This window comes from Evansella clarkii (assembly GCF_002019695.1).
Lineage (GTDB): Bacteria > Bacillota > Bacilli > Bacillales > Salisediminibacteriaceae > Evansella > Evansella clarkii.
In genome coordinates, this window is sequence record NZ_KV917376.1 from 3916974 (window position 1) to 4378346 (window position 461373).

The following is a 461373-nucleotide window of genomic DNA, read 5'->3' on the forward strand; positions in this document are numbered from 1 at the left end:
TAAACCTTTAAAAATGCAATACACTGAAGCTTTTTTTATAGGGTTTTCTCTTATCTAAAAAGGCTTGAACTTCACTTTCTCCTTTTGAAACATCCAGACCAATTACTGGATTCATTCTATCTCTTCCTCTCCTGTATACTTACCAGTACCCCTATATCCATCTCCTAGTATCATAGCTTCGCTTGTTATTCGAGATCATTGTCTCAACCAGCCTCAAACATGTTTCTATGAGTAGGGGGCGGACAGTTTAGTTGACGGGATCCAACGTCCCACGCACCCGTTCGTCCTACCCTGGCTACTGATATCATAGGTCCTATATAAAAAAGGTCAACCAGTAAAATCTGGTTAACCTTATAATACGAACGCACCCGTTAGTTTAAGTGTATTACTTCACAAATCTAATATGGAATTTTGTTGTCTCCTTCCAGTGAAAACCAAACTAACGATAATTCCTACAATAAAGGAGCTTATAGTTTTTATAAGAAAATTATTAAGAAGTCCGTCAGCTACATATTCTTTAAACTTTTGAGGTATGGTTGCTTCTGGAACCCAGTCAATTACATAGCCTATTCCTAATATTGTCGGTAAACTTAAGAGAAGATAAACTAGTATAAATGTTATTATAAATACTTTGAAGTTCATTAAATCCTCCCATTTAATAATAAACTCCCTACTATAAACAACAACAGCAAGTACCTACTTTGCTAACGCTCCCTTTGATTGAAGAAATTATACTTCGTAACAGCCGTGTCCTTCTATTCAGTTGCTTTCATTCTGTTTATATTTCAATAACAGCTTGATACGCCAGATGGTCAGATGCGGACACGTCAAAAGTTACAGGGTGTGCTTCCAAAACGTTTACATCTTTACTGACGAAAATATAGTCGAGCCTGAGTTTCGGCCTGCGGGATGGAAATGTATAATTACTTCCCCTCCCGGCGTTAGCATCCTTTAATTGTGCAGACACCTTTCTCCAGCTTTTTGAATGAGGCCTCATATTCCAGTCACCCAACAGTACTGACATATGTTTACTTTCCTTAACCTTACTTATTATATATTCTGTCTGCTTCTTATGAATGAAAGGCGCAAAACTTAAATGGGTGACAAAAAAACGTATTCTTTTACTGTCTATTTTTATATCTGTTTCCAATAAAGCTCTGTCTTCAATGACGCTTGGCAGAAAGTCGAACGGATAATTTTGTGTATGAATTATCGGAAACCTGGAGAGCAGAGCATTCCCATACTGCCTTATACCTTGTTTGCCTTTTTCCGTTATAGTTATGGCAGGGCCAAAGACACAATGAAATTGAAGTTCGTCAGCTAAGCATTGTGTCTGGTCAACATAGTTGCTTCGGTTTGAAAAGTTTTTATCCACTTCATTTATCCCGATGACATCAGCATTTACCGACTTAATAACATGACTGATTCTCTGAAGATTCACTTTCCTGTCCAGCCCTTTTCCATGGTGAATATTAAAGGTTAGTAGCCTTATTTTTATTACCATCACCTGCTTTCCGGATGTAGTACAGACTGGAATATTGTGTGTCCCCCTTCCTGGATTTTAAGCATCCTTCTCATACAGGCTTAGAATATACTCCTTCAGGTCCACCAGCCTGCCAGGAAGAGGGTTTTCTTTTTCATCTCCCGTAACAATCAGAGGAATAATCGAGTCGAACTTATGTAAAGACCCATGGCTGCCGCCGTTATTATGTTTCGGATAATATTTGGAAGTAAATTCAAATCTAGGCCTTGCAGTTATCACTATCATCGGGCATTCCTGTGAAAATAAAGCGCCGTATAGTCTGGAAAGGATATCCGGATAATCATTAAATTCAATTATTGAATTATTCAGCGTCATATCCATGAGTGATATATCTCCGCTGACAGTCCAGCTCTGGCCGTATGGATCCTGGTAAGGCCCGTTTTTATAAAAAACAGCTGTCGTATCCGTTTTTCCGCCGGCAGTTACTACTATTTTATTTCCATCCTTCCAGGAAATTAAATCAATCCGTGTTTCCTTTTTTAATATATTTACTGCCTTTTCCTGCAGATTTTCTTTTAAAGGATAAATATAAGCCATCCGCTCATTGTTGCAAACAACTAGTTCATGTTTTTCGGAGACCTTTTCGCCGAGCTGCAAAACGTTAAAAGCTTTAAGATGTTGATCGAGGTCGATGTTATGCTCCGCTTTTTCCTTGCCAATTCCCGTCTGTCCATGATCACTTGTAATTATAAAAATATTTTCCTTAACCGCTTTTTCCCAGGAACTGTAGGCATTCAGCAGCCGCTCAATCTGCCGGTCCACTTTAATTAAAGATAACTCTCCCTTTTCCGGACCGGTCCTGTGAAGTCTGTGGTCATTATCAGGCAGATAAACCATCATGAAATCAGGCTGGCTGCCACGGTTAATTAGTTCTCTCGCCGCTGAGATGGAAAATTGATCATTAATCCCGTATAAATGCCTCATTCCGCTGGAAAAGCTTTTTAATTTAGTTTTCATATGTCCAGGATAGGCCATCGCTCCTAAAAAGAGCGTTTCCGGACCACTGATAAGCTGTTCCTTATGTATACCCAATAGATTTTTATAAGGAAACAGTATTTTATGCTGCTCGTACCCTCTGTGAATAATCAGGTTAATGCTCGCGGAGGATTTTCCCCGGTCTGCTAAGTCTTCAAAAATTGTTTTTGTTTGTTTATTTAAGTGCTTCTGATTAAGATTAACGAGTATATTTTGAGAGCAGTTTTTTATCCCCAGTTTACTGACAGGGGCTGCGCCATTCATATAGTTAATCATTTGCTTTTTTTCAGGGTCGTACCATATTAAACCAGGAATTTTATGTTCGTCGGGAAAGGCACCGGTTAATAGTGATGCATCTATTGATGCAGTCATCGTCGGAAAAACCGTGACGCAATCCATTCTTAATTCACCATGGTCCACTAAATACTGCAAAGCCGGTATGCATCTGGCTGCTAATCCCTCATTAAGGATATTTGGCATTAACGAATCAACTAATATAAAAATGACTTTTTTCATTAAAATATCCTTTCCATTTTAATCCTTCCTGCCATTCTGCTGCCAGAAGCCTGGCACATAAATATTATTTTTGCCACAGCCTTTTTGTATCTAAAGGTATGTAAACTTTCTCCCCGGAAATCTCACGGTGAATCAAAGGATTTTTGAATAGGTCGTTCACATCATATTTTTCCTGGCCACGCCTTACTTCATTCTGTATCATAACCGAATAATTTGTAATCATTTATGTCACCCTCGAAAAAGTTATAATGGAATGAATTGCAATTATAATATTAAAATTATTGGTTTTTTCTATTCAAAATTAATAACCTGTTGGTGTATCAGCTGTACCACCGTAGTTAATGTTCAAATACTACTTTCATTGTCTTGCCCTTTTTTTTGTTTCCTGCAGTGGACAGAGCTTCACGGTAATTATCTATTGGAAAGCGGTGGCTGACGAGGAGAGAGAGATCTGCTTTGCCTGATTGCATAAGATCCACAGCAATCTGCAGGGTCCTTTTTTTCTCCCCGTTTAATTCGTCCATTCCGTAAGCAAAGGTTCCTTTTACTTCCAGTTCATTCAGCCAGATCATCGTCATATCCAGATTATCAATGAATCCTGCTAATCCAATGAGGACCACTTTCCCCCCTTTCCGGGCGAACCGAAGAGAATCATGGAGACTTTTTTTATTGCCGACACATTCGTAAACGATGTCCGCACCGCCATGGACAATCGGTTCGCCAAACACAGGATGCAATATATCCGCTTCTAAAGATTTGGCTGCTTCCGCAATATAATCTTTTTTATGTGACAGAATTACCGCCTGGTCAGTCCCGTAAAGTTCCGCTAATTCCGCCTGAAATGGATGTTTCGCCAACGTAATTATTTTACATGGAATATCTAATGCTCGTATGGCCGCAATTACACATATTCCGATGACCCCGGCACCTATGACGAAGACGGTATCTCCAGGTTTAGGTATATTGCGCAAAACAGCATGTAATGCACATGCGAATGGTTCCGCAAGCACACCATTCAGATCATTCACATTCTCGGGCAATTTAATAATCTGGCTTTTGTGTGCAACGATATACTTCCCCCAGCTGCCCCCTGTATCTTTACAGGTTCCTGTCAGGAGCCCTGGTGAGATGGATCCGTTATTCATATGCTGGCACAGATTATAATTCCCTTGCGCGCATTCATAGCATTGGGGAGACATCCCTCTGGCTTCGCAGGACAGAATTGGATCAATAACCACCCTTTCCCCAACAGACAGATCTGTCACTTTATCCCCAACAGCTGATATGGATCCGGTCATTTCGTGGCCTACCGTGAACGGAAAGGAAACAAATGGTGATGTGGCAGGGCTGTCATTCAGATAAATCAGATTCAGATCACTTCCGCAAATCCCGCCGTACTTTACTTCAATTTCTGCCCATTCACCGTTGGGAAGAGCGGGTTTATCCACCTCCCTCAGTTTAAGGCAGGAAAATGGCGACTCTACATAAAACGAGGAATTTACTTTACCCATCGCCTTAGAAAAGGCATACCTTGGAATACTTAAATCAAATTGAACAGCTTTCATGTTTTCACCAGCTTTCTTTCCAAATATATACTTCTGATGCAGTTAATGGGGTTTTTGCAAAGGCTTCCCGGCCGCTGACTGCTACAAGTGTTATTAATGCATAGGAACCTGTGGAATGATTTTTCCTTCAATGCGATCGAAAATGTCGTTAAGGTCCCGGCCAGTAATTGTCAGCCCGTGGTTTTTCAGTCCGATCACAGTCCGTCCCGGGTCAGGTGATTTGCTTACCAGTTCTGCCACGTTCTCCGCTAATTCAATCGTACCGCATGGATAATTAAACTGTGTTGCTTCTACTCCGTCCATCCATGCGTGAATATGGACGATCGCACCTACATCCGGGTGTTCCCGGTAAATCATCCAATGTTCAATAGCATCCACAGAAGCACGTTTCGGCTTAATCTTCGGAGGAATGCTTACCTTCATTGATTTTTTTTCATCGTCATAACCGGAAATGTACAGAAAGTCTTTTCCTACCTCATTCATATTCGATTTATCGATCCCGCTTGCACTCATCCAGAAATTACTTCCATCTTTCCGCGCACTTAAATTTCCATAGCTTAAACCTCCTATGCCGTATAACTTATTTAAATGCCTGATATCTCTTTCTGTTAATACTTCTTCCAGAGGGAACGGTGCAGGCAGCAGATTTAAGCTGTCCAGTTTTTTTCCTGAATCTCTTAAAGAGCCAGTAACTTCATCCCCCTCCCACAAAGGCTCCGGTAAATCCTCATAATAATCATTGTTAATTACTAATCGTGATAAAGCCAGAGGCTCTAACCGCTCATATATTTTTCCAAATGTATCTTCATCGCTTTGGCCGGAAGCAAAAGTAATGCTGTAGCGGCCCTGTTCAGGTGTCAGAAAATAAATTTCTGTTTCTTCTTTCGTATGAACCACATACATAAGATGGTTAGCAAGGGTTCTGATTAAATATGGATAGGCTTCCTTATGAATATCAGCCGGGTATTCGTCAGCTACAATGATGGATACAACAAATGTAGCCTGCGAATGCCTTCTGAACGGCCGGGGATTTTCATTGTCTGTTAAATGAAAAACAAGTTTTACATTCTCTTCCGGGGAAGGCATGTATATAAAATCCTTGGAGGAAAATGTCTGTTTAATTCCCTCCGTAAGCCACTGTGTAAAAGAGTTTGCCGGTTCTCCATTAATCGTAAATGTATTCATACTGTAACCCCTCCTGCATCTGTAAATATTTTCATCTTCTTAGGATAATATTTTCTTTAAAAACCAAAATTATACACAAACTAAACGATATTGCTGTTTACACAGACAAGACTGACGAGGTGAAAAAAATGTATGGTTTTATCGTTAACAGAGCCTCCGGCAATGGAACAGGAAAGAAAGTGTGGAAGAAAGTTGAAAAAGAACTCATGCTGGACAGCAAACCATATCTTGTCCGCCATACAGAAAGCCCTGCAGACACAGCAAAAGCTGTCACTGAACTCTTTAACAGCAAGGTAAAAGCAATTATTGCGGTTGGAGGGGACGGCACTATTAATGAAGTGGTCAACAGGCTGGTCCCCAAAGATATTCCACTGGGTGTCATTCCGGCAGGCTCAGGTAATGACTTCGCCCGTTGTCTCGGAATACCTATGGATTATAAAAAAGCATTACGGCGTATTTTCGAAAACAACCCAGTAAAAACAGATTTGCTGTACACAGGCTCCCGTTATTGTTTAACAGTTACCGGCATAGGTTTCGACGGCAAAATAGCAGAGACAGTGAACCGGTCTTTTTATAAGAGCTGGTTTAATCAGTTGAGGCTCGGGAAGCTGACTTATGTGGCCAGTATGCTGGAAGTATTAAAAACCTATAAGCCGACAAACGTGAAAATCACTATAGACAATGAAGAACTTTTTTTTTCAAAAGTGTGGCTTGTTGCTGTGGCTAATGCTCCAAACTATGGGGGTGGCATTCGCATTTGTCCTGAGGCGGTGCATAATGACGGGCTGCTGGACATTTGTATTGCCCATGGGCTCAGCAGGTGGGAGCTGCTTCGTTTGTTCCCGAAAGCATATAAAGGCGGCCATCTTCGGGATAAAAAAGTTAGTTTTTTTAAAGGGAAAGATGTTTACTTACAATCAGACACGCCTGTCCTTGTTCAGGGTGACGGAGAGTTAATCATGACAAGTCCTGTTCGGCTCCAAATAAAAAAAGATGCCCTACAGGTTATGTGAGAGCATCTTTTCTCTTTATAGTTTAAGTTAACAGCACATCCGGATTCTCGATTTCTTCGGGTTCTTTGTTGCCATGTTCGTTTTTGATATTTAGATAAGAATATTCATGCATAAGGAGTTCATAAACCGTTCCTTCAAGAATTACTTTTAATTTTTCCAGCTGTTGCTTCATTATAATCACCATCCCTTTCAATTAAGTTCAAAATCCACCTTTTCAAATCCACAATACGCATGAACTCCGGCTTTGTACTCGTTCCGGCCACAATCATTGGAATTAATGAATCGTCTTTATGAAATCCGCCATGGCTGGCCCCATTATTGTGCTTCGGTGTACTCTCTCCAATGAATTCATATCCTGGTTTTACAGAAGCAATAATATAGTTTCCTTTATGAGAGTGCAGCGCACTGTAAAGTCTCATTAATCCATCAGGGTAATTTCCATACTGAATTTCCTTTCCTTCCACAGTTAAATCAAGAATGTGGGGATCACCTTCCAGTGACCAATGCTGGTTATATTCATCTGACATATTACCGTTTTTACTGAATTTTAGTTTCCCTTCTTTTTCACCAGATATAACATGAATGTACTGCTCTTCTTTCCAGGCAATCATCTCTATCCGCGAATCCTCCTGCAATACCTCGGCTATTTTTTGCAGCGGTACTGCTTCCGGCTTCAAGGAATAAATAAAGCATGATCTCAAATTCATCCCAAGGACAATCTGGTCTTCAGCCTGAACTCCTTTTCTAAGCTTTGAAATTTTAAAAGGACTAAGTAGTTTACGCAAATCAACTAAGGAATTTTCTCTTGAATCTCCTACAACTGCCTGACCATTATCGCCCATCAACAGCCAGATATTTTCCGATAATGCCTGCTCCCGGGAAGGAAATGCATTCAGAACTTTTTTCAGCTGAAGATCCATCTCCTTAATTCCTTTTACATCCATTGGCCCTCTTTTATGTACATTTTTATCATGATCTGGAAAATAGACAATCGAAAAATCCGGAATTTTCCCTGCTTTTATTAGACAGGTAAATTCCTGTACTGAGAAATTGTTGTTAAAGCCGTATTTGTTCCATATGCAGCTGTACTTCCGGCCGGAACTGAGTCTGGCCAGTTTGCCATAGACAAACTCATCAGGAGCATGTGTGTTAATTGATTCTTTCATATTTAGAAAAAACCTTATTAATCCGGGGACTTTTAACTGATGTGGAACCGCTCCCCGGTAAACTAAAGCATTAATGGAGGCGGAAGTTTTTCCGGCCTGGTGCAGGTCTTCATAAATAGTTGCAACTGAAGGATTTAAGTGTTCATTGTTTAATCGGTATAAAGCATCATAGATCCCTTTAGATAATCCGAGCTTAAGCAGTTCAATAACATTGGTGCCGTAGTTAATTATTCTGTTTTCCTCGTGGTTAAACCAGACTAACGCGGGAACCCCATGCCGGTCGGAGTACTGGCCCGTTATTAAAGTACTTTCAACATTAACTGATATTGCCGGAAAAGGGGTTACCACTTCAGGAAAATACTGGGCATGCTCCAGGAAATAGCTGAATGCAGGCAGCGATTCTTCTTTTAACGCTTTCTGAAACGGTTTATCCATTAAAGTGTCAAGCATGATTAGTATTATTTTTTTTCTTTTTTTAACATCCATTTTTACCATCCTTTAAAACGCACTATATGAAAAACAAATCATTATTGCCGGTAAGGGAGTTTGGTTTTAGTATGGGAAATCATTGCTATGTTATGTATCTGGGAATAAATCAGGGATATTTCCAGCTGGATAAATCCTTCCAATCGGAAAAGTGAATGATTCTTAAGTTGCTATCTAACACTAAACTTGAAACCCCGGATTTATATATCAGTTATGAATTGAAGAAAGTGAGGAATTAAAATGGAGTTTCGGCCACTCATATTTTCTGCTTCCATAGGTCATGGACATAACCAGGCGGCAACAGCTCTGCAGCAGGAGTTCTGGAAAAAAGGCTATTTCCCTGAAATTATTGATACTTTCTATGAATTGAATCCGGTTCTTCATAAATTTATGTTAAGCAGTTATCTGAAGCTTCTTAAGCATGGCCCGCGTGTGTGGAGAAATATTTATTTGCGTGCGGAAGAATATCCATTATTTTTGTACCTTGACCGGTTTGGCCTTTTATTCGCTGACCATTTGCATAAAATAATCAGCAGGGAAGCCTGCCCGTTTATTATCTCTACCCACCCATTTGTAACTGCCTTTCTGACAAGTTTAAAGAGAAAAAAACAGCTGATGGTTCCCTTATATACCGTAATCACCGACTTTGTGTTACACCCGGCTTATCTGCGCCCGGAAGTGAATGGTTATTTTACGATTGATCCTAATTGCTCGGACTTTGCAAAACTCCATAATGTGCCATCAGACCGCTTTTTTTCAGCAGGCATTCCAATAATTACTGATCAGTTTATAAATAAATCAAAATGGAAAGCGCGCTACGACTTAGGATTAGAACAGGATAAGAAGACTTTATTAATAGCAGGAGGCGGTATGGGGTTAACTAAATATATGGAGGTAATCAGGTGTATCGATAAGCTGAATAAGCCTATCCAGGTGCTCTGCATGGTCGGACATAATTACAAAGCGAAGGAAAAAATCAAACTGATTAAAAGTAATCATGATATAAAAATTGTTGAATTCACCCAAAACTTCTTACTTTACTTAAAAGCAAGTGATGCCATTCTCTCAAAAGCTGGAGGCTTGACAATGGCGGAATCGTTAGCTTGTGAAACACCGATTGTAATATTTCACCCTGTGCCAGGACATGAAGAACAAAACGCACAGTTTCTTGTTGATTCCGGAGCCGCAATAATGCCCAGCTGTGGAAAGGAAATTCCTGATGTGATAAACCGGGTTCTTTACGAGAAAAATTGTTATTCACAGCTGAGAAAGAACGCGAAAAAACTTAAAAAACCTGATGCTGCCAGGAATATTGTCCATGAGATTATTAAACTGGAAAAACAGCAGCGTGAAAATATCCATTTAAGCTACAGTTAGTGAGCGTTCGACATATTACGACAGGTGCTGTCACTTGTCGAATTTTCTTCACCACTGGCTTTGCTCCCCTTTCTGTGATAAATTAAAGGCATTTAGAGACGACATAAGAAAGTGGGATGATTATGGAAAAAGTAGATTTTGAGAAAGATAGGATTACTTCGGAGGAAGGACTTAGGGAGCTTATTGGCACGCCGAATGAATTTGTTGCTAATAAAACAATTTCTTTTATGGATGAAAATTGTAAAAAGTTTATCGCCGCCTCCCCGCTGATGTTTCTTGCCACATCTGATGCAGAAGGAAACTGTGATGTTTCACCTAGAGGCGACAGCCCTGGTTCCGTGCTTATCTTGAATGATCATCAGCTCGTTATTCCTGACCGCCCTGGTAACAAACGCCTTGATTCGATTTTAAATATTCTTTCCAATCCTCGCGCCGGATTGATTTTTCTTATTCCAGGCATGGATGAGGTGCTCCGTATCAACGGGAAGGCATCAATTATAATAAATGAAGAAATACTAAGCCAGATGAGCCTGAAAGGAAGACCTCCAGTACTTGGCATAGGAATCGACGTGGAAGAGTGCTTCATCCACTGTCCCCGGGCACTGCAAAAATCTACGATCTGGAAGCCGGACGAATGGCCGGATAAAACAGAAGTGCCTGCGATGATGGAGATTTATAAGGGACATCTCGCAATTAACGGACTGAAGAGGTGAGGAATTGTGGCTAATTTCGCTGAACTTGAGCGATTTCAAGTCTATATAAAGGAAGATCCGGCTGGTTTTCTGACGCTTAAGGATGCTATTAGCGGCCAGTTTGAGCAGTTAACAGCAACAGTCGGCAAAGCGAACCAATCGCCGAATGAAACCGTCACCACCTCTATTTTTACCAGATACTACGGATTGTTCATAACAGCCCAGCTTTTTTTAAAAGCGCGACATCAAATATGGGACGGTCCATTAGATGAGATTTACTTAGTGCAGGAAGATAAAGTCACCACATTTCATCTGAATAAAAAATATATAAGAGACACTGAAGCTGGTGATCTGGAATACATACTGAAGAATTACGGCCATGGAGTTGTGCGAAGCCTTGCTGAGCAGGGAAACATCTCCTCTTATACGTTGTGGGAAAATATATGGGGTTATGTGCAATGGATGTACTCCACGACAGATACCGAAGCTGGAAAAACTGATTTGGAAGAACTGCTTGATGACCCAATCTGGCAGCCAGAAATGCGCCGGTCAATGTTCCGAAGATTTCTCGGTAAAAAAACGTTCAGTGAATCCGTTTCGTTACATGAACGCATTACCTGCTGCTTATTAAAGGAGCTGCCTGACACAGAGAAATGTCCTTACTGTCCGAATCAAAAGTGAAGAGAAAAATAGCAGGGGTTCGGTTAACAGGATGAAAAAAAGGGGTGCAATCAGCATAACGGGTTCCGTACCCTATCACAAAATTGCAAATATAGGTGGAAATGCAGGTTGTTTGCACCTATATTTGCACCCTGATTTGTGAAATATAATAGTGAAATTGAAATGGCTAAGTTCAATTTGAGCCGAACCGTTTTTGCCATTTTTTATTTTTTTGTTGAACTTAAGCACTTTTCCTTTAAGTTGGAACATTCCCAGATATAAATAACGTCAATAAACTACAGAGTTCAATACTTCGCTGTTGTGGTCACTGTTTTATACATTTAAACCCTTCTGTTCCTAAGTGCTTCCCTATCTATATTTTGTGGAGGTTGTTCCAGCCACCTATTTTCAATCATCAATATAACTCCATCATTCCCATATTGAAGTATTTCAGCCACTAGCCTTGTATAATGTCCACCTAAGTCCTTTCTTAGACTGGCACCAATTGCAGCTCCGTATCCAGCGACACTAAGTTCATTTAAACTTATTGTATGAAACATCATTAACTTATCTGAAAATGGTCCGTCAATGGATTGAGAAATCGTTGAATCCCATGTACTTGGCATCGGTACTTCATCTTCTAATAATATTTTTCTAAACACAGTTTCATGCTTTGCAGCTATTTCCAAGCCTCTTTCCATAAACTTTCTAACTTCAGGTGATTTAGCAGTTTGGGAAAAACCTCCTACAAAGGTTCTGCCAATCGAGTTAGTTTCGCTATTTTTAGATATATGAGCTAATTCAATGGCTGTTAAAGGACGATGTTTTCCTATTAATCCTGATAGGAAGGATTCACTATGAAGGTATTCTGCTTTCTCCATTGGTCCTATTGTTGGTGATCGGATAAAAGCACCTTTTTTTAGTAATAACTCGCAAGCATTATTGTAAAGTTTTATAAACATTTCGGAAGTAGCTGAAAAAAACTCTCTAATATCCTTTCGAGCCAATACTTCAAGGAAAGCTGATGCAGCTGCTGCTCCGGCAGATGCCATATATTTAATATATCGCAAGGTAAAAAGGTCTGAATAAACCCGACCTGCATTTAAGTTCACATCTTCTTGTGTAAAACCAATAGGTATTGCATGATTTTCTTTTTCAAAGATTTGTTTGACTTCCCGTATAACAAAATTACAATTTGTTAAGGCTGTTTGAATAAGGTCTGTTGCCTCTGAGTCTTCATTAACATTCGCAAAATGCTGAACGGTACAATAAGCCATTGAGTTTTGCATATAAGCACCCCACAAGGCTGCAACTTCTGAAGAAACAAGTTTTGGATTATGTTCCAATTAATACATCTCCTTTCAATTTTATTATGACTTAAAAGGAGTAATTAAATACCAAAAGCCCCTATTTAACTAACCAAAACATAATTTTTCAGTGTAAAAAAGAGCTGCAACAATGCCACACGTCATTGCACTATCCCTCTCCAATACTTCAAAAAGAAGTCACTAACGGATGAACGCTAATTCTCTATTAGCAAGAGCATCCTTTAACCATCGAGGATGAATTTCCAATTAGTCTCGAGGCAGGTTTTCTGGACCAATAAATTTTATTTCAAGTGATTCATCAGAATTACATTTAACTTCTCTTTTCTGTAATAAAACTTGTTTTCCCCATTCAAAATAATAACTGCTACGCCTGCTTTTAATTCATCAATTCTTTTCATTAAATAATCCTCCCTAAAATAATAAAAAAGGTCCGAGGGATTAGAATTTCAGCGCATAGCAAATACGCTGAATCTTTCCCCTCGGACCTTTTATGTCAGTAGGTGCCTTTATTGTTATGGTAAAAGATGTAGCCCGCGGTCACGGACCTAATAAGATAGCTGAACGGACTTTTGATCGCTCGGTCTGGTGGCCTCTTTCGTGATGTTAACTTTCCAGGAAACGATGGTAGTACTGTCTCTGACATGATTATCCTTAATTTTCTCAAGCATTTCCCTAATGATTCTATCGTCATCATACCGATTTAAGAAGGAATTATACATTTGGAGCGGATTTGAATACGGTTCATTTGGGCATTCAATTAACCCATCAGTGGTTAAGAATAATCGGTTCTCCCCTTTTCTTAACTCCTTTATCCCTATAGTGTAACAAGGCACTTCCTCCTCAAAAGTATTCACCTGTCCAATCCATTCATAAAATTGCCGTTGATTTAACTGGTACTGACCTAGTTCAGCTAACTCTTTGTGAAAAAAATAGAGAACACAATCGCCCACAGAAAACCACCATACATATTTGTCTTTTCTTACCACGATTAAACAGGCAGTTTCTCCATTGATCTTCTGGCAGGCAGATAAAAATTCCTGTGATTGAAAAATACTTAGTATCTTTTCTTCTAATTTTTTAAATGTAGAATGAGCTGGTGGCAATGATAAAATATGTTTTATATGAGATCCTTCAGCCACAAATTGCTCTGTGATTAATTCGGCACTCTCAGAAGTATTATGTGCATCCAGTAGAATAGTAAACTCCCAATCTTCCTTTATATTAAACCAGATCAAACATCCGTCTTCATTTTTAGATTGGCCTGCGTCCGAATTGCCGCCATAACGCCCAAGTACTATATGATTTAGTTGAAGTATATCTGGTTTATCGATGAAATTTTCCTGGCTCCCTGTCCAGCTGAAACCTTTCATATTGTTACTCATGTGTATTTTTCTCCAGATATGCTTTTATTCGATTGCATAGTTCAATCACTTCGTTATCGTTGCCCATCGGCGCATATTCCCAGTCATACACGGCATTTGGCCCCCAGTATTCTTTAGGAGTGTTCGGATAACGGGGAACTAAATGCATATGCAGGTGGGGAACGGCATCTCCCATCACATAAGAATAAATATGTTCCGCATTTTCACTCTCCAAAAGTGCTCTGCTGACTCTTGCTATGATCATACCAAACGCTGTCGCTTCTTCCATATTCATATCACCAAGCGTTGGTACGTGCCTTTTTAAATCAATCATAATATGGCCTAAATAGTTTGGCTCTGCATTTCTGTCAATATGGCCAACATAAACATAAACATCCTCATAAATCTTAATTCCAGAGGTTTGTATATTGCCAGAGTGTTTATTACAAATAAAACAATCATTCACAAGAATCCCGCCTCTTTTTTTATAATATTCCTAAAATTATAATATAAATTTCCAGAATTTGAAATAAATAAAAAAAGAGATAACAATTCAAATGTGAATTGTTACCTCCAGGATTTTTCGACAAGTGCCTGGCACCTTACGCAGGTGCAACCGTATTATCGAATGCCCGTTTTAGTGCTTCTGCAGCCTGGCCGAATGACTTTCTTCCTTCATCCAGTGCACCAGGCATCCAGAAAAAGCCGTGAATCATGCCTTCATATCGGGTTACTTCTACCTCTACACCGGCTTCCTTCAGCCGCTCCGCATAAGCTTCTCCTTCATCCCTGAGTGGATCGAATCCGGCTGTTAATACGAGAGCAGGAGGCAATCCGCTTAAATCTTCCGACTGAAGCGGAGAAGCATAAGGATTTATACCATCCTCTTCATTTCTCAAATAATGATTCCAGAACCATACCATACTGTCCTTTGTTAAGAAGTAACCTTCTCCATTTTCCAGATACGACGGGGTCGCAAAGGAATGGTTTGTTACCGGGTAAATAAGCATTTGAAATGCGATGGAAAATTCGCCTCTGTCCCTTGCCATTAGTGAAACTGCGGCTGCCAGATTTCCGCCGGCACTATCGCCCCCAACAGCTACCCGATCTTTATCTACATTGATAGTTGCGGCATTTTCAGCCACCCACTTCGCAGCAGCATAGCTGTCATCTGCCGGTATCGGGAATTTATGTTCTGGTGCCATCCTGTAATCAACAGACACTACCACACAATTTGCCTGATTCGTCAAAAGGCGGCAGGGAACATCCACGGTATCAAGGTCACCGATTACCCATCCTCCGCCGTGATAATATACCAATGCAGGGAATGGCCCTTCCCCCACTGGAGTATAAATGCGAACAGCAATTTCGCCGCCCTCCACAGGAATAGTTCTGTTTTCAACCTTCCCAACCTGTTCCGGTTCTCCTGCCAAAGGACTCAAATCAATACTTGCTCTTGCCTCTTCCGGTGTCAGTGTGTGCATTTCAGGGCCGCCGGCAGCCTCCAGTTGATCAAGGATAAATTTTGCTTGTGGATCTAATGCCATTTTTCGTTTCCCCCTTTAAATTTTTCATCCATTAATGTGGATCTTCCCGTCACCTGTCAGATTCCCAGTTTTTCTTCCGTCGTCTTTAAAGTAAATCCTTCATAGCCCTTCTTCGCTACTTCATCGCATATTTCACGATACGGGCCTACTCCTCCAAGATAAATCTGGAAGCCCCGTGCCTTCTCTTCAATATTCGCTCCCATGTACCAGGAGTCTGTTTTCGTAAATAATGTAGCATCTGCTATCTCTCTGCATTGCTTACTCCAGACGATTTCAGATGGTTCATCCACCTCAATAATTCCTTTATTTTGCTCGCGCATATAATTAATACAATCCGAGACCCACTCTACATGCTGTTCAATCGATACCATCATATTACTAAGTACAGATGGGCTTTCCGGGCCAGTAAGCATAAACATATTCGGGAAACCAGCCGTACCAATACCTAAATAGGTTCTTGTTGCAGCTCCATTCTCCCACTTTTCCTTCAATGAAACCCCGCCTCTGCCCCGAATGTCCATTTTAAACAGTGGACCGGTCATGGCGTCAAAACCAGTTGCGAAGACTATCATATCCAGTTCATATTCTTTATCTGTTGTTTTAACACCATCAGCAGTGATTTCTTCAATAGGTGCTTTCTTCACATCTATAAGACTTACATTTTTCCGGTTATATGTTTCGAAATAATTGGTGTCAATGATAGGACGCTTCGTTGCATAAAAATAGTCTGGTAAAAGTTTTTCAGCAGTTTCCGGGTCTTTCACGATTTCTCTTATTTTCTCCCGGATAAAGGAAGCAACTGTCTCATTTGCTTCCGGTGAAAGGGTCAAATCATTGTAGGCGTAGGAAAATGCCAGAAGGCCGCCTTTTTTCCAGGCTTCTTCAAATGTTTTGTTTCGTTCCGCTTCCGTTACTTCCAGTGCAGACTTTTCTCCAGGGCTGATCGGTATCCCGACTAGAGACTGACGCATTTTTCTCCTGATATCACTGAAATTTTCTCTTACTTCCTTCAAATATTCCGGATCGTTTGCTTCATTATGGGCAGGAATACTGTACTGTGGCGTCCGCTGAAATACAGTAAGATGTTCTGCTTTTTGAGCTATCACGGGGATAGCCTGAATTCCGCTTGACCCGGTGCCAATAACACCAACGTGTTTACCTTTAAAATCTACTCCTTCATGAGGCCACAGCCCTGTATGGTACCACTCCCCTTTAAAGTTCTCTAAGCCTTTAAACTTAGGGACATTCGAAGCAGATAGACACCCTACTGCTGTTATAAAATATTGGGCTGACACTGATTCACCATTACTTAACTGGACGTTCCATCTATTCGTTTTTTCATCAAATACAGCTGTTTGCACTCTCGTTTTAAATTGAATATCTTTTCTCAAGTCAAACTTATCAGCAACATAATTGATGTAGCTTAATATTTCAGGTTGTTCCGCATATTTTGAAGACCAGGTCCATTCGTCAAGGAGTTCCTCTGAGAAAGTATAGTTATAATAGATACTTTCTACGTCACATCGTGCGCCAGGATATCGGTTCCAGTACCATGTTCCACCTACATTATCTGCTGCTTCAAAAACACGAGTAGTGAATCCTGCTTCCCGGAGCTGATGGAGCATATACAATCCGGAAAACCCTGCTCCAACTATGAGAGCATCTAAGTATGTGGTTTTATCCCCGTTTTGAGTTGATGTCATTTAATCTCCTCCTTATTCCTTTTGTCTTTCAAAAACATGTCTTTAACCAACAATTGGAAACGCTTTCAAAAATAAGGTCTTTTTTCCTACCCACTCCCCTCTGTACTAAAGAAAAATAATCATATAAGTCTATATTATAAGCATATATGGTTGTTTATAATTTGAATATTCCTAATTTTCTATCTACTAATCCCCTGTAAAGAAGGTGTTTATATGACCTGTCACCCTACCATTACTGCAGGAAATCTTCACCTCATCGAAGAAGCCCGTACACACGAAGAGAAATTATACGTCACTCTCCAAGTATATATGAACTCCTTTCCAGTAAAAAATGCATATTTATTCCGCTACTCTCATCTGGGATACTTAGGAGAAGGAATCATCTCTATCAAGCATGGTTCGTTAGTTCATATTCGTGACATACGTGATGACATTCGCAGCTTGTCCCCCATTTACTCTGCTATCTATGAAAAAAAAGCGAAATACTGTTCTGGCATTGAGTATTTTAAACAAATTACGAGTCGATACGTTTCTCCGCCTCACGTTAATTCCTTTATCGTCGTTCCTATTACCTTCTATTCTGTAACTATTGGATATATCTGTACGGATGAATTTGAAGAAAATTTACATGTGGATAACCAGCTCCTGGTCAACTTTACTGAATTTGGACAGGCAGTGGGTAAAATACTGCAAAAATCTCTTGGTCCAGAAGAAAATGAGCTGTTAAGCCCAAGAGAGCTCGAAGTCGTCAGAAGAGTATCCTGGGGGGAAAGCACGAAAGAAATGGCTGACGCAATGAATATCAGCGAAGCAACGATTCATCAATATGTCAAATCAGTCATGAAAAAACTGAAGGTACAAAATCGTGCCCACGCAGTCGCCGAGCTCTTTCGCAGAGGTCTGCTTACATGATTTGTGTGTTGTGGAAGGAAATTTCCGTAATAAAAAACTTGTCATACAGGGTTTTCAGTCCTAAGATAGTCACGCCAGTTTTAATTATTAATCGAAATTATAAAACAAATTCCTTCCCCTGTCCGTAGTTAAATACAGAAAGAAACAGGAGGTTTTAACATGTATGAATATAAATATGTGAAAGTGGACCTTAGCAGCTGGAATGGTAAACCGAAAGATAATTACCATGATATTATTAATAGCCATGCAAAAGATGGCTGGAGGTTCGTCCAGATATTTGCTCCAGCTACAAAAGGATATGGTTCAGCATCCTATTTTGAAATTATCTTTGAGAAACCCTCTAATTAATATGAGGGACACCTTTGAGTCAGAGAAAACACTATTACATGCGAAAAAACGAGACCTTTTTTGTTAAAAAGGCCTCGCTTTTTTATATAAAATATGTTATGTCATTTCCCGCTCATCTTCTTTGGCCGTGCAAGTAATCTGATACAATAAGTCCGCTTTCCAGTTGAATGCGCACGAGTTTTTGAATGGGGATCACTTCATAATTCAGCTCATTTTCCAGCTCTCTGCAATACTGTTTTAGGAGATCTTCACTTTTTTCACAGGTTTCCTTCAATTTTTCCACTGCTGCCTCAACGCTGTTGTTTTCATGCTGAAGACGTTCCAGTTCATACTCGCAAGCCCGGACAGTTAAACCTAAGTACAACCCGTTGTAAAACTTTATAGCTTTCAAATTATCAAAGATTTCTGCCACAGTAGCTGTTTTTTCAAATTCCGGATTTGATTCCGCCCACTTAATCCTCGCTTCACTGCCCTCTAAAATATGGTGAATGACTTCTTCCACAAATTTCACAAAGGGATTGTCATCACTAACATTTGGGCGAACATCAATTAACAACTTGTCCAGTTCCCTGAAATGAGTCTGGGACTGTTTAACACTCCGCAATATAGCCTCTTTCCTTGTCAGTTCACCTTCTCTCTGATCCTCAATTTGCGGATCAAAGAAATAGGGCAGCTCTGTAAGAAGCGTGACGCAGTCCTCTTTTATCGTGGAAACATAGTCTGCGCTTGAAGTACCATTCTTTATTTTTGGCGTTTCGCCGCTGTATTCCTCCATGAAGTCATAAGCCTCGCCAATCGCCATTGTTTTAAAAACCGCTGGAGAAAATTTCTTTATGAAAGGCTCTTCCGATTCTCCTAAATTTAACGGAATACTTTGTTTTTCCGCTGTATGTCTTAGGTTATCGTATAGCTCAGGCAGGTCATGGGAGACGTACCAGTAAGCCCCGCCGAAACCTGCATTGTGGAGCGAATACATGAAATCCGGTTTTACCTCATGCATCAGTTTCATCAATGCTTCCGTTTCCGGTAGCGGATTGTTAAAATTAAGCTCCTTATGTTGAATGGGGAATGTCCACTCCACCTGTTCATAGCCGATCGGCCGAAAATAATTTCTTGTATAGTTGTAGATGTTAAATGGTCCTTTAAACCAGTTTTCATTCAGCCGGACACCATCCGGATCGATACATTTAATTAAATACCATGTGAAGCCTGATTCTTCCCTGAACTTATCGTTTTCCGCCAAAGCACGGGATAAGTACTCCAGTGTCATCGCTCCAATCGGTTCATTCGGATGAGGACAAGCGAAGCATAATGCATTCTTCGGCCCGTCCCCAATTTTCATCGCTAAGATCGGATGACCTTTTCGTGATGTGCCAGCTTCAAATACAGTAACGATATCAGGAAACTCCTCTGCAAGCTTTCTCGAGCTTTCGTCCATTTCGGCGACAGTAAGAAAGGCTTTGTAATCGGCAACATTTTCAATAATTGATTGGAAATTCATTTTAGGGAGGTATTCTCCTTTCTTTTAAAAACTAAGTCTACTGCTTGGTTATGTGAAATCGTCTTGCGTTTCCGCTTGGACGATTTTTTTGTTCGAGCGGGTACGCGAGATCATCTTGCGTTACCGCTTGGACGATTTTTTCCCTCGAGCGGGTATGTGAGAGCTTCTTGCGTTACCGCTTGGACAGTTTTTTCGCTCGAGCGGGCACGCGAGATCATCTTGCGTTACCGCTTAGACAGTTTTTTCACTCGAGCGGGTATGCGAGATCATCTTGCGTTACCGCTTGGACTGTTTTTTCGCTCGAGCGGGCACGCGAGATCATCTTGCGTTACCGCTTGGACGATTTTTTCCCTCGAGCGGGCACGCGAGACCTTCTCGCGTTACCGCTTCGGCTATTTTTTCACTCGAGCGGGTATGCGAGATCATCTTGCGTTACCGCTTCGGCTATTTTTTCACTCGAGCGGGTATGCGAGACCCTCTTGCGTTACCGCTTAAACAGTTTTTTCACTCGAGCGGGTATGCGAGCGCTTCTTGCATTACCGCTTGGACGATTTTTTCCCTCGAGCGGGTATGCGAGGGCTTCTTGCGTTACCGCTTGGACAGTTTTTTCGCTCGAGCGGGCACGCGAGATCATCTTGCGTTACCGCTTAGACAGTTTTTTCACTCGAGCGGGTATGCGAGGCCTTCCAACGTTACCTTTCTCTTACTTTTTCAAAGAGTTCGGGCATGATGGACGCTCCAACGTTACCTTTCTCTTACTTTTTCAAAGAGTTCGGGCATGATGGACGCTCCAGCGTTACCTTTCTCTTACCTTTTCAAAGAGTTCGGGCATGCTGGACGCTCCAGCGTTACCTTTCTCTTACCTTTCCACAGAGTTCGGGCATGATGGACGCTCCAACGTTACCTTTCTCTTACCTTTCCACAAAGTTCGGGCACGTTGGACGCTCCAACGTTACCTTTCTCTTACCTTTTCAAAGAGTTCGGGCACAATAGACCCTCCAGCGTTACCTCTCGACCATATTTCTCCCGAGTTCGGGGACGAAGCCCCCTGCGTTACGCTTCTCCAAAAAACCCCCCCAAGTTCGAGCATGCAAGGCCACCTCACGTAACCTTTCGGCAAAATTTCCGTCTGAGCCAGCATGCAAGAACCCCTCCCGCGACCAACTGCCAAACTACTTCGTCCTCATTAACAAATATACAAAATACGGCGCGCTCAATATAGCTACGATAATACCGACCGGTATGGCTGTCGGAGCCAGCAGATTTTTTCCAATCGTGTCAGAAACCATCAAAAGCAATGCCCCGACCAGCACAGAAACCGGGATAATATATTGATGCAGCGGTCCCATGAGTTTTCGGGCAATATGAGGTACGACCAATCCCAGAAAGGCGATTCCGCCCCCTGCTGCAACAGATGCCCCGGCCAAAGCCACAGCAATCAGCAGCAATAACCTTCTTTCTGATTCTACTGATGTCCCTAAGCCGGAAGCAACGTCATCCCCTAAATTCATAACGTTTAATGAGTGGGCTTTATAAAGGGCGACAGGAATAAGAATCAGCATCCATGGAAGTAAAGCCAGCACGAAATTCCAGTTGGCATTCCAGATATCCCCTGTCAGCCAGACTGTTGCCTGCCTGAAGCTCTGTGGATCCATTCTCAGCTGGAAAATCGTCAGTAACGCGGAAAATCCTGCATTTACTCCAATTCCAACCAGCACGAGCCGGATTGCATTTACTCCTTTTTTCCAGGCAAGTACGTAAATTAGAAATGCGGCAAAAATGGCGCCCGCCAGCGCTGCCACAGGCATGATGAAAACCGCCAGCGTACTGCCCGGGGCAAACTGGCCGCTGAAGAAAAACATAAATAGGACAACTGCAAGGCCAGCACCAGTATTAATTCCGAGAATTCCAGGATCAGCAAGTTCATTTTGCGTAATCCCCTGCAAAATAGCACCGGATACAGCCAGTCCTGCACCTATTAGAAGAGCGAGAACAATTGCCGGCAGCCTGAACTGAAACAGGACAAGCTCCTGCTGAGAGGTTCCGTTGCCAAAAATAGTTCTTACCACATCACCTGGTGAGATTTGAAAAGCACCTGTGCTTAAACTGACAAAAAACATAATTAAAATCAAAATTAGTAAAGAGAAGATGATCACGGATAATTTCTTCGTCTTTTTAGCTGCAGATTCATTCATCATTATTTACCACCTCCGCTGCTGCGGGCCAGATAAAGGAAGAAAGGTACACCGATCAGAGAGGTAATTGCCCCTACCGGTGTTTCAAATGGCGCATTGATCAGCCTTGAAACGACATCGGCCAGTACAAGCAGCAAGGCTCCAAAAAGAATAGACGTGGGGACAATCCACCGGTAATCCGTTCCTACGATAAATCTCACAATATGGGGAACAATGAGTCCGACAAAGCCAACCACACCAGCAACGGATACTGCTGCACCGGTAAGGACGAGAACGGCTACAACTCCAAATAATTTAATAATTCCATTATTCTGCCCCAAGCCTGTTGCCATGTCTTCTCCTAAACTGAGAACCGTGATCGATTTAGAGATCCCGACAGCTATCAGCAGGCCAACAACTCCTGAGATTAGAAGAATATTAACCGATGTCCAGTTCGTTCCACTCAATCCTCCTGCGAGCCAGAAACCCATCTCCCTTTCTAAATTAAAATGCAGGGAAAAAATCGAAGTGATGGACCGGAGCATCGTTGCAATCGCAACGCCGGCTAAGGCAAGTTTGACAGGAGTTAACCCTCCTGGTGAAAAGGATCCCACCATAAAAACGAGAGCCACTGCCAATCCAGCACCGATAAACGAAGAACTGACCAACCCTGCAGTGGTAACCGCAGGAACGAAAGCCAGCACCATGACTAGCGCCAAAGCTGCCCCATCGGTTACCCCCATAATAGAAGGAGAAGCCAGAGGATTTCGGGTCATTCCCTGCATGATCGCCCCTGAAACAGCCAGAGAAGCTCCCACTAATGCCGCCGACAAAGCGCGGGGCAGGCGGAGTTCCTGAATGATCTGATGAGAAGTCAGGTCCGGATTAAAATGAAATACAGCCTGCCAGACTGTATTTAAATCAATATTGGTTGCACCGTATGAAACAGATACACCAATGGAAAAAATAATTGCTAAGACAGCTAATATATTTATGATTACTTTTGACATGCTCGAATGATGGATAAATTCTCTCATTATTACTCTCCTGTTTTTTTCCGCTAAGTTCTTAAATTTGTCAAAAAGGCTATGTAAATTTAATTGACTAGTTAACTGAAAATGATTATCATTAACAATGAAATTATAACACAAAGGAGAAATTAATTTGAAACCAACGAAGAATTTTCGCCAAATCGCAACAATTTTAATGGCCGGGTCATTACTAACTCTTTCCGCATGCGGAAATAATGACGCCGCCCCGGAGACAAATAATAATACTAACAATGATACTAATAATGAAGGCAACACTGAAACAAACGAAATTACCCTGGATTCTGCCATGGGCGAAGTAACTCTTCCTGCGAATGCAGAGAGAATCCTTGCTCCTTATCATGAAGATTCTTTAATCGCACTGGACGTTACACCAGTTGCGAAATGGGCAATTGGCCAGACTGTTCAGGATTATTTAGAATCTGATCTGGAGGATGTAGAGCGAATTGAATGGAATCTCCCTCTTGAACAGGTTTTAAACCACGAACCAGAACTGATTATATTAGAAAACAATATGGAAAGCTATGAAGGGACATATGAGGATTATAACAATATTGCGCCGACATATGTGATGACAGACGAAGAAATCAGCGACTGGCGCGAGCAAATTGAGACCTTCGGAACGATTCTTGGAAAAGAAGATGATGCTGAAACAATCATAAATGAATATGATGACGTCGTAGAGAGTGCCCGTAACGAGATTTCTGAAGCAATTGGTGATGAATCAGTTGCTGTCATCTGGGTAACCGGCGACCAGTTCTATCTCTTTGAAAGCAATCGCCACAGTGCTGAAGTCCTCTACTCAGAGTTAGAGGTTAATCAGCCTGCATTCATTGAAGATCTCGGAACAGCTGAAGACGCTTCCTGGAATCCTATTTCATTAGAAGCACTTTCCGAGCTCGATGCTGACCATGTTTTCCTGCTTGCAGTTGAAGGAGAACAAGGAATCGACACTCTTGAAAACAGCTCTGTCTGGCAAAGCACGCCAGCTGCACAAAACGATAATGTCCATATTTTTAACGACCCAAGCAACTGGACAAACAAAGGATTACTTGCATCCCATCAGACAATTCAGGATGTCCTGAGTGCGCTGGTTCAGGAATAATTCAGTTATAAAAAAGTAAGCTTGCTATTGAAACAAAGACAACTCAAGTTAATACACCTGGTTCAATTCTAAAGGCTACGGTTTTGAGGTGCTTCTCTAAAAATTTCATTTACACCTTATTGTATATAAAAAGTGAAACTCGCCAATGGCGAGTTTCTTTAATAATGGTATAAAATTTAGAACTAAAACATCACTTACTTTAAACTGGTCATCTTAATGCATTAAAATGGGACCGGGTCGTCCTGACTTTAAGATATGACTCACCCCATTATAGATAAGTTGTCTTGTCCTGAATAGATTAATCAGCAAAATAAAATAAACGGACATTTTCCGTTTATATACAGATTGGCGCCCGTTTCATGGTGATATAAGAGGAGGTTTTCCGGTTAAGTAAAGCAAAGTGACCCCTTTTCGGATTTTTCGAGTTAATAGGCGGAATTCCTCCGTCTACTTAAGCCTTTTTTCATAAGGATTAGCACTTAAGCGGAATTCTTCCGTCTAATTGCTAAATGGAGTGCTTAAATTGTACCCCCTTCGATTAACGAGTTTGGTCTTGGGAGACCACTTACATAAAAGTAAGGTAATTAACATCCTAATTTGCATACCTATTGAAAATGAAATCACACTATATTAACAACGGAAAAAGCCAAATTATTAGGTGCTTTTTTCTCTGTATAGATGTTTCCATTATTCAACTAACGCTTCTGGTTAGTTGAATATCACGTTATTCTTTAAAGGGACTTCCTGTGACATTGACTCTCTTTGATACAAAGATATATACAAATAGATAAACAAATAAACTTCCAATGACAAGATAGTATATTTCAGCAGTAGAAGTATGAATGAACTGAGCGAAATATAGAATAAAAAATTGTACATATAAAATTACCAAGACAAACTTTAAGAAAGAATCATTCATCTGGGCTTTAGAAATAGGATAAAGTAGTACACTTTCTTTAATTTCATGTTGTAAAGGAATTACTTGAAATCCAGTCGCAAATAAAATTAGGAGAGTAAAAATCCATCCACTTGTTGGCATAGCATAATTAACAAATATGCCAATTACAGTTAGTCTTAGATAAAGGTAAAAGTAATCATTATATCTTACAAACAAGTGTGAGTATAAATATACGAATGTACTACTCTGACTATATGGGATACACCTTTTTACAATCATAGTGAGCAACCGTCTATTCCGATAAGAACGTTTAAGATTGGGGACATCGATGAAAAAATTAATAAATTTAAAGTTTCTTAATAAGGCACTTTCTTCTTCAGCTATTAGCCACTCCCAATTCAGGTTTCTTTTTTTTCCTATAAAATAGATTAAATAGGTTAAATTTACACTCATTAAAACAAGCACAAAAATCCAGTCATTTTTAAAAAGAAAATAACACATTAGATATATTGAAAAGAACCTATTTAACCTATGTAAAACAAATTGTACATGGTTCTCTAACCATTGTTCAGTCCACTTCATTAAAATATTATAAAAAACAACCCCCACTATTAAAATAAAGGTGGGAAGATTTATATTAGTTGTGTGTACAAATAGGAATAATAAAATGGTAATTAAACTAAGCAATTTAATAACATCAATAACAAAGCTATATACAAGTGATTTAATAAAATACGACTTTAATTTCACTTCTAATGCCAACAAAAATAATATATCTGCCCTTTTAACAAATGTACGAATGTTCGTTCTCATTAAAAAGAAAGTTATAAACAGGGATATAATTACTTCAACAGATATCTGAGAAGGGATCCACTGAAGAAATAAATTAAAATAATAAATAAATATACTACCAATAACCAGAAAGAAATAAACAACATTCGCACCGATTATTGAATAGTATCTGAAGATTTTTCTATAAAATTCCTCAGCCCTTAAATTCCATAATGTTTTTATATCCATAAATATACCCATACTTTCATGAACTTTTCTAAAAACATAGAAACATCAACTATTTCATCTATCCTTACTCAGTTCAATGTATAAATTACTTTACTCTAAATTCATTTCCTTCCGTGAATCATATATCTTAAAGTTCTTCCAGAAATCTGCTTACATTAGCTGAAGTACATTGTTTTCAATCTATATTAACATTAACATAAGTTACCACACTTGTTTAAAAATGTTATTACAAACAGAATTAATTTATAAAAAGAATATAGACTTTTCTTGTTTAATTAAACTGCTTCGTTAGTTCAATAAGAATGATTGTGGAAACCTCCCCAATACTTCAATAAGAGCAGTGACATATTCTTGTGCTATCACATCCGTTTGTTCAATAATTTCAAATATCTTTTCCAGTATAGTCATTATATAATTTACTTAGTTCTTTCATTTTGATTATAAGTTTTTCATTATCTCCATAACTATAAAGCCTTTCATAATAGTTATAGGCCCCTCTCAAAAGTGCTAATATAAATTCGTTTTCAGGTAAAATGAATTCTTTATCTATATTAATTGAGAGGTTTTCAGTTTCTTCTTCTGGAACAAATGTGATTTGTAATAGTATGTTTGTATCGTCGTATGTTTCCAGAGTAATTTTTTTATGAGAGTAGTCTAAGTATTCTCTGCCACTACCTTTTATTAAATAAGAAGTAATTAATAATATATATGTGTTCCACAATTCATTAAGATAATCAAATTCTTCTTCCCCTATTAATTCTTGTCCATTTAATTTTATCTTAATAAATCCCATTGGAGAAAAATCTATATAATCATTCAAGTATCTTAATGCTAATTTAATTTCTAATTCTTTTTCCTTATCTTCAAAATTTATATATTGTCTATCAAATTCTGATTTACTCAGCTTTTCATTAAACCATATGTTGTTTTTGCTAATAAATGTGCGAACTTCTATCATTAATTCACCTCAATATCGTTAAAGTCATCCATTATATTTTTATCATTAGACTCCACAATTTTTATTGAACCTCCTTCTCCCCGATAGTGCGATAACAGGAGTCCGTTAGTTCAATAAACAAAACCTGTTTGACGAATAGCTTAACTTCCGTATTTATCTTGCCATTCTTCTAACCACTTCTGGTAATCTCCCTGAATTTCTTCTGCTGCTTTCCCATCCAATGAAGATGGTCCTCCAACCACATCGTTGTCTTTTGAAATCGGATAAGACCAGCCTCCAATAACTTCACTGTCATATAACCAAACTGTTAGGGTAGTTTTTCCCATATTGAATAGTTCATCTAAAGGATGATTCTTAATTGTAAAAGTTACAGTATCAATTCGTTTATTTAAGTATTCATCTGGCTCATTATATTGGACCGCCCAAACTTGTTGATTAGGAAGATCATGTAGGTCAGACTTCGAAAACTCTTGCCAACCGTCTCCTTGATGTGAAATAACCTCATACCCTTCACTAATTAAATAGTTCTTTGCGATTGTCGCATTCTCACTTAATTCTTCCTTTTCTTTGCAACCAACTAAGAAAATAAATGTAAATGTAAATAAAAACAAAACCAAATAACCTTTCAAACACATCCTCCTCTTTTTTAACATATGACGTTGTTATCCTGTAAAAAGTTTCTATTTCTTCCTTCGTTAAACTCCCCATTTACTTAAAGTACACTCTTTCATAGACTAAGTATATTTCTTATAAAATTTTAACAAAAACCGAACCCTTCCCCCTTCGCTTCAGGTGCTTTTATTAACCATCTTATCTTCTCATTGAGATAAGAACCTCCCTCATTTCAAATTATTTTATGAATAAAAATAACATGATAACCGTTATGTCTTTAACTAATTAGGCTATCTGACCTTGACAACCTCAGTATTTAGTATTACTATATACCAGTAGTTAGTGTTACAGAATACAAAACGATAGAGAGTACTGAATTAATTGGATATAAAAAGGGGGATGAATTTGGAAAATATAACTGAAATGCTTAAAGGAGTGCTTGAGGGTTGTGTGCTTGAGATTATCAGCCGTGGAGAAACTTACGGTTATGAAATCACGCAGCAGCTGCGGGAACTTGGCTTCACTGATGTGGTTGAAGGCACTGTTTATACGATTACCATGCGGCTTGAAAAAAACAATCTGGTAAACATAGAAAAAAAGAAATCCACTATGGGACCACCGAGAAAGTTTTACACATTGAATACAGCTGGCCAGGAAAAACTCGATATTTTTTGGGAAAATTGGGATTTTGTCTCAAATAAAATAAACGAACTCAAAACTAAAGAAATTAAAAGGAGAGGGTAAAAGTGAATTTTATGGAAAAAATCATTGGCAATATGGAAGATAAGCGGGAATGGAAAAAGATGGAGGCACGCGCAAAACAACTCCCAGGTGAGTACCACAACGCATACAAAGCTATTCAAAAATATATGTGGACTACTGGTGGACTTACCGACTGGAAGGACACCAAACGTATCTTTGGCGGCATACTCGATCTATTTGAGGAAGGTGCCTCGGAAAATAAGAAAGTAACTGACCTCACTGGTGAGGACGTAGCTGGTTTTTGCGACGAACTGGTCAAGGACGCGACAACCTGGCAGGACCATTATCGTGAGAAGCTGAATGATTCGATTAGACGTGACTGAATGAGGGGGATATTCTGAACTTAACTGTTCAGTTTTATTTTAACTCAGTAGTATGTATTACAGATTATTAGTTAGACTATGTAGTGAGATTTCAGTTAATGAATCTCCTATATAACCAGATGAAAGCACCTGATTTGAGTCAGGTGCTTTAATATAACCGGAGCCTTTTTAATTGCCCGTACACCGGTTTATTTTTAGTATCTTAAAGCGTTAATACAACTGCGGTACCAATACTACCCTGTAAAAACATCCCCTTTAGGATAGTAAACTAAAGGTTTGGAGGATTTCGCCAGGGCAAAAGCTAATGTTAATGGACCAATTCGGCCAATAAACATTAGTACAATGATAATTTGTTTTCCTACAAAAGATAATTCTCCAGTTAAGCCCATTGATAATCCAACTGTACCGAATGCGGAAAATGCTTCAAATACAATCACTCAGGAACCCAGCGAAATGACAATAAAAAGGCAGCGATAAACTCAATTACTAAGGAAAATATAAATAATATTTTAACGAGGCGTACAACGCCCCTATGGAATACTGATGAAAGCTTCCTGCAGGAGCACGGTGAAAATGTCCAGTTTTTAAACAGATTCAGCAATCTCACCTTACATTACCTGGGTTTCGAACCGTTTGATGTCATCATTATGCCCAATTACAAGTAACAGATCGTCTCTTGAGATTTTATTCAGGCATAGGAGAAATTTTTATATCATCTACTTTTTTGATTGCGGGAATGGTAATCCCAAAACGTGCTCTTATATTCAGCTCCACTAATGAACTGCCTTCAAGATTAGCTGACGCATTCAATTCAACGATACTATACTCATCAGACATTTGCTGTGCAATCCGTCGCCCCATATCTGTTTCAGGATGAACTACTTTATCTGCGCCGATTTTTTCGAGAACTTTATGAAGGTAGTTGTTTTTCGCTTTTACATAGACATTTTTCACACCAATTTCTTTTATTAATAAAGTTGTTAAGATGCTGGCCTGAATGTTATCACCAATAGCAATAATAACATTTTCAAAATTCCTGATTCCTAAAGACTCCAGCACTTTGCCGCTGCAATTTCCATTTAGACATCCTTTCTCCTTTAAATTTTTTTTATCGCATAAATCCTTTATTACAATGCAGTTACTTGTATAGACAAAACATAGTAGTATAAAGTAAAATTTAATCATTGTATTGAAATCATTCTTATTAATTTGACAGGAGAAAAATATGAATTCTAAAAAACAAACAATTCAGGAATTAGAGAATAAAATAACTGATTTGAAAGAAAAAATGATAACAACTGGTATTAAAAAAGGACTAAGCCATGATGAAACAGTTCAATACAGCCAGGAATTAGATGGCGTCATTAATACATACAATGAGCTATTTTTTAATGGAGATTAAGAGATTTTTATTCAATAAAATAAACGGAACAGTTGATTTTGTCCCGACGCTATTCGTTTGTTACTTTCCATTTTCCTCAGCTAACATCATTTCTGCCTGCCACTGTTCCGTTAACCTCCACATATTTCTTACCCACAAATTCATGGTACCCTCTTTCTTATGAATCGCAGTTTTAATGTAAGTCTGAAAGCAGCATCCCATATATAATGCTGTCTGTCCATTCACCCTTATTCCAAAAATCCTGAATGAAATGAGCTTCTTTTCTCATTCCAATACGCTCACACAACTTTTGCGACGCTTTATTTCTTGCATCTAGGTTGGCTTGTATACGATGCACATCCCATTCATTAAATAATTTTCGAACTAAACCACTCACGGCTTCTGTTGCATAGCCTTTTCCTGAGATTTCCCCGGTAAAACTATAACCAATTTCTACAGTATCTTTCATGCCTGTATACCACACAGACAGATCACCTATTACTTTATTATCGTTTACAACTGCCAGACTTAAGGGTGTATCTTTTGTGAGTTTATTATTTTTCAACTTTTCGTTAAATTTATCCTGCATGTCTTCATATGTCCACTTATCATGGAGGAGATACCGGCATGTATCCTCGTCATTGTATATATGAAATACATCATGCATATCCTCGCTCTGATACGGTCTTATTGTTAATCTTTCAGTTTTAAATTTCAAGGTAAGCCTCCTTTTTTAAAGCTGTCCGTTATCGTGGGTATTCTAATTTAAAATGTTGAGAACAGACGTATGAATTGGCATACGTCTTAATGTACATTAATCAAGTTTTCCTATTATTACCTCTGGCTTCCTGAATGAGGGTGATTCATACCTTGAGGTGGTTGTAGGTTGCATTCAATAGACGAAAGAATTCCGCTTAATTCTAAATTCTTATGAAAAAACGCTTAAATAGACGGAGAGATTCCGCTTATTAACTCAAAAAAAGTAAAAATGGGTCATTTTGCTTTGCATAACCGGAAAAACTCCCCTTATATCACCCAAAAATGGCTTCAATCTGCATATAAACGGAAAAACTCCGGTTATTTTCTTTTTCCTGATTACTCCTTAAAGGACAAGGCATACAATTTAAACAGTGAGTGAAAATACATTTCAAAACCAGAAAAGAAACCCCTCTATCCGTATTAAGAATAGCTCTTCAAAACAGGACGCCCTAATTTGACTACAAAATCCTACTATGTAAAACCACTGCAAATTTACAAATAAACTTTCATCTCTTCCCACTCTTTTCTTAAGATTCCCATTTTAATTGCATCAAAATACTCACCATTCACGATTCGTGCCTCTCGTATTCTCGCTTCTTCTTTCATTCCTAATTTTTTCGCTGCCTTCATCATTCTTATGTTTCCTGACCATGTTGACATTCCTAATCTATGTATTTCAGTTGATTCAAAGAGAAAGTTAATCCACATCTTATAAGCTTCGGAGCCATATCCGCCGTTCCAATACGTGCTGTCATATATAACAATTCCTGTCTCAAGCCAGTTTGTATTCTTATCTACCCAATAGGCACCAACATAACCGATAGCCTTACCATCACATTTAATCACCAGAGAAGATGGAATGCCTGGAAAGATTTCCTCGCTCCACTCTTCCTGGTATTCTTCTTTAGTCATCTTCTTTTCAGGTATATAGGGTCCGTTCCACTTTTTAGCTTCCTGTGCCGTTTCTTCAAATTTCCAAAAATACAGTTCATCGATATCCTTTGCTGCTGCCTCTGTTAATTCCACCTTATGTCCCTTAATCTTAATCATATTAAAAACTATGTCCTCCTGCCATCGTGCCCTTTTACAGGCTGCTTGCTATTATTGAAAATACTTTTCCTTCATACTATAAATTTCATAAGCGATATATCCTGCTAAATAGCCTGCTCCAGTCCCTATACTAAATGTAAATAATAAAGAGACCGGAAAAAACATGCCAATTATTACACCAGCAGCACCACCAAAAAGCATGCCAATTGGTATTAAGCTGTTTACTAAATTCTGAGCGCTTTTTGACTTTTTCTCAATCAACAGTCCTTGTTTATGTTTATGATTCAGCCTTTTTATTACAAATACAACAATTACTCCCACAATAAACACAGGTGCAATCGCCATGAGGATTCCCACACTAAAAACCCCTTTCCCCTATAATAAGGTTATGCAATTCCCCGTTTAGCGTTTATCTGAACCTGAATTTGGGGGCATAAAAGCAGTTGGATTAAGATTTTCAGATTCTATAACAATTGCCGTGAGCCCAGTGTTAGTAAAAGTCTCGTGGCCTTCTCCTTTTTCCCAGTATACTGCATCCCCTGTTTGAACTTTTACTTTCGGAGCTTCATCACTTCGAACCCACCCTTCACCAGCAACGACAAGTAGTAATTGAGGGACCACTGCTTTATGAAGGCCGATAATACCGTCAGAATCTAAATGCAAACAGCTAATTTGAGCGGATGTCTCCGTTTTTAAAATTCGGGAGAGGATAAAATTAGAATTATAGTGAGTTACACTTCTGCCAGCTTCTTTATCGAACCTGAATAACTTCATAATTAACTCCTCCCCTGATAATAGTGGCTCGGTTTGACTCTGATCAAAGAGTCCTGCCTCAACACATTTTCCTTACACTGAAAAAAATGCTGAAAATTTAACCACCAGAGTCTTTCTCTTCTTCTTTATTCAAAAAAGAAAATTCTTTGAAGATATAAAGGTTTCCAGCAAATACAAATCCTAAGCCAAGGAAAGTTATAGTTAATCTCATGAATTCTCCTGCCATGAAACTATACACTAATAATGATAGACCCAAGGCAAAAAACAGCACACTCGAGATTACGCATACTTTTCCATATGTTGTCATCCCACTCACAAAATATCTCCTCCGCCTTCATCGTAGCCTCGATAGTACTTCGTTCTATTTCTCCCTTTTTTCCTCCCAAAGCTTTAAACGTTCTTCATGGCTAACTTCTTTATGTACTTGATGCAGCAGCCAAACATATCCAAAAGGATCCATGAATATAGCGTTCGATACGCCATAATCAGCAATCTCAGTCACTGGCTGTATCTCTTTGCAGCCTGAATCCATCGCCTTCGAATAAGTCTCCTCTATATCCGGAACAGTAACATTCATCCAGCTCGTTTTTGGATCCTCTGGAGTCGGCGCTATCAGATGGAATTTTGGATTTTCGTCTAACATATGAAAACGAACATCGTACAAGGTAAAAACTGCCTCATTTTCACCGCGTGGAAAGTCTGAAACCTCCACCCGTTCGATATCAAAGATTTTTTCGTATAACTCCAGTGCTTTTAAACTGTCTTTAACGACCATATTAAATTCTACTCCAGCCAAAATAAACACACCCCTTTTATAATTAATAATTATTCTTTCTCACCATTTTTCCCAGCTTACCAGTAAATAAAGAATGCGTTCAATTTTTACCCGAAAACTTGAGCAGCAATAGCGAATAATGTGTTGTTTCTGAATGGCAACTCAGCAGCATTTATTAACATAACTGGAGGAGTAGAAACTTTTACAAATCCTTTGTTTTCTAAAAACAACATAAACTCATCATTACCTGATGGCACATCAATCCTTAATTTCCCTTGCTGTCCGTAAGCAAGGTTGTCCAGAATTAATGCTGCTATATGGGTAGTCGGTGCAACTACAGGCCCCAGGATAAGATTAACCGGACCTGAAACAGACAGGCCGTAACCAATGATATTTCCCTGGCTGTCTTTTACAGCAAGACATTGTTTTGATTGTTTTATCCTTTGGTGCAAAAAATGGCTTCGTTTGTTTCCAAATGCGGCTTCATCTAACTTTATAATTTCGTTAAAATCACTCTCAGTACAGTTCTCAACTGTAAAATTATTATTAACTATTGATTTAGTAACATCATAAGTATCACACAAAAATTTATGTACAGAATCGACTGCTTTAAACCCCATTTTTTCATATAAAGGTTTGCCTTCTTCAGTTGCAATCAGCATTACAGAAAGTTCATTTGAAAAATAATCAATACATTTTTGTGTTACTTCTTTTCCTAAACCTAAACCTCTGAAATCGTTATTTACTATTACCATCCCGATCGATGCCAGGTTACCGTCATACTTAATTATTGCGGCACTGGATACAATTTTTCCTTCTGCATTTTTATGCCCGAATATTTTGCCGGAGGCCATAACCGTTCCGATTTCCTGTTCATCGTAGTCCCAGCCCACGGATGCTGACAACTCAACCAGACCACTGATATCTTTATTTTCAAATTGCACTAAGGTTAATGGAGCTTTTTCTTTTTTTATCATGATTTCACCTTTAACTAAACTTATTTGATTTTTTTTAAGTGGTTTTTCTATTACAGCCACAAATTCATAATGAACTGCTCACCTATTGGACCAATTTTTCTTTTCCCAGTATCTTCAAATCCGACTTTTAAATACAGTTTTTGAGCAGCGATGTTTTTGTGATTTACAGCCAGAACAATTTCATTGCAGTCAGGGAATTCAGCTTCTGCAAATTTTTTTAGTAATAGCATTGCTTGTTTTGCATAACCTTTTCCTTGTTCAATCTGATTTACGGATAATGAGGTGAGTAGCATAGCCTTGGGATTATCAGAATATTCCTTCACCCTTTCCGTTGTGTGCAATAAAAAAAAGCCGACGGGTTCAGGTCCATTTAATATAACAATTCGATGCTGCCCTTCATTTACTTCTTTATATTTATCTGGCAGTGCTGTAAATTGTGCCTGCTCCTCAGGAAGCTCAAAAGAATTTAGTATATCTAAGTGCTCCTCCTTAAAATGACTTAATTCTAAACTAGTTGTTTTATTCATATAATACTCCTCCTGTTTTAACCGAGACCAATGCCAGCAGAATTCTGGCTATTCTCCAGTATATATATCCTTCTGACTATGGGTTTTATTAGCAAAAAATTGTGTGATTGGCTGAATAACAAGTGCGAGACATACTACAATAAGCAATGGATAATTATTAATCTCGTTTGCATTTATGGTTCCTTCAGAAATAAATAAGATTAAGCCGGCTGATAAAGCTAAAACATAATATCCTAATATAGCACTTTTGGTTTGAATACGTTGATCTCCGTCAGCTTTATCCTTTTCTACAGTGCTTCTTATATTAATTGTACTAAATAAAGCACTTAATAAAATGAAGCTGAATAATACTGCAGAAGGAGATAATGTCCCTAATACGAACCAGCTGTATAATGAGAATCCCAGGAATACACAAAAAGTTATAAATGTAATGGCAGCAATGATTTTAGCAGTTTTACTCATCTTTTCTCCTTCCTCTTTTACTAGTCATCCCTTCATCGCGTGAAGAATTATGTTAGACTAATGCCTTAATCAGTTCAATTTCATCTCTGATTGGAATCCCGTTATTACCTATGAATGGGATCTCTGGCTTTATCTTTCTTGCTTCTTCAACTGCATTATTTATAATTCTGGATAAGAAATATCCACGTTTTTGATAAAACTTTAATGCGTGCAAATTATCGTTTGTTGTGATCAGTTTAATCAGTTCACATTTTTTCTCAACCGCAAGCTTTTCTACTTCCTGCACTAAAGAAGTGCCTATTCCTCTGCCTTCTGCAACACTGTCTAATGAAATAATCTCGCATTCATTATCTTTAATTATGTATGTGATTAAGCCAGTTATTTCTTCTTCTTTTACTACAGCAAACCCGTCTAATACACTGCAATCATATACCCCGCTGGAAATTACCATTTCCGGACTTCCCCAGTGCAGCTTAAAGAAATCTATTATTTTATTTTTCGGCAGATCCTCAATCTCACAAATAATCATTTACACCCCTCCGTATTGAAAGATTTATTTTCAAACCTGCTCTATAGATTGTTTTCTTAGGAGGAGATATTATTCACTGAATTATATCACTCTCAGAAAAATAACATATCCGCATCCCTTTTTGTTTTGCATACTCGATTTCTTTTTTTGTGCTGTTTCCAATATAACCATTAACATCGATAACGAAAATTTCATCAGCCATATTAATTTTTTCAAAATGAATCTTTGCAAAAAGCTCTGCTTGCTCTTTCGTTATTTCTATGCCTTCGCTTTGGTCAAAGAAGCCAAGACTTATCACAATGTTTCCCTGCAATGTTAAATAAGCATTCGCTTTTTCGAACTGTTCTTTAAATTTAGTAGAACCACACAAAGTAATTACTTTCATTCAAATGTCCCTGCTTTCGTTTAATTTGAAAGGCGATTAATAGGATTAATTGCCCGTCCCCTTTAGTTAATTAGTTTGTAACTTTCTTAAAAGTATACTGTTAGCAACCGCACCAACGAACCCGGTTATTACAAAAATATATGCAATAAAAAGGGACATTGAAGCAAATGTTTCGGTAATAATTCTGGACATACCAACAGTAAAAAGCAGGGTACTGCCTAACAGGGAAATAACTGTTCTAGTCTTATTATTCATTTTAAGAAACCTCCAGAATAGTATAAGCCAATTAAAATCGATAATTTTATCCTTGTGACAAAAGTATTCCGTTAAATGGTCAACCGAACTCTTTTTTGAGAATTCCATAATATACAAGGTCTATGTATTGATCTTCTTTCAGAATATGTTCTCTTAAGACACCTTCCTTTTTCATTCCAATTTTACTCAGAACTTTTCCTGACGCCTCGTTTAAATCAAAGTATCTCGCAAAAACTTTGTTATAATTCTTTTCCACGAAAGCGAATTCAAGTATTGTTTTAGCTGCCTCCGTTGCATAGCCATTTCCCCAATATTCCTCTCCAATCCAATAAGCTATTTCGCCATGATTGAATTTTTGATGGTTCGTTAATGCTATTGCTCCATATAATTTCCCTGTAACCTTATCTGTGACCGCAAATTCATACGCCTTATTACCATTAAAATTTTCCTGGTGATTTTTCATCCAGGATAAGGCATCATCCATCGAATACGGGTATGGCAGATATAATGTATTTTTATAGATATTATAATTATTACATAGCCTGGTTACCTCTCGCGCATCCGATTCTTTAAACAGGCGAAGAAGTAACCTGTTTGTTTCTAACTTTTTTTCCTTTTTCCTATAAATCATAATTCTCCTCCCTTAAAAAGAAGCCTTCCAGGTTTATACAATTACTAATTCAACAAAAATCACGTCAATCCTTTATTATTCTTTACTCTTGTCGAATAAATGAAGGTGCAGATTAAAAAACACAGAGGGGTCTTTAACTGAAGTATGTAAATGAGATTACTGAAAAAATCACTTCGTTAACAGGTGCTAAATTGAAATCAACAAAAATACAAAGACCAATTCAACTGTGAACTGGTCTGTTAATTGATATGTTATTTTTGTTTTTTGTCCCCGATAACCGAACCCTTCACTAAGGCTGAATACCTTTCCAAAATACAGACCAGGTCATATTTAATCTATGTTCATATTCTTTATAGGGAGAACTCATCATATGGAAAAGCATACCTTCTAATATAGTAGTAAAAGAAGTAACGATTGTTTCCTCATCGATAAATTCGTTCTCTTTGTTATTCCTTAAGATGGAGAAAACAAGCTCCCGAATCTCTTCCTCTACTTGCTTATTCTTTGCTGTTATAAGTTCTTTAAAGCTTTCCGGAGGGTAAATACCATACCTTTTAAGAAAAAAACCTTTGTCATTCATGTAATAGTATTTATTTAATTCGGCTAAAACATGATACAGTTTTTTTTCTGTTGAAAAATCCGCTATAATCAAGGACTGTTGTTTTATAAATTCTAAATAATCTTCAATAACAAAACTTACAATTTGTTCAAAGAGATCCTGCTTGCTTTCAAAATAAGCATAAATCGAAGGGGTTTTAATCTTTACATTTTCAGCTATATCTTTAAGAGCGGTCTCCTCGTAACCATACGAGGAGAACAGCCTTAAACCTTGTTCTAATATCCTTTTTTTCGTTTCTTCACCTTTTTTCAATTCACTTTTCACCTCAGTTTGTTTAATTGCATCAGGTTATTAATTTTAAGCTTACTATACTAAAAATTATTCCGGCAACTAAAACAAGTTTTTTCGCACTCTTCGGTTCTTTAAATAAAAACATTCCAAGCAAAACACTGCCTGACGCGCCTACTCCAGTCCATATACCATAACCAATGCTAATAGGTATTTCGATTAATGAAACGGAAAGAAAGAAAAAACTCATACTCATAAATAAGATAAAAAAGATCGTTGGTTTTAATTTTGAAAAACTTTCACTTAACTTTAGATTTATGATACCTATAACTTCAAACAATCCAGCTAATATTAAAAATAACCAATACATATTACACGTTACCTCCTACGCTTTTCTCATCTTTCGGTTCGTCTGAAATTAATTTTAGTCCAACAATACAGCTAATTAAAAGAACAACAAGCACAACTTTGGTCAAACTCACGGGATCTCCTAAAAATGTCATACCTATTAAAGCAGTGCCAAAAGCACCCAGACCAGTGAATACTGCATAAGCTGTCGAAACTGGAAGTACTTTTAAGGTTTTAGCGAAAAACCACCAACTAAGAACTAATAATATAAGTGTGGGAATAACAACTTCTATTCTCGTAAAACCCTCTGAAAAACCTAATCCAAGTGCCCAACCTACTTCAAGGATTCCTCCAATAATTAAGTACACCCATGCCATAATAATCTCTCCTTTAAATAAAAAACCAAATGCTAACTAACGATCGTTAGTTTTTTACAGAAAATTTTTTTACCTTTTATAATTAAATTGATTTTTAATATATATTACCATTTTAAACAACTCCTCTCATGAAAAATAACTAACATACGTTAGATTTTATAATACTTAAGTTGATTTTGCAAGAGGGAAAGTATTAACAACTTTTATGAATGTCGGAATGCAATTAGCCTAAGCCAATTCCATTTTTTTAATCCTTTCTGAATTGAACTACCATGAAATAACGCAGTTTAACTTTCAGCTTAAGTGGTGCAGCAAGACATCATGGACCTCCACTGCAGTACATTTCCTTTGATATTATGGCCAAATGCACTGCCATTCTCTTTATAAAGAGAATGGCATGTACCACTATCGGAGCGGCTGATGAAGTCCTTATTTTTGCTTTACTGGGTCCGCCGTGTGCTCGGAATCGTTACGCTTTTTATTTATGGTAAGTGGCATACGAATAACAGTATCCATTAAATCAATAAAGCGATATGGAGCAAATGGTGAAGTGTAATAGCGTCCAAAGCTTCTTAAACCAACTAAGTGTATGTTTATTGCAATATAAGCAATAATGATTCCAAACAATCCAAAACTGGCAGCAAGGAGCATTAAAAAGAATCTTAACATCCGCAGAGTTATACTTACATTATATGCTGGAATAGCAAATGAAGCGATAGCTGTTAACGCTACGACAATGACCATAATTGGATTCACAATTCCAGCTCTGACAGCCGCGTCCCCAATAACTAACCCGCCAACAATACCAATAGTTTGACCAACAGCACGGGGAAGCCTTACCCCGGCTTCACGCAGCAGCTCCAGAGTCAGCTCCATTAGCAATGCCTCTACAAATGCAGGAAAAGGAACACCTTCTCTCGCACCAGCAATGGATAAAGCTAACGTGGTAGGGATCATTCCCTGGTGGTATGAGATCATTGCGATATAAAGAGAAGGTAAAAATAAGGCAATGAAAGCTGCGCTATAACGAAGCATACGAATAAGCGAACCGATTTGCCACCGGTCATAGTAATCTTCTGTAGATTTAAATAGTTGTTCAAATGTAATAGGAGTTATAAGGGAAAATGGCGTGCCATCAACCAGGATAATTACTTGTCCGTTATTTAAAGATGCTGCCGCTTTATCAGGGCGTTCTGTTTGTAAAATTTGAGGAAATGGTGAAAGAACATTATCTTCGATCAATTGTTCAATTGTCCCTGATTCCTCTATAGTTGCCCTGTCTATGCATGAGATTCTGTAGCGAACCTCCTCTACTAACGATTCATCAGTAATTCCTTTGATATAGATAATGGCAAAATCATTTTTAGATCGCCGCCCTAATTTCCCAAGCTGAATCGTTAAATTTGGGTCCCTGATTCTTCTTCGAATAAGAACAATATTGGTTGGTAAATTCTCGATAAATCCATCTCTTGGTCCCCGTATTAAAACTTCACTTTGCGGCTCTTCAATTCCTCTGTTCTCATAAGTGATTGTTCCGAGTATGATTAATTTCGCCAGACCGTCAACAACGAGTAAACTCTTCCCGGACATAAATGGCAAAATCGCGTCATCAAAATTTGCAGAAAAATCAATTTGGGTTAAGTTTATTGAGTCTTGAATCGCTTGTTTAATAACTTCATCCTTTTGTTCATTTATTGCTTCTGATTTTATCTGCTGTAATGGTTTTACTACGTCCTCTTCAATTGAATCTGCATCAGACAAACCTTCGATATAAAATAAAACAGCAGACTTTGTTTTAGCAATTTTGAAATCCCGCTGTACTATATCATTACTGTCGCCAAAGATTTTCAGCAGCGATTCCACCATTTCATTAAGGTTATTAGAGAGTGCCACTTCAAACTCATCACTGCTATGTATGTTATTTTTATTAAGTTTGCGAAACAGTTTATTTAACATCCGGACACCCCTCACATATCTGCTTCCTAAGACTCCATACCCTCATTTAACATATAATGTCGAATTTCTACTTCCGCGCTTACAGTTATATTTGCCTTGGTGAATTCCCCGTCTTCCCCGTCCCAGTTACCTTCTATTGTTTTCCAGTACTTATTGTCGTTTATCTTTACTTGACGCCATAGCCTGAAGACGTCTGCATAATACTCATTTTGCATTTTCTCAAGAATATGTTCCGCCTGGCGTACAATTTCTTGTTCTGCAGCTGTTTCCAGTTTTTTTATGCCTTCAATATCATTCACTGGCGGCTCCTGAATCCAGGACTCGGAGAACATACCCTCTGATTTAATAGTAATATGAAAATGGGGCTGGTCATTTTTACGTTCATAATTAACAACAGAATCTAACCGATCTAACTCGTATACGAATAAACCGCTTTCTTCAAACGGGACATTCACAATTCCTTTTTGACTTTCACCGACAATAAGGTTATAACCAGACACATCTTTTTCATTTAGCCAGCCTATCATTTTATTTTCCTTACCTTTAATAATAGACGCCCCTGATACTTTAAGTTCTGTATCCTTAATAATCCCCGCTATGAGAAAACTTTCGTCTCCCTTTATATAGGAGCTGATTTCTCCTAATTCCTTAGGTTCTATCATTGCAAATGTGATATCACTGTTAAATTCCCGTATCATATCGAGGGAAATTCCCGGCATATCCTCCAGGGGGAGCTTTTCACTAATAATATCTCTTGCTGGATCTTTAGAAATTAATACACGTATACGTCTTCGCATTTCATGATCTCTTAAATAAAGATCTAAAATGTGTTCTAAGGAACCCTCCTTTATTAATTCTTCATTTATTACTATCGCTTTCAAATGTTCAAAGAAGAGTTTTCGGCTTCTTCGTTCAGCTACGTTTCGAATAGTTTTTAAGTTCGTTATATCAGAAGATGTGATATTAAAAAATGGCTTTCCGCCGCCACCACCATCAGCAGCCTCAGCAAGGTCTCCTGGCACAGCGACTTGAAAAGTTGAACTGAATGGCTTAAATGGTTCCGCTTGTCCATTGTCTTCTTCATTCGAAACTGGATCCAGTGCAACAGCGAGTGTAAAGCCTAATTGATTAATTTCCCGCTGATCCCAGCATCCACTTTGAGTAGCTAAACATAAACACAGAAGCACAATGATAAGTTTTTTCATGCCTGTTCCTCCTGAATGCTGGGTTTACTTCTTTTGGTTCGGTACCATAAAGTGACTGAGACAACGAGAATGCATACAATAATATTAATGAGCCCAAGATTAGATAGCCATTCTCCAAATAAGGAAAGCTCAGTGTAGGATTTAGTTAAAAATGTGTTGATAAAAATGATAAAAACGGCAATAGGTGTAAGAAGCCCCCCTTTTATATAAGGAAGTAACTCTTTTTTTAGAAGGGTATCAGCTAAAAAATGAGCTGCCGCTATGGTATTAAACATAGACATAAACCAAATTGTAATAAAAATTGGTTCCACTCTCTCAAATATCCCTCCTGGTATATCTATCTCCTTTACAAGATCAATCATAGGAAATGTGATTACTTTTGTTGAATTTAAACCAAAAATCGCAAAAGTAGCGATGATAATTGAAAAATATAAAAAAGAAATAATACCTATAGAGGTTAATAACGGCAAAGCGCGAATATCGTTTTTTTTCATATAAGCCATAAAAAAAAATAATATTTCAACACCTAAAAAAGAAAACATTGTCTCTTTTAAACCTTTAAATAAAGGAATAAACCCATCTGCCATTATTGGGCGTAAATTTAGTAAATCAAACTCTGGAATTTCAAATATAATAATAACGAACGCTATACTTAACACAATTGGTGTAAACATAATATTTAAGTGAATTATCCCCTGAACACCTTTAGAAATAGCATAGGTGGATAATAGTAATAAAATCATTACTATTACCTCAGTGGGTGTTTGGGGAAGTAAATAAATATCAATAGTTATAGCCAAAAAACGACTTAAAAAGCTAACTACACAAATAAAATAAACAAAGAAAGAAAATGCCAAAAGTTTACTTATCCACTTTCCAAATAGCCCCTCAGCTAGAAATTGCAAAAAATTTCTTCCAGGAAATTCTTGCTGTAGTTTCGTAATGATAAACACAAAAAACATGACAAATCCACCACTTACTATGACTGTAATCCATCCATCAGTTGTATTCATTTCCACAGCAAGAGCACGAGGCAATACAATGACACCAGTCCCAACAATCATCGCAATTAAACTTACCGCCATTTCAGATATACTAATTTGATAAGCAGTTTGTTGATTTTCGGATTTCAATCTGCGTTTTCTCCTTTTTTATCTGATTTGTTATGCGTCTGGAGCAGTATGTGCCGTTGTCTTAAATTTTCCTCTTTTGCCCAGGGAGGCTTTACCAGATTTTCAACTTTCCTTATAACAAATTGGATCAGTAATATAGTAAATGAAGTACTTATTGCGAACCAAAAAATTGACCGATGTGGTAAAAAGCCAAATATTCTGTCTCCCAAATCATTCCAGTTCATGATATACCCCATTTTTAAAAATAATGTTTATGGTATTTTTTTCATACTCTCCATAAATTATTCTTTTTTACGTATATTCACTTAGTAACTAATACTTTTACCAATAAAAAAACGAGACTAATTTTCACTAAGTGAAAAGGTCTCGTTTTTATCTCTAACTGGCGCAACTTATTAAATTTAAGCTATACTTAAATTTCTATCTTCTTAAATTTACGCTTCCCAACCTGGACAATTAATCCATCTGTTATGGAAACTTCTGCTCTTGTGTCTTCAATCTTTTCTCCATTAATCTTTACACCTTTGTTTTCAATCATTCTCCGTGCTTCACTTTTCGAATTTAACATTTGCAGCTCAACGAGAAGGTCAACAACTGAAACTTCCTTATTTCCCTTCCATTCAGCCACAGGGATTTCCTCGGGGATTGCTCCTTCCCGAAAAACAGACACGAAATGCTGTTCCGCTTTTTCTGCCGCTTCTTTCCCATGGTACATTCTCACAATTGTTTTCCCTAAAAGCATTTTGGCATCCCTCGGGTGCAGTTTTCCTGACTCAACATCTTTCTTAATGGATTCTTTTTGTTCAGGAGTAAAATCGGTAATTAACTCAAAGTATTTATTCATCAACTCATCCGGGATCGACATTGCTTTACCGAACATTTCCTGTGGGGCTTCATCAATACCAATGTAGTTATTTTTCGACTTGGACATTTTTTCAACCCCATCGAGTCCCTCCAGAAGCGGCATAAGCATTGCTACTTGTTTTTCTTTACCGAACTTCTCCTGAAAATGTCTTCCCATTAAAATGTTAAAATGCTGGTCCGTTCCCCCAAGTTCAATGTCACACTCCAACTCCACTGAATCATAACCTTGCATTAAAGGGTAGAAAAATTCATGGAGGGAGATTGGCTTGCCAAGGGCAATTCTTTCTTCAAAATCGTCTCTTTCCATTAATCTTGCCACTGTTATTTTTCCTGCCAGCTGAATCACATCTTCAAAGTTTAACTTGGAGAGCCACTCGGAGTTGTAATGAAGCTCGACCTTATCCATATCCATCACTTTTCCGAATTGCTCGAAGTATGTTTTGGCATTATGCTTTACTTCTTCATCTGTTAACGGTTTTCTCGCTACTGATTTTCCTGTAGGGTCCCCAATCTTACCAGTGAAATCTCCAATAAGCAATTGGATGATATGGCCATTCTCCTGAAACTGCCTCATTTTATTTAAAACAACAGTATGGCCCAGATGTACATCCGGTGCTGAGGGATCTAATCCTAACTTAATTTTCAGCGGGCGGTTTTCTAAAATGGATTTTGCCACCTTGACCTCTAATTCCTCTGAAGGGATAATTTCCTGCACACCATGCGTGTATATTTCCATTTGCCTTTTTACTTCTGCTAATTGTTCCTGACTCAGTTGTTCCATCACATTTGTCATTTTTATTTACCTCCTGAAATTAAATAAAACCATATTCATTTCTAAAGGGACGTGTTTTTCACGCGGTTCCACCCTTTTTGAAGAATATGGTCTTCCACTCAACGATTAACGGCTCGCCCGTCCTTTGTTTCATTTAAATAAACAGATTCAAAGGAAGTTCAAGGAATGTAATTCAGATTACCTTTGTATCGATTCGCAGCTACCATCGACTCTCTGGAACAGGGAGGTAATTCCTACTGGGTTTCCTATCATAACTTTTCAGCAGTATTCAATTGTTATATCTAAAATTGATTTTCTCTTATTACTCGTCTGAGTAATTCAGAGACATTCTTTTGTTCGTTTTCCGAGAGGCTGGAGACAATATCCACTTCCCCTCTGTGAAATTGAGGATAGAGCTCTTCCATAACCAGTTTTCCTTGATCTGTAATTGATACATAGGTGATTCTTCGGTCTCTTGAATCTGATTTTCTGTATACAAGCTCTTTCTTTTCCAGCGTCTTCGTTATATTACTTATAGTAGCTTTTGAGACCGCTGTTAATTCAGCAAGTTTCTTCGTTTCTACTGATTTCCAAATCCATAAGTCGTAGAGTATGGAAAACGAAGTCCATGAAAGACCATGCTTCGATAAAACCTCCCGTTCCATCTTATTTCTCAGGCCTTGCGCCACCCGGTAGATGTTCGTCACAACAGAAACAGCCTCAAGATCTAATGAATCCAGCGGCATTTTTGCCAGTTGATTAATCGTGTCTTTCTCTTCCGGCAGCAGCTCTCCATCTTCATTAAAGCTATATACTCTAACCACCTCCTTATGAATTTTCAAAATCGTTAGCTATGAAACGATATTACCAAAAAAAATATAGAATTGCAACCGGGACAGGTTCACTGTCCCGGTCGGTCGTCTTATAAATCATCAATGGTATTACATTAACCTATGCCTGAAAAATTCAGTATGTTCTCGATATTAATTAAGATAAATACTCCGACAATAAGTGAACACAAGGTAACTTGATATTCTCTGGAGCTTTTAATGAACTTCCATTCCATGAATGCCTGAAATCCCATAAGAGCAGTCACGTATGCAATTAACCCCAGTTTTAAATGTGCCGAGGTGTCAATAATAAAAGGAAGGGCCACAAGAAACAGTATTAAAATGATATTTCTTCCCCAGCGAAATGTTCTGTCTCCTGAAGTATCTGAAATCTTTGTTTTACTTTTAAGTTTTCTTGCAATAAAAAGCTCGAATAAACCAATAAATAATATGAAAACAAAGGTTAAGAAAAGATTCATATCTGCACCTCCTTATGCATTTTTTACGAAGCAGCTGGAATCCTGATGGTGAACTCCAGGCCATTAACTGTACTATGGCATTCGTCCCAAGGCATCGAAAATAAGAAAGTTAACTATGTATTGTTTTTTCCAGAATAGCCTCTTCATTGGAGTTCCTTATAACAAGATCAAAATTATTATGATATGAGTGCATAAATAAATCATATTGTATTCTCCGTTGTTTGTGAGATCGTTCTATATAATTCCTATCAGCGCCTCTCTCTGAGACATCACGAACTCCCCTTCTTATAAACTCCGTTTCCCCGTCAGTATATAAGTAAATGGATAAATCAAACAATTTTGGATTAACAAATGCTGCACTCATCCCCTCAACAATAGTTATATCTTTACTGGTAGAAATTATGGTACTTTTCGAATAATGAATGCCTATAGTGTAAAAATCAAGACCATCCCTCACCATCTTAATGTCTCTTTCCAACGCTGATACATAATGAGCATCAGGGTGACAAGCTGTCATTTTATAAGTATAAATTTGATTATTATATTCATACTCTATACTCGAGTGCTTTCTGACACCTGTAATAATATAAGGATCTGTATTTAAATAATTTACTTCTTTACTTAATAGTTTTATAAGATTATTTGCAAAGGTTGTCTTACCAGAGGCCCCATGGCCGGAAATACCAATGATCAACTTGCCCTTTCTATTCTTAATTAAATCAGCTGCATGTTGTAAAATCTGCTCCATAGTTCCCCTCCCTCGTTTATTTAATTTAACTGCTTATCATAGCAAATGCATTCATGAACTCTCTTATAACTGTTCTTCACTTTCTCTTTTTCATCACCAACATAATGAGCGAACGCCTGCACTATATGTATATCATCCATTTCGGTCGCTATTGAACCATCTACCTCTGGTCTCCCATCTATGAAAACGTGTAAGTACGACTTGATATTTTTAAAACCATTTTTCTCATACCAGTTGTTTACCCACTCATCATCTCTAGTCCAGGCTTCGAGGTAGTGGATTCCCACCTCCTGAGCAAGTTTCTCTGCTTCATACAATAACTGAATTCCTATTCCTCTCCTTTGATAATCCGGATGAACCGCTATATGCCATATCATTCCGCCAATGCCATTGCCTCTGGAACAGATTGTGCCTACCTCCACTTCATATTCCATGTCCAGAAGTCCTGCGATTTCCCCGTCAACTACTGCAACTAATTCAATAGATGGGTTTTCATAAGTTTCTTTCTGTCTTTTTACATTATCAAAATAGGCTGTATCAAGAAAGGCCAGCACCCTGCACCTGACCCAACCCTTTTCGTCTTTGGGTTCGTATCTTCTAATTTCCATAACCGCTCTCCCGCCTGTATTTATTCTTTATCTTTTTTTAAAGCTTTCTTTATTGCTGAGGCAATAAGTATGCCTATGAAACCAGCTATACTCATAGTAATAATAAGGCCCCAGTCGGTTTCCCCGCCTTGCAAAAAACTTAATATAAATCCAGTTACAATTACACCTAAAAACCAGGCAAGCCCAAATTTTAAGAAATACAATATATCCCTCCTTAGTTAAAAACAGATAGGGAATTTTATGGATTAGACACAAATATTTCTACATCCCCGTAAACTTTCCCATCTAATGAAACTTCAAATGTCCAAAAACCTCCTTCAGGCAGAGTAACTGAAACTTCCAGCCTCTCCATCTCTTCTTCACTTCTTACACGGGGCTCTGCCAGCTTGACTGTATCTTCTGTATCCTGATGTTTTGCTGTGATTGCTACCTCTTTTCCTGCATATTCCTCGTATTCTTCGAAAAAAGAAAAGACGTATTCAAACTCTTCTCCTGCAGTAAGTTCAGGGTCAGGTACCATGCGAAATAGTATGTCAAAATCATCTATAGCTTGATGGTATCTCATAAACCTGGATTCATAGAGTTCCAGGTATTCAGGAAGATTTTCCAAATCAGATGCTTCAAGATCGCTTTCATAAATATCTTTTAAAATTTCCTCGAGTCGCAGTTCCAGGTCTTCATGGGAATGCGTGAGGGCCTCATATTGTAATTCCTGTTCATAGTAACGGGATTCATATAATTCGGCTTTATACTCCAGGTCGAGAATTTCCTGACTTAACCGGTCATTTTTTTCCTTTAACTTCTGAAGTATTTCCCCATCTTCTCTTTCTGCTTGTTCCTGTGGCTCCTGGAAAACTACTAAAGTTGCGATAACTATGATAATAATAACCGCGAAACTTAAAACTCTTTTGTTCATAGGGGCCTCCGAATTCTTCTTCAATTACATTTTTCTGCCTCTTCTTTTTTCCACTTATTGTAGTTATATAACATTTGGACAGTAGTCCCCAATAAAGGAAGCAGTGCAAAGCTTACAAACACGATTAAACTCCAGTTATAGAAAAAATAAACGATGATAAGGAGAATGACTATAAATGGAAATAGCATTACCGTCCGAATCATTTTTCTTCGGTAACTAAGCTTAAAATAATTCAGCTCAAAACCTTCATCAACTTTGTCGTTTCCTTTATATAGTTTTGAGAAAACCACTCCAAGAATTAAAGTAACTGCTACTGATGTTACTATGGGAATAATAAAGAATTCGTTATCTGCCACATCCAACCCTCCCTGTTATTAGCATCTGGACGAAAACAGGGTTATCTTTTGCTTTTGCCCTTCGTTTTTAACTTAATTAACAAATTTATGAATACTACTCTCTGGCTATTTTAACATAAAATACCAAGTGAATAATAAACCCAATGTCCAAAATAGACCTCTTGTTACCGGACTTTTAATGAACAAATGAAACATTTCCTTCACATGTAAATGTGTCTATTTTTTAAATGAAAACGATTATCATTGACTATAAGCGAAATAGCAAATAAAATAGAAGTAGTCATTTTCGGTATCGAAATTTACGTCAACCGGCAGGGAGGGGTTCCGATGCATTCACTATCAGCTGAAAATTTAACACTGGGTTATGGAGACACGGTCATTATAGATGATTTAAATATTGAAGTTCCTAAAGGGGAAATCACTGTTTTTATTGGCGGTAACGGCTGTGGGAAGTCCACCCTGTTGCGTTCTCTGGCCCGTTTACTTAAGCCTAAAACTGGTGATATCTACTTGAACGGCGAAGAAATTGCCAAAATGAAGTCAAAAGAAATAGCTAAAAAGATGGCTATTCTGCCTCAAAGTCCTGTATCCCCTGAAGGGCTCACAGTTTATGAATTAGTGAAACAAGGGAGACATCCATATCGCTCTCTTATAAAACAATGGTCAAAAAAAGATGAAGACGCAGTAACCCGCGCCCTTGAATCAACAAACATGCTTCATTTAAAAGACCGGGCTGTCGATTCATTGTCAGGCGGCCAGCGCCAGCGTGCATGGATTTCACTTACTCTGGCACAGGAAACAGATATCATTTTATTAGATGAACCTACAACATATTTAGATATGACTCATCAGATTGAAATTCTTGATCTGCTGTATGATTTAAACGAACAAAAGGGCCACACTATCGTTATGGTCCTTCATGATTTAAACCTTGCAAGCAGATATGCTCATCATATTGTCGCTGTAAAGGATAAACAAGTTTACTCCCAGGGCAGACCTGAAGACATCATTACATGTCAGCTCGTAAAAGACGTATTCCAGATGAATTGCAACATTACCTGCGACCCCATTTTCGGTACACCAGTATGTGTGCCGCACGGGAAAGGCCGAACTGTTTATCCCCGGCAAGACCAAAAAGTGGCAAGTATATAAGCTTATTATAATGCAGTAAATGACCAAGGGCACGGAGACAATTTGACTCCCTGCCCTTGTTTTCATTATGGTTTTTTACACTTAATACTTCATCTAATCTGTCTTTTTCAAGCACCCAGGTATTAGGATCGCAAGCGTTTAAAGGAAATATTATTATTTAAAATAATGTTCTTTTTTTGAATAAGTCCCTGTTTTACATAATTTACAGCAATTATCAATTCCTGAAGTCAAATTTATCTTGTGGCACATAAAGAGTACGGCCATTAATGACTACCGTAACGTCATCAATCCAGTTAATTTCCGCATTTTCCTCCCGATAGTTCCAGTAAATATTTTTTGACTTCTTGTTACTCTTGTTAAAAACCAGTTCTCCTCTGATCGCATAGGAAGTGGTTGCTCCACCATCAACGATAAATGCTTTTAAGGTATAAGTGCCGTGCGGTGAAGTTTCTTCCTTAAGAAATTCTCCTGCAGGCAGCCTGCCCATGTCGAAAAAAAACCAGTAAATCCCATACCCTGCCAAACCGGAAAATATTAAACCAGAAAGAAGAACTATCTTTAAAAGTTTCATGTTGTTTTCCTTTTAACGTAAACATTCCGGTCAACGGCATACTTAAAAGTAATAACCGCTGATCCGTCCGCTTCCACATCTAAGTGGAAGTTTATTGTGCTGGAATCCATCTTCTCATATTCATGGCTTGACTCCACCATCTTCCAGCTCCGTTCATGTATTCTGTGTTCTATTTTTATCGGTGCTGCCGCATCCTTTTGGTTATGAATCTGATATTCATATTCTAAATACTCAATGCCCTCTTCTTCATAGCTGTCCTTTTCTAAGGAATCACATAATATATCAAATGCTTTACCTAAATTAAGAGAAATCGGCTGTTTTTTTGCTGTATGGGGAAGACTGTCTTCACCAACAAATTCAAGAAGAGCATCGGAGTCTTCCTGGTACACCTTCACTTTGCCTTTAGGAAGTGGAATTTCAAGATTATTTTCCTTGCTGTTTTCAATTTCCACTTTAATGTAAGGCTTCTCGGAATAGCGGTTCACTTCATAAAATTTGCGGTACGCTCCGTCTGCCACATTCAAAAAATTGATTTGCTTTTCCTGTTCGTCTTTAATCGTTACTGGCCTGTTTAATGTATACATATGGTGATCCGCAAAGCTCTTTTCTTCAAAACTCGGCTCGCTTTCACTGTAGACTATCCCTTCCTTATAATGGTAGTCCGGTTCAAGAAGCTTTATTTCTTCCACTCGGTTTACCTCTCCGGCAATCAGTTTCAGCTCCGCATTTTCAAAAGCCGCACCTGACTGATTGTTAATTGCTACCCACCCTGTCAGCTGAAAATCGCTCTCCTGCAGGTTTAATACGTAATTGGCATCCCAGGAAATACCTTTGGTAAGGTACGATACGTTAATCTGCTGATCAAGGGAAGACTTAGGAACCTTCCATAACAAGGCCGGCTTAGCGATCAGCCCTTCAGGCAGCGATGGAAGCACCAGCTCCCCTTCCGGATTAATGACGATTTCCTTCGTGTCCGTCCGCTCTCCGATAATTCCGTCACTGACACTCAACAGCCTGATTGACAGCTTTTCCTTTGTTTTTTTGTCAAAAACATAAATGGTTTTATCTAAATATTTTTCAAGTAATTTCGCTTTACTGACGAGATCATAATCATAATTTAATTCAAGCACAGGTACACCAGCCACGATAATAGAATCAGTTTCAATTTTTTTCGCAACATCTAAGTATTGGATCTCTTCACAAGCTTCCTGGCTAACCAGCAGCCGCTCCTCTTTCACCAGACCGAAGTCATCATTATAAATCGTGATGCTAAGCTTATTATTATGCTCGTTTGTAGATTTATATCGCATCTGCCTCTCCCCCTTTTTGGGACACAGGGACAGGTCCCCTGTCCCAGTAATGAAAAGTTTCCGTCCCTGTTTATCCTGTCAGACTCATAATTTCGGTATGCTTCCTGCAATCAATCACTAATCAATTAATACTTCCTCACAATTTCCAGAATCCCTGCCCCGTATTTTTCTGCTTTTGTTTTGCCAAGGCCTTTAATCTTCAGGAGCTCTTTTTTATTAGATGGCATCTTTTCAATAATATCGTCCAGAGTGGAATTATTGAAAATATAGTAAGCAGCAACGTTTTCTTTCTTCGCATGGTCAAGCCGGTATGCTTTTAGCTCTTCATATAGTTCTTTCATATTTTTTCCCGTTATAGGTTTTTCTGTTTCAACCTCTGGTACTGCTTCGACGGCAGCTGCAGTCTCCCCGTTCAAGTAACGAGACTTATCAAAATTAACTAGTTTATGATTTTTCATAATGAATTTTGATATATCTTTTATCCGATTATCTACCGCGTATGTCTTCTTCTTGCGTTCCTTCAAATCTTGTTTTATGTAATTTAACAGTTGGTCAGATCTGATAATTTTCCTGCTGATTTCTGCGGGAGCCTTCTTTTTGTCGAGGATCGTTTTCGGGTTGGCTAAAACTACGATGTTTTCCACCGGCATGGTTTTTATCAAGCCGTTTTCTTTAAGGAGGTTCTCAAGAAGCCTTGCATGACGTTCACTTTGTGTAACAGGACTGTACATGCCTTCTTTTTTATATACTCTGCCGCTTTTGTTTTTCAGTTTCCGAATGAATTCTCCGCTTTCGGTAACTTCAATATCTCCATAGAGCTTCTTTGTTTCAATGACATAAATAATACTATGGCTTATGACGATAAAGTCAAACTGAGCAGCATTATCCCCGCTCTCCAGCCTTACGTCATGAAGGCATAGCAGCGGCAGCATAGAATTATTCAGTTCAAAATATACGTTCGATTCACCAATGTGTCCGATCCGGAAAAGATTCAGATGAGTTTCTGCCAGAACTCTGTTTATGTTCGGATCAGTTTCCTTCAATAAGCTTTCCAACTGTTTAATATGCGCCGGACGGTCTGTGAACGGCTTTGTAAAAACAGGAGAAGTAATTTCCCTTTTATCACTCATCACCTGGAAGAAATCTTTCATCTTCATATTTATATTCTCCTTAATATTTATTAGCAAGATCATCTCTCTTCCTTAATTATACAGAAAGTTGGTAATAATTTCATATTTTCCTGACATTTATTCGACAGGTGCCAGTGGTCAAGCCCCTGGTAAATAGACAATAAACAAATTCGACAATTTAGGTTCTAATATTCGTTAGAACCTAAATTGCATGTAGATATCTTTTATGGTATTCCTTTGGGGATGCATACCCCATCTTTTTCTGTATACGTTCTTCATTGTAGAAGCGGATATATTTTTTAAAGTCCAATTGTACTTGCACTAAATTAGTAGTCGGATAAAAATGAGGAAACTCTGTTTTTAGTTGTGAAAAGAAACTTTCTATAACCGCGTTATCCCAGCAGTTTGCTTTGCGAGACATGCTAGGTATAAACTTCAGTCTTTTGCTTAACATATGGTAATTGGCAGAACGATAGACGCTGCCTTGATCACTATGGAGGAGCACATTCTCTAATGTAGATAGCTTTCTTTTCATTTTCGCGGCTATAATGGTTTCTTCAATAAGCTGTTGATTTGGGCTGAACCCACACTTAAAAGCAATAATTTCACGGTTAAAAAGATCCATGATCGTGGAAATATAGAGTTTCACGGAGTCTATTTCAACCTCCGTCATGTCTGTAACCCATTTTTGGTTAGGGTGACTCGCCTCGAAGTTTCTATCTAATAAATTGCTGTATACAAAGCCGGTGGCTTGTTTCTTTGTTAGGTGTGTTGCCTTTTTCTGACGTACTTTGGCTTTTAAGTTAGATTCTCTCATTAAACGTGCTACTTTCTTATGATTAATAATAACGTTTTTTGCTTTTAAAACCTGTGCAATTCGTTTAGCGCCGTATGTTCCTCCATACTTTTTATAAACCCGCTTAATTTGTTGTAGTTCTTTTTTCTGTTTTTTGGTCGTTTGTTTTTTTGGACGCTTCAAATAAGCGTAATAACCACTTGTGGAAACGCCTAATACCTTACACAAAATAACAACAGGGTAATCCTTTCTCAGATAAGAAATTGCCTCGTATTTTTTACTTATTCGTTCTTCTTGAGAAAGGCCTGGAACTTTTTTAGGATTTCATTCTCCTTTTCTTTTTCTTTGAGTTGTTTTTCTAGTTCTTTAATTCTTTTTTCAGCTTCAACCTGAGATGGCGAAGCTTTTATAGAAGTAGTAGAACGAGGGTTAATTAGTCCTTGTTCTCCTTTAAGCTTATAGGTATTTATCCACCTATAGATCGTATCACGGTGTAACCCAAGCTCACTTGCGATTACTGAAACTTGATCCCCTTCTTCCAATACACGACGTACAGCTGCCAATTTAGTTTCGACACTTACATGTGTTTTTCCCATAAAAAATAGCCCCCTTAAAAACTAGATATGTCGTACGTTTATCATACCTTACCTGTCCATTATAAGGGGGCTTTTCACAGGCACTTGTCGAATAATCTTGATCAACTATATTAATTTGTTATTAGAGAATTATCTGGGAGAATTTTTCCGGAGTCTTAAAGAGCATTGGAAGAAATATATAGACATGTACGAAAACAATAGATGAGGATACTTAAAGTTTTGATTCTTGAATATCAAAAATTGATAATGATCATCACCATTAAAATGAAAATTACAATTCCAGCCAGTGATCCATAAATCAGTTCCTTGAACACTTTGTCAGCATTTTTATTTTTTGCTTCATCGTTTTCAAAAAACAAACTTATTATACCCGCGGCAGTATCAAAGATTTTCCTTTCCTTTTTAGCTCCAGATTCATTTTTATCTTTTCCCACACATATTTATCTCCTTTTAAGCAATTTAATAGCGAAATATAAAATAAAACAGTAGTTTCATTACCTGAGCAAGAATAACCACCTTCTTACCTAATATTAGCATAACTCCCAACTCCTGTTTTGCCGTATTTCCTAAATTCGAACAACCAAGTCCACTTACTTCTTATATTTCCTGATTGTCATTCCTTCCCCTTGCCCTTTCAAGTTATGTTCATACCTTTTGACCCAGTTTTATAGATATGTGTATGGGAATAAGAACGGTGTAACAACAGGAATCACACAAAACTGAGGAGGCTGGTAAACTGGATAAAAATGTTATTGGTGTATATGAATCTGAACAGGAAGTAGTACAGGCAGTTGAAAGCCTTAAGATGGAAGGCTACACCCCAGAAGATATATCGCTTGTTGCAAACAGCGAAAATGCTTCCTGGCTGCAAAGCAGAACAGATGCCAGTATAGAATCTTCTGGTTCGGCTGGCAGCGGTGACGACAAATCCTTCTGGGAAAAAGCTAAGGACGTTTTTCTGGATAACGATACTAATAACAATTCTAATGGCTATTTTGACCGGTTAACTAATTTAGGCCTTTCAGAAAGTGAAGCACATGAGTATGATGCAGACGTGCGCAGCGGTAAAATTGTTGTACTGGCACCTGAAAATGGGACAGGCTTAGGCACCCAGGGCGGGACTCGCCAAACAGACTATGGCAACAACTTGTCGGCCAGCGACCCTGTAAGAAAAGAAGACACAACCAATGACACTAACTCTCTTACAGGAGCAACAAAGCCGAATCAAAGAAATTCTTTCGAAAATGGCTTAGGCAGCAGAACAAATGAAACTGAAGATGAAAAGAAATTTCGTCTACGCGAAGAAAGACTCGATGTGGACAAGGAAAACGTAAAAACCGGTGAAGTAGAAGTAAAGAAGGAAGTTCACGAAGAAACACAAAGAATAGATGTCCCGGTGACCCACGAAGAGGTTTATGTGGAGAAAAAGCCGGTTGACGGGAAGTCTGCTAATGTGGACGCCGATGGTAGAATTGAAGATGAAACAATCCGTGTACCAATTAAAGAAGAGAAAGTGGAAGTAAGGAAAAAGCCAGTGGTTACAGATGAAGTTGAGGTAGGCAAAAGAAAGGTTGAGGAAACCGAACAGGTTACAGACAATGTGAAGAAAGAAGAACTCCACGTTGACCGTGAAGGTGAAAAGGAGAACAGCAACGAATTTACTAAGGGCAGAAATTCTGCCGGCCTGTTTAATGCTAAAAACAGAGACAGGGAATCTGATAATCTGTTTGATGACGAAAGCAGAGACAGCAGGTTTTAATAGATTAAAGCCGGGCAAAATGCCCGGCTTTTCTGCTGCAGAAAGTTTTAATCTATGGGACCAATCTGCTGGTGACTGCCACAAATTCCTTTCACCCCAACGTTACCATTAATCCCGTTCTTTCATAATTCCTGTTTCCACATAACTAACTTCCCCTGTATGGGCATTGATTTTTTCAATATGTCCTCCCGTTTTAGGAAAGTCAACAATATAAGAGAGTGTGTAGATGTTCGGATTATCAAAATACTTTATACTGCGTGCTAATTTCAACTCTATCTCGTTAAAAAATCTGGCTTCTGCTTCTTTCAGAGGTATGACAGGTGCAGTGCTCAGTTTTTCTAATTCGGCAGTCTGTGCAGCAGTTAATCGTGTTATCAAGCATTCCCTTATGATTCCTGTAAACAGCCCAACATGAACGAGAGCGTTCCTTGAGTCGATTCGGAAACCTTTATATTCCCTGCTAAAAGCAAACATTTGCATAGGTTCGGTATCCAAAAACAACATTTCTTCATCTGATTCCTCTTCAAATTCCTTTTTACCTTGGCCTTCGCCAAAAAAATGCTCATTGTCAATCGCTATAACTGGTTCAAAAATTACGTATTTATCATGTATATTCCCTTCTGTTATCTCCAGAAATTCCAGTGCCTTTTGCTTAAGCTCCTCCATTTTAAATGGCAGAGCTTCTTCATCATATTTATATGGAACATTTGAAAAACTAAAGTATTCTGATTCCGTAGAGGAAATGGATATCAGCGGCTCTGCTTCCTCTTCTTCCCGATCAGCTGGATCTTCCCAAATAACCGAGCCGCCCTCCCCTGCCTTTTTCACCAGGTTTTCGATCACGCCCAGCATATTTTCTACTCTGCCAGTTGGGGTTACACGAGGAATTTTCTCTGCAGAAGTTTCATCCTCCCCTATAAATCCCGTTAAAGTCTCTATTTTTCCATCAACACCAACACCCATTACGTCTTCGTTAGAACAATAAACTAGCTCTGCCACAGGATCGGTATCCTCTTCATCGATAATTGGTATATGCAGTGCAAGCTGTACGTATCCAGACTCCCTTAATTTATGTTTTGCTTCCTCGCTCGTTATCTCAATTTCGGGGTATTCCAGTTCAAAGTCCTTCTGTCCTATATTGGCCGAAGTTAGTATTCCCTCTCTTGAAAAAGACAGTGTGCAACCTGTGTGAGGAAGTGGCAGACCGAGCTTTGGATCACTCTCCTCATACGTAACCATATAATTGTTTTCGCTCCACTCATTTAACATAGAGAATTGCACGTCCTGCTCAATAAATGAATCCACGAACAACTTTGCACTCTTTAATATTTTATTAACATTTGGAGGGGTGTCCAGCCTTACTTGCTGTACTTTATCTTCTTCAGGATCCATTTTATCGTAGCCTGAAAAACTCCCGTTATGGAAATGGACATAACCATAGACTTCTCCCGAAATTACATCGACAATTTCATTTGTGTATTCATCTTCAACTATCTTAATAACAGGACTTCCATTGATAAATGGCTGCAGCTTCTTTGCTAATTCTTTCATCGTCCAGCCTCGCTTCTTCAGGTAATTGGGGTACTGTCTGTACAGACGCGCATTGTATTTATTAACTTTTGGAAAACAACATTTGCTTTTTATTCAGTAAAAATATAAACAAGCCGCTGATAACTGCTGCTGCAGTGAAACTTAAGAAAATATAAACTGGAGATATAACCATCCCGAAAGCTGTTTCGCTTTGAAGCATCGTTACATTCTCATAGCTGGCCGCAATATCTGGCAGGTGGTTTCTCGTTTGTATGATTCCAAACAACAGGATCCCTCCAAGAAAAACGAAATGAAGAATAAGTGAACTAATGATTGCCTGAAAAACTAATTTCATTCTTATCCCCCCAGCACCAGATACTCTTATTTCATTTTATATTTTAACATGATTTTCCAGTAAGTCGTTATAAATAAAATACGAAGGAATTCAGCACATAAACAGACAGCTTAAAACCTTCCCCTCAATTGCCCGCTTGCTTGAAAACCCGTTATTCAGGGTAAAGAAATATATTAATTTGAAAAATCATTGGTAAATGAAGAACGGAGAAACTCAAAATGAAAAATCGGTTTACTTTTATTCTTGGCCTTTTAATTATTTTTGTTTATACAGGAACGATTATTTTTCACCAGCTGAAGCCTCTGCCTGAAGGGTTTTCGTACGCTGGTGATTTCCATCCCCTTGCTGACGGGGAGATAGAATTCATTTACGATCTTACCTATCATCTCGACGGAGAGGAACATTACGAGCATCATATTTATGAAAATATTGTGGAAGTAATAGAGGAAGCGGAGCATTTTTTAATCATCGATATGTTTATGTTCAATGAAATGTCGGACGAGGAACGTGATTTTCCGCCCACAAGTGCCCACCTTTCAGAAACAATTGCAAAAAAAATGGAAGCGCAGCCCGACCTTAAAGTCACTATCATTACCGATCATATTAATACAACTTACAGGTCACACGACGCACAGCATATAGATCCTCTCGAGGAGCTTGGTGCAGAGGTGATTTACACAGACCTCACCAGTCTCCGGGATCCAACCCCGCTTTATTCCGGAGCATGGCGGATGTTTTTCCAGTGGTTCGGCCAGGAAGGAACAGGGTGGCTGCCGAATCCGTTCGGCGAGAATTCACCGGATGTAACATTTCGCTCATACCTCAAGCTGGCGAACGTAAAAGCAAATCACCGGAAAGCGGTCATTAGTGAAAATGCCGGTCTCTATATGTCCTGGAATGCTCATGATGCGAGCAGCCTTCATTCTGATATCGCTGTTCGTGCAGAAGGAATGATTATAAAAGATATGGTTGAGGCGGAAAAAGCAGTTGCCGCTTTCTCAGGAAGCGACCTTTCCTCCTTTCCAACAGAAGCTGAATTAACAGAATTACTCGACTCACGTGAGGGGGTTCCATCTTCGGAAGAGGTCTCTATAGAAGCACAGGTTGTCACAGAAAGACAGATTGAATATGCGTTTATTGATGGTCTTGAAGAAGCTGAAGCCGGGGACATGGTCTGGATCGGTATGTTTTATCTTTCTGACCGGGATATTATTGAAGCAATCAACAATGCTGCCAGCCGTGGTGTAGAGTTTCGCCTGATCCTGGATCCGAACAAGAACGCTTTTGGCCAGGAAAAAATTGGTCTCCCAAATATACCAGTGGCTGAGGAATTGCTAACGAGGGAAGATGATAATATTCAGATACGCTGGTACAACACGAATGAAGAACAATACCACACAAAGATGGCGTATATTATTCGAAACGATGAAAGCCAGGTCATTGCCGGTTCCACAAACTTCACTACCAGGAACCTGAATAATTATAATCCGGAAAACAACCTGAATATCATTGCCGATCCAGACACTGAATTTATACAGAGTATCGACAGCTACTTCCACCGTCTATGGGAAAACGAAGACGCTGATTTCACTGTTTCATATGAAGAATATGCTGATTCTCTCAGCACTGCCAGGTATGTTCTCTACGTTCTGCAAAAAATCTTCAGGGTGACGACATATTAAATGAAAGGGTGTCCCAAAATCATTGGGACACCCTTTTTATTTGGTACCGGTATGATGTAAAGGAGAGGTTCTATTACTCTATTCTTCAGGATTAATTACAATCTCCACCCGGCGGTTTTGTTTTCTGCCTTCCTCGTCCTCATTTGATGCAATTGGGTCGGTTTCTCCAAAACCCGACTGTTCAATTTCAAGGCCGGACAGATCTCCGTTTTCGTCCAGATACGTTTTGACAGATTCTGCTCTTTCTTCGGAAAGATTCAGATTGTATTCAGCATCTCCCTGATTATCTGTATGCCCTTTAATGTGAACTCTCGTCCCGTCTTCAAGGCTTTCCAGGATGGTGATAATCTCGGTCAGGATGTCCTCGGCCTGGGCCTTTAAGCTGCTTTCGTCAAAATCAAAGAGAACGTCATCAGGAACATGGACTTTAGTTTCATCCCCTGAGCTTGTGAGATTACTTTCTTCTGGTGCCTCAAAATCCGGGGTCTCAGGGTAGATGATCTTTTGAAGCTTCTTACCGTCTCCGTCTTCAACAACGAATTCCCCCGAAATGTTTTCATAGTTTTCCCCGTACAGCTCCTCCGCCTGCCCTGGCAGAAGATTGAGGTTCATGGCATCACTTTCAAGCTGTATAAATCCTTCCGCTTTCAGATCACTATATCCGAGCCGCATTAAAAACGTCCCGTCAGGCTCCACTGTTGTTTTAAATGAAACCCAGTTTTGAGGAATAGATGCGCTGTCAGAAGAATAGTAATCTCCTTTAAGGCTTGTTCCTTCAATCAGGTTTGTACGGCCTTCAATGTAAAAATACTGATGATCATTTGTTACAGTTGTCTCTACCCATATTTCATTTTCCCCATAGTCAGAGGGACGTTCTTCCCGATCGGGCGGGGTAATGTGAAATTGCTTTTGATCATCTGTGATGAAAATTGTCTTATTCCCATAAAGCTTCTGACCTTCTTCACGCTGAAAGGTTTCCGTTTGATATACCTGCGCCCCTGTTAAATGTTCTCCCAGCTCTCCGTACAGAGCTGACAGATCATCGGGCTGATGGCTGGGGTCCATAGTAAGTTCTACGTCCATAAATCTATGTTCAATTGACGGAGGTGTGAACTGAAACGTAAATGCCCCATTTTCATCAACCTCTGTGCGCTGTCCAGTCCCTATCGGCGGTCTGATTCGAAAGGGATCCGAAAACATCCGCGCACTAATCACAGTCCCTTCGTGCAGGTTACTTGTTCCTGTAAGTGTAATCGCATCATCTGAAGCCTCAATAACAGCTTCAAATTCAAACTCTTCGTTTGTGGATGCTGCTTCCTCAGATGCATCAGTTTCAACCGGATCCTCAGCCTCCTCTTCTTCGGTGGCCTCATCCATTGCAGCCTCGTTTTCTGTGTCATCGGTGTTGACGGACTCTTCCCCTGAACAGGCGGCAAGTACGAAGAGAAAACCGATGCTTAAAATCATTTTTCTTTTCATCAAATCAACCCTATCTTTTTTTCTTTATAAAGAATAGATCAGTTTGATATTTTTTTCAATAATTTTCAAGTTTTTTTTCAAAAAGAAAGCTTATTTCCAGTGTCTTATAATTAATAAGACGTGAGAAGAATGAATCAGGTTAAGTAATTTAGTTAAAACTATTTTTCTTTTTTTTCTGACCGATATTTAATTAACAGCAAAATTAAAGTTGCCAGAAGATAAATCCACCACTGGATCCACAATCATGGGTTAACCTGTGATAAACCAGTTCCCTGGAACTCATGAGCATGAAAGAGACTTCGATTGGTGTTTACAAAAAGAGCAGAAAACAACAGAAATATAATATACCAATATCTCATTTATTCACCTCCCCTATCCAGTTGCGGCACTACAGCCGCTGCCCCCATTCCTTCTATATTAAGAATTTACATTGGAAACTATCGCCCGTACCAGATATTCTGCATCCATACCTGCCCCGCAAATCAAAGACGATCCCCGTTGGTATTGCCATGGTAATCCTGCAAAATAAAGCCCGTTAATCTCAGTAATTCCCCTCTCATGAACTGGTTTTCCATTTTCAGAAATAACACCCTCTATACTAATCCACTCGTATGAAGGGACGAAACCAGTTGACCAAATAATACTTGAAAATTCCCTCCTGGTGTTATCTTCAAATAGCACTTCTTTACCACGAACCTGTATAACCCTTGGTACTACATTAATTTCTTTATGTTTAATGAGTTTTTTTAATTCTTTTCCAAAAATCGGGTCATTCTGTTTTTGAAACCATTTTCCTTTTATTGTGTCTTTACCTGCATACAGCAGACCGGTCATGTCTAACCAGCTAAAGATACTTCTTCCGAGAAACTTTAAAGGCAAAAATTTGAATTTGTGGCCAACTGCTATCGTGACATTTTTTTGTTTTGCCAGCTCTGTTGCAATCTGTGCACCAGAATTTCCGCCTCCCGCAACTAGTATTTCATCTCCTGGCACTTCCGATGGTGTACGATATTCAGAAGAATGAACCTGGAAAATATCGGCTCCCTTATTAATCACATCAGGTATGAAAGCTTTTTGAAACGCTCCTGTTGCTATTACCACCTGTTTTGCATGAATATTCCCTTGATTAGTTTCTATATGAAAAGTACCATCGGCAAGATTATGTAATTTAAGTACATTAGTATTATGCCTAAAAGGAAGATTGAAGTGCTTCACATAGGTTTCCAGATAATCTGCCAGCTCATCTTTCGTTGGAAATTCTCCTGGAGCTCCTTTCATCTGTAAACCAGGTAAACTACTATACTCTCGTGGAGTAAATAAAACTAAAGAATTGTATCTCTTCCGCCAGGAGTCACCTGCACGACTATTACTGTCCAGAATTATAAAGGGAATCTGTTTCTCTCTCAAATAGTGTCCCACCGCTAAACCTGCCTGACCGCCACCAATAATGACAACTTCATAATCTGCCATTTCTTCCACTCCTCCAGCATTCATTCAAACGACTGTTTGAATATATTATATATGAGTTGCCGGGGAAAATGTATTGAGTTACGTAATTTTTTTTCACATATGATGTGTAAAATGAAGTCAGACATATTCAAACACTTCTCTCAAAATTTTTTTTATTGAAAATAATTGCATTCCAGCCAACAAAAAAGGCACGAATAAAACTCACTTCGCGCCATACATGAACATATTTTTTTGCTGAACATTTCTAATCCGGTGTACCGGCTTACATCTCTTCGGCTTTCCTCCTATAGTCTGAAATCAGCCATACAATTAAGACGAGAAGTAGTATTATCATAGATAGCGGAATTAACCATAAACTTTCTCCGTTTAGATAAAATCCCAAAAACATGATTGCAAGTGAGATGATTGGTGCCATTACATAAAAAGGTTTAGCATTATAAAACCATCCATAAGGAAAAAAATGTGCCCCGGTTATTATTGCAAAGAACATGATAGCTTCAGTTGGGCTTCTTGCTATGCCCCAAAAAAGAATAGGAAAATAGATAACTTGTGCAAGGTTTAAAAATAAACCTAAGTCACCTAACTGGTTCCCCTGGAGCCTCCAGTCAGCCCGAACTAATGTAGACATGCCTACGGATAATGGAAACATTAACCCTGTTGTAAACAGCATATATATATTCTTTTGGTATATACCCAGCGGCAGCAGAAAAATAATTGTAATAATTGACCAAATCACAACAGCAGATAATAAAAATCCGATACCATTTTTCCCTTTCACCGATAACTCATTTCTGATTTTCGTTAAGTCCATTCGCATCTCCCCTGGTTTATTATGATATAAAATTTTGTTAACAATATGGTCAGTTTATCTCTTCTGATTTTTTCACTTTACTTTGTCTTATGTAAAAAATATAAGCGATCCACGGCAAAATCAAACTAATTAATAAAATAGAATCCATGATTCTCCATTGGACGTTTTCCATATACACAATACTTGCAAGTATCCCGCCGAAATAAAAAGTCATAACTGATAAAAAAATAAGGATGATTAAATCTCTAATTCTCAAATTTGTACCTCTTTCTAAGTATTACTTCCCATTAATTTTCCATAGATATAATCTAAGGATAGCATATTTTCCATAAATTTCATCAAATTCTCTGCTTTTTTTCACCAGCATATAATTCAACTGCTTACCCAGGTCATAAAAAAAGTAGTTCAATTCAGATACAAAGTCCAGCTTTGTACTCTAAAATTGAACTACCAAAATGTGCTGTAGTATATTTTTCATAAAGTTAGATTTGCACCATAGTTGTCAGTAATTAAAATGCTTTGCGCTGGTAAACGACCGTAGTAACTCCCCAGGACACTGCATAAAGTACCCCGATAATAACTGCTCCTCCAGTATATAACGCTGTAGTTGATAAATTCATAAGAAATTCAGTTATAGCTGGCAAATGATCGGACATGTATAGAACGATTTGAGGCCCTATGGCGGCTAAAACAAGGAAGCTGATGAGTACAGCCGAAAAAATATAGCCTTGTTTTAATATATAAAACAGCGGAAAAGTAAGGGCTGCAAATAAAAAGAATAAGCCTCCTCCAATCGCAATATCTGATAGTGCAAATGGTTTACTAAACGCTAATAAGGCTGCACTGGCCACCCCGATAGATGCCAGTGAATAAATGATCGCTCCGAGATAGCGTGCGGCGATAATCTCTTTACGTGTGTATGGCAATGAATTTAACAATATATTAACCTCTGTTTTTTCATCATAAGCGTAAGCATTAAAGGGAATAAAAATACTGGCCACGAGAAAAATAAGAGCCGGGTGGGAGTCCATAATTATAAAAAACAGAATAAAAGGAATAAAGGTTAACAGCAGTCTTTTTTGCAGAATAACATCACGTCTGATTAAATTAAACATAGCTTTCTCTCCCCTTCATGTAATACATAATATCTTCCAGCGAAGCTCTTTCAATCACAACCGACTCACCAAAAGTTTTCTTCACAGCTTTCACATTATCCGTCAAAGCTTCGAATCCTGTAGGCGCACGGTGAATATCAACGAAGGCCTTTTCCGTGTCCCTGTCCAGCAGACCAAGTTCTCCTTTTACGAGGGCATAGTTATTTGCCACGTCGTCAATGGACTGGTTAAAAATTAATTCTCCGTTTTGTAAAAAAGCGATATAGTCTGCGATGCGGTCCAAATCAGTTGTAATATGCGTCGAGAAAAAGATCGTGCGTCTTCCATCAAGCATGATTTCCTGCAATAAATCCAGCAATTCTCTTCTGAAAATAGGGTCCAGTCCAGCTGTCGGTTCATCCATTATGATAAGTTCAGCATCGTGTGACAAAGCTATTGCCAGGGACGCCTTCATCTGCATACCTTTAGAGAACGTTTTTATCGGTTTATTAAGAGGCAGCTGAAACTGAGCCACGTACTTGTAAAACAAAGTATCATCCCATTTTTTGTAGGCGGGGCCCACAATTCTTTTTATATCCTTTAAGTTAAGCCCCTCAAAAAACACATTGCCATCATACACAAAACCAATCCGTTCCTTAATCTCCTTCTCATGTGTCCTGTAGTCGAGTCCGAACAGCTTAACTTCTCCGGCATCGGGTCTTAATAAGTTCATCATCATTTTTATCGTTGTTGATTTACCAGCACCATTCGCTCCAATAAATCCGGTGATAAATCCTTGCTTCACCTGCATATTAATATTTTTCACGGAAAAGCCTTTAAAGTTTTTTGTGACATTTTTTAATTCCACTACGTTTTCCACCTTGTTCACTCCTCGTATAAAATATTCAGTAAGTCCTGGAGGTCCTCCAGCGACAGGCCGATTTCCCTGCTGTTTATGATGACAGCATTCAGCTGGTCCTCAATGACTTTCAGCTTCTTCTCTTTAATAACTTCAAGATTTTGCTCTGCAACAAAAGAACCTTTTCCCACGATTGAATAGATAAAGCCTGCCTTCTCCAGTTCCTCATATGACCGTTTCGTTGTAATAACACTGATCTTCAAGTCTTTTGCGAGCTGGCGGATGGAAGGTAATGCGGTCCCCTCCTGCAGATTACCTGCTAAAATAGATGATTTAATTTGACTTGTAATCTGTTCATAAATCGGCTCCTTTGAACTATTGGAAATAATTATTTGCATGTAAATCCCTCGCCGTAGTTATTTTTTGTAACGTTGTTTATATAGTGTATATATACTATATATACATTATATACACACTTATGAATGCTGCGCAACCATTTTTGGAAAAAAATAAGGGACGGTTCTCCTAAAAGAGCCGTCCCCTGTATCAAGCCTTAGTTTATTAACTGTGAATGAAGTTCTTCCATGCCCTCACTTTCTAATTTTCATTTCTCAAGTAACGCAAGAGCCTCTTCCATGCCCTCACTTTCTAATTTTCATTTCTCAAGTAACGCAAGAGCCTCTTGCATAAAAAAAATAAACAGATCAATTAGAAATGAATTGTCTGTCTGAATGTATGTTAATTCAATTTTCTCCTGCGAAGTGCAGTAATTCCCCTTGTCTCCTCTACGCTGCCTCTGCATCTTCAATAGACCTATGATTCTTCCTGAAAAAGAGTAAACATATTACCCCGGCACCTGCTCCTGCCAGATGTGGAAGATGGCCTACGGAAGATAACCAGTCAAAAACCAGGGCCGTAACCGAGAAAATTAATATTGCTGCTGGCAGCAGAAAATTCGGCAGTTCAAAGAACAGCTCTCTCTCCTTTGGAAAAGCTAAATAATAATAGAATAGAAAGCCACAGCCCGCGGCGCTGAATCCAATACCGGCGGTTCCCCAGAATACAATAGAAAACCCTCCGGCCAGAATGCACAAAACAGTTAAGATAATGTATCTTTTTCGGCCAAGTAAACGCTCCACCCATGGACCTACCAGGATTAATATCGCCATGTTCACGAGAAAATGGTTCGGTTCAACATGAACAAAACCATGTGTAAGAATAGTGTACCATCTTTCCGGGAGTTCCGAATTACTTAGTGCCAAAAACCTTATATGCTCCGGATTGCTCACACGGGCAACAAGAAAAATAAGTGAAGAAATCGAAAAAAACACTAAAGTGACAGGCGATTTTTTCAATAAATCTAAAGTAATCATTGTTCTTTTTCTCCTTTATTTTTTAATAACTCGATCGTTTCGTCCGCCCACTCAATCTCTGCGATGATGCTTTTTCTTGCTCTCTTAATTGTTAACAGCCAGTAAAACATTTCACCTTGTAACTCTTCCTCAGCAGTTGTTTCTACTGCCTCTTTTTCCACCAGGCTTAATGTTGCCAGTTCCTCTTCCTGTTGTTTTTTATACCGCTGCATCTCGAAAAGGAGATTCTGCGGCTCAATGGAATTTCCGAAAAAGATCCGCACGATGAATTCATCTCTTATTGGAGCAATTAAATTCTGCGGAAACTTATTTACCCATTCATCAAAGGCCACTTTGCCATGCTCTGTAATGGTATAAATTTTACGGTCAGGCTTCTTATCCTGAACCTCTACTGAAGATGTAACAAGGTCTTCCTTCTCCATTTTGGAAAGCTCTCTGTATATTTGGCTAGTCTTCGTATTCCACATGAACTGCAACGAAGAATCAAATACTTTATTTAACTCATATCCAGTCATATCCTGATAGCTTAATAACCCTAACATGCCAAATCTTAAGCTCATAAAACCACCTCTGTCCCGCTCTTTTATTTCAACTTTTTATATTCAACAAGTTTAATATAATTATTGTCACACTTATTATATTTAGTCAATACCATTTTTAAAAGTCAGTTTTTAACTAGATAATGTGAATTATTTGAATATTACGTCTATAATGATAGTATAAAATGCAGGGTAATTTTAATGTTCAGGCAGTGGGTTTATTCCTGGGAATGTGTTGTTAAGAAGGAGGACGGGCTATGCATATACTTAATAAGAGGAACAGGGAATATAATACACAGAGAACTTGTGAAGTGTGGTTAGTTTATATAGGTAATATCTCTCGCAAGGAAAGATTATGATTCTTGCAGGAACACTAGCCATCCTGAATGGTCTGATTGGTTTATTGCTGGCCAGTGTCTCTTTTATTATTTTGCTGTAATAGAGGGAAGTATTAAATTAGTTATTGGCTGGAAAATGATTAATTTAAAGCATAATGTTAAATTTATTTCTGAAAAGATATCATCTTAATCGCCAAGTGCCAGCCACTTGATAAACCTGGAAGGATAAAAATTATGACATTTAAATTGTATGAAGCAATTGAAGTGCTTGACCGTACACCTAAAACACTGGAGCATTTTCTGTCAGGCCTTTCTGAAACATGGCTGCATAGTAACGAAGGGGACGGAACATGGAACCCTGAGGAAGTGATTGATCACCTGATTGAGGCAGAGAAAACAAACTGGATTCCCAGGCTTAAGTTTATCCTCCAGGAAGGCGCAGCAAAGCCATTTCCGGAATTTGATCGTTTCTCCCATCTTAATAACACTGATAAAACAACGATTGATCAGAAATTCGATGAGTTTAAAACGATTAGGGCCGAAAATATAAAAAAACTCACAACACTCGTATCCTCTGATTCCCTGCTTGACCAGACAGGTTTTCATCCGGCTTTTGGGGAAATAAAAGTAAGTGAACTTCTTTCCACCTGGGTAGTCCATGACCTGACACATATATCTCAAATAGTCAGAGTTATGGCGGAAAACTACCGGGAAAATACAGGGCCATGGGTCGAATACTTAGGGGTTTTGAAAAAGTAGAAAATTCATGGCGATTCCCAATAGAATCACATACCTTTCACAATGCACTTTACAGTTTAATTTACAACAAAAGGACATAGAGATGTTCGAATCTCTAAGTCCTTAAATTATATTTGCTTCTTTAACTACTGCTCTCCTTTAATTCAAAAAGAGTTATGTGATATTTTTTTATAGATGATAATCTGATGAATCTATAATCAATTTAATTAAACACTCAAAGAGTTTAAGTTGAGAAGGATTAGACCAATCTTCTTCACATTCAGCCATTAACCACATAACTTCATCTAAAAAGACATGCTCAAGCGCTCTTTGCCAATATTCTTTCTCTAATTCAGTTATACTTACTGATTTTGTATAACCGGAAAGAAAAATTTGCCACTGCTCAGGTGTAAATATCTCGTCTGGAGCTGTTGATAACTCATTGTGGAATAAAAGTAATACCAATGCTAAATCAAATACTTTGGGTAACCATGTAGCATTATCAGGGTCAATCAAATATGGATCAGGGTTAAAAATTAAATTATTGGCTTTAAAATCATGTGGAGTTGCTACATATGGCAATCTACTATTCTTAAGTTCCTCTTGTTGAGGAACAATTTGTATTAGTTTTTCTTTCAGTTTATAAATGTCAATTTTAAGATTAACACTCTTTGCGTAGTTTTCTATATTTTGGACACTATCATGAACTTCTTTGATGTTAAAATCAAACACATTGTACTTGGGTAAATCAAAATTATTCACCTCAGGAGAGAGTCGGTGTATTTCTCCTAATAACCTGCCTGAATCATATATTTCATCATTCGTCCCTGTGTACGTTCCACCAACAATAAAAGGATATACAATATATATATCCCCGCCAATTTGTTGCGGATTATCCCTTTTGGTATCAACAGGCGTTACTACTTTAATTCCATTTTCTTTTAAATATTTAGTAAAATAAATTAACCTTTGTGCTCGTTCTATCGTTCTTTGTGTTTTCTTAATAATAAAATCATATTTCTCACCTCTCACTCGATAAACTGGTGAATAAGGATAAATGCTTTTTGGTTCTTCGTCCGTTTTAAATCCAAACGATTCTAATATTTTTATTCCATTCATTTGTAAGGCCTCCGTCTGCATCTTTTGTTCAACTAACAGATCCCGTCAGTTCTGCAAGAAACTTATTGGTTATCACAGAATAATAAACAATTAACGCTTTTTTAAGAGAGAAGAGATTTATATATCTCTCCAATAATCCCTTCTAATTGATGAACGCCTAATTCTGCATTCGTCATAATAACTGCACCCTTTTCCAAGTGTGGGCGTGCCACCATCATACATTGAAAACCTATTCCCCAACCGAGTGATGTAATTTCCAGTTCTTTTTCGAAGCCTTCAAGAAATACACCTAATCCTGTCCATCTTTTACCTCTTTGCGGGGTTATCATTTCTTTTGCTAAACTTTCCGAAATACCCAGCTTACTTTCTCCTTTTACTGCATTCATCAGCTCAATAACTAATTCAGCTAAATCCAAAGAAGATGTCCATAGTCCCGAAGCTGCTGGATAAGGGTATATAGGATATTTTCCATCTACTAATTCCCCGTTTTTGTTATGACCGCAAGAAAAGGTATCTCTAACAAATTCCGTCATTGGCGTATTTAATTGGCTATTTTGCATTCCCAGTGGTTCAAATATGAACTCATTTACCAATTGATAAAACTGCTTTTTCGTTACATCTTCTATTAATTGCTGAATAATACAATAGCCTGCATCTGAATAATGAAATTCACTCTCTGGCTCGAATTGAACTTTAATAGGAACCTTACAATAATGAGATTTCCCCTCTAACAATTCAACCATCGAAGGAAAACCTCTATCTGAATTTAGTTCTAAAAAACTACCTTCAGGGTCCTTGATTCCAGATTGATGACTAAGCAAGTTTCTTAAAGTAACTTTTTTATTATTTGTAAATTCATTTTCAGGCACTTTCCAAGTAACAAGTCTTTCATTTACATTTTCATCTAAATCCAGATGCCCTTCTTCCAGTAACTTTATTGCTATCATTCCAGCTAAGAATTTACTAATGGAACACGCATTAAAAATAGAGTTATCATTTACTTTTCTATCACTATTAACCTCAAGTAAACCATAGTTTTCTGTTCCACTGATTTGACCTTCCTCGTATAATGCAATACTTAAACCGTTTACATTGTAATGTGCCATTCGTTCTTTAATGTTAATGTTTTTTAATTTCAATTTTCTCCCCCTGGATAACTTTATAAAGAGAACACAACAGAAACTTATAATCTTGTATGTGTATTTGGAAATATTATTTCCTATTGAACAATGCTAAATCATAGCACCAGAACAGCACTGGCTGTGTCTTAAATAATCCTAATCCGTTTATTTAAGTGTTAAATTACTTTAACCTTCATGAGTGGGAGATTTCGATCAGAAAAAACCGTTGACGCAGTATAACCTATTTTATTTGCTCCCATTTTTAAATAAAATCCTTCAGCGTTTGGCTCACTACCGAGTGTAAATTCTTTTATATTTAACTCTTTAGCTTTACCTAACAAATCAAGCCACAACAGTTTTCCAATGCCTTTTCCGATATAATCAGGATCAATAAACAATGCTTCTAACTTTGTATTTTTTAAATCGAAACTATAAAAGGCAATAATCTTACTATCCTTTTCCAGTACATAAACTGGATACTGTTCAATATATTCGACAGTAACAGTCAAATCATCCTTGCATCTTTTAAGGAAATCTATAGAATAACCCCAATAAGATTTAGACTTGTAAGCTAGATTACTAGAGTATCGCTATCTTTAGGTTTTGCTTTTCTTATTAACATGGATACAACCTCCCCAGGATGCTACTTCCACTTTTCTACCCTCGCAGGAACAAGAACTGCTACAGCTTATTCAACTTTCGCTTACGTTACCATAAGTCTAATTCATCACAAATTAATTGCGCTTCCCTACGTTACACGCAGTTTCACTAATAATTAAACTGAGCTTTAATCGACTCAACCATGATTCAGATCTACTCATTTCCCTTGTCACACTGTTTATATCTTCATGGTATTCTAAGCCTTCAACTATTAACATTTAATCCTGCTAACCTATGAGCAATCATAGCCCATTCAGCATCAGTCATCTTCTCTTTTGAGTATTTATTAATATAATTTCCCGCCTTTCTTGAAAAGGAGCAGGAACCGCCAGTAATATCAACTACTTTTCCAAGTTCTAAAGAGCATATTTTGTTAGTAATTTTTTCTGTCTCTAACCATTCATCAGGGTGAGTTTGCGTTGCTCTTTCGGTTCTTCCTATAATCAAATAATCGTATTTGGGGATTACTCCGACGGTCTTTCTTAATTCTGATGAATGATTCTTTACCCACGTTAATAACCTATCGAAATCACAATAATGAAAATATTGAGCTTCGCTAGTTAAACCAAGACTTAATGATTGTCTCCTGGCATGTGCTACCCCTAATTTTGAGATTATCTTTGTTTTGAACTTGCTATTTTCTAATTCTTCAATTAATTCTGCAGAGGTTTCTTCACTAATAGTAATAAAAAGTTCGGAATAAATATCTTCGAATACATTTTTTAATTCCTTAAATAATTTAACGTTTCTTCCTTTCGGGTCATGAGTTACTGTAATTAATGAAGTATTATGCATTTTGTTTCACCTCGTATTACATTTGTCTATGCTTAACTCCCCTTTATTTTAACATCATCTTCCAGTAATTGATCATTAAAAAAAGCTGCATTTGCAGCTCCCTGGATATTCAAATATTGCTCTCCGCTAGCTTAAGTAATTCCTCACATGTTACTGCAACAACCTATATACCAAATAAATGGGGTAACAGCTCCACATGGAGCCGTTACCCTAATCTTCATTTCAAACATTTCTAAGAATTTATCTTCTTGTTTTTCTATTTTGTTCTTTGATAAATTTCCTAAAGTTTTTTTTGTCACCCATACTACCAAACATGTCACTTATTTTTTCTTTTTCAATCATTTTAGAATTCAAACCATCATACTTAGCTTCTTTTTCTAGTTTCCAATAGCTTTCTAGCCTTTCAACTGATATAACACCATCTTTTATTGCTTTTTGTACTGCACAGTTTGGCTCATTTTTATGTGTGCAGTCATTAAATTTACAATCAAAAGCAAGTTCTTCAATATCAGAAAAGGATTTCGTTAAATCTGCATTTATAATCCCAAGTTCTCTCATCCCCGGAGTGTCTATAACAACACCTAAATGCGGAAGAATAAACAGTTCACGTCTTGTCGTAGTGTGTCTGCCCTTATCATCATTTCTTATTCCATTTGTGTCTAATATATTTTGACCGAGCAAACAATTGATTAAGGTTGATTTTCCAACTCCAGATGATCCTATGAACGCTGCTGTCTTACCGCTAGAGAGAAATCTTTTTAAAGATCGAGACCCTTCATCAGAAGTACTTGTTGTAACAAGCACCTCGACACCAATTGCAATAGAAGTAATTTCGTTAAGCCTTATCTCTATGTCCTTACATAAATCTGATTTTGTAAGTACAATAACTGGTACTGCACCACTGTCCCAAGCGATAGAAAGGTAACGCTCTAGTCTGCGTAAATTATAATCATTGTTCAGTGACATACAAATAAAAACCGTATCAATATTTGTAGCGACAATCTGAATTTCTTCTTTAGTTCCTGCCATTTCACGTGCAAATACGCTTTTTCGTGAAAGTATGCGGTGAATTATTCCGTTTCCCTGTGAATTATTTGTTCTATCGACCATAACAAAATCTCCAACTGCAGGATATTCAGAAATTCCTTTTACATTATAATGATACTTACCGGATATCTCAGCAACGATCTCACCTTTTTCTGTGATTACCTTATATAAATTTTTAGATTGTGATGAAACCCGGCCAATAAAAAGGTCTTTATATATTTTAGACTCCTGTTTAAATTCTTCAGTAAGTCCTAGATTTTTCATATCAATATTATTCAACTTTATTTCCTCCTTAAGTTTTAAATTATAACTTTTGGGAGGTTCTATGCATGAATTTATTTAGCACATACCTCCCCATTTGTTACAATCTCAACATTTCGCTTGCTATACATAAACACAGCATCTCCTTTCATTACTTATAAAATATATAATATCACGTCTGGTCTTATCCTTTCAAAACAAGGTAAACAACGATCTCAATAAAAACATAAAGACCAATTCAACTCTGAATTGGTCTGTTAATTGATGTGTTATTTTAGTTTTCGTCTCCAAAAATCGAACCCTTTAACCTGTTCCCCGGTTTTATTATTTCCCAGTGTATCGATGTCTTTATTGCAGCTGCTCTTTGATGATGTCGGGAAACTCCTGTTCAATATACTGCCATTCTTCTGCCGGGTCCAGGGTTCCATAGGCTTTACCAACCGTGCCGCCCTGGATTTCCCAGACTTCGTTATGGTGGTGATCGATGAACCTGAAATCTTCTTCTTTCCATTCCCTGAGGATTTGCATCAATAAATCTTTTCGTGGATAATCATTCTCAGAAACTACTTTATACAGCTGATTTACTGTGTCTTCAGTTAATGGAACGGCACCCCATTTTTGTTCTGCTCTGATCTTTTGGTGTGCCATATGATGAATAATAATGAGGAGTTGGTCCTGGCTTGTCCCAGAATCGATTCCAAGATCATATTCTACTTCTTTATAAAACCGTTCCAGCTTTGTTCTTGCTTCGGCTTGTTCTTCATCTTCTTGATTTTCTTCTCTATTTGACTCTTCAACCTGTTCATCATTATGTGCTTCCACTGTTGTTTCATTATCGTCTTGTTCGTTTTCTTCCAGTTTTTCTGCATGGACAGCCGATTCTTCCTTTTTCCCATCTAAAAAATTGTCAGTCGCCCAAAGACCAATTGCAGCTCCTGCTCCTATTACAAAGACTCCAATAGTCGAGTACACTGTTATTTTTTTCATAAGTACCCCCCCCCCCCCGATATGTTATTCTTCCTCATGCTGCGGCAATGGGAAACCTTGTTCCAGGTACTTCTCTGCCTCTGAATCTGAGAAGAGTCCTGTAGCTGCGCTTTTTTCTACAATACCATTAATCTTCCTTAATTCATCATGATATCTTACAGAATTAGAAAAGTTATTGTTGCGCCAATCATTCAAAATATTTATGTATAGATTCGAATGGTCGAAATTATTATTCTCGACTACTTTTAAAAGCTGGTTCGTTCTTTCCTCAGTTATCTCATACACATTCCATTTCCAGTCAGCATCAACACGGGAATTCAGGAAATAATATAAGGCCTTGCGAAACATTTTTTCCGGCATCGTATCTGACAACCCAACTTGTACTGCTTTTCCTTCCAGACTTTGATGTTTATAAATTATTTCATCATAAATAGAGTAAATGCTTTGTGTCTGCCATGCTCTGTCAGTATAACCTGTCATTTTGTTCCCGACAAACAAAGAAGAACTTATAATAGCGAGAATTATTCCGAATATTACAAATCTTCTTTTCAAAGTTATTCCCCCTTCTCTCTAACTAATATCAATTATGGCATATCTTCAATATATTGTAAAACGTGGAATTGGTATATTAGTAACTTGATATTTTAATAGGAAGCAGGGAATCCCAGCTCCCATTTAAATGTATTTTATAACTACCATAACGGTTCATCTTTATCACTGAGCTTAATGACAAAAGGGAAAATCACGATAAAAACCAGACTTAAATAACCTAATGTGAATATCCGCTGAGTGCCGGAAGAAATATATTGTCTGGCTCCACAGCCAGGGCAGTCCTTCCCCTTCTTTGAAAAACCCAGTGCCCAAATATCTTTTCCTTTCCATTTAAAATTACATTTTGTACAACGTGCCACAGAATCTCGCCTTTCTTTTAAAAAGTTCACTATTTGTCTCCCTGCTTATGATATTCTCCTTTTGGTTTTCACAAATTGAATAAACCAGTACAGAGCGATCCAGGGCAATAAATAGAAAGTTGACCATTCAATAATACCAATCAAAATGGTAAAAGCGCTATAACCTATTGCAGTTAGCAAAATATATAATACTGCTAATCCAGCTGCTCCATATACAAACCACATATTTTACAGTCTCCCTTTAATCATAAAATCAGCTGCTATACTGTGTTTAATAAATAGTTTAAAATATTCATATAATTGTTTGTCAGCAGAAATAAAACAGGATTTAAGAGTTATTTTTCCAGTACAAATTGAGGAGGGCATGTATCCATGTATATACCAAAACATTTTGAAATTACAGAGGAAGATGTGATTTATGAAGCTATAGAGAAATACAGCTTCGCAACTTTATTTTCTCAGCATCAGGGTGAGCCATGCGCCACTCATCTTCCGCTGATATTAAATAGAGAGAAAAACGCCTTATATGGCCACTTTGCACGTGCGAACAACCAATGGAAGGATATTGAAAACCAACAGGTCCTTGTCGTTTTCCAGGGGCCGCACTGTTATATTTCTCCATCCTGGTATGAAACAACGAAAGCAGTTCCCACCTGGAATTATGTGTCTGTCCACGTATATGGAAAAGTAGAGATTGTGGAAGACCCAAAACTAGTATTCGACTCTTTAAATGACATGGTTAACAAATATGAAGCGGCAGATAGTCCATACAAATTAACTGGCACAGACTCCGGATATATCGATAGCATGATGAAAGGGATCCTACCATTTAAAATAAACATCACAAAAAAAGAAGCGAAGGCTAAATTAAGCCAGAACCATCAGCCAGAACGGCAGAAATTAGTGATTAAGAATCTGGAAAGCACTGCCGACCAGAATAATCTGGAAATAGCAGCGTTAATGAAGAAAAATCTTTAATACTCTCCATGTAACTGTTACGGAGGAATAAAAGACAAACCCTTGTGGAGTTTGTCTTTTTTAATGCCTCGACAAGCCCCCAGTAAATTATGTGAATTCTAATGGCAGTCCCAGTTATAAGCTACCATAGAAAAATCTAGGTTTCTCAAATCTTCTTTTTTTATAAAAAAATTGGCTACACCCATATCTCCCCACATGATCCCATTGTCAAAATCACTATCAATCTGCAGCAGCAGGATTTCATGATCTTTCAGGTCACTTCCATAATCCCGGGGATCCTGCTGGGTAAAGAATGGATACCCGCCGATCTTGTGCCCGCCTCCGGGGAAAGCCTCATTGTACACTTCAAACAGATCGGTTTCCTGCTCCCCATAATGAACAGGCTTATCAAGGTCAACACTTTCCCCTAACAACTCCCCATTCCGATGATCTTCAAGAGAAACTGGTTCATGGTCCACTGAAAAAGTAAGAGCAGTTTCATACTCAACAGGGAAAGAATCTGTTTCCGGGTCGTACTCTATATAACTGAAATCCTTTACAAGCCTGGATTCGTCTTTCTCAATTTCCTGATGATATACAATCCTGAAATTCTTTTGGTTTGTTTGATCATCAAAGTCTATGCCCATCACATCATCTCCAGCTGAGATAAAAAACTGGAGGATTCCCTTCCCCGGAATCGGAATATCTTTCACAACAGGTATTTCTCCCAGATTAAACTGGGCAAGCAGCTTCATCGGTTTGTTAAAACTATCCCGCGGGTGTTCCATCGACAAAGGGAGATATGGATCACCCCCAAACTTACTTTGAAAAACGGTTGTTTCCCCTTTTCTGGCAGTTATGCTGATAAACGGCTTTACTGTACTCTCAATCTGTTTTCTGTATAGCTCCAGCTCCTTCGGTATTTGAAGCTCAGGAAAATCGCTCATGTTCAGCCTCCAGTCAGTTTTGAATTGTCCCTTTCAAAAATATAGGAGTACGCAGAAAGCAAAAAGTTATATTTTGTAAAAGTTTCTAAGTATTAATATTCGCCCTGCCAGGCACTTCCCCCTGCCGGGCAGATGAAGATTTTTCGACAAGTGCCAGTGGTCAAGCCCCTGGTAAATAGACAATAAACAAATTCGACAATTTAGGTTCTAATATTCGTTAGAACCTAAATTGCATGTAGATATCTTTTATGGTATTCCTTTGGAGATGCATACCCCATCTTTTTCTGTATACGTTCTTCATTGTAGAAGCGGATATATTTTTTAAAGTCCAATTGTACTTGCACTAAATTAGTAGTCGGATAAAAATGAGGAAACTCTGTTTTTAGTTGTGAAAAGAAACTTTCTATAACCGCGTTATCCCAGCAGTTTGCTTTGCGAGACATGCTAGGTATAAACTTCAGTCTTTTGCTTAACATATGGTAATTGGCAGAACGATAGACGCTGCCTTGATCACTATGGAGGAGCACATTCTCTAATGTAGATAGCTTTCTTTTCATTTTCGCGGCTATAATGGTTTCTTCAATAAGCTGTTGATTTGGGCTGAACCCACACTTAAAAGCAATAATTTCACGGTTAAAAAGATCCATGATCGTGGAAATATAGAGTTTCACGGAGTCTATTTCAACCTCCGTCATGTCTGTAACCCATTTTTGGTTAGGGTGACTCGCCTCGAAGTTTCTATCTAATAAATTGCTGTATACAAAGCCGGTGGCTTGTTTCTTTGTTAGGTGTGTTGCCTTTTTCTGACGTACTTTGGCTTTTAAGTTAGATTCTCTCATTAAACGTGCTACTTTCTTATGATTAATAATAACGTTTTTTGCTTTTAAAACCTGTGCAATTCGTTTAGCGCCGTATGTTCCTCCATACTTTTTATAAACCCGCTTAATTTGTTGTAGTTCTTTTTTCTGTTTTTTGGTCGTTTGTTTTTTTGGACGCTTCAAATAAGCGTAATAACCACTTGTGGAAACGCCTAATACCTTACACAAAATAACAACAGGGTAATCCTTTCTCAGATAAGAAATTGCCTCGTATTTTTTACTTATTCGTTCTTCTTGAGAAAGGCCTGGAACTTTTTTAGGATTTCATTCTCCTTTTCTTTTTCTTTGAGTTGTTTTTCTAGTTCTTTAATTCTTTTTTCAGCTTCAACCTGAGATGGCGAAGCTTTTATAGAAGTAGTAGAACGAGGGTTAATTAGTCCTTGTTCTCCTTTAAGCTTATAGGTATTTATCCACCTATAGATCGTATCACGGTGTAACCCAAGCTCACTTGCGATTACTGAAACTTGATCCCCTTCTTCCAATACACGACGTACAGCTGCCAATTTAGTTTCGACACTTACATGTGTTTTTCCCATAAAAAATAGCCCCCTTAAAAACTAGATATGTCGTACGTTTATCATACCTTACCTGTCCATTATAAGGGGGCTTTTCACAGGCACCTGTCGAAAAATCTTTATCTGTCTAGTAAATAGATGCCTCATTTCTCCTTTCCTAGTACATCTACCGCTTCGGACATGTCCTCGCTTGAATAGATTAATATAGAAGCTTTACAGAAAAGGAGATGGTGTACATGCCTGCAACAAAGCAGCTGATTGTATGCTTTAAGCCCGGTACAAAAAAGTCCCGCTGTTTAAAGATGCACAAGGAGCGAAAAGCAGAGCTAATTAAGGAAATTAAAGAGATTGGCATTCATGTGGTGACTGTACCTGAGGGGGAACTCCCATCCTGCCTGAAGGGATATACTGACTCAAAGGATGTCCGTTTTGTGGAGGAAGATTACTTCATACAAGTGGAACCGATCATTAACACGATAGGAATTGCTTCCCTGAAAAAAATAACGACCTCTTCTGTCACAACAAACGACCCGCTTCTGGAAAGGCAATGGGGCCTGGATAATATAAACGCACAAGGTGCCTGGGATCTTGCCCGTGTGGCTCCACTCTCAGCAAGGATCGCTATTCTGGATACCGGAGTAAAAGCTAATCATCCGGATTTAAGGGGAAAGATCATTCATCAAGCGAATTTTTCCAGCTCACCCACTGCGGATGATATACATGGACATGGGACTCATGTGGCAGGAATTGCTGCCGCTGCGACTAACAACAGAAATGGTATCGCTGGTATGAGCTATAACACAGGAGCGATTATGAATATAAAAGTAATGGGAGATAACGGAGGCGGGTCAATCAGCAATGTAGCTCAGGGGATTATTCACGCGGCAAATCAGGGAGCGCATATTATTAATTTAAGTTTAGGAGCTGCAATGGGAAACGAAACCCTGAGAAATGCCGTTAACTACGCTCATAACAGGGGTGCTCTTCTTATTGCAGCAGCAGGAAATAACTCTTCCAATATCGCTCATTATCCAGCCGGATACAATCAGGTGCTTGCAGTAGCCGCAACAAACCAAAGTAACGAGCTTGCCCCCTTCTCTAACTACGGTTCCTGGGTGGAAGTAGCTGCGCCTGGGCAGGATATTTTGTCTACTTTCCCTGGAGAAGCCGGAGACTCTATGTACAGGACGGCGTCTGGCACGTCTCAGGCAGCTCCTTTTGTAAGCGGCCTGGCAGGGTTGATCAAGGCGACAAATCAGACACTCACTAACAGACAGATCAGATCGATTATCCACCGGGCCGCTATCCGCCCAGTCTCAGGACGTTCCATCAGGTTTGGAAGAATCGATGCAAGAAGAGCTATCCAGCTCGCAAGGAATGCAGCTGGCAGTAACCATATACAAAGTAATAATGCACCGCAGGCATGGTTGAATCTTGACTAGTCCAATAAATAAAGTGGTTCTCACAATTGGTGAGAACCACTTCTTATTTTTATCAAATTCGAAACCAACGGAAATTCATACCGACTAAAGTATATAGATCAGGATAGGAATATGATGCTTTATGGCTGTCTTTTCAAGTTTAATTAACGCTCCATAAGCTGAATATATAATTATGTATTTTTATTGAGCTGATATAACCTGGTGATACTGCCGCTGCCAATTATAATTCCTAAAATGGCATACAAGAAATTTCTTTCCGTATCAATTAAATTAAAGACAGAGGATATAACTACAACTAAAGCAAATAATAAAAGAGAAATATTGAATGCTATTTCGAATTTATTACCACTAAAAACCTGATCCATTCAATCACCTCCACTCTATTTAAAGGCTCTCCATGAATCGCCTGACCATAAGCTAGCCCCCATTAATAGATATATAGTTATTTTGGATATACTTTTTTAAATCGTTCACATACAACTAACATATCAGAAGAAAATTCCAAACCGTGTTCTTTTAATAACCCGGAAAAGAACTCTTCGTGTGCATCCCACCAGTAACGATAATCCCCCTCACCTTCTGCTAAAGCGAATTCCTCTGTTACTTCATTCATTGGTACAACTTCTACGGACTGAATTTGAATGACTGCTGCTGGTTCTTCCCAGCCGTCTAAAACAATACTATATTCACCAGCTTTAGGAAGAGCTTCTTTTTCTATTTCATAAAACACAAAACCTGAAGTAGTCGCTGTCTTCTTCCCTTCCACTACCAGTTCTGCTAACCAGTCCGCGGAAGCGCCAAACTGAAAAGCATCCTTATATTCAATTTCCTTCATATTATTTGCTGTGCAAAAATCCTGCCAGAATTGCTGTATTTTTTTGTTCATATGTGATCATCCTTAAATTAGATTTAATTATTCATTCTCTTTTAACTTCGTAGTGGAGTTCTGCAAACTGATTGAAGGTTCTACTATTTATCAATGACAGGTTTAAATGAAAGTCCCCTTCTTTAAATAAAGGAATTCCCGTTCCAATTATAACCGGTGCAATAGTTAAAATAATCTCATCTACTAATTTTTCCTCAAGTAAAAAATGGAGCATTTCACCTCCACCAACAATCCAGATATTATTTCCCAACTGGTTTTTAAGTTTCTTTATAAAATCACTTACATCTTCATTAATAAAACTAACATTCTCGGTATCTACTATCGAAGATCTTGTAAAAACATAGCACTCTTTGTCCCGATAGGGGAATTCTCCTGTTTCATATTTCATTATCCAATCGTATGTTTTTTTGCCCATTAAGACAGTATCAACTGTATTATAAAACTCCGAATAACCATTATCCCCTTCTCCCTCCACTTTAAATAACCAATCTAAAGACTCGTCTTTAGTAGCTATATATCCGTCTAAACTGGCTGCAATAAATAATACTAAATTTCTCATAAAGATCTCCCCGCTAAGAAAGAATTTTTTTAATGCGTTTGTAATTTGTTCCCTGAACCAGTGTCCGACAAGTTATATATTAACATAAAATTCCAACACCTAATAGATATTGTTTAAATCATCAGTATCGACGAATAAAACAACAGGGGGCAATAGCTTCCTTCACTATCGCCTGCCTGTTTTTCATGTGGGAAATTAACCGGTCTTTATGTCTCCAGGTACAGTTTTGTAAAAAGTATTTTTCGATGGATGAACTGCAAGACAGAAGAGTGTGGCAGTCAGTAAAAGCATTAGTACTGCACCGGAAATAACCATGAGCTGAATGGAAAGAACTTGCGCCCCTATGGCAAAGCCCGTTGTTGTTATAATAATTAAAAATGCCTCAGCAAATCCGTACAGACTGCCTATTCTCCCCATCACCTCTACAGGGATGTTATTTTGATAGAAGGTATAAAATCCTGTATTAGCAAAGGCATTGGCAAACGCCAGCAGAAATACCCCTGCCGCTGCCACCATAAAAGAACTCGAAAAAGCAAAAATCAGATAACCTGTGGAAACAACAACAGCACCTGCCCCAATCAGCATGGAGACTGTTAATTTTTTTGTGAAGATTACATTTATCAATGCTCCTGTTAAAATGCCTGCTCCTGCAATACTCACAAGGAAACCATATTCACTGTCGGTAAGAGAAATGACCTCTTTGGAAAAAGCAACTTCAAGGGAATCAACTGCTGTCTGCATGACGATAAAAACGCTGAACAAAAAATATATAGTCATGACGTAAAAAAACTTACGGCTGAAATTTAAAACAACAATCCAGTCTTCCTTAAAGACCTTCATGGAAACTTTTTGGCCGGCTGTCGTATTATTCAAAAGGTTTTTCTCCAGATTAGGCATAAGCATGGTAACAATAGCTGAAAAAAAGTAAGCTAAAGCATTGATGTAAATGGCATAAATTGGAGACCCAATGATAAATAACACGCCGGTAATCGCAGGTCCGATTATAAAAGCCCCTGAATCAATGAGGCTTCTTAAAGAATTAAACCGTTGTCTTTCTTCAGCAGGAATGAGCCTGGTAATATAACTATCTGATGTGGGCCCGTATACTGAAGAAGCCATACTAATTACGAAGACAAGGACATAAATTATCCATAGAGATCCTGAGAATACAGCTAAACAAACAATCAGAATCCCATGGAGAACATCTAGAAAAATCATGACGAATTTCTTATTTAAACGGTCAATTAAACTGCCGCTCCACAAATTGATACATAATGCAGCGAAGGGCCTGATGATATACAGGGCAGCAACCGCCAGAGGAGAGCCCGTCATATTAAAAACGATTAAATTCAGCGCAATAAAATAAACCCAGCTTCCGATATTTGAAATACCAATACCGAACAGTAAAATGCCTGGATACTTCCAGGAATAAATTAATTTTCTCCAGTCCACATTTAGCCCTCCCTCTGTTTATTTTGCCGAAAAATAAAAAAATCCCACCCCCAAGACATTAGTCTTGGGGGCGAGATTATTAATCGCGGTGCCACCCCAGTTTATTAATATGTTGCCATATTAACCTCTTCAGGTACGGCAATTAAGCTTATACCCTAGCTCTATAACGGGAGCTCCCGATACATTATCACCATTAAGGATCCAATGTACTGCTCAGAGGCTTGCTTCAATAAAATCGTTCCTGCTCCTTTTCAGCTTCCGGAGCTCTCTGTGAAGAACTTATTTATTTACTCTTCTCATCATCGCATTTACTAATTTTTGTAATATTACCATAAATAAATTAGAGCAGCAAGATTATAATTTATTCACTGGATAAAAAACATCTCTGTTTTTATCCTTGAAAACAAAAAAGAGCGCCCAAAAAAGGACGCTATGAAAGGAAAGGGAAAGGGGAGAAATTATTAGTAGCCCCCAAATCCAGTGCCAATAGCAGCTGCACCAATAATAACTAACAGGATAAACAGCACCAGGATGAACGCAAAGCCAGCACCATGGCCGCGTCCACCATAATCTCCATAATAACCACTCATTAATGTAAACCTCCTTCTTTTAAGGAATGGTACATTATATGTGAGGCAGGCTGGCTTGTATAGATATTTACCGCACTTAGATGAAAATGCTCTAAAACAGTAAGACAGGATTATTACTTCTGCCACCATCGGCTATTGTTTGATGACTATCTTAATGTTTTCACCATAATATAGTCCGTTTGTTCTTCATCACCCATGTAAAAAGAGTGTGCTCCAGTCTGGACAAATCCCAGTTTTTTATAAAAGGCAATTGCATTCTCGTTTTTTTCCCACACACCAAGCCAGATTTTCTTTTTATTTTGTTCCTCTGCTATTTCTATCGCTTTATTAAGCAGTTGTTTTCCAAGTCCCTGTTTATGAAATGTATTTATTATGTAGATTCTCTCTATTTCAATGGCTTCTTCCCCCATCTCTTCCGACTGGGCATTGCTGGTGTTTACCTTCAAATATCCAGCTAGTTCATTTTTAACGAAAATAATATAGAATTGCGAATTAGGATGTAATACTTCTTTTTCCAGTTGTTCCAGATTAAACGCCTTTTCCACATAAGCCTTCATATTCTCCGGCGAGTTCTGGTCCTTAAATGTCTCATTGAACGTTACCGTACTGATTTCCTGTAGTTTCTGTAAGTCTGCCACAGTACACTTTCTGATAGTTGCTGTCATTCAAAATCCTCCCCTATTAATAATTTCTTTTGTTCCCTTTTTTTACTAACTCCCAGTCTTTTACTACATTGTTCCTTACTCTCTTAAGGAGTTCATGGATGGTTTCTGCTTCTTCTTCGGTGAATCCGGCTAAAGCCACATCATTTGAATGCTCATTTTCTCTGATAATAAATGTGTATACATGTTTCCCTTTCTCTGTCGGGAAAAGTTTTTTAATCTTTTTGTTTTGTTCATCTTCTTTCTTTTCAATAAAGCCATTGAGCTCAAGTTTTTTTACAGCACGGGCTGCTGTAGTTCTGTCTACTTTAATCATTTCAGCTAATTTTTCCTGAATGGTTCCCGGGTTCTCACATATACGCACCAAATACAAATACTGGCCTTTCGTAAGGTCATATTCTTTAAATTCTATATTGCTGATGGAATCCAACGCTCTTGCTATCATGCCAATTTCACGGAGAATTTGTTTCATAATGAACTCCTCACACTATTTTTATTGCATATGCAACAAAATAAACTACTTTTAATTTACCTCAAGTTTGTTGTGTTTGCAATAAAACTATCTCGACATAATTCGGGTGGTGCCTGTGAAAAGCCCCCTTATAATGGACAGGTAAGGTATGATAAACGTACGACATATCTAGTTTTTAAGGGGGCTATTTTTTATGGGAAAAACACATGTAAGTGTCGAAACTAAATTGGCAGCTGTACGTCGTGTATTGGAAGAAGGGGATCAAGTTTCAGTAATCGCAAGTGAGCTTGGGTTACACCGTGATACGATCTATAGGTGGATAAATACCTATAAGCTTAAAGGAGAACAAGGACTAATTAACCCTCGTTCTACTACTTCTATAAAAGCTTCGCCATCTCAGGTTGAAGCTGAAAAAAGAATTAAAGAACTAGAAAAACAACTCAAAGAAAAAGAAAAGGAGAATGAAATCCTAAAAAAGTTCCAGGCCTTTCTCAAGAAGAACGAATAAGTAAAAAATACGAGGCAATTTCTTATCTGAGAAAGGATTACCCTGTTGTTATTTTGTGTAAGGTATTAGGCGTTTCCACAAGTGGTTATTACGCTTATTTGAAGCGTCCAAAAAAACAAACGACCAAAAAACAGAAAAAAGAACTACAACAAATTAAGCGGGTTTATAAAAAGTATGGAGGAACATACGGCGCTAAACGAATTGCACAGGTTTTAAAAGCAAAAAACGTTATTATTAATCATAAGAAAGTAGCACGTTTAATGAGAGAATCTAACTTAAAAGCCAAAGTACGTCAGAAAAAGGCAACACACCTAACAAAGAAACAAGCCACCGGCTTTGTATACAGCAATTTATTAGATAGAAACTTCGAGGCGAGTCACCCTAACCAAAAATGGGTTACAGACATGACGGAGGTTGAAATAGACTCCGTGAAACTCTATATTTCCACGATCATGGATCTTTTTAACCGTGAAATTATTGCTTTTAAGTGTGGGTTCAGCCCAAATCAACAGCTTATTGAAGAAACCATTATAGCCGCGAAAATGAAAAGAAAGCTATCTACATTAGAGAATGTGCTCCTCCATAGTGATCAAGGCAGCGTCTATCGTTCTGCCAATTACCATATGTTAAGCAAAAGACTGAAGTTTATACCTAGCATGTCTCGCAAAGCAAACTGCTGGGATAACGCGGTTATAGAAAGTTTCTTTTCACAACTAAAAACAGAGTTTCCTCATTTTTATCCGACTACTAATTTAGTGCAAGTACAATTGGACTTTAAAAAATATATCCGCTTCTACAATGAAGAACGTATACAGAAAAAGATGGGGTATGCATCCCCAAAGGAATACCATAAAAGATATCTACATGCAATTTAGGTTCTAACGAATATTAGAACCTAAATTGTCGAATTTGTTTATTGTCTATTTACCAGGGGCTTGACCACTGTCACCCGTCGAATAACCAAGAAAATAAATGGAATACTTCCCTTTCGTCCACACAATGTAAACTGTACGTCCTGCACATACAAAATTCGCTGTTTTTGCTCTTTGAACTGGAAAACAAAAAATTGTATTATTGCATTTAGCTGTTTTTTACATAATAATTTTTGCTCACTGAAAAAGATCTCATAGACAGCAGAATGAATAGCTGTACATAAGGCAAAATAACGATAGCAGCTGATTTAAGCTAAGACTAAGGGGTGTTAATAACATGAAAAACATTAAATGGAAAAAGACCGGGATGGTTGCCGGGTTGTCTTTAACTCTTCTCGCAGCCGGATGCGGACAGGAAAATGCAGAGAATACGGATGACACGGAAAACGCCGGAAACGAACAAGCTGGCGTGAATATCGGGGAAGCAGTAAATTATACGATTACAGGTATTGAGCCAGGTGCCGGAATCACTCAGGCTACTGATAATGCTTTAGCAGAGTATGAAAATCTTGCCGGCTGGCATCATGAAATCTCCTCCACAGTGGCTATGCTGACCGAATTAGAAAGTGCCATTAACAATGAGGAACCTATTATTGTTGCCGGGTGGTCCCCTCACTTTAAATTTGCGCAGTATGACCTGAAATACTTAGAAGATCCTGAAGGCGTATATGGCGGGGAAGAACAAATTAAAACAATTGTAAGAACCGGGCTGGAAGAAGATATGCCTGAAGCATACGAAATTCTGGGCAGATTCAACTGGGAGCCGGAAGATATGGAATCCGTCATGCTTGACGCCCAGGAAATGGATTTTGAAGAAGCAGCCCGGGACTGGGTAGAAGAAAACGAGGAAAAAGTTGCAGATTGGACAGAAGGTGTAGAGCCTGTGGATGGTACGAACATTGAATTAGTAATAACTCCATGGGACACGGAACGCTCTTCCGGAAATGTTGTAAAAATAGTTCTGGAGGAACACGGATTTAATGTTACCCTAACTCCTGTTGACCCGCCTATTATGTTCCAGGCTATTGCTTCAGGTGATGCTGATGCCTCAATCGCTCCCTGGATGCCCGCTACCCATGCTTCATTTTACGAAGAGCATGAAGGTAATTTCGAAGACTTAGGAGAAAACTTAACTGGCGCTAAAATTGGTCTCGTTGTACCAGAATATATGGAGATTGATTCTATTGAAGATCTCGAGCCTGCAGAATAAAAGTAACTACTCCCTATTAGGGAAGTTTCGACGAGTGCCTGGCACCACCCGAAAAAACTCGTATTTTGTCGAACTCGCAAATAAAACACAAGGCATCCAAACATAATGGATGCCTTGCTTTCATATTATTTCGTCCTCTAACTTATTTAAATAATAATTCTAACGCTTTATTTGCGGCATGCTTTCCTGAACGAACTGCACCTTCCATGAATTTCGGGAAATCGGAAGAAAGCTCGCTACCGGAAAACAATAGCTTTTTATACGGATTCCTCAGTATTTCTGCTGCGTTATGCACACCTTCAAAGAGAACGCTTGCACTGTAACCTCCGCCATAGTAAGGATCGTTCACCCATACGCTCTCTTCTCTATCAATATAATAACGAGCTTTTTCACCAAGTACCACTGTTAAAAGACTGACTGCATATTCCAGCCTTTCATCAAGTGTTCTCTCCGCTAACTTTATCGCTGTATCTCCTCCAATAAACATTGTCAGCCGGTTTTCATCTCCTGCTTTAGAGGAATCTGATACGTTAATCCCCTCAGGTTCTGAGTAGATTACCTCCTTCAGACGGTGAACTTCATCTTGTACAGAGAAGCTGCGCCAGAACGCTTCTTCAAATACCCATGTTATCTTGATAACGGCGCCGTCTTTAAAACTCTTTAAAGCATTTTCTATTTTTTCAGGCAAACCAGTAGTATAATTTATTCGGCTTGCAGCAGTTGGGGGAATGGCCAGAATAACAGATTTTGACTGATATTCGTTGGTTAAAGTGCGTATAATATATCCATTCTTACTTTCTCCTATTTCGGCAACAGGCTGCCCGTAAATAATTTTATCCTTAGAGAAACTTTCCAGATAGGACACTACATTATTTAATGGCCCGGAAGCCTGGTGAGTAGTATCACTTTTACTTGATAAATATCGTTTCATCATTTCAGCAATTGCTTTACTGCTGATAAGCTCAGGATTAATATTTAAAACCTCCGAATGCTGGCTGCTGATTAATTTTCTATGATATGGATCAGTAATATTTTTCTCATAAAGCCTGGATAGCCTGATGTCTCTCTCTCCGAGCCCCTTAAACAATTTTTCCTCAGCCTCAAGTATAGTTTCAACATCTGTATTTTTCCGCTCATCAATAATGACCGCATCCTCTGTGACATCAGTTTCATGAATCTCCATACCGGCATCCATTACAAGCCTGGTCATTTCTGTCATGTCCTGATTTATAAACTGTCCGCCAAGTTCAAAATATCTGTCAGTATATTCCCTGGAATATACTTTGCCTCCCGGGCGTGCATTCGCTTCTATTATTTTATAGCTTACATCTTCCTCATTTAAAACCTTTCCTGCTGATAATCCTGCCAGCCCAGCTCCAATAATAATTACATCATATTCCATTTGAATTTTCACCCTTTACTGACTTTATATTTGATCTATTAATACTTGTTATCCATTCAGGAGGGTGGTAAAACACAGCAATCAGCTAATACGTATCCACAATTCCCCCGGTTCATAAAAAATTTTTCTACAAATACAAAAAAGACGGGCAAAAATAAAGCTGCCCGCCGAGTTTTTATGAAATTAATTTACATCCAGGACTTTCACCGACACGGAAACATCCAGATTGCTCTTACCTCCCCGGTAAAAACCCTGAAGCGGGCTCACATCATGATAGTCCCGGCCTGTTGCGATCCGGATGTGGTTTTCCAGCGCTTCCACATTGTTTGTTGGATCAAGCCCGGTCCAGCCAATTCCCGGGAGCATGACTTCCACCCATGCATGGGTCGCCGCATCACCGATTAAAGCAGAACCTTCCCCAACATAGAGATAACCGCTCACATACCGGGCCGGAATATTATTTGCTCTTAAGATCCCGAGCATCACATTCGTCATATCCTGGCAGACACCGGACTTCTGCTCAAATGCTTCCTCGGCTTTTGTATGCACATTCGTCGAATTCGTGTGATAAGTAAACCTGTCATGCAGATATTCCATGACCTTTAAGGAAAAATCCACCGGGTCTTCCATGCCGCCAAGTTCATCCACTACCTGATCAACCTGTTCCTTCTTCAAATATGTGTTAGGAGTATCGTTTAAAAAAGATAGATAATGCTCCCTGAAAAGCTTGGACGTGAAAATCCCTTTCATTTCCGGCGTGTATTTAATATGGTGAATAAACGGGCTTCGCTGTACACTGACAACTGAAGTTGTCTTTACCTCTAAATGTGTATGCTGTTCAGGAATGTAAAACTCTTCCACATGATTGCCCCAGATGTCTACATGCTCTTTCGTGAGAGAACCGGGGCTGATTTCTGACCTGTAAGACAGAAGCCGCTGGCATTCATCAGTCCGTGGCTTCAGGCGGATTGTGTTCATACTTGAATCCACAGGCGCCTCGTAATCAAAATTATTAATATGCTCAATCTGAAATTTCATATGCGCATTCTTCTCCGTATGTGTATTAATCACATGCTGTGATTGTGTCTGGCTGCCGGATTTAATTCTGTTGTTCCGCTCCGTCAGATAATATGTTTCGGAAAAAATCTGGCCTATTTCATTACAGCGGTTCTGAAAGTAATCCAGAAACTGGCAAAGTTCACTCAAGTTAAGTTCCTGAATCTTCATCTCTGTAAACTCCGCAGTCAGCTCATCCAGTGCACTGAATATTTCTCTGGAATAGTGGGAAATCTTCCCTTGTTCCACATCAATAATCGCGTCTCTGATATGGTCGATACAATAGCGGATTGACCGGGGAAAAGACTCTTCTGTAATTAGAAATGACAGGACATTCTTTGGCTCCATTATCGGCGGAAACTGCTTTAAATATGCCTCGTAGCCGTTTAACAACTGAAGCGCAAACCTCCAGTTATAATATCTATTTGTCTCTGCTTCTCCCTCCCGGCTGTGGCAGCATACTACATTAAGGGTCCGAGCAGTATTTTCTGCTTTCTCGAGCCATTTACCGATTTTCAAAAACCGGTACGGCCGTCCTCTCGACATGGATGACTCTATCGCCCCCTGAATAGTGAGCGAAGTAGATTTAATTCTTCTTAAGTACTTGTTTATGCTCTCTTTTGTTAATTTCCCTTCCCGTAAACCTTCTGCGTACAGAAAAAAATCATTCCATATTTCAAATATATCATTTGGCAGATGGTCTCTCGATGTTCTTGCGTTTTCCCTTGCAATATCAATACAGTTAATCAGGGAGTTCTGGTTCACTTTAGAGGAAGCTAAATAATCAAGAATGTATTCTTCATCAAGTCCCTTATTATTTTTTATATGCTCAAGCTCCTGGTGTGATGCACAAATTGCCACGACCATATCCCAGTCCAGGTCTGCAAGTGTTTCCTCATCTGAAGCTTCCAGAGTATTGATGAGCTGTACACTCATGACCCTTGCGATATTTTCAGTCCTCTCAATATTTCTCGCCATCCAGTACAGCGAGTTTGCCACACGGCTGAGCATTACTCTTCACTTCCTTTCTCTTTTAACACCCATGTGTCTTTTCCGCCGCCGCCCTGGGATGAGTTCACAACAAGAGACCCTTCTTTAAGAGCAACCCGGGACAGGCCCCCTGGCAGAACGTGGGTTTCGATCCCTCTCATTACAAAAATACGGAGATCTACATGGCATGGATAAAACCGGGAATCCTGAAAAGCCGGCGCCCGGGAAAGTTTAATGGTCGGCTGGGCAATATACTGATGCGGTTCCTCGCTAATCTTTTTTCTGAACATTTCTATTTGCTCTTCCGAAGCATGGGGACCGACGAGCATGTCGTACCCGCCGGAAGCACCTACGTTTTTTACAACAAGCTCCTCCAGATGATCCAGGACCCATGCACGCTGATCCGGTTCCCGGAGCTGGTATGTTTTCACGTTTGATAAAATAGGTTCCTCGTTTAAATAATACTTTATTATATCGGGCACAAATGCATAAATAGCTTTGTCGTCAGCAATGCCGTTCCCAATCCCGTTCACAATAGCGAGATTACCTGCACGGTATGCCCTCATCATCCCTGGGACACCGAGATAGGAATCCTCCCGAAAAACCTCAGGATCCAGAAAATCATCATCGATTCTCCGGTATATAATATCCACCCGTTTCAGACCGTGGATAGTTTTCATAAAAACTTTATTATCCTTTACGAGCAAATCCCGCCCCTCCACCAGCTCCATCCCCATTTGCTGTGCGAGAAACACATGGTCATAATAAGCGGAGTTGTACATTCCCGGTGTCAGGAGCACTGCAGTTGGATCTTGTCCATCCGGCAGATTATCCGGCCTGTGGCTGAGCACCGCTTCATGCATATAAGTCATCTGATGTTCCAGAGTTTCAATGGAATGCTTGAAGAAAAACTCTGGATACACCTGCCTCATTACAAACCTGTTCTGATAAACATATGCCATGCCTGACGGATTCCTGAGATTATCTTCAAGCACATGGTACTCCCCATTTTCATCACGGATCAGGTCAATCCCCCCGAGAAAAATATGGTTTTTCAGTGGTACATTAATTCCCTCCACCTGCTCTTTATAATAATAAGGGTTGTTTTCAATTAACTCTCTTGGAATAACACCGTCTTTAAGTATGTTTTGCCCGGAATATATGTCTTCAAGAAACTGGTTGAGGGCCTCAGTCCGCTGTATAACGCCTTTCTCAATCCATTTCCACTGATCAGGAGGAATAATAATCGGGATAAAATCGATTGGCATTGTCCGCTCTGTACCTTGATTTTCACTGTAAACTGTAAATGTAATTCCCTGCCGCAAAAAAGAAAGCTGTGCTGTTTCATGCTTTTCAAGTAATTCATTTTCCGAAAATTGCTGTAGTGTCTCATAGAATGAGGCATAATGCTTCCGTGGGCGTCCTTCATCTGACAGCATTTCATCAAAAAACGGGGCTGTTTCATAGGCTTTGAACATGCGCTTCCATTCCCTCCTGTTTTGTTTTTTGAAATTTCAGAAAAACAAAGGCAAAATTAATGTACCTGAAACTTACTACCTATATGTAATACCCTTATTTTAACAACTGTTAACGGGGTTTTTCAGTAACTTTATATCTACCGCATCAAAAATGCTAGTTGGATTATTGGTAGGCTACCATTTTTTTTTAGTAGTTTTCTCCACACATCTTTTATTAACTTTCTTTAAATTGCAAAAAAATAAGCCGGCGTATGCAGCTTCGTGGTATGTAAAATAAGTATAGCTTATGATTTAATTTACATGCGTTTTAAAAGTTCGGTTTACAAATGTCTCCTCATCAATATCCTTTATGGCAGGCAGTCTTGAAGTGGTTTTATCTGCGAGCCAAAAAAGACCTACGCTAAAAACAGTGATCCCACTGAAGAAAATAACGTTAAAACTCCCAATTATGATACCTAAACTGCCTCCTAGTAACGAGCCAATTGGCATTGCAATACCACTAAGGCTAAATGATGCTGAAAATACCCTGCCTAACAATTGTTTTGGAACCCCTTTTTGTAAACTTGTATTAATTAAGATGTTTGTTACACCTCCAGGTACCCACGCAATCCCATAAACTACGATTATTAACCATTTCCATGGCATAACCACAGCCGCTGCCCACAGTATTCCGCTTAATAAAAATGCCACTCCATAAACCTTTCCCATTCTGAACTGCTCTAAATTTAAATATGGTGTTAGTAATGCTCCAGACAAACTTCCGAATGCTTGAGCCATTAGTAATAATCCATAAATTTCAGCTCCGCCTTTATAGTCACTAAATGAAGGTAGAACCACGAAAGTGGCACCTCCTACAAGATTAATAACCACCATTCCAAAGAGAAGCCTGGAAAATCTTTTACTAATCAAAATCTTCATTCCTTCTCTTAGTTCAAGCTGATACGTTTTAAACTGATTTATTATTGAGTTTCTCATCCAATACTCTTGTTTATTTGCTGGCTTTTTCTCAATTTTTATCATAGAAAACAATAAGGCACCCATTAAGAAGAGGGCAGAATCCAATAAATAGATTGATACAGCACCAAATATAACAATTAAAACGCCTGCTATTGCATTGCAGCCAACCTCAATCCCCTGGTATGCAAGTGTAAAATAAGAATTAGCTTTTGTTAAATCTTCATTTTTTACAAAATCAGGAAGAGAAGCCATCTGTGCAGGGTAGACCAACATATTAAACATCATAATAACTGGAGACATGGTCAGAACAAGTGCAATAGTAAGAAACTCAAAATAATAGGCTAAAGGAATCACTAATAAAAGGCCGCATTGTATAAGCTGGGAGTTTATTAATAATGGCCGAATAGAAATTTTATCGATTAGCGGGCCACTTAAAAGCTGAATTATTCTGGGAAGAACAGTAAGGAAACCCGCTAATCCCGTATAAAAAGTTGATCCGCCAAGATCGTACACAAGCCACATTGCAGCGACCGCATAAAGGCTGTCGCCAATATTACTTACTACCCTCCCAAAAAACATATACCTGAAGTTATTATTTGAAAATAAATTCATTTATCATCCTCCTGTTTATTTATCTTTTGTTTTACTGAGTTGATTTTTACACCGATACTATATTCTTCAGTCTTATCTGTGGTATTAACAGACGTTTTTTTCACCCACTCTTCAAGAAATAACCTGAATTCTTTTTTTATCTCCTTTTGTTGTTTTTGCGAAAGACTTAATCGTATACTAAGCGCTGTTGAATCATCGGAAAGATAATCATCCTTTAAAACTGGATCAATGGGTTCTGTCCCATCTGAATTGAACCACTTAGACTTTGATTTGTAGTATTTTTCTATCACTCCTCCAAACTGTTTTTCTTCCACAAGCTCAATAAGTCCGCCTTCATAAAGCTTTTTCATATGATAATGTATATTTCCTCCTGTTTCCCCCAACAAATCAGCAACCTGTTTGGCTGTTCTTGGTTCCTCCAGCAGCTGACTAATTATTTTTATTCGAAGAGCATTTCCAAGTAATTTTGCCTGATTGACGGAAACCTTTAATTGTTTTTCATTCATCATAAAAACTCCCTTTCTATGATCTAAATTTCCAGATTAACAGTCTGTAATTTTAGATTATCACTTCAAATTAAAAATAGCTACAATTATTTGGAAAATGCTTAATTTTCATCTCGGTGCCAGGTTGATTCGGAGCATATTGGGCGCCTCGCTCATTCTCCCTGATTCTCCCGTATACTCGTTCGTTCAACCTGGCACTTTAGTTCCAGGTACGCCGGTGCCAGGTTGATTCGGGACACGCTGGGCGGCTCCTACATTCTCCCTCATTCTCCCGTTTATCCACTTGTTTAACCTGGCACTTTGGTTCCAGGTACTTCGGTGCCAGGTTGATTCTGGACACATTAGCCGGCACCATCATCCTCCCTCATTCTCCCGTTTACTCACTCGTTCAACCTGGCACTTTGGTTCCAGGTACGCCGGTGCCAGGTTGGGTCGGGATCCGTTGGGCGGCTCACTCATTCTCCTTCATGCTCCCATTTCCTCGCTCGCGCAACCTGGCACTTTAGTTCCAGGTACATCGGTGCCAGGTTGGATCGGGATCCGTTGGGCGGCTCTCTCATTTTCCTTCATTCTCCGGTATAGTCGCTCTTTCAACCTGGCACTTTGGTTCCAGGAACCCGAGTTCCAGGAACCTCGATACCATGTTGAAATGGCTTGTTAAACGTCGCTGTTAATCTAAAATAAATAACACCCATACCCCAATATTCAATATCATCCAAACCGGCTGTTTTGATAGCGTTTCAATAAGACAACTAATACAAACCCACCCGCAAATGTAACCAGTGATATGAGTATAACCTGACCATTGACTGGACCAGATAAATTATCTGAAATGGCGTAAATGGAGCCAATCACTAAACCAAGCATTGCGGAATACGTTCCTGCTGAATAATTCGCTAACAGAAAACGAATTAATTTACTTGTAAGCAGTACACCTATAATCACACCCGCGCCAATTGATAAAATAACAGGCAGATTTAATGTTAACAGTGAATCTGTTGCAATTTCGTAGACTCCTAATATCATAAAAATTAAAGCCCCGCTTATTCCAGGGAGCACGAGAGCAGTACTGGCAATGAATCCCGAAACAATCAGAAAGGCGTAATTTATAATAGATAAATTATTTATTTCAACACTGGTAATCCCGCTTAAAAGTTGTCCCACAATAACAATAGAAATAAATATAAATATGATTATGTAATGTTTTGTTTGCAGTCCGGCTTTAGCCTGTTGTTGTGCTTCTCCCCATAAATAAGGAAGAAACCCAACGATAATACCGAGAAAAAACAGTAGGGTTGGAGTATTATAATTTTCAAGCAAGTATCTAATAATATACAGAGCAGAAGCAAAACCAATAATCATACCAAAACCAAAAGTAACAAGAAAAGGAATCACTTCATTTCTCCGGTCAGTTGTCACAACACTTAATGAATATATTAGCCTTTCGTATACACCTAAGATCATAGCAACAGTACTCCCGCTTACACCTGGGACGACCTCCGTCATTCCCATTGCCATCCCCCGCACAATAATTCCAAGCATGTTCCTATCAGCACCTTAAAAAGTTATTAAATTCACTATTAATTGACTCTATGTCAATATTAACATAAAATTCCATCCTCCCCTTCAACTTTCGCAACTAAAGAATACAAAAAAGAAGCTGGCAACCTGCCAGCCCCTGAACAAACTATTATACCTATAATCACGCTTTTTCTTTAACTGCAGAATATACCCCATTGATCATAGCGAGGAACAAGCCTGCAATTGCAAAGAGAATCCAGTTAATATGCCACATGTGGAAGAAAAATCCGGTGATGAGAAAAAGAATGGTAACAAACGGCCAAAGTACTGCAGAAATAGCTCTGATTATTTTCGGCTCGCTTTTTTCATCCTCTTCATCGTCCCAAGTATCAACTGAAGCACCGCTACCCTTCTTGCCGCTTCTTTTAAGCAGTTTTCGGTAGGCATCCTGCTTCGTACCTGAACTTACAAACAAATAAATTGCTACTGCTACCATAAGCAGAAGTATTACAACTCCGTACACAGCCGCACTGTCATTTATGATCGACAAAAGGATCAGTGGTGCTGGGGACAAAATACATAATGCCACTCCTGCAATAAGTTTTGTCGTAAAACTCCGTTGGTCTAATTCGTACTTATGTTCAAGAGAAACCCTTATATCAGCAGGAAGATAGAACCCGCTGCCCAGATATTTATGTTTTTCCATAACCATTCCTGAGTAAATAAATAACCCAACTGCTGGTGCGACAAGTAAAAAGAGAGTGACAACGCCAATGACCGCTCCGGAGTCCTGACTCAATCCAAAGAGGAGTCCATTTTCAGCTAATTGAGAAAGGAGGACTAACGATGCTGACCCGACGATACATAAAACAATGCCAAAACCTATTAATTTCCCTGTCTTTGTACTATCATCCAGGTAATCATCCACTTGCTCATCACTAAGGGAAGTAAGTTCGATGCCGTCTTCACCGGCTTCTTCTGATGCCACATCAATGTCCAGCTCCTTTACGAGCTCATCAATATTACCAAATTCGGATATTACAATACCAATTGCTTCATTTTCAGATTTCCCGCTCTGTTTCAGCTCTTCGTATTTATCCTCCATGTTGGCGAGCAAATCTTCCTTTATTCTTTTCATCTCAGCTGTTTTTGGCAGTGGTGCAAACATATTATTAAGATAAGTAATTATCGTGTCCACTTAGAGATCCTCCTTAATAAATTGGTTAATGACTTCCTTTGTAAGCTCCCACTCTCTGCATTTTTCTTTATAATAGTTCCTTCCAGCGTCAGTTATTTTATAATAAGTTCGCCTTTTACCGAAGGTTCCCTCCTTGTGGTAAGAAGTGATATACCCATTTTTCATCAGCCGGTTGAAGGCGGAATAAAGCGTTGTTTCTTTAATAATATATTTTTCGCCGGAAAGCTCTTTTATCTGCTTGGATATCTCGTAGCCGTATGAATCATCATCAAGCAGCAGATAAAGGATAATGGTGTCGTTGTAGCCCCGAATAACATCACTGCTGATCAAATTATTTCGCCTGCCTCCTGTGCTTTATTTACTGACTGGAAAAAGAGAATGGTAATAACTTTACTTTGTCTGTCGTACTTCATCTGTCGTAGTAATTTTATTTTACCTTAATTACTACGACAGGTAAAGTATGATTTTCCTTTCCCCAGACTAATTAAATGATTTTCTCGTTATTGGATAAACTATCTTAGATAAATTTTACAGGGGGTTATAAAGATGGATGACTTCACTCACAACAGCAGGTTGAGTTCCTCGGAGCTTGCCAACCTCTGGACCCAGTATATAAATGACAACATGTCACAATATGTGCTTAGCTACTTAATAAAAACCACACAAGATAAAGAAATTAATGAAGTACTCGAATTCTCTCTGCAATTATCCAAAAGCCACCTTCAAAAAATAAAGCCTTTCTTAGCAAAAGAGAATTATCCAATACCAAAAGGGTTTTCAGATATTGATGTTAATCTGGAAGCACCAGCTTTATTTACTGATACATTTCATATTGTTTTTATCCAGATTATGTCTATTCATGGGATGACCAGATACGCAGGTGCAATGGGCTGTGCCATTAGAGAGGATCAAAGAAAATATTTTAAAGAAGTTATTTCTGAATCAGTGGAATTATACGACAGAGCTACTGAAGTACTTGTACGAAAAGGAATAATCAGTAAACCCCCTTCTTTCAATAATAGCCAAAAAATTGACTATATTAACAAACAGGATTATTTAACTGGCTGGTTTGGAAAAAGAAGACCTATTAGCGCAGTCGAAGTGAGCGGTACTTATCTTAATTTGCAGAAGACAATGACAAAATTAGTACTTGAACTTGGTTTTAGCCAGGTGACACAATCGAATGAAGTAAGAAGGTATATGGATAGAGCAAGATCTGTCTGTCAAAATCACTTTAAAATACTATCCAGCATGCTGACGGAAGAAAATTTACATATTCCGAGAACATTCGATTCTGAAGTAACAGATTCAACAACCCCTCCATTTTCAGACAGACTTATATTGTTCTTAATCGTGTCACTCCTTTCGTCTGCTGTCGGGTATTACGGAGAAGCAATGGCATTATGCCAAAGAAGAGATTTGTCAGTTAATTACGCAAAAATGATTGCCGAAATTGGTGTGCTTGCCGAGGATGGCGTGAACCTGCTTATTGATAAAGAATGGTTGGAAGAGCCTCCTTTGGCGACAGATCATGAACGCCTGGCAAAAGAGAAATGATACTGCAGGGAAAATAGACACCACATTAAATGGCGGATTATTATCCACCTTCAGGTCATTTAAGACTGCCCTGGTTCCAGGGCAGTCTTTCCGCTATCGGTTTCAATTGGTTTCACCAAGTATACGAAGCATTTTAGGCATGATTTTAAAAGGGGCTGGAGCCGCAGTTACCTGGCTGACGGTTCCAGCGGTTATTATATCCAGCTCCGGACAGTAAAAGAGCCAGGAACCTGTTGCTCCTGTGTGGCCCGTCAGATCTGGCATAGGACGAAACGGGGTAAACAGACGAGGCATTTTAAACCGCATTATGCCCAGCCCATATTGTATCGGCCAGCCAGGGGCTAACGGGCTGAGCCCAAACCCAAATGTCTGCCAGCCACTCTGCATTAGCTCTACCGTTTCTGGTTTCTCAAACACTTTCCCGTTAACAAGTGCCCTCATAAACTTGATTAAATCTCTTGCTGTACTGTTGAGATCATTAAAAGATCTTAAAGCAAGCGGTTTGTCGTTAAAGGCTGTGTCCTCTATCCAGACAGTGGCCGTCGTCCCCGCAGGTTCCAGTGATTCAGAGCCAGGATGATATGTATTAACTAATCCCAGCGGCTCAAAAAGCATCTCCTTAAAGACCTCTTCAATCGGCTTACCGGTTACTTTTTCAATAATAGCGATAAGTATTTGAAAATTCGTGTCCGAATAACGTATCCGATATTTTTCTCCGCTGAGGTTTTGAGGCGGAAAAAGAGGAGCATTCACTTTACGTACAATCTGAAGTGTGTCTTCAAGGGACCAGGACATATCCTTTCCTTCTATCGCCCGGTCTATTATTGTTTTTTCCCCTTTCGGCTTTATCTCAAGGTAGTCCGGAATCCCGGAAGAATGGCTTAGCAGATGTTCTATCGTTAAGCGGTCATAATAGTCGATGCCCCCAACTACATGCACATTCTTCAAAAGATCTTCAGGAAGATAGTCGATAACTAAATTATTGATGGATAGCTTATTTGTCTCGTGGAGTTTGAGGATAGTGGTGGCGATATAGAGTTTTGTTACACTGGCAATCCAAAATGGCGTATCGGCCTCCATTTCTGTCCCGTCAGGATGGGCAATACCTTTTGCCCCTTCCCAACGAAAAGTTCCCTCTCTATTCTCCACCGCCAAAACCGCGTGCCGGACCCCTTTCATGGCCAACAGCTGATCCAGAAGGCCATGTAGCGATTTCGATTGATTAGCAGTTAATGAGTTGCTTTGAGTAATAGCTATTTTAGACCCCTCCATTATTTAACTTACATGTAACTTCCCCCCATGCTGAATTACATTTAAGAATTATGTACCACAATTGCCTAATTATTACGAAAACTTAACGATTCATCTAAATTATAGCATTTGTTTCCCGAATAATATTAAATGTGAGTAAAATGACTCAAACCAGTTTTCCGGCGGTCTGAATAATATAGTATCCACTTCATGACACCAATGTTTCTGCATTTAAACATTTTCAAAAAAAGAGCATTAAATTGCAATGCAATTTAACACTCGATTAGTTTTGTTCTCTATATTATATATAGAAGAAACTCGATTTCCTGACTCCAGAATGACAGTATTTTTATGGCCCGTCTCGAATTACTCCCTCATCCAGTCAGGCTGGTGGAAGCCCTGGAATTCTTCTTCGATAAACTGTTTAAATTCGTCTGATTCAATGGCTTCCTTAATATCCTGTACGTATTGATCGTCAAGGTTTTCCGTAAGTACAACCACCTGGTTGATAATATTCTCAGGAATATTGTCTTTTGCCAGTGACGTTGTTAAATCCAGTCCCGCCGAAATAGCAAAGTTTCCATTTATGGCAGCTAAATCCACCGAGCTGAGAGATCTTGGAAGCTGTGCTGCTTCCAGAGACTCGATTTTCAGGTCCAGCGGGTTGCTGGTAACATCGTTTTCAGTTACACGCAGGGGGTTAACATCTTCGTCAAATTCCAGAAGCCCGTTGTCTCTTAAAACAGTAAGCCCCCTCGCCGTATTTGTCGGGTCATTCGGAATTGCCACTGTGCTTCCAGGTTCAATTTCGTCAAGGGAATCGAACTTCTCTGAATAAATCGCCATTGGTGCTGTCGGTACTCTGATTACACCTGAAAGTTCCATGTCGTGCTCCTCTGCAAATGCAGTCATATAAACCTCATGCTGGAACAGGTTAGCATCTAGAGATCCAGATCCAAGGGCGGTATTCGGCTGGACATAATCGTTGAATTCCCTAACTTCCACTGTATAACCAAGCTCCTCCAGATATGGCTTTACACCGCCTTCTAACATATCGCTGTACGGAATCGTTCCTCCGAGAACAAGATCCTTCTTTTCAACGTCTGAAGCTGCACCTTCATCTGAACCACAGGCAGCCAGCAGTCCGGCTGGGATTAATGATAATAGTAATAGAAATTTTTTCATTTTATATAGCCTCCGTAGTTGTTTATTATCGTCTGCTTACTGCCTTTGCAATAAAGTCGCCAAAATACTGGACGACCTGTACTAAAACGATTAACAGAATAACAGTAGTAAACATAATCGTATTATCATAGCGGTAATATCCATACCTGATCGCCAGGTCGCCAATGCCTCCGCCGCCGATTGTTCCGGCCATTGCCGAGTATCCGATTAAACTGATTGCCGTAATTGTCAGTCCCCGAATGAGCCCGGCCTTCGACTCAGGAAGGATGATATCTTTTATGATCAGCCAGGGTGACGCTCCGGCTGCCACTGCCGCTTCAATAACACCTTTGTCAATCTCCCGTGCTGCTGACTCAGCGATTCTCGCATAAAAAGGAATGGCTGCTACGGAAAGGGAAACTGAAGCTGCGAGCGGCCCGATCGTTGTGTTCAGCAGGAAATGTGTGAACGGAAGCAGAAAAACGAGCAGGATCACATATGGAACAGACCTAATTAAATTAATAATGCTGCCTGCTGTCTGCCGGATCAATTTGTTTTCCAGGAAAATACCTCTGTCAGTCACAAAGAGGAGGATTCCTAAAGGCAGCCCGATAAGAAGGGCTGTGAGAAGGGCAATCCCTACCATTAACAAAGTTTCGAAGAATGCCTGGTTCAGTTCAGGCAATATTTGAATTATGCTCTCCATGGCTAATCACCTCCACTTTGCTTACCCGCTTACGCAGATAGTCGATTGCTTTTTTTACCTCGTCCTGCTCCCCGGTAACACTCATGATAAAAATTCCGAGTGGTTCATCCTGGATGTATTCCACCTTACCATGAAGAATGTTGCCCTGTACCCGGAATGCCTGAAGCGCATCGGATACAACAGATTGCGTTGCTTTTTCTCCCCAAAACTGCAGCATAACAAGCTCTCCATCAAGCCCCTCTGTAAGTTTTTGGGGGAGTTTAAAATCAAGCACGGTTTCGATAAATGTTTCTGTTAACGGTTCCTGAGGGTTTGCAAAAATATTATAGGTAGATCCTTGTTCCACTACTCTGCCATCCTGCATTACCGCACATTTGTGGCAGATCTCTTTCACGACTTCCATCTCGTGGGTAATAATAACGATTGTGATGCCAAGCTCTTTATTGATTTTTTTCAGCAATGCGAGAATTGATTTGGTCGTGCTCGGATCAAGGGCGGATGTTGCCTCGTCACAAAGGAGCACCTTCGGGTTGTTGGCAAGGGCCCTTGCGATGCTGACCCTCTGTTTCTGACCACCGCTAAGCTGTGCAGGGTACTGGTTCCTCCTGTCCGTAAGACCAACCAGTTTAAGAAGCTCATCCACCCTTTGGCGGATATGCTGTTTTTTAATGCCCGCAGCCTTTAAAGCGAAACCTACATTTTCAAAAACCGTCTTGGATGAAACGAGGTAGAACCCCTGAAAAATCATGCCGATCGATTGCCTTTGTTTCCTTAATTGCTTTGGGGACAGCTCAGCCAGGTTAACTCCGTCTACTTTTACTGTCCCTGAAGTTGGCGGTTCAAGATAGTTCATGCATCGAAGCAAGGTGCTTTTTCCTGCCCCGCTGTACCCGACGATTCCGAAAATTTCCCCTTTCCTGATATGGAGAGTTACATCATCAACTCCCTTCACAATGCCAGATTTACTTTGAAATTCCTTCGTTATATTTTCCAGGGTAAGCATAGAAGACTCCCTTCTTAATTTTATTGGATGCTGTTTATTTCTGAGTATACTTATCGTTTTAGTTAAAGAATTTATTAAAACCAGTGACTATTTCTTCCTAAACTGCTTTGTTATTTTGCAAGTCCTTCTGAAAAGCTAAAACAAAATGGTATCGCGCCAAATTTAACAGTTATCGCGCGTAACTAAGCAGGTATCGCGCCAATCCACATAGTTATCACGCCAAGACAGGAACTTATCACGCAAAACTCAAACATTCTCCCTTAACTCTCCACCACTACTTTCCTGAATTTGCTTCCCGGGTGGTCTTCCGGCAGAAGGCTGGAGCCTTCCGGAAATAGTTTTTCTCTTAAAGTGCCTTCCTTGTATTCTGTTTTATATAGTCCTCGTTTTTGCAGCTCGGGAACTACTAAGTCTATGAATGATTCCAGGTCCCCTGGCGTTACGAGATGGTTTAAGTTAAAACCGTCCACGCCTGATTCTTTGAACTGGAATTCGATTGCATCGGCAACTTCCTCCGGGCTTCCCACAATAATGCTGTTTCTATCCAGGGACTCAAACCTGTTAAGTACATCGCCTACAGTAAGCTTTTTCGGAGCGTCTTTAGTTAAAGTTGCTGCTTTATAGTGGCCGCCCTCAGTCTTTTTCGTGTATTCGAAAGGCAGTTCAGGATCCAGCTTCTCATATTCGGCTATATCATATCCGCTCGCGCCGTACTGGGCCTTCGCTGCATCTGCACTCCACAGCTTGTTGTATTCCTCGAATTTACGTTCCGCCTCCTCCGTCGTTTCTGCAACGATAACACTTAAGAAAGAGAAGAACTTCAGGTTATCCGGATTTCGCCCGTGTTTTGCAGCCCTTTCACGAATATCATCCGCATAGTATCGGATCCGTTCAGGTGTTGGTCCCCCGACAAAAATACATTCTGCATGTCTGGCAGCGAATTCCCTGCCTTTTTCCGACGTCCCTGCCTGGTAAATAACTGGTGTCCTCTGCAGTGACGGCTCGCTTAAATGTGGTCCTTCCACACTGAAGTACTCGCCTTTATGATTGATTTCATGCACCTTTTCAGGATCCACAAGCGTCTTGTTTTCCACGTCCTCCACTACTGCACCGTATTCCCAGCTCTGTTCCCAAAGCTTATACGACACATCGAGATATTCATGGGCGATGTCGTATCTTTCATCATGCCTGATCATTTCCTCCAGTCCGAAGTTTCGGGCAGCGTTAGGAAGATAAGATGTCACCACATTCCAGGCGATCCGGCCGTTTGTCAGATGATCGAGCGTTGTAAAACGTCTGGCATTTCCAAAAGGCTGTTCATATGTAGTGCTCACAGTGATCGCGAATGATAAGTTGTTCGTCACACTTGCCATCGCAGATACTAACAGCGCCGGATCATTCAGGGGCACCTGCAGTCCATCTCGGATTGATGGTGCTTTGCTTTTTTGGTACACATCATAGATTCCAAGAACATCAGCGAAAAAAACGGCATCAAACTTTCCTTTTTCCAAAAGCTTCGCGAGCTCGATCCAGTAGTTTAAATCCTTATACCCTTTGTGTCTTTTATTCTCCGGATGCTTCCAGAAACCATGGGAATTGTGCATTGCACTGTTCATTTCAAATGCGTTCAAAATAATCTGTTTCGTCATTTTCTCGTCCTCCTGGTTAATTAGTCATCGGAGAGAGGTGGTCTCAAATAAAAAATAAAAAACCTCTTCCTAAGAAGAGGTTTCATCACGATACACCACGCAAAGAATTCTCTCCTTATCTTTCAAGCTGAACAGCTTGCTGGAATTAGCACAGTGCTTACTTACATCATTAAAGCCTGTTGCCGAGGTTTCAAAGGGCCAGTCCCTCCACCTCTCTTGATAAGAAAAAGCTGGAAACTATTAAGTTACGACCAAATATACAGTGTAAATATTAATTAGTCAACAGCAATTTTTTGATTATTTTTTATTTTTTATCCCTTTGCACTGATACAGCAATAAAAAGCCCCTCTCAAATATTTTTAAAAAGATATTCCGTATTGACTTTATTTTTCAAACCGCTTAAAGTATTGCCTATTATAAAAATTGCTTCTGAGAAAATCACACAATTTCTATCCTAATATAATTAAAAGGAGGTTAAATCTATGGCGCTTGCAGTAAAAAACAATTCAGCAACTTTTACAGGAATACTTGTGCAGACAGATGAACTTGCAGATATATTCAGCCAGCGTGCGGAACATATTGATTCCGAAGGCATTTTCCCTCACGAAAACTTTGAAGATCTGAAAGAACGAGGGTTCCTTTCCTTGACCGTCCCTGAAAAATACGGCGGTAAAGGACTTAACCTGTACGAGTTTTTACAGATCCAGGAAAAGCTCGCAAAAGGAGATGCCGCGACAGCCCTGTCTATCGGCTGGCATCTGGGTGTTATCCTGGAAGCTGCGGAGACAAATCATTGGCAGGAACAAAGTTTCGCCAGACTATGCAGGTTGATTGTTGAGGAAAAGGCATTGATTAACCTTGCCCAGACAGAATTGGCGACTGGCAGTCCGTCAAGAGGCGCAGTCCCCCAGACCACAGCTGTTAAAGAAGCTGGGGGCTGGAGAATAAATGGCAGAAAATCCTTTACTTCAATGGCTTCAGCTCTGGATTATTCTGTCGTTACAGTAGATGTTGACCGAACGGGGCAAAAAGGTTTTATGCTCATCGACCATCGCCTCCCTGGTGTGAGAGTGGAGGAAACGTGGGACAGTATCGCTATGAGAGGTACAAAAAGTGACGACCTCGTTCTGGAGAATGTACTTGCAGACAGAGATGCTTTATTATCTGTTGAAAGTGCGAAAAAGCCTTTCCCGAAGGGCTGGTATTTGCAGATACCTGCCGTTTATTTAGGAGTAGCAGTTGCGGCAAGAGAGTATGCCGTAGAGTTTGCAACCAGTTATCAGCCTGTCACCTTGCCGGGACCAATCAAAGAGGTTCCTGAGGTTAGAAGGAAATTCGGCGAAATAGAACTTGAGATTTTTAAAGCACGGGAGGTTCTTTATTCTGTTGCCCGTAAATGGGTGGAACAGCCGGATGAGCGTTCTCACATGGCAGCAGAGCTGGCAGCAGTAAAGCATATCTGTACTAACAGCGCTAACACCGCTGTAGATTTGGCGATGAGGATTGTCGGTGCGAGAAGCCTTTCTGCAAAAAATCCTCTGCAGCGTCATTTTCGGGATGTCCGTGCCGGCCTTCACAACCCGCCAACTGATGATGCGATAGTTTACAATCTAGCAAATAATATACTAGGATAATAAAATGTTTTAGTCTCGTTTTTATTTCTGAGATCCTTTTCTAACATTGAGGGTACTTAGCCTTTGGCTAGGTGCCCATTTGCTTGACTAAGACAGATTTTATAACATGGCACCCTTCCTGCCGATTTGCCTTACATGATTTTGTCACTTCCATTTCTATAAATTTAAAATATTCAGCTCCTTCAGGTATAATAAAATCAGATAAGTTAAGGAGGTTAGGTTATGATTCTTGGTTTACATCACGCACAGATTACGATACCTAAGGGGACAGAGGAGGAAGGAAGAAATTTTTACTGCAGCGTATTAGGTTTAACTGAAGTTGAAAAACCTGATTCACTAAAAGGCCGTGGAGGATTTTGGCTGCAGGCCGGCAACCTGGAAGTTCATGTGGGGGCGGAGGATGGTTTTGACAGGTTAACAACAAAGGCACATCTCGCATATGAAGTAGAGGATATTCGATACTGGAGAAAACGACTGGAGGAAAATAACATACAAATACTTGACTCCGTTCCCATACCAGGATATGAGCGATTCGAGTTCAGAGATCCTTTCGGCAACAGAGTGGAAATGATTCACAAAACATAGTCGTCTGTGCCAGCAATACTTTTACCGAAGGGGAAAATAACAAACTTTAAAAATTGAGGCTGCTCTGATTATCCTCCCCTTTATTACTTATCACTTTCAAAAAAAGAAAGAGGGATTTTTTATGAAGAAGCCTTTCTGGCCCCCATTAATCGTTTCCATAGGAACAATGCTAGTGCTTTACTTAATAGGTTTTTTCACAGAAACAAAAAGTTTAAGTTTAAAAGTTTCCCTCGATTATACGGAAATTTCTCTCCTGCCTGTCATCGCTGGATTTCTCGCAGGCTTCCTATGTTCATTTCTCATCAGGCTGCGAGCGGGGTAGCCGGCTTTTTACCATTTGAGTCAATGAAAACAGACTAAACCTGGGGCTCAGTCTGTCTGCAGCAATATAATATGAGCTTAGTCACTCATTCAAATACTTCACGATCTTCTGAATCACCTGATTGTAAAATGAACGCTGGTGGGGAACGAACTTTTCCCTTCCCGCTCGTTCGTTAACCGAAAACCTTTCTCCATTCTCATCCAGTACAAATCCATTAATCTCCACTCTGTCTTTTTCGCCAGTCCAGAGTTGTACAAATTCATTTAATCTTACTTTTACCATGCCTGAAACTTCTTCTGTCTGAAGTGTGAATTCATCAAAACCATCTTTGAAGTCTAACAAAAAGACGTTCGCTATTTCCTTATCAATAAAATCATCTTTGGTAGCAATGTATTCAAAAATCCCTAAAGGCACTAATTCATCAAAAGGTACATTGATGCCGATTTCTTCGGCTATCTCTCTTACTCCGTCTTCCACAGTTTCATCAGCTAGTAAGTGACCAGCTGCAGTTATATCAAACAAATCAGGGTAGTCCTTCTTACTTTTACTCCGCAGCTGCAAGTAAATATAATCCTCGCCTGCTTTTCTGCTCACAAACCAGCAATGGAAAACCTCATGCCAGTAACCTTTCCTGTGGACTTCACTTCTGGGAGCAATGCCTATTTCATTCAATTGGTCATCAAAAATTCTTAGTTTTTCTGCTTCCATACTAGTCTCCTCTAAAAGGGCGTTTTGCCTATATCAATATAATAACTACACACATATATCCTCTCTGATAAAAATTGTAACATAATCTTTTTACGATGTATGTTTATCATCTTCTGAAAAGGAAATTAAAATAAAAAATGTTGTTTTACAACGGCAGCTTTTCAATTTCCTATTGATTACAAAAGAGGAAAACAATGCTTTATCAATTCAATGAGATGCGGGTTGAGGAAACGGAAAGCAATATGATTTCACCTGACAGAGGGACTGTTGTTTTTGAGGTTTCCAGTGACAAGGCTACTCCTTTTGTTGTCACTATTGAACGGCGAGGCGATGAGTATGTTAATACGGCAAAAACTCTGCTTGGCCAAAAAACAGATGAACCAGAGGAACTGGATGAATTCTTAAGGGACAAGGCACAGGAAATCCTCGAGAAAAAATTTGAATAACATTTTCCAGAGCGGTGCACCAGCCGCTCTATTTTTTTTACCTCCGCCTATAACTATATGAGTCCGGACATAACCATCCTCTTTGAACCCTCTGCACTTTGTAAAGAGGAGTGTTGATATTTAAAAGTTCTGTTCAACAGCATAATTTTATGAAATAATTAATTATAAAACTGTCTCTCTTAATTTTGGGACGCTATGGTTAAAAACACCTTTATAAAGCGAATGCTGGAGGGATAGTATGACACAAGAAACGAGATTGACTGGAGCGCTATTTCTGTCCAAATTAATAACACAGTATGCACAGCTTCATGAGAAAAGTGTTGGTGACGGGGCTAAACAATATATCCGCCAGCTTGGTTTAAGGACTGGGGAATGGATTGAACGTTTTTATGAAGATAGTATTGAGGGTGAGTGGACCCCTGATCAGTACGCGGAAGTTATTGTAGACCTGAAAAACTCAATAGGCGGGCATTTCTCTATATCTGAAATACACCCTGATCATGTAGTTGTAACAGCGACAAATTGTCCCTTTGGAGACGTGGTTCAGGACGCACCTCATCTTTGCAATATGACCTCCACGGTTTTTGGGGGCATAGCTGCAAGAAGATTCGGTTATGGGAAAGTTAAGCTGCGAAAAAGAATAGCTCTGGGCCACAGCGGCTGTGAGGTGGCTGTATATTTCCAGCCAACCGATAAAGAAGATGGTGACGAATATAAAGATCTTCCTGTCACACCTGTGAAAGGAAATCCATTTCTCTGGGAAGAAGAAACTATCGTTGCCCTTAATGAAGAATTAGAGAAAAGCGACAAAATGATCAGTACGCTGCTTGAAGAGCTGGAGGATCTAAGAGCTCAGGTGCGCAGAGGATCAAAAAATGGAAATGGCCACACTTCAGCTAATGCCAGCAAATAGAATATTAAATTAACAGACCAATGCTTCCGGCATTAACCGGAAGCTTTTTTTATATGCTGGGATATTAAAATTTTCCCGGTTATCTTACCATAGGGCAATTTTACCAGCCAGGGGATGAATACTGCTCTTTCACCAAAGCTTTTTCGCTTTTTCCAGATTTTCCATAGTAACGAAATTCTTTTGAAAAGAACTCGGACATATGCTATTATATTTCTTGATTTTTTTGTTAATTTCTTTTAATTCCTTCTCTGTTTTACATATATAAATCAGTTCCGAAATTTCTTTTTGCAGCTTGAGCCATGGTGGCAAAAAGCCAGCGTCCTTAGCCACTCTCTGGAAATTTTGATACACATCCATCTCCAGATAATCTTTCTTCAGCGGCTTGCCTTTCCCCTCGCCTTCAAAATTATCTTTCTCGCCCTTTTCCTTTAAAATATCACCTATCAGATCGTTGTATTCCCGGTCCATGTTTCCCCTCCTAAAAGATTTTTATAATAAGAGATCATAATCCGTACAAAATGAGGGCAATAATCCACAAGATAATATTCATCCCCAAAAGAATGTTAATGAGAATAATAATGGTTAATTTAATATTTTTCCAAACAGTTATCCTTTCTGTCTTTCTTGCCCTTATTTCCAGAATAAGCAATATGAAAGCAAGGAAAAACAGAAAGTTAGTAGTAAGAAATTCAATAAAAAATTGTTGAAAAGCGATCATCCCTCCTCCTGTAAGAGCGATTCTGCAATGAATACACTCATTATTCTGAAATTAATCTATTGTTATATTTTAACATATTACAAATGTCTGAGTGCATTTTATTGGATTTACAGTTTTTCAGGGCATAGCAAATAAAAACCAGACATTACTAAAATAATTGGAAAATTTATGTTAAAATGAATCCTGGAAAATCTTTGTCTGCCATAAAAAATTGCACTTGCAGAAATTACATCAGGCTAGGAGTGAATGAATGTTCATAAGAATTACTAATAAAATTGTTGCAGCTATTGTCCTTTTCTTCTATATCGACTGGCTGATTTTTGACAGCAGATTTGAACCTTTCCCGGACTTTTTCTCATACATATCTCCGTTTATGTTCTTATTGTTTGGGATAGAACTTGTGATGGCCAAAAGAAAAGTTACAGGATTTGCTCTCTTATTTGCCTCTTTTATAGGATTCCTGGCAGTCATACGGAATTTATTTGAAGCTTTCATACTTTAAATCCATACTGAAAACGCTCAGAAATCTCTGAGCGTTTTATTTGTATTTTGATCTTTAACCTGCGTTACACACGCCCGATCATAAACCGAAACTCATGATTATCAGCTGGATTCAACTGATGTTCCTGGTATACAGGGGCGCCCCAGCTGTCATCCCCTCCTACACCCATCTGCTTTGCAGCGACGGTGATAACCGTATAATGGATCTGAGGGAGTTCAAAATGATGCCGCGCATTCTCCAGTTCGAAAGGTGTATAAGGAGTGATTGTGCATTCAACCGGATCCTCGACAGAAGAAATCAACAGTCCTTGTGACTCCTCATTTTCCACCTTCACCCATCTCACGCCGGTTCTGTTTCCTGTTTCCTGAGGTACTTCATATTTAGACACATTTTCTGATGCTGTATTATGGAAGACTTGCAGTCGGGCCCCTTTGTTTCGGTCGGAATAGTTCTCATCCGGGCCCATAGCATGCCATGTTAACTGGTCATAATCTGCGGAAGTTTTAAAGGTCACACCGAAAGTTGGCATCTCCGGCAGCCCATCCGCACCCTCATACATAGATGTTACACCGATACTTCCATCGGCAAAAACCTCGTATTTCACTTTCACAGCAACATCCTCAATAGCAGCCACTTTATAAGTGAACGTTATTTCAAAGCGGTCTTCGTCCTTTTCCGTAGTAATGTCTGTACATTTTCTGCCAAAGCTCGCGGCATACCAGACTCCGGAATGGTAATCCTGGCCGCGCCCTCTGTCATTATCAGTAGATGCTCTCCAGAAAATCGGCGCTGGCGGCAGCTCGATCATTTCCCTGCCACCATAGTTCAGAGAGATAAGCGATCCCGCCTGTTTGGAGAATATAGCAGAGAAATCGAGCCCGTGGACACCAATATTTACATCGCCCTCAACAACTCTGAACTTCGGCTGCCGGGTAACGCTTCCTGGTTCCTGAACATTATTGAGCTTAAAAATATGCTGGCCAAAAGCAGGCTCATGACCTCTTTCTCCCCACAGCTCATTATTTTTCATCTGTGCAGAAACATCGATACAATACTCTCCGTTCTTTTGAAAAACTTCATCCGGTATGTTCAGCGGGAAATTTTGTTTTTCACCAGATAGTATTTTTACGTCCTGAAGTGCACTTTTGTATACTTCTTCACCTTCATGGTTCACAGAAAAAATAAAGTCGTAACGGCCAGTATCGATAAATAGATTATCGTTCCGTATGGCCACACTGTCTTTTTCCACCTGGATTTTAAGATTTTGATAAAGATATTTCACTTCCTGCATTTTTGGCGAAAGTGTCCGGTCGCCGAAAACAATACCATTTGTACAGAAAGCGTAATCTGTTGGACGGTCACCGAAATCCCCTCCATAGGCTAAGTATTCATTGCCGTATCTGTCTTTTTTCGCAAGCGCCTGGTCAATAAAATCCCAGATAAAGCCTCCCTGATACAGTGGGTACTTGTCTTCCAGATCTGTGTATTTGTACATACCCCCTACGGAATTACCCATGGCATGCATGTACTCGCAGCTGATGTACGGTTTTTCCGGATTGTTCTCAAGGTATTCAATGATATCAGCCGGCTTCGCATACATGCGGCTTTCCATATCACTCGTTTCATCATATTCCCTTGCGTGAAAAACCCCTTCATAATGAACGAGTCGCCCAGGATCCACAGATTTGAAGTACTTGCTTACATTTAATATTACTTCTCCTGCAAATGCTTCATTGCCGCAGGACCAGATTAATACCGAAGGATGATTTTTATACCGCTCATACATGGAAATGGCCCGGTCCATGACAATATCTTCCCATTCCGGCTTATTCCCCGGGATATTCCAGGAAGGCTCAACCGCACCCATTTTCTGCCACGAACCATGGGTTTCCAGATTCATTTCGTCGATGACATAAAGCCCGTATTCATCACAAAGTTCATACCACCAGCTCTGGTTAGGATAATGGGAGCACCTTACAGCGTTCATGTTGTGCTGCTTCATCGTTATAATATCCCAGAGCATGTCCTCTTTAGAAACAACACGTCCATGACGATGGTTAAACTCGTGACGATTAACTCCTTTAAAGACAATCCGTTTGCCGTTAAGATGCATAATCTTGTCAATCATCTCAAAGCGCCGGAAGCCCACCTTCTGTGGAATCACTTCCACAAGCTCCCCGTTTTCGTCCACCACTTTCACATAAAGCTTATATAAGTAAGGATCTTCCGCACTCCAGTGGTAAGGCGATTCTACTGGCAATTCTATGTTCCAGCCGTTTTCTGTGAGTTCTCCTTCACCTGATACAGCCTGCTTATTTTCTTTGTCATACAGTACAGCTTCCAGTTTTGCACCAGACGGAATTTCACTATTAGATACAAATTCCCCTTTTAATATACCGTTTTCATAATTTTCGTCAAGCTCACCGCTGATTTTAATATTATTAAGATGGATCTTTGGCACAGAATAAAGATATACATCGCGGAATATCCCTGAAAAACGCCAGAAATCCTGGTCTTCCAGCCAGCTTCCGGTACTTCTCTGGTATACTTCAACGCTCAGTTTGTTTTCTCCCGGGTGAGCATACTTTGTTAAATCAAAGTGTGCAGGCGTGAAGCTGTCCTCGCTGTAACCGACGAAATGGCCATTCATCCATACATAAAAAGCTGTTTCAACACCGTCAAAGGCTATGTATAAAGGTCGATCAGCAAATTTCTCAGGAAGATCAAAGTATTTCACATAACTTCCTACTGGATTATCATCCATCTCGATTTCCGGCGGACGAAGATGATGCACACCGTCCCACGGATACATTGTGTTCACATAATGCGCTTTTCCGTGTCCCTGGAGCTGAATGTGCCCTGGCACAGTAATATTGCCCCAGTTTCGGCAGTCAAACTCTGTTTTGTAAAAATCTGCAGGCCTGCTTGCCGGGTTCACTGAATAAATGAATTTCCAGCTGCCATTCAAGTCGTATCTCAGCTGCATGGAAGCTCCTTTTTCCGCTTCTTTCATCGTTTCGTAAAACTTATGATCTGAATGGGCAGGTAACCGGTTTACAGAAAAAACAGCCGGGTCTGCCAGCCACGATAATGCAGGTTCTGTTTTCATGCTATTCTCCTTTTCTGCCTGTATATTATGTATCAGATATAATTATTCCACAGACACATTCCTTTCAGCAACTAAGGCCCCTCCCTGCTCCCGAACTATTATTTCCAATAATGAAATTATTTTTATTTGTATCCATTTCATAGTTCAGGGCTTTCAACTTTAACGAGAAAAATATCTAACAAAGTTACTTTGTTGTTCGATTTACGCTTCAGACGGACGCTTTCTGCAGGTACGGGTTCAACTAATTTTTGCCGGCTGGTATAATTCACTCAAAGTTAATCGTTTTGCCGGGATAATTTTTTTCCAGTCCTGCATTAGTGTGCACAAAAGGTCGGATGTATACCGTTCACTCCTGCTATATTTTTAACAAAGGAGGTTATTAAATGGATTTGCTTAAAAATATGAACAGAGCAATAGATTATATCGAAGAAAACCTGACGGGTGATATCGACTTTAAGGAAGTGGCAAGGCTGGCTTACTGTTCCGAATATCACTTTAAACGGATGTTCTCTTTTCTCGCAGGTATCCCCCTATCGGAATACATTCGTCGAAGACGCCTCACCAGGGCAGCTTTCGAGTTAAAAAACAGCAGTTTAAAGATTATCGATATTGCCCTTATGTATGGCTACAGCTCGCCAGATTCTTTTACCAGGGCCTTCCAGAGCCTGCATGGCATCACACCATCTGAAGCGAGAAATAGCGGAAATTCATTAAAAGCCTATCCGAAGATGACCTTCCATTTATCCATCAAAGGAGGAAGTGAAATGAATTATCGCATTGTTGATAAAGAAGCATTTAACATCATTGGCCTGAAAAAAAGAGTCCCAATTGTTTTTGAAGGAGAGAATCCAGAGATCACCAAGATGTGGAAGACATTGACCCCCGATTCGATCAATCAGCTTGAAGACCTTTCCACCGTTGAGCCAAAAGGGTTAATTCAGGCGTCAACGAATTTTTCAGAAGGCCGTATGGAGGAAAAGGGAACCCTTGATCATTATATTGGTGTGGCGACCACTAAAGAAACGAAGGAGGATTTCTCTGCTCTCCATGTGCCTGCTTATACGTGGGCGGTGTTTACATCGTCAGGGCCTTTTCCAGCTGCCCTGCAGGAAACATGGGGCCGAATCTACTCTGAATGGTTTCCATCTTCAGATTATGAGCAATTAAAAGGCCCGGAAATACTAGCAATTAAAAGCAATGATTTATCTTCAGCAGTTGTGGAAAGTGAAATCTGGATACCTGTTTTGAAGCAACAATAAAATGGATTTGAAGGGAGCTGCTCTGGCAGCTCTTTTGTTTTCATCCAACGCTTCTTACTACTCTTTTACGTTTTTTACACCTTTCGCATACGTAGATTGCAACATACTTTATCTCGTTGTCCCAGGCTTTATGGTTGAACTTGTGCATACCGATACGGCACAAAAGGCTGTTATGAGTTTTTGTTTTTAATGCAGGGATAATCACTAAGAGTAAACCAACGATAATCAGTGGTACATAGATATAAGGAAAGGAAAACAAATCAAAAATATGAGCCACCATTAAGGATAATCCGATTCCCAAAAACATCTCACCTGTATTTTTCATTTTCATCAACATGATTCACCCTCCTTATATGTGAGCTTTACCCCTTTCAGCAATATTTTCTACACTCTTGTCTCAACTTTCTCACATTCCCCAGTCCTGTTTCCACAGGGCCGGGACTTCCATCCCTGCCTGTTTCAATGCGACATAATACTGCCCTTGATGAATGCCTTCATGCTGGATTGCCGAGCCAAGTAATTCTGCTGGAGAGATTTCTTCTGCACCCATTTTTATTAGTTGCCTGTCAGTGGCGGCAAATGCATTCGCCAGCTCTTCCATACTTCTGTCTAAGTCACGAACTATATTTTTTCCGGACGGCAGTTTACCAGGGAACTGGACTGTGCCAGTCTGTAACCCATCACTATAGACATCCCTCACCCGGACAATATGTATGAATAATTTTCTCAATGTGCCTAATTCCGGTATGAGCTGAATATCCCAGGCCTTTTCAGGAATCTCTTCTGCCAGAGCGTTCGTACTTCTCGCGGCATACAAAAATCCATTTACAACCATTAATTCATCTCCTATTATTATATTTTTCTATAACACTTCTTTTAGTTCAGGTAATTTCCTTGTTTGAAGAAGATTTGAAGCAAATTAGTTTTTTGATTATATTAAAACTTGAGTGGCAAATATCATTATGAATCAGGAGGCGTTTTATTTTGAAAGCTAAAACAATTGTTGCTTAAAGTGACTCAGGATTTGATAAGAAGTTGAATGCCTTTCTATCCGACCCGGCAATAGAGATAGTAGATGTGAAATTTAGTTCACCTATATTTTCGTATACTGCACTGATTCTCTATAAAGAAATTACCTAATTGCCATTAAATTTATGCTAATGACAGCATTTTTCTTTTTTTACCAGCAACAGTCCAGGGTTAAGTTTAAATGCCGGAGCAAGCGGGTAATATTAAGTTTTAATTTTTCACGGATGTGGAATGCGATTTATATAACACTAAAAAGGAGGAGTTTACTTTGAAGAAAACTTCATTAGTAACCGCCCCCATTTTAGCCGCGGGAGCTATCTTCGGTTTTAGCGGTTTGACCGCTGGAGCTGCAGGTACCTCTACTACAACTGTAGAATCAGGAGATACTTTCTGGATTATAGCACAGGAAAATAATATGACTGTCGATGAAGTGATGGAGCTGAACCATGGTCTCGATCCTTACCACCTCATCCCGGGGACAGAAATTATGCTGGATGACAGTACAGGTGGCAACGGATCAGATAGCGATTTTGATGCTGACACTCATACCGTGGAACAAGGTGAAACCTTTTTCAGCATTGCGCAGCAATACGACGGTGTCACAGCAGATGAATTAAATAATATAAACCACGGAATTGATCCTTACGCTATTCCGGTTGGAACCGAAATCTTACTGGAGAGAATTGACGATTCCGGCGATCCTGGATATGTCGATGGCCCAATAACCCATATGATTGAATCCGGTGAAACATTCTACAGTATCGCTCAGCAGTATGGTAGCGTGACAACCGAAGATCTGATTACAGCCAATCCACATGAAGATCCTTACGCATTGACCGTAGGAGAAACAATCACGGTGCCAGATTAAAAATAAAGTTTAAGGCTTAACGCCCCCGCTATTGGCGGGGGTTCTTTCGGGAATAGAATCGAGTCAACATTGGCTCTCAATTCCTGAATGACACTCTTTCTGGAATCCAACTCGTTCATAACCACATCTCAATTCCTGAATCACCCTCTTTCTGGAATTTAATCCCCTCAACACCTGCTCTCAATTCCAGAACGCGCCCCATCTCGTCTCAACACTCCGGATTTCCTGACTGGTAAAAGCCCCGCCCTAATAAAATTCCCCCGCCAATCCACGAAAACACGAGAATCCACCTCTTATTTGATATATATACTACCTTATCCCTCCACAAGAAAGCAGGATCCACTATATTTACGCATATACAGGTATTTACTAATAGGACATTACTCTTTTTTGTGTTAAAATCAACGCTTGTCGTTTTTTTCGACAAAAAACTCACTTATCCTGTTGATTTTAATAATTTTTGAGATTGGTTCTCCGTACAGTTTCTAAAACTATAAACACAATTGGATATATAACATCTCAGGAGGATCATGAATGTATTCGAAAGCAAAATTTGACTGGCCAGTAATACTCATTAGTGGAGGTTTCTTAGTTCTTTTTGTACTGGCTTCCATTATCAATGCGGATTTTGTCGGCCAGTCAGTAGATACTTTATTTAACTTATCCGCTGATTATTTCGGCCTTTTCTGGCAGCTGCTCATGCTTGTCAGTTTTATAACAGCCATTGGTATCGCTATTTCTAAATATGGGCGGATCAAATTAGGAAAGCGCGACAAACCAGAAATGAGTACCTTTAAATGGATCGCCATCATTATGTGTACATTACTTGCAGGCGGCGGTGTATTCTGGGCTGCTGCAGAACCTATGTATCACTTTATTTCCACACCGCCAATGTATCCTGATATAGAGTCTGGTACAGAGGCAGCTATTGTGCCCGCTCTTTCACAGTCCTTCATGCACTGGGGTTTTCTTGGCTGGGCTATTCTCGGGACTCTTGGTTCCATTGTAATAATGTACGCTCACTACCATAAAGGAATGCCGTTAAAACCACGGGCATTACTTTACCCTATGTTCGGGGAAAAAATTATGAAAAACAGCGCCCTCGGCACAATGGTCGATGCATTTTCTGTAATTGCTGTAGCAGCTGGTACTATTGGCCCTATCGGCTTTTTAGGCCTCCAGGCAGCCTATGGCCTAAATGCGCTGTTTAACGTTCCAAACGTATTTATGACACAGCTGCTTATCATTATCGGTTTAATTACGATTGCATCTGTTTCCGCCGTTACAGGAGTTCACAAAGGAATTCAGATATTAAGCAGGTTTAATATCATTTCTACTTTTGTACTCATTATTGCTGTCCTGATTCTGGGGCCTGGTGCTTTTATCATCGATAATTTCATTGGCAGCTATGGTGTGTATATGAGAGATTTCCTCTCAACAAGCTTATATCGCGGGGACACGGCGTGGCTCTCGTTCTGGACTGTATTTTTCTGGGGCTGGTTTATTGTTTACGGCCCAATGATGGCTATTTTTATAAGCAGAATTTCCCGGGGCCGGACAATTCGTGAATTAATTTTAGCCGTTGCAATAATCGCTCCGATCGTTACTAACTTCTGGTTCACGGTTGTCGGCGGATCAGGGATTTACTACGAGCTGCAAAACGCAGGTTCCGTTTCTGAAGCGTTAAATACTGGAGGGATGCCTGCTGCGATGATCGCCATCGTCACTCAGCTGCCTTTAGGAACAATACTGGCATTTGCATTTCTCCTTGTAACGATTATTTTTGTCGCTACCACAAGTGATTCTATGTCATTTACTATTTCCATGGCAGTTACAGGAAGTGATAATCCATCGAGCTATTTGCGGGTGTTCTGGGCAGTTATCATGGGAGCAGTTGCTGTTGTTCTTCTCTATATTGGTGAAGGAAGTGTTGAAGCGCTCCAGTCCTTTATTGTTGTAACTGCAGTACCAGTATCATTTATATTATTGCCCCTCATCTGGCTCGCGCCAAAAGTTGTTAAGCAACTTGCTGCAGAGCAACCTGAAAGTGAAATGGAAGATACTAAAATAGATACGAATAAAAAAGCAGTGTAAATTTAAAGCGCCTGGCACCGGAAGAAATTCCGTGAGCAGGCGCCTTTTTTATTTACTCAGTTCATTGAAAATAATCCATAATACAAAAAATGCGGGGTAATGTTAAAACTCTTTTTTTACCTAGTATATAAGCTCATTTTATAAAACCGCGGCCGCCTTGTGCTATAATAGTCAAGCATTATCCTGAAAATAGCCAGAGACCGTAAACATAAGGAGTTTAAATATGGCAGTTGATACTTTACGAAAAGAAGTAAAAGAAAAACTTGTAAATGGTGACTTCCATTGTGAGAAGGAATTAACCTTATCTATTATCAGCGGTAAATGGAAGGTTGTTATTTTGTGGCATCTGGGTGTAGAGGGACCTCACCGTTTTAGTGAGCTGCAAAAACTGTTTCCAAAAATCTCTCATAAAACACTTGCCAATCAATTACGGGAACTGATGGAAGACGGGATCATTCACAGAGAAGTATATCCTGAAATGCCTCCAAAGGTTGTCTACTCCATGACTGACCTGGGGATGACACTTCTGCCCATTGTAGAAATGATGTATGAATGGGGTAAAAACCGTATTGAACAAATGAAAGAAATGGATATTATAAAGTGAACCTTCAATCAGTGGGAGGGGGGTATTTAACCCCCACTGATTGTTAGTTGAACCAATCGGGATGTTAGCGTCCGTTATCTCCCGCCTAAACCTCTTCGCTTCCACTCCTGTTTTGAGGCAGGAGTTTTACGGACGGTTACATCGGGATAAATGAAGGAAAAAAGGGTGAATCTGAAGACTAAACAGATCACCCTTTTTCTAATTTTTTTCTTATGGATTTGTAGACCATAATCCTGCTGATTTGATGAACACACGAGGATGGAGCTTCAGCTGGGAAACAATAAATTCGGCTAAATCCTCCGGCTGCATCACTTTTTCCGGATTTCCGTCTGTCAGATTCTCTTTATATGCCAGCTCTGTAGCAACAGTACTTGGAGTTAAAGCAGTAACACGGATGTTGTGCTTTCTGACTTCCATTGCCAGTGACTCAGTTAAACCAAGAAGGCCGAATTTAGATGCGCTGTAGGCGCTTGTAACAGGAGCACCTTTTTGGCCGGCAGTGGATGAAACATTAATGATATCTCCGCCATTATTATCAATAAGCTGAGGAAGAACTGTTCTTGTTACGTAATAAGCACCCATTAAGTTAACGTCGATCATATTTTTCCATTCTTCAGGTGAAAGCTCGAGGAAACCTCCGAATTTTCCGGTTCCTGCATTATTAATTAATATATCAAAGGAGCCCAGTTCCTCTGTGAGTGAATCAACAGCCTTCTCCACTTCCTCAAGGTTAGAAACATCAGCTGCAGCGTATGCCACTTTTACACCATGCTGTTCAATCTCAGCCGCAACATTTTTCAAATCAGCCTCTGTTCTGGCAAATAGGCCAATGTTTACTCCTTCCTTTGCAAGAGCAATAGCAGCCGCTTTTCCGATTCCTTTACCGCTGCCGGTAATCAGAGCCGTTTTCCCATTAATTGATTGTCCCATATGAAATTACCTCTTTTCTTAAATAAAAATGCCTGTTTATTGTTCGCATTTATAATTGTACAGAGGTGCTGCCCACATGTGAAGAATGCACATTTTTTTCCGCAGGTTACCTAAAGGTAACTATTGATGATCGGCAATTACTCCGGTAGGGATAGTTCCGCTTGAAAAAACAACATCCTTACCCTTTCTAACTTGATTCTTACTATGCCGCAGAACTAATGCGACATCATTAAAAAGACCCGCCAGATGTGAATCTGCCAGATCGATTTTATTATTATTCACTTGTAAACTCCCCTATAGTTTCCTTGTCGTCCCCAATCGTGTATACAGTAAATGTTACCTTAGTCCCTTCCTCAATTACACTATCCTTCAGTTGATTTTTTGCATCCTCTGACAACCGGTAAACTTTATCCACGCCATTAACAGTAATTATAATCTCATCTTCGGACTCGATACTTTTTACGGTACCGGAAACTTCTGGTGGTTCCTCTCCGGCAAGCATGATACCACTGGCATTTCCACCGGATTCAGACTCTCCTTGATCATTTTCGTTATCTGCAGAAGCACATCCACCTAAAACCGCCAGAATAAAAATAATAGTAAGAGTCATTGCAAGCCATCTTTTGCTTAACATATTTCCTTCCTCCCGCAAGTAATAATTTTTTTCATGCAAAAAGCTATGTCTAATCCCCTATAACTTCCAGCGCAAAGTTATAGAATGCATCACCGTTTGATACATTTTCCCTTTCTTCGTCCATCCACCACACACCATAAGAGTAGTAATAGGTCCCGCTTTTTTCAGGCGCTTTGAATACGTTACTTTCTGTCTTCACCTCTTCCTCTCTTCCATCCTCAGTAAGCTGCATAAGATGGAATTCATTTGGTTCTGGTATATAGCTTATAACAAATTTAATTTCTTCCCCTGGTCTGGTTTCTATCGGTGCCTCCCCTTTCAGCAGCTCCACAGGACCAGCTGTATCAACACACTCGCCTGTGTTTTTATACGACCAGCAGTACGTACCTAATACGGTGGGATATACCTCACCATCAATTTCAATTTGAGCCTCCGGCGGGTGTGGAAATTGCATGTTCTCCATGTGATTTTCCAGCTTCTGATTCAACGGCCGAACAGCTGGCCAAAACAAAAACAAAAGACAGTAATATTAAATGCCATATTCTCATTTTCAGCCCTCCTGCTGTATAAGACGGCTAAAAATGGAAAGTAGTTTCTCAAGAAAAAATTATATTTTGTAACACGCTCATCTATTTTATTAAAAAGATATATAACTGAATCATTTCATAATTCAAGTTTTCAAATCCTATATATGAAATTCATCCAACTGTAATTTTTATAACAATTCACCCAATTATAACCAGAAAAGTGTTAAACTGATAGAGTAAATCATATAAAACTTAGTATACGAAAAGGAGGGCAATACAGAATATTGGGAACCTTTCTCGGTCTCCCTCGTAAGTATACTAACTAAGAAAATGGGGGGAATTATATGTTTGGCGCATTAGGCGTATTTTCGATTGTAATTGTGTTAATTATTCTTGCTGCGTTTGTAGGTTTACTTTACTTTTTCTGGTACAAATTCAGGTACAAAACTGCCAGATCGAACCAGGCGTTAATTATTGCAGGACCTAAGCTTGGCGATCCGGAAAAAGAAACGAATATTTTTACCGATAATGAAGGCCGTTCCATTAAAATCATCCGAGGCGGCGGGCATCTGCTGAAGTTACACCAGACCGCCACACCAGTTGACTTAACTTCATTTCAGCTGAAACTGAGAACGCCACGGGTTTTTACAAATGGCGGTGTGCCAATTGTCGCTGATGCTGTTGCCATGGTTACAGTATCAGAAACATTAAAAGGAATCGCTATATACGCAGAGCAGTTTCTTGGAAAAAAACAAAGTGAAATTGAAGAAGAAATCGGCGAGGTTTTAAACGCAAACCTCCGGGCTATTTTATCTAAGATGACAGTTGAAGAAATTAACGCGGACAGAGAGAAGTTTAACGAGGATGTACGTTATGTTGCCCAGACTCAGCTTGATTCTATGGGCTTTAAAATTACTTCTCTTGGTTTGACAGATCTGTCAGATGCAGATAAAGAGAATGGCTACCTTGAAAACTTAGGCCGTCCGCAAATTGCAAAAGTACGTAAAGAAGCGGAACTGGCGGAATCTGACAGCGAGAGAGAAACACGCATACATAGAGCCAACAACGATAAAGAAGCTAAGGAACAGGAATACCAGCGCCAGATTGAGATTGCGGAAGCGCTTAAAGAGAAGGACCTGAAAGACGCGGCAATCAAAGAACAGACAGAACGGGCGAGAGCTAAGTCCGAACAGTCGTATGAGCTGGAAAGAACAAGGCTTAATAAACAAGTGCAGGAAGAACAACTGAAACTCAATGCCCAAAAAACAGAAGAAGAACTTCGTATTAAACATATTGAGCGTGAACGTGCTGTTAAACTCGAAGAAGAAGAAGCGAAAGTTCGTAAGGCTAAGGCTGACGCTGATTTCTATGAAACTACGAGAAAGGCAGAAGCAGAAGCGGAAAAAGCCCGTATCGACGGGGAAACTCAGGCTAAGATTGAACGTGACCGGGGTCTTGCCGAAGCAGATGTTATTCGTGAGAAAGGTCAGGCGGAAGCGGAAGCTAAACGTCTTCTTGCAGAAGCGATTGCCCAGCACGGCGAAGTTGTCATTGTTGAGAAACTTATCGAAATGCTTCCTCTCTATGCAAAAGAAATCGCGGCACCTCTATCCAATATCGACTCTGTGAAAATTATTGATACAGGAAACGGTAATGGAACCGCCGCTTACGGCAAATCTATCACAAACACGATGACCCAGATTCAGGAACCGTTAAAGGAACTAACAGGACTGGATGTCTCACAGCTGTTAACCGACCTGGTTAACCGAGGCAATACTCATACAGTTGTCCGTTCGGAAGAAGCCGGCGCTAAGCAATCCGGCAGTGACAATGCTGGAAATATTAATGACGGATCCCGGACCGGCCTCGGTAACACCAACGGGTCAGGCAGCACTCCTCAGAGAGATGGGGAATCGGAATAACCGCTATGAAATATACGTAAAAAAGCCGGGAATTTTTATTTCCTGGCTTTTTTTCAGTGTTTAATCTTGAGGTCGCAGTATTGGCGTTTCTGCTTTTTCAAGAATTGGGTAACCGATTTCGAGAATGGACCATGCCTTTTCGAGAATAAAACTTCGATACGGGAATTAGCCCCTCAATATTACATGCAAACTTATACAAAATAATTTACAAGCGGAATGACGACCAGCACAACAACGGCACACTGAACTAATGAAATGATAATATCTCTTTTCCAGGTACTTTTCCTCCGGTAGCCATGTAATAATCTTTGAAAAAACAAAAACAGACCCCATGTGGATAAAAAAGCTAAAATATAATAAACAATTTCTAGAAAAGTCATCTTCGTTCTCCTTATCTGTCAATATTATAATATTAGTCCTTAGTCAGGGGCCTGGTATTGTTAGGGAACTCCCTGCTTATTCATATCCCCCTTCAGGTTCAGGAAGTGCCTGGTATTCTTCCCGTGTCCTTATGGTCTCTGCGTGCAGCTCCTCCATAAATCTCTCCCAGCGGTTAATAGCTCTCGTTTCACAGGCACTGTTCCATCTGAGATGATATTCCTCCCCCGCTGCTGTCATCTGAAGTACATACCTGTTGTGCGGCTCCTGACAAGTGGTCCCCCCTTCTTCTTCCGGCAGGCTTAATACGTCTAAATTTCTGAACTCATCATATATATTTTTCTTCTCTTCTTCAGAAAGCACAAACTCAATCGTTTCATTTTCGGCGATTATCATATCTTTTGTGTACGTATTTTCATAAGTATTAAGCTCGTTAGCTGCTGCAATGCCATACTTCAGGGAAAAATTAAAGTCGCCAGGTTTCTCTTTAGGCAGCGCTTGACTTGTAGTGTTGCAGCCACTGTTAAAAATGCTGAACAGTAAAATGATAAAGAACAGTTTTTTCATATTTTTCCCCACCATGTATTATTTGTTCTCACGTCTTGCCTGCTGCTTTCGGTTATAAATATCTTTTTTCAGAAATTTAAAAAGTTCCGGGATACCGTAAAAAACAGTAATACCAATAATAAAAGAAAGAAATATCTCCGCACTTATCACATTTGTAAGATAAAGAGTGACAAAACTAATTAAAACTATTATCCTCCAGTAAAATAACCATCTTATTTTGTAACCCCCAATTAAAGACAAGCAGACTTGATGTATAGTTAAATACCGCTGTCCACTTTAATATTAACATAAATTTACATATAGTTATCTGAAATTTCCAGCAAATTGCTAAAAGATTTGTGAAAGAAGATTAACATCTATCAGAATATTATATGGTATAATTTGGATTATCAGAGGTTACAAAGTAACAGTCACAAAAATATGTGTAGAAGCTAAGGTGACTTTACATTTAGGGGGAAGTTCAGTGGTGACAGAGTTTAACTTAATCGATATTATCTATCAGGTATTTGCTTTAATTATTCCTGTGTCTATTATTATTTTAATTATTTATTTTGTACGTTCAACAAGGAAGAAAAGTGAACAGTTGAAAAAAATTGAACAGAAGATAAATGATTTAGATAAAAAAGTAAACTCACTTTCAGCAAACGATGAGCGCTAAGTGGCAAGTAGATAGAAAGATTGGGACTCCCTCATTTCCAGGAGTCCCAATTAATTAACGCTAACCGTTTGTATTTTTTTTAATATTCCCCTTTCACTCTTGAGAAGAAGGAACCATCCAGTTCTTCAGACTCTTGATTATTCCGTTTACTTCATCAGAAGTTCTGACGGCTACCTGGTGGTCGATCCCCTCCACCCTTATACTCCTTACATTCGGCAGTTTTTTTTCAAACAGCCTCTGGTATTTAAAAAAGAAGATATCCAGAGTTCCGTGAACTACTGCCACAGGGCATGTAATCTCAGGGAGCCTGTCTGTAGCGTTATAATATCTGCCGCTCCGAAAAAGACTTTTTACTATTTTAGGATTAGAAGAATTAATACTCTTAAAAACCTTCTTCCTGTGTTTTTTTGCTCCTATGCCTATAGTATGCGAGAGCGAAAGTACTACAGCCAATAGCTTAATAATATGGAAGGTTCCGAGAAATTCCACAATCCGGATGCCTAATGAAAGTACAGGTGTACTCACTTCTGAAAAACTTGTCAATAAGATGACCCCCGCCGTTCTTTCAGGATATGAAAGGGCGAAATCCTGTGCCGCCACTCCGCCCATGGAATATCCGCAAACGATCACTTTGTACAGTTTCAAATGGTCTGCCAGTGCCCGGATATCCTCTGTCCAGTCGGAAATCGTATAATCTTCTCTTGTTCCGTCAGTGCTTTTCCCGCTGCCTCTGTTATCAAAAGTAATAACCTGGAAATGGTTTTTCAACTTTTTCTGATGGTCGTAAAATGTGCCTGCCCCCATACCAGGAGGGCAAATAAATATAATTGGCGGACCTTCCCCTGTTGTTTCGTAATATAAAGCAGCTCCGTCAGAATGAAAGTAAGGCATAGTGACTCTCCTGTCCTCTGTTTAAAGATTCACTGTTCAAATGATTACTATGTAAAATACCTTTCTGTAAAATCTTTTAAACTAAGTCAGTATCATCTGAAAGAATGCTGATTAATTATTCAAACCAGAAGCGCTATAGTTTCGTCTAAATTATTAGGAAGAGGTGAAACAGAGATGAACGAACCAGAGCAAATGGAGGCGGGATTTGAAAATTTTGATGAAAGAGTTCAAATAATTGATAAGTTAATGGATGAATACAGCGATGCGATATTACATCTTGTTTATACATATGTGAAAAACGAGACAACAGCAGAAGATTTAACTCAGGAAATTTTTATTAAATGTTTTGAGAAGCTGCATCAATTCAATGAGCGGTCTACTTTAAAAACCTGGCTGTACCGGATTGCCAGTAATCATTGCAAAGACTACTTAAAGAGCTGGCACTACCGAAAAATTACCCTTAACGATAAGATTTTCGACTATATACCTTCCATGTCAAAAACGGAAGACGAAATAATTGCTAAGGATGAGGAAGATATATTAGCGAAGGCAGTAATGGAGCTGCCGTTAAAATATCGGGAAGTCGTTTTTCTCCATTATTACGAGGAACTTACTCTAAAGGAGATCAGTAAGATCACAGCAATGAACCCTAATACTTTAAAAACCAGATTAAAACGTGCGAAAGAAATTCTCAGGCATAAGATGACAAAGGAGGCAGAATAATGGGCGACCCATTTACTAATCTGAAAAGCGCTTTGAAGAAAACAGTTTTTAAGGATATCTCCTTTTCTGAAGAAAGAAAAACTGCCGTAAGGAATTCACTACAGGAAAGTCCGTCCAGTACGCAACTCCATTCCTGGAAGGAAGAAACTCTCAAGACTATTCTCGAATCGCTCAAGCAGGAAGCTAAAGACGGGTATGAAATTTCCAGTCTCCTTTTTCAGAAAAATGACTCGAGTTTCCGAAATAAGGAAGGTGAGCTCTATACTCTGCTGCATTTGCTGGAAAACAAAAGTATTATTGCCGCCCGCTGGTATGATGAAAAAAAATATTACTCACTCACTGGAAAAGGGAAAAAAATTTTGGCTGTTACAAGACGAGAAAAATCTCCACAGCAAACCTCCCTTAAACAACTGATTCTGGAGGCTTCTATATGAGCCTTGTAAACTTTGATGAATTTCTGAATAAGGTAACCTCCAGAATTAAGTCTAAAGAGGCTCACTCGTTCATAAAAAAGGAGCTGACTAATCACCTTAAAGAGCTAAGCGAGTCGTTTCAAAAGCGTGGCATTCCAAAAAAAGAAGCACATGAGATGGCAATTCAGTCTATGGGCAACCCTTTTACAATCGGAGAACGTTTAAACCGGATACACCGCCCCAAAATGGACTGGTTCCTTGTTTCTCTGTTTATTATTATTGCTAGCTCAAGTTTCCTTCTTCTCCTTGGCGGAATTCCTGGCATATCACTCTCTGGGGCAACCTACCTGGTCAGGCAGGCAATCTGGTATGGCATTGCTTTCGCAGTAATTCTTAGTTTTTTGTTTTTTGATTACAGTAAATTAAAGGATTGGTGGGGGTGTTTATATTTAAGCGGGGTAGGCCTCCTCATTTATACATTACTTTTCGGAACATATATTCAGGGTATGATTAGATGGATTTCTGTTGGTCCCATTATGGTTGATTCCTCAATACTCAGCTTATTTTTATTTTTTATTGCCTGGGCTGGAATAATGAGTAACATTAATAATTTCAGCAGCTTGAGGAAGCAGGCATTGCTCGTCATGATGGCCTGGGTTCCTGTCATACTTTTTGCTTTAATGCCGCATTACATTTTTTCAATCATTTATATTTGTTTTGTTTTAACTATGTTTGCTTTTTCTCACGTTGAGAAGAAAATAGCTTTAACTTTTGCAGGAGCCAACATAACAATAGGGATGCTGGTCCCTGCAGCGATTTTGATTTCTTCCAGAGATGTTTATTTTTATTATCGTTTCTCTGCCTTCTTTGATCCATCTTCCGACCAACTCGGTTTAGGTTATATGTACATTATCGTTAGAGAAGTTTTGAGTAATGCCGGATGGTTCGGCAATGGTTTTACACGTGACGTAAACATCCAGTCTCTTCCTGGACTTCACACCGACTTCGCTTTTATTTATCTTGTTTATACAATGGGGTGGCTGTTCGGTATATTTCTGTGCCTTATCCTGCTGCTTTTCATTTTTCGAATCTCTTTTAATGCATTCAGGACGAAGGACATGTTCGGCAGGTTGTTAGTTTTAGGGGGGGCTGTACTATTCACTGTCCCAGCATGCTGGAATATACTGATGGGATTAGGCATTGTTCCCATTATCGGTATCTCCCTCCCGCTGGTCAGTTATGGCGGTCTAATGTTAATGCTTTATGCTGCTGTCCTCGGTCTGATTTTGAATGTATACAGGAGAAAGGATATTGTGGAGACCTCGATGCACTACACTAGCAGCAGAAAATGAATTGCCGGGAGCTGATTAGCACCCGGCTTTCTATTGGGAAACTGCTTAGTTATGTTTCTTCAGCACCTTTATTAAATTATGCAGCTCAAGACAACTATTCTACTTCAAAACCTTTGTCCTGAAGCAGCTCAATAATGTTCTCTGGACCAAAGAAGTGAGCGGCACCAGCTATCACAAAATAAGTGCTTTCTTCATCGCCCTCTAAAAATCCGATAATGCTTTCAGCCATTTCTTCATTTCTTTCAGTTAACAGGAGCCGCTGGAATTCCGGCAGGTTATCGTTGCTAAAATAAGTATCCTTCACCCAATTAGCAAAAGCCTGTGAATCTCCATCCATCCAATAACTTATAGCTTCGTCATAGATAGCTTCGTTGCCTTCCTTGATAACATGGACCGTCCACCGCAAAAGTTCCTCCTGCTCCTCTTCCGGTAGCTGGTCATAAACAAATGGCGGGAACTCTGCCTCAAGTCCTTTCAAAACCATACTTCCAGACATTTTGTCGATGAAATATTCTTCCACTCCCACATTATAATCATACTTTACCTGTCCCCAGAGCTGTTCAAGAAGCAGATGTACCGACCAAGGTTTCATATTTTGGATATCTTTGTCTGTGAGCTCAACTTGAGGAAGCACTACCTGGATCTCCTTATATAGTTTCTCCGAAATATGCTCTTCTAGCATCTCGCCTTCTTCTAGATACTGTAACTCTGTAAACTTAGAAAACGCCGTTTCAAGTTCGTCCGAAATCAAATCGTATTCAAGTACAAGATAATCTGACCGGAGGAACGCTTCTTCAATATCGCTGTTCATCGGGTACATTTCTTCCGTGCCGGCATGAAAAGAACCAAGCATGTAAACTGTATTTTTTCCATTAATTGTTTTCCAGAAAAGCCCCTCGCTCCCATTCTTCGCTTTGTTGTCCGGCTGATTTTCCGTTTGTTGTTTCCCATCTTTTGTATCAACATGCTTATCATCACTTTTTTCTTCCTCAACATCGGTTTCCTGAGCCACTGCCGAATCTGTATCCGGCCCTTCATTTTCCGTACACCCTGCAATGATGATAAAACTTAATAATATGATCAGAGCTATGTAATATTTCATTTGCAGCCCCTTTCTGGAATTAATATTTCTCTTTAAAACTATTAAACTGCCTTTTTACAATATATTACATTGTTATTTTCCATATAAAGTAAAAAATCCTCTGGACTCACTTAGTTATCGGCGAAACCGATGAGTTTATCGGCGAAATTCTTAATATATCGGCGAATCCGGTGAGTTTATCGGCGAAATCCTCATTTTATCGGCGACGCGCCAATAAAGCCGCCCTAACCCTACACTAAATTACCTGGCCACCTCCCTCCCCCCCTTTCCTACAAAATATCCCTCCCCAATCCCCAGAGACAAAAATTCATACATAAAAAGCAGGCAGGCGGGGAAACGTATTAGTAGCAGACTTAGTTTTTACACATAGAATTTTCAAAGCTTCTTTGTCTGGGGGGAAATCTTACTAGAAGGTGGATAATATGAGTCGATTTAAGTCAACGTATAAAGAGTGGTACCTTCTGTCTTTTCTCCACCTTTCCATGGGCGGGACGGTGGCATTTGCCATCTTTCTCCACGGAAAGCCGGGAGCTGCCGCAGGTTTGTTCTTACTCCTGTTGACCGCTTGCATTTACTGGTGGAAACAAGTGTATGAATATAACCAAAAGCTGGACAGGAAGGCACACTTATATGTGGAAACCCCTCTGTTAAACGAACAGCAAAAGCATTTTTTCGTATTTGGCTTCCGGGAGGATTTAAATTATCCGAAGAAAAGAGTCTTTTACTTCAGAGAAAACGCCAGAAAAGTGTTTTATCACTTTGAACATAAGATTCAGAACGATGTGCCATTAAATAAAAAAGAACAATATATTCTCAATATGTTTCTCATTGGCCAGCTCGACCTGAGCATGATCTATTTCCGGTTTGAGGAAATGTTTAAAAACAAGCAAGCTTCAGTTTTTAATAATGAGATAAACCTGGAGTCAAATATGTAAAAAAGGGACCGGCATGCTTTCCAGCTTGCCGGTTTTCCTATGCTTTTTAATCCGGCAAAAGATTTTCGACAAATGCAACTGTCGATTAATTTTTTTCATTTAAAATATCCGCTGCAAATATATTTAACTACAGTTCAACGAGGTGACATGGAAGTCGTCTGTTGGCATTGTTCAGACAGATGTTATTGCCAGGGCTGGTTACCAGCTGCAGGAGTGAATTAAAAGTCGTCCCAATCAAAAAAGAGGAGATGAGCATCTTGGGGTATCACTTCATTAGAATTTCCGTGCTTTATTTTGTAGTGGGAGTCCTCCTCGGTCTTTACATGTCTATGACTTATAATTTTTCTTTTACCGGCGTCCATGCCCATGTTAATTTGCTAGGCTGGACTTCCATGACACTGGCAGGCATCCTGTATGTGCTTTTTCCGAAAGCAGGACGAAGCATTTTAGGAAAAATTCACTTCATCCTCCACAATATTGGTCTGCTCATAATGATGGTTGCTCTGTTTACTCTAGTACAGACAGGCTATGAAGCATTAGGGCCTGTCATTGGAATTGGCGGAATATCCTTGATTATTGGTGTTATTCTTTTTGCGATTAACATATTCAGGAATATGACTCCGGAAAATTTGCAGAAAGGTTAGCTAAACAAATTATCTAACCCTATAGAATAGTGCTAAAACCAGCCCCCTTCAGGTGCCGCATAAGGGGGCCTTGCTCTGGAAGATTTCCGGGACTTTATCTGCAGGATACTTACCATGCGTACAAAATAATAACAGCTCCAGTACCTTTCCTTTTTAATCAGCGAACACAACCGTTACTCCTTTTCTATCCTCTACGTGTATTTGAAATGGCGGGGAAATTTTGTCGGAAAGCAGACGGACCAGGTGATTCGCGATAAATTCTGTATTTTTATCAGCAGAGTCAAGGGTGGTTTCTATCACCAGTTCGTCCGCGAAAAATCTAAAGCCGGAAATCTCCAGCCCCTCAATATCGGCGCTTAATATTATTTCGGTTATAGAGCTGGCAGCCAGGTCAAGGTTTTTCCTGTTAACTTTCAAAGCTTTCTCTACTTCAACACGTTCTGCAAACCTGATTATGCCAGTGGCTCCCACAGCAATAACAACAGCAATAATGCCAATGAAAATGATATGCCGCATTAAAACAGCTCCTTTCTTAAAATAAATCTATGTACATGCATGGGGGAATATCCTCCACACTCTGTAATTTCACAAAATAAAGCTGGCTCGTAAGCCCCCTCAATCCGTACCAGGACGAAAGAAAATATTCTTAACCAAAAACTTCTCCAACTTACAAAATACGACAGACTAATCGCTGACTTTCTAGTACAATAAGATTAATAGTGTAACAGGAATATTTTCCAGACAGAGAAGTGTATGGTTTTAGGGGGGAATTATTATGGGATACCCATTAGAACAAGCAGTGGAAGAGGTTGCTCCTCCGAAAAAGGTATCTTTGAAGTGGTATAAAAACTGGATGATTATCACAGCAGCAATTATTCTTATTATTGCGCTTTCTGCTGCGGGAATGTTTTATTATCAGACAACGCATTTTAATTCGAATGTAGACATTAATGAGGTCGATGTCAGTGGACTGACAGCCGAACAGGCATTAAGTAAATTACAGGCGACAGTTTTAACGAATGAGATTTACATTGGAGATCAGCTCGTTTTAGCCGGAGAAGAAACTAACATGGCTTATACAGAAGCAGATTTGCCTGAAATTAAGAGTTTACTGGAAAGCCAGTACACATTTTTCCCATCTTCCGAGGCTACATCGTTCCATATCATGCCAGTGGAAACAGACAGCTACCGCGATGAAGAATTGAGAAGTGAACTGGAACAGACACTCCTCGCTATGAATCAGGATCTGGAGGCCCCTGTAGATGCAGAGGCATATATAGAAAATGGAGAAATTCTTATTTCCGAAAGTGCTGCAGGAGAACAGTTTGATATTAGCGGCTTGCTGGTTCAGTATGACAAGCAGGAATATACGCACAACTTTTATCTGGAGGCAGAATATCTGCAGCCAGTTACAGAGGACAGTGACTTCGTCGCCTCCCAGGTGGAACGCCTTGAAGACTTTCTTAACCATACTGTTGAATATGAAATCCAGGATCAGGTCTACTCCTTACAGGCCGGCGAGCTTATAAGCGATGCTGCATTATCAGACGAGATGGAAGTTGTTATACATGGGGATACGATCCACGACACTGTCTCGGAAATCAGCGGCACTCATTCCACCTTAGGGAAAGATTTCACCTTTACAACTCACTCAGGTTCCGTCATATCTGTGGAAGGTAAAGGATACGGCTGGGCTCTTGAAACAGAAAAAGAGGCAGAAGCCATTCACGCTGCGTTTGTAAATGGGGAAAAATCAATTTCCGCTTCCAATACGTACGGAAATGGCTGGCAGGGTGAAGGCTACGGATTTGACGTTACATCAAACGACGGCATTGGTGGCACTTATGCAGAGGTTTCCCTGGCTGAGCAGCGAATGTGGATCTACAAAGACGGTGAACTTGTTGTAACGACTAATGTAGTTACGGGAAATGAAAGCACAGACCGTGGAACATTGCCAGGTGTATGGTATATCCTTTATAAGACCACCGATTATACACTTAATGGCGTTGCTGCAGACGGAGAAAGGTACGCTACAGATGTAAAATACTGGGCGCCATTCACCAATAGCGGCCAGGGATTTCACGACGCTGACTGGAGGACCAATTGGTCAGGTAACGCTTACTTGAATGCAGGGTCCAATGGTTGTGTTAACATTCCTCCAGACGTTATGAAAAAAGTGTACGATAACTTAAGCACATACGACCCGGTTGTTATCTATTAAAATAGCAAAACAGGAAATCGTCAGCGATTTCCTGTTTTTTTATATCTTTGTTTTAGACCTGTTCAAAACTTAAAAGCATTTTTGAATCTCTTAAACCAGCAGGAATGCGGATTGAGCAGGCGGTTCGTGAATCGGATTACCAATATCGTTGATTGGCGGGTCCTTTTCACTGATTGAACCCTCTATTTCGTTGATTGGCCCACCTTTTCGTTGATTGAATACCTTTTAGCTAAAATCATATACCTGGCAGGTTTTCATCCAGCTAACTGTCTAGCTTAAAACCTGCACCTGCGGAAACTAACTTATTGTAATATACCCTTCTAAATAAGTAACTGCCTGCCCTGCTAATTTTATTTTGTCGCCCAGATCAGTGCAGTATATCGTTCCTCCTCTTTCTGACAGCTGTTTTGCTTTAAATTCATTTTTACCCAGCTGCTGTTTCCAGTATGGCACTAGTGTACAATGGGTGGAACCTGTGACCGGATCTTCTTCTATCCCTAACCTCGGGGCGAAAAATCTTGATACGAAATCTGCGTCTGTGCCTTTTGCTGTGACGATTACTCCTGCTGCATCCAGCTTTTTCAGCTCACTCATGTCAGGGTTAAAGTCTAAGACGTCCTGTTCTGTTTCAAAAACAGCCATGTAATCCCTTGATTTATATAACTCCATAGGCTTCTTCCCCAATCCTTTTATAAGTTCCTCAGGAGCGTCGCATTTTTCTCCAGGACGTGAAGGAAAAAGTAATGTTAACAGATCGTCTTCCTTTGTGACCTCTAATATTCCGCTTTTTGTGCTGAAGCTGATTGATGAAACAGTTTTATCAAGATATGTATATATAACAAATGCTGAAGCTAATGTTGCATGCCCGCACAAATCTATTTCACCAGTAAGCGTAAACCATCTAAGACCGTAACCCTCTCCCTCTTTAACAAAAAAAGCAGTTTCCGGGAGATTGTTTTCGGCGGCTATTTTCTGCATTAAATCATCGCTGATCCACTCTTCCAGGGGACAGACAGCCGCGTAATTCCCTTTAAATTGTTCACTAGTGAATGCATCAATCTGGTAAATTGGAAGCTTCATTTTTAAGTAACTCCTTTCCGCCTGATTAGTTTACATAATAATATTACAGTAAATCAAATGCGTTCACATACTGGTAATCCCTATGATCAGTATTCCAAAAGCCGCGACCCAAAAGCAGAAGATGGCACCAAGACCTGCATACAGAGGAAACTTTAACAGGTGGAAAAGCGCAAAGAACATACAAACTAACGGCAAATAGAAGTGAACAAGGATAAACCCTTGGCCATCGAAATATGGGCTGTCATCCGGCAATAATGTATACCCTCCCGCTAACCAGTAAGTAAGCGTAATAAAAACTAAGCCCAGTAACACGCTGTATATGTAAAATCCAGGCCCTTTCTTATGTTTTGTGCTTTTTCTTCCTGCAAATTTTATAAGCATGAATCCTATTGCTGTTATAAACAGCATTAACACCAAAAATATTACTGAAAATGGAATAATAACAGGCCCGCTCCTTTCTTTTATTGCACGCTCATCCTGCATATAATTGTTCTGTAATTGGAACTATATGAAACAGGAGGTGAGGTCTATGACTTCGCAAAAAAATCAACGTATGAATGGCTTTAAATATAGTATCTGGAACACACGCATAAATAAAAAGCACCTTAAGAGAATAAGAAATTCTCCTCTCTTAAGAGGAAATCTTCCACACAAACCAGATAATTAGTTCTTGAAAAAATTCATGGACGCAAGCTCAAAATTCTTTAATACTTTTCCGGTAAAAGTTCCAGAATGTTACATTTAACAAGTTCATTTTTGTAAAAAATAATGACCTCAATGTCTTTCCCATAATCACTGATTAACTCCCGGCACATGCCGCATGGGGAAACAACCCAGCATTTTTCTATATTTTCATGAGGATGGGGGTGAGCTACCGCTACAATTGTTTCAAACTCATGCTCCCCTTCAGATATAGATTTACCAATTGCCATAGCCTCGCCGCAAACCGTTATCCTCCCTACATTCGCCTCTACATGCACAGCCGAAAAAATGGTTCCTGTCTTCGATCTGACTGCCGCTCCAATATGATGCCTGCCATATACATAGTTTGTTTCAATAACCTTTTCCGCTTCTTTAATAAGCTCATAATCTTTATTTTCAAGTGGTTTAGTTTTTAACATACAGATCACATTCCTCTAACAGATTTAAGGGCAGGTAAAAAAACTTGCATCCATTGAGTGGTGCGAGTGCAGCATTTCAAGTAACGCAAGACCTTCTTGCATGCCCTGAGTTTTCTTTTTACCACACCTCATGTAACGCAAGACCGCCTCCCGCTGGCTATACAGGTCTATTTTTTTCGAAACCGCTCCCAGGCTATTTCCCAGACTGTTCTGAATCTAACTCCCATGTAAACCATCTTCCATGCCCGTCAGTCTCCCCGATTTTTTTTCTAAAACCCTTACCCCCGATATAAAAATCAAGGTGCAGGTCTCCATCAAAAATATTATTATAGAGGTGGAAAATTTCTCTCTTTGCTCCGATCAGCTCGACGTCCCTTAGAAGCGTCGCCTTACTTTCCTGAGGCATTTGATTTGCCACGTGTGTATGAAAAACACAAATTGCGTATTCCTCTGAAATATTTTTTTCCAGTTCCATGAGTAACTCTGTCCCATCCCCTTCGATAAGAGTGACAGATGATCTCTTCACATATTCTGCGGCACTTGAAAGCATTTCTCTTCTATCCTCATGCTCCGGCCAGATTAGTGCTTGGAGCCAGAGATATTCGTCCTCATTCGCCAGGTCAATTATATTAAGATCCACGCCAATTCGGACAGCTACCGGAGGGCTGCCCATATAAACAGCCGGGGAGTAGTCCCCTCTCACTTCCGAAGTAATAGTAACATTTGACTGAGTATTGCCAAATATCTCATTCGTTCCATATGAATAACTGTATTTATCCCATAACAGCTGGAGGCCAGCGCTTGTCCCTATTTCAATGAGAGCCAATGGCTTTTTTACAGTCTCATAAATATAATTGAAAACAGGATACAGATATGAACAGCGCCTCACTTCGTTTGTCTGGACCAGCCTGTTTTTCAGCAGGCTGATTATTTCTTCTTTGTTTTCCATGCAAAAATTCCTGAAGTATGGATATACTTCTTCAGTATTTTGCGGTTCCTCCTCGATGCTCGGATAAAAATACTTCAGCTTATGATCATTACCCCTGAGCAATAAATAATGAACTGACCCCAACAGCAAATTAGGGACAGGCTGTCCTGGCTCCGATTGAGAGGCTAGTTCTAAAATTTCTTTATCTTGTGCGATCTGTAAAGACAAGTACTCATACAATTCACTTGACCCACTGCACTCTTCTGTTGCAAATCTATTAAATTTATTTGCCAGTTTTCCATAGTCCATAAAGGTTCCGCCTTTCCATATTGTTAATTCGTTCCCTGCACATCCAGCCTGTGTGAAATATCTCCTTCAATAATTATGTTACAGCCCCGTCCGTCAATCTCTGCAATCGTCAGGCTTGTATCATGTATGTAAGGCGGATCCCACAGCTTTTCTAATGGCAGCTCCTTAAAAATAGCTGACAGCATTTTTATTACCGCAGAATGTGTCACAATCAGAACGTTTCCTGAAGGATGAGTTCCCTCTGCATTTTTTAAAAATGCAGTAAGTCTGTTTCTTAATTCCTCATAGCTTTCTCCACCTTGTGGTTCGTAAAAATGAGGTGCATTCCAGAATAAATGAAAGCGATCCGGGTCCGTTTTCTCGATTTCTGTAACGGTCCGGCCCTCCCATTCTCCAAGATGTATTTCCTTTAAATTGTCTTCCAATATAACTGGCAATTCTCTCTCACCTTTAATTAACTCGGCGGTTAGCCGTGCCCGTTTGCTCGGACTGGAATAAATCGCCGCAAAATCAGTATCCTTTAATCTATCTCTGAGAAGTTCGGCGTTTCTCACGCCATTTTCCGTCAGCTCAGAATCTCCCCATCCCTGCATTCTTTTTTCTGTATTCCAAACAGTTTCCCCGTGCCTTGTTATATACAGCTTCAGCATAATTTCCCTCCGTTTTCATGATCGTTATTATATTTTTTAAAAACAGGTCCCCGTCAATCATTTGCAGATAGAGAACTCTCCATGCCAGCGGAATCATCTAATTTTTCATATAGTGCTTTCACTGTTACCAAATCAAACACTGCATCGCCGACAGATTTAAAAATGATCAATTTTTCTTCAGTGTTATCCGGTTTATAGGAATTGCCGATTATCTCCTTCAATGACATAGAATCTTCTGGTTTCCTCCCCAGATCTTTCGCCTTCAGCATATCTCCCGACTCACGAAATGCGCCCCCTGCATCAACATGTATCTCATCAGCCTGCTTTAAAACAGAGTCAGGAATTTCCTGCATAGCAGGGCGGAAAGATCCAACCCCTACTATTAATTTTCCTTTCCAAGCTTCCGCCGGCAGCTCAGGTAAAACAGGAGTAGTCGAGGTGGTGCAAGTGACTATAATATCTGACAGCTTCACAAGAAATTCTGGTGTCGTTTTCTCAATATGTATGTACGGGTATTCTTTTTGAGCCTTTTCAATAAATTTATCCGCTTTCTCCTCTGTCCTGTTATATATGTACACTTTTTCTATGCTGCGGACCGTGATTGCAGACTGCAGGTGGCTCCATCCCTGTGTTCCAGTGCCGACAATTCCTAAAGTCACTGCCTTTTCTTTCCCAAGGTACTTCATCCCTAATCCTCCGATAGCTCCTGTCCGGCTCTCTGTTACAGGCACCGCATCACAGAGAAGCAGCGGCTCCATTGTACGCCGGTTGTATAACGCCATGATTCCATGAATTGTTGGCTTGCCAAGCTTCGTGTTTCCCGGTGCGACACCTACTAACTTTGTCGCATAGTACTCACCAAAATAGGAGGGCATTATCAAGCTCGTATTCCCATCATCTTCAATATGCATTCTCTCCGGCGATACGATTTTATCTTCCGTGTCTTCCTGATAAAATTCCTCAACTGCCTGCACTGTTTCTTTCATGGATAGCAAGTTCCTGACTTTTTCTGCATTAATAAATTCCATAACTGGCTGCCTCCTTTATCCATAGCTTTTATCCCCGATGTAACCGTCCGTAAAACTCCCGCCTCTAAACATGAGTGGAAGCGAAGATGTTCAGGCGGGAGATAACGGACGCTAACATTCCGATTGGTTCAACTAACAATCAGTGGGTATGAATCCCCCCACTGATTGAAGGTTCACTTAATAATTCCTCACCATTAAATCAAAACTTCTGAATAATCAGTCTCATTCAAGTATAACAAAAAACAGCTAGTAAGCTGCTTTTTCGGGAGATGATCTTGTTATAAAACTTATTAAAAAGAAAACCCACCAGATGACCATAAACAGAAATCCAAACAAAACATAGATAGGCCATAAAGCACCTTCGGCCAACTGGGACATCAGATAGTCAAATTCTGTGCCTTCCATTCTTCCAATGCTTTGAATAAACCACATTGGGTCTGAACTAATAATGATAAGAAGATTCGCTATGGACAATTTCTTAATTCTATTTTTTAAAATACAATAGATTGTTAAGGATAATGTGGTGAGTAAAAACAGATAATAAGCGCCCCAAAACCAGGCAGGCAAAGTTTCCATCTCCATAAGTGAACCTCCTCAAGCTTTATTTTAAAGAGAATTAATATTTTCCGTCCCTAATATGAGTGGAAGTAAAGTTATGATAAGACCGATTATGAATAAGGCGACCCCGAATATTTTTGCCAGCAGTTCCTGGTGGTCTCCAAAAACTGTCCAGGAATTATAATTAACGAGAAAAAGTGCTTTCTTTTTAAAAACGAGAAATCCAATCAGCATGATAAATAATCCTATTAAAACAGTTAAAATCACTTCAATTTGCATATTTTCAGCTGCCTCCTTGTGTTTAAGTTTAATATGTAGCTGGAAACCTTATAAAAATATTAAGGTACCTACTGAACTTTACGAACGAGAGTTACCAAAAGTTTCAATTTTTGCCAATCAATTAGAAGTACAGGCTATGATTTTTCGCAGCTAAAAATGTATAATGCAGATAGGAAGGAACATGAGGTGATACAATGTCCGACTATCAAAAGCTACTTAATGGAATTTTCATGTGCGGGGAAAAAGCCGTTCAAACAGCTGCAGAAACAGAAAAGGCTGATTATATTATTGATCTCAGAGCGGAAACTGACGAACGGACTTTTCAGGATAAAAATACAGAATGGTTCCGTTTTCCGTTAGTTGATGGCCAGCCTGGTCAGAAGGAATCATTTAAAGAAGCTATCTTTTTTAGCGTTAATGCATACAAAGCAGGAAAAACTGCCATTCTTCACTGAAAAGGTGGGAAAAGCCGCACAGGTAGTGTGGCAATAGGAGTACTGCTCGAACTTGGATTCGCTGAAACTGTAACACAGGCTGAAGACATGGTGAAAGAGATCCGGCCGCAAATTACTATACATCCTGAATTTCGGAAGGAGCTTGAGAAGCTATACTCAGACCGGTGAAGACGTAACAAAAAAGCATTGGGATTTTCCAATGCTTTTGTCTTTTCCTGCTCCTGCTGTTAAGGCATCTAAATTCCAGCAGCCCTCAAATCAGACGCCCCGCTTATTTCCCCATACTAAAGTGTGGAGCTGCGGCAGAACACGGACATCGTTCAATTCCGGCTCAGCAGCGACTTTATCGATCAGCGCTGCGTATTTTTCCAGGAGCACTGCAGCAAGGTCAGTTGTATCCTCACTGGCTGTATCGTCATTCCCTGTTTGGAGATACAGGGGCAACTCCGGATATTTTTCAGCTATATTTTTGGCATATGCTAAATCCCCATCATTAAAAATAACCACTTTCAGACTTGTATGGGGAAGCCGGCTGTTTTCATTTAACCGCTGAATAATTTCATCGAGCTTATTATAGTCTGTATTCATGCCAGAGCTAGGAGGCTTTGGAGAAATGGTCAGATCATCAATCTCCAGAAACCAGTCCTGCCACCGGCTTCCCTGTGTTTCCAGTGCGACTTCAATATTATTCTTCTTTAATAATGCAATAACCCCAGCCAGGTTTTTCAGAAGTGCTGGATTACCGCCTGAAACCGTAACATGAGAAAAACGGTTACCGCCAATCTCCTTAAGTTTTTCCCAAATTTCTTCCGGACTCATCTGTACAATGTCGTCCTTTGCGGAGCCGTCCCATGTAAAAGCGGAATCACACCAGGAACAGGAATAGTCACAGCCGGCAGTGCGGATGAACATCGTTTTTTTGCCGATGACCATTCCTTCCCCCTGAATGGTTGGACCAAAAATTTCTAAGACTGGTATTGTAGTCAAGCTTCCATCCACTCCCGTCTTGCTTCTGCATAGCTCGTCGGCGTTTCGTACAGCCGGACAAACTCTACCCGTGCTCCTTGTTCCCTGCTGAGTGATTCTCTTTCGGCAACAGCCTCTGCCATTTTTTCAAAAATCCAGACTACCATATTCTCCGCGGTCGTATTCATCGGCGGCAATGTTTCGTTAAGATAACGATGATCGAGCTGGACCTCGATTTCCTTTTTCCAGATTTCTTTTATATCCCCGAAATCTATCATTAAGCCTGTTTCATCCACAAAACCGCTGATTCCAAAAATAACTTTATACGTATGGCCATGGAGGTTTTTACATTTACCTTCATAGCAATGAAGATGGTGTGCTGCATCAAAAGTAAATTCCTTACTTACAAGCACCCGTTTCGAATGATATTTCAGCTGATCCCGCTGAATGTCTTCATCAATTTTTTCCAGTTTGTCGACAATTCGAAAGCCGTACATAAGAACTTCACCCTTTCTCTACTCGATCATTTTTCTCCTGCAAATAAGCGTCAAGCCCTCTTTTTCTTAAAACGCAGGCCGGGCATTCTCCGCATCCGTCGGCAATGATCCCGTTATAGCATGTAAGTGTCTTATTGCGGACAAAATCCAGCGCCCCAAGCTCATCGGCAAGTTTCCATGTGTCCGCTTTATCGAGCCACATGAGCGGTGTGTGTAAAACAAACTGGTGGTCCATCGATAAATTAAGCGTTACATTCAGTGATTTCACAAAAGCGTCTCGGCAGTCAGGGTACCCGCTGAAATCCGTCTCACAAACACCTGTGATAATATGACGGGCTCCCGCCAGTTTGCCGTAAATAGCGGCAAAGGATAAAAACAGGAGATTTCTTCCTTCCACAAAAGTGGATGGCGGCTCCCCGTCCTTTTCTTCTATTTCTATATCGTCTCTTGTCAGCGCGCTCGGCGCGAGCTGGTTAAGGAGTGACATATCGAGAACGGTGTTTTTCACATTCAGCTCATCTGCAATTTTTTTTGCCACTTCTATCTCCAGACTGTGCCGCTGATTGTAGTTAAAAGTTACTGTCTCAACTTCTTTAAAGTTTTCAAGCGCCCAGAACAAGCATGTAGTACTGTCCTGGCCACCGCTGAAAACAACGATAGCTTTTTCATTCTTTAGCATTCTATATCCCACCTGTTTATATATTTTTCACATGGCTTAACCAGCAGATTTTCTGATCTATTCACTTTCGACGATTGTCTATCCACGTTCGTTGATTGACAAGCTGATTTCGTTGATTGGAGCCACGATCGTTGATTGGCATGCCGTTTTCGTTGATTAACACGTTTATTTCTTTCAATGACCATCCATTCCCGGTCATTGAATACTAACTTTCACGCGAAAACCCCAATTTAATTCATTAACTATCCGTTTCAAGGCTGCCACTCATTTTTTCAGCCCCAAACAACTAAAAAAACCACATCCCTAAGGATATGGTTTAATATCGTTCCTTAGTTTTTTATAGAGGGTATGAGCTAGAACCTCTCCCGGATGGAGCACCGGATTTGTTATTTTTTTAGCCAGACGTTATTATAACATAGGTATGAAGTGAGCACTAGAATAAGACGTTTACCTGCTGCAAATATGTATGGTGGCCAGGAGAATAATTCACCATGACCAATTCCAATCTTTGTCAACGACAAAAAAACGTATTTTGTGACTAATTTTTAACATTGTCCGGTTAACTAACAAATCAGGCAGGAAATTTAGTATGATAGATAAGTTGATACTTACATGCCACCTATGTCACTTTACAGGAGGAAACAATATATGAGACATCGTTTTGCTTTTTTAACAACATTTATAACAATCCTTGCACTTATGCTCGGAAATTTAGTTGTGGCAACTAATTCAGGTGATGCATGCGGCACTACTTACCCACAGTGTAACGGCCAGTGGATCCCTGATTTCACTATTAATGTGGCTATTGAATATTCCCATCGTGTTTTTACAATGTTCTTAGGATTTTTTATCCTGATTAATAGTATTCTTGCATGGAGAAGGAGATACCCTGGTGAAAAATCAGTTAAAATACTTGCTCCGCTAACGAGTTTCTTTCTTCTTTTACAGGCAGCAACTGGAGGAGTGAACGTAGTACTGAGTTCCCCGCCAGGATTTACAACTCTTGATGTAAACAACAGCCTTCTGTTACTGGTGAGCTTAGTTTTTCTCGCTGTAGCGCTAAAGCGTTATCCGATTAACGAACTGGAGCCGCAGCATATTGAGGAACGAAGAAAATTAAAAATTATTTCCACACCAAGTTTAATTGTATTCCTGTTGCTCTTTTTTGAGATTATTCTCGGTGCATTCTTTAAGCACAGCCGTGCAAGTAAGATCAGTTTTGGCCAGGAACCGGATAAACTGTTATTTGAATCGCCATTGATCGCGGATACTATTTATATGTTCCATACCATTATGGCAGTTGTAGTAGTGGTTTACGCGTTCTGGTTCTTATTCTACGCATTAAAGGCCCAAATGCTTGTTATCCCGGCAATGATTGTTATGGTTTTAGTCATCTTAAATGGTGTAATCGGTATGCTTGCCCATTATATGGACCTTGCCAACTGGAGTTCATCTCTCCATATGTTCACTTCCATCGTGACTCTGGCAGTTATATCTTATATTCTTGCTAAAGCTTATCTCGGTTTTCATTACTTGATACCAAAACAAAAATAAAGTTAATTTAAGAACACTTGCAGGGTTTAGCCTGGAAGTGTTTTTTATACTCTCACATAAAGGTATTTGAACTCGCCATTTTTATCATTCTTTACTTTATAGTAATACTTCCAGTTAAGCTGATAAGAGCCCCTCAGCTTTATCTCGGTTTTCGGCACTTTATTTTCAGAAGCATTTTTACCCCATTTTAGTTTGCCAAACATTTTTCTTCCATTAAAAAGAAGAAAATCCTTGTCCACCGAGTCCAGTTTTGCAGGCGGCTGCCAGTAGAGCTGGTCATTTGTAACCATAATAACAGCTCCTTTTAGTTCACCTCCTTCTCCGGCCAGCTTTTCTAAATCGGCTATGTCTTTAACAAAGTCATATCTTCCCAGGGCATGGCCATCATCTGAATTCAGATCGTAATCACGGCCCTGGGAGGTTGCCTCCAGTTTTGCCGTTTTGTTGTGGAGCAGAATACCATAAACAGAACCTTCCTCACTGTGTTCTGCCCAGACATCAGTTTTATTTCCGTCATGCATTTTATCTATTTCACAGGAAAAACCAAAGTGCTGCAGTTCATCTGCCAATGCCGTTTTCAAGTCTTCCTCTGATTGAAATAGAGGATGTCTTTGTGATAATGATTTAACCGCCTTTTCAATTAGATCCATCAAATACCCCCTCTTGGATGCTAAGTGACTTATTCCTAAGTCAGCTTCCTGATTGTTAATTCGGCAGAGCGTTTAGTTTTGGATTACATTTAGTAAAACTATTAAACTCTGTCTGTTCTTACCTCTAATATCCACTTGGAATAGTTTGTAAACCGGTTTGTCACTGTTTTAAAAACTTTTTACTTTGACCAGCAACTTTCTCTCCAAGAAAAACAGCTGTCCTTCTGCACGAAGCAAAAGAACAGCTGTTATAGGAGATTTCATGGTATTGGACCTTTTTGTTTGTTTCAAATAACGAGGTAACCAATATGACAAAAAACACAAGTGCTGCAAGCAAAGAAAGCCTCCGCATTACTTTATAATTACTCTCCATGTTAATTCTGTCGGCTAACTATGCTCCATCTCTGCTTGCTGTGCATAATATTCCATTGCCCGGTTAAGCCACTGCTGCTCTTCCTCTGTAAATGGAGATGGCGCCATTTTTTCAAGTTCCTGAATTTCTGCCTCCTCCATCTCAGTATCAGCGAGCTTCTCTATTAATTCTTCACCAAGAAATGCGAAACTTGCTTCAATGTATCTTTTTACCGCTGCCTGTACTTCCATATCTTCAACTGGTCTACCATATAATTGCTTAACATCTTTAGAAAGCTGGACTAACGTTTCATCAAGGGTGAATTTATCTTCATCTGATTTCTTTGACAACTCCTCTGCAACCCCAGTAAGAAAATGTTCCTCCATCCATTCTTTCTGGTCTGTTTCCACCTGCGTATTTCTAATCAGGCTGAACAGTACCGCACTGTCTACTTCTCCCTCTTTCTCAAGCAAATTCATAACTCTCTTAATAGCTGACATGGAATGTTCTATATGTTCTTTTTCTTTTTCCAATCCTTCGAGGTGGAGGGCCAGGGTTTTGTTTAAATCCGCTGAAATACTTGCTTCGTCCAGTAAATCTTTAATCTTATCGAGGCTGTAGCCTAAAAACTTCAGGCTCACAATTTTATGCAAAGAAAAAATATCCTTCTCATAATAAATGCGGTGCCCGGATTCCTCATTTTTCTCCGGCTGCAGCAATCCAAGTTCATCATAGTAATGTAAAGTTCGGATAGAAACACCGGTTTTTTTTGAGAATTCCCCTATAGAGTATTTATTTTGCCTGCTCATCTTCATTCCTCCTTGTATATTATCTAAATTAAGTATAAGACCTCACGTAACTGGAGGTTCAAGAGGAATATTAAAAAAAATAATTACTCTGCCCCTAATTAAATGGGAATTCATAACCGGTGTAAGTAATAATTATTTGAAATCCAATGGCTTCTGCAACTGCAATGGAAGGCTTATTTGATTCCATGCAGTCCCACTATGGTGTAAATCCCTTGCTGAAACATTCTTTTACAACTTTGTGTACAGCCTTTTGTGCTAATTTCTTGCCCTCGTGTTCTTTCAAAGTTTCTATACCAATTGTATGGATGTTTCCCGCCACAAAATCAGACATACATATAGTAACAATTTCATTGTTAAATTTAATGCAGTAGCCAATGCCATATTCAAAGAACTTATCATAGGAAGACCAGAAGCCAAGTATTTTTTCATCTAGAAATTCTGTGTTATTAATCAAATTTACCCTGTCCAGCAGAGCCTTATTTATTTTGATAACTTCATAGTTATGTTCAATTAGGGGTTCCGTGCAAACATAATTTTGTTCCGCCAGTTTATAAACCCGCTGACTCCATGAGCTCCATTTCCTGCCTTCACAAATTTTTTCGAGCACTTTATCCCATCCAGTATGGCTGCCTGCCCCCTCAAACCACTTTAAACCTGCTCTTTTTGCTTCTGGCGCCAGCTCTTTATCTATAAAACCATTGATGCTATTGATAAACCTTTCATTTGTTTCATCTCCGGTAAAAATAAATCCGTCATTATTTCCAAGCCAAATTAACGCACTGGCAGGATTATCCGGATCGTCGACAAAAATGCGTCCCGGATTGATCCTTTCAATTACAGCACTTACTTCCAGCAGACGACTATCCTGAAGAAAGTGTTTACACTTATAGAACTCATCAGCATTCAGTTCTGTAACCATTGGCCCTCTACCTCGCAGTTTCTGCAGAATATGAAATAATCAAGAAATTAACCTATACATTGGCGAGACTTATGGCTGCCTGTTTTTCGCCAGTATTTCTTTGTTTACTTTCAACAGTTCTTTCAATGTGGAGTGTATATTGTGAAGAGTCATTAAAATGATCCCAAGCATAAGAAAAGTAACTATTTCACCAGTGAAAAAAGCTATAAAAGCAATAATAGCTCCATATATCCCGTAAAGTATGCCTTGCAACTTAATCACCTCGTTTCTTAATTAAAGTATATTTTGGAAGGAGATGCGAAACTTCTTATTTCTTAGGTATTCTCCCATTTTCTCACTCATTCGTTCTGGCACTTTGGTTCCAGGTACATCGGTGCCAGGTTGGGCCGGGACACGTCGCGACGCTCCTTTTTGCTCGCTTATCCTCCAGTTTCCTCGCTCATTCAACCTGGCACCTTGGTTCCAGGTACATCGGTGCCAGGTTGAGCCGGGGCTCGTTGTGGCGCTCCTTTTTGCTCGCTTATCCTCCCGTTTACTCACTCATTCATCCTGGCACCTTGGTTCCAGGTACATCGGTGCCAGGTTGAGCAGACACACGTTATGGCGCTCCTTTTTTCTCGCTTATCCTCCCGTTTACTCACTCATTCAACCTGGCACCTCGGTTCCAGGTACGCTGGTGCCAGGTTGAGCGAGGACACGTGGCCGCGCCTTTTTTTCTCGCTTATCCTCCCGTTTACTCGCTTATTCAACCTGGCACTTTCGTTCCAGGTACGCTGGTGCCAGGTTAAAAAAATAATTAACCGCCACAAGAAAACACAACTCATTCACCCTCCCAAAGGTCCGTCAAACTCCTCGTGCCAAAGGATGTTCCCGTCCTTATCGAGTGCTTTAACTTCCATTTCGTCCGGCTCGTCATTTATTGACTTCCGCTCAAAGTCAATAACGCTAAACCAAATTCTCATGTCGTCATTAACAGTAATGAATTTCCCTTCATATACTTCCCCGTTCTGAATAACTTGAACTGATTCAATTTCCGGGTCATTTACAAATCCGTAGTATGTTTCGTTGCCCCCTGTCCAGTTGAAAGCCTCGTCAGTATCCAGAAAACTAAAATACAATCTGTGATAACTCTTTGTCTCTTTATCAGCCAACAATAGATAATATTCAGTGCTCCACTGAAAAAACAATATGTATTCTTCATCAGTAACCTTTGTAAATAGTAATTCATCGAACTCAAAATATTCCAGCTGGTCCACTAAACCTCCGTCTATAATCACTTCCATAAGGGCAAAATTCATATCGAAAAATTCATTTTCCCTTACTTCTAATTCCCTCTTCAGTTCCCGGTTTTCACCTTCCAAATTGATATAATCAATAGGGCTGAATTCTGGTACAGGATCTTCTGCTTCATCATTTTCGGCAAGCTCACTCTGGGCCGGCTCCCTGAACATCACGGAAATAAAAAGAATAACAACAACTACTGCCCCAAAACTGATCAATTGTTTTTTATCCAAGCTATTAATCCTCCTGAATTTAATAAGACTTCAACATCAGGTGCCTGACTGCCCTTTTAATAGCAAAAATAATAGATCAATATATTTCACTAACTGCTCCTTACATCTCTAATTCAAAACTATGAGTATGTATACTAGAAAGATTCAATAAATCACCCCTGTCTTTCTTCCAGATGTGATTTTGGCACCCATCCCTCTTCTCCAGTTAACAGGCGTTTAGTCCAATACCACCCATTAAGCTCCTTATAAACGATAAGCTCTTCACCTTTTTCAACTGTTAGTTCGTTTGCACAATAATCCTCTAATATCACACCCCGACCAGTCCCACTTTTACTGCTGATAATCTGGGCAGGCACCCAGCCTTCCGAGCTTTTGTCTTCAGTAAAACAATAGATCCAGTTATCCCAGTCTTCCTCACCCTCATATAGCTTCCCTGTATGTACAGTCTGTCCTTGGTGAAGGCTTATTGGGTCCGGATAGTTGGTTTTATGTTGCTTGATTACTTTTCGCACTTTGCTCTTGTTCATATCTCTGTCCCCCCCTTATACATTACTTTTCGGCAGAAAATGTTCTGTCAGTTTTTTGGCGGAAACCAGGGACAAAGGCAAAAGTAACAGAACAATAATCATTAAACTGATCAACTGAGTAACTTCTGTAATTTCGATTGCAAACAACAACCATAGATATTGAAAAATACTATGCAGTAAAAGAAAAACTGCAATAGTAAATACCAGGTATAATAGATTGCTTTTCATAATCTCTCACAACCCTTTTCTAAAACTATACGGAAAATTTTGTTAATTTAATAATATCATATTTTAGTTTTATCAAACAAAAATGCATTTTGAATAAAAGAAAATAACCTACATGATCCAAGTACAAAGAAAATGATAAGTGTATATATAACCGCTGAACAAATGCCAAAAGGTGCTCTGCATCAAAATATTCGCTCGCCTAAAAGGGGCTTTAATTTTACGAGTTCTAATACAGGAAAATAAAATGTACACTGAAAATTAATTAATATATTAATCAGCTTCCATATCAAAAAGAGATAACGACTGGAGGAAAGGGATAACAGCATCCTGCTGGCAGTTTCGGGGGTGTTCGAAGTTTGTTAATTACTGAAAAAAACTATGTAATATATGATAGGAGGCCAAATGCGTATAATATAGTTATACCTGCTTACTTTTTCAATTTCATGATAAGGAGGCTGGTATATGGTTAGGAAGTTACCGAAGTGGTTTTGGTATTCGTTAATAATTTTTTGTTCAGGCCAATGGCTCACAATTCCAATTCTCAATAATTTTGTTAATTCAGCCAGGGACATTGTTTTAGCGGTTATTATAATTACTGCCGTGTTCTATCCTGTATTTTTTATAACCATGATGTTCGTGTTAAAAAAAAAGAATAACTTGAATAAAGAAGAATTGATGGTACCCGGTATGATCCTTCTATTACCTTTACTTTTGTATGTTCCTATATTTGTTACACTGTAAAATAAAGTTGGCAGGACCTACTTAATAATTACTACTGCAATTTACGAAAAGTTAAGTGACTAAAATAAGCAGAGAGACCGGTAAAAGGCCTATCTCTGCTTTTTCATTTCCTGTATCGTCTCAGCTCCAAACCCTCATAGCCCCTTGGGAAGCACTCCACTCGAACGATGTATGTTATTTACTCTCCATACTAGAAATTATGTTATAAAATTAAACAGCCGGACAATCAATCTTGGGACAAATAACAATACTTGCAGCAATAACTCCAGTAAAAGCGTAAACCAGTTATTTCTTTCCTCTATACGCTTTTTCACAGGCATCCCTGCTCCTCCCTTATTTTGACCTGGGTGAATCTTCTCTCTTTCTTCTCAATTGGTTTACTCTTCAGATCACCTCATCCCACTTTAAGTTTCATCATTTTTATATGTTTTACTGCTTGCTTTCCTGTTGTCCCTCAGTCAACGCATCTTCATGAATGTGGAAATCTATGTTACTGTATTAGTAGATTAACTTTACAGGAGGAGAACATGAGCAGCATACATATAGAAGAATCAAAACTCAATACGAAAGCGGTTACTTCTCTGCTTCTTGGTATCCTTTCGATTGTCTGTCTTATTTTTGCGCCCCTTGGTTTGCCGCTGGGTATCGCCGGTTTACTTCTCGGAATCTCAGGCTGGAAAGAAATAAAGCGTCTTAATGAAGACGGTAGAAAGCTTGCTGTCTCCGGAATCGTTTGCAGCCTTATTGGTACAACACTTCCCCTTCTCATAGCAGTGATCGGTTACCTTGCATATACAAATACATCTTTATGATAGTTACAGGCAGACTCCGGGAAAAATGGAAAGTTTGCCTGATTATTTTTTAGTATTCAATCCAGAACCCGGCAATGTTAATGCCTTTAAATTCCTCCTTATTTCCCTCGCTGTTCTCCAGTTCAAGGTATCCTCTAGCGTAAAAAAGCCGCCATTCATAAATACTTCTCGTTATGGGCAGTAATTCAGCAGTTGTTTCCACCACATTTTCCGCGTTAACATAGGTTGATATTTTGACGCATTCATATGTAAAACATTTATAGATCTCTTTTCTGCTCACATGATTTTCAAAAGAATCCTGATAACTGGGCACAAGAGCGACTATAAAAAATAACGCAATAAGTGAAAACTTTATTACCACTGGCTTCTTACTTTCCTGCTTTTTCCTGCAAATCAATAAACCTATATAAGAAAATAACGTAACAAAAATCAGCCAGCCAAATCGATCAAATAATACTGCCGCAAAGAAGGAATTTGCTGCAATAAAGTAAAGATATCTGTAAATCTTCGTAATTGATTCATTATCCAATTCTTTTCGCTCGTCTTCTGTATCTTTCGCAAAAACAAAGCACAGCGACACAACAAAAATGCAAGTCATGATAAGTAAATTCAAGACTGCCATCCCACATCCCCCAGTGCACAATATTTAATTGTCTGTTTCAATTGCTTTATATTCTGTAAAATAAGGAAACATGAATGATATGATTGAATAGTAAGCCATGCCTGTTGAAAGATAAATAATAGTATTCAGATCAGAGTCTGGATAGGACAGGCGACTTTCTATAAAATTATAGAAAAATAGCTGATACGTTATTAAAGGATAATTATCATCCAAAAACTGTTCTTGTTTGTTTTTTTTATGATTAGTTCCGCACACTTGACACTCTATCCCCCTGCCAAACCAACAGCTGACTAAAACCTTTTCCCACCGAAACTGGTGAGCGCACACACGGCATTCTGGCAGCTTCATTTGTACCTCCTGTTATGGCCTTCTATCGTTAAGCAGAGAGAATGGATTAATTAATCATCCGCTGATTTGATACCTAATATTATTATTCATTACTATTCTGCATTAAGGAAAAATTTTCCTTCTTTATCGTTAAATCTGCCAATTATGTGAATCAATTTCATAATTCAAGATTTTCATCATTAATACAAACATTATCTTAAAATGTTACATTGTTTTTCGATTTACGCTACAGACGGACGCGTTCTGCGGGCACGGCTTCAACTAATTTTGACAAATGAACGCCGTCAAAAATGGATTTTCAGCTTCTCATGCTTTTCCCGTAGGAACGAGCATCATCTTCGCCGCAAATGCATCGAGTTGTCTCGACGGATATTCTTCGGAGCTAAGCTGGAAGAGGAAGAGACAGTCGCCGTCTTACACTGCAATCGAAAAGTAATGTTCGTTTTTTTTCAAAGTCTATATATATGAAATTCATTCATGTATGTAAACAAAAAAAGCTGCCTCAGCAGCTTTTTCGTCTCACTTACCTAGTATTTTTCCGGAACCGTTCGTCACTCTTCTTGAAAAAAGTCAAACCTGTCAAACGGGTAATACCTGAGAACAACTTTTCCGATTATATTATCAATTGGTATCGGCCCGACACTCCGGCTGTCCATGCTGGCATTTCTGTTATCTCCCATGACAAAAACCGAATCATCAGGGACCACTACAGGATGGAAATCCCGGTAAATTTCTTCTTTTATATATGCTTCTTCTACTAATTCCCCGTTACGGTAAACTGCTCCGCCGCTTACTTCAATTTTGTCGCCTGGAAGCCCGACAATCCGTTTAATCCACGCATGTGTTTCTATTGTGTCACTGTTAGTAAGATATGCAAAGGCAGGACTTTCAAGCAATGTATCTTTCCAGGTTCTTTCCATATGTACACGGCTGTCTACAACGACCATCTCCCCATATTCCGGCACATTGCCTAATAAGTACGGCGCTTTAAAAACAATAACACGGTCCCCGCCTTGTCCGTCCGCGAGGTCAGCCCCTTCGAGGGAAGGTTCCATCGAACTGCCGATTACAGCATACGGCTGTATGATAAAAACACTAATAAGCACCGCAAATATAAATGCCAGCATAATTGCTTTTATCCAGCCTGCCACTTCACTAATAAGTCGAAAAAACATCGTTCCCACTCTCCTGATTTTCCCTCATAGGCTTTATTTCCGTTAACATGGTTGTCTTCTATGATTTTAACATTAAATACGTTCTTTAGCTTATAAATTTTAACTGCTGAATGCGACATAATTTTAAAATGCGCATCCTCTTTTATCAAAGATGCGCTTGTTGTTTCACTATTTTTCGCTGTTACTTAAAGTTTCACTATCGTTCTTCCCCGGACTTGTCCCTGAATAATCTCTCTTAATACTTCCGGAAGCTCCTCCAATGAGATTTCATTCACTATTTCACCAGTTAGTTCCGCTGGTTTTAAATCACTTCCAAGGCGGTCCCACACTTGCAGGCGCTTATCCATTGGACAGACTACTGAGTCTATTCCGAGCAGGTTGACGCCTCTGGAGATGAATGGCACAACCGTTGTGGAAACTTTAATCCCTCCAGTTAGCCCGGATGTAGCAACAGAACCCCCATACTTGAGTGTCTTTAAGATATACTGGAGTGTTTTTCCCCCAACCGGGTCCACTGCCCCTGCCCATTTCTCTTCATTTAGAGGTGCCTCTTCCGGGTCAACTATGTCATTACGGTTAATTACATGCTTGGCACCAATACTCTTAAGGTATTGTTCTTCCTGTATTTTTCCGGTGCTTGCTGTTACTTCGTAGCCTTTATTAGCCAGGATGTTGACTGCGATGCTGCCCACTCCGCCTGTCGCTCCTGCCACTAAAACAGGACCGTCTTTCGGTGTCAGCCCGTTGCCTTCAAGCCTTTCCACAGAAAGTGCCGCCGTAAATCCTGCAGTGCCAAGAATCATCGCTTCTTTCAGCGTAAGCCCTTCCGGCAAAGGAACTACCCAATCGGCAGGTACCCGGGCAACTTCGCTGAATCCTCCGGAATGGCCTGTGCCTAACCGATAGCTTGTCACTATGACTTCGTCGCCAGTTTTATATTTTTCACTTTTAGAATCCAACACTGTTCCGGCAAGGTCAATGCCAGGTACTAACGGTGTCGTTTCCACCAGCTGGCCCTGAACCGCTACGATCCCATCTTTAAAATTCACGCTGGAATATTCGACCTTGATAGTCACTTCCCCTTCAGGAAGGTCGTCCAGTGAAAGCTGCTTTATTTCCAGGTTTGTCTGATCATTTACTTTGTCTAATACTAAAGCTTTAAAAGAGTCCATTATATCAAGCCCTTTCCACACTTTTTTCAGGTTCTTCCTAAAATGGCCTGAAGTTTGTATTAACAAATTAACATAATGGATTCCTGCGCTTCAAATAATCAAACTTCATGGTACACCAGGCAGCTCTCAGGATATATTCTTTATAAAACGGCCGATCAGCCGCGGAAGATAGACCAGCACTTCCAAAAACACTTCAAATAAGGCAGCAGCCGTATGGCCTCTGTCGTCCTTCTTCTTCCTGCCCATTAATTAATATCTCCCTTCATCAGCTGTCAGTTTCCCGTCACTTTCTCTTCTGTTAATTACTTACGAATCGGGCAAAAAATAGTTTCAATAAAAAAAGAGCAGCTGACTCTTATAAATTTAACCCGGTAAAAAATCCATATAAAGGAAGAAAAGCAAAGACAACCAGCACCGTCCCGGTAATTATTTTCGCTTTATAAACAAGGCAGGTGATGCCTCTTGATAAAAGAATGATAGATAAAAACGGCAATATGTAGTGGAACATTGCAAGAGGAGAACCTTTTAAAAAGAAAATCAGCGCTAACAAACCAATTGCCCCAACAGATATAAAAAAATATATATCCAAAATCTGTTTCATTTGTTCTCCTCCATTTTCAATCTGGTTATCACTAGGCCTCCTGCGGGCATTAACATACCTTGCCGAAGCTCTTAATATTCCCGTTTATACTCCTTAGGTTCCATTTCCTGCTTATTTTTATATACTACATAGGTTTTCGCCAGTTTATCGTGAAAGCCTGTTTTTCTGTCTGAGAATGCCACCATAATATACCCTATGAATAATATCAGTGAAAGGAACTGGGAAAAATACCTGACCGCAGATCTCATGAAAGAAATTTTGCTGCCATCCTTGTTTATTATTTTTATTCGGAACAAAGCTTTTCCCAGTGTACCCTGAAGCTTTGTTACTGGCATGATAATAACGTAAAGCGACCAGATAACTGCCAGCGGAATAATCTGCCAGTCTGTAGTATTCTCATATCCTCCTAAGCCAAAAATCAGCCGGCTGAGCATATTAAAAGGATACAGTATAATTAGACAATCCACAAAAAGAGCAAACAGCCTCACAAAGAAACCTGCATAATTATATCCTGCCATAATACCGCCTCCTCTGTATGAATTCTTTCATTAAATTTTGTTTACATAATAATATTATAGTTAACTCAATTGTATAGAAATTTCATTTCAATATTGTCCACATCACGTTGAGTTATTAGATAATTAAGAAACTTTCACAAAACAGTAACAAGTGTGATAAAAATCCGCTTTGTTTTTTGAGTATAATTTAATTAAGAAAACGTTTACAGTCACCCTTTTCACGAACACTTATACATTTGAAAGGATGATTAAAATGGAATACAACAAATCAAAACAAAGACTGGAGGAAATGAAGCAGGAACTGATTGATGAACTGGAAAACCCGGGTTTGACAACTGCCGAAATAGAAAGACTTAAAATGTATATTGCTAACTATGAGTATATCATCGAATTAACAGACATGAATCATTATGGACGCGGTCCTGGTATCTGAGTATATAGTGAACCAGGTTCGCTCTTTTTTTTGCCTAAAAAAGAAAAAAACAATACTATTATAAGTATTGCTGAGCACTACCAGATTAACCATATGGCTGCTGGTATTTGTTATTCATTTTCTGCGATTCCCTTTGCTGCTCAGCTGGCAATCCTTCCAATCACTGGCAAAATTACGAGAAGAATCTGTACATAAAGAAATGCTTCCAGCGCCTTCTCATCGTCAACAACTTTCGTTTCTGTTCTTTGACGTTCCATTCAGCATTCCCCCTCAAATCTCCTTTAATACCATGCTCTGTCTCTTTTTTTCTTATTATAGCATGCAAAAAAGGAAAAATGAGGATATAAAATATGAATATTTTTACATTAAAATTATTTTTTGGATGTATTTCGACAAGCATTCGACCCTAATTTTCGGGGCTGATTCGTTATCTTCTATTAATTGCTTTCATAGAACAGAGGGAGCTGCATACAGCTCCCTCTCACTAGTTATTCGTACACTATATCCCCTCTTACTTTATCCGCTGGACGGCTTTAAAGATTGCTTCAGTTCCAAAATATAAACACTCAACGGGTATCCGTTCGTCTGCGGCATGCACGCTTGCGGTAAAATTAAAATCAGGCGGCAGATTCATTGGCGTAAAACCGTATGTCTGGATGCCAAGATTTGAGAAAAACCGACCGTCCGTCACTCCTGGAAGCACATACGGTATAGGCTTTGCTTTCTTATCATTTTCTTTAAGTATCTGTGCAAGAGTATTAAAGTGAGTTTTATCTGTTTCGGTTTCAACAATATCTGAACGGATAAATTCTATTTCCACAGAATCGTCATCAATCAGCTCTCTGAGTTCTTCCGCAAAATCCTCTTCCGTATAACCTGGTAGAATCCTGCCGTCTACCTCCAAAGTAATTTCGCTTGGAATAACATTGATTTTATCACTTGCCCTCAAAACTGTGGGAGACGCAGTATGATGCAGGAGGCTTCCGAACATTTTGCCTTTGTCTCCTAACATTTTCAGGACTTTCTCTGTTTTTTTCGGATTCAGAAGCTGTCTGAGTACGAGCTTCTTCGGCAAGGAAAGCTCCTTTGTGATCGCTTTTATCATCTCTCTCGCTTCCGGTGTAATATGAACAGGAAGAGGCTGATTCAGTTTTTCCAGAACCTGCCCCAGCTTAGCCATCGCTCCATCCTTAACCGGCATGGATCCGTGACCCCCTGGGCCTCTGATTGTAAGCTTCACCCAGCTTGACTGTTTTTCTGCCACCATTATTGGATAAAATCGTTTATTCGCAAGCTCCATAGAGAAACCGCCGAATTCACCAAGTGCATACTTCACCCCTTCAAACAGGTGGGGATGCTCCTCTGTTAAATATTTCGCCCCGTAATCTCCTCCGTTTTCTTCGTCACTTAAAATAACGAGAAGCAGGTCTCCCGGCAGTGGCGTTTTTTCCGCTTTCGCCTGCAGAAAAGCAGCAATCATCATCGCTACGCCGCTTTTCATATCCAGCGCGCCTCGTCCCCATATATAACCATCAATAATATCACCTGAAAAAGGATCATGAGACCAGTCCTGATTCTCTGTAGTTACAACATCGACATGGCCATAAAGCATTAGAGGCGGCGCATCCCCCTCTCCCTTTAATCGTGCTATTAAATTCGGCCGGTTTTCATCAAGCGAAACGAGCCGGGATTCAATGCCATACTCAGTGAGCAGGCTCTGGATATATTCTATACAGGCCCGCTCATGCCCGGGCGGGTTTGTCGTATTAAACTGTATTAATTTCTGCAGAATTTGATCTGGTTTTTTATGTATGGATGGACCCATAATTTTTCCCCCTTGAAATTCTTTCTCTAATATCCTGCTAAAAATGGCAGCTCGTCTTTACATCACTGCTTTTTTCGGCGCTCAATTAACATACAAACGATTACTGTAAGAAGAATTGAAACGAAAATATTATTCCAAGCTCCCACTGGCTGCATGATTACTGCCAAAGCGACAGTTATTCCAACTACAGCATAAACCGGCTTTTTAATAGCAAACTGGCCAAGAATACCACCGAAAATGGCAGGCAAAATGTATTGCAGCATGTCCTGCGCTCCTGGCGGCAAAACAGAAAGCAGGTAAGATCCGCCAAAAATAATAGGAATTAATATGGCAACATTCATAATTGATGCTGCACCAATACCTAAAGTTGCTGCAATTTCCCCTTTTTTTGTACCAGGCTCAGCACCAATAGAATTTTGCGCAGCTGCAGCGGAAGGAAGACACATATTTGAAATATTACCAGTTAGAAAAGCCAGGTACGTGCCGGAAACCCCCAGTGTTGGATAATATAATACCGGCTCCATCGCCCAGGCCAGTCCCATAAGGGCAGCGAAAGCAAGATACGCAGCAATGATCGGGCCCCAGCCAGGATGATATCCCAGTACAAAGGATAGATATACTGGAAGCAGAAGAGACAGAATAATAACACTCCAGATGGTTACTCTTCCCCAGAAATGAATCCGGCTGTAATAGTCAGTCAGGCCTTCTGCCCCTGGAGCGGCTTTATTTTTTCCCGAAAGCGAAGTATCATTTAAAGCCATAAGCCTTGCCTCCTTTTAAGTAAACAAATAACCGGTGAACAAACCTGCCAATATAGCCAGGCCGAGTGACCATTCCTTCAGCCAGACAAGATTTCTTTTATCCGCCAGTTTCTGCATACAAATCATAGAAACGCCCGCTCCGACAGCGACAAACAGATGTATGTACCCTTTCACCGCTTCACCCCCTGCAAAGAAGCTGAATGCGCCAATCAGAGCAGCTGTAGTAATCAGAATTACTCCTTTTCCATCCTTGCTTTTGCTTGAGGCTTTTTTCTCCAGTTTGCCGAACGATTTAGTGAAAACCGCTACAACGAATAAGCCGCCGGCACCACCGAGGCAGAGTGTCCAGACTACTGTAGTGAGAGCTTCAGCAGTATAGCCTGCTGCGCCAAGCTGAGCTCCATAAGCATCAGCACCAATACTCGCCCCCAGCGCTTCAATCGGAGCTGAACCAATTATCCCGATTCTCATCAACGTGAGCGGGTCTCCAAGAAATGTGATCAGTGATATAGCGATAACCATGATCGCCAGTGACGGTCCAATGGCGCTGATTGCCCCAGTGCGGAGAGCGCTCTGAACCTCACCCTTTGTCATGCCCACGGCAGAACTTGATTTAGACGCAAGCCTGATAAAAAGCAGTCCCTGAAAAACTACGATACTAATAATCATTCCTGCAAAAAGCCAGATAACTCCTCCATTTGCAATCTCCATTACTTCGCTCAATCTATCCCCCCTCCCTTAAAATATATTGGCAATTTTTGATAATATTTTTAATATATCATTAATTATCTGAAAAATCTTTATATTTTTACAGAGGAGTCTTACAGTTTCCGACTAATTTCATATGTTAAGATAATCGTAACAATGCCAGTGAAGGGCGGGATGATTGAATGAGTGAAGTTAAGAAGGATTTTGACTTGCAGCATCCGCACTGGGAAAACTACTGGGACACATTTTCCGCTGAAGGCGGCCTTGCCGTTGATGAAGCTCCTAGTGTTGCAGCAAAACAAGCCGCTGATGAGTTTAAAAAAAGAGGGATAGTGAACATTCTTGAACTTGGTGGCGGTTCCGGAAGAGACACACTGTTTTTTGCGAAAGAAGGTTTTCAGTTGCATGTAGTGGAGTATACAGAAAAAGGTGTTGAAATTATACGGAGGAAAGCTGCCGAAGCAGGAGTTGCGAACTCTGTAAAGGTTGTTCAGCATGATGTGAGGAAACCTCTTCCCTTTGAAAGCGGAAGTTTCGAAGGATGTTTCTCTCATATGCTTTATTGCATGGCATTTACGGAAAAAGAGTTACGAGGAATAAATCAGGAAATCAGAAGAGTTTTAATGTCCGGCGGAAGTAATATATATACAGCCAGGAATCTGAACGATCCAATGTACGGCGCCGGAACACATAAAGGCGGAAATGTTTACGAAGTGAACGGATTTATCATTCATTTCTTTGATAAAAAAATCATTGAAGATCTGTCAGAAGGCTATGAAATCCAGCAGATAAGCGAACTTGAGGAAGGCAGCCTGCCAAAAAGACTCTACAGTGTTATTCAACAAGTAAAATAAAGAATAATAAAAATACCGACATGGGTCTGGCCCTTGTCGGTTTTTCTATATGATAGGTGATAAATTAATATAAGATCTGTATTCTTTTATGGAAATTATTAATAATTACTTTAAATTGTGCAATTCATCCTCGAAGTTGTGCGATTAGCCCTTGGAGTTGGGCATATAACCTTTGAAGTTGGGCAAAAGTAGTGGGAATCACCCTCATACGCGTACATTCAGAATAACCCTACATCATTTGATATGGACCAAACGGTTTTTCCAGTATATATTGTTCTTCGGCCTTGTGGAGCATGGCTTCCCAGGAAGAAAAACTGGTATTCTCCTGTACATACATATTCCATTCCTCCGTAAGGAAAAGGATTTCGTCTTGCTGTTCAGCCAGCCAGCTTCCCCCCATATTCCTAAATTCTCCCCATGAAGCAAATGAAGTGTGTGCAGTCATAAATCGTTGATTGAAAAGCATAAGAAACGGGGCAGCATTTACTGTTTCAGTACTTCCAAGACCTTGAAACCATCCAATTACATTTTTGATCATCGTTCATCCATCCCCTGTTTAATAGTAAACCAGCTTACGAATTATACTTTTACAAAGATTTGACTTCACTTCGAGAATTGAGTAACGGATTTCTAGAATGAAAGTTGCCTTTTCGAGAATTGGACCCTTGATTTCGAGAATAGAACCTGCCTTTTCGAGAATGAAACTGCCGTCTTCGAGAATGGGCGTTCACTTCGAGAATTAGACTCCTGATTTCGAGAATAGAACCTGCCTTTTCGAGAATGAAACAACCATCTTCGAGAATGGGCGTTCACTTCGAGAATTAGACTCCTGATTTCGAGAATAGAACCTGCCTTTTCGAGAATGAAACTGCCGTCTTCGAGAATGGGCGTTCACTTCGAGAATTAGACTCCTGATTTCGAGAATAGAACCTGCCTTTTCGAGAATGAAACAACCATTTTTGAGAATTGAAAACGCCTGATTACCATCCAATCCGCCAATTCTCCAAAATTCATGACCTAATTCCTCAAACAGGCCACCCGACTTCAAAAATTTAATTTATTAATACTACATTGTTGCCTGCCAGCGACAATTCTATTACTTTTTTTGTTAACAATATATGCTTTTGTCCTGAGGGGATGAAAGATAAATTAAAAATAATGCCCAAACATACAAAAAGCACACCTCGCCAAGCAAGGTGTGCTCTTCATTATCCCTATTTTACAGCTTCATTCATTACTACCTTCACTAAAGTCCGTGCCATTACACCCGTCGGCCCTTTTGGCCCCAAATCATGCTCCGTGGAAGCCATTGCGGTCCCTGCGATATCAAGATGTACCCAAGGTGTATCTTCCGCAAAGTCACCGACAAACGCACCTGCTAAAATCGCGTGGCCGCCTCGTCCCGGACTGTTGTTCAGGTCAGCTATGTGGCTTGTTCGCACCTCTTTTTTATAGTGGTCAAAATAAGGCAGCTGCCAGATCATCTCACCTGTTTCGTCTGCAGCCTGCTGAACAGAAGCGAGCCATTCCTGGTCATTTGTCATAGCTCCGGTCACATGGTTTCCTAATGCTACCACTACCCCGCCTGTCAGAGTGGCAATATCGATAATTTTCGCCGCTCCTTTTGATTTTGCGTAAGTCACCGCGTCAGCCAGTGCAAGACGGCCTTCCGCGTCAGTATTACGAACTTCAATCGTTTTCCCGCTCATAGAAACAATAACATCGTCAGGTTTATAAGCATTCCCGCTGATCATATTGTCAGTGGCCGGAATGACAGCCATAACATTGGCTGCCGGTTTAAGAGCTCCGATAGCGTCCATAGCTCCGATCGTTGCGGCAGCACCGCCCATGTCCATCTTCATTCCAACGATGTTATCCTTCCCTTTCAGAGAATAACCGCCAGTATCAAAGGTAATTCCTTTTCCTACAAGCGCAAGTGGATTTTCCCACGAATCTCTTCCCTGGTAACGCATAACAATCAGCTTAGGTGGTTCGTCTGATCCCTGGTTCACTGCAAGGAGTGCCCCCATACCAAGAGATTCAATCTCTTCCTTATCGAGAATATCAATTTCAAAACCGTGCTTTTCCGCCACTTCCTGAGCGAATTCCGCAAGGTCTGTTGCAGTAAGCAGATTTCCAGGAGTATTTACAAGGCGCCGGGCAACGTTTGCTCCTTCTCCGAGAGCAAAACCTGTTTCCAGTCCTTTTAGAACTGCCTCTTCCCGCTCCCGGTTTGCTGAAGCAATAACTAACTTCGTAAGCTCAATTGCTGGTCTTGATTTTTTCGTATGATATGTGTTTAAAGTAAACGGCGCAAGTGAATGTGCTTCACCAATCGCTTCAAAAGCCTCGAGATCTGTGAGCGGCAAATCAGTCAGGCTGTCGACCGCCACAGCCGCCTTTTCGATATGTTCTTTCGCAAGCTGTTTAAAAGCTTTCCCGAAAGCTTTTCGAAGTGAATTCTTTGTAAGCTCTTCCCGCTTGCCAAGGCCTACAAAAAAAATACGCTTCGCCCCTGTTTTTCCAAATGTATGTAGCTTCATTACCCGCCCGGACTCATGAGATAAATCCCTCGATTCATAAAGCTCTTTTAACTGTCCGTCAAAGGCCTCGTCTATCGCCTGAAATGCGCCTTCTTTTTCCATAAAAATACCGAAAAGCAGCGCTTCTGTTTCCAGCTTTGTAAATTCTGTCTGTTTAAATTCGTACATTTTCTCACCCTCCTCGTTTTTTATTATACAGAACGTTTGCAGAATTGGAAAAATATTTATCCATTTATAAATAAGAATACCAGCCTGAATTTTTTCCTGAATAAAGATATCCTCTTGCTTCATTATGTATGCACAAAGAAACACCAGGCAGACATTCTGCCTGGTGTCTCCCTATTATATCAATTCAACAGCCACAGCCCTGACAGGAGACCCATCAAGCCCTTTTAGTTTTAACGGGAGGGCAATTATAAACGGGTCGGAAAAGTCCACCGCTTCCAGATTAGTCAGATTCTCGCCGATAATCCCGTTAACTTCAGTGATCGCCTCGTGTGCAGCGAAACTGGAACCGTCTGGCGGGTCTATGTTCAGAGCATCAATTAAGAAGGTGCGAACTCCTTTTGTAAGCATAGCTTCCACTGCTTCAATACTTAAATAAGGATGTTTATAATACCGTTCTTCACCGACGAAAACAGACCAGCCCGTGTAAAATAACACAATAACTCCACTATCCATTCGCCTCAGATAAGGTGTGATATCCTCTAAAGTAATCGACACACCTGGTTCTTTACCAGTAACGTTAATAATAATTCCACGCCCCAGAAATGGCGCAAGTCCCGATTCATCAATCGTCAGCCCGCTTTTATTTATATGTACCGGTGCATCCACATGTGTTCCTGTGTGAGAGCCTATATTCACTTGGCTCACATTATACCCGTCCTGCTCAATCGTAGCTGCCGGCCGGATATCTGGTTTGGGATCGCCTGGATATACAGGAGTGGAATTTGTGATATCCATTGATAAATCGACAATCTTCTTAACTCTCAAATCTTAGCCCCTCCCCAAAACTTATATCTTGTACACATCCACTCTTCTCTCATCAAGCATGGAGAAAAAATCTTTTCTCCACTCTTTCCGGATTTCCTGGTCCAGCAGCGCAAAAATAATTTGTTCATCATTATCAGCCCCGGCGATTCTTTCTCCATCAGGGCCATAAATACCTGATTCCCCGAAAAACTCCAGTTCTCCAGACTTTCCGACATGATTTACTGTCACTAAAAAGAGTGTATTATCAATCGCCCTAGCCATTCCGAAACGGTTGTAAGGTTTATTATACGGCTGTTCCCATGCACTTGGCGCGAGAACTACATGCGCACCTTTACACGCAAGCTCTCTTGCCAATTCTGGAAAAGCTAAATCCCAGCATATCATTAAGCCAAGCTTTCCCATGCTGCTTTCAATTAAAACTACTTCATTACCCGGAGTAAAATAACCCTTTTCCAATGGTGTTAAGTGAATCTTCCGATAATTACCAATAGTTTTCCCTGCTTCATTTATTACTTTTAATGAATTGTATATCTTGTCGTCTTCTCCCTGTTCCACGTATCCGTAGGCAAGGATCACACCGAATTCCCTGGCAAGCTGAGACATTTCTCCTTCAATTCTTCCACCTTGATTTTCTGCTACATCATAGAGCTCCTCAGACAGAAAATACCCGGTTGCAGCCAGCTCAGGAAATAAAATCAATTCTGCTTCAGGCTGTAACTCCTTAGTTTTACTCACAATGCTGCGAATTTTTTTAAGGTTCCTGTCCACTTCTCCGTTATAAAACTTATCCTGTACCCCTGCAATATACGAAACCATTAGGAAACTTCCTTTTTAGTAAGGTCAGGCTGCTCGGGTATTTGATTAGATAATTTCATTGCTGCCCAGTAGATGATACCAGAAACAAAGAAAGTAAGGATAGATGACCCGATACTCAATGGTGCTACATAAGTAAACACGTATGCAAAAGCGGCACCAAGTACATAAGCGATATATGCAGAAATATTTATTCCATTCTGATAACGGTAAAGTCCCTTTGTATCTTCTACAATATCGTCAGCATCGTAATTCCCTTTTTTAATTATAAAGAAATCCACAAGGACAATGGCGAAAATCGGGATAAACAAAGTTGCAATTAAAAGAATAAAGTCGAAGAAGCTTGCCATTAATGCTTCCTGCAAAAGAGCACCAAGGATTGTAATTACTCCGATAGCTGCTACTGGTTTCCAGAAGGATACCTTTGAGAATACGTTCATAAATGACATGGACGCACTGTACAATGCCATTACGTTTGTGGACACAACTGACAGGAAAACAACCACTGCAGCAACAAATCCAAAACCATACTGAGCAAGCAGCAGTGTAGGATCATACGTCTGTTCCATACCTGCAAGTATACTAAACCCGCTGACTGTAGCACCAAGCCCCATTGCTATAAGGGATGCTAAAATATATCCTAAATAAGTTCCTGCCATCGCCTTTGTCTCTGATTTGGCATATCTGTTGAAATCACAAACAGAGGACATCCAGGAAAACGCTGTAGCTACAACGATGTCAAACGCAATGATTGCAGAGATTTCCGGATTCTGTGCAACCTGTATTGTGATGAGCGAACCGATTTCATATCTGGTAAATAATTGAAAGAACACTACAGTGGATAAAAGGAGCATTCCTATTGATACTATCTTTTCAAGACCTTCTACTTTTCTGTGGCCATAAATCGTAATGCCAACCACTAAAAACTGAGTCAGTATAACAAACAGAGGTATATTGCTGTAGCCAGTCGCAAAGCTTACTGCATAGTTTAAACTGAGCCCTGCAAGGTATGCCTGTATCCAGCTCCACCCTATTAAAACTACTGTGTTAACGATTGAAGGGAGAATTGCTCCCCGCTGTCCAAATGCAGCCCTTGTCATCACCATTGTAGAGAGACCTGTTCTTGTCCCGATTCTTCCCGTAAGTGCGAGTGGGATAGCTCCAATCGCAGAGCCTATAATTATTACCCATATTGCAGTTGACCAGGGGAGGTCAGGGACGAAGAACATTCCTGTTAAAACAGACGTGATAACTACGTTAGCCGCCAGCCATAAGGCGAATGTTGAGAAAAATCCCATTGTCCTATCATTTTTGGAAGTTGGTCTGATGTTATCATTTCCAAACTGATTCACTAATTGAGCCATAAAAGTTCCTCCTATTCTTTATTTTTCCGCTTATTCTTAGGAGTAAATTAATTAAAACCTATACCAGCCAAGATCCCCCACTACTGCAGTTGCATTAAGATGTTTAGGCTGTGAATAGGCAGCAAGACCATGCGGGCCGAGCTCCCTTCCAGTGCCGCTCTGTTTAAATCCGCCCCAGGGTGCATTAACGAACGGTGTATGGTAGCTGTTAATCCATATAATCCCTGAGTCAATTTGATCTGCCACACGTTCTGCACGTTCCGCATCTTTGCTAAGTATTCCGGCAGCAAGACCATACTTTGTTCCGTTGGCAATTTCCACCGCCTCATCTTCACTTCTGAATGTCTGGATAACACAAAACGGACCAAAAATTTCCTCCTGAACAATTCCCATATCCGGCTGAACATCTGTGAAGATTACGGGAGTAAGGTAATAACCTTGCTCACCATAACGTTCTCCTCCTGTAACTAAAGTGGCTCCTTCTTCTAAGCCTTTTGATACGTAACTCTCTACTTTTTTCAGATGATCATTGCTGATTAACGGCCCCATATCCGTCTCTTCACTAAATGGATCTCCGAGTTTTATTTTCTTAGTTTTTTCTGCCATCTTTTCTGTAAAAGCGGCAAAAATATTCTCATGTACAAGAATTCTCGAGGAGGCTACACAAACTTCCCCCTGGTTAAAGAATGCACCGAAAATCGCCCATTCTGCTGCTTGTTCAATATTCACATCATCGAACACTATAAGAGGGGATTTACCACCGAGTTCCAAGGAAACATGTTTAAAAGTTTTGGCACATTGTTCATTGATAACTCGTCCGGTATCCGTGCCTCCTGTAAAGGAGATTTTATGAACATCTTCACTTAAAGTTATTGTCTGCCCGACTGTTTTTCCGTCCCCAAGCACGAGGTTAAAAACACCTTTCGGGAGACAGCATTCACTAATTAACTCAGCAAGTTTAATCATTGACAGCGGTGTCATTTCTGATGGTTTGAAAACAACTGTGTTTCCAGCAGCCAAAGCTGGAGCGATCTTCCATATTCCAAGAAGTAACGGGAAGTTCCACGGGACAATCAGACCGGTAACCCCATAAGGGACATTTTTTACAACACTTTCGGAGCCATCCCATTGTTCCATCTTTTCCGGGAACTGTTCCATAAGCAAATCAGCATAATATCGCAGACAACTAACAGAATCCTCCATATCAAGCCTTGATTCGCGAATAGGTTTTCCTGTATTTTCAGTTTCAAGTTGAGCCATAGTCTCTAAATTATTTTCCAGCTTTCCTGCGAGCTTCATGAGAAAAACTGCTCTTCCCTCTTTGTCATTTTTCCAGTTCGTTTCTTTAAAAGCCAGCCTTGCTGACTGTATAGCCAGCTCCACCTGCTCCACAGAAGCTTCATAAACCGTTACTATCTCCTGCTCCGTAGCAGGGTTAATAAGTTTTCTGAGATTTCCTGCCCCTTTTACCATCTCTCCATCAATAAAAAGTTGTTTCTCCACTGAAGAATCCTCCTCGTTTTACTCTGCAGCTGTAATAGTCTCTTCCTTTTTCTTAACTTTCTCCTGTTCCTTTTGTTTTTTCAAAGCAATCAGGGTAATCATTTCGTGTGCAATGTTAGCAGCCATGACTGCAGTTACTTCTCCACTGTCATATGGCGGCAGGACTTCCACAAGATCGAATCCCTTGAAGTTTAATCCGTGAAGCCTCCTCACACATTCGATTGCATCTACATTCGTCGCCCCGCATACTTCCGGTGTTCCAGTACCTGGTGCAAAGGATGGATCTACAAAATCAATATCGAAGGAAATAAATGCAGGGTGACTGCCAACACGGTTATGGACTCTTTTCATCACTTCGTCAAGCCCGATCTTTCTGAATTCTGACATTGTAATTACTTCAAAACCAAGCTCTCTCGTTTCATTCATATCATTTGGTCCATACAGCGAGCCGCGCATTCCGACCATAATAGAATGTTCCACATCGATAAGCCCTTCCTCCACTGCTCTCCTGAATGGTGTACCATGCATGTACTTTTCGCCATAATAGTTATCCCATGTGTCTGCATGAGCATCAAAAAGCACAAGTGCAACCGGACCATATTTTTCTGCAAAAGCACGGAGATTACCTAAAGTAATGGAATGGTCGCCTCCCAGTATTACAGGTGTAATCTCCCTTTCCAGGATGGGCCTTAATCCATTTTGTATGTTTTCATATGTACGATGGATGTTTCCAGGAATTACGTCAATGTCCCCATAGTCTACTCCTGAACAATAATCAAAAATATTTATGTCCTGATCGGGGTTGTATGGACGAAGCAAAACAGAGAAGTTTCTGATATGCTGCGGACCACCCCGCTGTCCTGTGCGGTATGAAGCTGCTGTGTCAAAAGGGACACCTGCAACTACAAAGTCCACATTATCAGTTGTAGTAATCTGCTCGAGTCTCATAAATGTACGTACACCGCAAAAGCGGGGAGATAATGACGAATCTTTTGGCTGATACATTAAAAATGCCCTCCCTAAGGTTGAAAATTATTCTGTGCACTTTCTATATAGTGCAAGAATGATGCCAACTTTAGAGAGGGCTTAGATGTGGCTAATTTGTGTCTGTTTGCATGAACATTAATGCAAAAATGCATTGGCAGCCTTACCTTTGATTCATTTATGCATTTTAATTCATTTTTGAATTAATATGGTATTTGTTTAGTTTTCTGACAACGGTAGACTGGCTGATACCAAGATATTCAGCCATTTCATAGGTCGTTTTAAACTGGCGGTATGCACGGCGGAGCCATCGTTTCTCTAAATTCTCCAATGCCTGTCTGAAATCTGCTGCCTCTTCTCCACCAGCTGGCATTTCAGTAATATCCTGAGCCGACTCTCCGAAATACTGCTGTACTGTAAGAGGAAGACTTTCAGTGCCAACAATATCCTGATCAGAAGTAAGTATAATTCTTTCAATCATATTCTCCAGTTCCCGTACATTTCCCGGCCAGTTGTATGAGATAAGCTGCTCCAGGGCAAGAGGATTAAATTGTTTCTGAGTACTGTACTTTTCGTTATGAACCTGAAGATAATGCTTGATAAGTAAAGGAATATCCTCTTTCCTCTCCCGTAACGGAGGTACTTCGATCGGAATTACATTAAGCCTGTAAAAAAGGTCCTGGCGAAACTTCCCTTCTTTCACCATTTTTTCAAGGTCCTGATTCGTCGCTGCGATTAATCTGAAATCAATCTTCCTCGGGTTAAGGCCGCCTACTCGTGTCACCATTTTTTCCTGAAGAACTTTAAGCAATTTTGACTGCACAACGAATGGCAGCTCACCAATTTCGTCGAGAAATAAAGTCCCTCCGTCGCTAAGCTCGATCAGCCCTTGTTTTCCTTTTTTATTTGCTCCGGTAAAAGAACCTGACTCAAAGCCAAACATTTCCGATTCAAACAGAGATTCCGGGATGGCACTGCAGTCCACTTCCACAAAGCTTCCGCCGGCACGGTCGCTTCTGTTATGAAGAGCCCTGGCAAGCACATTTTTCCCTGAACCAGATTCTCCAAGAAACACGACTGTAGCTTCTGATCTGGAAATCCTTTCAATCAGCTTCCATACTCTGCTAGCCGCTTTACTCTTTAGCACAATGCCTTCCTCAAACGCATCTTTATACCGCAGCTCTTCTAATTGATATTCATATTGTCCCATCCGCTTTTGCAGCTCGTCATAATTTTCCTTCAGCTCTTCTATTTCTGTCAGATCGTAAGAAAAACTAATCACCCTTACGATCGAACCGTCATCATCAAAAACTGGCATTCCCGTTGCAAGGACAGTACGTCCCGCTTTTGTATACTGCATACTCTGGCGTTCTTTTTTCTCTTTCAGAACTTTAACTGTAATAGACGGGGTAAAAATATTTTCTTTTTCTAACTCAAATACCGTTTTTCCAATGATATCCTGATATCCCACCCCATATATGTCAAGGCAGTTTGGGCTGACCTTTAAAACCGTACCTTTTCCATCTGTAATTACAATATTATCTTTGGAAGATGTTAATAAGGCGTTGAGCTCTAATTCGAGCAGTTCAACTTTATTTTTCATCCATGACTGCCTCCTTTTTCACAAAAAATAAACAGTATAGTAAAATTTCGAAGATTATAAATTAAATATACTTTTCTGGTATAGTTTCATATTAAAACAGAATAATGGAAAAGAAAATCACTTCTTACTCACTAATTAATATTAATTTTTTAAATATGTTTAAAATAACGAATTCATAAAAACTGCCAGACCAAGGAAATATATAACTTAACACGAAATTTTTTGGAGGCTTCCATGAAAAAACTGTTATTTATTCTCCTCATATGTATTGTCTCTGCCTGCCAGAATGACGAACAGGATCCGGGGCAAAAAGGCCTGGCCGCATCCATTGAAAATAGTGATTATGACGGAAAAAAAGTGGTGATGATCATTGTGGATACAATGATGGGTTCCCTCGTCGACAGTGCTTTGCAGGAAGAAAGCATGCCTGCCCTCCAGTTTCTGGTTGAAAACGGCCAGTATTATAAAGAATTAGTATCTCCGTTTCCCACGATGTCAGTTACTATTGAAAGCACACTTCTTACCGGAGAAATGGCTGATAAGCACAAAGTTCCCGGGCTCTACTGGTACGATCAGTCAGAAGACAGGCTTGTGAACTATGGCTCCTCCTTCCAGACCTGGCTTGCCCTTGGGGTGAAAACAAGTATGCATGATGCTCTTTATAAGCTTAATAATCAGCATTTAAGTCAAAATGTTACTACCCTGTTCGAAGACCTGGAGGAAAAAGGTTTATCGAGTGGTGCCATTAATACAGTTATTTACCAGGGGAAGGACAAACATAAACTGAAAATTCCAGGGTTTATTAACGAAGCACTGGGCATTCCTAATGCTATTGAAACTAAAGGGCCTGACCTACTCGCTTTTGGCAAGCTTGCTGTTCCGGATGTTCTGGAGGAAACCGACTTTTCTGACGGGGTCTTCAGCAGATATGGTTTAAATGACAAGTTTTCCGCAGAAGTGATGGAAGCTCTGATAAAAGAAGGAAAACAGCCGGATTTCACGTTGATCTTTCTACCTGATTTTGATAAAAAAGCTCACCGGCACAGTCCTCATTACCTGAAGGGCTTTGAAGAAACGGATCAGTACCTTCAAGGAATTCTAAACGCATACGGCAGCTGGGAAGACGCTCTCGAAGAAAACATTTTTATCGTACTTGGGGACCATGGCTCTGACAAACTAACCGAAGATGAAGAGGAGCTTACGATTAATCTGCAGAATTTGTATTCTGAATTTACGTCCGCTCAGCTTGGAGATCCTGTACACAAAGGAAACATAGCGTTCGGCATTAATCAGCGAATGGCTTATATATACGATCCTTATGATACAGAAATACTCCCCTACCTGGGACAGCAGGCGATGCAGGACAAGCGTGTGGCCTTTGCAGCATGGATGGATAAAGAGGAAGCGGGCAACTGGGTAACTGTCATTTCCCCTGACAGTGATACAATGTTCCGTTTTAAGCCTGAAGGCGAATGGCTTGATAAATACGGGCAGAGCTGGTCCATAGACGGAGACACCGGGATACTCTCTGTTGAAGCAGATGAGATAACTGGGCAGATCTCCTATCAGGATTATCCCGATGTTTTGAACCAGCTCTATACTTCTTTCCTTTCCCATGAAGCAAAAAAGGTTGTCCTTGCAGCGGAGCCAGGATATTCTTTCTGGGGAGACACACTCCCCACCTATCCTGACGGCGGAGAGCATGGCGGCATTCATAAAAATGATACTTTAACCGCTCTCGTTATTGCAGGAACAGACAAGGAGCCAGAAAAATTAAGAATACTTGATCTGAAGGATTATGTGATGGAGCTCTTCTCAGAAGAAGCTGGCTTGGATGGTCAGGCAGAACGTTAAACGTGCCAGAACAGAAAAGCCAGCTAATTGGTGTACTTTGGGAGTAATACTAAGAAGAGTGTAAAAATTGAACTGCTCTATTTAAGTCCACATCCTCCGTTATATGCCGCGGAGTCCATGGTATGTAAATATCTGGTGCAATTCCTCCATTTTTGACCCGGTCCTTTTTATTTAAACCGTATTCTATTCTTGATGTTGGATACCAGAGCTCGAATACCCCTTCCCACTCCATTATTGTGAGATTCGAGTAATTATTGACACCTGCAGTCATCTGCCAATCACAGTTGCTTTGGAAGATTTTTTACAACTTTCAACGAAATCTTCACCTGCACTCCCGCAGTTAACATCTGTTAGTACAACCACCTGTTGCGGGAATTTCTTCCCTTCAATAGTCATTGAAGGGGTTTCTTCGAATAATATCTTAAATCCATTTCCAACATTTTCTTCAAATTTTACCAGGAACATATGTAAATGCTCTTTCAGCTCTTTATCCTGAACTTCTTCCATAAACTGCCCTAAATATTTTTTAGTTAATTCAAAGTTTCGCCTCGTACAATGATAGGAGTGCATAGAATCTTCAAATGTTACATGAGTTGAACCTTCAGGAAAAAGATATGGCATAAGTTCTTTATATGCAGCATCGCTCCCGCCGCCGTTTTCCCTAACATCAACGATTAAATTGGGAACGGTTTGAAGATCCTCTTCTACATCAGCTATTAAATCAGGAATTGCTGTCAGACTGGAGAAATCCGATAGTGTCATCAGTAAGGTATCATTATTGACTTTTTGTACTGTATGTTGCGGGACATATTTACTCTTTTCATATTGTTTCAGATCAATCATTTTTATATCGCCGTTTATTTCTTTAACTTCGCAATTAGAATATTTTTGAATGACTTGTTTCCAATTTTCTCTTTCCGCCACATCTTCAATTAATTCTCTTTTATGTTTCCTTGCCAATTCACTTATTGGCTTATTATCTAACGAAAGAATGATATCACCGATATTAACACGTTCTTCTTTTGAAACATGTGTTATGTATAGCTTATCTCCAAACCTTTTAACCTGAAAGCCATTGTCATGCACTTTATGTTCTTTGCTCCCGGTTAACTTAAAGTACATGTGCCGGTCCTTGAAATCCAGTAAGTAATCCTGAACCAGATTAGTAAAGGCCTCAGGGGTCAACTCATTTCTTTCCTCTAACAAAGCTATTTGGCATTTGTATTTTTCCGGGTTATCCCATCCTCTTTTATCTTCGCTTCCTGAATAATCATGATGGGTAATGGAGACAATCTCATTAAATATCTTTGCGTTCAAAAATAATACCCCCTATTATTAATGGCGTGAATTATGAATTGCCAACCTTCCATGATTTGTTCATCCATTCTTCTTTTAACAGCCCATATATTGTTCTGTCGAGGTATTGCCCATTTAAATATTCGTAATCTCTTATTGTTCCTTCTTCTGAAAAACCTAATCGTTCCGGGATAGCTTTACTTTTTATATTTATACTGGCGACATTGATTTCCACTTTATTTATTTCTAAATCGTCGAAGGCGTGTTTGACCAGTAAGTTACAGGCCTTCGTTGCTAATCCCAATCCTTCATAGTTTTCACCCAGCCAATACCCAATCTCTGTCTTATTATTATTCCAGTCAAAATTCAGATAACCTACTGAACCAGCAATCTTTCCTTGATGCCAGATTCCAGCCCAGTAACCATTGTTCAGAGCGAATCTATTTAAAGATTTTTCAATAAACTTCTCTGTATCTTTAACTTCATTTGTATAATTAGGGAATGAAAGCCACTTACCTATGCTGTCACGGCTGCCTTCAATTAAATTAAATAATTCAGCAGCGTGCCTTGGTTCCAGTATTGCTAAATGCGTTTCTTTATCAATATCTGCTTTAAACAACCTTCTTACTCCAAATAAAAAATCGTATTGTCAGTCCTGATAGTTAAGAACAGTTTATCTTCTTTTCCACAGTCTGCTTACACTTCTTAACTCTTTGCCATCGAAAGTTAACTTATAGATATCGGGCATATCGAGCTTTTTCCAAAACGGGAAATCAAACTGACTATCGAAATAATTCATAATCAGGACCATTATGTTGCCATGTGTACCGATAACGACATTTTTACCCTTATATTTATCTAACACAGTATAAGTGGTTTCCACGCCGCGGGCTTGACCCATATTATTTGACTCTCCACCTTCCAGGGAAAAACTGAAATCATCCCATACTTTAGTGATTGCATGATTAAAATCTTCAACTGGGACTGGGCTTAAATTACGTTCTTTAAAACCCTCTAAAACTACAATCTCTTTACCTATGTATGCTGCGACACCTTCCACAGTTTGAATTGCACGCTTATATGGACTTGCAATAACAATGTCAATATTCTCCGCAGTTAAGATTTCATTCACTTTAGGCATATCAGTAAAACCTCTTTCTGACAGAGGTCTCCCTAATTCATCTGGTGTATAGGCAGAATGTGCATGCCTGACAAAATATAAGTTAGTCAATTTAATTCAACTCCGTTAAAATGCTGTTCTTAATGGATGGTCAAGCAAAGCAACGATAGTTTCTTTTATTAACGATTAATATTAATTCTCTTCTTCAACAAACCCATAAACATAATCGTCTATTTCTATTAGAGTGTCTATGCTTACTGCAAATTTCATTACATCTACCGGGAAAGAGTATCCAGGGGACCTTCCCTCAACAACGTAAGTAACTACTCGTATGACTGTTCCTAACCCCAGCTCATTTTTTAATTCTTTTATAATATTGCTTTTATCTTTGAAGGTATCAACAATTTGTTCCATAAGCATTTCAAAATCTAATGTTTCAACTAATCCTGTACTATATTTCCATGATGTAAACCTATATTGTCTTAAGGAATTAGCCCATTGACCAATTTTTTCCGTATCAGTTGGAGTAATACCTAGTTTATCTGTTACAGTTGTCAGAGAAAAGTCCAAGCCAGGTTCAAGTTTTACAAATTCTATATATACTTCAATGGATGTTTTATTATTCAATACCTTCACCTCGGCCATTAACTAATTACTATTAGCTATCTATGTTTGCAGTATAAAAGAGCAACAGTACTTTTATTACCACTTAAACTTTCGTTGAAGAGTGTTTACTTTTTTATATTTTTATTATGAGCATACTAATTAGTCCAGCCATAAGATGAACATATACTCTATCACAATAGATAAAACCACCAGGTTAGCACCAATACAGCTATGTCACCTTTTGAAATTCAAATGCCTTTATTGAAAAAATGCATACTTTAATTGGGAAAATCAGACTATCGGGATTCTATTTTTTCAATAACGTCATCAACCTTCTCCCATACATAGATTAGTTCGTTTAATATTTTTCCACCTATTTTAATTTGAACTGTTTGAACTAATTTCGCCCCATAATATTCATAGAAAAATCGAGTTTTATTTTCTTCAAGAACTTCAACAAATATTTTTTCATAACCCATTTTTTTAAAATGAGCAAATTGTGCTTGAAACAGCCTTTTACCTATTCCTTTTCCTTGATAGTTTTCCAGCAGGTAAATCGAAGTTAAGTCACTGGCATTTTCCACTGCATTGCTATCTCTCTTCCAGGCATCTGCAAAACCTATAATTTGCCCTGCATTATTCTCTGCTACAACAACATAATTCTCTTCTTTTGCGATATTTATCTTCCATAGTTCTGTTCGTTGCTCAACAGATAAATTGTCTAAAAAATCATCTGGGATAATGCCTTGATAAGTCGATCTCCAGCTATCCACATGAACTTCCGCAATTCCTTGTGCATCATCTGACTTCGCTCTTCTTATTATCATTTTGGCACCCCGTTATGTATTTAATCTTTCAACAATAGCCTTTACTAAAAAAACAAAGGAATCATACTAAGTAATAATGTTGCAAATAAAACTGCAGCAAATACTAGGATGCAATTTATTATAAATTTCATTGGTGGCACATATTTAGTGTTATCTAATTTATCAAGTTTTTCATTAATATTTTTGAGCTCTTTCAATATCTCTTTATTTATTTCGTCTGACACAAGTATCTCTCCCTATATTATGTAAATATTTTTCTTCTAAGAGCCTCACAATGAAGTACATTGTTGCCAGTTCATAAAGTTAGTCCTTCAAGCGGATTCTCTACAAATGGAAATTCTTTATTTTCCACTTTCCCCATTAGTTCTTCTAATGCTTGAATTGCCGCCTCTTTAAGTTCGAAAGGGTAATTATATGTAGAACTATTAACCTCAAACTCTTCTTGATCAATAACTTGCCATTTCTTATTATTTTGTTTTACTAAATCCAAGTCTAAATCAACAAAGCTAATGTTGTCTTCGTTCAACACGGAAGGCTTGGCGACATTACAATAGTATGAAAGAACTTTGCCCTGTTGTATTTCCATCGCCACGGTAAACCATTCTTTTAAAGAGAAATATTCTAATGATGTATTATTTACCGTAAAAGTCGCTTCCTTGGTGTAATGCTTTAATCTCCTCCCAGGTTTGCAGTGTACCAGGACATAGTCTTCCGTTTTTTCCAGTAATTCTCCTTTCCATTCGTAATGGGGAATATCAGGATATTTTAATGCTGTAATAGTAACTTTCCCACCCATTCTCCTCCTCCTTCTTATTTAAGATAGGCCGATCGCTGGGCTGCACACAACCTTATTTTACCATAAAAATACCAAATGATTTCCGGCAATTACAAGATAGCTCACAAAATGCCCTTATCTAAAAAAAGAAGTACAGTAATGGGTACAAATTCCACTAATGCACTCCAAAACTGTACTACATCAGGCGGTTTCCCTGCCTTTTTCAATTTCTTCTGTGATTATCTTGATAAAGGAGCAAGTACCGCGATTTTTCCTTCCCGAACTTCTTTGTCATACTTCTCGGCTTCTTCTTCCGATAAACCCAGCTTAGTAAAGTGGCCTGCGTATCCGAATGAATGGTAGCCGGTTCTGTTTTCTTCCCCTTTAAAAGCTGCTTTTACCTTCTCCCAGAAAGTATCCGCTTCTTCGAATTCTTTGTTGACGGGGAGTTTATCAGAATCTGCTTCAACCCCTGTTTCCCGTCTCAGCCATTCGGTGTTTTCACTATCATTTGCAATAATGGCGATTTCCTCCGCCGGGATACCTTCCGTCTTCAGTTTCCCGACCGCTTCTTTCACTTCTTGCTCTGTGTTGTATAACCCTTGAACTTGTTTCTTCATTTTTTGCCTCCTCCTGCTGGTCAGTTCACTCATGTAATTCTTATTCCCGCTTAGAATCTTCGTCAATCAGCTGACAAAATCACTGTGACATCCGGTTAGCGAGAAAAAGCCTTCCCATACCGTAACCAGCAAGGCTGGAAAAATAAAGCAGAGCTATACTGGCAAACTCAAGTGTGAAAGAGGGAAGCACATCAAAAAAGTAGGAGAAACCACCATACAACGGAACCGTGTAGATGAAAACAGCAGGATAAAATACAAAAGGAAACATAGTAAGCAGACCAAACAAAATAAGGAAAGCCCCGGCACCCCAATATAACGTCAAAAATGGTATGTAGTTTCGTTTTTTCTGTCCTGCCATATAAAAACTATAAATAAACCAGAGCAGAAGAAACAGAATGGAAGAAATTCCGTGAATCATTGCAGGCTCCGTCTTCATCACATATGTATTGTAGCTGATCAGGCTGAAAACAAGCGTAACAGCCAGAATTAAAACGAGATGCAGGCGCATTTCAGAAAAAACACGGAAGCCTTTCCTGGACATAAAATAACGCACACTTAACACTGAGGCTGCTAAAATGGCTAATAAAGTGATTACAGTAAGGATAACTGCAAGATCCATATTTCCCACCACTCCTTATTATTTAACGGGCTGGAGGATCGTTCGCTGGACAGGAACTCCTCCCACATTAACATTTCTTTTAAGGAATAAATATTTTTTCCATCTATTAAAAATAAACTTTTACCCTCTTAACTTACTTCCCTTCCTTCACTTTCCAGTGTTGAATGAATAGCTGCTACATATTCATTTCGATTAAAATGTCTTTCCTCAAAATCAATAATAATGTTGCCTTTTTGATAACCCATTAACCAATTGAAGAACAAAAGAAGGGCAGCACTTGTGACTATAATTAAAATGATATTTGCCAACTTTATTCACCTCTTTTATTACATACGAAAAAATATGCGGCCGGTTTCATCTATGGCTGGTTACTCTTGTTTCCCGCAACCCCTGATCAAAAGCATTTTACCCGTAAACCAAAAAAGCATGATTATTGATAACCATGCTTTTAAGAGACATTTAATTACCATACACTTGAAATTGTTTCCCGCCAACTCGGCCCTTTTGCCAGTCTTCTTTAAATGCTCCATGGAGAATCCAGGGTGAAGGCAGTTTAAACTCATGCCCTACAGGCAGAGCAGCAGCCTGTGTTTTAGTTAGATCCATCCATATATATGTTTCCTCTTCATCTTCCTGCTTTTTTTCCCGCGCTAACTTTTCGTAATCTGCTTTTATCGTTTCCCAGAGCCCTTGCTGCTCGGCAAGATCGTCCCATGGATAGACGGCATGCAAGTAATGGTATTTCTTCTGATCCTCTTTCGTTATGAGTACGCGTGTGCCTGCCTCATTTTCATAAAACGACCATTCGCTTACTTTCTCCTCCGGGAATAACGCTTCTGAAGCTGGGAAGGAATAATAGACTTCGTAAGGAAAAACCGCGGAATTTTCTATATATATTTCTTCCAGCCAATCCTTCTTCCGCTGATGTGACTCTATTTTTATCCACTTTGCACGGCCGTTTCCCAGTACAGCCGTATCCTTTGTGACAGCACCATGCCTCGGTGTATGGGCAGGGAGCCCAAGCTTTTCCAGCACTCGCCTTGCCGGGATGTTCTCTTCCTGGGTGTTCGCACCCACCCACTTGATACCCGGTTCTTGAAATGCCTGGTCCATCACACTGGCAATAAGCTTTGTCGCATTATTTTTTCCCCGGAAATGCTGGTCACTTCTGAGCCGGCCGAGCATGGCATACTTACCGGCAAAAATCGTATAGCCGCCCATGCATATCATGTGGTCACCATCGAACATTCCGTAGAGATGATGTGTCCCGGAAGTAAGACGATCAAATATCCGCTCCACGTAGTCATCTTCTATTCCTGTATCCATTGCTTTTAAAAAATGAAAATCATTCTCTGACAATTTCCTGATCGTTTCACTCATACAAGTCACTTCCTATTTCGTCCAGTTGTTTGAATTATTCTGCGAGTTCTATTATAAACGGTGTTGGAAGGTTTTTGCATTTCATATGCAGTCATAGCAAATAGAAAACTCTATTTCAATTCTTCTATTTTCTTTTCTGTCAGGCTGTATTGTTTGTTAATAAAATCCAGTCTTTTTCTGGCTGCATCCATTAAAATGTCATTGTTCATCTTTTCTCCTGCCAGCAGTATGTTTTGCAGCAGCTTTTCCAGTCCTCTTTTCCCTGCTTTTTTTACCGCAAGCATGTCACACTTCATTTCTGCTATAAGGTCCAGCTCTTTCCCGCTGCGGACCGGGTAGGTTAAATGCCCGATCTCATGCCAGATAATCGCTTCTTTTATCCTGTCATCTGAGGTAAAGTTCGCGTAGTCATAAACGAGTATGCACCCAGAGTATGCCAATTCGTTTGATTCTGTAAAAAGAGTAAGGATCCTTGTATCCAGGTTATTGATTGAAAAGAAGAAACCAGCGCCCTTGCCGTGGTAGTTTAAAAGTCTCTTTTTATCTTCCAGTACAATAATTGGTTTTTCCAGGCCGTATTTTTCCGAAGACAGAATACTCCCCACACACTGCATCATTTTTTCCCCTTTCCGTTCCTTAACCTGTATGGACTTTCCTGCGGCTCATACCTCATACCAATGAACATGTAATAAAAGAGCCCATCGTATTAACAAGTATGTAAGAAAAACCCTCTTTTATACCGGTTTCTTTAGGTTTAATGAAAGAAAAGAAAAAAGACCTGGCATCAGCAAGGTCAGGTTCCATCGATAGTTATGGAGTTGTCTTACCAGTATCAAGATGGAGGTTTAACGAATCTGTTTCTTCACCATCTACAAAAAGCTTACCTTCGCTAATAAAAAATTGTTTATCAAAATAAACGACTTCCCCTGTGAAAGCATCGGCATATTCGAGCAGATAACTGCCATCAGGAAGACGGAAAACATACTTTCCATTATCGCTGATCCAGTTCTCATGCCATGTGAATGGTTCCCCTTCTTCGTCTAGTGCTGCAACTGCGACATATCCATCTCTTACCGGCTTATTTTTACTGTAGACAGTGCCAGACAAGGTAACAGGCGGAACTACTATATCCAGGCTGTCAGCTGCCTCGCCATCAATTTTCTCCACAACAAAACAAGACCGCTGGCGCAGTCTTGTTTTATTTCAGAGCTAGTTCATAATGGAAGTATTGTTCATCACGCTTGTAACCGAGTCTTTCATATAGACGCTGTGCGGAATGATTGTTGAATGCGGTGCTGAGGCTGAGGCTCTTTGCCCCTGTTTCTTCGGCAAATTCCCGGGCTTTGTTCATAAGCAGTTCCCCTGCTCCTTTTTTCCTTGCTTCTTCAGCAACAAATAAGTCATTTAGAATCCACGTCTTTTTCATAGACACCGAGGAAAACGAAGGATAAAGCTGGGTAAAACCTAAGTACCTGTCTTTTTCCTTAATGGTAAAGATGACAGAATCCTTCTGCGTGAGCCGCTCTTCTATGAAATCTTCTGCGCCGGCTCTGTCAGATGGCTGTTCGTAAAATATTCGGTACAGGTTAAATAACCGGGACACTTCTTCTAAATCCTCCATTGAAGCCTGGTAAACTTCCATTCGCTTATTCCTCCTGAATGTTTTGTTTACAGCATATCATTTATAAGGGCAACTTGCTGAATTTTTCAACTTCAGCTCTCATGTAAAAAACAATTATTCTATTATCACTTTTCCATCTTTATCTCTGATATTTATTTTATATAAACTAATATCTGACATGAGCTCCTGTTTTTTTGCCTCTAAAATGCTCTCCACAGCGGATTTTATTTCTTCTGCTATCTCGCTCGTGTCATCTCCGCTGCCATCTAATAAGGTATGGATAGTAATATGCTCTTCATACCCAATTTCTATGTCACCAATCTGGCCGTCAAAATCCAGACCTTCCTGCAACGTGATCGTAAGGCTTCTTAATTCATCAACTAAATCCTGTTCCGTCACTTCCTTACTTTCAGAATCCACTGTTGACGACCCGGCGCCAGGCCCTCCTGATACTATCCAAGTACCTAAAATAAACACAGTCATTACTGCAGAAACCCCAATGATTAACCTGTTCAAAAAAACACCCCCGTGAATATAAATATGTACGGGCTTTTGAATTATGACAGGCCGGGGTTAAGGCAATTACATTTCTAAAGAAACTTATACCGATTACAGTAAGAAGTGATATACTGTTGTTGTAAAAGTTTTCCACCAAGATTGGAAAATAAGAAGATATGTTAGTTATCGGCAGGAGGGATTGTATGCATCCAGCAGTGCTGATTGAATGGATGGCTGTTGGCATTACCATCGCATTAATCATAATTATTTCACTCTTCTTAAGAGGGAAATGGAGAAAGTTTGGATGGTCATTAGCCTTAGTTGTTTTTCTCGCGTACTGTGTATTTTATATTGCCCGCCCTCATTGGATCGACGCACAAATTGACCGGAAAACAGAACTGGTGGAAGTCTATTTAGAACAACAATTTCCAAATGAAGTCTGGAAAATAAATACCGTTCCTCACCGTGAGGAAGGCTACAAACACCTCAACCCCTACTATATTGGAGTGGTTTTTGAAAACGAGCCAGAGGTTACGTATCATTACTGGGCAGATAAGAATGATATTTACCAGATCAGTTATTCAACAGACAAAACCCTGGATGAGTTCAGGTATAAAGAACCAAAATAAGCTGCTGCTATTAAACCAACAGGGCTAATGAACATACACATCAACTGGAACTCCGGCTCAAGCAGAGGAGGAGAACATTAAAACGGAAGTTTGAAACCAAACGAAGACTAAATTAAACTGGACAAATTTGTGAGTTTTCACTGTAATTTGTCCAGCAATTCGTTTACTCTGGTCAAATTTGCTCATTGGCTCCAACATTTGTCCAGCAATTCGTTTACTCTGGACAAATTTGCTCATTGGTTCCAACATTTGTCCAGCAAATTCCTTACTCTGGACAAATCAAACCGATTCTCCAAACATTTGTCCAGTAAAGATACTAATTTTGTAATAGCTAGTATAAAAAAGGGTATTAATCTGGACAAATTTGTGAGTTTTCACTGTAATTTGTCCAGCAATTCGTTTACTCTGGACAAATTTGCTCATTGGCTCCAACATTTGTCCAGCAAATTCCTTACTCTGGACAAATTTGCGAGTTTTCACTGTAATTTGTCCAGCAATTCGTTTACTCTGGACAAATTTGCTCATTGGCTCCAACATTTGTCCAGCAAATTCCTTACTCTGGACAAATCAAACCGATTCTCCAAACATTTGTCCAGCAAAAATACTAATTTTGTGATATCTGGTAGAAAAAGGGTATTAATCCAGACAAATTTGTGAGTTTTCACTGTAATTTGTCCAGCAATTCGTTTACTCTGGACAAATTTGCTCATTGGCTCCAACATTTGTCCAGCAAATTCCTTACTCTGGACAAGACAAATCAAACCACCTTCCCGCAAGCTAAAAATTTATTTTTTTCGCTTTTTTATACACTTCAGGAGTATCAATATCAAAGACACATCCTGGATCGGTGACACGGAGACGTTCATATAAATGAAGAGATTTTTTAAGCCCTTTAGCCCCTTCGTCTCCTGCTAAAAATGGAAACATCCCTTCATGTACATTTCCAAGGTAGACTGGGTGACCTGGAATTTGATTATATTCCGGCTGCAGCATAAACGGTTTTTCAGTCTGTGAACCTATCGCCCTCCCTGAACACAGCACAAATTCGATAGTTTCCTGTTTTATAAAAGGCATATCCCCAAGAAAAATCATAACTGAGGAATACTCTTCATTAAGTGCTTGCTGGAGACCTGTAAAAAGAGAAGTACTCTGGCCTTTCTTATACTCTTCGTTTAATAGCCACTGGAATCTTTCATCAGATATTTCTAACTCTGTCTGGATGCGTTCTGCTTCATGACCAATTACTCCAAAAACTCTGGAAAAACCACTGTGCAGAACGGTTGTTATCGTAACCTCCAGTAAACTGCGCTTCCCTAGCTGGAGCAGCTGTTTAGCCGTTCCCATACGTTTTGACATTCCTGCTCCAAGAATTATACCAGCGACCGGATATTTTTCCCCAGCCATATTTAAGTGATTCTAACAGGCTTGTGAATCGCCTGTCGTTCCCTGAGAAAACCACCTGTATGGCCATTCTTTACAGCAAGTACTTCAGCCATAATACTGAGTGCAATTTCATCAGCCGTATCAGCGCCAATATCAAGGCCAACAGGGCCAAATAATTTTTTATCCAGCTGGTTTTCCGTAAAATTGAAACCATCTTCCTCCAGTCTGTCCAGCAACCGTCCCAGCCTTGAGCGGGGGCCAAGAACACCAACATACGGGGCGGAGGAATTAAGAGCAAGTTCAAGGGATTTGACGTCCCTCTCAAGATGATGATTCATAATTACCACATACGTCCTTTCTGTAATTAGGATATCGTCCTTTTCAGCTTTTGCCGGGTCGATGAGGATACAATCCGATCCAGGAAAAAGCTCTTTTGTATTGTATCCAGGTCTTGGATCCACCACGGTAGTTTTAAATCCTAACTCCGTGCTTCTTTTAGCCAGCGGAACTGCATCATGGCCGGCACCGAAGATTAATAAGCCAGGAGGCGGAACGTGTAAGTCCATAAAAACTTCAATTTCATAGTCTCCGATCGATAGTACAGTAGTTCCGGACTTAGGATTTTGTTCGCCAAGCTTTCTTACAGCAATTTTCGCCGCTTTTTCTGCCAGTTCATTATTCAGGCATTTTCCATACAAACCTTCAGGCTTTATGCAAAAGCGGTCGCCATCGCTTATATTTTCCTGAGAATCCCCTCTTATAACAGTGCATAATACTGCCGGGATCTCCTTTTGTACTGAATCAGCCCAGCTTCCATATGCCTCATCATACTCTGCGGAAAATGGCTCAATATATATGTCTACTGTTCCTGGACAGCCAAGACCGAGGCCCCACACAAGTTCTTCATCCATATGATATGTTTTCAGTTCCGGCTTACCCATCTGCATGACGGCTTTTGCCGTTTCTTCCACATCCGGTTCAAGGCAGCCGCCGGATATCATCCCAGTGAGTATCCCCTGTTCTCCTATGAGCATTTTCGCTCCTTCTCTTCTGTAGGCAGATCCTTTCACCCGGATAACAGTTGCGATAGCGGTTTTTCTCCCTTTTTTTTGTTCTGCTGCCATTAACGCTGATATTCGTTTATTCTCGTTCATTTCCCCCACTCCCGATTTCTAATTTTAAATGCGGCCTTCTGGTAAGAGGATGCATCTTCCGCTGAAAGAAACGAATCTATATATGGAAGTGCTGCCTTCATTCCGTTTGCCTCCGGCTCATATCCAGGAACCGCCAAAAGAGGATTAAACCAGACCACTCCTGCTGTTTTTCTCTGAAATATCTCCATACTCTTTCTCAGGCTTTCCGTTTTACCAGTATCAAGGCCATCACTGCCTATCAGGACGATCGTATCTTTCGTTAACATCATTTCGTAATTTTCAGTTAATTTAATGAACGAATCACCGATCCTGGTGCCGCTTCCCCATTCTTCACTGGAAAAAATAAACGCTGGATCTCCTTTATCCTGGATGTTTTTAAACTGTTGTGTAATTCTTTTTAACGTATTGGAAAACAGAAAAATTTCTGCCTTCCCGGAAGTCAGGGTAAGGCCGTATGCAAACTGGAGGAAGTTCACCGAAAAATCCGCCATGGAACGGCTGCTGTCACAGAGCAAAAGATATTTGGTTTTCCGGACAGGTCGAGCTTTTTTGGGAAGCAGTGCTGCTCTTCCCCCTGTCTGCATAATTTTCCGCATCAACTTACGGAAATCTATCCGCTTACCTTTATGCTGGGATTTCCATCGTCTTCCTTGTTTAATTTTTATGTTTTTGTCAAAAATCCGTGCGGCAGATATAAATGCTGTCAGACTATCTTTTTCAAAGGAAACCTGGATATTGTGAAACTTGTTTCCCGTAAATCTCGACGCTTTCCAAACTTTAGTTTCCACTTTTTTATCTGATTCTGCTGATATTGCTGCAGACTGATTAATTGGTAAAGCAGCTGTCCTCGCTTCACGTTCACTACTATTCTGTTGCTTCTCTGTATTATGAACAGCTGTTGCGAGCCGGATTGCCTCAAGAGTTTGTTTTGCCTCTTTTTTTGATTTATTTTTTACTGATTGGTTTTTTTCTTCTTGATGGTCACTCTGTTTCTCCGCTAAGTTAGATGAAAGATGGATTCGTTTACGGTCAATAGTATTAGTCAGTGCTGATTTGCTGAAATAAAGAGGATACAGCATATTAAAAATCTCCAGTTCCTCTTTTTTTGAACAGAAAATCATCCTCATCATCGCCTTAAAATTTTCTTCGTCACCTGGCCCTGTTTCTGCGACCGCCTGTAGAAAGAGGATGATCTCTCCAGGCCCTGCAGCAACTTCATATTCCCTCAGGTGCCTGGCAAAAAGCTGAACCCTTTCAGGCAATGTAGTTATATTAATTATTTTCGCAGTTTCCATTTTATGCTTCCTTAGCCCCTGCACTTTTAAGATATTTTTCACTGAGCAATCCGCCGTCCTCCAGATGATTTTCAATAATATTCCAGTCGTCTCTGTCTTTTGCAAGACAGCCGAGCGTCTCCTTCATCGCCTCTGCCGTAATTTCATTTTTATGCATAAGCATAAGTGCTTCAGCCCAGTCGAGGGTTTCAGCTACCCCTGGAACTTTATTAAGAGGCATGGAGCGGATTTTTATTATAACGGCTGCAATTTTTTCAGCTGCTGTTTCATTAATTTCAGGCAAGTGAGCCTGTATAATAGCTGTTTCTTTCTTAATGTCAGGATAGGGAAACCATTGATACAAACAGCGGCGCCTTAGTGCGTCACTAAGCTCCCTTGTCCTGTTTGAAGTAAGAATGACATATGGCTTGTACTTTGGCAGAATCGTTCCAATCTCCGGTATGGTGATCTGAAATTCCGCCAGAAGCTCCAGTAAAAATGCCTCAAATTCTTCATCAGCCCTGTCAATTTCATCAATTAATAAAACAGGCGGTGCTTCTTCGGCAGATAATGCTTCAAGGAGCGGACGCCTCAATAGAAAATCTGGTCCAAAAATCTCCTGTTCCCTTTCAGAAACTGAAGCATCTGTTTTTTCCGTAAGCTGTATATGAAGCAGCTGCTTCTGGTAGTTCCATTCATACAGTGCATTATGTACATCAAGTCCCTCATAGCATTGGAGGCGTATTAAAGGGGTTTCCAGTACTTCGGCAAGTACTTTAGCTACCTGGGTTTTACCAACGCCAGCAGGGCCTTCTATGAGAAGAGGCTTATTAAGGCCTTGTACAAGACGGAGCGCTGTCACGATGGAACGGTCGGTTATATACTGATGCTTTCTGAATACCTGTTCTATCGTATCTTCAGTCAGTATGTTAGTAATTTCCCTCATCTCCTTCGAAAACACTCTGTAAATAATTTAACCAGGGGCGCTGTATTTTCTGAGACAGCACCCCTGGACATTTCAGCTATCAACTGAAGAATATTTCCTTCAGGGCCCGCTCAGTGTAAACCTTCGCTAAATGTCTGCGGTACTTTTCTGAAGCGAACAAATCTGAACCAATTTCACCGTCATCAGCCGCATTTTCAGAAACCTCTTTCACAAGAGCTTCTGTTGGTTCTGCACCCATTAAAGCTTCTTCAACAGCACGAGCCCGATATGGAACATCACTTACCCCATTAATGCCGATTCGTATATGCTCTACCTTGCCTGAATCATCCATTGATGCCACAGCGCATACGCCAATAACAGCGTACCCGGAAGCAGGATGCTCGTATTTTAAATAAACTGATCTTGAATTAGGCGACGGTACTGCAAAAGAAACAGAAGTTACAATACTATTTTCTCCAAGCATAGTTACAAGAGGGGCAATAAAAAAGTCTTCTGCGGCAATCGTTTCCTTTCCAAGGTCCCCGTGTACTTCAATCTCTGCATCCAGGGCAAGAGCTGCGCCAGGCAGATCAGCAGCCGGGTCACCATGGGCAAGATTTCCGCCAATTGTTCCCCGGTTCCGTACCTGCTGGTCGCCAATAATCCTCACTGCTTTTACGAGGACAGGAATTTGCTGCTGTGCCGTTTCGTCTTTCACAAGCTCATCGTAGGTTGTCATCGCTCCTACAACCAGACGGCCTCCTTCCAGCTTAACTCCCTTTAGCTCCTCGATTTTGCTGATATCAATTAAGGATTGCGGATTTGTAAGACGGAATTTCATTAAGGGCAGGAGACTGTGTCCACCGGCGAGAAGCTTGCCTTCTCCACCGCTATCCTTTAGGAGCTGAAGCGCTTCTGCCACGGAGTTTGCTCTTTTATACGCAAATTCACTTGGTATCATACTAGTTCCCTCCTGTTCTGCATTGCCGCCCAAACCTTCTCCGGTGTCAGCGGCATCTCTAAATCTTTAATTCCATAAGATCTTAACGCATCCATAACTGCATTCACTACAGCAGGAGTAGACGCGGTCGTACCAGTTTCTCCAACCCCTTTTGCACCTAAGGGATTAACAGGAGAAGGGGTTTCTGTATACGCTGTTTCAAATTCAGGAAAGAAATCTGCCTGCGGCATCGTGTAGTCCATAAATGTACCTGATAAAAGCTGGCCATTTTCACTGTATACGGTACCTTCCCAAAGTGCCTGCCCAATTCCCTGAGCCAGGCCGCCATGGACTTGTCCTTCCACAATGGTAGGGTTGATTACACGACCTACATCATCGACCGCAATGTATCTCTTTAATTCTACTTTTCCGGTGTCTTTATCTACTTCCACAACACAAATATGGGTGCCAAACGGATAGACAAAGTTCTCCGGATCAAAGAAAGATTGGGCTTCCAGGGCCGGTTCCATTCCTTCCGGGAGATCCCATGCCATATTAGCTGATTTTGCGATTTCCTGGAATGTCCGCTGTCTTCCAGGAACCCCTTTCACCTGGAACACGCCGTCCTTTAATTCGATATCTTCAGGAGAAGTTTCAAGCTCATGAGCTGCGATTTTTTTCGCTTTATCCACTACTCTGTCTGCCGCGATAGCTAATGCGCCGCCTCCTACCGCGGTCGTCCTTGATCCGTACGTTCCCCATCCCATGGCAATGCTTCCTGTATCACCGGAATATACTTCAATATCTTCAATTGGGATTCCAAATTTCTCTCCTACTACCTGCGCGAAGGTTGTTTTAACTCCCTGGCCATGTGGAGATGCCCCTGTGTATACTGCCACTTTTCCTGAAGGGTGGACACGGACTGTACTATTTTCCCACAGACCACCCTGGAAACCGATTGCTCCGGCTACTTTAGAAGGCCCCAGACCGCAAAGCTCCACATAGGTGGAAAATCCAATTCCCATTAACCTTCCTTCTGCAGCCAGGCGTTTTTGTTCTTCTCTAAGTTCTTCGTAGTTGGCCATTTCAAGAGCCTTTTCGAGAGAGAGCTGGTAGTTTCCGCTGTCATAGTTAAGTCCCATGGCATTTGTGTACGGAAACGCTTCTTTTTTCACTAAGTTCTTTCTTCTTATTTCCAGTACGTCCATTCCTATTTCATGAGCAAACAGGTCAATGGCTCTTTCAATCTGGAAAGTAGCTTCCGGTTTTCCCGCTCCCCTGTATGCATCAGTTGGTGTGGTATTGGTGTATACTCCGTAAGTTCTTACTGCTGCTTTAGGTATATCATAAGCGCCAGTTATCATAAGTCCGAAGTCAATAGTCGGCACACCTGCTCCCATTGTGGACAAATAAGCCCCCATATTAGCAGTATTAACCACTCGAAGAGCTGTTAAAGTGCCGTCCTTGTTACCAGCCAGCTCCACTTCGATGACTTCATCGCGGGCATGATTGGTAGCAAGAAAATGTTCGCTTCTTTCCTCAATCCATTTAACTGGACGTTTTAAGTGTTTAGCGGCGTATCCTGCTAGAGCTTCTTCTGTATAAACACCAATCTTTGCTCCAAATCCTCCCCCAACATCAGGAGCTACAATTCGAAGCTTTGATTCCGGGATGCCTAAAACTTCAGAATAAACCATTCGGTGAATATGAGGATTCTGGGATGTACACCAGATAGTCATCTCTCCCCCGCCGCTGTTATACTGTGCAACCGCCCCTCTCGTTTCCATTGGGTTAGGGACAACCCGCTGCTCGTAAAAGCGTTGTTTAACAACTACTTCCGCCTGCTCAAAAATCTCGTCCTCAATTTCTGCAGGCTGCCAGTCAAAAGCCAGATTTCCCTCCACGTCCTCATGAATGATCGGCGCCCCCTCCTTCAAAGCGTCTTCCTGATGGGTAACAGCGGGCAGTTCTTCATATTCCACCTTAATTTTTTCCAGGGCATCTTTTGCTATGTAGCGATCCTCTGCTACTACAAAGGCAACTCCTTCACCGGCATAATGCACTTTTTCCTCAGCGAGAGGCATACGAGGCTTTGGCTTAATATTACAGCCAGGGACTACCCAGGAAGTAGGTACAGGCTGCATTACAGGGTTAACATCCTTTCCGGTATAGACAGCCAGCACCCCAGGATGCTCAAGCGCTTGAGTAACATCAATACTGAGTATTTTCGCATGGGCATACGGACTTCTAAGCACCCTGGCATGAACCATTCCAGGAAGTTTAATATCATCTGTAAAATTCCCGTTACCAGTAATCAGACGGGGATCTTCCTGCCTTTTTATTCTGGCTCCATGAAGTTTCGCCATTATTTAGCCCCTCCTTCCCCTGCAGACTGCACAAGTTTTTCCTTTTCGTTTTCTTCCGCCAGACTTCTGGCTGCGTGCTGGACTGCTTTTACAATGAACTGGTAGCCGGTACAACGGCAGATAGCACCTTTCATTCCTTCTCTTATCTCGCTCTCAGAGGGGTCCGGATTTTCCTTGAGTAAAGCAGCCATGGCCATCATTACTCCCGGAGTACAATATCCGCATTGGAGCCCATGCTCTTCCCAGAAACCACGCTGAATGGCATGCAGCTTTTCCATATCGCCCAGCCCTTCTACAGTAGTCACCTCTGTACCATCCGCCTGCACAGCAAGTGTGGTGCATGATTTAACAGACTTTCCATCAATATACACAGTACAAGCCCCGCACTGGCTCGTATCACAGCCGATATGTGTCCCGGTAAGATCCAGTTCATCCCGCAGATAGTGTACGAGAAGCATTCGTGGTTCAGTGTATGACTTCTTTTCAATTCCGTTCACTTTCATTGAAATCTCCATTTTTGATCCCAATTTTCCACCTCCATTAATATATAAAAAATGCTTTATGCATTTTTACCCGCGGTTTTCTTCATTTCCTGATCCACTGCTTTAAAGAACTGGCCGAGAATAAGCTTAGCCGCACCATTCATTACGCGCTGTCCTGCAGAAGCGAGTACTCCAGTTACCTGGGCGTCTGCCTTGCAGTCCACCCTTGTTCCATCCTCTTCTTCTTCAAGAAACATATCCGCAGCAGCATCAATTTCACCCGGCTTGCCTTTCCCATGAACTTTCAGCTTGTAATATGCTGGCTGTTCCTGATTCAGCTGTTTCACCTCACCGTGAAATATCCCTTTTATAGGTCCGATGCTGATCCCCATTTCCGCAATATAGACGTCTTTATCAGGATCTTTTTCAAAGCTCTTACATCCTGGAAGGGAATTTCTCAATACTTCCTCGTCCTGCAGGAAATTCCACACTTCTTCTCTCGGTTCGCTGAATTTAAAAGAGTATTCCAGTTTCATATTATTTCACCCCAAATTTTTTGTTTGATTTTTCTGTTTTTACACAACATTCTGAATAATTATTGCAAAAAAATTCTGCAAACATATCTTAGCTAACACTGGCTTTTATACCGCCAGGTCAAGACAGACTGGTTGCAGAATTCTTTGATGTATTGCGCCTTCAGCTATCCTGTTCATTATTAAGCAAAAATTCATTATTACCGATAACAGCAAGCTCTGGCTGGTGTATATATTTCTTTATTTTCCTCGTAGCAGCGGACTGGCTGATTCCCAATTCTTCCGCAACTCTATACGAAGACTGGTTTCTCTCATACGCTTCTTCAATAATAGATTTTTCAAAATCAGCCATTAAATCTGCCAGTTTTTTCCCTTTAAACGACTTGTTCACCTGCCTGATGGCATATGGGAGATCTCTTAGAGTAATGATCTCATCCCCTGTAACAACAAGTCGTTCCACGATATTTTCCAGTTCCCTGATGTTTCCGTCCCACTGGTAATCAAGTAAAGCATCAAGAACCTTTGGTGAAAACCGGACATTACTGTTATATAAACTGTTAAAATAATCGAGAAAATGATAGACAAGCGGGAATATGTCTTCTTTCCTTTCCCTTAACGGCGGGACATAGACAGGAATTACATTCAGACGATAAAATAAATCTTTTCTGAATTTCCCTTTTTCAATCATTTCTTCCAGGTTTTTATTTGTGGCTGAAATAATCCTTACATCTATTGACAATGTTTTATTGCTGCCTACAGGACGGACCTTTTTTTCCTGAAGCACCTGTAACAATTTCCCCTGAACTTCCAAAGGAATCTCACCGATCTCATCCAGGAAGAGCGTTCCTTGATTTGAAAGCTCGATTAAGCCCTTTTTTCCTTCCCTGAAAGCCCCGGTAAAGGAACCGCCTTCATAACCAAACAGCTCAGATTCAATCAGCTGCGGCGGAAGTGCCGCACAGTTTATTTCATTAAAAACATTATTCTCCCTGTCGCTGTATGAATGTATCAGCCTGGCAAATTTGCTCTTACCCACTCCGGTTTCTCCGAGGATGAGCACGGTACTGTTCACTTTTGCTATTTTTTGAATGAGAGCCATCACTTTCTTCATGCTCTGGCTTTTTGTGATAAATCCCTCCACATGAATGGGTTCCTGAAGTTCTTTCTTAAATGTTTCTATTTTATCTTCCATTTCTTCAATTTTTCTTTTCAACTGGCTGAGCTCTGTGAGATCCCGGGAATAGCTGACAACACGTTTTAAGTTCCCGGATTTATCCATAATAGGCCTTGCCTGCACATGAAGGAACCGTCCAAAGCCTGTTTCCTGGAGTATCTCTATTGGCTTCCCTTTTTCAATCACCTTTAAGGTAGCGGAAGGATAGAATATCCCCTGTTTTTCTAAATCCTTCACATGCTTTCCTATAATTTCCTCTGATGAAAGACCATAATTTTCTTCACAAACAGAGTTAACCCTGAGGACGACGCCATTCTGGTCAGTTACAAATATTTCTGCGAATGAAGCCTGAAAGATCTCTTCCAGTTCTTCGTTTACCAGCTCCAGTTCTTCTTTTGAAGCCATGATAACCCACCCCCCCGGCAATGTTTTTCTAATTGTAACAGATGAAGCCGGGAAGGATTAAGAACAATGCATTTTTTCTGACAAACTTATGGAACTATTTTCTGGAGCCAGAAAAACATGCCAGGCTTATTTCAGATTCTGAAAAATGATATTACGGAAGCTATTTTGGCCCTTACATTCCCAGAACATCTTTTACAGAAGTAATAGAAATATTTTCTCTTTTTAATGCTTCAGTAATGGCTTTTGCAAGGTCAAGGGAGTTTGGAGTATCTCCGTGGATGCAGACAGTATCCACAGTAATAGAAGCCTCTTTATCCTGGTGAGTAGTTACCTTCCCTTCTTTGACCATCCTTACGACTCTTTCTGCAGCCATCTCATTATCTTCCACCATAGCGCTTTTCCTTGTTAGCACGATGGAACCGTCTTTCGTATGCTGCCTGTCGGCGTAGCCTTCCTTCGCTACAGGAACGCCCATGGCTTCCCCTTGCTGAACAACAGCTGAATTATTCAGAGCAAAAACAATCATTTTATCATCACCTTCAGCTACTGCTTCCAGAAATGCACGTGCAAGCTTTTCATCTTCCATCGCCATCATATAGAGGGCTCCATGGGGCTTACAGTGCTGGATTGTCAGGCCTGATGCAGCTGCAAACTCTCTGAGGGCTCCCATCTGGTAAGTTATGTAATCCTTCACTTCCTCTGGTGTAACTTTCAGATGGCGACGTCCAAATCCGATGAGGTCGGGAAAACCAGGATGGGCTCCAATCCCGGTTCCGCTCGCCTTTGCCCATTCTACCGTTTTTCTCATAACATGCGGGTCCCCCGCATGGTAGCCGCACGCAATGTTGGCGGAAGAGATGAATTCCATCATCTCTTCATCAAAGCCTAAAGAATAATTTCCAAAGCTTTCACCCATATCGCAATTGAGATCAACTTTCAACCTTCTCCCTCCTGTCGTTCATATTCTGGAGCAGTTTGGTGGTATAATTTCCTGAAATGAAATCATCGTCCTTCATAACTTCCTGCAGTAATGGAAGGTTCGTTGTAATCCCTTCAACAGTTACAGCCTCTAAAGCATTCTCCATATTGCGGATCGCTTCTTCCCTGTCTTTCCCGGAAGTAATGATCTTGCCGAGCATAGGATCATAGAATGGCGAGACTTTGTCACCTTCCTCATAACCGAAGTCAAGGCGGGTATCGTCTTCTGGAAACTTAAATGTATTTAGCGGGCCTGGCGAAGGGAAAAAGGTCTCAGGATCTTCCGCATAAAGACGGCATTCAATGGCATGCCCTTTTCTTTCCACTTCTTCCTGAGTAATAGGTAATTTTTCGCCGGCTGCCACTTTAATCTGCAACTCTATTAAATCAAGGCCTGTAACTTCCTCAGTAACAGGATGCTCCACCTGAAGACGGGTATTCATTTCTAAAAAATAATAGTTTTGATTTTCGTCTACGAGAAATTCCATTGTTCCTGCATTTTTATAACCGATAGACGCGGCACCTTTTACAGCTGTTTCACATATTTCCTGGCGTTTAGCTTCACTAAGGAATGGGGACGGGCCCTCTTCAATTACCTTCTGATTTCTTCTTTGTACCGAGCATTCACGGTCATATAAGTGGACTGAGTTCCCATGATGGTCACTAAGAAGCTGCACTTCAATATGATGGGGGTTTTCGATTAACTTCTCCAGATAAATAGATCCGTCACCAAAGAAATTTTTAGCCTGCTGCACTGTGGAGTTAAAGGCTTTTTCCAGATCTTCTTTATTTTGAAGAACCTTCATTCCCATTCCCCCGCCGCCTGCACTTGCCTTCAGCATTAATGGATATCCGAGCTCTTCAGCCATTTTTACTGCTTCGTCAAGGTCTTCAATCCCCTCGCATCCTTGAAGTACCGGAACACCTGCTTCTTTCATTTTATTTCTCGCATGTATTTTACTTCCCATCGCCTGAATGATCGATTCATCCGGACCGATAAAAATGATACCTTCTTTTTCGCATTTTTTTGGGAAATTTGGGTTTTCCGATAAAAATCCGTACCCTGGATGAATTGCGTCAGCATTTTTGATTTTAGCGACCCGCAGGATCTTTTCCATGTGGAGGTAGCTCTTCTGTGCCTGGGATTCTCCAATATTAACCGCCTCATCAGCGGACTGTACGAACGGAAGATCCTGGTCCGCATCAGAATATACCGCAACTGTCTCAATCCCTAGTTTCTTACAGGTTTTAATAATACGAAGAGCAATTTCTCCTCTGTTAGCTATTAAAATTTTTTTTATTAGCGCCATATACCTCACCCTACCTTGTTTATTCTGTCTGTCACTGGATGCAAATGTTACTTAAGTTTTGCAACTTCCTGGCCGGCATCGATTACCGTTTCATTTTCCACAAGAAAAGATTCTACCGTACCACTTTCCTGCGCTTTTATTTCATGGAAGTTTTTCATTACTTCAACGAGGCCGATAACGTCTCCCGCTTCTACTTGCTGGCCTTCTTCCACGTAATTTCCTTCCTCCGGGCTTGGCTTTCTGTAAAAAACTCCTGGTAATGGGGAAATAATTGCTTTGTCTGACATGATAAATTCCTCCTGTTGGTATTAATTAGATTATTTTTGTCCAGTTGTCAGTTCTCTGATTTTGTCCAGCTTTCTCCGGACTTCTTTCCTCGCTTCAAGGGCTTCATCAAGGTCAACAGCCTTGAATTTAACAGTTTCATTCGTTTTAATTTGCGCCATATGGCTCAGGTCTGTGCTGATAACCGTTGCGATAGTCGCATAGCCTCCGCCTGTTACCGCATCGTTCAGGAGAGCAATTGGTTCAATGCCATCTGGTACCTGAATAGAACCGATAGGGTAACCAAGGTCAGTAACATTGGAAGGATTGCTTCCAGCACCAAACGGCTGCTCTCTTTCCACGAAGTTCAGCCTTTCTCCTTTGAAGCGGTATCCTACTCTGTTTGCTTCTGGTGTTACTTTCCATTCCAAATCTAAGAATCTCTGTTTACTCTCTTCTGTCAGCCTGTAGCTGCAAAGGCCGATTATTACTCTTATCTCATGTGATTTTTTATAAGCCGGGATGAATTCATCCGGGATAGCTGTTCCTTCTTTTACAGAAGTCTCCTGCATTTCCCCGATCTTTAGTTCATCTCCCGCTTTCAGTGCTCTACCTTCAAATCCGCCTATCTGGCATAGCGTATAAGTGGATCTGGAACCCTGAAGTACTGGGACATCAATTCCGCCGGCTATTGCGAGGTAGACTCTCGCTCCGCTTTTAACAAAGTCAAAGGAAAGTATATCTCCTTTTTTGATTGTTAACGTGGTCCACATCGGTACAGGTTCATCGTTAATTTTCGGCGGAATTTCTCCGCCTGTAATTGCGATTACCGCATCTTCTTCAAACTGAAGCTTCGGACCCATATATGTTATTTCCAATGAAGAGGCATTCTCTTCATTACCAACAAGCAAATTTCCTGCTAAGTACGAGTAACGGTCCATTGCCCCTGATGGAGGCATTCCTATTTCATAATAACCTTCCCTTCCTTTATCCTGCACAGTTGTTTCAATGCCTGGCTCCAGAACTTTAATCATTGTACAACCTCCTCATTACCATTTCGGAGAATTTCTTAGGGTCTTCAATGACTTCATCCGCCTTAAAAGAAATGTCACAAGTTTTATATTGAAACGTTCCTGCTTCCACTTCTTCCCGGATGGAATCATATTCTTCCCGCGTAATTGCCCGGTATCTGAACAGGTCTGTCTGTTTTGGAAAAACGATGGATTCTTTAAAGTCCGGCAGACGAGTATCCTGGCTGAAAACCGGAGCAGGCGCAATACCAAACATTTGGTATCCCCCTGCACCCTGTACAGGGTAAATAACTGAGAATGCCCCTCCGAAACCAAAGGTTCTTTCCGGGGTGAAGGTTCTTGGACGAACATACTTTGGCACCTCAATCTGCTGTTCACGGGGCACTACCTGGAAACAGAAAGGCAGTCCAGGAACAAAACCTACCATGGAAACAATAAATGGCGAATCAGTGATTGCTTTTATAAAATCTTCTTTTGTATCATAGCCATTAATTCTCGCAGCATATTCCAGGTCAGTTGATTCAGGATCCTGGTGCCTATCTCTGAATCTCATTACTGCTTCATGCGTCCAGGGGTCTTCGAAGAGTACTGGGACGTCAACCGCCCGGGACTCAATTTGAATATCGCTTAAGTCTTCAATGGAATTATCAATTGCTTTTAATTCCTCGATCATTCTGTGTGGGTGGATTACTTCAGGATCAATTCTGACCATATATGAAGCGTTGGACGGGCATATATCCACCACACCTTCTATATTTTTTTCTCTCAGTTTCTGTGTTATAGCGATTCCGCGAAAGTTTGCTTCAAGGCTCATCTCCTGGGCAAGCTCAACAAAGATGAATTCGTCTCCTCCAAGGTCGTATCTGGGCTTCAGCTCTTTCATATTTATCACCCCTGAATAAAATTTAATAAATAAAACAGTTCTTGCTCTGCATCCTGATTAGCAACAGGTATCACGTCCTTTCCATAAAACTGGACACGTATGTACATTCAGACACGTCAGTATATTCAGACACGCCTGATATATTTTAATATTATGCAAGTTCTGTGCCAACACAGTAAATGCTGTTTTTTCAGCCTAGTAGTAAGCACTTATGTTTTTAACAGTGTATTGATTTAATGCACTAAAGACTTGTGTAAGTCTTTTTGTACTTATTTTCTTAGTAATAATTGAAACTTATTATGCCTGTGGTGACCTCAGTCACCGCCGCTTTTGTTTAAACAGTTTAAACTAATGATAAAGACAGATATAAGGAGGGACTAAAAAATGAAAAAACAGAATTTAAAAGAGTTTACTCAGTTCAGTGAGGATAAATTTACTAAGAGGATCATCTACCGTGAGGGTGCAAGCACTGCTTTTATTCTTAACTTCGCGCCTGGACAGAAGCTTCCTTCTCATAAGCACCCTGGATCAGACCTGTACTTAATGGTTCTAAGCGGTTACGGAGAATTTACAGTAGATGGTAAAAAGCTTGAAGTGGCCGCAGAGGACGTTCTTTATGCCGGCGGTGAAGAAGAAATGTCTTTTGAAAATACAGGAGACGAAAACGTCAGCCTGTATGTCCAGCTGATTAACATTCCAGATGAAAGATACGCAAAAGAAATTTAAACCCGTCCCCAATAAAAAAGCACAGGCCGCCCTCTTCAAGGGGTCCTGTGCTTTTAATTATTGTTCTTCAATCAGACTTAAGTGAAAACTTCCCACGTTTCCTTTTTCGTATAAGTTCGTTACAGAGGTAGAGTAATTAGCTATCTTCCCTTTAAAAGAAAGTCCTTTATCAGGAACTTCCACATCGAAGACCCCCTTATACAGCAACGTGGTGATCTCGTGATAATCTTCGTGGCTTACTTTAAAATCCAGCGTGACTTGTAACAGTCCGTTGTCAGTCTTTGTCTGCTTATAATTTTCTGTCTCAATTGTTCTGTTACTAAGAATAATTTTATTTCCCAGGAGAATCAGCTCCTTCATCACCAGCAATAGATATCTGCCTGTTTATTTACCATCCACTACTTCTTTAAAGATTTCATAGGACCGTTTTTGCTTATCTTCACCGTAAATATAAGAAACGGCCATTATTTCATCTACATTATATTTTTCCTGGAAGCGGGTAAGCTGTTCCCTTACTGAATCTTTGCTTCCAAGAAGGGTAACACTGGACATCGACAGAGCAGCTTCTTTTTCATGAGGGTTCCAAAGCTCGTCCATATCATCCACAGGAGGACTCAGCGGCTGCTGTGTTCCTCTGACTACGTTGAGGAAAAATTGCTGCATTGTAGTCTCTTCCCTTGCTGCTTCTTCATCTGTTTCCGCAGCAATAACGTTCAGGCAGACCATCATGTAAGGTTTATCAAGATACTCAGATGGCTGGAATCGGCTTCGGTAAATGGCGATCGCCTCTTCCATATATCTTGGCGCAAAGTGGGACGCAAATACATAAGGCAGTCCTAATTTTGCTGCAAGGTATGCTGAATCAGTGGACGATCCAAGAATATAAACCGGAATATTAGTTCCTAGTCCTGGGTGAGCCTTCACATAGTCCTGCACATCCGCAGGGCCGAAATATTTCAGCAGCTCCTGTACGTCGTCAGGGAAAGCGTAGACCGAATCATTTTTAGATGTTCGTCTCAGTGCGCTCGCTGTCAGCATATCTGTGCCAGGCGCACGTCCAAGACCTAAATCCAGCCGGTCAGGATAAATTGTAGCCATTGTGCCGAACTGCTCCGCAACAACAAGTGGAGCGTGGTTCGGCAGCATGATGCCCCCGGAGCCGACCCGGATCGAATCAGTATGTTCCAGTGTATGTTTAATTAATATGGAAGTAGCTGAACTAACAAGCGTTGGTGTGTTATGGTGTTCAGCAATCCAGTAACGTGTGTAACCCATCTTCTCTGCATCCTGAGCCAGTCGGACCATTGAATCTACTGCACCTTTTGCATCCTGGCCTTTCCGGACAGGCGCAAGATTCAGGACGGAAACAGGAATTTGTATATTAGCCATCGTTAATTATCCTTTCTTAATTGAAATCTTGTATTATGATAACAGCATTTTCAATGAAACGCCGATTTTGTGCTCAGAGAGGATCTTTTTTAATAACTTCAATAAAAATAGGGTGAAATAGTATGTTGCTATTAAGATATTAATGGGTTAATTCATGAGTCCTTCCCGTCAACTTGCGAAATTGCAGATTCTTCTTGCGAAAACGGCCTTCCTGCTTGCGATATTGAAGGTCCTTCTTGCGAAATCCGCCTTCCTACTTGCGAAAACGAAGGTTCTTCTTGCGAAATCGCCCTTCTTATTGATGAGCCCGTTAATCTTCTTCCACTTCCACATTTTCCACAAATATAAGGAGCGATTTCACAAGTTGATAAAAGCCTTCCAGGTCCTCTGTCGGATCCCGTAAATTCCGGTTAATTTCCAGCTGTAATGCTTCTGTATTAAAATTCTCATAAGTATAATTAGTTACCGTCCCTTCATGCGTCGCAGCGAATGTGTGGTTTTCATACACTGAATGAATTCCGTTATCGGCCAGTGCAGATTTAAGAAGAACCACCCATTCATCCCTTACTGTCATTCCACCGCCAGTGCCTATATCAACGTCAAAATTCCGGTCCCGTACTGCCCCATGGAGGTCGATTACTAAATCAATTTCAAGTTTCCCAATTATCTCCCCAATCGTCTCTTTATAGCTTCCTCCGTATACATAATTTCCATCCTCGCCCTGCTGCGTGGAAAAAATTATATGAACGTTTGCATAATCTTGAAGAAGGTGAGCAATTGCACCAGTATACACATCTGCCGGGAGAACCTCTCCTTCTCTGACATAAGCTGTGGAATGAGACGCGGATACAAGTACATTTACCTCCCCTTCCTTATATTCTTCCTGTCTGTCAGAATCTATATCTCCATGATAGGAATTCTGGGAAAATTGCCGTTCATATTCAAATAATCTGCTCCTGAACTCACCACTCTCATAATCATTTTGCAATTTTTCCAACCCGGCTGGCATGTTCAAGTTTTCGATCATCACTTCCTGGGAAGGCTCATTGCCGCAGCCGCCCAGTAAAAATATAATTGCTAAAAGTATAATATATTTAATTTCTGTCCACTCCTGTACATTAATTGTCAATATAATTTGTCCCGAGTATAGAGCCTGTAGGAAGGTTATCGTGCAATATTAAAACACACATATTAAATGTACAAACAATATCGCTCCACGCTCCTCAAATTAAGGGAGTAAAGCCCCCTTTTCTCAAAAATCCTTCTTACCAGAGGATAAAATAACGGATTAAGTAACACCCTTATTATGAACTGCTATTCCAGGAACACTAACTAAAAATGGATTTTATCAGGAAAGAGTGATTTACATGGGGTTCATAATAATAGAAGTCTGTGACTATAATCTGCTCTCAGCGGAAGAGCTTGAAGAAGTATTCAGCGAATATCCAGAAGTAGCAGTAATGCCCTATGAATGCCTCAACCTGTGTGGTCTTTGCCGTATACGCCCATATGCTCTTATTAATGGAGAACGAATTTTTGCAAAAACGAGGGAAGAATGCATAGAAAAAATCACAGCTAAAGTACGAGAACTGCTTGAAGAATACCAATTTTAAAAGCCAGGGCCTCAGCCCTGACTTTCTCAAATTTTGCGGTTATCATCTTTATAAAAAAACGGATTGGAGATATCTTCGTCTTTCCTCCGCTGATCGCCTTTGTCCTCACTTCTTGATCCCTCTTCCCGTTTCCGTTCCTCATTCTCTTTATTGTCATCCCGTTCTGCAGCTACCTGGTCCCTTTCCGGCTCCAGGGAACCTCCTATAGGGTTAGACTCTTTCGAGTGAGGTGGCTGGCTCCCGACTGTTGTGGAAGCTGACCCTTTCGACAAATCTTCATCAGTCAGAGCTGCGGCGGATTTACCTTCTGTAATGTTCCCTTCTCCAGTTGCATTTCCTTCTTCAGGTACAAGTACAACAATTTTTCCGCTTTCTGCTGCTTGTCCATATTCTTTCGCTGCAGAGTCCGTTAACCCGAGATTTTTGAGACGGTCTTCATACCCTTTGGAGTTATTGCTGTTGCTTTCATTATCTTTAAAGAAATCTTTCACCTTTTTCCAAAAAGACCCTTCCCCTGTATCCGTATCACGTGTTGTACCTTCTTCTACCGTCGCTTCCTGTCTCAGCCATGCATTTTCTCTATGGTCACTCGTTACAAGATATATTTCATTCGGCTGATAGCCTCTGCTTCTGAGCTTTTCAACTTCTTCTCTAACTTCCTGCTCTGAAGAAAAAACACCAGTTACACTATATGCCATTGAAGAAAACCTCCCTTTTGTCTGCTATTACCTGATTTTTTTAAAACAGATGCTTCTTGTCCTCATTTTTAGGCGCCTTTTCACCTTTTACTAGTTCATCTTCCGGTTTGACTTCTCCGCCTACAATAGAAGTCCTTTCCGCTAAAGACTCTTTGGAGTTTTCTTTTTTTGCAGCGTCTCGTTTTACCGTATCAGCAAGGACGACCACTTTTCCGTTTAATACATCACGTTCGTATTCTCTTGCTTCTGATACCGATAATCCAAAATCTTTAAACTGGCCTGCAAAATCTTTCGTTTCATTATCTTTATCTTTGTTATTATCCGGCGTAAAAGCGGATTTTACTTTATCCCAAAAAGACTCTTCCTCTTCGTTATCCCTATTATCTCCTGGATGCTGAACCGTGTTTTCTTCGCTTACTCCGCTCTGGTTTCTAAGCCATGCCTTGTCCTCCGTATCTTTCGCAACAAGAGCGATTTCTTCGGGAGCATAGCCTTCCACTCGGAGACTATTAACTGCCTGCCTGATATCCTGCTGTGATTCATATACTCCAATAACTTTTTTAGCCATGTTTATACCTCCTCAGATCTCTTTACAGAAGTCATATTCCCTGTATTTCAATTTTTTAAAATAATCTTGCCTGAAAAAAGCTAAATACTGGTTAATGGTATTTAACTTGTTAGGTCTAGAATGGAAAACACATGAAAAAATAATAAGCTAAATGATACAATTTATTTTTATTAAGAAGGAGTTTTTACCTATATTTGTTTCCATCTTCAAGTCTTATAATTTAGAGTAAACAGACAACTGGTGAAAAAAGTATGAAAGGTGTTTAAAGGAGAAGGATCAATGGTCTTAAAAATTATTATCCTCATAATGGGCCTGGCGTTTTTAGGTGGTGGGTTTGTCTATAGTCGGGAAGACCATGAGAAGTACACTGCTGATGGTTTTAGCTCTGCAGGGGGCTCGGGGGGAGCTGACAGCCTCATCGTGTTAGTGTTTTTTCTGATCATCGGCTTCTTCGTCAGTATCACCCACTATTATGTGATGAAGAGTATTATTTTAACAGCTGGGGTGTGTTTACTTATTGCTTCAGTGTGGTTTCTCTGATAGCGTAGCTGTTTGCACTGTGAAAAAGACCTGAATGCTAAGCATCCAGGTCTTCCTCTTCATCTATTTATCTATTACATGCTTCACTTTTTCAAAAACATCATCAAGCATTTCCGGCGTAATCCGCCTCGTATTTATATTATACTGAGAAGTATGATAGGAGCCCATCAGTACCGGGAATCCTGCACCAAATTCAAATTTTACCCCGTGGCCGAATTTAGCCGCCGATACATCCGCGCCCATTTTCCGCAACACTCTCTTCGTCCTCTCGAAAGCCTGTCCCCCAAAAGCAAGGATCACTTCCAGGTTTTCCATTGCTTGAATCTCTTTTTCCAGGAAGCCGCTGCAGGCGGAAAACTCCGAAGCATCAGGCTTGTTTTTCGGAGGAGCGCATTTAACAACATTCGTAATAAAAACATCGTTCAGCTCGAGTGAATCGTCTTTTGAAAAGGAGCGTTCCTGGTTTGAAAAACCGTGCCGGTATAGCGCAGCAAATAAATACTGACCGGAGGTGTCACCTGTAAATACCCGGCCGGTCCTGTTTCCGCCATGTGCTGCTGGGGCGAGCCCGGTAATAAGAACCCTTGCCTCTGGGTCGCCGAAGCCTGGTAATGGCAGAGACCAGTACGAATCGTCTTTATATTCTTTTTTTGTCCCTTCCTGTGATATACACCAATCTCTCAGTCTCGTGCATTTTTCACAGGATATGATTTCTTCGTACAGCTGTTCCAGCCCCATCTCCTCTTCCTCCTTTCCGTCTACTAGTCCGCTCTCTTTGGTTACGGTCCCTTTTTAGTAAAATAATCAGTTATCAATCAGCCCGTAAAGCACATCTTTGTTTACAAGCACATCCCTCAGCGTATATGAATCGAGCACCTTTAAATACGCATTGAGCGCCTCGTTCAAAATTCCCTTCAGCCTGCATGCTGAGCTAATCCGGCACGCGTTTTTTTCCGCGTCGAAACATTCCACAAGGTTGATCGGGTTCTCAGTATGCCGGACAACTTTTCCGATAATAATGTCGGCCGGATCTTTTGCGAGAGTAATGCCCCCGTTCCTCCCTCTGACTGTTTCAATGAGACCGAGTTTTCCCATCTCATACACCACTTTGCCAAGGTGGTTGCTGGAAATGTTATAAAACTCGGCGATTTCCTTTATATTGGAACGGCTGCCTTCAGGTTTTGCACCTAAATACATGAGCACCCGTAATGTATAGTCCGTATATATCGTTAACTGCATTAGCCTCACCCTGTTTTAATTTACTGTTACGTCTACTATAACACAGAAAATGAAGTGATTGATTTCACAGCAAATGTGACAATATTTCAAACATGTATCTGAAATACTGGTTTTAGCAATATAAACCTCTATAATTAAAGATGTATTCAAAATACATGTTATTCACAGTAAAAATATTATTAAAGGGGAGATTTTGAGTGACTACTGCTACAAAAGTTTTAGACCAAAAAACAATTGATATTGTTAAATCGACAGCTCCTGTACTAGCGGAACATGGGGAAGCAATTACAACGAGATTTTATGAGATGATGTTTGAAAACCATCCGGAACTGTTAAACGTCTTCAATCACGCGAACCAAAAACAGGGGAAACAGCCGAGGGCTCTTGCGAATACTGTATACGCAGCTGCACAATACATTGATAACCTGGAAGTCATTCTGCCAGTTGTTAAACAAATCGCCCACAAACATAGAAGCCTGCAAATTAAAGCAGAGCAATATCCTATCGTAGGAAAATACTTATTGCTCGGAATTAAGGATGTTCTCGGAGAAGCAGCAACCGATGAGATTATAGAATCCTGGGGGAAAGCATATGGGGTAATTGCCGATGTATTCATTCAGGTTGAAAAAGAAATGTATGAAGAAACAGCAGCCAAAACAGGCGGCTGGAACGGGTTCAGAAATTTCACCGTGGAAAAGAAAGTGCCGGAAAGTGATGTGATTACTTCCTTCTATTTAAAAGCAAAAGACGGAGAGCCAATCGCTGATTTCCTTCCTGGCCAGTATATTAGTGTCAGACTGAGAATCTCCGGGGAAAAATACACTCATGTCCGCCAGTACAGCTTATCCGATGCACCTGGAAAAGGTTATTACCGAATCAGTGTTAAAAAAGAAACTTCCGATGAAGTAGCAGATGGCGTAGCTTCCAATTACCTTCACGACCACCTAAACGAAGGAGATACAATTGAAGTTACAGCTCCTGCAGGCGACTTCTTCTTAAATACGGAAAGCACAGAACCGGTTGTACTAATCAGCGGCGGAGTCGGCCTTACTCCTATGATCAGCATGCTGAATACGGTTACTGAAAAACAGCCTGAACGGAAAGTAACTTTCATTCATGCAGCTATCAACAGCAAGACACATGCCTTGCACGAGCATGTGAAGGAACTCGCTGATAACAATGAAAACGTAAACTATTATGTTTGTTATGAAAAACCAACGGACAAAGACAGTAATGAAAAGAGATTTGATAAAGAAGGCTATGTGGACCAGGAATGGCTGCAGTCGGTAGTTGAAAGCAATAAAGGTGAATTTTATTTCTGCGGCCCGGTTCCGTTCATGAGAGCTATAAAGAAAGCATTATCAGACTGGGGAGTTCCGGAAGAAAAAAGCCACTTTGAATTTTTCGGCCCGGCAGATCAGCTTGATTAATAAACTGTACAAAAAAGAGGCCGCCCTGGCCTCTTTTTATTAACGTATATTACTGCCCTGGCCTCCATTTGCTCTGTCAGGTACGCGCTGCAGCACCTTCAGTCCGCTTCCCATATCGGAACCTAAAATATAATTACGGTCCACATAAACACCCCATATATTCGCCTGGTCAGGAACATAAGAAGCTACCTCAACAGGGTTAGCAGCATCAGAAATATCTACTACTCTGATACCGTCAGCATAGTGTGACAGATACAGAGTATTGCCACGAACTTTCGGATCGTGCACTGTAAATGTACCAGGTTCTCTTTCACCGGCTACAATCTGTTCAACTGAGTTGGTTGTCCGGAAATCGCTTATTAATACTGGATTTGATTTGTCTTTAATATCGTAGATTCTTGTATATCCCCATCCTCGCTCATATTCAGGATCGGCTGGATCCGGATTAAATACCTCTCTCGTTTCAATTAAAATATTACCGCCTTTTGCAAGTGCAGCGGAGTGCGCAGCCCCCTGTACGTCGGCTTCAAAGGATGTACTCCCTAATACTTGAGGATTTTCCGGATTGGAAATATCAAAGATCACTGTACCTGCGTCCCAGTACGAGACATACGCATATTTACCAGTTGGATCTGTTATTACACTGTGGGCAAAGGCAATTCTGTCTTTGCCGTATTCATCGGTAAAGTTATATCCGTCATAACCTTCGATATGCTCTCTTCCATCCCAGTTATAAATAGTTTCCGGGTTTGCCGGATCGGAAACATCGATTATCGAGAAGTCTCCTTGTTCGCCACCTGTATAGAAATCGGCATAAATGTCAGCTGTAAGTACAAGAGCACGGTTGCCTTGAGTCGTTAAGTATAATTCATGTGTGCCAGTTAAAACTTCCTCAGGAGTTTCCCAGAAGGAAAGGAATTCAGGATTTGCAGGATCAGTTACATCATAAAGCACTGTACCTCCATTAGAAGCTGCATCCCTGTCACACCTTTGAACACTTACTGCAGCTAAGTCACCAGAAAAATGAGGTGTGTTAACCCGCTTAACGATCACTTTTTCCTGCCAGGTTCCTGGAATGTCATCAGCGAATACAGCTATCTCCTCAGGATTCCTAGGGTCCTGCATGTCAAACACTCTGACACCTTCATTGGAGCAAGCTCCACGGTGAGTTCCAAGATAGGCATAGCCCTGGTGTGCGTATACATCTGCTGTAGTTACTCCTACACCTTTACGTTCTTCAAGGGGAACTGCTGCCACCTCTGATAAATTTGAAAACGTCCGTGAGGTTTCAATTTCAGGCACCCCTCCAAATGTTGCTTCTCCTGCTTCAACTGTAGTAAATTTACTCGAGTCTACATGTAGTCCGCATGCTATAGCCACTGGGGTTGATACCATTAAAAAAGCTGTTAAGCTTAAAAACATTGTTTTCATCTTTTTAATTTTCAGCATCCATGCAACAGCTCCTTATTATTTATTCAGAAGCAAGGCAACTGCCAATTTCTCACCTCCTTATCCAAAATAAAAGAATGCCTTCCTTCTGTAACCAAAAGCATTAGTCTTATTTTAGAATATTTTGAATTACCAGTCATTTAATGATACATAAATCATTGCAAACCACAAGAAAAGTAATAGTATTACTTAACTTATTAGCAAATTGTTGGGAAATAGGTCTTAATCTGTCTGTCACAGAAAGGCAGGCAATAAAAAACGCATGATTTACGGAGTAAACCATGCGTCCTCTCACATACTGAGGAATCATCTGTATTTTACAATAGTAGTTTTAGATCTTTTATTAGCAAGCCTCCATAATAAAACACCTGCTCCTGCAGCAGCCAGCATTGTAATCCATGGGTGTTTCACAGCCTTTACATAATAGCTTCTTCCCCTTACCCAGCCTACGTTTGTTCCACGCTCATGTAACCCGTAGCCTGCCACATAGAGTGCGTTGTCCTCCTTCGGCTTCGATGGCCTTTTTGCATGCTGTGTACGGGTCATCACCAGAGAATTGACAACATCTCCTGCTCTAGGAGAGATTGTTCCGATTAAATCGCCCAACCTTGCCTGAGCTCCCACGTACATATCGCTCTTCCGGTTTTCCGCTGAAAATAATATTGCCTCAGCTACAGCTTCCGGAGGATAGATCATCTCCCCATGGGCAGGCTGCTGTTTCAGATAGCTTACTGCATGCTCATTTAGTGGGGTATCCACTCTTCCTGCATGAATTAAAGTGACAGAAACAGGCGATTTTTCTGCTTCCAGCTCTCTTCTGATACTCTCCGTCCAGCCATGGAGGGCGTGTTTTGAGGAAGAATATGCCGGCTGTAAAACTACGCCAACATCACCATATGCACTGCCAACGTTAATTACAGCCCCTGCCTCTCCTCTTTCTTTAAAATGCCTGACCGCCACCCTTGTTCCATATACAGCGCTCCAGAAATTGGTTTCGAACAAATTACGCATATCTCTTATTGTAACCTCTGCCCCTTTTCCGAATATAGCTACACCAGCATTATTCACCCACGTGTCAAAACGTCCAAAATGTACAAGGGCTGTTTTAGCAACGTAAGCTACTTCTTCTTCACGGCTCACGTCAGCTTTTACCCAGACTGCTCTGCAGCCTTCTTTTTCCCTCAGCTCGTCCGTTAATTCCCGCAAAGCTTCTTCATTTCTTGCGGCCAGGACTAGTCTGGCTCCCTTTTTAGCAGCTATTCTTGCTGTAACAAGACCGATTCCGCTCGACGCGCCGGTAATGACCATCACCTGTTCACGGAGTTTTTTCAGCTTCATTTTTACTGCTTTGTTGTTCTCATATGTTCCAATTTGGCTTTCTTTCATATTGGGTTTCCTCCTTTTAAAGGGGATAAAAGGTTACTAAATGAAAACCAAGAGGTAAGCTAAAGACTATGGTCTTCTCTATCTTTATTTTTCTGCCTCGACCATCTCCGGATTAACCTTATAAGACCGTAAATGGCTATTCCAAAAACCACTGCCCCAAGAGCAAGGGGAAAGATCATCCACCAGCCCATCAGTTCTGTATCTACCATACTTTTCCCCCTCTCTATTGTCCTTTATGTGTTTGTTTCCCTTACAACTGCAAAACAAAAAGCCTCTTTCATCCGAAAGAGGCGCTTTTTACAGTGCATATTAATATAAAATCGGTAAACTACTAATTTAGCTTAAACACTTTCTGCCACTATTAATGATACTTGAAACTCTTTTTCGCCCTCTTCCTTAAAGGGAAAGTTCCCCTACATTTTTTAAAGTAACTGAGTCACCGTTTCTCTTCTTCTCCGCTTCAATAATTCTCCCGGTATTAACTCGAACCAGACTCTGCAGGCTGCCTTTCAGTTGCTTCTCCTGAATAATAATCTCGCTCAGTACATCCACAGCAGCAACCTTCTCCTTTAACACATCCCCTTTTACATCCTTCTGAAGGGTCAGCTGCCCGTCGACGATAAAATTCACCGGTTTTTCCAGTGCAAGAAACTCCTCATTGGACCATGTTTCATCGTCTCTGATCAATACAAAGCTGTGCTCGTAAGGGAGAATTTCTGCTTCAATATTGGTAATCTCGTACATGATATCTTCCAGCGATTCATGGCAGACGATATAGGAGGAGGTCTGAATATTTGTAAATGTCTTGCTGATAAGCTCTCTTGTTACATCCGCTTCAAAAATAATCGGCCTCTTTGTAAAAACCTTTTTGCTCTTAAACCGGCGGACAGACCGGGAATTGATTCTCGTAAGTTTCGAAAAAACCTCGTACCCGGCTGGTGTAACTTCCACGACTCCGGTTATATCTGCCTTTTTTCTGTAAAACTCTGTTTCCTGTTCAGCATACAAATTCAAAACGCCGTTAACTTCCAGCTTGTTAAGCTTTTCATTAAATTTCTTCATGTCTAAATCCCTGGCGAGCTTGAGTACACCGTTCACAAGAAGATTCACATTCTCCTCCTGACCGTCGAGATACGTGTTTGTTAAGGTGAATTCTCCATTTTCAATTCGGGGAGGTGCCCCTTCATAAACGCTTACACTGATAGTCCCATCGGTAACAGTACTGCTGGCCGGCCCCGACAAGTGCGACGGTGCATACACTTTTCCAATCCCGGTAATCATTAATTTTTCTTTGGAAATTTGTTCAGGATCAATATTTTTATCAAAAATAACAACTCCGATAATAAACAGCTTCATAGTATCCTTAATGGAGGCGAGGTAACCTTTGTCAATTGTCAGTACCCCCTGGTGTAACTGGGCCCCTTCCGGTAATTCCTTGCTTTTTCCAATATTGCCGATGTTCAGCCTGGTTAAGAAATGAGCCGTTTCAGGCCGGTAAAGCACCACCCCTGCATTGCTGATTTCATCAATTCCCTGGATACTCTCTTCTGTTGCCTTTGTTAAATCTAAAACTCCAACATTTCCAATAATCTGGCCCATTATTTTTCCTCCTCTAATATTTTTCTTAATCTGCTTATAGCCTGGCGGAGCTTATATCTTACTGTAGAATCCGGCAGTCCGAGCTGAGTGCCGATCTCTTTGCTGGAAAGGCCAAGCCAGTATCGTTTAAAAACAATATCACTGAATTCATTAGGCAGCTGAGACAGCAGTTCTGTTATTTCAAGGTGGTCAGCTGCAATTACCCGTGCCGGCAATACGATATCATCCTCCCACTCTGTCAGCCGTTTTTCTTTTCTCCGCTCATCGATAAGCTGATTTTTCATCACCCGGTAAAACCATGCACGCTGCTTGTATTCCGGGAGGCTAAGTAGTTTTTCTTCCTGCCAGGCTTTAACTAAAGCAATTTGCACGAGATCGTTCGCCTCCTGTTCATGCCTTGAAACAGACCGGGCAAAACGGAACAGATCGTCTTTTAAGTTTTCATATAAGACTGTAACATTCATAAACTCACTCACTTCTTTTTTGGCTTTTAAAATCCCTTTCAAATGCCCGTGTCCCGGTTCTGTGTCTGGTTTTTGCTGCTCTTCATATAGATAACGTTTCAAATACGAAAAGTGTTGGAGAAAAATAAAAATTTTTTATTTAAGCAAAGAAACCATCTGCAGGAGCGTCCCACAGATGGTCTTTATTAATTATTGATGCTTATCTAAAAAGTCGATAATCTGCTTATATACTTTGATTTCGTTTTCTTTTTTAGAAAAGCCGTGGCCTTCATCATCAAGCACTAAGTAGTCCACCTCTGTGCCCTGTTCCTTCAGCTTCTCTACTATTTGATCCGACTCTTCTTTTACAACACGCGGGTCGTTCGCCCCCTGAATAACGAGCATTGGCTTTCTCATGGAATCTAAGTAAGTGATAGGCGAATCTTTTTCGAAGCGCTCTTTATCCCGCTCCGGATCCCCGACCCATTTATCCATGATCGGCTTCCAGTGTTCAGGCACGGACTTAACAAATGTAAACAGGTTAGAAACCCCAAAGATATCAATAACCGCTTTAAAATACTCCGGATGGCGGCCGGCAAGGAGCAGCGTCATATATCCGCCATAGCTTCCTCCAAGAACGAAGAGTTTGTCTCTGTCGCTTTTTCCAGTCTCGAAAAGCCACTCAATTCCAGCAACACAGTCAAGGCGTGGACCTTCACCCCAGTCACGTTCCACAAGCTTTACAAACGTGGCTCCATAGCCGGTACTTCCCCGGAAGTTTGGTGCGAAAATGGAATATCCACGGTTTAGCAGGCACTGGAACATAGCCCGGAACATTTTTCTCTCCGCAGCCTGAGGACCGCCGTGGGGCCAGAAAATTACATGGCCATTATCCTGCTCCGGTTTTGCCTTAAACCAAAGGGCTTCGATTTCCTTCCCGTCGAATGAGGAATAAGAAACGACCTCCGGATCCACCATCTCCTCCTGGGACACACCAAGCACACGGTTATCCGTCACCTTTTCCCATTCACCGTTTTTTGTCGTCCGGTAAATATTGAAAGGTTCCACTGCAGTACGGCCCACAAGATAGGCGTTTCCGTTTTTGGAAACGGTGAATCCATCAACTTGTGTAACTGGGGACGAAAGACGCTCCGGTTCAGAGTCCCCGGCTTTCATCTTATAAATAAAATCTTCCACGCCTGTTTCCGTGACGATATAAACTGTTTCTGACCCCTTATGCCACTTCAGAGTCGAAGCACTTTCATTTTCAAATTCTGCAAAGCGCTCATGATTTCCGGTGCGGATATTGTATTTCATGACATAATCAAACTCTGCTTCATCATTAGTGATATATATAATTTCATCATCAGAAATAAACGCAGCATCTCCAAACACATGAACGCGCTCCGGATCCTTAGAAATGGCTGTCATTTCGCCTGACTCCAGGTTCAGCAAATATCCAACGGTGTATGTATTAGCATAAAATTTAATTATTACAGCATATTTTTCGTCCTGAGATACGGAGCCAATATAAGTGGCAGCCCCATCACCTGAATATAACTCCTCATGCCTGTCTTCGCTGATATGATAAACGAAACCTTTTAAAAACTGAGGATTATCCTTGCTCGTCACATAGTAGAGCCTCTCCCCGTCTTTACTTAAATGGGCGAAAAAATATTTATCGTTCTCATCAGCTTCAATCAGCTTTTTCGGCTTTCCGCCTTCAAAAGGAAAAGCATATATATGATGGTTTTCATCTCCATCCCGGTCAAATCCCCCCAGTACAAAACGCTCTTTCGGATCCGCTTTCAGAAAGCTGCACGATTGCTCTGTATGGCCAAACATATATGGATACCCTCTGTCCATATCCATCGCCCATACATTCATCTTCCCGTTCAGGTTGCTGGAAAAAATAAGTTTCTTTTCGTCATCAGTTACCGTGAATTGAGTAATCACGTACGTCTGAAAAAACTGTTCTACTGTTGGCTTTTCAAATTTTATCAACAGACTTCATCCTCTCTAAGTTTCCATAAAATATAAACCGCATTTCCTCAAATTTACCACTGTATGAAAATATGGTCAATTCTGAATTTACATTATTTTTCAGTTAATATATCTCTATGGTACTATGTTTCCTCAATGAACAGTATAGAGAAGGTGAGGGAAAATTATTATACTTGTGGAAAGTGAAGCTATTCTGTGGAGCACAACAACAGAGCCTCTAAATATCTTGCCGGTTTGTGGGGATATAGGAAATTATAAAAAGGATGGCAGCGAAGTTCCTGACTGGGTCATCTATGGACTAGTAATATTATCAGGATTGATTGTGGAAAAAGCGTGCCGGGAAAAAGGAATATTGACCTTTTCCTTCGGCACGCTCTTTTTCGTCTACCAGATTCTCTCTCCGAGAAATAAACCGAATCTGTAAGATATTAAAAAGAAGACGACAACCACAATTATGGCTGATACAATCGCAAGAAATCTGTGTTCTCTATAGGCAAACTCCATAAAACCGCCTGCTTTATTAATAAAATGATTTATTTTTTTGACCATGAGTATCTCTCCTAAACAATAAGCTTCCGATTAATATCGTACCAGTTTTTTTATAACTTTGCAGGGTGTTTTTTGGGCGGGGTCAATGGGGGGTTATGGGCGGATATCGGCGCATCGCCGATATAGCACTGCAGTTCGCCGATAAAATCTGAATTTCGCCGATATATTAAGCACTTTCGCCGATAAAACAAAATTTTCGCCGATAAACTAAAAATACTACGTACTTTAAGAAGGATTCCTGCAAGTTAAGGCGAATTTATTAGCTACTACATAAAAGGAGGCATACGTCTTGTTCATAAAACCTCGCAAACTCCCCATCAAAACGAAAAAACTTATTGCTTTAGCTAGGAGACTTCCCCCGCAGCACCCTCAATATCCTGCAGCAGAAAGAGACACGGCAATTAACCTCGCAGCCCATCGGGGAGAAAACTCTCTTAATTACTACCTCAGCTTTCTCCCAGAAAAAGAATACCTTATTCTCCACCACATCAGGTTAAAAGGCGCCACTTATTTTTTCCAGATGGACACGCTTCTCCTCACTTCTGCTTTCATCCTTATCTTAGAAACAAAAACAATTAACGGAACGCTTTTATTCGATGAAAAGTTCAGGCAGATGATTCGCTATTCTTCTGCAGGAGAAGAACAGGCATTCAAGGACCCTATCACTCAAGTGAACCACCAGGCTTCCCAGCTCGCAGACTGGCTCAAAAAATTTAAATTCCCCGCAGTACCAATAGAAACACTCGTGGTGAACGCAAACCAGCAGACAATTTTAAAAAGCAGCCCCGGCAGCACCAATGCTCCCAGGAAAGTTGTCCAAAGCGCTGATTTAATTAACCGCATCCACCATTTAAAAAATAACCGCCATTTACCCCACTTGACTCCTAAAGATCTCCGCAAGCTTTCTAAACTGCTTCTGAAATACCATATTGATGAAAACCCAGATCTTCTGAGAAACTATAAGATTAATAAAAATGAATTAATCCAGGGCGTTTATTGTCCCAGCTGCAAAAAAGTACCTATGAAAAGGGTTCACGGCAGCTGGCTGTGCCTTCAGTGCGGCACATTGTCTAACACTGCCCACCTGGCCGCATTCCAGGATTACGGACTCCTTGTAAACCAGACTATGACCAATCTGGAAGTACGAAAATTCTTAAATATAGACTCTGCCTATACTGTAAAACGGTTATTAGCTAAATTAGAGCTTCCTTTTGAAGGAACAAATAAGGCGAGAAAATATACTTTAACCGATGCATTTTTAGAAAAAGAATTGAGTTGAAACAAGAGATACTTAAACTTATCGGCGCATCGCCGATATAGCACTGCAGTTCGCCGATAAAATCTGAATTTCGCCGATATATTAGGCACTTTCGCCGATAAAACAAAATTTTCGCCGATAAACCAACTATCAATACATCTACCCTCCTGACAAACACTGAATTAAATAAACAACAACCCGCCATCACGGCGGGTTGCTATACGCTAAATCCTAATTTTTATTATCAAAACCTCTCAATGGAACGACCGCGTCTGATGGGACGCCCCCTTCACGCTCCATCAAATGGTTAACAGTGAGGCTTCGTTTTGACCGATCGAGAATTTCCGCAGACAAAACATCTCCAATTACGAGCAGAAAATCCTGGTTATCTATAATCTGAGAAACTTCACAATCAAAATAAGCCTGGGAGTTCTTCAGGATTGGACAACCTGTTTCTTTAAAAATAAATTCATCTTCTCCCATCGAATCAATATCCTGATCTCCTGCAAAAAATCGGTCCATCAGTGGCTCCTGGTCTTCTGCAGTCATACTCAAGGCGAATTTCCTGCTGCGGCTGACTATTTCTGCCCCTTCCATTTCTTTAGGAAAACAAACGAGCATTTGCGGTGGCTCATGGGAACATTGCGTCACCCAGCATCCGTTATGAAAGTGCGTCCTTTTTCCGTCTGTTGTGGAGATGAAAAAGGCACCTCTCAGCCGCTGATTATATACCTCTTCTACAGGATCGAATTCTGATTTCGTATCCATACTAACTCCCCTATCCCAAAATCAATAATGAAAATGCCTAATCCCCTGCGCCTCGTTCCCGGGCAAACTCCGGTTCCTCTTTCGGAAGAACCGTTGTAGCTATGACTGCAAGTACAGCGAGCACGAACAGGACAATAAACGTTGAATGCAGCCCTGCAGCTAGAAGGTCAGGAGCAACATCCGTTCCGTTATTCGTATGCCCGCCAATGTGCTGGTTCAAAATCATCCCTAGAACCGTTATACCGAGAGTCTGCCCCAGTGTTCTTAAAAATGCATTAGAGGAAGCTGCTGTCCCTCTGTTTTCCCAGCCAACAGAGGACTGGACAATGACCGAAAACATCGTCATAGAAAGACCAAACCCGAGGCCTGTGAAAAACATAATGATAATGAGAATAAAATTCGGTGTCACTTCAGAGATAAAACTCAGTCCAAGTGCACCGGCCGCAATGATACTAACTCCAGTGAGAGTTATTGGCTTTGCACCGAAACGGGCCAGCAGCCTCCCGCTAATGAAAGCCCCTAAAGGCCAGCCAAGAGACATAGGTATTAAAGTAAGCCCTGAGAAAGTTGCCGGCAAAAGCAGAACTCCCTGGACCCACAACGGAAGGTATGCAGTCAGGCCAATCAGAATCATCCCAAGCAAAAGGCCGCAAATATTTGCGATCATTAAATGCCTGTTCTTAAACAGCCTGAACGGCAGCATCGGCTCTTTTACCTTCAGCTGGATCATTGTGAAAATCACCAGAAAAACCACAGCCGTTCCCAGCAGATAAAACATTGCCGGGTCGCTCCAGGCGATCTCACTGCCGCCTGAGAGGAGAGCGTATAAAAGCGCCCCTGTACCAATAATAAATGTTATCGCTCCGCCGTAATCAATGGAACGTTTCCGCTTTTCAATTTTCTCCTCAAGGTTCTTCCATATTAAATACATCGCAAGGAGCCCAAAAGGAATGTTCATAAAAAAGATCCAGTGCCACGTAAGGAAGTCCACAAAGAAACCGCCAACAAGCGGACCGAATATCCCTGCTATCCCCCAGATCGAGCCGATAATCGCCTGAGCCCTTGCCCGCTGCTCATAGGAGAATACATCTCCGACGATTGTGAACGACATGGGCATTAACGCCCCTGCACCAATTCCCTGGACAGCCCGGAACATAATGAGCTGCTCCATGGACTGGGACATCCCGCAAAGTACCGACCCGATGAGAAATAAGGTGGCGCCCGTAATAAATATTTTCTTTCTTCCAAATAAGTCAGCAAGCTTGCCAAATATCGGGGTCATTACCGCATACGAGAGCAAATAAATAGCGAATACCCAGCTAATTAGGTCAAGCCCGCCCAGATCCCGTGTGATTACCGGCATTGCTGTACTGATTACAGTCACTTCGATTGCAGCCAAAAAGGTGGCGATCAGAAGTGCCACTACAATTTTCTTTTGGTATGCATTCATAAATTATTCCCTTTCATTCTTAAGCTTGCACTTTAAGATGCAAACTGATAATCCATAAAGAAAACTTGGCAAGCCAAGCCTTAAAAGAGGCGCAGGATTGCCTTAGTTGCACTTATACTATAATCCTAAAAATTTTATCCGCGTCGAGATGGCTACGTTGCTAATAATTTTATGCTTTCTTATAGTATAAAAAAACATTACCCTCCCCCGGGAAAACAAATGCATTCCCGTGAGGAGGGAGAGAAACTAATCAGATCTTCCGCAGTTCAATATTATCAACCCGATGGTCCATGCCCTTCTTGATGATAATATCCGCCCTGCTTTTTGTAGGATTAATATTTTGGTCAAGATTTTTTTTGTTTATTTTATTCCATATTTCCGCCGCAACCTCGTCCGCTTCCTCGTCCGTTAGGGATGCATAACGGTTAAAATAGGATTCCGGCTGTGTAAACGCTGTTTTTTTCAGCAGCTTAAACCGTTCTACATACCAGTTAAAAATATGTTTTTCCTCAGCATCCACATAGATGGATATATCAAAAAAGTCCGAAACGAAAAGGCTTGGGATCGTGTTGCCTTCCTGTTTTGGCGGCTGCAAAACATTTATCCCTTCAATAATTACTATATCCGGCCTGGAAACTTCAATATATTCCCCTGGAATAATATCATAATGAAGATGGGAATAAACCGGTGCGTATGCCTTTACATTCCCGGATTTAAGCTCTGTTAAAAAGTGGATCAGCCCTTTAATATCATAGCTTTCAGGAAAACCCTTTTTTTCCAGAAGACCACGTTCTTTAAGAATTTTATTAGGGTACAGGAAGCCATCAGTTGTAACGAGATCTACTTTCGGCGCTTCAGGCAGCCCTGCAAGCAATGACTGGAGGATTCTGGATGTCGTACTTTTCCCTACGGCAACGCTTCCTGCCACTCCGATTATGTATGGAACCTTTTGTGTTTCCTGCTGAAAAAATTCATCTGTTACCTTATGTAATTGTTTCGCCGCTTTCAATGTGAAGGATAAAAAGCGGATCAGCGGCAGATAAATCTCCTCTACTTCATCAAGAGAAATGTTCTCATTTATTCCCTGCAGCTTTTCTATTTCCTGCTCTGTAATCGTCAACGGAGTATTGTTACGGAAATCCGCCCATTCCTCCCTGGTGAACGACATGTACGGTGAATATGTTTTGGCTGTCATAATAAACTCCTGTTAGTCTGAAGATTTGTTATAGTAAATAGTTTTGCGATATTTGATGAAAAATAAATGAATGCCTGTTTCAGCTATGTATAATTTAACATTATTTCTGAAATTTCTACAATGGTAAGTTTTAAAATTAAACCGTTGTTAAAATTTGTGTGGGGTGCGTGTCAGGAAGTTCATTCCATAGCGTACTCTCTTTTTCACCTCCCTTTGGTTTTTTTACGAGATTTTAATGAGAGCGACTATGGAACCGTTTTCAAATATAATCAATAATATAATACCATCTTGCAGATTCCAGCAGGCGTGCATTTCGGCTAATCCAGTAGCTTTATTTTGCAAAATTTTCTTTAAAATTTCTAAAGATCCTCCTATGTAACTACCTTGCTTCACTTTCCTTAATAAATAATACTCTCATTTTGGGAATGACGCCACTATTTCTGGCTGGTTTTGTGGAACGGTACTGCTCTGCAAATAAAATAACTTTACTATTTTGTTAGCATTCATTGAGTTATGTAGAGGGAATATGAGTATTTGCGGATCCTCATTCCGCTATTCCATTGATTCACGCCGGAATCCCCAGAATTTATAAATTAACGGAACTTGGAACCGTAACACCTTCCAAAGGCACGTTTTTTACAATTTAACGGAATGAGGATCCGATCTGCCTTTTCCTCGGATCCTCATTCCGCTATTCATTAAACTCCTCATTTTAAGCAGACTTTTAGATTCTCATTCTGCTATTCCCCTATTTCACCGCGGAAATCCCAGATGTTTATACGCTTAACGAAATGTAGAACACCTCTACTGAAAACCACTTTATAAATACTGCAGCAGTGCGGTTGCTATGGAAAAATAGATTAATAACCCGAGAATATCATTGATTGTAGTGATAAACGGTCCTGAAGCGATTGCCGGATCCAGTTTCAGTTTGTTGATAATGACAGGAATTACTGCTCCAACTATTGTCGCCAGACTTAAAGTTATTAAAAGCGACACTCCAACAATAAATGCAAGTAAGTAGCTTTCATAAAGGAAAGGAATAATTAGCAACAAAGTTACGGCACATATCAGCCCAAGCATGATCCCTGTACCAAACTCCCGCCTTATCGTATGCCAGAGGCCTTTTTTTGCAAAAGAGCCAGTCGCTAAAGAACGCACCATTACTGCAAGAGACTGTGTACCCGTGTTTCCGGCAGAGTCCATAATAAGAGGGATAAAAATAGACAGCAGAACAATCTGTTCAAGAGTCTCCTCAAACTGGCCGATGACACCGGCTGTAATCATTCCAAAAAACATAAGCATAATAATCCATGGCGACCGGCGCTTTGCAGCCGTAAATGCACTAATGTTTACATCAGTCGCTCCTTTTGATGCAGATATTTCACCAAAATCTTCCGTAGCTTCTTCCTCAATAACATCAAGGATATCGTCTACTGTTACAATACCCGCTAAAATTCCTCCATGAGTTACAACAGGCGCTGCAAGAAAATCATACTTCCTGATTAATCCCGCTACCTCTTCCTGATCTGTATCTGTATATACCGATACAACTCGGGTACTCATAATATTTTTAATCATTTCATCCGGATCAGCTATGATGAGATCTCTTAATGAAACAACGCCAACAAGTTTATGTTCTTCATCCACCACATAGAGATAATAAACTGTTTCAGCGTCAGGTCCTTCCCTGCGGAGCCTCTCTACCACTTGGGATGCCTTTTCCGCAGAAGAAACCTTTATGAACTCTTTAGTCATTATCGCTCCGGCTGTTTCCGGTTCGTAAGACATCAGTTCTTTTACATCATCTGCTTCTTTATCGTCCATCCCTGTTAAAATTTCTATTGCTTTACTGCCCTTAAGGTCGGCCAGAAAATCAGCCGCGTCATCTGCATACAGATTATTGACTACACTATATAAATATTGATTTTCCATCTCCTGGCTGGCCATTTCCTGCTCTTCCGGTTCCAGCCTGTGAAAAAATTCCGCAAATTCTTCCGGAGTTAAGTAGCTGTATACTAACTTTCTGAAGTCTCCTTCCAGCTTCATGAAGAAATCTGCCTGGTCAGATACATGCAACTCGAGAAAAAACTCCCTGAACTGCTGGCTGTCCGTTTCCTGCAAGGAATCACGCATCATAGATTCGTATTTTTGCCGGTTCTCCTGATTCAATCTCAACTTTGTCTGCCTCCTCGATTAAAAGAAGACTATTCTACCGTGTCCCCCGGAGGTAAGAATAGACCCTCCTATTTACTATAAGTACTATATAGCTTTATACCCTCGAAGAAAGCGTGGAAAACGAACAGAAGTTGTCCTATGTTAATTTTGTGAATATTTTGTTTAACTGCGGTGTTTTTTTCTCACCACTGAAAGAAAAATTTCAAAGACATTGTCACAGTAGTATAAAAAACGACTCCGGCAGTGAAAACCCCCAGGTGAGCTTCTTCATCAGGAGGCAGTTCGTACTTAATAACATTCAAGATCATCGCACCTGAAATAAAGGCGAAAATCGCTGCTTCCCCAAGTGGCGGCAAGCTGACAGCCGTGCCTAAAAACCAGCCGGCCACTATTCCTGCTGCAAGGACATACCTGCCATATTTATTGTATATTTCTTCGTACTCCAGCCATAAATCATGGGCGACAGCAATGAAATGAAGCCCAACGGCAAGACCGTAAAATACAGCCTGAATACCAAGTACCTGATGAGAAATGACGGTATAAGCAACTAACATATTATATATGCCAAAGAATAGTATCTGGAGCCAGAATAAAAGGACAGCTTTTCTTTCTTCGTTCCTGTTCTGTGCATTCCTGACCACTTTCTGAATAGCAAAAAAAACGAGGAGACCAATTAATCCTACAAAATACAATTCTGACTCCATAGTGAAAAAATCGCCGTGTTTTTTTGCGATGATTTGCTCTTTATGGAGCGTGGGAAGAACATATACAAATACGTAGGAAACAGCCAGGCCTCCGGAAAAGGAAAACCATTTCATCCTCTTATCTCTTCCTGCTGGAATCAGATCATTGGCGAGGAGATGAATCGTGATAAACGCAAGCCCCATTAAAATTACATCTATGGACATAAACGAGCTCCTTATTTGAAGTTAACTTTAAAGCCCTGCCAGTAACGAGGCTCTCCCCTGCAGAGAAGCCGATCTACCATCACAGAACCTTTTCTTTAAGTTAACCAGTAAAAGGAAATCTCATTACAGACTGTATGTCAATGTCTCACTTCTTTTTTTTTGTACAACTCGTCCAATCGCTTAAGAATATAATAGAATAATTTATCTTTAGCAGCATGCGCCCAGGAACCATCGCTGAAGCGTTCCGCCCGGATGATAAATGTAAGCATCCCTCTCAGCTCTTTTATATCGGCGGCACTGATTTTTTCAGGAGTCAGTCCTGGAAAACCTCCTTTTATAGTGAACAGCATAATCATCCATTAACAAACCCGATTTATATACTGCGTTTATAAAACTATTAAGCCTGTCGTCGTATTTAGGGTAAGATAATTTAATATTTCCTTCTGAGGATCTTTCATGGGGTTCCCAGTGGTATAATGTTTGGTTTTCATCCTCAAAGTACTTAAGATAAGATATAACTTCTTTAATATTTTTCATACGAAACACCCCTTCACAGAAAAATATAAAAAGAAAGCGTTCTTTCTTGTCAGAAAAAACGCACTCGCATAAGCTGGATTATTATTTATTCAAAGCTGAGGCTTTCTGCTAATTCAAGAAGCTCTTCTTCGGTTATATCTTCACCAATGGCAGACAATTCGATAGCCAGACCTTCCTGTTCCCACATTAGGTCGATCCAGAAATCTTCCCGAATGATTATGCCTTCCTGTCCCTGAATAGTAACTTCCTCTTCTCCGTGACCAAAGAATTGGGATTCTACCGGGTAAACATACAACATAATGCCGTTCTCCATGTCTTTTTCATAGCTTATATAAACACTATCCATTGACTGATTATAAAAGGTATCAGCCATTGTATAGTCTTCTGGAACCTCAGTTAACTCTGGGATCTTATAACCTGTACGCTCCTGAATTTCTTCAAAACTAAGTTGTTCATCTTCGAAGTATTCGTCATCAAACAGTAAGTCATCGTCAACATCCATAAAGTCTTCCACTGCGTTTTCCCTGACTTCTTCCGGGATTTCTACAGGCTCAACTTCGTTAAAATCAGAGATGTTCACCCTCGCATCTATCTTCATCGGCAAGGATTCCCCATCTTCGGAAATCTCTATATCTGCCTTGACAATCTGGACGGTCTGCAAGTATGTTTCTTTATCAATATGAAGTTCCATCTCCAGACTGTTAACTCGTATATCTTCCAGATACTCCTCTATATCCTGTTCAGGCTGGAAGTCCCCTAGAGACGACTGAACAAGGTCCTCAATCAGCACACTGAATTCGTCACCCTCACCAGTTAGGGTCAGAATGTATACATCCTGCTCTTCTGCCATCTCAAAATCCTCAATATATTCTGCGTACTTTTCCATATCTTCCTTTGTCACCTGATTAAAATCGTCAGCTCCAAGCTCCTCAGGATCCATCTTTATCCATTCTCCGAACATGCTCATATATGCTTCGTCTTCATAAAGATAAACTTCAAATTCCATGGTCATTCCCATCATCCCCATACTCATGAGCAAATGAGCAGTATCCGGGTCATGGGTCACGTCTCCTTCAGCTTCAAGCTTGCTTTCCATTTCCATAATTTCAAAAGCCATCTCCATCGTCATGGAGTAGCCTTCCAGATCTTCGGCTGCCTCAATAGAACGATCAAGCACATCTGCTTTCCCTAACGCTTCTTCCGTGCCACAGGCAGACAGAACGAACAATAAAGCCGCACCTGAAGCTAGTTTAAATTTTTTCATTAAATTAGTTCCTTCCATATTTAATTGTAAGATGTAAAAAATTTGAAAAATAGTTTATCTATTAATAATAAGGCAAAACTTCAAATTTAGGAATATACTTTTTCATACATTTACTAGCACTATTGGGCAATTAACGGCTTTTTTCAGCAGATAACTCTTCTGTGGCATACATCCTGGTTCCTTTCCTTCCTGACTGAAACCGTTTAAAACTCAACGAAAAATAGACTTTATTTTTTTCTCCCGGCTTTTGAACATTAATATCAGCATCATTTTTACAAGAATGTCAGGAGCAAATGCTATGTACTCGACCTTGTCTGTCATAATGGTACCAGTGCCGCTGCTTTCAAACTGGTGGGTATGTTTCCATTGTCTTAATGGAAACGGCAGATTATCTCCTTTATCAACAAAATAATCCTGGTCCCTTTTTTCGGTGATGACAGCATCCCACGTAATACGGAACAGAAATAAAAAATTCAGTTTAATCTTTATTCTTTCTTCTTCCTGCTCTGAATCCCTTATTACCTGGACTCGGGGAAAAGAAGTGATTTTTTGAAGATTAACAGGATCGGAGAAAAAATCCCAAACGAGTCGTATATCCTTCTTTATAACTGTTCTGTATTCAAATCTGCCTTTCTCCATTTAATCCTCTCCCGCCCCCGTGAAATTATAGAGATGCTACTTTTAGTGTCCCTTGTTCTAATATTACCCTAACAGATGAAAACCAAGGCAAAAAGGCTGGATATTTAACTTCACCTTTTCATTTAACGAATCCGTAACAAGCCAAATACTCATAAATTTCTGCTTCCAAAAAATAACCCCCAAAACCTGAGTTTTGAGGGAATGCAAATCATATCCTTCTGAAATAAAATAGATTACTTGGAATAGACACCCCGTGGCATCCCTTTTTTCATTCTGGGCTCCTTTAGCTCAGAAGCTGATCTGCCACTTTCCTGTCCTTTTTCTTTCTTCTTCTCCATAGCAGGCAGCACCTGGAATTTTACAATAGCCGCATTTATAAAAAGCAGCACAGCTGAAACGATAAAGAGGCTTCTGATTCCCGCAACCGATGCCAGCCAGCCGCCAGCGATTGGACCAATCATCGTGCCAAGATACATAAAGCTGTTGGAGAAACCATATGCCCGGCTTTCCATTCCTTCCGGCGCCAAATGGCGTATAAGAGAGTTAATAGAAGGCAGTAAACCTCCTAAACATAAGCCCAGCAGGAACCTAAATACGAGGAGCTGCCAGTATGACGCTACAAAAGCCTGTGGCAATGTTACCAGGGCTGCGAAAAATAAACCTGCTAACAAAACAATATGATGTCCTTTTCGGTCGCTCATCTTTCCTAAAAACGGGCTCGCCGACATATTTGCAAAACCCATCACGGACATAGCCAGGCCAGCGTAAAACGCCACGTTCTGTGCCGGCGTAAGCTCCTGAACAAACAGTGACAACAGAGGGTTCACCCCAATTAACGCAGCCTGAACGATAAAGAACACGAAAAACAATGACAGCATCGGGGATGTTGAAGCGATTTTCTTAAAATCCTGTACCGTATTCGTCTTCACGGTCTCTTCTTTTTTCTCGAAATTCTCCTTAACAAAAAACAGGACACCAAATGCTGCCACTAAAATCACAGCTCCGGTCACATAGAAGATCATCCGGAAGCCCATTAAATCAGCCATTATCCCGCCAAAAAGAGGTCCACATATGCCTCCTGCCACAGCGCCCGCCTGGAGCATCCCTAATGAGTAACCCATTTGCTTTTTCGGTGTACTCATAGACATGAGGGCTATCGCGGCTGGAATAAAGCCGGATATCATTCCGTTAAGCAACCTTAAAAATAACAAGGACCAGGGGCCGACAGCAAAACCGGTAAGTGTCAGGACGATGGCCATACCAAATCCCGACCGAAGAATCATCAGCTTCCGCCCGCGCTTGTCAGCAAGTTTTCCCCATAAGGGAGCAAACAAAAATGCAGTTAAAAAATTAGCACCGAAGATAATTCCCGCCCAACGGCTCACCGCCTGGGGATCTGTCACACCAAGTTCCTGAAGATAAAGAGGCAAAAAGGGGATAATCATTGTCATAGCAGCCATCACAAAAAACTGGCACACCATCAGGATGTACAAATTCCGTTTCCAGTAAGTCTTATTCACTTAAATTCACTTCCTTCGTCTATATCTATTATATATTTCGTCAGACGAAGTATTCAAGGGAATATCCTTCGTTTTCCGAAGTTTTTAGAAAGATAGTGAAAAAGGCTTATGTTCTCACTTCGTCCGCAACACTAAATAAAATAAGAAAAACCAGGCATTTAGCCTGGTTCATTACTTTAAGGTTTTTATCAGCTGGCAAAAGCCCCTGGTGCTGTCAGGAAGATAATAGCGAGAAAGAATACTGCCGCGAGCCAGTAATGCTCGTACTCCTTCTCCTCTCTTTTATATAACCACTCTTCAATCCCCCGTAATACCAATGACACACCCAGAAAGATAAAGAGCGGCAAAAACGCCTGTTCAGGATGTCCCTGGAAAAAATAAAAGTAACTGAAAATTAAAGCGGCGAGTAGCAGCAAATCAATGGTTAAAAACAGCTTGTGCCGGTTATTGGTGATTAGTTTAATCTCGAAAAATGTTTTTTTCATACTCTGGTTTTTCTTTTTCCTCAGCATCATGTCAAAGATGATATACATAATGAACATGACCACTGCTGCACTGATTGTTAACGATTCTTCCATAATAAATCCCCCAGTTAGTCCTTTCTCTGGGCTGCCTTTTTAATCAAAAAGAATACAATCCCTCATTTATCCCGCACAGGCGAGCCCTTCTTCTTTAATATCATTTACCCTTGCATCGCCAATTCCGTTGATACGCGTCAATTCATCCACCGAACCAAATGGCCGGAGATTTACCAGTTCCTCAGCACGAGCTTCCCCAATATGGATAATCTCCGTGAGGTCAGCTGTGGAAGCAGAATTGATATCAATACAGCTTCCGGAAGAGGCTGCTGTGCCTTCTGTTTCACCCTCTGACTGGTTTTCTTCAGCCGTTTCCTCCTCAGATTCACTTTCTGTTCCGGCTGCTGCCACATTCCCGCTGTCTTCGGTGGAGACAGAATACGATTCCCCGTCGGTACGTACGATAATATTTCCGTGAACATCTGTCCCATACAAAGGAATGTCCCTGCTGTCAAAGCGATCCACTACTTCTGAGTGGGGATGCCCGTAACTGTTTTCAGCCCCTGCACTGTAAATCCCAATTTCCGGTGAAACCACGTCCAAAAATTTAGCAGAACTCGAAGTACTTGATCCATGATGTCCAAGCTGCAGAATATGTGCATCAAGTGGAAGAGCGCTGTTAATCATTGCCTTTTCTGCCTGCTCTTCTGCGTCTCCCGTAAACAGGAAAATAATTTCACCGTACACAACCCGAACGGAGACACTGTCTTCGTTCAAATCACCAATGAGTTCTTCCGGATGAACAACTTCAACCAACGATGAACCAATTGTAAAGTCTTCGCCTGCCCGAGGTTCATGATAACTTGCCTCACTGGATAATATTGCATCAAGAACCCTTTCAAAGTTCTGTGTTGTATGCTCCGCGCCTGACATCCATACTTCTTCTACTTCAAAGGCTTCAATAACTCTATCCATTTGCCCGATATGGTCAGCATGGGGATGAGTACCGATCAAAAGATCAATAGTTTCTATTTCCAGTCTTTCAAGATACGGGACAACATCGTTTCTGTCATGCCTTCCAGTATCTACTAAAATGGTGAAATCAGGACCTTTCAGAAGTGTAGCGTCACCTTGCCCCACATCTATAAAATGAACTTCCAGCTCACCTTCAGCCTGTGGCGGGCTGTTTCCGTTCCTGTCCTCTTCTCCATCGGCATTGTTGTCATTCTCCTCTGAAGCATTGTTGCCCGACGATTCTGTATCCTCGTCTTCCTCCTCATTGTTGGCGGCAAAATTCTCCTTCTCCTCCTCTGCTGTACTATCCGCATCGTTATTTTCGTTATTTGCCTGAGACTCTTCTGAAGCAGAACCGCTTTCATTATTAATTAGCTGGCTGTTTTCATCAGCCTGTCCACAGGCACTGAACAGGAAGACTGCTGATAAAATCATCACCAGGTAATGATATTTAATTTTTACTGCTCTCTCACTCATTCTTTCACATCCTTGCGAAATTCATATTCAGCGTTTATTTGAATCAATTTCATAATTCAAGATTTTCATCATTAACGAACATTATCTAAAATGTTACTTTGTTGTTCTATTTACACTATAGACGGATGCGTTCTGCGGGCACGGCTTCAACTAATTTTTGACGGCTGAACGCCGGAAAAATGGATTTTCAGCTTCTCATGCTTTTCCCGCTAGAACGAGCATCTTCTTCACGCAAATGCATCGAGTTATCTCGACAGATACTCTACGGAGCTAATCTGGCAGAGGAAGGGACAGTCACCGCCGTCTTACGTTGCAATCGAAAAGTAATGTTCTTCTTTTTTATGCAAAGTCTATATATGAAATTCATTCATTTATAAAAAACTCCTATGTGCTAGTTTAACAGATTAGCAGGGGTGATTTGTTAAATATTTGTAAATTCCCATTAGAATTAACTTTGGGTGATTATATGTTCCTTGGTATTATGCAACATGGAGTGGGGATATCTCCCTAACTAATCAATATGTATACAGCTGTAAAAAGAACAAACAAGGATAAACAAATATTCATCAAACCCGTGGTTTTGTACTTGCTGCCCCGGGTATAATAAATTCCAGTAAAAAATAAGGAAATACCAAGTAAAAAAAGCACAGCAGGCATTAAGACAAAAATATTATTCAATAACATAAAGCCTGCGAGTAATGCGGCAAGTAAAGAAGTTACGAACCCAATAATCCGCATGTATTAACCCCCTTTCTTATTCTGCTGACTTATGACTTTATTGTAGCATATCGATATTTCACTTATCTTTGCAAAAAACCATTGACGTCAATACGGTATTGAAAATAAATGAACTGAAAAATCAATCGTAAATTGATGAAACCTTCTTGTTGTATTAACAGTATATTTAATATTCTAAAGCGAAAGCCGGTGGCTGAATGGTTTATCTATTACTCATCATAGGTTTTGCTCTCCTGATAAAAGGGGCTGGCTATTTTGTGGACGGTTCTTCCTCCATCGCCAGACTGCTTCATGTTTCTCCCCTCTTGATCGGGTTGACGATTGTAGCATTCGGAACGAGCTCTCCTGAAGCGGTTGTCAGTATTATTGCGGCACTGGAAGGTTCCGCCGATGTGGCCATCGGTAACGTGGTGGGAAGTAATATTTTTAACATTACTTTTGTTGTTGGTTTAACCGCTGTACTGTATCCGTTAACTGTGCAAAATGATACGATCCGAAAAGAAATCCCATTTACCCTTTTAGCAGGGACAGCTTTACTTATTTTTATCAGCGACACCTTCCTGCAGCATGCAGGAATTAATGAAATCACAAGAAGTGAAGGGCTTATTTTACTCCTGTTTTTCGCCGTGTTTCTCTATTATATATTCGAAGCTGCGCGTAAGAACCGTTCAGAAAATAAAACAGCATATCAACAGGAGGCCCCCGGCAGCAAAGAAGGCTTGACTAAGCAACTCCTGCTTACACTAGCAGGAATTACAGCGATTATTATCGGTGGTAACCTTGTTGTGAGAAGCAGTACGGAAATAGCCTATTCTTTCGGTATGAGTGAAACGTTAGTCGGTTTGACAATCGTTGCCTTAGGGACGTCGCTGCCGGAATTAGTGACTTCCATTACTGCAGCTTTAAAAAAACAGAGTGAAATAGCGCTAGGGAATATAATCGGAAGTAATATATTCAATATTTTTTTCGTCCTGGGTGCCGCTTCTGTTATAACTCCCCTGGCTGTAGACAGCAGAATATTACTGGATGTCGTTTTCATGATTCTGTTAACGATCGTTATCCTTGTTTTTTCCCGAACCAATTACGCAGTTGGAAAATATGAAGGGTCTGTTTTAGCTGCTGCTTATGTCATCTATCTAATATATATTATCTTAAGAAATTAGCAAATAAAAACCGGCTGCTGGTTGTACACCATACAGCCGGTTTTACTTATCAGCTTACTTCAGTACGATTTTTCCGTCTTCCAGAGTGACGTTGATTTGTTTTACTTCACCATCCTGGTCAAGGATCAGGTCGGTAATACGGTCTTCCAGCTGCTCCTGGATTGTGCGTCGGAGCGGGCGGGCACCGAAGGCTTTATGATAGCCAAGTTCAGCCAGTTTTTCTTTTGCTTCAACCGACACTTTGATTGTCATGCCTTGTTCTGCCAGTGTTTCTTCCAGGTCACCGAGCATGAGTTCAACGATTTGAACAAGATGATCTTTGCTTAGGTGATTGAACTCTATGATTGCATCAAAACGGTTCAGAAACTCTGGTTTAAAATAGTTTGACAATGATTCAAGAACGGACTCTTCTTTTACTGATTCACTCTCCGCTCCGAAGCCTACTGTTGTTTTTTTCACTGCACCTGCTCCAGCGTTACTTGTCATGATAATGACTGTATCTTTGAAACTTACAGTTCTGCCCTGGCTGTCTGTCAGGCGGCCGTCCTCCATAATCTGCAGGAACATATGCTGAACATCCGGGTGAGCTTTCTCGATTTCATCAAGGAGAATGATGGAGTATGGGTTCCGGCGTACCTTTTCTGTCAGCTGGCCGGCTTCTTCGTGCCCCACATAACCAGGAGGTGAACCGATCAGCTTTGATACGGCGTGCTTTTCCATATATTCACTCATATCAAGACGAATCATAGCATCTTTTGAACCGAACATTTCTTCAGCAAGTGTTTTTGTGAGCTCTGTTTTACCCACTCCAGTTGGTCCAACGAACAGGAAGGATCCAATCGGGCGCTGTTTCGGCTTTAATCCGGCACGGGAACGGCGGACTGCCTTCGCTACTTTTTTCACAGCGTCTTCCTGGCCAATTACTTTACCGTTAAGGTTTCCAGCCAGATTTTTCATTTTTGAAGCTTCATTTTCCTGAAGCCTGCCAACTGGAATTCCTGTTTTCTTTTCAATAATGGACTGGATAACGTCCACATCAATAACAGTTTTATCCTCGTTTTTGTTTTCAAGCCGCTTCTCCAATGCTTCTTCTTCGTCTCGCAGTTTTGCAGCCACCTCATATTTTTCTTCTTTAAGGGCTGCTTCTTTCTCCTTCATGATTGCCGCCAGGCGTTCTTCCACATCACCGTTGCTTGTACCGCCAGACTTCAGGTTTATTTTTGCGCCTGCTTCGTCCAGCAGGTCAATCGCTTTATCCGGAAGGAAGCGGTCCTGAATGTAGCGGTGAGATAAAGTTACACATGCCTGGATGGCTTCATCGGTAAAATTAACTTCATGATAATCTTCGTATTTATTTTGTATCCCTTTCAGGATTTCCACTGCTTCATCTAGTGAAGGCTCGTTAACCATGACTGGCTGGAAACGGCGCTCAAGAGCAGCGTCTTTCTCAATCTGGCGGTATTCTTTCAGTGTGGTGGCACCAACTACCTGCAGCTCGCCTCTTGCAAGCGCCGGTTTAAGAATATTACCTGCATCCATGGAGCCCTCTGCAGAACCTGCACCAACTAACTGATGGATCTCGTCGATAAACAGAATAATATTCTTACGCTGCTGCAGTTCAGCGATAATCTGCTTCATTCTCTCTTCAAATTGCCCGCGAATCCCTGTATTCGCCACGAGAGAAGCAACATCAAGCAAGTAGACTTCTTTATTCAGGAGCTTGGATGGCACCTCTCCTTCACTAATCTTCAGTGCGAGACCTTCAACGATTGCTGTTTTACCAACCCCTGGTTCTCCAATCAGCACAGGATTATTTTTATTGCGGCGGTTTAGTATCTCAATGACGCGCTCAACTTCATCATCACGGCCAATTACAGGATCGATTAATCCGGCTTTTGCCGCATAGGTTACATTTCTTCCCAGCTCATCAAGAATACCGCCTCCACGGTTGCCGCCACCCTGCTCTGTTTGTGGCGGAGGTGCCATTTGCCCGTGTGGTGCTCCCTGGCCTCCCATATGAGGCTGTCCGAACTGTTTGAAGAAATCGTTGAACAGGCTGTCAGATAAACCTCCTCCGAATCCAGAAGGCATTTTATTTCCTGCCTTCAGTTCCTGATAGCATACATGGCAAAGCTGTAGATGATGCTTTGAATTATTAATCTGTACATTTAAGTTTACATTTGCGTGTCTTTGCTCACACATTTGGCATTTCATAGTATCTGCCTCCTTAAAATTTATTTTGTTAGCTACTTATAATTGGATGGATATTGCATGGGGCTTCCCACACTCTTTTAACTACTGCTGCTCTCACCCGTACTGTATTTATCAGGAAAAATAAACAGTAGTTAGTACATTATTTAACTTTGACTATATTTGACCTTATGCCCACATTATACTTTGACCTTTTTTGACTTTCAAGTATTTTGCATAAATTATTTAAAATTATTATCAATAAGGGTATAGAGAAAGAACTAATGATTTTTCCAGATAAAAATTTAGTTGAGGAGGTAATTCGATGGCTAAACTATATGCAGTACTATTCAGCCTTCTTTTATTACTCGGGGCTTGTGGGACCCCTGAAGAGACAGATGAGAATGATATTATGATGGAGAATACAGACAATGAACTTACTGAAGAGGAACAGACCGGATATATCGGTGAAATCTCTGAAATTGACGAAGATGAAAACAGAATTTTACTTGAGGGGCAGGAAACCTGGTCCGGTGATGATGTAAGCATATGGCTTACAGTAGGAGATGGGGAGATAGTCGATGAGGCTGGAGAACAATATTCTCTCAGCGATTTAAGAATAGGACTTGAAGCAGAAGCATGGGTAGAAGGGAAAGTTGAAAATTCAGATCCGCAGCAAGGAGACCTTGAACAGCTAATTATTACAAGTGAATAAAGCTTTGTGTCGATAAAGGCTGCAATTAGATGCAGCCTTTATTATGATTTTGCAGGTTGGTTCCTTTTCGCAAGTTGAGCACCTTTTTTCGCAGGTTGGATACCTTACTTCGCAGGTTGATCATCACAATTCTCAGGTTGGTTTCCTCTTCGCAAGTTGAACACCTTTTTTGAACGGTTCGGTTCAGCTAATGCAGTAAAAAGGCATGGTGACTAAAGAAGGCATAACAAAAGACGGCTCCGGATGGACAAACTATTACCGAAAACCGCCCTTCTATTTTTATTCTTTTAGCAAACTGTAAACTTCTTCGTCCAGCTTTTCTGCCAGTTTTGGATCATATGTTTTTTCATATTGTGCTTCGGCTGTTATTTTTCCTCCGTAGAAAATAACGTCTTTCACAGATTCCACTTCGACAGTCACTACACGGTATTTCATTGTTTTAGAAATTACGTCAGACACAGAGCCTTTTCCTTTTACTGAAAAACAGCTCCCCGCTCCAGTCACTCCAAGAATAACATCTGGATTTTCTTCGATATTCTTTGCTGTATTGGCGTTATGGCCAACAGCAAATTTAATTGTTTTCCCGTCTTCGTGTGCAAGCAGCCAGGAGATAACACTTAAATCAGGTTCATTTGTCTCTGCATCGATAGTTACCAATGAAACTATTTTCTCTCCCTGTAACGATTCTACTAACTCCGGACTGAGTTTTTCTTCTGCTTTTGCCATCGTATACCTCCCTGTTTTGAATCTCGTAAAAAATATGTACTGTCCTGCTTAAAAACATTGCCGACATTAAAAGTATAACAAAATATTCAGTATTTTGCTTGTAAATAGAAGGCAGAAAAAAAGAGCTTCCTGGATGTCCAGGAAAACTCTTTTTAAGTTTCAAAGATTAGTTGTTATCTTCAGCGTCTACGTTGTTGTCAGCTGCTTCGTCGTTTTCTTCAACGTCAAGGTCAGCATCATTGTTTTCTTCTACTTCAACATCAGCATCGTTGTTTTCTTCTACTTCAACGTCAGCGTCGTTGTTTTCTTCCACTTCTACGTCAGCGTTGTTGTTCTCTTCCACTTCTACGTCAACGTTTCCGTTGTTGTCAGTGTTTTCGTTCGCATCGTTGTTACCGTTGCCGCCACAAGCAGCAAGTACTAAAACTGTTGATAAAGATAGAGCTGTTACTAATTTTTTCATATGTAATTCCTCCAAAGTAATTGAGATTTTTTTATGAAATTGGAAACTAGTCCAATAACCACAAAGATATTTATATAACATTTTCAGCTAAACGTCAATTAAAAACTCTAAAATATTTGGAGGAATATAGAAAAATACTAGGTATTTTTACTTAAAACATAAAATTCTTACTGTTTTAACGCGCTTTTCCTCGCTATTCTCCAACATATTATCAATTATATTAAAATAATTTTTGAGTAGTTTAATAAGTAGCTGATGGTGTCTTAATTCTCAGTTCCGACTCTTTCTTTTTCACAAGAGGGATAATTTCTTCCCCGAATCTCTGTAAATCTTCCTCATAGTGGAAATGTCCGGTTAGAACCAGATCTATTCCGATTTTTTTAAGTTCAATGATCCTGTCGGAGACCTGTTCTGCAGTGCCTATCAGACCTGTTTTAAAGCCGTCATTGTACTGCACAAGATCATCAAAGCTTGAATTTGCCCACATACCATCTTTTTCTTTAGTCGATTGCCCTGCTTCTTTTACCGCGTCTTTAAAGCCTTCCACTGCTTTTGTATCAGCGTTGGCTACTATATCTCTCAACAGCTGCACAGCTTCTCCCTCCGTATCGCGAATGATTGCGAAGCCGTTCGCGGCAAACTTTATCTCATTCTCTCTTCCTTCATTTCTCGCAAGAGCTTTTACATCCTCAATTTGTGCCTTAAAACCTTCCAGTGTATTGCCGTTCATAAAATACCAGTCGGAATATTTAGCAGCCATCTTTCTGGCAGCTTTAGAGTTCCCGCCCTGGAAGACTGGCGGCCGCCCATTGACAGGCTTTGGTTTCAAAGGAGCTTCATTAATGCGGTAAAAGTCCCCTTTAAATGTAGTCTTCTCCTCTGTCCACATTGATTTAAGCACCTGAATGAATTCTTCCGCTCTCCTGTATCTTTCATCATGTTCAAGCCAGGGCTCTCCGTAGCCAGTAAACTCCTGCTTCAACCACCCGCTCACAACATTTAATGCTGCACGCCCGTTACTTATATTATCAAGGGTGGCAATCATCTTCGCATATACTCCCGGATGCCAGAGGCCAGGATGTACAGCTGTTATAAGGTTTATTTTCTTAGTTACGCTTGCCAGTGCAGCAGCCAGCGTAATAGCCTCCAGCTGATTTTCCGCACCATAACTCGCAATAAATCTTGTCTGCAGCAAAGCATAATCATAGCCTGCTTCTTCCGCTATTTGTGCGTATCTTTTATTAGATTCGAAATCCCAGCCTGTTTTCTGGGGGAGGTTCGAAACTACAAGCCCTCCGCTAACATTCGGTACCCAGTATGCAAATTTTAAGTCTCCCATATTATCGTCCTCCTCATAATTAATTTGGACGAAAGGCCTGTGGTATAATGAATTTTGCCAGGCTTCTTTCGTCTATGCTGGTGAAGTGAATAGTCTGGTTCCCTGAGAAAAAGGTGTTGCCGCACCTTTTCTCATTTTTTGTTTTTGATCCGCCTCCTTGCCCGAACAAAAAACCCCTCTTCTCAAAATGAATGAGAAAAGGGGCTGAAATTCAGAAAAAAGATTTCTGTCAACTCATTTCTCATCTATGGAATAATTACTATTATTCCTCTGAAATTGGCACCGTGTACCGTCGTACTGGTTGCCGAGGCTTCACAGGGTCAGTCCCTCCGCCTCTCTTGATAAGAAAACATATTAAATTGATAATTAAACTCAGTTTAATTCTTCTTTTTTTATTCGTCAAGGATTTTGTCTGAAAACACAAAATAGTCCTATTATTCAATGCATACCTTTCTTCTTATCTGCCTTTATTATAAATAAAGTTGCTGTCAGTTTCTGTTTGCTGCTGTATTCTCAATTCTCTCGCTTTGAGAACCGGAACCGAAAGGCTCTGGTATATGAGGACGGTCTGTGTCAAATGGGATGGCAGGCGCAGTGCTTGGCTGCCCTAATTGAGACCACATTCTCTTTTTACTGCCGTCAAATGTAGCTGCTGAAACAGAGCCCATTGGGATGCCATTAATAACCGCATCTGAATCTATCCAGTAAGTGCTCTCCAGACCAGGTTCCTGATCTTCAGATATCTTTACAATACGCTGGACATTTAATTTGCCGGACTGATCATCCAGAAGGCTCTGCGCACGGTCCAGACGCTCATCTGTTGAAACATACCAGCTCCACCGTTCATTAGAGCTGTTTTCAGTAAGAGTATCAAACTGCTCCATTCCCGGCAGAATATAATGATTTGTGTGAGCCATCGCTTCATCCACTACCCAATAGACCGCTGAATGGTTTGCAGTAGTTTCCACCCAGGCTCCTTCTTCACTGTCAGTCACTCCATAAGCGGAACCTGAAGCTCTCGGCAGCTCTTCGATAAACTGCACCCCTTCTCTTGCGTCAGCTGCTGCTTCAAGAGCCATGCGGATCACTGTCAGGTTTCCGTACCCGCTTCTGGAAGTATCCCATGTAGATAGTACATTGTTACCTACAGAGACACCATGCTCATTCACTCCCATAGCAAGCCCCGTGGAACCTGCACTCGTAATGCCAATGTAGCTGTAGCCATCTTCCGGATCTGCCTGAACTACTACTTGTGCTGCTCCTCTGCTAGCATCCCGGTTTTTATGGTAGTAGGCATTACCGCTTTGTGTCGCCGTACCAGTAGCTATAACTGTCGTACAGCCATCACCGATTATTTCTTCTTCCAGGGCGTTAAAGGCGAGTAAGTCTCTGTAATCCGCCTCCGCACTTTCCGCCATTGCTTTCAGCTGTTCCAGCATCTCTGGGTTTGCCTTGATTAAGAAGTCTTCATATTCCACAGCAGCCTCACTCAATTTTTCCTCAGTAAAACCTGTCTGCTCTGCCATCGTATGAAATAAAGACAAATTTTGCTGTATCTGGCTCTTTGCCTGCTCGCCATATTGACTGCCGATTTCTTCGTGGCTCCCTCTCAGATAAAGGACTGATTCGTCATTATTTTTCTCTGCTTCAGCTTCTCCATTAAATAAAATAGCCAGTGGTGCGACACCTATTAAAATGATCATTAATAATCTTAAAATAGTCTTTTTCATTTCTAAATCCTCTCCTCTTTAATTATTGGTTTAAAATAACCCAGGGTCTGGATCTTTCTGTTTTTACCTCCTTCCAATTTGTTTCTACACTGTTATTCTCTATCAATGTAATTTGTTGAACAATAGGACGATACTTGGTTATAGAATTGAAGATTTTGTGTTTATCCCTAATTTTAAGAGGGTTTCTGCAAAGTCATAGCTGTTTGGCGGTCGAAAGGTACAGGGAAGTTTACCCAATTCCCTTTACTGCATAAAATTCAGAGGGAAAATACCTACTAAGGAGCATTAAAAAACCCCCTTTCTCTGCATAAGAAAAGGGGGTTCAAAATGATATAGGTCGGAAACACCAATACTACAGGCTTGAGCCAGTTAATTATAATAAAACTTCCTAATCCATCACAAGCCCGCCATCTACAACAAGATTCTGCCCTGTAACAGAGCGGCTCCACGGTGACGCAAAGAACAAGATCGCATCTGCCATATCTTCCGGAGTTGTCACTTTCTGCAGAGGTGTACTATCTTTGATAATCTGAAAAACTTCGTCTGGAGTAGCTGCACTGGCGTCCGTTTTTTCCAAAAGTCCCCCGGAGACCATATTAACGGTTATATTATCAGGACCAAGATCCTTTGCCATACTCCTCGTGAACCCGAGAAGTGCTGCTTTTCCGGTATTATAATCATGATAGGCAACGACAGGGTTCTGGACAAGGTTCGTTCCAATATTAATCACTCTGCCGTACCCTGCTTCGGCCATCCCTTTCCTCGCTGCCTGCACAGTATTTAAGGATGCCTTAACACTCCCTTCCAGTTGGATATGATAATCTTCCCATGAGACAGCACTGCTGTCTTTTCTGTTAGCTGCATCAAATTTAAAGCCAACGAGGGCGTTATTTACGACCGTAGTCACCGGCCTGCCAAAATGCTTCTCTGCTTTCCGGAATATTCCTTCTACTTCTTCTTTTACTCGTACATCGCCCTGAATCGCAATTGCCTTGTCCTTGCCAATCTCTGCTGCTACCTCTTCAGCCAGCTCTTTGCTTGAGTAGTAGTTTATGACGACTTTTGCACCTTCACGTCCAAAGGCTTTTGCGATGGCTGCTCCTAGACCTCTGCTGCCCCCTGTAACTAATACAATCTGGTCACTAATCTGCATATCCTTCATCTCCTGTAATTTTAATAGCTTCATAAGCTCTTTATTTATTTGCAATCATGCTGCATTTATCACGAGGGTGCTTCGGGAACGGAAATATTAATCGATGCATTTTATTATCCTAAATAACGATGGTAAAGTTTCCTCGCTTCACTTATATCCTTTGTTCCATGGACAAGGACACGTCCATCCTGAAAAACTACGAGTCTCTGTTCACCGGCTGTAAAAGAAAGCAGAAAATCATTTTTAACAACTTTTCCGCCCTGTTTTGCCAGAAGGCCAGCTGTACTTTCAAGGTTCAGATCCTGCCGCTCTGGCGGCCGGATCTGAACAGTATCTCTGCCGCATAATACGGCAGTTTTTGTTTGGTTGTCTGTATTCAGATAAGGATACTCTGGTTTTTCGCCGCATGATAAGCAGCCTGGTTTTTTCATTTTTTCCACATTAATCGCTGCATGCTGATTTCTCCATAAATCAAAGGAAACGAGCTTCCTCCGGATTGCGGCAGTATCACCAGAAAGAATTTTCAAAGCTTCAGAGGTTTGATAAGCGACTACCATTTGCACCGCAGGGCTGATAATACCTGCCGTGTCACACGTCATTCCGCCCATTGGCACTGTTTCCATGAGACAGTTCAGACAAGGCGTTTCTCCAGGCAAAACAGTATAGCTGATTCCGTAACTGCTTACGCAGGCGCCGTAAATCCAGGGTATTCCTGCTTTCTGTGATATATCATTAATGGTCATTCTCGTATCAAAATTGTCCGTTGCATCCATGATAAGATCCACACCGATAACGAGATCTTCTATTTCGGCAATGGACACGTCCATAATTTTTGCCTCGATTACAACCTCTGAGTTAATTTGCTTCAGGCGTTTTTCTGCTGCGGCAGCTTTCGGAATCCGCTCTTCCGCGTCAGCTTCCACATACAGCTGCTGGCGCTGAAGATTACTCCATTCCACATAATCACGGTCTACAATTGTCAGTTTGCCGACCCCGGCACGGACGAGAGCCTCTGCGCTTCCCGTCCCCAGGGCCCCTGCTCCTATAACAAGAACATGTTTATCCATGATCTGCTGCTGCCCTTCCACCCCAATAGGCGAAAACAGTTCCTGACGTGAATAACGTCCGTTTACGCTCACCCGATACTCATTCCTTCCATCGGGCTGCTCGCAGTAGCATAACGCTTTTTAGGAATTCTCCCAGCTTCAAAGCCAAGACGCCCTGCTTCAATGGCCAGCTTCATAGCTTCTGCCATTTTCACCGGATCCTCTGCACCGGAAACTGCTGTGTTTAAAAGAACACCGTCTGCTCCCATTTCCATGGCAATGGCAGCGTCAGACGGGCTTCCGATTCCTGCGTCGACGATCACAGGGACACTTGTCTGTTCAATTATAAAGCTTAAGTTGAGGGGATTAATGATTCCCTGCCCTGAGCCGATTGGCGACGCACCTGGCATAACTGCATGGCATCCCATTTCTTCAAGGCGCCTCGCCAGCAGTACATCATCAGAAGTATATGGAAGCACGATAAATCCTTCCTTAAGAAGTTCCTCAGATGCCTTCAATGTTTCTACAGGATCAGGCAGAAGCGTTTTCTGGCAGCCGATAACTTCAACTTTGATCATGTCGCAAAGCCCTGATGCTTTTGCAAGCTTCGCTGTACGTACTGCTTCCTCTGCTGTTTTTGCCCCTGCAGTATTCGGGAGCAGTGTATATTTTTCTGTATCTAATTTTTCAAGAAAATTTGGCTGGCTGGATTCAAAAATATTCATTCTCCGTACTGAGAATGTAAGAATCTCTGTTTCTGAAACATCAACTGCTTTCTTCTGTATATCAAAATCAGGGTATTTTCCTGTACCTAATAGTAATCTTGATTTAAATTCATGCGATCCAATTTTTAACATATTATCCGCCTCCTACGAAGTGTACAAGCTCAATTTTGTCTCCATCAGAGATCTTTCTCTCCTGATGGTTATCTTTTTCAAGAATGTCTCCATTCACTTCCACGATTACTACCTTTTTATCAATATCGAAGTGCTCGAGAAGATTTGTCACTGTTGACACACTGCCGGGAACTTCAATTTTATCCCCGTTAACAATCAGTTCCATGTTGTTCACCTCCTGCTTTAAGCTGCTGAGCTAACTTCTCCCTGCTTCCGCGTACCTGTTTACTGAAGCACGTGCAGGCAGAAAAGGAGAAAGGTCGATTTCCGGCTGTTTACCTTCGATTAAATCTGCTATTACCTCCCCGGTTACAGGAGAAAGTAGTATTCCATTTCGAAAATGTCCGGTGGCCGTATAAAGCCCTTTGTACAGCGGATGCTCTCCCAAGTACGGAAGGCCGTCGCCTGTCTGGGGGCGTATGCCGGCCCACGTGCTTTCCAGTTCTCCTTCTGTAATTGCCGGCATGATATTTCTCGCCTTTTCCATTAATGTTAAAATACCGTCCATTGTTACTTTCTCGTTAAAAGTATCCGGCTTAACGGTAGCACCGACAACGATGCGGTTTCCTTTTTTTGGTACAATATAACAACCATGAGAAAAGATTGTACCCGTTGCTAAAGGACGCTCTGTGATTACACTAAAGCACTCTCCTTTTACAGGATAAGCATCAAGTTTAAGGCCAGATGCAGCCATAACTTTGCTGCTCCATGCCCCGCCTGCAATAATGACATGATCACTTGTAAATTCGCCGCTATCTGTAACAACCCCGGTTATTTTTCCGCAGCTAAACTGAAGGGACTGCACCTCGGTATATTCTTTTATACCAGCTCCCAGGGCAGCGGAGGCCTTAAGGAAAGCTTCTGTGAGGGCCGAGGCAGATACATGTCCATCCTTTTCAATGAACATAGCTCCAGTAACCGCTTCCGATAAAGCTGGCTCTATGCTCCTCAGCTCATCCTGGTTCAGCCATTCCGCCTGATCCCCAAGACGTTTCTGTAACTCTATGATTCTTTTATAATCCCTGGATTCCCGTTCATTCAGTGCAATCTTGTACATCCCTTTATTTTTCAGCTCGATATCAATTCCGGTAATTTCTTTAAGTTCGTCAGCAAGGTTCCCAAACATTCCCCTGCTTTTTCGGGCCAGCTGAAAAAGAGGCCCGCAATCGTTCAGTTCAGCCTGTGCAGCAAGCATTCCTGCTGCCGCACTAGATGCTTTCTTCCCCGCTCGTCCTTTATCCAGCAGAAGAACATCATATCCTCTATTAGCAAGATGAAATGCAATCGATCCGCCGATTATCCCTCCGCCAACGATGATTGCCTCATAATTTCTTTTCAAGCTCTGTCACCTCCTGATGTTCGTTCCAGCTGTTCCCTGTATCTTCTGGCTGCTTCAACCGGATCAGCAGCTTCTAAAATTCCTGACATGACTGCAACCCCGGCTGCTCCCGCCTCAATCACCTGTTTTGTATTTTCCGGAGTGATTCCACCGATAGCGATAACAGGGAGTCGTGTTTTTTGAGTGATTTCTTTTAATTGCTCTGTTCCTCTGGGCCGTACGCCTTCTTTTGATTTAGTTGAAAAAACATGGCCGAACACCAGATAATCTGCACCTTCTGTTTCAGCGTCCTCTGCTTCTTGCAGTGAATGAACAGACCGCCCTGCAAGTAAATCAGGAAATACCTTTTTTACAACGGAAGGGCCCAGAGAATGATATGCCAGCTGGACACCTTTTACTTTAGCGGCGGCGGCTGTATCCACCCTGTCGTTTACTATAATTTTTCCCTTTGGTACCCCCTGTTGTACTAAAAGGCTGATAAGCTCGTAAATTTCACTAGCTGTTCTTTGCTTCTCCCTAATGTGGACAGCGGTTACTAAGGGATGAATTTTTCCGCATATTGCTGAAAATTTCGCAGCAGACTGCCGTCCTGTGGAGATCACGTGGAGTCCATAGGCCGCAGATTTCATATCATTCAGGGGGCTCTCTCTACAGCTCCCTGCCATTTTCTCTCCTCCTGATTCCTTTCTCATTTATATAAACCAAAAAAGCCACCTCCCATTACTTACATGCTGGGAAGTGGCTGCTGTTAAAAATCTCTCCTGTTAGATCTACGGCAACTCCACTTCCCTACGCTGGCATAAACCAGATCAGGTTCAAAGGGTCTTAAAGTCGCTCTTTAATCTCAGCCTGTCGCAACAGCGGTCAAACGCTTGCGCTAAATAAGGCACCCCTAGTGGATGTATCTATTCAATTATTAAAGCTCTTATAAAAATAGAGTAACATGTTTTTAGTGAATATCAAAGTATTATCTGCTGTTCGTATATTTATAGCATAAACATGTTGGAATTGCTGGAATAGCATAGGTTACTAGAGAGATTATCATGTTGGAATGTCAATGTTATTGATTATCGTTGGCACAGGTGACTTGAAGGTATTCGTTCCCTAAGAACTCCTAAACCACTCCCTCAAGGAACGAATCAACAGCTTTCGTTCCCTCAGAACTCCTAAACCACTCCCTCTGGGAACGAATCTATCTCCTGCTGATTCTTTGCCTGCTCCAATGCCCCAAATTATGCCTTACTTCTAATGAGGCCGCTGGTCTCGCACAGAAGTGATGCTGACAGAGCTTGTGCCATAACGATTGCTCTTTTTTTAATGTTATAAATCAATGGTAAAGTCCATTCTCTCGCCAACGGTTTCATAATCCTCATCATGTGGCCCATCGATAATCCACCTGATCGAGGTGATTTCTTCATCAATTCTGTCTGCAAGAAAAAACACTTCCCCAATCTTCTTCACATTCCCAAAGAATTCTCCCCCTACATCATCTGACAATAACAAATTGGAGCTAATTTGCTGACCAGTGTTTGTGGTAATTGTTGACTGATTAGGATAAAAACCAAGGTCTTCTTCCGATACATTTTCTGCATCAATATGAAAAGTAAAAACTGTTGCTTCTGAAAGTCCGTTAAAAAAATCAGCAAACTCCTCATTTATATCAAAATCAGCAATCTGAACGGCATTTACTGTGAGCCTCATCTCCCCGCTCGTTTCAGTTATATCCAGCTCCGTTTCTTCTTTCAGAATCGTAAGTGTCCCTGCCTCCGATTCCCTAATTTCGTATTCTTCTTCATTTAACATATCCGTGACAGGAGGCTGCGCGCCTCCTGTCTGCTGGTCCGTCTCCGGCTCTTCTCCCTGGCCGCACGCGGAAACAACGAGAAGGAGACATATAAGGATGGATAGGACATGTTTTGTTCATTACAAATCCTCCAGTCAATGTGCATTGAAAATTTTACCGTCTCACTTAATTAAGTCTTTTTTATTTTTTGCATATATTTTTGAATTACTATATATTTATCCAGGAAATTTCTCCCTCGCCCTTTTTTGTTCGCAAATTATCCATTGTAATTATCAGAAATTAATTATATGTATAAGATAAGAACTTTTTCGTGCCGCAAAAAAGCAGAGGCTGTTCAAGGATTCTTTTATAAACGAACTGCTGGGGGAGAAGGAAATGAAAAAACATAGAATCACCGTAATTACTGGCGCAAATTCAGGGATTGGAAAAGCGGCTGCACATCGGTTCGCTTCGGAAGGCCACACAGTGGTAATGGCTTGCAGAAATATGGAAAGAAGCAAACCCGTTCTGAAAGAAATTATATCAAAGACAGGGAATGAGAATATCACTCTCATGGAGCTCGATATTAGTTCTTTTCAGTCCATAAAGGATTTTTGCCATGATTTCATGAGCCGGTTTGACAGGCTTGATATACTGATTCACAATGCGGCCTATTTTAATCATGGAGAAAAATACCGTCTGAGTGCGGATCATCTGGAGTTAACTTTTGCTACTAATGTTTTCGGCCCGTTACATATGACTGAACTGCTCCTCCCCCATCTGAAGAAAACCGAAGAGGCACGCATTCTTAACGCTTCAAGCAATATAATAAAACACTTTTTTGATCCTAAAAGAGATATCGAGCTGGAAAATCTGAAAGGGGAAAACACTTCAGATAAATCATTCAGTGTTTATAAAATGTATTGCAGTTCAAAAATGGCGCTCGTGATTCTTACATTTATATTAGCTGAAGAATTCCGGCAGCATGGAGTAAAGGTAAATGCTCTGCAAATAAATGGAGCTAAAATGTCAAAAAGCACCCTTCAAAAAGTAACTCCTGGATGGAGAACTGTTGCTATTATTCAAAATTTGTTCTTCCCGCCTCCTGAAAAAATGGGGGACCTCTATTATGATATTTGCACGGCCGAAGAATTCCGTGATGTAACAGGTAAATTATTTAATGATAAAAAAGAGATTATACAGCCTGCACTTCCTGACCCCGGACTTTCTGCTCAGTTCAGGCAGCTTTTCAGCGGAGTTTATTATCCTCTATATGCTGATAATCGCGAAAACAGAGAAAAGATTTGGAAATTCAGCAAAGAAGTAATTAAAAATAAATAAAGCAGCCTCTCTGGAGAGACTGCTCTGACCAGCAGGTTATCTTACACCTGCTTTTTCTTTATCCTTTTTGATCTGCTTACTGCGAAGCTGTCCGCATGCTGCATCAATGTCAGATCCCTGCTCATGGCGGATTCCGCACTGGATGCCGTTTTTCTTCAGAATATCATAAAACGCAAGAATGTCTGATTTCTCACTTTGTTTATACTGAATATGCTCGTCAACCGGGTTGTATGGGATAAGGTTAACATAAGCGAGGCGCTTTTTATCCCGGATTAAATCGGCAAGCTGCTGTGCCGTTTCTCTGCTGTCATTTATGCCCTGCAGCAAAATATATTCAAACGTAATTCTGCGGTTCGTTTTCTTCAGATAATAATCAACGGCGTCCATTAGTTTTTCAATCGGCTGCGCCTTATTGATCTTCATAATTCGCGTACGAAGCTCATTATTCGGAGCATGCAGTGATAACGCCAGGTTAACTTGCAGGCCGGAATCAGCGAACTCATAAATTTTCTTAATAATACCGCTCGTTGACACAGTAATATGCCTTGCGCCTATTGCCAGGCCGCGGTCATTATTAACGATATAAAGGAAGTCCATCAGATTGTCGTAGTTATCGAACGGCTCGCCGATACCCATAACCACAATATGGCTTACTCGTTCTTCCTTACCCTTCTGGTCAAAATGATGCTGAACATTCATGATCTGTTCCACGATCTCCCCGCTCGTAAGATCACGGCTTTTCTTTAACAGGCCGCTCGCGCAGAAACTGCAGCCAATATTACATCCTACCTGTGTCGTAACACAGACAGAATTCCCATAGTCAAACCTCATTAATACCGTTTCAATCAGGTTGCCATCCTGGAGCTTAAACAGAAATTTCACCGTGCCGTCACGGGACTCCTGTTTTGTGTGAAGCTCCAGCGTCTGAATAACAAAGTTTTCATCCAGAAGCTTCAGCACCTCTTTGTTTACATTTTTCATTTGAGAAAATTCTGTTACCCTTTTTTTATACAGCCAGTCCCAAACCTGCTGGGCACGGAATTTTTTGTGTCCGTTCTCTATGAGCCAGTCTGTCAGCTGATCATATGTTAATCCATAAATGGATGGTTTATTGATACTCATATTATTTCCCCTCATTTCCAGAAAACTCATCTAAGCATTATACAACAAAGTGTTGGGCAATAACAAGCTCCTGATATTATCTTACCCGAAAATCGTATCGCTTATCTCATTTGTACAAATACTTTTCAGGTACAAAGATTATCTTAATAAATTGCAAGGAAAGGAAATCGCCATGAGTAAAAATAATGTCATCGATACACTTAATGAATTTTTGAGAGGACAGTACATGGGGATCCATTCATACGAACGGCTGATCCAGAGGCTGGAAGATGAGGAACTGAAAAAAGAGTTCCAGGCAATACAGCAGGAACATAAACAGCATGCCATGAGAGTAGCCGAACGAATACAGAACCTGGGCGGCAGACCTGTCGACAGTGAAGGTGTCATGGGTTCTATTCAGGGACGAATGAGCGAATACACCATGCCCCATGACTCGGAAGGAATTTTAGAACAGGCGATCATAGGAGAAGGCCATTACGGGATAGAAATTTCTGAAGAGATAGTCAGAGGCGACCTGGATCCGGAAAGCAGGATGCTCATTGAAGACATACTCGACAGAGACAGAGAACATGTATTGTATTTAAAACAGCTTTTGCAGTAAAATTACAAAGCATAGGCAGCAGGCAAGAATTCGCGCATGATTAATTGTCCGTCAAAATGCCTCACTCCGAAAAATGGAGTGAGGCTTCTTCACTATTGCCAGATGATGGGACTTTTTCCAGCTTCCATTCACTTGCCGGCGACTCTCTTACTGCACGAAATGTAAAAGTTTCTGTTTCTTCTCCCCTGCCGGCTTTTTTAATTCTGTACTTTACAGTCGTTTCATAGACAAGAGGCTGATTATCATTAATTGGAGATTGTTCAATAATCCTTACAGATTCAGTTTCTCTAATCAAGCCTTTTAGTGTGCTAACGTCCTTATCACCATTATAAATTAACCGGAGTAAATCAAGATCGTTCTGGTTTAACGAAATAAAGAATAAATTGACAATTTCTTCTGCTGGAAGCTCTCTCACAAATTGAAACAGTGAACCTCCTGCTTTATGGACCATAGCCTGGTGAGACAGGTCCTCTTTTCCGGATGTATGAGTAGTGCTTCCCTTGAAATGAATACAAAAATGCCCCGGAAAACCGTTGCTTAATGCCCCTGCACCGTGAGGCATTCCGTGCATAGAACCTGCATAGTCCTCCCCTTCCCCATGAACAAGCACTGCGCGCCGCTTCCAGCTCCATTTCCCGTTATAAATTTCTTTCATGATTGCCGTATCTTTTTCCGTTAGAGGCTGTACATCTGCATGATGGCTGCCCGCTCTCCGCTGCACATAAAAACTCCGTCCTGTTTCAAGATCAGTGATTTTAAAGCTGGCATACCTTGGAAAAAGTTGTTCAGCTTCTTCCCAGCTGACGAACTCTCCATAATGTTTTTCCCGGAGAAAACCTAGATAATTTAGTATCTCTTTCCTCGTTTCAGCGGGAAATTCAATTTCTCTCCCGGATTGTAATTCAAAAAACCTTCCCGATTCATCTTTTACTATGGTTTTTAATATTCCTGGCTCATCTTCATACAGAAAGTAACTATCTGAAGGTGGAAACTTTTCTATTCTTTTTGTTGGCACACCTTCTTTTACTCCCTTTAGTAATGCTGAAGACTCGGCAGTGAGCACCGACTGATTTACGGCTTCACCTGATGACTTGACTATAAAAACCACTCCATCTTTCGTTTCAGCAAAAACACTTCCTGCCTGAAAAAAGCTGAAGATAACCAAAAATAAAAATATTTTTTTCATCAATATAAATCCCAGCCTTTGCTTGAATTCATTCTTTATCAATAGGTGAATGGATCTGATCGTCATATAAATCAAAATACAGCTGATTATTCGTGCCTCTTACACAGTAAGATATATCTTCAAGCTTAATTCCACGCTGAGACATTTCCATTGTCAGCCAGTCCAGCGTCAGAGAATTCTGCCGGAAGTTTTTCTCCACAATTTCTCCGTCCATTATCAGCTCGACTGGAAATTTCGCCTTTCCTGCTGTGAGAAGTCCGAGATCCTTCCTCCTTATTGTCCGATAATCAGGCTTTTTTAATACAGAAACATGTCCGTCAGTTTCCATGACTGCATGTTCTACTTCTTCTATATCAAATATGTTCTTTTCTCTCAGCGATTCATTCAGCGAGTCAAATGTCATCCTGAGCTTCTTCATATTCCTTTCAAGAATCTTACCATCCTGAATAATTACAGTTGGCTCCCCTGCAGTAAGTGTTCTGAGTTTCCGGCTTTTTAAAGACAAAAGCGTAGTAAGAAGCAGCAAAACAGTTAAAGACAGGAGTGCATAAATAAATTGCCTGATATTTATCTGAGTGTTGAATGTTAAGTTGCCTGCAATCCCGCCAATCATCACCGAAGCAATAAAATCATGGTATGTCATCTGGGAAATTGTCTGTTTACCAAGGAGATGAGCAATTGAAATCATCATAAAAAAAGCCAGAACAGTTCGTAACACTATTTCAATACCTAGGCTCATTTACTTATCCATCCTTCTATGAACCCTGAAATATCAGGAATTACTTTGTTTTTTAACTTTAGCGACTCCAACAGCAAGGTTTTTCCATAATATATCCTCCACTGTCTTCCCCAAGGTCTCATCACACTCTATTATCAGGACAACTTCTGTTTTTGAAGCTGGGGCATTTGCTCTTTTTTTTATTTTTTGCTTAGTCCAGAAATAGTCGATTACGAAACCTAACGCTGCACCTATCGTGAAGCCGAGCAGTCCCCAAATTATTGGGCCCCAGGTTAGAACGAAACCGAAGCTGGCGCCCAGCACCGAAAAAACTGTACCCAGGGCTGCAGCAAGATCAAAGAGGCTGACACCATCTGAATAGTGGATACTGTCAAACAGTTTAATTTCCTCCCTTTTTTTTGTAAAAGGAACGGCAAGGATTTTTTCCTTGCTCACTCCATTTTCCTCCAGGAGCGCGATAGCTATCTCAATTGATTCGGAATATTCAAAGGAAGAAACCACAAGCATTAGGCCCGTCCACCTTTTCCACTATAATTTAAGATCAAGAAGCTGATACTCTTTTTCCAGGTATTCTGCCTGTTCTGTATTAAATAATCTGTTATACTCCACTGCGGTTGTGTATGAATCATAAGCCGCAAAGCCAACCAGTGATGGAAGAAACAGAGCCCATTGGGGGTCTATAACTTCTTTTGCCCCTGCAAAATCTCCAAGAAGGGTTAAGTGAAATGCCGTCAGGAAATTTGAAAAATAGTTTGAAATTATCCAGCAAAATAGTATTACAAAACCGTTAGGAGTTCTTTTCAGATAAAGATGGCCCATCCCTGGCATCAAAACTGACCATATAAGCGCCAGCCATGGCTGCCTTTTATCGAGAGCGTTCAGGCCTAATGCACTCATATTAAACGGTATAATAGGCGTTTTATCTTTGTTAGCTAATATATAAATTTTATTGATCTCAACTGATGTCCTGTAGCTGTCCCAGATAGAAATAATATAAACTGCTATGTATAAAAGTACCCATCTCGTATCCAGCGTGGCTTTGGCCAGTTCAAATTGTCCTGTAAAGGAATATACCATCGCTTCGTTAATTCGAGCGCCAATATTAATAATGAACTCCCATGCAAAAAATATAAATCCCTTAATATAAGAACCATGAAGCAGATGGCCCATCCCTGGAAAAGCTGCGGACCACCAGGCTGCCACCCAGGGATTTTTCTTATGTATAATATTTGTGTTAAAGGAACTGACATACGCTCTGTAATAGCGAGTATTCTGGTTGATCGTCCTGTTATTCATTGGGGGCTCCTGACTAAGAGTGTTTTACTTAATTTTCCAAAGTAGAAGTTTATTATACAAAAAAAACCTGCTAATTTAGCAGGAGATGGATGGATATGGATGGAGTAATTATTTTGCTGGCGGAATATTATCCTCCAAAAAAGAAATCCACTACATTTGAGGCTTTTGATGTTTGTTTATTGTATAGCTCACTGTAACCGCAGTTTGTACAATATACAACAAGAAATCTATTGTGCTGTATGTCCATTAGTTTAGAAAGCCCTGTTCCTGTAGTTGCTATTTCCTTTGTTTTTGCTTCCGTATGCCCGCATTTAATGCATCCTTTATGTTTCATAAGTCAAGTCCCCCCACTATTATTTAACAATATATACGCTTTGAGAGGTTATAAGTTACATAAATTCTCAGGCATGCAGAAAAAAAAAACGCCCCTTGCTGCCTGGCAGGAGCGTTTTCCATATTTTATTATGTGAATTATCGGTAATTAATGAACTGCACGTCAATCGGAAGATCTGCTTCTTTAATCGCAGCGATAATCTTCTGGAGGTCGTCACGGCTTTTGCCGCTGACTCTCACCTGGTCATCCTGAACCTGGCTCTTCACTTTCACACCGCTGTCTTTAATAATTTTATTAATCTTTTTTGCATTTTCTTTGTCAATTCCCTGAATAAGCTTTGCCCGCTGGCGCACCGTACCTCCGGAAGCAGGTTCAATTTTGCCATAGTCCATACTTTTCATCGAGACTCCCCGCTTAATCAGTTTGCTGAACAACACATCTTTCAGCTGCTCCAGCTTATATTCATCGTCTGAAACAAGAACGAGCTCCTCTTTCTCAAGAGCAAGACTGCTTTTACTTCCTTTGAAATCATAACGGTTCTGAATTTCCTTTGTTGCCATCGTCACCGCATTCTGCACTTCCGTAAAATCAACCTGTGAAACAATATCAAATGAACTATCCTTTGCCATAATGAATGTACCTCCACTTAGTATCTGTTTCCATTATTATAGGTTATAAGGAGGCGTGGGTTCAACTTTGGTGGTTTGTCAGGGATTCAACTTTTTGAGATTTGTCGCGGAGGATGTTTCTCATGTTTTTAAGTTTGCTGGACAAATCTTGTTGGCCTTCTGCATATTTGGCCAGCAAGTCTTTGTTGCTGGACAAATTTTAAGGATTACGCCTGAATTTGTCCAGAATAATTGCTCATTTTTAACCATTTACCATTTCCTGTTAGTTTATCTGGACATATATCGCTCCCCTTCCGCATATTTGTCCAGCAAGTCATTTTTGCTGGTCAAATCTCCTTCGTTCACGACGGATTTGTCCAGATTTCACCGTTTGCTGGACAAATTTCAAGGATTCCGTCTGGATTTGTCCAGAATAATTGCTCATTTTTAACCATTTGCCATTTCCTGTTAGTTTATCTGGACAAACCCTGCTGACCTTCCACATATTTGTCCAGCAAGTCATTTTTGCTGGTCAAATCTCCTTCGTTCACGACGGATTTGTCCAGATTCCATCGTTTGCTGGACAAATTTCAGGGATTCCGTCTGCATTTGTCCAGAATAATTGCTCATTTTTAACCATTTGCCATTTCCTGTTAGTTTATCTGGACAAACCCTGCTGACCTTCCACATATTTGTCCAGCAAGTCATTTTTGCTGGTCAAATCTCCTTCGTTCACGACGGATTTGTCCAGATTCCATCGTTTGCTGGACAAATTTCAGGGATTCCGTCTGGATTTGTCCAGAATAATTGCTCATTTTTAACCATTTGCCATTTCCTGTTAGTTTATCTGGACATACCCTGCTGCCCTTCCGCATATTTGTCCAGCAAGTCATTTTTGCTGGTCAAATCTCCTTCGTTCACGACGGATTTGTCCAGATTCCATCGTTTGCTGGACAAATTTCAGGGATTCCGTCTGCATTTGTCCAGAATAATTGCTCATTTTTAACCATTTGCCATTTCCTGTTAGTTTATCTGGACAAACCCTGCTGACCTTCCACATATTTGTCCAGCAAGTCATTTTTGCTGGTCAAATTCCTTCGTTCACGATGGATTTGTCCAGATTCCACCGTTTGCTGGACAAATTTCAGGGATTCCGTCTGGATTTGTCCAGAATAATTGCTCATTTTTAACCATTTGCCATTTCCTGTTAGTTTGTCTGGACAAATCCTGCTGACCTTCCACATATTTGTCCAGCAAGTCATTTTTGCTGGTCAAATCTCCTTCGTTCACGACGGATTTGTCCAGATTCCATCGTTTGCTAGACAAATTTCAGGGATTCCGCCTGGATTTGTCCAGAATAATTGCTCATTTTTAACCATTTACCATTTCCTGTTAGTTTATCTGGACAAACCCTGCTGACCTTCCGCATATTTGTCCAGCAAGTCATTTTTGCTGGTCAAATCTCCTTCTTTCTCGACGGATTTGTCCAGATTCCATCGTTTGCTGGACAAATTTCAGGGATTCCGTCTGGATTTGTCCAGATTCCATCGTTTGCTAGACAAATTTCAGGGATTCCGCCTGGACTTGTCCAGAGTAATAACTTTCTTAAAACAGTTTCAATTTAGGGTCTTTTAATGTGACGGATACATCTCCATTTTCACAGGTCTGTCCTTATTAACACTTTCTCTCAGCAAATTTTAAAACCCAGCTATCTGGTTCTACCTGCTGTAACTGTCTACTGTTATCAACAAAAATTAATTTTTTTCATAAAATATACTTCTTCCTTTCCCATTCTTTTTATAACGATCAGTTAAATACCTTTGAACAGTTTTCCTGGATATACATCCCCCTGACCAATTAAAAATCCTATTCACTGTCAGGGGCTCGTTAGGAAAAAGCAGCTTAAATTCTTCTACACTTCTTTCAATAGCTGACAAATAGAATTCTTCTTTGCTGCAATGGGAGCACTTTACTCTACCCTGGATACTTACTTCCATCCAGCCCATACAATGGCTGCATACTAAGCCTTTTTTAAGTTTTCTGTAGTTATATTCAGGAATTTGCATATATGGTGTTTCAGTTTTATGGAGCTTAATGAGCTGATTAGCTATACCCTTTTGCCTGGGATAGATAAAATTTTGGGTATTGTCATCTTTAAATAGCTTCTTGAGGAATCTGTTTATTTGAGAGGGTAGAATCACAGGCAGGCTTTGAGAGGCGCTGTATAATGTAAACTCCTGGTTAATAAAAATCAAGTAGGAGTCAACTTTCATGTTTGCTTTCATTTTGTACAGAAGCTGATTCAGCAGATTTTCACTTCTTTTCAGCTGCAGCAGGGGATTTTTAATTTGTTTTCCAGTGGAAGTGTACCAAGCTTCAGTTTCAATATAATGTTCCCCTTCAAAATTTTTTACTTCAAGCTGGTAAATTCTCTCTGGAGTGAATAATAAGTTATCCAGCTGAAAGTCTGACTTGTTACACGTTAGAAATAAATCCCTGATTAATAAATGCTCTCTCTTCTGATTGTCCATCAATGCATCGAATTTAAGCTCACCTTCATAACCTTTTTCTAAATTAATATAATCTTCCATCTGTTCTTCTGTAAACATCATACGAGGACTCAATGTGCGGAGAAATAAAAGTTCACGGGGGGTAGTGCGGGGTTTTAGCAGCATCGTAAACCTCCTTTAAAATTTGGCTCTCTTATACTTTGTGGTCGATATCTGCTGCAGGCGTCTCGCACCTTTCACAAAAATCAGCATTACTTTATCCATATCATTTTATAAAAGCGCCTTAAATTAAATTTTACAAAAATTCAGTTCTTTGAGCAACTAAATAGTTAAAGTTCAATCTACTGGGTTACTTAAGAGCTAAGTCTCTTAAACTACTAAGTAAAGTTAACTCTTAGCAGGAGACTTCTATGGAGTCTCCTGCTGTGTTATTTACAAAACCAGAAAAAACAGGATTCAATTAAATTAACGATACATCCCGCGCAGCTCTTCCAACTCACTAAGGAGCTGAACGACTTCTTCCTGGTTTAATGGGACGAGAAGCTGGTCATAGAGTGTAACGATCTGCCCGTCTGGCTCGTCACGATGCTTTTCCAGATAGTCACAAAGTGTTTTCAGCTGTTTTTCAGTCAGTGCAGACTCTGTCTGTGAATGTTTAATTTGCTGAAGCACAAATTGATTCGCTGATTCATCGAACTCTCCTGAAATAATCTGCCCGTTAACCTGCATTATGCTCACTCCTGTGAAATGTTTTTCATTCAGCCTAGTTTTCCCGCTATCCACTCGTTTATTTATTCGGCAATCATTTCGAAAGTGTCTTCCAGTTCAAGCCACTTCAGGTTCACTGTCACAACGGTATCAGCCCTCATCCTTTTGTTAACACCTCTTGAAAAAACCGGGTTTGCGGTCAGGCTATCGTAAGAAATAACCCCGTTGCTCCCGCTTTGATCCGGCCATAAGTCATATCTGGTACCATCTGTTACAGTTCTGTGCAGCTGCCCGTCATCCATTTACTCCCCGCCCCCTAAGAATAAAAATTTGCTGTAAAAATACCATTTTCCAAAACGGGCACTATTTTATAAACATCCAGCTGGCTGCAATGCTCTACATCAGCTCCATGTCCTCTTTCCCGCAGTTCTCTGCCGCTTCCGCATTCCCAAAGCAGTTCTGAGAGGCGGTCTGCTGAACTGTTAAAAGCCGCTGCACACACTTCCGCTTCTGGAGATTTCCCGCCTTCCATTTTGGCAAGCACTGCCCCTGCACCTAAATAATCCTCGACTGACGGCCTAAGGGCATCTTCGTCTTCCTTAACTTCGGCCCACCGTTCCCCGCAAGCTACGACAGTTACAGGTTTTTTCAGCTCTTTTCTCAGTCGATTGGCTGCCTCTGCGACAGAGGATGCATTCAGCAGTGATCCGATTAACAAAGCAGGAACATCTGAAGCAACCCAGGTACAAAAAGCCCCGTTTAGAGAAGTCAGAACAAATTTTCCACCTGCATGTTCTTTGTTAAACGTGACAGGGGATAATGTAGGCTTGCCGGCCTTTGCTGCCTCGGCTCTTCCAAGAATGAGCTCAGCCCCAACTTTTTCAGCATAAGCCTTACCGTCCTCTTCAGGAGGAAATGGATAAATTACAGCACCAAAATTAACAGCTGTAACGACAGTGGATGAAAAGCTGAGTACATCAACAATAATTATGATTTCACCCCGTTTTGCTGCTTCTTTTGCTCCCCGTCGTCCCCACTCAAACTTACAGTCATACGGCATCTGATCAAACATCTCTCCGCCTCCAGCTAAATCCTGTTAATTTATTTCCTCAAAAGGATGGTATACTTCCGTCCCGTCTTTCAATATGGCACTGAACTGGCTATCAATAAAGCTGCCATCGCTTCCATCTTGTAATGCAGGTATCACCCAGAAATGGGAGGTCACCTTACTGCTCATTTCCATCCCATCAGCCTGAAACTTAACAGCCTCTACTTTCGCCCCATCTGCATACCCATAGTGGAAGCCCATATTTTTGTCTGATACATATCCGATGCTTTCCGGACGGATAATAGTTTCATTTTTCCGGTCATTAACTGCCTGGCTGAAGAAAACTGCTTTCCATCCGAGAAGGCCTTTTTCATATATTTCACCAGAGATAAAATCACCTGTATCTGCCAGCACGAAAATACCTCCGCCCGTATCAATCATTTCTAAAATCTCGATTACCCCGTTCCTCGCAGAAACTTTCTCTATTGCAGAGTTTTGAAAATATATTACTCCCCAAGCTAAAAACACTATAGCTGTTAAACCAGCGATGAAATACACAGGCCTCATTAATTTTCCATCTCCCCTACTTTATACCGCCCTCCGGAAAGCTTTTACGACTATTCCGTCATCCGCTGGCACAAAGTCATTCTCAGGCACCCTTTCAAAACCCATCCGTTCATATAATTTCATTGCATCCTTCATAAATTCCCCTGTGTGGAGTCCAATGTATTTGTAACCTTTCTTTTTCGCTCTGCTGATACATTCTGCAACAAGTCCGTACGCTGCACCTTTCCCTCTCGCTTTCCGGTCAACAGCAAGCATTCGTATTTCCGGATAAGCGAGTTTATCCACATAACCCTCATAGGCATCTGATTCAGCTGGAAACAACACCACACTGCCGACGATGCTCCCTTCGATTTCAGCCACAATTACTTCCACTTCAGCCTGACTGTCCGCCTCAGAGGAAATTGCACCTTTGAGAGCTTCCCAGTGTTCAGGAGGAACGGCTTGCACGTGGTCCCGATATGCCTCAACCCTCTGTTTTCTGATAAACTCTAATTCTTGCTTTTTCGCATCTCTAATCATCATTTTGCACTATATACCTCCATTTGCTTCCTATATATTAGCGGTTAAAAAGCAGGAACTTATCAGCTTTATCACTAAGTTTTTCCCGGTTATGCGGTGTTTCCCATACTGATAAATCAGGCCCCTTTGGCAATATTCTCTCTTCAGTATTATTTGGGTTAATAGTAATAGATAAGTGATAATGCTCTTTTATCGCCTGAAAATCAGTCGTGTCATCAAACCCGGGAGTCTGATAAAGATCCCTGGCATAGCCCCATAGATTCTTGTATTCCCGAATTAAATTCCTGTTGGTGTTAAAAGCATTATAGTAAGCTGCATCAAAACGGACTAGTGTTGAATACAGCCGAATATCCGAGTCGGTAATAAAATCACCGAACAGGAACCTTCGTGAGTCAAGACGTTCTTCAAACTCATCCAGTCTTGTAAAGAGACTGTCAAAAGCTGTTTCATAAGCTTCCTGAGACTGAGCAAACCCGCATTTATAAACACCATTATTTATATCGTGAAAAATCGTCTCATTCAGCACATCAATCTCAGCACGCAAATCTTTCGGATACAAATTTGGGGCATTCTTTTTAAAATATGGCGACCAGACTGTTTCAAGATAGTTAGTCAGCTTAAAATAGTCATTGTTCACAGCCTGCTTTGTCTTTTCATCCACAATAACTGGCACCGTCGGGCGGCCGGAATAATTCAGGTCAGAATTAACATAAACTTCACTTATGTACTTTATGCCTAACACTGGGTCCCTGCCTTCCCCATCAAGGGAAAACTCCCAATCTACCCGGTCAATCTTCGGGCGAATCGGGCTGGCTGTACCAAGACTAATAACCTCCTCAAGTCCGAGAAGTCTGCGGACAATTACTGCACGGTGTGCCCACGGGCATGCAGAGGACCACAACAGCCTGTACCTTCCTGCCTCTACTGGCAGTTCCCCAGGTTTCTCTCCAAATGGAGTAGTAAACCTGTTTTTCTGCCGCTTGAATGCTCCGTCTTTCGAGATTTCCTCAGGCTTCTTATTTTGTTTTGCAGCATTATATTTATCTTCACTCACTTAAACTCCCCCTTAAATATCTTAATTTATAATTCTCTTAGGAAAGTAAGGATACCTTTATTTTACAAAAGAAAACAACTTGATCTATGATTGAGTATTGAGATATGGTGGAGAAAATCAAAATAACTGTGAATGTGCCTCTTTGCGGATCGGATTCGTAAGCACTACGCTTACAGACGGATTGAATCCTCATTCCGCTATGCCATTCACGAAACTAAAGTCCTGGTAATTTAATCACAAAACCCTCTCACATCCATGCCATTTGAACTTAATAATGCTTATATTTAAATTAAAATATATTAAATCATATATTATTAAAAAGGACTAAAGAACTGTTTTTAGGCAATGGGATTCCATTATCTTCAAAATAGTAAGGAAATGACGCTTATCTCATGGAACTACTTCCCAATCATCTAGTTATTTCAATGATTACAATATTCTTAATATTGAAAATTATAAGTTTATTAGTTCTTCAGTATGGTTAACGCCTGCTATCTTATTTTCATATATACAAAAGCCCAACTATAGGTGCATGTTCCCCCTTTTTCCCTCTACTATAATTTAGACAACCGAAACAAATGGAGGTGAAAATTACATACATCAAGAACATTGCAAGTGATTACAAAACTAAAAGGAGGTTGATTTTTTGAAGAAGACGCTAATTTCCCTGTTGAGTATCCTGATGCTTCTGTCTGTTTTCTCTGCTTCTGCTTTTGCTGTGAAAAACCATCCATCAACGGAAGGTAATACGAATCTATCAAGCATCATAGGCTATGATGATATGATTAAGGAACTGGAAAACCTTGAGAGAAGAAGTAAAGGTGCCCTTGAGCTCTTCACTCTGGAGGATCTTGGTTATGAGTACAGTAAAAGCGAACAAGGCCGCGACCTTTACGTAGCAAAAGTTGGTAATGGTGACAAAAAGGTATGGGTGCAGAGCCGGATTCACGGGGATGAGCCATACGGTACAGAAGCTACCCTTCATCTTTTAAAAATGTATGTGAATAACCAGTCAGCTGAAAACCGGGAAATCATGGATGAACTGACGATGTACTTTATTCCGATGTATAACCCAGATGGCAGCGAAATGAATACCCGTACAACTATGCTGATAGATCAGGAAACTGGCGAGCCTCGTGTGGGAACTAACGGCAGACCACTTACAATCGACCTTAACAGAGACTGGGCAACTGGTGCTTTCCGTGCTGTAGAATCTATTGCATGGTTCGAATACTGGTCAGACATTCAGCCTGACTATGCCCTTGATATCCATCACCAGGGTTTGAAAACAGACGCAGAAACCGGGGACGCAATTACTATGTCTTTAGGTATCTCTTTAGCTCCGGGAGGCCCGACACTTCCAGGAATTAAAGATGGTCTTTATGAGGATATTGCCCGCCAGATGAATGTGTATGTTTATGACGGTCTAAAAGATTACGGCTATATGAGTATTGACCGTTACACTGTTGGAAATGCCAGAACTGGTTTCCATGAAATCGACATTCATGGCGGTGTTGTTTCTGCGATGATGCTCGGCCTCCAATATGATGGAATGAACGCAGATGGACACAGCAACCCGGCGATTTTCTTTGAAACTTCCGGAAATACAAGAGACGGAAACCTGGGACAGCGTGCCAGAGGACGAAATATTCAGCTTAATGCCAATGGAATTCACGAGTGGCTCTATGGTTTAGCTTCTGAAGAAATATTCGAAGTAGACCCTGAGCGCTGGAACGAAATTCCCCGTCCGGATATTATCGGCTATAACACTGACCACTCCGGTTTCGTCCCTGTTGGTTACTAAAACACTACTGAAAAGGAACAGCGCTCTCATTGCGCTGTTCCTTTTGTTATAGTTCATATTCCCATTCTTCTTTCATCTTCAGATACAAAACGAGAAGCATGCTTTCCAGCTCATCATTACTTTTACCTTCTGTTACAAGCCCTGCTTTTGGAAGGAGTGCAGCTGCCATTCTGCGGGACATTTCTCTTCTCTCCTCTTCAGGCAGCTGCCTGAAGCGCTCACTGTATGCTTTAAGCAAATTCCATTCTTTTTTCCCAAAAGATCTCATAGCAAACTCATCGACTTCAATATCATTAGCTGAAAGTCCCCGCTCCTTAATTTCTGTCTCAATATCCCCTTCTCTTTTCTTCCCCTTCTTCCCCCGTTCATGAACTACGAGAGTTCCGGCAACGATATCCCCGAGCCGTTTATGCCTTGAGTGGAAAAAAATCATCAGGATTCCTGTCAAATAAGCGGCGGGCAGAGAATCGATCAGACGAAGCAGATTACGGATCAAGCTGGAAAGAAGCGTTATGCTGTGTCCGTTTTCCTGGATGACACGTACGCCAAGGATTTTTTTTCCGATAGTTCTGCCGCCAGTAAAGTATTCAAGGACAAGGAAATAACCGCTGTTAATGATAAAAACCAGGATGATTGCTCCCGCAAGGACAGAGGGAACGGCGTCAAATACGAGATTAAATTCCTGCTGGCCGCTCATAATTAAAAACGCCGAAACAATTATCAGCAGATTTACTAGCATTAATATAAGCTGATCTATTAAAAATGCCGCTGCACGGCTCCCAAGCCCGGCAGGATGAAACTGGAGGGACACAAATTCAGGTGTTTTTACAGAGATTTTGTTCTCAGCTTTTTCCATTTATTTCACCTCGATTCATTGGATAATCTGCATGTCAGTGGTAGTATTATTAATAAATATATCAGTTTATCAATCTATATTTGCAGAAGAAGGTGCTAAAGTGAATGTTAATCAATTTGTAAAACAGCATCGTGAAGAATGGAAAGAGCTTGAGGAGCTGACTTTTAAATTCCATAAAAACAAATCCACGCTCACCGGCTCAGATATCGACCGCTTCCACAGCCTTTACCAGAAAACCGCCCAGCATTTATCCTACTCGCAAACGTACTTTGCAAACGAAGATGTCTCGGCATATTTAAACGAACTAACTGCGAAAGCCCATAATCTTCTTTATAAAGACCAGATTTCAAGTATGAAGCAGATACGTTATTTTTTCAGTACTAAGTTTATCGGTCTTCTTGCCGAACAGTGGAAATTCGCCGTGGCTGCACTGTTTCTCTTCTTTATCGGAGGAGCAGGTGCTTTCTGGTCGGTGGCCAGCGAGCCTCTTAATCTCTATTCCGTCGTGCCGGCTGAGATGGCTCAGGCGGTTGACCCGCAACAGCTCGGGGCTGGACACGACTCAATTGATTCATCTCTTATGTCAGCGAGCATAATGACTAACAATATTCAGGTTGCCATCCTTGCGTTTGCCGGCGGAATTACTTTTGGCCTGTTAACTGTTTACATACTTATCTATAACGGCATTATTGTAGGAGCACTTGCAGCTTTATACTGGCATTACGGAATGACATATGAATTCTGGGCTTACATTGTCCCCCACGGAATGATAGAGCTCGCGGCCATTTTTATCGCCGGCGGTGCAGGGCTGATGATGGGCTACAAGCTTTTTGTGCCTGGGCCGTTTAAAAGATCTTACCAGTTAAAGGAACAGGCGAAACGTTCTGTACAGCTGTTGCTGGGAACGATTCCCCTGTTTATCATCGCCGGGATCGTTGAAGGCTATATTACCCCGGCAGCTATTTCCCTTGAAGCTAAGTACTTTACAGCGATCCTTACAGTTGCAGGTCTTATACTGTACGTGGCTATTGGGAGCGCTCTATTGAAAAAAAAAGAATCAGAAACTTACAGTAACCCCCGGTTCATAATATCAATATAATTGGAAACTGCTGCGCTGGCCAGCCGTTCCTCCCTGGCCTCCATCATGTGGAGGCCTTGTTTTTCCCACTTCACCTTTTCCCGTTGTTTAATGAGCAGCTGATGCTGGGCCATACTCCTCACCATTGCTGCCTGAACGTCGGCTGGTGAAGCATCTGCATGCTGTTTCAGCCTCTCATCTTCTATTCCGAGCATAAGAAACAAATGGCGCTGCCTGAGCCGTTTTATATAATGAAGAGCACTTTCCTCATGAAGAAATGTTCTCACATCACTGAACAGCAGCAGGAGACTTCTTTTTTTCTGCACTGTCTGCAAATAATTGAGAACTTCCCCGTAATTCGGTTCAGCAGCCTCTGCTTCAAGGCTGTATACTGCCTGCAAAATCGTCTGTAAGTGCCCCATCCCTTTTGCAGGTGGCACATACGTTTTTACATCTTTTCCGAAAGCTATGACAGAAACATAATCCCCTTTTTGCAGGGCGGCAGCTGCCACTGTAAGGCCGGCTTCGAGGGACCTTTCCAGCCGGTTCCCTTTCTTCAGTTCTGCGCCCATCATTCTGCCACAGTCGATTAAAACAGTAATATACTTGCCGTGCTCAGGTTCGTATTCGTTAGCCATGACTTCCTGAAGTTTTGCCGTCTGCCGCCAGTTAATCGTTCTTGGATCGTCCCCGACAACGTAATTTCTTACCTTGGCAAATTCTCCTGATCCGCTTCTCCGCCTCCGAATCTTTTCCCCTTCATACATAAGGAATCGCTGAGCGTTTTCCAGATACTCCTTCACATCGGTTAAATCGGGAATCACTTTTACCTGGCATTGGATATCAGAGGACAACTGCTTTTCCCAAAGTCCGAGACGGCTTTTGTACCTTATATAAAGTTTATTAATCTCGTAATCTCCTCTGACAGGCGCACGAGTTTCATAAATAATAGCAGTTTTTTTACGGCCCTCCGCAGTTCCCCTTAACGGAAATGGCCTTTTGAATGACTGAGGCAATCCATCTGTGATCGTAAATTGACAGTCGTAAGGGGAATGGTTGTCTATTTCCAACTTTACAGAGTAATCTTTGCCTCTCTCCAGTTCTTCAGCCATTATCCGGCGTATGCCTACATCCTTTTTCCCTGGTGAAAATAGCAAGTCAAGCAGACTTACTGCCAGTAAAAGTAAATTTCCTGAAATTATAAAAACCCACGGAACACCTGCGAAAGCAGCAGCAATAATTATGAATGACAGAACTATTGCGGCAATCAGAAGATTTAGGGCAGGAAGTACACCTCTATCTCGGAACAGGAACCGCCCCCACAAGTTCGTTAATGATCTGGTCAACAGTAGCCCCCTCCAATTCCGCATGCGGTGACAGCTGAATCCGGTGCCTTAATGCTGGTTTTGCTGTCATCTTAATATCATCCGGAGTCACGTAATTTCGCCCGCCAAGATACGCCCATGCTTTAGCGGCTTTCCCGATGGAAATTGCCGCTCTTGTACTTGCACCTAACCGCACAGCTTCTGTGTCCCTCGTTTTTCTCACTATCTCCATTGTATAACGAAGCACCTCATCACTAATTGTTACTTCCTCAATTTCCTTACGTATTTGAAGAAAGGCATTAAGGTCCAGGATACTTTCCAGATTATCAGGAGACAGTCTGTTTTCAAGAACCTGCTTTAATACATTTTGCTCCTCATCAAAGGAAGGGAACTCTATGTGCAGTTTAAAGAGAAACCTGTCCTGCTGTGCCTCCGGCAGCGGATATGTCCCTTCATATTCAATCGGATTTTGTGTTGCCGCTACAAAGAATACTTCATCAAGTCTGTATGTTTCTCCCTGGATTGTCAACTGCTATTCTTCCATCGCTTCCAGGAGGGCGGCCTGGGTTTTTGCCGGAGTTCGGTTTATTTCATCAGCTAACAATATATTAGTAAAAACAGGGCCCTTCACTGTTTTAAAAGTGCTTTCTTTCATATTAAATATGGTACTGCCAGTGATATCACTTGGCAAAAGGTCAGGAGTGAACTGAATCCGTTTAAATTCTCCCCCAATTAGTCCAGCAAGAGTACGGACCATCTGAGTTTTACCCGTTCCCGGCACTCCTTCAAGGAGAACATGCCCGCCGGCAAGGGCTGCTGCCACCATGAGTTTCAGATTAGTACGCTGCCCTAGTATTCTGCTATCATAACTTTCAAGTAATGCTGCTAATTCGGTTTTCATTCTTTCTCCACCTCTTTCTTCAGGCTGTCTAATTTCCTGGACCAGTGCAGATATTCCTGTCTGCTTACTTTTTCTTTGTACAGCACTTCTTCAAGCCCCAAAACAAATGCTGCGATTTCTGTTTCTGACTTTCCCTGCCATTTAAGTTTCAGCTGGTCTTCTGTCTCTTTCCAGCTATATTTACCTGGAATTCTCCAGTGATGCTGCATAAGCATCCTCAGGTAGTCCGCCTGAATCTGAAGGGACTCGTTGAAACGGCCCCCCTTCAGGCGTAAATACCATGCAGCTAAAGCTCTGATACTTTCATCACTATATCTGACACTTTCCTCCCGGGGCTCAAAAACAGGTCCGAACCGTTTACCTTTAGACCATAGCCATAAAAGAGCGACAATCGCTCCCTGAAGGAGAAAAACCAGAAAAGCCATTGGGTAAACTGCTGTTACAGCTGGACCGTCACCATGAAGATATTCGTCAAATAATATTATTCCCTCCTGGTTTCCTTGACTAATTAAAAATAGAGCAAGAGGGATGTTGTCATTATCAAGCAGGTTGCCGTTAACAAGCCAGCCCGACGAAAGTGAGATAATCAACTCACCATCTCCAGCAGGGCGGCGGACAGCTGCAGCCCCAAAGTCGTCGGACAGAAGGATCTCATCTTCGTCTAATGTCTGTATACGGACCGGAGAGCCTAGTGCCGCACTGAACTCATTACCGTCATTCCTTTCCAGCTCCACCGGTTGTTCCAGTGGTTCAGCTCCATATTCGGCTCTTATATCAAACATTCCCACAGGGTTTTCCATAAATAAAAGAACAGTATTCCCGGACTCTATGTATTCCCGGTAAGCATCCATTTCTTCCTGGTCAGGTGTAAACCGGGGCTCAACCATAATGAGCAGCTGCCCTGCACCTCCCCCAGGAAGAAGTTCAGGTTCATTACTCCACCGTTCAACAGCTTCATATTCATTTTCCAGATATGTAAAAATTGCTTTCGTCCCAGTAGGAGAAGGCGAGTGTGATACATAAGGAGGGAATTCTTCGGGCTGGCCGGCGAAACCAATATAGCTGAAAATCGCAAACAAAGCGAATACAGCTGCCCATAGCCATGTTTTTATGTTGAATAATTTTTTATTCAAAACAGATTCATCCCTCCTGCACACTTTCTTGTTCCTGCTGACCGGCTTTAAGCCATTTTGCTGCCTGTTCTTTATACCGTCTGTACTCTTCTTTTCCTACAGTCCGCTTCCCATACGTTACCTGATCAAACAGAAGAACAAACTCATAGAAAAATTGCGCACTTTGCTTATTTGTACTTTTCAGTTCTTCGTAGTACTCAAGGTTTGTTTTCCAGATTCTTGCCTCCAGCCAGCTGATCTCGTGAAAATGAAGAAGCAGTGCCAGAAACATATGCCTGGCAGCGAGTGTAAATTCTCCGGCCTCCTCATGCTTTTCCGCTTCAGCCAGATGATTATCAACAGTCAATACAAGCTCACCTGTACTCTGCAGAGGCTTGCGATCCCGAAAAGCCTTCTGCTGTTTCCGGCTCCTTCCCATCTTTATCATTATCACTGCCATAACACCAAGGACTGCAATGATAAACAGGAGAAAAGCTATTGCTGAAATGTTACCTGCCGGCTCTATTCCTGGAAATAAAGCTGAGAGCAGTTCTCCGATCCAGTGATCGATTCTTTCAATCAGCCATGCTGTTAAACTTTGAGATTCCTCATAATAGATTTGATATTCCCTGTCGCTCAGTATCTCTTCTATCTTCCGCCTCGCCTGATCAGACATTTATCCATCACCCAGCTTTCTTGGGTTTGAGACCATGTCTCTTCCTCTGCCAGTATTGCTCTGGGGCAGTATGAGTCGAGACAACTCGCAGTGCTTCATGATGCTTTGCTCGTTGCTATTTCCGACCGGCAAGAGCAACGCTCCTCAGCAAATGCGTCGATTTGTCTCGACGGATACTCTCCGAAGCTACGCTGGAAGAGGAAGAGACAGTCTCGCACCTTACACTAAAATTAACACAGTTTACATAAAAAACAGAGCTATCTCAAAGCCCCTCGTTTAATATACAGACAAAGCTCAGGCGGACGAGCCGCCTAAGCAGTGATTTCAATTAACTGTCTTTATTATAATCGTCAAGCATCCCTTTCAGATCATCGGAACTGTTCCTTGTTTTTGCATCAAGAAACATCACTGCGTATCCTACTGACATAATCATTGTTGTGAAAAGAAGCGCTATATTCTGCACGATGTTAAATAGTACACTATTACCGAGAAGCGCTCCAAAAGTTGTCTCAATCGCGAAGCTAATCGCAGTAATAATAAGGAAGAACACAATATATAACCCTAGTAAAAACCACGTACGCCCTTTGGTTAACCCCCAGCTTCGGTCAAATCCAGGGGTGACTTTATCAAGAACTACGGAACCGAAATAAAAGCTGAGCCTTGTAACGAGAAGGCCGGTCCCTAAACCGATTCCCAGCAGTAGCAGAAGGATAAAAATAATCGTGCCCGCAATTCCCATACCGCCAGCATCGAAAGTAAGCATAGTAATCAGCAATATAGTGACTATAAATATCCCTGTTAAGATGAGGATAAATAAAATTGTGCTTCCAAGTATACCCCAAAACCTTGAAAAAGCCCGTTTGATTACCGTGCCAACGGTAAAGGTTTCGCCAAGTCTTATGTCATTTACAGTAAAAAGTACAGCTGCCTGAGCAATCGGGAAAAGGAGGAGGCTGATGAATTCAAGAGATAATAATCCAAGGGCAGCTCCAAGTCCCCCTGCAAACAACTCTTCCTCTGCTTCACCTGCTATGAATTCTTCAAACCAGGCTGCACCGCTGCCGGCAGCATCTCTGAAAAAACTGACCCCTGACGCCAGCTGAATTATTGCTTCAAGAGCAATCAGCGGGCCTATAAGAAGAAAGAAAATCTTCATTAAATGTTTAAAATACTGTTTACTTAACTGAAACGTATGATCCAGGATTTGCCCAAAGCGCTTCGGTTTACTAAACTGTTCATTCATTGACATACTCCCCTCTATTATTCTTTTATTCTGTTATTCTGTTATGTAGGTGAATAAATGAATTTCATAATTTGGATTTTAACATTACAACATTATCTTAAAATGTTACTTTGTTGTTCGATTTACTCTTCAGACGGACGCGTTCTGCGGGCACGGCTTCAACTAATTTTTGACGGTCAAATGCCGTCAAAAATGGATTTTCAGCTTCTCATGCTTTTCCCGCAGGAACGAGCATCTTCTTCGCCGCAAATGCATCGAGTTGTCTCGACGGATATTCTTCGGAGCTAAGCTGGAAGAGGTAGAGACAGTCGCCATCTTATGCTGCAATCGAAAAGTAATGTTCGTCATATTTATACAAAGCCTATATATGAAATTCAATTTATTTGAATAAGTGTTAAGATAATTTTAACATTAATTTACAGGCTAATCGATTGTTTTGTCATGTAAAATGCCGCCTGGCTTCCTAATGAACCAGACGGCTTAAGATGATTTTGTTACATTTTTTTTATCAGGTTGGCTATAAACGCTGTTCTTCTCGGCAGCTCGTTTATGAGGATATGTTCATATTCTGCATGGGGGCCTTCGCCTGGCACACCTAAACCGTCAAGTGTGGGAACTCCTAGTGCGGCAGTAAAGTTACCGTCACTAGCTCCTCCTACTTGTGATTCCTCCAGCTGAAATCCTGTTTCCAGGGCAGCTTCCCTTGCTTTGTGGAATAATTCCACATTTGTTTTAGTACGTTCCATCGGAGGCCTGTTCATCCCTCCTTCCACTTCCAGCTCAATGCCGGGAGTAAAAGGTTTTAATGTAGTTAGTATTTGCCCCATTCTGTATGCTTCATCCATTGTTTTCACCCGGAGATCCACTGTAGCTTCCGCATAATCAGGAACTATATTTGACCGTCTTCCTCCGCTAATAACACCTGTGTTAACAGTGGTCCCTTTTTCATAATCTGTCATATTTTCCAGATGGATAATCTGATGTGCAAGCTCCTTGATGGCGCTGATTCCCTCTTCATGGTGCGCCCCTGCATGGGAGCTTTTCCCTTTAACCTTCAAATGATAACGGCCAACGCCTTTTCTCCCCGTTTTTGCAGCACCTGTCCCTGAATCCGGGTCTCCATTACTAATACTGCATCACTTTCCTTGGCTCGTTCTTCGATTATTTCTCTTGAAGTGCCGCTTCCAACCTCTTCGTCTGAGGTTAAAAGAAAGTTGATTTCTTTATCATGAAGCATGTCATTATCGCATAATGCTTTTACGCCCCACATGGACTGGATAATGCCAGCTTTCATATCCAGCACTCCCGGACCGTAGAATTTTTCGTCTTTAATCCGGATCGGCAGCTGACCTTTTTCCCAGACAGTATCGAAGTGTCCGAGGACGAGAATTTTTTTGCTTCCTTTACCAATAGTAAAGCAAAGATGATTCCCCCGCTCCACTTGTACATGGACAAAGGGGTCTGCACCTAGTCTTTCTTTAAATAAATCAATAAGCAAAATTCCGCACTCATCCACAAGCTTTTTATCGTGTGTTGGTGATTCTGCCTTAACTACATTAATTAAATCATCTTGTATTTGTGCTTTATTTTTATTTGCGAAATCTTTTAAAACTGACAAAATAACACCTCCTGCATCTTATCAACTACGTTTTCCCGGAAAATCCATTATTTTAACCTGACTGCATAAAGCTTGTTCCACGGTAAAAATAATCTTTTAAAAAAAATGCATAAGGGTATTAGATAAAAAAGCGGAGGTGAAGGTGTTGATAAAAGAACTTCCAGTGAGCGGCGGTAAGCTGATTGCTTTTGAAGTAAAAGAAGATGTTACTGAAGAGGAATTCAATAAAGCTGCCCAGCTTATGAAAAACCGAATGGAAGAGCACGGAAAGATCAGGCTATTAGCAAAATTCCATGAGCTTCCGGTACGGGAAGTTTCGAGCATAACTGACAGGATTAGTTTTGCGAAGGATAATCTGAAACACATTGAAAAATATGCAATTGTCGGAGACAATAAAGCCTTTGAAGCTGCTGCTAAAATTGTTGGATCTGCCTCTGACATTGAAATAAAGAGATTTGAGATTAAGGATGAAGAGAAAGCTCTGGAATGGGTCCGTGAATAGTCCAAACTCTGTCAAAATACAATTGAATTCTGCTGAAAGAGGTGAAAAACTATGAAATGGTATAACATTCTGTTTCTTGCTGTATTTTTCCCAATCGGTTTATTTGTTCTGATGAGTAAGTTAGGTACTTGGGCGAAAATTAAACTCCTTACTTCTTCCTTCCTCGCTTTGTGGAAGGGTAAAGATGCAGCTAAAGAGGCTGACAAATCAATGCAGACAAGTTAATCATTTTAAGAAATTGCAGCCCGGGACTTTTAAAAGTCCCGGGCTGTTTCATTATTACTGGCCTTTCCCGTCTTTATATACCATTACATACTCTTATACAAAGTTAAATTTCTGAATATTTAAAATTATAATTGACTTTATAAAACCCTTACATTAGACTCGTAACTGAAAGCCACATTAATCATGGAGGGATTAGATGAGCTTTACCCTGGACGTTTCGAAAACAGTTTTATTGTCGCTTCATATGCAGCATGATATTGTTTTCAAAAATGGAAAGTTCGGTGATTTTTTCGGTGAACAGGCTGAGAAGAGAAACGTTGTCGTTAAAGCAAGGAACTTGTTAAATGAAGCAAGAACCCATAACGTGAATGTCATCCATGCAGCTGTATGCTTTAAAGAAAACCATTCAGACCTCCATGCGAACAGCCCATTACTCTTGATGGTCCAGCAGACGGATGCTCTTGTGAAAGGAACATGGGGAGCGGACTTTATCAACGGACTACATCCAGAAGAAAGGGAAGTAGTTATAGAAAGCCAGCGTGTGGGTCCGTTTGAAGGAACCGACCTCGCTGCCAGAATTCAGGACACTGGTGCAGACACCGTTATTCTGTTTGGAGTGGCTACGGACATTGTTGTTTCATCGGCGACCAGAGTTCTCTCTGACATGGGTTATAATGTAGTCATTGCTGAAGACTGCTGCTCAGCAGGCAGCCAGGAAGCCCATGAAGCAGCGCTTGCTACCCTCGGTTTACTGGCTCATGTTTCAAACTCAGAAGACATCACCGAAAAATTCCACACAGCTTCCGGTATCCAGCCTAATCCATAATAATAATAATAAATTTAACAATTAAGCAATAAACACCTGGCCTCTACCATGGAGACCAGGTGTCTGTTTTGCTATTATTAAAAGTCCACTGCTTTTTTACCGCCGGAAACTGGCAGTGTAATTCCGCTCTGTCCAAGACGGATTTCCACTTCCACTTCCTCTCTGTTTGGAACGGTGCGGCTTCTTGTACTGCTTGCTAAGACAACACCGATACGGTGCCCTTCTTTGAATACGTAATCATGCGTGTAAGCGTCCCACTGGAACCGGTAATGTTTATGGTCTCGGAGAGGGTTGCTTTCCCAGAAGTTTTTATAGTTTTGGGCATCCATAAATCCTCGTGTTACGATTTCATAATCTCTCGTATGTGTAAGAATTTCATGCTTCAGATAGCAGGCGCTGTCTCTCTCCGTACTCTGTCCCCAGCAATCCCGCTCAGAGAGTTGTCTGAGTCCGCTGGAGCCACCCTGATGGTTTACCCGCTCATCTGTCCCGTAGTCAACAAGATAAGCGGTAAGATTCGCTGCTTCCCCATTTATTGTAGCTCTTACATCAAGCTCCGGTGTTCCGCTTATTCGCAGATCTTCCGTAAGAACATCTGAAAGGAAAACGAGTCTGTTTTCACTTGGCTCCTCAGGATTTGTCACAAGCTGTGTTTCTGTTAAAGACCAGTCGTTCACAAGTGTATCGACATTGTTCCCCTGGACAGGTCCTGATGTAAGCACACCTGGCGCTCCATCTTCAGCCCCTGGACCGAAACGAAGGTTTACATCCTTAGCATCCTCTGCAGGCCACGTTTCATAAGTTTCCCATTCATTTGCAGCCCTTTCTACGTCTGCCATTGGCTCGTCCATTATGCCGTTATCAATATCGAGAAGCCAGTAATCAAACCAGCGGTGAATGGTATCTACCCACTCTTCTCGCCGGAAATCAAACGGCTCGGTATGTGCTGTCTGTGTAAGCCAGATCTTTCTCGGCACATCATTTCTTTCAAGACCTTCCCACCACTCGCCAAAATGGTTTGTTTGTACATTCAGATCATTTAATCCATGAACTAAAAAGACACTTGCTTTTACATTATCAACGTCTTTGACATAGTTACGCTCATCCCAGAATTCATTATAGTTTCCGGAAGGGTCGTCCATTAAGTCAAAAATCTCGCTTCGTACAGGAGCACATAACTGCCTTCTTTCTGAAGCAACGACTGTGTTTGCAAGCCCGCTTGCTCCGTTGTTTCTTAATGTAACTCCATTTTGGCGGTAGTAGTTATACCAGCTGCTGATAGCTACAATCGGTACGATTGTCTCAAGGCCGTCCACTCCTGTGGCAGCAACTGCGTTGGCTAAAGTACCGTCATAGGACTTACCATACATACCAACTTTTCCTGTACTCCAGTAAGCCTCTGCTTCATTGTCATCTCTGTCAACTGCATCAGCACGCCCGTTAAGCCAGTCAACAACTGCTTTTACTCCTTCTGTTTCTTCATACCCTCCAGTCGTTGGGCAGCCATCGGAGTTGTTTGTCCCTATCATATCTACAAGCGCTACTGCATATCCTCTCGGAACGAAATAGTTATCATAGTAGAGAGGAAACTTCACTGGTACACCATCTTCAAATTCCTTCAGCTGTGATTCATTCCCTCGCCCAAGTCTCTCATAATATGGGCTGGGTACCATAATTACTGGTACTTCAAGTCCTTCCTCTGTTTCAGCTGGCCGGATAATATCCACAGCAATCCGGTCGTTTACCCCATCGCCGTCTGTATCAAGAGTTGTTTCTACGAAAACACTTTCTCTTACCGCATCTTCATAAGAGAAAGCTTCCTGGGTTACCCCATCTTCCACTACATGTGCGGGTACTGTCCCGGTATCATCTGCCAGAACAGAAAATCCTCCAGTGAATGGGGCAGAAAATAACATGGTAAAAATCAGAGTGACGAGTATAAGCTTCTTTTTAGTTTTTTTCAAAATCAGCCACCTCTTTTTAATAGATTATTAGAAAAGCTTTCCACATGCTTACACAAAACGAGAGTGTGATTTTCAAGAGGAATTCGGTGAAAAAAGCATAATTTCACCATCCTTCCCCTTCTTCTCTTCTGCCTCCCTTCCAGGGAAATGTTTTGAATGACGAAATATTAGTTACTTTAATAATCTAAAAAACTGCTTTAATTGCCAATAGGTAATTATTGCACTATTTTCAGAAAATTCTTAACGAGGTATCAAACCCAAGTCTGAAGGCATAGTAGTTTCGTCCCTTTAAAAGAAAAAGAAGGCAGCTGGTGAGCTGCCTTCGTACAATTAGTTATTATTCCTTCCTGGTCTCGCCTGCTCAGGGACAAAAACAGCATTGAAGCTGTCTTCAGCAGTTCCGCCTCTTCCGTCATCAGCGGTCAGAGTAATCTCTGTTCTGCCCTTGGATACAGGGTCTATTATTAATTCCTCATTTTCCACAACAGCTGTGGCAATATCTTCACGACTTGATGATACTGAATATACAAGAGTGTCTCCATCTTCGTCTGTAAATGTTTCGCTTATATCGATAACGAGCTGTTGATTAATATTGCTTACTTGATTTTCAACAGGCTTATTAACGCTTGGGGGAGTGTTCACCGGTTCTTCTGTATCCTTCTCAAACGACACAGCATCTACAACATGACCGTCTATTGTAGTTACTTCAAGGCTGATTTCATTACTGTCCACTGTTAACGCTGAGAAAATCTGGATATCCTCATCAAAGAGTTTTTCAATGTAATCATACTCTTCCCCAGGGTAAAACTTCGGTCCTGCAGAGCCTCCCGTAATATACACAGTACCTTCTTCCGCAGGTGCACCGTAAAACATAGGATAAGTGCGTGAATATGCATGGTCATGGCCGACTAACACGAGATCCACTCCTGATTCTTCAAGGGCTGGAGCCAGTATTTCTTTCGTCAGATCATCCCCTCGCAGCGGATTGCTCAAGTAAGGAGGTCTGTGAAACATAGCGATCTGCCACGTTTTACCGGAATTATTGACTTCCTCTTTCAGCCAGTCCGCCTGCTGTTCCATTTCTTCTCTTGTTGATTCGGAATTCAGCATAAGGAAGTTTGCCTCACCATATTCAAAGGAATAAACGAACTCCTCCTGGCCTTCCGGACCGTTTTGCGGGTACTGGAAAACACTTCTGAAGGTTTCTTCTCCATCTCCGTAAACATCATGGTTGCCAAGGACTGCCATAAATGGAATCCGTGAAATTAATCCTTCAGAGGCCTCAAAGAAATACTCCCATTCCTGCAGCAGATTTCCGTTTTCCACAATATCACCCCCATGGAGCATAAATCTTGCATCCGGGTGTTTAACGAGTGCGTTATTAAACAACTCAGTCCATATACTAAACTGTTCTCTCGTTACTGCCTGGCTGTCTGCGGTGAATAAAAATGTGTAGGCTTCGTCCCCGGCAGGTTCAGTTGTAAACGAATAAGGCTCACTCCAGCCATCCGGTTCACCATTGCCTGTCCGGTAAATATACGTAGTGCCTGGTTCGAGGCCAGTTGCTTCTGCTTCATGAATTCGCATTTCTCCGAGATTATCAGTAAATAAAAAGCTGGTTCCTTCTGCTCTTTGAACATTATCAGCAGAAAAGTCGGTAAACTCACTTTCCGGCACAAATTCTGCCACACTCCCCTCAACAGGAGGAGCTGTCCGCCATGTGAAACTCTGGGTAGTTTTAGGAGACTGCTGCCATGTTAAAACAAGATTTTCAGGTGTTTTCCCCCCGAGCTGAGGAACTATCGATATTTCTGCAATCTGGCTGACAAGCTCATCTTTGACGGCCTGAATCCTGTAGGTGAGAACGGATAGTGCCAGAGTATCTGTTATAAACACTCCATTATTGTCCGTAATGCCGAGTGGAGTTCCCCAGTCCTCTGTGCTTGCAGCAGATGAAGAAACCCAGCCTGGCGAGCCGTCAGGTAAATAGATTCTGTAATAATTTTGTCTTGTCTCGCTGAATAAATAACGGTCACCTGCCAGCGCCTCTCCTGTAACATTTCCTCCAATAGCACTGTAAACTGGTGTATCCTCATCAATAGTTAATAAACCAAGCTCCGGATCTATTATGTGTACTTCCGCTCCTTCAACAGGTTCGTCTGTCTGCTGGTTTATGACTTGAATTTCACTTGTGGAACCATAGGATACTCCCTTCACAGACAAGGATAACGGTTGTCCCACCGTTGCTGTGTGAGGGAGAAGTCTTGTTGTCATGCTTCTTCCATCACTGTACGCGATTTCTCCATAAACAAAATTCAGTACAAAATTACCTGCAGCCTCTCTGTTAACTGAGAAAGTAATTTCTGCAGCAGTTTCTTGAGTATCCAGATTACCTAATTCCAGTAAATTATCAAAAGCAAGGAATATACGGCCATTTTCATTATCTGCTTCATTAGTTATTATTTGTTCATCCCCAAACTTTTCCCCAATATGAACCTGTACGCCTTCACGATCCGGGTCCCCATCGACTACCTGGACAATATCCGGATCGAATGTCAATTCTGTATTCATTCCCTGAAGCTGTGAGGGCTCATCAATTGTAAGTTCCACGGTAAATTCCAGTCCCGCGTATATTTCTTCAGGTCCGGAAAAGCGGTATTGAGGGCCTCCTGATTCTACATGGAAAGACCACTCAGCGAACGCAGGATTTCCGGAAAGGTCTTTTACTGCCGCATAAACGACATTGTAACCATCAGCCATGGCTTCTTCAGGGGTGTAGCTGATCTCACCTGTACTTTCGTCAAATTCAGCATTCACCGCCTCCCCATTTATTAAGAGCTCGACAGATTCCGGATCAATTCCGGATCCTCCTTCATCGTCGCTTGCCACTATGCTTATCTCGGGAGTATTTGTATTAACAATGCTGCCGTCCTCCGGTTTCATATCTGTTAACGAAGGGTTTATTAAATCTTCATTTGTTTCACCGTACACTGCCCTGATCTGATCAATATAAAGAGTGCCCGCAGTTTTATTGTCGTCATACGTTGCCATATATCGCACTGGTATTTCCATTTCCAGCGGGGCAGGGCGCCCTTTTGGCACATCAGCTTCGACATATTTCCAGCCTTCCCACGTTAACCCGTCTGGATGGTTTTCCGTGAAGTTTACGGGAAACCAGTTATTGTCCCCGTCCCGCATTTGTGCTCTGAGCCATTGGTTATTGCCATCACCATATACCCACATGCCGATTCTCTCAGGATACCCTTCCACTTCGATCCGTTCATACGGGGAAGCGTACACTCCCGAAGTTCCCTGCTGGCCGGTAAAATCATAATCAAGGCGCATCGCATGATTTCCAAACCTGACAGGATCTGCCGGAGCTGTGGCAAGGCTCATATCTATCGAAGTATACCGGGCCCCGTGAACGTACCAGTGGTCAATACCATTTTCAAAGTCTTCCAGGATCACTGGTTCTTTTCCAACTTCAACTTTAACGGTGGCCTCGACTGATCCATAGCTTACAGTTATAGTCCCGCTCCCTGTCCTGTCAGCAGCAGTAAAGACTCCCTCATTGTCAATTGTTCCAATATTACCTTCCACGTTCCAGGTGAATTGTTCATTATCAGCGTATACCTTTTGTCTGTCATTATATGCAGATACTTCAAGTACTATTGTGTCGGCAGGATCCACTGTTATTTCTGACTGAGGAAAAGCAAGGTCTGTCAACTCATTCACTAATTCAATGGCTGATATGCCTGATGCCTCTCCTGCTGAAGCATGAATCGTTCCCCTGCCCGCTTCAGATCCGGCTGTAAATATTCCATCATCGGTTATTGAGCCTGAAAGGTTTGCTACTGACCATTCTGGTTCCCCTTCTATTTCGGCTGGATTATGAAATTCATCCATCCCTTTTACAGTAAAGCTGTAGCTGCTTCCTGAAAGTATCCTTAGCTGCTGCGGAAGAACTGCCAGCTGACTGAGCGACCCTTCCTTTGCATTACTCACAAGCAGCAGAGAATTAGCAACCTCCCGTTCCACCCCGTCTGATGGGACATTAACAATATCTGCTTCCGTTTCACCAGGCTGCCTTGCAAGCATAGTGGAGGATCCACCACCGTCAAGATTCACTGCCTTTTCAGCGCCATATTCTTTCATTAACTGAGCTGTTTCTTTTATTGTTATTCCTTCGCTGTATCCTGGGTTTCTTCCGTCAACAACTGCAAAAAAGACAGATCCGTCTTCTCTGATACCTGCGGCTGTTCTCGGTGCAACCGCATTACCTGCACCAGCTGCTTCTAAAGTTACTTCCCCCTGGTCAACAAGGAGGTGATTTCCTCCTACCGCTTCCTGTACATCTCCCCATTCATCAGATAAAGTAAAAGAGATTTCCAATTGATCATTATCAGACAAGGATGTTAATAATGCTTCCGAATTTCCCCTTGCTGACAAAACGAAATATCCTTCCTCAAGCGCTGAATTACCAGTATTTTCTTCAACGCTTACCACTGTTCCTGATATTTTATTTCCTGAGCGGACCTCCCCTTCGTCAATCCTGACAATTACTTCCGTACCTTCATCACTCGTTTTTGTACTGTCGCTAAAAGTTTCAGAATACAATACAAGATCATTTGCTCCCCGGCCCTTATTAAGAGTAAACTGGCCGGGAACATCTTCATATTCACCATTTATCTTTATTGACATTGCCAGCTGTGGAACACCGATCACTGCTTCCCCGTTCTCTTTAAAGCCTAATGCGGTTCGGTTTACCGGACTCGTATAAATTTCACCTTTGTGAATCATTAAATGAATTGGCAATCCATTGGATGTATTATAAAAATCACCGTTGACTGCCCCGATAACACGGTGTCCGTCCCTGCTGACAGACTGGGCCTGTTCGGTAGTTTTCTGCATGCCCAGCACCTTGCCGTTTGAAAGACCGGTTTCGAAAGAAAGATGTTCCTTTCCACCTTCTATATCAAGAACATGCAGATGCTGCTTCCCTGCCTCACTTTCCAATTCCAGTGTACTCTGAAGGACTCCCGGTGCTACAGGGCTTGTCCATTCATCAATTATTTCCCCAAGCGATAATGATACTTCTTCTGCGGAAGTTTCGGGAGTGTTTGCCGGTATACCGCTCAAAAATACTAACATCGCGAAAAAAACATAGATCGTCCGTTTCCACTTGTATCCTGTCATTATAAAACCTCCTTAATTTTTATACAGAAATAGATCCGGCCCTGCATGTTGAGCCGGATCTGAGAGTTGCTAAAACGGTATAATAGACTTATATTTTATCAATAACTCCTCTTACTCCATCCCTCACCTGAAAACTCAGGGTTTGCTTCCATTCCATCAGAGGTAAGCTTAATATTATGAACGTACCAGCCTCTTCCGTTCACTCCGCCGTCAGTACTGTAGCGGAACCTTATAAAACTAGTATCTTCAGGAATAATAACTTCATTTTCCAGCCACGTGCCGCTGCTGCCGTCCGCAATTTCACCAGCGTTAGTCCAGTTCTCCCCATCAGCAGAAACTTCCACATACCCTCTGTCATAACCAGCTTCTGTGCGATACCATGTATTATAAGAAAGGACAGCAGGTCCATTCAGTTCCACCTCAGCTGTCAGAGACCTGTTCAGGTTGTTCCCATAACCTGAGAACCAGGCATCATCTCTGCCTGGAACAGCTACAGGAATGGCGTCTGCAACAGCACGGGCAAATTCCTGTCTTCCAGGATTTGTAGAAGGATTAGAACGAGATGGATGGACACGGTTTGTCAGTAATATGGCAATCGTTCCGTTATTTTTATTGATGACAAGAGAGGTTCCTGTAAAGCCTGTATGTCCAAAAGTTGTTCCTTCTGAAAGGGCATCCATATAAAAGCCCTGTGCCAGCTGCCATCCTAACGCACGGTTGGCACCTGGGAATTCTTCCGTCTGGTTTGCCGTCATTATTTCCACTGTCTCAGGTTCAAGAATCCGTGTTCCTCCATACCGGCCTTCATTAAGAAACATATGGGCGAATACAGCCAGATCTTCAGCAGTTGAAAAAATACCAGCATGTCCCGCTACACCATCAAGAGCCCATGCATTTTCGTCATGTACTTCCCCCCAGACCATTCCTCTTGCGGGGAAAGACTGATATTCTGCTGCGGCAATTCGGGGTTTCAAAGATTCAGGGGGATTATACATCGTATCTGACATTCCAAGGGGCCCGGTAATATTTTCATAGACGAATTCGTCCAGCCGCTGCCCTGAAAGAGTTTCAATTAACGTTGCAAGGGCGATCATATTTAAATCACTGTATCTGTGTGTTGCTCCCGGCTGAGACTGGAGTCCGTATTCATTAACATACTGGATCCTGTCTTCTCTCGTTTCACCATAACTGTACAGTGGTATCCATGCTGCAAAGCCGGATGTGTGATTCATCAGCTGGCGGATCGTCACGTTTTCTTTTCCGTTTTGTGCGAATTCAGGGATGTATTGCGCTACGGGGTCATCAAGGTTAAAGTAATTTTGTTCGTAGAGCTGCATAGCAGCTGTAGTTGTAAACATTTTACTTATCGATGCCATATCAAAAATAGTATCTTTCTCCATAGAAACAGGCTTGTCCATTACTGTGCCGGAACTGTCACTGTACAAGGCGGCATGCCCGTAAGCTTCATGCTGCACTATATGACCTCTGCGGGCTACAAAAGTTACTGCTCCAGGAGTAACATTATTCTCAATCATTCCTTCTATTGCCTGGTCAATGCTATTAAGGGGCTCCTGCCTCAACCCGGCTCCCCGTGCAGAACCAGGGTGAAGCACGGGAGAGAATTTTCCGGGAGAGTCCCATGAAAACACAGGGTGGGCTTTTGCGTATGAGTTTTTATCCACTTGCTTCTCCATTGTTGGCTGAAAAGTCTGCTCACCATCGGGTCCCGCTAGAGCAGCTCCAGGAAGAATTAGTGAAGTACCTACTATTACAGCCAGCGTTGACAACGTTAACTTTTTCATATTTCCTCCTATTTGGCCTGAAGCCTTTATAGTTTTATTTTAAAAACTAGTATCTTTTCAATAACGCATGTTTGTTTACAGTGAGCTGGTTATATCTGTAACGGAAGAAAACCGCCGCCAGATTACTGGAAGGCGGTTTTCTCTAAATTAATAAAGCAGATAGTTTTCACGCTTCGTTTTGAATTCTTCCAGATCATCTTCCCATTCAGCCATAATTTGAGCTACAGAATAACCATCAAGAATTTGCTGGCGAACTTCTCCATTGCCGATCAGGTTATCGAAGAAGGATCTGAAAATAATATCTTCCGGATAAAGGTCATGTATTGTCTTGACTAAGTGGAGCCCCATTTCCACACTATTAAAATTATCAGGATCTGTCACATGAATCTGAACACCATGGCTCAGCGTGTTGGCATTTTTCGAGAACGTCGGTGTAAAGGACGCTGCACGGAAAATAACTCCATTAAGGCCAATAGCATTCATTTCAGCCGCTAATTCTGTACTGTTAATAAACGGTGCCCCAACAAGTTCAAACGGTTTTGTTGTTCCACGTCCCTCAGAGACATTGGTTGTACCTTCAATGAGAGCAGCACCAGGGTAAACTAAAGCAGTTTCCAGAGTAGGCATATTCGGTGAAGGCAGAACCCATTCTAATGGAAGATCATCATATTTAAAGGAGCGGTTCCATCGTTTCATTTCCACAACGGTCAGGTCAGCGCCAATTTCAAATTCTTCATTAAAATAAAGAGCAAGCTCCCCTACAGTCATACCGTGTCGAAGTGGAATCGGATATAATCCTACAAATGAACTGTAATTCGGATCTAATACCGGCCCTTCTACGTCAAGTCCTCCTAAAGGATTTGGTCTGTCCAGCACAACAAATTCAATATCATTTTCCTGAGCCGCTTCCATCGCGTACGCCATTGTGTAAATATAAGTGTAGAAGCGTGTTCCTACATCCTGAATATCAAAAAGGAGGACGTCCACATCTTCAAGCATTTCCGGTGTTGGCTTTCTTGTCTGCCCGTATAAGCTGTACACAGGCAGATTTGTTACTTCATCAATATAAAATGGCACATAAGCACCTGCCTGCGCATCCCCACGCACCCCGTGCTCAGGACCATAAAGAGCTGTAAGATTAACCCGGTCATCATTATGAAGGAGGTCCACAATGCTGTTCAGGCTGCGGTCAACACCAGTCGGATTCGTAATCAGTCCAACATTTTTTCCTTCAATAACATCAAACTGTTCTTCCAGAAGCATTTCAATACCAAGTTTGAATTGCTTTTTATGCCCTTCTTTATTTCCCTGCCCCTGCGTGCTTCCGTTGCCAATCCCCTGGCCAAAGGCAACGGTGTAAGTTGAGATAAGTAAAACGATCGTTAAGAACATTATAAGAAAGCGCTTACTTTTCATTGGTTCATCCACTCCGTTCATAATTTAGTTTCACAAATAAGAATAGCCCACTGTGCCATCATGCAGCTGGCAGCTAATTCACCTCCCTGCCATATGTAAATGGAATTCTTGCATACACTGTAACGTAAATACTCAATTAACTTTAGTGGACTAGACCTCAATACAACTATACATATGAAATCAACATATTTATATGGGAGTTAAGATATGTTTTCTTAAATTCCCTGTTATTTTTATTACTTATGATCTAGTAAATTTATCTAAATTTTCTTAATTTTTATTATATTAATTTGTTTAATAGATTATTGGCCTTAAATCCTTGCTGTATAAATTGAACCTTCAATCAGTGGGGGTTTTATTCATCCCCCACTGATTGTTAGTTGAACTAATCGGGATGTTAGCGTCAGTTATCTCCAACCTGCACATCACCGGTTCAACCCATGTTTTGAGGTGGGATTACGGACGGTTACATCGGGATAAATAGTAAAAACCCTCCTGAAAAATTCAGGAGGGTCCATTAAGATTTATCCTTTGCTAGCTTAATACGTTAAACCGTGCCCAAACTCGTAAAGGACATTTCCATTAAAATCAGGAATCGTGATCGGGAGCTGTCCTGTTGGTGCATTCTCACCAAAAATTGTCGCTGCTGTTGCGGCAAAGCTGGCTGGCCTGAAACCGTACTGTGCGATATAGGCATCTACATTCGGATATGCCATAATGTCATACGGGTTACGAATTCCCACGGCAATAACAGGTGCTTCTGTTTCTTTAACAATGTTCTGCACCATTACCATTTGTGCGTTGGTAGCCGATCTTGCAGCCACTGTTGCAGTAGTTGTTCCAACAATAACTTTATCCGCATTTCTGATTTGATCCCACTGAGCTGAACTAATCGCACCAGTTGATGAGGCATTAATTGCAGCAGCATCTGGCTGATACTCTCTGATTGCCCTCACAAAATCTGCATGATAGCTTCCCGCAACCACAACAATATTCTCATCTTCCCCAGCTTCCAATGGTAAAACATTATCGTTTTTAACCAGAGTAATAGATCTTTCAGAAGCTTCCTGCTCAACCTGCTTGTGTTCCTCGGAACCTACTACCTGGACAGCATTCGCAATTTTTTCATCAAGAGGCTGAGGGCTTTCTTCTTTAAAAATACCACGCTCAACTTTTAGAGTGAGGATTCGTTCTACGGAAGCTTCCACTCGCTCTTCCGTAATTTCCCCTTCATCTACCGCATTGTACAGCCCTTCCGCTACAGCCTGAAGGCCTACTGGCATCAGAACGATATCAGATCCAGCCTGTACTGTACGGATAGCTGCATCAACCGGACCGAAGTGATCACTGATAGCCTGCATATTCATAGCATCAGTAATGATGACACCTTCATATTCCATTTCATCTCTCATTAATTCAGTGAGCACTTTATAAGAAAGAGTTGCCGGTAATGCGATTTCCTGACCAGTTTTCCGAGAGATCGCTTTAGTGCCGTCAATTTGCGGGAATGTGACATGTGCCGTCATAATCGCGTCAATTCCCGCATCCATCGCCTGCTGGAACGGATATAATTCCACTTCCAGAAGTCTTTCTTTATCGTGAGGCACTTCAGGAAGGCCTAAGTGAGAGTCTACATCTGTATCCCCGTGGCCCGGAAAGTGCTTAGCTGTTGCAGCCACACCAGTATCCTGTAACCCATTTGTATATGCGACTCCCAGTTCTCCTACAAGCTCCGGATCTTCACTGAAAGATCTTACACCAATTACCGGATTGTCTGGATTATTATTTACATCAAGCACAGGAGCAAGGTTCATATTTATTCCCAATGAAGCAAGCTCTTCCCCAATGGCATGCCCTACATCATAAGAAATCTCCGCTGACCGGGTAGCGCCAAGTGCCATGTTTCCTGGCATATCCGTACCAGACTGAAGACGTGTAACGATTCCGCCCTCCTGGTCAATAGTAAGGAGGAGCCCAAATTTTTCAGCAGCATCCTGGTACTGGGAAACTAACTTGGCTGTCTGCTCAGTTGTTACTACGTTTTCCCTGAATAAAATTACACCTCCAAGATGATAGTCCTTAACCAGCTGCTCTATTTCAGGAAGCATTTCTGTTACATTACTGCCATTCCAGTTACGGAAGTCCGGCATTAGCATCTGTCCGATCTTTTCTTCAATAGTCATATTTTCGATCGCATGGCCGATAATATCATATTTCTCACCCTGTTGTTTTATCACGGCCGGCACACGTTCGGGCTGTCCTTTTGTATTTCTTCCATCCCGTGCAGGTTTATAGTCCAGTGCAATCCGGTCAGTAAAAGTGCCATCTGTTACTGACACAAAGGTTCTTCCTGGCTGTCCAGTAAATGTAACTGTTCCCTCTTCGTCAACCTGCGCTACATTCTTATTCGAAGAGTGCCATTCCAGTCCCTCCTGGATACTGGTAAAATGCCCTTCGTGATAAATATTAAGCGCTTTCAAATTAATCTGGTCTTCCTCCACCTCTATTACTGCCTGCGGAACATTCTGTAAGATCACAATGTCTTTTACTCCAACTGTTTCTGCAGCTTCAGCATAGCTGAGTGCCGCACCTGTAAATAGCTGTGAAACTGTGAGGACGGAAGCGAGCATAGCAGCCATCAGGGGTTTATGTAGCCTTTTCACAAAAATTCCTCCTTTTGTTTTTGGACTGAATGAAAAGCTGGCCTCCCTTCAATTTTTTTCCTGAAAAAAATGAACGAAAGAGGTTTTGCAAAACAGATGACTAGTAAACTATGTTATAAAACCTAATAATAACTTACATAATTTATGTATAGTTGTCTATACCACTAAAACACTATAACATTTAATACAATCTGCTAATTCAGGGAAAGTACTTCAATAGACTTAGTCGGTTAGACACTATTTTTCTGCACAATTAAATGGGCACAGCCTGGTTTCCCGCATCATAACTTATCATTGCTGAAGTATTCCATATGATACTTATTACCTGCTTAATAAATATATTTAGAAATTTCGGAAAACTTATGCAGAAAAGTCACATATATATAGCTTTACTCTTCGATATTATTTAATTTATTATGAATAAAGGTCACTATATACAAAACGACATTCTTCCTTTTCATCAATCAGGCTAGATAACCACCATTTCATCAAAAAAGGAGAATGTCGTTGTTTTACTGATAAAGGATCAATGTATCCTTGTTTTTCTATTTTTATCCCTTTAGTCAAGGTCTGACCTAAAGCCTGCGTTATTCCTTATTTCCGGCTTTTTATAAAATCCATGGATTCTTTAATTTCCTTTAAATAGTCAGAAGCCAATGCATACTGGTCTGTAACTACGCATACAAAAAGAATGTCGATCATATGGAGCTGGGCGAGGCGGGAAGAAGTTGCCCCGCTTCTGAATGGGGCGGGTACTTCTCTTGTAGCGGATATAAATAAAGGGATGTCCGCACTATCTGAAATAGCTGACTGTCCATAGCGGGTAAGACTGATCGTGGCAGCCCCTTTCTGGTTAGCAAGTTCAATAATTTTAAGTGTTTCAAGCGTTTCTCCTGAAAAAGAGATAACGAACACAACATCATTTTCGCTTACATTTGCGATATACATAGCAGCGTTATGGATATCGGTAAAACAGGAGACAGACTTATTCATACGAAGAAATTTCTGCTGGGCATCCTGTGCAATAATCCCGGAGGCTCCTACCCCGAAAAAATGAATTCTGTCAGCTTTTTTCAAGGCTTTTACAGCCATGCCAAGCGCTTCATAATTCACCAGCTCAGAAGTTTCCTTCAGTGCCTGAGTAGCGTTGTTCGTCAGCTTTTCTACTATTGCTTCCTGCGTTTCACCTGGCTCAATATTACTGTACTGGACAGCCGGGGATTTCATTAAATCCCCTGAGACCCTGAGCTTCAACTCCTGAAATCCTTTTAGTCCGAGAGATTTGCAAAGTCTGATAACTGCCGCACTGCTCGTACCGCTTTCTTCTCCAAGAGAAGTTGCAGTCAGCTGAATTGCATGGTGCGGCTTTTTAATAATATATTCTGCCACTTTTCTTTCTGAAGGAGGCAGTTTGCGCTTATATTCATTTAACATTATTAATCCGCCTGAAAAAGAGTTAGCTGTTGTCCCCAATTGTATCTCCCTCATTTACTTGTTCTTCTTATCCTTTGATTGCACCTTCTGTCATCCCTTTGGAAATCCTGCGCTGGAAAATAGCGTACAGAATAATAACCGGAATGATCGCAATTGTCAAGCTGGCAAACAGCGTTCCCCAGGCATTTGTATAAGCTGCCTCCCTGCTTATAAAGTCGATCGCCAGACCTAAAGTGTAATTTTCTCTTGTCTGCAGAAAAATAAGCGCCATGAAATATTCATTCCAGAATTGTATCGCGTTCATAATTGTAACAGTAATAATTCCGGACATGGATAAAGGAGTAATGATCTTCCACAATATCCTGTAGGGAGACATGCCATCAATTGCCGCTGCTTCCTCCAGCTCTTTAGGAATGGAACCCATAAACGTAGTTAATACAAAAATACTGAAAGGCAGCTGAGAAACAGCATATACAATAGCAAGCCCAAATAAATTATCCAGCATGCCAATATTCATAAGCAGGAAAAACAAAGGAATCCATCCGAGCACCATAGGAATCATCATTGCCGCTATGTACAAATTAAATAAAACTGTGCTCCCTTTGAAGGTCAGTCTTTCCAGTGCGTAAGATGTTGGAACAGCCAGTATAAGTGTGAGCAGAGCGCCAACAACTGTCACAAACAGACTGTTAAACACACCTAGATCAATATTGTAATTATTCCAGGCGTCAAAAAAGTTCTGAAAGTTAAACGATGCCGGGAGGCCCCACGGATTCGCATAAATTTCCGCATTTGATTTAAAAGACCCTATGATCATCCATATAATAGGATATAATACAGCAACAGACCAGATAATTAAAGGAAGTCGGATACCTGTGCGTTTTAATATATGGCCTTTTGGTTTCCTGTCCACTTCGTTAACCTCCTTTATTTTAATAGCTTAGTTAATTTGCTGTTGATTTCCGCTAAAAATGCTCGCTTGCACCGCAAGGGTACAAGGGCCACATCCGTTCTTGCTTCACTTCATTCGCATTCACGGTGTCTTCTTTGCCTCGGGCATTGCTTCAGCTTCCTCGGGAAAAAAACATGTGTCTCTTCCTCTGCTAGTATTGCTTTGAAGCTGCATCCGTCGAGACAACTCGCAGCGGATTCATGAAGTAACGCTCGTCCCTGCGGGATCTTCAGCTAATGCTATTCCCGAAGGCGTCTCACACTTTTATCTACAATCAATATTATTTTTAAGATAAACGTTCAATTAAACAGAGCCAATATAATCAATACTTCCACTGTCCTGTAAGCTAGTAATCCACTTTCTCTCTCCTGAGGAGCTTTTGCAGTATGAACACAGTCAGCAGTGAGATTACCAGAATCATAACGCCGATCGTTGCTCCGTAACCGAAGTTGTATTGCTGAAACGCCTGCTGGTATAAATAGGAGCCCATGACATGTGTAGAATTATTCGGGCCTCCCCCTGTCATGATCTGCACGATAATGAATGACCCGTTTAATGTGGTGATGACGATATAGAGAATGGAAACTTTAATTTGCGGCCATAACAATGGCACTGTAACTTTCCAGAACTGCTGCCATTCACTGGCCCCATCAAGCTCAGCCGCTTCATAATAGCTCTTGGAAATGGTTCCGATTCCACCCATTAACATAAGCATAAATAAACCAATACCAGCCCAGACGGAAGGGAGCACTAATGATGGCAGGGCCCAGGTCTCACTGCCCAGCCACGGACGTGTCCAGTTTTCCAGACCGATGGCTTCAAGAGCCGAGTTAACCAGCCCTAAACTCGGGTTATAAATGAACGTCCATAATATCCCAATAACAACAACGGACATTATATTTGGGAAAAAGAAAATGATACGGTAAAATGGGGCTTCCTTTAGTTTCATCTGCATTATTGCTACTGCAAAATACATGGAAAGAATCATAATTCCGAATACTTTTGTTACTACTAAAAAGTAATCATGCATAATGGTTCTTGGGATAATTCCGTCATTGAAAAGGCGTACATAGTTGCTGACACCTACAAACTCTCTGTTTGCAGCTGATCCTGACCAGCTGAAGAAAGAGTAATAAAGCCCGCTGATCAAAGGGTACAGCGTAAAAACAGCAAACAGAATAAACGTAGGTACTAAGCAAAATGCCAGAAATAAGTATTTTTGTTTTTTTGTTTGTACCATAAAAATTCCCCTCCTCTCCGGACTCACAACTTTCAAGGAACTTTCCGGTAATCGAGTAAATTAAAGAAGGAATGTAAAAGCAAAGACGATACTTTGCCTTTACATTCCATAAAACGTATTATTCTCCCCTGTAATCAGCTGTGGCCGCTTCCGCTCTTTCAGTAAATTCTTCCACTGAGGAATTCCCAAGCATCAGGGCAATAAGTGCATCGCCGATTGGTGTTTCAAGATCAGCACTCATTGGGTGCGGACGATGATAAATTTGCACCTGGTCAGGGTCATTAATCATTGCATTTGCTTCTATTAAGTACGGTGGCACATTTTCATTTTCGGAAAGGTCGACACCTTCCAGGTTCATAATTGCTCCAGTATGCTCAGAGAACAATGTTGCATATTCCTGAGTGAAAACAAACTGGACAAATGCTTTAGCTGCTTCCGGGTTTTCTGCATTTTCAGCTATTGCTAAAGGTCGAAGGTCCGGAACGATAGCATAAGGCTCACCCTCATCCTGAATAGGAGATGGTATAAAACCAAATTCAAATCCATCAGGTACATCATTCGCCATTTCATTCGGCAGCCAGAAGCCAACCGGGATAAAGGAATGGTCGCCAAGGAGGAAGTTCATTTGTGACTGTGTATGGTTATATGCACCAAAGCCGTCATAGATGTATCCTGCTTCCTGCATTTCAGCGACTTTTTCCATTTGGGCTACTACTTCATCTCTTTCCCAGACTCCTTCAGCTCCTGTTACAATATCTGCAAGGAGTTCATCTCCGCCGGCAGCTCCAAAGGCCGGTGTTAACACTCCGCGGAGGAAGTAATAAGGATGCTGCCCAGTTGTAACAAATGGTGCAATTCCTTCGTTATCCTGAATCTCCCCCATCGTACTCATCCAGCTGTCAAAACCGGTTGGCACTTCATAGCCTTGTTCCTCAAAATTTGCTCTGTTATACCATGTACCCCAAGTATCAAATACGAGCGGAAGGCTGTAAATCTCCCCGTCATAAGTTGCAGGGTCTACAATAAAACTGTCAGCAAGCATATTACCATCGGCAGTTTCCACTTCCTGAAGCCATTCCGTTAAGTTCATAAGCTGTCCGTCTTCCACCATCTGCGTTTCGCTGGACCCTGCCCCATCGATGTAAACAACATCAGGAGGATTATCGGAAACCCAGCGGGATCTCATTTCGTCATTAATATTCGGGCCTGCATGTTCAACAATAGTGACATCAGGGTACTGCTCCTGGAAATCACTGATTACTTCTTTCCACCAGGAATCCCCGTAACCTCCTACGAAGTACTGGATTTCCAGTTCGCCCGAAACCTCTCCGTCTCCTCCGGCATCAGCATTTGCATTGGCGTTGTCATCTGCATTGTTATTGGCATCGGAACCATTATTAACGGCATTGTTGTTTCCACCATTATTTTCCTCTCCGCCTGTTTCATCATTCCCGCCGCATGCTGCTAATGTACCAGCCATCAACCCAGCTGAAAAAGCTACAGTAAACAATTTTTTCCATGATCTCTTCAACTTTATTATCCCCCTTTTGAAAGTTAGTTATCTATGAAACACTTCAATTCTTAATTTTCAGAATTAAAGCGGTTTCAAAAAGTTAAGTATTTAATCTTGCAAACTGAATGGCCTCTCCAACATAGCCGTCGTTTTGTTCGATTGCTTTCAGTGCTTCTCTGAGATTTACCTTTGCTTCTACCATTACAATGGCAGGTTTTACTTTCCATTGTGCCTCTTCCAGAACCTTCTGTGCTTCCTGGTAAGTAATATCCGTAAGCTCCATAAGTATAGATTTAGCCCGCTCTTTCAGCTTGTGGTTGCTCGCATGCAGGTCCACCATCAGGTTCTCATGTACTTTCCCCAGCTTTACCATCACAGTCGTGCTGATCATATTCAGTATCATTTTGTGGGCTGTAGCCGCTTTCATTCTTGTAGAACCTGTAAGCACTTCCGGACCTACCAGTACTTCGATTGGACAATCTGCTAATCTGCTTATCTCGGAATCTCTGTTGCAGCTTAATGAAATAGTCTTAGCTCCTGCCTTGTTAGCATATTTCAAGGCTCCGATTGGGAAAGGTGTTCTGCCGCTTGCCGTAATTCCCACCACAACATCGTTTTGCTTAAGATTTTTCGCTTTCATTTCCAGGATTGCCTGCTCTTCATCATCCTCTGAGCCTTCAACCGCATTCGTGAAAGCTCCTTTGCCACCGGCCATGACCGTCTGTACCATTTCAGGCGGAGTCATAAAGGTAGGCGGGCATTCTGAAGCATCAATCACACCAAGACGCCCGCTGGTACCTGCGCCTACATAAAATAACCGTCCACCACTTTTCAAAGATTCATAAACCAGCTCTACTGCTCGTTCCACAAAGGGAAGGACATCTTCCACTGCTGCAGCTACCTTTTTATCTTCATTATTGATCGTTTTGAGGATCCCCGTTGTAGGCATTTCACTCAGGTTCATGCTGTTTGGATTCCTGCTCTCTGTTTTAAGCCTTGACAGCTCTTTCACCATGTCTCATCACCTGACTTTTCTGTTCTTGTTATACTGTTCTTTCGCAATTGCAACCGCACCCTCAGCAGGGCTTTTACAGGGTATTGAAAACTGTCCAAGGTTTCTTACCTGAAGCTGCTTCCTAAAAAATTCTGTTACAATCGACGAATGGGTAAATATGGAGCCTGTAACCATTACTGGGGTTGATTTACTAAAGGTTTCCGACTGTTTATGCAGGCTTTCCACATGAATAATCAGTTCCTCAGCTGCTTCCTCTAAAATGCCGGTTGCCACTTTATCCCCTTTCGCAGAAGCTTCAATAACTACTTCAGCAAAGTTAGCGATGACTTTTTTATCCAGTGGCTGGGAATAAATAAAATTTCTTATTTCCCCTAACTCGGTCCAGCCGTATTTTTCCTGTGCCATCTTAGTCATAATCGTTGGTTCCCCACGTAAGTCATACGCTCTTGTTAAATGGTTCAAAGCTTTGAGGCCAATCTGAAAGCCTCCTCCTTCATCCCCGAGAATATGACCCCACCCACCGCTTTTAAACGTCCTGCCGGAGGAAGCCATCCCAATAGAGTTTGAGCCGGTTCCTGAAATTACAAGAATGCCTTCCTGTGCATCTGGCGGAAGTGCACCATGGAGAGCTACATATGTATCTGAATAAACAGAAATGGTAATACCTTCAGGAAATTTCAATTCATCAGCAGCTTCCTGAATGAGGGCTGCTGCCTGCTTTTCATCATCCGGCCTCCCCACACCTGCCAGGCCAGCGCATATGCCAGCGCAATGCCGAGGGGATAAGGACCATTTTCCCATTCCTTCCTGGAACATTAGCTTCAGGCGGTTTTTCATTTCAGGGAAACTAACTGCATGGGGATTAGTCGCATCCCCTTTAATAGTGAACTTACTATTTTCCGGAGATAGATGGCTGTCTCCGGCTGCACTGAACAAACAGGCTGTTTTTGTGCCCCCACCGTCAATGCCAATAAAATACTCCATAATTATCCTCCAGAGAATATTTGTTTAAGTTAAAGAAAGTATAATACCATTAAAATTTTTTGTCAATATTCAGAAAAAATTTTGTAATAAAATTTCAGTTGCGAGGCACCGTGCTGAAATACCTCGCCATTCTCTGTGTCACAAACAATTCTGGAAAAAACGCTGGAGTTTGTTGATTTTAAAAAGTTATTTAAAACTACAAGAAAGGCCTGGGTATCCCAGCCTTCCTTGTTAATTGTTATGCTTATCTGCTTACGCCCTATATTGTAACCATGTCTTCATTCGGCCACTTTTCCAGTCTGTATGCTATATCCCGGAAAGAGTATTCCTACTCGCTGCTGATTAAAAAGCTTTTTGTACAATTCCCCGGCAATCTTTAACAGACGTGTATCTCGCAGCTCCATACTATTTATGTAATATCTTCTTCATGAGTTTCTCCATTTATTTTCAGACCGAGTGCCTTTGCAAATCCGACAGCCTGTTCAGCAGTTACAGTACAGCCTGTCAGCTTATCAAGCGACACATGAAGCCTCTCAAATTCACAGGTGCTTAAATCCACCTCTTCAAGAGAAGTGCCGGTATAGTTCACGTCGTTTATATCACATTTTAAAAATGAAAGATACTTAAACTTTGCTTCAAAAAATTCAGCCTGATTGAGCTGACAGCCTTTAAATATTACGTTCTTCATATCCGAATAACCAAATGATCCATACCTTGCCATACAATTGCTGAATAATACGTTACGAAGAGTACTATCTGCTGCATTAAACCCTATTAACTTAGAGTGCAGGAATTCTGTTCTGTGAATAAGTGCTTCTGTAAAATCAGCATTAGATAAATCACACTTCTCAAAAATAACATCCGTTAATTCAATACCCCGGAAGCTTACTTCTGTAAATTGAACATTTCTGAAAATGACTTGAGAAGCCCTTAATTTATATATTTCCTCCCCATAAATTTCTGTATCCTCAATTATCACATTGCCTATGGAATTGTCTTCCATACTATTAAATGAAGCAGAATTTAATGCTATTGGTATTTTCGGTCTGACAACTTTAGTTTTCCGAGTCATTTGCTTCCTCCTTTCCTTTACTTAACCGTACAAAGGTAAAATTTCAGCATAAATCTCCATTCTTTTTGAATGATAAAGGAATTCTATTCCAGGTGATAGAATAGTATCAAGTGAACCTTCCATCTGTGGGGGGATTCATCCCCCACTGATTGTTAGTTGAACCAATCGGGATGTTAGCGTCCGTTATCTCACGCATAAAGAACATCTTCGCTTCCACTTATGTTTAGAGGCGGGAGTTTTACGGACCGTTACAGCGGGATAAATATTCTATATGAAGGAGTTGCTTGATTTGGCTGGCAAAACACAGATTTTTGGACACAGGGGATCTGCTGGTACACATCCTGAAAACACGCTGGTATCATTCCAGGCTGCATCAGAGGCGGGAGCAGATGGAATAGAACTTGATATTCAGCTGACTAAAGACCGCATACCAGTAATTATCCATGACGAAACAATTGACCGCACTACAGACGGAACAGGCTGGGTGAAAGATTTTACATACGACGAACTGAAAGAATTTGATGCTGGTTCGAAATTCCATAAAGATTTTAAGGGAGAAACTGTCCCCTCACTGGAAGAGTTCCTTGACTGGGCAGCGGATAAAAGCCTTCTGCTAAACCTTGAGCTTAAAAACGGAATTGTCCGTTATCCTGGACTGGAAAAAATGGTTCTGCAGCTTGCAGGCAAATATCAGCTTAAAGACAGAATGATAATCTCATCTTTCAACCATTACAGTTTAAAAGAAATCCGCAAGCTTGACCAGGAAATAGAAACAGCTGTGCTGTTTATGGAAGGTCTTTATGAACCATGGAATTACGCAAAAACAGTAGAAGCTCAGGCTCTTCATTGTTTTCTTCCTGTTGCTGTTCCTGAACTGCTGGCGGGCGCAGCAGAAGCCCGGATGCCTGTCCGGCCGTTTACAGTGAATGAAGAAAAGCATATAGACTCACTGATCAATGCAGGCTGTTCAGCTATTATTACTGACTGGCCTGAAAAAGCTTTAAGAATACGGCAAGACCTCACCCACTCCGGACAGGAATAAAAATCAATTGTGGAGGTGCGTCACTTGAAAGAGAAGCAGCCCTTTTCCTATGGTAAAATTTTTGTGATCGGAAGCGGATTTTTTGCTTTAATGTTAATCTGGACCTTCTACAATGCCTATATGCCGCTTATCCTTGGGGACTTTATCGAAAGCCGTGCAATTCGCGGAGCTATTATGGGTCTTGATAACCTCCTGGCAGTATTGCTTATTCCCGTAATCGGGGCCTGGTCAGACAGAGTCGACACTCGTATTGGCAACAGGCTTCCGTTTATTGTCGTCGGTATGCCTGTTGCAGCTATATTTTTTATTCTTATCCCATACGGGGCCCAGGTAACTCTGTGGGTACTTCTTGTTATTGATATTATATTCCTTCTTGCAATGACAATTTATCGTGCGCCGGTTATTGCGCTCATGCCCGATCATACTCCAACGGAAAGGCGGTCGACAGCTAACGGGATTATAAATTTAATGGGAGGTGTTGGAGCAATAATTGCTCTTTTCGGCCTGTCAGCGCTCTACGGTATCGACAGGGCATATCCTTTTGCTATTGCCGGCCTGCTTCTCTTTTTGTCCTTCCTGCTCCTTTATTTTACTGTGGACAGAAACCCGCCATATGTCGGTTCCTCTAAAGATGAAATGGAAGAAACGATGGCATCTGAGTCATTCTTCAAAGGGTTGAGTCATTTGAAAAAGCCCGAATTCAGGGGGCATCTTTTCATTCTCACAGCTATTTTTTTATACTTTATCGGTTATTCCGGAGTGGAAGCACAATTCACGGTGTATGCTGTGGAATACCTAAATATGGAAGGAAGTGCAGCAGGCTTTACGCTTGGTTTTTTCAGCCTGGCCTTTGTTATTTTCGCCGTCCCTGCTGGTTTGCTCGGCAGTAAACTTGGCAAAACCCCCATTATGCTGCTGGGTCTGATAGCCCTTCCGCTCATATTTATCTGCATACCTTTCCTGCCATTGTTAAGTTCTCCTTTCCCAGTTGTTAACCAGGTGCTCTTACTTCAGATTGTTCTGTTTACTGGTGGAGTTGCCTGGGCTTTAATAAATGTTCAGGCATATCCTCTTGTAGCCGATCTAGGTGGGAAAAATAAAATTGGTTATTTTACTGGGCTGTATTATTTATTCTCCATGGCGTCCTCAATTATCGCTCCGGCATTTCTGGGACTTCTAATGGATATATTCACGCATCCAGCTCTCTTTTTCGGTGCCGCCGCAAGTTTCCTTGCTGGATTTTACTTTTTGAGAAAAGGAAGCATACTTATTAGAAAACAAGATAAAAAGGCAGCTTCCGCATAACGTTTTATTTTTTACCGGGCCTGTCATGATGATCTGTCCTAAAAATAAAAACGGCTGCCCCTTCATTCCTCTTGTTTAAGAATGTCAGGACAGCCTTTTAATTCCCTTTAATCAAATAAAGTACTTACTGATTTGTTATGTTGTACTCTCAATATTGCTTCTGCCAGTAATGGGGCAACGGAAAGAGCTGTATGTTTTTCAATTCGTTTCTGGTCGGGAATATGGATAGTGTTCGTTGTGACAAGCTCTTTAAGTTCTGAATTCTGCACCCAGTCAGGAGCAGGTCCGGAAAGTACAGGATGAGTACAGCAAGCATAAACTTCCTTCGCACCCTTTTCCATCAGAGCCGCAGCACCTGTAGTGATCGTTCTGGCTGTATCTACCATATCATCAATGATAATCGCACTCTTCCCTTTAATTTCCCCAATTATATCAATGCTTTCAATAATATTTGGTTCTCTCGATCTCTTTTTATCAATAAACGCAATGGAAGCACCAAGACGGTTGGCAAGCTGCCTGGATCGTGTTACTCCAGCATTTTCCGGAGCTACCACTACAATTTCTTCCAGTTTCTTTTCCGTGAAATATTTGGCCATCAAAGGGAATACTTCAAGCTTGTCTACTGGGATATTAAAGAAGCCCTGCACTTGCGGTGCGTGTATATCAACAGAAATGACCCGGTCTGCACCGGCGGCTTCGATTAAGTTCGCGATTAGCTTAGCTGTTATAGGTTCTCTGGACCTTGCTTTCCTGTCCTGCCTCGAATACCCGTAATACGGAATTACTACATTAATAGTTTTCGCGGAAGCCCGCTTAACCGCGTCAATCATAATCAATAGTTCCATTAAATATTCATTGCCGGGCTCAGAAGTGGACTGAATTAAGTATACATCACATCCTCTGATACTTTCCTCGATATTCATCTGTATTTCCCCGTCACTGAATCTCTTTATCGTACTTTTGCCCATATTGATTCCAATATGGTCTACTATTTCCCTGGCGAGAGCTGGGTTTGAGTTCAAAGTAAAAACCCGCATATTTGAAATATCTGAACTCATATTAACGCCTCCAATTTGAATTATTTATAAAAAATGTTCAGTTGTCAGTTCTTTAAGTTCGAATAAGAGCAAGCCTGTTATTAAGCAGGTTATAAGAAGTTTTCCTATTTTCAGCGGAGCAGCAATTATGTATTCATTAAAAAGCCTGCAATTATGTGCTAGTTGTAATTATAATATAAAAAGTAACCTCGTGATAGTAATATCCATTCCTCTTTTGTTTGACCACACCCAGTTCTTTTACATATGAAAAAACCATGCCTCAATGCGGACATGGTATGGAGCGCTCAAATTATTGTTTACTAACCACCTCGTTTAATTCAATTAGTTTATGGAGATAAGTTACATTCCCTCGAAGCTCCTCAAGCATAGCTGTAAGGTGTTTTTGTTCTTCAAGCTGCCTTTCTTCCATTTCTATATAATGCTCCCTTAATTTAAAGAGCAAATCATTGTTTGCCTTGCTGTTTTGAAGATGTATATCATTCGATTCTTCCATGTCTGCTTTTGTTTCATTGAGTTTCATTAAGATATTAGTTATTTCCTCTTTTTGCTCCTCCTGTACATCTTCAATTTTCCTGCCTAATTTCTCCATGATAACTTTTAAAATCTCATATTCATTGGCCATATTTATTTTAGACATTTCCTGATCTGCTTTTAGTTCATCAAATTTGCTCTGAATAAACCTTATCTGGCCCGCTATTTTCTTCTGTTGTTTTTTCTGCAGTTCGTATAAGTTCTGCTGCATCATTTCTAACGACTTTTGCTGCTGTGTGCTTAAACTGTTCACTCTGGAACTGAGATTGCCTAATTCTTCTTCCTGAGTTTCCTTAAGCGTTGAAGCTACACTATACAGATCTTCTGTCTGTGCACCGATTTTTTCTGTAGACTTTAATAGTCCGTCGATGTTCTCTTTGATTAAAGTATTGGTGGACTCAAGACTTGCAATCGACTTTAAAACTTTATTGCTGTAAAAGTGCTGCTGGTTGCTGCTGTTAGTCTCTTTTTTTCTGAACAAGCCAGGCACAGCTTTAAAGAAAATATTTTTCATTATACCCCCGCCATTTTGGATTTTTTAAAACAGGGACTGGAGTCTCCCTTTATAAACGTGAAAATCAGATTCATGCAGTATCCCTTCAAGTTACCCGCTCATAACAACTTGTTAAAACGTCTTGGCTAAAAAACGTGATAACTGCCCCCTCCTTTTACTGTATGAATCGTACATATAAAGTGACAGTGAATATTAAAGTGCAGTTGCTTCGATTTAGAAGATCATTGCCCTCTCTTCTGTCCAGTTTTGTTATAAAACTTTGAATCTGAGCTAGTTTCCAATGAAATATCTTATATTTTATTTATTTATCAGTTGTGTTATTCTCCTGTATAAGTTATTTTTCTAATTATTTTCCATGTTTATTTATTTAATATTAAATACGGTATGTGAAATATTATGGCTGGTAGTAAAGAAACACCTGCTGACAATACAGCAGGTGCGGATAGTGGTAACTATGCCATGGAGCATACTTCAGTTTTTTACACAAGGCCAACAGCAGCTAGTGCAATAGCAACTGCTGTAGCTGCAATCGGAATAGCAACTGCAACTACGAAAATATCCTTATAGCTCTCTTTATGGGAAAGACCGGTAATAGTGAGCAGTGTCAGGACAGCCCCGTTGTGAGGCAGAGCGTCCAGACCGCCGGAAGCAAGGGATGCAACCCGGTGGAATGCTTCTGTACTGATCCCTGTATCCAGGGCAAGCTGGTAATACCGCTCACCGAGTGCCTCCAGGGCAATACCCATCCCCCCGGATGCAGAACCGGTTGCCCCTGCCAGTATATTCACGGCAACTGCTTCTGAAATCAGCGGGTTTCCACGGATTCCTAACAGAAGCTCGGTTAACCTTTCAAACCCGGGAACCTCCCTGACAACTGTACCGAAACCGACTGCTGCACTTGTATTAATTATAGCGGTAACTGACCCGACAGCTCCTGCGTTTATTGCTTTTACAAAGTTTTTGAATTTCGAGATATTAAGGAGCAATATTAAAATTATGCCGGATATCAGTGCCACAACTATGTGCCAGTCTAATATATTCAGAGTTACAAGAACAGTGATCAACGGCAGCAATGATAAAACGAAGTTTGGTGCTTCACCTTCAAATCCTGCAATTTTCTGATCTTTCGGTTCTGTGAACAATTCTCCTTTTTCAGTAAGCTGCTTTTCACGCCAGCGAAGATAATAGTATCCTCCCACCCCCATTACCAGTGCTGCAACGATCCCCATTATTGGTGCAGCAGTAGCAGAAGTATCAAAATACGGAATCGGGATAAGATTCTGGATTTGCGGCGTGCCAGGTATAGCAGTCATTGTAAACGTAAAGGCCCCCAGCGCCACCGCCGCAGGCATAAGCCGCCTTGAGATATTTGCTTCCCTGAACAGTGACAGTGCAAGAGGGTATACTGCGAAAACAACGACAAACAGACTGACTCCGCCATATGTTAACACCGCACAGGCAACAATTACCCCTAGAATTGCCCGTTTTGTTCCAATTAATTTTGTGAGAGCTACGGCAACGGACTTTGCCATCCCTGTATCTTCCATCAGTTTACCGAAGATCGCCCCCAGCATAAAAACTGGAAACCAGTCCCGGGCAAAACCTACAAATCCACCCATATACGTATCCGTATAAGCATCAAGGAGATCCAGTCCCCCTGTTAGGGCCACAACTCCAGCCGCAATCGGTGCGACCCAGATAATTGACCAGCCTAAATATGCTAATGCCATTAATACTATAAGTCCAAGTAATATACCAAACATTTGTGGCCTCCTTTTTCATGAAAATAGTGCATTCTCGGTTAGAATATCTGCATGAATTTTTTATTCTCCAGCTGAAGCCGGCAGGCGGCTAACAGCAAATTCCTTATTGCGCTGTATAGCCGCCGTCAAGTACAGCCGCCTGGCCAGTAACACCCTTTGCTTTGTCACTGGCGAGAAACATAGCATACTCCGCAATTTCCTGGACATCCAGGAGACGTTTTTGCGGTACTAGGGGATAAATAACATCCTCGAGAACTTTATCCAGTGATACATTTCTCGTAGCTGCAAGATCTTTCAGCTGGTTCCGCACAAGCGGTGTATCCACATAACCTGGGCAAATAGCATTGACAGTAATTCCGTGCTCAGCACCTTCAAGGGCAGCAACCTTCGTAAATCCGATAACGCCGTGTTTAGCACTGTTATATGCAGATTTTCCTGCAAATCCGATAAGCCCATTAATGGAAGCCATATTAAGTATTCGTCCACTGCCTTGTTTTTTCATAATCGGAAAAACATGTTTTGTTGCTACAAAAGGAGCAACGAGCATCACCTTTATTAAAAATTCAAACCTCTCGGTAGGGAAATCTTCTATATTTGCCACATGCTGAAGACCGGCATTATTAATCAGAACATCAATCCGGCCGTATTTTTCCACTGTCTGATTAACTGCCTGCCTGATGTCTTCTTCGTTTGTAACATCGCATCTAATCCCTAGGCATGAATAGCCTTCATCTCTCAGCTTTTCTGATACTTCATGGACTTTTTCTTCATTCACATCTGTAAAAACAGTTTTTGCACCGTTCTTTACAAACTCCAGGCCAATTTCATAGCCAATGCCGCTCGCCGCTCCAGTGATAAGAACAACCTTATCATTTACCATTTCATATCCCCTCCAGGTTAATTTAAAATGAATCGTAGTGTATCAGGCGCGCGCCCTCTTTATTACTCCTAAATATGTGTAATTTAACTTTGTTGTTGATTTTTGCTCCAGAACGCTGGCTTCCAGCAGTACTAAAGCAATACGCCTCTCTATCGAAGTGTTCAATTAAAATGCCTCGGTTTTTAAATCAGGGCTGATATTCAGTTCTGCTTCTGTAGATTCAACGATCTCTTCTTTTGTAAAGCCTTTCGCCGTCTCTACGAGCAGAAGGCCGTTTTCCTCAACATCGATTACAGCACGGTCAGTAATGATTCGGTCCACTACCCCTTTTCCGGTGAGAGGAAGACTGCACTCCTTCAGAATTTTCGGTTCTCCATGCTTATTGACATGATCCATAATGATGACGATCTTTTGTGCACCATGGACAATGTCCATTGCCCCTCCCATTCCTTTAATCATCTTTCCGGGAATCATCCAGTTTGCTAAGTCTCCCTTCTCGGAAACTTCCATTCCCCCCAGAATTGCGAGGTTAATATGGCCTCCCCGAATCATTGCAAAAGATTCCGCACTGCTGAAATAAGAGGCGCCTGGTGCTGCTGTGACAGTTTCTTTCCCTGCATTAATCAGATCAGGATCGAGCTCTTCCTCTGTTGGATACTTGCCAATTCCAAGGAGACCATTCTCTGACTGAAGGACAACCTCTTTGTTATCCTGAATAAAATTCGCAACCATAGTAGGCATTCCAATACCTAAGTTCACGTAGAAACCGCTTTCAATTTCCTGTTCAGCCCGTCTTGCGATCTTTTCTCTCACTGCTGCTTTGTCTGCTTGTTTTCCCATGGTTTACCTCCTCCTTTGTTCAGAAAATCAATTTCTTACTGTTTTCCGTTCGACACGTTTTTCCTGTTCTCCCTTAATCAATGACTGAACGTAAATTCCTGGCGTATGGATTTGTTCCGGATGTAACGCTTCGTCTTCCAGGTTCTCCACCTCTGCTATCGTTACTTTTCCGGCAGCAGCGATCATAGGGTTAAAGTTTTGTGCAGTTTTTCTGTATATCAAGTTTCCATATTTATCCGCTCTCGCAGCACGGACAAGACTGAAATCAGCTTTGAGCGCTTCCTGAAGCAGATACTCTTTTCCGTCAAATTCCCTCACTTCCACACCTTCTGCCAGCGGGGTTCCTGTCCCGGCTGGAGTATAGAACGCAGGAATCCCTGCTCCTCCTGCCCTGATTCTTTCTGCAAGAGTTCCCTGAGGTATTAGTTCCACCTCCAGTTCTCCTGACAGCACCTGTCTTTCAAACTCTTTGTTTTCTCCAACATAGGAGCCTACCATTTTCTTAATCTGCCTGTCTTTCAACAGCAGGCCAAGCCCCCAGTCATCAACTCCGCAGTTATTAGATATAACTGTTAAGTCTTTTACTTTTGACTCTACCAGCGCCTTTATTAGATTTTCAGGTATGCCTACTAACCCGAACCCTCCTACCATGATCGTCGCACCGTCATGGATTTCCTTAACCGCCTGTTCAAAAGATGAGTAAATCGTTTTCATTCATTCTCCCTCCTTCATGAGGTTAATAATGCAAGTATCATGCCAATAGTGAAAAACGCTGATAATGCAGAACTTTGCTATATATTGCTGCATAGGAGGGAGTCTCTATTTTCCGAATAAACGGAAAACTCACCGAGATACTTATACAAGTTGATATGTAAGCCCTTACATTCTAGCAATAAAAATCATTCCGCTTTTCCGGAATGATTTCCGTAAAGGCGGAATGTGATTTAAAAGCCGTATTTCTTAAGTTTATCGTAGAAGCTTGTCTTTCCGAGGCCAAGCATTTTTGCAGCTTCAAGTTTATTTCCATCTGATTTTCTTAAGGCATCTTTTATAGCCTTCTTCTCCGTACGTTCAATTATTTCTTTTAAGCTGCTTCCCTCGTAATGCTCTTCTTCATCCTGCAGAAGCTGGGGAAGATCTTCAAGCTTTATATTCTCCGTATTTGTTAAATGAACAGCAGATTCAATAACATTTTCAAGTTCTCTTATATTCCCTGGCCATGTGTACTTCAACAGTCTGTCTGTCACTTCGTTTTCAAAGTCTATTACTCTTTTTCCAAGACGCAGTGTCACTGTATGTAATATATATTTAGCCAGAAGGCGTATATCTTGTTTCCTTTCTTTTAGTGGAGGGATTTCCAGCTTCACTACATTAATCCGATAAAATAAATCTTCCCTGAACTTGTTTTCTTCCACCAGTTTTTCAAGGGGCTGATTTGTAGCAGCAATAATTCTTACATCTATTTCATCCGGCTTCACTGCCCCTACCGCCTCTACTTCTCTTTCCTGTATAGCACGTAATATCTTCACCTGGGCTCCTAAAGGCATATCCCCGATTTCATCAAGGAAGATCGTGCCTCCATCAGCAAGCTGAAATTTCCCCTTTTTCCCGCCTTTTCTGGCACCGGTGAACGCTCCTTCTTCGTAACCGAACAGCTCTGATTCAATCAGGTGCTCAGGTATTGCCGCACAGTTAACTTTGACAAAAGGTTTACTGTTCCGTTCACTCAAATGATGAAGGCTGTGGGCTACAAGTTCTTTGCCCGTTCCGCTTTCTCCCCTTATAAGAACAGATACATCGCTTCCCGCTACCTTCTTTATCTTCCTTTTTAACTCTGTAATTTTCACGGAGCTGCCGACTATATCATTTAATGTGTATTTTGCCCCATGCTGCTGTTGCGCCTGGTTTCTGTAAAATTCCAATTCACTGAGCAGGCTCTTAATATGGCTGTTCATTTTCTGCCATTCTTCTGTATCCCGAAAAACAACCATCCCAGCCGCGCCAATCAGCTTTCCGTCTGAAAAAACGGGTATTCTGTTAGCAATCATATAGTTGCCCCGTATGTACTGAAGCTCCGCAATTTCTTCCTTTCCAGTTTGTGCGACTATATGCATTCTCGTGTTCTCGATAACTTCAGTTACATGCTTTCCGACAGCTTCTTCTTTAGTGGTGTTAATAAAACGGCAATAATTGTCATTGAGAAAAGTTATAAATCCGTCCTTATCCACTGCAACAAAGCAGTAATACATATTTTCCATTACTGCATCAAAGATCTCTGCTTTATATTCCTTAAGTTTCATTTTATTAACACCCCTAATATTCAGAAAAGTAAGTCTGAAAATCATTATACTATATTGAAAGGGATTAAATCATCGGATTATGGGTGAATTCAGCATAATTTGAGTGGTTATTTTTGGTGGAGGGTTGATATATCGGCGAAAAAATTGTTTTATCGGCGAATTTTATCTTTTTATCGGCGAATTCGGTTTGGCCCCTTCAATTTAGACACCTACTGCTCACTTTTAGGTAGTCACTTCTTCACCTTTCGAAGGATAGTTGATTGCGCGCAAGCATCAAGCCAACACCGCTTGACCCTTACGCTTAATCAACTGCTGGGTAGTTAGGTGAAGAAGAGGAAAATCACTCCCCTTGGTTCTATAAGTTAATTATTTGTGGACAGTTTCCTTTGCTATATAATTTATAGAACTTTGCCGGCGATAAATATTTTAGGCTTCCATGGTAGCGCCGGTTATTATAAAAATCCATATACTCATCAATCCTGTAATAGGCTTCTTCGAAGCATTCAAAACGGTAACGTTGGTAACACTCCCTTTCGATGACGCTATGGAACGATTCAATATAGGCGTTTAAATCCGGTGATTTGCTTGGTATGCGTTCATGATATAGGTGTTGATGCTCACAAAATCTGCCAAAATGTTCACTGACAAATTGTGGGCCGTTATCTGTACGAATAATCAACTTCGAAGAAGTCTCACTTTCATAGTGAATACCGCGTCTCAATAACGCCCCTTGAAGCATTTTCGTAATGTTTGTTGCTTTACATTCTGGACCGCGATAGTATCCAACGATACACCGGTCATATACATCAATAGCACTAGCTAGAAAAACGAATCGTCCACTACCTTCAATCGAGCCATACTTTATATCCACTTGCCAAAGCTGGTTAGAAGCTGTTATCGTGTGCTGCTTCGCCAACCTTCGAGGATACTTAGATTTTCTTCGCTGAGGTAACAGAATATTTAACTTTTCACAGAGGCGATAGACCTTTTTAGGGTTTATTACCAACTTATGTTGGTCTTTAAGGTAGTTGGTGAGTTTTCGGTATCCGTAGATACCTTCCTCACCCTCTACAGCTTCCATTAGGAATTCTTCAATCTGCTCATCAGATATTTTTATACCAGTCTGAGCCAAGGAAAATCCTGGTACTGGCCGGCCCTGGAAGGACTCTTCTGTGACCTGTTTATTTTTTTGATGGTAATAATACAACGAACGTTCCACGTTTAATGCTCTTGTAGTTCTAGTTACTGGAAAACCGTCTTTCACCCACTCCTCGATTTCTTTTAGCAGGAGGATTAGAGGAACTCGTTTTTTTTTATAACATTCTTGAGCATGGCAACTTCCAACTCTTTTTCGCCTAATAGAAGCATCGCCTGCTCATATTTCTTTTGAAGTTCCTCCTTTGTGGGGTTATCGGATAAACCCGTTGATCCTTCGGTTTCCATCACGTCACGAACTTCATCTTCGTAAAGTTTGAACCAATTCCTAAGAGTTTCTCTGGATATTCCAGCCTTTCTGGCGATAGAGGTATAATTCCCAGTCTCCAAGGCCATGCGAACGTATTTCTTTTTTACATCTTCAATAACATCAATTCTCTTAGCCATTCTGTACTTTCTCCCTTTTTTAAATCATTTTTGCCATCATCTAGGTGTTTTCATAACCTGTATATGGTGTCTAAATGATTAAGGGGGCTTAAAAGAATTCACCAAGTTTATCGGCGAAATCCTGATTTTATCGGCGACCCGCCAATAAAGTGAACCTTTAATCAGTGGGGGTTATCCATCTCCCACTGATTGTTAGTTGAACTAATCGGGATGTTAGCGTCCGTTATCCCCCTCCTAAACTTCTTCGCTTCCACTCCTGTTTTGAGGCGGGAGTTTTACGGACGGTTACATCGGGATAAACAGCCTGACCAGCACTGCAATCTAATTTAAAACAATAAAAATACAGCCCGCTCAGGCGGACTGTACCTTCTTCATTTAATCACCTTCTTTTCTCACCCAGTGACCTTGCTCTTTCTTTTCATACTTTTCTTTCACTGCGCTCCAGGCTACCTGAAACGGGGTTTCTTCATCATCGTACTGCTCCTCTGCGGAATTGAATGCTTCTTTAAAAATTTCCTGTCCGTGTTTGGGCAGGGAATTTTGCACGTTATCAGGCAGATCGTTCAGGGAATCGTATGGCATTTTCAAATCCTCCTTAGTACTTGTATTAGCTTTGTTTACTTCAATTCCTCAACTTCCGTCCCGATAAACATTTTAAAAAAGAAAAAAGTTAACAGCTTATACAGTAAGCCATTAACTTTCCGTTTTGTTTCTTCTCTTTGACAAGTATACAAAGAAGGCAAGTGCCAGTGTTGAGAATAACACCAGAAGAGTGGCTATGGCTCCAATGTTTCTTCCATCATCCCGGGCCAGTTCGTTCTGTGCAACTTTGTTTCTGATAACGTCCTCATATTGTTCCTCGTGCTCTGTCAATGGTTCTGCATCGAAAGCATATTCAGCCGCCGTTCCCTCAATTCCTCCCAAAAAAGCGTGTCCGTCCGATTGGAAGGCAGCAAAAAATCCGACAGTAAGGAGAACTGCAGCAAACAGCAACAAAAATTGTCTTTCGTTCATTATACTTAACTCCTTTCTCTTGCCTGATTCTCAGCTTGTTTTTATTAGCATGTCCATCAATAAATAAGAAATGCGGATAGTTTTGTCCCTTTCAAATAAAAAAACGAACAGCCCCCCGCTGTTCCTCCCCGCTGATAAGTTTGTTTCCAGGCACAAACTAAAAAAACGAACTGCTTAAAGTCCGTTTTTTTAAAGTCTCCGTTCTCTTCCGTTGTTATCTCTAATTTGAACGTTAATATGATTTGACTGGCTCCACTGATAATAATCACCTGCAGCAGGTACCTCCACAATACTCTTGATTCTGATCAGGCGGTTCTCGCCCGGATATAATTCGATAATATGAGGACCAGTTTCGTTTAACAGTGAATAAGTAGGCACTTCCTCATCACCATAAACCGGTTCTGAAAAAATCATTTCAAATTCAGCTTTTCTTGTACCGTTGTTTTTTAAGGGAATCAGGCATTCGATATTTGCTGCCTGTTCTTCTTCCACGTACTCATATAAACATTCACTCCAGGTTTTTTCATAGGAAACCCCGTAAATCCCTGTTGCGAAAGTGGCCTGGTACGCGGAGACCAGTGCTGATGGAAGGAGGAATACTGCTGCAAGCGCAGTCAGAATTACCCTCCCGTTATACTTGTTTAAAGAATGATTTACAAAAAACAGTCCTGCGAGCAGCAAGAAAAAACTAGTTAACCCTGCAAAATGAATTCCTGTTTCTGTTTCCATATTAGAATATGGCGGTATTCCCACTGCATTCAAGATCAGCTCCCCGAAAGGTGTGTGATGGGGAAAAGATAAGCCAAACAGCATAGAAAAGAATAAACATACTCCCGCTGCAGCAAGCAACCGGTAGTTTTCTATCATAATAATTTCTCCTCTCCTGTTAATTTATTCGGCAGGCCAGCATCAGATTCCTGTTTTTCCCACATAAAGAAAACCCGCCGATTGGCGGGCCTTAAGGAAAAGAAAGAGGCTTAGTTGTACTGATACTAAAGGGCAAAAGGTCGTCTTCCTTCACAAGAAGACGACCTTTTTCATGCTTACTGCTGAGTATTCACTGCCTCTTTAAATAAGCCTTCTTTATTTTTCAGCTTTTCATACAGTTCCTCAAGTGTTCCCTGATCATCAACCGGATATTGCGGTTCACCGCGGTCAATCACATAACCTTCTACGAGGTACGTTTTCATCCCCAGCTTTCCGGCAACCATATCCTCCTGTTTGTCATTTCCCACCATAATACATTCTTCAGGAGCGACTCCCAGCTTATCCGTAATATATTTATAATATTGAGCGTGAGGTTTTGTGAAAATACTTTCTTCGTATACAGTTACAAGTTCAAAGGGAAGGTCATCAATACCTGCCCAATTCAGCCGGTGATAGATCGCAGCTTTCGGAAAGACAGGATTCGTGGCTACTGCGACTTTATACCCCTGTTTTACTGCTTCCTCCACAACCTGCCTCGCAACAGGAGTCGGCTCACATAAATGGGAAAAGGAAGGAAAGACTTTTTCATAAAATTCATCCAGTGCCGGCCATATTTCTTCTTTTTTCACATCCACCAGTGAAAGGAACGTCGCTTCAAATACCTGCTCATTCGTTTTTTCCCCATCCGTGCTTTTCATCATCGCTTCGGTGCCCGCCCAGAGCGCCTTAACGAATATTTCAGGCTCCACGATATGAGCTACCCTCGGAGCCAGCTCTTTAATATAATTCTGTACAAATGCTTCTGTATCCATTGGCAGCAAAGTACCGTCCAGATCGAATAAAATTACTTTCGCCATTCAAAAAACCTCATTTTCTCTGTAATTTAGTGCTTTCCTTTTTCAGGAATTATCTATCATTTTACTAAAGGCTGAGAGGAATATCGAATAAAACGAGCTCTGGATATTCCTTTATCCGGCAATAAGCATCCTGACTTACCTAACGCTTTACTGCTCTGAGAAGAATCGCTTCCCCCTGAAAAGTGACAGTACGCCCTGATTCATCTGTTTTTATGTTAAAATAGTTTTTTGTCTCTTTCGGTGCCTTTATAAATATATCGTTAAGCTCTTCTTTTTCCTCAGCTGGCAGCTGCATCCGGTCGCACCAGCTGTCAAACTTGAAAGTTTTTTCAAAACTGTACCAATCACTTATTTTGAAGCCAGTCAGTTCAATCTGCTTCAGCCATTCAGATTTTTTGTATGCCCGCTGGTGGCTGTAATCTCTAAGTTTTTCTACTTTATTATAAAATTCGTCCAGTTTCTCATCTTCCGGTGCAACATTATCATCAAGAATAAATTGTCCCTCTTTTTTTAACACCCGGCTGACTTCCTTTACAAACTTCTCTGTATCCGAAAAATGATGTGCTGCTATCCGGCATGTCACTATATCGAATGATTCGCCCGGGAAAGGAAGCTGTTCCGCTTTGCCAAGTGTAAAGCTTACATTTTTATTCCCCTGGCCAGTGATGAACTGTTCAGCCTCGTTTAGCATTTCCGGTGTCACATCAAGAGCTGTCACATGCTTGACAGCTGGTGCAAGGGCATTTGCTGTGTGCCCGCCTCCTGTTGCCACGTCAAGCACCTGTTCCTCTCCTGTCATACCTGTGATTTCCTTAAGCTTTTGTAAATCTGATCCTTTTTTGTGTATACTACTGTCTACATACGCCTTAGCACTTTTCCCGAACTGGGAAATAACATCTTTTTCTCCCAACTTACATCTCCTCCATTAGTTTAAAGTAATTTTTTCTAAAAAATTACGAGTGCAATCCTCATAAAGCTTCCTGAATATTTCTATTCCATTAAAAAAATTTTTATCATAATTCATGCCGTCGACGGTCCAGGAAGTTGACAGTACAGCATGAGCATAGCCCCAGAGCAGAAGCCGCTGCTTATTCAGCCCCAGTTCCTCCGTGAATATCCCGGCTCTCTCCTTAATCACTTCATAAGCTTTTTCCTTATCTTCCGGAAGCTTGTTCAGCATAAACTGAATCAGGTCCGCTTCCCTTTCCCCTGTCAGTCCTTTAGGGTCGATTGCTTTCCATTCATCCTTGCCTGTATCAAGTATATTGTAAGGGTGGAAATCTCCGTGAAGAATCCACCTTTCGCGAGAAGACCCATTTAAGTATGTATAGAGCTTCAACGCCTGATTCAGCATCTGTCTGGTTATCGGCCCGGTACCTTCTGGATAATTCCTTATAATTTCTTTCAGGCTTTCTTCTCTGTCCAATGTAGAAGGCAGTCCGCAGGCTTCAGCCGGTGATAGACGCCTGGTTATTTTTTTCATCACTATGGCTGAAATTCTGCAGGCTTCTTCATCATTCTCCAGTTCAGCAAGGCATGAGCCTGGCTCAAGTTTTTCAAGCAGGATAATTCCCCGCTGCTCATCCCAGTCGAGAACAGATACCATTCTCTCCCCTTTCATCAGACGAAGTGCTTCCAGTTCATTTAAAAATTCTTTCCCTGGTATGCAGCACTTTACTACTAGCTTTTCACCAGTATTCTTTACAGCCGGTGCAACGTAATTGATGGAAAGGGAATAAGGGGCAAGCATCCGGAGCTGCCACCTTTCTTCACAATAATTTATAAGACTTGGCAATCCCATCAGCCACTCTTCGCCCTGCCTCTGAAAATAGTGCTTCACTGTTTTAACAAAATGCTCCTGATACTTCATATCACTGTCCCTCATTTCTCTTATAAAGGAGGAGACTGGGAGCCGTGGGTGGATTACTGCGAGTAATTCATCCTTTCATTACACCCTCCACTGCCTGAAGGAATGCCTCAACTTCTTCCGCTGTATTATAAGGTGCAAGCCCTGCCCGGACCCAGCCTCCTTTATCATTAATATCCAGCTTGCCAGCGAGTGTTGTAGCATAGAAATGCCCGTCCGCTGTAAAAATACCATGTTCTTCTGCAATCCTTTTACATACATCCCTCGAGTTCATACCTTCCACGGTAAAAGCTATTGTAGGAGTTTTTGGAACATCGGGGGCAGCTTCATATAATTTTACCTTACTGATTGTACGCAGTCCTTCCCTCATTTTATCAGCGAGGCTGTTTTCATATTCCTCGATAATTGCCATTCCTGCAAGGATCCTTTCTCTCCTGTCAGCCCCTTCGCCTAATTTTTCCACAAACTCCACGGCAGGCTTTATGCCGGCAATTCCTTCATGATTCTGCGTGCCAGTTTCAAGTTTATCCGGAAGGTAGTCAGGTGCAGGCTGTAATTTAAATGGATCGAGCTGTTCAAAAACATTTTCTTTAATAACGGCTATACCGACATGTGGACCGAAAAATTTATATGCGGAACAAAGTAGAATGTCCGCTCCTAATTTATTCCGGTCAATTGCAATATGCGGTGCAGCATGGACCGCATCAACCGCTGTCAGTGCCCCCGCTTCCCTTGCTCTTTCTGCTATCCTCTTCACGTCATTTATCGTTCCAACCGCATTAGAGGCTAACCCAACAGCAACGAGCTTAGTTTTTTCATTAATTACTTCATGTAAATTATCAAGATTTAGTGTAAGCGACTCTGGATCGACTTTTAGCCAGCGGACTGTTGCTCCCCGGTCCTCCGCCATGGAGATCCAAGGATCCACATTCGCTCTGTGGTCAATTTCAGTTACTACAATTTCATCCCCTTTATTTATTGTTTTTCCTAGTGCTCTTCCAACAGACAATGCAAGGGTAGTCATATTTGCTCCAAAAGCCACCTCACGTGCTTTAACACCGAATAAATCAGCAATTATATTTCTCGCATCGGCAATAATTTCCTCTGTCTCATAGCTCGTCGGAAATGAACCATGCAGATTTGCTCCGCCCTTTTCCATATACTCCTTTATTGCCTGAACAGAACTGGCGACTACCTGTGTCCCGCCTGGCCCGTCAAGATATGTAACTGTTTTTTCTTTATAAGTCCTCTTTAATGCAGGGAACTGCTCTCTCACTTTTGTTAGTGGAAATGTTAATAACTCCTGTTTCATTTGCTGACTCCTCTCCATTTCTTTTTTGAAAAATTTGTATATATTTAATTACTTCTTTATGACTAGAAGATATTCCTTTAAATTTTGTATGGCTTCTGACAAGGGCGGTATCTTTTTACCCAAATACATTAGGCAGCTGACTGGCTTCCTGTGCTCCTTTTTACCGCGCCCATTCAGTCAGTTGCTTTTCTTCCATACTTTACAAGCAGGAGTTTAAACATAGAAGAAACCTAAAAGAGATATGCTAAAAATACAACTTACTTGCTAATTAAAGGACAACATTTGGCGTTATAACGAATAAACATAATTAAGATTAATTCAAGCCTTAAAAATCCCAGAGAGGAAAGTTGAAGGTGTAACTGAATGAATAATCTCCAGCTGCTTAACTACTCATTTGAAAATTTGCAGGAAAAGAACATGACTTTTGAACAAGTATTTGAGCGGATCGTCCGTTTTATGAAACAGCATCCGGACAATGCCTACCGGCTTATGTGCGGCACCGATTCCCAGGCACATCCCAAATCCACCAGGTTTGTAACAGGTATCGTTATTCAGAGGGAAGGAAAAGGAGCATGGGCATGCATAAGAAAAATAACTTACCCTCGGCAGATAACAAGCCTGCATGAAAAAATTTCATACGAAACTTCCCTTACTGAAGAAGTATTTGCAATGGTCACAGAAGAAAGAAAAGAAAGACTTTATAATATTGTCCTGCCTCATATTTATAAAGGAGGATCTCTTACTATTGAAGGGCATTTGGATATCGGCGCCCGGGAAAGAAATAAAACGCGACTCTATGTCAGAGAAATGATGTCTCGTATTGAATCTATGGGGATCGAACCAAAAATCAAACCTGAAGCCTTTGTAGCAAGCGCATATGCAAACCGATATACTAAATAACAGCCGGCCGGTATACTCGGGCGGCTGTTTCCCTGTTTTTTATTTACTATAATATTATTATGTCAACTAATCCCCTCGTTTTCCAAATCAAAATAATAAATCCAGCCTTCCTGCATAACAAGATCTTTCAGATGTTCCGGCGGTCTTTTTAATTTTGGGAGGAGCTGCCCTTCGCTTCCAAGTGCAATAGCATATAGCGCACAAATACAAGCATCGTACGCGTCCGTTCCTGGAAATACATTACCCGGCATATGCTTAATCATCCATTCCGCCGCATCTCCGTCCCTCCTGCTTTTTACTAATGCAGGATAAACTTCAATAATAATCCTGTTCATATCAGCTTCTTCAATCTTAGTGGGGTAAACCGTAAAATTGTTCTCTCTCTCCCATCGCCGTGCATGGGCTATAGCCAGAGTCGCGTTATTGCCAATCCGGTCAAAACTAGCTGATAATGGTTTTTTTCTGAACCTTTCGTAAATCTCCTGATCAGCGGCTCTGTATGCAAGCGGATTAAATATTTCTTTTTCAGGCTTAACTATCTGAGAAGGCTGGCCATTCAGTAAATTTATAAACTCTGCAGGAAAGCCAAGAGGTGCATCAATACCTATCACAGTTAAGGTATCGTTATCTGCGAGTAGATTTTCATCAATTTCCGAACCTGAAAGTAACTTATCAAGGGAAAGAATGCCGGAATCCGGCAACCCTGTTTCAAAGGGTGTCCCATGCCAGCTAACTTTCTTACTGGCTGTATCCCAGGAACAAACTGCTATACCGTGGTTGGTCCCCATCCAGCCCCCTACATCCCAGCCGATGCCAATTACTTTTGTATAATTCATATTTTCTCCCCTTTCGATTTACTGTGACTGATTACATATTGTCTGGTATGATAGACTTGACTATTTTTAAAGGAGTCCTGTGTATGGATAAAAAAGAACTTGAAGAACAAATTATTAATAACTATAAACAAGATGAAACTATGATGGTTCTTGTTTTCGCCCAGTGGTGTGTAAATAATGATCTTGATCCTGCCGCTGTTTATAAAAAAGCTTATCCTGGCGAAAAAGGAGAAAATGAGGCACTCCGGCACGCTATAAGCCTTACTGTTCCAAAAGAAGAATCAGAGTATATCTCACCAGAAACACTCCTTGGGGTGTTATCTTTATTTGGCAACGACGACCTGGCATTTGTTGTTACCGAAGAAATGGATATGCTGAAAAAAAGAAAAAACGACGAGTAAAATTAAAGCGCCTTGATGCACAATATCTGTTCACAGGTACGAACACCTAATGAACGGGATAAGAAAGTCAGGAATGCGGGTGTTATAAAACGCAAAACATCCTTTTGTCAGGAATGTTTTGCGTTCATTTTTTATAAATATTCTCTGTGCTTATTACCGGCAATTGGAAAGGAATATTGCCTTACTTTTCTTCCACAGGATAGATAATGAGTAAGCTTGTACTATCTTCTATGATTATAAGCCAGAGTTCGCAAGATTAATTAACGAACGAATATATCTGAAAGCCGTTATGAAATCATCGCTTTCAAAGCGATGTGTTACCCCGTCAATTTTTTCTGCTATCGGCAGAACTTCCGCTGCGTCTGCAAAACCGGAATGAAGATAGGTTAGTTCTACAGAATACGGTCCCTCTATAACAAAAGGTTTGATACTCTTTCGCTTTTCCAGGGAGTTAATGACAGATTGCTTAATAAGCGAGCGTGCTTTTTTTGTACTGAGATTTTTAGCTGTAATCCGATTTAAGGTTTGTTTTACTTCCGCTGTTTCTATCTCCGGTATTAGCCCCTTCGCTTCGGCTCCTGCATACTGACAGCCTGTAACAAGCACTACAGGAACCTTAAACGTTCCGGCTATAGCTGCATTTATCCCAATCTCCCCGTAATCAACTCCGTTTATTTTGATGTTTCGTACTACCCTGCCGCTGTACGAATGATTCAGGATTCCGTCCTGTCCCATCCTTGCATGGTAGCCTAATAATATAGCAGCATCAAAACTCTCATCGATACCTTCCATCATAGCAAGTTTTTTTGGAGTGCCTATAATATATTCAGCTTCTTCGTGAAGCAGTTCCGGGATTAAGTTTTTCATGGTACCATGTGAGTCATTTACCAGGATTTCCTCTGCTCCAGCCTCGAGTGCCCCTTCAACAGCTACGTTTACCTCTTCAGTCATAAGCATCCTGGCCCTGTCATGCTCTCTTCCTTCCCTGCCTGTATGTTCTCCATGAACTATACCTGCCACACCTTCCATATCTGCTGAAATAAAAACTTTCATAAAGATCCCTCCAATTTCCTGTTAATAAAATCACACATTATTTTAAAAATTATAACTACTAAACTCTCTCTTGAAATTATAACACTATTAATTCTTATCTCAAAAATACCCATTTGGAAAATCATTTATAAAAAACCTAAGGAATACAAGCATTACCCTTCTCATAAGTATTAAAGTAGAACCTGGACAAGAGGTGATTTGTATGAAGGACTGGCTCTCTGCATTTCAGGCAGCACTACTCGGAATGGTGCTTCTTCGGTTACTATCCGGCACCTTTGAAATTACTGCCGCATTATTAATGCTCAAGTTTAACAGCATCGAAAAGGCATTGGCTATAAATGCTATATTAGCTATTGTCGGCCCTTTGACTCTCATATTAACTATGACGTTAGGTCTCCTCGGCATAGCATCATCAATGCCGGCAGGAAAACTGATAGTTATAGGGCTCGGTGTGGGGCTCATTTTACTCGGGCTAAAACTATAACACATCTTTTCTTCTATATACATATTATCCCCATGTTTTTGGTTTACTGCACCAAATTCAATTGTCTCAATTTCTTCTGCTTTCTCAATACTGTTACTTCTGTCAACCTGGCACCGGCGGACCGGGGTCACTCGGACCGGGGTCACTCGGACCGGGTTCAGCGGTGCCACCTTGAGTTGGGCGCTTTTTCTCCCTGCTTAACCCTACAATTCAACACGCCGTTCAATTTTATCTTTTGCATTTTACTTATGTAAAATTTATTTCTACTATATAAATAACGCTTTTTACCTGCCTCTAGACTTATCGCGCCTAACAGAGGATTTATCACGCGTAACTTATACTTTATCGCGCCGAATTATCACATATACGCGCCAAAGTCTCTTCTTATCGCGCCAACTTCATAATTCTGCTACTTTTGCGATGAAAAGAACAAAAAAAAGACACCCTCAAAAGAGAATGTCTTTTATCTGCCCAGCGGCGTCCTACTCTCACAGGGGCGAGCCCCAACTACCAGCGGCTTACTCGATTCCCGATGAACGGCGAATCTCTTCGTCAGCTGCACTCCTTCGATTCTCATGGGCAGAGCCCACTCCGAGTCTCTTTCGCTTGCTTCCTCGACCTTCTTGTTCCTCTGGCCTCTCGTACTTCCTTAACTAATTATAGATAAAACCACATCCACCTTATGGGGGAAGAACACAAAAAAAGACACCCTCAAAAGAGAATGTCTTTTTATCTGCCCAGCGGCGTCCTACTCTCACAGGGGGAGAGCCCCCAACTACCATCGGCGCTGAAGAGCTTAACTACCGTGTTCGGCATGGGAACGGGTGTGACCTCTTCGCTATCGTCACTGGACTATAAAATTGAAAGGTGTCTAGCTTCAGCGCCTACTCGCTCGAGGTCACTTCGGTCCGTCAATCGAAGCTTAAATGCTTGCTTCTTCTTGCCGGTCCTCCAGTGCTTGTCGCTCGTGTACGAGGCGCTTACGCTTTTCGTGTTGCCCTCTCAAAACTGGATAACTTTTCTGATTGGTGATCTTGCTTAGTAAGACTTATTGGTTAAGTCCTCGATCGATTAGTATCTCTCAGCTTCACATGTCGCCATGCTTCCACACGAGACCTATCTACCTCATCTTCTCTGAGGGATCTTACTCACATAAAGTGATGGGAAATCTCATCTTGAGGGGGGCTTCATGCTTAGATGCTTTCAGCACTTATCCCTTCCACACGTAGCTACCCAGCGATGCTCCTGGCGGAACAACTGGTACACCAGCGGTGTGTCCATCCCGGTCCTCTCGTACTAAGGACAGCTCCTCTCAAATTTCCTGCGCCCGCGACGGATAGGGACCGAACTGTCTCACGACGTTCTGAACCCAGCTCGCGTACCGCTTTAATGGGCGAACAGCCCAACCCTTGGGACCTACTTCAGCCCCAGGATGCGATGAGCCGACATCGAGGTGCCAAACCTCCCCGTCGATGTGGACTCTTGGGGGAGATTAGCCTGTTATCCCCAGGGTAGCTTTTATCCGTTGAGCGACGGCCCTTCCATACGGTGCCGCCGGATCACTAAGCCCGACTTTCGTCCCTGCTCGACCTGTATGTCTCGCAGTCAAGCTCCCTTATGCCTTTGCACTCTGCGAATGATTTCCAACCATTCTGAGGGAACCTTTGGGCGCCTCCGTTACCTTTTAGGAGGCGACCGCCCCAGTCAAACTGCCCGCCTGACACTGTCCCTGAACCGGATCACGGTCCGAGGTTAGAATTTCAGTACAGCCAGGGTAGTATCCCACCAATGCCTCCACCGAAGCTGGCGCTCCGGTTTCCAAGGCTCCTACCTATCCTGTACAAGCTGTACCAAAATCCAATATCAAGCTGCAGTAAAGCTCCATGGGGTCTTTCCGTCCTGTCGCGGGTAACCTGCATCTTCACAGGTAATATAATTTCACCGGGTCTCTCGTTGAGACAGTGCCCAAATCGTTGCACCTTTCGTGCGGGTCGGAACTTACCCGACAAGGAATTTCGCTACCTTAGGACCGTTATAGTTACGGCCGCCGTTTACTGGGGCTTCAATTCAGAGCTTCTCCCTTACGGGATAACCCCTCCTCTTAACCTTCCAGCACCGGGCAGGTGTCAGCCCCTATACGTCGCCTTGCGGCTTGGCAGAGACCTGTGTTTTTGATAAACAGTCGTTTGGGCCTATTCACTGCGGCTCTCTCGGGCTTGCACCCTATCAGAGCACCCCTTCTCCCGAAGTTACGGGGTCATTTTGCCGAGTTCCTTAACGAGAGTTCTCCCGCGCGTCTTAGAATTCTCTTCCCGCCTACCTGTGTCGGTTTGCGGTACGGGCACCAGTCACCTCGCTAGAGGCTTTTCTAGGCAGTGTAGGTACAGGAACTTCGGTACTTAAATTTCCCTCGCCATCACAGCTCAGCCTTATGGCAAACGGATTTGCCTGTTTGCCAGCCTAACTGCTTGGACGCGCATATCCATCAGCGCGATTCCCTGCCTTCCTGCGTCCCCCCATTGCTCAAATGGTGACGTGGTGGTACAGGAATTTCCACCTGTTTTCCATCGCCTACGCCTTTCGGCCTCGGCTTAGGTCCCGACTAACCCTGAGCGGACGAGCCTTCCTCAGGAAACCTTAGGCTTTCGACGGAGGGGATTCTCACCCCTCTTTTCGCTACTCATACCGGCATTCTCACTTCCAAACGCTCCACATGTCCTTCCGGTCATGCTTCACAGCCCTTGGAACGCTCCCCTACCACTGTCCGTAAGGACAATCCATAGCTTCGGTGATACGTTTAGCCCCGGTACATTTTCGGCGCAGAGTCACTCGACCAGTGAGCTATTACGCACTCTTTCAATGGTGGCTGCTTCTAAGCCAACATCCTGGTTGTCTAAGCAACTCCACATCCTTCTCCACTTAACGTATACTTGGGGACCTTAGCTGATGGTCTGGGCTGTTTCCCTCTTGACTACGGATCTTAGCACTCGCAGTCTGACTCCCGAGGATAAGTGATTGGCATTCGGAGTTTGACTGAATTCGGTAATCCTGTGGGGACCCCTAGTCCAATCAGTGCTCTACCTCCAACACTCTTCCCTCGAGGCTAGCCCTAAAGCTATTTCGGGGAGAACCAGCTATCTCCGTGTTCGATTGGCATTTCACCCCTACCCACACCTCATCCCCGCACTTTTCAACGTGCGTGGGTTCGGGCCTCCATCCAGTGTTACCTGGACTTCACCCTGGACATGGGTAGATCACACGGTTTCGGGTCTACAACAACGTACTATAGCGCCCTGTTCAGACTCGCTTTCGCTGCGGCTCCGTCTCTTCAACTTAACCTCGCACGTTATCGTAACTCGCCGGTTCATTCTACAAAAGGCACGCTGTCACCCATGAACGGGCTCCAACTACTTGTAGGCACACGGTTTCAGGATCTCTTTCACTCCCCTCCCGGGGTGCTTTTCACCTTTCCCTCACGGTACTGGTTCACTATCGGTCACTAGGGAGTATTTAGCCTTGGGAGATGGTCCTCCCGGATTCCGACGGGGTTTCACGTGTCCCGCCGTACTCAGGATACACTCCGGAGGAAACAACGTTTCGGCTACAGGGCTGTTACCTTGTCCCGCGGACCTTTCCAGGTCGCTTCACCTACGCTGTTTCTTTGTAACTCCGTATGGAGTGTCCTACAACCCCAGAAGGCAAGCCTTCTGGTTTGGGCTGATTCCGTTTCGCTCGCCGCTACTCAGGAAATCGCATTTGCTTTCTCTTCCTCTGGGTACTAAGATGTTTCAGTTCCCCAGGTCTGCCTTCTCATACCCTATGGATTCAGGTATGGATACTGCCTCATTACAGGCAGTGGGTTCCCCCATTCGGAAATCTCCGGATCAAAGCTTACTTACAGCTCCCCGAAGCATATCGGTGTTCGTCCCGTCCTTCGTCGGCTCCTAGTGCCAAGGCATTCACCGTGCGCCCTTTCTAACTTAACCGTTTTTGCGGCAGATAACCGTCGGATATCTTCGTCAACTGCGCCTTCTCGTTCCTGTCGCGTATTGGTATACGCTCAGTCACTCGAAAGCTTGTTTCCTCGATCTCCTTGGTTCTCCTTGCAAAAACCTTAATAAAAGGTTTTTTACGCAATTATGGCGTCTACATTCAGCCTTATCTAAGACACTCGGTTGCACTCATTAAAAGTTTGCACTTTTAATTATAACAACCGGTGATCATCAATCAGTTAATCGTTATCCAGTTTTCAAAGGGCAAAAGAATAACCTTCCTCTGGAAAGAGGAAAATCATTTTTGAGAGTATGACCTCTCAAAACTAAACAAAAAGTACCAAGCGAAGCTTTAAAAAGGTATGAGCCTTTTAAGCTCCTTAGAAAGGAGGTGATCCATCCCCACCTTCCGGTAGGGATACCTTGTTACGACTTCACCCCAATCACCTGTCCCACCTTCGGCGGCTGGCTCCAAAAGGTTACCTCACCGACTTCGGGTGTTACAAGCTCTCGTGGTGTGACGGGCGGTGTGTACAAGGCCCGGGAACGTATTCACCGCGGCATGCTGATCCGCGATTACTAGCAATTCCGGCTTCATGCAGGCGAGTTGCAGCCTGCAATCCGAACTGAGAGTGGCTTTATGGGATTCGCTCGGCCTCGCGGCTTTGCTGCCCTTTGTACCACCCATTGTAGCACGTGTGTAGCCCAGGTCATAAGGGGCATGATGATTTGACGTCATCCCCACCTTCCTCCGGTTTGTCACCGGCAGTCACCTTAGAGTGCCCAACTAAATGCTGGCAACTAAGGTCAAGGGTTGCGCTCGTTGCGGGACTTAACCCAACATCTCACGACACGAGCTGACGACAACCATGCACCACCTGTCACTCTGTCCCCCGAAGGGGAACGCTCTGTCTCCAGAGTTGTCAGAGGATGTCAAGACCTGGTAAGGTTCTTCGCGTTGCTTCGAATTAAACCACATGCTCCACTGCTTGTGCGGGCCCCCGTCAATTCCTTTGAGTTTCAGCCTTGCGGCCGTACTCCCCAGGCGGAGTGCTTAATGTGTTAACTGCGGCACTAAGGGTATCGAAACCCCTAACACCTAGCACTCATCGTTTACGGCGTGGACTACCAGGGTATCTAATCCTGTTTGCTCCCCACGCTTTCGCGCCTCAGCGTCAGTTATAGGCCAGAAAGTCGCCTTCGCCACTGGTGTTCCTCCACATATCTACGCATTTCACCGCTACACGTGGAATTCCACTTTCCTCTCCTACACTCAAGTCCCCCAGTTTCCAATGACCCTCCACGGTTGAGCCGTGGGCTTTCACATCAGACTTAAGAGACCGCCTGCGCGCGCTTTACGCCCAATAATTCCGGACAACGCTTGCCCCCTACGTATTACCGCGGCTGCTGGCACGTAGTTAGCCGGGGCTTTCTGGTCAGGTACCGTCAAGGTGCCGCCCTGTTCGAACGGCACGTGTTCTTCCCTGACAACAGAACTTTACAATCCGAAGACCTTCATCGTTCACGCGGCGTTGCACCGTCAGGCTTTCGCCCATTGCGGATGATTCCCTACTGCTGCCTCCCGTAGGAGTCTGGACCGTGTCTCAGTTCCAGTGTGGCCGATCACCCTCTCAGGTCGGCTACGCATCGTCGCCTTGGTGAGCCGTTACCTCACCAACTAGCTAATGCGCCGCGGGCCCATCTTACAGTGTTAGGAACAAGTCCCAACTTTTACAGCAGAACCATGCGGTTCTTCTGATCATCCGGTATTAGCCCCGGTTTCCCGGAGTTATCCCAGTCTGTAAGGCAGGTTGCCCACGTGTTACTCACCCGTCCGCCGCTCATTCCACAGGCATCACCCCGAAGGGATCAGCCTGTTTCCTGCGCTCGACTTGCATGTATTAGGCACGCCGCCAGCGTTCGTCCTGAGCCAGGATCAAACTCTCCAATAAATTGAAACGAGTTTGATGTCTCTGACATCATTTAATTTGAAAGATTACTCTTTCGATTGACGGGATATTTAAAATATCCCACTTCGCTTGGCTTATTGTTCAGTTTTCAAGGAACAAAATGTTTTGTCGTTTTTTTGGCGACTAAAATATCTTATCACCTGTTCAACTAATTGTCAACAACTTTTTTAGAAAGCATTTTGTCGAGTTTAGTCGTTTTTTAGCGACAAATTCCATTTTAACTCTTCCGAAAAGAAAAGTCAATGAAAATATCAAAATTAAATTACAAAGCCGCTCTCAACAGCTTGGACTATCAATATACCAATTTCCCAACCCATAGTCAATAGTTTTTTTATAAAAAAATCACATTTATTCCACATCATTTCTATAATTACAGAAACTCCACATGATCAAGAACAAAAGCGCAAGCGCCTTGGTCACGAGCGACACTCTTTATCTGCGACGAGCAAACGAAGTGGCGCGTGAGCACTCTTTACCTGGGCCGAGTAACCGCAGGCCCAGGCACTGCCTCTTCCTCTGCGAGTGCAGCTGCGGAGTTTATACGTCTAGGCAACTCGCAGCGTATCAAGAAGATATGCTCGTTGGACAGTATATTCGAAGAAGCTGCACAGAAGCCGTTTTTTGGCTTCAAGTACTCCTGCGATTACTCGTCGCAAGGCAGCAGAGATGCAAATTCATGTAGCTGCCTGCCTGAAGTGACCTCGAGTAGCTGTCTCTTCCTCTTCCAGCAGAGCTTCGATGCGTATCCGTCGAGACAACTCGAACCATACTCGTGATGTAAACGCTCGTCGCTGGTGCCAGAAGATATATATGATAAGTTTCACTTATCCACGAGGCTGAAATCTATAATTTCAAACAATAAGAAAAGCAGCGTCCTGGACGCCGCTCCTTCTATTATTGCCCCTGGCCAAGTGAATAGCCAAGCTCATTATTAAATCTGTAGAGGTTCTCAATTTTGATCCAGTCAAGACCTGCCTCTTCTGCTCTGTCTAATAGTTTCCTGATATCTTTATTAGAAGGAGCAGTATCCTCTTCGCTTAAGTTAAATCTGCAGCGCCAGTGGTCAGTAGTGAATGTTTCAGGGAACCCTCCCGGATAAACTTTCACCCCACGATTCGTGACGACAGCGAGTTTAAATTCCGGCCCTGCGATATCTTCGAGCTTTTTACCAAGTTCATCGGAAGTTAATTCATTATTAAACAGGAACACATCCACTCCGTCCAGTTCTCTTACAACATCATACTTAGGACGGTCCTTTACTTGTGGTTTCATTGCAGGCTGTGCTTCTTCATGAGCTTCCTCTTTAGCATAAGTGATTGGTTCAACCTTTTCAGGTCGCTGGCCAAGCCTTTCAATCACTGCTTCTGCAAACTCCATAGTACCTACGGAAGAGCCGCCTTTTGCAATATCTCCTGTGTGTACTCCGTCTTCCAAAGTTTTCAGCCAGGCATTATGAATTTTTTCCGCTACCTCAGGCTGTCCGATATGAACAAGCATCATAATCGCTCCGTGCAGAAGCCCGGATGGATTCGCTATTCCCTTCCCGGATATATCAGGTGCACTCCCATGAATTGCTTCGAACATAGCTACATTGTCACCAATATTCGCGGAACCTGCCAGTCCGACACTGCCTGTAATTTGTGCAGCAACATCAGATGCAATATCCCCATAAAGGTTCGGCATTACGACAACATCGAAATCCTGAGGAGTGTCGGCAATCTTAGCGATCCCGATATCAATAATCCAGTGTTCCGTCTCAATGTCCGGATACTCTTCAGCAATTTCATTAAAGACTTTATGGAATAGCCCATCAGTCAGCTTCATTATATTGTCTTTCGAGAAACATGTAACTTTTTTGCGGTTGTTTTTCCGTGCATATTCAAACGCATAACGAATGATTTTTTCAGACCCCGGACGGGTGATCAGCTTCAAACACTGAACGACCTCAGGTGTCTGTTGGTGTTCTATACCAGCATATAAGTCTTCCTCATTCTCTCTGATAATCACCATATCCATGTCCGGGTGCTTCGTTTTTACAAAAGGCTCATATGAAATGTTCGGTCTCACATTCGCATAAAGGCCTAATGTTTTTCGGATCGTTACATTCAGGCTTTTGTATCCGCCTCCCTGAGGTGTAGTAATTGGGGATTTAAGAAACACTTTAGTTCGCCTTAAAGACTCCCAGGCCTCATCGCTGATACCGGTTGAATTACCTGCCAGGTAAACTTTTTCTCCAATATCGATAAATTCCGGTTCAATGCTAGCTCCTGCGTGCTCAAGTACTTTAAGAGTAGCCTGCATAATTTCCGGTCCTATTCCATCACCTTCAGCTACAGTTATCGCTCGTTTGTCCGTCATAGTATTTGCTCCTTTACAAAGATGTAATAGAGTTGCGCAAAAAAGAGATCGCTTTCAACTTATTCCCGAAAAAAATATTAAACTAAATATACTATTGTGTCAATTAACTTCTATAATAGTAGAAAAAGAGAGAAAGATGCCTCCAATCATTAAGGCTTTTTATAATCCTGCCCCTGTCCACTTATCAGTCGTTTTTCCTGAGAAAGCTGCCGATCACTTTGATGTATTCTTCCGTTTCCTCGAGATATGGCATATGTGCGCTGTGTTCAAAAACATGCACGAAAGAAACTGGAGTCAAACTGCTGTAATAACCAGTGGATTCAGGTGTCGCTTCATCATATCTTCCGCATGTATATAAGGAAGGAACTGAAATATTCCGGAGCTCCCTGGTGCAATCAAACTCTTTCAGATTACCTGTAACATAGAACTCCGACGGGCCCCACATTGTCTGATAAACATTCGTCCCCCTGTATGGAGCTCCTTCAATGAGTATTTCCGGCAGAGGATCAAGCCTGCATACGAAATGCCTGTTAAATTCCTTTGTCGCTTCCTTATATTCTTCTGAATCAGTACGCCCGGAAATTTCACATTCCCTTAATATTTTTTGAACATCCTCTGGCAGAAGTTTCCGGTTATGCTCCTGGTCTTCCGCCCATTTAGGCGCACTGAGACACGGGCTTGAAAAAATCACGCTTTGTACGCCAGTCACACCTGAAAGCAAATATGCAGCTGCCAGGGTAGTTCCCCAGGAATGGCCGAGGATATGAACCTTCTTCAGGTTCAGAGCCTCTCTTACTTTAGCCAGTTCATCTGTAAATCGGTCAAGCTTCCATAATGATTCGTCATCCGGCCGGTCAGAATTACCACAGCCGAGCTGATCATAAAATATTACCGGGCGTTCTTCAGCAAGTACATCAAGTCCCTGCATAGAGTAATGAGAAGATCCCGGGCCTCCGTGCAAAATAATAACCGGGGTATTTTCCTGTTTCCCCTCATGCATCCTGTACCATACTTTCCCTCCGGTTACTTCCACAAAACCTTCCTTCACCGCCATTATCCATTCCTCCTCAGTTCTACCATTACATTAATAAAGAAATAATTAAATAAACTTAAACTCAGAGCGTTCACGGAGCTCCAGCAGGAAAAGCTTTAAAAGTTCTTTTGAGTTTTCCAGATCACTCAGATCCATTACTTCCACCGGTGAATGAGCGTACCTGGTAGGAATAGAAATAACCCCGGTTGGAACACCGCTGTTAGATTGGTGAAGCGCTCCTCCATCTGTACCAATGCCAGGGAACACCTCAAGCTGGTAAGGAAGATTATGTTTTTCCGCTGTCTTAATCAGCTTTTTACGTACCGGAACACTTGCAATCAGGCTGAAGTCCATCACCTTAATTCCCGGTCCTTTGCCAAGCCCCAATGTATTATCCATCATCGCTTCAGGTGTGTCGCTCACTGCTGTAGTGTCTACTGCAATGGCTAGATCCGCAGGGAGATACTGTCCTGCAACCTTTGCCCCCCGAAGGCCAACTTCTTCCTGGACGGAAAATACAGCATACAGTGTACCATGGAACTCTGACCTGTCCAGCTCTGCAAGAGTTTGGAGTAACACAGCACAGCCTGCCCTGTCATCAAAGCTCTTACCCATTATTCTGTTTTTTCCAAAGGTTAATTCACCGGCTGCGTATGTAACAGGATCTCCAATCTGTATTCCAAGTTCCTCTGCCTCCTGACGGGAGTCCACTCCAGCATCTATGTATAGTTCCGCATGTTTTCTCACTTTTTGAGGATCGTCAAATTTCATCATATGAGCAGAAATGGTTCCTATTACTCCGTAGCGAAGACCTTCTTCTGTACGGATCTGCACTTTTTGGGCAAGGAGAATTCTATCGTCATGCCCCCCGAGTTTCTCAAAGCGGATCAGTCCGTTATCTTCAATCTTTTTTACGATAAACCCAATTTCGTCCATATGTGCTGATACAATAACATCGGGTCCGTCATGGGCTCCTTTTAAAACCGCCGTTACATTCCCGGCACCATCTACCTTCGTTTCATCAGCAAGCTCTTGTACTTTGTTATAAATATAACGCGCTACATCATGTTCAAAGCCACAGGGGCCTGATAATTCAGTCAAATCTTTTAACACTTCTCTCATTTTCATCTCACCTTTAAGTTAATATGTTACTGCAATCCACATTTCACCGTTGCAGGAAGCAGCTATACAGAAGACAAAATTCAAGGAAGGAGCCCAAAGGCACTCCTCCCTTGTTACTATATTATATTTCGCCAGACGAAGTAGTTTTTCCTGCAATTTTATTATCTTTGAAAAACAATTTTCAGCATCTTCCCTGCGTATTTTCTGTAACCTCATTCCCCGGCACTAAACTGATGTTTCAAAAAGTCTGCCTTTCCGTAGAATTATAGAAGGTGAGTAAGCAGATTAGTTATTGTTATTGTCAGTGTTGCCCCCGTTATTATTATTATTATTAGCTTCATAATTGTTATTGCCGCCATTCTCTTCATTCGAGTTTTCGTTATCATTGGCGGCTGAACTTTCACCTGCAGACGTATTTGCTTCCTCGTTCACCTCTCCGGAAGCATCAACCTCATTTCCATCGTTATTCCCTGAATCAGACTCCTCGTCACTGCCATTTTCAGAGGAGGTATCACCAGATTCATTGTTTCCATTTCCATTATCATTTGAATTCGAGCCCGATTCATTGCCGTCATTATCTGAAGATCTGCCATTACTGTTATTTCCAGAATTGTCGTTTTCATCAGACGAATTATTTTCATTATTTGCTGAATTATTGTCTCCACCTGAATTATTAGTATCATTATTGTTTTCCGAATTGTTGTTTTGGTCTGAATTGTTATTACTGTTATTCCCTGAATTGTTTCCGTTATTCGAGCTTCCATTATGGCTGTTGTCTTCCTCATTACTGTTTTCATTTGAGGAATTGCCCTCATTATCATCTGTAGAACCATTGTTTTCAGAAGATGAGTTCTCATCCTGTGTATTTTCTTCAGAGGAGGAATCATCGTTATTATTGTTATTGTTAGCTGCATCGTCCTGAGAGTTGGCGCTGTTATCATTGTTGTCATCGTTTTCGTTGCTTTCGTTGCTGTCGCCGCCGTTTTCTTCATTGTCAGGCGAAGCCTCATCGGCATCGTTATTATCATCATTATCTTCACGAGCTCCGTCTTCGCCGTTACCATCCTCACCGTTATCATCGTCATCTTCATCATCTACTTCAATTCTTTCCTCATACCCATCTGGTATATCAAACGCTGATTCGGAAATTCCTTCAAGCGAATCTTCCATAATGGACTGGAAAACCATTGCAGGATGGTTGCCGCCGAATGTATCAAGCACATTATCCCCTCCTGGATTGTCGTAGCCAATCCAGACAGATGCGACTAACTCTGGTGTGTAACCTACAAACCATGCATCGTGAACCCCATCCACATCTTCAAATGCTTCGGTGTCCGGGAGTTGAGCTGTTCCCGTTTTTCCGGCAACTTCCCAACCATCGATCTTCGCTCTGAAACCAGTGCCTTCTTCCACTGCGTCTATAAGCATATCTGTAACAGCATAGGCGTTAACTGGTTCCATCATTTCAACTTCATTTGTTTCTCTCTCCACTATTACATCACCGTTACGGTCAGTAATTTTTGTTATTGCAAATGCTTCAGTCATATTACCCTCATTTGGAAAAACCGTATACGCCTGGGCCATTTCCAGTGGAGAAGCTCCGTTAGTAAGGCCACCCAGTGCAATACTTAAATTGTGTTTTTCCTCATCTTCAACAGGCAGTTTTGCCTGTTTTAAAAACTCATAGCCTTTTTCAACCCCAATTTCATCAAGGAGCGCCACAGCCGGTACATTCCTTGAAGTCACGAGAGCTTCTCTGACAGTCAATTCTCCAACAAACTCGTTATCATTATTTGTGGGTGTATATTCTTCATCGCCAAAATCCATCTCTTCATCTTCGAGTTCGTCTTCAGGACTGAAACCTTCTTCCATTGCCGGAGCAAAAACAGATAAAGGTTTAATTGTAGAGCCAGGACTGCGGCGCAGCTGTGACGCGCGATTAAAACCTCTGGCAACATATTCCCCTCTGTACCCTTTTAAACCTTTAATTCCTCCAGTTTCCGGATCAATAACTACAGAAGCGCTTTGAACGATATCCTCCCCTTCATTTTCCGGAAAAAGCTCTTCATTTTCGAGGGCATCCTCAATAGCCTGCTGCACCTGTGGATCCATTTGGGTATGAATCTCCATTCCCTCTTCATATATTTCTGACTCTGTAAGCCCATGAACACGAACGGCTTCATCTAGAACAAACTCTACGTAAGCCGGATAATTGTTTCCTGGACCTTCCTCTGTTTCTTCCGTTAACACAATTGCTTCATTTACGGCTTCTTCAAATTCGTTTTCTTCTATATATCCTTGATCATGCATCATTGATAAAACAAGATTTCGCCTCTCTTTAGCCTGTTCTTCATTTTGGAACGGGGAATAAAAAGTAGGAGAACGAGGGAGCGCTGCAAGAAGAGCAGCTTCTTCCAATTCAATTTCCTGGATATCCTTACCGAAATATTTTTGAGCAGCATCCTGTACTCCCCAGGTTCCTTCGCCAAAATAAATTTGATTTAAATATAATTCCATGATGACATCTTTATCGAACTCATTTTCAATTCTGTTTGCAGCGAATACTTCACGAATTTTCCGGTCAAATGTTCGTTCAGCGGAAAAATAGAGATTTTTCGCAAGCTGCTGGGTTATCGTACTGCCCCCTTCCGATATACCACCTGCACGGATATTCCGCAATGCAGACCGCCCGATTGCCCGGTAGTCAAAACCTGAATGTTCATAGAAACGTTCATCCTCTACCGCGACTACAGCTTCAATCATTATTTCGGGTATTTCAGATAACGGCACAGATGTGAAGTTATGTGCCTGCAGCTCTGTAATTACCTCTCCATTTGCATCATAAATCTCCGTTGGCTCCGGGAGAGGATCTTCCAGTTCGCTTAAATCAAGAGCCTCAGATTCAGTCATATAATGGCTGACAGCCATCCAGACACCAATAGCTCCTAATAAGAAAAAGACCCCAGTCACTCTGATGACGGTCCCTTTTCTTCTTTTACTCTTTTTATTTTTTGCTCTGTCTCCCATATGTTTTGCACCTTCCTTTTATATCGCTGACACAAGTATGTAATTGAACTCACGAGCCGGCTTTTAAACTCCAGCATCTGATCAGCCGCTCTAATGGCTTGATTCCCTGCAAAACAAAAAAGAAAACGTTATGGCACCAGTGAATTAAACTTTACTCGTATTAACTTGTATAAAAATTATTAATAAAACCATTCTATTGGTAACTTCTCAAGGGTGGGATGAAACAATGAAATTTATAGAAGACCTTTTCGATTTTTATAAGAATCATTTAACAGGCGATGAGGAAGATGCAGCGATTATTATCGAAGGAATTATGCAGGATTTCAGCCAGAAAGATCTGAATGGTTTTTTTGCCGGCTTAAGTGAAAAGGAGAAGTTTGAAATGGTGGGGCTTTATTTATATGAAAAATTCAGGCTGAAGGCAGCTGAAGAAGAAATAGGAACTACTCAAAATAACGATGATCAGAATTCAGGCGGTGAAATATTACACTAGACAAAGCCTTAATACGACAGCAAACTTACTATTTCTCCCTTTTGTGATAGCAACAAGACAAAAGTCCTTAAAATACGTTCCATTTTCTTTTGTTTTCCAGTACTAATCACTATCTTTTTTTACAGGTGAGGAAACGAGTTTTAACCTCCACTCGTCCAGGGAAAAGGTAAGCGGAAAAAGGCTTCGCTTTAAGATTCCTGCTCTGTTAAAGACGCTGGGTATTTTTTACCTTATTGAAGACAAACAGAAATAAACGAGTGAAAATTGGCGAACGTTATTGACGTAAGCCCCTACATACATATAAGATTTTTTCGAGCCAAGGAGTGTTCCAGTTGAATAAGAAAATTATAAAAGAGGCTTTCTGGCTCAGGGCATTAGCATGCTTAGCTGTAGTCACCGTGCATGCTGTTTATACGACTCTGGGCCATTATGAACAAAGTATCGGTACTATTAGCGAATATACACTGATTCTGCTTAGATTCCTTGCTTTTTTCGGCACCCCTGCCTTTGTCTTTATCTCAGAACTGCTGCTTGCCCGATCATACCCTGATAGAGTTCCGAAAGGTTTTTTTAGAAAACGGGTGAAGTTCCTGCTGGTTCCTTTTCTATTAATGGCTGTCGTATACGCTGTAATGCTCGGCAACACCTGGACCGAAACGGCAGAACGGTTGTTTAACAATTGGTTTCTTGCAGGTTTTACAGGATATTTTGTCCTTATTATATTCCAGTTTTATTTTCTGCATGTGCTGCTGCATAAAAAATTGCGGAACTGGCCAGCAAAAATAGTTCTGCCAGCTGCACTACTGATAAATGCAGCCTACCTTGCTTTTTTTAACTTTTCTGAACCAGCAAATATCTTTTTCGCAGAGCAAATCTGGAGCAGCGCTCACTGGCTCCCTTTTACCGGATGGATTTTTTATTTTACCCTCGGATATTATGCCGGTCGAAATTACGAGAAGTTTCTCGCCTTGCTCCACCGTAAAAAGAAACTGTTTTTCGCGCTTCCCGCAGTATCAATGCTGCTTCTGATTGTATTCGTAAGAACAGATATTCTGACAGTGGTATCTTCAAAGCGTATAGATATACTGCTTTATACAACCGGGATGATAAGCGTGATATTTATCCTGGCATCTTACCGGAAGAAAGTACCTGGTTTTATTATGACGATTAATAAATACTCATTTAATATTTACCTGCTGCATAATATCTTTCTGTATAATTTGCCTTTTATAAGTTTCCTGCATCCTATTATGTATTTTGCCTTTGCTTTCTGTATCGGGGTGGCTGCTCCTATCTTAATTTCCAGGCTTCTTTCAGGCTGGACGTTTTCACCGTACCTAATCGGTAAAACTTTGCCGGCACCGAAAGGACATAAAGTTAAAAAACAGATGAGAAACAGTGTAACTACAGGCTGCAGATCATACGGAGGGTACAGCAGAAGAAAAACTATATACGGCCCACATAATGAAGAATCTTCCGCAAGATAATAATTTACAAACCAGCTGCTGGTTAACTCTGTATTGAAATGAAACTACCCATTAAGTATACTAAAGATATAGAATAAGAGACAAACCGCTGGTGCCCGACACACCAGCGGTTCTGCAACAGAGCTGCTTCCATGGAGGGGGCAGCTATGAATACCTGTAATCCACCTGGCTGGTCAGTTTAAGGGTGGATTATTTTTTATGTTTAAATTCCAGTAAAGTGACAATGAGTGTTGCGAACATAATCATAAGCGCTAATGCTTCAAACACTGCCACAGGCCTCACCCCCTTTCCTGCGGGAGTGAGCCGCCACCCTCAGGACATCCGCCCTGTCGCTTGTACTATTATAGCACAAACACGAACGCTTGTTCTCTTATTTTACTTTTTTTTATAAATAAGACCTAGTAAAACCTATCATGTTAAAAGGCCAGCTGTTACATATTCCTGAAGAATAAAAATAAGCCTCCTGCTCTTTCAGCAGGAGGCTGTCTGTTTAAACAGAAGCTGTTTCTTTATTAAAAGCTTCTTCCACAGTTACATATTCATATCCAAGATCTCTTGCTACTGTTTCGTAAGTGATTTCACCATTTACAGTATTAACGCCAAGCTTTAACGCCGGGTTATCTTCGATCGCTTGCCTTACACCTTTTCCAGCGATCTGCAGGGCATATTGGATTGTTACGTTAGTCAGTGCGATTGTGGACGTTCTCGGCACAGCGCCAGGCATATTAGCAACAGCATAGTGAACTACTCCATGTTTCTCATAAGTTGGTGCATCATGAGTTGTAATTCGGTCAACTGTCTCAAAAATCCCGCCCTGGTCGATTGCCACGTCAACAACTACAGACCCTGGCTTCATTTCCTTGACCATTTCTTCTGTTACCAGCTTAGGCGCTTTAGCACCAGGGATAAGAACTGCTCCGATAACAAGGTCGGATTCTTTTACAGCTTCAGCGATGTTAAGAGGGTTACTCATTAATGTGTTAATTTCATTTCCGAATATATCATCAAGCTGACGAAGTCTTTCTGGACTAAGGTCAACAATCGTTACGTCTGCGCCAAGACCCATAGCAATTTTCGCTGCATTAGTTCCTACAACCCCGCCGCCGATTACTGTAACTTTACCACGTTTCACTCCGGGTACACCGGAAAGAAGGATTCCCATTCCGCCTTTTGGCTTTTCAAGGAATTGTGCGCCGATCTGAGCAGACATTCTTCCGGCAACTTCACTCATCGGTGTAAGAAGCGGCAATGTGCGGTTTACTTCTACAGTTTCATAAGCAAGAGCAGTAACACCTTTTTCAGTTAAAGCTTTAGCAAGCTCCGGCTCAGCCGCCAGGTGCAGATACGTAAACAAAATAAGTCCTTCGCGGAAATAATCATACTCAGAAGCAAGAGGTTCCTTTACCTTCATAACCATTTCTGCCGCCCATGCTTCTGCAGCAGTTGCAGCTATTTTTGCTCCCGCCTCCTGGTAGTCTTCATCTGTAAATCCACTGCCGATTCCTGCAGTTGTTTCTATGATTACTTCATGACCTGCTTTTACAAAAGCAACTACTCCTGCTGGTGTGATGGCAACTCGGTTTTCATTATTTTTGATTTCTTTAGGTACTCCAATATACATTTATATCATCCTTCCATAAAGTATCTGCTTAGAGGCTGACTGTATTACGTTAAACGCTTTCACTTTTCTCAGTGCGTATTCCTCTAATAAACTTTTACATAACTTTAGTATATTTCTCCTGAATTCATTTTTCATTGTGAAGAAGAAAAAAATTAAAAGCACCTGTTTGTTAATTTCTACAAACGGGTGCTTTCTTCAAGCCGCTTAAGCTTCAGATCTAAATATAAGGACATTTTTTCATTTGTATTTTTCAGGTTAATGTCTGTTATAGCCGCGATACGTTTTATTCTGTAATTTAAAGTGTTCATATGTACATGAAGAACTTTTGCAGCGTCATTTACGTTACTGTCATTATTAATATAGACTTCCAGAGTCTCAAGTAAATTTGTTTTATTTTGTTTGTCGTATTTAACAAGTTTTTCAATTGCAGGATGCTCATATCCTTCTTTGCTTTTTTTCTCAAAAATGACGTCAAGGTAACGAAGGATCCCCAGTTCCGGATAGGAGCTTACTCCCTTTAATTCAGAAGGAAATCTTTCGATAAGCCGAATGACTTCCTGGGCTTCCTGATAACTTTTCACCGCTTTATTCAATTCTTCATAGACAGACCCAGAAGCCCCGAGTATATTTTGCGCATTAAATTTCTCCTCCATTTCCTCTGTGAAAAAATGGATAAATCTGGACACCTCTTTTTCAGCAAGCGTCTGTTTATTCATATATGGAGAAACAATTAAAATGATCTCTCTTTGCACAACAACAAAAAAGCTGACACTAACGTGTTGATTCGTCTTTAAAATGTACCCTATCCTCTGTTCAATTTTATTACTGATATCTTCTTTAAATTTAAAAACCACTGCTGCATAACTTGCGGGTATTTCCAGGTTTAACTGCCGGAACTTTTCTTCCACAGCTTCACGAGTTGTAAAACGCCCGCTCAACAGCTGCCATAGGAAATCCTGATAGCCTTCCTGTTTCTTCTTTTTCCGCGCATGTATCTGCAATAATTCAGATCTTGCCGAATCTGCAGCCATTTTCAGCAATTTTAACTGCTCATCAGAAAGCCTGGCCTCTTCATCCACTACCCAAATATAGCCGATTACTTCATTATTTTTCCTGATAGACACCGCAACCCGGTTACCGAGTCCTATATCTTCTATTCCATCTATTCTTACTGGTTCTTCACCTTGCATCAATTTAAGGATTATCCCTTCCTGCCACAGCCGGTTAATTACTTTCTCAGGTACACGCCGCTGAATGATCGTATTAATGCGGGCAGGATCAGTGTGGCTGTCATGAGAACTGTAGGAGAGCAGCCGGTGATTCACATCCTCAATTGTAACAGGGCAATGCAGCATATCTCTTAAGTTATCCGCAAGGTTTTCGAGGTTTCCGCTGCCCCAAAATGGATTTTCTTCCATATTAATTAACTCCTTTAATCACTGTAACTAAATTCTCTTTTTAAACTGAGCCGTCGAACTTATTATTGAACTGCATAGTTTACCACGAAAATTAAAATTCAAACAAGGTATGTAGTATTTGGCAAGGTATCGAGGGTGAAAACTCCTTCACCACTGTTACCTGCTACTCCTCAGTATAACCGAAAAAGATTCCATTTCAACAATACCTCAATTTGTCGATTTCCACAAACGAAACCGAGAATGTTTTAATTATTTAACAATAATAATATACCTGAAAAATGTTAAAATTTTTTACAGCCCATTTTGAAAGCGTTATCAATACAACAAGGAGGAAACATATGGACATTCTACCAATTCTTGATACGATTAACAGTTATCTATGGGGCACACCAAGCTTAATCTTGCTCTTTGGAACAGGGTTGCTGCTTACAGTAATGCTTAAGGGGCTGCAATTCAGCAAGCTGTTATATGCGTTTAAACTTGGTTTTACAAAAGAGGGAAATGCTAAAGCCGGGGATGAAGGGGATGTAAGTAACTTTAAAGCACTTATGACAGCTCTTGCCGGTACAATTGGAAACGGTAATATTGCCGGAGTAGCAACCGCCATTGCAATCGGCGGACCAGGTGCAATGTTCTGGATGTGGATTGTCGGACTTTTAGGAATGGCGACAAAATATTCAGAGGCCCTGCTCGCTATGAAATACCGTGTTAAAAATGCAAACGGAGAATATTCCAGCGGTCCTATGTATTATGTGGAACGTGGCCTGGGCCGAAAATTCAAATGGCTCGCAGTAGCTTTCGCCCTTTTTGGTGCTTTTGCTGCTTTAGGCATCGGTAACAGCGTCCAGTCTAATACAATTGCCGGCGTCATGGAAACATCTTTTGGAATTAATAATATTACTACCGCAATTATTTTATCTCTTTTAGCTGGTTTGATTATCTTTGGCGGTCTGAAAAGAATTAGTACAGTAGCAGGGGTGTTTGTGCCTGTAATGGCTATTCTCTACATCGGAGGGTCCCTGCTTATTCTTGGAATTAATTACGATCAGATTATTCCTGCTTTCCAAATGATCTTCTATTATGCATTTAATCCGGTTGCTGCAACAGGAGGATTTGTCGGAGTCCTTGTTGCTGAAGCGATCAGAAACGGTGTGGCAAGGGGAATTTTCTCCAACGAAGCTGGTCTTGGTACCGCTGCTCTTATTGCGGGAAATGCAAAAACAGACCATCCTGTAAAACAAGCGTTGGTTGCCATGACAGGTACTTTTATCGTTACTATCATTGTATGTACAATGACAGGGCTTGTTTTGATAATATCAGGTTTCTGGGATCCTACCGGCGGATTAATTTCCGGAGTTGAGCATCCTGCTCACTTAGAAGGAGGAGCTTTGACAGGAGCTGCCTTTGCCTCTGTTCTTGGAATCGTTGGGGAATATATTGTTGCTTTCTCTATTATATTCTTTGGCTTTTCAACGATTGTAGGCTGGTATGTATACGGTGAAAAATGCTTTGAATACCTTGTTGGAACAAAAGGAATTTTCGGTTACAGAGCAGTTTATATTTTTGCGTGCGGTGTCGGTGCGGTGGCAAACTTAACAACGGTATGGGCTTTCGCAGACATGGCAAACGCGCTTATGATGATTCCTAACTTAATTGCATTAATTTTATTGAGCAAAGTTGTTGTAAGAGAAACGAATGACTACTTTGAAAATCATTATAAAGCTGCTAAAGGTGCTGAAAAAGCTGCAGGTTAACAGTAACACCTATATTACTAAAACGGACAAAGTGATCCCTTTGTCCGTTTTCTTATTTCATCCCATGGCTGGCGGAAACATCTATCTTTTCTTTTAGTTTACCAATCCGGTTTTTAAGTTCAATATTGTAAGTAATTATAGTAATGGCGTATACGAGTAACAAAAGATAGATAATATTTTCCCCCAGCGGATTTTCAGTCGGCAAACTTACTGCTGAAATCCAGGCCAACAGTGCTCCTCCCAGCTTACCAAAGCCGCTTTTAGTGCGCTTTTTCCTCAAATCACTGATATATCTTTTCTCGAGGTCTTCAAGCTCCCGGGACCAGCCGAACACCTTCAAATTAAACTTAACAGACAATAAATCATATATTGCTCCAGCCAATGTGAATGCAAAGATAAGGAGCGCCATTACATGTAAAGAAGCGGCAGGCTGAAGAACATACCACGCAGCAGCGGCAAATAAGACTGCCGTTACAAAGTTTGACGAATAAACCTCATACTTCCTTATTTCTTCAAGCCTGTTCATTTGCACTGCCTCCTTTTTTAGTGATCTCCTTGCTGACTATCTACGATGCAAGAAGGAAAAAGTTCCCTTTTTCACGCTTCATTTCAAGCGGATTACTTTTAAATTAGATTGAAGTGGAGAAACTCTTTTTACTCTTGGTTTTAATTGTGAAAATATAAATGTGAGGCTTGGCTTGTTGGTCTTGCATGACTTGAGCTAAGAAATATTCATCTCAGGGGGTGCAAGACTCTCTTGCAGGACTTGAACACAGAAATTATTCATCTCTGGGGGTGCAAGATCCTCTTGCAGGACTTGAGCACAGAAATTATTCATCTCAGGGGGTGCAAGATCCTCTTGCAGGACTTGAGCACAGAAATTATTCATCTCAGGGGATGCAAGACTCTCTTGCAGGACTTGAGCTCAGAAAATCCTCATTTCATGGGATGCAAGACCCTCTTGCAGGACTTGAGCACAGAAATTATTCATCTCAGGGAGTGCAAGATCCTCTTGCAGGACTTGAGCACAGAAATTATTCATCTCACGGGGTGCAAGACCCTCTTGCAGGACTTGAGCACAGAAATTATTCATCTCAAGGGGTGCAAGACTCTCTTGCATGACTTGAGCTAAGAAAATATTCATCTCAGGGGGTGCAAGACTCTCTTGCATGACTTGAGCTAAGAAAATGTTCATCTCAGGGGGTGCAAGACTCTCTTGCATGACTTGAACACAGCAAATATTCATCTCTGGGGGATAAGCTGCCCTGGCATAGCAAGAAAAAACAAGCATCCCGGAAACTTTACCGTGATGCTTGCTCAATATGTATAACTATTTTTCAATGAGCACAACGGAGTCGCCAACTTGAATGGCTGCATCATTTTTTACGATACCGAATGCGCCGCCATTCCAGTCAGGAAACATTGCATCCTTCAAACCTGGAAGAGCTTCATCCATTTGTTCACACGGCTTCGTCTCTCCATATATCTCAATTTCACATTCACCGACTTTCAAGGTCTTCCCCCGGCTGTTCTTCAGGGCCACACCTGATACAAGCAGGTTCGCCCGTCTTGCAGAAGGATCAAGAGCACCTCCAAGTTTTTCCATCAGTTCATTCCAAACTTCTTCTTCGATGATGGTAACCTGCCTTTTCCTTCCCTGGTCTGCATTGTTTACAATCCCTCTGTTCTCCACCAGTTCTGCCTTTTCTGCCGGATCCATCGGGCCACCCTTCATTCTCTTAACCCAAATCGATTTTAATTCTCCTGTCATTCTTCCTCCCCCTTCCAAAATTAAACTACTATCTAAATTCTAGCACATCAGAAAAAAAAGCACTGCTCTTTTTTGAACAGTGCCGCCAATACTATTCAGTTTTTATCAGGACAGCCTCCAGGACATAACGCTCAGGTGCACTACCGATAAAGTTAAACGGATAACAGGTGGTCACTGTCAATGTTGCGCTTGGTCTCGGAACAATTACCGTTCTGTCGTCCTCATCAACAATTCTTACACGTTTTACTTTATAAGTGAATTTACCAGCGGAAGTCGCTACAATCAGCAAGTCATCCTCTCCGACCTGGCCTAGTTCCCGGAACACAGTATCCCTGTGGCCTGAAAGGACCGAATTATCTTTTTCCCCTGGCAGGACGCTGCCGGCATAGTGGCCAACGCCTTTTTCCAGTTCATCTTCGTCAGTGCCGTGATAGATTGGCAGGTCGGCATTTAATTTAGGGATATGGAGTACTCCGATTTCTTCCCCCACTTCTGGTTTTTCAAAATAAAGTGGTTCGTTTTTCTCAGTGTCCTGATTCTCTTTTGTTTGCTCCTCCACGTCCTCTGTTCCTGAAACAACCGACTCTCGTTTCGGCTGAGCAACTGTGCCGGTATTCCCCTCATCTTCTACCGAATAGACCGGTTCAGCGTACTTAAACAGCAAATACCCTTTTAAAAATGTATAAGCATTAGTAGTAGAAAACCAGAGACCGAAAACGACCATTAATGCAGAAATAAACAGTAAAACTCTTTTCCACGGCTCTGAAGTCCTTCTTTTCCTTACTCTGCTTTCCACTGTTATGCAGCCTTTACTTTACGGAAGACAACTACACCAGCGCCAGCGATGAGCAGTCCCAGAATCATATACAACGGATACTCCGACGCAGTTTTTGGCAATTTGGCGCCTTTTTCGGTTTTTACTACAAGTGCAGTCTTATCCTCTGATGATTTTTCAGGAGCTTTTTCCTGGACCGTCTTCACTTCTTTTGTTACGTTTTTCATTTCAGAGCCTGTTTCTTTTATTAAATCAGACCCGAATAAATCTGCCGTAATTATAATATCAGCAAGGAATTCACCTTCATAGTTATACAATTCAATTAGTAAAGCATAACCGTCAAGGTCCGTAATTTTCATCAATTCTGAGAATGTGACAGCTAATTTTTCATCGCCTTTGACTAAATAAAATTTAAAATCCAGTTGAAATATGCTCGCCATTTCTTTAAATATGGACAATACTTCAGCTATTTGCTCAGCTGTCAATTCATCAGCGCTTTCAAAATCAGGCAGAGCATAAATGCGTTCGTCAAGTGCGAGAAGCCGGTCTAATAAATCATCTGTAGTTTCTATAACATATTCAAAATGATTAACCAGTCTCTTAAACTCCTCCAAAGTAAGGCCGATTTCGTCAAATAACTCTGACAACTCATAATAGATTTCTTCTAAAAACTCCCTGTGAAATTCTTCCCACTCTTCTTCTGTCATATCCCATTCATCATCATATAAATAATCCCATAAATAAAAATCGAGCTCATATTCAAAATAAAAATCTTCCAGTTCTACACCATAAGATGCCAGAATTTCTTCCATTTCAATATAGGTAACTTCATAAATTTCCAGGTACTCTTCCACTATTTCATCTGTTAAAGGCCTGCCGAAAATCCACTCGAAATCTTCTGTACTATCAAGTTCTTCCAGCGAAAACCCTTGCCCCATAAGCCTTTCCTCTAATTCTTCCTGATCAAGCTCAACTTCTTCCAGGTAAGTATCAAGCTCATTCTGCGAAATAGCAGCAAAAACTGATGGAGCAGATAAAGAAAACAATAAAGCTAAACATAGAAGTACTGACAGAACTTTTTTCACTAGTAATTCCCCCATAGTAGTTTAATATGTAACAAGATAGATTGATTATAATCTGTGTAAGGGGAAATATCCATATATATTTTAGTTATTTGTAAATATATCTGTTTTAATTAAACATACTTTTAAATACTCCTGAATACTTCGACATACTCTCTAAAAAATTACAAATATAAATAATCTACTTTTTAAGCTTCAGAAACAATGCCAGTATAAGTGGGAATATAGTAAAACTGAGGAGAAGAACGGTAATATCCACTACTGGAATGAACTTCGTATTACGCTCAGAGACTTCATACATTCCTAATGGCTTCACCGAAGCAAATCCTCCTCCACCTCCTCCATGTGATTCACGGGCGCCTTCAAACTTATTATCTGCTCCTCCCCCGCCGCCAAAAGAATATGTTACTTTACTTACCGGGATTACCTTCTTACCATCAGCCAGTTCCATTGGTTCTCCAAAGACAGTTTCTGACTTACAGTGCTCACTTAGTTTTCCAGCAATCTCACTTACCGGATTTTTGTACACGCTTTTCATTAAATTATTTCCGTTACCATCCTTCTGGTTCATCGTGGCCACCTCTTTTTAATATTTTCCTGTAATGTACAAATCCTGCATTACTATAATCTATTCTTCCTGTGCATCAAGCTTCAGCAGCGATGTACTGAGAACAATATTCCCTGCTCCACTGCAAAACCCCTTTATTTTACAGCTTTTGTAATCCAAAAGAGACCCGGATAAAACTAACTCACCTTTAAATAAGTGGCCTTGTCATTCATTGAATAAAACTGGGTTCAGGTAAAAGTAAAATAAACGGAGACTTTCCGTTTATATGAAGATGGGAGCTCGTTTTTAGGGAGAATAAGGGAAGGTTCTCCGGTTATGCGAACTAAAAAGTCCTGTTTTTGAACTTTTCAACTTAATAGGCGGAATCTCTCCGTCTATTTCAAAGATTTTTTATAATAATTACGAATTAAGCGGAATTTTTCCGTCTATCTATTAAATCTTTTGTTTAGACAACCTCACCCTGACCCATAATTACAAATCTTATTGATCCTGGATGGAACCGGAATTAGCAGCTATTTATCGACCAGTTGGTAAAGATTCAAATAAAAAAAAGGCGTATGCCAATTCATACGCCAAGTCTTGTCTCTTTTAATCATAACGCTCCCATTAACAGAACCCTTTAGAAAGTCCCACGGCAGCTATATTTATTCATCTGTGAGTATTGTTTTGCCATCTTTCTGATCGATCTTTTTCTCCTTCATTAGCTTTCCGAGCGCACGTTTAAAGGATGCTTTGCTTATGTTAAAAACCTCTCTGACTGCCTCAGGACTGCTTTTATCTGTATAAGGCATTTCACCGCCATTTTTTCTCAAGTAAGCGAGTACATCCTCGGCATCCTCAGACATGCCTTCCTGTTTCAGAGGGCGGAGGGTGACATTAATAGTTCCATCCTGTTTTACTTCAATAACTCTTCCCGTTACCCAGGAACCGAGACGAGGCTCTTCCTTTCGCTCTGTATGATGAATAAATCCTCTGTACCCTTCTTCTGTGATCATAAATGATCCTATTTTTGCAGACCGGTACACACGCCCCCCGATCTCTTCATTTTTCAATGTTTCAGGCGCCTTTTCATATTCTTCTTCCACTATGTTTTCAGTAACCGGCTTTGCCAGTAGTCTCCCTTTTTTATCTGTTCTGAGGGTTACGAACAGTTCGTCCCCTTCCTCAGGCCAGACATTTTCTTTTAGAGGAAGGTCATCCTTTGAAACAAGTATTCCTTTTTGAATCCCGATATTAACAAAAACACCGAGACCTTTTACTACCTCTTCGACTTCTGCCCAGCCGTACGAGTCCAGTGTTATTGAAGGGACTGCCATTGTTGCTGTAAGCTGTCCTTTTTTGTCAAAATACAAGAATACTTCGGTTTCTTCCCCTTCGGAAAGTTTCCCTTCAGTTTCATTTAAGTGCATCAGCACTTCTGTTTTTCCATTCGTCAGAACATACCCTGTTTCTATTACACGCGCTACTTTAAGTTCCTGTATGGTACCTGCTTTTAATGGTTTCATATAACCTCCTGCTTTCCAAATCGTTATCCAGTTTATTATCCCGTTTTTCATTATAGCTTATTGTTCCACAAGTTGAAAAATTTCACACTGCCCAATCCTTCATTCCTGCATGACAATCATAAAAAATCCTCAATGCAATCCTCTCCGCCGCGCGCTGCTTTTCTTCTGTTTTGTAGGTATAAATGTATATTTTAAGGCCATTCTGGTTTCAATATTAATTTTCATGGGTACTTTTCCAGTATAATTCAGGCCTGTTCCCCAGGCGCTGCAATGCAATACATTAACTCCATTTAAAGATAAAACTTCATATTACAGACTAAGGAGGAATAGCAACATGAGACAAGAGCGCACGAGTTCTTTAAAAGAAATAAAACCAGTATTTACGTTAGATCAAATATATGGCACAGATTTAATTTACAACCCTCGGCCTTCCATAGAAGACCATGGACATTTTGCTGATGATCCAGTAGTTAATGAAACACTTACCGGACGGGAGCTGTCCATACTAGGAGAAATGCCTGTTGTCTGCCGTGACGCTGTCTGCACTACTCCCGCACTTAATATACTTGAAAAAACAGGATTAAAAATCCCTCCGATAAGATATACCTACAGAAACACGGAAGAATATTTACAGCTTCTCCAGCTTTTCAGAGAGAAAGACCAGCGGGTGGTAATGCAATATCCTCACCCTAAAAAGGAAGTACCAGAAGATTTATACTGGGTAAAACCAGACGTAATTGAATATGTGAATGACAAAAATAAAATTGATGAGCTTGTTCCAAGTGATTATGTTCCTGAAAGAAAGACAATCAGTTATAAGCAGATGAAAGAAGAAATAGACAATAAGGAACTGACCGCACCAGTTGTGTTAAAAACTGGCGACGGGGAACCGACCGCTGGAGGATTCGGGGTTAAAATTTGCACCACAGAGGAAGACATGCTTGAAGCGATTGAGTTCTTTAAGCAAACACCGGAAATAATCGTTGAACAGCATATCGATTATCACAGCAATATATGTGTTCAGTATGCATGTAACACGAAAGGTGAAATCACTTATCTGGGCAACACAGAGCAAATTGTCAGCGAAGGAGGAAACCATAAAGGCAGCTGGGTGAATGTAACTGCTGATATGATGGATGAAGCCTCTGAAGCAGGCAAGGAGATCATGAAAAATGCCTATGAGAAGGGGTATGTTGGAATAGCAGGCTTTGACGTGGTCTTCACAGACACTCATTTTTACTTTATTGACCTAAACTTCCGAATGAACGCTTCAACTGGAGCTTTACTACTCTCCGAAAGCATTTATAATACTTTCGGAAAAGATGAAATCCGCCTGAATTCATGGACAAGCAATCTGGAATTCGATGACATGCTGGAGCTTCTGGAAAAATATATCGAAAAGGAATGGATCATCCCATTAAGTATTTTTGATCCCAGGTATGTTCCTTTTGAAACAGATGGAGCAAGAGTTACAGGGCTCATAATCGCTGATTCAAAGGATGAAATAAATAGTATGCTTGAAGAAATGGCCCAGGATGGACTGGTGACCTCTTAAAGTAAGTTAACTGAATTAATTATAAGAGGCTGTTTTTGAAGATCACGTAGTAAGGTGGCTTTATTTACAGCCTCTTTTTTTCTTAAGGCCTTTTAAATATGACAGACCAGGAGGAGTAACAAATGAATAAGGAAAGCAACACGAAAGCAGACAATTTTTTATCAGAACTGAAGCCAAGCATATCCATTGCCGAAATATACGGTGACAATCTCATTTATAATCCAAGGCCTTCTCTAGACGAACACGGCCATTTTGCGGAGAACCCAGTGATTAACGAAATCATCACCGGAAGGGAAATAAGTATAATGGGGAACACACCGATTATCTGTTGCGAGGCTGTGGCAACAGCTCCTGCTGTCGATTGTCTTGAAAAAGCAGGACTGCTTATCCCTCCGGTTCGATATACGTACAGATCAGAAGAGGAATATTTAAAGCTGCTGAAACATTTCACGGAACAAAACCAGAAACTGATTATCCAGCACCCTCACCCGGAACATCAGGTACCTGCTTCCCTTTACTGGATAGACCCAGCAATACCCAGGTTCCTGAATGATAAAAAGAACGTGGATAAACTAGTTCCTGAAGAGTATTGTTTGGCGAGAAGCACCCTTTCTTATGAAAAAATGGCTGAACAAATCAGTGATAACTCCCTTACGTCTCCTGTTGTACTAAAAACAGGAGACGGAGAGCCTACTGCGGGCGGCTTTGGCGTAAAGATATGTAAAACTTCCCAGGACATAGAGGATGCTCTGGAATTCTTTTCAGAGGTTGATGAAGTAATTGCAGAGCAGTATGTTAATTACAACAGCAATATTTGCATTCAGTTTGCCGCTGCTGCTGACGGAGAGATTACGTACCTTGGGAATTCCGAACAAATAGTGACAGAGGACGGTAATCATAAAGGAAGCTGGCTGAATGTAGATCATGAGAAACTGCCTGCTGCTGTTTCTGTTGGTAAAAAAATAATGAAAGATGCGCAGGAAAAAGGTTATGTTGGTGTTGCAGGCTTTGATGTGATTTTTGATGAAGAAAATTTTTACTTTATCGATTTAAATTTCCGTTTAAATGCCTCAACCGGAGGTCTCCTTTTGTTTGAAAGCATCACCCGGCAATACGGCATAGATAATCCGGAAGTCAGGCTCTATTCCTTCAGTTTCGAAAAGAAGTTTGATGAACTGATAAGCCTTCTTGAATACAGTGTGGAAAAGCGATTATTCACCCCTTTAAGTATTTTCAACTCTGAACACAGTGATTATAAAAACAGGGATTACAGAGTCACCGGCTTGATTATTGGCACGTCAAGAGATGAGGTATCAGCTAAAATTACCCGTCTCCAAAACGAAGGGATTACAACTTAAATACTAAATATTCTGTAAAACTTTAAAAAAACACTTTTCAGGGCCTTTAGTAACGGGTATATTTAATACGACTAGTAATATCCTTGTTTTTACAATTTATTTCTAGAAAAATAAAGGAACTTGGAAATATATAGCGAATTTTTATAATTAAGCGAAAATAGTTGGAATTCCCAACTATTTTCGTCTGCTTACATAGACCTATTTCCTGCTCCTTCTGTCAGATGGTGCAGTTGTTATACAGAGATTCTTTAAGGTGGTGATCCTGTTGGCTTCCTTTTCTCATAATTGCAGGCCGGCATCGGAAATTATTGTTGAATATCTTGAAAAGAATCTGCCTGATTTTCTCGAGGTTTGGGAGGAAAAGATTAAGATTGAAGAGAACGATAAATATAAGGACAATGTCCGGATTAACGGTCTGCAGATGTATGAATTAGTTAAACAGACTATGCTCGGCAGTATTGAAGAAAAGGAACTTCGTTCACTCGCAGAAGCAGTAGCATACCAGCGTATGGAGGCAGGCAGCAATATCGGCGAATTCGTTTATAATGTTAATGTAGGCAGATCAATTATTATTAAACAGGTTAACAGTTCAGGTGTTTCCGTAGCAGAACTCACTGAATCTATTGATAAAATTAATTCTCAGTTTGACCAGTTTTGTTATTTTGCCGTTACTAAATATACGGAATTAATAAATAAGAAATTGGAAGAAAAACAGAAATACATTGCTGATACACATAAAGATAAGCTGGCTATTTTAGGGCAGATGTCCTCCAGCTTTGTTCACGAATTCAGGAATCCTCTCACGTCAATTATGGGTTTCACGAAACTTCTGAGGAAAGACTTTCCCGGCAACAAATACCTGGAGATAATTGAAATGGAGCTCGATCAGCTAAATTACAGAATTACTCAGTTCCTTCATACGTCCAGGATCGATACAAGTGAAAAACGTTCCGAAACATTCGACCTTGAAGAACTATGTAATGAAATTATAAAATTTATTTATCCAAGCCTTCTTAGCGAAGACGTGATTGTTACCTCCGAGAATATTAATGATGTTTATGTAAAAGGAAACGCCAGTGAACTGAAGCAGGTATTTCTGAATATACTGTTTAATTCTATTGATGCGTTAAAACTAAGAGACAAACCACGTAAAATTCATATTGTCTGCCATAAGATTGAAGACCGGGCAGATATTACAATATCCAATAATGGACCGCCAATTCCAAAAGAAATTAAAGAAACTATTTTTGAACCTTTTTATACGACAAAGGAACTTGGAACCGGCATCGGTTTATTTGTCTCTAAGTCAATTGTAGAAAAGTATGGCGGCGAAATTACTTGTGAGTCTGGAGAAGAACTCACTTATTTTAAAATAGTGCTGCCTATGGATACTAAATAAACAAGCCCAGGCATAATAACTTTGCCTGGGCCTTATCTTTACTGTTTTTAAACCTCGGTTGCAGCCTTCTTCTTTCTCATTGATTTAGGAATGTAAACACAGAACGGTTCACTCTCTAAATAATCTCCTGTGACCGCATAGGCTCTGGAACGGGAACCGCCGCAAACATGACGGAATTCACACACACCGCACTTGCCTTTGTATAAATCAGGATTTCGAAGAGATTTAAAAACCTCAGATTCTCTGTAGATTTCAGGAAGAGGCGTTTCTCTGACATTACCAGCTTTTACAGGGAGAAGACCGCTTGGATACACATCCCCTATATGTGAAATAAAAACAAAGCCGTTTCCGTCGTTCACACCTTTAGGAGCTCTGCCCAGACCGTCAATCTGCCCTGTTGCTCCCTTTTTCAGTGCGTCAGCATACTTAATAGAATTGCCGCTGCTCTCCGCTTCTTTTTCTCTCATTTTATTTTGAATGACTACCCTTCTGTAGTGCTGGCCAGCGGTTGTTTTTATATCAAAAGGCACCCGCTTTGATAAATCATATAACCACTGAAACACCTTTTCATGCTGAACCGGAGAAATCATGTCACTTTCCTGCCCTCTTCCTGTAGGAACGAGAAAGAATACACTCCAGAGGACGCAGTTTAAATCTTCTACAAGTTTTGCCATTTCATCAAGATGATCGATATTATAGTTAGAAATAACCGTATTTATCTGGAGGGGCATTTCGAGTTCATGCAGGTACTTGATTGCATTCATTGTTAAATCAAAAGATCCGGAAGTTCCCCTGAAATGATCATGAATTTCTGCAGTAGGTCCATCCAGGCTGAATGCCCATCGTGATAACCCCACTTCTTTCGCTGTTTCCATTGCTTCCTTCGTAACGTTAGGTGTCGCTGAAGGTGTCATGGAAACCCTGACTCCTTTATCAATTGCATATTTTGCTATATCAAATACGTCTTTACGCATTAATGGGTCTCCGCCGGTAAAAACAAGCATTGGATTATTCATTGATTTTATATCATCAATAAGTTTTTTTCCTTCTTCAAAAGTAAGTTCTCCCGGATGCCTGCGGTATTGCGCTTCGGCTCTGCAATGGAGACATTTCAATTCACATGCTCTCGTTAATTCCCAGATAACTATAAATGGATTTTCATCATAATTTTGTGGAAACATATTCCCACCTCCGCTTGAAATACTTATACCTTTTTTATATAACGTCTGGTATGCTGGATTTTGCTGCTTTATTATGTTGGATAACTATATTATCCAGGAGTTCTGTGCAAATCCCTGAGTTAAGCTATCCTCTATTAAAAGCTTACCCTCAGGGAACGAGTGAAGCTGTGAGCAAAGTCACATACACCCGGCAGAAAACAAAAGTGTCACAATTTGTTTGAAATCTGAATGTCCTGTGAGCATATAACACAGTCACTGTACGGTTCCTATTATCGAACAAAAGTGCAAGCGCTTTGGTCACGAGCGACAAGCACTGGAAGGACTTTGACAGAAACCGCTCTTTGGCTTCTGAAAAGGCCTGAAGTGACCTCGAGCTCGTAAGCGCTGGAGCTGGACGACTTATCCACAGAATTAACTTTTATAATTTCCTAAACAACAACGAAAAACGGACTGCATTTCTGCAGTCCATCTTCCATCTGTTTCAATTGTAATTTTAATTTCTTGCTCGAACGGAATAGATTGTTCCTTTATACTTTTTTAATTGCCACTCTCCATTGTTCTGGTCCTTTTTCAAGGTACTCCCAGTCGTATTTATCTTTACGCTCCATCAAAAATTGATATTGAAGAGGACGAGGATCATGGTCATTTGTCAGTTCAAGTATCTCCCCCGATGCTAATCCATCAAATGCCTCAAATATTCTCGGATGCCTTACCCTTGGCTCAATATCCGGTGCATTAATCTTTTTCGCAAATTGTAATTCCTTCATTATGAGTCACATCCTTTCATTTGCCTTAATAATACCTCGCTTCTTTTATTAAGGATGTGAGCTGGAACACTATAGGTATCTTTTCCTTCAAGAAACGTCATTATTAATGATTTTTTCTCGCTGTTTCAAGAATAGCTGTACAAAAAAGCACCCACGCAGCCCCTGCAGTGAATCCTCCTATTACATCACTTGGGTAATGAACACCTAAATATATACGGCTTATTCCAATGAACAGAATACCGGCAATTAAAATAATTGTACCCCCAAACTTCAACCACCTGCTTCGCACAAGTATAAGAAGAAGATAGACTGCCAGTCCATAGACCACCATGGTCCCCATAGAATGTCCGCTTGGAAAACTGTGTCCTGTCACTTCAAGAAGAGGGTTAATTTGCGGCCGCTCCCTCTGGAACATTAACTTTAACAGCCAGTTAAACATCCCTCCGGCACCGCAAGCGACAAGATAAAAAATAGCTTCTTTATAATTTTTTCCTGCCATTACCAATATTGCAACTGCAATCGCGAAGATCGACAACCCCGGCACCGAACCCACATGAGTAATTGCAGTCATAACCACAGTCAGCCCGTCTGTAATCGGGGCCTGAATATATTCTATTACAGCATAATCGAATGCATGAAACTCCTGGTCCGCATACCCTTCTACAAAAATAAAGAATATAACAGTAAACAGAGCCAGCATGGCAGCAGCTGAATATATATATTTTCTTTCTTCTTTATTTACAGTAAACCTGAAACCCACCAGCATCCCTCCGTTCCAAAACATATAACTTATTTTCCTGCGAGGGAGCTGGCTTAAACATTAGGCTATATATACCTTTGCGGTTGATTTATCGTTACAGTTCGTCAGCATGCCGCCAGCATTAAAGTTTATGAAAGTACTCATTCCTTCAAATAAAAAAGAGTGTACCCCTCAAATACCTCTCAGGGTCCACTCTTTTGCTCTCTGGCTGGAAAAACTGACTCGCCTTAATAATCTTTACAGGATTCTGGAGCCGGACAGGGTCATAGAATCAAGATTAATTTTCGCTCCTACCTTTTTAAGGAAATCCATTCCTAATATCCCGTCAGCACCATCTCCCTCTGTGAACCTGGCGACCGCAACAGGAAAGTTAATTACCTTTAAAGGACCGGCACTTATCGAATCAACTACAAGCCCCTGTTCAGCAGCTTCTTTGTCGTGTACCGGTATTCCTTCGCTTTCAAGTGAGTGAATATTAATGGATGTTAAAGCTTCAGATGTGCTGACAACTACATTATTTAATTTAACTTTTATTCCAGAATAGGTAATTGTAATATCTGTTACGAGCAGATGACCATCAAAACGCATACTTTTCATTGATTATTCTCCCCTTTATTAAGAGTAAAAGTTGTTCCAGTTAGTAATTTGTCCTGCAAACTGCACATCCCTTCATTTTTGCAGCATTATAATTCTGTAAAAACGACACACTTTAACGCGAAAACGCGGTTACGCAGGTATTTGCGCAGACAACAGAATCTCTTTATAATCAAAAATTGTAATAAAATTATTTCAGGAAAATAATTACATAACTTATAATTTTCTGAACTCAGGAGTGTTATTAATGCAAAAGATTTTAAATATGATTCTGGGCTGCTTAATTGTGAGTTTTGGGATATTTATTCTGCAAAGCTCAGAAATAATTACCGGTGGAACGGCAGGGCTCGCACTCAGCCTGTCTTATACAGCGGCTGCTTCCTTTGCACTTATGTTCTTACTTATTAATATACCATTTTATGTACTTGCTTTCTTTAAAATGGGCTGGAAATTCACTATATCTACTATATTTGCGGTTACTTTACTCTCTGGAATGAGTGAAATTGTTCAGTTGCTTCCCGCTGCGGCAATGCATCCACTCGCTGGAGCAGTGATTGGAGGTACCATCATTGGACTCGGTCTGTCTTTATTGTTTATGAATGGTTCATCTCTTGGAGGCGCGAATATTCTGTCCTTATTTCTGCAGCAGAAGTATGGATGGGATCCTGGAAGAACTTTATTTATTTTTGATTTCCTGGTAATCCTTACCGGCCTTTATTCCGTAGGCTTAATCAGAGGGATTTACTCTGTAATATCAGTTATTTTCATCTCCCTGATTATCAGTTATTTCAAATCGAAAATCGCTGATAAAAACAATAAGGAAGAAACCTCTTACAATGAAAATACTGCAGTATCCTAAAGTAACTATCTGATTTCAGATCAGGGATTTATCTCACTTTAGAATCATTGTCTGGCTGTTTCTCTCCCAAATTTATTATTTAGATGTACTTTTTTCTTGTCATAAATTATCCATTTATTTTCCCCGAAAAATATATACAATACATGAATAATATGATAATATTTCCTGGAACTAAAAAATTATACATAAATTTTTGTTTTATATATAGTATCCGTTAACGAATTTGAGGGGGAGACAGAATGGAATACGGAAACTTTACATTAGAAGAGTTATATGAACAGGCAAACATCCTCTGCCAGAAGCATTGGGGTGTTAATTATACAGGAGGCATTGAACTGGTAAAGCAAGACTGGGAGCGCCGCAACGGAGTATTTATATACGACCATGATACAGAGGAAAGATTCATAAGAATGAGTGCACCAAGAAATAGTATCAGGGCAAAGGATGAAGTACTGAAATCACTCCTTCATGAACTTGTACACTGGCGCCTTCACTCTCAAAACCTTCCGGCACGGGATGACGATAAAGAATTTATTCTCGAAGCGATCCGAGTGGGAGCTTCTATCAGCTTAACGAAAAAAGCACAGGAAGCATTCCTTAAATATTCCGGTACGGCAGCACCTGCCGAGCCAGTGCCTTCATAATTCATATAATTTCAATTAAACAAAGGACGCCTGAAGATAATCAGGCGTCCTTTTCGTTACACTTTACGGCAAATATATAGCGATGACGTTAATTATTGTATGCTTTCTTTCCTGAGCTTACAGCTTCAGCAATTTCACTTGCAGCCTTTTTCGGATCGACTGAATGGCTGATTGCTGTAATAACAGATACTCCATCAGCACCGCTGCTGGTTACTTCTGCCGCATTGCTTTGAGTGATACCGCCTATTCCTACAACCGGTATTTCATAATCAGAGTTTCTGACAGCTTCGATCAGCTTCGTACCCTGAACTTCTTCTGTATCCAGCTTAGTAGCTGTCTGGTAAACCGGGCCTATCCCTATATAGTCAGCCCCCCCATTAACTGCTCCTTCCACTTCCTCCATGGTATGAGCAGAAACTCCGATTATTTTGTTCCCCAGCCTCGTTCTGACAGTTTCAATATTTTCATCGTCCTGGCCTATGTGAACGCCGTCAGCATTCAGTTCAATGGCCAGATCAACATCATCATTCACGATAAAAGGAACGCCGGCATTTTTACAAATTTGCTGCAGCTCTGCAGCAAGTTCGTATTTCTCTTTTCCCGTTAAAGCACCTGGCCCTTTTTCTCTGAACTGAAAAAGCGTAATTCCCCCTTCTGTCGCTGCCTTTAATGTTTCCTGAGGCATAAATTTGCAGTTTGTACTCCCCATTATAAAATATACTTCCAGCAGCTTTCCGAGATCAGCAGCAAACTTACTCATTATGCTCACCTTGCCGCTGTTTTCTCTTATAAGCCCAGTGGTTTGTTGGCCCATGCCCATTCCCAATCATTAAATCCTCTTCAATTGCTGAATGGATAAATAATTCAGCTACCTCCACTGCTTCCTTAACAGCATTCCCTTTCGCCAGCTCCGCTGCAAGGGCCGCGGAAAAAGTACAACCTGTTCCATGTGTGTTTTTAGTGGCAATTCTTGATTTTTTAAAGGAAGAATACTCTTTTCCGTCATACAATAAATCTGTTACTCCCTCTTCGTCTCCATGGCCTCCTTTTATGAGTACATATTTCGCTCCCAGTTCATGGAGCCTCGAAGCTGCTTCTTTCCTGTCCTCAAATGTCTTTATTTCCATTCCTGCGAGAACTTCAGCTTCAGGAATATTCGGAGTTAATATAAGTGTTACTGGAAGCAAATGTTCTTTCAAAGCCTCAACAGCCTCTTCCTGCAGCAGTGAAGCACCGCCCTTCGCAATCATGACAGGGTCTGTTACTACCTTATCCCATTGAAACTTCTTTATTTTCTTTGCAACAGCTTCTATGATTTCTGCGTTAAAAAGCATACCCGTCTTAAGAGCATCCAGACCCATGTCTGTTCCGATTGCTTCAATCTGCTCTTCTACCGCTTCTGTAGTAAGAGGGTATACACCGTGTACACCAAGGGTATTTTGCGCAGTGACAGCTGTGATTGCCGACATTCCGAAGACGTCGAGTTCCTGAAACGTTTTTAAATCTGCCTGAATACCAGCTCCGCCGCCACTGTCGGAACCAGCAATCGTAAGTGCTTTAAATGACTTCATTGTCTTCCCCCTGTATATTTATTTGATAAATCTGTGTCATGTTTATTGCTGTATTTTTACTTTCGCTTTACTGTTAACTGTGCTTTCATCCAATGCAGACAACTTGTCTAAGAATTCAATCTGAAAGCTTCCCGGACCTTTTTCTTTTGTTGCTTCCGCTGCGAGTTCAGCGGCAATTCCGTATGAAGATACGGCTGAAGCAGCGGCACGGGCATAATCTTTTTCAACTGCACAAAATGCACCAATCACTGCAGTTAACAGACATCCTGCCCCGGTTACTTTTGTCAGCATTGAATCTCCGTTATTGACTGTGTATAACTCATCACTATTTGCTATAACATCTGTCTTTCCTGTAATTGCAACTACTGTACCTAATTCTGAAGCCGCATCGCGGGCAAGCTGAATCTTTTCTGATTCTTCGTCATTCGTTTCAGCGTCTACCCCTTTAATAGCCTGTTTCCGGCCAATCAGGTTCGATACTTCCGCCATGTTACCTCTTATGACCGATAGTTTAACTTCCCGGATTATTTTTATTGCGCTGTCGGTCCGGTAGCTCGTCGCACCAGCACCCACCGGGTCAAATATTACTGGCACACCTGCTTCATTTGCCGCTTTACCCGCCAGCAGCATTGCTTCTACTTTTGTTTCATCAAGAGTCCCGATATTAAGGACAAGAGCCTGGGAAATCCGCGCCATATCGGCTACTTCCTCCCTGGCGTATGCCATAACCGGAGAAGCCCCGAGCGCGTAAAGGCCGTTAGCCGTAAAGTTTGTAACTACAACATTTGTAATGTTATGGATAAGTGGTTTAGCTTGTCTCATTTCAAGCAAAACGGATCCTGGTTTTACTAACATCCTGAAACCTCCTTTTTTGTATGTATCTGTTTAGCTGTCCGTATCATACTTCCATGCTCTGGATTTTTTAATTCGAGTAACGATCAAATACCCAAGAAGCGCCCCTGAGAGGCTGCTTACAAGGAATGCAGGTATATAAAAGAATGCTCCGGCTGAAGTTCCAAGGAGCAGTGCTGCGTACGGAACTGCAAACAACGGGGCAATCAGCCCTGAACCAATAATTTCTCCAGCAGATGCCGCCCATGTTCTTTTCATCTTCCGGTATAAATAACCAGCAAGAAAAGCGCCGATCATCCCACCGGGGAAAGCAAGCAGTGACCCCGTACCCATGAAGTTCCTGATCAGTCCTGTTAAAAATGCGATAATTACCGCGGGCACCGGACCGAGTAATACCCCGGCGATTACATTTACAGCATGCTGTACAGGAAAAGCCTTAGCAACTCCTGCCGGGAACCAGAGAAATGAAGAGCCTATTACAGCTATTGCTACCAATAAAGCGATATACGTTTGTTTCTTTATTTTGCTCATAAATCTCCTTTCTTTTCTGCCGCTAAAAAGCCGGGTCATAACCAGACCCGGCGACACGCATAAAAATAGTGGATTGAATTACTCAGTCTACTACTTTCCTACGCTGGAATTGTCCAGATCAGGTTCAAAGAGTTGAAAAATCAAATAATTTTTCTCTCAGCCTATTGGCACCTCTAGCAGTGTATGAAGTTGTCTTTATTATAAAGGATGTTTCCCTGTTTTGAAAGCAGAGGCCATTCCCTCCCCTCTGACAGAACATTTTCCAGAAATTTGTACTTTCATACAAGCCGGTTATCTTATATAATGTCTTGTTGGGAAGGTGGTGAATTAAGTGGCTGAAGTAAAACAGTATATCTTCTTTGATTTTGAAATGCTATGTTCTAACCGGGGGATGACCTTTAACAATATGGAAGCGATCCGACTAGGAGCTGTTAAGTACGAGCTTGAGACGGAAAGCGTGGCCTATTTTGATATGTATATTAAACCTCAGCATAAAAAGCCTTTGAGCAGATTCTGCAAAAAGCTAACAGGAATTACGGATGAAGACCTTGCTGATGCACAGGATTTTAAAGAGGTATTTCAAGCTTTTCTGACCTGGGTGGGAGGAGTGAAAAAATCCCGCTTTTTTTCATGGTCAACGAGTGACCTGCTTCGCCTGAAACTGGATGCAGAACGTCACATGCTTCATGAAACTACAATTAACAAGATCGAGAAACGGTATGTTGATTTTCAGGGTATTTTTACGAAGAGGGTTTCAAAGACAAACCCATCTGTAGAAAACGCCCTTGCTTTTTATGATTTAAGCTTCCTTGGGGAAAAACATAACCCGATGTATGACGCTTTCAATACACTCCGTATATACTTGAGCTTTCAAAAGAACCCGGTGAAATCAGACCTTGTGATGATCAGGCAGTTTATTCTGGAGGACTTGCCGGAGAGCTCTGAGGAAATTAATAAAAAACTTAAAGAACAGCTCGCAAAAGATGTAGCCGGCTATAAAAAGGAACTAAGCGATATTTATAAAATGAAAGATGCTGGGAAAATAGTTAAAAGAACGAGACGGCTGGTCGAAAAATACGAAAATGTCCTGATTAATCGTTCCGGAATTTTCACACAGGAGATAAAGGAAAGTATTAACCTCCTTGTTGTCTTTTATCATGATCTTTTATCCTGTTATGAACATCATTTTAACCATTCATCTAAAATAATGGTACTTGAAGACCGGATTACAGAGCCAATTAACGAGCTCTTACTGAAGCGAGGATGAGATCCATCTTCCTTCGTACATAAACGAATCTTCCCAGTGATCTTCCTATTTCCCCTTTTCGTTTCTTCTTGTGGACCCTATTAAAGAGAGCTCATACAGGTCCAGGCAATATTCATTTGTCTGGTCAAAAGATGCAGGTGTTTTTGTCCTGCTGAAATGTCTGAAAACCATTTCCTGCTCTTTTTTGAACCAATTCTCCCCGGTAAGGTTTTCATGCTCGACATCTTTCCAGGCATCAGCCAGTCTTGGGCTGTAAAGAAATGGTTCTTCAGCTTCAGCACAATCGTGCCATATATTTTTATTACTTTTATATTTTTTTTCAGTGAACATATGAGGCCAGAAGTCTGCCCTTGAACCGGTATGAGGGACTCCTGCTGCATATTTAATTATTTTTTCATGGATGGACGGAATACCAAACAATATCCCGTACAGCCGTTTACCCAGTTCAATTCTTTTGTCTACATTCGAAAACTGTTCAACATACTGTCCTGCCAGTCTGACTTGGTTATCTGCAATTCTGTAAGGGAATATCACTCGGGAAAACCGTAGAGTTTCCTGAACAACAAACTGCCAGGACTGTAATACTTTTTCCTGGTATCCGCTATCCTGAACTACGGGAACTTCAATATTATATTGTTCATTAATAATGAGAGCGACAGTGAGCGTTTTTGAATCCCCCGTCTTATAAAAGTGTTCCCAGAACGGGATCATAAATTCGGATACTCCTGCATTTGGAAGAAGCTTGAATAATTCCCGTGATTGCTTTTTGCTCGCTTCATACAAAAGCAGCTGAGGATATGCATCACGAAAAATAGCAGCGTTCGCACGCTCCAGAAACATAAAATATTCCTTTTTATCTTGCTCCCCCAGCAGTCCGGATACAAGACTTCCCTTCAGGTCCGTCATGTTCCAGCCGCCGTTTCTCGAAACCATATGAGCGAGCAGCGCCCAGTGAACTCCCCTGTTTTTCAGGAAAAAATCAAGATAAGCCGCTGTTCTTGTAACATTATTCCGGTTTTTTTCTCTCGTTTCTTCAATTATGCTGTTAAGCAGATAGTCCTCCTGACTGGAAGCTGCTGTATCTTTCTTGAGTGTTTTTTCCTTCAGGTTTTTCTTTATTTCTTCCAGCTGCTTTTTATCCATCCTTAGCTTTTTCCATTCGTCACTTATGTGCTGCCTGTTTTTTAGTTCTTTGGCTTCACGGAGGATATACAGCCACATTTTTGAAGGGTATTTCATTAATTTTCTGCCTGTCTGAACCAGCTTTAAAACATTCTTTTTCATACTGGCTGCCCCTCCCTCACTTCTCTTTGTTTCTATACTATTTTGACCCCTGCCTGATATATGATAACTGTTTTAAGCATGTATTCTTAAATAAACTTGTGGTAAAGTTCACCTCACATAAAACCCCGGATTTAGCCAAATATAATTAATGTTTGGAACTGGTTTCAGTTCTTAAACAAAATCCTTTGAGGGGGCTTGCAGCATGAACATGAATATGTTCGGAAATAACAAGCGTAACAACAACAGAAATGGATTAATGATGTCGTTGGTTGGTATCGGTCTGGGCGCTGCTGCCGTCAGTATGATGCGAAACAGAAACAATAACGGCAACAACATGATGCAACCAATCCAGAACGCTTTAGACGAACTTAGGCACTAACGTTCAGCTGCTTGTAATTCTTTAAGCTGCCTGCAGAAACTGCTCCGCCTGCGGAAATTTCCGCAGGCAGTTTGTTTTCTGCTCATAAAGTGAACCTTCAATCAGTGGGGGGTTTATACATCCCCCACTGATTGTTAGTTGAACCAATCGGGATGTTAGCGTCCGTTATCTCCCGCCTGAACATTTCCGCTTCCACTCATATTTTGAGGCGGGAGTTTTACGGACGGTTGCATCGGGATAAACCAGAAAAGGAGGTTACACTATTATGTACGGAAAAAAGAAGGCACAATACGAAGAACCTAAAATTGCTACCGGGATCGATGATGATGAAGAATTAAGCGCAGAAGCTACACCTGAAGAAATTAAAAGAGGAGAGTACACGAAAGTAATTACACTGAGTTACGATGATGAAAGAACAGAAGAATAATATTAGTATAGCTGCCTGGGAGAATTACTCCTGCAGTATGAACTGCAGACTAAAGATTACCCGCCAGCTTCCCTCACAGGCTTTATAATTGTCGTTTTAAGCCCTGTCCTGTAGAATTTAACAGGGGTGATACAATGGAAACGATTCTTTGGATAATTATTATTGCATGTTTTATCATCAGTTTCGTTGGTCTGATTTATCCAATTATACCTGCTGTCCTTATGATCTGGATCGGGGTAGCGCTATATCACTTCTTTATTCTGTCTGAAATAACCTGGTGGACGTGGAGTACTTTAATCGTGTTAACTATATTTATATTTGCTGCTGATTATGCAGCGAGCATGTACTTTGTTAAAAAGTACGGAGGCTCGAAATGGGGCAGCAGAGCGGCTGCTGTGGGGATTATTGCAGGGATTTTTGTATTTCCTCCCTTCGGAATCCTCCTCGTGCCTTTTGCTCTCGTACTCCTGATAGAACTTACACAGGGTAATGATTTTTCCCAGAGTTTGAAAATTGCTTTCGGCACATTGCTCGCTTTTCTCAGCAGTACGTTTGCGAAAGGTCTGATTCAGCTGTTAATGATTCTCCTGTTCTTTGTTAATGTCTGGTTTTTCTAAGAACACAATTAAGGCAAATATAAAAGGAACGGAGACATCAGGCCCCGTTCCTTTTCGTTATCCAATCGTTGATTTGTTTTTACACAGAATCAATTTCATAATTTAAGATTTGCAACTTTAATTCGAACATTATCTAAAAAGCTTAGACAGTCGCCGTCTTACGCTGCAATCGATAAGAAACATTTCTCTTTTTTTATACAAAGTCTATAAATGAAATTCATTCACACAACATATTTCTTTAATTCTTCTGCTTCCCGCTCGAGAGATTCTTCTTCTTCTTTGTCGAACATGACCTCAAAACGTTCAAGCTCGTTTTCTGCCGCGTTGGTAAGCCTTATCCTTACTTCCTTCTCTACCTCTTGGAGTCTGCCCTGGACTCTCACCTTTATCTCTTCAGCGGCTTCCATGACCGTTTCTGCAGCTGCTTCTGCACCAGCTGATACAAGAACTTCCTTTAGCTCTTTGACTTTCCCGTTTTCAAAAAAGTCTTTTTTGGATTTTACATAACCAGTATATTCGCCGGCATTAACAGCAATTTTGTTATTCACTTCAGTTAATTCCACAGGCTCAATCTCTACCTCATTGTCACAATAAAGGTACGGAAGCTCCTGTTTCATTTCCTGCGCCTGATAGGTAATCCATTCTTCCGTACGGCGTTTCAGTTTTTCTTCAATTCGGATGAGGGTAGCTTCAAGCTCCTGTTTAAGAAAATATTCGCCCTGTCCCTTCCAATCGTTAATTGCGCCTTTGAGCTGGACCTGCAGTTCTTTCTTCGTGTCGCCAGTCAGCACAGTGACATTGACAGCCGTTGAATAATAGTCATTCAGAACGTACTTCATTCGATCCCGCAAGTATACAACAAGCTGATCAAATTCCTGCATAACATCCCTCGAAGCGTCAGTAAAGGAAACTTTTCCGACACGTTCCCGCTCCGCTGCAACTTTATCCTTCAGCTCCTCGTGCTTTTGTTTCTGTTCTTTCTCCTCTGATCTCATAAACGCTAAACTGTCATTTGCCTTATCGGACAGCTGCTGGAGCTCATGCCGGATCATCTTCTGGCTGAGCTGCTTAAGCTCTATAATTGTATGGTCATAGAATGACTTTTCGAAATAGGAAAAATCCGTCTTCTCTTCGCTATTTTTCTTTTTAGCCTTCAGACCTTCCCTGCTTGAAAGATGATACAGCCGCGGCTTATCAATCCCGTTACGGACAAGCTGGTCGTGCACATGTTTTCTTACACCGTTCAGCTCCCCTGGGCTTCCCGCAAGGTCTGATGCATTGATTACGAAATACAGCTTATCGCTGCCGAAACTTTCGTTCACTTTTCCCATTTGCTGAAGGAAGTACTCATCTGCCTTAGAAAAAGCGTGATTATAATACGTTAAATAAAAGATCGCATCCGACTGGCGCATTTGCTGAAATGCTACATTTGTATGCCGCCCATGGATGGAGTTAACTCCCGGGGTGTCAACAAGCACAATACCCTGTTCAGTCACCGGGCAGTCATAAAAAATGTTTACTTTATCAATTAGGCACGCTTTGCTTTCATCGGCAACAAGATTCTGCATTTCAGAAACCGGTACTGAAAAGCTTTCTCCCAGTTTCCACGGTGAGACTGAAAGACTTTCCTTGATTGTCATCAAATACTCAGCGTACGTTCTTTGCATACTTGAAAAATAATCCTGAATGTTCGCCTTCCAGCTCTTAAGAGAATTAATGTTCAGATCAGCATCAAGCTGGCCGCTGACCTTGCCTATCTCATCATTTAACGCTTTTTCTGATTTAATGTAAACTAAAGCTGTGCCGTGCTTATTCTCCTCTGTGGATTTTTCCACCGTGTTTACTGTCGCAGTCGTTGGGTTTGGCGAAACCGGCAGCACCTCTTCGCCAATCAATGCGTTCGCAAAGCTGGATTTTCCAGCACTGAACGCACCGAATAAAGAAACGATAAAGCGCTGATTTTCATATCGGTCTATTCGTTTCAGCAGATTTCCACGTTCCTGGCTGAGCAGCTTTCTCCCATCGTTTTTCTGAAGAACATCTTTTATATTTCCAAGCCATTTGGCTGTCTCTTCTTCCGAAAAATCCACAGAAGTAACTTCAGACACTTCAGACCAGTCTGTTTCAATAACACTTTCTTCAGGCAGTACTATATTTTCAAAGCCATTAAAAGAGTTATCTGGAAAGCCCTTTTTCTCCGTATCACGAAGCTGGTCTGTGAAAAAGCGGCTGGAAGGGTATTCCCCCAGCTTCTCCCTTACGACTTTCAACTGCTCATTATAGTGTGCAGACAGTTCATCAAGCTTTACCTGGTATTCTTCCAGTTCCTCAAATTCCTTTAGTTTTGTGGTAAGCTCCTGTTCTCTTCTGTCGTAATAATCCTTCATACCCTTGAGTTGAATATTGAGGAGATTTTGTGCTTTACCTCTGAGATCCCTGATAATAAGCGTGGTGATTTCGCCTGTAAAAGTAAATACGTAATCTCTGCTGGAATGCCCTGTCTTAACATTGGACGTTAGTAATTCAGGGGTCACTTCATAATCCAGTTCATCAATGGCTTTTTCAAATTCTTCCACATTGGAAAGCTTTGTTCTGTCAACATTACGGTAATAGGACTGAAGATGGAATAATAGCTGAGTTTTTACTTTATCCTGAAGATCTGCTGTCAGTTTTTTAAGACGGTTCTCCTGCTCCTCTTTTGTTTTCTTTCCTGAAAACAATAAGCCGACTTTAAAACCAGGCTGAATACTCTCAATCCAGTTCCTGGCCAGCTCAGTAGTGGAATACGGGAACAAAGTTACATTTTTAAAGAGTCTGCCGATTTCCTCTTCAAAGCCCGCTTCCAGCTCTTCTTCATAATTCCTCACCGTACCAAGCTCCTGCACGAGGCCTTCTTTCTCCTCTAACTGTGACCCTTTAAAACCTCTCTCTTCCATTTCTGAGATTATCGTATCTTTCCGCTCCTGCTCCTCTTCCTGAAGGCGGTTTTCCACCGCACTGAAAAAACCTTGCTCCAGTCTGGACCTGGATCCTTCAAGAAGTCCGCCACTATTGTAGAGCAGCGACTTTATCTTTTTTTCAAATCGGGGAAATTCATTCAGCCGGTGTTCCGGATCTTTCATCGTGGTAAAAAACATATCAAGATAATCGATTTCCCAGCGGCTGAATACGTCTTTCACCGACTGCTTAAAAACTGAAAAGGGAATTTCGTTTTCATTATGCTTGTCAACCTGGTTAATTAAAATATACACAGGCTTTTTTTCTGTGCTCAGCTGTTTCAGAAAATACAGATTCGTTTCTGACTGCACATGATTATAATCCATCGCATAAACAATCACGTCTGTCGTATAAAGCTGTTCCACAGTCACCGCCTCATGAGTTTCATCGGTGGAGTCCACTCCTGGTGTATCAAGTATGGCGCTGTGTTCTCCAAGGAAAGGAAGCGGGGCTGTTATTGTCATTCCGGAGATTTCATTCCCGTTCATCCCCCACTCCCGAACCTGGTTCCACGGAATCTCTCCTTCCCAGGATTTTTCCTTTTCTTCCTCGGTTCGAACCTTGAGACCGAGCTCTCCATTCGCTATCCGGATAATATTAGCGCTGGTTGGAATCGGGCTTGTTGGCAGCACCTCTGCTTCCAGAAGTTTATTTAAAATAGTTGATTTACCTGCTGAAAAGTGGCCGCAGAATGCCACCTCGAATATCTTTTCTTTTTGTTTATCTTCAAGCTTTTTCAAGCGAAATTTCTCTTCAACAGAAAAAGGGATTGTTTCCTCCTGCTGATGAAGTGCATCTGTTATGCTCATCGCAATCCACCTTCCTAATTTCGTACCATATCAACTATAGCGAATTTTCGTGAAAATTTGAAGAAGAAAACGCTTTTTTCTCTTATGCGGCATATATATGCGTTCTGTTTACTTTTTCCCAGGGCAGGATGCTTCCACACATCTCAAAGCCCGGAAAAGAATTTATTAACTGAACCAATTTCTTAATTTAAAATCTCCATCATTAACACGAACATTATCTTAAAGGGTTGCTTTGTTGCTCGATTTACGCTTCAGACGGACGCGTTCTGCGGGCACGGCTTCAACTAATTTTTGATGGCTGAACGCCTTCAAAAATGGATTTTCAGCTCGCGCTGTTCCCGCAAGAGTCGCCGTCTTACCCTGCAATCGAAAAGTAATATTCGTCTTTTTTATAAAGCCAATATGAATTTATTCAACTGACAGAAAAAAACAGTTCCCTTTTTGAGAAATTTTTTGTATTATACTTTAATGTGAGATGAAATTTAAGTATTGATTTGCGCTAAAAGACGCTCGCTTGCCTCGGGCATTGCCTCAGCTTCCTGGGGAAAAAAGATGTGTCTCTTCCTCTGCTAGTTTTGCTTTGTAGTTGATATGTCGAGACAACTCGTAGTATATTCAAGATGCTATGCTCGTGGCTAATGCTATTCCCGACCGGCAAGAGCATCGCTTCTCCGCAAATGCTCCGATTTGTCTCGACGTATATTCTACGGAGCTAATCGGGAAGAGGAAGAGACAGTCTCGCGCTTTTATCTTCAATCTTGAGAATTCTTTTAAATCAACATTTTTTACCAAAAACTTAATTAGTCTTATATAACAGAGGTTCACACGAACGCTGAATCGCTGTTTATGGGAAGGCAAATGGTGCGCCACCAGCATTACTGGTTCTAGTGGGTTCGATTCCCACCCCGAAATTTTTGTACGTTAAAAATTTCGAGGGTGGAAATCCGCTGTTTATTTCCGCTGCATTTCTGCCCTTAACTGGAGGAATAGCTATGCTGAAAAAACGTGACTTGCAGGACTGTCATGTTCTTTATGACTTAATGGTGCATCCCGATGTCTTCCCTTTTGTGCGCCAGAAAGCCGATTCTTATGAAGAGTTTTTATTTATTACAAAACAGACAATCGAGGCTGAAGAGCAAGGATTGATTATTTCCAGGACAATCCTGGACGACTGGGGCAGTCCTGCAGGCACCATCAGCCTGTTCGATATCGATAACAAGGCTGGTTTTCTCGGCACATGGATTGGAAAACCATATCATGGAATGGGTTTAAACACTCGTGCGAAAGATGTTTTTTTCACTGAACTTTTTTATGAGCTGGGGGTCGAAACCGTCTATATGAAAATCAGAAAAAAAAATCTCCGTTCTAACAAAGCAGCGGAAAAGCTTCCTTACGCTGTAGCTGCTAACGAAACACGCAAAGCATTATATGAGGAAATTAACCTGGGGAGTATAAAATTCAATCTTTTCGAGATTTCAAAAGATCTGTTTACACTCTATATCATGCGCCAAACTAACATCGATGTGCTGGAAGGACATATTAAAGAAGCATGAAACTGCGGGAGAAGCATCCACGCAGTTTTTTTCTGTTATTCTGACAGCCAGCTTCCCTTGAAAAGCCAATGCAGAATTGCCGAATGCAGCTATTATAGTTGAAGCAAAAAGAATCTTACATAAAATATTCACCGGACAAGTAGAATAATAACAGGACAAGATACGGGGAGTAGATTTTAATGGGGAAAACCGGCTCATCTTTTATAAATCCTGGGAAGACTAACAGAAAAAGAAGAGGCCGCAGTGCGCAGTTCAGTTAGATCTTATCTGCTGGTCACTTGCGGCGCAGCAATACAAGGTTTTGCAATGGCTATGTTTCTCTTCCCTAACTCTATTCCTTCAGGAGGAGCAGGCGGCCTTGCTGTGCTGCTGGATTACTGGTTTAATATCCCCCTGAGCTTTGCTTTATGGTTCGTTAACTTTTCACTCCTTGTAGTTGCTGTATACTGGCTGGGCAATGCAAGTGCAATTGGTACGATGTACGGTATTTCCATTACCTCTCTCAGCATACATTTTTTCACGGTGACTCTCCCGATGCCCACTATGAACCTGTGGTTTGACTTAATAATTGGTTCAGTAATTCTTGGTTTTGGGATCGGTATACTTCTCAGGCAAGGTGTTTCTAACGGTGGGATGGGTGTAATTGCCCTTCTCTTTTCAAAATACCGGAATATCCCTCCAGGACGGCCTTTGTTGTTATTAAACGGGTCCATATTTATACTCACCGCTTCTGTCATCGACTGGATAATTATTCTTCTCGCAATTACTTCACAGTGGATTTCTACTCATATTGTTGATATTGTCTTTAAAATTGAAGTCCACCCGAGGATCAGAAAGGTAACTCACTTACCATCATCCATGGCCTGGAGAAGGAAATGAAGAAATATGAGGCTGTGCCAAAAATATATTTCAAAGAAAAAACGAATGTCTATCAAAACAGGAGTGTAACCACCGCTCCGGTAAACCCCAAAAAGTTTCTCGATTAAACTATCTCTTCTTTTTTGTCTTGCCGCATATGTTTTAGATGTACCCATAAAAAATGAAAGGCGGTAAGACTAATGGCAAAACGGGTAAGGATGTATTTTTTCTCTTTGCTTGCTTTTCTTCTGTTTCTCACCATGGCTTCCTGCTCTTCCGATTCTGCTGATAACCAGTTTCCGGAGAAGAGTATTCAGCTGATTGTAGCCTTTTCTCCAGGTGCTGCCACAGATACACAGGCGAGAATCATTGCGAAGTATGCTCAGGAATACTTAGGTCAGGAACTGGTCATTGTAAATAAACCTGGCGGCGGAGGCCAGGTAGGCTGGAACTCTTTTGCTTCCACAGCTCCTGATGGCTATACCCTCGCGGCCTATAATCTGCCTCATATTATTACCCAGCCTCTTGTGAGCGATACTGCGTTCGAACTGGATACATTTGAACCCCTAGTAAACTGGGGCGGGGATCCTACCGTTTTTGCTGTCCCAAATAACAGTGATATTACAAGCCTTGAAGAGCTTATTAAAAAGGCGGAGGATACTCCAGGATCAATAACCGTCGGGAACGCAGGGATGTATGTGGGCCAGCATCTAGCAACCTTGCTGCTGGAAGATTCAGCCGGGATTGAACTTGAATCCGTTCCTTTTCAAGGTGCGGCAGATGCTATTGCCTCCGTACTGGGCGGCCATACAGATGTAGTTTCGGGAAATCTGTCTGATATTTACCGTCTTGGAGACGAAGTAATTCCTTTAGCAATAGCGACCGAGGAACGTCACGCCTTCGCCCCTGATATACCTACATTTTCAGAGCTGGGTTATCCGGAAGTGATTATGAGTACCGACAGAGGAATTGCAGCAAGGGAAGGAACACCTGAGGAGATTATTGAAAAACTGGAAGAAGCATTTATGAATATTCTGGAGGACGAAGACTTTCTCGCAGAGATGGAACAGGCAGGTGCAGACATGCTGATTTTAAACAGGGAAGAAGTTATAGAAGATATGCAGATTCGCACGGAAACATATCATGAGTTGTTGAAATCTATCGGAGTTATGGATTAATAATTTAAAAATAGCTTCAGTAAATACACTGCATTAAACAGCAGCCGGCAGAAGTATTCCTCCTGCCGGCTGCTTTCCATATAAAAAAGTAAATTTTGAAAAGGTGCCAGCGCTATTTTATTACAATTTCAGCAGCCAGCTCTTCTAAAAATTCATTATCTGTTTGAAAATTTAAGCCAACAGCAACAGGACCAGCAATATCCCCTGGAAACTTTAGTTGATATTTTCTCGTTTCCAGGTCTGTCAATATCGGATTTTGAGGACTGTAAATCCTTTCATTACCAGACTCGAGCCAAATTAATGGAGTTTCGTATAATAAATGATTTGTCTCTGCCTGATATGTGATCAAGGTATATTTTCCTGATTTTTCTACATCAATTATGGTTATCATACCTGCTGCTTCTTCCTCGAATATAAGTGGCTGATTATTCCATTCTGATTTATACTCACTGTAGTGTGCATTCGTTGATAAGTCTGGAACATAAGGAGTGAGAATCAGAGACTCCGTGTCCTCAGAAAGGGGCTCCAGGAAATTCGTTATTGAATATTCAATCTTACCTTCATTCGTATGCCGGGAGGCGGCGCCATTCTGAAGGCTGATGATTCTTCCTTTATCATCTGTTACAAGGAACTGGAGATATTCATACCGATCGTCTGATTTTGCCACTGTTTCGTCTATTTCAGCCACTATATTTAACTGTGTAGAGGTTGGATAAAGTAAAATTTCCTCATAAGTAATGGTGACCCCCTCTTTTTCAAGCTGTATCCCGCTTTCTGCAGATGTGATCTCACCTGCTTTTTCCACAGGGATGTCAAGTTCAAATGACGAGGACTCCATTCCAAGTACGAAAGAATCGCCAAGCATGTGATCTTCCTGTTCAATCATTACAGTCACAGAACCTGCATAAGTATCCTCATTAATATATTCACCAAATTCATACCAGCTGGTAGTGCCGGCTGATTCTCCATCTAAAGTAAACGTAAGGTCATCCGGTAAATGATGATCTTTGGAAGTTAATTCATACGCAATGTAAATTTGTGACCCGTCAAACATTGATTCAGTAAAAGTAAGTTTCCCACCGTCTGCTAACACACTTTCATTAATCGCTAATGGGAGCCCCTGCTGTACTCCCTGCTGAACACCTATGCTGCCTACATATTCAAATGCAGACCCGATAACGGGGATTTCCTTAAATGTGTTGGCAAGAGCAGGAGATATATAAGAGCTCCCTAACATTGTGGAAAATAATACAGCGGCCGCAGCTGCACTATATTTAATGAATGGCCTTCTCTGTCGCGGCAATGTATGTAACGTCTCGTCTATCCTTCTGGCAGCTGTTTTGGAAATCGAGGTGTTAACCTGTTCTTTTATTTGCTGTTCCCATCTCTCCATATCCCTTCCTCCTTTTTTAAAATGATCCTGCTCCTTACTTGTTCTCTTGCTCTGCGGAGTCTTGATTTAATAGTATTTTCTGAACAATCGTATAAAACTGCGAGTTCTTTAATGGAGATATCGTCTAAATGGAAGAGCTTTAATAAAGTCCTGTCCTTTTCTTTTAAAACGTCTAATATACTTTCTGATTCAAATGGATGGGTGTCTTCTGTCCCTTTCGGTTCATGCCATTCCTCGATCGAAACCAGGTTTTTGTTTCGCCGGTGGATGTTATAGCACTCATTCATGACAATACGAAGGAGCCAGGTTTTAAAATAAACAGGCTTTTGAAGTTGTTTTATTTGCTGGAACGCTTTCAGAATCGCTTCCTGCAATGCGTCTGCACAATCTTCTTCATTTTTCAGGATGGATCTGGCCACACGGTACATGGTTAGCTTATAAGTCTGAATTAAACGCTCAAACGAAGAAGTTGAGCCTTTTTGTGCTTTTTTTACTAATTTAATCGTATCCACTTTTCTCCTCCCTTCTTATCGTTAGACCTTGGCAGGGTATATAAAGTTGCATTATTTTTTTAATACATGAATGAACAAAATTTACCACGGGAAAGTGTCCACTTATCTGAATAATTATATCAATAAAAACAAAGTGACCAATCAGCTGACTGATTGGCCGAAAAATTGCTATTTCATTTCATCACAAACAGAACTGCCTGCTTTATAAGGATAAACGGCTATACATTACTCTTCCCTTTCCCTACCAGGAAGGAAAGGCTGGCAAAGGCACTTTAAGGACAACGGTAAAGACTGCGTATAAAACAACTGTGAAAACAACTGCAAGGAGGAAAATCTTTTTTATGGAGATACCGTTCCATTTTTTCAAGTAAACTGCCAACGGCACGCTCACCATTAAAATGAATACTTGCAAATAATAACCCACGGCATTCGTTAAAAGAGAGACAGCGGTCACAATAAGTATCAATATTACAACTGACCACTCACACTTCCCCCTTTCCTTTGCAGGAATTTCCCCTGCTTCTCTTACATGAAGTGCTTTAATTACTTCAGCCCCAATCAATCCTATCAAAACAATAAAGACTATTTGAGGGAATATTCTTAGTTCGAAAACAAGACTGTTTAAGTAAAACAGAGACAAAACAGCTAAGGAGCCTGCAGCTATCCAGCAAAGTGCCGCTGGAGACACAATGTTTTTATAAAATAAACGCGCTGTCACTTTCCCTTTATTTTTCCATCCCTGCACTACAGAAATGCCAATGGTAAGAACAACTAAGCTGAACAGGGCAATATTCCAGCCGCCGGAAAAAAAATAGAAAAAGGACGAGCCTCTCGCACTGCCCACCTGAAGCCCCTGCAGGAAACCTTCTTCTGCGATCGAACCCAGTATAAACCCGAGAGCCACTGGTGCTGGCGAAAATTTGAACTTTTGAAAAATAAACATAAGGCAGCCGATTACTACTACTGTATAAATATCAAAAACACTGTTCTGCGTTGTGTAAGCGCCAATGATTGAAAATGATAGTATTACAGGTGCCATTACGTATGCCGGAATATTCGTAAGCCTTGTCATATATTTTATCATCAGAAGCCCTAAAATAAGCAGTACAAACTGGGCAGCTACCATACTGTATAAAAACACATAGGCTGTTTCTGCATTGTCAATAAACAGGTTTCTTCCGGGCCAGATACCATGAATCAGAAGTCCTCCGAGAAATATTGCTGCTGTCGGCGAACCTGGAATGCCAAGAGTAAGCAGAGGTATTAACGAAGCGCCTACCATCGCGTTATTCGCACTTTCGGCGGCGATAACCCCCTTCTTTTCTCCTTTTCCGAATCTTGATTTATCTTTTGAAAAACGCTTTGCCTCATTATAGGCAAGTATACTGGCTATATTTCCGCCCGCGCCGGGTATTATTCCAATCAGAGCACCAATTCCGCTCCCGATTGAAACTGATTCAGGCCTTTTAAACACATCAGCAAACGACTGCCTTATTGTTGATTTCTCCCTGGAAGCATCTGCTCTCATGAGTTTTTCTTTGCGAGGCAGCGATTCAATAAGCCTTAGCGCCTGAGGAAAGGCAAACAGACCGATTAAAACGGCAACGATATGCAAACCTCCGACCAGCCCGTCAAAACCAAACGTAAACCTTGCTGTTCCTGTTACAGTACTAATTCCAATAAAAGATAAAAGTATGCCGATTGCCCCGCCGATCAGATTTTTAACAACTGATCCATCAGAGATAGCCGCAATAACAGTAATTCCGAAAACGGCAATCCAAAACGTCTCCGCAGGTCCGAATTGCAGAGAAAAATTTGTGAAAAACGGGGCAAAGAAGAGAAGCAGAAACATTCCGAACAAGCCGCCGGCAACCGAAGAAATAACCGCCAGTTCCAGTGCTTTCCCGGCCTTCCCCTGCTGGGCCATAGGATACCCGTCAAAAGTCGTCGCCACTGACGCAGGGGCACCGGGCACGTTGAATAAAATAGCCGGAATGGACCCTCCGAACACACTGCCGCAGTATATGCCTCCCAGGAGAATCAGTCCGTCTGCCGCCCCAAGGGAGAAGGTAAATGGAATCATCAAAGCGACTCCCATTGTGGGTGTCAATCCAGGAAGGGCTCCAATTAATATACCTAAAAACAAGCCGAGGACAAGAATAATAATGTGATAAAATTCAAATACATGCCAGATGAATTCCATATCCCAGCCTCCATTTTAAAAGCTAGGATATGATATTCGCCCAAATCACATTTAATGTTATTCTTTTTCCGTTTCCACTTCGATTTTTTTCCCGCCGACAGATATATAGGACAGTACTTCCATATCTGGCTGAAGTTTTGCCAGCCCCTGAATATACGGTGTTACAAGATCCTTAAAATCTTCAGTCACACCTTCTTCCTGCAGAAGCCCGTACACATACATTTTTTTTTCATCCATTAAAAACGCCAGATAGCCTACTGGCTTATTTGCATCCGTTACCACATTCAGAACTTGTGCTTCAGGTTTAAAAAATTCAGGTGAAAAGTAAATTTGCACTTCGGATTCCCTCCTTATTATTCTGTAGTAACCTGGAGTTTTGTAAAGACAGAACCGGAATCGTCTTTTTCCTGCTCCTTTGGATCTTTTACGTGGATAAGCAAGAGGCAAAGCAGTCCTATACTTAAAGTTAACCCAGCTGTTACAAGAAACATCCCTGTTCTTGACCAGCCCATCAGCCAGCCGTAAATAGGCGGTCCGGCCGCAACACCGAGAAAACGGACGGAACCATATAACGAAGTAACAAACCCTCTTCTAGCTTTTCCGACAGACCCTGTAATAAGGCTGTTCAGACACGGAAGCACCAGCCCTGTACCAATACTGCTGATAACCAGAACTGCAATAAACGGAACCAGCTTTGTAAAGAAAACAAGAGAAGCAAATGAAATAGTCATCAGCAGAAAGCCAATAAGAATCATCATTTTCATACGTTTCATAATTTTTCCAATCCTACTCCCTGTTATATAGGAAGTGGTCATCATGAACAAAAGCGGCACTGCCAGGACAAAGCCCTTCAGGACTCCCTTTATGTCATACCGGGTTTCCAGAGTGTCAGACAGGTAAAATAATATCCCGAATAATGTAAGAAGGCAGACTGCCCCCGCAAGATACGCAGTAAAAAGCCACCGGCCTTCATGCTTAAAAACAGTCAGTAAACCATGCATATACTTTCCGAAAGGGAGCGGTGTTTTCTTCTTTTTCCTCTCTCTTATAAAAAACATCGTCAATAATATAGAGACCAGGCAAAAAACAGGAAATCCTAAAAATGGTCCGTACCAGACAATTAACGCCAGTAGCGACCCTGCTATCGGCGAAAGCACTTTTCCAAATCCGTTGGATGCTTCCACCAGACCGAGCACTTTACTCTGCGCTCCCCCCTTAAATAAATCACCTGTAAGAGCCATTGCTATTGGCGCAGTTCCCGCTGCACCAATTCCCTGCATTGTCCTTCCAGCGATAATCCACGTATACGGACTGGCGAACCAGGCAGCTGCAAGGCCGGCAAGAAGCCCCCCTGTACCATAAAGGAATAATGCCGGCACAATGATAGCTTTTCTTGAGATGCGGTCAGATAAGTACCCTAATACCGGAATAAAGATTGCTGCGGATACGGAAAAAACTGTTATTGTTAAACTCGCCTGAAAAGCGCTTATTCCTAATTCAGACTGCATTTGCGGCAGAATAGGTATTAACATAGAATTTCCAAGCGTCATTATAAGCGGAATGGATCCTATTGCCAGAATTACGAGTCCCTTATTCTTTTCTTTGGCCAAAGGCTGTCTCATCTCCTTGCATTACGACATAAAGTGCATCTTTTTGAGTTTCTATTGTTTTTAGAATTTCGGGTTTTGAATCTTAATCCCGGTCAGCAACAGGATTTAACAGCGCCTGAATTAAAAGGCAGTTATACACTAATAAGATGGCATGGTTTCCTGTATTCATACATGGAACAGATTACCTGAGAACTATTGAGTATGAGCAGTGACCCGTTCTTTTGTGTCCAGGGATATTATCCAGAACAACAAAAAAACTGCCTCTGTTACCAGAGACAGCCCAATACTTTGGAGCGTTATGTTACCATCTGATACACCCGTATTTGAATCAATAGCTTCTTAGCGACAAGTATGCGGCATCTCATGCTTTATGCCACAAAACAGGAAATACCAGCCCTACTTTTTAAACCAGACTTTCGTAATTCGAGAACCATGCGTTTCATACATTGCTATTGCAAAAACCTCTTTTCCATTCGATCTCCCTGTCACCTTTTCGTGGTCGATAACAAAGTTATCCTGCTCGATCCTTCCGAGAAGGTGGGCATGCTGCTGAGGATTCTCTTTGAAAAGTTTCCCGTATCTTTCCCTCATCTTATCGATTCCTTTATAGACAAGGTCATTTGACGGAAAATCACGGATTTCCACATCTTCACTGTATACACTTAAAAATGCTTCAAGATTTTGTGCGTTATACGCATCAAGCTGTTTCTGAGCAAGTTCGGCTGCTTTGTTCTCCATTTTAAAAACCCCTTTATGTAATATAAACCGGAAGGAAAAGGGGATTGCTACCTCCTTCTCCCTCCTCCGATCATTCCAATAATCTGCATAAGAAAATAACCTGCAATGGAATAAATAAATATGGCGAAAAGTGCCGTCAAGTCAAGTTCAAACCTTCCGTCTAACTGTATGACCGGAAAAATATTGGCAAACGGCTCCAGAAGAGGAGCGCTGTTATCAAATATCCACTGCACAAACGGCGCTTCTTCATTCGCATTAAACAGCTGAAGTACAATCCTTATCCCAATCAGGAACTGAATGACTCCTAATATGAAATTGACGATGTATATTAATATTCGCATATCTGGCGAGTAGTCCTCCCTTAGTCTGTATTGTAAAACTCAATTTCCCGTTTGCAAATTCCCGCAAACATAGGGAGAAGGGAAGAAACACGCTTCAGAATGATTATTGTTTTGTGTCGAGAGGCTTCAGGCTTTTTTCAATTTCTACCCTTCTGCTTTCAAGAAAAGGAGGCAAAGCAAGATTCTCACCTAGCTCTTCAAATGGCTCATCGCTTTCAAACCCTGGCCCGTCGGTAGCCAGCTCAATTAAAACCCCATTCGGCTCACGGAAATACAGGGATTTGAAATAATAACGCTCAACAAAGCCGGAGTTGGAAAAGCCTGCTTGGGTAATATATTCCGTCCATTTTCTCAGTTCAGATTCTGATTCCACTCTGAATGCAACATGGTGGACACTGCCTCTGCCGGGGCGTTCCCGTGGTTTATCCGCCTCTTCAATCAAATGTACTTCGGCTCCCGTGCCTCCTTCCCCTGTCTGAAATACACGTATAGTTTTTTCTTCCGCACCTTCAGCTGAGATACTTTCTGTCTCCCTGAACCCAAGAATTTCCGTAAGTACTTTCGCTGTCCGTTCCGGCCGGGAAACAGTCAGCTGCACTGGGCCCAGCCCAATAATCGCGAACTCACCTGGAACAGGGCTTTTCTCCCATGGTTTTCCTCCAGGGACTCCTTTGTTCATTTCATCTGAGACGAGCAGCAGCCGCTGGTTTTCGAAATCACGAAAATTTATTTGAGCCCTGCCGCCAACTCTTTCAATCCCGTCGTGCTCTACCTGAAAATCCTCAAAACGGCGGAGCCAATACTCCAGGGCAGCATCATCAGAAACTCGTAATGATGTTCCTGTAATACTGTTAGTTCCAGGGTAAGTCCTCCCCGCGTTTTGAATTTCGAAAAACGTTAAGTCAGTTCCTGGATTGCCTCGTTCATCTGCGTAAAACAAGTGATACATGGAAGTTGAATCCTGATTAACTGTCTTTTTAACGAGTCTCATTCCCATGATTTTTGTATAAAAATGATAATTTCTTTCTGCATCTGCTGTAATTGCAGATACATGATGCTGCCCAAGTAAGGGTTTCAAATTCATCTTCACTCACTCCAGTCCGGCTCTTTTACAACAATTATTTCTACTTTTATTTTAGCGTCATACCTTCTCATCTGTAAATTTATCCGCTTTCTGCCGGACTATGCATGTTAGAGTCTGGCTGTCTATCTATGTTGCCGGAGGACTGAATAAAGAGCCTGTTCTATTTCTTCATAACTTGTACATCTGCATATGTTGGAATCAAGCCATTCCTTTATTTTATTTCTGTCCGCCTCTGGATATTGGGTAATTAGAGTCTGACAGTTCATAATATATCCCGGTGTACAATAACCGCACTGAAAGGCAAAGTACTTTACAAAAGCCTTTTGGATCTCTGAGCCATGTAACCCTTCAGCTGTTATAATTTCCTCTCCTTCCGCTTCCACTGCAAGCATAAGGCATGACTTCACTGGCCAGCCGTTAACAATAACAGTGCAGGCACCGCAATCACCATTCAAACATCCTGGCTTAGCCCCGGTAAATCCAGTCTTTCCTCTTATAACATAAAGCAGTGTATCAGCATTTCGAATATATATGTTATACTCTTCGCCATTTATATGAAAATGTGCTGCCCTCCCTGTCACTCAGGTCCCCTCCTCCCCATCCTGGTCATAACATCCATTAAAACGTTTTTTAACACAAACTTCCGGTATTCCGCTGACCCTTCTGAATCGCTGATTATTTCATGCGGTATATTATTTACAGCCTGTTCTGCTTTCCTTCTCAGCGGCGTATTGTCTCTGTTCAGTGACTCCTCCATGATCCGAGACCTGAATGGAAATGGACTTAAACCGCTGTAGGCCGTCCTCGTTTTCCCTTCTTCCTGCAGTGCTGCCACCGTAATAAGCGGATAGCCCGTGTTCCATTGTTTTCTTCTTTTTGTGTGAAAGTAAGGAGCACGAAGAAAACGCTCTTCAGTAATAAACCTGACCAGAAATTCGCCTTTTTCAAGAACAATCTCTTTGTTAAAAAACTCATTAACAGGACGGGACACTTCCCCGGAAGCTCCTGCTGTAACAACCTGGCTGTCGCTTAAAAGAAAAGGGAGAATTGCTTCTCTGTATATAAGTTCTGAGCATACATTTCCTCCTAAAGTAATCTTCATTCTCGCCGTGTTATCTGCAATATCTTTTGAAGTTACGGTGAGTAATGGAAAATAGTCGGCCCGCTCTATTTCAGCGAGCGGAAGGCCTGCTCCTAAGTGGAGCCTTGTGCCCTCTTTTTCACATAAACAGCACTCCGGAATGCCTTTTATGTCAATAACGGCTTCTGTGTAAAATAGGTTTAGCCGGCTAAGAGTGATGATCTCTGTCCCACCCGAATAATAAACCGGCTTTTTTCCTGCTTCGTCAAGCTGGCGGTGCAATTCCACCGCTTCACTAATGGATGAGGGTTTATAATATTCAAAGTCGAATGGGATCATCTCTCTGCCTCCTTCATCCGCCAAATAGTCTCCGGTGTTAATGGGAGGGAGGTAACCTGCAGCTCTATTGCAGCTGATATAGCATTCCCTAAAGCTGCTGGCAGGCTGATCAGTCCCTGTTCCCCAAGGCCCCTTGCTCCGAATGGTGCATCAACATGAGGAGTTTCCACAAAGTCAACGATATATTCTGTTTTTTCCGAAAAGTGGAGAGGTCTGTAAGTTCGCAGCTGAGGATTCATTATTCTTCCTTCTTTGTCAAAAATAAAGGCTTCCCTGCCTGCGAAAGCAAGGCCCATACTCATTGCCCCGGTCACCTGACCTCTTGCTGCCTTCCAGTTAAGCACTTTGCCTGCATCAAGTACAGAAATTGCTCTGATAAGTTTGTACGTATAATCTCTGCAGTCAAATTGTATTTCCACACCTTGTGCCCCTACTGCCCACTCAGGGCCAGGCTTGCCTTTTCCAGTCTCTTTATCAATATGGGTAAGATTTCGCAGAATATAATTTCCCCTCCCGATAATCTGGCCGCCAATAGAGTTCCCATTCGGAAAAGTATAACCATAAGCTATATCCTTAAAATGAAGCCCTTTATCCGGTTCTTCTCTTATAAATACTCTGCTGTCTGCAATATCAAGATCTTCAATCCTTGCCCTCAAAACACAGGAGGCAATAGCTTTCAGCTGACGTGCTGCATCCTCAGCGGCTGCCATCGCCGCTCTCCCTCCCATCAGCGTCCCACGGCTCGCCACAGTCTTCCAATGTTCCGGTGTTGTCTGTGTATCAATTTCCATCCGGACAAAAATATTATTTATATCCATTTTCAACGTTTCTGCCACGATCTGTGCCAAAACGGTTTTTGTACCTGTTCCAATTTCTACTACACCTGAAATTAAATTAGCCGTACCGTCTTCATTGAATGTAATTATTGCTCCTGAAGTGGAATCCGGAGGAATCGTTGAATTTTTCCAGAGACAGCTGATTCCTTTCACTTTGAGCTGCCTCTCATTTATCCGGACAACGGCCCCTTCTTCCCACCTTATTAGCTTCTTTAGTCTTCTTATACATTCAGGAAGGTCTCCTACTGTGCTTCGGTTCACCTTATATTGTGTCGGTGTTGTTTGTCCAGGGCGTATTGCATTCCTGAACCGCAGTTCTAAAGGATCCATGTTTAATTTCCCCGCAAGTATATCCATTGCCCTTTCGAAACAGAAATGGACCTCGGAATGGCTGAATCCTCTGTATGGAGCCGGATATGGATGGTTCGTATAAACACAGTAGGAGTCGCACCATACATTTTCAATAAAATAAGGACCTGTGCAGTCAATTGCAGCAGCCCGTGTCAGATGAATCGCTTTATCAGAGTACGCCCCGGCTTCAACAAGATACTGGATTTCCGCTGCCTTGAGCTTACCGTCTCTTGTGGCCCACAGCTTTATTGTCGCCTCCATCCCCATATGGCATGGAGCTGTGATAAGATCTGCCTCCCGGGGATAAACGATTTTAACTGGCCTGCCCCCGGCTTTCATGGAAGCGAGGTATGCCAGAATTTCCTGCTGAACTGATGCCTTCCCGCCATATCCTCCTCCTACCAGCGGTGTATGGACAACAACCTTCCCAAGTTCTATTCCAAAATAACTGTTCATGAGTTTCTTCACCATAAACGGAGCCTGTGAAGATGTTGTAATAATAACTTTACCGTCAGGTTTCACTTCCGCGGCGGCAGAGCGGGTTTCCATGGCTGCATGGTCTGATGGGGGAATGAAAAATGATTCCTCAATTGTAACTTCACTTTCCTCCCTGCCTCTCTGGATGCTTCCTTTTCTTATTTTTGTATGGCTTGCAATGTTAGTTCCAGGGATCGGGTTGACTCCCTCATCTTTTTCATAAATTCCGGTATTTTCATGAACAAGAGGGGCATTTTCTTTCACAGCTTCCGAGGGAGTCTGGACAACCGGTAAAGGCTTGTAGTTGATTTCCACCAGATTTGCCGCTTTTGCAGCTGTAACTGGATCATCTGCGATTACTACCGCCGTGACTTCGCCGTGATACCTGACTTTTCCCCATGCTACAGGCGGCCGGTCCTTCATTTCCTCTCCTGTGAGGGGGAGGCCTTCACCTGTAAGGACTCCTCTTACTCCAGGTATTTTCATTGCTCTGTCTGTTGAAATTGAATCGATTTCCGCATGAGCAAATTTACTCAGCACGAGCTGGCCATATAACTGCCCAGGAGAAGCATAATCGGTTGTATACCTGGCCTTGCCTGTTACTTTTTCAAGCTTCTTTTCTTATTACGCTCTTTCCAATAATCTCCATAAGCCCTCCTTAGCCGGTGATACTGACTGGTTGCAGCGAAACTTCAGTGAGAATTAACGACTGCGGGCTGAGTGTATGTTAACTTTTTATACTTGTTTGTTAATAACGCCCTGTTAAACTTGATTTTCACCTAATAATCAACTTTTTTCCTTTTATTAAAGCCACTAATAAAAAGTTAAAAACCTCTCCCAAAGAATGGATAGAATCCATACAACTTATGAGAGAGGTATACAGAAAACTGCTCTACAGGAGGAAGGCAAGAGCTATTATTACTATGGACAGCTGAAAAAGAACTTCCAGCCAGTCTTTTGAACGATTATTTATTAAATGGAAGAAACGAAGACCACACCGAACAGCAATCAGCACCCAAGCAATGGTAATAAGTATACCTGGTATCAAGTGTATTCCTCCTTTGTTTTGCCTCTCCGGAGCATGCGTGCGCGGCACTTATTCAATCTCACTCAGATTGAACTATCCAGTGGCTATTCTATTGTCAGTGAAACATATGAAAAAATAGCGCGTCCTATAACTTTTTTGTGGGCGATTCTCCTGATAGTAAAGCTAAGAGGATAAACCAGCCTCCGCAGATAAAAGACTTTTATTACATAAAGCGCCAGTTAATTTCCAACAATATCAAGTGAACCTCCAATCAGCGGGGGTTTCCACTGATTGTTAGTTGAACCAATCGGGATGTTAGCGTCCGTTATCTCCCACCTAAACATCACCGGTTCAACTCATGTTTTGAGGGGGAGTATTACGGACGGTTTCATCGGGATAAACAGAATATAAGTGAGGAGAAAAAGACATGTCTGGAGCTAAAAGCGAGAAAAAGCTGCAATGGTGGCAGCTTTCTTTATTGGGGGTTGCCTGTACGATAGGAACTGGATTCTTCCTTGGATCAAGTATTGCCATTTCAATAGCAGGGCCATCAGTGATCGCGGCTTTTGCAATTGCGGCAATTGGTACTTATTTTGTTTATGAAGCACTGGCTAAACTGACGATTGCCGACCCTCAAAAGGGCTCCTTCAGGATTTATGCAAAAAAAGCCTATGGCCGCTGGGCAGGCTTTACTTGCGGCTGGGTATACTGGCTGTCGGAACTGCTCATCATGGGAAGCCAGCTTACTGCCTTATCAATCTTTACCCAGTTCTGGTTTCCTGGAATTCCTTTATGGATTTTCGCAGCGATATACTCCGTCCTGGCAATTATCGTTATATTAACAGGTGCAAAAGGCTTTGACCGTATTGAAAATTTACTTGCTGTGTTAAAAATAGCAGCAATTCTCATGTTTATCATCCTGGCTTCCGCAGCACTACTGGGGCTTTTCGGACAGGAAGGAGAAACGGTTCCCCTGCCCCGCTCCTTCGATGCTTTTATGCCAGAAGGCTGGACAGGGCTGCTACCAGCTCTTATTTACGGTTTTTACGGATTTGCGGGGATCGAAATTATCGGCCTTCTTGCAATCCGGCTGAATAAAATGGAAGATGCAACTAAAGCTGGTAAAGCAATGTTTGCACTTCTTGCGGTGATTTATATTTCTTCTATATCACTTGCTTTAATTCTTGTCCCATGGGACAGCTTCAGTACTGAAAAAAGCCCTTTTGTTACCGCACTTGATAAATATAAAATTCCGTATTTGCCTCACATATTTAATGGAGTATTTATCATTGCTGGTTTTTCCACGATGGTGGCCTCCATGTTTGCAATGATTAAAATCCTGGTGAGTCTTGCAAACGGCCGGGACGCCCCGGGCTTTCTCGGAGCAACTACAAAAAACAATACGGCACTTCCGGCGATTGGAGTTACAGCCATTGCAATCGTTGTTTCCATCGTCCTGTCACTGCTTATGCCTGGAAGAATCTATGAATACTTCACTACAGCAGCAGGGCTGATGCTTCTTTACAACTGGTTTTTCATTTTAGGTTCATATAACCGCTTGCTAAAGCTGTCATTTTTAGATCAGGTTAAACGCTGGGCCGGATTTATAATTGTTCTGACAGCTATTGGAGGCACTGCTTTTCACAGTATCAGCCGGCCTGGTTTTTACGTGAGCATCCTTTTTATTGTTGTCATAGGCGGTATTACTCTGCTTATGATGTATTTTTGGAAGAAAAATAAAACCGGCAAGGAGAAAGACCCTTCTCCAGGTTCCCTGTTCGAAAAATGAATGGTTTGAGGATGAAGCGAGTTATTCCCGATCATTTGAATAAAATCCCTGCCGCCTGAATGCCGAAATACACGCCAAAGCCGATAAGAGATAAACCGGACATGACTGAGATTCCCCTAAGAAGCCGTTCAGTCAGAAATCTTCTGAGAGTGCTGGAAAAACCTGCCATGGTGAAATCCCATATAGTTATACCGAGAAATATGGCACAAATATAAATGATTACCTGTTCAGGACCATAGGAAGTAAGAGTTTTGGCAAGTACAGAGCCGAAAATGCCAAGCCAGAAAAGAATGGTCAGAGGGTTAAACAAAGACATAAAGAAGCCTGAGAAAAAGGATTTGGCATATGGCTCCCCTGCGGCTCTCGTACCGGCCAGCTTGATTTTACCTGCGCCGTTCAGGCTTTCTATTCCTGTATAAACTAAAACGAAGAATCCAAACAGCCATAAAAAGGACTGAACAAATGGTATCTCAACAAGATGAACGACCCCCAGATAAACTAAGAGCATATACAGGCCGTCAGCTACCGTCGCCCCCAGCCCTACAAGCCAGGCATGAAAAAAGCCGTTCTTGATCCCGCGGTCAAGCTGGGCAGCATTAACCGGGCCAATCGGTGCCGCGAGCGAAAGCCCTAGGAATACATAAGTAAAAAAAACAGTCATCCCACCAGCCCCTATAATTACTTGCAGCTATGAACAAGAAGCTGCTTGTACATCCTATTCATCCGCGGCTGGTGTTAGACTATCCAAAATAAAGAAAAAAGGACAGTAAGCCTGTTTCAGCTTACTGCCCTTTCCTTTGCGTGAGGCCTGTTAACAACCGTTATTGCGTGCATTGCTGCGGCTGTTTAAGTTTTGTGCGTCATTTTCGTCTGCAAATTCAGTGCTCAGTGCAGCATCCAGTTCTTCATTGTTATGCTGGTTGTTTCTTGCCGACTGACGGTTGTTATCAGAAGCATATCGATTATTTCTTTCACGATTGTTTGCCATCTGTTTTCAGCCTCCGTATGTTGTATTAGCTCTTGTAGAGCATACTTATTATTGCCTTGCCTGAAGGATTTATCAGTGGCAGGTTGTGGGTAGCTTGTATTGATGCTGGAAAGGTGCAAAAAAACATTTGCACAGCACAGCAAGTTTAAACAAAAAACATGCTTCTTTGTCTTTAATAAAGGGAAAACGTATTAAACTGAGTAAAAAAATGGAGTGATGCAAAATGAAATGGGCGTTTGTATCTGATTTTGACGGCACTATTTCCAAAAAAGATTTTTACTGGATTATTATTGAAAAGTACTTTCCGGAAGGCCATGAACTTTTTAACAGATGGAAAGACGGTGAGATGAAGGATATTGAATTCTTAAGCACCGTTTTTGCCTCTATTTTTAAAGAAGAAGAAGAAATCAAACAGGAGATCCTTACCATCCCCATAGACGAACATGTTCCTTCTTTTATCAGGCGTGTTCAGGAAAATGGAGGGGATTTTTATATATTAAGCGCCGGTACGGATTATTATATTAATCATGTTCTTGAAAAGTATGGCATTACAGGGGTGGAAGTTTTCTCAAATAAAGGCTTTTTCCGAGAGAAGAACATTCACCTCAATATAGATGAAAGCCATAACCATTTTTCTGAAAGGTATGGCATCGATAAAGCGAAAGTAATCCAGTCCATTAAAGAGAAGTATGACGTTGTTTATTTCGCAGGCGACAGTGAACCTGATTCCCACGCTGTCCCTTTTGCAGATCTCACTTTTGCAAAGGATGCGTTGATCGGCCTTCTGAAAGAAAAAGAGGCGGCCACTTTTTTCCCGGTAAGCGATTTTAAAGATATAGAAGATTATTTAACAAAAAATGGAGTTCTGTCTTCCTGATACTGAAATTACAGAGAGACTGGGACAAAATTGGTTGATGGATTGGCAATCCGAACAAGGATAAAAAACCGCTACGGAAATACACTTCGCTTTCCTCGGGCGGCTGGTGAGCCTCCTCGTGCTTCGCCCTGCGGGGTCTCACCGTTGCCTTTGCTCCCGAAGGAGTCTACGTATATTTCCTCCGCTCTAGTGATATATTGTTTTTCATTTAAACACTTTATTTATGTCCCAGCCTCGTTTTTTTAATGGTAATCCTTCAATTAGTCTACCTTTCAAACCCTAATGAACGCAGACCTGGTAATCCTAACTCTTCTGCAAGCAATGTTATCCCCTTCATTCTGTTTTCAGCATCATAAAAATGGGGAATAATGGTTACTTCGTCAGCCTGGTACTTATCAGCCACTTCCTCTATTCCTGCCTTAACCTGTTTCGGATTTCCGATAATAACGCGGCTTCGATTTTTTCTAACCTGTTCTTCCTCCACGATACTTCGTCCCCGTTCTTTAGCTGTTTCAACAGATGGGTAGTAAGGAGGCTGGCCTCCTGACTCCACAGCAAGCAGCCATAGATTGAATGCCTGGGCAATATTTTCCGCTTCCTCTGTCGTTTCCGCAATTATCGCGAAGACAGCAACCATAACTTCCGGCTCATTTTGAATAGAATTAGGCTTGAAATTCCGCCGATATTCTTGAATTATTTCCTTGCCATCAGAATTCCAGCCGGGAGCAAAATGAGCGTAGGCGTATGCGGAACCATTTGCCGCTGCAAGCTTAGCGCTGCCCATCCCTCTCCCCAGCACCCATATTTGAGGAACCGTTTCTATCACCGGGGTGGCGGCCAGATCCTTAAACCGATGCTCTTCTTTAGTATCATCTGTCAAGTATTTATACAGGTCTGCTACCTGCTGCTCGTACGGTAAACGTTTTTCCCTCGCTTCATTTAATGCCTTATTTACCAGACGGAAGCTCGGGGATCTGCCTATCCCTAAATCAATTCTGTCTGGATGAAAAGCTTCAAGCATACGGAAATACTCGGCAACTTTATAAGCACTGTAATGGGGAAGCATAACTCCTCCAGAGCCGATACGTATTCTGCTGGTGGAAGCAGCCAGTTGCATCATGAGCATTTCCGGAGTACTGCCTGCCACAGAAAAGACTTGGTGGTGTTCTGCTACCCAATACCTGTAGTATCCCAGGCTGTCTGCCAGCTGGGCTAAGTTTTTTGTATGAAGTAACGCTTCACGAGCATTTGAGCCTTCAAAAATTGGCGAGTAATCAAGTATATTTATCCGATCCAATTTTATACTCTCCTTTTATGTTTCGTCTCCCATTGGATATACGCTAATTAAAAGAAAAAACAAGAACCGCCGGCCTGTGATGACCGGCATTCCTGTTTCTTTACTATCATATAATTGTTGTTTACCTGAATCAATTTCATAATTCAAAATTATCATCTGTAATACGAACTTATCTTAAAATGTTACTTTATTGTTCGATGTACGCTTCAGACGGACGCGTTCTGCGGGCACGGCTTCGACTATTTTATTCACAGCCTATATATGAAATTCATTCACCTGTCAGCGGATTTAAAACTTTTTGTCGAACTCCATTTTCCAGCTGAAATAATCATTTTCCGGATTTTTTTCGTATTTAAGAATCGCGTTAAATTTATTTCCCTTTTTGCTGGTAAGCCCTTTAACATTGGCGCTTCCCTTCGTTAGAAGCTGTTTCACCATTGTCTTAGTCGGCTTTTTTTTCATTGTTGCCAGGAATTTATCGTTTTTCCAGACAACGAATTTGCAGCCGTTTTTCCAGTTGCTGCATCCGAACCCTTTAAATCCTTCGATTACCCCGTTTCCGCATACTGGACATTTCCCTAATACTTCTGTACTTCTCTTGCTTGAAGCAATTTCATGAATGATTACGTCTTCCCCGGTCTTAATCTGCTGTACCGCTTCTTTTGTAAACTGATAAATCAGCTTTAAAAAACGTTCTTTGTCAAATTTCTGCTTTTCAATATCAGCAAGTGATTTTTCAAGACGTCCGGTAAACTCCAGATCGAAAAGCTCTTTTACAGGAAAAGTTTCTACAAGCCGCCTTCCTAAATCTGTACATTGAAGATTTTTTCCTGAAGCTGAGATATAGCCAGTATCAGTAAGCTTTTTGATTGTTTCTGCCCTTGTGGCCGGAGTGCCGATACTGAATCCGCTGAGTACTGCTTCCATGGCTTCCGCGGTAGTATCTTCCTCGTTATAGCTTCTGCCGCAAGTTTCCATGACTTTAAGCAATGTTTTTTCCGTATGAGGTTTTGGCGGTTTTGTTTCGTGGGAACTCACCTTATTTTTTACAGTTTCCACCTCATCATTGACATTGACAGATGGGAGCAAAGCTTCTTTGGATTTAATGTTCTCTACTTTTTTCCAGCCTTCCGTGAGCTGGACCCTGCCTTTGGAGACAAAGAATCCTTTCAGGTCTGCGTCACGGAGTTTGGTTATAATCTTTGTCTCTTCATGTTCCGCTGCAGGCATGAACTGCATGATAAACCGGTTTTTTACCGCTTCATAGACGATTGCTTCATCCCTTGAGAGGGATTTAGGGACAAGGTAAGTAGGCATAATTGCACTGTGGCTGTCCACCTTTGCGGAGTTAAAAACCCTCTTTGACTTGCGGAACCGGACTTCTTCCTCAAAGGGAAGCCCTTTTTTCATTACTTCAAGTACTTTCGCTGCTTTTCCTGTCAGGCTGTCATCAAGCACATTACTGGCAGTTCTCGGATAAGTTATATACTTTTTTTCATACAGTGACTGCGCCGTCTTCAGCACCTTGCTCGACGTCCAGCCTTTATATTTGCTTGTTATATATCCTTGGAGGTTTGAAAGATTAAACAGGTATGGGGGAAGTTCCCGCTTGTTCTCTGTCGTTTTATCGTCAACTATCGCCGGCGCACCGTTTAACTGGCCGGAGATATTGTCCAGATATTCCTTCGTTTTAAATTTATCTTCTTTCCCCTCTATATAAAAACCCTCATACTCTTTTCCATCTTCTGTTCTGAATAAAGCAGCAAGCTTAAAAAACGTTTCCGGCTTAAAGTTTTCAATTTCTTTATCACGGTCATAAATAATCTTTAATGTAGGCAGCAGAACCCTGCCAATATTCAGCGCCTGGCCTTTTCCTTTCTGAAACTTCAGTGTCGCCGCGGAGGTGAGGTTAATCCCTATCACCCAGTCCGCCCACTGCCTGCTCACCCCTGCATTACGAAGGGGAAGAAGCTCCTCATTGGATTTGAGCTGTGCCAGCCCTTGTAAAATTGCATTAGGTGTCCATTCATTGAGGAGCAGCCTGTATACTCTTTTACCTGCATTAATATTTTCAATAATTGTATCGCCAATAATCTGGCCTTCCCTGTCAAAATCACAGGCAGAGATAATTCCGTCCACTTCCCGCTTCTTTATAAGGCTCTTGATTGTACGCAGCTGTTTTGCTGCACCGCCGTCCTGCCTGTCACGGTTTCTCGGATCAGACTTCACTTTATATTGAAAGTGGTCCGGAATGAAAGGAAAGTTTTCCATTTTCCAGCGGGTCATTTTAGAGTCATAGTCTTTAGCATCATACAGTTGCAGTAAATGGCCGAATGCCCAGGTAATAAAATACCCTTCCCCTTCAAAATATCCGTCCTTTTTTGATTTTATCTTAAGAGCATCAGCAATGTTTTTCGCAACTGACGGTTTTTCCGCAATAATTACTTTCATTTGTTTCACCAGCCCCGACACTGTTATTTCCTTAGATTATACAACAAGAAGAACGAATGTTCGAGAGAAATCTACTGATTAACGAATACTCTTCTCCCCTTCCGGTACTTTCTTCACGGTAAAAAGAGCATGTTTTTTACTGCAATTCACTAATTTTTCTTATATCCATCTTTTGGATTGTTTTAACCACCCGGTCAATGGGAATGGGTTGATAGACCACATTGAAAAGGTGGTGAGCCTACTTATGGGAAGCAGCTCAAAAACGCGGCTCGCCCTGGTTACCGTTCTGGGAACTGCTGCCGGAGGGGCAGCGATGCTGTTAAACAGTAATGCAAGAGAGACGGTAATGAACATGCTTCAGAAATCTAAGAAAAAAGCCAAAGAAGAAGCGAAAGACCAGGGCGAAGATTTACTTGATGATATGCCTAAAACAAAAAATGCCGCTAAGGCGACTTTTATCGGTAAAAAGTTTTATAACACCTTTGAAAAACTCCGGGGGGTGAAGGAAGATATGAAAGATAATCTCGGAGATGCGAAGGAAAAGCTGCAGGAACAAGGCGAAAATGCTAAGGAAAACTTCCAGCAGCTAGGTGAAAATGCAAAAGAAGAAGCACAGGATGCGAAGGAACACGTCAAGGAGAATATCGGCGGAAGCAGCAGCGATGATGAAGGCATTAAAAAGCCGAGCGATATTCCAAAGGCAACTCAAATCAAAGGTTATCCTGATGTAAAAGGGGTTAACCATATTAAATCTGCAGATTAAAGGAGTGGAACATAATGGCAACAGCAATTAAGAAAAGTACAGATTCTTCAAGCCTTGCAGAGGTTATTGACCGTATTCTTGACAAAGGTGTAGTGGTGGACCTGTATGCGAGGGTTTCTCTTGTAGGTATTGAGTTAATTACAGTGGAAGCCAGAGTAGTTATAGCCAGTGTGGACACGTGGCTGCGATATGCAGATGCAGTTGGGCTGCTTCGTGATGAAGTGATGACTGAATCTCTAGAAGGATCTGAAGAAGAAAGCGAAAACAGCCAGAACCGACTTAATTTCTCCTAAGAACAACATAAGCGAGTCAGCAAGTAAATCGGGAAAAGGGCAGCAGGCCCTTTTCCCCATTTGATTAGCTGTTATATTTTTTTAGCAAAGGAGTATAAGCGATGAAGATAAATAAGGTAATGGATACGGTAACCGACTTTTTCAAAGAAAATGTAAATGCCCCGCTTCGGTTTACCGCTATTGAGAAAACAGAGGAAGGCTGGTATATGCAGCTGGAGGTAATCGAAGAAAAAGAATATATGCAAAAATACGCCCGGGACCAGATAGTTGGTCTTTACGAAGTAACCCTTGATGATGAAATGGAGGTAACATCATTTAAAAGAATCAATATGCGCTCAAGAAGCATGGCATATGAAGAGGAGGCAAGCAGTTAATGGCAACGAAGATCAGCAGCACGAAAAAGTCTCCGGAAAAAATAATTTTTACAGATGAGCTTGAAAGAATGAAAAAACGCAGTCTCGTTTATCTGCATAGTGGCTACCATCTCCATTTTACCGGGCCTAGCGGTATTGGAAAAACTTCACTTGCCTTAAACATAGCGAACGAATTTGATCAGCCCGTCATGTTTATGAACGGACGCCAGGATTTGTCTCCATTTGATCTGCTGGGAGGCTTTTCCGGTTATAAAAGCAGTAAGACAGTTGATAATTTTGTCCGCACTGTTTATAAACAAGCAGAAGAGTTCATGCCTCGCTCTGTTCCTGGACGACTCACAGAAGCAGTTAAAAACGGGTATATAGTCGTCTATGATGAATTCACCCGTTCCACACCGGAAATTAACAACTTATTTTTATCTATTTTAGAAGAAGGAATTTTACCAATCTACGGCACAGATGAAAAGGTGAACTACCTGCATGTGCACGAGGATTTCAAAATAATTTTCACAAGTAATCCGGAAGAATATGCTGGTGTTTTCCCTTCACAGGACGCTTTAGTAGACCGGATGATCACCTTGCATATGGATTATCCCGACACAGATACAGAGGCACGTTTAATCTCTGAAATCACTGATATTTCAATAGAATCTGCGGAGAAAATCGCAAAATTAACTTCTGCTGTCCGGAAAAAATGCCAGGATAAAAGCGGCCAGAGCCCAAGTTTAAGAGCTTCTCTTACACTGGCTCGCATCAGCAGGGATTATGATATAGAAACAGACGAATCAGATGAGGACTTTATTGCTTTAGCTACGGACGTTCTCGGACCATTTCTCTACAGATCTCTGAAAAATGAACGCTTTGAAAAAATCCGCCGGCTGATTGTACAGGAGGTAAAAAAAATATAGAAGGACAATTTTCTTTATTATAAACAGCTGCAGGCCGGCCCTTTACCTCCCTGCTCGGCTGTGGTTCTTCTTTCAACCGAATGAAGATATTCAGAAATAGATGAAACAAGTAAAACAACAGGAGTGAATAATATGAATAACGAAGAAAGTGTTGGATGTTATTTATTTTGTGTTTATCAGGGTGAACAAGATGCTGAGTATGGGGAAGCAACTATGTCAGGGGTTTCGAGTAAAGTGAGAACCATTACCCATAACGGATTGAGCATGGTTGCCGCGGACCTTCCCGTAAAGATTTACGCGCCTAAAAAAGATGATCTTCTCGCACACCAGGAAGTAATAAACCAGGTCATGAAAGAACATTCTGTTATTCCAATGAGCTACGGAACAGTACTTTCCTCTGAAGAAGATGTGAAGCTTCTTATGGAAAAAATTGAACCACAGCTGAAGGAAACCTTTCCAAAAATCGAGAATAAAATAGAAGTAGGGTTAAAAGTTATTGCTAAAAAGGACTGGCTCGCTGAGCGTGTACATAAGGATCCACAACTTAATAAAATGAATCAGGTAACTGCAAAGGATTCCTATTACCGCCAGATAGAAGCCGGGGAGAAAGCAAAGAATTTTATTCACTCATTAAGGACAGAATACGAGACTAAGCTTGCATCGCCACTGGAAAAGCTGAGTGTCAGCACGAAACTGAATGAGCCAGTCAGCGAAAGAATGCTGATGAATGCTTCCTTTTTGATTGAAAAATCAATGGAAGAAGAATTCGATAAGAAGGTAAATGAGCTGTACGAAGAGCTTAGTGATCAGGTCGATTTTAATTATTCCGGACCATGGCCTGCCTATAACTTTATTGAATTAAAATTTAAAGCGGAGGGTGCTGTATGATCTTTAAATTGTTTACCTGGCCGATCGATACAGTCAGATTTGTAGGGGAAAAAGTTTATGAAGAAGCTGAAAAGGAACTGTATGACCTCGAAGCAATTCAAAGAAAACTGGTTAACCTGCAGCTTCAGTATGAGATGAATGAAATCAGCGAAGAAGAGTTCCAGGCAAAAGAAGATGAACTGGTAGAACGGTATGAAATAGCAAAACAGCGTGAGCTTGACAGTTTAACAGACCAGTAATTTGTGCGGGGTCTGGCCCCGCACTATTTTACTGAGCTCTTGACTTTCTTCTCTTTTTTAGCTTCTTCGTCCTTCCCTACTCTGTTTGCTGCGTTGAAGCAATTAATCCTGGTATAGAGGTGTGATTTATGCTGGAGCAATTTTTCCATCCCGAAACATTCAGAGAAGATGCCATTTTCCTTTCCACGCCACACGTTGGAGTTCTAATCATTTTTTTCAGTGCCGTAATCTCGCTCTACCTTAACAGAAATAACCAGTATATTTATTCTGTCCGCTGGATTTTGCTCCTCATTATCATTATTTCTGAAATAAGTCTGCAAATCTGGAGCATGATAACAGGACAGTGGAGCATTCAGAACTATCTCCCCCTCCACCTCTCTAATCTCAGCTTATATTTATGTGCTTATATGCTATGGAAAAATTCCTTTAAAGTCTTTGAAGTGCTGTATTTTTTCGGTATTGGTGGTGTCATGCAGGCCTTATTAACTCCTGACTTATTTTATACGTTCCCTCATTATCGTTTTTTTCACTTTTTTCTCGCTCACATGGCTGTAGTACTTGGAATCCTTTACATGGTCTGGGTAAAGAAATACACAGTTACAATTAAATCAGCCATTAAATCTTATGCAGTTATAAATGTGATCGCCTTCTTTGTTTTTTGGATAAACCAGCTGATCGGTTCGAATTATATGTTCCTTTCAGAAAAACCGAGCGGCCCGAGTCTCCTTGATTACCTTGGCCCTTTTCCCTGGTATATATTTCAAATGCAGCTGATCGCTGCTGGAGTTTACCTGATTTTATATTTACCTTTCTATTTTAAAAATCGAACGGCGTAATAAAGTTAAAATCAAACTATTGGCATTCCTTGTTGCGAAATAATATAGTCTTTTTGCGAAATCACAGGTTCTTGTTGCGGAATAACGTAGTCTTGTTGCGAAATCACAGGTTCTTGTTGCGATACCCCATTCCTGTTGCGAAGTCACACTCCCTTGTTGCGAAATCACACTCCCTTGTTGCGATACGGCATTCTTCTTGCGAAATTCCAATAGTTTTATTACTATACAAAAAATAGCCCCCAGCCTGCCTGGCAAATGTAACCGGGCTGGGGGCAATAATTTATTTCTGCTTTAATATTTCCTGGGCAAGCGCAGGAAGCGACATATACCGATGGTTTTCCTGTTAGTTCCCACCGCTGCTATCGTGACTTTCTTTCATTTGAAAACGAAAATGGCAGACTCCTTCGTTCTCTTTCAAAATATATTTATCGTGCACCACTTCAAATTTCGGATTATAGCCTGCAGCTACTGCCGGGTCAATCATATGGCAATAAAGAATGCCGTATTCCTCCATCCGGTCTTTTTTCCATTGATCTGCAAAAGCACATTTTGTAAAGCTCTGTTCAATCTCTCCTGGATGAAAGTCAGTGTCAAATGTGAAGAGTTCACTTCTTCCCATATCATAGTTAGTCAGATAGTTATCTATGCCATTTGGTTCACCAACAGCTGCTGCTCTTCTGGCAATATCTCTTCCTCTCTCTTCCCCGAAACGGCGCACTGCTTCCATAGCAGCTTCCTCCCCTTCCTTACCGAACTTTAAAGAGGCTGCTCGCGAGATATAAGCAAACATTTTCGCCATCAGGGAATACATATTTAACGGTTCATTCCCGCGGCTGGCCATCATGCTTTCATATTTTTTAAACGATCGTTTAATTTTTTCACTTTTCTGTAAAACATCTTCTGTAAACAAATAATCCGCTGCTTCATCCAAAGTCTCTGAAATATCAGATGTAATACTTGTGCTCAGCGACTTTTTCTGATCATTATGCAGCTCTTTTAACCCTTCGTGCAGCAATTCTTCCCCTATTTTTCCAAAATACTCTCCAAGCACAATTTTTAACTGTCTGTATAATTTTTCAGTAATCTCGTACATAGTGACGGGCCGTAAACTGTCAGCCTGTTTTCGTGTGTTTTCCACGTTTCCTGCTCCTTTCCATTTTTCAAGATGTGCTGCACAACTTCTCTGCAAGATTTTTCAGCACATGGACCGCCTTCACACAATCATCCAGTGAGGACCATTCTTTCGGGTTATGACTGATGCCTTCCCTGCTCCTTACGAAAATCATTGCTGCAGGGACATAGCGGCCCGCAATCATAGCATCGTGTCCTGCTCCGCTTGGAAGAAAATATGGCCTTATCCCTGCTGACTCAACAGCTTCCTTCACTTTTTCCTGCAAATCTCCACTGACAGGCACTGGCATGATCCTGATATTCTCATTTTGATACAGGTTAATTCCCCTTTTATCGGCAATGGCTTCCGCAAGCTTACTCACTTCATTAACAAGCCGGTCTCTCGTTTCCGGATAGATATCTCTTATATCAACTGTAAGCTGTACTCTGCCCGGAATGACATTAATTCCATTTGGTTCCACATGAAGCCGCCCTACAGTCGCAACAGCAGAATCACTTATACCGAGAGGAAGCTTTTCCAGCTCACTAACAAACTCTCCAGCCGCAGCCAGCGCGTCCGACCGGTCACCCATAGGTGTGTTCCCTGCATGTCCGGCTTCCCCTGTAAAAGTCAGCTCCAGCCAGCACGGCCCTGCGATACCAGTCACTATTCCAGCAGGAAGGTTTTCTCTTTCCAGCTGTTTCCCCTGCTCAATATGTACTTCTAAAAATGCGGCTATATCACGAGGGTTACGTTTTGACTCGAAGAAACGATCAACGGTAAGACCGTCTTTTTCAAGAACTTCCTTGAATGAATTGCCATGATTGTCGGTGAGGTTTATCTGCCTTTTTCTGTCCGTCTCCCCAAACATCGCTGCACTCCCGAGGAGCCCGCTGTTAAACCTGGATCCCTCTTCTTCTGAAAAGATTACAGCCTCAAATGCTTTTTCAGGCTTAAATCCTGTTTCTTTCCATGCCTCGGCTACTTCAAGTGCAGCAATAACACCAAGAGTTCCGTCAAAATGGCCGCCATTTGGAACCGTGTCTACATGTGAACCACTCATTACTGCCGCTTCTCCGTCTTTCTTACCGGAAAGCCTTCCGATAACATTACCCGCACCATCTTCGTAAACCGCCAGGCCAGCCTGCTGCATCCATGTTTTTACTAATTCCTTGGCCCGGCGCTCTTCCGGTGAAAACCCCATCCTGTTTGAGCCGCCCTGCTCATTCAGACCAATTCCCGCAAGCTCTGTGAGCCTTTTCGCAACTCTTTTTCCGCTAACTCCTGAGTAATCAAGTTCCCCATTGAAGTCTTTTAACAAATTATTCAGAAACTTTTCCTGAAAATCTTTTATTGTATCCATTAGCCCCGCCCCTCACATTTCTCATCCTGGTATCTGTTAAAGTTACATTTTAACCGACTGCGGTACTCCATTGAATAGCCTGTACCTATGCTTTTCATTGTAACATCCTTTACCAGCATACAAAAAACAAACACCTGCTATACAGGTGCCATGTTTTTTATATTTTGTTTCAAAGTTCCGTTCTGATATCCCATAATTCAGGGAAAAACCTGTGGTCAAGTACACGCTTTAAATAATTTACTCCGGAAGAGCCGCCTGTTCCCTGTTTAAAACCTATTATTCTTTCTACTGTTTTCATATGCCTGAAGCGCCACTGCTGCAGCCAGTCTTCGATATCTACCAGCTTTTCTGCAAGTTCATATAAATCCCAGTATTTATCCGTATTTCTGTAAATCGCCGCCCAGGCCGCTTTTACTGACTCGTCTGATTCATACTGGTCTGTATAATCCCGTTTGATGACACTTTCATTTACAGGGAAACCTTTTCTGATTAACGCTTTTATGGCTGCATCGTACAGCCCCGGTGAATGATATGCTTCTTCCAGCTGGCTGTGAAGTTCCGGATCTTTTTCATAAATTTTTAGTACATGCTCTGTTTTATATCCGAGGGCAAACTCAATCATTCTGTACTGGAAGGACTGAAACCCTGAAGCCTGACCAAGAGAGTCTCTGAACTCCAGATATTCCGCTGGCGTAAGGGTGGAAAGGACATCCCACGCCTGAATGATTTGTGTCTGTGTTTTGGAGACTCTTGCCAATGTTTTAAAAGCTGTCTGAAAATCGTCTTCTTCAATGGATGCTATAGCAGCTTTCAGCTCATGAAGAATCAGTTTCATCCACAGTTCACTTACCTGGTGAATGACGATAAACAGCATTTCATCATGGTGATCTGAGAGCCGTTTTTGTGCTGAGAGAATTTTATCAAGCTGGAGGTACTCACCGTATGTCATGTCTTTTGAAAAATCAGTATGAATATGAGCTTCGTTATCAGCTGCTTTATACTTTTTCTGCTCTTCCATTTAGTCACCTCTAATATATTTATATATTACTTTATTCCAGGTCAGCTGTTACACAGTTCTGATTACTGCCCGTACAGGGCTGCCGTCACCGCCGGCAATAGCCAGCGGCAGTGCGATCAGTTCATAGTCTCCTGGCGGAACGTTATCAAGCATAAGATTTTCCAGTATATAAATTCCGTTCTTATACAGCTGATGGTGAGCTTCCAGTTCTTTGCTGTCCAAAGGATCCACGGAAGGCACATCGAGTCCTGCCAGCCTGATACCGCACTCTCCGAGATAATCTGCTCCATCTTTCGTGATATAAGGAATTTCTTCCGGAAACTGTGCATGATTGTTAGGCACACTTGTTTTAATAAGAAGTCTTTCCGTTCCCTCAACAGGAAGGCTGCTTAACGTCTCCCTGCTAAACACAGAAAACCTGGAAGCATCCACTACTCTGCACTGTCCAATATATACGTCAAGATCCAGATCTAAAATTCTTTCCCCATCATTTAAAAAGTGAAACGGTGCATCTGTATGGGTACCCAAATGTGTGCTCATAGTTATTTTTCCGATGTTTACAGACCCGGTTTGTTCTTTTGTGGCAGATACATCATAAGCAAAAGGCGTGTCGCCAGGCCAGTGGGCTGTACTTTCCTTTAAAGGCATGGAAATATCAATCCATCCCCCGGCTGCTCTTTTTCTGTTATCTTCAGGCATCAGGCAATCACTCCACGTTGATTTTCGTATTTTTCATACAGTCTTTTATCCATTATCCGTTTAAGGACAGTTACTGCTGTCCACACATCCCCATAACTGTTATATAAAGCAACTGGAGCAAGACGTATTCCATCCGGCGCTCTGAAGTCCGGGATTACCCCTTCCGCCTTTAATGCCTTACAAATTCTCGCTGCCTCTTTATGTTCCAGAAAAATATGCCCGCCTCTTCTCTTTTCATCTTGCGGGCTCCGGACTTTAAATCCGTATCCATCCAGTTCCTGATCCAGCGCCTTAAGCATAAATTCAGTAAGCTTCAGGGATTTATTTCTGACATTTTCAATTCCCGCTTCTTTAAAAATTTCCAGTGACCCGATTAGTGGCGCGGTACTGAGTATATTTGGCGTTCCTGTCTGGAAGGCACCTGCGCTTTCCTCATGTTCCAGATCGTGCTCCATATCAAACTGCTTGTCCTTTTTTGAACTGAACCATCCCGCAAGTCCAGGTGCTTTTCCGAAATGACGCTTATTTACATAAAGGGCACCTGTTGCACCAGGCCCTCCGTTTAAATGTTTATATGTGCACCAGAACGCAAAATCCGTACCCCAGCGGCTTAGGTCATGAGGGACAGAACCTGCCGAGTGACACAAATCAAAGCCGATTAGAATCCCTCGCTTATGGGCTTCTTTCGTCAGCCTTTCCATATCAAGTACCTGGCCGCTGCGGTACAATACACCAGGCAGGATTATCAATGCCACATCCTCAGTCATCGCATTGATAATATCCTCTTCCTCCAGTGTATGTCCGTCCCGGCTTTCCACTTTTATCAAATCCCCTTCCGGGTCGCAGCCCTGCAGCTGGAGCTGGCTCTTTAAAGCGTAAATATCCGTAGGAAAGGCAAGACTGTCTGTAAGGATTTTTCTCCTGTTCTTTTCAGGCTTAAAAAAGGTAGCCGCAAGCTGGTGGAGGTTAATCGTTGTGGAACCAGTTACAATTACTTCATCTTTTTCAGCTCCCACAAGAGGAGCCATCTTCTCCCCGAGACTCTCTGCTAAATAAAACCAGGGATTGTCGCCTCCTGTCCAGCCATCAATCCCCAGCGTCTTCCACGATTCCAGAATATCTAAAAGGGATCCTTCTGCTCGTTTTGAAAGAAGACCAAGTGAATTCCCGTCGAGGTAAATTTTTTCTTCATTTATGTAAAACTCGTTTCTGTACTTCGCCAGCTCGTCCTTTTTATCCAGCTGCACGGCTTTTTCCAGGCTTAACGGCCCGTTATTATTCATTTTCAGCCCCCCTGATCTCAGAATACTTCGAATACATTTACTATAAAAGTATAAAACACGTTTCTCCCTGCGTCAAAGCCAACCTGCAGCTTACCAAACCAAGTTAAATAAATAAGCAAGAAAAAAGGACAAACTCTCCGTAACATTATCCGAAGGTTTGTCCAGATATTTTTTTGGTGCCGTTAAGCCATCCTGCTATTCTCTTCTGAAGTTCCCCATTACTTCCATTGTCTCACTGACACTTACAAAGGCTTCCGGATCTATCTCATAAATGATTGGCCGTACAATTGCCAGTTCATAGCGTGAGATTACAGTAAACAGAACTTCCCGTCTCGTATTAGAATATGCACCTTTCCCTTCTATTACAGTTATTCCTCTTACGAGATTATTAAGAAGTTCTTTTTTCAGATCGTCCCCTTTGTTTGTGACAACCATGAGACTCAGTTTAATATGCCGCGTATGAATCCTGTCAATGACTATCCCTGTTATATAAATGGAAGCCATCGTGTAGAGAGCCAGATCCCATGCGAAAACAAATCCGGATATAAACACCACAATACTGTTCAGCGCGAAAATCAGTCCTCCAAGTGGAATATCCCATTTTTTTATCAGCATAAGGGAAACGACATCAAAGCCTCCTGTAGAACCGTAGTACTTAATAATAAAGCCGATAGCAATACCCGCAATCACCCCGCCGAAGACAGCGGAGAGAAGAGCGTCATCTGTTACACTACGAACAGGAATGTACTGCATAGAGAAAGAAGTTACAAGAACAGAAAAAACACTGTTTCCAATAAACATCTTCCCCAGTTTCAGCCATCCCAAAATAAGGATAGGTATATTCAAAATTATAATCCAGATTCCGGTATTCAGAGGCAGCAAAAGACCAAACACCATTGCCAGACCTGTTACACCGCCCGTAAGTACTTCATGGGGGAGAAGGAACATATTAAAAGCGAACCCGAGAATGACAGAGGCTGCGAAATTTATAATGAGACGATAAATATTGCTCACAAAGAACACTCCAGTCGTGGATATTTTCCGGAAGAGCGAGCATGATAAGTCTGCTCCCTTATTAAAACAAAAGAGCCAACCGCGCACACGCGCATGTCAGCACTTTTAATTAACCCTATCGTTCTATTCCACTTAGAATAAATGTTTTAAACCGAGAATCCACTGGGGCAATAAATTTTATACAAAACATTAAATAATTATCTCCAGTCTTGATGGGTTTTTTGAATTGATTAGGAATTAGTTAATTCTCTGTCCTCTGCTCCACCTGGAAACTCCGCCCCCACATTTCTGCAATACTATATCTGAATAGCTCATCCAAATCCTCCTCTGCAGCGCGCCTGTCAGCCTTTCCCAGACCTGCCGCAAATTCTTTCAGCCTGGGCAGTTCCATTTCAATATGTTCTATTATAACTGGTGGTATATTCACATTCTTTTCGTACGTTCCCTTTTTCTTCACTTCAACAAGTTTGAGAATTTCATTTTTTAACAGCTTTTCTGTCCCGGCAGCTTCAAGCAGAGAATAAAAGGAAGCGGGAGGGACGGATGCATACTTTTCTGCCCACCTGCATGCAAGTACAGGTCTTAATATGTTCAGCACGAGTTTAACTTCATCATGTCCCTTCCCGAGCTGTCGTTTATTGTTCACAGCCATACTCACATAATGGTGTATAAGTGCCGCCCGGTTAAAGTGCTCGCTGCTTTTCTCTTTAAACAGCCTGCTCAGCTTCGTTCTTTCACAGTACACTACTGAAGAATTAAGCCATTCAAGCAGCTGGGGATTAGATTTACTTAGCAGAAATAAAGCTTTCCGAATATCCCAGCCATGGAACTCAAGTTTTCCGGCTACGGGGAGCTCAATTACATCTTTTTTCGCTTTAATGGATAAATACCACTCCGGGGGATGAACATAAATAAATCTCACATCATAGTCGCTGTCTGGGGAGGAGAGCTCCCTTGATCTGCTCCCCCCTTCACACGCGAAAATGATTTTCATCTTATAATCCTTTTCCATTTGCTGCAGTTTTTCTTTTATAACAGTTTCCAATTGCTTCACCTGCATTCTTCTGCATTATCCGGATGATTTCTTTCTCCCGTATCTGCCGTCGTTCGTCCATGCTTTTCTTTTCCTGGCCTGAAGTTTTGTGTCTATGTAACCTGTTCCGAATAGAACTCCGGTAACGATTAGTATAAACCCTGCAACCTGCCGGTAATACAAAGGTTCTCCGAGAAAAACAACGGCTCCTGCAAGGGCAAATAACGGAACAAGGTTATTAAATACAGCTGTCTGGCCAGCTCCGATATGATGAATGGCACTATTGTATAATATATGGCCGAGTCCAGTTGCCAGGATGGCAGAGACAAAAAATACAGTCCAGACTAAAGGGGTGCCAGAGGCCATGTCCCCGACACTTTCCCTCTCAAGGATAAAGCTCGTGCTGATAAGCATGGTTGACCCGACTAACAACATTATAGCTGTCGCCTGTTTCGACGACAATGTTTCAGTCAGCTTCTTAATAAGGATGAAACTGAACGCCTGGGCGAGCATGGAAATGAATACAAAGAGGTCCCCTCTTGAAATTCCTGCTGCTCCATTATTTTCAATAACAACCAGGGATACACCGGCAAATCCCAGGAATATACCGATCGTCCGCAGCATAGTCAGACGATCCCTGAAAAATATTATCGCCATGACAGAAGTAGTAATTGGAATCAGGCCAAGTATTAAAGATGCATTAGAAGCAGTTGTTTCAACAAGACCTGCAGCAAGGAAGCCGTGATGGCACAGCTGGCCAAAAACAGCAGCTGTTAAAACATAAACCCACTCTTTTCTGGTGAGGCGGCGTAAATCTTTCATAAAATATAAAACAATGAATGCAGTAGCCCCAGCGACAAGAATTCGAAACCCCTGCATCGCTACCGGTGGGAAATGATCCACTAAAAATTTTACAGCGGTTACATTAAGTCCCCATATAATCATTACAATAATCAGAAGACTGTATGTTAATCCACGTGACAGTTTCAATCCCTTCTTTCAATAAATTATATTATCCACCTGTATATTTTTTCACTATCTTCCCTCAACAGTTGTTTATAACATGTAATATGTGGAAGTAGTTAGCAAAGAGGAGGATGTTGCTTATGAACAAACTAATATTAAACTGGCTGGCATTTTTATTTATGATAACAGTTAACATTTTAGCTAACGTACTGCCCCTTGGCGGAAATACCACCGGTGAAATTGAAGAAAGAAATATTGTGTTTTTCACTCCTGCAGGCTACGCTTTTTCGATCTGGAGTGTCATATATATACTTCTTGCCTTATGGCTGATCAGCCAGATTCCAAAAGGGCGCCGGGAGCTTCCAGTTTACCAGAAAACAAATCTGTTATTTATGGTCTCCAGTATTTTAAATGGTTTATGGCTCATATTCTGGCATTATGAGCAGTTCCTTATAAGCATTCTCATTATGGCTTCGCTGCTGTTCTCACTTCATCTTCTGTACAGGAACTTACTTGCAGCAAATGCTTCCTTCCCCGAAAGGCTTCCGTTTTCCGTTTATTACGGATGGGTGTCTGTCGCGGTTATCGCTAATCTCAGTTTCGTCCTGAAAGAATATGACCTCCTGGGTACAGGATCGGACCAGTTTGCCTGGACGATGCTTATGCTCATATTTGCATCACTAGTGGCCTATGCAGCAGGAACCAGGTTTCACGACAGAGTCTACACACTTGTATTTGTCTGGGCCTTTATAGCAATCGGAGTGGAAAACTTTCAGGAAAGAACATTTATTGCCTACTTCACGTTTATTCTTGCAGCCCTGTTGATTATAAGTATAGCTCTCCCCATCAAAAAACGTAAGAAAACACTCCCCAGGATGCTTCGCTGAGTTGAATATTTCAGCCTTTCAACCTCAGCGACAACCTTTTATGCCTTAATTATAGTGGAATAAAAAGAAAGAAGCCGCAATTCAACCAGTATGCGGCTTTTCTTTCCGGATTAAATTTTTCACTATTTTGCAGCTGCTTCAGATGCAGCTTTCAAAGCTGCTCCGCCTGGCATTTCGTAACCTTGCTGCCTTAACACATCTTCCAGCGCTGAAAGGATCAGGTTAACATTAGTCATCTTTGCATTATACCCCATTAAACCAATTCTCCAAATCTTCCCTTTCAGACTGCCTAGCCCTCCGCCTATCTCGATTCCGTACTGTTCAAGTAATAATTTCCTTGTCTCAGCTTCATCAATGCCTTCAGGGACTATTACAGAAGTAAGCTGATTAAGACGGTGTTCTTTTTTCACAAGCAGCTTCAGTCCCATTGCTTCCAGTCCTGAATGGAGCGCTCGTCCATATTGTTCGTGGCGGCTGTATACATTTTCCAGTCCTTCGTCTTTAATTGACCTTAACGCTTCATATAAAGAATACACCATGGATATAGGAGCTGTATGATGATAAGCCCGGTCTCCGCTCCAGTAATCCTGTATCATGGTAAGATCCAGATACCAGCTCTGTACCTTTGTTTTCCTCTTGTTAATAACTTCCCCAGCTTTCTCGCTGAAAGTGACAGGGGCAAGCCCAGGGGGCGCACTCAAACATTTTTGTGTGCCGCTGTATGCTGCGTCTACCTTATGCTTATCAATCTCTGTTGGTGTTCCGCCAATTGATGTAACCATATCGCATACAAAAAGGGCACCATAGTTATGAATAATTTCGCTTAGTTCTTCCAGAGGCTGTAACACTCCGGTGGATGTTTCCGCATGTACAACAGCCACAAGCTTCACATTTGAATGTTCATTAAGAGCTGCTTCGATTTTTTCAGAAGGAATGATCGTTCCCCAGTCAGCCTCCACTTTAATTACTTCAGCTCCACAGCGTTCTGCTATATCCGCCATCCGTGTGCCAAAAAGGCCGTTAATACCAATAACAGCTTTATCCCCTGGCTCAAGGAGATTTACAAACACAGTTTCCATACCGGCACTTCCGGTACCAGGCATAGCGATTGTAAGTTTGTTTTCTGTTTGGTAGACATGCCTTAATAAATCCATCGTATCGTTCATAATTGTTAAAAAGGCAGGGTCAAGATGCCCCAGCAGCGGGGTACTCATAGAACGAAGTACACCTGGATAGACGTCACTCGGTCCTGGCCCCATTAATATTCGCTGTGGCGGGTTTAATTGCTTGTCCATTAAAATCACACTCCAGTAAATTATGTATCTCTGGTTACTTCTCCTTCACTGTTTCAATTTCCTGCTTTACCACCCTAAATTATATCGCTGATAAATTCACATAATTTTATACATTACTTCTGCAAAACTGCGACTATTTAAGGGAAAAAGTGTGGTATCATAGTTACCAGTAAAATGGATGATTATTACCAGTTTCCAGCTGCCCGTTTTCGGTGACTAATACTATCAAATTGGTGGGATCACTATGCAAAATTCAAAAATGATAAATGAGTTGTTTGCATTAAGGAGCATCGCCTGCCTCAGTATCGTCTTTCTTCACGCTGTAGGCATTGCCCTTGAATCCTCCGGCACCCTTGGGTTGGGCACTGGAACAGCTTATTTTTTTGATTCAGTTAATATATTTTTATATTTTGGCACACCGCTGTTTATCTTCATGTCGGAATTACTTATCGCATATTCATACCGCAATAAAAAGATACCAGGGCATTTCCTGAGCAAAAGGTTTAAATATATCTTTCTCCCATTCCTGTTTATGGCACTTTTTTATTCACTGCCATACATGAGTTCCTTTTCCGAATGGAGTACAAAACTATTTTTAAATGCGATAATTGGCGACTTTCATGGATACTTTGTATTAATCATTTTCCAGTTTTATTTACTGCATTTGCTCCTGCACCGGTTTCTTAAAAATTGGAATCCGAAGTCCGTGCTGTTAATTGCCTTTATCATTAATGCGGGGTACCTTGCTGTTTTTAATTTCATTTCTCCTCCTCTTATAATGCATGGAGAATATTTATGGACCAGGTTCTACTGGGTGCCGTTTTTAGGTTGGATCTTTTATTTCGTCCTCGGCTATTATGCCGGCTACTATTATGAAAGCTTTCTGAACTTCCTGCAAAAATATAAGCAGATTATCTTAGCTGCTCCGGTATTCACTACAGCCTTACTGCTGTTTTTATACCATAGTGACCTGCTGGCGGTGCACAGTTCAAAACGTGTTGACATTATCTTACACACGACAGCTGTTGCCTTATTTCTCTTCTATGTTACAGGCAGAATGAAAAAAGTTCCTGATTTTCTTGTAAGGATCAGCCAGTATTCCTTCGGGATTTATCTTCTGCACATGTTTTTTATCTCAGCGATCGATTTTCTGTATCAACAGTATCCACTACAGCTGGGGCCGGCCTATATATTCATCCTGTTTATTTTCAGCACTGGTCTGTCTGTCGTATCCATCTACTATATTAACCAGTGGAAATACGGGAAATATTTCATCGGTAAAATCGGTGTAGGAACAAAATCAGCCGCCGGGAAATCCCCTGCCCCGGTGTTAACTGAAAAAAGAACAAGTCTCCGGGAAGAGGCTGTCAAATAGAAGAGGCGTTTTCTCATAAGCCGCTAATTAGCGTTCTTAGAGGAACGCCTCTTTTTTTGCAATGCGGATTTCTATTTTCAGAGAATTGTTTCAACAGGTCAGATGGGACCAGGCTGACGAAAATCCAATTTAGTCGGTGAAAAATCTGGGATTACCAGGCTTAAAAGAATTGTATTTCGGAGTTGGAGGCCATTTTGAGGAGATCACAATGTATTGAAATAAACGACTTAAGTTAACGGTTAAGTTGACCAAGACAACAAACAAAACGCCTGGATAATAGGATCCACGCGTTTTTGTCTGATATATAATATTATTTATAGTGTAATCCTACTGTTTTTCATAATTGCCATTATTCTGTATTTATGCCACTCTACCGGCTCTATTTACATCCCTGAAACAGCCTCTTTTATTATTCTTCCTATCCCTCTTCGAGCGGAAGTTTAGCATCAAGGATCATCTCCAGGAGCCTCAGCCTTTGCTTCTGGCTGACATCCCGGTATAAGAATCTAACAGAAGGTTTTGTGGAATCGACCCTGTGAACAAAAACGAAATCATACTCCGGAAATATATCGATAGATTGTCCATGGCGTCCCACAGCGGAATATAATCCTGCATCCTTCAACGGCCCTTCTTTTGCCACCCACCATAAATAACCATAGTCATAAATTTCGTTTCCGGTTTCTGCATGCGGCTTCGTACTTCTTTCAATCCAGTCTTTCGGGATGATTTGCTCCCCTTCCCATTCCCCGTTCTGCAAATACAGCTGGCCAAACCGGGCCATGTCCCTTGCTGAAACACTAAATAAATAGGAGGGGTGATAGGAACGGTTTTCTTCAAGCCGGTACATTGTATTATTCAATGTAAAATTTTCCATTCCAATCGGTTCGGCAATCCGCTCCTGAAACTCCTGAAAAACATCCGCAGACGATGCTAAATTAAAGATCGTTCCGAGAGCATTAAAATCCCAGTTATTATAATAAAAATAAGTGCCGCTCTGCTGACTTTCCCGGGGCGGGCGATTCTGGATCATCGATCTTGATTCCTCCCCCGCCGGAAGAAATACACCTGAGCGGGAAGTGAGCAGGTCCTCCACTTTTGCCTGTCTCTCTTTTTCTGTTAATTCACCGCCTTCGCCAATATCCAGTTCTTCAAGTGTGGAATCAAGGTGTATTTTCCCCTCTTCCTCATAGATTCCGTAAAGTGCACTCAGAAAGCTTTTACGAACTGAGTGAACATTGGTGTTTTTCGCTGTGTCTCCCCACTCAAACAATATTTTACCTTTATATATACCAATAGCTGCAGTTGAATTTAAAGATATAAAATACTGCCTTGCTTCTTCAAGCTTATCGGATGACCAGCCGGCCTCCTGAGGGTGTGCATGTCTTTCCCAGCTTGTTTCTGCTTCTTTGTATGCAGAGTAGCTTGTAAATAATAAACTGGAAACAAGCATTACAAGCAATGCAATACCCAATAGCCCGCTTATTACTTTTATCACTACGAACCATCCTCTGTGTTTATCTCGTTTTGTATGTCATTTCCCTTTTCGGTTGCTTTATAATCTCGTGCTGAAATTTAACAAACCTTTCTTCGTTTATACAGGTGCTGTTCCAGCAACAGCAGCGGTATGTTGATAATTTGCCGATTATATAATATTTTCTCAGACTGCTGATCTGTGCGCAACCGGGGATTCATTTTTAACTGCTTTTCGAGGGGACAGTAGCCGAAACGGACGTATGGCAAGTTCATAGTGATTAAAAATTCCCCCACAAAAAAAAGGCCCCTTAAAAGGGGCCTTTAATATTATTACTTAGTTACGTTAGCTGCTTGTGGTCCTCTTTGACCTTGCTCGATGTCGAAGTTTACTGTCTGGCCTTCTTCAAGAGTTTTGAAGCCTTCGCCTTGAATTGCAGAAAAGTGAACAAATACGTCGTCTTGTCCTTCTACTTCAATAAATCCGAAACCTTTTTCTGCATTAAACCATTTTACTGTACCTTGAGTCATAATTTTGTTTCCTCCATAGCGGAACTTACCGCAAAAATTTACTTCTTTGCTCACAATATCTTTCAAGATGAAATTCCTGAATCGGCCATTTCTTCCATCAATCTTATTCCGAACATCAAGTATTAAATACACTTTACCATACATTCTGCACCTTGTAAACAAATTAGGGCATCTTTTTCCCTGAACATGTTTGTTTCCTGTCATAGTTGAAATAATATACTCTAGTCCGCAAAAAAACCAGCCCGTATTTAAAACTACATACGGACTGGAAGATGTAAATATTAAATATCTGAATGTTTTACGGAGTCGAACTCTTCCAGTACTTCTCTGGAAGGCTCCTTATCAATAAGGCTGAAAATAAAAATTGCTGCAAGCCCGAGTATAAAACCTGGAACGATTTCATACAAGGTCCAGATCTCCGCTTCCAGACCAAACCAGGTACCAAGATTCGCCCAGACCATAACCGTAACTCCTCCAGTAATAATACCAGCAATCGCTCCGTTTCTCGTCATCCTTCTCCAGAAAAGAGAAACAATTATTACTGGTCCGAATGCTGCACCAAAACCAGCCCATGCATAAGCAACAAGCTCAAGCACTGTACTTTCCGGATTGTATGCAAGCGCTATAGCGATGAACGCAATGACGAGCACGCCAATTCTTCCCACCCAGACAAGCTCTGTCTGGGAAGCCTGCTTCCTGAACATTGCTTTATAAAAATCTTCTGTTAAAGCACTTGAAGAGACGAGCAGCTGAGAATCTATTGTACTCATAATCGCGGACAGAATCGCTGCCAGAAGGAAACCAGACACCCAAGGATTAAATAACACCTGAGTAAACATGATGAAAACCTGCTCCGAATCCTCGAGAGGAGCGTTAGTAAAGTTTTCAAAGTAAGCGATACCAACAAGGCCTACAAACATAGCCCCCATTAGGCAGATAACAAGCCATACCATTCCGATAAGCCTTGCTTTCGGAATTTCCTTTGAAGATTTTACTGACATAAATCTGTTAATGATGTGAGGCTGGCCGAAATAACCAAGTCCCCATGCAAGAAGGGAAACTATTCCTATGAATGTAATACCTGAAAACGCATCAAGGTGAGTTGGGTCAATCTCACCAATAAGCTGGGCCGTTTCATTCCAGCCTCCCATTTCCTGAATTGCTACAATCGGTACAATGATAATTGCCAAAAACATCAAGGTTCCCTGGAAGAAGTCCGTCCAGCTTACAGCAAGAAATCCTCCTAGGAATGTATATGAGATAATAACTATCGCACCTATCCATAATGCAGTCGTATACTCGAGACCGAAGGAAGCCTCAAATAAAATCGCGCCGCCCACGAGGCCTGAGGAAGTATAAAAAGCGTAAAAAAGAAGGATAAATATTGCTGATATGGCACGTAGTATTTTCGTATCATCATGAAAACGGTTTTCAAAATAATCAGGCAGCGTGATGGAATCTTTGGCAATTTCCGTATACTGCCTTAATCGTTTAGCAATGAATTGCCAGTTTATGTATGCCCCTATTGCCAGTCCTACACCAATCCACATTTCTCCCATACCGCCAGCATACAAAGCGCCGGGAAGCCCAAGAAGCAGCCAGCCACTCAGATCAGAAGCACCTGCGCTTAATGCAGCAACTCCCCCGCCAAGGCGCCTTCCTCCGAGCACGTAGTCTGATAAGTTGCTGGTCATTCGGTAAGCGATTATCCCTAAAACTAATAAACCAACTAAGTAGACTATAAATGTTGTTAACGTAGCTTCATTCAAAACAATTAGTCTCTCCTTTCAGTAAAATAAGTAATAACAGATAAGATAACCAAAGAAATCATCGGTACAAAAAGCCAGAACGCAGTGGCGCCCGTAAGGCCATATTCCTCCACTTTTCCACCTCCCTGCTCCTTGCCGGAATGTAGTTCTTAGCTCCTATTCCTTTCACACTCTATTTTTAAACATCGATTTTATTAAACCTTATATATACCCGTTATATTTTTCGGTTAAAACTTCTTTTCAGCTAGATTATATCTTTCCAGACAGAATCATTGTGATTTTATTTCATTCAGTCTGTATTGTATTCTGAGATTGACCACCTTAGTTCAGGCTGACCAACAGATTCAAATTGACGGAAAAATTCCGCTTAATTCGTAATTATTATTAAAAAACGCTTAAATAGACGGAGCGATTCCGCTTATAATCCTGTAATTTTTGAAAATGGACGATTTTTTCTTCGCATAACCGGAATACCTTCCCTTATTTCCCCTGTAATGAGCTCCAGTCTCTATATAACCTAATAATCTCCGTTTATTTTTCCTTCTCAAATTATTTAAATAGGGACAAGGCATAAATCCAAACGAAGACAGTTAAACCATGATCCATTATGGTGACCCAGGAGTTTTAAAATAAATATAATTTTCCCTCTGCATAAAGAAACTCGCCAACTTGTGGCGAGTTTCAATTTTCATTTGCGACTAATTATATAAATCCAGCTGCCCTTTCCGCAGGTTTTAGAAGAAGAACCTCAAACCCTACCCTTTAATTTCCAATATAAATAATTCATCCCTGTGCTGCTGCCTTACTGCTGATCCAGGAGTGTCTGAACCGTAACAAATTTATACCCCTGTGCCTGAAGTTCATCAATTATTCTCGGGAGGGCGTCGACTGTGCCCTGAAGAAGGTCTGGTGAAGTCTCAATATTATGCTGAAGGATAATCCCCCCGGGAGTAATGTCTCTTCGTACAATAGCCAGGATTTGTTCTCCGGTAAGTCCTGTCCAGTCAAGCGTATCTACAGACCAGAAAATTTGGCGGAAACCAAGTTCATAGAGAAGCTGTTCGTCTGACCTTGTTATTGCACCATATGGAGGGCGGAATAAATCCGGCCTTCTGCCTGTCACTCTTGCCAGTTCGTTTTGCGTATTCCTTACCTCTGCAACAACGTTGTTCGTCATACTATCCGGCAGTGAGGGGTGGCTCCACGTATGATTTCCTGCACCATGTCCTTCATTTATAATGCGTCTCATCATTTCGGGGTGTCTCTGAATTTGCCTGCCTACTACGAAAAAGGTTGCGGGAACACCTTTTTCTTTTAATATATCAAGGATTTGCGGTGTGTAATGACTTTCCGGTCCGTCGTCAAAAGTTAAAGCTACCAGCTTCTGCCTGCTGCTTCCAGCAGCTATTCTCCTGGAAACTGTATTCCTATGTGTATTTATAAAAGTCTGATGGCTGTCAAAATTATATGAGACGGTCATGCCCATTTTTCTGGCAACATCTGCAAGAGGTACGTAAGCAATACCGTTATGCATCACAGGGGCTGTCACAATTGTTCCCCTTTTCCAGGTACTGGTTCGCCTGTCAAAGTCATCTGTAAATTTTTTGTTTACCGGTGCCGCAAAATGCACATCACCAAGACGGAACACTACGGACTGATATTCCTCATTCCAGTCTACACGTGCACCGGCGTGCTTCATAAATAAGGCGGGTACCATTAAATGACCTTCCTTCAGAAAATACTTTGTCGTAACAGGTTTCCCATCTACAAAAACCGGTGCTTCCGGAAAAGAGGACTCCTCTGCTGAAACTCCTGCTGTAAAAGCGGAAAAGGATATCAGTAAAATAACCAGTAATGTAACCGTCCGTTCAATCTGTTTCTTTTTGTTCCTTCCTTCAGATGGTGTAGTTTTCTCCATATGCTGAGCTCCTTTTTCCTTTTAAGCCTACTTTGCCCAGAAATAGTCCAATGTACAATATGTTATTGTTCCAGTTTTATCATATGGAGGATAAATAAAGCAGTTTCCGGCTATTCGTAAATTCTTTCTTTCACACTCCTCCCCCCTGTCCCCCATAAATCCGGAGATTTTTCCCATCAATTACCTAATGATACTAGTCTATAAAACTGTTAGCCTTGTAAACGAGAAAAAGGATAAGAAATTATTCAGGAGGTTATATTTTTATGAAGAAATTCATCATTACTCTTATGCTTGTAACAGCGATCTTATTTTCAGGAATGTCGGCTGTTTCTGCATCTTCCGTACACACAGTAAAAAACGGCGATACACTCTGGAAGATTGCTAACAATAACGGAGTTTCTGTGAACGAAATTAAACAGGCTAATAACAAAAGCGGCAATATGATTTATGCAGGTGAACGATTAACAATCCCGGCGTCAGTTTCTGCAGCTGACAGAAGGCTGCTGGCTCAGCTTGTAACTGCTGAAGCAAAAGGTGAACCTTATGCAGGACAAGTTGCAGTAGCTACAGTTATCTTAAACCGGGTGGATAGCAGCAAATTTCCTAACACAATTCGCGGAGTTATATATGAGCGGGGCCAGTTTACCCCAGTCAGCAATGGATCCATTAACCAGGCGCCAACTGCTTCAGCGGTACGGGCCGTTAATGAAGCAATTGCTTTCAGAGGACAGGGGAGCGGTTCCCTCTTCTTCTATAATCCTGCGATTGCTACAAATAACTGGAACGCTACAAGAACACACACGATCACGATCGGAAACCATGTTTTTGCAAAATAAATTATGTTATTCTATATGTATAAGAACAAACAGGTGCTGACATACAGCACCTGTTTTTTTGAGGGGCGGCTGTTATGAAAGATTACCATTTCTGTGCAACTTGCATAAACTTTGAAACATATAAAGCTGACGGTAAAACCAGGTACCGCTGCAAAAGACTTGGCTATGAAACAAAACCTGATTATAAGTTTAACTGCTGGGAACCGAAAGAAAATGTACAAAAGCTTCTTGAAAAGGACCGGGAGAAATAATGCTCTATCCCCTCCGGAAAAAATCGTTTTCCTTCACGTCAGTCCAGCTCTCTGTCTTTTCGAGTTCGGCCGCAATCTGAAGGAGGAGGTCTTCTCTTCCTCTTGCAGCGCTGAACTGTACACCTGCAGGCAGCCCTTCCGCTGTATTACCCAGCGGAACAGACATGGCAGGCTGCCCGGTCAGATTAGCAAGCTGAGTGAATGGCGTCCTCTTTAAGCTCTGTTCCGCAATTTGGTCTACGATTCCACTCTTCTTTAATAAACTTCCCATTCCAAAGCTGCCAACTGCCTTAATAAGCAGCTTTTCTAATGACTTTAACTCAAGTTCCCCAATTTTAGCTGGCGGATAGGCGGTTGCCGGGGTCATATACAAATCATATTCTTCTTGAAAACCCTCCATGGCAAACGCTGCCTGATCCCACTCCCTCAGGCTTAAGACAAATTCTTCCGCCGAAGTGGCTCTTCCCAGCAGTCCGAGGAGCCAGGTAGATGGTTCTACATCGCTGCTTTTTGCTTTTCTTCCCAGCACTCCTTCCAGATTTGTGATACTTGCAGCAACTTCACCAAAATACATTGTCAAGTAAGCATTCGCAATGGCTTTCCCATCTGCCGGCGCATTCTTTTCCTCAATATGGTGGCCCATCCCTTCTAATAAAACCGCAGTTTGTTTAACTGCTTCCGCACAGTCTGAATGGACTTCCGTACCTATTGGTGATTCTATGGAAAAAGCTATTTTCAGACGTCCATCCCGAGGCTTATTTAAGCAGTCAAGATAAGACCCATTAAACACTGGTGCCTGAAATGCCGCTTCCTTCTCATGTATGTTTAACATATCAAGTATTGCCGCACTATCCCTTACAGTCCTTGTTATCACATGGTCGACGGAAGCTCCCTGCCAGTGCCTTCCTGCTTTAGGACCAACTGGAGTCCGTCCCCGCGTTGGTTTCAGGCCAAAAAGGCCGCAATAAGCTGCCGGAATTCGAATTGATCCGCCACCATCATTCGCTCCTGCCACTGGAACCATACCTGAGGCCACAGCTGCGGCAGCTCCGCCACTGGATCCTCCCGGAGTGTATTCCGTATGCCATGGGTTTTTCGTAGCCCCGTGCAATTGGGGCTCTGTTATTCCCATCAGGGAAAATTCCGGGACATTCGTCTGCCCGAGAAATAACAATCCTGATTCTCTCAGTCGTTTCACAAAATTGGTGTCTCTTTCGGCCTTATAGCTTTTAAGTGCTTTCGAGCCGGAAGTAATCGGCTCTCCCTCTATCTCCTGAGTCATATTTTTTAACAGTACCGGAACACCGGCCAGGGGGCCATCCGTAATATGTGATTTTTTTGCTGCAGCTTCTGCTTTTTCGTACATTTTATAAATAACCGCGTTAAGTTCAGGGTTAAGGAGTTCGATCCTGTTTATAGCTTCATTCACTACTTCAGAAGGTGTAATTTCTTTTGCTCTGATAAGTTCAGCAATACCAAAGGCATCGTAGTCTTTATAGGAAAAGCCCTTCATTAAACCACCTCTTTTATTTCTTTAATTTACTTTTTTGAGCTGAACCAGGAAGCGATTGGACTTTGCTGCCTCGTTTAAATTTCACGAGGAAAGATTCAATTTCTCTGTCGTTTTCAAAGATGTATACAGATTTATTCATATCTTTCATACTTATCGTCCGAAAATGTTCCGGCAGGCTTTCTTTTCTCCTCTTATACGTGCTCATAATAAATCTAATAAATTTCCAATTGAGTTTTTCCGGGCAGCCGTTGGCTATATCCGGCCTTGATTTGTTATGGAACTTGATACGCCGTTTTATAACCCTGTATAAACACTTATAAAGAGGCTGGTTTATATAGATAATAGTATCCGCTGGTTCTGTCCTTACCGATAAAGTGCTGCTGTAGTTTCCCTCAATAATCCATTTCTCTTTTGCGGTTAATTCATTTTGAGCTTTAATAAATTCTTCCTCCGGAGCTTCCATCCAGCCAGGCTTCCAGTAATAACTGTCAAGATGGTATACAGGTATATCAAGTGCTTCACCTAATTTTCTTGCAAAAGTAGATTTACCGGCACCTGCTGAAACACCTGTAACAATTATTTTCTCCATTGATTCCCTCCTGAACTTCCCCCCTGCACAGGGTCAATTGGTGCAGGCCAGTATCCCTTTAAATTTACCATGCATACTAATAAGATCTGCACAGACTACAAATACTGCTACTTGTCATAATCATTTTTATCACCAAGGAGCACGTCGCTGCCCTCTTTGTACATTGGGAATATATCCGGATGTGTCAGTGACGCTATTCTCTGAAGACCAGTTAACAGTCTTGGAGATGGCCTGCAAAAAAGCGGCTCTTCCAGAATAAACAGATTTTGTTTTTTTACAGCGTCCATTTCTTTCCATAGCGGCCGTTTAAGAATGATCTCGGGCTTTACCTTTTCTTTTCTGACCCCTACCCAGACTGCTGCGATGATATCCGGATCTCTCAGCCTCACATCCTCCCAGTCTGTTTGCACACTTGCTTCTTCCTTATCTTTAAACACATTATATCCTCCGGCAAGTTCACTGATTTCTGTCAGCCAGTTTCCTGCACCCGGAGTGAAAACAGGCTTGGCCCACCACTCCCAGTAAATGCTTTTTTTCTTTGTTGCCCTGCCGCTCAGTTTCCGGTATTCATTTAAGACAGCAGTAAATTTATTATGCATCTTCTTTGCAGTACCCTGCTCATTCGTCAGCTCTCCCAGGAGAAGAAGCTGGTCGCCAACTTCAGTTAGTGTCTCAGGATTTGGAACAATATAATAAGGAATACGGCGTTTCTCCAGTTCCTCTATATTCTTTTCCATGCCGGGAACTGTCAGTGAGGCAAGAACGAGATCCGGCTTCAATTCCTCTACTTTATCCATATCAATATTTAAATCAGGTCCCACACGGGGGAGATCGTTTATCTCCGCCGGCCAGTCGGAATAGTCGTCCACTCCTGCCAGTGATGAAGTAAGCCCAAGATATGCAAGTAGCTCTGTATTACTCGGACAAATTGAAATAAGTCTCACAGTATCCCTCCGTTATTCCTTCCAAAATATATAGTGAACCTTCAATCAGTGGGGGTTTTGTTCATCCCCCACTGATTGTTAGTTGAATCAATCGGGATGTTAGCGTCCGTTATCTCCCACCTAAACATCACCGGTTCAACTCATGTTTTGAGGGGGGAGTTTTACGGACGGTTTCATCGGGAAAAATTTATAATCATTTGAATCAATTTCATAATTCAAGATTTTCATCTTTAATACGAACACTATCTTAAAATGTTACTTTGTTGTTCGATTTACGCTACAGACGGACGCGTTCTGCGGGCACGGCTTCAACTAATTTTTGACGGATGAACGCCGTCAAAAATGGATTTTCAGCTTCTCATGCTTTTCCCGCAGGAACGAGCATCTTCTTCTCCGCAAATGCATCGAGTTGTCTCGACAGATATTCTGCGAAGCTAAGCTGACAAAACTCTTTTTGCGACGAGTAACCGCAGGAGCAGGTCTCTTTTGCGACGAGTAACCGCAGGAGCAGAGGAAGAGACAGTCGCCGTCTTACGCTGTAATCGAAAAGTAATGTTCGTCTTTTTATATTCAAAGTCCATATATGAAATTCATTCAATTTATTAATTAACTCATTCGACAGAAAAACTAAATAACCTTCTTTAACACCGGGTCAAACGTATCGGGATACAAACTGCAAAACCGGATCAGAATGTTCCAATCCGGTTTAGTAATCATTTATAGAATTATACGAAGGGCCTTAGTAATAAACTGATGAGCTTCAGAGGATTGCTGCCGTTCCTTTCGAAGAACTTTTGTCCTAATTGGCCGTTAAGCCTGCCAACAATAAAATCATATTTATCATTTGTTAAAGATTCAAATGCGTTTCTCAATGTTAGAGAACGAGAATAACTCTTGCGAAGTGGTTCTGTCAATTTTTCGTAACTTCCTTTTCCGCATATATCAAGAGCGGCAAAAATCCCTGTAAGAATCGCCTCAAACTGGCCAAAACCGAGAAAAGGCATAATCGATCCGAAATTATTACCTGTATAAAAGGTATTCCCTATCCTGGAATGTCTGCATATGCCTATTTGGTACCCGTTTATATGAAACTGGTCTGTCAGCTTTAAAGGCTGTTCGTAATAATGACAAACCCTGCTGTGGAACTCTTCCCACATCCTGTCAGTATTGAACGTTACAGCCTCCTGTTCCGGCAGAGCGAAGGCTAAACCTGCTTCTTTTTCCGAGAAAGGAAGCAAATATGCATAGCCATTCGGAAGAAGATCGTTATCCAGCCATACAGGAACCGAATAGTTATCGAACCGGCCCTCCACTGTTGTCCCTTTTATCGTTACTGTCCGGTCCACCTTGTAATTATTTTGTTTGATTGCATCCCTGGCGTCCCCTGTTGCCACGATTACATGCGTGTAAGAAGTGAGCAATTCCTCGTATGTAAAATTGGAATGGAAAAATATATCTGATGTTACCTGTTCCGCTAACTGGCTGTCAAAAGAATCATGGTGTCTTCCCCGCAGGTTTATAAAACCAATCTGTTCATTTATTTCAGCACTTTTGTTAGGTGCGTTGATTTCCAGACGGTTAATATGGCTGACTGGCTTAATATAAATCTGAAACTGTTCGGCAAGGTATCTGACTGGGTCGTAGACCGGTCTGCTTAAAATAGAAAACAGAGCTTCCCCATTTATAAATCGGTCGCCCACCCGGCTTCGTTTCTCAAAAATAACTGGTTTTATTCCATGTCTTTCAAGGATAATGGCTGAGGCCAGCCCTGAAAGCCCCGCTCCCATTATTGCTACTTTTATATTTCCAGCCATCTGCCACCACCTGCCTTATTTTAATATTAACTTATTTTAAAGCTTGCATTATCAACGAGAGTTACACCCTCCCGTTCGCCAATTTCTTTTACGAGCCGAAAAAGTGCCCTGTCCTTCTGTTTAGCTTCGATCATGCAGTCAATCTGGGGAACGGACCCATTTACTTCTTTTAAAAAACTCAGAAACATCTCAAGGTCTATAAAATCATTATGAGCTCTGAACTCCTCCTGACCCCTCGGGCTGGAAATATGCATTTTAACCGGAAGTGGAGAACCCTCCCAAGTCGATGTAATTCTTGGCCAGTAGTCCACCCAGTTTTCTTCCTCATGGTTAGCAAGATGGTGATGATAATCAAAAACGCATGGTATATTCAGCTTCTCGCACAAATATAACGTATTTTGCAGATTAAATGTTTTATCATCATTTTCAAGAATAATCATTTCCTGTATATGCCGGGGGACAAAGGCCCAGTGTTCTACGAAACGTTCCAGTGCAATCTCTTTATTTTTATAACTTCCTCCAACATGAATAACACATTTATGTTTTGTTCCGTTTCCCATTTTCTTTAGCAAATCATAATGGAGCTGAAGATTCTGAAGAGAAGCTTTTAGTATTTCCTTTTTCGGAGAATTGAGTAAAACAAAATGATCAGGATGGAACCCTGTTCTCATATTATTCCGGCTGACAAATTCACCAATTTCATTTAACTGGCTTGTCAATGGAGCCATAAAATCCCATTCCTCAAGAGCTTCATGGTTAGCAAGAGGTATAATTCTTGAACTGAAACGAAAAAACCGGATATCATGTGCTGCATTATGTTTCAGCAGGCGAAGACAATTCTTCAGGTTTGCCTGTGCGATTCTTTCAAGTTTCCTTTTAGCACCTTCACGATTCGCTATTTTCTCAAACTGGGCATAAGTCATCGTCTGTGACGGAGAACTATTCTTCAGTTCCATACTCATTGCTACGTAACCAAGCCGGAATAATGTCATGTCTTCTCCCCCCATTGTTTCTCATTTGGTCTTGTTATTATTGTTTAATATTTCATTTGGATTATGTATAAAGATTAGTGTGGTTTTATGCTTCCGGAAAATAACACCTCAGGGGGAGCACTGCCAGTTATTCGGAAAGTGGAATAAAACATAAAATTTTATATTCTATAACAAACTATGGATACAGCGGTATGCATTAAACTTGTGGTTACTGCATGTTATATGTTAAATCTAATGAGGAACAAAAAGATTCTCAACTCAGAAGGGAAGTTAAACAGCTATGGCAGAAAACAACATCGGAGTATTAGGAACAGGAGTAATGGGAAAAAGTATTGCCCTTAATTTTGCAAATAATGGATATAGCGTATCCATCTATGATATAGCAGCAGAGCGTGTCAAAGAGATCGTGGATACAAACAGCGATAAGCCGCTGACAGGTACATACAGCATCGAAGAATTTGTTCGGTCCCTGGAAAGTCCGAAGAAAATCCTCCTCATGGTTCAGGCAGGAGAAGTCACGGATAAAGCTATTGAGACACTCCTCCCCCACCTTTCAGAAAAAGATATTATCATCGACGGCGGGAATACGTATTTTGAAGACACAGTGAGAAGAAATCAATACCTTGCTGAAAAAGGGATACATTTTATTGGAACCGGCGTTTCCGGCGGTGAGGAAGGGGCATTGAAAGGACCTTCGATTATGCCAGGAGGCCAGAAAGAGGCTTATGACCTCGTCGCTCCAATGCTGAAAGATATATCTGCAAAAGTTAACGGAGACCCATGCTGTACGTATATAGGCCCTGACGGAGCCGGACATTATGTGAAAATGGTGCATAACGGGATAGAATACGGCGATATGCAGCTGATCTGTGAAGCATACTTTCTATTGGAACAGGTTCTGGGCTATGGAGCAGAGGAGCTCCATAAAACTTTTGCAGAATGGAATAAGGGTGAGCTGGATAGTTATCTGATTGAAATCACTGCTGATATCTTCACTAAGACTGACAGCGATACAGGAAAACCGCTGGTTGATGTTATTCTTGATACTGCCGGACAGAAGGGCACAGGAAAATGGACAAGTAAGAACGCCCTTGACCATGGGGTCCCGCTTCCTATCATCACCGAATCTGTTTTTGCCCGGTTCCTCTCAGCTATAAAGGATGAGCGGGTAAAAGCGAGCGGAATTTTAAAGGGACCTGAACAGGCATCTGGTATAGGTGAAAATAAAGAAGAATGGACGGAAGCGATCCGTAAAGCACTTTATATGAGCAAGCTCTGTTCATACGCACAAGGATTTGCCCAGTTAAAAGCAGCTTCTGAGGAGTATGGCTGGAACCTGCCTTTAGGAGACATCGCAATGATATTCCGGGGAGGATGCATTATCCGGGCAGCTTTCCTGCAAAATATAAAAGATGCCTATGACAGAGATCCAGAGCTTGCAAATCTACTGATAGACCCATATTTCCAGAGAATAACTGCTGAATATCAAACTGCATTAAGGGAAGTCGTGTCACTTGGAGTAAAACACGGGATTCCTCTTCCTGCTTTCTCTGCGGCAATTGCCTATTATGACAGTTACAGAACAGAACGTCTTCCTGCCAACCTTCTGCAGGCACAGCGGGATTATTTCGGGGCACACACGTATCAGAGAACAGACAAGGAAGGAATTTTCCATACAGAGTGGCTTGATTAAAGAAAAGCGTAAGAGCCTAGGTCACGAGCGACACTCTTTACCTGCGACAAGCAAACGAAGTGTCCTAGATCACTCTTTACCTGGACCGAGTAACCGCAGGCCCAAGCACTGCCTCTTCCTCTTCCAGTAGCGCTACGAGGCGTATACGTCGACACAACTCGAAGCATACTCGTGATGTAAACGCTCGTCGCTGGAGCTAGACAACTATCGTGGGATGTTATACTTTCTTATCTGTTAAAAAACGGGCGGGGATATTTGTCCCCGCCCGTTTTTCTTATTTAATTAGTTTCGATGCCTTCCAGAAGTACCACTCTCGCCGGTGAAGCATCTGTTTCAGACAGTTTTAAAGGGGATGCTGCCATGAAATAACTCCCTGGCTCCACATCTTTCAGACGCAGGCCTTCCATAACAATGATGCCATTGCCGAATAACGTTTTATGAGTTGGATGATCCGGCTGGCTCCTTTCCACACCGAGAGCATCAATCCCTACTCCATCAATTCCCTTTTCGGCTAAAAGTTTCGCGCCATCCTCTGCCAGGTAGATGAACTCAAAATTAAATTCTTCTTCGAAAGAATTCTTCGTTTTAAATAGAATAAAGTCATTTTTTTCAATATCCAGATCTTTAAGATCTTCCGCTGTTATACGGTCTTCGGAAGCTGTCAGATCAAATACCTTGCACTTTCTGTACAGCTTTTCCAGCGGAATAGTTTCAAAAGTATCTCCGTCGTTAACCATATGAAGCGGAGAGTCAATATGAGTTCCTGTATGAAGGTCAAGATCAATTCTTGATTCGGTAACATGTTTGTTTGTTACGGTAGTTATTTTCGGTTGTTTCTCTTCCTTATTTTTATAAACAGGCATCCCTTCGTATATTGGTGCGCTAATATCAATAATTTTCATAATCAATTCCCCTTTCAAAAATAACGCTGTTTAATAGCCTTCCCTGATTTCCTTACGCTGTAACAAGTACTTTTCTGAGACAGACTAATTATCTTCTTCATTTAATGGCCACCAGTGGAAGCCGTCTTTTTTCAGCAGCTCGTCCGATTCTTCGGGTCCCATTGTCCCTGACGAGTAGTTTGGAAGTTCTTCTTTACTGTTTTCCCAGTACTCAGAAATAGTATCAATAAACGCCCAGGAAAGATCCACTTCATCCCAATGTGTAAAATTAGTGGCATCACCAAGCATACAGTCATGCAGCAGCCTCTCATATGCTTCTGGTGTATTTACAGTATTCACGCTGTTGTTGCTGAAATGAAGGTGGACAGGAGCAGTACCCCCTGACGGATCATTTTTCTTGCTGTTCAAAAGTAAGGTGATTCCTTCGTCTGGCTGAATATGAATGACAAGTAAATTCGGATGGGTATCTGAGTTTTTCGTCTCATATAAATTCAGTGGCAGTTCTTTAAACTGAATAACTATCTTCGTTGATTTAACCGCCATCCGCTTTCCTGTCCGGATATAGAAAGGTACTCCGGCCCAGCGGTGGTTGTCTATCATCAATTTCCCTGCCACGAATGTTTCTGTCTGAGACTCAGGATTTATATTGTTTTCACTTCTGTAGCCAGAAACTTCTTCCCCGTTTATTTCTCCAGGACCATATTGCCCTCTTACAAAGTAGTCCTCTACTTCCTCCGAAGATACTTTTCGCATCGCTCTCAGCACTTTTATTTTTTCACTTCTTATCTCCTCTGTGGTCAGCCTGATTGGAGGGTCCATTGCCAGAAGAGACACCATTTGCAGCATATGGTTCTGCACCATATCCCTTAACGCTCCGGAAGTATCATAATATCCTCCCCGGTCCTCGACTCCGAGGCTCTCACTGGAGGTTATCTGAATATTGGATATATAGCGGTTGTTCCACAGCGGCTCAAACATTGCGTTAGCAAATCTGATTACTTCAATATTCTGTACCATTTCTTTACCAAGATAATGGTCTATACGATAAATTTGGTCCTCAGTAAACGCCTCGCGAATCTGCTCGTTCAGTTCCTTTGCTGAAGGAAGGTTGTGGCCAAACGGTTTTTCAATTACAAGCCGGCTCCAGCCTTCCGTTTCCGTTAGTCCTCTTGATTTTAAACTGGAAGCAATTGTCCCGAAAAACTGGGGTGCCATAGCCATATAAAAAATCCTGTTGCCAGGGATGGAGTATTTTTCTTCCAGGTCACCAATGAGACTATTCAGTTCGTTAAATGATTCTTCACTTGAAACATCGAATGGCAGATAATGAAAATGGCTGCAAAACCCTTCAAGCTCACCAGCATCAGGATCTACTTCATTTTTCACCGCCTCACAAACATTTGAGCGGAGGATTTCATTTGTCCAAGGACGTCTGGCAACTCCAACTACTGCAAAATTATCTGAGAGAAGCCCCTTTTTAAACAAATTATAAATCGACGGAAAAAGCTTTCGTTTTGCTAAGTCCCCTGTAACTCCGAAGATGACGATCGTTGTTTTTGGTTTATTTATTGTCTCCATTATGTATGCCTCGCTTTTCTTTGTTGTTTGTTAGGAGTTGATTTAACTGTCAGGTATTCACTATATTAATATTGTGATTTAATATCAAGCAGACTGCTTATACGCACACATCAAAAGTATTCCTCTTAATTCTACAGTCATTCAGCTAAAACTTAAAAAGACAGCATATCACCTTATGCTGTCTTTACTTTCCACTCTCCATTATCGTCTGAATCAGCTTTAAATAATCAGCTTCTGATCCTATATCATACCTGTTCCTGCTTATTTCTATCCCGTAGCATTTTTCTTCCTTCAGAAGGCTTTTCACTGCATCCGTCAGCTGCAGTTCTCCGCCTGCACCCTTCGTTGTTTTTTCAAGATGATCAAACAACGAAGGCGTAAATATATATCTTCCACTTACAGCAAGGTTGGAAGGCGGCGACTTCTTTGGTTTCTCCACTATATCAATTAACCGGTATTTCCCTTCCGAAAGTTTTTCTTCTTTTATGACTCCGTAGTTTTTCAGGAGATCTTTTTTAACTTTCTTCAGGCCAATAACAGATAAACCTGTCTCTTTATGAAGAGCTGAAAGCTGAGCCAGCGCCGGTGGTTCGTCTCCGATAAAAATATCATCAGGCAGCAGTACAGCGAAAGGTTCATTTCCGGCAAATCTCCGGCCTAATTTAACAGCTGCCCCAAGACCTTCAGCAAATGGCTGCCTTATATACTGCAGATGTATATCCGGGATATCTATTTTACCAATAAGATGCTGTTTGTTCACTTTTTCCAGAAAAGCTTCATATTCCAGGGAGCGGTCAAAATAATCCATGATTAATGATTTATTACGTGATAATACAATCAGAATTTCCTCTATTCCTGAAGCAATCGCTTCTTCTACCACATATTGGATCGCTGGCTTTCCTGCCACGGGAAACATTTCTTTAGGTACTGCTTTCGTAATGGGAAGGCTCCGGGTACCATAACCTGCGGCAGGAATTATCGCTTTCTTTATACTCACCAATAACAGAACTCCCTTCTTTGCCGCGTTATTGAATAGTTCCTTAATTATATTTATTCCTTTGTCATCAGCTTGCTACAAATCCGCCCAATCTATGTTAAAAATCCACATTCATTGATAAACTATCACGCTCTTTCCCTGAAAAAATATAATATTACAGCTTCATTTAATTAAAAGCCAGTAAGATTCAGGAAGGAGCAGTACGATGGAAAACAGCAGGAAAACATTTATTTTCAGACAGAATTACTTCAACTCTTTCTCCATTTCAGTTTCACGCTCTGGAGCTGGACTGACGTGAAAAATATTATAGTAACCGGTGCAGCAGGTTTTATAGGCAGTCACTTATGCCGATATTTACTGCAGGATAAAAATAATAAAGTTACAGGTATCGATTGTTTCACTAATCATGGAAAGGATCGTTACAGCCAACTTAATACGCTGGATCTGAATAACAGCCTCAGGTTTCAGTTAGCAGAGGAGGATTTAACTGCAATTAACTGGAAAAAACACCTGGCTGATGATTGTATCGTCTATCACCTTGCCGGAATGCCTGGTGTTCGGTCCAGCTGGGGAAGTAACTTTTCAAATTATGTGACGAATAATATATCTGTGACACAGCGTCTGCTGGAAGCCTGCAGCAATGTCTCCGTGGACAAATTTATCTTTGCTTCCACTTCGTCTGTTTACGGGGAAAAAACCGGGAAAGTATCTGAGCAGGAAACCACCATGCCTCTTTCTCCATATGGTGTAACAAAGCTTACAGGTGAACATCTTTGCAAGGTGTATGAGTATAACGAAAACATCCCTTTAACAATTCTCAGATATTTTACGGTATACGGTCCTGGACAGCGACCTGATATGGCTTTTCATAATTTCATAAAAGCTATTCTGAAGGGCGATACCATAACAGTCTATGGAGATGGAACGCAAACCCGGGATTTTACCTATATTGATGATTGTGTAAAGGGGACAGCAGCTGTTATGTCCGCAGCAAAAACTAAAGGAGAAATCTTTAATATCGGGGGAAAAGAAAGGGCTTCAGTAAATGAAGTGATCGCTATTCTCGAAGAATTGACAGGAAAAAAAGCTAATGTTAAGTATACAGAAAAACAAAAAGGAGAACCCCTTCATACATGGGCGGATATAAGCAAAGCTGAGGAAACTCTCAATTATAAGCCCGGGACAACACTAAGAGAAGGATTAAAAAAGCAGGCCGAATATATTAAAACATTATATAAATACAACAGCTGAACCTGTATAGTTTGAATTATGTATATGGCTGTTGAAGGTTACGGAACGAGGATCCACAACTTTTCATAAAGTCCCGTTTTTTTGAATTAACGGAATGAGGATCCGTTGTATCTATTTTTTTATAACTTGGTACATGAGCCATCTTTGTGAAGCAGAATTTCCCTGGCGGCTACTCCAGCTAATGTTCCCTCTCCGTTAACAAATCGAATTTGCATTAACATAAAAATACAATATTACTACTAAATTTGTTGAAAGCATCATACAAAACTATATAACAAATAACACAATGACAGAAGAGTAGTGTCATTGTGTTATTTGCATCAACGGAACCGAACTGCCTAACTACCTCCTCTTCTCTTCTATAGTTATCGCACCCATTTAAAATGCGGGTAATACGGATTTTTAGGGAAGGTTTTACCAAGCCTGTTTAAGACGTGGTCTTTACCTCTTTTCACAGGTTTTACAATTTCTTCATTTATTTTTGTGCTGTCCACTTCTGCTCCTTCTGCAGGTTGACCAGCAGGTACTTGATCTTTTTCTTCTTTGGGTGATTTGTCTGCTTCTTCTGCTGTTTGAACCACAGGGACTGGATCTTTTTCTTCCGTTGGCATTTTGTCTGTTTCTTCATCTGCAGTGTCGTTTATATTTATAATTTCTTCAGTGACTAATTCTTGTTTTTCTTCAAATTGAACTGCAGGTTCCAATTCTTTTTCTTCATACTCCACTTTGACGGTTTCTTCACTCGCTGAATCATTAAAAGTTATAATTTCTTCAGTAATGATTAATTCTTGTTTTTCACCATATTGAGCAGTTATTGGGATATTGTTGTTAATTTTAACTTCAATTTCATCCCAGACTCCTGAAATATCGCTTACAACTCTGTTCCAGTTGTAGTTCTTTTCAGCCAGCATTCTCCCGTACTCTCCCATTTTTCTTCGCCGTGAACTGTCGGAAAGGAGGTGTGAAAGATGCCGGGCAAACTCCTCCGGATCTTCAGCATTATTTACAATTAGCCCGTTTTTCCCTTCTTCCATAACCTCGGTATTACCACCGCGGTTTGTCGTGATGATCGGCAGCCCAGCGGCCATCGCTTCATAATGAACACGGGCGAGAGGTTCCTGCCATCTGGAAGTGCAAACAAATACATCTGCTGCAGCAAACCATCGATGAATTTCTGCAGGTGAAATAAATCCAGTAGTAATAACAGGTATCGGGCTTCTTGCTGCTATCGCCCTTAAATATGCTATATAATCTGTAAGCCCTTCCTGGCTGAACCACTTGCTTCCTACTATTACAAGTACTGCATCCGGATGCTCCTTTTGCAGAAGACGCATTGCCCGAACAAGAACATCCGGCCCCTTGTTTGGTGACAGTCTGCCAGCAAAGAGGACTATCTTTTTAAAGGTCAAATCATGTTCTTCACGTACCTGTCTGCTAAGCTTTTTCCCTTTCGCCGTGTAAGCCGGTACAAACCTATCCAAATCTACACCTGAGTAAATTGTCTGAAGTTTTGCCTCAGCCTGTGGATAGAGCTCCTTTATCGTATGGCCGATATAATCACTTATGGTAATTATTTTATCCAGTTCCTCAATCGCACGATTAGCTGTTTCAGAATCGATCTTCTCACGCTTAAACATATCATTATGCATACTGAGAATAAGCCTTGCATCAGGTGCTGCTTCTCTTACAGCTGGTACAAGCCTTGGGCGGTTGAAAATATGAATGAGATCAAAGCGGTTATTTTTTACGTACTCCTTCACCCCGTCACGGTATATCTCAAGTAGTTTGCCAGGTACCCTTACATAATTTATCCCGTCTATCATTTCTTCATCGGGAAGAGACGGGTCGTTGACGCCTAATATAGTTACTGAGTGCTTTTCTTTCAGAACCGGAACTACTCCGGCAATATAAGTCTGAATCGCCCCTCCAAGAACCGGAGGAACAGGAAGTTTTTCCGTGCAGATAATTAGTACTTTCACCGCCTTTTCCCTCCTTTCCATTCCTTCCGAAGCTCTGCGATAACCGCCCATTTTGTTTCTTCAAGCTGAAGTACTCTCTCCACCTCTGCTTTGACTTCTGCATCAAGAAAGGCTTCCGGTTCATACACCATTTCTTTAACATGTTTATAAAACAAATTAGGATGCGACATATCAATTAACAGTACTTCAAAAAGTTCATCTTCAATAGGATTCACTTCATCATAGGCTTCCAGCATACCCATCACCCACTCAAGGTCCCAGTATCCAAGATTGTACATGTACTCATCAATTAATTTCCTCATATCACGGACAGGAAGATCAAATGCCACTCCATCAAGGTCAATAATCCACATCCCATCGCTGCTTTGCTGTCCGTTAGACGAACCGTAATCCTGATGGGCCAGCCCCCATGCTTTATCTCCTCTGTCCGCCAGCTTCCTGTATGGTGAACTCAGTAATTTTTCATGTGCATTAACAGCCTGTATTTCAAAAATAGGCAGCGACTCCTGAATAACCTGGCTTGCAGGCATTTCTCCATACAGCTCTGTTATTTCTCTGAACCAGTTCATTTTTGTAATAATCTTCGCGTACTTTTTTGGCCACCGTTTTAATCTAGAGGATTTTACACACCTTTCTGGCGGCACAAAACCTTTCGAACGTTCATGGAAATCGGCAATTGCACCGGATAACAGCTTCGCACCGTTAAGGTCGTCACTAACCTGCCATAGCGGATCAATCCATTCGGCAACAAACCAAAGCTTTTCACCTTTATTAACAAAGCTTTCACCTTGCTTTGTCTTAATTACCTCTGGAACTTTCGCTCCTTTTTTTACTAAATACTCCTGTGCTGCTATACTGAAGAGGCTTCTTACAGGAGGCCTGTGGAGTATCTTCAGGCTTTTTGGTCCATCGTCTGTTTCAAGCTTCCAGATTAGTCCCCCGAACTCATTCTTTAATGCCATCACAGTCCTGGTTGTTGTGGTAAAATTATAGTGGCATAGTACTTCATCTGCCATATTTTCTATATAGAGAGGCACATACCATTCACCTAATGCTCCATCTATGTTCCAAGGAGTTATCTGTTGTTCTTCGCTCATCTCTTCCCCTCCCGGCTTTAATCTAATAATTACTATATGTCCACCACTATTGCTTGGGTGGTCACATATCCCGGGAAGAAAAAATTATACCTTTCTGCCTAATGCTGATTGCCGTTTTTATTAAATAACCCCTGAATCTGCTTTATAAAATAAAAACTCCTCCCTGTGAAGGAAGGAGCTGGTTATCCTAAAAAAAGAGTAACTGGAACCAGATACCGTTTTCAATCCACCCTTTAAACAAGCTCCGGAGAATACTGACGACCTCCCCGGGAGCAGATATCCAGGAGAATTTATTAGTTATTGGATTTGCCGGGATCTTATTCTGAGATTTGCTGACTACAATGATCTTTTCACAAACCAGTTCGCTAAACTCTTTTAATTTACCCAGAACGAACAGCTTATCAGAGGCATATGTCATTTCATAGAAGACGGGGCCACCAGAAGCAGTGTTCACAACCAGGAAGCAAGTTACTGCAGCGTCTTCCTGCAAAAGATAAAAGCCGTGTTCCCCTGTAACAGTTTCCACTTGAGACGGAAGCGCCAGCCCAGTGTACAAAATAACGACTAACAGCACTACCACAAGCTTCTTCTTCATGATATGATCTCCTCTCTTTTCTCATCCAGTATTCTGGATGGACAATCCTCTTTTCTCAAAGATTATGTAATGTATTCTCTTTAAAAATAAAGAAACCTTCCTGGAGCAGGAAGGTTAAGCAACGCTTCTTTTTTTGCTTATTAAGTGAATAAATATCAGCTTTTGCTTGCTTTTATACAAGCAGGCAATCACATTATCCCGCCAGTATCTCCTTTTTTTGCCTCTTCAACCATTCCGCCCGGGTCAAATTGCACAGGTAGTGACAAAAGCACAAGAGCAAATAATAACAGTACAGCTTTTTTCATCTTATGCCCCCCCCTTTTTCTGCAAGCTTACGGTATGCTTCCAATGCTGCTCTGGAGTAGTAGAAAGCATCCTTATACTTATATCTATTACCTAAATATTCGGAATATTCTTCCGATAATAATTTTACATCGGACCATCGTTCACTTTCCCTGTAATAAGTAATGAGCCGCTCCATTATTTCTTCATACTTCGTCCAGTTTTCTCGCGTATAGTGAATCTTTGCCTCAATTGCCATTAACATAGAAAAGTGTTCTTCAGATTTAGCATATTCCCTTGCCGCTCTGACCACTTCTCCGGCTCTTGTTATCTGGCCTGCAGAAATAAGTACTTCTGCCAGCACACCATAAGTAATGATAATTGATTCACAGTTATCCGCTAATTTCTTATCTACACTCAGGATTAAATACTTAATACTTTTCTCCTTGTCATGTTTTGAATCATAGACAAGTCCAAGGTTATGATAAACCTTTCCTTCGAGTTCATCATTCCCGTATACTTTAACAAGATCAAGTGCTTTATGCAGATATGCCTCCGACTCACTATATTCTCTTTTGTCCCAGTGAATAACTCCTAAGAGGAGATAGATGTATATTATATGAAGCCACTTGTGCTCATTTATGAAAATCTCCAGTGCCTTTTTTCCGTATTCTGCCGCCTTGCCCCTGTCATATGTCTCGTATAATGCGAGAGCCATATTATAATATAATCTTGCAGTACTGTTTTTACTGCTGGCTTTTTCTAATGCTGTTTTAAAGTTTTCCAGGCTTTTCTCATAAAAACCAGCTACATAAAACCAGGCACCGGTAACATAGTAAAACAAATATTTAAGACATGCTGGCACCATTTTCCCTTCATCAGTTAAATATTGTACTTTTTCTATTACCCCCTTCGCCCGGTGGTAATCTTTAATTTTTATATAAAACAATGATTCGAGAAGGAGGAAATGTATTTCCTGATGAAGAGAATTAATATACGTAAATTCTTTTGTAATCGTCTGAATAAAACTCTCAGCTTCTTTATATTCATAATTGTCCAGACAATATTGCAGTTTGATTAAATAGTGCTCAAGAACAGGGCTCGACGACTCCCATTGAAGCAAGTAATTTGCAGGCACATCCAGTTTATCAGCCAGGCTTACTAAGATATCGTTCAATGCTCTGTATCTGCCAGCTTCAATATTGCTGTAATGGCCACGGGACACGACTCCGGCTGCAACACCTTCCTGGGAAAAACCTCTTTTCCTCCTTAAATATGCCAGCCTTCTGCCGATATACATTCTTCTCACCCCTCCTAAAATAGAAGCATTATAAAAGAATAAACGTTTTCTTAAATTTAACTGCTTTGATTCAATTTTTCGACAAAAGGATGTCCTCCCCCTTCAAAAAAATTATTTATAGGTCTATTTACCGATCTTTAACATGGGAATTGAAGTCTTATCAATGTCTAAGTTACTATGTCTTACTGGTTCCTTATAATTCTTCACCATTTCAAACTTTCATGCGAACCGAAAATAAATAAGCAAAAAAGTACATAGAACAAATAAAAAATTTAAGAATACAAAGACCATCTGATCAATAATAGTTTTATGAATACTGATTGGCGGTTTATAGAATGAAACACCTTCAATAATAAATGTCGCCAGTATTATATGGATCATAAAATGGCCGATGATTTCCACAAAACCAAATAATGTGGTAGTCATCATAAATATCCCTGTCAAAACGAAGGCAAGCAGCCGGTTTAATATCCCTACAACAAGCAAATATCCTACTACAAATTCAATAAAAGCACTGAGACTTACAAAAGTTTCAGCGGCAAAGCCAAAAGTTGGAACACCATGCGAAATAATTATATCTTCAGCCATGCCTGGGTAAACCCACTTTTCTACCGCCACCCAGCATAAAGAGAGCCCAGTCGCAAGATACAGCAGGGGAAATCCCCATTTTTCATATTTCGTACCTGCCATTAACAGCACAAAAATAACCGCCAGATAAAAGGCATAATCAAGCATATGAAAAATGCCATATTGAAAAACTTTATTTAGAAAAAGACAGAGGATGAGCACGGCTCCGGTTCTTACTGCATAACGGTGCGGGACAAATATTGCGGCAATAGCAGCCCAGGTCAGTATGGGAACAAGCACTGTTTCATACGCCAGTTCAGGAGCAAATAAACCTCCTGTCAGCACCTGAATAACTAAAGCGGCAGCAGCTCCATACCTTAAAATCGGAAAAGTATACGGCCGCATTTCCTCCAGCTTCCTATCCAGCTTTCTCACAGGCTCCACATTCATAAACTTTGGGAGCACCTGGGGAAGAACTGATAAAATCGCTGCTGTAAACAAAGCAGTAAAAATAAAAAATGGACTAATAATCTCTTCGATAGGTTCCTTAGCAGGTTCTGCCTCTGTAAACCACTTCACATGTCCGCTCACTACCGCAGGAGTTAACAGGAGAGACGCTGCTGTCGTAAAAGAAACGATAAGTCTTTTCATATAAACCTCCAGGAATTTAAGGCTTTCTCGCTTATTTTGCACAGTGAGAAAGAAACTATGTTTTGCGTAGCCTGTGTTCACAATAACATTACAGTAAGGAGAGGGATCCCGAAAATCAGCACTCACGTCTATACAGTTTCCAGCAAGAAAAAAACTTGAACGATTAACAAAGGAGGCAAGGTGATGGACAGACCAGTGAACAGGCCTTATTTAACAACGAGGAGCCTGACCCCGGAAAACCAGGAATCTCCAGTACATTTTCTCTATGAGTACACAACAAGGGAGAAATATCTCTTCAGAAGAAACCACTTTTCTTATCCTTCTTATATGAAAATACCCGGCAGTGCACAGATCAGCGGTGACGTTCTTCAGCCACTCATTTTTACTTTTAAAGATCTGCTCCAGATGCCTCTGAAAGAGATAAACTTCACTCTTGAATGTGCAGGTAACGGACGTTCTTTTTTTGAGCCTGGTGTTTTTGGCGAGCAATGGAAAAACGGAGCAGTAAGTCATGGGAGATGGAGAGGAGTTCCATTGCGTATTTTACTGGAGTACACAGGCCTCAAAGACAGTGCGCAAGAGATTGTGTTTACTGGGGCTGATTTCGGTAAAAAAAGCGGCGAAAATTAAAGCTATTTAAACGAAGTCTCCCCTTAAAAAAGGCTCTGCATGAAGATACTATGATCGCCTGTATATATGAAGGAAATCCTGTCCCTTATAAAAATGGAGGGCCCCTACGGCTCATTGTGCCACAGTGGTACGGCATGGCGTCCGTTAAGTGGCTGACAAATATAAATGTGATCAATCGCCAGTTTCACGGCCCTTTCCAAACAGAAGATTATGTTTATTACCCTGCAAATGAAGCTGAGATTTCCCCTTTTCCGGTTACAACCATTAATATAAAATCAATCATTCAGAAACCTCAGGATTATGCCATCCTTTCACTTGGGCCTCATTATATACAGGGGCTGGCGTGGTCCGGTAAAGGGAATATTGAGAGTGTACAGGTAAGTACAGATAAAGGGAAAACATGGTCAGAGGCTGACCTTGGCAGAACCAGCAATATATACGCCTGGGTTCCTTGGAGGTATTTATGGGACACAGCAGAACCTGGTGAATATACGATTTATTCAAGAGCAAAAGATTCTGAGGGAAGGCAGCAGCCTATGACCCCTTTTTGGAACAAGAAAGGATATGGGTACAATGCTGCGGCAAAACATCACATTAAGATAGAGAATAAGAAAGCATAAACAAAAAGAGGCCGGCTGGCCTCTTTTTGTTTAGTTATCTTGCTTTAATAAACAGCTGCACCCACGCCCCCTGGTAAAAACCAACACCGATTGAGTCAAATTGACCGTTCAGAATATTTTGCCTGTGTCCCGGAGAATTCATCCACGAGTTCATTACCTGTTCAGGTGTTGTCTGGCCTTTTGCGATATTTTCAGCGGCTGCCGAATAACTAATCCCATAGGTCCGCATCATGTCAAACGGCGAACCGTAGTTAGGACTGTTATGGGAAAAATAATCAGAGTTAATCATATCTTCTGCTTTTCTGTGAGCTACATTTTTCAGATCCGCCCTGTGCTGCAGAGGGCTTAGTCCATTATTAGCCCTGTGACTGTTAACTATTTCCACTACCTGGTCTTCAAATTGTGTGTGATGTTCTGCAGAAGGCTTAAGTCTGATCACTTCACCAATTTGCATATTGAGAGGGTCAATATCAGGATTAAGTCTCATTAGTTCTCTGTAATCCACATTATATCTCTGGCCGATGAACCAAAATGTGTCTCCTCTCGATACTTTATAATGTTCAAATGGTGCTTCGTTGAACATTTGGATGTTCTGGGCATGTCCCATCATCGGGAGTATAAACAGCAGTACACACCAAACCGTTAATGTTTTCTTAACCATTACAATTACCTCCGGAGTTTTTATGAATTTCTTTACTAGTGTGCAACTCCGAAGCAATTACATGTATAAAAAAAGAAATTAATTAACAGAACATTAGAAGTTTCTCTCTAAACCTCCGCATTCTTCAAGTAGTTATCCATGTACTGCAAAATTTCTTTCGCACTGCCTTTCATCACCAGGTCAAAATCAGTATCAGCAGAAGTTTCGTCTCTGTTAATAAGGGCGGTTTTTCCTCTGGTAATCGCCGGAAGCTGACTTACAGGGTACACTTGTAAACTTGATCCGATTACTAAAACCAATTCAGCTTTCTCCACCAGCTCCATACTTCTTTGCCAGGCGGTTTCAGGAAGCATTTCTCCAAACAGGACGACACTGGGTCGAAGTTTCCCCTCACATTCCCTGCATGTTGTCTGCCTCATGAATTCTTCTTTGTCTGCTATTTCTCCACAGTTATGGCACCTGAATCTATGTATAGAACCATGAAGCTCTTCTACGTTTACTGAGCCAGCTTTCTGGTGAAACCCATCAACATTTTGTGTTGCCACAAGTGTCACCAGGCCACTTTTCTCCCAGCTTGCCAGGCAATAATGGCCTTCGTGAGGGCGGCACTCTGATAATGTTGATAACCGGTCACTGTAAAACTCATGAAATAAAGAATAATTTTCCTCAACAGCTTCTGCGGTGGCAATACTTAACGGATCTATCTTCCTCCACCAGCCGGACTCAGAACGAAAGTCAGGAATCCCGCTCTCTGTTGACATCCCTGCACCGGTGAGAATTACGGTGTTTTTCTGTTGGGCGATAATTTGGGCCGTCATCTCTGCTTTCTCTTTTGTTTCGCTGAGCATGCTATCATCCTTTCTTTACGAGTCGTTTTTTACATTGCAGCTGAATTCTTGGTTGTATTAAAATTTGCGTTTTCATTTACGATATGTGAAATATTTTAATAAAAAAACTGACTTGCATATAGATTGCTGATGGAGTTACTGGTGCAGCCGGCTGAAGGAAAGATCATTGACAAATTCAGCAGCCTGCCATTTTACATGTTTTACTCTATTCTTTAACCGCCTTTAAGATATACTGTATAAACAGCTGATACGGCCTGATGCTTTCCTTCTCGCCTGTATATTTACCAGTAAAGACAGCAATCAGGTCATATTCCGGCACAATAAAAATATACTGTCCCCCTCTTCCGGCGGCATATAAGAATGACGGGAGATTCCCACCAGGAGATTTGCTGATCCACCAGTGATATCCATAATGCTGGCCAGGTGCTTTTGATGGAGCATGGGGCTTTGCTGCAGCATTCATCCACCGCTCACTCACGAGCTGTCTTTCTTTCCACTTTCCATGATTAAGAGCCAGAATACCGATTTTTAGCAGGTCTATACTTCTCAGCTTCAGTCCCCAGCCGCCGACAGGAAGACCGGCAGGATCCCTCTCCCATTGGAAATCTTCTATGCCAAGAGGAGAAAACAAGTATTCCTTAGCAATATCAGAAGCATCTTTGCCTGAAGCATTTCTTATAATCGCACTAAGGATATGGGAATCTGCTGAGCTGTAATGCATTTTTGTCCCTGGCTCATTCCTCAGAGGGCGGCTCCAAATAAATTTGAGCCAGTCTTGTGACTGGAGCATTTCTTTATTTCCAGGTAAGTCAATACCCGTAGTCATAGTCAGCACCTGCTTTAAAGTAATATTCCCTTTTCCAGCCACATCAGCTGAAAGTTCAGGAAAAAATTGTGATAAAGGAGTTTCTGTACTGTTAATGAGACCTTTGTCCACAACGATCCCCGTCACAATAGAAAGTACACTTTTCGTGACAGAATTAACTGTCTGTAATTCATTCGGAAGATTTGGTTTTTTATAGTACTCGTGTATGATTCTCCCATTACGGTATACAATACAAGTTTGTGCTTTTTCCTGTTCAAGCTTTTCGCTCATTTCCGCTAATTTCTCTTCAGAAAGCTGGGCTTCCTGAGAATTTCCGTATTTAAAATCTGAAGAAAATTCCATAGTATCACCTGTTTTGTATATTAAACTTCTTAGTTATTATAAATCCCCTTGTTACTATTTTGCTAATCATAACGTGCCGCAGATAGAGAGCAGATACGCTGTTAAAACAAAAAGAGGAAATCCCTTTAAGGTCCAAAATTAGCAACCTTACGGGATCCCCTCGCCAGTTAAAGAAATTATCTGTTTCTCGCCTCATAAGTGATTTTCTTAAACTGATAATACAGAAAACACCCGACGCAAAAACCCATTAAAGCAACAGAAGCAGCGATAGTAACCATGCCGATAAACAACCAGCCTGACCAGTGTCCTGTGATAAGAAGTACAAGCACTCCTGCCGCTAATAAAGAAGCAGCTATCGTCTGGTTAAACCTTTGTAAAACTGCTGCTTCCGTATCGTCCCGTGAAAGATCCTTCTTTGTTACTGCTCTGGCAACCCGAAATGCTATGTTCCCTTTTGGACCGAAAACCAGGGAAGAGATAACGGCTGCAAGTGCAAGGCCGGCAATCCATACCGCCTGAAATAAGATTGCAAGTGCAGTTAAACAGACAAGCATCGTCTGATTTGCCCTGACTAACGTAACTGGTACTTCTTTCATTAACATCCACCTCTTTTAATTCCAATAATATTACTATGAATTATTACAGGTATTTCGCCTTTTTACAAGGTATGCATATTCTCTAACGAGTTCCCACAGTTTCTAAAATCGAGTAGGAGGGGGTGACTAACCCCCGACCTCTCACACCACCGTACGTACGGATCCGTATACGGCGGTTTCATGAAAATCAAACGTTATATCAACGACTTCAAACCCATCCTGCGCCAATAGGCGTCATTAAGCGTATGGTGGAGAATTGGGCTACAGGCGACTCGCCAGTAGCCTTTTCTTGTGTTTCCCCATTCATAAGCCTTCTGCTTCGATACTCCCAAGGCGATTAGGTTTCTGACTTTTGTTTTCGGTTTCTTCCATTCTTTCCATCGTACCATTCGAAGTCTTCTTCTTATCCACTTCATTAATTCCTTTAATACCGAGGGTGTTTCCGCCAGTCGGAAATAATTTCTCCAGCCGACGATAAACCGGTTCAGCTTGCCAATTCTGTATTCCATAGGAATACTTTTCTTTCGGGAAGTAATCTCACGGATTCGACCTTTTGCCCGTTGGATTGATTCCCTGTGTATTCTTATTTTCGCTTTTCCTTTAGAAGAAGCTGTGAAACTGAAACCCAGGAACTTTCGTTTCCACGGACGGTCTACCGCGCTCTTTTCCCGATTTACCTTTAGCTTCAGTTTATCTTCAATGAAGGTGATCATGTTCTTTCGGATACGCTCTGCGGCTTTCTTTGACCCCGTGTAAATCTGGCAGTCGTCCGCATAGCGGACAAAGCGAATACTCCGTTTCTCCAGTTCTTTGTCCAATTCATCCAGGACAATATTTGAGAGAAGCGGGCTTAATGGACTCCCTTGGGGAGTCCCCATGTCGTTTTGCCTAACTAATCCGTTTTCCATGATTCCTGCCTGAAGGTATTTCCGGATGATGCTCAACACCCTTCTGTCGCTAATACGGTAACTTAACGTTCGCATCAACCGGTCGTGGTTCACTTTGTCGAAGAATTTCTCCAGATCAATATCGACCACCCATGTGTACCCTTCGTTGATATACTGTTTTGCTTTCAACACGGCATCATGGGCTCGTCGTTTCGGGCGGAAACCGTAACTGTTCTTAGAAAATGTCGGATCATAGATTCGTTGAAGGTAGAGATTAATGGATTGCTGGATCAGACGGTCCATGACAGTCGGGATCCCTAACTTCCGTTTACCCCCGTCCGGTTTCGGGATTTCGACTCGGCGGATCGGTGACGGTTGGTAGGTTCTCGACAAGAGCCCCTGGCGGATGGCAGACCATTCTTCGGAGATCTGGGATTTCAGTTCCGCAGTGGTAATGCCGTCAACGCCCTGGCTCCCTTTATTTTGGACTACCTTGAGATATGCTTTATTCAAATTGTCTCGGTGTAATATCTCTTCCAACATCACATTAACCTCCACGTGGCTCTTCCTTTCCATTGTGTGGTATCATTCTCCACGCTTCCTAAGCCCTGGAGGGATTCACCTCTGCTTCCTAGGCAAGCTGGTATATTCTGTGTCATCGAATGATACGTACGCAGGTGGATGAGCACTCTTTTCATGATTCAGCCCTTCCCACAAAATCTAGAAATCTGTGGTACTATGGCTTCGGCTGACTTCTGACAGTTCAGTGATTCCTCCTGGAATCAGTTACCGCATTTGTACGGCGTTCCTGTCAGACCTCCCCGGGTAAGTGCATAAACTTCCTCTCCATATACCCGCCTCATTTACTGCCGGATCCTTCGGTCGTTAGGACTTTGACTTGTTTTGCAGCCTCATCCAGACCAGACAGCCTTGTATGAGATTCGTGTTCCTCGGGTCGGAGATTTGCCTCCGGCTTCCTTCAGATTCCGAGTCGCCCCGGACACCCTTGCCTTTAGCTAGCAGTTACAACGACCTTCACTGTTCGGGACTTGAACCCTAAAGCGTATGCACATGCCGGGCACACAATAAAAAAGAAGCAGCATAGACAGCTGCTTCTTTTAGAATACCATTATTTTTTACTGAAAAATTGTGTTGTCATTTGTGTCTGTGACAGCTACGACTACTTTTCCTTCATCCAGCTTTTCTTCAAGGTTTTCCGCTTCATCCTGAGAAAATCCAAGCTCTTTGAATTTTGCTCTCAGTTCGTCGCCTTTGCTGCGGAATACATTTTTAACAGTAGTTGAAAGACCCTGGTCTGACATGTCAACAGTGCTTGCGTCCGCCTCATCAGCTACACGGCTCGTGCGGTCGCTGTCATGAGTAATTACATAAATGTTATCTTCGTCCACACCTTTTGTTTTCAGTGATTCGATTGCCTGAATGGCGTCCTGGTCATTTTGAAATTCTTTGTGTACTAGATCCATACGTAATACCTCCTGTTGCTTAATAGATTAACAAACACATTTGTTTGTGAAATTTCATTGTGTGTTATTTCCTGATGGAAACAATCACTTAGAGAATATATACCATTTTCCGCTTCGTGTTAAACCTTTGTAAAGCAAGTAATACGTTTTTTTATTTTCCATCCGCTTACTATTCTTTATTTATCCCTTGAAACTAAAGGGCAAGTCTAGTAGAATGCATAATTTGTGGGTAATATTCCACTGCCGCTATACAATTGTGAAAGGAGAATCCCTATGCTTACTGTATCTTCGGCATTTGCCAAAAAGGAAGAAAAGTCGAAAGAAGAACTAATTCAAGAAATTGAAAATCTCGAATATCAAGTATTCCGAATGCAGGAAAATATGAAGGAAATATCAAAGCGTGGTAAAGTTCTCGGCATTGAAATGACTAAAGAAGAAAAATGGGTAATTGTTTATGCAGTGAAAGATAAACATGTTTGTAAAATAAATATACATGATTGCGAAACACCTTATCGCGGGCATTGGGATTTTTCCATTCAGGCTTCGTACACTGGAGATTCGGAGATTCATATTGATGATATCCGCGGAGAAGAAAATAAGGGGCATGGCAGTGTATGTATGAAGTTCCTCCAGGAGCATGCTCGGGAACATAATATTCAATATATTACCGGAGCTATCTCTGAAAGGGACTGGGGACATCTTAACCGGCTTGTCCATTTTTATAAGAAGCATGATTTTTATGTAGAAGTTGATAAAACACAAAAAAAGGGCAAAATTTACTGGGAAAGAAACTGAAGTGTGTTCGCTATTTTGAGAACACACTTCATACATACAGAGTTTTTTATTACCCTTCTGTTATTCAATTAATAATTACTTAATATATTCTTTTCAAGTTTTTCTGTTTCCACACCGAGCATTTCCATCTGCCTTTTCAACTGGTCATAATACTCCTCTGAAACTCTCCCTTTCGCTCCCCGTAATATTTCAAGTGCATAATGATCAGGCGGCCTCATATCATCTTTTTTTTCAATTACGGAAAAAGTAAGCACATTTTTGATTACCCTGCCATCTGCCTCTACATTAACAAAGGCTGGACGGTACCTTCCTGCACGTACTCCTTCCCTGCGAAACAGATATTCCACAGCTTCTTTTCTCACGGTATATAAAATACCTTCCACGGAACCTTCTCCTTCTCTAATATCCGCACGGCCTCCATCTTTAGATGATATAGAATAACAAAGAGAATAGCCGCTGAGCTTTCCGAAGAGTACATCTTTATTAAAATGTTCTGCCGCTCCGTCAGAGGTGATTCTTTCATCATCCATACAGGAACCGTAAGCAAAATAAAACAGCCTTTCCGGCTGCTGTTTCAGCCATTTATGCAGCTTCCAGTCTCCTGAACTGATTTTTTCCTTTTTCATATCACTTCTCGATTGATCTAAATAGTAGACATAGGCCTCACGGACCCCGTTATCGGTATTAACCACTGCTTTTTCTCTGAAAAACAGATTTTCCCTCCGTCCTTCTTCATAGCCTTCCAGCAGATCTAGCATTGCAAGTTCTTCAGTACTCACACGGTATAATTCTCCGTAAGCAATATCATATGGATGGGCTTCGAGAGCTGGATATCCGCAGTGTGTATCATACAGGCTGCCGTTTATCCAGGCCTGTGAAGCAGTCCGTTCTGCATCTTTCAGCAAATGGGAATATTTCTCACCTGTTCTTAACGTTCCATATACAAAAACATTCATTTGTGCCATCATCATCTCCTTTTTCTGCAAAAATTCTCAGGAGTTCAGTAAGGATATACATCCAGTATATGTCTGTAGATTTTAAAAGCCACTTCTTAATCTATTCCGTTATTCCTCCTCCCATGGCGGAAATTAAAAATTCTCTCCTGTAACAAATGGAAGTTTCTTAGCCAATTCGATTCTGACGGGAGTTTCCATATATATTTCTCCATCCATATCTATTTTAGCAGGAGCTGAGGTTTCCAGGGAGAGCCCGGATGTTCTTATATACTCAAATTCCGCAGGATCAGGGTTCCATTCGCTCAGCCCTTTTGTCTGCAGTACGCTTCTTACAAGAGGGATACCAGCCTGCTTTAAAATAAACACATCGAGCATCCCGTCCTGCAGTGATATGCTGGAAACAGGAAGCTCGCTCGTTCCGATAAAACGGCCGTTAGCAACGAGAATCATCACTCCCTCGTCCTCAATTACATGATTGTCGGCAGTAAGTTTAAACGGAAATGGTTCAATAGTGTTCATCGTCTGCAGAGCACTGATAAAATAACTGATTTTCCCGAACACTTCCTTTAAATTATCGTTTATATTCTCGGATGTTTCGGTAATTAAGCCAATGCCTAAGAAATTTGTAAACCAGCGCTCATTCACTTTTACAACATCTACCGCCTCCACCTTTCCGCTGAATACAGCCTGTACGGCCTGCTTCATATTCTGCGGAACACCGAGGGATCGGAGAAAGTCGTTGCAAGTACCTCCAGGCAAAACGGCTGCATGAGGGGGCCTTTCCAGTTCAGCCAGTCCGTTAATACACTCATGAACCGTGCCATCCCCTCCAAGTATACAAACCAGATCAACGGATCCCCCCTCTTCTCTGCAGATTCTTTCTCCGTCTCCTTTTTTCTCTGTTCTCCGGAGAATGATCTCAGGAATTTTCGGTGCAAAAATGTTAATTATGATTTCCAGGTTTTTAACAGCCTCGTTCTGGCCTGCCTGGTCGTTATAAAGTATTAAGGCTCTCTTATACATATTTTTCATCACTTCCATGTGCAGATATTTATGTGCTCATTCAGTTTTTTTTAACAGGGTAACCAGTTTGGTATGCATATCGTGTTTATGTTAATGTTTCCCTTTGTTGCTTTTCAGAAAACCAGCGGGATAGTCTGTTGGCTCCCTTAACAATAAAAGCACAGTAAAACTGTTATTTATGGGAATAATACCTGCTACTATCCTTTTTCTATCAGAATCTTAAGGTTAAACGCCAAATAATTTTCATTTTTCATTAACCCCGCACATCCATAATCAGTTATAGTTATTATCTGGGCAGTTGTTCCTCCCATGCTGTTATAAACCCTTATGCTGCTGGTCACTGGATCTATCATAAAAATTAAGCTCAGAACAGGCGGAATTAAGTAAAATAAGGCCTGTTACCTTAATAATAAAGGAGTATATTTATTTATGGACATTACTGAACAAATAACTAATCTTCAACTGCTGAATCAATTCTGGATTATCTTTTTATTCCTTATCCCTATGGTCCTCATTTCCAGGACTGTTGTAGCAGGAACAAGGTATTCTCCAATTCTTATTATTGTTATTTTCGGTTTATCGATGGGTTACATACTCGTCCTCAGCGATGTGGGAACTCCCGGGCTTACCGAATTTCCCTTTGTAAGCCTGATGGCTAACACAACAATCATCGCTCTGACTGTTTCCTTTTTTGTAGGCGGGCAGGAGCTCAGAAAGATACTTGGCAATAAAGAAACCCCTCCGGACGACTTAATGGCTCCATCTGATGAGGAAACGATGCTGGGTACAAGCCGGACACAGTTTATCTTTATTATCAGGTCATTCTTCCTCCTTCTTGGTATTGAAGGATTATCCCGTTTTTTATTCAGTGGTGACGGAGGAACGATGCTAAGCGGTTATTACCCTCTTATTGCCTATATTGGACTGGCAGGAGCAATAATCCTGATTGATAATAAAGCAAAAATAAAAAACAAACATCTATATATGCGAAAAGGACTGGCCGAGATGGGAGCTATTTTGCTCATTCTTTACCTTTCTTTTCAGGCAGCTGCCCTTATACGTCCGGTAATAGCACTGCCCCAGATCTTTTTTGCCATGATGATATCTGCAGCCCTTGGTGCGATTCTTTATAAATGGGCTTTCGGCCCCACAATACGTGCCTTATTGTTCGGAGGTATTCCAATTGTGCTTGCGGGGAATTTTCTGATTGGAGGATCCCGAATAGGAGAAGCCTTCTCCATCGAAGGAATGAATTCGGTCATCGCCTACGGCTTTTTCGGTCAATTATTCTGGATGTTCGGAGGAATTGCACTGCTGATGTATTTTGGCCGCTCAATAAATGTAAGGAATCTGGCTCCGGGAATGGCTGGGTCGTTATCCCATTCTGGTTTGACAGGAGCGTGCACTGCAGGTGATTTTGGTAAAACAGCTGCCAGAAGAGCACCTATTATGATTAATATCCCGTTTTTTGGCCATATTTTTGTATTTTCTATTCTTGCAATCAGCGCTGAGCGCGGAGGCCTGTGGTTCTGGCCAACACTAATACTTGTCCTGATCGGCGTTGCTCTCACCATATTCGCTCTGCAGCAGTTAAGGAGATCGGATGGCAGAGACCGAAACGAAGTAAATGCCCTCATGGCTTTTTCTTTCGGTTGGCAGATTTGTGCTGTCTTTGGGGGACTCTTCCTTCTCGGTTTCAGTACTATGTCTATGGATTATGCAGCCATGGCCCAGACGAGCGCTATTTCCCATTTCGGACTGTTTGCTGCTATACAGGGAGAAATGTTTGGGACAGATGCAGCATTACTAATTCCATTTATATTTTCTATGCCATTCCTTGTTCATCCATTAGTATTCTTTATGTTTGGTAAAGCGATGGAAAACGATGGGGATATGCCCGTTAAGCCAGTCTATTTTATGGCTATTGCTGGTCTTGCAGGCATACTCTGGGCTGTTTTCGCTTCATAAATCGAAAACACATATGGCGCCGCTTATTCGTGAGGTTACGCTTGTCCCTTCGTGGTCTTCGGCCTTGGCTTTTCCGAAGGTGCCTCCTTTGTCCGTTTCAACAACATCACTTTCATAAATGAATTTTATAGTCATGCTGAGCTAATGACAGACTCATTTAAAGAAATGTAAGATTATCGTGTCAGGCGTCTGCCCTCTCGTGGCAGGCGCTGACAATTTTTTTATTTTAGAGTATAATATTTTCAGCGGTGAGGTTTTTTCTTTGCATTCTTTGCATTGATGATTTTTCTTGCCAAAGTTTAAGTGCATCTGCTCCTCTGCCTTCGCTTTTAGGCTCGCCCAGTGCCCCGTCCTCTTTACTTCATCATACAAAAGACCTATTACTATAAACGATAAAATTAAATTTCAGAAAAGTGATATTACTCTTTCATTTTATGTAGTATAATTGGGATAATTCGGGAATAATATGCCATTTTTTAGAGGAGTGAACCCATGACAAAAACGTTAACAAAAAGAGAAGAAGTAACAAGAGAAGAAACCTGGAGAACTGAAGACCTGTTTGCTTCAAAAGAAGAGTGGATGAAACAGCTGAAAGAAGCAGAGAGCTTTGTCTCACAGGTTACTAAATATAAAGGGACACTTCGTAATTCCGCAGCGGATCTTCTGCATTGCCTGCAGGCTCAGGAAAAGCTGATGGAAAAAGTTGTCCTGCTTGCCACTTATGCCAACCTGAAACTGGCGGAAGACGGTTCAAATCCTGAATCACAGGCCGACTTCGCAATTATGAGTGCCTCAATGACAAAAATCAATACTGCTTTGGCTTTTATCGAATCTGAAATACTTGCATTACCTGAGGGCCAAATAAATTTATTTTTTAATGAAAAATCTGAACTTGAGTTATACCGTATACCATTAGAGAGGATTCTAGAGAAAAAGCCTCACGCTCTTTCACCGGAAACGGAAGAAGTTCTTGCTTCTTTAGGAGAAGTTACAGACGCACCTTATAAAATATACTCCACAAGCAAATCATCAGATATGGTATTCGATCCATTCACTGGTACTGGCGGAGAAGAAAAGGCACTTTCATTCGCTTTATTTGAAGACCAGTACGAACTCTCGCCAAACACAGAGGAGCGCCGCAATGCCTACCATTCTTTTATAAAAACATTAAAACAGTACGAAAATACATATGCCGCTGTATATGCTACGGAAGTAAAAAAACAAGTAGCTCTCTCAAAAGTAAGAAATTACAATTCAGTTACCGATATGCTGCTGCAGCCGCAAAAAGTCACTACAGAAATGTACGAAAACCAGCTGAACATTATCTATAAGGAACTGGCGCCTCATATGCGGAAGTTCGCCCGGCTTAAGAAAAAAGTTCTCGGTCTGGATGAAATGAAATTTTGTGACCTGAAAGCCCCTCTCGACCCTGAATTCCAGCCGGAAACTTCATACGAGAAAGTGTCTGATATTATTCTTGAAGCTCTTGAAGTTATGGGGCCGGAGTACCATGAGATAATGAAAAAAGGCCTTACTGAAGGCTGGGTTGACCGTGCAGATAATACCGGAAAAATGACCGGGGCATTTTGTTCAAGCCCTTATGGTTCTCATCCTTTTATTCTTATGACATGGAAAGATACAATGCGCGGCGCCTTTATTCTCGCTCATGAACTTGGCCATGCGGGACATTTTTATCTCGCAAATAAAAACCAGCGGATAGGAGATACCCGTCCATCCACTTATTTCGTGGAAGCTCCTTCTACGATGAATGAACTTATCCTTGGAAACCACTTGCTAAAGGCTACTGATGATCCGCGGATGAAACGGTGGGTCATCTTACAATTCCTTGGCACATACTATCACAATTTCGTTACACATCTTCTTGAAGGAGAATTTCAGAGAAGAGTATATGAGCATGCGGAACTAGGTAAGCCGCATACCGCTTCTACACTCACAGGAATTAAACAGGAGGTGCTGGAAGGCTTCTGGGGAGATGCTGTCGCTGTCGATAAGGAGGCAGGACTTACATGGATGAGGCAGCCGCATTATTATATGGGACTTTACCCTTACACTTATTCGGCCGGCTTAACAGCATCAACGGCGGTTTATAAGCTGATGGAGGAAGAAGGACAGCCGGTAATCGACCGCTGGCTTGAAGTGCTGAAAGCGGGAGGAACAAAAGATCCTCTTGAGTTAATGCAGCATGCCGGAGTAGATATGTCCAGACCTGATGCTATCCGTACAGCCATTGATTATATAGGCTCCCTCGTGAATGAACTTGAAAGCAGTTACGAGTAAAATTTAAAGCAGGAAGGGAACACGCCAGGCGTGTTCCCTTTTATCATTTCATCACATAAGATACTTTTCCTTTAGCAGCCTGTATTAGAAGACTAAGGCTGATCAGCTGTTTAATCATTAATTCCAGGGAGATGTCCTCATTTCCATGATCCGGCTGGAAAGTTATATTAACGCCAAGCTTCCAGCGATTCATAATCATCCCTATTATTTTAACATCCTGTTCCGGAAGGCATGTCTGCCATTCCTTATCCCTGATTTCCAGTTCCCCTGTATTTTCGTTTACGTAATTATTAAGCTTTACTGAGACTCCTTTTGTTTCTTCATTAACGTTAAAATCCTCCCCAGGCTTTGTCTGATTTGCTAAATGAACTGTTAAAAAAGAGGAATAACTGTCTGTGTTTTCGTGCTTTTTATATTCCGTTATTATTTTACCTTCGTAAGCTAAAAATTGATTTCTGTATAACTGGAAATGGCGCTGTTTTCCAGGAAGAGCATTTTTAGTATTGTCCCCTTCAATCTGGTCCGAGACGAGAAGTGTAAACTCTCTCCAGGAAGCATTAAGGTCCTTGCTTAACAGCCATTCACAAAAAGCTCTCACTGTATCATTTACCACTTCCTGCCTAATGCTGTCCTCTTCATTATGGTTTTCCCCGTATACATATGTTTCATCAGGAAGTTCCTTGGCAGTTTTTCCTTCCCTGTTTCTGTAGTTAGCTATTTTTTCTTCTGCCAGTTCTACCCACTCAACCTTTGAATCAGTTAGCGCCTCTTTATAATCAGCGGTAATAGTTTTCAATACAACTATGACTCTGGCCGTATTCTTGTCCTTCCGGAGCAGACTCCCGGCCTTCCTGATAATTTTGCCGGCAAGCTCATCCGTTAAGCTGCTGTAATATACCACTGCATAAACTGTCCTGCCAAATTTATCATTTAATTTCAGTATTGTAAGTATTTCATCCGAGCTCTCTTCTAACCCGGCGGAGGTAAGGTTTTTGCTGATTATTTCCGGTTTTTCTGTAATTAATTTTACTGCATCTTTTTGAGTAGTCATGCTGTCTCCTCTTTCGTTATCTAAACATTACACCCTCGTATGAAATAACCTGTTTTCTTAAACGTTAAACCTTGTACTTCATAATATAAGAATAAGTGCCTGCTAACTCACTCCCTTTTAAATAATATGTCTTTTCCTGTATTGAGTAATCAGAAGAAGTAAAGTAACCGGTATAATCCGGTTATATGCAGATTGGAGCTCATTTCGGGGGATATAAGGGAGGTTTTCCGGATATGTGAAGTTAAATCATCCATTTTCCAGTTTTTTTGAGTTAATAGGCGGAATCTTTCCGTCTATTTAAGCGTTATTTAAAAAGAATTACGAATTAAGCAGAATTTATCCGTCTACTTATAAAAATGGTTGCTTCACTCGAACCACCAACCGATAAGTACAAATCCACTTGATCCTGGATGCGGGTATAAGGAGCTTTTTATCGACCAGTTAATAAAGATTAATAAAGAAAAGACGTATGCCATTTCCTACGTCTTTTCTTGCCACTTTTGATTAAAAAACACCCGGTAACAGTGCCCTTTATGCTGTAAGCCGCTGTTTTTGTATGTTCTTGCTTTACCTCACCGTTAAATAAGACAGGAACCATACTGCATGATGCTGCTCATCCAATGCCGCCCGGCGGAACATACGGCGTGTGGATGAGTCAGGTGCTCTGTCAGCCATACTATTGTACAGGTCTACTGTATTCTGCTCATCTTCAAATGCGGCCAGAAGCGCAAGCCGGTAATTGCCCGGGCACTCTTCGGTTACCACCGGTGAATGAGAACGGCCTGTTATTGATGTATAAAGCATGAGAAACTGTTCAAAATGTTTTATTTCGTCCTTTCTGATTTCCAGTATCTGATTTCTCTCTTTTTCATTTGATGCCTGATCCGCCATTCTCTCGTAACATTCAATTGCACTGTATTCCCCATTTATCGCTTTTTCCAAATCTCTGATAAATTTATTTATTTCCTTCTTATTGCTTCCTCCTGAATACATAATGCCTCTCCTTTCCCCGGGCGCTCCATACGTATGTATATGTCACTGAAGGAGCTGCTGTGAAAAATAGAAACCTCGTCTTTTTCCAGTTCTCATGTTATAATTCTCTAAGACTTTATTAGCAGAGGATGAATATTAAATGATTACTGTTACAGATGTCAGCTTGCAGTTTGGCGACCGCAAGCTGTTTGAAGATGTTAATATTAAATTTACGCCGGGCAACTGCTACGGCTTAATTGGTGCAAACGGAGCCGGCAAGTCTACGTTCCTCAAAATATTATCCGGGGAGATTGAATCACAGACAGGACATGTTTCCCTGCAGCCGGGACAGCGTATGGCTGTGCTGAAGCAAAACCACTTCGAATACGAAGAAGAAATCGTTCTTGATGTTGTTTTAATGGGCTATAAGCGTCTGTTCGAAGTAATGAAAGAAAAAGACGCTATTTACATGAAACCGGATTTCTCTGATGAAGACGGCATGAAAGCAGCCGAGCTTGAAGGGGAATTCGCTGAAATGAACGGATATGAAGCAGAATCTGATGCAGCCGTGCTTCTAAAGGGACTCGGTATATCAATAGATCTTCATCAGAAAAAAATGGCGGATCTGACAGGTAACGAAAAAGTTAAAGTGCTTCTTGCACAGGCACTTTTCGGTAATCCTGATGTCCTTCTCCTTGACGAGCCTACTAACCACCTTGATATTGAAGCAATCCAATGGCTCGAAGAGTTCCTTATTAACTTTGATAATACTGTAATTGTGGTATCCCATGACAGACATTTCCTGAATAAAGTGTGTACACATATTGCGGATCTTGATTTCGGTAAAATTCAAATTTATGTAGGAAACTACGATTTCTGGTATGAGTCCAGCCAGCTCGCATTAAAGATGGCACAGGACCAAAACAAGAAGAAAGAAGAAAAGATTAAAGAGCTGCAGGCTTTCGTAGCCCGGTTCAGCGCAAATGCTTCAAAATCCAAACAGGCTACATCAAGGAAAAAACTTCTTGATAAAATCGAGCTGGATGATATTAAGCCGTCTTCACGTAAGTACCCTTATATTGCCTTTAAACCAAACCGTGAAATTGGGAATGACCTTCTCACTGTTGAAGGGTTAACAAAAACCATTGACGGTGTGAAAGTTCTTGATAACGTCAGCTTTACGTTAAATAAGGATGACAAAGTGGCTGTTGTAGGAAGCAACGAAATTGCCAACTCTACTCTGTTAAAAATCCTTGCTGGCGAAATGGAGCCTGACAGCGGAACATATAAATGGGGAATTACTACATCGCAGGCATACTTCCCTAAGGACAACGCGAAATACTTTGAAGGTGTTGACCTTGACTTAGTCGACTGGCTGCGCCAGTACTCCCCTGAAGACCAGACTGAATCGTTCCTTCGCGGATTCCTTGGCAGAATGCTCTTCTCAGGGGAAGAAGCTAAGAAAAAAGCAAGTGTCTTATCAGGAGGAGAAAAAGTTCGCTGCATGCTGTCCAAAATGATGCTTGGAGGAGCAAACGTCCTGTTGCTCGATGATCCAACAAACCATTTAGACCTTGAGTCCATTACAGCACTTAACAACGGCCTGATTAATTTCAAAGGTTCTATGCTGTTCATTTCCCATGACCACCAGTTCATTCAGTCCATTGCCAATCGCGTGATTGAAATCAGGGAAACAGGGGTCCTGGATAAAGAAATTTCTTATGATGAGTATCTTAAACTGAAATTAGCAGAATAAAGAATAAACCGTGTATTCAAAATGGCTCTCACAGATGGTGAGAGCCATTTCTTTTTACATATAATTTTCTTAAAGTAAACGATACACGATAAAGATCTCTTCCGCTAAAGTTATAGTCCCTCATAATAACAGAACTCAAGGATGCTTCCTTAACGACCAACAAAAAAAGATTCCAATTACCAAACGATAATATGGAACCTCATTTATTTGAAAAAACTGTTTTTGCTCAGTCTTTCTTATGCTTCTCTAATATACTTTGTCAGATCAGCTGTATCATTGTTAGCGATCTGCGTTACAGACACAACAGCATCCAGGTTTAAATATCCGTAAACATGCGGATACATCGTTCCAGATTCGTTCAGATCCTCAAATATAACCAGGTTATCAAGCTTTGCTGAATCAATCTTAAGCAGAACGAGCTCCTTGCCTGGCGGATAGGCACTGCCGTCTGCCGTTTTTAACTGTTGGTCTGTAAAACAGTGAATGTAACCTTCTTCGTCAACAGATTCAGGCCAGTACTGCTCTTCTTTCAACGCTGCTTCCCATTCTTCTGCTGTCAAAATGTGATATATCATTATTATTACTCCCCCCTGTTGCTGATTTCCCCATCTTGATTATAAATTTTTTCAGTGAAAAAGTGTACAATTTGATTGGAAAAGTCATATTTTTTTCACCATTTTGTTACAACTTTTTGAACTTTTTTGTTATGCGTACGAGTAACAGGATTACAGGTAATCATTTTGTTAAACTGAAGACCTGTTAATAACAGGTAAAAAACACAGTTGTTTCACGTTCCGCTAACAGGATAAAATTCAGTTGTTTACAATGGAGAAATAGAGAAACAGCGGAAGGAGGCAAGCCGCAAATTAGCACATTCGCTAAAAAGATACCAAAACGGCCTCAGCCCTATAGAATATAGAGCTAAAGCCGCTTAGAATCCTCTTTACTATTGTCTCTGTCCACATAACAGGAACCAATTCACCTAACATTTTTATCAGGTAGTGAACTGCTCTTCCTCAGTGGAACCTGCCAGAGCTGTTGTAGAGGATTTTCCTCCGGAAATAACTGTTGCAACATTATCAAAGTAACCTGTTCCTACTTCACGCTGATGCTTTGTAGCTGTGTAACCATCCTTTTCACTGGCGAACTCTGCCTGCTGGAGTTGAGAATATGCTGCCATTCCGCTCTCTTTATAACCTTTAGCCAGCTGGAACATGCTGTGGTTAAGAGCGTGGAAGCCGGCAAGAGTAACAAACTGGAATTTATAACCCATTTTGCCCAGTTCATCCTGGAATTTAGCAATTGTCTCATCATCCAGTTTCTTCTTCCAGTTAAACGAAGGCGAGCAGTTATATGCGAGAAGCTTTCCAGGGTATTTTTCATGGATCGCTTCAGCAAACCGTCTTGCTTCTTCAAGATCTGGTTCAGAAGTTTCACACCAGATCATATCAGCATAAGGAGCGTAAGCCAGCCCGCGGTGAATTGCCTGATCGAGGCCTTCTCTTGTACGGTAAAAACCTTCCGAAGTTCTTTCTCCAGTAATGAACTCATGATCGTATTCATCGATGTCGCTCGTTATCAGATTTGCAGCATTCGCATCTGTACGTGCGATGATTACGGTAGGCACACCCATTACATCTGCTGCTAATCGGGCAGATACTAAGTTTCCAACAGCCTGCTGTGTCGGAAGTAATACTTTTCCGCCAAGATGTCCGCATTTTTTCTCAGAGGACAGCTGATCTTCAAAGTGAACACCTGCAGCTCCGGATTCAATCATACCTTTCATCAGTTCAAATACATTAAGATGCCCCCCGAAACCGGCTTCCGCATCTGCCACGATTGGCACAAACCAGTCTCTGCCTTCGTAGCCTTCGCTGTATTCAATCTGGTCAGCGCGCTGCAGCGCCTGGTTAATCCTTTTTACTACGTGTGGCACACTGTTGGCAGGATATAAACTCTGGTCCGGGTACATCTGGCCAGCCAGGTTCGCATCTGCAGCAACTTGCCAGCCGCTTAAATAAATCGCTTCAAGACCTGCCTTTACCTGCTGGACTGCCTGATTTCCAGTAAGCGCTCCAAGTGCTTTTACATAGCTGTCCCCGTTTACTTTTCCCCAAAGTTTTTCAGCTCCGCGGCGCGCCAGTGTATATTCAACCATTAAAGATCCTCTTAGCTTAATTACATCCTCTCCTGTATATGGCCGTTCCACTCCCGCCCATCTTTCTGATAACCAGCTCTGTTCTAATTCCTTAATTGCTTCTGTTCTGTTCATTTATACCAGCTCCTTTTTTGTTAGTAGGAATTCATATGCATTTATTGTTAAGAATTCTTCAAATTCCTGTTTGCTTACCATCTCGTAAAATAGTTTTTCAGCTTGTGCAAATTTACCCTTACTGAACAGGCCTTCACCAAGCTGCGATTTAAGCTTTTCCATTTCTTCTTCTATGAAGGTTTCCACCAGCTCCAGGCTGATGTTCCGCCCATCGTTTAAAATGCCTTCTCGATGGAATATCCACTGCCACACCTGAGTTCGCGATATTTCCGCAGTAGCTGCATCCTCCATGAGATTGTTTATTGGAACAGCCCCATGGCCTCTGAGCCAGGCTTCCACATACTGTATTCCAACAGATATATTTGAGCGAAGGCCTTCTTCTGTTATCTCCCCCTCTGGTACAGCGAGAAGGTCTTCGGCTGTTATCTCAACATCATCCAGCTGTTTGGATAACTGGTTTTTTGCAGGCATAAACTCATTGAATACATCCAGTGCAGTCGGGACTAATGCAGGGTGTGCGACCCATGTGCCATCGTGCCCGTCTTTTACTTCTCTTTCTTTATCTTCCTGCACTTTTTTAATGGCCTGCCTGTTTTTCTCTTCATCATTTTTTACAGGAATCTGTGCAGCCATCCCGCCGATCGCGTGCGCTCCCCGCTTATGGCATGTTTTAATAACGTACAGAGAATAAGCTCTCATGAAATTTACAGTCATGGTCACCTTTGAACGATCAGGCAGGAGAAAGTTTTCATGGTTTCTCAGTTTCTTAATGTAACTGAAAATATAGTCCCATCTGCCGCAGTTCAGCCCTGCACTGTGATCCTGCAATTCATGCAGTATTTCATCAGCTTCGAATGCTCCTGTTAGCGTCTCAATAAGTACGGTCGCTTTGATGGTTCCTTTTGGGAACCCGTATCTTTTCTGGGCAAACAGGAATACTTCGTTCCATAGTGCAGCTTCTTCATGGTATTCCATTTTAGGAAGATAAAAATAAGGCGCTGTTCCTCTGTAAACCAGCTCATTCGCATTATGGAAAAAATATAATCCGAAATCAAAAAGGGATGCTGAGACAGGTTCACCGTTGACAAGGAAATGTTTCTCTGTAAGATGCCAGCCCCTCGGCCTGACAAATAATACTGCAGGCTTATCAGTAAGCTTGTATTCTTTTCCATTTTCCGCTTTGTAATCAATCTGTCTTCTGACAGCATCATACATATTCAGCTGCCCGTTGATACAATTTTCCCAGGAAGGAGAATTAGCATCTTCGAAATCCGCCATAAAAACCTTTGCTCCTGAATTGAGTGCGTTAATTACCATTTTACGGCTTCCCGCAGGACCGGTAATTTCAACTCTCCTGTCCTGAATATCATCAGGCACAGGCTTAACCTTCCAGTCACCTTTTCTGATATGCTCGGTGTCACCGGAAAAGTGAGGCAGAGTCCCCTGATCAATAAGCTCCTGTTTTACTTTTCTTTTCTGCAGCAATTCCTGTCTTTTTGTTTCAAATTTTTCATGGAGGCACTGAATGAAACAACATGCCTCCTCTGTGAGTATTCTCTCCGCAGCTTCACTTACCGGACCTTGCACAGAGAATTTTTTAGTTAGTTTCAAAGTTATCACTCCTAAACTTTTTCGCTAATCAATAATTCCATTACCATAACAGTGTGTGCAGTGAACTTCTCCTGTACCATTACAGTTACTACAATGTTCTTCAGCAGGTGAAGCGGAATAGTGACTCAATGAATGACCCTGACACTTATAACAGGTAATTTCCCCATTACCATGGCATTTTTCACAGTTCATGTTTTCACCGCCTTTGTTATAATACAGTATACTTTATATTTTGTATTGTATAACAGCGAGTGAAAGAACGTCAACATTAAATTCAAATTTTTTAAAAATTTATGATATTTGGGCATGTAAGAGTTTCTGACACATGATTCACATACACATAAATCCCTTACCCGCCAAGGTGATAGTTCCTTCACACCCTCTTGCACCGTAAGTGTATAATGAGACAGCCACTGTCTTAATACAGAACGTATATGCAGACAACTGTCCCTTACTCTGTAAAGTAATCTCATTGAAGCTGTAACCGGCTGGAAAAAGGGTGAGTTCGTTTTATGGCCAAAAAAAGAGGCTGGTTTCTCCCAGCCTCTTCAACTTACATCGATTCTATTTTTACAGTACTGCCTGCCCCTCCTGGTTCTGCTGCACTCACAATGAGCTTTCTCGGCAATCTTTCTCTTAATTCAGGCACGTGGCTGATCACTCCAACGGATAAATGGGTTGTCCGCAGGCCTTCCAGTGCTGTTATAACAGTATCCAGAAGTTCCTGGTCTAATGTTCCGAAACCTTCATCCAGGAAGAAGAACTCAAGTGGATGTTCTCCTTTCAGCTGAATGGAGGCGGATAATGACAATGCAAGGGCCAGTGACGTTAAGAAGGTTTCCCCTCCTGACAAGGTTGTAACAGGCCTGCGGATACCCCCGTTAGCATCATCTCTTATCACAAACCCTCCGGAAGAATCCACTTCAATCGCATACCGGCCTCTCGTTAGTGAGTGAAGTCTTTCTGATGCGTGACGGCTCACCTGGACAAGCTGTTCTTCCGCAAGAAATTCCACGAATGCTTTTCCCCGGAATACATGATCCAGAGCAGAAAGCTGTTCATATTCAGAAACAAGTTTTTCCCGTTGCTTTTCCAGCTCTTCAAAACGGGTTACCCGCTTTTCGATTTCCTTAAGAGCCTCTCCCGCTCCGCCACTCTCTGCCTGAAGATCGTTCAGCCTGTTTACAGACTCCTGCAGCTGTTCTGCCGTTTTGTTAACCACTTCTTCCGTGACAGTACGCCCGGAAAGCTGTTTCAGGGAGTGGTCGAGCTGAATCTCCAGTTTTCTTTTCTCGTTTCTGTGTTTTTCAATAACTTCGGCCAGCTCGTTCTGTTTATTATCCGGCAAACTTGCTGCAAGGACACTTTCCTCAGTGGCAAAGTTCGTTTTGCCAAGCTGTTCGGACCAGTTTTTTTCAGCCCTCTCAAGCCTTGCTTCCGCCTGAAGATATGCTTCGGCAGCCTTGGCTCTCTTTTCTTCCGAGTTCCTGAGAGCTTCCTGTTCCCTTTTAAGTCTTTCTTCCGCCTGGTCAAATGCTTCCATCATTTTTTTCAGGCTTTCATTAAGGCTTTTAATAAGTACAGCTGGTTGTTCTCCATAAGTGATTTCGTATATTCGCTTCTTTTTCTCCGCACTGCTTTTTTCCTTGTGGGATATATCTGAGGTGACAGAAGACTGTTTCACTTTGCATCTGTTAATCTCCTCTTTAATCTCTTCTATTTCTTTTTGTTTTTTATCTATGAATGGCGTGCTGTTTTCGATTCTTTCTCTGTGTTTAGCAGCCTTTTCTTCCAGTTCATACAGTTTCTCCAGTTCCGCATCTGCTGTGTCAAAACTAAGGTCTGTATATTTTTCATTCCACTGTTTTACCTGTTCCTCGTATTGCCGCTTATATTCAGCCAGTTTTTCGGATAGCTCTTTGATGCGCTCTTCTATTCCTGTGTGACTATATTTTTTCTCATTCAAAACTTCTTTGTTTTGCTCAAATTGCTGTAAATAGTCTGTAATACTCTGCAAAAGTCTTGAGACCGCTTCTTTTTCTTTACTTAGTCTTTTTTTGCCGGCCTCCCACTGTTCTTTCCACTCTGCAGAGGATACATCTTTGAAACTCTTAATCAGTGGTTCTGTCTGCTCTTCAGCAGCTGCGGCTTCACTTTCACTGACGAAATCTTTCAGCTTTGCAGAGTTTTCTTCCAGCTTCCATTTATAAAGCTGAATTTCCCTCTCTTCTCCGTTCATATCCGTGATAAGGAAATCTATCGTTTCAGATAGTCCGTTTTCTTCAGATTCCGTCTCCATATACTCCTGTGAAACATTGTGGTCAACAGAACCACAAACAGGGCATGGCTCTCCCTCTGTTAAGCTCTCACGAAGTGATTTTGCAAGAATATGGCGGTGTTTCCTTTCCAGACCCCGTTTTTCTTCTTCCAGAAATATGATGGAACGCTGGATTTCTCTTTCTTCTTCTGCTATTCTTTCATACCATTGGAATATCTGGCTGAAAGTTTGTGACAGCTTATCTCTCAGCTGGCCAAGCGACTGTTCAGATTCTTTCAGTTCTTCCGCACTCTTCTTTTCCTTAAGCTGCAGCTTTTCCAGATCCTGCTTAAATTCTTCCATAGAGGAAATGGCCTGCTGGATGTTTCTTTTTTCATCAACCGCTGTAAAAAGATACTTTCTTTTTCCGTCCGGTATTTCCAGTGACTCCAGCTCTTCCTTAAGTGTTTTCCTCACATCTTCATACCTTGATTTATCTTTCACTGCTTTTTGAAACTTGTCTTCCAGAGCAGTAAGCTGTTCCTTCAGGTTTTCCGCTTCCGTTTTCGCTGAACGTATTTCTTTTTCTTCCTCAGCGAGGGCAGACTGTTCTTCCTCCGCCCGCTTCAATTCCTCCAGCTTCAGCTTTGCAGGCGTTTCCTGGGCGAGCTTTTCCTGTCTCCATTTTTCCCAGTCAGCTTCCGCTTTTTCTTTCCTATCTATCACTGCTTCCAGATTTTCAAGGGCGGATTTTTTTTGAAGCTCCGCTTCTCTTCTGGCTGCCAGTCCTTCCTCTTTTTCCCTGAGATATGGAAGGAGGTTTGCGGCTTCCTGTGCCTCCTTTAAAGAACGTTCAGCCTCCAGAATCTGCTCCCTCTTATTGCTGAGGGAAACCAGTCCCTTTTCCGCTTCCTCCGCCTCTTTCTGCAGCTTTAAAATTTCTTTTTCTTCCTGATGCTTCTCTTCCAGATAAAGCCTTTTCTTTTGTTCCTTTTCGATATTTTTCTCAATTTCCTGTACTTTCTTCACTGCCTGTTCCAGCATTTCACGGGAAGCTTCTCCAAGGCCGAGCTGTTCTTTCTCTATGAGTTCTTTGTTATGCTTTGTATTCATAAGCCGGCTTTTCAGTTTTTTAATGAGCTCGTCTCCGTATTTCTCCAGGTTAAAAAGACGCTGAAGCATTTGCCTTCTCTCGCTCCCTTTCAGAGAAAGAAACTCGGAAAACTTACCCTGGGGAAGAACTACCGCTCTTGTAAAGTCGTCGATGGACAGCCCGAGGAGCTCTTCCACAGCCCGTGTCACGTCCCCGGCTTTATCCGCAATTACAACCGGATCCCCAGTCACATCAAGAAACCTGCACGTTGCCGATCTGATATTGGTTTCTCCGGCTCTTTTGAAAGTCCGTTCCACCTCGTAGCTCCTGGCCCTGGTGCCATGGCCCAGCTGGAAAGTGAACGATACAGCAAGCGTGTCTTCGGCATGGTTCATAATCCCGGTAGTATTGTTCGCGGCCCGCTCCACTTTTCCATAGAGTGCCAGTGTCATAGCATCAAGCAAGGAAGATTTCCCGCTGCCGGTGGGACCGAATATGCCAAAAACTCCACCTTCGCACAGAGTCCCGAAATCTACCGTCTGTTTTTCCCTGAAGCTGTGCAGTCCTTTGACAGTAAGTTTTAACGGCTTCATTCTGTCTCCACCTCATTGACGAGCTCTAAAAATAACGCGGTTAGTTTTTCATCAGGTATGGCTCCCCCGGTCTGCCTGGAGTAAAACCTTCGGAACATCTCATCCACAGGAAGCTGCTTTGTTCCGCCTTCCATCGCTTTTTCCTGCTCTTCCGGAAAGACAGGCCGGATTGTCAACAGACCAGGATATTCTTTTTTCATCTGATGAATCATTTCCATAGAAGGAGACTTGTCCATATGGACTTCCAGCTCAATCCATGCATCAGCGTCTCTTTTTTCCTCCATCCATGTAAGAACCTCTTTTAACCCTTCGGTTGCTCTCCACCTTACAAGAGGTTTCCCAGCGCTTAAAAATATTTCTTCTGTCACAGCTTCCTCACCAGCATTGATATCCACGACGGTTACAGACTTGGCATAGCCTGCTTCTGAAAAACTAAGGGCAAGGGGAGAGCCGGAGTACCTGGCAGGCTTTATAGAGTGTTTTATATTCTGCGGACGATGCAGGTGCCCAAGAGCTGTATACTGAACATTTTCCGGCAGGCTGACCCCTCTTATTGTATAGGCTCCGCCTACTTCAATGGGCCGTTCTGATTCCGTGCTGCTTCCGCCGGCAACAAACAGATGGCTCATTGCCACGTTTACTTCTTTATCTGTAAAGTCTTTCGTAAGCTCCTCAAAAATCTTTTGGATCCTCACATCATATGCATCTCTAAGCCCCTCTTCATCCCCTTCCTCCACGAAGCTTTCCTTGAGCCTTGATTCTGAAGGGTACGGAAGGGCTGCAATATTAAGAAACTGTTCCTGCCTTGGTACATAAATCCTCATTTTTTCTTCGGAAGGATAACCAAGCACAGAGATATTCTGTTTTTTGATGAGCGAACGTGCAGCCCCAAGCCTGTCAGGGTGATCGTGATTTCCCGCTATTACTGCAACAGGTATATCACCTCCTGCAGTCAGGCGGGCCATGGATTCATAAAACAATTCCTCCGATCTGGCAGGAGGGTTAACAGAATCAAAAACATCTCCTGCCATAAGTACGGCGTCTATATTTTCATCTTTCACGATCTGCTGAAGCTCTTCCAGAAATGCTTCATGCTCAGGGTGCCGGTCTCTTCCTTCCAGTGTCCTGCCGAGATGCCAGTCGGCTGTATGCAGCAATCTCATTACTTACTCCCCTTTTTTCATAGATATCGCTTTTCCGCTGTCAAAAAAGTAGAGGCAAACCTGGCTTACCTCTTCGCCCCAGATTTGTTCAAGGGCTTCTGAATAAAGCTTTACCTGTACTGCGTAGCGTTCTTTTAATACAGGCAGTGCTTCTTCAAAGCCGCCATTAAACCGTCCTTCAATTTTGTCAGTTTTGTAATCTATCAGGACGAGCTTTCCATCTTTGTCCCGGAATACACAGTCAACAATCCCCTGGATCAGTATGTTATCATCATGCTTCTGATCCCATCCGGAATATACTTTTGAAGCAGGCATCCCAAGATTAAATGGAATTTCTCTTTTCACCCATTCAGCCAGAAGCAGCTGTTGTCCCAGCTCAGTAGTAAAGAAACTGCTGATTTTTTCTGTATCAACAGACTCTGCCTGCTCCTTAGTCAGCAATTCATCCTCCACCATCATGAAAACCTTTTTTTCTACATCTTCCTGTGATGGCTGGCTGGCGAGAGAAATATGCTGCATAACTGCATGCATCACGGTTCCTTTTTCTGCAGGACTAAGTGTCTTCTTTTGAAGAAACTTTGGACGTGCCGCATATTCCGATTTAAATCCTTTTATAAGCGCAGTGTCTGTGTACTCATCCGCTGCTTCCCGTTTCACCTCACTCACCGTCTGTTTCGAGCGGTGAACAGAAGAATCCAGGTAGCCATACTGCCATTCCAGTCGTTTATTAACAAGTTCCCTTTTTTCCGATTCAGCAGGGACTGGCATCTGTTTTTTCAGGTACCATTCCATGCTGCTTTCTTCATCTGGCATTTCTTCCGCTGTTTTCTGGAAATCTTCCTGTTCAATGATCTGTACAGCCCACTTTGAAGCGTCACTGTATATTTCTGAGCCTGAAGCAGCCGGTTCCCCGACTTCTCCAGCTAAAATCTCCCGGGCCGAGCGGTGCCGTAATACTGCAGGCCCTACCCAGTCAAGGTATGAGCTGCCTTTCTGCCTGTCCACAGCTGGCAGCAGCCATTCCGGTTCAGGAAGAAACTCCTTCCATTTCTCCAGGGACTTTTCCGCTTCGTTAACCGTTCCTACAAGGTAAAGTTTTTCCTTTGCTCTAGTTAGCGCTACATACAACACACGCATTTCCTCAGCGAGGCTTTCCAGATGCATCCTTTTTTTGATCGCCAGCTGCGGCAGGGTTGGATAAGAAACCCTTAGTTCAGGATCAATAAATTTTGACCCGAAACCTAAATCTTTATGAAGAAGATAAGGAGAATGCAAATCTCTCATGTTAAACTTTTTATTCATTCCTGCAACAAAAACAACCGGAAACTCCAGCCCTTTACTTTTATGGATCGTCATGATTCTGACGACATCTTCCTGCTCTCCAAGGGCTCTGGCTGCTCCCAGGTCGTCGCCCCTGTCCTGCATCCGTTCAATAAATCTCAGAAAGCGGAACAGCCCCCTGAACGATGTGGACTCGTAAGCTCGCGCTCTGTCATAGAGCGCCCGCAGATTCGCCTGGCGCTGTTTTCCACCAGGCATCCCGCCGACATAGCTGAAATAGCCTGTTTCCCTGTAGAGCTCCCAGATTAAATCAGAGAGTGCGCCGGATCGCGCCTTTGTCCGCCAGCTCTCGAGCCTGTCCAGAAAATGAGACGCTTTGTCCCTTATGTTAAGATCCGGGGATTCGGAAGCAGTCGTCTTCAGTGCTTCATAATAAGACTTACCCTTTTCCATAATCCTGATATGGGCAAGTTCCCTGTCATCAAAATTATACATAGGTGACCTGAGTACAGAAGCAAGAGGAATGTCCTGATACGGATTGTCGATCACTTTCAGAAGGGACATCATCACCTGTACTTCCACAGCTTCAAAATAACCGGTGGATAAATCAGCATACACTGGTATGCCTTCTTTTTTACATTCGTCCATCATCGTTGCCGCCCAGGGCATTGATCTCATTAAGATCACGATATCTCTGTAAGTTACAGGTCGTGTGCGCTTCAAGTTTTTATCATATACCGGGTACTGGGACTGGATAAGCTGCTTTATTTTATCAATAATAAAACGTGTTTCCATCTGGGAAGTCTCCAGATCCTCCTCCAGTTCCGTCTGTTCATCCCCTGGTTCTTTCATTTTGAGCGGAGTACCTTTATTAATAATCGCGAGTTCCGTTTCCAGACCGTCCTGGTCCGGATAATCCATGTTTCCGTGCCGCAGTTCCGCATCATCGTCATAGGAAATTTCACCAACAGCTTCGTCCATTATCTGGCGGAATACATAGTTTGTCGCATCAAGAATTTCGCAGCGGCTCCGGAAGTTTTTTGCAAGATCAATTCGCCACCCGTCGCTTTCCCCTTCTTTTTGATACGTCTTATATTTATTTAAAAACAAAGAAGGCTCTGCAAGGCGGAAACGATATATACTCTGCTTTACATCTCCTACCATAAACCGGTTTTTGCCGGTGGACAGCAAAGAGAGAATTGTTTCCTGCACAAAGTTTGTATCCTGATATTCGTCTGTAAGCACTTCCTCAAAATGTTCCTGAAATTCCACTGCCGTCCTCGTGGGTTCCCATGACCCTTTTTCAGCCGCTTTTTTCCCAAGTACTTCAAGACAAAGATGCTCAAGGTCATTGAAGTCCAGCAGCGCTTTTTCTTTTTTAGCTGATGCATATCTTCTGCCAAACTCTTTTACGAGCCTCACGAGTGTGGCAACAGACGGCGCCATCGCTTTAAGCTCGTCCACCATCGTATCCGGTGATTTAAGGAATAAATCCTGTTTTACTGCCTCCACCTGTTTTTTCGCCTGGTCTCTGAGCCCTTTCACTCTTTCCTTTAACACTTCATCTACTTCGTCTTTTTTTGAGATGGACTTCAGACGCCCGAACCCGCCTCGCTGAAAAGCATAATAGACATCCTCCCAGTTAGCGGCGTGGACAATTTGTTCCACATACCCCTTATCCTCTGTAAGATTCTCCATATATTTAGCAGGTCCATCGGCCAGAGAAGCAAGCTCGATCCCTTTATTAATCCAGGACAGGGCCCCTGACAGTTGAAGCTTTACATCCTCCAGCAGTTCTTTTGTCCATGGCAGGTCATCTATCGTTTCAGCGTCTTCCAGGTCATAAATCCGTACCATTTCATCAAGCCACTCTCCAGGGTCCGGGTGGGACCTGGAAAAATCATACAGCCTCCTTACAAGTGACCGGAGTGCATCGTCACTTCGGTCACCGCTGTATCTGTCCACCACATTATAAAACTCGGTGTTGTCTTCTTTTCCGTACTCTTCCTCAAATAGCTCGTCAATAATTTCTTCTCTGATGAGCTCTCCTTCCGCATCATCCACAATACGGAAGTTAGGGTCTGTTTCCACTTCATAATAATGCTGGCGAATCACCTTCATACAGAAGGAATGAAGGGTCGATATATTAGCTCTGTTAAGAAGGGACAGCTGGCGCCTCAAGTGAAGGGAAGCGGGATTTTTCTTCAGTTCCTTCTCAAGAGCTTCCCCGATCCGGCTTCTCATCTCAGCAGCTGCAGCATTTGTGAACGTAACGATAAGCATCCTGTCCACGTCCACAGGATTGTCCACGCTGATGACTTTGCGGATGATTCTTTCCACAAGTACCGCCGTTTTACCGCTCCCTGCCGCTGCCGCGACAAGGATGTTGTTTCCCCTTGCATCAATCGCTTTCCACTGGTCATCTGTCCAGGTGACATCTGCCGGCTTAGGACTTACCTTCATCATTTTCCCCTCCTTCTCTGCGCATCTTTTCAAGTATTTCATCTGTTTCCATCTTTGGAAGCCTGCGGAATTCATTCGTTTCGATAGACGGATCAAACTGGCACAATGAACGATACGAACAGAAGGTGCAGGCATTTTTCTGTTTTTCCTTTACCGGGGTAATATCTATTACTCCGTCAGTTATAGACCTTCCTATTTCCGCAACTTTATTTCTCAAATAATTTCTCAACGCAGAATAATCGTTCTCAGAAATTACCGAAGAACCTGCGTAAAATTCCCCATTCTTTTTCAGGCCGGCAGGGATGATTTTCGATCTTCCTCCACTGTCTCCTATCTCATAGTCCATCATCCTGACTATCTCCGGATCAGCGGAGAGAAGCCCCTTCATTTTAAATTCTTTAAACAGCGCTTCCTCGATCTGATCGGCAGTCAGGCTTTCGTTCGACTGGACGAGGGGGTTATGCACGTGAAAATAAAGAACACCTGCAGGACTTGCTTCAGCGCCAAGCCATTGTTCTGAGAAGCTGACAATCACATCAAGATAGATAAGCATTTGTAACGCAAGTCCGTAATAAACATCCGTAAGCCGGATATCTTTTTTACTGGATTTATAATCTATCACTCTGAGAAGGAGGCCCTTGGAACTGTCCTGGGATTTATCTACACGGTCGATCCTTCCTACCAGTTCCATCGTACAGCCATTCCCTAAATTAAACGTTAATGGGGGCAGCTCCTGGCCTGGCCCGAATGCAACTTCAAGGCCTATCGGTGAAAACCCGGATGCTCTGGACTGTTCCGCAAGAACTGCGGAAGCTCTCGCTACAACTTCCTCAAGTTTTTGTTTAATATAATTATACTTGTTGGAACTGAGCAGAATCTCACGCTGTATTTTCGGAGCAAGCTCAGCGACGATTCGTTTAGCAAGTTTTTTGGACTCGCCTTTCGTTAAATTAGAAAAATCCCGCCCCTGTTTTCTGAGAAAGTCTGCCATTTCTTTTAAAGCTGCGTGGAAAAGCGTCCCAACATCAGGAGCTTCCAGTTTGTATGTTTCTCTGTCTCTCAGCTTCAGGCCGTAATTAACAAACTGGGCGTAAGGACACTGCTGATGCTGTTCCATTCTTGAAACGCTTGTAAGGATATGGGTTCCGTATAGTTCCTGGCTTGTTTCTTTTGGGAGCTGTTTCGCTTCATTTTTATAATAAAGGCTTTCGATCACCTGGTTTAACGGTCTTTCCCAATCATTCTTTTCTGCATACCAGTTATACACATCCCACCAGAATTCAGGGACAGGGTAGCCTTTTTTCCAAGACTGAAGCTGATAGCTTAAATACGATAACGTCCGCACCGGACTGCTGATAAAATGAAGCTGTTCTTTTTCTGTCATATCCGTAGGTTCATGAAGCCACAGCTTTTCCTCCAGTTTCGGGAAAGTGTCTGTGAGCCTCCTTAAGATGATGGAAGGCTGCATGCTCTTCCCCTCTGTATCTGCAAGTGGATAAGTAAAGTACAGGCATTCCGATGGAGTGGACTGGGCCAGATAAATTAAAAAAGATTCGTTCAGAAGCTGGCTTGTATTGCCTGGAGCAAGGTTCATCCCTTCGCTCTGGAGAAATTCCCGCTCGTCTTCAGCAATTATCCCTCCTTCTTCAGGTTTCGCCGGAATGACACCCTCGTTCACACCCATAATAAACGCACAACGGACATTGGAAACACGTGAACGGGACATATCCGCCACGATCACCTGGTCGATGGCTGGAGGTATAATGGAAAACTCCATACTTTCGAGGCCAGTATCAAGCATATTCCGGAATAAATCGAAGGATACTTTTTCCTCCCCGGCCATTTCCACCATTTGATCAAGAAGATCGATCACTGCCGACCAGACCTGGTCATGTTCCCGCGCACTCTGCAGATCGTTCGATTCGGTAGCTTTATCCCTCATCCGCTCCAGTTTTTCAGGTATGTTATTTTCGTCCAGAAATTTGTACAGCACTTCGCATCTTTCCTGAATTGATTTCGCCCGCTTCATCCTTTTTTCCAGGACGATAAGCGGGGCGGTAAGCTGTTCTCTCAGCAGATTAATCTCCTGCTCAAATCCATTCTCCGCCTCTGTTTTACCCCTGTCATCCTCTGCAGTAGTCCGTATCCTCCTGTATGTCCATGGCTCCTTGCTGTACCATCGCGAACCCTGGATGCCATAGGAAAGAACATAATTTTCAAGCTGGTCAACCCTCTCTCTCATACTGGAAGTATCTTCTTCGGCAGAATAAAGAAGGTCTGTTTTCAGGCAGCGGAAGACCGCTTCATATCGCCAGTGCCCATGAATGATATCAAGTGAGGAACGAATAAATTCAATGACCGGATGATTGAGCATTGATCTTTTTTTATCCATGAACAAAGGTATCTCATAGTCTTCGAATATCGTTTCCAGTAGGTCCATATAATCGTTCATATTTCTGAGAAGGATAACGATGTCATTGTAACGGTATGATTTATCCCTGACGAGCTGGAGAATTTCCCTGGCAACACCCTCGACCTCGCTCCGCTGGTTTACTGCGGCAATTAAGTGGATCCCTTCACTGTCTTCTCTTTGCACAGGAGGACGAACCTCATTATATTTTTCAAGGTGAGCAAGCGCTGGAGTTTTAAAGCGTTTTGTTTCGAAGAACATTACTGGTTCGTTAATCTCAGTATCATTTGCTTTACAGATTTGTTTAATCACCTGGCTGCTTCCTGCTGTTTCGAAAAATAAATCAAGCTCGTTCAGTATCTCTCCGGACTCATAATTCCTGTCCAGCGTAAGGGCGGTAACCACTCCCCTGCTATGGATAATAAGCTGTTCAAAAACCTTCAGCTCCAGAGGTGTGAAACTATGAAAACCGTCAATATAAATTTCGGCTTCACGAATGTATTCTGATTTATGGATTTGCTCAGCAAGGAGGCTTAAATAGTCCTCTGAACCAAGATATTTGCCGGCCAGTTCCTGTTCAAGCATACTGAAAATAATATGCATGTCATGAAGTTTCTCTTCCAGGACAAATTCCTGTGGGCGTTTGTTTTCTTTGCTTTTCAGATGCTCGTAATTTTCATTCAGTGTTTCAAGGGAAATATCATACTTTTTCAGCTCGGAAAGCATTTGTTCGAGCTGGTCGATAAAACCGTTCGTATCAGTAGCTTTAGAGAATACCCTGAAGCTTTCTTTTTTTCTTTCAATAATTTTCCGCAGCAGCATATGTATTCCGGTCCGCTCGATAAAATACCGTGATATGCCGCCTGTTTCCTGTAAAACTCTCAGTGCAAGCCGGGAAAAACTAAGAACCTGCGCCCTTGTCATTCCTTTTTGCTTCGTATTAACAAGTGCCATTTCAGACTGGAAAGTCATTTGTTCAGGCACGATATATATAATTGGCCTGCCTGTTGGCTCTGAGATTGATTTTTCACAGATTTCATTAATAATCGCTGTTGTTTTCCCAGTGCCCGCACGGCCCAGATATAACGTCACTGACATATTAATCACCTCTTCCGTCAACTTGGCCGGTAAGTCCAGCGGCCTCCTGGTTTATATGTCTGTATTCTATTTTAAAGTAAAAATTGTGCTGATTAAATAAGCAAAGACAGAAATAAGAGAACAAATGTTTCCAGTTCCTATTATAACTTATTTTACTTTAGAGATGTAGTTTAAGAGAATGGTATACTTTTAGTAGAAAAGAGCCTTATATTAACAAAACACAGGTTAACAGTCCTTCTTGAAGTTGCCGGCAAATACGATGATTAACATAACAGATGAAGTAATATGGAACCAGGTGATAAATTATGCTGCTCCTTAAGAACTTTACAAACAAATGGATTGGGCACCGGGTGCTGAAAACCGGAGTGGCGGTTTTCCTCACGGCCGCTGTTTGCAATGCACTCGGGTTTCCAGCTGTATTTGCAGTTATTACAGCAATTGTTACACTCGAGCCCACCGCTTCCGATTCTATAAAAAAGGGGCTGGTCCGTTTTCCTGCCTCAGCGATCGGGGCAGCGCTGGCCGTCTTTTTTGTATCTGTGCTCGGCCCTTCGCCGCTGACATTTGCCCTGGCGGCAACACTTACTATCTATATTTGCCAGAAACTTCGCCTGGAACAAGGAACACTCGTAGCTGCACTTACCTCAGTTGCGATGATACCAGACGTGCATGACCATTTTTTTCTTGCATTTCTCACGAGGCTGGGTACAACAACGATTGGCCTTACTGTATCTACACTGATAAATCTTCTGCTTCTTCCTCCGGATTATACTGGGACTGCCTCAGAAAGGATGAAGATTCATAAACGGGATCTTGCCGATTTGCTAACAAAAACAGTAAATCAATTTATTGACGAAGAACACTTTCAGCACAGCGAATCACATAAGAAAGACTACAGTAAATTAAGAAAAAATATTGACAGGTCAGAAGAACTGATTATTTTTCAGAAAAAAGAGTGGAAGTACCACCGTTTTCGTTACAGTGATTACCGGAATCTCGCAGATCTGGAAAAACAGCTCCATATTCTGCAGAGGGCTGTTCTCCACCTTGGGAATCTCCAGTATGTACATGTGGATGCTAAAGCTGGTTTTAACGATTATGAAAAAAAGTTATTGAGTAAATCAGCTGGTTACATGGCTTATTATTTCGGAAATCTGGAAGGAGACTTTTCAGATAGCTACTATCATACTATTAATGAGGTCGATCAATATTTGAAATATGACTTTACTGCAGGGCAGAAAAAAAGCGGGGACTATTTCCATCACTTCCATGCCAAAACTGTCATATTCTATGAACTGCTTTCCATCCATGATACGCTCGAATAATTACATCAGCAACACAGCAAAAATTTAAAAAGAAAAGGAAATTGGGCCCGGGACGGGGAAATTTAACTTATTATACATTTGAGTGATTTCATATATAGACTTTGCATAAAAAAGTCGGAAACATTATGTTTCGATTGCAGCGTAAGACGGCGACTGTCTCTTCCTTTGCTCCTGCGGTTACTCGTCGCAAAAGAGACCTGCTCCTGCGGTTACTCGTCGCAAAAAGAGTTTTGCCAGCTTAGCTCCGTAGAATATCCGTCGAGACAACTTGAGGCATTTGCGGTGAAGAAGATGCTCGTTCCTGCGGGAAAAGCATGAGAAGCTGAAAATCCATTTTTGACGGTGTTCAGCCGTCAAAAATTAGTTGAAGCCGTGCCCGCAGAACGCGTCCGTCTGTAGCGCAAATTGAACAACAAAGTAACATTTTAAGATAATGTTTGTATTAATGATGAAAATCTTGAATTATGAAATTGATTCATTTAATGAAGGGACAGTGGAGCTGATGAAAAAAGAAGCGAAAAAATATTTTACCGATGAGATACTTCATAAAGGTGCCGAATTATTTTCAGCAGATAAGACATCTTTAACTGAACTTGCAGGTTTCGAGAATTTCATTTACGGAGTTCACAACAATATTAATCAGGAAGCTATATTAAGATTCTGCCACTCAAGTCACCGTTCAGGAGAGCAAATAGAAGCTGAGCTGGACTGGCTTCGTTATTTAGAAAGTGAAGGTGCAGCAGTTTGCGCTCCCCTTCCCTCCAGGAACGGCAGACTTATGGAGGAGATTAAAACCGGTGGTACATCTTTCTTTGTCAGTATGTTTGAAAAAGCTCGAGGCCAGGCAGTGAAAATCCCGGAAAACAGAAATAATCTTAATCTCTTCTTCGATTGGGGCAAGGCCGTGGGCGAGCTTCACAGGCTGACAGGTAAATATAAGCCATCACCTTCCCTCCCGGCTCTGAGAGAAGATTATATGGAAATGTCCAGCAAAATGTTTGCAGATTTTATGCCACAAGACCCTGATGTGAGAAATAAAACGTACGAGTTAATCAGCAGGATTTCTGCGTTGCCTAAAACCGAGAACGTCTATGGCCTCACTCACACTGATCTTCATTCAGGTAATTTTTTCTATGATTACAGCCGGCTCTGGATTTTCGACTTTGACGATTGCGCCTATCATTATTTCATTCACGACCTGGCAATGCCATTATATTATTCTGTCTGGATGTTTGAGGGGACAACAGAAGAACGCAATTCATTCAGTGAACAATTTCTCACCGAATTTCTGAAAGGTTATTTACCGGAAAACTATCTCCCTCTCGAAGAAATAGAAAAAATTTCTTTGTTTCTGAGGCTGAGGGACTGTGATTTATACGGAATTCTCCACCATGAATGGGAACCAGAAGATCTTACTGAACAAAGAAAAAAAGTCTTACAGAATATCAGGGAGCGGATTGTAAATGAGTCTCCCGTCGTTAACCTTCCATATGATAAAATATATAATCATGCAATGGAAGAGCGGGGAAAAAGGATGCCATCAGGCTGACCAGCATAAGCTGGAAGGCCTGTTCTTTTTTCGTGAATAATTAACTTTTCCAGTAACTTACTGAAAGAGTGTATGCAGAATATCCGGAGAAGGAAATTGATAGCTTCCTATTATAGCAGAATGGAGAATGCAGGATGAACAACGAAAATAACGTTTTAAAATTGGGGATACTTTCCGGGGCAGGAGCTTACATTTTATGGGGTCTCCTTCCGTTATACTGGAAGTTGCTGGACCATGTTCCTTCGGAAGAAGTTCTGGCGCACAGAATTATCTGGTCCCTTATATTCGTTTCCCTGTTGCTGTTACTTACTGGCAAAGGGAAAGGTTTCGTAAAAGAATGGAAGATAATACTTAAACAGCCCCGGCTGATTGCTGGAGTGACTGCCGCAGCTGTTTTAATTACAGGCAACTGGTATATTTATATATGGTCAGTAGCAAATGAACGTGTTGTAGAAGCAAGTCTTGGCTACTATATAAATCCCCTGGTGAGTGTGCTGCTCGGCGTTATTTTTCTCAAAGAGCGTCTCCTCAAAATCCAATGGATCTCTGTCATAATGGCTGGTATAGCAGTCACAATACTGACAGCATCATCAGGAGCTTTCCCGTATGTCGCCTTAGGGCTGGCATTCAGTTTCGGCCTGTACGGATTAACGAAAAAAATTGTACAGGTTGGTGCACTAAACGGGGTGGCCCTTGAAACACTGATAATGATTCCTCTGGCAGCCGGCTTTCTGCTCTTTCAGCACGGTTTATCACCTGATATGTTTTATGCAGGGGATACAGCCACTTTCTTGCTTTTAGCGGGGGCAGGAGCAGCAACCGCTGTTCCACTTCTGTTATTCGGCGCCGGGGCTAAAAGGATTCCTCTTTCACTTATGGGGTTCCTGCAGTACGTTGCACCTACAATGATGCTTCTGCTGGGAATCTTTCTGTATGGAGAAACCTTTACCGCTGTTCATCTTGCTGCCTATTCAATAATCTGGATTGCTCTGATCATGTTTACAGCGAGCCGCTGGATATCATACAGGAAAACAAAGTACGGTAAAAAGCCGGTTATTACCGGAGAAGAAAAAACTGCTGTAACAGCAGCCAAAACACATTAGTTACAGGATAAAGTGAACCTTCAATCAGTGGGGGTTTTGTTCATCCCCCACTGATTGTTAGTTGAACCAATCGGGATGTTAGCGTCCGTTATCTCCCACCTAAACATCTTCGCTTCCACTCATGTTTTGAGGTGGGAGTTTTACGGACGATTTCATCGGGATAAAACAATGTCTCAGAGAAAGGAGCTGACTATGGAAAATAAAGACTATATTGTATTTTCCTTACTATTACTTGGAGGAACGTCATATTTGTTTTACTCTGCAGAAGCGGTCCGGCAATATCCTTTTTTTATGGCTGTTACCTTTTCAGTGGTAGTGAGTATAGCAGCTTTTTTTATCTTTCTCCCGAAACTCAGGCGGGAATGGTTCTACCCGCTCATAATTGTAAATGGAGGACTCTCTGCCGCCCTGCCAATAGTACAGGGGATGAGCTGGATATGGTTCTCCCTTCTGTACCTTATCCTTCTCTCCTTTCTTATGATTGGCTATTCACTTTATAAGAAAAAATAAACGAGCCGGCAAACTAACTGCCAGCTCGTTTATTATTTTGACGATTAAAGCTGTTCGTCTGGCAAAAGGTCAATTGGGACATTTTTCTTTTCCATGCGTTTTCTTATTATGACTGGTACTGTAAATGCAATAATAAACATGAGTGCTGTAAGTAGAATCAGTGGCCACTCCAGATCAGCGAAGGTAGCTCCGAGGAGATTAAAAGCAAGGGTTCCAGGTATAATTCCCACCATCGTAGCACCGATATATTTACTGAATCGTACCCGGGAAAGCCCTGATAAATAACTTACAAAGTCAAAATTTATAACCGGGATCAGCCTAAGCGCCAGGATATAGAAAAAACCGTTTTTTTCTATCCTCCGCTGAATCTTTTCCCCTTTTCCTTTCCAGTTCCGCTGTACCACAGACTTTCCTGCTTTTCTGACAGCAAGAAACGATAGTGCTGCGCCTGATAAAGATCCAATATATGTTACAATCGGCCCCAGGACCGGTCCGAATGACAGACCCCCTGCTATAGCGAGGATGGAGGCAGGAAATAAAACAAAAGGCCGGAGAGCAAATATTAATATAAATACAAAGGGAGCCCACCAGCCAAGGGAAAGCATTCTTTCCTGAATTTCTTCCGGATGTAATCTCAGGTAGGACTGATTTATCCAGAGAAGCAGCAATATTATCGCTGTAAATAGTGCGAGTTTGATTAATAATTTCTTCGGCATAAAATGGAGGCTCCTTTTTTACATATATATTATTATATTACCTGATCATACGCTCCTTAAGCTTGTTTTCTTTATCCAGATATTTTTTTATATATTTACTATTCTTCTTTACATGTATTTTTTCGAAATGCTCTGTTAACTCTATTGTTGATTTTTGCTTCTGCGCCGCTTTAGTTTGCTCGTCCCAGGTAAAAAACGCTAAAGGATATTCCGTTTCCCGGGCATTGCTCGAAAGAGTGCCGCTATGCGCTGATAGGACGATTTGTTGCGAAGAATATTCCAATGTAGTTATCCATCTATCAACTTTTCAATCAATTCTCATTGATGCTAGTTCTATAACTATACAAGCTCCTCTCTATTACATATTCTGTATTAACCCTTTATCGAAAGGGGGTGGCTACAGATGAGTTATTACTACGGTCACAGCTACGGACACTGTTATCCTGTGACACGAGGCACAGGAGGCTTTGCACTCGTGCTGGTCCTGTTCATCCTGCTTGTTATTATCGGAGCAGCAGTAGTAAGATTCTAAATGGCTTTTCCAGCTTCCCTTCTTTTTAAAGCGCCTTTGCACCAGGCGCTTTTTTTCTTTTTACTATGCTATGTTATCATAATTGAGTATACTGGCCGTTTTTAAATAAAGGAGGTGGATTATTTGGACTTTATGCTGATCCATAAAGCAGTTGCTTTTGCATCAGAAGCACATGCTGGACAAGTCAGAAAAACTTCAGATTTACCTTATGTCACCCACCCTGTTACTGCTGCACTTTACGCTCAGCCCTTCGTGACAGAAACAGACTTCTCTCCTGAGATGAAAACAAATATAATTTGTGCTGTTATACTCCACGATGTATGGGAAGACACAGAAATTGAATTGACTGAGATAGAACACCAATTTGGAATCAACATAACTGAGCTTGTCAGGGGGGCCTCCGAAGCAAATAAACAGAAAAGCTGGACTGAGAGAAAAGCAGAAACGATTAACAAGGCCGGCAAAGCTTCTCTTGCAGTGAAATATGTTATTTGTGCTGATAAGCTTCATAATCTTATATCAATGGAAGAGAGCATACAAACTCTCGGGGAAGACATATGGGGGTCTTTCAAACAAGGCAGAGATAAACAAAAGTGGTATTATGAAAGCCTTTATGAGGCGCTGGTTGAGAATACTGACGAACCTCCTCTATTTCTGGCAGTAAAAAAGCAGATTGAGACAGTTTTTTTATAATTAATCCGGCTTAACTGGGTTTAGAGGTAAGAATTTACTGCACTCGTTCCTCTGATTGCATGGGAACATTCTATCCAGGAGGGGGATTCATCCCTTGACTGCAGGCTCTGCACCAAAAGGATTACCTGAATAAGGGGGACTCATCAATTGATTGGAGGGCCTCCCCTGGAATAAATAGGCGGAAAAATTCCGGTTAATTCGTAATTTTAAACAAAGCACGCTTAAATAGCCGGAGAGTTTCCGCCTATTACCTCAAAAAAGTCTAAAATACCAGATTTTAATTTGGATAGCCGGAAAACCTCCCCTTACTTCTCCCCGAAACGTCTCTAACCTTCATATAAGCGGAAAATCTCCGTTTATTATATGCTGATTCCATAAGTTTGCGGAATTAATAGTACAGCAGCGACCGGTATTTTAACGCTCACCATCTTCGCTTCACCTTATGTTTTGCATCGGGAAATTTGCGTAAAGTTACCTCGGAATATATAAAGTTCTAAACTCCCTGCCTAATAAAGAAACTCGCCAATGGGCATTGGCGAGTTTCACTTATTCTAATAAGACCGTTTTTAAGCGAAGCTGCTTAAGAAAGAACCCACTGGTTTCTAAATGGTAATCTTTTTATACGCGTCTATTATTAACCTTCCAGCAATAAAGACTCAGGGTCTTCTATTAATTCTTTCACTTTAACCAGGAATCCAACTGCGTCTTTTCCGTCAATTACACGATGGTCGTATGACAGAGCAATATACATCATTGGACGATTTTCAAAACGCTCATTGTCGATTGCAACAGGGCGCATCTGAACAGTATGCATTCCAAGGATACCTACCTGTGGAGTATTCAGGATAGGAGTTGAGAACAGGGAGCCAAATACTCCTCCATTTGTGATAGTAAACGTTCCGCCCTGCAAGTCGTTTAAGCCGAGCTTTTTATCGTGTGCTTTTTTAGCCAGGTTGCCAATCTCACGTTCAATACCTGCGAAGTCCAGCCTGTCTGCATCCCTAAGTACCGGAACCACAAGACCTTCTTCGGTGGACACAGCCACACCAATATCATAGAACTTCTTCAGTACGAGTTCGTCACCTTGTATCTCTGCGTTTACGTAAGGATACTGTTTTAACGCCCCTACTACCGCTTTAGTGAAGAATGACATAAATCCAAGCTTAACTCCATTCTTATCGAGGAACTTATCTTTTCTTCGTTTACGAAGATCCATTAAGTTTGTCATGTCCACTTCGTTGAACGTTGTCAGCATTGCTGCTGTTTGCTGCGCTTCAACAAGGCGTTTGGCGATTGTCTGGCGGCGGCGTGACATGCGGATTCTTTCAACTGGTTTTGCCGGATCATCTTTAGGAGCATCTGACTGTTGCGTCTTTTGCTTTTCCTGTTTAGGTTCAGCTTTTTTCTGCTGGCCTGCTTCATGCTCCATGACGTCCTCTTTCCTGACTCTTCCTAGCGGATCTCTTGATGAAATTTCGTTCAGATCAATTCCTTTTTCTCTCGCAAGCTTACGTGCAGCCGGAGAAGCGATTGGACGGGATTGCTGTCCGGAAGTTTCTTTCTGCTGTTCTTCTCCAGCTTCACTTCCAGTCTCCTGGGCCTCTGCAGATGTTTCACCTTTATCTGCAGGTTTTTCTCCTGCTGAACCGGAAGCAGCCTGACCGCTCTCTTCACCAGAAGCATCTATTTTTGCGATCACATCGCCTACTTTTACAGTATCTCCCGCTTCTGCAAGGGTTTCCTTCAGTACACCAGATTCATCGG

At 41.3% G+C, this 461373-nt stretch carries 458 protein-coding genes, 3 rRNA genes, 5 pseudogenes, 5 riboswitches and 2 other annotated features (1 of these 473 cut by a window edge); of the genes and pseudogenes, 108 read left to right on the plus strand and 358 right to left on the minus strand.

What is annotated here, in order from left to right; genetic code table 11:
- Positions 1-390: 390 nt before the first annotated feature.
- The 6 genes from BK582_RS18275 to BK582_RS18295 all read right to left on the minus strand — a co-directional run bounded on the left by BK582_RS18275 (position 391) and on the right by BK582_RS18295 (position 5784).
- Positions 391-642 carry a hypothetical protein gene (locus tag BK582_RS18275; RefSeq protein WP_078596418.1) on the minus strand — a complete coding sequence of 84 codons (252 nt, stop codon included), beginning with the start codon at positions 640-642 and terminating at the stop codon, positions 391-393.
- Between the two features lie 136 nt (positions 643-778).
- Positions 779-1504 carry an endonuclease/exonuclease/phosphatase family protein gene (locus BK582_RS18280; protein WP_078596419.1) on the minus strand — a complete coding sequence of 242 codons (726 nt, stop codon included), beginning with the start codon at positions 1502-1504 and terminating at the stop codon, positions 779-781.
- A gap of 57 nt (positions 1505-1561) precedes the next feature.
- Positions 1562-3034 carry an alkaline phosphatase family protein gene (locus tag BK582_RS18285; RefSeq protein ID WP_078596420.1) on the minus strand — a complete coding sequence of 491 codons (1473 nt, stop codon included), beginning with the start codon at positions 3032-3034 and terminating at the stop codon, positions 1562-1564.
- Between the two features lie 64 nt (positions 3035-3098).
- Entirely contained in the window at positions 3099-3257 is a 159-nt protein-coding gene (locus BK582_RS27200; RefSeq protein WP_167553191.1) for a hypothetical protein, read from the minus strand.
- A gap of 115 nt (positions 3258-3372) precedes the next feature.
- Positions 3373-4599: a zinc-dependent alcohol dehydrogenase gene (locus BK582_RS18290; protein WP_078596421.1), complete on the minus strand. Its 1227-nt coding sequence runs from the start codon at positions 4597-4599 to the stop codon at positions 3373-3375.
- 93 nt (positions 4600-4692) lie between these two features.
- The gene (locus BK582_RS18295) at positions 4693-5784 is read right to left on the minus strand and encodes a class II aldolase/adducin family protein (RefSeq protein WP_078596422.1); all 1092 of its coding nucleotides are present in this window, start codon (positions 5782-5784) and stop codon (positions 4693-4695) included.
- A 128-nt stretch (positions 5785-5912) separates the two neighbouring features.
- Between BK582_RS18295 and BK582_RS18300 the strand changes: the two genes are divergently transcribed.
- Positions 5913-6797 carry a diacylglycerol/lipid kinase family protein gene (locus tag BK582_RS18300; RefSeq protein ID WP_078596423.1) on the plus strand — a complete coding sequence of 295 codons (885 nt, stop codon included), beginning with the start codon at positions 5913-5915 and terminating at the stop codon, positions 6795-6797.
- A 22-nt stretch (positions 6798-6819) separates the two neighbouring features.
- Here BK582_RS18300 and BK582_RS27205 read toward each other — a convergent pair whose 3' ends face one another.
- Entirely contained in the window at positions 6820-6969 is a 150-nt protein-coding gene (locus BK582_RS27205; protein WP_169911127.1) for a hypothetical protein, read from the minus strand.
- A complete protein-coding gene (locus BK582_RS18305) occupies positions 6932-8449 on the minus strand; it encodes an alkaline phosphatase family protein (protein ID WP_139368268.1) in 1518 nt (505 codons plus the stop codon). The genes BK582_RS27205 and BK582_RS18305 overlap by 38 nt, the downstream gene beginning before the upstream one ends.
- Positions 8450-8689: 240 nt before the next feature.
- On the opposite strand from BK582_RS18305, the gene BK582_RS18310 reads away from it, so the two are divergent.
- The 3 genes from BK582_RS18310 to BK582_RS18320 all read left to right on the plus strand — a co-directional run bounded on the left by BK582_RS18310 (position 8690) and on the right by BK582_RS18320 (position 11199).
- Positions 8690-9826, plus strand: coding sequence for an MGDG synthase family glycosyltransferase (locus tag BK582_RS18310; protein ID WP_078596425.1), 1137 nt, complete (start codon positions 8690-8692; stop codon positions 9824-9826).
- Between the two features lie 122 nt (positions 9827-9948).
- Positions 9949-10539, plus strand: coding sequence for an MSMEG_1061 family FMN-dependent PPOX-type flavoprotein (locus BK582_RS18315; protein WP_078596426.1), 591 nt, complete (start codon positions 9949-9951; stop codon positions 10537-10539).
- A 6-nt stretch (positions 10540-10545) separates the two neighbouring features.
- Entirely contained in the window at positions 10546-11199 is a 654-nt protein-coding gene (locus tag BK582_RS18320; protein ID WP_078596427.1) for a hypothetical protein, read from the plus strand.
- 320 nt (positions 11200-11519) lie between these two features.
- Here the strand turns inward: BK582_RS18320 and BK582_RS18325 are convergent, their stop codons facing one another.
- The 5 genes from BK582_RS18325 to BK582_RS18345 all read right to left on the minus strand — a co-directional run bounded on the left by BK582_RS18325 (position 11520) and on the right by BK582_RS18345 (position 17117).
- Positions 11520-12524, minus strand: a complete 1005-nt coding sequence (locus tag BK582_RS18325; RefSeq protein WP_078596428.1) for a DUF3231 family protein — start codon at positions 12522-12524, stop codon at positions 11520-11522.
- Positions 12525-13051: 527 nt separating this feature from the next.
- The gene (locus tag BK582_RS18330; RefSeq protein WP_078596429.1) at positions 13052-13888 is read right to left on the minus strand and encodes a PP2C family serine/threonine-protein phosphatase; all 837 of its coding nucleotides are present in this window, start codon (positions 13886-13888) and stop codon (positions 13052-13054) included.
- The gene (locus BK582_RS18335; RefSeq protein ID WP_078596430.1) at positions 13881-14333 is read right to left on the minus strand and encodes an HIT family protein; all 453 of its coding nucleotides are present in this window, start codon (positions 14331-14333) and stop codon (positions 13881-13883) included. The genes BK582_RS18330 and BK582_RS18335 overlap by 8 nt, the downstream gene beginning before the upstream one ends.
- A 136-nt stretch (positions 14334-14469) precedes the next feature.
- Entirely contained in the window at positions 14470-15414 is a 945-nt protein-coding gene (locus BK582_RS18340; protein WP_078596431.1) for an alpha/beta hydrolase, read from the minus strand.
- A gap of 56 nt (positions 15415-15470) precedes the next feature.
- On the minus strand, positions 15471-17117 hold the full coding sequence (locus BK582_RS18345) for a flavin-containing monooxygenase (RefSeq protein WP_078596432.1): 1647 nt from the start codon (positions 17115-17117) through the stop codon (positions 15471-15473).
- Positions 17118-17330: 213 nt separating this feature from the next.
- Between BK582_RS18345 and BK582_RS18350 the strand changes: the two genes are divergently transcribed.
- Together BK582_RS18350 and BK582_RS18355 are read left to right on the plus strand one after the other, a co-directional pair.
- Positions 17331-18029, plus strand: coding sequence for a response regulator transcription factor (locus BK582_RS18350; protein WP_078596433.1), 699 nt, complete (start codon positions 17331-17333; stop codon positions 18027-18029).
- Between the two features lie 159 nt (positions 18030-18188).
- Positions 18189-18377, plus strand: a complete 189-nt coding sequence (locus tag BK582_RS18355) for a DUF4177 domain-containing protein (RefSeq protein WP_078596434.1) — start codon at positions 18189-18191, stop codon at positions 18375-18377.
- 112 nt (positions 18378-18489) lie between these two features.
- Here BK582_RS18355 and BK582_RS18360 read toward each other — a convergent pair whose 3' ends face one another.
- From BK582_RS18360 to BK582_RS18375, 3 genes are all read right to left on the minus strand, one after another.
- Entirely contained in the window at positions 18490-19878 is a 1389-nt protein-coding gene (locus tag BK582_RS18360; protein WP_078596435.1) for a M14 family zinc carboxypeptidase, read from the minus strand.
- A 1172-nt stretch (positions 19879-21050) separates the two neighbouring features.
- Positions 21051-22073, minus strand: a complete 1023-nt coding sequence (locus BK582_RS18370) for a FecCD family ABC transporter permease (RefSeq protein ID WP_078598105.1) — start codon at positions 22071-22073, stop codon at positions 21051-21053.
- Between the two features lie 2 nt (positions 22074-22075).
- Complete coding sequence (locus BK582_RS18375) at positions 22076-23089, minus strand: FecCD family ABC transporter permease (RefSeq protein ID WP_078596437.1); 1014 nt, start codon at positions 23087-23089, stop codon at positions 22076-22078.
- 127 nt (positions 23090-23216) lie between these two features.
- Here BK582_RS18375 and BK582_RS18380 point away from each other — a divergent pair, with 127 nt between their 5' ends.
- Positions 23217-24206, plus strand: coding sequence for an iron-hydroxamate ABC transporter substrate-binding protein (locus BK582_RS18380; RefSeq protein ID WP_244895428.1), 990 nt, complete (start codon positions 23217-23219; stop codon positions 24204-24206).
- A gap of 724 nt (positions 24207-24930) precedes the next feature.
- Here BK582_RS18380 and BK582_RS18385 read toward each other — a convergent pair.
- The 3 genes from BK582_RS18385 to BK582_RS18395 all read right to left on the minus strand — a co-directional run bounded on the left by BK582_RS18385 (position 24931) and on the right by BK582_RS18395 (position 27711).
- Entirely contained in the window at positions 24931-26136 is a 1206-nt protein-coding gene (locus BK582_RS18385) for an ABC transporter permease (RefSeq protein WP_078596438.1), read from the minus strand.
- A 370-nt stretch (positions 26137-26506) separates the two neighbouring features.
- A complete protein-coding gene (locus BK582_RS18390) occupies positions 26507-27082 on the minus strand; it encodes a hypothetical protein (protein WP_078596439.1) in 576 nt (191 codons plus the stop codon).
- Between the two features lie 140 nt (positions 27083-27222).
- Entirely contained in the window at positions 27223-27711 is a 489-nt protein-coding gene (locus BK582_RS18395; protein ID WP_078596440.1) for a hypothetical protein, read from the minus strand.
- Between the two features lie 388 nt (positions 27712-28099).
- On the opposite strand from BK582_RS18395, the gene BK582_RS18400 reads away from it, so the two are divergent.
- Together BK582_RS18400 and BK582_RS18405 are read left to right on the plus strand one after the other, a co-directional pair.
- A complete protein-coding gene (locus tag BK582_RS18400; RefSeq protein WP_078596441.1) occupies positions 28100-28438 on the plus strand; it encodes a PadR family transcriptional regulator in 339 nt (112 codons plus the stop codon).
- A gap of 2 nt (positions 28439-28440) precedes the next feature.
- A complete protein-coding gene (locus BK582_RS18405; protein ID WP_078596442.1) occupies positions 28441-28779 on the plus strand; it encodes a DUF1048 domain-containing protein in 339 nt (112 codons plus the stop codon).
- Between the two features lie 233 nt (positions 28780-29012).
- On the opposite strand, the pseudogene BK582_RS18410 reads toward BK582_RS18405, so the two are convergent.
- Both BK582_RS18410 and BK582_RS18415 read right to left on the minus strand, forming a co-directional pair.
- Positions 29013-29213 (minus strand): annotated as a pseudogene (locus BK582_RS18410) (potassium transporter TrkG); the annotation flags it as partial.
- Between the two features lie 250 nt (positions 29214-29463).
- Positions 29464-29838, minus strand: a complete 375-nt coding sequence (locus BK582_RS18415) for a potassium channel family protein (protein ID WP_338066835.1) — start codon at positions 29836-29838, stop codon at positions 29464-29466.
- Positions 29839-30004: 166 nt separating this feature from the next.
- Between BK582_RS18415 and BK582_RS18420 the strand changes: the two genes are divergently transcribed.
- Entirely contained in the window at positions 30005-30181 is a 177-nt protein-coding gene (locus BK582_RS18420; protein ID WP_078596443.1) for an aspartyl-phosphate phosphatase Spo0E family protein, read from the plus strand.
- A 172-nt stretch (positions 30182-30353) separates the two neighbouring features.
- Here BK582_RS18420 and BK582_RS18425 read toward each other — a convergent pair whose 3' ends face one another.
- The 27 genes from BK582_RS18425 to BK582_RS18555 form a co-directional block, all read right to left on the minus strand.
- Complete coding sequence (locus BK582_RS18425) at positions 30354-30878, minus strand: GNAT family N-acetyltransferase (RefSeq protein ID WP_078596444.1); 525 nt, start codon at positions 30876-30878, stop codon at positions 30354-30356.
- Between the two features lie 533 nt (positions 30879-31411).
- Positions 31412-31969: a GNAT family N-acetyltransferase gene (locus BK582_RS18430; RefSeq protein WP_078596445.1), complete on the minus strand. Its 558-nt coding sequence runs from the start codon at positions 31967-31969 to the stop codon at positions 31412-31414.
- Positions 31970-32020: 51 nt separating this feature from the next.
- Positions 32021-32314: a hypothetical protein gene (locus BK582_RS18435; RefSeq protein WP_078598126.1), complete on the minus strand. Its 294-nt coding sequence runs from the start codon at positions 32312-32314 to the stop codon at positions 32021-32023.
- A gap of 57 nt (positions 32315-32371) precedes the next feature.
- On the minus strand, positions 32372-32743 hold the full coding sequence (locus BK582_RS18440; protein ID WP_078596446.1) for a cupin domain-containing protein: 372 nt from the start codon (positions 32741-32743) through the stop codon (positions 32372-32374).
- 97 nt (positions 32744-32840) lie between these two features.
- The gene (locus BK582_RS26560; RefSeq protein ID WP_139368270.1) at positions 32841-33059 is read right to left on the minus strand and encodes a hypothetical protein; all 219 of its coding nucleotides are present in this window, start codon (positions 33057-33059) and stop codon (positions 32841-32843) included.
- A gap of 45 nt (positions 33060-33104) precedes the next feature.
- The gene (locus BK582_RS18445; RefSeq protein WP_078596447.1) at positions 33105-33539 is read right to left on the minus strand and encodes a VOC family protein; all 435 of its coding nucleotides are present in this window, start codon (positions 33537-33539) and stop codon (positions 33105-33107) included.
- A gap of 86 nt (positions 33540-33625) precedes the next feature.
- Positions 33626-34555, minus strand: a complete 930-nt coding sequence (locus BK582_RS18450; RefSeq protein WP_338066836.1) for a GNAT family N-acetyltransferase — start codon at positions 34553-34555, stop codon at positions 33626-33628.
- Positions 34546-35022: a GNAT family N-acetyltransferase gene (locus tag BK582_RS18455; protein ID WP_078596448.1), complete on the minus strand. Its 477-nt coding sequence runs from the start codon at positions 35020-35022 to the stop codon at positions 34546-34548. The genes BK582_RS18450 and BK582_RS18455 overlap by 10 nt, the downstream gene beginning before the upstream one ends.
- Before the next feature lie 48 nt (positions 35023-35070).
- The gene (locus BK582_RS18460) at positions 35071-35484 is read right to left on the minus strand and encodes a hypothetical protein (RefSeq protein ID WP_078596449.1); all 414 of its coding nucleotides are present in this window, start codon (positions 35482-35484) and stop codon (positions 35071-35073) included.
- Between the two features lie 52 nt (positions 35485-35536).
- A complete protein-coding gene (locus BK582_RS18465; RefSeq protein WP_078596450.1) occupies positions 35537-36013 on the minus strand; it encodes a GNAT family N-acetyltransferase in 477 nt (158 codons plus the stop codon).
- A 73-nt stretch (positions 36014-36086) separates the two neighbouring features.
- On the minus strand, positions 36087-36398 hold the full coding sequence (locus BK582_RS18470; RefSeq protein WP_078596451.1) for a DUF4406 domain-containing protein: 312 nt from the start codon (positions 36396-36398) through the stop codon (positions 36087-36089).
- 66 nt (positions 36399-36464) lie between these two features.
- Positions 36465-36653 carry a hypothetical protein gene (locus BK582_RS18475; RefSeq protein ID WP_078596452.1) on the minus strand — a complete coding sequence of 63 codons (189 nt, stop codon included), beginning with the start codon at positions 36651-36653 and terminating at the stop codon, positions 36465-36467.
- Between the two features lie 79 nt (positions 36654-36732).
- Positions 36733-37284: a GNAT family N-acetyltransferase gene (locus tag BK582_RS18480; RefSeq protein ID WP_078596453.1), complete on the minus strand. Its 552-nt coding sequence runs from the start codon at positions 37282-37284 to the stop codon at positions 36733-36735.
- A gap of 289 nt (positions 37285-37573) precedes the next feature.
- Positions 37574-38155 (minus strand): TetR/AcrR family transcriptional regulator, encoded by a 582-nt coding sequence (locus tag BK582_RS18485; RefSeq protein WP_169911130.1) that lies wholly within the window; start codon positions 38153-38155, stop codon positions 37574-37576.
- A gap of 31 nt (positions 38156-38186) precedes the next feature.
- A complete protein-coding gene (locus BK582_RS18490; RefSeq protein ID WP_078596455.1) occupies positions 38187-38501 on the minus strand; it encodes a DMT family transporter in 315 nt (104 codons plus the stop codon).
- A gap of 1 nt (position 38502) precedes the next feature.
- Positions 38503-38856 carry a DMT family transporter gene (locus BK582_RS18495; protein ID WP_078596456.1) on the minus strand — a complete coding sequence of 118 codons (354 nt, stop codon included), beginning with the start codon at positions 38854-38856 and terminating at the stop codon, positions 38503-38505.
- A gap of 429 nt (positions 38857-39285) precedes the next feature.
- A complete protein-coding gene (locus tag BK582_RS18500; protein ID WP_078596457.1) occupies positions 39286-40812 on the minus strand; it encodes a spore germination protein in 1527 nt (508 codons plus the stop codon).
- Between the two features lie 26 nt (positions 40813-40838).
- On the minus strand, positions 40839-42017 hold the full coding sequence (locus BK582_RS18505) for a Ger(x)C family spore germination protein (protein ID WP_078596458.1): 1179 nt from the start codon (positions 42015-42017) through the stop codon (positions 40839-40841).
- The gene (locus tag BK582_RS18510) at positions 42014-43150 is read right to left on the minus strand and encodes a GerAB/ArcD/ProY family transporter (protein WP_078596459.1); all 1137 of its coding nucleotides are present in this window, start codon (positions 43148-43150) and stop codon (positions 42014-42016) included. Before BK582_RS18510 ends, BK582_RS18505 begins: the two co-directional genes overlap by 4 nt.
- Positions 43151-43562: 412 nt before the next feature.
- Positions 43563-44807 carry a tyrosine--tRNA ligase gene (tyrS, locus tag BK582_RS18520; RefSeq protein ID WP_078596461.1) on the minus strand — a complete coding sequence of 415 codons (1245 nt, stop codon included), beginning with the start codon at positions 44805-44807 and terminating at the stop codon, positions 43563-43565.
- Between the two features lie 42 nt (positions 44808-44849).
- Positions 44850-45068: a binding site (T-box leader), on the minus strand.
- Positions 45069-45088: 20 nt separating this feature from the next.
- Positions 45089-45532, minus strand: a complete 444-nt coding sequence (locus tag BK582_RS18525; protein ID WP_078598132.1) for a MarR family winged helix-turn-helix transcriptional regulator — start codon at positions 45530-45532, stop codon at positions 45089-45091.
- Positions 45533-45732: 200 nt separating this feature from the next.
- A complete protein-coding gene (locus BK582_RS18530; RefSeq protein ID WP_078596462.1) occupies positions 45733-46095 on the minus strand; it encodes a DUF4181 domain-containing protein in 363 nt (120 codons plus the stop codon).
- Positions 46096-46204: 109 nt separating this feature from the next.
- Positions 46205-46843, minus strand: coding sequence for a uridine kinase family protein (locus BK582_RS18535; protein ID WP_078596463.1), 639 nt, complete (start codon positions 46841-46843; stop codon positions 46205-46207).
- 20 nt (positions 46844-46863) lie between these two features.
- Entirely contained in the window at positions 46864-47451 is a 588-nt protein-coding gene (locus BK582_RS18540; protein WP_078596464.1) for a GNAT family N-acetyltransferase, read from the minus strand.
- A 20-nt stretch (positions 47452-47471) separates the two neighbouring features.
- Positions 47472-47654, minus strand: a complete 183-nt coding sequence (locus tag BK582_RS18545; RefSeq protein WP_078596465.1) for a hypothetical protein — start codon at positions 47652-47654, stop codon at positions 47472-47474.
- Between the two features lie 35 nt (positions 47655-47689).
- Positions 47690-48367: a hypothetical protein gene (locus tag BK582_RS18550; RefSeq protein ID WP_078596466.1), complete on the minus strand. Its 678-nt coding sequence runs from the start codon at positions 48365-48367 to the stop codon at positions 47690-47692.
- A 20-nt stretch (positions 48368-48387) separates the two neighbouring features.
- Entirely contained in the window at positions 48388-48723 is a 336-nt protein-coding gene (locus BK582_RS18555; RefSeq protein WP_078596467.1) for a hypothetical protein, read from the minus strand.
- A 327-nt stretch (positions 48724-49050) separates the two neighbouring features.
- On the opposite strand from BK582_RS18555, the gene BK582_RS18560 reads away from it, so the two are divergent.
- Positions 49051-49875: an ABC transporter ATP-binding protein gene (locus BK582_RS18560; protein WP_078596468.1), complete on the plus strand. Its 825-nt coding sequence runs from the start codon at positions 49051-49053 to the stop codon at positions 49873-49875.
- Between the two features lie 214 nt (positions 49876-50089).
- Here the strand turns inward: BK582_RS18560 and BK582_RS18565 are convergent, their stop codons facing one another.
- The 6 genes from BK582_RS18565 to BK582_RS18590 all read right to left on the minus strand — a co-directional run bounded on the left by BK582_RS18565 (position 50090) and on the right by BK582_RS18590 (position 54712).
- Complete coding sequence (locus tag BK582_RS18565) at positions 50090-50446, minus strand: DUF5412 domain-containing protein (protein WP_078596469.1); 357 nt, start codon at positions 50444-50446, stop codon at positions 50090-50092.
- A complete protein-coding gene (locus BK582_RS18570) occupies positions 50443-51756 on the minus strand; it encodes a DUF4139 domain-containing protein (protein ID WP_078596470.1) in 1314 nt (437 codons plus the stop codon). Before BK582_RS18570 ends, BK582_RS18565 begins: the two co-directional genes overlap by 4 nt.
- A gap of 125 nt (positions 51757-51881) precedes the next feature.
- On the minus strand, positions 51882-52913 hold the full coding sequence (locus tag BK582_RS18575; RefSeq protein ID WP_169911132.1) for an HRDC domain-containing protein: 1032 nt from the start codon (positions 52911-52913) through the stop codon (positions 51882-51884).
- A gap of 175 nt (positions 52914-53088) precedes the next feature.
- On the minus strand, positions 53089-53910 hold the full coding sequence (locus BK582_RS18580) for an IS3 family transposase (protein ID WP_244895429.1): 822 nt from the start codon (positions 53908-53910) through the stop codon (positions 53089-53091).
- A 53-nt stretch (positions 53911-53963) separates the two neighbouring features.
- Entirely contained in the window at positions 53964-54278 is a 315-nt protein-coding gene (locus BK582_RS18585) for a helix-turn-helix domain-containing protein (RefSeq protein ID WP_078596473.1), read from the minus strand.
- Between the two features lie 233 nt (positions 54279-54511).
- Positions 54512-54712, minus strand: coding sequence for a hypothetical protein (locus tag BK582_RS18590; RefSeq protein ID WP_078596474.1), 201 nt, complete (start codon positions 54710-54712; stop codon positions 54512-54514).
- Positions 54713-55029: 317 nt separating this feature from the next.
- On the opposite strand from BK582_RS18590, the gene BK582_RS18595 reads away from it, so the two are divergent.
- Complete coding sequence (locus tag BK582_RS18595; RefSeq protein ID WP_276328232.1) at positions 55030-56037, plus strand: YsnF/AvaK domain-containing protein; 1008 nt, start codon at positions 55030-55032, stop codon at positions 56035-56037.
- Positions 56038-56145: 108 nt separating this feature from the next.
- Here BK582_RS18595 and BK582_RS18600 read toward each other — a convergent pair whose 3' ends face one another.
- Entirely contained in the window at positions 56146-57588 is a 1443-nt protein-coding gene (locus BK582_RS18600) for a hypothetical protein (protein WP_078596476.1), read from the minus strand.
- A gap of 61 nt (positions 57589-57649) precedes the next feature.
- Positions 57650-57922: a hypothetical protein gene (locus BK582_RS18605; protein ID WP_078596477.1), complete on the minus strand. Its 273-nt coding sequence runs from the start codon at positions 57920-57922 to the stop codon at positions 57650-57652.
- Positions 57923-58140: 218 nt separating this feature from the next.
- On the opposite strand from BK582_RS18605, the gene BK582_RS18610 reads away from it, so the two are divergent.
- Positions 58141-59604: a phospholipase D-like domain-containing protein gene (locus BK582_RS18610; RefSeq protein ID WP_078596478.1), complete on the plus strand. Its 1464-nt coding sequence runs from the start codon at positions 58141-58143 to the stop codon at positions 59602-59604.
- A 78-nt stretch (positions 59605-59682) separates the two neighbouring features.
- Here the strand turns inward: BK582_RS18610 and BK582_RS18615 are convergent, their stop codons facing one another.
- The 9 genes from BK582_RS18615 to BK582_RS18655 form a co-directional block, all read right to left on the minus strand.
- The gene (locus BK582_RS18615; RefSeq protein WP_078596479.1) at positions 59683-61083 is read right to left on the minus strand and encodes an OmpA family protein; all 1401 of its coding nucleotides are present in this window, start codon (positions 61081-61083) and stop codon (positions 59683-59685) included.
- Between the two features lie 417 nt (positions 61084-61500).
- Positions 61501-62553, minus strand: coding sequence for a flavin-containing monooxygenase (locus BK582_RS18620; protein WP_078596480.1), 1053 nt, complete (start codon positions 62551-62553; stop codon positions 61501-61503).
- 262 nt (positions 62554-62815) lie between these two features.
- Complete coding sequence (locus BK582_RS18625) at positions 62816-63364, minus strand: DUF7010 family protein (protein WP_078596481.1); 549 nt, start codon at positions 63362-63364, stop codon at positions 62816-62818.
- Positions 63365-63413: 49 nt separating this feature from the next.
- Positions 63414-63620 carry a hypothetical protein gene (locus BK582_RS18630; RefSeq protein WP_078596482.1) on the minus strand — a complete coding sequence of 69 codons (207 nt, stop codon included), beginning with the start codon at positions 63618-63620 and terminating at the stop codon, positions 63414-63416.
- A gap of 253 nt (positions 63621-63873) precedes the next feature.
- On the minus strand, positions 63874-64479 hold the full coding sequence (locus tag BK582_RS18635; protein WP_078596483.1) for an ABC-2 transporter permease: 606 nt from the start codon (positions 64477-64479) through the stop codon (positions 63874-63876).
- Entirely contained in the window at positions 64472-65338 is an 867-nt protein-coding gene (locus tag BK582_RS18640; protein WP_078596484.1) for an ABC transporter ATP-binding protein, read from the minus strand. Before BK582_RS18640 ends, BK582_RS18635 begins: the two co-directional genes overlap by 8 nt.
- Before the next feature lie 5 nt (positions 65339-65343).
- Positions 65344-65715: a GntR family transcriptional regulator gene (locus BK582_RS18645; RefSeq protein ID WP_078596485.1), complete on the minus strand. Its 372-nt coding sequence runs from the start codon at positions 65713-65715 to the stop codon at positions 65344-65346.
- 387 nt (positions 65716-66102) lie between these two features.
- Positions 66103-66690 (minus strand): rhomboid family intramembrane serine protease, encoded by a 588-nt coding sequence (locus BK582_RS18650; protein ID WP_078596486.1) that lies wholly within the window; start codon positions 66688-66690, stop codon positions 66103-66105.
- On the minus strand, positions 66687-67250 hold the full coding sequence (locus BK582_RS18655; protein WP_078596487.1) for a PadR family transcriptional regulator: 564 nt from the start codon (positions 67248-67250) through the stop codon (positions 66687-66689). Before BK582_RS18655 ends, BK582_RS18650 begins: the two co-directional genes overlap by 4 nt.
- Before the next feature lie 551 nt (positions 67251-67801).
- On the opposite strand from BK582_RS18655, the gene BK582_RS18660 reads away from it, so the two are divergent.
- The gene (locus BK582_RS18660; RefSeq protein WP_078596488.1) at positions 67802-68326 is read left to right on the plus strand and encodes a DinB family protein; all 525 of its coding nucleotides are present in this window, start codon (positions 67802-67804) and stop codon (positions 68324-68326) included.
- A 168-nt stretch (positions 68327-68494) separates the two neighbouring features.
- On the opposite strand, the gene BK582_RS18665 is transcribed toward BK582_RS18660, so the two are convergent.
- The 8 genes from BK582_RS18665 to BK582_RS18700 form a co-directional block, all read right to left on the minus strand.
- Complete coding sequence (locus tag BK582_RS18665) at positions 68495-69424, minus strand: phosphotransferase (protein ID WP_078596489.1); 930 nt, start codon at positions 69422-69424, stop codon at positions 68495-68497.
- A 101-nt stretch (positions 69425-69525) separates the two neighbouring features.
- Entirely contained in the window at positions 69526-70563 is a 1038-nt protein-coding gene (locus BK582_RS18670) for a serine hydrolase domain-containing protein (protein WP_078596490.1), read from the minus strand.
- 158 nt (positions 70564-70721) lie between these two features.
- The gene (locus tag BK582_RS18675) at positions 70722-71054 is read right to left on the minus strand and encodes a GNAT family N-acetyltransferase (RefSeq protein WP_420841234.1); all 333 of its coding nucleotides are present in this window, start codon (positions 71052-71054) and stop codon (positions 70722-70724) included.
- Positions 71055-71409: 355 nt separating this feature from the next.
- A complete protein-coding gene (locus tag BK582_RS18680; RefSeq protein WP_078596491.1) occupies positions 71410-72000 on the minus strand; it encodes a hypothetical protein in 591 nt (196 codons plus the stop codon).
- 240 nt (positions 72001-72240) lie between these two features.
- Complete coding sequence (gene rsgA, locus BK582_RS18685) at positions 72241-73326, minus strand: ribosome small subunit-dependent GTPase A (RefSeq protein ID WP_078596492.1); 1086 nt, start codon at positions 73324-73326, stop codon at positions 72241-72243.
- Positions 73327-73656: 330 nt separating this feature from the next.
- Positions 73657-74295: a DUF6241 domain-containing protein gene (locus BK582_RS18690; protein ID WP_078596493.1), complete on the minus strand. Its 639-nt coding sequence runs from the start codon at positions 74293-74295 to the stop codon at positions 73657-73659.
- A gap of 24 nt (positions 74296-74319) precedes the next feature.
- Entirely contained in the window at positions 74320-74847 is a 528-nt protein-coding gene (locus tag BK582_RS18695; RefSeq protein WP_078596494.1) for a DUF6241 domain-containing protein, read from the minus strand.
- Positions 74848-74987: 140 nt separating this feature from the next.
- Positions 74988-75236: a hypothetical protein gene (locus BK582_RS18700; protein WP_236939212.1), complete on the minus strand. Its 249-nt coding sequence runs from the start codon at positions 75234-75236 to the stop codon at positions 74988-74990.
- Between the two features lie 342 nt (positions 75237-75578).
- On the opposite strand from BK582_RS18700, the gene BK582_RS18710 reads away from it, so the two are divergent.
- On the plus strand, positions 75579-76184 hold the full coding sequence (locus BK582_RS18710) for an FMN-binding negative transcriptional regulator (RefSeq protein WP_078596496.1): 606 nt from the start codon (positions 75579-75581) through the stop codon (positions 76182-76184).
- Between the two features lie 98 nt (positions 76185-76282).
- Here the strand turns inward: BK582_RS18710 and BK582_RS18715 are convergent, their stop codons facing one another.
- From BK582_RS18715 to BK582_RS18725, 3 genes are all read right to left on the minus strand, one after another.
- Positions 76283-77110, minus strand: coding sequence for a YwqG family protein (locus BK582_RS18715; RefSeq protein WP_078596497.1), 828 nt, complete (start codon positions 77108-77110; stop codon positions 76283-76285).
- Positions 77111-77334: 224 nt separating this feature from the next.
- Positions 77335-78156, minus strand: a complete 822-nt coding sequence (locus BK582_RS18720) for an IS3 family transposase (RefSeq protein ID WP_244895429.1) — start codon at positions 78154-78156, stop codon at positions 77335-77337.
- Positions 78157-78209: 53 nt separating this feature from the next.
- Positions 78210-78524, minus strand: a complete 315-nt coding sequence (locus BK582_RS18725) for a helix-turn-helix domain-containing protein (protein WP_078596473.1) — start codon at positions 78522-78524, stop codon at positions 78210-78212.
- A gap of 215 nt (positions 78525-78739) precedes the next feature.
- Between BK582_RS18725 and BK582_RS18730 the strand changes: the two genes are divergently transcribed.
- Complete coding sequence (locus BK582_RS18730; protein WP_169911134.1) at positions 78740-79945, plus strand: S8 family peptidase; 1206 nt, start codon at positions 78740-78742, stop codon at positions 79943-79945.
- A 170-nt stretch (positions 79946-80115) separates the two neighbouring features.
- Here BK582_RS18730 and BK582_RS18735 read toward each other — a convergent pair whose 3' ends face one another.
- The 7 genes from BK582_RS18735 to BK582_RS18765 form a co-directional block, all read right to left on the minus strand.
- A complete protein-coding gene (locus BK582_RS18735; RefSeq protein WP_078596499.1) occupies positions 80116-80310 on the minus strand; it encodes a hypothetical protein in 195 nt (64 codons plus the stop codon).
- Positions 80311-80387: 77 nt separating this feature from the next.
- A complete protein-coding gene (locus tag BK582_RS18740; protein ID WP_078596500.1) occupies positions 80388-80831 on the minus strand; it encodes an ASCH domain-containing protein in 444 nt (147 codons plus the stop codon).
- Positions 80832-80862: 31 nt separating this feature from the next.
- The gene (locus BK582_RS18745; RefSeq protein WP_078596501.1) at positions 80863-81390 is read right to left on the minus strand and encodes a dihydrofolate reductase family protein; all 528 of its coding nucleotides are present in this window, start codon (positions 81388-81390) and stop codon (positions 80863-80865) included.
- A gap of 195 nt (positions 81391-81585) precedes the next feature.
- Positions 81586-82842: an MFS transporter gene (locus BK582_RS18750; protein ID WP_078596502.1), complete on the minus strand. Its 1257-nt coding sequence runs from the start codon at positions 82840-82842 to the stop codon at positions 81586-81588.
- 63 nt (positions 82843-82905) lie between these two features.
- Positions 82906-83154 (minus strand) — a binding site (T-box leader).
- Positions 83155-83303: 149 nt separating this feature from the next.
- Positions 83304-83432, minus strand: a complete 129-nt coding sequence (locus BK582_RS18755; protein WP_078596503.1) for a YjcZ family sporulation protein — start codon at positions 83430-83432, stop codon at positions 83304-83306.
- A 146-nt stretch (positions 83433-83578) separates the two neighbouring features.
- Positions 83579-84097, minus strand: a complete 519-nt coding sequence (gene paiA, locus BK582_RS18760; RefSeq protein ID WP_078596504.1) for a spermidine/spermine N(1)-acetyltransferase — start codon at positions 84095-84097, stop codon at positions 83579-83581.
- Positions 84098-84113: 16 nt separating this feature from the next.
- Entirely contained in the window at positions 84114-84566 is a 453-nt protein-coding gene (locus tag BK582_RS18765) for a MarR family winged helix-turn-helix transcriptional regulator (protein WP_078596505.1), read from the minus strand.
- A 193-nt stretch (positions 84567-84759) separates the two neighbouring features.
- Between BK582_RS18765 and BK582_RS18770 the strand changes: the two genes are divergently transcribed.
- The 3 genes from BK582_RS18770 (at position 84760) to BK582_RS18780 (ending at position 87216) form a co-directional block, all read left to right on the plus strand.
- A complete protein-coding gene (locus tag BK582_RS18770; protein WP_078596473.1) occupies positions 84760-85074 on the plus strand; it encodes a helix-turn-helix domain-containing protein in 315 nt (104 codons plus the stop codon).
- Between the two features lie 53 nt (positions 85075-85127).
- Positions 85128-85949 (plus strand): IS3 family transposase, encoded by an 822-nt coding sequence (locus BK582_RS18775; RefSeq protein ID WP_244895429.1) that lies wholly within the window; start codon positions 85128-85130, stop codon positions 85947-85949.
- A gap of 334 nt (positions 85950-86283) precedes the next feature.
- A complete protein-coding gene (locus BK582_RS18780; protein WP_078596506.1) occupies positions 86284-87216 on the plus strand; it encodes a glycine betaine ABC transporter substrate-binding protein in 933 nt (310 codons plus the stop codon).
- A gap of 142 nt (positions 87217-87358) precedes the next feature.
- Here the strand turns inward: BK582_RS18780 and BK582_RS18785 are convergent, their stop codons facing one another.
- The 9 genes and pseudogenes from BK582_RS18785 to BK582_RS18820 form a co-directional block, all read right to left on the minus strand.
- The gene (locus BK582_RS18785; RefSeq protein WP_078596507.1) at positions 87359-88618 is read right to left on the minus strand and encodes a flavin monoamine oxidase family protein; all 1260 of its coding nucleotides are present in this window, start codon (positions 88616-88618) and stop codon (positions 87359-87361) included.
- A 183-nt stretch (positions 88619-88801) separates the two neighbouring features.
- The gene (locus tag BK582_RS28340; RefSeq protein WP_420841251.1) at positions 88802-89656 is read right to left on the minus strand and encodes a transglutaminase family protein; all 855 of its coding nucleotides are present in this window, start codon (positions 89654-89656) and stop codon (positions 88802-88804) included.
- 102 nt (positions 89657-89758) lie between these two features.
- Positions 89759-90685: pseudogene (locus BK582_RS28345) on the minus strand (alpha-E domain-containing protein); the annotation flags it as partial.
- A complete protein-coding gene (locus BK582_RS18795; protein ID WP_078596509.1) occupies positions 90685-92142 on the minus strand; it encodes a circularly permuted type 2 ATP-grasp protein in 1458 nt (485 codons plus the stop codon). The pseudogene BK582_RS28345 and the gene BK582_RS18795, both read right to left, overlap by 1 nt.
- A 291-nt stretch (positions 92143-92433) precedes the next feature.
- Positions 92434-93711, minus strand: coding sequence for an MFS transporter (locus BK582_RS18800; RefSeq protein WP_078596510.1), 1278 nt, complete (start codon positions 93709-93711; stop codon positions 92434-92436).
- Positions 93708-94220 (minus strand): ArsR/SmtB family transcription factor, encoded by a 513-nt coding sequence (locus tag BK582_RS18805; RefSeq protein ID WP_078596511.1) that lies wholly within the window; start codon positions 94218-94220, stop codon positions 93708-93710. Before BK582_RS18805 ends, BK582_RS18800 begins: the two co-directional genes overlap by 4 nt.
- 708 nt (positions 94221-94928) lie before the next feature.
- Positions 94929-95759, minus strand: coding sequence for a DUF368 domain-containing protein (locus tag BK582_RS18810; RefSeq protein ID WP_078596512.1), 831 nt, complete (start codon positions 95757-95759; stop codon positions 94929-94931).
- 160 nt (positions 95760-95919) lie between these two features.
- Entirely contained in the window at positions 95920-96936 is a 1017-nt protein-coding gene (locus tag BK582_RS18815) for a permease prefix domain 1-containing protein (RefSeq protein WP_078596513.1), read from the minus strand.
- Positions 96937-97266: a PadR family transcriptional regulator gene (locus BK582_RS18820; RefSeq protein ID WP_078596514.1), complete on the minus strand. Its 330-nt coding sequence runs from the start codon at positions 97264-97266 to the stop codon at positions 96937-96939.
- 216 nt (positions 97267-97482) lie between these two features.
- On the opposite strand from BK582_RS18820, the gene BK582_RS18825 reads away from it, so the two are divergent.
- Positions 97483-98493 (plus strand): DUF3231 family protein, encoded by a 1011-nt coding sequence (locus BK582_RS18825; protein WP_078596515.1) that lies wholly within the window; start codon positions 97483-97485, stop codon positions 98491-98493.
- A 102-nt stretch (positions 98494-98595) separates the two neighbouring features.
- Here the strand turns inward: BK582_RS18825 and BK582_RS18830 are convergent, their stop codons facing one another.
- The 5 genes from BK582_RS18830 to BK582_RS18850 form a co-directional block, all read right to left on the minus strand.
- Complete coding sequence (locus BK582_RS18830; protein WP_078596516.1) at positions 98596-99765, minus strand: serine hydrolase domain-containing protein; 1170 nt, start codon at positions 99763-99765, stop codon at positions 98596-98598.
- Between the two features lie 345 nt (positions 99766-100110).
- Entirely contained in the window at positions 100111-100929 is an 819-nt protein-coding gene (locus BK582_RS18835) for a MetQ/NlpA family ABC transporter substrate-binding protein (protein ID WP_078596517.1), read from the minus strand.
- A gap of 25 nt (positions 100930-100954) precedes the next feature.
- Positions 100955-101614 carry a methionine ABC transporter permease gene (locus BK582_RS18840; RefSeq protein WP_078596518.1) on the minus strand — a complete coding sequence of 220 codons (660 nt, stop codon included), beginning with the start codon at positions 101612-101614 and terminating at the stop codon, positions 100955-100957.
- Positions 101586-102617 carry a methionine ABC transporter ATP-binding protein gene (locus BK582_RS18845; protein ID WP_078596519.1) on the minus strand — a complete coding sequence of 344 codons (1032 nt, stop codon included), beginning with the start codon at positions 102615-102617 and terminating at the stop codon, positions 101586-101588. The genes BK582_RS18840 and BK582_RS18845 overlap by 29 nt, the downstream gene beginning before the upstream one ends.
- A gap of 260 nt (positions 102618-102877) precedes the next feature.
- Positions 102878-104266, minus strand: a complete 1389-nt coding sequence (locus BK582_RS18850) for an LLM class flavin-dependent oxidoreductase (protein ID WP_078596520.1) — start codon at positions 104264-104266, stop codon at positions 102878-102880.
- 112 nt (positions 104267-104378) lie between these two features.
- A riboswitch (SAM riboswitch) is annotated at positions 104379-104492 on the minus strand.
- A gap of 256 nt (positions 104493-104748) precedes the next feature.
- On the opposite strand from BK582_RS18850, the gene BK582_RS18855 reads away from it, so the two are divergent.
- The 3 genes from BK582_RS18855 (at position 104749) to BK582_RS18865 (ending at position 106807) form a co-directional block, all read left to right on the plus strand.
- Entirely contained in the window at positions 104749-105900 is a 1152-nt protein-coding gene (locus tag BK582_RS18855) for an acyl-CoA dehydrogenase family protein (protein ID WP_078596521.1), read from the plus strand.
- A 222-nt stretch (positions 105901-106122) separates the two neighbouring features.
- On the plus strand, positions 106123-106485 hold the full coding sequence (locus BK582_RS18860; protein WP_078596522.1) for a VOC family protein: 363 nt from the start codon (positions 106123-106125) through the stop codon (positions 106483-106485).
- A 121-nt stretch (positions 106486-106606) separates the two neighbouring features.
- The gene (locus BK582_RS18865; RefSeq protein ID WP_078596523.1) at positions 106607-106807 is read left to right on the plus strand and encodes a hypothetical protein; all 201 of its coding nucleotides are present in this window, start codon (positions 106607-106609) and stop codon (positions 106805-106807) included.
- An 81-nt stretch (positions 106808-106888) separates the two neighbouring features.
- Here the strand turns inward: BK582_RS18865 and BK582_RS18870 are convergent, their stop codons facing one another.
- Positions 106889-107515 (minus strand): NUDIX hydrolase, encoded by a 627-nt coding sequence (locus tag BK582_RS18870; protein ID WP_078596524.1) that lies wholly within the window; start codon positions 107513-107515, stop codon positions 106889-106891.
- 194 nt (positions 107516-107709) lie between these two features.
- On the opposite strand from BK582_RS18870, the gene BK582_RS18875 reads away from it, so the two are divergent.
- Together BK582_RS18875 and BK582_RS18880 are read left to right on the plus strand one after the other, a co-directional pair.
- A complete protein-coding gene (locus BK582_RS18875; protein WP_078596525.1) occupies positions 107710-107961 on the plus strand; it encodes a hypothetical protein in 252 nt (83 codons plus the stop codon).
- A gap of 238 nt (positions 107962-108199) precedes the next feature.
- Complete coding sequence (locus BK582_RS18880) at positions 108200-108874, plus strand: methanogen output domain 1-containing protein (protein ID WP_078596526.1); 675 nt, start codon at positions 108200-108202, stop codon at positions 108872-108874.
- Positions 108875-109003: 129 nt separating this feature from the next.
- Here BK582_RS18880 and BK582_RS18885 read toward each other — a convergent pair whose 3' ends face one another.
- Entirely contained in the window at positions 109004-109342 is a 339-nt protein-coding gene (locus BK582_RS18885; protein ID WP_078596527.1) for a DnaJ family domain-containing protein, read from the minus strand.
- A 500-nt stretch (positions 109343-109842) separates the two neighbouring features.
- Here BK582_RS18885 and BK582_RS18895 point away from each other — a divergent pair, with 500 nt between their 5' ends.
- The gene (locus BK582_RS18895) at positions 109843-110094 is read left to right on the plus strand and encodes a hypothetical protein (RefSeq protein ID WP_078596529.1); all 252 of its coding nucleotides are present in this window, start codon (positions 109843-109845) and stop codon (positions 110092-110094) included.
- Positions 110095-110158: 64 nt separating this feature from the next.
- Here the strand turns inward: BK582_RS18895 and lacZ are convergent, their stop codons facing one another.
- Positions 110159-113203, minus strand: a complete 3045-nt coding sequence (gene lacZ, locus BK582_RS18900) for a beta-galactosidase, LacZ type (protein WP_078596530.1) — start codon at positions 113201-113203, stop codon at positions 110159-110161.
- A gap of 137 nt (positions 113204-113340) precedes the next feature.
- Positions 113341-113472, minus strand: coding sequence for a hypothetical protein (locus BK582_RS28135; RefSeq protein ID WP_276328216.1), 132 nt, complete (start codon positions 113470-113472; stop codon positions 113341-113343).
- Between the two features lie 114 nt (positions 113473-113586).
- Here BK582_RS28135 and BK582_RS18905 point away from each other — a divergent pair, with 114 nt between their 5' ends.
- Positions 113587-114462, plus strand: a complete 876-nt coding sequence (locus tag BK582_RS18905; protein WP_078596531.1) for an AraC family transcriptional regulator — start codon at positions 113587-113589, stop codon at positions 114460-114462.
- 40 nt (positions 114463-114502) lie between these two features.
- On the opposite strand, the gene BK582_RS18910 is transcribed toward BK582_RS18905, so the two are convergent.
- Both BK582_RS18910 and BK582_RS18915 read right to left on the minus strand, forming a co-directional pair.
- On the minus strand, positions 114503-114799 hold the full coding sequence (locus BK582_RS18910; RefSeq protein WP_078596532.1) for a hypothetical protein: 297 nt from the start codon (positions 114797-114799) through the stop codon (positions 114503-114505).
- A 69-nt stretch (positions 114800-114868) separates the two neighbouring features.
- Positions 114869-115297 carry a DinB family protein gene (locus BK582_RS18915; protein WP_078596533.1) on the minus strand — a complete coding sequence of 143 codons (429 nt, stop codon included), beginning with the start codon at positions 115295-115297 and terminating at the stop codon, positions 114869-114871.
- A gap of 462 nt (positions 115298-115759) precedes the next feature.
- On the opposite strand from BK582_RS18915, the gene BK582_RS18920 reads away from it, so the two are divergent.
- From BK582_RS18920 to BK582_RS18930, 3 genes are all read left to right on the plus strand, one after another.
- Positions 115760-116359 (plus strand): LysM peptidoglycan-binding domain-containing protein, encoded by a 600-nt coding sequence (locus BK582_RS18920; protein ID WP_169911136.1) that lies wholly within the window; start codon positions 115760-115762, stop codon positions 116357-116359.
- Between the two features lie 534 nt (positions 116360-116893).
- The gene (locus tag BK582_RS18925; protein WP_078596535.1) at positions 116894-118453 is read left to right on the plus strand and encodes a BCCT family transporter; all 1560 of its coding nucleotides are present in this window, start codon (positions 116894-116896) and stop codon (positions 118451-118453) included.
- A 223-nt stretch (positions 118454-118676) separates the two neighbouring features.
- Positions 118677-119057, plus strand: a complete 381-nt coding sequence (locus BK582_RS18930; RefSeq protein WP_078596536.1) for a winged helix-turn-helix transcriptional regulator — start codon at positions 118677-118679, stop codon at positions 119055-119057.
- A 210-nt stretch (positions 119058-119267) separates the two neighbouring features.
- On the opposite strand, the gene BK582_RS18935 is transcribed toward BK582_RS18930, so the two are convergent.
- The 4 genes from BK582_RS18935 to BK582_RS18945 form a co-directional block, all read right to left on the minus strand.
- Entirely contained in the window at positions 119268-119987 is a 720-nt protein-coding gene (locus BK582_RS18935; protein ID WP_078596537.1) for a 3-ketoacyl-ACP reductase, read from the minus strand.
- A 120-nt stretch (positions 119988-120107) separates the two neighbouring features.
- Entirely contained in the window at positions 120108-120269 is a 162-nt protein-coding gene (locus tag BK582_RS27210; protein WP_169911138.1) for a hypothetical protein, read from the minus strand.
- Positions 120262-120621, minus strand: a complete 360-nt coding sequence (locus tag BK582_RS18940; RefSeq protein WP_078596538.1) for a hypothetical protein — start codon at positions 120619-120621, stop codon at positions 120262-120264. The genes BK582_RS27210 and BK582_RS18940 overlap by 8 nt, the downstream gene beginning before the upstream one ends.
- A 49-nt stretch (positions 120622-120670) precedes the next feature.
- Positions 120671-121084, minus strand: a complete 414-nt coding sequence (locus tag BK582_RS18945) for a hypothetical protein (RefSeq protein ID WP_078596539.1) — start codon at positions 121082-121084, stop codon at positions 120671-120673.
- Between the two features lie 408 nt (positions 121085-121492).
- On the opposite strand from BK582_RS18945, the gene BK582_RS18950 reads away from it, so the two are divergent.
- Positions 121493-123070 (plus strand): flotillin family protein, encoded by a 1578-nt coding sequence (locus BK582_RS18950; RefSeq protein WP_078596540.1) that lies wholly within the window; start codon positions 121493-121495, stop codon positions 123068-123070.
- Between the two features lie 191 nt (positions 123071-123261).
- Here BK582_RS18950 and BK582_RS18955 read toward each other — a convergent pair whose 3' ends face one another.
- Entirely contained in the window at positions 123262-123450 is a 189-nt protein-coding gene (locus BK582_RS18955) for a hypothetical protein (RefSeq protein ID WP_078596541.1), read from the minus strand.
- A gap of 76 nt (positions 123451-123526) precedes the next feature.
- Positions 123527-124015, minus strand: coding sequence for a hypothetical protein (locus tag BK582_RS18960; RefSeq protein ID WP_078596542.1), 489 nt, complete (start codon positions 124013-124015; stop codon positions 123527-123529).
- A gap of 463 nt (positions 124016-124478) precedes the next feature.
- Between BK582_RS18960 and BK582_RS18970 the strand changes: the two genes are divergently transcribed.
- Positions 124479-124673 carry a hypothetical protein gene (locus BK582_RS18970; RefSeq protein WP_078596544.1) on the plus strand — a complete coding sequence of 65 codons (195 nt, stop codon included), beginning with the start codon at positions 124479-124481 and terminating at the stop codon, positions 124671-124673.
- Positions 124674-124766: 93 nt separating this feature from the next.
- On the opposite strand, the gene BK582_RS18975 is transcribed toward BK582_RS18970, so the two are convergent.
- Positions 124767-125564 (minus strand): alpha/beta fold hydrolase, encoded by a 798-nt coding sequence (locus tag BK582_RS18975; RefSeq protein WP_078596545.1) that lies wholly within the window; start codon positions 125562-125564, stop codon positions 124767-124769.
- A gap of 174 nt (positions 125565-125738) precedes the next feature.
- On the opposite strand from BK582_RS18975, the gene BK582_RS18980 reads away from it, so the two are divergent.
- From BK582_RS18980 to BK582_RS18990, 3 genes are read left to right on the plus strand one after another with little or no spacing between them, the layout of a single operon-like run.
- Entirely contained in the window at positions 125739-126287 is a 549-nt protein-coding gene (locus tag BK582_RS18980; RefSeq protein WP_078596546.1) for a sigma-70 family RNA polymerase sigma factor, read from the plus strand.
- The gene (locus BK582_RS18985; protein WP_078596547.1) at positions 126287-126721 is read left to right on the plus strand and encodes a PadR family transcriptional regulator; all 435 of its coding nucleotides are present in this window, start codon (positions 126287-126289) and stop codon (positions 126719-126721) included. Before BK582_RS18980 ends, BK582_RS18985 begins: the two co-directional genes overlap by 1 nt.
- Positions 126718-128052 (plus strand): FtsW/RodA/SpoVE family cell cycle protein, encoded by a 1335-nt coding sequence (locus BK582_RS18990; protein WP_078596548.1) that lies wholly within the window; start codon positions 126718-126720, stop codon positions 128050-128052. The genes BK582_RS18985 and BK582_RS18990 overlap by 4 nt, the downstream gene beginning before the upstream one ends.
- Before the next feature lie 94 nt (positions 128053-128146).
- On the opposite strand, the gene BK582_RS18995 is transcribed toward BK582_RS18990, so the two are convergent.
- Positions 128147-129154: a TraB/GumN family protein gene (locus BK582_RS18995; protein ID WP_078596549.1), complete on the minus strand. Its 1008-nt coding sequence runs from the start codon at positions 129152-129154 to the stop codon at positions 128147-128149.
- Positions 129155-129576: 422 nt separating this feature from the next.
- Here BK582_RS18995 and BK582_RS19000 point away from each other — a divergent pair, with 422 nt between their 5' ends.
- Positions 129577-130089, plus strand: a complete 513-nt coding sequence (locus BK582_RS19000; protein WP_078596550.1) for a hypothetical protein — start codon at positions 129577-129579, stop codon at positions 130087-130089.
- 257 nt (positions 130090-130346) lie between these two features.
- On the plus strand, positions 130347-130733 hold the full coding sequence (locus BK582_RS19005) for a cytochrome-c oxidase (RefSeq protein WP_177344648.1): 387 nt from the start codon (positions 130347-130349) through the stop codon (positions 130731-130733).
- Between the two features lie 153 nt (positions 130734-130886).
- Here the strand turns inward: BK582_RS19005 and BK582_RS19010 are convergent, their stop codons facing one another.
- Complete coding sequence (locus BK582_RS19010; RefSeq protein WP_078596551.1) at positions 130887-131249, minus strand: hypothetical protein; 363 nt, start codon at positions 131247-131249, stop codon at positions 130887-130889.
- 259 nt (positions 131250-131508) lie between these two features.
- On the opposite strand from BK582_RS19010, the gene BK582_RS19015 reads away from it, so the two are divergent.
- A complete protein-coding gene (locus tag BK582_RS19015) occupies positions 131509-132954 on the plus strand; it encodes a L,D-transpeptidase (RefSeq protein ID WP_078596552.1) in 1446 nt (481 codons plus the stop codon).
- A gap of 297 nt (positions 132955-133251) precedes the next feature.
- Here BK582_RS19015 and BK582_RS19020 read toward each other — a convergent pair whose 3' ends face one another.
- The 8 genes from BK582_RS19020 to BK582_RS19055 all read right to left on the minus strand — a co-directional run bounded on the left by BK582_RS19020 (position 133252) and on the right by BK582_RS19055 (position 138907).
- Entirely contained in the window at positions 133252-134034 is a 783-nt protein-coding gene (locus BK582_RS19020; protein WP_078596553.1) for a PhzF family phenazine biosynthesis protein, read from the minus strand.
- A gap of 63 nt (positions 134035-134097) precedes the next feature.
- Positions 134098-134517, minus strand: a complete 420-nt coding sequence (locus BK582_RS27215) for a hypothetical protein (RefSeq protein ID WP_078596554.1) — start codon at positions 134515-134517, stop codon at positions 134098-134100.
- A 221-nt stretch (positions 134518-134738) separates the two neighbouring features.
- Entirely contained in the window at positions 134739-135155 is a 417-nt protein-coding gene (locus BK582_RS19030; protein ID WP_078596555.1) for a cytidine deaminase, read from the minus strand.
- A 193-nt stretch (positions 135156-135348) separates the two neighbouring features.
- The gene (locus BK582_RS19035) at positions 135349-136392 is read right to left on the minus strand and encodes a DUF2332 domain-containing protein (RefSeq protein ID WP_078596556.1); all 1044 of its coding nucleotides are present in this window, start codon (positions 136390-136392) and stop codon (positions 135349-135351) included.
- Positions 136393-136415: 23 nt separating this feature from the next.
- Positions 136416-137042, minus strand: coding sequence for a histidine phosphatase family protein (locus BK582_RS19040; RefSeq protein ID WP_078596557.1), 627 nt, complete (start codon positions 137040-137042; stop codon positions 136416-136418).
- Between the two features lie 53 nt (positions 137043-137095).
- A complete protein-coding gene (locus BK582_RS19045) occupies positions 137096-138070 on the minus strand; it encodes an ornithine cyclodeaminase family protein (protein ID WP_078596558.1) in 975 nt (324 codons plus the stop codon).
- Positions 138071-138316: 246 nt separating this feature from the next.
- On the minus strand, positions 138317-138652 hold the full coding sequence (locus BK582_RS19050; protein ID WP_078596559.1) for a hypothetical protein: 336 nt from the start codon (positions 138650-138652) through the stop codon (positions 138317-138319).
- Between the two features lie 24 nt (positions 138653-138676).
- Entirely contained in the window at positions 138677-138907 is a 231-nt protein-coding gene (locus BK582_RS19055; protein WP_078596560.1) for a hypothetical protein, read from the minus strand.
- 194 nt (positions 138908-139101) lie between these two features.
- Between BK582_RS19055 and BK582_RS19060 the strand changes: the two genes are divergently transcribed.
- Positions 139102-139362, plus strand: coding sequence for a protein-tyrosine phosphatase family protein (locus BK582_RS19060; RefSeq protein ID WP_078596561.1), 261 nt, complete (start codon positions 139102-139104; stop codon positions 139360-139362).
- A gap of 27 nt (positions 139363-139389) precedes the next feature.
- Complete coding sequence (locus BK582_RS27220) at positions 139390-139530, plus strand: protein-tyrosine phosphatase family protein (protein ID WP_167553200.1); 141 nt, start codon at positions 139390-139392, stop codon at positions 139528-139530.
- A gap of 90 nt (positions 139531-139620) precedes the next feature.
- Here the strand turns inward: BK582_RS27220 and queE are convergent, their stop codons facing one another.
- The 3 genes from queE to queC are packed head-to-tail and all read right to left on the minus strand — an operon-like array spanning position 139621 to position 141516.
- A complete protein-coding gene (queE, locus tag BK582_RS19065; protein ID WP_078596562.1) occupies positions 139621-140349 on the minus strand; it encodes a 7-carboxy-7-deazaguanine synthase QueE in 729 nt (242 codons plus the stop codon).
- The gene (queD, locus tag BK582_RS19070) at positions 140346-140825 is read right to left on the minus strand and encodes a 6-carboxytetrahydropterin synthase QueD (protein ID WP_078596563.1); all 480 of its coding nucleotides are present in this window, start codon (positions 140823-140825) and stop codon (positions 140346-140348) included. The genes queE and queD overlap by 4 nt, the downstream gene beginning before the upstream one ends.
- Before the next feature lie 7 nt (positions 140826-140832).
- Entirely contained in the window at positions 140833-141516 is a 684-nt protein-coding gene (queC, locus tag BK582_RS19075; RefSeq protein ID WP_276328217.1) for a 7-cyano-7-deazaguanine synthase QueC, read from the minus strand.
- Positions 141517-141827: 311 nt separating this feature from the next.
- Positions 141828-141873, minus strand: a riboswitch (PreQ1 riboswitch).
- A 279-nt stretch (positions 141874-142152) separates the two neighbouring features.
- On the opposite strand from queC, the gene BK582_RS19080 reads away from it, so the two are divergent.
- Positions 142153-143058, plus strand: a complete 906-nt coding sequence (locus tag BK582_RS19080; RefSeq protein WP_169911140.1) for a COX15/CtaA family protein — start codon at positions 142153-142155, stop codon at positions 143056-143058.
- 44 nt (positions 143059-143102) lie between these two features.
- Here the strand turns inward: BK582_RS19080 and BK582_RS19085 are convergent, their stop codons facing one another.
- The 6 genes and pseudogenes from BK582_RS19085 to BK582_RS19115 form a co-directional block, all read right to left on the minus strand.
- Positions 143103-143708, minus strand: coding sequence for a hypothetical protein (locus tag BK582_RS19085; RefSeq protein ID WP_078596566.1), 606 nt, complete (start codon positions 143706-143708; stop codon positions 143103-143105).
- A 387-nt stretch (positions 143709-144095) separates the two neighbouring features.
- Complete coding sequence (locus BK582_RS19090; protein ID WP_078596567.1) at positions 144096-144869, minus strand: MerR family transcriptional regulator; 774 nt, start codon at positions 144867-144869, stop codon at positions 144096-144098.
- Between the two features lie 94 nt (positions 144870-144963).
- Positions 144964-145788, minus strand: a pseudogene (locus BK582_RS19095) (GNAT family N-acetyltransferase).
- A gap of 69 nt (positions 145789-145857) precedes the next feature.
- Positions 145858-146040 (minus strand): hypothetical protein, encoded by a 183-nt coding sequence (locus tag BK582_RS19100; RefSeq protein WP_078596568.1) that lies wholly within the window; start codon positions 146038-146040, stop codon positions 145858-145860.
- Positions 146041-146612: 572 nt separating this feature from the next.
- A complete protein-coding gene (locus BK582_RS19110) occupies positions 146613-147302 on the minus strand; it encodes a hypothetical protein (RefSeq protein ID WP_078596570.1) in 690 nt (229 codons plus the stop codon).
- 152 nt (positions 147303-147454) lie between these two features.
- The gene (locus tag BK582_RS19115; protein ID WP_078596571.1) at positions 147455-147829 is read right to left on the minus strand and encodes an SH3 domain-containing protein; all 375 of its coding nucleotides are present in this window, start codon (positions 147827-147829) and stop codon (positions 147455-147457) included.
- Between the two features lie 690 nt (positions 147830-148519).
- Here BK582_RS19115 and BK582_RS19125 point away from each other — a divergent pair.
- On the plus strand, positions 148520-148798 hold the full coding sequence (locus tag BK582_RS19125; protein WP_078596573.1) for a hypothetical protein: 279 nt from the start codon (positions 148520-148522) through the stop codon (positions 148796-148798).
- A 197-nt stretch (positions 148799-148995) separates the two neighbouring features.
- Here the strand turns inward: BK582_RS19125 and BK582_RS28140 are convergent, their stop codons facing one another.
- Complete coding sequence (locus tag BK582_RS28140) at positions 148996-149118, minus strand: hypothetical protein (RefSeq protein ID WP_269148964.1); 123 nt, start codon at positions 149116-149118, stop codon at positions 148996-148998.
- Between the two features lie 207 nt (positions 149119-149325).
- Here BK582_RS28140 and BK582_RS19130 point away from each other — a divergent pair, with 207 nt between their 5' ends.
- Positions 149326-149610, plus strand: a complete 285-nt coding sequence (locus BK582_RS19130; RefSeq protein ID WP_078596574.1) for a DUF4190 domain-containing protein — start codon at positions 149326-149328, stop codon at positions 149608-149610.
- A 49-nt stretch (positions 149611-149659) separates the two neighbouring features.
- On the opposite strand, the gene BK582_RS19135 is transcribed toward BK582_RS19130, so the two are convergent.
- From BK582_RS19135 to BK582_RS19160, 6 genes are all read right to left on the minus strand, one after another.
- Positions 149660-150232, minus strand: coding sequence for a hypothetical protein (locus BK582_RS19135; protein ID WP_078596575.1), 573 nt, complete (start codon positions 150230-150232; stop codon positions 149660-149662).
- A gap of 24 nt (positions 150233-150256) precedes the next feature.
- Positions 150257-150580 (minus strand): TIGR04104 family putative zinc finger protein, encoded by a 324-nt coding sequence (locus BK582_RS19140; RefSeq protein ID WP_078596576.1) that lies wholly within the window; start codon positions 150578-150580, stop codon positions 150257-150259.
- Positions 150581-151131: 551 nt separating this feature from the next.
- Positions 151132-151755, minus strand: a complete 624-nt coding sequence (lepB, locus tag BK582_RS19145; RefSeq protein ID WP_078596577.1) for a signal peptidase I — start codon at positions 151753-151755, stop codon at positions 151132-151134.
- Positions 151756-151940: 185 nt separating this feature from the next.
- A complete protein-coding gene (locus BK582_RS19150; protein ID WP_078598138.1) occupies positions 151941-152927 on the minus strand; it encodes an acrylyl-CoA reductase family protein in 987 nt (328 codons plus the stop codon).
- 355 nt (positions 152928-153282) lie between these two features.
- Positions 153283-153528 carry a hypothetical protein gene (locus BK582_RS19155; protein ID WP_078596578.1) on the minus strand — a complete coding sequence of 82 codons (246 nt, stop codon included), beginning with the start codon at positions 153526-153528 and terminating at the stop codon, positions 153283-153285.
- A 71-nt stretch (positions 153529-153599) separates the two neighbouring features.
- Complete coding sequence (locus BK582_RS19160; RefSeq protein WP_078596579.1) at positions 153600-154046, minus strand: RDD family protein; 447 nt, start codon at positions 154044-154046, stop codon at positions 153600-153602.
- 253 nt (positions 154047-154299) lie between these two features.
- Between BK582_RS19160 and BK582_RS19165 the strand changes: the two genes are divergently transcribed.
- Positions 154300-154479, plus strand: a complete 180-nt coding sequence (locus tag BK582_RS19165) for a DUF3896 family protein (RefSeq protein ID WP_078596580.1) — start codon at positions 154300-154302, stop codon at positions 154477-154479.
- Positions 154480-154990: 511 nt separating this feature from the next.
- On the opposite strand, the gene BK582_RS19170 is transcribed toward BK582_RS19165, so the two are convergent.
- The 3 genes from BK582_RS19170 to BK582_RS19180 form a co-directional block, all read right to left on the minus strand.
- Entirely contained in the window at positions 154991-156304 is a 1314-nt protein-coding gene (locus BK582_RS19170) for a M20/M25/M40 family metallo-hydrolase (RefSeq protein WP_078596581.1), read from the minus strand.
- 62 nt (positions 156305-156366) lie between these two features.
- Positions 156367-157065 (minus strand): small-conductance mechanosensitive channel, encoded by a 699-nt coding sequence (locus BK582_RS19175; protein ID WP_078596582.1) that lies wholly within the window; start codon positions 157063-157065, stop codon positions 156367-156369.
- Positions 157066-157080: 15 nt separating this feature from the next.
- Positions 157081-157788, minus strand: a complete 708-nt coding sequence (locus BK582_RS19180) for a DUF5058 family protein (RefSeq protein WP_078596583.1) — start codon at positions 157786-157788, stop codon at positions 157081-157083.
- Between the two features lie 167 nt (positions 157789-157955).
- Between BK582_RS19180 and BK582_RS19185 the strand changes: the two genes are divergently transcribed.
- On the plus strand, positions 157956-158627 hold the full coding sequence (locus BK582_RS19185) for a class I SAM-dependent methyltransferase (protein ID WP_078596584.1): 672 nt from the start codon (positions 157956-157958) through the stop codon (positions 158625-158627).
- Positions 158628-158856: 229 nt separating this feature from the next.
- Here BK582_RS19185 and BK582_RS19190 read toward each other — a convergent pair whose 3' ends face one another.
- From BK582_RS19190 to BK582_RS19225, 8 genes are all read right to left on the minus strand, one after another.
- Positions 158857-159165 carry a hypothetical protein gene (locus BK582_RS19190; RefSeq protein ID WP_078596585.1) on the minus strand — a complete coding sequence of 103 codons (309 nt, stop codon included), beginning with the start codon at positions 159163-159165 and terminating at the stop codon, positions 158857-158859.
- 676 nt (positions 159166-159841) lie between these two features.
- Positions 159842-161338: a leucyl aminopeptidase gene (locus BK582_RS19195; RefSeq protein WP_078598140.1), complete on the minus strand. Its 1497-nt coding sequence runs from the start codon at positions 161336-161338 to the stop codon at positions 159842-159844.
- Positions 161339-161512: 174 nt separating this feature from the next.
- Entirely contained in the window at positions 161513-162163 is a 651-nt protein-coding gene (locus BK582_RS19200; RefSeq protein WP_078596586.1) for a cyclase family protein, read from the minus strand.
- 21 nt (positions 162164-162184) lie between these two features.
- Positions 162185-162979, minus strand: a complete 795-nt coding sequence (locus BK582_RS19205; RefSeq protein ID WP_078596587.1) for a carbon-nitrogen hydrolase family protein — start codon at positions 162977-162979, stop codon at positions 162185-162187.
- The gene (locus tag BK582_RS19210; RefSeq protein ID WP_078596588.1) at positions 162979-164340 is read right to left on the minus strand and encodes a purine-cytosine permease family protein; all 1362 of its coding nucleotides are present in this window, start codon (positions 164338-164340) and stop codon (positions 162979-162981) included. The genes BK582_RS19205 and BK582_RS19210 overlap by 1 nt, the downstream gene beginning before the upstream one ends.
- 51 nt (positions 164341-164391) lie before the next feature.
- A complete protein-coding gene (locus BK582_RS19215; protein WP_420841235.1) occupies positions 164392-165843 on the minus strand; it encodes an aldehyde dehydrogenase family protein in 1452 nt (483 codons plus the stop codon).
- An 18-nt stretch (positions 165844-165861) separates the two neighbouring features.
- Complete coding sequence (speB, locus tag BK582_RS19220) at positions 165862-166848, minus strand: agmatinase (RefSeq protein WP_078596589.1); 987 nt, start codon at positions 166846-166848, stop codon at positions 165862-165864.
- 166 nt (positions 166849-167014) lie between these two features.
- Positions 167015-168430, minus strand: coding sequence for a sigma-54 interaction domain-containing protein (locus BK582_RS19225; protein WP_078596590.1), 1416 nt, complete (start codon positions 168428-168430; stop codon positions 167015-167017).
- Positions 168431-168664: 234 nt separating this feature from the next.
- Between BK582_RS19225 and BK582_RS19230 the strand changes: the two genes are divergently transcribed.
- A complete protein-coding gene (locus tag BK582_RS19230) occupies positions 168665-170284 on the plus strand; it encodes an alkaline phosphatase family protein (RefSeq protein ID WP_078596591.1) in 1620 nt (539 codons plus the stop codon).
- A 267-nt stretch (positions 170285-170551) separates the two neighbouring features.
- On the opposite strand, the gene BK582_RS19240 is transcribed toward BK582_RS19230, so the two are convergent.
- The 15 genes from BK582_RS19240 to BK582_RS19310 form a co-directional block, all read right to left on the minus strand.
- Entirely contained in the window at positions 170552-171601 is a 1050-nt protein-coding gene (locus BK582_RS19240) for a S41 family peptidase (RefSeq protein WP_078596593.1), read from the minus strand.
- A gap of 31 nt (positions 171602-171632) precedes the next feature.
- The gene (locus BK582_RS19245; protein ID WP_078596594.1) at positions 171633-172199 is read right to left on the minus strand and encodes a GNAT family N-acetyltransferase; all 567 of its coding nucleotides are present in this window, start codon (positions 172197-172199) and stop codon (positions 171633-171635) included.
- Positions 172200-172253: 54 nt separating this feature from the next.
- Positions 172254-172811, minus strand: coding sequence for a histidine phosphatase family protein (locus BK582_RS19250; RefSeq protein ID WP_078596595.1), 558 nt, complete (start codon positions 172809-172811; stop codon positions 172254-172256).
- Positions 172812-172892: 81 nt separating this feature from the next.
- Positions 172893-173327: a DUF4279 domain-containing protein gene (locus BK582_RS19255; RefSeq protein WP_169911143.1), complete on the minus strand. Its 435-nt coding sequence runs from the start codon at positions 173325-173327 to the stop codon at positions 172893-172895.
- A gap of 275 nt (positions 173328-173602) precedes the next feature.
- On the minus strand, positions 173603-174133 hold the full coding sequence (locus BK582_RS19260; RefSeq protein WP_078596597.1) for a GNAT family N-acetyltransferase: 531 nt from the start codon (positions 174131-174133) through the stop codon (positions 173603-173605).
- A 44-nt stretch (positions 174134-174177) separates the two neighbouring features.
- Positions 174178-174357, minus strand: coding sequence for a dynein light chain family protein (locus BK582_RS19265; protein WP_078596598.1), 180 nt, complete (start codon positions 174355-174357; stop codon positions 174178-174180).
- A 71-nt stretch (positions 174358-174428) separates the two neighbouring features.
- Positions 174429-174929, minus strand: a complete 501-nt coding sequence (locus BK582_RS19270; RefSeq protein ID WP_078596599.1) for a DUF402 domain-containing protein — start codon at positions 174927-174929, stop codon at positions 174429-174431.
- 218 nt (positions 174930-175147) lie between these two features.
- Positions 175148-175528, minus strand: coding sequence for a YflT domain-containing protein (locus BK582_RS19275; protein WP_169911145.1), 381 nt, complete (start codon positions 175526-175528; stop codon positions 175148-175150).
- 79 nt (positions 175529-175607) lie between these two features.
- Complete coding sequence (locus tag BK582_RS19280; RefSeq protein WP_078596601.1) at positions 175608-176147, minus strand: hypothetical protein; 540 nt, start codon at positions 176145-176147, stop codon at positions 175608-175610.
- A 128-nt stretch (positions 176148-176275) separates the two neighbouring features.
- Complete coding sequence (locus tag BK582_RS27880; RefSeq protein ID WP_244895431.1) at positions 176276-176455, minus strand: hypothetical protein; 180 nt, start codon at positions 176453-176455, stop codon at positions 176276-176278.
- A gap of 151 nt (positions 176456-176606) precedes the next feature.
- Positions 176607-177527: a GNAT family N-acetyltransferase gene (locus tag BK582_RS19290; RefSeq protein WP_078596602.1), complete on the minus strand. Its 921-nt coding sequence runs from the start codon at positions 177525-177527 to the stop codon at positions 176607-176609.
- A 110-nt stretch (positions 177528-177637) separates the two neighbouring features.
- Entirely contained in the window at positions 177638-178132 is a 495-nt protein-coding gene (locus BK582_RS19295; protein ID WP_209020967.1) for a hypothetical protein, read from the minus strand.
- Between the two features lie 205 nt (positions 178133-178337).
- A complete protein-coding gene (locus BK582_RS19300) occupies positions 178338-178694 on the minus strand; it encodes a hypothetical protein (protein ID WP_078596604.1) in 357 nt (118 codons plus the stop codon).
- A gap of 31 nt (positions 178695-178725) precedes the next feature.
- Positions 178726-179169, minus strand: a complete 444-nt coding sequence (locus BK582_RS19305) for a GNAT family N-acetyltransferase (RefSeq protein WP_078596605.1) — start codon at positions 179167-179169, stop codon at positions 178726-178728.
- Positions 179170-179262: 93 nt separating this feature from the next.
- The gene (locus tag BK582_RS19310; RefSeq protein WP_078596606.1) at positions 179263-179664 is read right to left on the minus strand and encodes a hypothetical protein; all 402 of its coding nucleotides are present in this window, start codon (positions 179662-179664) and stop codon (positions 179263-179265) included.
- Between the two features lie 185 nt (positions 179665-179849).
- Between BK582_RS19310 and BK582_RS19315 the strand changes: the two genes are divergently transcribed.
- The gene (locus BK582_RS19315) at positions 179850-180275 is read left to right on the plus strand and encodes a hypothetical protein (RefSeq protein ID WP_078596607.1); all 426 of its coding nucleotides are present in this window, start codon (positions 179850-179852) and stop codon (positions 180273-180275) included.
- 777 nt (positions 180276-181052) lie between these two features.
- On the opposite strand, the gene BK582_RS19335 is transcribed toward BK582_RS19315, so the two are convergent.
- The 14 genes from BK582_RS19335 to BK582_RS19400 all read right to left on the minus strand — a co-directional run bounded on the left by BK582_RS19335 (position 181053) and on the right by BK582_RS19400 (position 195377).
- Positions 181053-181679, minus strand: a complete 627-nt coding sequence (locus BK582_RS19335; RefSeq protein ID WP_078596611.1) for a nucleotidyltransferase family protein — start codon at positions 181677-181679, stop codon at positions 181053-181055.
- 2 nt (positions 181680-181681) lie between these two features.
- Positions 181682-182812 (minus strand): XdhC family protein, encoded by a 1131-nt coding sequence (locus BK582_RS19340; protein WP_078596612.1) that lies wholly within the window; start codon positions 182810-182812, stop codon positions 181682-181684.
- Complete coding sequence (locus BK582_RS19345; protein ID WP_078596613.1) at positions 182809-184107, minus strand: vWA domain-containing protein; 1299 nt, start codon at positions 184105-184107, stop codon at positions 182809-182811. Before BK582_RS19345 ends, BK582_RS19340 begins: the two co-directional genes overlap by 4 nt.
- Position 184108: 1 nt before the next feature.
- Complete coding sequence (locus BK582_RS19350) at positions 184109-185047, minus strand: AAA family ATPase (RefSeq protein WP_244895432.1); 939 nt, start codon at positions 185045-185047, stop codon at positions 184109-184111.
- 64 nt (positions 185048-185111) lie between these two features.
- Positions 185112-185972 (minus strand): FAD binding domain-containing protein, encoded by an 861-nt coding sequence (locus BK582_RS19355; protein WP_078596615.1) that lies wholly within the window; start codon positions 185970-185972, stop codon positions 185112-185114.
- On the minus strand, positions 185969-188317 hold the full coding sequence (locus tag BK582_RS19360; protein ID WP_078596616.1) for a xanthine dehydrogenase family protein molybdopterin-binding subunit: 2349 nt from the start codon (positions 188315-188317) through the stop codon (positions 185969-185971). Before BK582_RS19360 ends, BK582_RS19355 begins: the two co-directional genes overlap by 4 nt.
- Positions 188317-188832 carry a (2Fe-2S)-binding protein gene (locus BK582_RS19365; protein WP_078598144.1) on the minus strand — a complete coding sequence of 172 codons (516 nt, stop codon included), beginning with the start codon at positions 188830-188832 and terminating at the stop codon, positions 188317-188319. The genes BK582_RS19360 and BK582_RS19365 overlap by 1 nt, the downstream gene beginning before the upstream one ends.
- 44 nt (positions 188833-188876) lie before the next feature.
- Positions 188877-189335, minus strand: coding sequence for an SRPBCC family protein (locus BK582_RS19370; RefSeq protein WP_078596617.1), 459 nt, complete (start codon positions 189333-189335; stop codon positions 188877-188879).
- Between the two features lie 160 nt (positions 189336-189495).
- Positions 189496-190911: a sigma-54 interaction domain-containing protein gene (locus tag BK582_RS19375; RefSeq protein ID WP_078596618.1), complete on the minus strand. Its 1416-nt coding sequence runs from the start codon at positions 190909-190911 to the stop codon at positions 189496-189498.
- 172 nt (positions 190912-191083) lie between these two features.
- Entirely contained in the window at positions 191084-191851 is a 768-nt protein-coding gene (locus BK582_RS19380) for a LamB/YcsF family protein (protein ID WP_078596619.1), read from the minus strand.
- A complete protein-coding gene (locus tag BK582_RS19385) occupies positions 191841-193199 on the minus strand; it encodes an acetyl-CoA carboxylase biotin carboxylase subunit (RefSeq protein ID WP_078596620.1) in 1359 nt (452 codons plus the stop codon). The genes BK582_RS19380 and BK582_RS19385 overlap by 11 nt, the downstream gene beginning before the upstream one ends.
- Positions 193200-193246: 47 nt before the next feature.
- Positions 193247-193486, minus strand: a complete 240-nt coding sequence (locus tag BK582_RS19390) for an acetyl-CoA carboxylase (protein WP_078596621.1) — start codon at positions 193484-193486, stop codon at positions 193247-193249.
- A 30-nt stretch (positions 193487-193516) separates the two neighbouring features.
- Entirely contained in the window at positions 193517-194497 is a 981-nt protein-coding gene (locus tag BK582_RS19395) for a 5-oxoprolinase subunit C family protein (protein WP_078596622.1), read from the minus strand.
- Positions 194490-195377, minus strand: coding sequence for a 5-oxoprolinase subunit B family protein (locus BK582_RS19400; RefSeq protein ID WP_078596623.1), 888 nt, complete (start codon positions 195375-195377; stop codon positions 194490-194492). Before BK582_RS19400 ends, BK582_RS19395 begins: the two co-directional genes overlap by 8 nt.
- 384 nt (positions 195378-195761) lie before the next feature.
- Between BK582_RS19400 and BK582_RS19405 the strand changes: the two genes are divergently transcribed.
- A complete protein-coding gene (locus BK582_RS19405; protein ID WP_078596624.1) occupies positions 195762-196103 on the plus strand; it encodes a cupin domain-containing protein in 342 nt (113 codons plus the stop codon).
- Positions 196104-196160: 57 nt separating this feature from the next.
- On the opposite strand, the gene BK582_RS19410 is transcribed toward BK582_RS19405, so the two are convergent.
- From BK582_RS19410 to BK582_RS19420, 3 genes are all read right to left on the minus strand, one after another.
- Positions 196161-196463, minus strand: a complete 303-nt coding sequence (locus tag BK582_RS19410; protein ID WP_078598146.1) for a DUF3219 family protein — start codon at positions 196461-196463, stop codon at positions 196161-196163.
- A gap of 24 nt (positions 196464-196487) precedes the next feature.
- A complete protein-coding gene (locus BK582_RS19415; RefSeq protein WP_078596625.1) occupies positions 196488-197492 on the minus strand; it encodes an LLM class flavin-dependent oxidoreductase in 1005 nt (334 codons plus the stop codon).
- 310 nt (positions 197493-197802) lie between these two features.
- On the minus strand, positions 197803-198621 hold the full coding sequence (locus BK582_RS19420; protein WP_078596626.1) for an N-formylglutamate amidohydrolase: 819 nt from the start codon (positions 198619-198621) through the stop codon (positions 197803-197805).
- A 238-nt stretch (positions 198622-198859) separates the two neighbouring features.
- On the opposite strand from BK582_RS19420, the gene BK582_RS19425 reads away from it, so the two are divergent.
- Positions 198860-199105, plus strand: coding sequence for a YuzB family protein (locus tag BK582_RS19425; protein ID WP_078596627.1), 246 nt, complete (start codon positions 198860-198862; stop codon positions 199103-199105).
- A 26-nt stretch (positions 199106-199131) separates the two neighbouring features.
- Here the strand turns inward: BK582_RS19425 and BK582_RS19430 are convergent, their stop codons facing one another.
- Positions 199132-199803, minus strand: a complete 672-nt coding sequence (locus tag BK582_RS19430) for a general stress protein (RefSeq protein ID WP_078596628.1) — start codon at positions 199801-199803, stop codon at positions 199132-199134.
- 40 nt (positions 199804-199843) lie between these two features.
- Complete coding sequence (locus BK582_RS19435; protein ID WP_078596629.1) at positions 199844-200371, minus strand: YflT domain-containing protein; 528 nt, start codon at positions 200369-200371, stop codon at positions 199844-199846.
- 279 nt (positions 200372-200650) lie between these two features.
- On the opposite strand from BK582_RS19435, the gene BK582_RS19440 reads away from it, so the two are divergent.
- Complete coding sequence (locus BK582_RS19440) at positions 200651-200911, plus strand: hypothetical protein (protein WP_078596630.1); 261 nt, start codon at positions 200651-200653, stop codon at positions 200909-200911.
- Between the two features lie 63 nt (positions 200912-200974).
- On the opposite strand, the gene BK582_RS19445 is transcribed toward BK582_RS19440, so the two are convergent.
- Both BK582_RS19445 and BK582_RS19450 read right to left on the minus strand, forming a co-directional pair.
- A complete protein-coding gene (locus BK582_RS19445) occupies positions 200975-201649 on the minus strand; it encodes a uracil-DNA glycosylase (RefSeq protein WP_078596631.1) in 675 nt (224 codons plus the stop codon).
- A 66-nt stretch (positions 201650-201715) separates the two neighbouring features.
- Complete coding sequence (locus BK582_RS19450) at positions 201716-202150, minus strand: Rrf2 family transcriptional regulator (RefSeq protein ID WP_078596632.1); 435 nt, start codon at positions 202148-202150, stop codon at positions 201716-201718.
- Positions 202151-202347: 197 nt separating this feature from the next.
- Here BK582_RS19450 and hmpA point away from each other — a divergent pair, with 197 nt between their 5' ends.
- Positions 202348-203580 (plus strand): NO-inducible flavohemoprotein, encoded by a 1233-nt coding sequence (hmpA, locus tag BK582_RS19455; protein WP_078596633.1) that lies wholly within the window; start codon positions 202348-202350, stop codon positions 203578-203580.
- Between the two features lie 39 nt (positions 203581-203619).
- On the opposite strand, the gene BK582_RS19460 is transcribed toward hmpA, so the two are convergent.
- The 7 genes from BK582_RS19460 to BK582_RS27230 all read right to left on the minus strand — a co-directional run bounded on the left by BK582_RS19460 (position 203620) and on the right by BK582_RS27230 (position 211010).
- Positions 203620-205029 (minus strand): LVIVD repeat-containing protein, encoded by a 1410-nt coding sequence (locus BK582_RS19460; RefSeq protein ID WP_236939218.1) that lies wholly within the window; start codon positions 205027-205029, stop codon positions 203620-203622.
- Positions 205030-205335: 306 nt separating this feature from the next.
- Positions 205336-206415 carry an SDR family oxidoreductase gene (locus BK582_RS19465; protein ID WP_078596634.1) on the minus strand — a complete coding sequence of 360 codons (1080 nt, stop codon included), beginning with the start codon at positions 206413-206415 and terminating at the stop codon, positions 205336-205338.
- A gap of 59 nt (positions 206416-206474) precedes the next feature.
- Positions 206475-206624, minus strand: a complete 150-nt coding sequence (locus BK582_RS27225; protein WP_169911147.1) for a hypothetical protein — start codon at positions 206622-206624, stop codon at positions 206475-206477.
- Positions 206625-206811: 187 nt separating this feature from the next.
- On the minus strand, positions 206812-208014 hold the full coding sequence (locus tag BK582_RS19470; RefSeq protein ID WP_078596635.1) for a hypothetical protein: 1203 nt from the start codon (positions 208012-208014) through the stop codon (positions 206812-206814).
- Positions 208014-208580 carry an RNA polymerase sigma factor gene (locus tag BK582_RS19475; RefSeq protein WP_244895433.1) on the minus strand — a complete coding sequence of 189 codons (567 nt, stop codon included), beginning with the start codon at positions 208578-208580 and terminating at the stop codon, positions 208014-208016. The genes BK582_RS19470 and BK582_RS19475 overlap by 1 nt, the downstream gene beginning before the upstream one ends.
- Positions 208581-208667: 87 nt before the next feature.
- Entirely contained in the window at positions 208668-210461 is a 1794-nt protein-coding gene (locus tag BK582_RS19480; protein WP_078596636.1) for a S9 family peptidase, read from the minus strand.
- A gap of 384 nt (positions 210462-210845) precedes the next feature.
- Entirely contained in the window at positions 210846-211010 is a 165-nt protein-coding gene (locus tag BK582_RS27230; RefSeq protein WP_167553206.1) for a hypothetical protein, read from the minus strand.
- Between the two features lie 289 nt (positions 211011-211299).
- Here BK582_RS27230 and BK582_RS19485 point away from each other — a divergent pair, with 289 nt between their 5' ends.
- Entirely contained in the window at positions 211300-212289 is a 990-nt protein-coding gene (locus BK582_RS19485; RefSeq protein WP_078596637.1) for a nuclease-related domain-containing protein, read from the plus strand.
- Between the two features lie 210 nt (positions 212290-212499).
- Here BK582_RS19485 and BK582_RS19490 read toward each other — a convergent pair whose 3' ends face one another.
- The 12 genes from BK582_RS19490 to BK582_RS19540 form a co-directional block, all read right to left on the minus strand.
- Positions 212500-213036 (minus strand): flavin reductase family protein, encoded by a 537-nt coding sequence (locus BK582_RS19490; protein ID WP_078596638.1) that lies wholly within the window; start codon positions 213034-213036, stop codon positions 212500-212502.
- A gap of 37 nt (positions 213037-213073) precedes the next feature.
- The gene (locus BK582_RS19495; RefSeq protein ID WP_078596639.1) at positions 213074-214486 is read right to left on the minus strand and encodes an MDR family MFS transporter; all 1413 of its coding nucleotides are present in this window, start codon (positions 214484-214486) and stop codon (positions 213074-213076) included.
- Between the two features lie 250 nt (positions 214487-214736).
- Positions 214737-215681: a type I pantothenate kinase gene (coaA, locus tag BK582_RS19500; RefSeq protein ID WP_078596640.1), complete on the minus strand. Its 945-nt coding sequence runs from the start codon at positions 215679-215681 to the stop codon at positions 214737-214739.
- An 819-nt stretch (positions 215682-216500) separates the two neighbouring features.
- On the minus strand, positions 216501-217859 hold the full coding sequence (gene mgtE / locus BK582_RS19505; RefSeq protein WP_331248765.1) for a magnesium transporter: 1359 nt from the start codon (positions 217857-217859) through the stop codon (positions 216501-216503).
- A gap of 182 nt (positions 217860-218041) precedes the next feature.
- The gene (locus BK582_RS19510; protein WP_078596641.1) at positions 218042-218767 is read right to left on the minus strand and encodes a hypothetical protein; all 726 of its coding nucleotides are present in this window, start codon (positions 218765-218767) and stop codon (positions 218042-218044) included.
- 137 nt (positions 218768-218904) lie between these two features.
- Positions 218905-219123 (minus strand): DUF6508 domain-containing protein, encoded by a 219-nt coding sequence (locus BK582_RS28350; RefSeq protein WP_420841236.1) that lies wholly within the window; start codon positions 219121-219123, stop codon positions 218905-218907.
- Complete coding sequence (locus tag BK582_RS19515) at positions 219074-219304, minus strand: DUF6508 domain-containing protein (RefSeq protein ID WP_078596642.1); 231 nt, start codon at positions 219302-219304, stop codon at positions 219074-219076. Before BK582_RS19515 ends, BK582_RS28350 begins: the two co-directional genes overlap by 50 nt.
- Positions 219305-219389: 85 nt before the next feature.
- Positions 219390-220568 (minus strand): DUF6612 family protein, encoded by a 1179-nt coding sequence (locus tag BK582_RS19520; RefSeq protein ID WP_169911149.1) that lies wholly within the window; start codon positions 220566-220568, stop codon positions 219390-219392.
- Positions 220569-220778: 210 nt separating this feature from the next.
- Positions 220779-221207 carry an SRPBCC family protein gene (locus tag BK582_RS19525; protein ID WP_078596644.1) on the minus strand — a complete coding sequence of 143 codons (429 nt, stop codon included), beginning with the start codon at positions 221205-221207 and terminating at the stop codon, positions 220779-220781.
- Positions 221208-221440: 233 nt separating this feature from the next.
- Positions 221441-222727, minus strand: coding sequence for an MFS transporter (locus BK582_RS19530; RefSeq protein WP_088035396.1), 1287 nt, complete (start codon positions 222725-222727; stop codon positions 221441-221443).
- Between the two features lie 188 nt (positions 222728-222915).
- Positions 222916-223305, minus strand: coding sequence for a DUF4181 domain-containing protein (locus BK582_RS19535; protein ID WP_078596645.1), 390 nt, complete (start codon positions 223303-223305; stop codon positions 222916-222918).
- A gap of 66 nt (positions 223306-223371) precedes the next feature.
- Entirely contained in the window at positions 223372-224736 is a 1365-nt protein-coding gene (locus tag BK582_RS19540; RefSeq protein ID WP_244895434.1) for an MBL fold metallo-hydrolase, read from the minus strand.
- A 935-nt stretch (positions 224737-225671) separates the two neighbouring features.
- On the opposite strand from BK582_RS19540, the gene BK582_RS19550 reads away from it, so the two are divergent.
- Positions 225672-226637, plus strand: a complete 966-nt coding sequence (locus tag BK582_RS19550) for a calcium/sodium antiporter (RefSeq protein WP_078596647.1) — start codon at positions 225672-225674, stop codon at positions 226635-226637.
- Positions 226638-226691: 54 nt separating this feature from the next.
- On the opposite strand, the gene BK582_RS19555 is transcribed toward BK582_RS19550, so the two are convergent.
- A complete protein-coding gene (locus BK582_RS19555) occupies positions 226692-228851 on the minus strand; it encodes an ATP-dependent Clp protease ATP-binding subunit (RefSeq protein WP_078596648.1) in 2160 nt (719 codons plus the stop codon).
- Positions 228852-229152: 301 nt separating this feature from the next.
- Here BK582_RS19555 and BK582_RS19560 point away from each other — a divergent pair, with 301 nt between their 5' ends.
- A complete protein-coding gene (locus tag BK582_RS19560; RefSeq protein WP_078596649.1) occupies positions 229153-229542 on the plus strand; it encodes a hypothetical protein in 390 nt (129 codons plus the stop codon).
- Between the two features lie 279 nt (positions 229543-229821).
- Here BK582_RS19560 and BK582_RS19565 read toward each other — a convergent pair whose 3' ends face one another.
- The 11 genes from BK582_RS19565 to BK582_RS19615 all read right to left on the minus strand — a co-directional run bounded on the left by BK582_RS19565 (position 229822) and on the right by BK582_RS19615 (position 240037).
- Complete coding sequence (locus BK582_RS19565) at positions 229822-230268, minus strand: pyridoxamine 5'-phosphate oxidase family protein (RefSeq protein ID WP_078596650.1); 447 nt, start codon at positions 230266-230268, stop codon at positions 229822-229824.
- A 166-nt stretch (positions 230269-230434) separates the two neighbouring features.
- Positions 230435-230731 (minus strand): hypothetical protein, encoded by a 297-nt coding sequence (locus tag BK582_RS19570; RefSeq protein WP_078596651.1) that lies wholly within the window; start codon positions 230729-230731, stop codon positions 230435-230437.
- Between the two features lie 241 nt (positions 230732-230972).
- Complete coding sequence (sfnG, locus tag BK582_RS19575; protein WP_078596652.1) at positions 230973-232070, minus strand: dimethylsulfone monooxygenase SfnG; 1098 nt, start codon at positions 232068-232070, stop codon at positions 230973-230975.
- Positions 232071-232308: 238 nt separating this feature from the next.
- A riboswitch (SAM riboswitch) is annotated at positions 232309-232418 on the minus strand.
- Between the two features lie 140 nt (positions 232419-232558).
- Complete coding sequence (locus BK582_RS19580; protein ID WP_078596653.1) at positions 232559-233800, minus strand: C45 family autoproteolytic acyltransferase/hydrolase; 1242 nt, start codon at positions 233798-233800, stop codon at positions 232559-232561.
- Between the two features lie 388 nt (positions 233801-234188).
- Complete coding sequence (locus tag BK582_RS19585) at positions 234189-234953, minus strand: 3-oxoacyl-ACP reductase (protein ID WP_078596654.1); 765 nt, start codon at positions 234951-234953, stop codon at positions 234189-234191.
- A gap of 113 nt (positions 234954-235066) precedes the next feature.
- The gene (locus BK582_RS19590) at positions 235067-236092 is read right to left on the minus strand and encodes a thiazole biosynthesis adenylyltransferase ThiF (RefSeq protein ID WP_078596655.1); all 1026 of its coding nucleotides are present in this window, start codon (positions 236090-236092) and stop codon (positions 235067-235069) included.
- Positions 236089-236856, minus strand: coding sequence for a thiazole synthase (locus BK582_RS19595; protein WP_078596656.1), 768 nt, complete (start codon positions 236854-236856; stop codon positions 236089-236091). Before BK582_RS19595 ends, BK582_RS19590 begins: the two co-directional genes overlap by 4 nt.
- Before the next feature lies 1 nt (position 236857).
- Complete coding sequence (gene thiS, locus BK582_RS19600) at positions 236858-237061, minus strand: sulfur carrier protein ThiS (protein WP_078596657.1); 204 nt, start codon at positions 237059-237061, stop codon at positions 236858-236860.
- Positions 237062-237091: 30 nt separating this feature from the next.
- Positions 237092-238234, minus strand: coding sequence for a glycine oxidase ThiO (gene thiO, locus BK582_RS19605; protein WP_078596658.1), 1143 nt, complete (start codon positions 238232-238234; stop codon positions 237092-237094).
- Positions 238231-238899: a thiazole tautomerase TenI gene (gene tenI / locus BK582_RS19610; protein ID WP_244895435.1), complete on the minus strand. Its 669-nt coding sequence runs from the start codon at positions 238897-238899 to the stop codon at positions 238231-238233. The genes thiO and tenI overlap by 4 nt, the downstream gene beginning before the upstream one ends.
- Before the next feature lie 104 nt (positions 238900-239003).
- Positions 239004-239138, minus strand: a riboswitch (TPP riboswitch).
- Between the two features lie 416 nt (positions 239139-239554).
- Positions 239555-240037, minus strand: a complete 483-nt coding sequence (locus tag BK582_RS19615) for a hypothetical protein (RefSeq protein WP_078596659.1) — start codon at positions 240035-240037, stop codon at positions 239555-239557.
- Between the two features lie 376 nt (positions 240038-240413).
- Between BK582_RS19615 and BK582_RS19620 the strand changes: the two genes are divergently transcribed.
- Positions 240414-241358: an SDR family NAD(P)-dependent oxidoreductase gene (locus BK582_RS19620; protein ID WP_078596660.1), complete on the plus strand. Its 945-nt coding sequence runs from the start codon at positions 240414-240416 to the stop codon at positions 241356-241358.
- 36 nt (positions 241359-241394) lie between these two features.
- Here BK582_RS19620 and rlmN read toward each other — a convergent pair whose 3' ends face one another.
- Complete coding sequence (gene rlmN / locus BK582_RS19625; RefSeq protein ID WP_078596661.1) at positions 241395-242480, minus strand: dual-specificity RNA methyltransferase RlmN; 1086 nt, start codon at positions 242478-242480, stop codon at positions 241395-241397.
- A gap of 172 nt (positions 242481-242652) precedes the next feature.
- On the opposite strand from rlmN, the gene BK582_RS19630 reads away from it, so the two are divergent.
- Positions 242653-243081, plus strand: coding sequence for a ferritin-like domain-containing protein (locus tag BK582_RS19630; protein ID WP_078596662.1), 429 nt, complete (start codon positions 242653-242655; stop codon positions 243079-243081).
- 61 nt (positions 243082-243142) lie between these two features.
- On the opposite strand, the gene BK582_RS19635 is transcribed toward BK582_RS19630, so the two are convergent.
- The 14 genes from BK582_RS19635 to BK582_RS19715 all read right to left on the minus strand — a co-directional run bounded on the left by BK582_RS19635 (position 243143) and on the right by BK582_RS19715 (position 253650).
- Positions 243143-244267 (minus strand): hypothetical protein, encoded by a 1125-nt coding sequence (locus BK582_RS19635; RefSeq protein WP_078596663.1) that lies wholly within the window; start codon positions 244265-244267, stop codon positions 243143-243145.
- A 28-nt stretch (positions 244268-244295) separates the two neighbouring features.
- Positions 244296-245006, minus strand: a complete 711-nt coding sequence (locus tag BK582_RS19640; RefSeq protein ID WP_078596664.1) for a DUF421 domain-containing protein — start codon at positions 245004-245006, stop codon at positions 244296-244298.
- A gap of 33 nt (positions 245007-245039) precedes the next feature.
- A complete protein-coding gene (locus tag BK582_RS19645; protein WP_078596665.1) occupies positions 245040-245513 on the minus strand; it encodes a hypothetical protein in 474 nt (157 codons plus the stop codon).
- 21 nt (positions 245514-245534) lie between these two features.
- Positions 245535-246302, minus strand: coding sequence for a hypothetical protein (locus tag BK582_RS19650; protein ID WP_078596666.1), 768 nt, complete (start codon positions 246300-246302; stop codon positions 245535-245537).
- 127 nt (positions 246303-246429) lie between these two features.
- The gene (locus BK582_RS19655) at positions 246430-246636 is read right to left on the minus strand and encodes a zinc ribbon domain-containing protein (protein ID WP_078596667.1); all 207 of its coding nucleotides are present in this window, start codon (positions 246634-246636) and stop codon (positions 246430-246432) included.
- Between the two features lie 137 nt (positions 246637-246773).
- Complete coding sequence (locus tag BK582_RS19660) at positions 246774-247265, minus strand: YajQ family cyclic di-GMP-binding protein (protein ID WP_078596668.1); 492 nt, start codon at positions 247263-247265, stop codon at positions 246774-246776.
- 1080 nt (positions 247266-248345) lie between these two features.
- Positions 248346-248570 carry a hypothetical protein gene (locus BK582_RS19680; RefSeq protein WP_139368273.1) on the minus strand — a complete coding sequence of 75 codons (225 nt, stop codon included), beginning with the start codon at positions 248568-248570 and terminating at the stop codon, positions 248346-248348.
- Between the two features lie 428 nt (positions 248571-248998).
- The gene (locus BK582_RS19685) at positions 248999-249919 is read right to left on the minus strand and encodes a nuclease-related domain-containing protein (protein WP_078596673.1); all 921 of its coding nucleotides are present in this window, start codon (positions 249917-249919) and stop codon (positions 248999-249001) included.
- Positions 249920-250219: 300 nt separating this feature from the next.
- A complete protein-coding gene (locus tag BK582_RS19690; protein ID WP_078596674.1) occupies positions 250220-250483 on the minus strand; it encodes a hypothetical protein in 264 nt (87 codons plus the stop codon).
- Between the two features lie 62 nt (positions 250484-250545).
- Positions 250546-250764 (minus strand): hypothetical protein, encoded by a 219-nt coding sequence (locus BK582_RS19695; protein WP_078596675.1) that lies wholly within the window; start codon positions 250762-250764, stop codon positions 250546-250548.
- Positions 250765-250778: 14 nt separating this feature from the next.
- Positions 250779-251534: a 2-phosphosulfolactate phosphatase gene (locus BK582_RS19700; RefSeq protein ID WP_078596676.1), complete on the minus strand. Its 756-nt coding sequence runs from the start codon at positions 251532-251534 to the stop codon at positions 250779-250781.
- Between the two features lie 24 nt (positions 251535-251558).
- A complete protein-coding gene (locus BK582_RS19705; protein WP_078596677.1) occupies positions 251559-252077 on the minus strand; it encodes a hypothetical protein in 519 nt (172 codons plus the stop codon).
- A gap of 21 nt (positions 252078-252098) precedes the next feature.
- A complete protein-coding gene (locus BK582_RS19710) occupies positions 252099-252599 on the minus strand; it encodes a GNAT family N-acetyltransferase (RefSeq protein ID WP_078596678.1) in 501 nt (166 codons plus the stop codon).
- A gap of 34 nt (positions 252600-252633) precedes the next feature.
- A complete protein-coding gene (locus tag BK582_RS19715; RefSeq protein ID WP_078596679.1) occupies positions 252634-253650 on the minus strand; it encodes a glutathione S-transferase family protein in 1017 nt (338 codons plus the stop codon).
- A 646-nt stretch (positions 253651-254296) separates the two neighbouring features.
- On the opposite strand from BK582_RS19715, the gene BK582_RS19720 reads away from it, so the two are divergent.
- A complete protein-coding gene (locus BK582_RS19720; protein ID WP_078596680.1) occupies positions 254297-255454 on the plus strand; it encodes a M14 family zinc carboxypeptidase in 1158 nt (385 codons plus the stop codon).
- A gap of 46 nt (positions 255455-255500) precedes the next feature.
- Here the strand turns inward: BK582_RS19720 and BK582_RS19725 are convergent, their stop codons facing one another.
- Positions 255501-256310 (minus strand): RDD family protein, encoded by an 810-nt coding sequence (locus tag BK582_RS19725; protein WP_078596681.1) that lies wholly within the window; start codon positions 256308-256310, stop codon positions 255501-255503.
- A 100-nt stretch (positions 256311-256410) separates the two neighbouring features.
- Here BK582_RS19725 and BK582_RS19730 point away from each other — a divergent pair, with 100 nt between their 5' ends.
- The gene (locus BK582_RS19730) at positions 256411-257409 is read left to right on the plus strand and encodes a stage II sporulation protein M (RefSeq protein ID WP_078598159.1); all 999 of its coding nucleotides are present in this window, start codon (positions 256411-256413) and stop codon (positions 257407-257409) included.
- Here the strand turns inward: BK582_RS19730 and BK582_RS19735 are convergent.
- From BK582_RS19735 to BK582_RS27890, 7 genes and pseudogenes are all read right to left on the minus strand, one after another.
- Positions 257376-258734 carry a DUF58 domain-containing protein gene (locus tag BK582_RS19735; protein ID WP_244895436.1) on the minus strand — a complete coding sequence of 453 codons (1359 nt, stop codon included), beginning with the start codon at positions 258732-258734 and terminating at the stop codon, positions 257376-257378. The two genes, BK582_RS19730 and BK582_RS19735, sit on opposite strands and share 34 nt — an antisense overlap.
- A pseudogene (locus BK582_RS19740) lies at positions 258685-259614 on the minus strand (AAA family ATPase). Before BK582_RS19740 ends, BK582_RS19735 begins: the two are co-directional and overlap by 50 nt.
- Positions 259611-260747, minus strand: a complete 1137-nt coding sequence (locus BK582_RS19745; RefSeq protein ID WP_169911151.1) for a DUF4350 domain-containing protein — start codon at positions 260745-260747, stop codon at positions 259611-259613. Before BK582_RS19745 ends, BK582_RS19740 begins: the two are co-directional and overlap by 4 nt.
- Before the next feature lie 7 nt (positions 260748-260754).
- Positions 260755-261402: a DUF4129 domain-containing protein gene (locus BK582_RS19750; RefSeq protein WP_078596684.1), complete on the minus strand. Its 648-nt coding sequence runs from the start codon at positions 261400-261402 to the stop codon at positions 260755-260757.
- Positions 261403-261730: 328 nt separating this feature from the next.
- Positions 261731-262645, minus strand: coding sequence for a hypothetical protein (locus BK582_RS19755; RefSeq protein WP_078596685.1), 915 nt, complete (start codon positions 262643-262645; stop codon positions 261731-261733).
- Positions 262646-263139: 494 nt separating this feature from the next.
- Positions 263140-263703 carry a M20/M25/M40 family metallo-hydrolase gene (locus BK582_RS27885; RefSeq protein ID WP_244895438.1) on the minus strand — a complete coding sequence of 188 codons (564 nt, stop codon included), beginning with the start codon at positions 263701-263703 and terminating at the stop codon, positions 263140-263142.
- Positions 263700-264263: a M20/M25/M40 family metallo-hydrolase gene (locus tag BK582_RS27890; RefSeq protein ID WP_244895439.1), complete on the minus strand. Its 564-nt coding sequence runs from the start codon at positions 264261-264263 to the stop codon at positions 263700-263702. Before BK582_RS27890 ends, BK582_RS27885 begins: the two co-directional genes overlap by 4 nt.
- 136 nt (positions 264264-264399) lie before the next feature.
- On the opposite strand from BK582_RS27890, the gene BK582_RS19765 reads away from it, so the two are divergent.
- The 3 genes from BK582_RS19765 (at position 264400) to BK582_RS19770 (ending at position 265816) form a co-directional block, all read left to right on the plus strand.
- Positions 264400-264765 carry a SpoIIAA family protein gene (locus BK582_RS19765; protein WP_218190742.1) on the plus strand — a complete coding sequence of 122 codons (366 nt, stop codon included), beginning with the start codon at positions 264400-264402 and terminating at the stop codon, positions 264763-264765.
- A gap of 51 nt (positions 264766-264816) precedes the next feature.
- Positions 264817-264990: a hypothetical protein gene (locus tag BK582_RS27235; RefSeq protein WP_169911155.1), complete on the plus strand. Its 174-nt coding sequence runs from the start codon at positions 264817-264819 to the stop codon at positions 264988-264990.
- Between the two features lie 196 nt (positions 264991-265186).
- Positions 265187-265816, plus strand: coding sequence for a cysteine hydrolase family protein (locus tag BK582_RS19770; RefSeq protein WP_078596687.1), 630 nt, complete (start codon positions 265187-265189; stop codon positions 265814-265816).
- Between the two features lie 77 nt (positions 265817-265893).
- Here BK582_RS19770 and BK582_RS19775 read toward each other — a convergent pair whose 3' ends face one another.
- From BK582_RS19775 to BK582_RS19830, 12 genes are all read right to left on the minus strand, one after another.
- The gene (locus tag BK582_RS19775; protein WP_244895440.1) at positions 265894-267780 is read right to left on the minus strand and encodes a Xaa-Pro dipeptidyl-peptidase; all 1887 of its coding nucleotides are present in this window, start codon (positions 267778-267780) and stop codon (positions 265894-265896) included.
- Between the two features lie 330 nt (positions 267781-268110).
- Complete coding sequence (locus tag BK582_RS19780) at positions 268111-272976, minus strand: phosphodiester glycosidase family protein (RefSeq protein WP_078596688.1); 4866 nt, start codon at positions 272974-272976, stop codon at positions 268111-268113.
- A 98-nt stretch (positions 272977-273074) separates the two neighbouring features.
- Entirely contained in the window at positions 273075-274778 is a 1704-nt protein-coding gene (locus BK582_RS19785) for a serine hydrolase domain-containing protein (protein ID WP_078596689.1), read from the minus strand.
- Between the two features lie 147 nt (positions 274779-274925).
- The gene (locus tag BK582_RS19790; RefSeq protein ID WP_078596690.1) at positions 274926-276194 is read right to left on the minus strand and encodes an exo-beta-N-acetylmuramidase NamZ family protein; all 1269 of its coding nucleotides are present in this window, start codon (positions 276192-276194) and stop codon (positions 274926-274928) included.
- A 539-nt stretch (positions 276195-276733) separates the two neighbouring features.
- A complete protein-coding gene (locus BK582_RS19795; RefSeq protein WP_078598163.1) occupies positions 276734-278833 on the minus strand; it encodes a glycoside hydrolase family 3 protein in 2100 nt (699 codons plus the stop codon).
- A gap of 618 nt (positions 278834-279451) precedes the next feature.
- Complete coding sequence (locus tag BK582_RS19800; RefSeq protein ID WP_078598165.1) at positions 279452-280291, minus strand: MurR/RpiR family transcriptional regulator; 840 nt, start codon at positions 280289-280291, stop codon at positions 279452-279454.
- 67 nt (positions 280292-280358) lie between these two features.
- Entirely contained in the window at positions 280359-281204 is an 846-nt protein-coding gene (locus BK582_RS19805) for a carbohydrate ABC transporter permease (protein ID WP_078596691.1), read from the minus strand.
- A gap of 385 nt (positions 281205-281589) precedes the next feature.
- Positions 281590-282483, minus strand: coding sequence for a carbohydrate ABC transporter permease (locus tag BK582_RS19810; RefSeq protein ID WP_078596692.1), 894 nt, complete (start codon positions 282481-282483; stop codon positions 281590-281592).
- Between the two features lie 118 nt (positions 282484-282601).
- Positions 282602-284014, minus strand: coding sequence for an ABC transporter substrate-binding protein (locus BK582_RS19815; protein WP_236939226.1), 1413 nt, complete (start codon positions 284012-284014; stop codon positions 282602-282604).
- Positions 284015-284096: 82 nt separating this feature from the next.
- The gene (murQ, locus tag BK582_RS19820; protein ID WP_078596693.1) at positions 284097-285011 is read right to left on the minus strand and encodes an N-acetylmuramic acid 6-phosphate etherase; all 915 of its coding nucleotides are present in this window, start codon (positions 285009-285011) and stop codon (positions 284097-284099) included.
- Positions 285012-285017: 6 nt separating this feature from the next.
- Positions 285018-285995, minus strand: coding sequence for an N-acetylglucosamine kinase (locus tag BK582_RS19825; protein WP_078596694.1), 978 nt, complete (start codon positions 285993-285995; stop codon positions 285018-285020).
- 409 nt (positions 285996-286404) lie between these two features.
- Positions 286405-287067, minus strand: coding sequence for a pentapeptide repeat-containing protein (locus tag BK582_RS19830; protein WP_078596695.1), 663 nt, complete (start codon positions 287065-287067; stop codon positions 286405-286407).
- Between the two features lie 289 nt (positions 287068-287356).
- On the opposite strand from BK582_RS19830, the gene BK582_RS19835 reads away from it, so the two are divergent.
- Both BK582_RS19835 and BK582_RS19840 read left to right on the plus strand, forming a co-directional pair.
- A complete protein-coding gene (locus BK582_RS19835) occupies positions 287357-288109 on the plus strand; it encodes a glycerophosphodiester phosphodiesterase (protein ID WP_244895441.1) in 753 nt (250 codons plus the stop codon).
- 24 nt (positions 288110-288133) lie between these two features.
- On the plus strand, positions 288134-289414 hold the full coding sequence (locus tag BK582_RS19840; protein ID WP_078596697.1) for an MFS transporter: 1281 nt from the start codon (positions 288134-288136) through the stop codon (positions 289412-289414).
- A 107-nt stretch (positions 289415-289521) separates the two neighbouring features.
- Here BK582_RS19840 and BK582_RS19845 read toward each other — a convergent pair whose 3' ends face one another.
- From BK582_RS19845 to BK582_RS19920, 16 genes are all read right to left on the minus strand, one after another.
- Positions 289522-290472, minus strand: coding sequence for a ribose-phosphate diphosphokinase (locus tag BK582_RS19845; RefSeq protein ID WP_078596698.1), 951 nt, complete (start codon positions 290470-290472; stop codon positions 289522-289524).
- Positions 290473-290761: 289 nt separating this feature from the next.
- Positions 290762-291517 carry a hypothetical protein gene (locus tag BK582_RS19850; RefSeq protein WP_078596699.1) on the minus strand — a complete coding sequence of 252 codons (756 nt, stop codon included), beginning with the start codon at positions 291515-291517 and terminating at the stop codon, positions 290762-290764.
- Positions 291518-291996: 479 nt separating this feature from the next.
- Positions 291997-293280 carry a GntP family permease gene (locus BK582_RS19855; protein WP_078596700.1) on the minus strand — a complete coding sequence of 428 codons (1284 nt, stop codon included), beginning with the start codon at positions 293278-293280 and terminating at the stop codon, positions 291997-291999.
- A 103-nt stretch (positions 293281-293383) separates the two neighbouring features.
- Entirely contained in the window at positions 293384-294160 is a 777-nt protein-coding gene (locus BK582_RS19860; RefSeq protein ID WP_078596701.1) for a 3-hydroxybutyrate dehydrogenase, read from the minus strand.
- Between the two features lie 165 nt (positions 294161-294325).
- Complete coding sequence (locus tag BK582_RS19865; protein ID WP_078596702.1) at positions 294326-295000, minus strand: 3-oxoacid CoA-transferase subunit B; 675 nt, start codon at positions 294998-295000, stop codon at positions 294326-294328.
- A gap of 27 nt (positions 295001-295027) precedes the next feature.
- Positions 295028-295714, minus strand: a complete 687-nt coding sequence (locus tag BK582_RS19870) for a CoA transferase subunit A (protein WP_078596703.1) — start codon at positions 295712-295714, stop codon at positions 295028-295030.
- Between the two features lie 230 nt (positions 295715-295944).
- Complete coding sequence (locus BK582_RS19875; protein WP_078596704.1) at positions 295945-297300, minus strand: sigma-54 interaction domain-containing protein; 1356 nt, start codon at positions 297298-297300, stop codon at positions 295945-295947.
- Between the two features lie 355 nt (positions 297301-297655).
- The gene (locus BK582_RS19880; RefSeq protein ID WP_078592736.1) at positions 297656-298564 is read right to left on the minus strand and encodes an IS3 family transposase; all 909 of its coding nucleotides are present in this window, start codon (positions 298562-298564) and stop codon (positions 297656-297658) included.
- Positions 298565-298593: 29 nt separating this feature from the next.
- A complete protein-coding gene (locus BK582_RS27695) occupies positions 298594-298902 on the minus strand; it encodes a helix-turn-helix domain-containing protein (RefSeq protein ID WP_139368201.1) in 309 nt (102 codons plus the stop codon).
- Positions 298903-299277: 375 nt separating this feature from the next.
- Positions 299278-299484: a ChaB family protein gene (locus BK582_RS19890; RefSeq protein ID WP_078596705.1), complete on the minus strand. Its 207-nt coding sequence runs from the start codon at positions 299482-299484 to the stop codon at positions 299278-299280.
- A 111-nt stretch (positions 299485-299595) separates the two neighbouring features.
- Positions 299596-299916: a hypothetical protein gene (locus BK582_RS19895; protein WP_078596706.1), complete on the minus strand. Its 321-nt coding sequence runs from the start codon at positions 299914-299916 to the stop codon at positions 299596-299598.
- Between the two features lie 189 nt (positions 299917-300105).
- Complete coding sequence (locus tag BK582_RS19900; protein ID WP_078596707.1) at positions 300106-300783, minus strand: hypothetical protein; 678 nt, start codon at positions 300781-300783, stop codon at positions 300106-300108.
- A gap of 176 nt (positions 300784-300959) precedes the next feature.
- Positions 300960-301700, minus strand: a complete 741-nt coding sequence (locus tag BK582_RS19905; protein WP_078596708.1) for an HAD family hydrolase — start codon at positions 301698-301700, stop codon at positions 300960-300962.
- A 139-nt stretch (positions 301701-301839) separates the two neighbouring features.
- Complete coding sequence (locus tag BK582_RS19910) at positions 301840-302610, minus strand: class I SAM-dependent methyltransferase (RefSeq protein ID WP_078596709.1); 771 nt, start codon at positions 302608-302610, stop codon at positions 301840-301842.
- A 15-nt stretch (positions 302611-302625) separates the two neighbouring features.
- Positions 302626-303570 carry an aminoglycoside phosphotransferase family protein gene (locus BK582_RS19915; RefSeq protein WP_169911157.1) on the minus strand — a complete coding sequence of 315 codons (945 nt, stop codon included), beginning with the start codon at positions 303568-303570 and terminating at the stop codon, positions 302626-302628.
- Positions 303571-303637: 67 nt separating this feature from the next.
- Positions 303638-304879 carry a cysteine desulfurase-like protein gene (locus tag BK582_RS19920; RefSeq protein ID WP_078596711.1) on the minus strand — a complete coding sequence of 414 codons (1242 nt, stop codon included), beginning with the start codon at positions 304877-304879 and terminating at the stop codon, positions 303638-303640.
- Positions 304880-305242: 363 nt separating this feature from the next.
- On the opposite strand from BK582_RS19920, the gene BK582_RS19925 reads away from it, so the two are divergent.
- On the plus strand, positions 305243-305779 hold the full coding sequence (locus BK582_RS19925; RefSeq protein ID WP_078596712.1) for a ribonuclease H-like YkuK family protein: 537 nt from the start codon (positions 305243-305245) through the stop codon (positions 305777-305779).
- A gap of 62 nt (positions 305780-305841) precedes the next feature.
- Here BK582_RS19925 and BK582_RS19930 read toward each other — a convergent pair whose 3' ends face one another.
- Entirely contained in the window at positions 305842-306615 is a 774-nt protein-coding gene (locus tag BK582_RS19930) for a DUF429 domain-containing protein (RefSeq protein WP_078596713.1), read from the minus strand.
- 83 nt (positions 306616-306698) lie between these two features.
- Here BK582_RS19930 and BK582_RS19935 point away from each other — a divergent pair, with 83 nt between their 5' ends.
- Positions 306699-307016: a hypothetical protein gene (locus tag BK582_RS19935; RefSeq protein WP_078596714.1), complete on the plus strand. Its 318-nt coding sequence runs from the start codon at positions 306699-306701 to the stop codon at positions 307014-307016.
- Between the two features lie 234 nt (positions 307017-307250).
- Here BK582_RS19935 and BK582_RS19940 read toward each other — a convergent pair whose 3' ends face one another.
- Positions 307251-308069, minus strand: coding sequence for a M55 family metallopeptidase (locus tag BK582_RS19940; RefSeq protein WP_078596715.1), 819 nt, complete (start codon positions 308067-308069; stop codon positions 307251-307253).
- A gap of 202 nt (positions 308070-308271) precedes the next feature.
- On the opposite strand from BK582_RS19940, the gene BK582_RS19945 reads away from it, so the two are divergent.
- Positions 308272-308553, plus strand: a complete 282-nt coding sequence (locus tag BK582_RS19945; protein WP_078596716.1) for a YqhV family protein — start codon at positions 308272-308274, stop codon at positions 308551-308553.
- A gap of 735 nt (positions 308554-309288) precedes the next feature.
- Here the strand turns inward: BK582_RS19945 and rrf are convergent.
- From rrf to BK582_RS19980, 7 genes are all read right to left on the minus strand, one after another.
- Positions 309289-309405: ribosomal RNA gene (rrf, locus tag BK582_RS19950) — 5S ribosomal RNA — on the minus strand.
- Positions 309406-309604: 199 nt separating this feature from the next.
- A 23S ribosomal RNA gene (locus BK582_RS19955) occupies positions 309605-312539 on the minus strand.
- Positions 312540-312929: 390 nt separating this feature from the next.
- Positions 312930-314497, minus strand: a 16S ribosomal RNA gene (locus BK582_RS19960).
- Together the 16S, 23S and 5S rRNA genes form the textbook arrangement of a ribosomal RNA operon.
- A gap of 912 nt (positions 314498-315409) precedes the next feature.
- Positions 315410-316873 (minus strand): NADP-dependent isocitrate dehydrogenase, encoded by a 1464-nt coding sequence (locus tag BK582_RS19965; RefSeq protein WP_078596717.1) that lies wholly within the window; start codon positions 316871-316873, stop codon positions 315410-315412.
- A gap of 184 nt (positions 316874-317057) precedes the next feature.
- Positions 317058-317927 carry a proline iminopeptidase-family hydrolase gene (locus tag BK582_RS19970; protein ID WP_078596718.1) on the minus strand — a complete coding sequence of 290 codons (870 nt, stop codon included), beginning with the start codon at positions 317925-317927 and terminating at the stop codon, positions 317058-317060.
- A 45-nt stretch (positions 317928-317972) separates the two neighbouring features.
- Positions 317973-319028 carry a M42 family metallopeptidase gene (locus BK582_RS19975; protein ID WP_078596719.1) on the minus strand — a complete coding sequence of 352 codons (1056 nt, stop codon included), beginning with the start codon at positions 319026-319028 and terminating at the stop codon, positions 317973-317975.
- A gap of 285 nt (positions 319029-319313) precedes the next feature.
- A complete protein-coding gene (locus BK582_RS19980) occupies positions 319314-322055 on the minus strand; it encodes a transglycosylase domain-containing protein (RefSeq protein WP_078596720.1) in 2742 nt (913 codons plus the stop codon).
- Between the two features lie 226 nt (positions 322056-322281).
- Between BK582_RS19980 and BK582_RS19985 the strand changes: the two genes are divergently transcribed.
- A complete protein-coding gene (locus tag BK582_RS19985) occupies positions 322282-322548 on the plus strand; it encodes a DUF6154 family protein (RefSeq protein WP_078596721.1) in 267 nt (88 codons plus the stop codon).
- A 332-nt stretch (positions 322549-322880) separates the two neighbouring features.
- Positions 322881-324035, plus strand: coding sequence for an acyltransferase family protein (locus BK582_RS19990; RefSeq protein WP_078596722.1), 1155 nt, complete (start codon positions 322881-322883; stop codon positions 324033-324035).
- Between the two features lie 189 nt (positions 324036-324224).
- On the opposite strand, the gene BK582_RS28355 is transcribed toward BK582_RS19990, so the two are convergent.
- The 3 genes from BK582_RS28355 to BK582_RS20000 all read right to left on the minus strand — a co-directional run bounded on the left by BK582_RS28355 (position 324225) and on the right by BK582_RS20000 (position 327074).
- The gene (locus tag BK582_RS28355; protein ID WP_414457995.1) at positions 324225-324317 is read right to left on the minus strand and encodes a putative holin-like toxin; all 93 of its coding nucleotides are present in this window, start codon (positions 324315-324317) and stop codon (positions 324225-324227) included.
- A gap of 208 nt (positions 324318-324525) precedes the next feature.
- Positions 324526-325656 (minus strand): alanine dehydrogenase, encoded by a 1131-nt coding sequence (gene ald, locus BK582_RS19995; RefSeq protein WP_078596723.1) that lies wholly within the window; start codon positions 325654-325656, stop codon positions 324526-324528.
- A gap of 176 nt (positions 325657-325832) precedes the next feature.
- The gene (locus BK582_RS20000; RefSeq protein WP_078596724.1) at positions 325833-327074 is read right to left on the minus strand and encodes a helix-turn-helix domain-containing protein; all 1242 of its coding nucleotides are present in this window, start codon (positions 327072-327074) and stop codon (positions 325833-325835) included.
- Between the two features lie 338 nt (positions 327075-327412).
- Here BK582_RS20000 and BK582_RS20005 point away from each other — a divergent pair, with 338 nt between their 5' ends.
- Positions 327413-328828 (plus strand): alanine/glycine:cation symporter family protein, encoded by a 1416-nt coding sequence (locus tag BK582_RS20005; protein ID WP_177344649.1) that lies wholly within the window; start codon positions 327413-327415, stop codon positions 328826-328828.
- A 52-nt stretch (positions 328829-328880) separates the two neighbouring features.
- Here the strand turns inward: BK582_RS20005 and BK582_RS20010 are convergent, their stop codons facing one another.
- The 7 genes from BK582_RS20010 to BK582_RS20040 all read right to left on the minus strand — a co-directional run bounded on the left by BK582_RS20010 (position 328881) and on the right by BK582_RS20040 (position 334529).
- Complete coding sequence (locus BK582_RS20010; RefSeq protein ID WP_078596725.1) at positions 328881-329354, minus strand: hypothetical protein; 474 nt, start codon at positions 329352-329354, stop codon at positions 328881-328883.
- 399 nt (positions 329355-329753) lie between these two features.
- Positions 329754-330149 carry a hypothetical protein gene (locus BK582_RS26575; protein WP_139368274.1) on the minus strand — a complete coding sequence of 132 codons (396 nt, stop codon included), beginning with the start codon at positions 330147-330149 and terminating at the stop codon, positions 329754-329756.
- 9 nt (positions 330150-330158) lie between these two features.
- Positions 330159-330599 carry an MOSC domain-containing protein gene (locus BK582_RS20020; RefSeq protein ID WP_078596727.1) on the minus strand — a complete coding sequence of 147 codons (441 nt, stop codon included), beginning with the start codon at positions 330597-330599 and terminating at the stop codon, positions 330159-330161.
- Positions 330600-330690: 91 nt separating this feature from the next.
- Positions 330691-331395: a class D sortase gene (locus BK582_RS20025; RefSeq protein WP_420841237.1), complete on the minus strand. Its 705-nt coding sequence runs from the start codon at positions 331393-331395 to the stop codon at positions 330691-330693.
- Between the two features lie 2 nt (positions 331396-331397).
- The gene (locus BK582_RS20030; RefSeq protein ID WP_169911159.1) at positions 331398-332459 is read right to left on the minus strand and encodes a processed acidic surface protein; all 1062 of its coding nucleotides are present in this window, start codon (positions 332457-332459) and stop codon (positions 331398-331400) included.
- Between the two features lie 178 nt (positions 332460-332637).
- Positions 332638-333027: a GerW family sporulation protein gene (locus tag BK582_RS20035; RefSeq protein ID WP_078596729.1), complete on the minus strand. Its 390-nt coding sequence runs from the start codon at positions 333025-333027 to the stop codon at positions 332638-332640.
- A 641-nt stretch (positions 333028-333668) separates the two neighbouring features.
- Complete coding sequence (locus BK582_RS20040; RefSeq protein WP_078596730.1) at positions 333669-334529, minus strand: CvfB family protein; 861 nt, start codon at positions 334527-334529, stop codon at positions 333669-333671.
- Positions 334530-334863: 334 nt separating this feature from the next.
- Here BK582_RS20040 and BK582_RS20045 point away from each other — a divergent pair, with 334 nt between their 5' ends.
- The 3 genes from BK582_RS20045 to BK582_RS20055 all read left to right on the plus strand — a co-directional run bounded on the left by BK582_RS20045 (position 334864) and on the right by BK582_RS20055 (position 338841).
- Positions 334864-336084, plus strand: coding sequence for an ATP-grasp domain-containing protein (locus BK582_RS20045; protein ID WP_078596731.1), 1221 nt, complete (start codon positions 334864-334866; stop codon positions 336082-336084).
- Positions 336085-336206: 122 nt separating this feature from the next.
- Positions 336207-337442 carry an ATP-grasp domain-containing protein gene (locus BK582_RS20050; protein ID WP_078596732.1) on the plus strand — a complete coding sequence of 412 codons (1236 nt, stop codon included), beginning with the start codon at positions 336207-336209 and terminating at the stop codon, positions 337440-337442.
- 265 nt (positions 337443-337707) lie between these two features.
- Complete coding sequence (locus tag BK582_RS20055; protein WP_078596733.1) at positions 337708-338841, plus strand: histidine kinase N-terminal domain-containing protein; 1134 nt, start codon at positions 337708-337710, stop codon at positions 338839-338841.
- 47 nt (positions 338842-338888) lie between these two features.
- Here the strand turns inward: BK582_RS20055 and BK582_RS20060 are convergent, their stop codons facing one another.
- From BK582_RS20060 to BK582_RS20075, 4 genes are all read right to left on the minus strand, one after another.
- A complete protein-coding gene (locus tag BK582_RS20060; RefSeq protein ID WP_078596734.1) occupies positions 338889-340022 on the minus strand; it encodes a TIGR04053 family radical SAM/SPASM domain-containing protein in 1134 nt (377 codons plus the stop codon).
- Between the two features lie 527 nt (positions 340023-340549).
- The gene (locus BK582_RS20065) at positions 340550-340789 is read right to left on the minus strand and encodes a DUF2249 domain-containing protein (protein WP_078596735.1); all 240 of its coding nucleotides are present in this window, start codon (positions 340787-340789) and stop codon (positions 340550-340552) included.
- Between the two features lie 103 nt (positions 340790-340892).
- Entirely contained in the window at positions 340893-341549 is a 657-nt protein-coding gene (locus BK582_RS20070) for a phosphatase PAP2 family protein (protein ID WP_169911161.1), read from the minus strand.
- A 237-nt stretch (positions 341550-341786) separates the two neighbouring features.
- Positions 341787-342146: an aspartyl protease family protein gene (locus BK582_RS20075; protein ID WP_078596737.1), complete on the minus strand. Its 360-nt coding sequence runs from the start codon at positions 342144-342146 to the stop codon at positions 341787-341789.
- Positions 342147-342390: 244 nt separating this feature from the next.
- On the opposite strand from BK582_RS20075, the gene BK582_RS20080 reads away from it, so the two are divergent.
- Both BK582_RS20080 and BK582_RS20085 read left to right on the plus strand, forming a co-directional pair.
- Positions 342391-343002, plus strand: coding sequence for a YitT family protein (locus BK582_RS20080; RefSeq protein WP_078596738.1), 612 nt, complete (start codon positions 342391-342393; stop codon positions 343000-343002).
- A 239-nt stretch (positions 343003-343241) separates the two neighbouring features.
- Positions 343242-343646 carry a hypothetical protein gene (locus BK582_RS20085; protein ID WP_078596739.1) on the plus strand — a complete coding sequence of 135 codons (405 nt, stop codon included), beginning with the start codon at positions 343242-343244 and terminating at the stop codon, positions 343644-343646.
- Between the two features lie 88 nt (positions 343647-343734).
- Here BK582_RS20085 and thiE read toward each other — a convergent pair whose 3' ends face one another.
- Genes thiE through thiW form a run of 4 tightly spaced genes read right to left on the minus strand, consistent with a single transcriptional unit; the run spans position 343735 to position 346600 of the window.
- Positions 343735-344406, minus strand: a complete 672-nt coding sequence (gene thiE / locus BK582_RS20090; protein WP_078596740.1) for a thiamine phosphate synthase — start codon at positions 344404-344406, stop codon at positions 343735-343737.
- Positions 344399-345217 carry a bifunctional hydroxymethylpyrimidine kinase/phosphomethylpyrimidine kinase gene (gene thiD / locus BK582_RS20095; protein ID WP_078596741.1) on the minus strand — a complete coding sequence of 273 codons (819 nt, stop codon included), beginning with the start codon at positions 345215-345217 and terminating at the stop codon, positions 344399-344401. Before thiD ends, thiE begins: the two co-directional genes overlap by 8 nt.
- Before the next feature lie 42 nt (positions 345218-345259).
- Positions 345260-346072 (minus strand): hydroxyethylthiazole kinase, encoded by an 813-nt coding sequence (gene thiM, locus BK582_RS20100; RefSeq protein WP_078596742.1) that lies wholly within the window; start codon positions 346070-346072, stop codon positions 345260-345262.
- Between the two features lie 30 nt (positions 346073-346102).
- Positions 346103-346600 carry an energy coupling factor transporter S component ThiW gene (gene thiW, locus BK582_RS20105; RefSeq protein WP_078596743.1) on the minus strand — a complete coding sequence of 166 codons (498 nt, stop codon included), beginning with the start codon at positions 346598-346600 and terminating at the stop codon, positions 346103-346105.
- Between the two features lie 78 nt (positions 346601-346678).
- Positions 346679-346785: riboswitch (TPP riboswitch) on the minus strand.
- A gap of 146 nt (positions 346786-346931) precedes the next feature.
- Here thiW and BK582_RS20110 point away from each other — a divergent pair.
- The gene (locus tag BK582_RS20110; RefSeq protein ID WP_078596744.1) at positions 346932-347867 is read left to right on the plus strand and encodes a 3'-5' exonuclease; all 936 of its coding nucleotides are present in this window, start codon (positions 346932-346934) and stop codon (positions 347865-347867) included.
- Positions 347868-347912: 45 nt separating this feature from the next.
- On the opposite strand, the gene BK582_RS20115 is transcribed toward BK582_RS20110, so the two are convergent.
- Positions 347913-349151, minus strand: a complete 1239-nt coding sequence (locus tag BK582_RS20115; protein ID WP_078596745.1) for a DUF2515 family protein — start codon at positions 349149-349151, stop codon at positions 347913-347915.
- Positions 349152-349353: 202 nt separating this feature from the next.
- Between BK582_RS20115 and BK582_RS27240 the strand changes: the two genes are divergently transcribed.
- The 3 genes from BK582_RS27240 (at position 349354) to BK582_RS20120 (ending at position 350574) form a co-directional block, all read left to right on the plus strand.
- Positions 349354-349530, plus strand: coding sequence for a hypothetical protein (locus BK582_RS27240; protein WP_167553214.1), 177 nt, complete (start codon positions 349354-349356; stop codon positions 349528-349530).
- A 265-nt stretch (positions 349531-349795) separates the two neighbouring features.
- On the plus strand, positions 349796-349957 hold the full coding sequence (locus tag BK582_RS27245) for a hypothetical protein (protein WP_167553215.1): 162 nt from the start codon (positions 349796-349798) through the stop codon (positions 349955-349957).
- A gap of 134 nt (positions 349958-350091) precedes the next feature.
- Positions 350092-350574: a DUF456 domain-containing protein gene (locus BK582_RS20120; RefSeq protein ID WP_078596746.1), complete on the plus strand. Its 483-nt coding sequence runs from the start codon at positions 350092-350094 to the stop codon at positions 350572-350574.
- A gap of 221 nt (positions 350575-350795) precedes the next feature.
- Here BK582_RS20120 and BK582_RS20125 read toward each other — a convergent pair whose 3' ends face one another.
- Both BK582_RS20125 and BK582_RS27700 read right to left on the minus strand, forming a co-directional pair.
- The gene (locus BK582_RS20125; RefSeq protein WP_078596747.1) at positions 350796-354380 is read right to left on the minus strand and encodes a dynamin family protein; all 3585 of its coding nucleotides are present in this window, start codon (positions 354378-354380) and stop codon (positions 350796-350798) included.
- 219 nt (positions 354381-354599) lie between these two features.
- The gene (locus tag BK582_RS27700; RefSeq protein ID WP_218190743.1) at positions 354600-354746 is read right to left on the minus strand and encodes a hypothetical protein; all 147 of its coding nucleotides are present in this window, start codon (positions 354744-354746) and stop codon (positions 354600-354602) included.
- A 626-nt stretch (positions 354747-355372) separates the two neighbouring features.
- On the opposite strand from BK582_RS27700, the gene BK582_RS20130 reads away from it, so the two are divergent.
- From BK582_RS20130 to BK582_RS20140, 3 genes are all read left to right on the plus strand, one after another.
- Complete coding sequence (locus tag BK582_RS20130; protein ID WP_078596748.1) at positions 355373-355933, plus strand: GNAT family N-acetyltransferase; 561 nt, start codon at positions 355373-355375, stop codon at positions 355931-355933.
- Positions 355934-356176: 243 nt separating this feature from the next.
- Positions 356177-356812, plus strand: coding sequence for a YitT family protein (locus BK582_RS20135; protein ID WP_078596749.1), 636 nt, complete (start codon positions 356177-356179; stop codon positions 356810-356812).
- Between the two features lie 179 nt (positions 356813-356991).
- Positions 356992-357969 carry a tripartite tricarboxylate transporter substrate binding protein gene (locus BK582_RS20140; protein ID WP_078596750.1) on the plus strand — a complete coding sequence of 326 codons (978 nt, stop codon included), beginning with the start codon at positions 356992-356994 and terminating at the stop codon, positions 357967-357969.
- 112 nt (positions 357970-358081) lie between these two features.
- On the opposite strand, the gene BK582_RS20145 is transcribed toward BK582_RS20140, so the two are convergent.
- The 12 genes and pseudogenes from BK582_RS20145 to BK582_RS27250 form a co-directional block, all read right to left on the minus strand.
- On the minus strand, positions 358082-359362 hold the full coding sequence (locus tag BK582_RS20145) for a DUF4179 domain-containing protein (RefSeq protein ID WP_078596751.1): 1281 nt from the start codon (positions 359360-359362) through the stop codon (positions 358082-358084).
- The gene (locus BK582_RS20150) at positions 359338-359874 is read right to left on the minus strand and encodes an RNA polymerase sigma factor (protein ID WP_078596752.1); all 537 of its coding nucleotides are present in this window, start codon (positions 359872-359874) and stop codon (positions 359338-359340) included. The genes BK582_RS20145 and BK582_RS20150 overlap by 25 nt, the downstream gene beginning before the upstream one ends.
- A gap of 241 nt (positions 359875-360115) precedes the next feature.
- Positions 360116-362077: a tripartite tricarboxylate transporter permease gene (locus BK582_RS20155; RefSeq protein WP_078596753.1), complete on the minus strand. Its 1962-nt coding sequence runs from the start codon at positions 362075-362077 to the stop codon at positions 360116-360118.
- A gap of 57 nt (positions 362078-362134) precedes the next feature.
- Entirely contained in the window at positions 362135-362413 is a 279-nt protein-coding gene (locus BK582_RS20160; protein ID WP_078596754.1) for a hypothetical protein, read from the minus strand.
- Positions 362414-362430: 17 nt separating this feature from the next.
- Positions 362431-363699, minus strand: coding sequence for an MFS transporter (locus tag BK582_RS20165; RefSeq protein ID WP_420841238.1), 1269 nt, complete (start codon positions 363697-363699; stop codon positions 362431-362433).
- Between the two features lie 384 nt (positions 363700-364083).
- A complete protein-coding gene (locus BK582_RS20170) occupies positions 364084-364425 on the minus strand; it encodes a nuclear transport factor 2 family protein (RefSeq protein ID WP_078596756.1) in 342 nt (113 codons plus the stop codon).
- 47 nt (positions 364426-364472) lie between these two features.
- Positions 364473-364766: a YggT family protein gene (locus BK582_RS20175; RefSeq protein ID WP_078596757.1), complete on the minus strand. Its 294-nt coding sequence runs from the start codon at positions 364764-364766 to the stop codon at positions 364473-364475.
- A 103-nt stretch (positions 364767-364869) separates the two neighbouring features.
- Entirely contained in the window at positions 364870-365850 is a 981-nt protein-coding gene (locus tag BK582_RS20180; protein WP_078596758.1) for a ring-cleaving dioxygenase, read from the minus strand.
- 122 nt (positions 365851-365972) lie between these two features.
- On the minus strand, positions 365973-366431 hold the full coding sequence (locus BK582_RS20185; protein ID WP_078596759.1) for a (2Fe-2S)-binding protein: 459 nt from the start codon (positions 366429-366431) through the stop codon (positions 365973-365975).
- Positions 366428-367270 (minus strand): FAD binding domain-containing protein, encoded by an 843-nt coding sequence (locus tag BK582_RS20190; RefSeq protein ID WP_078596760.1) that lies wholly within the window; start codon positions 367268-367270, stop codon positions 366428-366430. Before BK582_RS20190 ends, BK582_RS20185 begins: the two co-directional genes overlap by 4 nt.
- Positions 367267-369583: pseudogene (locus tag BK582_RS20195) on the minus strand (xanthine dehydrogenase family protein molybdopterin-binding subunit). Before BK582_RS20195 ends, BK582_RS20190 begins: the two are co-directional and overlap by 4 nt.
- A gap of 243 nt (positions 369584-369826) precedes the next feature.
- Complete coding sequence (locus BK582_RS27250; protein ID WP_167553216.1) at positions 369827-369982, minus strand: hypothetical protein; 156 nt, start codon at positions 369980-369982, stop codon at positions 369827-369829.
- A 406-nt stretch (positions 369983-370388) separates the two neighbouring features.
- Between BK582_RS27250 and BK582_RS20200 the strand changes: the two genes are divergently transcribed.
- Positions 370389-371750 (plus strand): amino acid permease, encoded by a 1362-nt coding sequence (locus BK582_RS20200; protein WP_078596761.1) that lies wholly within the window; start codon positions 370389-370391, stop codon positions 371748-371750.
- A 31-nt stretch (positions 371751-371781) separates the two neighbouring features.
- Here BK582_RS20200 and BK582_RS20205 read toward each other — a convergent pair whose 3' ends face one another.
- Both BK582_RS20205 and BK582_RS27255 read right to left on the minus strand, forming a co-directional pair.
- Complete coding sequence (locus tag BK582_RS20205; protein WP_078596762.1) at positions 371782-372411, minus strand: LysE family translocator; 630 nt, start codon at positions 372409-372411, stop codon at positions 371782-371784.
- 150 nt (positions 372412-372561) lie between these two features.
- Complete coding sequence (locus BK582_RS27255; RefSeq protein ID WP_167553217.1) at positions 372562-372738, minus strand: hypothetical protein; 177 nt, start codon at positions 372736-372738, stop codon at positions 372562-372564.
- Between the two features lie 223 nt (positions 372739-372961).
- Between BK582_RS27255 and BK582_RS20210 the strand changes: the two genes are divergently transcribed.
- Complete coding sequence (locus tag BK582_RS20210) at positions 372962-373615, plus strand: MtnX-like HAD-IB family phosphatase (RefSeq protein WP_078596763.1); 654 nt, start codon at positions 372962-372964, stop codon at positions 373613-373615.
- A 265-nt stretch (positions 373616-373880) separates the two neighbouring features.
- Here the strand turns inward: BK582_RS20210 and BK582_RS20215 are convergent, their stop codons facing one another.
- Both BK582_RS20215 and BK582_RS20220 read right to left on the minus strand, forming a co-directional pair.
- On the minus strand, positions 373881-374912 hold the full coding sequence (locus BK582_RS20215) for an LLM class flavin-dependent oxidoreductase (RefSeq protein ID WP_078596764.1): 1032 nt from the start codon (positions 374910-374912) through the stop codon (positions 373881-373883).
- A gap of 288 nt (positions 374913-375200) precedes the next feature.
- Positions 375201-377363, minus strand: coding sequence for a type IA DNA topoisomerase (locus tag BK582_RS20220; protein WP_078596765.1), 2163 nt, complete (start codon positions 377361-377363; stop codon positions 375201-375203).
- 244 nt (positions 377364-377607) lie between these two features.
- Between BK582_RS20220 and BK582_RS20225 the strand changes: the two genes are divergently transcribed.
- The 7 genes from BK582_RS20225 to BK582_RS20255 all read left to right on the plus strand — a co-directional run bounded on the left by BK582_RS20225 (position 377608) and on the right by BK582_RS20255 (position 381664).
- Positions 377608-378126 (plus strand): YtxH domain-containing protein, encoded by a 519-nt coding sequence (locus tag BK582_RS20225; protein WP_078596766.1) that lies wholly within the window; start codon positions 377608-377610, stop codon positions 378124-378126.
- 14 nt (positions 378127-378140) lie between these two features.
- Positions 378141-378419: a gas vesicle structural protein GvpA gene (gvpA, locus tag BK582_RS20230; RefSeq protein ID WP_078596767.1), complete on the plus strand. Its 279-nt coding sequence runs from the start codon at positions 378141-378143 to the stop codon at positions 378417-378419.
- Between the two features lie 101 nt (positions 378420-378520).
- Entirely contained in the window at positions 378521-378793 is a 273-nt protein-coding gene (gene gvpO / locus BK582_RS20235) for a gas vesicle protein GvpO (RefSeq protein ID WP_078596768.1), read from the plus strand.
- The gene (gvpN, locus tag BK582_RS20240) at positions 378793-379701 is read left to right on the plus strand and encodes a gas vesicle protein GvpN (protein ID WP_078596769.1); all 909 of its coding nucleotides are present in this window, start codon (positions 378793-378795) and stop codon (positions 379699-379701) included. The genes gvpO and gvpN overlap by 1 nt, the downstream gene beginning before the upstream one ends.
- 132 nt (positions 379702-379833) lie before the next feature.
- On the plus strand, positions 379834-380589 hold the full coding sequence (locus BK582_RS20245) for a GvpL/GvpF family gas vesicle protein (RefSeq protein WP_078596770.1): 756 nt from the start codon (positions 379834-379836) through the stop codon (positions 380587-380589).
- The gene (locus BK582_RS20250) at positions 380586-380828 is read left to right on the plus strand and encodes a gas vesicle protein GvpG (protein ID WP_078596771.1); all 243 of its coding nucleotides are present in this window, start codon (positions 380586-380588) and stop codon (positions 380826-380828) included. Before BK582_RS20245 ends, BK582_RS20250 begins: the two co-directional genes overlap by 4 nt.
- Before the next feature lie 128 nt (positions 380829-380956).
- Complete coding sequence (locus tag BK582_RS20255; RefSeq protein WP_078596772.1) at positions 380957-381664, plus strand: YwaF family protein; 708 nt, start codon at positions 380957-380959, stop codon at positions 381662-381664.
- 103 nt (positions 381665-381767) lie between these two features.
- Here BK582_RS20255 and BK582_RS28145 read toward each other — a convergent pair whose 3' ends face one another.
- The 9 genes from BK582_RS28145 to BK582_RS20295 all read right to left on the minus strand — a co-directional run bounded on the left by BK582_RS28145 (position 381768) and on the right by BK582_RS20295 (position 390175).
- Positions 381768-381893, minus strand: a complete 126-nt coding sequence (locus tag BK582_RS28145; RefSeq protein WP_276328218.1) for a hypothetical protein — start codon at positions 381891-381893, stop codon at positions 381768-381770.
- A gap of 114 nt (positions 381894-382007) precedes the next feature.
- Complete coding sequence (locus tag BK582_RS27895; protein WP_244895444.1) at positions 382008-382802, minus strand: L-2-amino-thiazoline-4-carboxylic acid hydrolase; 795 nt, start codon at positions 382800-382802, stop codon at positions 382008-382010.
- Between the two features lie 22 nt (positions 382803-382824).
- The gene (locus tag BK582_RS20265) at positions 382825-384138 is read right to left on the minus strand and encodes a Zn-dependent hydrolase (protein WP_078596773.1); all 1314 of its coding nucleotides are present in this window, start codon (positions 384136-384138) and stop codon (positions 382825-382827) included.
- 169 nt (positions 384139-384307) lie between these two features.
- Positions 384308-385156, minus strand: coding sequence for a tryptophan 2,3-dioxygenase (kynA, locus tag BK582_RS20270; protein ID WP_078596774.1), 849 nt, complete (start codon positions 385154-385156; stop codon positions 384308-384310).
- Positions 385157-385204: 48 nt separating this feature from the next.
- Positions 385205-385855 carry an arylformamidase gene (gene kynB / locus BK582_RS20275; RefSeq protein WP_078596775.1) on the minus strand — a complete coding sequence of 217 codons (651 nt, stop codon included), beginning with the start codon at positions 385853-385855 and terminating at the stop codon, positions 385205-385207.
- Positions 385855-387138, minus strand: coding sequence for a kynureninase (kynU, locus tag BK582_RS20280; protein WP_078596776.1), 1284 nt, complete (start codon positions 387136-387138; stop codon positions 385855-385857). Before kynU ends, kynB begins: the two co-directional genes overlap by 1 nt.
- Positions 387139-387333: 195 nt before the next feature.
- On the minus strand, positions 387334-388152 hold the full coding sequence (locus tag BK582_RS20285; protein ID WP_078596777.1) for a YitT family protein: 819 nt from the start codon (positions 388150-388152) through the stop codon (positions 387334-387336).
- A 241-nt stretch (positions 388153-388393) separates the two neighbouring features.
- Positions 388394-389197: a nucleotidyltransferase domain-containing protein gene (locus BK582_RS20290; RefSeq protein WP_169911165.1), complete on the minus strand. Its 804-nt coding sequence runs from the start codon at positions 389195-389197 to the stop codon at positions 388394-388396.
- 24 nt (positions 389198-389221) lie between these two features.
- Entirely contained in the window at positions 389222-390175 is a 954-nt protein-coding gene (locus BK582_RS20295) for a DMT family transporter (RefSeq protein ID WP_269148967.1), read from the minus strand.
- Positions 390176-390291: 116 nt separating this feature from the next.
- Here BK582_RS20295 and BK582_RS20300 point away from each other — a divergent pair, with 116 nt between their 5' ends.
- The gene (locus BK582_RS20300; protein ID WP_078596779.1) at positions 390292-391038 is read left to right on the plus strand and encodes a tryptophan-rich sensory protein; all 747 of its coding nucleotides are present in this window, start codon (positions 390292-390294) and stop codon (positions 391036-391038) included.
- Positions 391039-391160: 122 nt separating this feature from the next.
- Here BK582_RS20300 and BK582_RS20305 read toward each other — a convergent pair whose 3' ends face one another.
- The gene (locus tag BK582_RS20305) at positions 391161-392333 is read right to left on the minus strand and encodes a pyridoxal-phosphate-dependent aminotransferase family protein (protein WP_078596780.1); all 1173 of its coding nucleotides are present in this window, start codon (positions 392331-392333) and stop codon (positions 391161-391163) included.
- 244 nt (positions 392334-392577) lie between these two features.
- Here BK582_RS20305 and BK582_RS20310 point away from each other — a divergent pair, with 244 nt between their 5' ends.
- Complete coding sequence (locus tag BK582_RS20310; protein ID WP_078596781.1) at positions 392578-393708, plus strand: acyltransferase family protein; 1131 nt, start codon at positions 392578-392580, stop codon at positions 393706-393708.
- Positions 393709-394126: 418 nt separating this feature from the next.
- Here the strand turns inward: BK582_RS20310 and BK582_RS20315 are convergent, their stop codons facing one another.
- The 4 genes from BK582_RS20315 to BK582_RS20330 form a co-directional block, all read right to left on the minus strand.
- Positions 394127-395203: a serine hydrolase domain-containing protein gene (locus BK582_RS20315; protein ID WP_244895445.1), complete on the minus strand. Its 1077-nt coding sequence runs from the start codon at positions 395201-395203 to the stop codon at positions 394127-394129.
- Positions 395204-395511: 308 nt separating this feature from the next.
- Positions 395512-395709: a cold-shock protein gene (locus BK582_RS20320; RefSeq protein WP_078598179.1), complete on the minus strand. Its 198-nt coding sequence runs from the start codon at positions 395707-395709 to the stop codon at positions 395512-395514.
- A 281-nt stretch (positions 395710-395990) separates the two neighbouring features.
- Positions 395991-397478: a sodium/proline symporter PutP gene (putP, locus tag BK582_RS20325; protein WP_088035550.1), complete on the minus strand. Its 1488-nt coding sequence runs from the start codon at positions 397476-397478 to the stop codon at positions 395991-395993.
- A gap of 802 nt (positions 397479-398280) precedes the next feature.
- On the minus strand, positions 398281-399396 hold the full coding sequence (locus tag BK582_RS20330; protein ID WP_078596783.1) for a polysaccharide deacetylase family protein: 1116 nt from the start codon (positions 399394-399396) through the stop codon (positions 398281-398283).
- Between the two features lie 263 nt (positions 399397-399659).
- On the opposite strand from BK582_RS20330, the gene BK582_RS20335 reads away from it, so the two are divergent.
- Both BK582_RS20335 and BK582_RS27265 read left to right on the plus strand, forming a co-directional pair.
- Complete coding sequence (locus BK582_RS20335; RefSeq protein ID WP_088035552.1) at positions 399660-400232, plus strand: cell wall hydrolase; 573 nt, start codon at positions 399660-399662, stop codon at positions 400230-400232.
- Positions 400233-400306: 74 nt separating this feature from the next.
- A complete protein-coding gene (locus BK582_RS27265) occupies positions 400307-400483 on the plus strand; it encodes a hypothetical protein (RefSeq protein WP_167553219.1) in 177 nt (58 codons plus the stop codon).
- 4 nt (positions 400484-400487) lie between these two features.
- Here the strand turns inward: BK582_RS27265 and BK582_RS20340 are convergent, their stop codons facing one another.
- From BK582_RS20340 to uvsE, 5 genes are all read right to left on the minus strand, one after another.
- Complete coding sequence (locus BK582_RS20340; protein WP_078596785.1) at positions 400488-401996, minus strand: amidase family protein; 1509 nt, start codon at positions 401994-401996, stop codon at positions 400488-400490.
- 13 nt (positions 401997-402009) lie between these two features.
- Entirely contained in the window at positions 402010-402585 is a 576-nt protein-coding gene (locus BK582_RS20345) for a P-loop NTPase family protein (protein WP_078596786.1), read from the minus strand.
- Positions 402586-402692: 107 nt separating this feature from the next.
- The gene (locus BK582_RS20350; RefSeq protein WP_078596787.1) at positions 402693-403529 is read right to left on the minus strand and encodes a cobalamin-binding protein; all 837 of its coding nucleotides are present in this window, start codon (positions 403527-403529) and stop codon (positions 402693-402695) included.
- A gap of 725 nt (positions 403530-404254) precedes the next feature.
- The gene (locus BK582_RS20355; RefSeq protein WP_244895446.1) at positions 404255-405343 is read right to left on the minus strand and encodes an NAD(P)/FAD-dependent oxidoreductase; all 1089 of its coding nucleotides are present in this window, start codon (positions 405341-405343) and stop codon (positions 404255-404257) included.
- A 26-nt stretch (positions 405344-405369) separates the two neighbouring features.
- Positions 405370-406335 (minus strand): UV DNA damage repair endonuclease UvsE, encoded by a 966-nt coding sequence (uvsE, locus tag BK582_RS20360; protein WP_078596788.1) that lies wholly within the window; start codon positions 406333-406335, stop codon positions 405370-405372.
- Between the two features lie 280 nt (positions 406336-406615).
- Between uvsE and gndA the strand changes: the two genes are divergently transcribed.
- Positions 406616-408028, plus strand: coding sequence for an NADP-dependent phosphogluconate dehydrogenase (gndA, locus tag BK582_RS20365; RefSeq protein ID WP_078596789.1), 1413 nt, complete (start codon positions 406616-406618; stop codon positions 408026-408028).
- Positions 408029-408306: 278 nt separating this feature from the next.
- Here the strand turns inward: gndA and BK582_RS20370 are convergent, their stop codons facing one another.
- The 3 genes from BK582_RS20370 to BK582_RS20380 all read right to left on the minus strand — a co-directional run bounded on the left by BK582_RS20370 (position 408307) and on the right by BK582_RS20380 (position 411505).
- Positions 408307-408930, minus strand: coding sequence for a cyclase family protein (locus BK582_RS20370; protein ID WP_078596790.1), 624 nt, complete (start codon positions 408928-408930; stop codon positions 408307-408309).
- An 84-nt stretch (positions 408931-409014) separates the two neighbouring features.
- The gene (zwf, locus tag BK582_RS20375; protein ID WP_078596791.1) at positions 409015-410508 is read right to left on the minus strand and encodes a glucose-6-phosphate dehydrogenase; all 1494 of its coding nucleotides are present in this window, start codon (positions 410506-410508) and stop codon (positions 409015-409017) included.
- 184 nt (positions 410509-410692) lie between these two features.
- A complete protein-coding gene (locus tag BK582_RS20380; protein ID WP_078598183.1) occupies positions 410693-411505 on the minus strand; it encodes a UTP--glucose-1-phosphate uridylyltransferase in 813 nt (270 codons plus the stop codon).
- 294 nt (positions 411506-411799) lie between these two features.
- Between BK582_RS20380 and BK582_RS20385 the strand changes: the two genes are divergently transcribed.
- Entirely contained in the window at positions 411800-412756 is a 957-nt protein-coding gene (locus BK582_RS20385) for an NAD-dependent epimerase/dehydratase family protein (RefSeq protein ID WP_078596792.1), read from the plus strand.
- Positions 412757-413121: 365 nt separating this feature from the next.
- Here the strand turns inward: BK582_RS20385 and BK582_RS20390 are convergent, their stop codons facing one another.
- The 5 genes from BK582_RS20390 to BK582_RS20410 all read right to left on the minus strand — a co-directional run bounded on the left by BK582_RS20390 (position 413122) and on the right by BK582_RS20410 (position 419227).
- Complete coding sequence (locus BK582_RS20390; protein WP_078596793.1) at positions 413122-414735, minus strand: glycosyltransferase family 4 protein; 1614 nt, start codon at positions 414733-414735, stop codon at positions 413122-413124.
- Entirely contained in the window at positions 414732-415832 is a 1101-nt protein-coding gene (locus BK582_RS20395) for a CotS family spore coat protein (protein WP_078596794.1), read from the minus strand. Before BK582_RS20395 ends, BK582_RS20390 begins: the two co-directional genes overlap by 4 nt.
- Before the next feature lie 187 nt (positions 415833-416019).
- The gene (locus BK582_RS20400) at positions 416020-416427 is read right to left on the minus strand and encodes a hypothetical protein (protein WP_078596795.1); all 408 of its coding nucleotides are present in this window, start codon (positions 416425-416427) and stop codon (positions 416020-416022) included.
- 301 nt (positions 416428-416728) lie between these two features.
- Positions 416729-418009 (minus strand): tetratricopeptide repeat protein, encoded by a 1281-nt coding sequence (locus tag BK582_RS20405; protein WP_078596796.1) that lies wholly within the window; start codon positions 418007-418009, stop codon positions 416729-416731.
- A gap of 219 nt (positions 418010-418228) precedes the next feature.
- Entirely contained in the window at positions 418229-419227 is a 999-nt protein-coding gene (locus BK582_RS20410) for a hypothetical protein (RefSeq protein ID WP_078596797.1), read from the minus strand.
- 183 nt (positions 419228-419410) lie between these two features.
- Here BK582_RS20410 and BK582_RS28150 point away from each other — a divergent pair, with 183 nt between their 5' ends.
- Both BK582_RS28150 and BK582_RS27905 read left to right on the plus strand, forming a co-directional pair.
- Positions 419411-419857 (plus strand): molybdopterin-dependent oxidoreductase, encoded by a 447-nt coding sequence (locus tag BK582_RS28150; RefSeq protein ID WP_276328219.1) that lies wholly within the window; start codon positions 419411-419413, stop codon positions 419855-419857.
- Between the two features lie 50 nt (positions 419858-419907).
- Entirely contained in the window at positions 419908-420477 is a 570-nt protein-coding gene (locus BK582_RS27905; protein WP_276328220.1) for a molybdopterin-dependent oxidoreductase, read from the plus strand.
- Positions 420478-420511: 34 nt separating this feature from the next.
- Here BK582_RS27905 and BK582_RS20420 read toward each other — a convergent pair whose 3' ends face one another.
- The 6 genes from BK582_RS20420 to BK582_RS20445 all read right to left on the minus strand — a co-directional run bounded on the left by BK582_RS20420 (position 420512) and on the right by BK582_RS20445 (position 426121).
- The gene (locus BK582_RS20420) at positions 420512-421138 is read right to left on the minus strand and encodes a CAP domain-containing protein (protein ID WP_078596798.1); all 627 of its coding nucleotides are present in this window, start codon (positions 421136-421138) and stop codon (positions 420512-420514) included.
- Positions 421139-421245: 107 nt separating this feature from the next.
- Positions 421246-421986: an SIR2 family NAD-dependent protein deacylase gene (locus tag BK582_RS20425; protein WP_244895447.1), complete on the minus strand. Its 741-nt coding sequence runs from the start codon at positions 421984-421986 to the stop codon at positions 421246-421248.
- 205 nt (positions 421987-422191) lie between these two features.
- Positions 422192-423154, minus strand: coding sequence for a serine hydrolase domain-containing protein (locus BK582_RS20430; RefSeq protein ID WP_078596799.1), 963 nt, complete (start codon positions 423152-423154; stop codon positions 422192-422194).
- 176 nt (positions 423155-423330) lie between these two features.
- Positions 423331-423750 carry a DUF4395 domain-containing protein gene (locus BK582_RS20435; protein ID WP_078596800.1) on the minus strand — a complete coding sequence of 140 codons (420 nt, stop codon included), beginning with the start codon at positions 423748-423750 and terminating at the stop codon, positions 423331-423333.
- Positions 423751-423944: 194 nt separating this feature from the next.
- Positions 423945-425183: a group II intron reverse transcriptase/maturase gene (ltrA, locus tag BK582_RS20440; protein ID WP_078597867.1), complete on the minus strand. Its 1239-nt coding sequence runs from the start codon at positions 425181-425183 to the stop codon at positions 423945-423947.
- Between the two features lie 590 nt (positions 425184-425773).
- Entirely contained in the window at positions 425774-426121 is a 348-nt protein-coding gene (locus tag BK582_RS20445) for a YflT domain-containing protein (protein ID WP_078596801.1), read from the minus strand.
- Between the two features lie 273 nt (positions 426122-426394).
- Here BK582_RS20445 and BK582_RS20450 point away from each other — a divergent pair, with 273 nt between their 5' ends.
- On the plus strand, positions 426395-426916 hold the full coding sequence (locus BK582_RS20450; protein WP_078596802.1) for a hypothetical protein: 522 nt from the start codon (positions 426395-426397) through the stop codon (positions 426914-426916).
- Between the two features lie 68 nt (positions 426917-426984).
- Here BK582_RS20450 and BK582_RS20455 read toward each other — a convergent pair whose 3' ends face one another.
- The gene (locus BK582_RS20455) at positions 426985-427872 is read right to left on the minus strand and encodes a gamma-glutamylcyclotransferase family protein (protein WP_244895448.1); all 888 of its coding nucleotides are present in this window, start codon (positions 427870-427872) and stop codon (positions 426985-426987) included.
- A 132-nt stretch (positions 427873-428004) separates the two neighbouring features.
- Positions 428005-428913, minus strand: a complete 909-nt coding sequence (locus tag BK582_RS20460) for a diacylglycerol/lipid kinase family protein (RefSeq protein ID WP_244895449.1) — start codon at positions 428911-428913, stop codon at positions 428005-428007.
- 411 nt (positions 428914-429324) lie between these two features.
- Here BK582_RS20460 and BK582_RS20465 point away from each other — a divergent pair, with 411 nt between their 5' ends.
- Positions 429325-430863, plus strand: a complete 1539-nt coding sequence (locus BK582_RS20465) for a hypothetical protein (protein ID WP_078596805.1) — start codon at positions 429325-429327, stop codon at positions 430861-430863.
- A 492-nt stretch (positions 430864-431355) separates the two neighbouring features.
- On the plus strand, positions 431356-433161 hold the full coding sequence (gene pepF, locus BK582_RS20470) for an oligoendopeptidase F (RefSeq protein ID WP_078596806.1): 1806 nt from the start codon (positions 431356-431358) through the stop codon (positions 433159-433161).
- 43 nt (positions 433162-433204) lie between these two features.
- Here the strand turns inward: pepF and BK582_RS20475 are convergent, their stop codons facing one another.
- Both BK582_RS20475 and BK582_RS20480 read right to left on the minus strand, forming a co-directional pair.
- Positions 433205-434212 (minus strand): hypothetical protein, encoded by a 1008-nt coding sequence (locus tag BK582_RS20475; protein WP_078596807.1) that lies wholly within the window; start codon positions 434210-434212, stop codon positions 433205-433207.
- 567 nt (positions 434213-434779) lie between these two features.
- Positions 434780-435205 (minus strand): ferritin-like domain-containing protein, encoded by a 426-nt coding sequence (locus BK582_RS20480; RefSeq protein ID WP_078596808.1) that lies wholly within the window; start codon positions 435203-435205, stop codon positions 434780-434782.
- Between the two features lie 139 nt (positions 435206-435344).
- Here BK582_RS20480 and BK582_RS20485 point away from each other — a divergent pair, with 139 nt between their 5' ends.
- A complete protein-coding gene (locus tag BK582_RS20485) occupies positions 435345-436940 on the plus strand; it encodes an ABC-F family ATP-binding cassette domain-containing protein (protein WP_078596809.1) in 1596 nt (531 codons plus the stop codon).
- Positions 436941-437176: 236 nt separating this feature from the next.
- Here the strand turns inward: BK582_RS20485 and BK582_RS20490 are convergent, their stop codons facing one another.
- From BK582_RS20490 to addB, 7 genes are all read right to left on the minus strand, one after another.
- Positions 437177-437515, minus strand: coding sequence for a DUF952 domain-containing protein (locus tag BK582_RS20490; RefSeq protein ID WP_078596810.1), 339 nt, complete (start codon positions 437513-437515; stop codon positions 437177-437179).
- Positions 437516-437934: 419 nt separating this feature from the next.
- Positions 437935-439212, minus strand: a complete 1278-nt coding sequence (gene aceA, locus BK582_RS20495; protein ID WP_078596811.1) for an isocitrate lyase — start codon at positions 439210-439212, stop codon at positions 437935-437937.
- Positions 439213-440823, minus strand: coding sequence for a malate synthase A (aceB, locus tag BK582_RS20500; protein WP_078596812.1), 1611 nt, complete (start codon positions 440821-440823; stop codon positions 439213-439215).
- 553 nt (positions 440824-441376) lie between these two features.
- The gene (locus tag BK582_RS20505; protein WP_078596813.1) at positions 441377-444766 is read right to left on the minus strand and encodes an AAA family ATPase; all 3390 of its coding nucleotides are present in this window, start codon (positions 444764-444766) and stop codon (positions 441377-441379) included.
- A complete protein-coding gene (locus BK582_RS20510) occupies positions 444763-445929 on the minus strand; it encodes an exonuclease SbcCD subunit D (protein WP_078596814.1) in 1167 nt (388 codons plus the stop codon). Before BK582_RS20510 ends, BK582_RS20505 begins: the two co-directional genes overlap by 4 nt.
- A gap of 3 nt (positions 445930-445932) precedes the next feature.
- Positions 445933-449673, minus strand: coding sequence for a helicase-exonuclease AddAB subunit AddA (addA, locus tag BK582_RS20515; RefSeq protein WP_078596815.1), 3741 nt, complete (start codon positions 449671-449673; stop codon positions 445933-445935).
- Positions 449657-453181 (minus strand): helicase-exonuclease AddAB subunit AddB, encoded by a 3525-nt coding sequence (addB, locus tag BK582_RS20520; RefSeq protein ID WP_078596816.1) that lies wholly within the window; start codon positions 453179-453181, stop codon positions 449657-449659. The genes addA and addB overlap by 17 nt, the downstream gene beginning before the upstream one ends.
- A gap of 305 nt (positions 453182-453486) precedes the next feature.
- Between addB and BK582_RS20525 the strand changes: the two genes are divergently transcribed.
- The 4 genes from BK582_RS20525 to BK582_RS20540 all read left to right on the plus strand — a co-directional run bounded on the left by BK582_RS20525 (position 453487) and on the right by BK582_RS20540 (position 457668).
- Positions 453487-454506 carry an FUSC family protein gene (locus BK582_RS20525; RefSeq protein ID WP_078596817.1) on the plus strand — a complete coding sequence of 340 codons (1020 nt, stop codon included), beginning with the start codon at positions 453487-453489 and terminating at the stop codon, positions 454504-454506.
- A gap of 445 nt (positions 454507-454951) precedes the next feature.
- Positions 454952-456055 (plus strand): phosphotransferase enzyme family protein, encoded by a 1104-nt coding sequence (locus BK582_RS20530; RefSeq protein WP_218190744.1) that lies wholly within the window; start codon positions 454952-454954, stop codon positions 456053-456055.
- A 134-nt stretch (positions 456056-456189) separates the two neighbouring features.
- Positions 456190-457158 carry an EamA family transporter RarD gene (gene rarD / locus BK582_RS20535; protein WP_078596819.1) on the plus strand — a complete coding sequence of 323 codons (969 nt, stop codon included), beginning with the start codon at positions 456190-456192 and terminating at the stop codon, positions 457156-457158.
- 192 nt (positions 457159-457350) lie between these two features.
- Positions 457351-457668, plus strand: a complete 318-nt coding sequence (locus BK582_RS20540; RefSeq protein WP_218190745.1) for a hypothetical protein — start codon at positions 457351-457353, stop codon at positions 457666-457668.
- A gap of 44 nt (positions 457669-457712) precedes the next feature.
- Here the strand turns inward: BK582_RS20540 and BK582_RS20545 are convergent, their stop codons facing one another.
- Together BK582_RS20545 and BK582_RS27705 are read right to left on the minus strand one after the other, a co-directional pair.
- Positions 457713-458384, minus strand: a complete 672-nt coding sequence (locus BK582_RS20545; RefSeq protein WP_078596821.1) for a TVP38/TMEM64 family protein — start codon at positions 458382-458384, stop codon at positions 457713-457715.
- Between the two features lie 37 nt (positions 458385-458421).
- On the minus strand, positions 458422-458667 hold the full coding sequence (locus BK582_RS27705; RefSeq protein WP_078596822.1) for a hypothetical protein: 246 nt from the start codon (positions 458665-458667) through the stop codon (positions 458422-458424).
- Between the two features lie 120 nt (positions 458668-458787).
- Here BK582_RS27705 and BK582_RS20555 point away from each other — a divergent pair, with 120 nt between their 5' ends.
- A complete protein-coding gene (locus tag BK582_RS20555) occupies positions 458788-458916 on the plus strand; it encodes a YjcZ family sporulation protein (RefSeq protein ID WP_078596823.1) in 129 nt (42 codons plus the stop codon).
- Positions 458917-459048: 132 nt separating this feature from the next.
- Positions 459049-459609, plus strand: coding sequence for an HD domain-containing protein (locus BK582_RS20560; protein ID WP_218190746.1), 561 nt, complete (start codon positions 459049-459051; stop codon positions 459607-459609).
- Positions 459610-460243: 634 nt separating this feature from the next.
- Here the strand turns inward: BK582_RS20560 and odhB are convergent.
- On the minus strand, positions 460244-461373 hold the 3' portion of the coding sequence (gene odhB, locus BK582_RS20565; RefSeq protein ID WP_078596825.1) for a 2-oxoglutarate dehydrogenase complex dihydrolipoyllysine-residue succinyltransferase. The gene runs 145 nt beyond the window's last position; 1130 of the gene's 1275 nt are visible here — the last part of the coding sequence; the start codon falls outside the window, past its right edge; it ends in the stop codon at positions 460244-460246.

Excerpts from the sequence above, each read along its gene's own strand:
- BK582_RS19520 (WP_169911149.1), bottom strand. The coding sequence starts at position 220,568 with ATGAAAAAATTTAAACTAGCTTCAGGTGCGGCTTTATTGTTCGTTCTG.
- BK582_RS20010 (WP_078596725.1), bottom strand. The coding sequence starts at position 329,354 with ATGAACAGGCTTGAAGAAATAAGGAAGTATGAGGTTTATTCGTCAAAC.
- uvsE (WP_078596788.1), bottom strand. The coding sequence starts at position 406,335 with ATGACATTATTCCGGCTTGGTTACGTAGCAATGAGTATGGAACTGAAG.
- BK582_RS18310 (WP_078596425.1), top strand. The coding sequence starts at position 8,690 with ATGGAGTTTCGGCCACTCATATTTTCTGCTTCCATAGGTCATGGACAT.
- addB (WP_078596816.1), bottom strand. The coding sequence starts at position 453,181 with ATGTCAGTGACGTTATATCTGGGCCGTGCGGGCACTGGGAAAACAACA.
- BK582_RS18455 (WP_078596448.1), bottom strand. The coding sequence starts at position 35,022 with ATGAATAAAACAACTAGTTTAGAATTAAGTCATTTTAAGGAGGAGCAC.
- BK582_RS20560 (WP_218190746.1), top strand. The coding sequence starts at position 459,049 with ATGCTGATCCATAAAGCAGTTGCTTTTGCATCAGAAGCACATGCTGGA.
- BK582_RS19940 (WP_078596715.1), bottom strand. The coding sequence starts at position 308,069 with ATGAAAGTTTTTATTTCAGCAGATATGGAAGGTGTGGCAGGTATAGTT.
- BK582_RS18895 (WP_078596529.1), top strand. The coding sequence starts at position 109,843 with ATGTTCATAAGAATTACTAATAAAATTGTTGCAGCTATTGTCCTTTTC.
- BK582_RS18915 (WP_078596533.1), bottom strand. The coding sequence starts at position 115,297 with ATGGTTGTAAATGGATTTTTGTATGCCGCGAGAAGTACGAACGCTCTG.
- BK582_RS19260 (WP_078596597.1), bottom strand. The coding sequence starts at position 174,133 with ATGATAATAAGAAGAGCGAAGTCAGATGATGCACAAGGAATTGCGGAA.
- BK582_RS19795 (WP_078598163.1), bottom strand. The coding sequence starts at position 278,833 with ATGGCTGCTATGCTCGCTTCCGTCCTCACAGTTTCACAGCTATTTACA.
- BK582_RS20465 (WP_078596805.1), top strand. The coding sequence starts at position 429,325 with ATGGACATTACTGAACAAATAACTAATCTTCAACTGCTGAATCAATTC.
- BK582_RS19510 (WP_078596641.1), bottom strand. The coding sequence starts at position 218,767 with ATGTCCATAGATGTAATTTTAATGGGGCTTGCGTTTATCACGATTCAT.
- BK582_RS19800 (WP_078598165.1), bottom strand. The coding sequence starts at position 280,291 with ATGTTAAATGAATATAAGCGCAAACTGCCTCCTTCAGAAAGAAAAGTG.
- BK582_RS20330 (WP_078596783.1), bottom strand. The coding sequence starts at position 399,396 with ATGGAGAAAACTACACCATCTGAAGGAAGGAACAAAAAGAAACAGATT.
- BK582_RS18945 (WP_078596539.1), bottom strand. The coding sequence starts at position 121,084 with ATGGAGAACATGCAATTTCCACACCCGCCGGAGGCTCAAATTGAAATT.
- BK582_RS18770 (WP_078596473.1), top strand. The coding sequence starts at position 84,760 with ATGGGAAAAACACATGTAAGTGTCGAAACTAAATTGGCAGCTGTACGT.
- BK582_RS18430 (WP_078596445.1), bottom strand. The coding sequence starts at position 31,969 with ATGATTAAGATTAAGGGACATAAGGTGGAATTAACAGAGGCAGCAGCA.
- BK582_RS18860 (WP_078596522.1), top strand. The coding sequence starts at position 106,123 with ATGATTCTTGGTTTACATCACGCACAGATTACGATACCTAAGGGGACA.
- BK582_RS19630 (WP_078596662.1), top strand. The coding sequence starts at position 242,653 with ATGAGTAAAAATAATGTCATCGATACACTTAATGAATTTTTGAGAGGA.
- BK582_RS18370 (WP_078598105.1), bottom strand. The coding sequence starts at position 22,073 with ATGAATGAATCTGCAGCTAAAAAGACGAAGAAATTATCCGTGATCATC.
- BK582_RS19370 (WP_078596617.1), bottom strand. The coding sequence starts at position 189,335 with ATGAAACTGGAATACTCTTTTAAATTCAGCGAACCGAGAGAAGAAGTG.
- BK582_RS19190 (WP_078596585.1), bottom strand. The coding sequence starts at position 159,165 with ATGATCAAAAATGTAATTGGATGGTTTCAAGGTCTTGGAAGTACTGAA.
- BK582_RS20405 (WP_078596796.1), bottom strand. The coding sequence starts at position 418,009 with ATGTATATCGGCAGAAGGCTGGCATATTTAAGGAGGAAAAGAGGTTTT.
- BK582_RS18635 (WP_078596483.1), bottom strand. The coding sequence starts at position 64,479 with ATGTTTAATTTAATCAGACGTGATGTTATTCTGCAAAAAAGACTGCTG.
- BK582_RS19660 (WP_078596668.1), bottom strand. The coding sequence starts at position 247,265 with ATGGCAAAGGATAGTTCATTTGATATTGTTTCACAGGTTGATTTTACG.
- thiM (WP_078596742.1), bottom strand. The coding sequence starts at position 346,072 with ATGTTAGTAAAACCAGGATCCGTTTTGCTTGAAATGAGACAAGCTAAA.
- BK582_RS18825 (WP_078596515.1), top strand. The coding sequence starts at position 97,483 with ATGGATGACTTCACTCACAACAGCAGGTTGAGTTCCTCGGAGCTTGCC.
- BK582_RS20335 (WP_088035552.1), top strand. The coding sequence starts at position 399,660 with ATGAAGAAATTCATCATTACTCTTATGCTTGTAACAGCGATCTTATTT.
- BK582_RS18460 (WP_078596449.1), bottom strand. The coding sequence starts at position 35,484 with ATGAGTAAAACTGCTAAAATCATTGCTGCCATTACATTTATAACTTTT.
- BK582_RS19175 (WP_078596582.1), bottom strand. The coding sequence starts at position 157,065 with ATGGCTTTAAATGATACTTCGCTTTCGGGAAAAAATAAAGCCGCTCCA.
- BK582_RS18295 (WP_078596422.1), bottom strand. The coding sequence starts at position 5,784 with ATGAATACATTTACGATTAATGGAGAACCGGCAAACTCTTTTACACAG.
- BK582_RS18780 (WP_078596506.1), top strand. The coding sequence starts at position 86,284 with ATGAAAAACATTAAATGGAAAAAGACCGGGATGGTTGCCGGGTTGTCT.
- BK582_RS19855 (WP_078596700.1), bottom strand. The coding sequence starts at position 293,280 with ATGTTTGGTATATTACTTGGACTTATAGTATTAATGGCATTAGCATAT.
- queD (WP_078596563.1), bottom strand. The coding sequence starts at position 140,825 with ATGTACGGCTTTCGAATTGTCGACAAACTGGAAAAAATTGATGAAGAC.
- BK582_RS18985 (WP_078596547.1), top strand. The coding sequence starts at position 126,287 with ATGGGCGACCCATTTACTAATCTGAAAAGCGCTTTGAAGAAAACAGTT.
- BK582_RS20265 (WP_078596773.1), bottom strand. The coding sequence starts at position 384,138 with ATGGATACAATAAAAGATTTTCAGGAAAAGTTTCTGAATAATTTGTTA.
- BK582_RS19635 (WP_078596663.1), bottom strand. The coding sequence starts at position 244,267 with ATGAAAAAAATATTTTTATTTTTGGTTATCTTCAGCTTTTTTCAGGCA.
- BK582_RS19010 (WP_078596551.1), bottom strand. The coding sequence starts at position 131,249 with ATGCGGCATATCATTTTCATTGGCATTATTGCTGTTGTTATTGCTGTG.
- BK582_RS20115 (WP_078596745.1), bottom strand. The coding sequence starts at position 349,151 with ATGAAAAAGAATGTTTTAAAGCTGGTTCAGACAGGCAGAAAATTAATG.
- BK582_RS20155 (WP_078596753.1), bottom strand. The coding sequence starts at position 362,077 with ATGGAATTCATCTGGCATGTATTTGAATTTTATCACATTATTATTCTT.
- BK582_RS18745 (WP_078596501.1), bottom strand. The coding sequence starts at position 81,390 with ATGAGAAATTTAGTATTATTTATTGCAGCCAGTTTAGACGGATATATA.
- BK582_RS20175 (WP_078596757.1), bottom strand. The coding sequence starts at position 364,766 with ATGCGAATATTAATATACATCGTCAATTTCATATTAGGAGTCATTCAG.
- BK582_RS18990 (WP_078596548.1), top strand. The coding sequence starts at position 126,718 with ATGAGCCTTGTAAACTTTGATGAATTTCTGAATAAGGTAACCTCCAGA.
- BK582_RS19205 (WP_078596587.1), bottom strand. The coding sequence starts at position 162,979 with ATGGTTTCGTATATTGCAGGGGTACAGGATAAGTTTTATAACGGAGAA.
- BK582_RS18885 (WP_078596527.1), bottom strand. The coding sequence starts at position 109,342 with ATGGACCGGGAATACAACGATCTGATAGGTGATATTTTAAAGGAAAAG.
- BK582_RS18435 (WP_078598126.1), bottom strand. The coding sequence starts at position 32,314 with ATGGCGATTGCACCTGTGTTTATTGTGGGAGTAATTGTTGTATTTGTA.
- BK582_RS18995 (WP_078596549.1), bottom strand. The coding sequence starts at position 129,154 with ATGAAATATTACATAGCTCTGATCATATTATTAAGTTTTATCATCATT.
- BK582_RS27200 (WP_167553191.1), bottom strand. The coding sequence starts at position 3,257 with ATGATTACAAATTATTCGGTTATGATACAGAATGAAGTAAGGCGTGGC.
- BK582_RS18330 (WP_078596429.1), bottom strand. The coding sequence starts at position 13,888 with ATGAGTAACAATATGAAAGGTTTCAGCTGGACAGGGAGCCAGGAAAAT.
- BK582_RS20455 (WP_244895448.1), bottom strand. The coding sequence starts at position 427,872 with ATGAATGTTTTTGTATATGGAACGTTAAGAACAGGTGAGAAATATTCC.
- BK582_RS18420 (WP_078596443.1), top strand. The coding sequence starts at position 30,005 with ATGAATTCTAAAAAACAAACAATTCAGGAATTAGAGAATAAAATAACT.
- BK582_RS28140 (WP_269148964.1), bottom strand. The coding sequence starts at position 149,118 with ATGCCTGTGAAAAAGCGTATAGAGGAAAGAAATAACTGGTTTACGCTT.
- BK582_RS18960 (WP_078596542.1), bottom strand. The coding sequence starts at position 124,015 with ATGAAAAAACTGTTCTTTATCATTTTACTGTTCAGCATTTTTAACAGT.
- BK582_RS18585 (WP_078596473.1), bottom strand. The coding sequence starts at position 54,278 with ATGGGAAAAACACATGTAAGTGTCGAAACTAAATTGGCAGCTGTACGT.
- pepF (WP_078596806.1), top strand. The coding sequence starts at position 431,356 with ATGACAAAAACGTTAACAAAAAGAGAAGAAGTAACAAGAGAAGAAACC.
- BK582_RS19495 (WP_078596639.1), bottom strand. The coding sequence starts at position 214,486 with ATGAATGCATACCAAAAGAAAATTGTAGTGGCACTTCTGATCGCCACC.
- BK582_RS19570 (WP_078596651.1), bottom strand. The coding sequence starts at position 230,731 with ATGAAAAAATTAGTAACAGCTCTATCTTTATCAACAGTTTTAGTACTT.
- BK582_RS18600 (WP_078596476.1), bottom strand. The coding sequence starts at position 57,588 with ATGAAAGAATTAGCAAAGAAGCTGCAGCCATTTATCAATGGAAGTCCT.
- BK582_RS18490 (WP_078596455.1), bottom strand. The coding sequence starts at position 38,501 with ATGTATTGGTTATTTTTAATATTAGCTGGATTGTTTGAAGTTATAGGT.
- BK582_RS19440 (WP_078596630.1), top strand. The coding sequence starts at position 200,651 with ATGGTCTTAAAAATTATTATCCTCATAATGGGCCTGGCGTTTTTAGGT.
- BK582_RS19345 (WP_078596613.1), bottom strand. The coding sequence starts at position 184,107 with ATGGAAACTGCGAAAATAATTAATATAACTACATTGCCTGAAAGGGTT.
- BK582_RS20000 (WP_078596724.1), bottom strand. The coding sequence starts at position 327,074 with ATGGAAGAAAATCCATTTTGGGGCAGCGGAAACCTCGAAAACCTTGCG.
- murQ (WP_078596693.1), bottom strand. The coding sequence starts at position 285,011 with ATGGTGAAAGAGCTGTCAAGGCTTAAAACAGAGAGCAGGAATCCAAAC.
- BK582_RS18615 (WP_078596479.1), bottom strand. The coding sequence starts at position 61,083 with ATGAAAAGAAAAATGATTTTAAGCATCGGTTTTCTCTTCGTACTTGCC.
- BK582_RS18375 (WP_078596437.1), bottom strand. The coding sequence starts at position 23,089 with ATGAGAGAATTTATCCATCATTCGAGCATGTCAAAAGTAATCATAAAT.
- BK582_RS20045 (WP_078596731.1), top strand. The coding sequence starts at position 334,864 with ATGAGACAAGAGCGCACGAGTTCTTTAAAAGAAATAAAACCAGTATTT.
- BK582_RS18390 (WP_078596439.1), bottom strand. The coding sequence starts at position 27,082 with ATGATAGAAGTTCGCACATTTATTAGCAAAAACAACATATGGTTTAAT.
- BK582_RS19790 (WP_078596690.1), bottom strand. The coding sequence starts at position 276,194 with ATGAAAAGTAAGCGCTTTCTTATAATGTTCTTAACGATCGTTTTACTT.
- BK582_RS20525 (WP_078596817.1), top strand. The coding sequence starts at position 453,487 with ATGCTGCTCCTTAAGAACTTTACAAACAAATGGATTGGGCACCGGGTG.
- rarD (WP_078596819.1), top strand. The coding sequence starts at position 456,190 with ATGAACAACGAAAATAACGTTTTAAAATTGGGGATACTTTCCGGGGCA.
- BK582_RS18950 (WP_078596540.1), top strand. The coding sequence starts at position 121,493 with ATGTTTGGCGCATTAGGCGTATTTTCGATTGTAATTGTGTTAATTATT.
- BK582_RS18935 (WP_078596537.1), bottom strand. The coding sequence starts at position 119,987 with ATGGGACAATCAATTAATGGGAAAACGGCTCTGATTACCGGCAGCGGT.
- BK582_RS19470 (WP_078596635.1), bottom strand. The coding sequence starts at position 208,014 with ATGGGCCAGATTATTGGAAATGTTGGAGTTTTAGATTTAACAAAGGCA.
- BK582_RS18795 (WP_078596509.1), bottom strand. The coding sequence starts at position 92,142 with ATGTTCAAAGCCTATGAAACAGCCCCGTTTTTTGATGAAATGCTGTCA.
- BK582_RS27695 (WP_139368201.1), bottom strand. The coding sequence starts at position 298,902 with ATGGCTAAGAGAATTGATGTTATTGAAGATGTAAAAAAGAAATACGTT.
- BK582_RS19000 (WP_078596550.1), top strand. The coding sequence starts at position 129,577 with ATGAGTCGATTTAAGTCAACGTATAAAGAGTGGTACCTTCTGTCTTTT.
- BK582_RS19620 (WP_078596660.1), top strand. The coding sequence starts at position 240,414 with ATGAAAAAACATAGAATCACCGTAATTACTGGCGCAAATTCAGGGATT.
- BK582_RS18845 (WP_078596519.1), bottom strand. The coding sequence starts at position 102,617 with ATGCTTACCCTGGAAAATATAACGAAGGAATTTCAAAGTAAATCTGGC.
- BK582_RS20425 (WP_244895447.1), bottom strand. The coding sequence starts at position 421,986 with ATGCTCAGCGAAACAAAAGAGAAAGCAGAGATGACGGCCCAAATTATC.
- BK582_RS18925 (WP_078596535.1), top strand. The coding sequence starts at position 116,894 with ATGTATTCGAAAGCAAAATTTGACTGGCCAGTAATACTCATTAGTGGA.
- BK582_RS19460 (WP_236939218.1), bottom strand. The coding sequence starts at position 205,029 with ATGCTGAAAATTAAAAAGATGAAAACAATGTTTTTAAGCTTAACAGCT.
- BK582_RS27255 (WP_167553217.1), bottom strand. The coding sequence starts at position 372,738 with ATGGCAAACAATCGTGAAAGAAATAATCGATATGCTTCTGATAACAAC.
- BK582_RS19135 (WP_078596575.1), bottom strand. The coding sequence starts at position 150,232 with ATGGCAGTCTTGAATTTACTTATCATGACTTGCATTTTTGTTGTGTCG.
- BK582_RS18875 (WP_078596525.1), top strand. The coding sequence starts at position 107,710 with ATGCTTTATCAATTCAATGAGATGCGGGTTGAGGAAACGGAAAGCAAT.
- BK582_RS19515 (WP_078596642.1), bottom strand. The coding sequence starts at position 219,304 with ATGAAAAATATTAAAGAAGTTATATCTTATCTTAAGTACTTTGAGGAT.
- BK582_RS19210 (WP_078596588.1), bottom strand. The coding sequence starts at position 164,340 with ATGGCTCAATTAGTGAATCAGTTTGGAAATGATAACATCAGACCAACT.
- BK582_RS18495 (WP_078596456.1), bottom strand. The coding sequence starts at position 38,856 with ATGGCATGGGTGTACTTAATTATTGGAGGAATCCTTGAAGTAGGTTGG.
- BK582_RS20370 (WP_078596790.1), bottom strand. The coding sequence starts at position 408,930 with ATGAAAATTATTGATATTAGCGCACCAATATACGAAGGGATGCCTGTT.
- thiE (WP_078596740.1), bottom strand. The coding sequence starts at position 344,406 with ATGAGTAAGTTTGCTGCTGATCTCGGAAAGCTGCTGGAAGTATATTTT.
- BK582_RS18725 (WP_078596473.1), bottom strand. The coding sequence starts at position 78,524 with ATGGGAAAAACACATGTAAGTGTCGAAACTAAATTGGCAGCTGTACGT.
- BK582_RS18710 (WP_078596496.1), top strand. The coding sequence starts at position 75,579 with ATGTATATACCAAAACATTTTGAAATTACAGAGGAAGATGTGATTTAT.
- BK582_RS18835 (WP_078596517.1), bottom strand. The coding sequence starts at position 100,929 with ATGAAAAAATTTCTATTACTATTATCATTAATCCCAGCCGGACTGCTG.
- BK582_RS19895 (WP_078596706.1), bottom strand. The coding sequence starts at position 299,916 with ATGAACGAAAGACAATTTTTGTTGCTGTTTGCTGCAGTTCTCCTTACT.
- BK582_RS19655 (WP_078596667.1), bottom strand. The coding sequence starts at position 246,636 with ATGAAACATAAAGGATGCATTAAATGCGGGCATACGGAAGCAAAAACA.
- BK582_RS18355 (WP_078596434.1), top strand. The coding sequence starts at position 18,189 with ATGTATGAATATAAATATGTGAAAGTGGACCTTAGCAGCTGGAATGGT.
- BK582_RS18625 (WP_078596481.1), bottom strand. The coding sequence starts at position 63,364 with ATGGACTTAACGAAAATCAGAAATGAGTTATCGGTGAAAGGGAAAAAT.
- BK582_RS19580 (WP_078596653.1), bottom strand. The coding sequence starts at position 233,800 with ATGAAAAAGACTATTTTAAGATTATTAATGATCATTTTAATAGGTGTC.
- BK582_RS19170 (WP_078596581.1), bottom strand. The coding sequence starts at position 156,304 with ATGGGTCCATCCATACATAAAAAACCAGATCAAATTCTGCAGAAATTA.
- BK582_RS18540 (WP_078596464.1), bottom strand. The coding sequence starts at position 47,451 with ATGGAAATTAGAAGATACGAACCCAAAGACGAAAAGGGTTGGGTCAGG.
- BK582_RS19985 (WP_078596721.1), top strand. The coding sequence starts at position 322,282 with ATGAAATTTATAGAAGACCTTTTCGATTTTTATAAGAATCATTTAACA.
- BK582_RS20540 (WP_218190745.1), top strand. The coding sequence starts at position 457,351 with ATGGAAAATAAAGACTATATTGTATTTTCCTTACTATTACTTGGAGGA.
- BK582_RS19540 (WP_244895434.1), bottom strand. The coding sequence starts at position 224,736 with ATGAGTGAGAGAGCAGTAAAAATTAAATATCATTACCTGGTGATGATT.
- gndA (WP_078596789.1), top strand. The coding sequence starts at position 406,616 with ATGGCAGAAAACAACATCGGAGTATTAGGAACAGGAGTAATGGGAAAA.
- BK582_RS18385 (WP_078596438.1), bottom strand. The coding sequence starts at position 26,136 with ATGGGTATATTTATGGATATAAAAACATTATGGAATTTAAGGGCTGAG.
- BK582_RS19270 (WP_078596599.1), bottom strand. The coding sequence starts at position 174,929 with ATGGGTGGGAAAGTTACTATTACAGCATTAAAATATCCTGATATTCCC.
- BK582_RS20180 (WP_078596758.1), bottom strand. The coding sequence starts at position 365,850 with ATGAATTTGAAACCCTTACTTGGGCAGCATCATGTATCTGCAATTACA.
- BK582_RS19335 (WP_078596611.1), bottom strand. The coding sequence starts at position 181,679 with ATGGCTGGGGAAAAATATCCGGTCGCTGGTATAATTCTTGGAGCAGGA.
- BK582_RS19930 (WP_078596713.1), bottom strand. The coding sequence starts at position 306,615 with ATGAATTATACAAAAGTAATTGGCATCGGCTGGGATGTAGGGGGCTGG.
- BK582_RS20040 (WP_078596730.1), bottom strand. The coding sequence starts at position 334,529 with ATGAAACCATTAAAAGCAGGTACCATACAGGAACTTAAAGTAGCGCGT.
- BK582_RS19755 (WP_078596685.1), bottom strand. The coding sequence starts at position 262,645 with ATGAATGAACAGTTTAGTAAACCGAAGCGCTTTGGGCAAATCCTGGAT.
- BK582_RS19280 (WP_078596601.1), bottom strand. The coding sequence starts at position 176,147 with ATGGATCTTGCAGTTATCCTTACTGTAATCACTTTATTAGCCATTTTA.
- BK582_RS27265 (WP_167553219.1), top strand. The coding sequence starts at position 400,307 with ATGAAAGATTACCATTTCTGTGCAACTTGCATAAACTTTGAAACATAT.
- BK582_RS20420 (WP_078596798.1), bottom strand. The coding sequence starts at position 421,138 with ATGGTTAAGAAAACATTAACGGTTTGGTGTGTACTGCTGTTTATACTC.
- BK582_RS18830 (WP_078596516.1), bottom strand. The coding sequence starts at position 99,765 with ATGGAGGGGTCTAAAATAGCTATTACTCAAAGCAACTCATTAACTGCT.
- BK582_RS19875 (WP_078596704.1), bottom strand. The coding sequence starts at position 297,300 with ATGAAACTTAAGGAATATAAAGCAGAGATCTTTGATGCAGTAATGGAA.
- BK582_RS20355 (WP_244895446.1), bottom strand. The coding sequence starts at position 405,343 with ATGGCTGGAAATATAAAAGTAGCAATAATGGGAGCGGGGCTTTCAGGG.
- BK582_RS19080 (WP_169911140.1), top strand. The coding sequence starts at position 142,153 with ATGAGACATCGTTTTGCTTTTTTAACAACATTTATAACAATCCTTGCA.
- gvpN (WP_078596769.1), top strand. The coding sequence starts at position 378,793 with ATGGCAACGAAGATCAGCAGCACGAAAAAGTCTCCGGAAAAAATAATT.
- BK582_RS18475 (WP_078596452.1), bottom strand. The coding sequence starts at position 36,653 with ATGAATAATAAGACTAGAACAGTTATTTCCCTGTTAGGCAGTACCCTG.
- BK582_RS20165 (WP_420841238.1), bottom strand. The coding sequence starts at position 363,699 with ATGAGACAGCCTTTGGCCAAAGAAAAGAATAAGGGACTCGTAATTCTG.
- BK582_RS19585 (WP_078596654.1), bottom strand. The coding sequence starts at position 234,953 with ATGCAGATTAGTGACCAGATTGTATTAGTTACAGGGGGCAGCAGAGGT.
- BK582_RS19410 (WP_078598146.1), bottom strand. The coding sequence starts at position 196,463 with ATGAAGGAGCTGATTCTCCTGGGAAATAAAATTATTCTTAGTAACAGA.
- lacZ (WP_078596530.1), bottom strand. The coding sequence starts at position 113,203 with ATGAAAACAGAACCTGCATTATCGTGGCTGGCAGACCCGGCTGTTTTT.
- BK582_RS19275 (WP_169911145.1), bottom strand. The coding sequence starts at position 175,528 with ATGAAGAAACAAGTTCAAGGGTTATACAACACAGAGCAAGAAGTGAAA.
- BK582_RS20200 (WP_078596761.1), top strand. The coding sequence starts at position 370,389 with ATGTCTGGAGCTAAAAGCGAGAAAAAGCTGCAATGGTGGCAGCTTTCT.
- BK582_RS20080 (WP_078596738.1), top strand. The coding sequence starts at position 342,391 with ATGCAAAAGATTTTAAATATGATTCTGGGCTGCTTAATTGTGAGTTTT.
- BK582_RS19640 (WP_078596664.1), bottom strand. The coding sequence starts at position 245,006 with ATGAGCCTAGGTATTGAAATAGTGTTACGAACTGTTCTGGCTTTTTTT.
- BK582_RS19015 (WP_078596552.1), top strand. The coding sequence starts at position 131,509 with ATGGGATACCCATTAGAACAAGCAGTGGAAGAGGTTGCTCCTCCGAAA.
- BK582_RS19975 (WP_078596719.1), bottom strand. The coding sequence starts at position 319,028 with ATGAGAGAAGTGTTAAAAGATTTGACTGAATTATCAGGCCCCTGTGGC.
- BK582_RS18550 (WP_078596466.1), bottom strand. The coding sequence starts at position 48,367 with ATGAACAAAAGAGTTTTAAGTTTCGCGGTTATTATTATCATAGTTATC.
- BK582_RS18465 (WP_078596450.1), bottom strand. The coding sequence starts at position 36,013 with ATGATTATTTGTGAGATTGAGGATCTGCCGAAAAATAAAATAATAGAT.
- BK582_RS27225 (WP_169911147.1), bottom strand. The coding sequence starts at position 206,624 with ATGGTAGATACAGAACTGATGGGCTGGTGGATGATCTTTCCCCTTGCT.
- BK582_RS19595 (WP_078596656.1), bottom strand. The coding sequence starts at position 236,856 with ATGTTAAAAATTGGATCGCATGAATTTAAATCAAGATTACTATTAGGT.
- BK582_RS19490 (WP_078596638.1), bottom strand. The coding sequence starts at position 213,036 with ATGGATACGAAATCAGAATTCGATCCTGTAGAAGAGGTATATAATCAG.
- BK582_RS18975 (WP_078596545.1), bottom strand. The coding sequence starts at position 125,564 with ATGCCTTACTTTCATTCTGACGGAGCTGCTTTATATTACGAAACAACA.
- rlmN (WP_078596661.1), bottom strand. The coding sequence starts at position 242,480 with ATGAGTATCAATAAACCATCCATTTATGGATTAACATATGATCAGCTG.
- BK582_RS19565 (WP_078596650.1), bottom strand. The coding sequence starts at position 230,268 with ATGGCAAAAGCAGAAGAAAAACTCAGTCCGGAGTTAGTAGAATCGTTA.
- BK582_RS19305 (WP_078596605.1), bottom strand. The coding sequence starts at position 179,169 with ATGGAAGTTTACCAGGCTTCAATGGAGGATTTAGAAGAAGTGTCCCGG.
- BK582_RS19050 (WP_078596559.1), bottom strand. The coding sequence starts at position 138,652 with ATGGAGATGGAAACTTTGCCTGCCTGGTTTTGGGGCGCTTATTATCTG.
- BK582_RS18930 (WP_078596536.1), top strand. The coding sequence starts at position 118,677 with ATGGCAGTTGATACTTTACGAAAAGAAGTAAAAGAAAAACTTGTAAAT.
- BK582_RS19185 (WP_078596584.1), top strand. The coding sequence starts at position 157,956 with ATGAGTGAAGTTAAGAAGGATTTTGACTTGCAGCATCCGCACTGGGAA.
- BK582_RS19415 (WP_078596625.1), bottom strand. The coding sequence starts at position 197,492 with ATGGCTAATATACAAATTCCTGTTTCCGTCCTGAATCTTGCGCCTGTC.
- BK582_RS19650 (WP_078596666.1), bottom strand. The coding sequence starts at position 246,302 with ATGAATAACAGGACGATCAACCAGAATACTCGCTATTACAGAGCGTAT.
- BK582_RS18665 (WP_078596489.1), bottom strand. The coding sequence starts at position 69,424 with ATGAATGGAATAAAAATATTAGAATCGTTTGGATTTAAAACGGACGAA.
- BK582_RS19225 (WP_078596590.1), bottom strand. The coding sequence starts at position 168,430 with ATGAAAAATAAAGTTGAACTGCTCGAATTAGAGCTCAACGCCTTATTA.
- lepB (WP_078596577.1), bottom strand. The coding sequence starts at position 151,755 with ATGTTTTTTCGACTTATTAGTGAAGTGGCAGGCTGGATAAAAGCAATT.
- BK582_RS20075 (WP_078596737.1), bottom strand. The coding sequence starts at position 342,146 with ATGAAAAGTATGCGTTTTGATGGTCATCTGCTCGTAACAGATATTACA.
- BK582_RS19690 (WP_078596674.1), bottom strand. The coding sequence starts at position 250,483 with ATGCAGGTTAACGGGCAGATTATTTCAGGAGAGTTCGATGAATCAGCG.
- BK582_RS19130 (WP_078596574.1), top strand. The coding sequence starts at position 149,326 with ATGAGCAGCATACATATAGAAGAATCAAAACTCAATACGAAAGCGGTT.
- BK582_RS19155 (WP_078596578.1), bottom strand. The coding sequence starts at position 153,528 with ATGAAACAGATTTTGGATATATATTTTTTTATATCTGTTGGGGCAATT.
- BK582_RS19315 (WP_078596607.1), top strand. The coding sequence starts at position 179,850 with ATGCATCCAGCAGTGCTGATTGAATGGATGGCTGTTGGCATTACCATC.
- BK582_RS20545 (WP_078596821.1), bottom strand. The coding sequence starts at position 458,384 with ATGCCGAAGAAATTATTAATCAAACTCGCACTATTTACAGCGATAATA.
- BK582_RS18785 (WP_078596507.1), bottom strand. The coding sequence starts at position 88,618 with ATGGAATATGATGTAATTATTATTGGAGCTGGGCTGGCAGGATTATCA.
- BK582_RS20345 (WP_078596786.1), bottom strand. The coding sequence starts at position 402,585 with ATGGAGAAAATAATTGTTACAGGTGTTTCAGCAGGTGCCGGTAAATCT.
- BK582_RS19535 (WP_078596645.1), bottom strand. The coding sequence starts at position 223,305 with ATGGAAGAATCGTTAACAATCAGTGCAGCAGTGGTCATGTTCATTATG.
- BK582_RS18650 (WP_078596486.1), bottom strand. The coding sequence starts at position 66,690 with ATGATTACTTTAGATTTATTGAAAAAATCGCCTGTCACTTTAGTGTTT.
- BK582_RS18535 (WP_078596463.1), bottom strand. The coding sequence starts at position 46,843 with ATGGAGCAGATTTTACAACATGCAGCTGATTTAATTAAGAATAGAAAG.
- BK582_RS19125 (WP_078596573.1), top strand. The coding sequence starts at position 148,520 with ATGGTTAGGAAGTTACCGAAGTGGTTTTGGTATTCGTTAATAATTTTT.
- BK582_RS19465 (WP_078596634.1), bottom strand. The coding sequence starts at position 206,415 with ATGAAAGAAAGCCAAATTGGAACATATGAGAACAACAAAGCAGTAAAA.
- BK582_RS20445 (WP_078596801.1), bottom strand. The coding sequence starts at position 426,121 with ATGGATCTAGTACACAAAGAATTTCAAAATGACCAGGACGCCATTCAG.
- BK582_RS18910 (WP_078596532.1), bottom strand. The coding sequence starts at position 114,799 with ATGTTGATGAAAATGAAAAATACAGGTGAGATGTTTTTGGGAATCGGA.
- BK582_RS18840 (WP_078596518.1), bottom strand. The coding sequence starts at position 101,614 with ATGGAGAGCATAATTCAAATATTGCCTGAACTGAACCAGGCATTCTTC.
- tyrS (WP_078596461.1), bottom strand. The coding sequence starts at position 44,807 with ATGACAAATGTGATGGAACAACTGAGTCAGGAACAATTAGCAGAAGTA.
- BK582_RS20060 (WP_078596734.1), bottom strand. The coding sequence starts at position 340,022 with ATGTTTCCACAAAATTATGATGAAAATCCATTTATAGTTATCTGGGAA.
- BK582_RS20035 (WP_078596729.1), bottom strand. The coding sequence starts at position 333,027 with ATGAACCAGAAGGATGGTAACGGAAATAATTTAATGAAAAGCGTGTAC.
- BK582_RS28350 (WP_420841236.1), bottom strand. The coding sequence starts at position 219,123 with ATGATTATGCTGTTCACTATAAAAGGAGGTTTTCCAGGACTGACTCCT.
- BK582_RS19860 (WP_078596701.1), bottom strand. The coding sequence starts at position 294,160 with ATGGTAAATGATAAGGTTGTTCTTATCACTGGAGCGGCGAGCGGCATT.
- BK582_RS18850 (WP_078596520.1), bottom strand. The coding sequence starts at position 104,266 with ATGACGAAACAGATTATTTTGAACGCATTTGAAATGAACAGTGCAATG.
- BK582_RS19845 (WP_078596698.1), bottom strand. The coding sequence starts at position 290,472 with ATGAGTTCAGATATTTCAAATATGCGGGTTTTTACTTTGAACTCAAAC.
- BK582_RS20140 (WP_078596750.1), top strand. The coding sequence starts at position 356,992 with ATGGCAAAACGGGTAAGGATGTATTTTTTCTCTTTGCTTGCTTTTCTT.
- BK582_RS19060 (WP_078596561.1), top strand. The coding sequence starts at position 139,102 with ATGTCCGACTATCAAAAGCTACTTAATGGAATTTTCATGTGCGGGGAA.
- BK582_RS20250 (WP_078596771.1), top strand. The coding sequence starts at position 380,586 with ATGATCTTTAAATTGTTTACCTGGCCGATCGATACAGTCAGATTTGTA.
- BK582_RS28340 (WP_420841251.1), bottom strand. The coding sequence starts at position 89,656 with ATGAAATTTCAGATTGAGCATATTAATAATTTTGATTACGAGGCGCCT.
- kynB (WP_078596775.1), bottom strand. The coding sequence starts at position 385,855 with ATGCCTGAAGATAACAGAAAAAGAGCAGCCGGGGGATGGATTGATATT.
- BK582_RS19355 (WP_078596615.1), bottom strand. The coding sequence starts at position 185,972 with ATGATACCAAGTGAATTTGCGTATAAAAGAGCAAACTCCGTGGCAGAA.
- speB (WP_078596589.1), bottom strand. The coding sequence starts at position 166,848 with ATGTATCAGCCAAAAGATTCGTCATTATCTCCCCGCTTTTGCGGTGTA.
- BK582_RS18525 (WP_078598132.1), bottom strand. The coding sequence starts at position 45,532 with ATGCCGCTGGATTCATTAGATCTTGAGGCTGTTTCTGTTGTGACGAAC.
- BK582_RS20460 (WP_244895449.1), bottom strand. The coding sequence starts at position 428,913 with ATGGAAGTGATGAAAAATATGTATAAGAGAGCCTTAATACTTTATAAC.
- BK582_RS19830 (WP_078596695.1), bottom strand. The coding sequence starts at position 287,067 with ATGACTCGGAAAACTAAAGTTGTCAGACCGAAAATACCAATAGCATTA.
- BK582_RS20145 (WP_078596751.1), bottom strand. The coding sequence starts at position 359,362 with ATGGAGAGATGGGAACAGCAAATAAAAGAACAGGTTAACACCTCGATT.
- BK582_RS19040 (WP_078596557.1), bottom strand. The coding sequence starts at position 137,042 with ATGCTGAAGCTGTATATAACAAGGCACGGGGAAACTGTTTGGAATACA.
- BK582_RS19705 (WP_078596677.1), bottom strand. The coding sequence starts at position 252,077 with ATGAGGCCTGTGTATTTCATCGCTGGTTTAACAGCTATAGTGTTTTTA.
- BK582_RS19230 (WP_078596591.1), top strand. The coding sequence starts at position 168,665 with ATGAAAAAACTGTTATTTATTCTCCTCATATGTATTGTCTCTGCCTGC.
- gvpA (WP_078596767.1), top strand. The coding sequence starts at position 378,141 with ATGGCAACAGCAATTAAGAAAAGTACAGATTCTTCAAGCCTTGCAGAG.
- BK582_RS20475 (WP_078596807.1), bottom strand. The coding sequence starts at position 434,212 with ATGACTACTCAAAAAGATGCAGTAAAATTAATTACAGAAAAACCGGAA.
- BK582_RS19020 (WP_078596553.1), bottom strand. The coding sequence starts at position 134,034 with ATGAAGCTTCCAATTTACCAGATTGATGCATTCACTAGTGAACAATTT.
- BK582_RS20190 (WP_078596760.1), bottom strand. The coding sequence starts at position 367,270 with ATGATCCCATTCGACTTTGAATATTATAAACCCTCATCCATTAGTGAA.
- BK582_RS19360 (WP_078596616.1), bottom strand. The coding sequence starts at position 188,317 with ATGGCGAAACTTCATGGAGCCAGAATAAAAAGGCAGGAAGATCCCCGT.
- BK582_RS18570 (WP_078596470.1), bottom strand. The coding sequence starts at position 51,756 with ATGCGATATAAATCTACAAACGAGCATAATAATAAGCTTAGCATCACG.
- BK582_RS20430 (WP_078596799.1), bottom strand. The coding sequence starts at position 423,154 with ATGGAATTTTCTTCAGATTTTAAATACGGAAATTCTCAGGAAGCCCAG.
- BK582_RS18280 (WP_078596419.1), bottom strand. The coding sequence starts at position 1,504 with ATGGTAATAAAAATAAGGCTACTAACCTTTAATATTCACCATGGAAAA.
- BK582_RS20485 (WP_078596809.1), top strand. The coding sequence starts at position 435,345 with ATGATTACTGTTACAGATGTCAGCTTGCAGTTTGGCGACCGCAAGCTG.
- BK582_RS19560 (WP_078596649.1), top strand. The coding sequence starts at position 229,153 with ATGGCTAAACTATATGCAGTACTATTCAGCCTTCTTTTATTACTCGGG.
- BK582_RS20130 (WP_078596748.1), top strand. The coding sequence starts at position 355,373 with ATGCTGAAAAAACGTGACTTGCAGGACTGTCATGTTCTTTATGACTTA.
- kynU (WP_078596776.1), bottom strand. The coding sequence starts at position 387,138 with ATGAATAATAACGGGCCGTTAAGCCTGGAAAAAGCCGTGCAGCTGGAT.
- coaA (WP_078596640.1), bottom strand. The coding sequence starts at position 215,681 with ATGACAGCCAAAACATATTCACCGTACATGTCGTTCACCAGGGAGGAA.
- BK582_RS19445 (WP_078596631.1), bottom strand. The coding sequence starts at position 201,649 with ATGGGGCTGGAACAGCTGTACGAAGAAATCATATCCTGTGAAAAATGC.
- BK582_RS18680 (WP_078596491.1), bottom strand. The coding sequence starts at position 72,000 with ATGCATAATACTTCATTAATTACAGTAACTCATGACCCGAAAGGAAGA.
- BK582_RS18275 (WP_078596418.1), bottom strand. The coding sequence starts at position 642 with ATGAACTTCAAAGTATTTATAATAACATTTATACTAGTTTATCTTCTC.
- BK582_RS19725 (WP_078596681.1), bottom strand. The coding sequence starts at position 256,310 with ATGGAAAAAGCTGAGAACAAAATCTCTGTAAAAACACCTGAATTTGTG.
- BK582_RS18865 (WP_078596523.1), top strand. The coding sequence starts at position 106,607 with ATGAAGAAGCCTTTCTGGCCCCCATTAATCGTTTCCATAGGAACAATG.
- BK582_RS19825 (WP_078596694.1), bottom strand. The coding sequence starts at position 285,995 with ATGGAGTATTTTATTGGCATTGACGGTGGGGGCACAAAAACAGCCTGT.
- BK582_RS19915 (WP_169911157.1), bottom strand. The coding sequence starts at position 303,570 with ATGAAGTATCAGGAGCATTTTGTTAAAACAGTGAAGCACTATTTTCAG.
- BK582_RS20220 (WP_078596765.1), bottom strand. The coding sequence starts at position 377,363 with ATGAAAGTAATTATTGCGGAAAAACCGTCAGTTGCGAAAAACATTGCT.
- BK582_RS19090 (WP_078596567.1), bottom strand. The coding sequence starts at position 144,869 with ATGAGCAGGCAAAATAAATACTCTATAGGGGAATTCTCAAAAAAAACC.
- BK582_RS18655 (WP_078596487.1), bottom strand. The coding sequence starts at position 67,250 with ATGAGCTTAAGATTTGGCATGTTAGGGTTATTAAGCTATCAGGATATG.
- BK582_RS19780 (WP_078596688.1), bottom strand. The coding sequence starts at position 272,976 with ATGACAGGATACAAGTGGAAACGGACGATCTATGTTTTTTTCGCGATG.
- tenI (WP_244895435.1), bottom strand. The coding sequence starts at position 238,899 with ATGGCAGGGAGCTGTAGAGAGAGCCCCCTGAATGATATGAAATCTGCG.
- BK582_RS18765 (WP_078596505.1), bottom strand. The coding sequence starts at position 84,566 with ATGAAACAAATTCTCCGTGAAATTGGCATGATAGCAAGAGCGTTGGAT.
- gvpO (WP_078596768.1), top strand. The coding sequence starts at position 378,521 with ATGAAGATAAATAAGGTAATGGATACGGTAACCGACTTTTTCAAAGAA.
- BK582_RS18340 (WP_078596431.1), bottom strand. The coding sequence starts at position 15,414 with ATGGCATTAGATCCACAAGCAAAATTTATCCTTGATCAACTGGAGGCT.
- BK582_RS20410 (WP_078596797.1), bottom strand. The coding sequence starts at position 419,227 with ATGAAAAGACTTATCGTTTCTTTTACGACAGCAGCGTCTCTCCTGTTA.
- BK582_RS19525 (WP_078596644.1), bottom strand. The coding sequence starts at position 221,207 with ATGGAGAAAGGCAGATTTGAATACAGAACAGTTATAAAGAAGGATATA.
- BK582_RS20310 (WP_078596781.1), top strand. The coding sequence starts at position 392,578 with ATGCAAAATTCAAAAATGATAAATGAGTTGTTTGCATTAAGGAGCATC.
- BK582_RS20450 (WP_078596802.1), top strand. The coding sequence starts at position 426,395 with ATGCTTACTGTATCTTCGGCATTTGCCAAAAAGGAAGAAAAGTCGAAA.
- BK582_RS18290 (WP_078596421.1), bottom strand. The coding sequence starts at position 4,599 with ATGAAAGCTGTTCAATTTGATTTAAGTATTCCAAGGTATGCCTTTTCT.
- BK582_RS20320 (WP_078598179.1), bottom strand. The coding sequence starts at position 395,709 with ATGACTCAAGGTACAGTAAAATGGTTTAATGCAGAAAAAGGTTTCGGA.
- zwf (WP_078596791.1), bottom strand. The coding sequence starts at position 410,508 with ATGGAGACAATAAATAAACCAAAAACAACGATCGTCATCTTCGGAGTT.
- BK582_RS19935 (WP_078596714.1), top strand. The coding sequence starts at position 306,699 with ATGGATAAAAAAGAACTTGAAGAACAAATTATTAATAACTATAAACAA.
- BK582_RS19770 (WP_078596687.1), top strand. The coding sequence starts at position 265,187 with ATGAGCTTTACCCTGGACGTTTCGAAAACAGTTTTATTGTCGCTTCAT.
- BK582_RS19340 (WP_078596612.1), bottom strand. The coding sequence starts at position 182,812 with ATGAACGAGAATAAACGAATATCAGCGTTAATGGCAGCAGAACAAAAA.
- BK582_RS18810 (WP_078596512.1), bottom strand. The coding sequence starts at position 95,759 with ATGCTTGGAATTATTGTGCGGGGGATGGCAATGGGAATGACGGAGGTC.
- BK582_RS19890 (WP_078596705.1), bottom strand. The coding sequence starts at position 299,484 with ATGCCATACGATTCCCTGAACGATCTGCCTGATAACGTGCAAAATTCC.
- BK582_RS18300 (WP_078596423.1), top strand. The coding sequence starts at position 5,913 with ATGTATGGTTTTATCGTTAACAGAGCCTCCGGCAATGGAACAGGAAAG.
- BK582_RS20255 (WP_078596772.1), top strand. The coding sequence starts at position 380,957 with ATGCTGGAGCAATTTTTCCATCCCGAAACATTCAGAGAAGATGCCATT.
- aceA (WP_078596811.1), bottom strand. The coding sequence starts at position 439,212 with ATGAACAGAACAGAAGCAATTAAGGAATTAGAACAGAGCTGGTTATCA.
- BK582_RS19970 (WP_078596718.1), bottom strand. The coding sequence starts at position 317,927 with ATGGCGGTGAAGGAAGGTTTTGTGGAAGTAACCGGAGGGAAAGTATGG.
- BK582_RS18285 (WP_078596420.1), bottom strand. The coding sequence starts at position 3,034 with ATGAAAAAAGTCATTTTTATATTAGTTGATTCGTTAATGCCAAATATC.
- BK582_RS28150 (WP_276328219.1), top strand. The coding sequence starts at position 419,411 with ATGGACAGACCAGTGAACAGGCCTTATTTAACAACGAGGAGCCTGACC.
- BK582_RS18605 (WP_078596477.1), bottom strand. The coding sequence starts at position 57,922 with ATGAAATTAGTTTTTCAGGCAATCATTAGTTCACTTATTCTTCATTTC.
- BK582_RS27230 (WP_167553206.1), bottom strand. The coding sequence starts at position 211,010 with ATGGTCAAAAAAATAAATCATTTTATTAATAAAGCAGGCGGTTTTATG.
- BK582_RS19900 (WP_078596707.1), bottom strand. The coding sequence starts at position 300,783 with ATGATAGAAAACTACCGGTTGCTTGCTGCAGCGGGAGTATGTTTATTC.
- BK582_RS19810 (WP_078596692.1), bottom strand. The coding sequence starts at position 282,483 with ATGGTACAAACAAAAAAACAAAAATACTTATTTCTGGCATTTTGCTTA.
- BK582_RS19030 (WP_078596555.1), bottom strand. The coding sequence starts at position 135,155 with ATGTTAAAAACTAAACCACTTGAAAATAAAGATTATGAGCTTATTAAA.
- BK582_RS18800 (WP_078596510.1), bottom strand. The coding sequence starts at position 93,711 with ATGAATTTATTTTCAAATAATAACTTCAGGTATATGTTTTTTGGGAGG.
- kynA (WP_078596774.1), bottom strand. The coding sequence starts at position 385,156 with ATGGAAGAGCAGAAAAAGTATAAAGCAGCTGATAACGAAGCTCATATT.
- BK582_RS20065 (WP_078596735.1), bottom strand. The coding sequence starts at position 340,789 with ATGAAGGAATTACAATTTGCGAAAAAGATTAATGCACCGGATATTGAG.
- BK582_RS19925 (WP_078596712.1), top strand. The coding sequence starts at position 305,243 with ATGAATAATCTCCAGCTGCTTAACTACTCATTTGAAAATTTGCAGGAA.
- BK582_RS20210 (WP_078596763.1), top strand. The coding sequence starts at position 372,962 with ATGAAATGGGCGTTTGTATCTGATTTTGACGGCACTATTTCCAAAAAA.
- addA (WP_078596815.1), bottom strand. The coding sequence starts at position 449,673 with ATGAAGGTAAGTCCTAAGCCGGCAGATGTCACCTGGACAGATGACCAG.
- BK582_RS19450 (WP_078596632.1), bottom strand. The coding sequence starts at position 202,150 with ATGCAGTTAACGATATATACGGACTATACATTACGGGTGCTCATGTAT.
- BK582_RS19115 (WP_078596571.1), bottom strand. The coding sequence starts at position 147,829 with ATGAACAAGAGCAAAGTGCGAAAAGTAATCAAGCAACATAAAACCAAC.
- BK582_RS18855 (WP_078596521.1), top strand. The coding sequence starts at position 104,749 with ATGGCGCTTGCAGTAAAAAACAATTCAGCAACTTTTACAGGAATACTT.
- BK582_RS20300 (WP_078596779.1), top strand. The coding sequence starts at position 390,292 with ATGAACAAACTAATATTAAACTGGCTGGCATTTTTATTTATGATAACA.
- BK582_RS18880 (WP_078596526.1), top strand. The coding sequence starts at position 108,200 with ATGACACAAGAAACGAGATTGACTGGAGCGCTATTTCTGTCCAAATTA.
- BK582_RS19945 (WP_078596716.1), top strand. The coding sequence starts at position 308,272 with ATGAAGGACTGGCTCTCTGCATTTCAGGCAGCACTACTCGGAATGGTG.
- sfnG (WP_078596652.1), bottom strand. The coding sequence starts at position 232,070 with ATGGGAGACTTAAAATTTGCATACTGGGTACCGAATGTTAGCGGAGGG.
- BK582_RS18610 (WP_078596478.1), top strand. The coding sequence starts at position 58,141 with ATGAAAAATCGGTTTACTTTTATTCTTGGCCTTTTAATTATTTTTGTT.
- BK582_RS19160 (WP_078596579.1), bottom strand. The coding sequence starts at position 154,046 with ATGGCAGGATATAATTATGCAGGTTTCTTTGTGAGGCTGTTTGCTCTT.
- BK582_RS20340 (WP_078596785.1), bottom strand. The coding sequence starts at position 401,996 with ATGAAGGGCTTTTCCTATAAAGACTACGATGCCTTTGGTATTGCTGAA.
- BK582_RS18755 (WP_078596503.1), bottom strand. The coding sequence starts at position 83,432 with ATGAGTGGTTATTATGGAGATTATGGTGGACGCGGCCATGGTGCTGGC.
- BK582_RS18645 (WP_078596485.1), bottom strand. The coding sequence starts at position 65,715 with ATGCAAATAATTATTTCCAATAGTTCAAAGGAGCCGATTTATGAACAG.
- BK582_RS20530 (WP_218190744.1), top strand. The coding sequence starts at position 454,952 with ATGATGAAAATCTTGAATTATGAAATTGATTCATTTAATGAAGGGACA.
- thiW (WP_078596743.1), bottom strand. The coding sequence starts at position 346,600 with ATGAGCAAAATAAAGAAACAAACGTATATCGCTTTATTGGTAGCAATA.
- BK582_RS19555 (WP_078596648.1), bottom strand. The coding sequence starts at position 228,851 with ATGAAATGCCAAATGTGTGAGCAAAGACACGCAAATGTAAACTTAAAT.
- BK582_RS19405 (WP_078596624.1), top strand. The coding sequence starts at position 195,762 with ATGAAAAAACAGAATTTAAAAGAGTTTACTCAGTTCAGTGAGGATAAA.
- BK582_RS19785 (WP_078596689.1), bottom strand. The coding sequence starts at position 274,778 with ATGAAAAAGTTAACGTTGTCAACGCTGGCTGTAATAGTAGGTACTTCA.
- BK582_RS19615 (WP_078596659.1), bottom strand. The coding sequence starts at position 240,037 with ATGTTAAATGAAGAAGAATACGAAATTAGGGAATCGGAGGCAGGGACA.
- BK582_RS19850 (WP_078596699.1), bottom strand. The coding sequence starts at position 291,517 with ATGAAAAATATTTTCTTTAAAGCTGTGCCTGGCTTGTTCAGAAAAAAA.
- BK582_RS18955 (WP_078596541.1), bottom strand. The coding sequence starts at position 123,450 with ATGACTTTTCTAGAAATTGTTTATTATATTTTAGCTTTTTTATCCACA.
- BK582_RS27905 (WP_276328220.1), top strand. The coding sequence starts at position 419,908 with ATGATCGCCTGTATATATGAAGGAAATCCTGTCCCTTATAAAAATGGA.
- BK582_RS18500 (WP_078596457.1), bottom strand. The coding sequence starts at position 40,812 with ATGTTAAATAAACTGTTTCGCAAACTTAATAAAAATAACATACATAGC.
- BK582_RS20170 (WP_078596756.1), bottom strand. The coding sequence starts at position 364,425 with ATGGAGAACAAAGCAGCCGAACTTGCTCAGAAACAGCTTGATGCGTAT.
- BK582_RS18735 (WP_078596499.1), bottom strand. The coding sequence starts at position 80,310 with ATGGATCAGGTTTTTAGTGGTAATAAATTCGAAATAGCATTCAATATT.
- BK582_RS18360 (WP_078596435.1), bottom strand. The coding sequence starts at position 19,878 with ATGAATTTCCAATCAATTATTGAAAATGTTGCCGATTACAAAGCCTTT.
- BK582_RS20305 (WP_078596780.1), bottom strand. The coding sequence starts at position 392,333 with ATGGACAAGCAATTAAACCCGCCACAGCGAATATTAATGGGGCCAGGA.
- BK582_RS19905 (WP_078596708.1), bottom strand. The coding sequence starts at position 301,700 with ATGGCGAAAGTAATTTTATTCGATCTGGACGGTACTTTGCTGCCAATG.
- BK582_RS19980 (WP_078596720.1), bottom strand. The coding sequence starts at position 322,055 with ATGGGAGACAGAGCAAAAAATAAAAAGAGTAAAAGAAGAAAAGGGACC.
- BK582_RS27205 (WP_169911127.1), bottom strand. The coding sequence starts at position 6,969 with ATGAAGCAACAGCTGGAAAAATTAAAAGTAATTCTTGAAGGAACGGTT.
- BK582_RS20490 (WP_078596810.1), bottom strand. The coding sequence starts at position 437,515 with ATGATATATCACATTTTGACAGCAGAAGAATGGGAAGCAGCGTTGAAA.
- BK582_RS19700 (WP_078596676.1), bottom strand. The coding sequence starts at position 251,534 with ATGTTTGATCAGATGCCGTATGACTGTAAGTTTGAGTGGGGACGACGG.
- BK582_RS19395 (WP_078596622.1), bottom strand. The coding sequence starts at position 194,497 with ATGATTAAAGTTCTGGAGCCAGGCATTGAAACAACTGTGCAGGATAAA.
- BK582_RS18480 (WP_078596453.1), bottom strand. The coding sequence starts at position 37,284 with ATGATTTATAGGAAAAAGGAAAAAAAGTTAGAAACAAACAGGTTACTT.
- BK582_RS19290 (WP_078596602.1), bottom strand. The coding sequence starts at position 177,527 with ATGAGTGAAACGATCAGGAAATTGTCAGAGAATGATTTTCATTTTTTA.
- BK582_RS18940 (WP_078596538.1), bottom strand. The coding sequence starts at position 120,621 with ATGTTAAGCAAAAGATGGCTTGCAATGACTCTTACTATTATTTTTATT.
- BK582_RS20555 (WP_078596823.1), top strand. The coding sequence starts at position 458,788 with ATGAGTTATTACTACGGTCACAGCTACGGACACTGTTATCCTGTGACA.
- paiA (WP_078596504.1), bottom strand. The coding sequence starts at position 84,097 with ATGACAGCAACTATCAGAAAGTGTACTGTGGCAGACTTACAGAAACTA.
- BK582_RS19920 (WP_078596711.1), bottom strand. The coding sequence starts at position 304,879 with ATGAAACAGGAGTTATTAACATTTCCACTAACAAAAGTGAGAGAGCAG.
- ald (WP_078596723.1), bottom strand. The coding sequence starts at position 325,656 with ATGTATATTGGAGTACCTAAAGAAATCAAAAATAATGAAAACCGAGTT.
- BK582_RS20395 (WP_078596794.1), bottom strand. The coding sequence starts at position 415,832 with ATGAGCGAAGAACAACAGATAACTCCTTGGAACATAGATGGAGCATTA.
- BK582_RS19870 (WP_078596703.1), bottom strand. The coding sequence starts at position 295,714 with ATGAAAACGATTTACTCATCTTTTGAACAGGCGGTTAAGGAAATCCAT.
- BK582_RS19425 (WP_078596627.1), top strand. The coding sequence starts at position 198,860 with ATGGGGTTCATAATAATAGAAGTCTGTGACTATAATCTGCTCTCAGCG.
- BK582_RS19365 (WP_078598144.1), bottom strand. The coding sequence starts at position 188,832 with ATGGAGATTTCAATGAAAGTGAACGGAATTGAAAAGAAGTCATACACT.
- BK582_RS18470 (WP_078596451.1), bottom strand. The coding sequence starts at position 36,398 with ATGAAAGTAATTACTTTGTGTGGTTCTACTAAATTTAAAGAACAGTTC.
- BK582_RS19685 (WP_078596673.1), bottom strand. The coding sequence starts at position 249,919 with ATGCTGCTAAAACCCCGCACTACCCCCCGTGAACTTTTATTTCTCCGC.
- BK582_RS19865 (WP_078596702.1), bottom strand. The coding sequence starts at position 295,000 with ATGGGAAAACAAGCAGACAAAGCAGCAGTGAGAGAAAAGATCGCAAGA.
- BK582_RS18905 (WP_078596531.1), top strand. The coding sequence starts at position 113,587 with ATGGATTTGCTTAAAAATATGAACAGAGCAATAGATTATATCGAAGAA.
- BK582_RS19965 (WP_078596717.1), bottom strand. The coding sequence starts at position 316,873 with ATGACGGACAAACGAGCGATAACTGTAGCTGAAGGTGATGGAATAGGA.
- BK582_RS20510 (WP_078596814.1), bottom strand. The coding sequence starts at position 445,929 with ATGAGATTGCTGCATACAGCCGACTGGCATCTCGGCAGGACACTGGAA.
- BK582_RS19035 (WP_078596556.1), bottom strand. The coding sequence starts at position 136,392 with ATGGACTATGGAAAACTGGCAAATAAATTTAATAGATTTGCAACAGAA.
- BK582_RS19550 (WP_078596647.1), top strand. The coding sequence starts at position 225,672 with ATGGTTTATCTATTACTCATCATAGGTTTTGCTCTCCTGATAAAAGGG.
- BK582_RS18980 (WP_078596546.1), top strand. The coding sequence starts at position 125,739 with ATGAACGAACCAGAGCAAATGGAGGCGGGATTTGAAAATTTTGATGAA.
- BK582_RS20480 (WP_078596808.1), bottom strand. The coding sequence starts at position 435,205 with ATGTATTCAGGAGGAAGCAATAAGAAGGAAATAAATAAATTTATCAGA.
- BK582_RS20435 (WP_078596800.1), bottom strand. The coding sequence starts at position 423,750 with ATGAAAGAAGTACCAGTTACGTTAGTCAGGGCAAATCAGACGATGCTT.
- BK582_RS19430 (WP_078596628.1), bottom strand. The coding sequence starts at position 199,803 with ATGGCATATAGTGTAACTGGTGTTTTTTCTTCAGAGCAGGAAGTTAGA.
- BK582_RS27215 (WP_078596554.1), bottom strand. The coding sequence starts at position 134,517 with ATGCAGGATGAGCGTGCAATAAAAGAAAGGAGCGGGCCTGTTATTATT.
- BK582_RS20120 (WP_078596746.1), top strand. The coding sequence starts at position 350,092 with ATGGAAACGATTCTTTGGATAATTATTATTGCATGTTTTATCATCAGT.
- BK582_RS18715 (WP_078596497.1), bottom strand. The coding sequence starts at position 77,110 with ATGAGCGATTTTCCTGAGCTTCAAATACCGAAGGAGCTGGAGCTATAC.
- BK582_RS18350 (WP_078596433.1), top strand. The coding sequence starts at position 17,331 with ATGACCTGTCACCCTACCATTACTGCAGGAAATCTTCACCTCATCGAA.
- BK582_RS18440 (WP_078596446.1), bottom strand. The coding sequence starts at position 32,743 with ATGAAGTTATTCAGGTTCGATAAAGAAGCTGGCAGAAGTGTAACTCAC.
- BK582_RS18690 (WP_078596493.1), bottom strand. The coding sequence starts at position 74,295 with ATGAAAAAAATAACAGTGTACTCGACTATTGGAGTCTTTGTAATAGGA.
- BK582_RS27245 (WP_167553215.1), top strand. The coding sequence starts at position 349,796 with ATGTACGGAAAAAAGAAGGCACAATACGAAGAACCTAAAATTGCTACC.
- thiD (WP_078596741.1), bottom strand. The coding sequence starts at position 345,217 with ATGAAGTCATTTAAAGCACTTACGATTGCTGGTTCCGACAGTGGCGGC.
- BK582_RS19375 (WP_078596618.1), bottom strand. The coding sequence starts at position 190,911 with ATGGCTTCAAAAGAAGAACTGGAGCTGGTAAACGAAGAACTGGAAGAG.
- BK582_RS19435 (WP_078596629.1), bottom strand. The coding sequence starts at position 200,371 with ATGGCTAAAAAAGTTATTGGAGTATATGAATCACAGCAGGATATCAGG.
- BK582_RS20085 (WP_078596739.1), top strand. The coding sequence starts at position 343,242 with ATGGAATACGGAAACTTTACATTAGAAGAGTTATATGAACAGGCAAAC.
- BK582_RS20020 (WP_078596727.1), bottom strand. The coding sequence starts at position 330,599 with ATGACAGGAGAATTAAAATCGATTTGGGTTAAGAGAATGAAGGGTGGC.
- BK582_RS18620 (WP_078596480.1), bottom strand. The coding sequence starts at position 62,553 with ATGGCAGATTATGAAGTTGTCATTATTGGTGGCGGTCAGGCAGGTTTA.
- BK582_RS18315 (WP_078596426.1), top strand. The coding sequence starts at position 9,949 with ATGGAAAAAGTAGATTTTGAGAAAGATAGGATTACTTCGGAGGAAGGA.
- BK582_RS18575 (WP_169911132.1), bottom strand. The coding sequence starts at position 52,913 with ATGAAGATGAAAGATTTCTTCCAGGTGATGAGTGATAAAAGGGAAATT.
- BK582_RS18530 (WP_078596462.1), bottom strand. The coding sequence starts at position 46,095 with ATGAATCTTTTCTTAACCTTTGTTTTCATATTATTTATTGGTTTATTC.
- BK582_RS19750 (WP_078596684.1), bottom strand. The coding sequence starts at position 261,402 with ATGTCTGATCAGGCGAGGCGGAAGATAGAAGAGATACTGAGCGACAGG.
- BK582_RS18505 (WP_078596458.1), bottom strand. The coding sequence starts at position 42,017 with ATGAAAAAACTTATCATTGTGCTTCTGTGTTTATGTTTAGCTACTCAA.
- BK582_RS19390 (WP_078596621.1), bottom strand. The coding sequence starts at position 193,486 with ATGTCAGACAAAGCAATTATTTCCCCATTACCAGGAGTTTTTTACAGA.
- BK582_RS27235 (WP_169911155.1), top strand. The coding sequence starts at position 264,817 with ATGAAATGGTATAACATTCTGTTTCTTGCTGTATTTTTCCCAATCGGT.
- BK582_RS20505 (WP_078596813.1), bottom strand. The coding sequence starts at position 444,766 with ATGAAGCCGTTAAAACTTACTGTCAAAGGACTGCACAGCTTCAGGGAA.
- thiS (WP_078596657.1), bottom strand. The coding sequence starts at position 237,061 with ATGGAACTGATTGTTAACGGGGATAAAATTGAAGTTCCCGGCAGTGTG.
- BK582_RS19085 (WP_078596566.1), bottom strand. The coding sequence starts at position 143,708 with ATGGATCTAATTGAAAAGGCGGTTAAATCATTATCACAAAGACATCCT.
- BK582_RS18345 (WP_078596432.1), bottom strand. The coding sequence starts at position 17,117 with ATGACATCAACTCAAAACGGGGATAAAACCACATACTTAGATGCTCTC.
- BK582_RS19645 (WP_078596665.1), bottom strand. The coding sequence starts at position 245,513 with ATGCTTGTGGTTTCTTCCTTTGAATATTCCGAATCAATTGAGATAGCT.
- BK582_RS18805 (WP_078596511.1), bottom strand. The coding sequence starts at position 94,220 with ATGATGAATGAAAAACAATTAAAGGTTTCCGTCAATCAGGCAAAATTA.
- BK582_RS20245 (WP_078596770.1), top strand. The coding sequence starts at position 379,834 with ATGAATAACGAAGAAAGTGTTGGATGTTATTTATTTTGTGTTTATCAG.
- BK582_RS18660 (WP_078596488.1), top strand. The coding sequence starts at position 67,802 with ATGACATTTAAATTGTATGAAGCAATTGAAGTGCTTGACCGTACACCT.
- BK582_RS18870 (WP_078596524.1), bottom strand. The coding sequence starts at position 107,515 with ATGGAAGCAGAAAAACTAAGAATTTTTGATGACCAATTGAATGAAATA.
- BK582_RS18305 (WP_139368268.1), bottom strand. The coding sequence starts at position 8,449 with ATGGATGTTAAAAAAAGAAAAAAAATAATACTAATCATGCTTGACACT.
- BK582_RS20205 (WP_078596762.1), bottom strand. The coding sequence starts at position 372,411 with ATGACTGTTTTTTTTACTTATGTATTCCTAGGGCTTTCGCTCGCGGCA.
- BK582_RS20225 (WP_078596766.1), top strand. The coding sequence starts at position 377,608 with ATGGGAAGCAGCTCAAAAACGCGGCTCGCCCTGGTTACCGTTCTGGGA.
- BK582_RS19055 (WP_078596560.1), bottom strand. The coding sequence starts at position 138,907 with ATGCAAATTGAAGTGATTTTAACTGTTTTAATAGGATTATTTATCATG.
- BK582_RS19150 (WP_078598138.1), bottom strand. The coding sequence starts at position 152,927 with ATGGACTCTTTTAAAGCTTTAGTATTAGACAAAGTAAATGATCAGACA.
- BK582_RS18565 (WP_078596469.1), bottom strand. The coding sequence starts at position 50,446 with ATGAAACTTTTAAAGATAGTTCTTCTTTCTGGTTTAATATTTTCCGGT.
- BK582_RS19695 (WP_078596675.1), bottom strand. The coding sequence starts at position 250,764 with ATGGATGACGGGCAGCTGCACAGAACTGTAACAGATGGTACCAGATAT.
- BK582_RS19045 (WP_078596558.1), bottom strand. The coding sequence starts at position 138,070 with ATGGAATTTATTAATGCAGAAAAAGTCAGGAACTTGCTATCCATGAAA.
- BK582_RS19710 (WP_078596678.1), bottom strand. The coding sequence starts at position 252,599 with ATGATGATTAGAGATGCGAAAAAGCAAGAATTAGAGTTTATCAGAAAA.
- BK582_RS27240 (WP_167553214.1), top strand. The coding sequence starts at position 349,354 with ATGAACATGAATATGTTCGGAAATAACAAGCGTAACAACAACAGAAAT.
- BK582_RS20400 (WP_078596795.1), bottom strand. The coding sequence starts at position 416,427 with ATGAAGAAGAAGCTTGTGGTAGTGCTGTTAGTCGTTATTTTGTACACT.
- BK582_RS20125 (WP_078596747.1), bottom strand. The coding sequence starts at position 354,380 with ATGAGCATAACAGATGCACTTCATCAGCAGGAGGAAACAATCCCTTTT.
- BK582_RS20005 (WP_177344649.1), top strand. The coding sequence starts at position 327,413 with ATGGACATTCTACCAATTCTTGATACGATTAACAGTTATCTATGGGGC.
- BK582_RS20050 (WP_078596732.1), top strand. The coding sequence starts at position 336,207 with ATGAATAAGGAAAGCAACACGAAAGCAGACAATTTTTTATCAGAACTG.
- BK582_RS18730 (WP_169911134.1), top strand. The coding sequence starts at position 78,740 with ATGCCTGCAACAAAGCAGCTGATTGTATGCTTTAAGCCCGGTACAAAA.
- BK582_RS18560 (WP_078596468.1), top strand. The coding sequence starts at position 49,051 with ATGCATTCACTATCAGCTGAAAATTTAACACTGGGTTATGGAGACACG.
- BK582_RS19165 (WP_078596580.1), top strand. The coding sequence starts at position 154,300 with ATGGAATACAACAAATCAAAACAAAGACTGGAGGAAATGAAGCAGGAA.
- BK582_RS18740 (WP_078596500.1), bottom strand. The coding sequence starts at position 80,831 with ATGAACAAAAAAATACAGCAATTCTGGCAGGATTTTTGCACAGCAAAT.
- BK582_RS19385 (WP_078596620.1), bottom strand. The coding sequence starts at position 193,199 with ATGGCGCTAATAAAAAAAATTTTAATAGCTAACAGAGGAGAAATTGCT.
- BK582_RS19195 (WP_078598140.1), bottom strand. The coding sequence starts at position 161,338 with ATGTACGAATTTAAACAGACAGAATTTACAAAGCTGGAAACAGAAGCG.
- BK582_RS19140 (WP_078596576.1), bottom strand. The coding sequence starts at position 150,580 with ATGAAGCTGCCAGAATGCCGTGTGTGCGCTCACCAGTTTCGGTGGGAA.
- BK582_RS19400 (WP_078596623.1), bottom strand. The coding sequence starts at position 195,377 with ATGAAAGAGCTGAAGCCCAGATACGACCTTGGAGGAGACGAATTCATC.